Annotated in this window: 347 protein-coding genes, 6 tRNA genes, 1 pseudogene and 1 riboswitch; of the genes and pseudogenes, 228 read left to right on the top strand and 126 right to left on the bottom strand. The window is 44.8% G+C overall.

Features of this window, described 5'->3' with window-relative positions; genetic code table 11:
- Positions 1–9: 9 nt before the first annotated feature.
- The 15 genes from rpsH to rplQ all read left to right on the top strand — a co-directional run bounded on the left by rpsH (position 10) and on the right by rplQ (position 8630).
- Positions 10–408 (top strand): 30S ribosomal protein S8, encoded by a 399-nt coding sequence (gene rpsH / locus VL525_RS18045; protein WP_325388433.1) that lies wholly within the window; start codon positions 10–12, stop codon positions 406–408.
- 23 nt (positions 409–431) lie between these two features.
- Entirely contained in the window at positions 432–989 is a 558-nt protein-coding gene (gene rplF / locus VL525_RS18040; protein ID WP_325388426.1) for a 50S ribosomal protein L6, read from the top strand.
- Positions 986–1345, top strand: coding sequence for a 50S ribosomal protein L18 (rplR, locus tag VL525_RS18035; RefSeq protein WP_414684787.1), 360 nt, complete (start codon positions 986–988; stop codon positions 1343–1345). Before rplF ends, rplR begins: the two co-directional genes overlap by 4 nt.
- A gap of 27 nt (positions 1346–1372) precedes the next feature.
- Positions 1373–1876 carry a 30S ribosomal protein S5 gene (rpsE, locus tag VL525_RS18030; RefSeq protein WP_325388432.1) on the top strand — a complete coding sequence of 168 codons (504 nt, stop codon included), beginning with the start codon at positions 1373–1375 and terminating at the stop codon, positions 1874–1876.
- Positions 1877–1881: 5 nt separating this feature from the next.
- Positions 1882–2061 carry a 50S ribosomal protein L30 gene (rpmD, locus tag VL525_RS18025; protein ID WP_147034177.1) on the top strand — a complete coding sequence of 60 codons (180 nt, stop codon included), beginning with the start codon at positions 1882–1884 and terminating at the stop codon, positions 2059–2061.
- A 4-nt stretch (positions 2062–2065) separates the two neighbouring features.
- The gene (gene rplO, locus VL525_RS18020; protein WP_325388424.1) at positions 2066–2512 is read left to right on the top strand and encodes a 50S ribosomal protein L15; all 447 of its coding nucleotides are present in this window, start codon (positions 2066–2068) and stop codon (positions 2510–2512) included.
- Positions 2513–2518: 6 nt separating this feature from the next.
- Positions 2519–3868 (top strand): preprotein translocase subunit SecY, encoded by a 1350-nt coding sequence (secY, locus tag VL525_RS18015; protein WP_325388423.1) that lies wholly within the window; start codon positions 2519–2521, stop codon positions 3866–3868.
- Between the two features lie 9 nt (positions 3869–3877).
- Positions 3878–4669 carry a type I methionyl aminopeptidase gene (gene map / locus VL525_RS18010; RefSeq protein ID WP_325388422.1) on the top strand — a complete coding sequence of 264 codons (792 nt, stop codon included), beginning with the start codon at positions 3878–3880 and terminating at the stop codon, positions 4667–4669.
- A 64-nt stretch (positions 4670–4733) separates the two neighbouring features.
- The gene (gene infA / locus VL525_RS18005) at positions 4734–4952 is read left to right on the top strand and encodes a translation initiation factor IF-1 (protein WP_090643449.1); all 219 of its coding nucleotides are present in this window, start codon (positions 4734–4736) and stop codon (positions 4950–4952) included.
- A gap of 7 nt (positions 4953–4959) precedes the next feature.
- Positions 4960–5076: a type B 50S ribosomal protein L36 gene (ykgO, locus tag VL525_RS18000; RefSeq protein ID WP_022833269.1), complete on the top strand. Its 117-nt coding sequence runs from the start codon at positions 4960–4962 to the stop codon at positions 5074–5076.
- Positions 5077–5228: 152 nt separating this feature from the next.
- Positions 5229–5606, top strand: coding sequence for a 30S ribosomal protein S13 (gene rpsM / locus VL525_RS17995; protein WP_325388421.1), 378 nt, complete (start codon positions 5229–5231; stop codon positions 5604–5606).
- 121 nt (positions 5607–5727) lie between these two features.
- Complete coding sequence (gene rpsK, locus VL525_RS17990) at positions 5728–6117, top strand: 30S ribosomal protein S11 (protein ID WP_325388420.1); 390 nt, start codon at positions 5728–5730, stop codon at positions 6115–6117.
- A 68-nt stretch (positions 6118–6185) separates the two neighbouring features.
- Positions 6186–6794 carry a 30S ribosomal protein S4 gene (rpsD, locus tag VL525_RS17985; protein ID WP_147034171.1) on the top strand — a complete coding sequence of 203 codons (609 nt, stop codon included), beginning with the start codon at positions 6186–6188 and terminating at the stop codon, positions 6792–6794.
- Positions 6795–6881: 87 nt separating this feature from the next.
- A complete protein-coding gene (locus tag VL525_RS17980; RefSeq protein ID WP_325388419.1) occupies positions 6882–7874 on the top strand; it encodes a DNA-directed RNA polymerase subunit alpha in 993 nt (330 codons plus the stop codon).
- A 129-nt stretch (positions 7875–8003) separates the two neighbouring features.
- Positions 8004–8630 (top strand): 50S ribosomal protein L17, encoded by a 627-nt coding sequence (gene rplQ / locus VL525_RS17975; protein WP_325388418.1) that lies wholly within the window; start codon positions 8004–8006, stop codon positions 8628–8630.
- A gap of 362 nt (positions 8631–8992) precedes the next feature.
- On the opposite strand, the gene VL525_RS17970 is transcribed toward rplQ, so the two are convergent.
- From VL525_RS17970 to VL525_RS17950, 5 genes are all read right to left on the bottom strand, one after another.
- Positions 8993–9544 carry a transposase gene (locus tag VL525_RS17970; RefSeq protein ID WP_325388417.1) on the bottom strand — a complete coding sequence of 184 codons (552 nt, stop codon included), beginning with the start codon at positions 9542–9544 and terminating at the stop codon, positions 8993–8995.
- A 251-nt stretch (positions 9545–9795) separates the two neighbouring features.
- Positions 9796–10398, bottom strand: a complete 603-nt coding sequence (locus VL525_RS17965) for a peroxiredoxin (RefSeq protein ID WP_325388416.1) — start codon at positions 10396–10398, stop codon at positions 9796–9798.
- A 223-nt stretch (positions 10399–10621) separates the two neighbouring features.
- Positions 10622–11329 carry an ADP-ribosyltransferase gene (locus VL525_RS17960; protein WP_325388415.1) on the bottom strand — a complete coding sequence of 236 codons (708 nt, stop codon included), beginning with the start codon at positions 11327–11329 and terminating at the stop codon, positions 10622–10624.
- Positions 11330–11375: 46 nt separating this feature from the next.
- Complete coding sequence (locus tag VL525_RS17955; protein ID WP_325388414.1) at positions 11376–12323, bottom strand: hypothetical protein; 948 nt, start codon at positions 12321–12323, stop codon at positions 11376–11378.
- Positions 12324–12344: 21 nt separating this feature from the next.
- Positions 12345–13049, bottom strand: coding sequence for a hypothetical protein (locus tag VL525_RS17950; RefSeq protein ID WP_325388413.1), 705 nt, complete (start codon positions 13047–13049; stop codon positions 12345–12347).
- 141 nt (positions 13050–13190) lie between these two features.
- Between VL525_RS17950 and VL525_RS17945 the strand changes: the two genes are divergently transcribed.
- Positions 13191–13718, top strand: coding sequence for a DUF2199 domain-containing protein (locus VL525_RS17945; protein WP_325388412.1), 528 nt, complete (start codon positions 13191–13193; stop codon positions 13716–13718).
- 875 nt (positions 13719–14593) lie between these two features.
- Positions 14594–16510, top strand: a complete 1917-nt coding sequence (gene dnaK / locus VL525_RS17940; RefSeq protein ID WP_414684786.1) for a molecular chaperone DnaK — start codon at positions 14594–14596, stop codon at positions 16508–16510.
- Between the two features lie 57 nt (positions 16511–16567).
- Here the strand turns inward: dnaK and VL525_RS17935 are convergent, their stop codons facing one another.
- Together VL525_RS17935 and VL525_RS17930 are read right to left on the bottom strand one after the other, a co-directional pair.
- Complete coding sequence (locus tag VL525_RS17935) at positions 16568–16810, bottom strand: hypothetical protein (RefSeq protein ID WP_325388411.1); 243 nt, start codon at positions 16808–16810, stop codon at positions 16568–16570.
- A 133-nt stretch (positions 16811–16943) separates the two neighbouring features.
- Positions 16944–17852, bottom strand: coding sequence for a serine hydrolase (locus VL525_RS17930; RefSeq protein WP_325388410.1), 909 nt, complete (start codon positions 17850–17852; stop codon positions 16944–16946).
- A gap of 82 nt (positions 17853–17934) precedes the next feature.
- On the opposite strand from VL525_RS17930, the gene lpxK reads away from it, so the two are divergent.
- The 3 genes from lpxK to VL525_RS17915 are packed head-to-tail and all read left to right on the top strand — an operon-like array spanning position 17935 to position 21876.
- The gene (lpxK, locus tag VL525_RS17925; RefSeq protein ID WP_325388409.1) at positions 17935–18999 is read left to right on the top strand and encodes a tetraacyldisaccharide 4'-kinase; all 1065 of its coding nucleotides are present in this window, start codon (positions 17935–17937) and stop codon (positions 18997–18999) included.
- Positions 18962–19777, top strand: coding sequence for a purine-nucleoside phosphorylase (locus tag VL525_RS17920; RefSeq protein WP_325388408.1), 816 nt, complete (start codon positions 18962–18964; stop codon positions 19775–19777). Before lpxK ends, VL525_RS17920 begins: the two co-directional genes overlap by 38 nt.
- A complete protein-coding gene (locus tag VL525_RS17915) occupies positions 19777–21876 on the top strand; it encodes a putative porin (RefSeq protein WP_325388407.1) in 2100 nt (699 codons plus the stop codon). Before VL525_RS17920 ends, VL525_RS17915 begins: the two co-directional genes overlap by 1 nt.
- Before the next feature lie 59 nt (positions 21877–21935).
- Here the strand turns inward: VL525_RS17915 and VL525_RS17910 are convergent, their stop codons facing one another.
- Together VL525_RS17910 and VL525_RS17905 are read right to left on the bottom strand one after the other, a co-directional pair.
- The gene (locus tag VL525_RS17910) at positions 21936–23117 is read right to left on the bottom strand and encodes an asparagine synthetase B (protein ID WP_325388430.1); all 1182 of its coding nucleotides are present in this window, start codon (positions 23115–23117) and stop codon (positions 21936–21938) included.
- A 115-nt stretch (positions 23118–23232) separates the two neighbouring features.
- The gene (locus tag VL525_RS17905; RefSeq protein WP_325388406.1) at positions 23233–23976 is read right to left on the bottom strand and encodes a hypothetical protein; all 744 of its coding nucleotides are present in this window, start codon (positions 23974–23976) and stop codon (positions 23233–23235) included.
- Positions 23977–24115: 139 nt separating this feature from the next.
- On the opposite strand from VL525_RS17905, the gene VL525_RS17900 reads away from it, so the two are divergent.
- Positions 24116–24577: a peptidylprolyl isomerase gene (locus VL525_RS17900; RefSeq protein ID WP_325388405.1), complete on the top strand. Its 462-nt coding sequence runs from the start codon at positions 24116–24118 to the stop codon at positions 24575–24577.
- A gap of 87 nt (positions 24578–24664) precedes the next feature.
- A complete protein-coding gene (locus VL525_RS17895) occupies positions 24665–25198 on the top strand; it encodes a DUF5606 domain-containing protein (protein ID WP_325388404.1) in 534 nt (177 codons plus the stop codon).
- A 62-nt stretch (positions 25199–25260) separates the two neighbouring features.
- Here VL525_RS17895 and VL525_RS17890 read toward each other — a convergent pair whose 3' ends face one another.
- From VL525_RS17890 to rlmH, 4 genes are all read right to left on the bottom strand, one after another.
- Positions 25261–25554 (bottom strand): GIY-YIG nuclease family protein, encoded by a 294-nt coding sequence (locus VL525_RS17890; protein WP_325388403.1) that lies wholly within the window; start codon positions 25552–25554, stop codon positions 25261–25263.
- Between the two features lie 109 nt (positions 25555–25663).
- Positions 25664–26599 carry a cation diffusion facilitator family transporter gene (locus VL525_RS17885; RefSeq protein ID WP_325388402.1) on the bottom strand — a complete coding sequence of 312 codons (936 nt, stop codon included), beginning with the start codon at positions 26597–26599 and terminating at the stop codon, positions 25664–25666.
- Positions 26600–26608: 9 nt separating this feature from the next.
- Positions 26609–27634 (bottom strand): aspartyl/asparaginyl beta-hydroxylase domain-containing protein, encoded by a 1026-nt coding sequence (locus VL525_RS17880; RefSeq protein WP_325388401.1) that lies wholly within the window; start codon positions 27632–27634, stop codon positions 26609–26611.
- 27 nt (positions 27635–27661) lie between these two features.
- Positions 27662–28135 (bottom strand): 23S rRNA (pseudouridine(1915)-N(3))-methyltransferase RlmH, encoded by a 474-nt coding sequence (gene rlmH / locus VL525_RS17875; RefSeq protein WP_325388400.1) that lies wholly within the window; start codon positions 28133–28135, stop codon positions 27662–27664.
- A gap of 59 nt (positions 28136–28194) precedes the next feature.
- On the opposite strand from rlmH, the gene VL525_RS17870 reads away from it, so the two are divergent.
- Positions 28195–30012, top strand: a complete 1818-nt coding sequence (locus VL525_RS17870) for a MutS-related protein (protein WP_325388399.1) — start codon at positions 28195–28197, stop codon at positions 30010–30012.
- An 87-nt stretch (positions 30013–30099) separates the two neighbouring features.
- Here the strand turns inward: VL525_RS17870 and VL525_RS17865 are convergent, their stop codons facing one another.
- The 3 genes from VL525_RS17865 to VL525_RS17855 all read right to left on the bottom strand — a co-directional run bounded on the left by VL525_RS17865 (position 30100) and on the right by VL525_RS17855 (position 36201).
- Positions 30100–32610, bottom strand: a complete 2511-nt coding sequence (locus VL525_RS17865) for an outer membrane beta-barrel family protein (RefSeq protein ID WP_325388398.1) — start codon at positions 32608–32610, stop codon at positions 30100–30102.
- A gap of 271 nt (positions 32611–32881) precedes the next feature.
- Positions 32882–35746, bottom strand: coding sequence for a leucine--tRNA ligase (leuS, locus tag VL525_RS17860; RefSeq protein ID WP_325388397.1), 2865 nt, complete (start codon positions 35744–35746; stop codon positions 32882–32884).
- A gap of 104 nt (positions 35747–35850) precedes the next feature.
- Positions 35851–36201 (bottom strand): MmcQ/YjbR family DNA-binding protein, encoded by a 351-nt coding sequence (locus VL525_RS17855; protein ID WP_325388396.1) that lies wholly within the window; start codon positions 36199–36201, stop codon positions 35851–35853.
- 64 nt (positions 36202–36265) lie between these two features.
- Between VL525_RS17855 and VL525_RS17850 the strand changes: the two genes are divergently transcribed.
- Both VL525_RS17850 and VL525_RS17845 read left to right on the top strand, forming a co-directional pair.
- A complete protein-coding gene (locus tag VL525_RS17850) occupies positions 36266–37435 on the top strand; it encodes a TlpA disulfide reductase family protein (RefSeq protein ID WP_325388395.1) in 1170 nt (389 codons plus the stop codon).
- Positions 37436–37542: 107 nt separating this feature from the next.
- Entirely contained in the window at positions 37543–39225 is a 1683-nt protein-coding gene (locus VL525_RS17845) for a serine hydrolase domain-containing protein (RefSeq protein ID WP_325388394.1), read from the top strand.
- Positions 39226–39384: 159 nt separating this feature from the next.
- On the opposite strand, the gene VL525_RS17840 is transcribed toward VL525_RS17845, so the two are convergent.
- Both VL525_RS17840 and VL525_RS17835 read right to left on the bottom strand, forming a co-directional pair.
- The gene (locus VL525_RS17840; RefSeq protein WP_325388393.1) at positions 39385–39810 is read right to left on the bottom strand and encodes an SRPBCC family protein; all 426 of its coding nucleotides are present in this window, start codon (positions 39808–39810) and stop codon (positions 39385–39387) included.
- Between the two features lie 383 nt (positions 39811–40193).
- A complete protein-coding gene (locus tag VL525_RS17835; RefSeq protein ID WP_325388392.1) occupies positions 40194–40382 on the bottom strand; it encodes a hypothetical protein in 189 nt (62 codons plus the stop codon).
- A gap of 268 nt (positions 40383–40650) precedes the next feature.
- Here VL525_RS17835 and pruA point away from each other — a divergent pair, with 268 nt between their 5' ends.
- The gene (gene pruA, locus VL525_RS17830; protein ID WP_325388391.1) at positions 40651–42288 is read left to right on the top strand and encodes an L-glutamate gamma-semialdehyde dehydrogenase; all 1638 of its coding nucleotides are present in this window, start codon (positions 40651–40653) and stop codon (positions 42286–42288) included.
- Between the two features lie 73 nt (positions 42289–42361).
- On the opposite strand, the gene can is transcribed toward pruA, so the two are convergent.
- Positions 42362–43003 (bottom strand): carbonate dehydratase, encoded by a 642-nt coding sequence (gene can / locus VL525_RS17825; RefSeq protein ID WP_325388390.1) that lies wholly within the window; start codon positions 43001–43003, stop codon positions 42362–42364.
- An 86-nt stretch (positions 43004–43089) separates the two neighbouring features.
- On the opposite strand from can, the gene VL525_RS17820 reads away from it, so the two are divergent.
- Both VL525_RS17820 and VL525_RS17815 read left to right on the top strand, forming a co-directional pair.
- Positions 43090–44631, top strand: a complete 1542-nt coding sequence (locus tag VL525_RS17820; protein WP_325388389.1) for an acyl-CoA carboxylase subunit beta — start codon at positions 43090–43092, stop codon at positions 44629–44631.
- 81 nt (positions 44632–44712) lie between these two features.
- Positions 44713–45150 (top strand): GNAT family N-acetyltransferase, encoded by a 438-nt coding sequence (locus VL525_RS17815; RefSeq protein WP_325388388.1) that lies wholly within the window; start codon positions 44713–44715, stop codon positions 45148–45150.
- On the opposite strand, the gene VL525_RS17810 is transcribed toward VL525_RS17815, so the two are convergent.
- Complete coding sequence (locus VL525_RS17810) at positions 45119–46042, bottom strand: DUF6340 family protein (RefSeq protein WP_325388387.1); 924 nt, start codon at positions 46040–46042, stop codon at positions 45119–45121. The two genes, VL525_RS17815 and VL525_RS17810, sit on opposite strands and share 32 nt — an antisense overlap.
- Positions 46043–46190: 148 nt before the next feature.
- On the opposite strand from VL525_RS17810, the gene VL525_RS17805 reads away from it, so the two are divergent.
- Complete coding sequence (locus VL525_RS17805; protein WP_325388386.1) at positions 46191–47303, top strand: M42 family metallopeptidase; 1113 nt, start codon at positions 46191–46193, stop codon at positions 47301–47303.
- A 132-nt stretch (positions 47304–47435) separates the two neighbouring features.
- Positions 47436–48338: a nucleotidyltransferase family protein gene (locus tag VL525_RS17800; protein WP_325388385.1), complete on the top strand. Its 903-nt coding sequence runs from the start codon at positions 47436–47438 to the stop codon at positions 48336–48338.
- Positions 48339–48412: 74 nt separating this feature from the next.
- Here the strand turns inward: VL525_RS17800 and VL525_RS17795 are convergent, their stop codons facing one another.
- Both VL525_RS17795 and VL525_RS17790 read right to left on the bottom strand, forming a co-directional pair.
- Positions 48413–48856: a hypothetical protein gene (locus tag VL525_RS17795; protein ID WP_325388384.1), complete on the bottom strand. Its 444-nt coding sequence runs from the start codon at positions 48854–48856 to the stop codon at positions 48413–48415.
- Between the two features lie 204 nt (positions 48857–49060).
- Complete coding sequence (locus tag VL525_RS17790) at positions 49061–49387, bottom strand: hypothetical protein (protein WP_325388383.1); 327 nt, start codon at positions 49385–49387, stop codon at positions 49061–49063.
- A gap of 323 nt (positions 49388–49710) precedes the next feature.
- On the opposite strand from VL525_RS17790, the gene VL525_RS17785 reads away from it, so the two are divergent.
- Positions 49711–50493 (top strand): hypothetical protein, encoded by a 783-nt coding sequence (locus VL525_RS17785; protein ID WP_325388382.1) that lies wholly within the window; start codon positions 49711–49713, stop codon positions 50491–50493.
- Positions 50494–50542: 49 nt separating this feature from the next.
- Here the strand turns inward: VL525_RS17785 and VL525_RS17780 are convergent, their stop codons facing one another.
- The gene (locus VL525_RS17780) at positions 50543–50995 is read right to left on the bottom strand and encodes a protein tyrosine phosphatase family protein (protein ID WP_325388381.1); all 453 of its coding nucleotides are present in this window, start codon (positions 50993–50995) and stop codon (positions 50543–50545) included.
- A gap of 56 nt (positions 50996–51051) precedes the next feature.
- Here VL525_RS17780 and dctA point away from each other — a divergent pair, with 56 nt between their 5' ends.
- The 9 genes from dctA to VL525_RS17735 all read left to right on the top strand — a co-directional run bounded on the left by dctA (position 51052) and on the right by VL525_RS17735 (position 61722).
- Positions 51052–52305: a C4-dicarboxylate transporter DctA gene (gene dctA, locus VL525_RS17775; RefSeq protein WP_325388380.1), complete on the top strand. Its 1254-nt coding sequence runs from the start codon at positions 51052–51054 to the stop codon at positions 52303–52305.
- Positions 52306–52430: 125 nt separating this feature from the next.
- Positions 52431–53315, top strand: a complete 885-nt coding sequence (sucD, locus tag VL525_RS17770) for a succinate--CoA ligase subunit alpha (RefSeq protein ID WP_325388379.1) — start codon at positions 52431–52433, stop codon at positions 53313–53315.
- A gap of 259 nt (positions 53316–53574) precedes the next feature.
- A complete protein-coding gene (locus VL525_RS17765; protein WP_325388378.1) occupies positions 53575–53940 on the top strand; it encodes a methionine-R-sulfoxide reductase in 366 nt (121 codons plus the stop codon).
- 192 nt (positions 53941–54132) lie between these two features.
- Positions 54133–54252, top strand: a riboswitch (cobalamin riboswitch).
- A 102-nt stretch (positions 54253–54354) separates the two neighbouring features.
- Complete coding sequence (locus tag VL525_RS17760; protein WP_325388377.1) at positions 54355–55329, top strand: ribonucleoside-diphosphate reductase small subunit; 975 nt, start codon at positions 54355–54357, stop codon at positions 55327–55329.
- A 72-nt stretch (positions 55330–55401) separates the two neighbouring features.
- Positions 55402–57780, top strand: coding sequence for a ribonucleoside-diphosphate reductase subunit alpha (locus tag VL525_RS17755; protein WP_325388376.1), 2379 nt, complete (start codon positions 55402–55404; stop codon positions 57778–57780).
- 52 nt (positions 57781–57832) lie between these two features.
- Positions 57833–58048: a cysteine-rich CWC family protein gene (locus VL525_RS17750; protein ID WP_325388375.1), complete on the top strand. Its 216-nt coding sequence runs from the start codon at positions 57833–57835 to the stop codon at positions 58046–58048.
- A 77-nt stretch (positions 58049–58125) separates the two neighbouring features.
- Entirely contained in the window at positions 58126–58869 is a 744-nt protein-coding gene (gene fabG, locus VL525_RS17745; RefSeq protein WP_325388374.1) for a 3-oxoacyl-[acyl-carrier-protein] reductase, read from the top strand.
- Between the two features lie 157 nt (positions 58870–59026).
- A complete protein-coding gene (locus VL525_RS17740) occupies positions 59027–61117 on the top strand; it encodes a hypothetical protein (RefSeq protein WP_325388373.1) in 2091 nt (696 codons plus the stop codon).
- Positions 61114–61722, top strand: a complete 609-nt coding sequence (locus VL525_RS17735) for a trimeric intracellular cation channel family protein (protein ID WP_325388372.1) — start codon at positions 61114–61116, stop codon at positions 61720–61722. The genes VL525_RS17740 and VL525_RS17735 overlap by 4 nt, the downstream gene beginning before the upstream one ends.
- A 151-nt stretch (positions 61723–61873) precedes the next feature.
- On the opposite strand, the gene VL525_RS17730 is transcribed toward VL525_RS17735, so the two are convergent.
- From VL525_RS17730 to VL525_RS17720, 3 genes are all read right to left on the bottom strand, one after another.
- Positions 61874–62173 carry an FtsB family cell division protein gene (locus VL525_RS17730; RefSeq protein WP_325388371.1) on the bottom strand — a complete coding sequence of 100 codons (300 nt, stop codon included), beginning with the start codon at positions 62171–62173 and terminating at the stop codon, positions 61874–61876.
- Positions 62174–62333: 160 nt separating this feature from the next.
- Positions 62334–63587: a DEAD/DEAH box helicase gene (locus tag VL525_RS17725; RefSeq protein WP_325388370.1), complete on the bottom strand. Its 1254-nt coding sequence runs from the start codon at positions 63585–63587 to the stop codon at positions 62334–62336.
- Positions 63588–63817: 230 nt separating this feature from the next.
- Positions 63818–65347 (bottom strand): serine hydrolase, encoded by a 1530-nt coding sequence (locus VL525_RS17720; RefSeq protein WP_325388369.1) that lies wholly within the window; start codon positions 65345–65347, stop codon positions 63818–63820.
- Between the two features lie 107 nt (positions 65348–65454).
- On the opposite strand from VL525_RS17720, the gene VL525_RS17715 reads away from it, so the two are divergent.
- Positions 65455–66027: a helix-turn-helix domain-containing protein gene (locus VL525_RS17715; protein WP_325388368.1), complete on the top strand. Its 573-nt coding sequence runs from the start codon at positions 65455–65457 to the stop codon at positions 66025–66027.
- 97 nt (positions 66028–66124) lie between these two features.
- On the opposite strand, the gene VL525_RS17710 is transcribed toward VL525_RS17715, so the two are convergent.
- From VL525_RS17710 to carA, 7 genes are all read right to left on the bottom strand, one after another.
- Positions 66125–66943 carry a hypothetical protein gene (locus tag VL525_RS17710; protein ID WP_325388367.1) on the bottom strand — a complete coding sequence of 273 codons (819 nt, stop codon included), beginning with the start codon at positions 66941–66943 and terminating at the stop codon, positions 66125–66127.
- A 410-nt stretch (positions 66944–67353) separates the two neighbouring features.
- Positions 67354–68652, bottom strand: a complete 1299-nt coding sequence (gene eno, locus VL525_RS17705) for a phosphopyruvate hydratase (RefSeq protein ID WP_325388366.1) — start codon at positions 68650–68652, stop codon at positions 67354–67356.
- 237 nt (positions 68653–68889) lie between these two features.
- Positions 68890–70035 (bottom strand): ABC transporter permease, encoded by a 1146-nt coding sequence (locus tag VL525_RS17700; protein ID WP_325388365.1) that lies wholly within the window; start codon positions 70033–70035, stop codon positions 68890–68892.
- A 133-nt stretch (positions 70036–70168) separates the two neighbouring features.
- Positions 70169–70933: an ABC transporter ATP-binding protein gene (locus tag VL525_RS17695; protein ID WP_325388364.1), complete on the bottom strand. Its 765-nt coding sequence runs from the start codon at positions 70931–70933 to the stop codon at positions 70169–70171.
- A gap of 154 nt (positions 70934–71087) precedes the next feature.
- On the bottom strand, positions 71088–71291 hold the full coding sequence (locus tag VL525_RS17690) for a DUF2945 domain-containing protein (RefSeq protein ID WP_325388363.1): 204 nt from the start codon (positions 71289–71291) through the stop codon (positions 71088–71090).
- Positions 71292–71328: 37 nt separating this feature from the next.
- On the bottom strand, positions 71329–73005 hold the full coding sequence (locus VL525_RS17685; protein WP_325388362.1) for a DUF5060 domain-containing protein: 1677 nt from the start codon (positions 73003–73005) through the stop codon (positions 71329–71331).
- A gap of 960 nt (positions 73006–73965) precedes the next feature.
- Entirely contained in the window at positions 73966–75069 is a 1104-nt protein-coding gene (gene carA / locus VL525_RS17680) for a glutamine-hydrolyzing carbamoyl-phosphate synthase small subunit (protein ID WP_325388361.1), read from the bottom strand.
- Between the two features lie 308 nt (positions 75070–75377).
- Here carA and panB point away from each other — a divergent pair, with 308 nt between their 5' ends.
- Together panB and VL525_RS17670 are read left to right on the top strand one after the other, a co-directional pair.
- A complete protein-coding gene (gene panB, locus VL525_RS17675; protein ID WP_325388360.1) occupies positions 75378–76193 on the top strand; it encodes a 3-methyl-2-oxobutanoate hydroxymethyltransferase in 816 nt (271 codons plus the stop codon).
- 57 nt (positions 76194–76250) lie between these two features.
- Positions 76251–76976: an RluA family pseudouridine synthase gene (locus tag VL525_RS17670; protein WP_325388359.1), complete on the top strand. Its 726-nt coding sequence runs from the start codon at positions 76251–76253 to the stop codon at positions 76974–76976.
- A 3-nt stretch (positions 76977–76979) separates the two neighbouring features.
- On the opposite strand, the gene VL525_RS17665 is transcribed toward VL525_RS17670, so the two are convergent.
- The 3 genes from VL525_RS17665 to VL525_RS17655 form a co-directional block, all read right to left on the bottom strand.
- Positions 76980–77939, bottom strand: coding sequence for a hypothetical protein (locus VL525_RS17665; protein ID WP_325388358.1), 960 nt, complete (start codon positions 77937–77939; stop codon positions 76980–76982).
- Positions 77940–78055: 116 nt separating this feature from the next.
- A complete protein-coding gene (yiaK, locus tag VL525_RS17660; protein WP_325388357.1) occupies positions 78056–79042 on the bottom strand; it encodes a 3-dehydro-L-gulonate 2-dehydrogenase in 987 nt (328 codons plus the stop codon).
- 85 nt (positions 79043–79127) lie between these two features.
- On the bottom strand, positions 79128–80168 hold the full coding sequence (locus VL525_RS17655; RefSeq protein WP_325388356.1) for an NAD(P)-dependent alcohol dehydrogenase: 1041 nt from the start codon (positions 80166–80168) through the stop codon (positions 79128–79130).
- 262 nt (positions 80169–80430) lie between these two features.
- On the opposite strand from VL525_RS17655, the gene VL525_RS17650 reads away from it, so the two are divergent.
- Both VL525_RS17650 and purN read left to right on the top strand, forming a co-directional pair.
- Positions 80431–80922, top strand: coding sequence for a lipocalin family protein (locus tag VL525_RS17650; RefSeq protein WP_325388355.1), 492 nt, complete (start codon positions 80431–80433; stop codon positions 80920–80922).
- Positions 80923–81068: 146 nt separating this feature from the next.
- Complete coding sequence (gene purN / locus VL525_RS17645; RefSeq protein WP_325388354.1) at positions 81069–81647, top strand: phosphoribosylglycinamide formyltransferase; 579 nt, start codon at positions 81069–81071, stop codon at positions 81645–81647.
- Between the two features lie 42 nt (positions 81648–81689).
- On the opposite strand, the gene VL525_RS17640 is transcribed toward purN, so the two are convergent.
- The gene (locus VL525_RS17640; RefSeq protein ID WP_325388353.1) at positions 81690–82091 is read right to left on the bottom strand and encodes a hypothetical protein; all 402 of its coding nucleotides are present in this window, start codon (positions 82089–82091) and stop codon (positions 81690–81692) included.
- 164 nt (positions 82092–82255) lie between these two features.
- Between VL525_RS17640 and purH the strand changes: the two genes are divergently transcribed.
- From purH to rodA, 6 genes are all read left to right on the top strand, one after another.
- A complete protein-coding gene (gene purH / locus VL525_RS17635) occupies positions 82256–83782 on the top strand; it encodes a bifunctional phosphoribosylaminoimidazolecarboxamide formyltransferase/IMP cyclohydrolase (RefSeq protein ID WP_325388352.1) in 1527 nt (508 codons plus the stop codon).
- 112 nt (positions 83783–83894) lie between these two features.
- Positions 83895–84917: a rod shape-determining protein gene (locus tag VL525_RS17630; RefSeq protein ID WP_147034100.1), complete on the top strand. Its 1023-nt coding sequence runs from the start codon at positions 83895–83897 to the stop codon at positions 84915–84917.
- Between the two features lie 106 nt (positions 84918–85023).
- Positions 85024–85857, top strand: a complete 834-nt coding sequence (gene mreC / locus VL525_RS17625; RefSeq protein WP_325388351.1) for a rod shape-determining protein MreC — start codon at positions 85024–85026, stop codon at positions 85855–85857.
- Positions 85850–86368: a rod shape-determining protein MreD gene (locus tag VL525_RS17620; RefSeq protein WP_325388350.1), complete on the top strand. Its 519-nt coding sequence runs from the start codon at positions 85850–85852 to the stop codon at positions 86366–86368. Before mreC ends, VL525_RS17620 begins: the two co-directional genes overlap by 8 nt.
- Positions 86365–88374, top strand: coding sequence for a penicillin-binding protein 2 (gene mrdA / locus VL525_RS17615; RefSeq protein ID WP_325388349.1), 2010 nt, complete (start codon positions 86365–86367; stop codon positions 88372–88374). The genes VL525_RS17620 and mrdA overlap by 4 nt, the downstream gene beginning before the upstream one ends.
- Complete coding sequence (gene rodA, locus VL525_RS17610) at positions 88364–89635, top strand: rod shape-determining protein RodA (protein WP_325388348.1); 1272 nt, start codon at positions 88364–88366, stop codon at positions 89633–89635. Before mrdA ends, rodA begins: the two co-directional genes overlap by 11 nt.
- A gap of 85 nt (positions 89636–89720) precedes the next feature.
- On the opposite strand, the gene VL525_RS17605 is transcribed toward rodA, so the two are convergent.
- Positions 89721–90713: a hypothetical protein gene (locus VL525_RS17605; protein WP_325388347.1), complete on the bottom strand. Its 993-nt coding sequence runs from the start codon at positions 90711–90713 to the stop codon at positions 89721–89723.
- A gap of 72 nt (positions 90714–90785) precedes the next feature.
- On the opposite strand from VL525_RS17605, the gene VL525_RS17600 reads away from it, so the two are divergent.
- From VL525_RS17600 to VL525_RS17590, 3 genes are all read left to right on the top strand, one after another.
- Positions 90786–91364, top strand: a complete 579-nt coding sequence (locus tag VL525_RS17600) for a thymidine kinase (protein WP_325388429.1) — start codon at positions 90786–90788, stop codon at positions 91362–91364.
- Positions 91365–91473: 109 nt separating this feature from the next.
- Entirely contained in the window at positions 91474–93378 is a 1905-nt protein-coding gene (locus VL525_RS17595) for an alpha-amylase family glycosyl hydrolase (RefSeq protein ID WP_325388346.1), read from the top strand.
- A gap of 160 nt (positions 93379–93538) precedes the next feature.
- Positions 93539–93883, top strand: coding sequence for a hypothetical protein (locus tag VL525_RS17590; protein WP_325388345.1), 345 nt, complete (start codon positions 93539–93541; stop codon positions 93881–93883).
- A gap of 35 nt (positions 93884–93918) precedes the next feature.
- Here VL525_RS17590 and VL525_RS17585 read toward each other — a convergent pair whose 3' ends face one another.
- The 6 genes from VL525_RS17585 to VL525_RS17560 form a co-directional block, all read right to left on the bottom strand.
- On the bottom strand, positions 93919–94290 hold the full coding sequence (locus VL525_RS17585) for an RNA-binding protein (protein ID WP_325388344.1): 372 nt from the start codon (positions 94288–94290) through the stop codon (positions 93919–93921).
- Positions 94291–94440: 150 nt separating this feature from the next.
- Positions 94441–94821 (bottom strand): YybH family protein, encoded by a 381-nt coding sequence (locus VL525_RS17580; RefSeq protein ID WP_325388343.1) that lies wholly within the window; start codon positions 94819–94821, stop codon positions 94441–94443.
- Positions 94822–94839: 18 nt separating this feature from the next.
- The gene (locus VL525_RS17575; protein WP_325388342.1) at positions 94840–95607 is read right to left on the bottom strand and encodes an isocitrate lyase/phosphoenolpyruvate mutase family protein; all 768 of its coding nucleotides are present in this window, start codon (positions 95605–95607) and stop codon (positions 94840–94842) included.
- A gap of 194 nt (positions 95608–95801) precedes the next feature.
- Positions 95802–96614, bottom strand: coding sequence for an AraC family transcriptional regulator (locus tag VL525_RS17570; RefSeq protein ID WP_325388341.1), 813 nt, complete (start codon positions 96612–96614; stop codon positions 95802–95804).
- 33 nt (positions 96615–96647) lie between these two features.
- The gene (locus tag VL525_RS17565; protein WP_325388340.1) at positions 96648–97136 is read right to left on the bottom strand and encodes a hypothetical protein; all 489 of its coding nucleotides are present in this window, start codon (positions 97134–97136) and stop codon (positions 96648–96650) included.
- Positions 97137–97338: 202 nt separating this feature from the next.
- Positions 97339–97761 carry a DoxX family protein gene (locus tag VL525_RS17560; protein WP_325388339.1) on the bottom strand — a complete coding sequence of 141 codons (423 nt, stop codon included), beginning with the start codon at positions 97759–97761 and terminating at the stop codon, positions 97339–97341.
- A gap of 681 nt (positions 97762–98442) precedes the next feature.
- Here VL525_RS17560 and VL525_RS17555 point away from each other — a divergent pair.
- From VL525_RS17555 to VL525_RS17505, 11 genes are all read left to right on the top strand, one after another.
- The gene (locus VL525_RS17555) at positions 98443–99096 is read left to right on the top strand and encodes an FISUMP domain-containing protein (protein ID WP_325388338.1); all 654 of its coding nucleotides are present in this window, start codon (positions 98443–98445) and stop codon (positions 99094–99096) included.
- 559 nt (positions 99097–99655) lie between these two features.
- On the top strand, positions 99656–100378 hold the full coding sequence (locus VL525_RS17550) for a leucine-rich repeat domain-containing protein (protein ID WP_325388337.1): 723 nt from the start codon (positions 99656–99658) through the stop codon (positions 100376–100378).
- A 976-nt stretch (positions 100379–101354) separates the two neighbouring features.
- Positions 101355–102431 (top strand): L-rhamnose/proton symporter RhaT, encoded by a 1077-nt coding sequence (gene rhaT, locus VL525_RS17545; protein ID WP_325388336.1) that lies wholly within the window; start codon positions 101355–101357, stop codon positions 102429–102431.
- A 100-nt stretch (positions 102432–102531) separates the two neighbouring features.
- Positions 102532–104637, top strand: coding sequence for a bifunctional aldolase/short-chain dehydrogenase (locus VL525_RS17540; protein ID WP_325388335.1), 2106 nt, complete (start codon positions 102532–102534; stop codon positions 104635–104637).
- A gap of 34 nt (positions 104638–104671) precedes the next feature.
- Positions 104672–105946 (top strand): TIM barrel protein, encoded by a 1275-nt coding sequence (locus tag VL525_RS17535; protein WP_325388334.1) that lies wholly within the window; start codon positions 104672–104674, stop codon positions 105944–105946.
- A gap of 9 nt (positions 105947–105955) precedes the next feature.
- Positions 105956–107308 carry an FGGY-family carbohydrate kinase gene (locus tag VL525_RS17530; protein ID WP_325388333.1) on the top strand — a complete coding sequence of 451 codons (1353 nt, stop codon included), beginning with the start codon at positions 105956–105958 and terminating at the stop codon, positions 107306–107308.
- Between the two features lie 207 nt (positions 107309–107515).
- On the top strand, positions 107516–109084 hold the full coding sequence (gene treF / locus VL525_RS17525; protein ID WP_325388332.1) for an alpha,alpha-trehalase TreF: 1569 nt from the start codon (positions 107516–107518) through the stop codon (positions 109082–109084).
- A gap of 119 nt (positions 109085–109203) precedes the next feature.
- Positions 109204–110838: a DUF6377 domain-containing protein gene (locus VL525_RS17520; protein WP_325388331.1), complete on the top strand. Its 1635-nt coding sequence runs from the start codon at positions 109204–109206 to the stop codon at positions 110836–110838.
- A gap of 591 nt (positions 110839–111429) precedes the next feature.
- Positions 111430–114486: a SusC/RagA family TonB-linked outer membrane protein gene (locus tag VL525_RS17515; protein ID WP_325388330.1), complete on the top strand. Its 3057-nt coding sequence runs from the start codon at positions 111430–111432 to the stop codon at positions 114484–114486.
- 18 nt (positions 114487–114504) lie between these two features.
- Complete coding sequence (locus tag VL525_RS17510) at positions 114505–116040, top strand: RagB/SusD family nutrient uptake outer membrane protein (RefSeq protein WP_325388329.1); 1536 nt, start codon at positions 114505–114507, stop codon at positions 116038–116040.
- Between the two features lie 82 nt (positions 116041–116122).
- Positions 116123–119422 (top strand): VCBS repeat-containing protein, encoded by a 3300-nt coding sequence (locus tag VL525_RS17505; RefSeq protein WP_325388328.1) that lies wholly within the window; start codon positions 116123–116125, stop codon positions 119420–119422.
- 3 nt (positions 119423–119425) lie between these two features.
- Here the strand turns inward: VL525_RS17505 and VL525_RS17500 are convergent, their stop codons facing one another.
- Complete coding sequence (locus VL525_RS17500) at positions 119426–120373, bottom strand: hypothetical protein (protein WP_325388327.1); 948 nt, start codon at positions 120371–120373, stop codon at positions 119426–119428.
- Positions 120374–120613: 240 nt separating this feature from the next.
- Here VL525_RS17500 and VL525_RS17495 point away from each other — a divergent pair, with 240 nt between their 5' ends.
- The 7 genes from VL525_RS17495 (at position 120614) to VL525_RS17465 (ending at position 131955) form a co-directional block, all read left to right on the top strand.
- Positions 120614–123940, top strand: coding sequence for a VCBS repeat-containing protein (locus tag VL525_RS17495; protein WP_325388326.1), 3327 nt, complete (start codon positions 120614–120616; stop codon positions 123938–123940).
- A gap of 2 nt (positions 123941–123942) precedes the next feature.
- The gene (locus tag VL525_RS17490) at positions 123943–125976 is read left to right on the top strand and encodes a glycoside hydrolase family 65 protein (protein ID WP_325388325.1); all 2034 of its coding nucleotides are present in this window, start codon (positions 123943–123945) and stop codon (positions 125974–125976) included.
- Positions 125977–125993: 17 nt separating this feature from the next.
- Positions 125994–127319, top strand: a complete 1326-nt coding sequence (locus VL525_RS17485; protein ID WP_325388324.1) for a vanadium-dependent haloperoxidase — start codon at positions 125994–125996, stop codon at positions 127317–127319.
- A gap of 275 nt (positions 127320–127594) precedes the next feature.
- Positions 127595–128770, top strand: a complete 1176-nt coding sequence (locus VL525_RS17480) for a glycoside hydrolase family 130 protein (protein ID WP_325388323.1) — start codon at positions 127595–127597, stop codon at positions 128768–128770.
- Positions 128771–128830: 60 nt separating this feature from the next.
- Positions 128831–130255 carry a glucoamylase family protein gene (locus tag VL525_RS17475; RefSeq protein WP_325388322.1) on the top strand — a complete coding sequence of 475 codons (1425 nt, stop codon included), beginning with the start codon at positions 128831–128833 and terminating at the stop codon, positions 130253–130255.
- A gap of 73 nt (positions 130256–130328) precedes the next feature.
- Positions 130329–130913, top strand: a complete 585-nt coding sequence (locus VL525_RS17470; protein ID WP_325388321.1) for a Crp/Fnr family transcriptional regulator — start codon at positions 130329–130331, stop codon at positions 130911–130913.
- A 70-nt stretch (positions 130914–130983) separates the two neighbouring features.
- Positions 130984–131955, top strand: a complete 972-nt coding sequence (locus tag VL525_RS17465) for a zinc-binding alcohol dehydrogenase family protein (protein ID WP_325388320.1) — start codon at positions 130984–130986, stop codon at positions 131953–131955.
- An 8-nt stretch (positions 131956–131963) separates the two neighbouring features.
- On the opposite strand, the gene VL525_RS17460 is transcribed toward VL525_RS17465, so the two are convergent.
- Positions 131964–132338 carry a LiaF domain-containing protein gene (locus VL525_RS17460; protein ID WP_325388319.1) on the bottom strand — a complete coding sequence of 125 codons (375 nt, stop codon included), beginning with the start codon at positions 132336–132338 and terminating at the stop codon, positions 131964–131966.
- A gap of 130 nt (positions 132339–132468) precedes the next feature.
- Here VL525_RS17460 and VL525_RS17455 point away from each other — a divergent pair, with 130 nt between their 5' ends.
- From VL525_RS17455 to VL525_RS17445, 3 genes are all read left to right on the top strand, one after another.
- The gene (locus VL525_RS17455) at positions 132469–132708 is read left to right on the top strand and encodes a hypothetical protein (RefSeq protein ID WP_325388434.1); all 240 of its coding nucleotides are present in this window, start codon (positions 132469–132471) and stop codon (positions 132706–132708) included.
- The gene (locus VL525_RS17450) at positions 132611–133069 is read left to right on the top strand and encodes a DUF2238 domain-containing protein (protein WP_325388428.1); all 459 of its coding nucleotides are present in this window, start codon (positions 132611–132613) and stop codon (positions 133067–133069) included. The genes VL525_RS17455 and VL525_RS17450 overlap by 98 nt, the downstream gene beginning before the upstream one ends.
- A gap of 176 nt (positions 133070–133245) precedes the next feature.
- Positions 133246–133434, top strand: a complete 189-nt coding sequence (locus tag VL525_RS17445; protein WP_325388318.1) for a hypothetical protein — start codon at positions 133246–133248, stop codon at positions 133432–133434.
- A gap of 108 nt (positions 133435–133542) precedes the next feature.
- Here VL525_RS17445 and VL525_RS17440 read toward each other — a convergent pair whose 3' ends face one another.
- Positions 133543–134316 (bottom strand): polysaccharide deacetylase family protein, encoded by a 774-nt coding sequence (locus VL525_RS17440; RefSeq protein WP_325388317.1) that lies wholly within the window; start codon positions 134314–134316, stop codon positions 133543–133545.
- 104 nt (positions 134317–134420) lie between these two features.
- Positions 134421–135524 (bottom strand): zinc-dependent alcohol dehydrogenase family protein, encoded by a 1104-nt coding sequence (locus tag VL525_RS17435; protein WP_325388316.1) that lies wholly within the window; start codon positions 135522–135524, stop codon positions 134421–134423.
- 200 nt (positions 135525–135724) lie between these two features.
- Here VL525_RS17435 and VL525_RS17430 point away from each other — a divergent pair, with 200 nt between their 5' ends.
- The gene (locus VL525_RS17430) at positions 135725–138178 is read left to right on the top strand and encodes an AsmA-like C-terminal region-containing protein (protein WP_325388315.1); all 2454 of its coding nucleotides are present in this window, start codon (positions 135725–135727) and stop codon (positions 138176–138178) included.
- An 11-nt stretch (positions 138179–138189) separates the two neighbouring features.
- On the opposite strand, the gene VL525_RS17425 is transcribed toward VL525_RS17430, so the two are convergent.
- Complete coding sequence (locus VL525_RS17425) at positions 138190–138747, bottom strand: AraC family transcriptional regulator (RefSeq protein ID WP_325388314.1); 558 nt, start codon at positions 138745–138747, stop codon at positions 138190–138192.
- A gap of 467 nt (positions 138748–139214) precedes the next feature.
- On the opposite strand from VL525_RS17425, the gene VL525_RS17420 reads away from it, so the two are divergent.
- The 4 genes from VL525_RS17420 (at position 139215) to VL525_RS17405 (ending at position 140960) form a co-directional block, all read left to right on the top strand.
- Positions 139215–139541, top strand: coding sequence for a metalloregulator ArsR/SmtB family transcription factor (locus tag VL525_RS17420; RefSeq protein ID WP_325388313.1), 327 nt, complete (start codon positions 139215–139217; stop codon positions 139539–139541).
- Positions 139542–139543: 2 nt separating this feature from the next.
- Positions 139544–140002: an SRPBCC family protein gene (locus tag VL525_RS17415; protein ID WP_325388312.1), complete on the top strand. Its 459-nt coding sequence runs from the start codon at positions 139544–139546 to the stop codon at positions 140000–140002.
- Positions 139999–140406, top strand: a complete 408-nt coding sequence (locus VL525_RS17410; RefSeq protein WP_325388311.1) for an LIC_13387 family protein — start codon at positions 139999–140001, stop codon at positions 140404–140406. The genes VL525_RS17415 and VL525_RS17410 overlap by 4 nt, the downstream gene beginning before the upstream one ends.
- 95 nt (positions 140407–140501) lie before the next feature.
- A complete protein-coding gene (locus VL525_RS17405; protein ID WP_325388310.1) occupies positions 140502–140960 on the top strand; it encodes an SRPBCC domain-containing protein in 459 nt (152 codons plus the stop codon).
- Positions 140961–141147: 187 nt separating this feature from the next.
- Here the strand turns inward: VL525_RS17405 and VL525_RS17400 are convergent, their stop codons facing one another.
- Both VL525_RS17400 and VL525_RS17395 read right to left on the bottom strand, forming a co-directional pair.
- Entirely contained in the window at positions 141148–145011 is a 3864-nt protein-coding gene (locus tag VL525_RS17400) for a hypothetical protein (protein WP_325388309.1), read from the bottom strand.
- Between the two features lie 25 nt (positions 145012–145036).
- Positions 145037–150103, bottom strand: a complete 5067-nt coding sequence (locus VL525_RS17395; RefSeq protein ID WP_325388308.1) for a hypothetical protein — start codon at positions 150101–150103, stop codon at positions 145037–145039.
- A gap of 607 nt (positions 150104–150710) precedes the next feature.
- On the opposite strand from VL525_RS17395, the gene VL525_RS17390 reads away from it, so the two are divergent.
- The 11 genes from VL525_RS17390 to VL525_RS17340 all read left to right on the top strand — a co-directional run bounded on the left by VL525_RS17390 (position 150711) and on the right by VL525_RS17340 (position 162343).
- Positions 150711–152504, top strand: a complete 1794-nt coding sequence (locus tag VL525_RS17390) for a c-type cytochrome (protein WP_325388307.1) — start codon at positions 150711–150713, stop codon at positions 152502–152504.
- Positions 152497–153432, top strand: a complete 936-nt coding sequence (locus VL525_RS17385; RefSeq protein ID WP_325388306.1) for an SMP-30/gluconolactonase/LRE family protein — start codon at positions 152497–152499, stop codon at positions 153430–153432. The genes VL525_RS17390 and VL525_RS17385 overlap by 8 nt, the downstream gene beginning before the upstream one ends.
- A gap of 2 nt (positions 153433–153434) precedes the next feature.
- Complete coding sequence (locus tag VL525_RS17380) at positions 153435–153884, top strand: c-type cytochrome (RefSeq protein ID WP_325388305.1); 450 nt, start codon at positions 153435–153437, stop codon at positions 153882–153884.
- A gap of 60 nt (positions 153885–153944) precedes the next feature.
- Positions 153945–154406, top strand: coding sequence for a RidA family protein (locus VL525_RS17375; protein WP_325388304.1), 462 nt, complete (start codon positions 153945–153947; stop codon positions 154404–154406).
- 12 nt (positions 154407–154418) lie between these two features.
- A complete protein-coding gene (locus VL525_RS17370) occupies positions 154419–155630 on the top strand; it encodes an aminotransferase class V-fold PLP-dependent enzyme (RefSeq protein ID WP_325388303.1) in 1212 nt (403 codons plus the stop codon).
- A 30-nt stretch (positions 155631–155660) separates the two neighbouring features.
- Complete coding sequence (locus VL525_RS17365; protein WP_325388302.1) at positions 155661–156953, top strand: amidohydrolase/deacetylase family metallohydrolase; 1293 nt, start codon at positions 155661–155663, stop codon at positions 156951–156953.
- 29 nt (positions 156954–156982) lie between these two features.
- A complete protein-coding gene (locus VL525_RS17360) occupies positions 156983–157915 on the top strand; it encodes an RraA family protein (RefSeq protein ID WP_325388301.1) in 933 nt (310 codons plus the stop codon).
- 24 nt (positions 157916–157939) lie between these two features.
- The gene (locus tag VL525_RS17355; RefSeq protein WP_325388300.1) at positions 157940–159025 is read left to right on the top strand and encodes a bile acid:sodium symporter family protein; all 1086 of its coding nucleotides are present in this window, start codon (positions 157940–157942) and stop codon (positions 159023–159025) included.
- A gap of 105 nt (positions 159026–159130) precedes the next feature.
- Positions 159131–160504, top strand: coding sequence for an aspartate kinase (locus VL525_RS17350; RefSeq protein ID WP_325388299.1), 1374 nt, complete (start codon positions 159131–159133; stop codon positions 160502–160504).
- Between the two features lie 172 nt (positions 160505–160676).
- Complete coding sequence (locus tag VL525_RS17345; protein ID WP_325388298.1) at positions 160677–161504, top strand: type II CAAX endopeptidase family protein; 828 nt, start codon at positions 160677–160679, stop codon at positions 161502–161504.
- Between the two features lie 5 nt (positions 161505–161509).
- The gene (locus VL525_RS17340) at positions 161510–162343 is read left to right on the top strand and encodes a type II CAAX endopeptidase family protein (protein WP_325388297.1); all 834 of its coding nucleotides are present in this window, start codon (positions 161510–161512) and stop codon (positions 162341–162343) included.
- Here the strand turns inward: VL525_RS17340 and VL525_RS17335 are convergent.
- The 6 genes from VL525_RS17335 to VL525_RS17310 form a co-directional block, all read right to left on the bottom strand.
- A complete protein-coding gene (locus VL525_RS17335) occupies positions 162324–163028 on the bottom strand; it encodes a LytTR family DNA-binding domain-containing protein (protein WP_325388296.1) in 705 nt (234 codons plus the stop codon). The two genes, VL525_RS17340 and VL525_RS17335, sit on opposite strands and share 20 nt — an antisense overlap.
- Positions 163025–164137, bottom strand: coding sequence for a sensor histidine kinase (locus tag VL525_RS17330; RefSeq protein ID WP_325388295.1), 1113 nt, complete (start codon positions 164135–164137; stop codon positions 163025–163027). The genes VL525_RS17335 and VL525_RS17330 overlap by 4 nt, the downstream gene beginning before the upstream one ends.
- A 296-nt stretch (positions 164138–164433) precedes the next feature.
- Complete coding sequence (locus VL525_RS17325; RefSeq protein WP_325388294.1) at positions 164434–165435, bottom strand: NADP-dependent oxidoreductase; 1002 nt, start codon at positions 165433–165435, stop codon at positions 164434–164436.
- An 11-nt stretch (positions 165436–165446) separates the two neighbouring features.
- A complete protein-coding gene (locus VL525_RS17320) occupies positions 165447–166259 on the bottom strand; it encodes an SDR family NAD(P)-dependent oxidoreductase (protein ID WP_325388293.1) in 813 nt (270 codons plus the stop codon).
- Between the two features lie 126 nt (positions 166260–166385).
- Positions 166386–166976: a TetR/AcrR family transcriptional regulator gene (locus VL525_RS17315; protein ID WP_325388292.1), complete on the bottom strand. Its 591-nt coding sequence runs from the start codon at positions 166974–166976 to the stop codon at positions 166386–166388.
- A 123-nt stretch (positions 166977–167099) separates the two neighbouring features.
- Positions 167100–167387, bottom strand: coding sequence for a hypothetical protein (locus VL525_RS17310; RefSeq protein ID WP_325388291.1), 288 nt, complete (start codon positions 167385–167387; stop codon positions 167100–167102).
- 333 nt (positions 167388–167720) lie between these two features.
- Here VL525_RS17310 and VL525_RS17305 point away from each other — a divergent pair, with 333 nt between their 5' ends.
- Positions 167721–168641, top strand: coding sequence for an NADP-dependent oxidoreductase (locus VL525_RS17305; protein WP_325388290.1), 921 nt, complete (start codon positions 167721–167723; stop codon positions 168639–168641).
- A gap of 602 nt (positions 168642–169243) precedes the next feature.
- Here the strand turns inward: VL525_RS17305 and VL525_RS17300 are convergent.
- Positions 169244–169582, bottom strand: coding sequence for a zinc ribbon domain-containing protein YjdM (locus tag VL525_RS17300; protein WP_325388289.1), 339 nt, complete (start codon positions 169580–169582; stop codon positions 169244–169246).
- Between the two features lie 290 nt (positions 169583–169872).
- Here VL525_RS17300 and VL525_RS17295 point away from each other — a divergent pair, with 290 nt between their 5' ends.
- The 14 genes and pseudogenes from VL525_RS17295 (at position 169873) to VL525_RS17230 (ending at position 179621) form a co-directional block, all read left to right on the top strand.
- Complete coding sequence (locus tag VL525_RS17295) at positions 169873–171177, top strand: site-specific integrase (RefSeq protein WP_325388288.1); 1305 nt, start codon at positions 169873–169875, stop codon at positions 171175–171177.
- Complete coding sequence (locus VL525_RS17290) at positions 171177–172025, top strand: hypothetical protein (RefSeq protein WP_325388287.1); 849 nt, start codon at positions 171177–171179, stop codon at positions 172023–172025. The genes VL525_RS17295 and VL525_RS17290 overlap by 1 nt, the downstream gene beginning before the upstream one ends.
- Before the next feature lie 81 nt (positions 172026–172106).
- Positions 172107–172397: a helix-turn-helix domain-containing protein gene (locus VL525_RS17285; RefSeq protein ID WP_325388286.1), complete on the top strand. Its 291-nt coding sequence runs from the start codon at positions 172107–172109 to the stop codon at positions 172395–172397.
- A gap of 201 nt (positions 172398–172598) precedes the next feature.
- Positions 172599–173732 carry a hypothetical protein gene (locus tag VL525_RS17280; RefSeq protein ID WP_325388285.1) on the top strand — a complete coding sequence of 378 codons (1134 nt, stop codon included), beginning with the start codon at positions 172599–172601 and terminating at the stop codon, positions 173730–173732.
- A gap of 135 nt (positions 173733–173867) precedes the next feature.
- Positions 173868–174896 carry a hypothetical protein gene (locus VL525_RS17275; RefSeq protein WP_325388284.1) on the top strand — a complete coding sequence of 343 codons (1029 nt, stop codon included), beginning with the start codon at positions 173868–173870 and terminating at the stop codon, positions 174894–174896.
- Positions 174897–174920: 24 nt separating this feature from the next.
- The gene (locus tag VL525_RS17270) at positions 174921–175493 is read left to right on the top strand and encodes a hypothetical protein (protein ID WP_325388283.1); all 573 of its coding nucleotides are present in this window, start codon (positions 174921–174923) and stop codon (positions 175491–175493) included.
- Between the two features lie 70 nt (positions 175494–175563).
- Positions 175564–175977, top strand: a pseudogene (locus tag VL525_RS22845) (IS1 family transposase); the annotation flags it as partial.
- Positions 175978–176016: 39 nt separating this feature from the next.
- Complete coding sequence (locus VL525_RS17260) at positions 176017–176490, top strand: hypothetical protein (protein WP_325388282.1); 474 nt, start codon at positions 176017–176019, stop codon at positions 176488–176490.
- Positions 176491–176574: 84 nt separating this feature from the next.
- A complete protein-coding gene (locus VL525_RS17255) occupies positions 176575–177132 on the top strand; it encodes a DUF4468 domain-containing protein (protein WP_325388281.1) in 558 nt (185 codons plus the stop codon).
- Positions 177133–177176: 44 nt separating this feature from the next.
- Positions 177177–177404 (top strand): hypothetical protein, encoded by a 228-nt coding sequence (locus VL525_RS17250; protein WP_325388280.1) that lies wholly within the window; start codon positions 177177–177179, stop codon positions 177402–177404.
- A gap of 27 nt (positions 177405–177431) precedes the next feature.
- Complete coding sequence (locus VL525_RS17245; RefSeq protein ID WP_325388279.1) at positions 177432–177728, top strand: hypothetical protein; 297 nt, start codon at positions 177432–177434, stop codon at positions 177726–177728.
- Positions 177725–178303, top strand: coding sequence for a hypothetical protein (locus VL525_RS17240; protein WP_325388278.1), 579 nt, complete (start codon positions 177725–177727; stop codon positions 178301–178303). Before VL525_RS17245 ends, VL525_RS17240 begins: the two co-directional genes overlap by 4 nt.
- 88 nt (positions 178304–178391) lie before the next feature.
- Entirely contained in the window at positions 178392–178898 is a 507-nt protein-coding gene (locus tag VL525_RS17235; protein ID WP_325388277.1) for a hypothetical protein, read from the top strand.
- A 336-nt stretch (positions 178899–179234) separates the two neighbouring features.
- Positions 179235–179621, top strand: a complete 387-nt coding sequence (locus VL525_RS17230) for a DUF6804 family protein (RefSeq protein WP_325388276.1) — start codon at positions 179235–179237, stop codon at positions 179619–179621.
- 470 nt (positions 179622–180091) lie between these two features.
- Here the strand turns inward: VL525_RS17230 and VL525_RS17225 are convergent, their stop codons facing one another.
- From VL525_RS17225 to VL525_RS17215, 3 genes are all read right to left on the bottom strand, one after another.
- On the bottom strand, positions 180092–180583 hold the full coding sequence (locus VL525_RS17225) for a hypothetical protein (RefSeq protein ID WP_325388275.1): 492 nt from the start codon (positions 180581–180583) through the stop codon (positions 180092–180094).
- 66 nt (positions 180584–180649) lie between these two features.
- Positions 180650–180985 carry a hypothetical protein gene (locus tag VL525_RS17220; protein ID WP_325388274.1) on the bottom strand — a complete coding sequence of 112 codons (336 nt, stop codon included), beginning with the start codon at positions 180983–180985 and terminating at the stop codon, positions 180650–180652.
- A 1068-nt stretch (positions 180986–182053) separates the two neighbouring features.
- Positions 182054–182126, bottom strand: a tRNA-Phe gene (locus tag VL525_RS17215).
- A gap of 221 nt (positions 182127–182347) precedes the next feature.
- On the opposite strand from VL525_RS17215, the gene VL525_RS17210 reads away from it, so the two are divergent.
- Both VL525_RS17210 and VL525_RS17205 read left to right on the top strand, forming a co-directional pair.
- Complete coding sequence (locus VL525_RS17210; protein ID WP_325388273.1) at positions 182348–183643, top strand: (Fe-S)-binding protein; 1296 nt, start codon at positions 182348–182350, stop codon at positions 183641–183643.
- 80 nt (positions 183644–183723) lie between these two features.
- Positions 183724–184515: a (Fe-S)-binding protein gene (locus tag VL525_RS17205; protein ID WP_325388272.1), complete on the top strand. Its 792-nt coding sequence runs from the start codon at positions 183724–183726 to the stop codon at positions 184513–184515.
- Between the two features lie 51 nt (positions 184516–184566).
- Here VL525_RS17205 and VL525_RS17200 read toward each other — a convergent pair whose 3' ends face one another.
- A complete protein-coding gene (locus tag VL525_RS17200; protein WP_325388271.1) occupies positions 184567–184956 on the bottom strand; it encodes a hypothetical protein in 390 nt (129 codons plus the stop codon).
- Positions 184957–185094: 138 nt separating this feature from the next.
- Between VL525_RS17200 and VL525_RS17195 the strand changes: the two genes are divergently transcribed.
- From VL525_RS17195 to VL525_RS17185, 3 genes are all read left to right on the top strand, one after another.
- Positions 185095–185580, top strand: coding sequence for an ABC transporter ATPase (locus VL525_RS17195; protein WP_325388270.1), 486 nt, complete (start codon positions 185095–185097; stop codon positions 185578–185580).
- A 63-nt stretch (positions 185581–185643) separates the two neighbouring features.
- A complete protein-coding gene (locus tag VL525_RS17190) occupies positions 185644–185940 on the top strand; it encodes a YciI family protein (protein ID WP_325388269.1) in 297 nt (98 codons plus the stop codon).
- A 101-nt stretch (positions 185941–186041) separates the two neighbouring features.
- Positions 186042–186653 (top strand): YdeI/OmpD-associated family protein, encoded by a 612-nt coding sequence (locus VL525_RS17185; RefSeq protein ID WP_325388268.1) that lies wholly within the window; start codon positions 186042–186044, stop codon positions 186651–186653.
- A gap of 89 nt (positions 186654–186742) precedes the next feature.
- Here the strand turns inward: VL525_RS17185 and mtgA are convergent, their stop codons facing one another.
- The 4 genes from mtgA to rpsF form a co-directional block, all read right to left on the bottom strand.
- Positions 186743–187441, bottom strand: a complete 699-nt coding sequence (mtgA, locus tag VL525_RS17180; RefSeq protein ID WP_325388267.1) for a monofunctional biosynthetic peptidoglycan transglycosylase — start codon at positions 187439–187441, stop codon at positions 186743–186745.
- Positions 187442–187624: 183 nt separating this feature from the next.
- Entirely contained in the window at positions 187625–188068 is a 444-nt protein-coding gene (rplI, locus tag VL525_RS17175; RefSeq protein ID WP_325388266.1) for a 50S ribosomal protein L9, read from the bottom strand.
- Positions 188069–188084: 16 nt separating this feature from the next.
- Positions 188085–188348 (bottom strand): 30S ribosomal protein S18, encoded by a 264-nt coding sequence (gene rpsR / locus VL525_RS17170; RefSeq protein ID WP_147034033.1) that lies wholly within the window; start codon positions 188346–188348, stop codon positions 188085–188087.
- Positions 188348–188716 carry a 30S ribosomal protein S6 gene (gene rpsF, locus VL525_RS17165; protein ID WP_325388265.1) on the bottom strand — a complete coding sequence of 123 codons (369 nt, stop codon included), beginning with the start codon at positions 188714–188716 and terminating at the stop codon, positions 188348–188350. The genes rpsR and rpsF overlap by 1 nt, the downstream gene beginning before the upstream one ends.
- A 336-nt stretch (positions 188717–189052) precedes the next feature.
- Between rpsF and VL525_RS17160 the strand changes: the two genes are divergently transcribed.
- Entirely contained in the window at positions 189053–189280 is a 228-nt protein-coding gene (locus VL525_RS17160; protein ID WP_325388264.1) for a hypothetical protein, read from the top strand.
- 73 nt (positions 189281–189353) lie between these two features.
- Positions 189354–191147: a DNA polymerase III subunit gamma/tau gene (locus VL525_RS17155; protein WP_325388427.1), complete on the top strand. Its 1794-nt coding sequence runs from the start codon at positions 189354–189356 to the stop codon at positions 191145–191147.
- 84 nt (positions 191148–191231) lie between these two features.
- Here VL525_RS17155 and VL525_RS17150 read toward each other — a convergent pair whose 3' ends face one another.
- From VL525_RS17150 to VL525_RS17140, 3 genes are all read right to left on the bottom strand, one after another.
- Positions 191232–191660, bottom strand: a complete 429-nt coding sequence (locus tag VL525_RS17150) for a hypothetical protein (RefSeq protein WP_325388263.1) — start codon at positions 191658–191660, stop codon at positions 191232–191234.
- Positions 191661–191794: 134 nt separating this feature from the next.
- Positions 191795–193318 carry a S10 family peptidase gene (locus VL525_RS17145; RefSeq protein ID WP_325388262.1) on the bottom strand — a complete coding sequence of 508 codons (1524 nt, stop codon included), beginning with the start codon at positions 193316–193318 and terminating at the stop codon, positions 191795–191797.
- Between the two features lie 113 nt (positions 193319–193431).
- Positions 193432–194142 (bottom strand): hypothetical protein, encoded by a 711-nt coding sequence (locus VL525_RS17140; protein WP_325388261.1) that lies wholly within the window; start codon positions 194140–194142, stop codon positions 193432–193434.
- Positions 194143–194351: 209 nt separating this feature from the next.
- On the opposite strand from VL525_RS17140, the gene VL525_RS17135 reads away from it, so the two are divergent.
- The 4 genes from VL525_RS17135 (at position 194352) to VL525_RS17120 (ending at position 197277) form a co-directional block, all read left to right on the top strand.
- Entirely contained in the window at positions 194352–195581 is a 1230-nt protein-coding gene (locus VL525_RS17135; protein ID WP_325388260.1) for an NADP-dependent isocitrate dehydrogenase, read from the top strand.
- Between the two features lie 120 nt (positions 195582–195701).
- On the top strand, positions 195702–195953 hold the full coding sequence (locus tag VL525_RS17130) for a nucleotidyltransferase family protein (protein ID WP_325388259.1): 252 nt from the start codon (positions 195702–195704) through the stop codon (positions 195951–195953).
- Entirely contained in the window at positions 195946–196287 is a 342-nt protein-coding gene (locus tag VL525_RS17125) for a DUF86 domain-containing protein (RefSeq protein ID WP_325388258.1), read from the top strand. Before VL525_RS17130 ends, VL525_RS17125 begins: the two co-directional genes overlap by 8 nt.
- Positions 196288–196296: 9 nt before the next feature.
- On the top strand, positions 196297–197277 hold the full coding sequence (locus VL525_RS17120) for a type I phosphomannose isomerase catalytic subunit (RefSeq protein WP_325388257.1): 981 nt from the start codon (positions 196297–196299) through the stop codon (positions 197275–197277).
- Positions 197278–197401: 124 nt separating this feature from the next.
- Here VL525_RS17120 and VL525_RS17115 read toward each other — a convergent pair whose 3' ends face one another.
- From VL525_RS17115 to VL525_RS17095, 5 genes are all read right to left on the bottom strand, one after another.
- On the bottom strand, positions 197402–198883 hold the full coding sequence (locus tag VL525_RS17115) for a PAS domain-containing sensor histidine kinase (RefSeq protein WP_325388256.1): 1482 nt from the start codon (positions 198881–198883) through the stop codon (positions 197402–197404).
- Between the two features lie 358 nt (positions 198884–199241).
- Positions 199242–199703, bottom strand: a complete 462-nt coding sequence (locus VL525_RS17110; RefSeq protein WP_325388255.1) for a YciI family protein — start codon at positions 199701–199703, stop codon at positions 199242–199244.
- Between the two features lie 51 nt (positions 199704–199754).
- Positions 199755–200411, bottom strand: coding sequence for a DNA alkylation repair protein (locus VL525_RS17105; RefSeq protein WP_325388254.1), 657 nt, complete (start codon positions 200409–200411; stop codon positions 199755–199757).
- 82 nt (positions 200412–200493) lie between these two features.
- Positions 200494–201636 (bottom strand): 4-hydroxyphenylpyruvate dioxygenase, encoded by a 1143-nt coding sequence (gene hppD, locus VL525_RS17100; protein ID WP_325388253.1) that lies wholly within the window; start codon positions 201634–201636, stop codon positions 200494–200496.
- A gap of 60 nt (positions 201637–201696) precedes the next feature.
- A complete protein-coding gene (locus VL525_RS17095) occupies positions 201697–202857 on the bottom strand; it encodes a homogentisate 1,2-dioxygenase (RefSeq protein ID WP_325388252.1) in 1161 nt (386 codons plus the stop codon).
- A gap of 415 nt (positions 202858–203272) precedes the next feature.
- Between VL525_RS17095 and VL525_RS17090 the strand changes: the two genes are divergently transcribed.
- Both VL525_RS17090 and VL525_RS17085 read left to right on the top strand, forming a co-directional pair.
- A complete protein-coding gene (locus VL525_RS17090) occupies positions 203273–204268 on the top strand; it encodes a fumarylacetoacetate hydrolase family protein (protein ID WP_325388251.1) in 996 nt (331 codons plus the stop codon).
- A gap of 124 nt (positions 204269–204392) precedes the next feature.
- On the top strand, positions 204393–205283 hold the full coding sequence (locus VL525_RS17085) for a flavin reductase family protein (RefSeq protein WP_325388250.1): 891 nt from the start codon (positions 204393–204395) through the stop codon (positions 205281–205283).
- A 61-nt stretch (positions 205284–205344) separates the two neighbouring features.
- Here VL525_RS17085 and VL525_RS17080 read toward each other — a convergent pair whose 3' ends face one another.
- From VL525_RS17080 to VL525_RS17050, 7 genes are all read right to left on the bottom strand, one after another.
- Positions 205345–206049, bottom strand: coding sequence for a murein L,D-transpeptidase family protein (locus VL525_RS17080; protein ID WP_325388249.1), 705 nt, complete (start codon positions 206047–206049; stop codon positions 205345–205347).
- Between the two features lie 194 nt (positions 206050–206243).
- Positions 206244–206990 carry a LytR/AlgR family response regulator transcription factor gene (locus VL525_RS17075; RefSeq protein WP_325388248.1) on the bottom strand — a complete coding sequence of 249 codons (747 nt, stop codon included), beginning with the start codon at positions 206988–206990 and terminating at the stop codon, positions 206244–206246.
- The gene (locus tag VL525_RS17070; protein ID WP_325388247.1) at positions 206990–208021 is read right to left on the bottom strand and encodes a sensor histidine kinase; all 1032 of its coding nucleotides are present in this window, start codon (positions 208019–208021) and stop codon (positions 206990–206992) included. Before VL525_RS17070 ends, VL525_RS17075 begins: the two co-directional genes overlap by 1 nt.
- Before the next feature lie 22 nt (positions 208022–208043).
- The gene (locus VL525_RS17065; RefSeq protein WP_325388246.1) at positions 208044–208907 is read right to left on the bottom strand and encodes a LiaF transmembrane domain-containing protein; all 864 of its coding nucleotides are present in this window, start codon (positions 208905–208907) and stop codon (positions 208044–208046) included.
- A 228-nt stretch (positions 208908–209135) separates the two neighbouring features.
- Positions 209136–209483 (bottom strand): LiaF transmembrane domain-containing protein, encoded by a 348-nt coding sequence (locus tag VL525_RS17060; RefSeq protein ID WP_325388245.1) that lies wholly within the window; start codon positions 209481–209483, stop codon positions 209136–209138.
- 180 nt (positions 209484–209663) lie between these two features.
- Positions 209664–210740 carry an agmatine deiminase family protein gene (locus VL525_RS17055; protein WP_325388244.1) on the bottom strand — a complete coding sequence of 359 codons (1077 nt, stop codon included), beginning with the start codon at positions 210738–210740 and terminating at the stop codon, positions 209664–209666.
- On the bottom strand, positions 210730–211599 hold the full coding sequence (locus VL525_RS17050; RefSeq protein WP_325388243.1) for a carbon-nitrogen hydrolase: 870 nt from the start codon (positions 211597–211599) through the stop codon (positions 210730–210732). The genes VL525_RS17055 and VL525_RS17050 overlap by 11 nt, the downstream gene beginning before the upstream one ends.
- Positions 211600–211778: 179 nt before the next feature.
- Between VL525_RS17050 and VL525_RS17045 the strand changes: the two genes are divergently transcribed.
- The 4 genes from VL525_RS17045 to VL525_RS17030 all read left to right on the top strand — a co-directional run bounded on the left by VL525_RS17045 (position 211779) and on the right by VL525_RS17030 (position 216810).
- Positions 211779–212741 (top strand): lysylphosphatidylglycerol synthase transmembrane domain-containing protein, encoded by a 963-nt coding sequence (locus tag VL525_RS17045; protein ID WP_325388242.1) that lies wholly within the window; start codon positions 211779–211781, stop codon positions 212739–212741.
- Positions 212742–212810: 69 nt separating this feature from the next.
- Positions 212811–214586: an aromatic amino acid hydroxylase gene (locus VL525_RS17040; protein WP_325388241.1), complete on the top strand. Its 1776-nt coding sequence runs from the start codon at positions 212811–212813 to the stop codon at positions 214584–214586.
- A gap of 23 nt (positions 214587–214609) precedes the next feature.
- Positions 214610–215314 carry an SDR family oxidoreductase gene (locus VL525_RS17035; RefSeq protein WP_325388240.1) on the top strand — a complete coding sequence of 235 codons (705 nt, stop codon included), beginning with the start codon at positions 214610–214612 and terminating at the stop codon, positions 215312–215314.
- Positions 215315–215385: 71 nt separating this feature from the next.
- Complete coding sequence (locus VL525_RS17030; protein WP_325388239.1) at positions 215386–216810, top strand: PAS domain-containing protein; 1425 nt, start codon at positions 215386–215388, stop codon at positions 216808–216810.
- Between the two features lie 12 nt (positions 216811–216822).
- On the opposite strand, the gene VL525_RS17025 is transcribed toward VL525_RS17030, so the two are convergent.
- On the bottom strand, positions 216823–217131 hold the full coding sequence (locus tag VL525_RS17025) for a hypothetical protein (protein ID WP_325388238.1): 309 nt from the start codon (positions 217129–217131) through the stop codon (positions 216823–216825).
- Positions 217132–217234: 103 nt separating this feature from the next.
- On the bottom strand, positions 217235–217573 hold the full coding sequence (locus VL525_RS17020; RefSeq protein ID WP_325388237.1) for a single-stranded DNA-binding protein: 339 nt from the start codon (positions 217571–217573) through the stop codon (positions 217235–217237).
- Between the two features lie 149 nt (positions 217574–217722).
- Between VL525_RS17020 and VL525_RS17015 the strand changes: the two genes are divergently transcribed.
- Positions 217723–218088: a hypothetical protein gene (locus tag VL525_RS17015; RefSeq protein ID WP_325388236.1), complete on the top strand. Its 366-nt coding sequence runs from the start codon at positions 217723–217725 to the stop codon at positions 218086–218088.
- 6 nt (positions 218089–218094) lie between these two features.
- Here the strand turns inward: VL525_RS17015 and VL525_RS17010 are convergent, their stop codons facing one another.
- A complete protein-coding gene (locus VL525_RS17010) occupies positions 218095–219291 on the bottom strand; it encodes a cation:proton antiporter (RefSeq protein WP_325388235.1) in 1197 nt (398 codons plus the stop codon).
- A gap of 226 nt (positions 219292–219517) precedes the next feature.
- Between VL525_RS17010 and namA the strand changes: the two genes are divergently transcribed.
- From namA to VL525_RS16980, 6 genes are all read left to right on the top strand, one after another.
- On the top strand, positions 219518–220585 hold the full coding sequence (gene namA / locus VL525_RS17005; RefSeq protein ID WP_325388234.1) for an NADPH dehydrogenase NamA: 1068 nt from the start codon (positions 219518–219520) through the stop codon (positions 220583–220585).
- Between the two features lie 111 nt (positions 220586–220696).
- Positions 220697–221116, top strand: a complete 420-nt coding sequence (locus VL525_RS17000) for an OsmC family protein (protein WP_325388233.1) — start codon at positions 220697–220699, stop codon at positions 221114–221116.
- Between the two features lie 600 nt (positions 221117–221716).
- The gene (locus tag VL525_RS16995) at positions 221717–222115 is read left to right on the top strand and encodes a BlaI/MecI/CopY family transcriptional regulator (protein ID WP_325388232.1); all 399 of its coding nucleotides are present in this window, start codon (positions 221717–221719) and stop codon (positions 222113–222115) included.
- Between the two features lie 24 nt (positions 222116–222139).
- The gene (locus VL525_RS16990; RefSeq protein WP_325388231.1) at positions 222140–224137 is read left to right on the top strand and encodes a M56 family metallopeptidase; all 1998 of its coding nucleotides are present in this window, start codon (positions 222140–222142) and stop codon (positions 224135–224137) included.
- A 138-nt stretch (positions 224138–224275) separates the two neighbouring features.
- Entirely contained in the window at positions 224276–225655 is a 1380-nt protein-coding gene (locus VL525_RS16985; protein WP_325388230.1) for a pitrilysin family protein, read from the top strand.
- A 15-nt stretch (positions 225656–225670) separates the two neighbouring features.
- Positions 225671–227002 carry a pitrilysin family protein gene (locus tag VL525_RS16980; protein ID WP_325388229.1) on the top strand — a complete coding sequence of 444 codons (1332 nt, stop codon included), beginning with the start codon at positions 225671–225673 and terminating at the stop codon, positions 227000–227002.
- Between the two features lie 29 nt (positions 227003–227031).
- Here VL525_RS16980 and VL525_RS16975 read toward each other — a convergent pair whose 3' ends face one another.
- The 4 genes from VL525_RS16975 to VL525_RS16960 all read right to left on the bottom strand — a co-directional run bounded on the left by VL525_RS16975 (position 227032) and on the right by VL525_RS16960 (position 233062).
- The gene (locus tag VL525_RS16975; RefSeq protein WP_325388228.1) at positions 227032–229302 is read right to left on the bottom strand and encodes a tetratricopeptide repeat-containing sensor histidine kinase; all 2271 of its coding nucleotides are present in this window, start codon (positions 229300–229302) and stop codon (positions 227032–227034) included.
- A gap of 213 nt (positions 229303–229515) precedes the next feature.
- A complete protein-coding gene (locus tag VL525_RS16970) occupies positions 229516–230973 on the bottom strand; it encodes a glycine--tRNA ligase (protein ID WP_325388227.1) in 1458 nt (485 codons plus the stop codon).
- A gap of 353 nt (positions 230974–231326) precedes the next feature.
- Complete coding sequence (locus VL525_RS16965) at positions 231327–231710, bottom strand: response regulator (protein ID WP_325388226.1); 384 nt, start codon at positions 231708–231710, stop codon at positions 231327–231329.
- A 248-nt stretch (positions 231711–231958) separates the two neighbouring features.
- The gene (locus VL525_RS16960; RefSeq protein WP_325388225.1) at positions 231959–233062 is read right to left on the bottom strand and encodes an ATP-binding protein; all 1104 of its coding nucleotides are present in this window, start codon (positions 233060–233062) and stop codon (positions 231959–231961) included.
- Between the two features lie 717 nt (positions 233063–233779).
- Between VL525_RS16960 and VL525_RS16955 the strand changes: the two genes are divergently transcribed.
- The 6 genes from VL525_RS16955 to VL525_RS16930 all read left to right on the top strand — a co-directional run bounded on the left by VL525_RS16955 (position 233780) and on the right by VL525_RS16930 (position 240420).
- A complete protein-coding gene (locus tag VL525_RS16955; RefSeq protein WP_325388224.1) occupies positions 233780–234487 on the top strand; it encodes an ATP-binding cassette domain-containing protein in 708 nt (235 codons plus the stop codon).
- A 128-nt stretch (positions 234488–234615) separates the two neighbouring features.
- Positions 234616–237015, top strand: a complete 2400-nt coding sequence (gene gldG / locus VL525_RS16950) for a gliding motility-associated ABC transporter substrate-binding protein GldG (protein WP_325388223.1) — start codon at positions 234616–234618, stop codon at positions 237013–237015.
- Between the two features lie 35 nt (positions 237016–237050).
- Entirely contained in the window at positions 237051–238175 is a 1125-nt protein-coding gene (dnaN, locus tag VL525_RS16945; protein ID WP_325388222.1) for a DNA polymerase III subunit beta, read from the top strand.
- 113 nt (positions 238176–238288) lie between these two features.
- Positions 238289–238984, top strand: coding sequence for a DUF4397 domain-containing protein (locus tag VL525_RS16940; protein WP_325388221.1), 696 nt, complete (start codon positions 238289–238291; stop codon positions 238982–238984).
- 2 nt (positions 238985–238986) lie between these two features.
- The gene (locus tag VL525_RS16935; protein WP_325388220.1) at positions 238987–239724 is read left to right on the top strand and encodes a DUF4397 domain-containing protein; all 738 of its coding nucleotides are present in this window, start codon (positions 238987–238989) and stop codon (positions 239722–239724) included.
- Between the two features lie 39 nt (positions 239725–239763).
- Entirely contained in the window at positions 239764–240420 is a 657-nt protein-coding gene (locus VL525_RS16930; protein ID WP_325388219.1) for a DedA family protein, read from the top strand.
- Here VL525_RS16930 and VL525_RS16925 read toward each other — a convergent pair.
- A complete protein-coding gene (locus tag VL525_RS16925) occupies positions 240410–241138 on the bottom strand; it encodes a TMEM175 family protein (protein ID WP_325388218.1) in 729 nt (242 codons plus the stop codon). The genes VL525_RS16930 and VL525_RS16925 overlap by 11 nt on opposite strands.
- 1 nt (position 241139) lies before the next feature.
- Positions 241140–242099, bottom strand: coding sequence for a zinc dependent phospholipase C family protein (locus VL525_RS16920; protein ID WP_325388217.1), 960 nt, complete (start codon positions 242097–242099; stop codon positions 241140–241142).
- A gap of 182 nt (positions 242100–242281) precedes the next feature.
- Here VL525_RS16920 and rpsT point away from each other — a divergent pair, with 182 nt between their 5' ends.
- The 7 genes from rpsT to VL525_RS16885 all read left to right on the top strand — a co-directional run bounded on the left by rpsT (position 242282) and on the right by VL525_RS16885 (position 249139).
- On the top strand, positions 242282–242536 hold the full coding sequence (gene rpsT / locus VL525_RS16915) for a 30S ribosomal protein S20 (protein WP_325388216.1): 255 nt from the start codon (positions 242282–242284) through the stop codon (positions 242534–242536).
- A 274-nt stretch (positions 242537–242810) separates the two neighbouring features.
- Positions 242811–243509, top strand: coding sequence for a RadC family protein (radC, locus tag VL525_RS16910; RefSeq protein ID WP_325388215.1), 699 nt, complete (start codon positions 242811–242813; stop codon positions 243507–243509).
- Positions 243510–243616: 107 nt separating this feature from the next.
- Positions 243617–246016: a phenylalanine--tRNA ligase subunit beta gene (pheT, locus tag VL525_RS16905; RefSeq protein ID WP_325388214.1), complete on the top strand. Its 2400-nt coding sequence runs from the start codon at positions 243617–243619 to the stop codon at positions 246014–246016.
- Positions 246017–246093: 77 nt separating this feature from the next.
- Positions 246094–246384 (top strand): hypothetical protein, encoded by a 291-nt coding sequence (locus tag VL525_RS16900; protein WP_325388213.1) that lies wholly within the window; start codon positions 246094–246096, stop codon positions 246382–246384.
- Between the two features lie 21 nt (positions 246385–246405).
- Positions 246406–246696 (top strand): cell division protein ZapA, encoded by a 291-nt coding sequence (locus VL525_RS16895; RefSeq protein WP_147033969.1) that lies wholly within the window; start codon positions 246406–246408, stop codon positions 246694–246696.
- A 220-nt stretch (positions 246697–246916) separates the two neighbouring features.
- Entirely contained in the window at positions 246917–248482 is a 1566-nt protein-coding gene (rny, locus tag VL525_RS16890; protein ID WP_325388212.1) for a ribonuclease Y, read from the top strand.
- A gap of 126 nt (positions 248483–248608) precedes the next feature.
- Positions 248609–249139 (top strand): DUF962 domain-containing protein, encoded by a 531-nt coding sequence (locus tag VL525_RS16885; RefSeq protein WP_325388211.1) that lies wholly within the window; start codon positions 248609–248611, stop codon positions 249137–249139.
- A gap of 9 nt (positions 249140–249148) precedes the next feature.
- Here VL525_RS16885 and VL525_RS16880 read toward each other — a convergent pair whose 3' ends face one another.
- Positions 249149–249790, bottom strand: coding sequence for a DUF47 domain-containing protein (locus tag VL525_RS16880; RefSeq protein WP_325388210.1), 642 nt, complete (start codon positions 249788–249790; stop codon positions 249149–249151).
- Between the two features lie 189 nt (positions 249791–249979).
- On the opposite strand from VL525_RS16880, the gene VL525_RS16875 reads away from it, so the two are divergent.
- The 10 genes from VL525_RS16875 (at position 249980) to phoU (ending at position 262112) form a co-directional block, all read left to right on the top strand.
- Complete coding sequence (locus VL525_RS16875) at positions 249980–250345, top strand: hypothetical protein (protein ID WP_325388209.1); 366 nt, start codon at positions 249980–249982, stop codon at positions 250343–250345.
- Positions 250346–250433: 88 nt separating this feature from the next.
- A complete protein-coding gene (locus VL525_RS16870) occupies positions 250434–251813 on the top strand; it encodes a TolC family protein (protein ID WP_325388208.1) in 1380 nt (459 codons plus the stop codon).
- Positions 251814–251827: 14 nt separating this feature from the next.
- Positions 251828–255061 (top strand): efflux RND transporter permease subunit, encoded by a 3234-nt coding sequence (locus VL525_RS16865; protein WP_325388207.1) that lies wholly within the window; start codon positions 251828–251830, stop codon positions 255059–255061.
- Positions 255062–255068: 7 nt separating this feature from the next.
- Positions 255069–256157, top strand: coding sequence for an efflux RND transporter periplasmic adaptor subunit (locus VL525_RS16860; protein ID WP_325388206.1), 1089 nt, complete (start codon positions 255069–255071; stop codon positions 256155–256157).
- Positions 256158–256396: 239 nt separating this feature from the next.
- Entirely contained in the window at positions 256397–257707 is a 1311-nt protein-coding gene (locus VL525_RS16855; protein WP_325388205.1) for a hypothetical protein, read from the top strand.
- 41 nt (positions 257708–257748) lie between these two features.
- Entirely contained in the window at positions 257749–258783 is a 1035-nt protein-coding gene (gene pstS / locus VL525_RS16850) for a phosphate ABC transporter substrate-binding protein PstS (protein ID WP_325388204.1), read from the top strand.
- A gap of 112 nt (positions 258784–258895) precedes the next feature.
- Positions 258896–259810, top strand: a complete 915-nt coding sequence (gene pstC / locus VL525_RS16845) for a phosphate ABC transporter permease subunit PstC (RefSeq protein ID WP_325388203.1) — start codon at positions 258896–258898, stop codon at positions 259808–259810.
- A gap of 2 nt (positions 259811–259812) precedes the next feature.
- Positions 259813–260658, top strand: a complete 846-nt coding sequence (gene pstA, locus VL525_RS16840; protein ID WP_325388202.1) for a phosphate ABC transporter permease PstA — start codon at positions 259813–259815, stop codon at positions 260656–260658.
- Positions 260640–261398, top strand: coding sequence for a phosphate ABC transporter ATP-binding protein PstB (gene pstB, locus VL525_RS16835; protein WP_147033959.1), 759 nt, complete (start codon positions 260640–260642; stop codon positions 261396–261398). The genes pstA and pstB overlap by 19 nt, the downstream gene beginning before the upstream one ends.
- A gap of 45 nt (positions 261399–261443) precedes the next feature.
- On the top strand, positions 261444–262112 hold the full coding sequence (phoU, locus tag VL525_RS16830; protein WP_325388201.1) for a phosphate signaling complex protein PhoU: 669 nt from the start codon (positions 261444–261446) through the stop codon (positions 262110–262112).
- A gap of 73 nt (positions 262113–262185) precedes the next feature.
- Here the strand turns inward: phoU and VL525_RS16825 are convergent, their stop codons facing one another.
- Complete coding sequence (locus VL525_RS16825; protein ID WP_325388200.1) at positions 262186–263940, bottom strand: lysophospholipid acyltransferase family protein; 1755 nt, start codon at positions 263938–263940, stop codon at positions 262186–262188.
- Positions 263941–264019: 79 nt separating this feature from the next.
- On the opposite strand from VL525_RS16825, the gene VL525_RS16820 reads away from it, so the two are divergent.
- The 4 genes from VL525_RS16820 (at position 264020) to VL525_RS16805 (ending at position 267084) form a co-directional block, all read left to right on the top strand.
- Positions 264020–264652, top strand: a complete 633-nt coding sequence (locus tag VL525_RS16820; RefSeq protein WP_325388199.1) for a ComEA family DNA-binding protein — start codon at positions 264020–264022, stop codon at positions 264650–264652.
- A complete protein-coding gene (locus VL525_RS16815) occupies positions 264649–265176 on the top strand; it encodes an adenine phosphoribosyltransferase (protein WP_325388198.1) in 528 nt (175 codons plus the stop codon). The genes VL525_RS16820 and VL525_RS16815 overlap by 4 nt, the downstream gene beginning before the upstream one ends.
- Positions 265177–265312: 136 nt before the next feature.
- Positions 265313–266011: a twin-arginine translocation signal domain-containing protein gene (locus tag VL525_RS16810; protein WP_325388197.1), complete on the top strand. Its 699-nt coding sequence runs from the start codon at positions 265313–265315 to the stop codon at positions 266009–266011.
- A gap of 86 nt (positions 266012–266097) precedes the next feature.
- Positions 266098–267084, top strand: a complete 987-nt coding sequence (locus VL525_RS16805) for a c-type cytochrome (protein WP_325388196.1) — start codon at positions 266098–266100, stop codon at positions 267082–267084.
- An 8-nt stretch (positions 267085–267092) separates the two neighbouring features.
- Here VL525_RS16805 and VL525_RS16800 read toward each other — a convergent pair whose 3' ends face one another.
- On the bottom strand, positions 267093–267893 hold the full coding sequence (locus VL525_RS16800; RefSeq protein ID WP_325388195.1) for a DUF4249 domain-containing protein: 801 nt from the start codon (positions 267891–267893) through the stop codon (positions 267093–267095).
- Between the two features lie 9 nt (positions 267894–267902).
- Positions 267903–270227 (bottom strand): TonB-dependent receptor, encoded by a 2325-nt coding sequence (locus VL525_RS16795; protein ID WP_325388194.1) that lies wholly within the window; start codon positions 270225–270227, stop codon positions 267903–267905.
- Positions 270228–270367: 140 nt separating this feature from the next.
- Here VL525_RS16795 and VL525_RS16790 point away from each other — a divergent pair, with 140 nt between their 5' ends.
- From VL525_RS16790 to rpoC, 18 genes are all read left to right on the top strand, one after another.
- Positions 270368–271543, top strand: a complete 1176-nt coding sequence (locus tag VL525_RS16790) for an acyl-CoA dehydrogenase family protein (RefSeq protein ID WP_325388193.1) — start codon at positions 270368–270370, stop codon at positions 271541–271543.
- Between the two features lie 168 nt (positions 271544–271711).
- Positions 271712–271903, top strand: coding sequence for a 30S ribosomal protein S21 (gene rpsU, locus VL525_RS16785; RefSeq protein WP_325388192.1), 192 nt, complete (start codon positions 271712–271714; stop codon positions 271901–271903).
- An 88-nt stretch (positions 271904–271991) separates the two neighbouring features.
- On the top strand, positions 271992–272900 hold the full coding sequence (locus tag VL525_RS16780; RefSeq protein WP_325388191.1) for a tyrosine-type recombinase/integrase: 909 nt from the start codon (positions 271992–271994) through the stop codon (positions 272898–272900).
- A 13-nt stretch (positions 272901–272913) separates the two neighbouring features.
- Positions 272914–273261 (top strand): HPF/RaiA family ribosome-associated protein, encoded by a 348-nt coding sequence (locus VL525_RS16775; protein WP_325388190.1) that lies wholly within the window; start codon positions 272914–272916, stop codon positions 273259–273261.
- Positions 273262–273572: 311 nt separating this feature from the next.
- Positions 273573–273645: transfer RNA gene (locus VL525_RS16770), tRNA-Thr, on the top strand.
- Between the two features lie 37 nt (positions 273646–273682).
- Positions 273683–273763 (top strand) — tRNA-Tyr (locus VL525_RS16765).
- Positions 273764–273857: 94 nt separating this feature from the next.
- A tRNA-Gly gene (locus tag VL525_RS16760) sits at positions 273858–273930 on the top strand.
- Positions 273931–274014: 84 nt separating this feature from the next.
- A tRNA-Thr gene (locus tag VL525_RS16755) sits at positions 274015–274086 on the top strand.
- Positions 274087–274145: 59 nt separating this feature from the next.
- Positions 274146–275333 carry an elongation factor Tu gene (gene tuf / locus VL525_RS16750; protein WP_325388189.1) on the top strand — a complete coding sequence of 396 codons (1188 nt, stop codon included), beginning with the start codon at positions 274146–274148 and terminating at the stop codon, positions 275331–275333.
- Positions 275334–275447: 114 nt separating this feature from the next.
- Positions 275448–275518 (top strand) — tRNA-Trp (locus tag VL525_RS16745).
- 18 nt (positions 275519–275536) lie between these two features.
- Positions 275537–275731 (top strand): preprotein translocase subunit SecE, encoded by a 195-nt coding sequence (secE, locus tag VL525_RS16740; RefSeq protein ID WP_325388188.1) that lies wholly within the window; start codon positions 275537–275539, stop codon positions 275729–275731.
- Positions 275732–275741: 10 nt separating this feature from the next.
- Positions 275742–276284: a transcription termination/antitermination protein NusG gene (nusG, locus tag VL525_RS16735; protein WP_325388187.1), complete on the top strand. Its 543-nt coding sequence runs from the start codon at positions 275742–275744 to the stop codon at positions 276282–276284.
- 208 nt (positions 276285–276492) lie between these two features.
- Positions 276493–276936: a 50S ribosomal protein L11 gene (gene rplK / locus VL525_RS16730; protein ID WP_147033944.1), complete on the top strand. Its 444-nt coding sequence runs from the start codon at positions 276493–276495 to the stop codon at positions 276934–276936.
- A 23-nt stretch (positions 276937–276959) separates the two neighbouring features.
- A complete protein-coding gene (gene rplA, locus VL525_RS16725; protein ID WP_325388186.1) occupies positions 276960–277658 on the top strand; it encodes a 50S ribosomal protein L1 in 699 nt (232 codons plus the stop codon).
- A 2-nt stretch (positions 277659–277660) separates the two neighbouring features.
- The gene (gene rplJ, locus VL525_RS16720) at positions 277661–278179 is read left to right on the top strand and encodes a 50S ribosomal protein L10 (RefSeq protein ID WP_325388185.1); all 519 of its coding nucleotides are present in this window, start codon (positions 277661–277663) and stop codon (positions 278177–278179) included.
- Positions 278180–278238: 59 nt separating this feature from the next.
- Complete coding sequence (gene rplL / locus VL525_RS16715; protein ID WP_325388184.1) at positions 278239–278625, top strand: 50S ribosomal protein L7/L12; 387 nt, start codon at positions 278239–278241, stop codon at positions 278623–278625.
- Positions 278626–278772: 147 nt separating this feature from the next.
- Entirely contained in the window at positions 278773–282576 is a 3804-nt protein-coding gene (gene rpoB, locus VL525_RS16710; protein ID WP_325388183.1) for a DNA-directed RNA polymerase subunit beta, read from the top strand.
- A gap of 101 nt (positions 282577–282677) precedes the next feature.
- Positions 282678–286964 (top strand): DNA-directed RNA polymerase subunit beta', encoded by a 4287-nt coding sequence (rpoC, locus tag VL525_RS16705; protein WP_325388182.1) that lies wholly within the window; start codon positions 282678–282680, stop codon positions 286962–286964.
- Positions 286965–287062: 98 nt separating this feature from the next.
- Here the strand turns inward: rpoC and VL525_RS16700 are convergent, their stop codons facing one another.
- Complete coding sequence (locus VL525_RS16700; protein WP_325388181.1) at positions 287063–287719, bottom strand: response regulator transcription factor; 657 nt, start codon at positions 287717–287719, stop codon at positions 287063–287065.
- 5 nt (positions 287720–287724) lie between these two features.
- Positions 287725–290358, bottom strand: a complete 2634-nt coding sequence (locus VL525_RS16695; RefSeq protein ID WP_325388180.1) for a sensor histidine kinase — start codon at positions 290356–290358, stop codon at positions 287725–287727.
- A gap of 532 nt (positions 290359–290890) precedes the next feature.
- On the opposite strand from VL525_RS16695, the gene VL525_RS16690 reads away from it, so the two are divergent.
- The 5 genes from VL525_RS16690 to rfbA all read left to right on the top strand — a co-directional run bounded on the left by VL525_RS16690 (position 290891) and on the right by rfbA (position 294524).
- A complete protein-coding gene (locus VL525_RS16690) occupies positions 290891–291202 on the top strand; it encodes a DUF3467 domain-containing protein (protein WP_147033936.1) in 312 nt (103 codons plus the stop codon).
- Positions 291203–291291: 89 nt separating this feature from the next.
- A complete protein-coding gene (gene fcl, locus VL525_RS16685) occupies positions 291292–292230 on the top strand; it encodes a GDP-L-fucose synthase (protein ID WP_325388179.1) in 939 nt (312 codons plus the stop codon).
- Positions 292231–292240: 10 nt separating this feature from the next.
- The gene (gene rfbC, locus VL525_RS16680; protein ID WP_325388178.1) at positions 292241–292795 is read left to right on the top strand and encodes a dTDP-4-dehydrorhamnose 3,5-epimerase; all 555 of its coding nucleotides are present in this window, start codon (positions 292241–292243) and stop codon (positions 292793–292795) included.
- Between the two features lie 12 nt (positions 292796–292807).
- The gene (rfbD, locus tag VL525_RS16675; protein ID WP_325388177.1) at positions 292808–293659 is read left to right on the top strand and encodes a dTDP-4-dehydrorhamnose reductase; all 852 of its coding nucleotides are present in this window, start codon (positions 292808–292810) and stop codon (positions 293657–293659) included.
- A gap of 4 nt (positions 293660–293663) precedes the next feature.
- Positions 293664–294524 (top strand): glucose-1-phosphate thymidylyltransferase RfbA, encoded by an 861-nt coding sequence (gene rfbA, locus VL525_RS16670; RefSeq protein ID WP_325388176.1) that lies wholly within the window; start codon positions 293664–293666, stop codon positions 294522–294524.
- A 12-nt stretch (positions 294525–294536) separates the two neighbouring features.
- Here the strand turns inward: rfbA and miaA are convergent, their stop codons facing one another.
- Genes miaA through VL525_RS16640 form a run of 6 tightly spaced genes read right to left on the bottom strand, consistent with a single transcriptional unit; the run spans position 294537 to position 300162 of the window.
- A complete protein-coding gene (miaA, locus tag VL525_RS16665; protein WP_325388175.1) occupies positions 294537–295448 on the bottom strand; it encodes a tRNA (adenosine(37)-N6)-dimethylallyltransferase MiaA in 912 nt (303 codons plus the stop codon).
- A 49-nt stretch (positions 295449–295497) separates the two neighbouring features.
- Positions 295498–296160, bottom strand: a complete 663-nt coding sequence (locus tag VL525_RS16660) for an IS1096 element passenger TnpR family protein (RefSeq protein WP_325388174.1) — start codon at positions 296158–296160, stop codon at positions 295498–295500.
- Positions 296161–296201: 41 nt separating this feature from the next.
- Entirely contained in the window at positions 296202–297614 is a 1413-nt protein-coding gene (locus tag VL525_RS16655) for a CCA tRNA nucleotidyltransferase (RefSeq protein WP_325388173.1), read from the bottom strand.
- A gap of 45 nt (positions 297615–297659) precedes the next feature.
- Positions 297660–298226, bottom strand: coding sequence for an L-threonylcarbamoyladenylate synthase (locus tag VL525_RS16650; RefSeq protein ID WP_325388172.1), 567 nt, complete (start codon positions 298224–298226; stop codon positions 297660–297662).
- Complete coding sequence (locus VL525_RS16645) at positions 298219–299346, bottom strand: glycosyltransferase family 1 protein (protein WP_325388171.1); 1128 nt, start codon at positions 299344–299346, stop codon at positions 298219–298221. Before VL525_RS16645 ends, VL525_RS16650 begins: the two co-directional genes overlap by 8 nt.
- The gene (locus tag VL525_RS16640) at positions 299347–300162 is read right to left on the bottom strand and encodes a 2,3,4,5-tetrahydropyridine-2,6-dicarboxylate N-succinyltransferase (RefSeq protein ID WP_325388170.1); all 816 of its coding nucleotides are present in this window, start codon (positions 300160–300162) and stop codon (positions 299347–299349) included.
- A gap of 107 nt (positions 300163–300269) precedes the next feature.
- Between VL525_RS16640 and VL525_RS16635 the strand changes: the two genes are divergently transcribed.
- The 20 genes from VL525_RS16635 (at position 300270) to VL525_RS16540 (ending at position 324400) form a co-directional block, all read left to right on the top strand.
- Positions 300270–300671: an RNA-binding S4 domain-containing protein gene (locus tag VL525_RS16635; RefSeq protein ID WP_325388169.1), complete on the top strand. Its 402-nt coding sequence runs from the start codon at positions 300270–300272 to the stop codon at positions 300669–300671.
- Positions 300672–300868: 197 nt separating this feature from the next.
- Positions 300869–301699 (top strand): polysaccharide biosynthesis/export family protein, encoded by an 831-nt coding sequence (locus VL525_RS16630; RefSeq protein WP_325388168.1) that lies wholly within the window; start codon positions 300869–300871, stop codon positions 301697–301699.
- Positions 301700–301737: 38 nt separating this feature from the next.
- Complete coding sequence (locus VL525_RS16625; RefSeq protein ID WP_325388167.1) at positions 301738–304098, top strand: GumC family protein; 2361 nt, start codon at positions 301738–301740, stop codon at positions 304096–304098.
- 56 nt (positions 304099–304154) lie between these two features.
- Entirely contained in the window at positions 304155–305462 is a 1308-nt protein-coding gene (locus tag VL525_RS16620; RefSeq protein ID WP_325388166.1) for a nucleotide sugar dehydrogenase, read from the top strand.
- Between the two features lie 169 nt (positions 305463–305631).
- Complete coding sequence (locus tag VL525_RS16615) at positions 305632–306894, top strand: oligosaccharide flippase family protein (protein WP_325388165.1); 1263 nt, start codon at positions 305632–305634, stop codon at positions 306892–306894.
- Entirely contained in the window at positions 306891–308285 is a 1395-nt protein-coding gene (locus VL525_RS16610; protein ID WP_325388164.1) for a hypothetical protein, read from the top strand. The genes VL525_RS16615 and VL525_RS16610 overlap by 4 nt, the downstream gene beginning before the upstream one ends.
- A gap of 31 nt (positions 308286–308316) precedes the next feature.
- On the top strand, positions 308317–309447 hold the full coding sequence (locus tag VL525_RS16605; RefSeq protein ID WP_325388163.1) for a glycosyltransferase family 4 protein: 1131 nt from the start codon (positions 308317–308319) through the stop codon (positions 309445–309447).
- 220 nt (positions 309448–309667) lie between these two features.
- Complete coding sequence (locus tag VL525_RS16600; protein WP_414684779.1) at positions 309668–310096, top strand: acyltransferase; 429 nt, start codon at positions 309668–309670, stop codon at positions 310094–310096.
- Positions 310097–310102: 6 nt separating this feature from the next.
- Positions 310103–312214: a bi-domain-containing oxidoreductase gene (locus tag VL525_RS16595; RefSeq protein WP_325388161.1), complete on the top strand. Its 2112-nt coding sequence runs from the start codon at positions 310103–310105 to the stop codon at positions 312212–312214.
- Between the two features lie 10 nt (positions 312215–312224).
- Positions 312225–313472, top strand: coding sequence for a chondroitinase-B domain-containing protein (locus VL525_RS16590; RefSeq protein ID WP_325388160.1), 1248 nt, complete (start codon positions 312225–312227; stop codon positions 313470–313472).
- A gap of 1 nt (position 313473) precedes the next feature.
- A complete protein-coding gene (gene wecB, locus VL525_RS16585; RefSeq protein ID WP_325388159.1) occupies positions 313474–314574 on the top strand; it encodes a non-hydrolyzing UDP-N-acetylglucosamine 2-epimerase in 1101 nt (366 codons plus the stop codon).
- Between the two features lie 3 nt (positions 314575–314577).
- A complete protein-coding gene (locus VL525_RS16580) occupies positions 314578–316461 on the top strand; it encodes an alginate lyase family protein (RefSeq protein WP_325388158.1) in 1884 nt (627 codons plus the stop codon).
- A complete protein-coding gene (locus tag VL525_RS16575) occupies positions 316461–317699 on the top strand; it encodes a glycosyltransferase family 4 protein (RefSeq protein ID WP_325388157.1) in 1239 nt (412 codons plus the stop codon). Before VL525_RS16580 ends, VL525_RS16575 begins: the two co-directional genes overlap by 1 nt.
- Before the next feature lie 6 nt (positions 317700–317705).
- Positions 317706–318329 (top strand): sugar transferase, encoded by a 624-nt coding sequence (locus VL525_RS16570; RefSeq protein ID WP_325388156.1) that lies wholly within the window; start codon positions 317706–317708, stop codon positions 318327–318329.
- Entirely contained in the window at positions 318326–318970 is a 645-nt protein-coding gene (locus tag VL525_RS16565) for a hypothetical protein (RefSeq protein WP_325388155.1), read from the top strand. The genes VL525_RS16570 and VL525_RS16565 overlap by 4 nt, the downstream gene beginning before the upstream one ends.
- A 15-nt stretch (positions 318971–318985) precedes the next feature.
- Positions 318986–319216, top strand: a complete 231-nt coding sequence (locus VL525_RS16560; RefSeq protein WP_325388154.1) for an acyl carrier protein — start codon at positions 318986–318988, stop codon at positions 319214–319216.
- Positions 319217–319237: 21 nt separating this feature from the next.
- On the top strand, positions 319238–319978 hold the full coding sequence (locus VL525_RS16555; RefSeq protein ID WP_325388153.1) for an SDR family oxidoreductase: 741 nt from the start codon (positions 319238–319240) through the stop codon (positions 319976–319978).
- Positions 319979–319987: 9 nt separating this feature from the next.
- On the top strand, positions 319988–320998 hold the full coding sequence (locus VL525_RS16550; protein WP_325388152.1) for a ketoacyl-ACP synthase III: 1011 nt from the start codon (positions 319988–319990) through the stop codon (positions 320996–320998).
- 2 nt (positions 320999–321000) lie between these two features.
- A complete protein-coding gene (locus VL525_RS16545) occupies positions 321001–322152 on the top strand; it encodes a DegT/DnrJ/EryC1/StrS family aminotransferase (protein ID WP_325388151.1) in 1152 nt (383 codons plus the stop codon).
- Positions 322153–322453: 301 nt separating this feature from the next.
- Positions 322454–324400, top strand: a complete 1947-nt coding sequence (locus VL525_RS16540) for a nucleoside-diphosphate sugar epimerase/dehydratase (RefSeq protein WP_325388150.1) — start codon at positions 322454–322456, stop codon at positions 324398–324400.
- A gap of 61 nt (positions 324401–324461) precedes the next feature.
- Here the strand turns inward: VL525_RS16540 and VL525_RS16535 are convergent, their stop codons facing one another.
- Positions 324462–324941: a nucleoside deaminase gene (locus VL525_RS16535; protein ID WP_325388149.1), complete on the bottom strand. Its 480-nt coding sequence runs from the start codon at positions 324939–324941 to the stop codon at positions 324462–324464.
- 65 nt (positions 324942–325006) lie between these two features.
- Positions 325007–325597, bottom strand: a complete 591-nt coding sequence (locus VL525_RS16530; RefSeq protein WP_325388148.1) for an OmpH family outer membrane protein — start codon at positions 325595–325597, stop codon at positions 325007–325009.
- A gap of 174 nt (positions 325598–325771) precedes the next feature.
- Here VL525_RS16530 and gyrB point away from each other — a divergent pair, with 174 nt between their 5' ends.
- Positions 325772–327730, top strand: a complete 1959-nt coding sequence (gene gyrB, locus VL525_RS16525) for a DNA topoisomerase (ATP-hydrolyzing) subunit B (protein ID WP_325388147.1) — start codon at positions 325772–325774, stop codon at positions 327728–327730.
- Positions 327731–328092: 362 nt separating this feature from the next.
- Positions 328093–332421, top strand: a complete 4329-nt coding sequence (locus VL525_RS16520; RefSeq protein WP_325388146.1) for a GDSL-type esterase/lipase family protein — start codon at positions 328093–328095, stop codon at positions 332419–332421.
- A gap of 99 nt (positions 332422–332520) precedes the next feature.
- Here the strand turns inward: VL525_RS16520 and VL525_RS16515 are convergent, their stop codons facing one another.
- Positions 332521–332946 carry an aspartyl protease family protein gene (locus VL525_RS16515; protein ID WP_325388145.1) on the bottom strand — a complete coding sequence of 142 codons (426 nt, stop codon included), beginning with the start codon at positions 332944–332946 and terminating at the stop codon, positions 332521–332523.
- 151 nt (positions 332947–333097) lie between these two features.
- On the opposite strand from VL525_RS16515, the gene dnaE reads away from it, so the two are divergent.
- From dnaE to VL525_RS16480, 7 genes are all read left to right on the top strand, one after another.
- Positions 333098–336682 carry a DNA polymerase III subunit alpha gene (dnaE, locus tag VL525_RS16510; RefSeq protein WP_325388144.1) on the top strand — a complete coding sequence of 1195 codons (3585 nt, stop codon included), beginning with the start codon at positions 333098–333100 and terminating at the stop codon, positions 336680–336682.
- Between the two features lie 35 nt (positions 336683–336717).
- Positions 336718–336939, top strand: coding sequence for an addiction module protein (locus VL525_RS16505; RefSeq protein ID WP_325388143.1), 222 nt, complete (start codon positions 336718–336720; stop codon positions 336937–336939).
- A 6-nt stretch (positions 336940–336945) separates the two neighbouring features.
- Positions 336946–337245, top strand: a complete 300-nt coding sequence (locus tag VL525_RS16500) for a type II toxin-antitoxin system RelE/ParE family toxin (protein WP_325388142.1) — start codon at positions 336946–336948, stop codon at positions 337243–337245.
- Positions 337246–337306: 61 nt separating this feature from the next.
- Complete coding sequence (locus VL525_RS16495; protein WP_325388141.1) at positions 337307–338020, top strand: hypothetical protein; 714 nt, start codon at positions 337307–337309, stop codon at positions 338018–338020.
- Between the two features lie 213 nt (positions 338021–338233).
- Positions 338234–338554 (top strand): thioredoxin, encoded by a 321-nt coding sequence (gene trxA / locus VL525_RS16490; protein ID WP_147033897.1) that lies wholly within the window; start codon positions 338234–338236, stop codon positions 338552–338554.
- 546 nt (positions 338555–339100) lie between these two features.
- Positions 339101–340021, top strand: coding sequence for a DUF58 domain-containing protein (locus VL525_RS16485; protein WP_325388140.1), 921 nt, complete (start codon positions 339101–339103; stop codon positions 340019–340021).
- A 127-nt stretch (positions 340022–340148) separates the two neighbouring features.
- A complete protein-coding gene (locus tag VL525_RS16480) occupies positions 340149–341657 on the top strand; it encodes a glycoside hydrolase family 130 protein (protein ID WP_325388139.1) in 1509 nt (502 codons plus the stop codon).
- Here the strand turns inward: VL525_RS16480 and VL525_RS16475 are convergent.
- A complete protein-coding gene (locus VL525_RS16475) occupies positions 341654–343930 on the bottom strand; it encodes a glycosyltransferase family 4 protein (RefSeq protein ID WP_325388138.1) in 2277 nt (758 codons plus the stop codon). The genes VL525_RS16480 and VL525_RS16475 overlap by 4 nt on opposite strands.
- 321 nt (positions 343931–344251) lie before the next feature.
- Between VL525_RS16475 and VL525_RS16470 the strand changes: the two genes are divergently transcribed.
- Positions 344252–345997: a GMC family oxidoreductase gene (locus VL525_RS16470; RefSeq protein WP_325388137.1), complete on the top strand. Its 1746-nt coding sequence runs from the start codon at positions 344252–344254 to the stop codon at positions 345995–345997.
- Positions 345998–346008: 11 nt separating this feature from the next.
- Positions 346009–346683 carry a gluconate 2-dehydrogenase subunit 3 family protein gene (locus VL525_RS16465; protein WP_325388136.1) on the top strand — a complete coding sequence of 225 codons (675 nt, stop codon included), beginning with the start codon at positions 346009–346011 and terminating at the stop codon, positions 346681–346683.
- A 276-nt stretch (positions 346684–346959) separates the two neighbouring features.
- On the opposite strand, the gene VL525_RS16460 is transcribed toward VL525_RS16465, so the two are convergent.
- The 11 genes from VL525_RS16460 to VL525_RS16410 form a co-directional block, all read right to left on the bottom strand.
- Positions 346960–347277, bottom strand: a complete 318-nt coding sequence (locus tag VL525_RS16460) for a 2Fe-2S iron-sulfur cluster-binding protein (protein ID WP_325388135.1) — start codon at positions 347275–347277, stop codon at positions 346960–346962.
- A 1-nt stretch (position 347278) separates the two neighbouring features.
- On the bottom strand, positions 347279–348289 hold the full coding sequence (locus tag VL525_RS16455; RefSeq protein WP_325388134.1) for an NAD(P)/FAD-dependent oxidoreductase: 1011 nt from the start codon (positions 348287–348289) through the stop codon (positions 347279–347281).
- 75 nt (positions 348290–348364) lie between these two features.
- Positions 348365–349264, bottom strand: coding sequence for a LysR substrate-binding domain-containing protein (locus VL525_RS16450; protein ID WP_325388133.1), 900 nt, complete (start codon positions 349262–349264; stop codon positions 348365–348367).
- A gap of 155 nt (positions 349265–349419) precedes the next feature.
- Positions 349420–350610: an aspartate aminotransferase family protein gene (locus VL525_RS16445; protein ID WP_325388132.1), complete on the bottom strand. Its 1191-nt coding sequence runs from the start codon at positions 350608–350610 to the stop codon at positions 349420–349422.
- A 51-nt stretch (positions 350611–350661) separates the two neighbouring features.
- Entirely contained in the window at positions 350662–351153 is a 492-nt protein-coding gene (locus VL525_RS16440; protein ID WP_325388131.1) for a hypothetical protein, read from the bottom strand.
- A gap of 1 nt (position 351154) precedes the next feature.
- Entirely contained in the window at positions 351155–351940 is a 786-nt protein-coding gene (locus tag VL525_RS16435) for a hypothetical protein (protein WP_325388130.1), read from the bottom strand.
- 107 nt (positions 351941–352047) lie between these two features.
- Positions 352048–352602 (bottom strand): RNA polymerase sigma factor, encoded by a 555-nt coding sequence (locus tag VL525_RS16430; RefSeq protein ID WP_325388129.1) that lies wholly within the window; start codon positions 352600–352602, stop codon positions 352048–352050.
- 55 nt (positions 352603–352657) lie between these two features.
- The gene (bcp, locus tag VL525_RS16425; protein WP_325388128.1) at positions 352658–353119 is read right to left on the bottom strand and encodes a thioredoxin-dependent thiol peroxidase; all 462 of its coding nucleotides are present in this window, start codon (positions 353117–353119) and stop codon (positions 352658–352660) included.
- Position 353120: 1 nt separating this feature from the next.
- Positions 353121–354839, bottom strand: coding sequence for a M23 family metallopeptidase (locus tag VL525_RS16420; protein WP_325388127.1), 1719 nt, complete (start codon positions 354837–354839; stop codon positions 353121–353123).
- Positions 354840–354841: 2 nt separating this feature from the next.
- A complete protein-coding gene (locus tag VL525_RS16415) occupies positions 354842–355453 on the bottom strand; it encodes a fumarylacetoacetate hydrolase family protein (protein WP_325388126.1) in 612 nt (203 codons plus the stop codon).
- Positions 355454–355530: 77 nt separating this feature from the next.
- A complete protein-coding gene (locus VL525_RS16410) occupies positions 355531–356031 on the bottom strand; it encodes a T9SS type A sorting domain-containing protein (protein ID WP_325388125.1) in 501 nt (166 codons plus the stop codon).
- A 197-nt stretch (positions 356032–356228) separates the two neighbouring features.
- Here VL525_RS16410 and VL525_RS16405 point away from each other — a divergent pair, with 197 nt between their 5' ends.
- Complete coding sequence (locus tag VL525_RS16405; protein ID WP_325388124.1) at positions 356229–358175, top strand: KUP/HAK/KT family potassium transporter; 1947 nt, start codon at positions 356229–356231, stop codon at positions 358173–358175.
- A 30-nt stretch (positions 358176–358205) separates the two neighbouring features.
- Here the strand turns inward: VL525_RS16405 and VL525_RS16400 are convergent, their stop codons facing one another.
- The gene (locus VL525_RS16400; RefSeq protein WP_325388123.1) at positions 358206–358466 is read right to left on the bottom strand and encodes a SemiSWEET transporter; all 261 of its coding nucleotides are present in this window, start codon (positions 358464–358466) and stop codon (positions 358206–358208) included.
- Positions 358467–358501: 35 nt separating this feature from the next.
- Complete coding sequence (locus tag VL525_RS16395) at positions 358502–360226, bottom strand: amino acid permease (protein ID WP_325388122.1); 1725 nt, start codon at positions 360224–360226, stop codon at positions 358502–358504.
- 74 nt (positions 360227–360300) lie between these two features.
- On the opposite strand from VL525_RS16395, the gene VL525_RS16390 reads away from it, so the two are divergent.
- Positions 360301–360966: a phosphatase PAP2 family protein gene (locus tag VL525_RS16390; RefSeq protein WP_325388121.1), complete on the top strand. Its 666-nt coding sequence runs from the start codon at positions 360301–360303 to the stop codon at positions 360964–360966.
- A gap of 45 nt (positions 360967–361011) precedes the next feature.
- On the opposite strand, the gene VL525_RS16385 is transcribed toward VL525_RS16390, so the two are convergent.
- Positions 361012–361674, bottom strand: a complete 663-nt coding sequence (locus VL525_RS16385; RefSeq protein WP_325388120.1) for a hypothetical protein — start codon at positions 361672–361674, stop codon at positions 361012–361014.
- 338 nt (positions 361675–362012) lie between these two features.
- Between VL525_RS16385 and VL525_RS16380 the strand changes: the two genes are divergently transcribed.
- Both VL525_RS16380 and VL525_RS16375 read left to right on the top strand, forming a co-directional pair.
- The gene (locus VL525_RS16380) at positions 362013–362516 is read left to right on the top strand and encodes a hypothetical protein (protein WP_325388119.1); all 504 of its coding nucleotides are present in this window, start codon (positions 362013–362015) and stop codon (positions 362514–362516) included.
- A complete protein-coding gene (locus tag VL525_RS16375; RefSeq protein WP_325388118.1) occupies positions 362491–363030 on the top strand; it encodes a hypothetical protein in 540 nt (179 codons plus the stop codon). Before VL525_RS16380 ends, VL525_RS16375 begins: the two co-directional genes overlap by 26 nt.
- Before the next feature lie 61 nt (positions 363031–363091).
- Here VL525_RS16375 and VL525_RS16370 read toward each other — a convergent pair whose 3' ends face one another.
- On the bottom strand, positions 363092–364792 hold the full coding sequence (locus VL525_RS16370; protein WP_325388117.1) for a M3 family oligoendopeptidase: 1701 nt from the start codon (positions 364790–364792) through the stop codon (positions 363092–363094).
- Between the two features lie 148 nt (positions 364793–364940).
- Here VL525_RS16370 and VL525_RS16365 point away from each other — a divergent pair, with 148 nt between their 5' ends.
- The gene (locus tag VL525_RS16365) at positions 364941–366395 is read left to right on the top strand and encodes an Ig-like domain-containing protein (protein WP_325388116.1); all 1455 of its coding nucleotides are present in this window, start codon (positions 364941–364943) and stop codon (positions 366393–366395) included.
- On the opposite strand, the gene VL525_RS16360 is transcribed toward VL525_RS16365, so the two are convergent.
- From VL525_RS16360 to yihA, 4 genes are all read right to left on the bottom strand, one after another.
- Positions 366396–367325 carry an NAD-dependent epimerase/dehydratase family protein gene (locus VL525_RS16360; protein WP_325388115.1) on the bottom strand — a complete coding sequence of 310 codons (930 nt, stop codon included), beginning with the start codon at positions 367323–367325 and terminating at the stop codon, positions 366396–366398.
- Positions 367326–367474: 149 nt separating this feature from the next.
- Positions 367475–368080 (bottom strand): Crp/Fnr family transcriptional regulator, encoded by a 606-nt coding sequence (locus tag VL525_RS16355; protein WP_325388114.1) that lies wholly within the window; start codon positions 368078–368080, stop codon positions 367475–367477.
- A 74-nt stretch (positions 368081–368154) separates the two neighbouring features.
- Positions 368155–369045 (bottom strand): UbiA-like polyprenyltransferase, encoded by an 891-nt coding sequence (locus tag VL525_RS16350; RefSeq protein WP_325388113.1) that lies wholly within the window; start codon positions 369043–369045, stop codon positions 368155–368157.
- 1 nt (position 369046) lies between these two features.
- Positions 369047–369676, bottom strand: a complete 630-nt coding sequence (gene yihA / locus VL525_RS16345; protein ID WP_325388112.1) for a ribosome biogenesis GTP-binding protein YihA/YsxC — start codon at positions 369674–369676, stop codon at positions 369047–369049.
- A gap of 57 nt (positions 369677–369733) precedes the next feature.
- Between yihA and VL525_RS16340 the strand changes: the two genes are divergently transcribed.
- Positions 369734–370222, top strand: coding sequence for a VOC family protein (locus tag VL525_RS16340; protein ID WP_325388111.1), 489 nt, complete (start codon positions 369734–369736; stop codon positions 370220–370222).
- Between the two features lie 150 nt (positions 370223–370372).
- Here the strand turns inward: VL525_RS16340 and VL525_RS16335 are convergent, their stop codons facing one another.
- Positions 370373–370888 carry a DUF5683 domain-containing protein gene (locus VL525_RS16335; protein ID WP_325388110.1) on the bottom strand — a complete coding sequence of 172 codons (516 nt, stop codon included), beginning with the start codon at positions 370886–370888 and terminating at the stop codon, positions 370373–370375.
- Between the two features lie 153 nt (positions 370889–371041).
- Between VL525_RS16335 and VL525_RS16330 the strand changes: the two genes are divergently transcribed.
- The 11 genes from VL525_RS16330 to VL525_RS16280 all read left to right on the top strand — a co-directional run bounded on the left by VL525_RS16330 (position 371042) and on the right by VL525_RS16280 (position 379118).
- Positions 371042–371545: a hypothetical protein gene (locus VL525_RS16330; protein ID WP_325388109.1), complete on the top strand. Its 504-nt coding sequence runs from the start codon at positions 371042–371044 to the stop codon at positions 371543–371545.
- A 71-nt stretch (positions 371546–371616) separates the two neighbouring features.
- A complete protein-coding gene (locus tag VL525_RS16325; RefSeq protein WP_325388108.1) occupies positions 371617–371847 on the top strand; it encodes a hypothetical protein in 231 nt (76 codons plus the stop codon).
- 73 nt (positions 371848–371920) lie between these two features.
- Positions 371921–372652, top strand: coding sequence for a bifunctional demethylmenaquinone methyltransferase/2-methoxy-6-polyprenyl-1,4-benzoquinol methylase UbiE (ubiE, locus tag VL525_RS16320; protein ID WP_325388107.1), 732 nt, complete (start codon positions 371921–371923; stop codon positions 372650–372652).
- A 108-nt stretch (positions 372653–372760) separates the two neighbouring features.
- Positions 372761–373489 carry an outer membrane beta-barrel protein gene (locus tag VL525_RS16315; RefSeq protein WP_325388106.1) on the top strand — a complete coding sequence of 243 codons (729 nt, stop codon included), beginning with the start codon at positions 372761–372763 and terminating at the stop codon, positions 373487–373489.
- A gap of 212 nt (positions 373490–373701) precedes the next feature.
- Positions 373702–374460, top strand: coding sequence for an SDR family oxidoreductase (locus VL525_RS16310; RefSeq protein WP_325388105.1), 759 nt, complete (start codon positions 373702–373704; stop codon positions 374458–374460).
- Positions 374461–374607: 147 nt separating this feature from the next.
- Positions 374608–375054, top strand: coding sequence for a GatB/YqeY domain-containing protein (locus tag VL525_RS16305; RefSeq protein WP_325388104.1), 447 nt, complete (start codon positions 374608–374610; stop codon positions 375052–375054).
- A 128-nt stretch (positions 375055–375182) separates the two neighbouring features.
- Positions 375183–375950, top strand: a complete 768-nt coding sequence (locus VL525_RS16300) for an alpha/beta hydrolase (protein ID WP_325388103.1) — start codon at positions 375183–375185, stop codon at positions 375948–375950.
- Position 375951: 1 nt separating this feature from the next.
- A complete protein-coding gene (locus VL525_RS16295; protein ID WP_325388102.1) occupies positions 375952–376614 on the top strand; it encodes a CBS domain-containing protein in 663 nt (220 codons plus the stop codon).
- Positions 376615–376713: 99 nt separating this feature from the next.
- Positions 376714–377595, top strand: coding sequence for an NAD kinase (locus VL525_RS16290; RefSeq protein ID WP_325388101.1), 882 nt, complete (start codon positions 376714–376716; stop codon positions 377593–377595).
- A gap of 9 nt (positions 377596–377604) precedes the next feature.
- A complete protein-coding gene (locus VL525_RS16285; protein WP_325388100.1) occupies positions 377605–378390 on the top strand; it encodes a DUF6089 family protein in 786 nt (261 codons plus the stop codon).
- A 212-nt stretch (positions 378391–378602) separates the two neighbouring features.
- Complete coding sequence (locus VL525_RS16280) at positions 378603–379118, top strand: biopolymer transporter ExbD (protein ID WP_325388099.1); 516 nt, start codon at positions 378603–378605, stop codon at positions 379116–379118.
- Positions 379119–379276: the final 158 nt, after the last annotated feature.

Below are 379276 nucleotides of genomic sequence, written 5' to 3'. Positions count from 1 at the left end.
AACAATAAAATGAATACAGATCCAATCGCAGATTATCTTACAAGAGTAAGGAATGCTATTAAAGCCAACCATAGGGTTGTTGAAATTCCTGCATCAAATCTGAAGAAGGAAATCACGAAAGTGCTTTTCGACAAAGGTTACATTGCTAACTTTAAGTTTGAAGAAGTTGGTCCGCAAGGCATCATTAAGGTTGCTTTGAAGTACCACCCGATAACTAAAGTTCCTGCTATACGCAGCATCTCGCGCATCAGTAAACCAGGTTTGAGAAAATACGCAGGCACGGGCAATATGCCCCGGGTATTAAATGGTTTAGGTATCGCTATCATCTCGACCTCAAAAGGTGTAATGACCGATAAAGAGGCACGCCAGCAAAATATTGGCGGCGAGGTATTGTGCTACGTTTATTAATCAAATCAGGAGGAAATTAAGCAATGTCAAGAATAGGAAAAGCACCTATAGCAATACCTTCGGGAGTTACCATTACAGTTAGCGATGCTAACCTGGTTACGGTAAAAGGCCCTAAAGGCGAATTGCAGCAGGCAGTTGATAGCGATATCACTGTTGCACAGGAAGACGGGAACCTGCTGGTTCAGCGTCCTACTGATCAGAAACGTCACAAAGCATTACACGGGTTGTACCGCGCACTGCTTAACAACATGGTTGTTGGCGTTACTACCGGTTACAAAATGGAACAGGAATTAGTTGGTGTGGGTTACCGCGCTACTAACCAGGGCAACACTCTGGACCTGGTATTGGGTTACTCTCACCACTATGTGTTTGAGCTGCCTAAAGAGATAAAAGTTACTACTACTGCTGAAAAAGGTAAAAACCCAACCATCATTCTGGAGTCGATAGACAAACAGCTGATAGGCCAGGTTGCTGCCAAAATACGCTCGCTGCGCGCACCAGAGCCTTACAAAGGTAAAGGTATCAAGTTTGTTGGCGAACAATTGAGAAGAAAAGCAGGTAAATCAGCATCTAAAAAATAATCGTCATGACAGGTAAATTATCAAGAAGAGACAGAATTAAAAAGGGGATCAGGAAACGGATCTCCGGGTCTTCCGAGCGTCCGCGCTTGTCAGTGTACAGGAGCAATAAAGGTATTTATGCCCAGGTGATTGACGATGTGACCGGAAAAACTTTAGCATCTGCATCATCTTTATCAAAAGAGTTCAGCGCAAAAGGCAACAAATCAGATCAATCGGCTGCCGTGGGCAAGCTGGTTGCCGCTAAAGCAGTTGCTGCAGGAATTAAGGATGTAGTGTTCGACAGGAACGGTTACTTATATCACGGCCGTGTGAAATCACTGGCTGAAGGTGCACGTGAAGGCGGTTTAAACTTTTAACAGGAAAGAGCGATGTCAACAATCAACATAAAAAGAGTAAAAACCAGCGAGATCGAATTGAAAGATCGCCTGGTGAGCATACAGCGTGTAGCCAAAGTAACCAAGGGTGGCCGTACTTTCAGCTTTTCTGCCATCGTGGTAGTGGGCGATGAGAATGGTGTTGTAGGTTACGGTTTGGGTAAAGCAAAGGAAGTTACCGAGGCAATTGCCAAAGGAATTGACGATGCTAAGAAGAACCTGGTAAAAGTGCCTATTATCAACGGTACAATACCTCACGAGCAGATAGGTAAGTTTTCGGGCGGTTTCATCTTTTTGAAACCAGCTGCAAACGGTACAGGTGTTATAGCAGGTGGTGCAATGCGCGCCGTGCTTGAATCGGCAGGTGTACACAACGTATTGGCCAAATCAAAAGGTTCATCAAACCCGCACAACGTGGTAAAGGCAACTGTATCGGCACTATCGCAAATGCGCGATGCTTATACTGTAGCACAACACCGCAACATTAGTTTAGGTAAAGTATTTAACGGATAATCGTCATGGCAAAAATCAAAATAACACAGATTAAGAGCGTGATCGATAGGAATTTGCGCCAGAAAAAAACCATCGAAGCATTGGGTTTAAAGAAAATAAACCACAGTGTTGAGGTGGAAGCTACGCCTGCTATTATTGGCATGGTACGTAAAGTTAATCATTTGGTAGCTGTTGAAAATATTTAATATCATGAATTTAAGTAATCTTAAACCTGCAGAAGGTTCTACTAAAAACAGGAAGAGAATTGGCCGTGGTACAGGTTCGGGCCGTGGCGGCACGTCAACCCGTGGTCACAAAGGGGCCGGTTCACGCTCTGGTACAAGCGCCAAGATAGGTTTTGAAGGCGGCCAGATGCCGTTGCAGCGCCGCGTGCCAAAGGTGGGCTTTAAAAATCCTAACCGCGTGGAGTATGTGAGCATAAACCTGGATGCCTTGCAATATTTGGTAGATACTTACAAGGTTTCTGCAATTGATTTTGCAACTTTGAAGGAACATGGTTTGGTTTCGCGCAACGACCTGGTTAAAATACTGGGACGCGGCGAACTGAAAGCCAAGCTGGAAGTAAAGGCTCACGCTTTTTCAGCAACAGCTCAAAAAGCAATTGAAGCAGCCGGTGGTACTATCGTAAAGTTGTAAATCCCAATGAGGAAGCTATTCACTACATTATCCAACATCTGGAAAATTGAAGATCTAAGAGTGCGTATTATTAACACACTCTTATTTCTTTTAATATATCGTATAGGGTCATACGTGGTTTTACCGGGTGTGATCTACTCGAGCCTGAGCGACGGACAGGGCAAAGAAGGCCTGGTAGGCCTTCTGAATATGTTTGCCGGTGGATCGTTCTCCCGCGCGTCTATTTTTGCGCTGGGTGTAATGCCTTATATCTCGGCATCTATCGTGGTGCAGTTGCTGGGCATTGCTGTGCCGTACTTTACCAAACTGCAAAAGGAAGGTGAAAGCGGCCGTAATAAACTAAACCAGTGGACACGCTACCTAACTATCGGTATAACTGCACTGCAGGCTGTAGGTTATGTAAAATCGCAATTGCAACCTAACCAGATAAGCCCCGAGATAAACGCATTTACTTTTAACCTGATGTCGGTAGTTATATTGACGGCGGGCACATTATTCGTGATGTGGCTGGGTGAAAAGATAACTGATAAAGGTATTGGCAACGGTATTTCGCTCATCATTATGGTGGGTATAATTGCGCAGTTGCCAGGAGCGTTCCTCACAGAGTTTAGCGTACGTACCGGCGGTAAAGGCGGTTTGATCACATTCATCGTCGAGCTTATTGCTTTGATAGGTGTGGTGATGTTAACTATTCTCATCGTACAAGGTACACGAAAGGTTGGTGTGCAATATGCCAAACGTATTGTGGGTAACAAACAATACGGTGGTGTGCGCCAGTATATACCGTTGAAAGTTAATGCAGCGGGTGTAATGCCTATCATCTTTGCCCAGGCATTGATGTTTATCCCGGCATATATCCCTCAGTTGTTCCCCTCGATTTCAACCAACCCGATCGTGATGTCGATGGCTAATTACACTTCGTGGGCGCACAATCTACTGTTTGCGGTATTGATCATTGTATTTACGTATTTCTATACGGCGATCACGATCAACCCGAATCAAATGGCTGACGATATGAAAAAGAATGGCGGCTTTATCCCGGGTGTAAAACCTGGAAGGACCACTTCTGAATTTATCGACGGCATTATTTCGCGGATCACCCTGCCGGGATCTATTTTCCTGGCCATCATTGCTATCATACCTGCCTTTGCTTCGGCAATTGGCGTGCAGCCTATTTTCTCAAGGTTCTTTGGCGGTACGTCGCTTATCATCCTTGTAGGTGTTGTGCTGGATACTTTGCAGCAGATAGAAAGCCACTTGCTGATGAGGCATTATGACGGCCTGATGAAAACAGGGCGCATTACCGGGCGGACGGCTACGCCTACTTCGGCAGGTACAACGCCGCCGGTTATCTAATTTAATAACATGTCAAAGATCAATTATAAGTCTGTCGAAGAGATAGAACTGATAAGAGAAAGTTCTTTACTTGTTGCCAAAACGCTTGGGGAGATAGCAAAAGTTATACGCCCCGGAATAAAGACTATAGAATTAAACAAACTTGCCGAGACTTTCATCCGTGATAACGGGGGAGTGCCGGCATTTTTGAATTATGGCGGTTTCCCCTATTCGCTTTGCATATCACTTAACGACCAGGTGGTGCACGGTTTCCCCGGTCAGCATGAATTGGTAGAAGGCGACCTGGTATCGGTTGACTGCGGCGTGGTGATGAACAAGTACTATGGCGATTCGGCTTACACCTTTGCCATTGGCGAAGTGGATGATACCGTAAAGAAACTAATGCGGGTAACCAAAGAGTGCCTTTACCTGGGAATTGAAAAAGCAGTTGCCGGTATGCGAGTAGGCGATATTGGCTATGCGGTACAGGAACATGCCGAGAAGAATGGTTTTGGTGTGGTAAAAGAACTGGTGGGCCACGGCGTGGGAACACACCTGCACGAAAAGCCTGAAGTGCCCAACTATGGCAAACGCGGATCGGGCATTAAGCTGGAAGAAGGTATGGTTATCGCTATCGAACCGATGATCAACGCCGGCAGGGCAGGGGTTAAGTTCTGGAACGATGGATGGACAGTATCTACCTCAGACAAAAAGCCATCGTGTCATTACGAACATACAGTAGCCATAAATAAAGGGAAAGCAGACATCCTTTCGTCTTTTTCATACGTTGATGAAGTTTTGAAAGAAAAAGTTAATATTTAGAAAAAAAATACTTAATTTTGCATCCCGGTTTTAAAGCGGATAATAAAGTAATAATCAGTAAAATATGGCTAAACAATCTTCGATTGAACAGGACGGAACAATTCGGGAGGCGTTGTCGAACGCAATGTTTCGGGTTGAACTGGAGAATGGCCATGAGATTATTGCACACATATCCGGTAAAATGCGTATGCACTACATCAAAATTTTACCTGGCGACAGAGTGAAACTGGAGATGAGTCCATACGATTTAAGCAAGGGTAGAATAACCTATAGATATAAATAATAAAGCGATGAAAGTTAGAGCATCCATTAAAAAGCGCAGTGCTGATTGCAAGATCATCCGTCGTAACGGGAAACTTTATGTGATCAACAAAAAGAACCCAAAGTTCAAACAGCGTCAGGGATAAGAATAGTTATTGAATTATAGAATTATTGATTTACTGAATCGGAAGTTAAACAATCATTAATTCAACAATTCAATAAATCAAAATTAAAATATGTATCGATTCGTACAACGGTAGCCGCCGTTCGGTCGATTACTTAAAACAAAAGGAAAAATATGGCAAGGATTTCAGGTATTGATTTACCAAAGAACAAAAGAGGAGAGATCGGACTTACTTACATTTATGGTATCGGCCGCTCAACTGCGCAGGACATTTTGACCCAGGCAGGTGTCGACTTAAATACTAAAGTACAAGACTGGACCGATGAGCAGTTAACTGCTATCCGTACAATTATCAATGACCAGGTAAAAGTGGAAGGCGCCCTTCGTTCAGAAGTGCAGCTTAACATCAAACGCTTAATGGATATAGGTTGCTACCGTGGTACACGTCATCGTAAAGGTTTGCCTTTGCGCGGCCAGCGTACCAAAAACAACTCACGTACCCGTAAAGGAAAACGTAAGACTGTTGCTAACAAGAAAAAAGCTACTAAATAATAAATAGAGATTAGTGACTGGTGATTAATTATCAGTCATTAGGAATAGATAAAATTAAAAGTTGTTGGGTCCGAATTATTCAGTAATTCAGTAATTCAACAAATCAATAATTAAAAAGCAGATGGCTAAAACTAAAAAAGTTACCAAAAAGCGTATAGTTGTTGTTGAGCCTGTTGGCGAAGCACACGTAAACGCTACCTTTAACAACATCATCATCACTTTGACCAACAAGAGCGGACAGGCTATTTCCTGGTCTTCGGCTGGTAAAATGGGTTTCAAAGGATCAAAGAAAAATACCCCGTATGCTGCAGGACAAGCTGCTGCCGATTGTGGTAAAGTTGCTTATGACCTGGGCCTGCGTAAGGTTGAAGTATTTGTAAAAGGCCCCGGCGCTGGTCGCGAGTCGGCTATCCGTACTTTGCAGACTACCGGTATCGAGGTAACAACCATCAAAGATATCACCCCGTTGCCGCACAACGGCTGTCGTCCTTCAAAACGCAGAAGAGTTTAATTAACATAATTTTTTAAAGCTAAGAGTCGCCGGCTGCGGGCCGGTTGATACTTTAAAAACCAATAAAAATGGCTAGATACACAGGACCAAAATCCAAAATTGCGCGTAAGTTCCGCGAGCCCATCTTCGGCCCGGATAAAGCGTTAGAAAGAAAAAACTACCCTCCGGGTATGCACGGCGTTTCAAAACGCAGGGGCAAACAATCCGAGTACTCTGTACAGTTGCAGGAAAAACAGAAAGTTAAATACACTTACGGTGTATTGGAACGCCAGTTTGAGAACCTGTTCCACCGTGCTTCTGCTAAAGAAGGCATCACCGGCGAGAACCTGCTGAAACTGTTAGAGGCACGTTTGGACAACGCGGTTTACCGTTTAGGCATTGCGCCAACCCGTTCGGCAGCACGCCAGCTGGTGGGCCACAAGCACATCAACGTGAACGGCCAGGTAGTGAACATCGCTTCATACAGCCTGAAAGCCGGCGACGTAGTTTCGGTACGCGAAAAATCAAAATCACTGGAAGCCATCAGCAACTCGGTTGCAGGCAGAAAGATAAATAAATACAGCTGGCTTGAGTGGGATGCTGCCAATTTAACAGGCAAATTCCTGAGCTATCCAAACCGCGACGAGATACCTGAGAACATCAAGGAAAACCTTATCGTCGAGTTGTACTCTAAATAATAAAATATTTCCCGCGGAAAATGGTCAGTTTTTCACTGATCATTTTCGTGGTTTAAATCAATAGTAAACAATTAACAAAGGATATAAATGGCAATTTTAGCATTTCAAAAACCAGACAAGGTTATCATGCAGAAATCAACGGATTTCGAGGGTACTTTTGAGTTTCGTCCCCTTGAGCCCGGTTTCGGTATAACCATTGGTAATGCTTTACGTCGTATCTTACTTTCATCTTTGGAAGGCTTTGCAGTTACTTCCGTTCGTTTTTCGGGCGTAACGCATGAGTTTTCGACCATCAAGGGTGTTGTTGAGGACGTTACCGAGATCATTCTGAACCTGAAACAGGTTCGTTTGAAAAAATCGGGTGACTCGGGCGATACTGAAAAAGTATTTGTGATCGTAAACGGTCAGGATGCTTTCAAAGCCGGCGACATTACCAAGTTCTCAAATAACTTTACCGTTCTGAACCCCGACCTGGTGATCTGCAACATGGATACTTCTGTAACCCTGGAGATCGAACTGACCATTAACAAGGGCCGTGGTTATATTCCGAGCGAGGAAAACAAAAACCCCGACGCTAACGTTGGCGTTATCGCTATCGACTCTATCTACACCCCGATAAAGAACGTAAAATACACCATCGAGAACTATCGTGTGGAGCAAAAAACAGACTATGAAAAATTAGTGCTGGACATTGCTACCGACGGTTCTATCCATCCTGAAGATGCATTAAAAGAAGCTGCCAAGATATTGATCCAGCACTTTATGCTGTTCAGCGATGAGAACATGATGCTGGAAGCACAGGCTAAAGAAGAAACCAAAGAGGTTGACGAGGAAATTCTGCACATGCGCAAGATCCTGAAAACTGAACTGGTTGACCTTGACCTTTCGGTGCGTGCACTGAATTGCCTGAAAGCTGCCGACATCCGCAGCCTGGCCGACTTAGTTTCTTATGACGTTGCTGATATGTTGAAGTTCCGCAACTTCGGTAAGAAATCATTAACAGAAATACAGGACCTGGTTAAATCAAAAGGATTATCTTTTGGCATGAACCTGGCGAAGTATAAATTAGACGAAGAATAATTTGGTGAGTGGTCAATGGTGAATAGTCAATATTCACTACTGACCATTGACTATTCACTACCCGCGTAATTCCGAGGGCTTGACGGCAACGCCGCCCGACGGTATGCACGTGCCACAACAAACAAAACAATGAGACACGGAAAAAAAGTAAATCACTTAGGCCGCACCGACAGTCACCGCAAAGCGATGATGGCGAACATGGCGTCGTCGCTTATCCTGCATAAGCGCATCACTACCACATTGGCAAAAGCAAAAGCGCTGCGCGTTTATGTTGAGCCGATACTAACCAAAGCTAAAAGCGACACAACTCACTCGCGCCGTACCGTATTCAGCTATTTGCAGGATAAAGATTCGGTTTCGATACTGTTCCGCGATATTGCTGAGAAAATAGCTAACCGCCCAGGTGGTTATACCCGCATCATCAAAATGGAAAACCGTTTGGGCGATAACGCCGAAATGGCCATGATAGAACTGGTAGATTACAACACCGTTTACGGTAAGGATGTTGCCAAAGCTGAGAAGAAATCAACACGTCGCCGTGGTGGTTCGGGCAAAGGTGGCGCTGCTAAAGCTGCTGCACCTGTAGCCACTGCTCCTGCTGCTGAAGAAGCCGTAGTGGTTGAAGAGCCAAAGGCTGAAGCTGTTGTTGAAACTGCCCCGGTTGCTGAAGCAACTGCAGTGGAAGAAGCACCAGTTGCTGAAGAAACTCCGGAAGCACCTGCTGCTAACGAGGAAAATGCTGAAAAAGGCGAATAAGCCCCCTCTAAATCTACCCCGGTAGGGGAGACTTTAAAATATTAAAGCCCCAATCGTAAGATCGGGGCTTTTGTTTTTGTCAGGTACGAAGGTCCGGAAGGCGCTTAGGTGACGATACGTGATTGCTGTTAACAAACTTTGTCATTGCGAGCGACCGTAGGAAGCGCGGCATCCTCCTCGCCATGCGTTTATTAGTATGCGCAGCGACGGGGTTGCTTCGTCGTACCCTGCCTGCAGGCAGGCAGGCTCCTCGCAATTGGTGCAGGTAGATGAGATAGCCAATGCACAAAGTAACTACTAAATAAGTGAACGCCCGGTTTTGGGGTATAAAAAGAGACGCATAATCATGCGTCTCTACGGGGTTATGGGTATAAATTATCTTCGTTATCCCCACTTAATAACCAATTGGTGGGATTATTAATTATGTATTCGCATACGTTTGTATATTCTTTTTCGTTTCGGATAACTCTGTCGTAATACCTGGGCTGCCATGCAAATTCGATATTGTTTGTTGTTGCCCAGGTTTTAACGGATGCTTTATAGCCCCTGATAATAGAGGCGAGGTTGCGGCTTTGACTGCCGAATTTGTTCATCTGCCAATCAAATTTATCGTCCCTTTTTATATAAAGGATACCATGTATATGGTTAGGCATTACCACGAACTCGTCCAGTTGGACGAACGGAAAATGGTTGGGTATGCCCGACCAGTTATCGTATGCGATTTGGCCGATAGGTGTTTGTTGTAGAGACGCAAGATTTTGCGTCTCTGAATTATTATTCAGGCCGATATTTCCAAAATAATGAACTCTGTCTTTTGTGCAGATGGTAACATAATACAGGCCGTTGGAACCATAATCCCAGCAAGGCAGCCGGGCAGATGGAATACGGAATTTGTTTTTGAACTTTTCCTCCATAAGGTTTTCGCAGATAAATATGGAAAACGTTTTGTAAGAAACAAAATCATGCAGAGGGGGACGTTAATTGGGGACGCATTAATGTCAGGTGGGCGCTTCATTAGAGACGCATAATCATGCGTCTCTACAGGGGTAGACGCGTATCGCGGGATATACGTTTCGTTAGAGACGCATAATCATGCGATATACGCTTCATTAGAGAGGCATAATCATGCGTCTCTACAAACCGGGGGGGAACCCCAAACCCGACATTACAGCCCTTTTACAATCGCCAGCGACTTTTCAACATGATCGGTAGGCGAGATATGGTCGGTTTCGGATGAGAAGACGGCGACTATTTTACCGTCTTTGCCTATTACATAAGTAGTGCGCGGGATAAAGCCGTGGGTAAGATCCTGGCCGATGGCATCTTTAATTCCGGCCCTGCCGGCTGCCATGGTGAGCCCGTAGGATGCTGCAATTTTGCCGTCGGCGTCTGATGCTACCGGGAACTTGCCTGCGCAGTACGCCGGATCGGACGAAAACTTGTTCAGCCGCTGGATATCGTCGGCCGATACGCCGATGATGGTAGCCCCGGCGGCGGTAAATTTAGCCTTGTCTTCGGCAAAGGCATGTGCCTCGGCATCGCAGCCGCCGGTATAAGCCGAAGGGTAGAAATAAACCACAACGGAACCTTTGGCAAGGGCTTTTTTTAATGAAAATTCAAATTCGCTGCCGGCAAGGCTGGCTTTGGCGTTAAATGCAGGCGCTGCGTCGCCTTTTTTCAGCATAGCCGATTGGGCAAGGCCGGTACGGGTTACAAGCAGCGATAAGCTGAAAATTAAAAAAGATAAAAGATATGATTTCCTGGTCATGACTGGTGGATTTGGACAATTAATGGTGTTTAATCAAAGCTACGATAGTTTGGGGAAAACAGTTGGGTGGTAGTAGAAATTTTACTTGATGGGATGTTGAGCGTTGCCCGCTGGTGGGAGCGGGCCGCGTTTGGAGGCCTGTCCCGATAAATATCGGGATGTAAGTCCTCGCCGCGCTGCGGGCGTTTCACTTCAATCCCTAACGCGGAACCATACCCATCTATCAATCAAATATTCCTGGTATTACCATGTTTGGGTCAACATCCTCAGGGTCGTGATCGTATGCTCGACATAGGTCAAATTCGGTTACAGCATCTGGTGATAATTCTTGCATTATAATTGTTCTATTGTCGTCCTTAACGCTTATGATTTTGAATTTGGCATCAGGAAGAAAAAGCACTTCATTTTCATGCAAGTTATTAGATATTTCTGAAATGTCTCTTGCATGTCCGTTAGAGATTGTGGTTATTTCCCAAAGCATAGGGTCAGCAGTAATATCATCTTTTGAGGTTGACAAAAAATATGGAACTCGCACAGTTAGGCCTACATTATCCTTAAACCAATTGAACTTCCGTAGATTTTCGTCAGCCTGCTCCCATCGCCAAACTTTTCCTTCGAAAGGTGACAACTTTTGCAATGCTCGTTCTAACGCATTAGCGAAGTGCTTCTTGCACTCGGAATTATGTTCATTGCAATCTCGCTTATCACAATTTAGCCAACTTGAACAGCTACCGGTGTACGACCAAATAAAAAATCCGTCTTCTGCGTTTAAACCTAATTGTTTTAAACTATTAACGCGCGGCTCCTGTGGATGTTCATTTTCACAATCTTCCATCCAGGACTTAAAAGCCTTATCATGAAGACGCTTCATGCTAACATTGTGATGATCTTTCTGATTAGGATATGAGTCTATAAATTCCTTTAAATTCATTCAATGATGAATAATAATTTAATTGTAGTAAGCTCCAATTGATACTTTAATTGCAACTACATTCTATTCGAACTTTTTCTTCTAGTAACCTTAATCTGTCATCAGTGAGCATAAAACCACCTTGAGCTTCACTTTCAACTTCTTTGGATATTTCCATAATATGATCGATGGTCCTACTCTTGATGAGTTTTGCAACTTCTCGAAAGTCATTGTCCGTCCAAAATCTTTCGTTTGTTGAGAAACGATGAACATAAGATTTATTTAGAATCATAGAATTGATATTAGTGGTTTCCATTGCTAAATAGTCTTGAATGTGACCTTCAGCGCTTACAGGCACATACATGGCACGAAGAGATTCTATAGTATGGTAGTAATTTGTGAACACCTCTTTAACTGTTTTGCTGATAACTAATTTTTTATCAGCACTAACAGAGTCTATTGTCTTGGAAATAATAGGTTTTATTTCATGGGGATCGGGGAATAGCTTGTACCACCACAAATCTTTAGTAGCTATTCCAGTTATTAGCGCTAATAAAGCCGATAGAATAATTCCCTTTGCTTCCTTTGTTTTGAAATAAGAAAAAAAAGAATTTTCGGGACTTTGTTTTGCCATTCTAGCCTTTTCTTCAAATTCTACTTTAGCCATGGTGAGCAGATTGAATAAAGCATTTTTGTCTGCTAACCAAGCTTTATTGTTTTCGAAATGAATTGTGTCGTAAACAAAATGCTTTGGCTTAAAAGTTATTTCACCAATTAAGTCTATGTAAGTTGAATTATCTCCAGGCAATGCTCGAAAATAAGCAAGCAATCTTATCTGAATTTCGTGAACAGTTTTAAATAATTTTTTTTCTTCGGCATAGGCTAACTTTCGGTCATGTTCTGTACTATTATTGGACGTAAACGCTCGATAAATGGCAGGTGAGACGACTTCGTCAGGAAGTTGTTTAACCTCGTTAATAAATGAAACTATTTTGGATATTTCGTGCTTATTCATTAAGGTCTTAAAGAATTTCGATTACCTAGATTCAACATTACTAGAGTTCAGTTTTCTCTTATTCTCAAACTCGGTAACGTAATAAAATATACTCCAAATTATAAATAGCATACTTACAGTAACGCATGCATACAAACTGAATGTTTCTATGAATTGAACTGTATATGGTTTAATGAAACAAAAGCAAAGATTATAGGATTGAAAGGTGTTAATAAAAGAACTTATAATAATAACTATTAAAAATGCAGGCAGTGAAAAAATTGTAAAGAGTATCAATTTTCTTTTAAATTTTCGTTTTTCTGTGTTAACGCTAAGCAATTCAAGCATGAATGAAAAAGGAAGCACATTTAATGTATTAGGATTAAAATTTGGAAATGTTCGTTCGTCTTTTTTGGGCCGTATTTGATAAATTTTATAGCCCGCCTCTTGCAATGCAAAAATCAAATCCCTTCGGCGTTTAGCCATCATTAACCATTCAAATATCAGATAACTTAAAAGAGTTGGGCTTAGGACTCTGATTATTAATGCGCTTATTTCGACATCAAATATTTTAAACTTGTCAAAACTATTAGGGAAAAAAATAAGAGCGATCAAGATTAAAATAAATCTTGATATAACATTACTGCGTTTGTTCAATTCTTTTAATTGATCAAAGCCTTTTTCATAATAAGCCTTTAAAACATCCATGTCAGATGTTTGGATGGCGTAGTCCTTAACTTTTTTCAAACTTAGCATTGGATAAAGTCAGTTTACTGTAAACAAATTTACTAATAAACGAGGAAGTTTCCCCAACGCTCGCGCACACGTGCCGCGTGTGTCTTCATAAAACTTGCAACGAGATATCAAACCCGGTATATTTAACCCGCGATGCCAAAACCTATTAAATACATTTGCAGTTGCTGCGGGAAGGAGCACGAAGAGTGGCCGGCTTTGACCTATAAGTCCCCGCAAAACTACGATCAGTTGTCGGATGGCGAGAAGAAAAAGATAGCAGAGCTGAGTGATGATTTCTGTATCATCTACTATGCAGGCCAAACCGGCCGGTTCATACGCTGCACTCTAACACAAAAAGTGACAGATCATTGCGAGGACCTGCAGTACGGCTTGTGGGTATCGCTGAGTGAGAAGAGTTTCCAGGATTACAGCGACAATTTTGACAATGAAAACCACAAAGCTGGATATTTTGGCTGGTTAAGTAATGCCTTGCCGGATTATACTTTTGATGAAAGTATCCCAATGGATGTGTTTGCCCAGCCTGGCAACCAGCGACCCGATATTGCGCCGCATACTGATTTCGACCATCCTTTTGTACATGACTATTATAATGGTATTACCAAAGCTGAAGCTGAGCGGAGGATAAGGGATATGATGGAGCGTACCAACGGGAAGGATTAATATCGGCTGTCATGCTGAGGCTCTCGAAGCCCGCCTGCCGGCGCGCAGGCATGGCGGGCAGGAACCCTCGCACACCCTTCGAGTGCCTCAGGGTGACGACCCACTATAATTCCTGCAATTCCGGTTCAGAGACGCATAATTATGCGTCTCTACATGAGTATATTGTGTACCGCTTCCGGGGTGTCCCACTTCTCAACCTGCACGAACTTCAATACACCAAGCATGCTCAGCCTGCCAAAAACTACCGCAATTGATTACAATGGACTTTTGTTGCTCTATTTGCATTTTATTGGCATAGCAGAAGCTTGAACGGGCGTTTTAGAGCCTTTTTGCAAGTTGCTGTATGTCAGGTCGCTGGATATTTGGGTTTTCACAAGGGCAAACAGGGGTACACTAAGGCCGGGGTTGGTGTATATACTACCGGGCTGATAATCTGGTGCTTACAATGATCCGGAACCCCACAGCTGCATTTTTGTAGGTACTTAATGTAATGGCAGATTCCGGCAAAAAACACGCAGCAGGGGCGGAAATATGATGGTTACACCCTGTAACAATTAATTGTTTGATATTCAGTTGTTTAATGTCAAAAAACCCTAAAAAGTGTAAACCATGTTAACCCTGTTTGGAGTCTTAAGTCTGGAGGCGGAAGTCTTAAGCCGGAACAGGCTGTTGGCGCCTCTGACTTAAAACTCAAGACTACGGACTCAAATCTCTCAAATTCTGACATCCTGTCACCCGAAGTGTATTCTTTTGTGACTAAATAAACAGTATCGGGGCTGGTTTTTGCCGCTATTTCTGCCAAATGTGTATTGGCACAAGGCTTGTTAATATGGTATGGAATACAACAATTCAGTAAAGGAAAAATCAATCATAATATGTCTAAAATAATAGGAATCGACTTAGGAACAACGAACTCTTGCGTGGCCGTGATGGAAGGTAACGAACCGGTAGTTATAGCCAACAGCGAGGGTAAACGTACTACGCCGTCGGTTGTCGCATTTGTTGACAACGGCGAGCGTAAGGTGGGCGACCCTGCCAAGCGTCAGGCTATCACCAACCCAACCAAAACTATCTACTCTATCAAGCGCTTCATGGGCAACAAGTTCGACGAAGTGACTAAGGAGACCGCGCGTGTACCTTATAAAGTGGTAAAGGGCGATAACAACACCCCCCGCGTTGAGATAGACGACCGTAAATATACCCCGCAGGAAATTTCGGCAATGATATTGCAGAAAATGAAAAAAACTGCCGAGGACTTTTTGGGCCAGGAAGTAACCCGTGCGGTAATTACCGTACCCGCTTACTTTAACGATGCCCAGCGCCAGGCTACCAAGGAGGCCGGCGAAATTGCCGGTTTAAAGGTAGAGCGTATCATTAATGAACCTACTGCTGCTGCCCTGGCCTACGGTCTGGATAAAGCGCACAAGGATATGAAAATCGTGGTGTTCGACTGCGGTGGCGGTACGCATGACGTATCGGTGCTGGAGTTGGGCGACGGTGTGTTCGAAGTAAAATCAACCGATGGTGATACCCACCTGGGTGGTGACGACTTTGACCACGTAATTATCGACTGGCTGGCCGACGAATTTAAAAATGACGAAGGTATCGATCTGCGTAAGGACCCAATGGCTTTGCAGCGTTTGAAGGATTCGGCAGAAAAAGCTAAGATCGAGCTTTCAAGCAGTCCGCAAACCGAGATCAACCTGCCGTATGTTACCGCTGTTGACGGTATGCCAAAGCACTTAGTTAAAACTTTGACCCGTGCTAAATTTGAGCAACTGTGCGATAGCCTGATCAAACGTACTATCGACCCTTGTAAATCGGCGTTAAAAGCCGCCGGTTTGACCATCGCTGATATCGACGAGATCATCCTGGTGGGTGGTTCAACCCGTATCCCTGCGATACAGGAAGCTGTTGAGAAATTCTTTGGCAAGGCCCCTTCAAAAGGTGTAAACCCTGACGAAGTGGTTGCCATAGGCGCTGCCATACAAGGCGGTGTATTAACCGGCGATGTGAAGGATGTGTTGTTGTTAGATGTTACCCCGCTTTCCCTTGGTATTGAAACTATGGGCGGTGTGATGACCAAACTGATAGAAGCCAATACAACCATCCCGACCAAAAAATCGGAAACATTCTCGACCGCATCTGACAGCCAGCCTTCGGTAGAGATACACATTCTGCAAGGTGAGCGCCCGATGGCCGCTCAAAACCGGACGCTGGGCCGTTTCCACCTGGATGGGATTCCGCCAGCACCGCGTGGTGTGCCGCAAATTGAAGTGTCGTTCGACATCGACGCCAACGGTATATTGCATGTAGCTGCCAAGGATAAGGCTACCGGTAAGGAACAGAAGATCCGTATCGAAGCATCCTCAGGTTTGACGGATGCTGAGATCAAGAAGATGAAAGACGAAGCCGAAGCAAACGCTGAAGCTGACAAGAAGGCAAAAGAGGAAGTTGAAAAACTGAACTCGGCCGACGCGCTGATCTTCACCACCGAAAAGCAACTGAAGGAATATGGGGACAAGATACCTGCTGACAAAAAAGCACCTATCGAGGAAGGGTTGACCAAGCTGAAAACTGCTTATTCGTCAAAAGACCTGGCCGCAATAGAAACCGCACAAGCCGAGTTGAATGCAGCATGGACTGCAGCTTCTGAGGATATGTACAAGGCGTCAGCCGAAGGTGCACAGGCTCAGCCTGGCGCTGGTGATGCAGGCCCTGGCGCAGGAGCCGGAAACGGACAGGAAGGCGCCGACCATGTAACCGATGTCGACTTCGAAGAAGTAAAATAACCCCTAAAGGGAATAAATACAGAGCCCTTCCGCTGACCAGCGGAAGGGCTTTTTTTGTTACATGTCCGTCAAGCGCGATTTGTTGACGGTAAGGTTGCGTCCAGGACGTGCAACCTGGAAAGTGTAACCGGGCAATGGTTTTTCAGAGGTATAAGCAGGGTTGTCAGATATATTGCTGGTAGCACCTTCGGTGGATGATGTAGCGGTTGTTTGCTGTTTTTGTACGTCCTCATCATAGGTGAACGAGGTAAGCGTGATAATAACGGACAAGCCCGCAACAAGGGCTAAAGGTACATTCATGATAAAGCGATTTCAGCTTATCAAAAATCAACACCATACAGGGGCGGGGCAATAACGCATATGCGCTATTTTGAGCGAAAAAAAGCCCGATAATTGTCGGTTACCGGGCCCAAAGGCTTGCAGTATGTTGTTATTACTCGTTCAGCATATATTTTGCGATGCCGTCAGCGGGTTTCCAGGTGCTTTTGGGTTCGTAATAGTGCCACAACAGGGCAGATACCTTGCGGATGAGGATATCGGCCTCGTTATCCGGCACCCAGCGCTGGTCTTTATTGTTATTGGTGATAATGGAGAATACATAGTCGCCGTGGGGTGCGTTCACCAATACCGTTTCCGATTTCGATTCGTCCAGCGCACCCTGCTTGCTGGCGGCGTTTACATACGGCGGTATTTGGGAAAGGGCCTTATCGTCCCAGTAAATGCGGCCCAGGTTGCGGTACATGCGCTCGCTGGCCGCAGGGCTAACAGCCTCGCCGTTGCGGATCATGGTGAACAGCCGGCACATCTCGCGCGGTGTGCTTACGCCCCAGCCGTACATGGAGCGGATCTTCTCGCGACCTTTTACCCTCGAGTTCACGCGCATTACTTTAAAGCCGTTTTGTTCGAGCCAGTTGTTGATATATTCGCCGGTGACGATCTTTTGCAGCCAGGTACTGGCAGTGTTGTCGCTCATCGTGATCATCAGCATTACTGCTTTACTCAATTCGATGGTATCCTTGTCTTTAAATGATCCCAGGATATCCTCGCCGGGGTACAGGAGGGAGTCGCGGTAAATAAGTTTCTGGTTATATTTCAATTCACCTTTTTCTATCTTATCCATAACGCCGCATTGGATGCTTACCTTGATCATACTGGCGGTAGGGAATAAAGTATCTGCGTTTATTTCGGCGTATTTGCCTGTTTTCAGGTTATGTACATAGATGCCAACCTGGCCGTTAAAGCCCTTAATGGCATCCAGTAATAGCGCGGTTAATTTTTTATCTGTTTGGGCGGATAATGTTGATGAGATAAATAACAATAATAAAGATAACTTAAGTTTCATGGCGGGCAGGTTTTAAGAATTCTAAGTTATAAAACTAATCACAAAATTGCTGTTAAAGCGTTTTCATATCTTTACCAATTATATGAACAATTGGCGCTGGCTGTTACTCCCTTTTTCACTCATTTATGGGTTGGTTGTTATTGTTCGCAACTGGTTGTACGATGGAGGGCTGTTAAAAAGCAGGCGGTTCGCCATCCCGGTTATTTGCGTGGGGAACCTTGATGTTGGCGGTGCGGGCAAATCGCCCATGACTGAATATCTTGTTCGCCTGCTAAGACAAGACAATAGACTTGCCACCCTTAGCCGTGGCTACGGCCGTAACACGCAAGGTTTTCTCATAGCCAGTGCTAATGCTACCGCTGCTGAAATAGGCGACGAACCATCGCAATTCAAACATAAATTTCAGGATGTTACCGTGGCAGTTTGTGAGGACAGGGCGACCGGTATACAAAACCTGAAAAAAGACCATAACCTGGTGATCCTGGACGATGGCTATCAGCACCGTGCGGTAAAACCGGGATTTAGTATATTGATGTTTGACTATGGCAAAATATACGACCCCCATTGGCTGTTGCCGGCGGGCAATATGCGCGAGCCATTTAGCGGGCGCTGGCGGGCGGATATACTGGTTGTCAGTAAATGCCCGGAAAATATGCCGATAGCAGAGCAAACCAGCATCGCCGAACGACTGGAGCCGTTACCCTTCCAGGCCCTGTTCTTTAGCTCGATTGCTTACCAACCCTTGCAGGATATGAAAGGTAAGAAGGCTCTCATTTCGCCGGATGCTGATACGACTGTTTTTTTGCTGACAGGTATTGCCAATCCTGCGCCCCTGGTACGCCATATTAAAAATATCACGCCACACATTATACATCATAATTATCCCGATCATCACCGCTTTAGCTTAAAAAATATCGCTAAACTTGCCGACGAATTTCAGGCTTGCCCGGCGCAAAAAAAAGTGATCATCACAACAGAAAAGGATGCACAGCGTTTAGGTGAACACGAATTGCAACCTGCAGTGGAAAAGCTGCCTGTTATGGTGCTGCCGGTAGCAGCCCGGTTTTTGAATGATAGCGGCGCCCAATTCAATCAATTAGTTACAGCATATGTTAGAGAGTATAGAACAAACCACATCATACATTAAACACCGTATTGGCGATTTTGAGCCGGAAGTGGGCATAATTTTAGGCACAGGGCTTGGCGGCCTTGTCAATGAGGTCGAAGTTGAGAAACAACTGATGTATTCCAATATCCCGGACTTTCCGATATCCACACTCGAGTTTCACGCCGGGAAGCTGATATTTGGTACACTTGCCGGAAAGAAGGTGGTAGCTATGCAGGGCAGACTACATTATTACGAGGGCTATACCATGCAGCAGATCACGTTTCCGGTAAGGGTGATGAAAATGCTGGGTATAAAAACGCTGTGCGTATCCAATGCCAGTGGGGCGCTTAACCCGGAATTCCGCAAAGGCGATCTGATGGTGATCGAAGATCATATCAACTTGCAGCCTTTGAACCCGCTCACCGGCCGCAACGAATCTGAACTTGGGCCGCGTTTCCCGGATATGAGCGAGCCGTATAAAGCGCCGCTCATAAAAAAGGCATTAAAGATAGCCGCCGATAACAATATAACTTGTCATAAGGGAGTTTATGTAGCGGTTACAGGCCCGAATTTGGAGACCAAAGCAGAATACCGCTACCTGCGTATCATAGGCGGAGATGCTGTTGGCATGAGTACAGTACCTGAAGTGATCGTAGCCAATCATATGGGTTTGCCAGTTTTTGCAATTTCGGTGTTGACGGACGAGGGGTTCCCGGACAATCTTCGCCCGGTATCGGTTGAGGAAATATTGGCAGTGGCACACGAGGCCGAACCCAAAATGACATTGATACTAAAAAAATTGATCGCAGGCCTCTAATGCTTAAACGAATAAAATATCTCCTCCTGTTGCTGTTTTGTATGTCGGCAAGCTTTGCTTTTGCACAATACCCAACACAGAATCAGAACTATCCCGGCAGGCAGCAGCGGCCGAACTTTAATAATACCGATACATCAACCAACAAAAACAAGAATTTAAGCGGCGACCAGGAAATTGACGAGGAACGAAAAAAAGAAGAAAGCCGTCACGATTCGGTTGTATTTACCTCAAAATTCCTCCGTGTAACAAATGAGCGTTTATTGAGCGATAGTACACAGGTTTTCCCTTTGGATACCGGTTTGACAAATTTTGAGAATTACAGCCCTTTATATCAGCCCCGAAGCCCTAAAATAAGCCTGGGCAGTTTGGGCCTTCCTGAAAGGCCTCTATTGTTTGAACCAAGCCGCACCATAGGGTTCGATCCTGGTGTGCATTTCCTTGATGCATACCTTTTACAAACGGACGACATTAATTATTATAAAGCGAGGGCGCCCTATACTAATCTGTCGCTATTTTCGAGCGGGGTAAAGGAGCAGCTTTTTAAAGTTATCCATACACAGAATATAAACCCGCAACTGAACATTGGTGCAAACCTGAATGTGATAGGATCGCACGGGTTTTACCCGAGACAAAATGTCAGCGAAATAAGCGGTGCCGTATTTAGCTGGTATGAATCAAAAAGTAAGCGGTACAACTTACTGGCCAACGTTATCTGGAACAATATGAAAACCCCGGAGAACGGGTCGATTCTCAATGACTCGCTTTTTACCGCGCCGCAAAGCTCTTATACCACGGCGCAAAACCAGCCGGTTCGTCTGCAAAACTCGTCGGATGTGATACGGACCAAGGGGATATACCTGAAAAATTACTATTATATCGGGAAAATAGATAGTACGAAAAAGAAGGGCGTTAGTTCGAGCGTACTGCCCACGCAGCGGGTTGGGTACACTTTTTACTATAATACCAGCAAATACCTGTTCCTGCAGAACGAACCTGATACCTATGGGGTGTTCCCGGACTATTATTTCAGTGCTAAATACTCGCACGATTCGCTAACGGTATCGCATTTGCAAAACAGCTTTTCCTATAGCTTTTATCTGCGGGGGAAATCAACCGGGGTTATCAAAAATGAAGTGAAGCTGGATCTGGGCCTGGTACAGGACATTTGGGGCTACAAACAGTTTGTGACCGATACCGGCATTATCAATACTTATGGACGCATTATTCAGCAGGATAGGAAACAAAACAACTCATTCCAGGACCTGACGGTTAAAGCCCGTGCCGGATACCGCTTCAGCGACAGGATATTGCTTGACATAGACCTGCAACAGGTGGCACAGGGACGTGATTTCGGCGATTTCCTGTATGATGCAAAGCTGACCTTGTCGGGTGGTCGTAAAGCCGGCCGGATCATCTTTGGGGCCTATTCGCAAAACAGTTCGCCGCCTTTGGTTTATACCGACTGGGTGTCGAACCATTTTATCTTCCATAATAAATTCAGCAACCAAAAGATCAATAACGTATCGTTCAATTACATTAACGATGCCTTGCAGCTTGATCTGAAAGCCGAATACTTTCTGATAACCGACTATCTGTATTTTACTGCCCAGCCTAATGGTATCGACGCTACCCCGGCGCAATTGCACGGTCCCATTAACCTGTTAAAAGTAAGTTTGGGCAAAAATCTTACTTTCCGCAAATGGCATTTTGATAATTATGTAGTGTATCAGAAAACGGATAACGAGTCGGTACTTCGCACGCCCGAAGTTTATACCTACAGCAGTTTGTATTATTCCATGTTCCTGTTCCATGTGCTACACAGCAACCTGGGAACCAATGTACGTTTCAATACAGCCTACGTAGCGCCGTCCTACGCTGTAGGACTGGGCCAGTTTTACAATAGTACGCCAAACGTGACATTCTCGTCGTACCCGGTAGCTTCAGTGTTTTTTAAAGCTACGCTGATACGCACCAACCTGTTTATACAGTACGACTACGCCAACCAGGGGTTATTCAGCAAAGGCTATTACATGGTGAACCGTTATCCAGGCCCTAACAGCCTGCTCAAAATAGGAGTGTCGTGGACGTTTTATAATTGAGGTGGAAACTAGCAATGAGATAACACTGCAAACTGCCGACTCGAAACTGCCAACTGACCTCACGTTTTCTGCTTCTTCTTCTTCGCAGCCGGAAACAATACATTGTTCAGTATCAAACGGTAACCGGGTGAGTTGGGGTGCAGTTTCAGATCGGTAGGCGGATCGCCTACTACGTGCTGGTAGTCTTCCGGGTCGTGGCCGCCGTAGAACGTCCATTGCCCTTTACCGTATTCGCCGTGTATGTAGCGTGCCTCGTTCCCGGTTTTCATTTCCCCCATAATGGTTACACCGGGCTTCAAAAGCTTTTCGTTGAACGCCGTTGTTAGGCCCATGAAGCCTTTGATCACCTTATCGTGGTTCTGGGTGAGCATACTGGGCACCACATCCCATTTGGCCGAAAAATCGAACAGCGTAAAAAAGTCGCGCTCCCTTTCTACCTGGCGGGTGGAAGTAACGTCGATATTGCTGAACTGGTGCGACATCGGGTTCATGTCCAGCGTGAAGTTTTGAAAAGCGAAGGTTTGGGTAAAATCCAATTTGCTCTGTGCATCCGGGTCGGCGGCATCACCATCGAACATGCTCTCGCAGATATCCGTATTTGCGGCCGCAAGAGCAATATCAAATGTATCGGTACCTGAACACATGGCAAACAGAAATCCACCGCCTGAACAAAAATCGCGTATCCTCTCGGCTACGGCCAGCTTCATCTGTGATACTTTTTTAAACCCAAGCTTATGCGCGGTAGCTTCCTGTATCTTCACATCATCGTTATACCATTGTGCATAACGGAACGAGCCATAAAATTTGCTGTATTGCCCGGTAAAGTCTTCGTGATGCAGGTGCAGCCAGTCGTATTTGGGCAGGTCGCCGCGTATAACTTCTTCATCGTATACCACATCATAAGGTATTTCGGCGTATTTCAACACCATGGTTACGGCATCGTCCCAGGGCAGTTTGTTCTTGGGCGAATAAACCGCCATTTTCGGCGCTTTCTCCAATTTTACCAGGTCCATATTCACCGATGGGTCGCTTACCTGGGCTATGATCTCGTTCACTTTGGCATCAGGCAGCACCTCGTAGCTTACACCGCGCACCTTGCATTCATTCTCCACTGCCTGGTTATATTTCAGCATAAAGCTGCCGCCGCGGTAATTAAGCAGCCAATCCACCTCCTCGCCGTTCTTAAGGATCCAGTAAGCAATGCCGTATGATTTAAGGTGATCCTTTTGCTCCTCATCCATGGGGATAAGGATGGACGCAGCCCTTGCCATTATAGGCACAAAGCAGAAAGCGAAAAGCAGAAAGCAAAAGGTATTGCGCTTCATATCCAAATGTAACGAATAATTATGACTGCTATTATTGCTCGGCCGGCTTCAGTATCTGCTGAAAGGTTTTTGATTTGCGTTCCTCTTCTGGTATTTTCATAAATTCCTGGTAGCTGCTGTTAATGTAAACTGTCAGGTTGAAATTAGGGTCGGTGTAGGTTTTAATGTCGGGGGTGTAGGTGACGATGAAGTTTTGCATTTCCTGCCCTTCAAGCGGGACATAATCCTTTAAACCTTTCGGACTGAAAATATCTGCGATCTTATTTTTGATAGCTTCATCCTTTGTTACCTGCGCCTCGTGCTTTCTCTTATTCTCGGCGCTGTGCGAATCGAATATATGGGCGGTCAATCCACCCGTGTAATTACCCTTACTATCAGTAGAATAGGTTAACCCCTGGTTATTAATAGGCGAGAGGGTAGGTGCGGCCTTCAGGTTGCCCAACCTCGTTTCCTGCCCGGTAACTTTAACCTCGTTAAGCATGTTCGTTTTTAAGACCAGCGATATCTCGGTATATTTCAGGCTGGTTACATAAAGGGTATCAGGCACATAAGAAAAGGCGCTAAAAACCACCAGGTCGCCGGTATGGGCAGGTATAGAGTAAGCCCCGGTGCGGTCGGAAATGGTAGTGCTTTGCGTTTTCAGGTTTTTGATAACAATGCCGGGCAGGGCCACTTTGGTCTTGTCCTCGTAAACGCGGCCGGTAAGGTTGTCCTGGGCGTAAGTTGTTCCAACAAACAGCAGTATAAATATCGAAAATAGTAGAGCGCGAACCATCGGCTAAAAATAAAGCTTACTTCTTATATCGCTAAACATTTAACAAGAATTAACAGACTTTATTATAATTTACCTTTACCCTTTCGCCTTTTAGCTTTATCCTTTTTTGCTAACTTTGCAGCCTCTTATAAAAACAGAAATGAGCAAAGCAATAATAAAAACAGCCAAGGGCGATATGACGGTCGAATTTTACGACAAGGATGCGCCAAATACCGTAGCAAACTTTAAGAAACTGGCCAAAGAAGGCTTTTACGACGGACTGACCTTTCACCGTGTTATACCTAACTTTGTGATACAGGGTGGGTGCCCGTACTCGCGCAGCCCCGAAACCGCTTATAAAGCAGGCAGCGGCGGCCCGGGTTACCATATCGACTGCGAATTGACAGGCGACAATCAATACCACGATCGTGGTGTATTATCCATGGCGCACGCAGGACGTAATACAGGCGGTTCGCAGTTTTTTATCTGCCACAGCCGTACCAATACAGCTCACCTCGACAGGAACCATACCTGCTTTGGTAAAGTGATAGAAAACGTGGATACTGTTGACGATATCCGCCAGGGTGATAAAATATTGAGTATCGAGGTAATTGAAGAATAGTTGAAAAGTTGATTGAGTGACTGGTTGATGGGGTTGTCTCATTCGCCGAAACTTGATCAAGCTGATCCAACTTAATCAACTAATAACATGAATTTAAGAGGAATAGTAGCGGTAGCGGGGAAACCGGGTTTATGGAAAGCCCTGGCACAAAATAAGACCGGGTTTATACTGGAAAGCCTTGACGCGCAGAAAACCAAGCTGGTTGCCAATTTATCGACCGCCAAAATAGCCGCGCTGGACGAGATCACCATTTTTGGCGATGAGGAGGATATCAGGCTGGTGGATGTGTTCGAACGCATGAAGGTAGCCAAGAATGTACCGGATGCCAAAGCTGATGGGAAAGTGTTGCGCCAGCTTTTCAGGGAAACGGCTCCTGGCCACGATGAGGAAAAAGTGTACGCATCGGATATGAAAAAGATCGTATCGTGGTACCATATCATGAAAGATATGCCGCTGTTCAGCGAGGAGCCACCTGCGGAAGCGACTGTCGAAGAACCGGCTATAGAGGAAGTGAAAGTCGCAGCCCCTGCCGAAGAAAAGAAAGAAGCAAAGAAGGAAAAAAAGGGCAAAAAAGAAGGCGAAGAGAAAAAGGAACAGGCGAAGGTAGTTAAGAAAAAGTAAAAATATAGAAGGTTGGGTCATGCCGAACTTGTTTCGGCATCCCACTTGCTAAGTTGCCGTAATTACTCCAGCTCGCTTTTCAAATCCTTCATCTCTGGATTTACAGATATAATCAAATTAACTTTCCAGTCATGATGCCAATTTTTTAATTGCTTTTCCCTATCTATGGCGTCGGTTATCCGTTCAAAATATTCATAAAATACAAGGTCGAATAATTTGTATTTTTTTACAAATTTCGATCCTTCACCATTAATATGTTGCCATATCCTCGCGTTCAAATCGCTTGTTACGCCAATATAAAATGTAGTGCGGTAAGTATTGGACATGATATAAATATGTCCTTGTTTGTAAAGCATTTGGATAAGATTTCAAGCAATATATGAAATTATAGCATAGAAACATTGCCGCTAATTTGCAGGTGGGATGCCGAAACAAGTTCGGCATGACTGTTATGTATTTCGGAAATTAACACCCCACCTTCACACATTTCTCATTTTCAAACTCCGGCTCAAAAGTGCTGTGGCTGATGGATAAATGTTCCAGCCTGTGGCGCAGATCGTGTTTGATGCTGTCAAAAGACAAGGGCGACCCGGGGTCTATCACTAAATGCGCCGTCAGGGCGTTTTCCGTGGTGCTGAGCGCCCATACATGTACGTGGTGCACGTCCAGCACACCATCCGCTTTTTTTAGTTCCTGTTTGATGTTTTCCAGGTCCATTTCTTTTGGCACACCGTCCATCTCCAGCCGGAGGCTGTCGATCAGCAGGCTCCACGTTCCCCGCAGGATGACGATTGCTACGATAAGGCTTACCACGCTATCTATCCAATATAATTTGGTAAAATAGATAATAATACCTGATACAACCACGCCAAACGAAACTATCGCATCTACCGCCATGTGCAGGTAGGCTCCCTTCACATTCAGGTCCTTGTCTTTGTCTTTTACGAAAAGATATGCAGTAAACGCATTAACGCCTATCCCCGCAAAAGCTACCCAGGCCATGGTACCGCCCGCTATGGTTTCGGGATGAATAAACCGCATCACAGCTTCGTAACCGATAAAACCTACCGCAACAAAAAGTATAACAGCGTTAAAAAAAGACACGATAATGGTGGACCGCTTATACCCATACGTGTACTCGCGGCTCGAACCTACGTTGCTCAGCTTGAACGCCAGCAATGCAAGAGCAAGACCCGCAACATCACTTAAATTATGACCGGCATCGGTCAATAGCGAAAGCGAATGGCTCCACAAACCGGCTATCACCTCCAGTAATACAAAAGCCGAGTTAAGAATAATACCTACGATAAAGGCGGTATTCAGATGGTCGAGTTTCGGAGTATGATCGTGGTGATGATGCCCATGTGCATGGGAGTGCGAATGATCGTGGCCTGCTGACATGCAGCAAATTTAGTGTTTAAAAATCAGATTTATGATCCACCTGAAAAAAGCAAAGTACAGGATAACCAGCACCAGCAGGTATTTTATGGCATAATATAGCCTGCGGTTGTAAGCTTTGATAGCCTTGCCGAGCCGCCTGATGGAGTAAACATATTTGAATGCTTTATTGATATTGCCTGTCTTATCGCCGCCCATGTTGGGTGATGCGCCCGACGCCATAATGAACCAGCCGAAAAACTTGTTCCATGCCCTTCCGAATATGGTTTTTACCGGTCTCTGGATGTCGCAAAACAGTATGATCCGGTCTATATCCGTCTTATTTTCGGCCCAATGGATGTAGGTTTCATCGAAAATTACATCTTCGCCGTCTTTCCAGGCGTAACTTTGCCCGTCGACGATAATATGGCATTTTTCAGAATTGGGTGTGATCAATCCCAGGTGATAACGCAGCGAACCGGCATACGGGTCGCGGTGCTGCAAAAGCTCGCTGCCGGCGGGCAATACGGCAAACATAGCGGCTTTTACCTGGGGGATGCCTTTGATGAGCTCGCAGGTTTGGGGGCAATATTTTTTTGCCGAAGGGTGAAAATCGTTATACCACTTCAAATAAAAACGTTTCCATCCGCGCCGGAAAAACGAGTTGAACCCGGCATCGTTATACTTGTCCGAACCTTTGATCAGTTCTTCCTGCTCCAACTGCAAAGCCTCGTCGCGTATTATCTGCCAGTTGTTGCGCAGCGTATCTAATTGCGGGAAATTGGATGTTTTGATATATGGTTTATTCTCGACGCCCGATAGTGCATACATGGGCACATTGATAGGTGCCATAAAGGTGGAATGATCCGTTAGCTGCCTGAAAAACTTATAACGCACCTTGCCACGGTAGTGAACAATAACGGTGGAAATGATCAGGATGTATAAAATGATGAATTTTACAGAGATAAGTTCTGCGAGTACCTGGTGCATATTTTTGGGATATCGCTCAAAATTACCAATAAACGCCTTTATCAACAAGTTAATTGTAGTTCGGCGCATTATTTTACAAATGCCTTACCGTTAGCCTTAATCGTGATGATAGGGTTCGCCTTTCAGAATGGTAAAGGCCCGGTAAAGCTGCTCGGTAAAAAACAGGCGTACCATTTGGTGCGAGAATGTCATCTTCGAAAGCGACAGCTTGTCATTAGCTTTTTGATAAACCGATTCGTGAAAGCCGTATGGCCCCCCAACAATAAAAACAAGATTACTTAAGGAGCTTACGGCTTTTTTATCGAGGTATTCCGCAAATTGCCTTGAAGTTAGCTGCACGCCCTTTTCATCCAGCAGGATGATATGGTCGGTGGGTAACAGGCGTTTCAGGATAAGTTCCGCTTCTTTTGTTTTTTGCTGGTCCGGCGTAAGCGCTTTGGTGTTTTTTAGTTCTGGTATTTCGGCAATTTCAACCTTGCCATAAAATTTCAATCGTTTCAGGTATTTGTCAATACCCTCTTTTAGCCAGTTCTCTTCCGTTTTGCCAATAATCAGCAGCGTGATCTTCATATCGCAAAGCAACGAATTATTTAAAATATAAGCATTTAAAATTGCTTTATTTGCTTTGTATGGATAACCCAATGATTCAGCAATACCGTCAAAACATCATTTTGGCGCAGGAGCAGGTAAAACTTTATGAGGAAAAGATAAATTTCTACTCCGTAATGCGGCTTGTGGCCTTTGCCATGGTGCTGCTTACTATCTATTTTTCAGTTAAGTACGAAAGCCTGGGCATGTTTTTTATCTGCTTTATTGTGCTGGCAATTGTATTCAATTGGCTGGTATCGAAACAGGCCTGGTTTACAAGCCGGAAAGAATATTACCAGCATTTTGAGAAGATCAATGAGAACGAGATCAACAGCATATTGAATTATACCAACGTTTATGATAACGGCGCTGTATATAATAACGAAAAGCATTACTATACCTCCGACCTGGATATCTTTGGCGACGGATCGTTATTTAACCTGGTAAACCGTGCGGCAACGCCACAGGGAAGGGACAAACTGGCGTCGTGGCTAATTGCTCCTTCAACGAAGGATATTATTCCTGAGCGGCAGGAAGCCATTAAGGAGATAGGCCAAAAGAACGAATGGAAGCTGGATATGCAGGCACGCCTTTTTTTTGCCAACAAAAGTGAAAACGGCGAATTGAAAAGTTTTTTTACCTACCTGAACACGCCGCTCGAACTGCCGGGTGAGAAATGGCTGAGCAAATATATCATCATCGGTTCGGCGCTGTTTTTTATCCTGCTGATCGTTGCGATCTTCTATCCCGAACTTAAATACGGCGCCATCGGCATGGCGCTGATCAACTATTTCATATCGTCGTACCGCCACGAGTACACCAGTAAAACGGACCTGATAGCTGGGAAGATAGGCGATACATTGAAACGGTATTCGGCTGTGTTCAACAGTATCGAAGGTATTCAATGGCAATCATCGTTGAATGCAAGCCTGGCAGCTACCATGAAGCAGCAGGGCGATAAAAGCACTTCGGCAGCAATAAAGCGACTATCGGTATTGATCAATAACCTGAATGCGCGGCTGAACATGATGCTTGGTTTTATACTTAATGCAGTGTTTGTTTGGGATATCCGCTTTGTGATCGCCATTGAAAACTGGAAGCGCGCCAATCACCATAACATAGAGGAAGCCTTCGGTGTAGTAGCCGAATATGAGGCGCTTATCAGCCTGGCAAGCCTGCATGTCAATTACCCTGAGTGGTGTTTCGCGGAAATTGCAGATGGCGAACATTACACCCTAACCGCCCAAAACATAGCCCATCCGCTCATCAGCAAGGATACAAGGGTGCCAAATGATTATGAGCTGAAGGATAGTTTAAAAATCGACATCATCACCGGCTCAAACATGGCGGGGAAGAGCACATTTCTACGAACCATGGGCATAAACAGCGTGCTGGCCCTGTGCGGTGCGCCGGTTTGCGCCGATGCAATGGAGGTATCAGTAATAACGGTCATTACCTACATGCGAATCAAGGATTCATTAAATGAAAGTACATCAACCTTTAAAGCTGAACTCGACCGCCTGCAGATGCTGCTTGCCGCGGTTGAAACGCAGCCTAAAGTATTTTTCCTGATAGATGAAATGCTGAGGGGTACAAATTCGGTAGATAAATACCTTGGCTCTAAAGCGGTTATCAAGCAACTTATCAGCAAGAAAGGCGTAGGTATGGTTGCCACGCACGACCTGCAGATAGCACAGCTCGAAACAGAATACCCCGGTTATGTACGCAATTTTTATTTCGATATCAGGATCGAAAGCGGCGAAATGCTTTTCGATTACAAACTAAAACACGGTGAGTGCAAAACGTTTAATGCGTCGATGTTGCTAAAACGTATCGGGATAGACATTGATGCTGATTAAGAGAGCCATACCTTAAAAATAGCGCAAAAAAATGTGCAGGTAATTCACCATTACCTGCACATCTGTTATTTACATAATTGAAATCGATTAACGGTTACCTGCGCCACCGCCGGCTCCGCCTACACCCTGGTCGCCCTGTTTCATATCGTCGTTATTAACGCCTTTCTTCTGCTGGTTGCTGAAGGTAACCTTACCAAAGCTATAGCTAAACGTTAATCCAAAAGAGCGGAAAGGGAAGGCAAAGGTACTTGTCTGGCTAAGACCGGCACTTTGCGTGTTGGTATTGAAGTATTTGTATTTAGCAAATGGCTGCAGTGCATTAATACCAATGGATGCCTTTTTATTCATGAATTGTTTACGTACCCCCATGCCAAACAAGCTGAACGATGGGCTTGATCCCTGTATGGTACGGCGTGGAGAGCTGCCGAATGTGAACGCCTGCGCTATAAATCCGTTTTTAAGATCTAACTCTGCAGAAGCGAATCCGCTATATTGCCAATACACACCTGTTTGTGAGAAAAATTGCTGGTACTGCGCATAAGGTGTTGGGTTATAAGAATAAACATTGATGCTTGCACGGAGCGTTACCGGTTTCCATGGGCTTACCGAACCAAAAAAGCTACCGCCAAAAGAATTATTCACCGCAGCGTTTTGATAGGTCGTTAAAGTACCTGCGTTGCCTGCCGTAGCAATGGCTATATTCTCGATAACACCGGCAGTGTGTTTATAGTATGCTGAGAAATTCAACACCGATCCACCGATGAAAGTAATATAATCCAACTCGTAGGTTTGCGATACTTCGGGCGACAACGTAGGGTTACCTTCGGTTGCTGCCTGTATGTTGCTCGTATTTACATAAGGATTCAAAAACTGCAGGCTTGGACGGGTAATACGCTTGCTGTATGCCAGTTTAACCGTGTTTGTCGTGCTGATCTGTTTTTGCAGGGTCAGGCTCGGAATGAAAGTATTATAATCGTTATCGAATGGTTGCAGGTCCTGGCCGGCCGATTGCGGAACGCCATGAATTGTTGTGTATTCATCACGTGCACCGGCCAATATCGAATATCCCTTGCCCAGGGTAAAGGTCAATACGGTATACCCTGCTGTTACATTCTGGTTGTAATTGTAAGTGTTTGAATTAATGTTGTCGAATATAAAGCCGCTCGGATCCTGTGCATCTGGTGTGAACAGGTCGGAATTACTATTTATTCTCCTGATGATCTCCTTGCCTCCGGCTTCCAGTTTTAGTTTTTTGCTGAGCGGGTTCGTATAATCTAACTGTACGGTATATTCATTGTTCAACCCGTCGATGTTGCTTTTTTGGTCAGGATACTGCGCCGTATACAACGTAGCAAAATTTGTTACAATCTTACTGTGACTCCATTGAGTTGATATATCCAGTTCATGGCCCTCTTTTTTAAACTTATGTGTGTAATCCAGGTTCCAGTCAAACCCGCCGAAAGAGTTGTGGCCCGTACCATGGCTTGAATACATACTGTTCGAATCAGGGTTGTTAAAGTTGGTAAACGACGACTGGTTATCGCTTATCGGATCAAAACCGCCCTGGTTGAGCCTGATGTTGGAGTGAATACTATTAAAGGCGTTAAAATCATAATTTACCGACACGTTACCGATACCACCATGACGCTTTACCTTAGTTTGGCCTGCTGAAGAGGTTGCATAATGAAGGTCCGTACCTTCAGGATGGATATCGTTATTAAAGGTATTAAGCGAGGTTTGAGGCCAGCTAAGGTTACCACCCGCATTGATGCTTAAGCTAAAGCGGTTCTTGTTATAGTTGAAGTTAAGGTTCCCGTTGTTCTGGCGAGTACCTATACCGCCGCTTATCGACCCGCTAACACCCGACATGTTCTTTTGCTTGGTGATTATGTTGATGATACCTGCCGAACCTTCCGCATCGTATTTGGCAGAAGGGGAGGTGATCACTTCGATACTTTTGATCTGGTCGGCGGGGATGGTTTTCAGCACATCCGATAAACTTGCTGATGTGGCACCTGATGGCTTGCCGTTGATCAAAACGCGTACGTTATTATCGCCGCGCAGGGATACGTTGCCATTCAGGTCGACGGCTACCAATGGTACTTTTTGCAGTACGTCGGTTGCGTTGCCGCCCGCTGCAGTAAGGTCTTTTTCGGCGTTGTAAACGATCTTGTCGATCTTGTTTTCTACCAACGAAGCTGTACCCGTAACCTGAACTTCTTTCAGCGATTTAGCGCTTGATACTACCAGCACCGTGCCCAGGTTATTGTCCGGCTTGGAATCGGTGGTTGATACGCCATTGACAAATTTTTCAGGATAGCCCACGTAAGTGATCCTGATCTTATAATCGCCCGGTTTTACACCGTCTATCTTAAAGCTGCCTTTGTCGTCGGTCAAAACACCGTTTATGGGCGATTTGCCGGTTGCCCTGAAAAGCGCTACCGAGGCATAGCTGAGTGGCTGCTTAGTAACAGAGTCAACAAGCGTGCCTGAAATTTTTCCAACGGTTGTAGAGCCGCCGCCGCCCGTTCCAAATTGGGCTTGCGCGGTTATAACCGAACAGGATATAATTAAAATAAGTAAAAGTAATCGTTTCATTTGTTGCAATTTTTGGTAATTGGAGGCGAAAATAGATTAAATGTTACACCCTGTTGTCCATTTTTTTGTCATAGACTATAATTGTCATTGATTCGTTACATGGCTTAGTGTTAATATTACATTATTTGCCTGGTTTTTCATTGATTTATAGTGGATTACCGGTGCAATAACATGACAATCAGGCACCGCGCAATTGGACATTGAAGGAAATAAATAACTGAGAGACCCAATATTGTGGGTCTCATTTTAAATGCATTTCGGCAGAGGTTTGTTATAGCACCATATTTACGATACGCCCTTTAACCACGATCACTTTTTTAGGCGTTTTGCCGTCGAGGTATTTCTGAACATCGGGGCTGGCCAAAACAAAACTCTCGATAGCCGCAGACTCAAGGCTCAGGGAAATGTTGAGGTTCATCTTGGTTTTGCCATTGATGGAGATCGGATACGAGAATTCGTCTTCCACCAGGTATTCCGGGTTGAATTTTGGGTACGGCGTATGAGATAGTGATCCCGCCCGGTTCCCTAACAATACCCATAACTCCTCGCAAATGTGCGGCGCGTAAGGTGATAATACCACAACCAGGTCCTGCAAAATTGATCGTTTGCTGCATTTCAGGTCAGTAAGCTCGTTAACAGCGATCATAAAGCTGGATACCGAAGTGTTGAACGAAAAACGCTCGATATCTTCTTCCACCTTACGGATGATCTTGTGCAGCGATTTCAATTCAGCTTTGGTAGGTTCTGTATCAGTTACCCGGAAATTGAATTGCTCATCATGGAAAAGCTTCCAGAACTTACGCAGGAACTTGAACACGCCTTCGATACCGTTGGTGTTCCAGGGCTTGCTCTGCTCCAGCGGACCGAGGAACATCTCGTACATGCGCAGGGTGTCGGCACCGTAGCGTTCAACCAAAACATCAGGATTAACCACGTTGTATTTGGATTTCGACATCTTTTCGATCTCGACGCCACATACATATTTGCCATTTTCAAGAATGAACTCGGCGTCTTTATATTCTTCCCGCCAGGCGCGGAACTTATCAATATCGAGAATGTCATTATCAACGATATTTACGTCTACATGCAATTCTGAAGTCTTATATTGTTTGATGAGGCCATGTGATACAAAAGTGTTTGTACCACGACCTTCAGTATCTATTAACCGGTACACAAAACTCGATCTCCCCTGTATATGTCCCTGGTTGATCAGTTTTTTGAATGGCTCTTCTTCGATACCCAGGCCCATATCCACCAAAAACTTGTTCCAGAAACGGCTGTACAATAAGTGCCCGGTAGCATGTTCGCTTCCACCGATGTACAGGTCGACATCCTTCCAGTAAGCGATAGCATCTTTCGATGCAAATTCCTCGTTGTTATGCGCGTCCATGTAACGGTACCAGTACCAGCTTGATCCGGCCCAGCCGGGCATGGTGGAAAGCTCGTATTCATAAGCCTCACCCCGGCCCTCTCCAAAGGAGAGGGAGTTGCCTGCCCCAACGGCTGGCTTGTATTTCCAACCCTCAGCACGCGCCAATGGGGGTTCACCCGTTTCAGTCGGTAAATATTTATCTATCTCGGGCAATACCAGTGGCAGGTCCTTTTCATCTATTAAATAGGGCAAACCTTCCTTAAAATAAACCGGTACCGGTTCGCCCCAATAACGCTGGCGACCAAATATCGCATCGCGCATGCGGTAATTGATCTTGGCTTTGCCCTGGCCTTTTTCTTCCAGGTAGGCGATCACTTTCGCGGTGCCTTCCTTATAGTTCAGCCCGTTCATGAAATCCGAATTGATATAGCGGCCCTCCTTGGTCGGGTCGGCTTCGGTTTCAATTTGCTGGATGTCCATAATGGGCACTATCGGCAAATTGAAATGTTTGGCAAAAAGGTAATCGCGCTGGTCGCCGGATGGTACGGCCATTACCGCGCCCGTTCCATAACCAGCCAAAACGTAATCGGCAATATAAAGCGGCACTTTTTCGTCATTCACCGGGTTGATGACATAACTACCGGTAAAAGCACCAGATACCGTTTTGGCATCCGCCATACGGTCCAGCTCCGATTTCTTTTTAGTTTGTGCGATGTAAGCGTCGATCTCCGCTTTTTGCCCGGGCGTGGTCAAAGCTGGCACCAATTCATGCTCAGGTGCTAATACCAGGAAAGTAACACCGAAGATCGTATCGACCCTCGTCGTAAAAACCTCTATATAGTCTGAAGTCAGAAGTCTGAAGTCAGAAGTCTGACCTCCGTCTTCTGCAATCTGAAATCTTACACTCGCCCCGGTACTTTTTCCTATCCAGTTCCTTTGCATTTCCTTTAAAGGTTCTGGCCAATCTATTTTATCTAAGCCCTGCAACAGGCGTTCGGCATAGGCTGTAATGCGCATGCTCCACTGCATCATTTTCTTTTGTTCAACAGGGTAACCGCCGCGCTCGCTGAAACCATCTTTTACTTCATCGTTCGCCAATACAGTTCCCAATGCGGCGCACCAGTTTACCGTGCTTTCACGCAGGTAGGTCAGGCGGTATTTTAATAGCTCTTCCTGTTGTTCGCGATTGCCCAACGCTTTCCATTCAGCAGCTGAAAAAGCCAGGACATCGTCATCACACACCGCATCGATGCCTGCCGAACCATTCTCCTCAAAATGTTTTACCAGTTTTTCAATGCTTTCGGCCTTATCCGCAGCTTTATTGTACCACGAATTGAACAACTGCATAAATATCCACTGCGTCCATTTATAAAAGTCGGGCGAACTGGTACGCACCTCGCGGCTCCAGTCGAACGAAAACCCGATCTGGTCCAGTTGGCGGCGGTAAGTGTTGATGTTTGCTTCGGTGGTTAATGCCGGATGCTGCCCTGTCTGGATGGCATATTGTTCGGCCGGAAGGCCAAAACTATCGTAACCCATCGGGTGCAAAACGTTAAACCCCTTGAGGCGCTTGTAACGTGCAAAAATATCGGAAGCAATATAGCCCAGCGGGTGGCCCACATGCAGCCCGGCACCCGAAGGGTAGGGGAACATGTCCAGCACGTAGTATTTTGGCTTGTCTGTGTGGTTATCAGCCTTAAAGGTATGATTGAGGGCCCAAAATTCCTGCCACTTTTTTTCTATATCTTTAAATTGGTAGTCCATCCGCTATTTCGCTTTTTTTGAGGTGGCGAAATTACGAAAATTTAGTTAGTGATTGGTTAACTGGTGATTGGTTAATCTGTGATTAGTGATTTCCAGGGCGCTTTTTATGATATTCCCAAAGCTTTTCTTGTCTTTGCCGGGAGTTTTGAGGCAATAAGCGCGTGCGATTGCCTGATGTAATGCTCCCATTCCTTTTTGCTCAGGCTGTTGATATCAGCGGCCAGCACCCATTTATACCGGGCTATGTAGGGGTGCGGCTGCAAACCTTCTTTGGCGCTGACCTCCTCAAAATCCTCATCCGGAACTTTGAATGATGCGGACGGTGGCGTGCCGCCGGGATAAGTGAACAAAAAGCTCTTTCCGCCTACGTTAAAACATAAGTGTTCGCCCAGCTTTATATCTTCGGTTACGCCGGGCAATTTATAGCAGATGTTTTGGAGGTCTTCAATAGTCATAAGATGCTGAAGTAAAAGTAAATAATCCGAACATTTTTTTCACTAATCTCGTTTCTATGGGTTCATGAATATCCGGGCAACTTTTGTAGCTATGTTATTGGTTTCTGCCATGCAGCAGGCTTTGGCGCAGAAACAAAATTCGTCGCCTACGGAAAGTATCTTTATTATGAACGGCCGCATGAGCCGCGCGCATCGTGATACGGTACTGATCTATTACGAAAGCAGCCAGGGCGAAAATCTTTTACAGTCGAGGCCAATTGCCAGCGATCGGTTTATTTTAACAGACAGCCTGAGCCACCCGGTAAGTGCGTGGATAGGTTTTAAGGACCAGGGCGAAATGCTGACCGACAGCGCTTTAGATGCCAGGTTGAGGGAGTTTTATATAGAACCGGGCCGGATCTATCTGTCGGGCGACCCTTCCCATCCTGATTCAATAAAATTGATAGGCTCGAAAAGCCAGGATGAGTTTGTAGAACTAAACAAGCGTACGGCTGATACCCGTAAGGAAATGCAGCCCATTTATGATAGCTATTACCGCGAAAAGGACCCGGAACTGGCTGCCCTGATCGGTACAAAGCTGGCGCCTTACGAAGACAGGCTTAAGATGCTTAATTATCAATTCTTTTTAACGCACCCGCGGTCGTATGTTACACTGCATGAGATCATCCCGTTTGTGCCGCAATTGGGCCTCGACTCGTCAAAGCTTATTTACGGAATGCTCCCCGCTTATATGAAACAAAGCCCCGATGGGCAGCGCCTGGCGGCAGCCATAAAAAAGGTGGAAGCGGTACAGCCGGGCAACATGGCTTCGGACTTTATATCCACCGACATCAACGGGAATGGGGTGTCACTTGCCGAATGCAGGGGTAGTTATATTCTCCTCGATTTTTGGGCAAGCTGGAACCGGAACAGCCGGCAAAACAATGTGCGATTGATGGACGTGTATAATAAATATAAGGCGAAAGGTTTTGTAGTGATCAGCATAGCCGATAACGATGCATCGCCCAAGGCATGGAAAACCGCCGTTGAAAAAGACAAATTGAGCGAGTGGGTGAACGTATTAAGCGGCAATGGTACTGATAACGACCTTGCCGATAAATATTCGGTACATTATATGCCTACACAGATACTCATCGACCCGACGGGCAAGATCATAGGCCGCTATGGCGACAGCAACAATGTGCACGCCGATGTACTGCTGGACAGGCAACTGGCGGTGATATTTAAACAGTAATTATGGGGGATCGATGTAGGGCTTGTGACGTTTTGCGTTACGAGGCGTCATACTACCGGGCTTGCAATCCGGCCCGTATTCTGTAATTTTATCGCTTAAGCCAAATTATGAGAACCTCCCTGAAACACGTCTTCGCCCTGTTGTTGGCGTTTAGCGCCGCCAACGCCGCTTTTTCGCAGGCCATACCCGAAGCAACCGCAAAAAAGATAGACAGCCTGTTTAAGCAATGGGATAACAATAAGAGCCCGGGCTTTGCCGTGGGTATCGTCCGTAACGATTCGCTCATCTACGCTAAAGGTTATGGCATGGCTAATTTGGAGTACAATATCCCTATCACGCCTGAAACTATTTTTCACATGGCATCGGTATCAAAACAGTTTACGGCCTATGCCATTGTTTTGCTGGCCCGCCAGGGCAAACTTAACCTGGACGACGATATCCGGAAATACCTGGCATGGTTCCCCGACTTGAAACAGAAAATAACCATCCGCAACCTGCTGAACCATACAAGCGGCATACGCGACCAGTGGCAGTTACTGGCCATTGCCGGCACACGGCTGGATGATGTGATAACCGAGGACCAGATCGTCAAAATATTAAGTAAGCAGCAGGCGCTTAATTTTAAGCCGGGTGATGAATGGAGCTATTCCAACAGCGGGTTCACCATGCTGGGCGAGATCATTAAATCAGTAACCGGAAAAACGCTGAGGCAGTTTACCGATTCGGCGATTTTTAAGCCGCTGGGGATGAACCACACCCATTTTCATGACGATTATACCGAAATAGAACCCAATCGCGCCTATTCTTACGACAAGGAAAAGGGACATTTTGTTAATGCTGTATTAAGTTATTCTAACGCAGGAGCCACCAGCCTGTTTACAAACGTGGATGATATGAGCAAGTGGCTAATGAACTTTTACATCCACAAGGTGGGTGACCAGCAGGATGTGGAGACGTTAACTACAAAAGCCATACTGAATAATGGTAAAGTGCAGGATTATGCCATGGGGATAGGCGTGGATACCTACAGGGGCCAAAAAAGGTATTCGCACAACGGTGGTGATGCCGGTTTCCGCACTTCTGTCAGCGTTTTCCCGGACCTGAAGATGGGTTTCATCGCTTTCAGCAACCTGGGCAATGTTGACCCGAGCTGGAAGACCGATCAATTGGCGAACCTGTTTATCAAAGATCCTTCCCCCAAAAAGGAAGTTCCTAAAAAGAAATACACGGATATGAGAGAGGCCGATCTGAAGGATACGGTCAGTATTAAGAAATTCACCGGCGACTATCTTTCTGCCGATGGCGCACACTTTGGCTACCGGCTCAGTCATGGTAAATTGTACTGGATAACCCCCAACGGCAGCAGCAACCTGTTAATAAAAGCTGCGAAGGATACGTTTGAAATGTTTAGCCGGCCCGAGGTGAAATTTTTATTCGGGATGGATGGCAAAAAAACAAAGGTTGACCAATACTGGCCGGATAATCACCGGCTGCTCATTAAATACGACACCACACCAAAGACCGATAAAATACTGCAAACTTATACCGGTACCTACTATTCGCCCGAACTGGATTGCAATTATCGCATTGTATTAAAAGACCATAAACTGGTACTCACCAACGCCAAATACAACGATTCGCCGTTGAAGCTATATGGCGATAATCATTTAACTACCGATTTCTGGTGGATGGACAACCTGGACATGCTCCGCGACAACAAGAACAAGATCACCGGTTTCGAGGTGAATTCAGGCAGGATACGGCATGTGCTGTTTAAGAAGGTGGAGTAGCCTCCACTTTGCGTCATGGCGAGGAACGAAGCCATCTCTGCACATGCAAATCGGGAACCGGGATGTGTTTTTAGTTAACGTTTCACTAATTAATTCCGGTTGGGGACTGTCCTATGTAGAGATGGCTTCGTTCCTCGCCATGACGGTTTTGGATTTTGTTTATTTGGATTCCGCGTATTTCTTAAAATTATCCAAAATCGCCTGCCATCCGCCGCGCTGCATTTCAACCGGGTTTTGATTTTCGGCCTCAAAAGTCGAGGTTATTTTGGTTGAATTACCTGCACCGTCAAAAACCACTTCTACCTTCCTGCCGTCGCCAATAGTATAGGCAAGCCGTTTGTTAGGTGTAACGTCGTCATAAGTGCCGGCAAAGTCGAACCCGAAGCTGCCGTCTTTAGCTTCCATGCGGTAAGAGAATGTGCCGCCGGGGCGCAGATCGTTCTCGGCGCTTGGCGAATGCCAGTCGTCCGATGCATGGTTCCATTGGGTAACGTGTTTAGGGTTGTTCCATAATTCCCATACTTTTTCCACAGGTGCGTTTACAACCGCTTCGATCGTAACCAGTGTTTTTTCTGTTGTGCTCATATCGTTGTGTGTTTTTTGATTCGTTTAACAATACAAACATACGGCAGTTATGTGGGGTGTTGTGACAGGTGAAAACGACAATGTGGCGGTAGGTTTGCGACAGGGGGATGATGTTGAAAGGTTGTAAAGTTGGAATGTTCCATTGTGGAAGCTTAAAGCTCGTGCAGCTTGTTGGTCACTAACAAGAGATTCTTATAGAAGATTAGACAATTGAAATAAAGGCAAAAAGCTGATCTCTAGTCAGGTTGCCATCGATGAAGTAAATGGTGTTGCCGTATTTCTTTTCCTTTATCTCCGGGCCATCGATATAATATCTAAGGCTTCCGTATTTATTTTTATCTTTTACTTCACTTCCGTCTATGTAATATCTAACGATTCCATATTTATTTTTTTCCCTTTATTTCATATCCGTCAATATAGAAACGAGTGTGTCCATGTTTGTTTTTTTCCTTTACTTCATCACCATCGATATAAAATAGCACATTTCCATATTTATTTTTCTCTTTGATCTCATTCCCGTCTATATAATAAAGGTCTGAACCATATTTACTTTTTAATTTAATTGCTGCCATTGTCTTATATTTAATGTATTATTCAAGTATTGAGGAAAAATATATTCAATAAAGAAAATCGAAAATTAAATCATTTAAAATTACTTTCCTGCGTTAAATAAACAACCCGTGTTTTCACGGTATTTTGAATCGAATGAGGAAGTACAATTCATCTTGCGGACTTTCCCGACGTTCGGACCAAACTGTCACCCTCCCGTAATTTGCACGTCCACACATCTGCACATTTGCACATTAACCCGTATCTTTGCGCTCTCAATAATTATAACCTATGCTCAAAGGATTTTTTAACGTCCCCACACCGCAAAATGAACCTGTATTGAACTACGGTCCGCGCAGTGTGGAGCGTGCAGCGCTTAAGGCCGCTTTGGACGAAGCGCGTTCAAAACAGATCGACATCCCGATGTATATCGGCGGTAAGGAAGTACGTTCCGGCAAATTGCAGGAACTTCGCCCACCGCACGACCACCAGCATTTACTGGGTACATTTCACTATGGCGATGCCGGTCACGTAACCGCCGCTATTGACGCTGCCCTGGCAGCCAAAGCCGACTGGGAGGAAATGCCCTGGGAGCACCGCGCCGCCATTTTCCTTAAAGCCGCCGACCTGCTTGCCGGGCCGTACCGCGCCAAAGTGAACGCAGCTACCATGCTGGGCCAATCGAAAAATGCTTACCAGGCCGAGATCGATTCGGCTTGCGAACTGATCGACTTCCTGCGTTTCAACGTTTTTTACATGACCCAGATATACCAGCAGCAGCCGCCAATATCGGGCAAGGGTATTTGGAACAGGTTAGAGCAACGCCCGCTGGAAGGTTTTGTATTTGCGCTGACGCCATTCAACTTTTCGGCTATTGCAGGTAATTTGCCTTCGTCGGCAGCGATGATGGGTAACGTAGTGGTTTGGAAACCGGCCAATACGCAAGTGTATGCTGCCAACGTGATCATGCAGGTGTTCCGCGAAGCGGGAGTGCCCGATGGTGTGATCAACCTGGTTTATGTTGACGGCCCAACTGCCGGAGAGGTCATCTTTAATCACCCCGATTTTGCAGGCATACACTTTACGGGGTCGACCGGCGTGTTCCAGAACATCTGGAAAACCATTGGAAATAATATCCATAAATATAAAACCTACCCGCGTATTGTTGGCGAAACAGGCGGTAAGGACTTTGTGCTAATACACCCAAGTGCTGATGTTGATGTGGCTAACATTGCCCTGATACGTGGCGCATTTGAATACCAGGGCCAGAAATGTTCAGCAGCTTCAAGGGCCTATATTCCGAAATCGCTGTGGCCGGCTATTAAGGAAAAGATGCAAAGTGATATTGCCACTTTCAAAATGGGGCCGGTGGAGGATTTTGAGAATTTCATCAATGCCGTTATCGACGAAAAATCTTTTGATAAACTGGCGAAATATATCGATGCTGCCAAACAGGATAAAAGTGTCGAGATCATTACCGGCGGAAACTATGACAAAAGCAAAGGCTGGTTTATCGAGCCAACCGTTATCAAAGTTAACGACCCGTACTACGTAACCATGTGCGAGGAACTTTTTGGTCCGGTACTGACGGTTTACGTTTATGATGATAAGGATTTTGATAAAGTGGTGGATATAGTCGATAAAACCTCCATCTATGCTTTAACGGGTGCTATCATCGCACAGGATCGCTACGCCATTGCCGATATGACTCACCGTTTACGCAACGCAGCCGGTAATTTCTATATCAACGATAAACCGACAGGCGCCGTAGTTGGCCAGCAGCCGTTTGGTGGCGCCAGAGGTTCGGGCACTAATGATAAAGCCGGATCGATGATCAATTTATTGCGCTGGGTATCTCCGCGGACGATAAAGGAAACATTTGATCCGCCGAAGGATTACCGGTACCCGTTTTTGCAGAAAGAGGTTTAGCAGCCTATGGTTCATGGATCATAGTTCATAGTAAAATCTGCTATGAACTATGATCTATCACCTATGAACCAACCTATTTAAATTTAAACACCTTATCCAGTTTATCATTATTGGTGGTGCTCACCTTCATGTCGGTGATGATGCCGGTGCTGAGGCTGTATACCCAGCCGTGTACGCTTAGTTCCTGCCCGCTTTTCCAGGCGTTTTGGACGATGGATGTTTTGCAAAGATTATTCACATTTTCTATCACGTTCAGCTCCACCATGCGGTCAGCCCGTGCTTTTTCGTTGCTTATCTTGTCCAGTTCGGCGGCATGCAGGCGATAAACGTCCTTAATATGGATCAGCCAGTTATCTATCAACCCGAATTGCTGGTCGCTCATGGCGGCAATTATGCCACCGCAACCGTAATGCCCCGTTACAATAACATGCTTAACCTTTAATACGTTGACCGCGTAGTCTAATACCGAAAGCATATTCATATCCGTATGGATCACCATATTGGCGATATTACGGTGCACGAATATCTCTCCCGGCTTGGTATTGGTTATCTGGTTTGCGGGCACGCGGCTATCGGCGCAGCCTATCCATAATACAGGCGGGTTTTGAACCGTTAGTTTGTCAAAATATTCAGGATCTTCCTTTAATGCGTCCGCAATAAATTGCTTGTTGCCTTCCAGCAGGCCTTCGTAGCTAATGTGGTTAGTTGTGCTCATCGCTGCAAATATACTAAACTGCAACTTACCTGCTTTTACCCGATAATTGCTATTTTTAGCGGATTCATTACTAACCAACCGGGACCGTGAACAAGAAACTTAAGACATTACAGCAAAAAAAGGAACATGCCCTGTTAGGTGGCGGTCATGCGCGTATCGAAAGCCAGCATAAAAAGGGGAAATTAACTGCGCGCGAACGGCTGCATTTTCTGCTGGATGAAGGTTCTTTCCAGGAAATAGGTATGCTGGTAACCCATCGCTCCACCGATTTTGGTATGGAAAAGGAAATATATCCCGGCGATGGTGTGGTAACAGGGTATGGAACGATCAACGGCCGGCTGGTTTACGTTTTTTCGCAGGACTTTACCGTGTTCGGCGGCTCACTTTCTGAGACACATGCCGAAAAGATATGCAAGATCATGGACCTGGCCATGAAGAACGGCGCCCCTGTGGTTGGGTTGAATGATTCTGGCGGCGCGCGTATCCAGGAAGGGGTAGTTTCCTTAGGTGGCTATGCCGATATATTTTATAAGAATACCATGGCATCGGGGGTAGTGCCGCAAATATCCGCTATTATGGGCCCATGCGCGGGTGGTGCGGTTTATTCACCAGCCATCACTGATTTTATTTTGATGGTAGAGAACACCTCTTATATGTTTGTTACCGGTCCTAACGTGGTGAAAACCGTTACGCACGAGGTGGTTACTTCGGAGGAATTAGGCGGAGCCACTACCCATGCTACTAAATCAGGCGTTACGCATTTTGCCTGTGCCAACGAGATAGATGCTATTCAGCATGTTAAAAAACTGCTGAGTTACATGCCGCAAAACTGCGAGGATAAAGCGCCTGCATTGCCTTATGAAGGCAAGAATGAATCGCGCCCCGCGCTGAATGATATTATGCCGGAAAACAATTCCCAACCTTATGATATCCGCGATGTAATAACAAATGTTATAGATGCCGATTCCTTTTTGGAGGTACACAAGGACTTTGCCGAAAATATCGTAGTTGGATTTGCGCGCCTTGCCGGCAGGAGCATCGGCATTGTGGCCAACCAACCGGCATTTCTGGCGGGGGTATTGGATATTCATTCATCGACAAAAGGGGCGCGCTTTGTGCGTTTCTGCGATTCGTTTAATATTCCATTATTAGTGTTTGAAGATGTTCCGGGATTTTTGCCGGGTACAGACCAGGAATGGAACGCTATTATTACCAATGGTGCTAAGTTGCTGTATGCCTTTAGCGAGGCTACCGTGCCGCGTATTACCGTCATCACCCGCAAGGCGTATGGCGGCGCTTATGATGTGATGAACTCCAAGCACATCGGCGCTGATATGAACTTCGCCTGGCCGACAGCCGAGATAGCCGTAATGGGCGCCAAAGGTGCTGCCGAGATCATCTTTAAGCGCGAGATCAACGCTGCCGAAGATAAGGAAGCCAAATGGCTGGAAATGGAACAGGCCTATTCTGATATTTTTGCCAACCCGTACCGCGCTGCCGAACGTGGTTTTGTGGACGAAGTGATAGAGCCATCCGAAACCCGCATCAAACTCATCCATGCTTTCAAAATGCTGGAGAATAAGGTGGTGAATAACCCTAGGAAGAAGCACGGGAATATCCCTTTGTGAGGTTAAAAGCGAAAGGATAAAGGTAAAAGGGGGTGATATCCAGATTTTACCTTTATCCTTTTACCTTTGTCATTTTACCTCATGGAAATAAGCATCGAACAAATCCGCCCTGAACTAACCTGGTACCTGCGCCAGCAGGTTTTATATCCTGCTCAAAAATTGTATGAAATGGAAATGGACGAGGACCAGGACGGTATCCATTTCGGTGCATTTACCGACAATAAGTTGGTGGGTATCGTTTCGTTGTTTCAAAAAGGCAGCGGTTTCCAATTTCGCAAATTTGCCGTTGAGTTGAATTACCAGGGCAAAGGCATCGGCAATGAACTGTTGTCCTATATAACCGATTTTGCAAAAGCAGAGGGCGGTAAACGGATTTGGTGTAACGCCCGGCTGTCGGCTACAGGGTTTTACGATAAAAATGGATTTTACCACACGGGACAGTTCTTTTCAAAAAACGGGTTTGATTACGAGATACTGGAAAAAGGCCTCACTCATCCTTCAGATCCTGCAGCATTGTAGTTGCGTAAGGGTTGTTGAATTTATTCAGCGATAGCGTAGCCATTTCCCCCGCTTTTTCTACATTTCCCTTAAATTCGTAAGCAATGGCAAGCATGTACGCAGCTTTCCCCGCTTTTTTTGCATTCTTGTCCTGCAGGTATGGTTCAAATAATTTAATGGCTCCGTCCGGGTCGCCTGCATATAGTTTCTCAACTCCTTTCGTTAAGAAGTGATCGCTAAATAAGGGCCGGTCGTGCGAAATGGTATTAGGGAAATAATCTTTAAGGGCATCCATCGCGGCATTTTCCGATGACGTGTCCACAGCAGCTTTATAAAGGCCGATAGGCGGACTGACAAATACTTCGCCGGCCGACAGGTGTTTGTAATTCTCGCCCGATACCAGGTCACTTGCCGTGCCATGCAGCTTTTTTGAGAAAAGCCCGTTACCTTCGTAAAGCTTGAAATCGGCATTGACCAAAGTATTAAGATATATCTCAGAACTTTGAATGTCACTACGGATGATAGCGGCGTCGAAATTTTTTAGCGCCAGCACCTGCGTGGCATTGTATTTGGAAGCCAGGTTCTTTACCGAATCTTTGTTCGCCTGGAAGTTTAAAGAATCAACCAGGTTGATAACACGCGTATGGGGCAACAGGTCGATCTGCGACCCAATGAATTTCAGGGATGTATAAGCAGCGCCTTTTAGTGCGTCGATCTTTTTAGCGCTGGTATCTTTGGTGTTGTTAAGATCAAATTGATTGATCACCAGTATGGTAGCCGTGTCCCTGCCAAAATAATACCTGGCGGCGTAGGTTATCGGTACGTTGATGGACGACGGTGCAGAGGGCCCCTTGCTTACGATAGTGACGAAAATAGCAAGCAACAAACCTGCTATGGTTTTGGCGGTTTCCATATTATATTCTAATATACTGCGATAATATGAAAACCCGGTGAAAAAACCGGTCTGATACATCAGGCCGGCCCGCTAAAATTTGTTAGCATACGCCATTCTCACAAGCTTTACTATATTTGCTGCATTACTATAAAAACAGTCGAATACCATGGCTAAAAAAAAGGATGATAAGAAAAAACATGTTGAGGTAGTCAATAAAACCTCGCTTGCATTCTTCGAAAAATATATTAATAACCCCTCGCCAACCGGCTTTGAATGGAAAGGGCAGAAACTTTGGCTCGATTATATCAAGCCTTACATCGACGATCACTATGTCGATAATTATGGTACTGCGGTAGGTATCATCAATCCAAAAGCGAAATACAAAGTTGTGATAGAGGCGCATGCCGACGAGATATCGTGGTTCGTTAACTACATCACCAGCGACGGTCTGATTTACGTTATCCGCAATGGCGGCTCCGACCACCAGATCGCCCCTTCAAAAAGAGTAAATATCCATACCGATAACGGCATTGTGAAAGCTGTTTTCGGCTGGCCCGCTATCCACACCCGTTCGGGTGAAAAGGAAGAAGCGCCGACGCTGAAGAATATCTTCCTGGATTGCGGCTGTACCTCGAAAGATGAAGTTGAAAAACTGGGCATCCACGTGGGTTGCGTGATCACGTATGAAGATGAGTTTATGGTGTTGAATGACCGCTACTATGTTGGTCGTGCATTGGATAACCGCGCCGGCGGTTTTATGATAGCCGAGGTTGCCCGTTTACTGAAAGAGAATAAAAAGAAACTGCCTTTCGGCCTTTATATAGTAAACGCCGTGCAGGAAGAAATAGGTTTACGCGGAGCGGAAATGATCGCTCACCACATCAAACCAAACCTGGCCATTATTACTGATGTTACGCACGACACGCAAACGCCGATGATCAGCAAAACAACACAGGGCGACCTGGCCTGTGGTAAGGGACCGGTAGTATCTTATGCTCCCGCAGTGCAAAATAATGTAAACAAACTGCTGATAGAAACAGCTAAAAAGGCAGATATACCATTCCAGCGCCAGGCATCATCCAGGTCGACAGGCACGGATACCGATGCCTTCGCTTATTCCAACGACGGGGTGCCTTCGGCACTTATCTCGCTGCCTTTGCGCTATATGCACACTACGGTGGAGATGATACATAAAGAGGATGTAGACAATGTGATCCGCCTGATATACGAAGTATTGCTTAATGTTGAGGATGGACAGGATTTCAGGTATATCAAGTAAGTAAATAATAATTGTCATTTAAACATTTATCATTTACTTTTGAAAGGGCAAACATTACTAAAACAAATTAAGTATAAATGCCTTTTGAGATATAATTAAACTAAAACACTCCATACAATACCTTTTGAAATTATGAAACCTACACTACTGATATTGGCCGCAGGCATGGCCAGCCGCTATGGCAGCATGAAACAGGTAGACGGCTTTGGCCCTAACGGCGAAACTATTATCGATTATTCTATTTATGATGCCATAAATGCGGGTTTTGGCAAGATCAGCTTTATCATCCGCGAAGAATTTGCCGATCAGTTCAAATCCATTTTCGAGCCAAAGCTGAAAGGACGGGTCGAAACGGATTATGTATTCCAAAGCTACGACCTGAAGCCGTTCGGTATCGATAAAACTATCGAAAGAGCAAAACCATGGGGCACACAGCATGCGGTGCTTGCGGCACGTAACCAGGTGCACGAGCCTTTTTGCGTTATCAATGCGGATGACTATTACGGCCGGGAGGCATTTGAGAAAATGGCGAAATTCCTGACCACGGAAGTTTCGGATAGCTTATATTCCATTATAGGCTACCAGATAGACAAAACCTTGTCCGATTACGGCTCTGTATCGCGCGGCGTTTGTAAAGTGGATGATCAGGGTAACATGGTTGAGATAAATGAGCGCACCGAAGTATATTTTAAAGAAGACGGCACCGTAGCTTATAAAGATGCTACCGGCGAACATTCATTACCCAACGATACCCGCGTGTCCATGAACTTCTGGGGCTTCACACCGGCCATCTTCAAACAAAGCGAGCCGATGTTCAAAAGATTTGTTGAGGCAAATGAAAATAATCCCAAAGCGGAATTTTTTATCCCGCTGGCAGCAGATGAGCTGATCAAAAGCGGAACAGCGGCGTTCAAGGTGATTCCAACATCTTCTAAATGGTTCGGTGTTACTTATAAGGAAGATAAGCCGATTGTACAGGAAAGCATCTCCAAGTTGGTGAGCAGCGGGGTATATCCCGAGAATTTGTGGACGTAAATAGAAATTCGGATATAAAAAAAAACGCCCGGTCTTTCGTCCGGGCGTTTTTTTTATATAAGATTAATGTGTGCTTAATTTGATGCCAAAGTACTTGTTGCGGCGGGTGCAACGGGCTTGTAAGTAATGCTGATAAAATTGGCTCCTTTTTTTGGATTGGCTACCATGGTAACATTATAGGTATTATCTTCATCGCTCCAGATGGTAGTACCCAGGCGGCAAAATTTACGGTCGAAACGCCATACCACTTCATTCATGTCTTTCTTGTCGTAAGTCTCAACGTAGGATGTGCAAACACCATCAAAGTTGAACAGGAAGGTATAATCACCGATAACACGAACCTTGGTGAAGCACAGCGCTTCACTGCCGTTGGCAGTTTTGAATTCCTGCACGTTAGCGTAAGAAACATTCTCGCCAAAATAGGTTTTGATCTCCTCTTTGGTTGCACCCAGCGGGAACTGTGCAAATGCTGATACTGACAATACTGATAATGCGATGAGTAATATTAACCGTTTCATGCCGGCTATATTGCAACAGTTGCGCCAGCATTAGGAAAGATTAATTAATCGTTAAAGTATGCTGATTTACAGTTTGTTATGAAATGTATAAGAAATCAATAAAATTCTCGAAAGGAAAAAAAGTGGGTAATTAACACAGCAATATTGTGTAATGCATTCCTCAATTGCTTTTTGAGGCTTGTGGTGAAAAAGGCTTTTTAAAGCTTATGAATCCAGTTTATGGCCGGTAAGGAATACCTTGCCGCTGTTAGGTTCGCGTATAAGCGTAGTCTCGCCTTTCTCGTTTTTAGCGATCTTCAAAGTTTGGGTGATGTAGAAACCTTTATAGTCCATCAATATATTTAAACCGTCGTTGTTTACGGTAAGTTTTACTGTTCCCCCGATCATGTCCATACTGTCGTCATTGGTAACGGTAAAAGTTCCACGGTTTTCCGAAGTGAAATTGAACGTAAATTGCTGTCCCGGTCCCATATCCGCTTTTTTCATCAGCAATTCCCTGTACTCTTTATAAATATCTTCCGGCTTAGTCATATCGATCTTTTTTTTGTCAGTTAAATGTGCATGTAATCTATACTGACTCCTTATACGATTGCCTTTTAAAAAAGATGCAATGATTTTTAAAATATTTAGCAAATACAGGAGCAGCCGTGGCCGGACCTAAACGCAGCGGAACGATTTTTGAAATATCAACCTGAATCAATGATAATTACATAGGTTTTTTTAAGCGGTACATAATTATTTAACAATAATTTGATGCAGGTGATGCACATTATGTGGAAAGCTTTTCCTATCTTAAATCATTGAATAACTATATCTTAGCAAAAAAATAGAATTATTAAATCACAATTCAGCGTATGAGAATTAAACTTTACCTTATCGTTGCACTGGCAGCAGTTGCATTAACTTACACGTCGTGTAAAAAATCGGGAAGCGGTCCGGAGAACACTGTTTCCACAAAACAGGTGAGCCAGCAAATAGCGCTCAACCTTTCACAAACCCTTTATGGCGGCCTTGGCGGCTTCAGTATTTTTGACGGCATTAACCCGCCTTCAAATGTAAACGTAGCGCGCAGGGGACGCGGACTAAAATTAAATGATGATGGTGTCGACTTTGGCTGCGGCGCGGTTATTGACACCACCTTATCGTACAGCACTACGCTGGATGACGGCGGCTCGGCATCCATCAGCGGAGAGTTTAAATTTTCCGTTTTGTGTGCTAACGGTACGCCCAACGGCCTTAGCTTTTATACTAAGTTAAAGGTGACCGAAAATACAGCTCAGATAGGCGCAAGTTATAACCTGGGAGAAAACCTGATGATAACTGCCGTTGACCCGAACAATGATAACTCGCCCATACTGTTGAATGGCTCGCTAAACGTGGATGCTAATGTTCAGCAAAAAACCGGTTCAAAGGCAACCGACGCAGAAACTTTCGATTATGTTTTTACAAATGTTAAAGTTGATCCCTCTGTGGGCGATATCGTAAGCGGGTCGGCAACCTTTGCAACAAAAGGGGCCACTCCGTCGGGTACCTGGAACTACAGCGGCACGATAACTTTCCTGGGCAATCACCAGGCTAAGATCGTTATAAACGGAACAACCTACACGGTCGACCTGCAAACCGGCACTGTTTCCTAAACAATTTTTTGGTGGTAAAAGGCTTTCTCCGGCAGCGGGGGAAGCCTTTTTATTTTTGGCCTTTGAGGTGTTCGATACCTGCCTCCAAAAATTGCTGCCATACGGTATTGGGCTGCCATACATCTTCTACAAAATCCTGTAATTCGTCTTCGGGAAGCTCCCCGGCAGCGAAAAGATACAGCCCGGTAAACACGGATGCGCGGTAATTGGCCGCGCAATGGACGAGTATTCGTTTATCGGTATTTTGATCTATCAGGGCGATAAAGTTATCAAGCTCGCTCAGCTGAGGCTTTTCGAACACCACCGGTATGTGATGATAGCCAACCTTAAGTTCGGCCATCAGCCCCAGCTCATCTGGCAGCGAATATTTAGTATTCAGCAAACCAAGATTGATGACCACGTCGTATTGCCCGGCCACTACCTGCCTGAACTGCTCCTCCGTCGGCTGCCCGGCGCAGGCCAGTTTGTCTGATACTTTTTCGAAATGATAAATGCCCCTCATCTGCCTGCGAAGTTATCAATTGAATATTGAAAGCTAAATTGTATTATTGTTAACTGATGAAACGCCTGTTATCCAATCTCACTTTCCAGGTTTTAATTGCCATTATTCTTGGCGTTGTAGTTGGCATTTATTTTAAAGATTTTGCCCCGACCGCGCAACTGATCAGCAAAAAATTTATCGACCTGATCACGATGCTGATAACACCGATCATCTTCCTGACCATTGTATTAGGCATAGCCGGCATGGGCGATATGAAAAAGGTGGGCCGTGTGGGCGGCAAGGCGTTGCTGTATTTCGAAATAGTGACCACTTTTGCACTGATCATAGGCATAGCAGTAGCCAATATTGTCAGGCCGGGCGAAACCAACGTAACAACCGGTACGGCAATACATAATGCCGCAGATGCCGATAAACTGGCCATCTATCAAAAAGCTGCATTAGAAATGCACTGGGGCGACTTTTTTGCCCATATTATTCCCGGTAATGTGTTCAAAGCTTTTGCCGACGGCGATATTTTGCAGGTACTCTTTTTTGCCATATTATTCGGTTTTGCCCTGAGCAGGATGGGAGAGACGGGTCAGTCGCTGATCAGTTTTTTTGATAAACTGTCTAAAGTATTCTTCAATATCATGAAGGTTATCATGCGCGTAGCGCCAATTGGCGCTTTTGCCGGAATGGCCTATACCGTAAGTGCCTTCGGCGTTAACTCGCTTAAACCGCTGGCCTGGCTGATGGGCTCGGTTTATACCACTATGGCGATCTTTATTTTCGTGGTGCTCAATATCATCTGCCGGCTTTACAAATTCAGCTTATGGCAGTATCTGAAATTTATAAAAGAAGAGATCGTGATCGTTTGGGGAACATCCTCGTCCGAGTCGGTATTGCCGCGGATGATGGAAAAAATGGAAAAATTTGGCTGTTCCAAATCGGTGGTCGGTTTGGTTATACCGGCCGGATATTCCTTTAATCTTGACGGCACCACCATCTACCTTTCCATGGCGGTTATTTTCCTGGCGCAGGTGTATCACATTCCCTTATCGCTGGGCCAGCAGCTAACCATTATCGGCATATTGATGATAACGTCCAAAGGTGCGGCAGGTGTAACCGGCAGCGGCTTCATCGTACTTGCCTCCACACTTACGGCTATTAAGGTGATCCCGGTGGAGGGTCTTGCTATTCTTTTTGGGGTTGATAAATTCATGTCCGAGGCCCGGGCCATTACCAATATGATAGGCAATGGTATCGCCACTATCGTGATAGCGAAGAGTGAAAAGGAGTTTAGCTCCCCGGCCCCCCTGAAGGGGGAGTAAATATTTTACTTCGTTATTCGAAATTCGATATTCTTTATTCGATATTAAATAATTCCCTCTTTAGGGTGTCGCAGGCTTTGAGATTACCCATAATAAATTAACTTTGCGCCTACATTTAATATGCTATGAGCGTTCTCGTCAATAACGATTCCAAAGTAATAGTCCAGGGTTTTACAGGTAACGAAGGCACCTACCATGCCTCGCAGATGATCGAATACGGTACCAACGTAGTTGGTGGCGTAACACCGGGCAAAGGCGGCCAAAAGCACCTGAACCTGCCGGTTTTTAATACAGTTAAAGAAGCGGTTGACATTACCGCTGCTAACGTTTCCATCATTTTTGTGCCGCCGCCATTTGCTGCGGACGCTATAATGGAAGCTGCTGAAGCAGGTATCAAGCTGATCGTTTGCATCACCGAAGGTATCCCGACCAAGGACATGATCATGGTGAAGGAATACATTAAGGACAGGGATACCCGTTTGATCGGTCCGAACTGCCCCGGAATCATCACCGCAGGCGAGGCCAAAATTGGCATTATGCCGGGCTTTATCTTCCGCAAGGGCAATGTAGGCGTGGTATCAAAATCAGGTACCTTAACTTACGAAGCTGTTGACCAGGTTGTGAAGGCCGGTTTGGGCATCACCACAGCCATCGGTATTGGTGGCGACCCGATCATCGGCACACCGACCAAAGAAGCTGTTGAGCTATTGATGAACGACCCTGATACGCATGGCATCATCATGATAGGCGAAATAGGCGGCGGTATGGAAGCCGAAGCCGCCCGCTGGATAAAAGATAATGGCACCAAACCGGTCGTAGGTTTCATCGCCGGGCAAACGGCACCTGCAGGTCGCCGTATGGGTCATGCCGGTGCGATAGTTGGCGGCGCCGACGACACAGCAGCTGCCAAAATGAAGATCATGACCGAATGCGGCATCCGCGTGGTACAATCACCGGCTGAAATTGGCGCTGCTATGGCAGAGGAGCTGGCTAAAAAAGGTAAAAAGTAAAAGGCGAAATCCGAAAGGTATATGGGATCCCGGTAAGAAATTGCCGGGATTTTTTGTGCGCGATCGGTGTCATCCTGAGGCTCTCGAAGGATGGTGTGTAAAGGCCTTTACGCTCGCACTTCGGGTACCTCAATGTAACAGGCTGCTGCTTGTCAACCCATTGTAAATAACCCCTCCTTCAAAATTCAAAACGCCATTCCCGCCGTATATTTGTTATAATCAGTGTAATCAAAATCAAATCGGTGTAATCAAAAATAATATGAATTATAATCAATTAACTCCCGAAGAAGAACGGGTAATACTATACAAAGGAACCGAGCGCCCGTTTACCGGCTCGTTGTTAAACAATAAGGCCCATGGTTTATATGTGTGCAAAAGATGTGATACCCCATTGTACACATCCGAAACAAAGTTTGAATCGCATTGCGGCTGGCCCAGCTTTGACGATGAGATTGCCGGCGCGGTAAAACGCGTTCCGGATGCCGACGGGAGACGTGTGGAAATTGTTTGCGCCAATTGCGGCGCCCACCTGGGTCACGTTTTCGAAGGCGAATATATGACACCAAAAAACGTAAGGCATTGCGTTAATTCGGTGAGTTTGAAGTTTGTGCCGCTGGAGGGTTGATTTAATATAGAGACGCAAGATTTTGCGTCTCATTCCAGGGTTTTTATATCGTGAAAAATTTTGTTTTGGGAGAGACGCAAAATCTTGCGTCTCTACAGAATGGGAGAGGGGCTGTTCATAACTCCACCCCTTGTTCAAAACTAAGACTAACATCGTAACACCGGTGACTCTTATCTTTGAATCCACAAGTTCTTTAACAAACGCTATCAAAGGTTACCGGGTTAAAAGCCGGTATTAAAAGGGAACCATGTGCAAATCATGGGCTGACGTGCAACTGTAAAGCCAGACACCTGCCATTATAGCTTGTCAAAACTTTCACGAATAAGGTTTTGGTAAAAGCCCTGCTCCCTGCGTCCGTAAACGCGGCTGGTTCATCGTCTTTTGTCGACTCCGTTAAACTCAATTGACAAAGGCATGAATCACGAAAACGAAGTATTACTAAAGGAGAACAAGGACAGGTTTGTTATCCTCCCCATCAACTACCCCCGCATCTGGGAAATGTACAAAAAGCACGAGGCCAGTTTCTGGACTGCGGAAGAGATCGATCTGTCCGACGATCTGAAACATTGGGAAAATCTCAACAGCGGCGAAAAACATTTTATATCGCATATCCTTGCTTTTTTTGCTGCAAGCGATGGTATAGTGAATGAAAACCTGGCCGTCAATTTTATGAGCGAGGTGCAGGTGCCCGAAGCCCGGTGTTTCTACGGTTTCCAGATCATGATGGAGAATATCCATTCGGAGACTTATGCGTTGCTGATAGATACGTATGTTAAAGATCCCGCGGAAAAAGACCGACTGTTTCATGCCATCGATACCGTACCTGCCGTTCAAAAGAAGGCAGAATGGGCGTTGAAATGGATCAATAACGGTACGTTCGCCCAGCGACTGGTGGCTTTTGCGGCGGTGGAGGGTATTTTCTTTTCCGGTAGCTTTTGTTCCATTTTCTGGCTCAAAAAACGCGGACTGATGCCGGGCCTGACCTTTAGCAATGAGCTGATCTCTCGTGATGAAGGCATGCATTGCGAATTTGCCTGCCTGCTGTATAGTATGCTCAGTCAGAAGTTGTCAAAACAGGAAGCAACACAGATCATCACCGATGCGGTTGAGATAGAAAAAGAATTCGTGACCGATGCCCTGCCGGTAAACCTGATCGGCATGAACGCCAAACTCATGAGCCAGTATATCGAGTTTGTAGCCGACCGCTGGCTGATGGAACTGGGCTATGATAAGGTTTACAACGCCACCAATCCATTTGATTTTATGGAGATGATATCATTACAGGGCAAAACCAATTTCTTCGAAAAACGCGTTGGCGATTATCAGAAAAGTGGCGTGCTTAACACCGAAGTAAAAAGCCAGGCATTTTCACTCGACGAAGATTTCTAGGCCTCACCTAAATCCTCTCCAAAGGAGAGGACTTTAACAATATAGCAGTACAACAATTTAGCAAGAGACAACATGTTCGTAATAAAAAGAGACGGTAAAAAAGAAACCGTAAAATTTGACAAGATAACGGCACGCATCGAAAAGCTGTGCTATGGTTTGAACCCGGCCCTGGTAGACCCGATAGATGTTGCCAAAAAAGTAATTGAAGGTTTGTACGACGGTGTTACCACATCCGAGCTGGATAACCTGGCAGCCGAAACAGCCGCTTCGCTAACCACCAAGCACCCGGATTATGCCTTGCTGGCATCGCGTATAGCGGTGTCCAACCTGCATAAAAATACCATCAAATCATTTTCGGAAACCATGCGCCGTTTGCATGAGTACACTGATGCCAAAACAGGTAAAAATGCTTCGCTGCTGGCAGATGATGTTTGGGAAGTAATAAAGGATAATGCCGAACTGCTTGATAGTACTATTATTTACGACCGCGACTTCGGGTTTGATTATTTCGGCTTTAAGACGCTTGAAAAATCCTACCTGCTAAAGGTAGAAGGCAAGATAGCCGAACGCCCGCAGCACCTGTTCATGCGGGTTTCTGTTGGCATTCATAAGGATGATGTCGACAGCGTCATCAAAACATATAACCTGATGAGCGAGCGCTGGTTCACCCATGCCACGCCAACATTGTTTAACGCCGGTACGCCAAAGCCGCAAATGTCGTCCTGCTTTTTATTGACGATGAAGGACGATAGCATCGATGGTATTTATGATACGCTGAAACAAACCGCCAAAATATCGCAAAGTGCCGGAGGTATCGGGTTGAGTATTCATAATGTGAGGGCCACAGGTTCCTACATCAGCGGTACCAATGGAACCAGCAACGGCATTATCCCTATGCTTAGGGTGTTTAATGATACAGCGCGTTATGTAGACCAGGGCGGCGGCAAGCGCAAGGGTGCGTTTGCTATTTACCTGGAGCCATGGCATGCTGATGTGTTCGAGTTTTTGGACCTGCGCAAAAATCACGGTAAGGAAGAAATGCGTGCCCGCGACCTGTTTTATGCCCTTTGGGTATCCGACCTGTTTATGAAAAGGGTAGAGGCCAATGAAGATTGGAGCCTGTTTTGCCCGCACGAAGCGCCGGGATTATCCGAATGCTTTGGTGAGGAATTTGAGAGTTTATATGAGCAGTATGAAAAGGAAGGGCGCGCCCGCAAAACTGTAAAAGCTCAGGAACTTTGGTTCGCCATACTGGATGCGCAGGTAGAAACCGGGACGCCATACCTATTGTATAAGGACGCTGCCAATAGCAAATCGAACCAGCAAAACCTGGGCACAATCAAAAGCTCGAACCTTTGTACGGAGATCATGGAGTACACTTCGGCTGAAGAAGTGGCGGTTTGCAACCTGGCTTCGCTGGCGCTGCCCAGGTATGCGATCAACGGGATATTCGATCATCAGAAATTATACGAGGTAACTTACCAGGTAACACTGAACCTGAACCGGATCATCGACAACAATTACTACCCGGTTGAGGAAGCGCGTTATTCCAACCTGCGTCACCGGCCCATAGGTTTGGGTGTACAGGGTTTGGCGGATGCTTTTATCCAGCTGCGCCTGCCTTTTGAAAGCGATGAAGCCAAACAGTTGAATAAGGAAATTTTCGAGACCATTTACTTTGCTGCGATGACCGCTTCGAAGGACCTGGCGATCAAGGAAGGTGCGTATGAGACTTTCAAGGGCTCACCTTTATCCAAAGGCAAGTTCCAGTTTGATCTGTGGGGTGTTACGCCCGATAGTGGTCGCTGGGATTGGGAAAACCTGCGCCTGGATGTAATGAACCACGGTGTGCGCAATTCATTATTAGTTGCGCCCATGCCGACTGCCTCCACCTCGCAGATACTGGGGAACAACGAGTGCTTCGAACCTTATACCTCCAACATCTATACCCGACGGGTATTAAGCGGCGAGTTTATTATCGTCAACAAATTCCTGCTGCGCGATTTGGTAAATCTTGGCTTGTGGAACACGGCGATGAAGGATAAGATCATCACCGCTAACGGTTCGATACAGGAAATTGACAAGATCCCACAGGAACTAAAAGAACTGTATAAAACTGTATGGGAGATCAAGATGCGGAACATTATCGATATGGCTGCCGACAGGGGCGCATATATCTGCCAGTCCCAGTCGCTTAACCTGTTCATCAATTCGCCAAATGCATCCAAACTAACCTCTATGCATTTTTACGCCTGGAAGAAGGGCCTGAAAACCGGTATGTATTACCTGCGTACCCAGGCAGCATCACAGGCAGTTAAGTTCACTGTAGAGAACCAGGGCGGCAAGAATATGGAGCCGGTTATACCTGAACATGTTGAACAGGTGGCTGACGAAATACCCGCCGGCCCAAGCTGCTCGATGGATGAGGGGTGTGTGACGTGTTCGGCGTAAATGTATTCCGTAGAGACGCATAATTATGCGTCTCTACAATTAATCGCGACAGATGAAGGCCCATCAAAAACACGAGATAGTCAGTTGCGAGCGATGCAGTTCGCCGTTTGAATGTAAAGCCAATTCATTCACTAAGTGCCAGTGCACTACGGTGCAGCTGACGCTGAATGAAACGCAATACATCGCCGAGCTGTATGATGGGTGTTTGTGTGCTGGGTGTTTGATGGAGTTAAAGAAAGAATATCAGGTGATGTTAGTGGCAAAATAATCTTTCGGACTTATGCGGACTTTCCGACTTTCGGACTAAAATTCCTATCTTCACGCCCCGAAACCATTCTGAAAATTATGAAATTACTGGAAGGAAAAACCGCGCTGATAACCGGCGCCTCGAAAGGTATAGGTCGTAAGATAGCCGAGAAATTTGCTGAGCATGGCGCCAATGTGGCGTTCACTTACCTGTCGTCTGTTGAAAAAGGGCAGGCGCTGGAACAGGAACTGCAAAGCTTTGGCACTAAGGTTAAAGGCTACCGGTCTGACGCTTCCAAATTTGATGAGGCTGAAAAGCTGATCAATGATATCGTAGCCGATTTTGGCACACTGCAAATTGTGGTGAATAATGCGGGTATTACCAAGGATGGTTTATTGATGCGCATGACCGAAGAGCAATGGGATGAGGTACTGGATGTGAACCTGAAATCGATATTCAATGTTACCAAAGCAGCTTCGCGTGTGATGATGAAGAACCGCAACGGCGTGTTCATCAACATGAGCTCGGTAGTGGGTGTCAATGGCAATGCCGGGCAGTCCAACTATGCGGCATCCAAAGCAGGTATCATCGGCTTCTCCAAATCGATCGCCAAAGAATTAGGTTCAAGAAATATACGTACCAACGTGGTGGCCCCCGGTTTTATCAAAACCGAAATGACCGAAGCGCTGGACCCGAAAGTAGTTGAAGGCTGGGCACAGGCCATCCCGCTAAAACGCGGCGGCGAAACCGAGGACGTGGCCAATGCCTGTGTTTTCCTGGCATCGGACATGGCAACCTACATTACCGGGCAGGTGATTCCGGTTGACGGGGGGATGTTGTAAGAGAGTCTTGAGTTCTTAGTCTTAAGTCTTGAGTTTATTAAATGTTGGACGCTTACGGTACATCTTTTTCGATATGTTCATCATTTCCATCTTACCGCTATAATTTGCATTTTGCGTAAGCGTTTAACGTACGACGTAAAACGTCCAACAAAAAAATATGCAGCTTTTATTTTCAGTAACATGGGGGGCAGTTTCAGGATGGTGGACGCCTGTTTGCCTGTTGCTGGGTTTATTGTATGCCTGGCTGCTATACCGAAATACTTCTGATCTTGACAAAAAGATACGCTACGCCCTATTCACTGCGAGGACCATTGCTGTTTTTGTTATTTCATTTTTACTGATAGCGCCGCTTGTGCGTTCAATAAGCTATACGCAGCAAAAACCATTGGTGTTGATAGCACAGGATAATTCACAGTCCATCGGCACGTTTAAGCCTGCCGGTTTCAACCCCAATCAATTTGTGGGTGAATTGGCTAAACTTAAAGAACAGCTTGGCGATAAATACGATGTACGTGAGTTCAATTTCGGTCGTGATCTGAAGGATAGCCTGTCGAACAAATTCGATGGGAAGCAAACCAATATATCGTCGGCGCTTGATAAATTGAATGAACGTTTTGCCAACCAGAATATCGGCGCTTTGGTGCTGGCTACGGATGGTTTATACAACCAGGGCAGTGACCCGCTTTACGAAGCAAAAAATCTTAAAACAAGTATTTATACCATTGCTTTAGGCGATACAACAGCCAAACGCGATCTGCTGATAGGCAATGTCAACTATAATAAAACCGCCTTTTTGGGCAACGATTTTGTGATCGAGGTTTTGGCTGAAGCTTTCCAGGCGAAAGGGGAGATCCTGCGCCTGAATGTTTTGGAAGACGGGAAGCAGGTGGCCTCCCAAAACCTGGCGGCTAATTCGGATAACTTCCGAAAGGTGGTTCCGCTAAAGCTAAACGCAGATAAAAAAGGCATCCGGAAATTTACCATCGATATTGCGCCGGTAAAAAACGAGTTGTCCGTTCAGAATAATTCGGAAACCATTTATGTGGATGTGCTGGATGCGCGGCAGAAAATATTGCTGCTGTATGATGGTCCGCACCCGGATATCAGCGTCATCAAACAAGCTATCGAGGTTAATAAGAATTACGAAGTAAAAGCAAGCCTGCTAAGCGATGCGGAGTCGCTTAAGTTAGCAGATTATAGCCTGGTTATTTTTTACCAATGTAATCCGGCCGGTTCAGGCGCTTTAAAGGGTTTTGTTTCGAAAAACACAGTGCCGGTGTGGTATATGCTTGGCGCGCAAACCGACCTGCCGCAATTTAACAACGGACAAAAGGCCCTGCAGATCTATTCAAACCGCAACCAGGTGCAGGAGGTGTTCCCGTTGCCGGCAACAGACTTTTCACTATTTACACTTTCCGATTCGACCCGGAGCAAATTAAGCAAATTGCCGCCCCTTATAGCGCCTTTTGGTAACTACCGTACCGCTGGTAACGATCAGTTACTATTAAAACAGCGCATAGGCGAGGTTCCTACGCCATACCCTTTGCTGCTGTTTAGCGATGATAACGGGCGGCGTATGGGGATATTAACGGGGGAGGGCATTTGGCGCTGGTCGCTGGCCGAATACCAGTCGTATGGGGACCACCATGCTACAGAAGAGTTACTGGGCCAATGTGTGCAATATCTTACGGCTAACAGCAACCGGCAGCGTTTCAGGGTATATCCTGCCAAAAACGTATTTGATGAAGGCGAGAACGTGATCCTCAACGCTGAACTATATAATGAGGCGCTGCAACTGATAAATACACCGGATGTGAAGATCAACCTTAAAAGTGATTCGGGCAAAAATTATAGTTTCCTGTTCACCAGGAGCGGTCAAAGCTATCAGCTGGATGCAGGCGCCCTGCCTGCCGGGGATTATACTTATACGGCATCCGCCAAGCCCGGCGACCAGGCACTGCCAGCTAACGGGCGACTTACTATCAAGCCGTTAAACCTGGAAACCCGCCAAACCGCGGCCGATCACAAGCTTTTAGCCGAATTAGCAAAGCAATCGGGCGGAAAAATGCTGCAACCTTCGCAAGTGGGGCAACTGGTCGACCTGATCCGCAAAAATGAGAATATCAAAACGGTGGTGTACGAAGACAAGCATTATAGCGACCTGGCAGATGTGAAATGGATATTCGTATTTATTGTAGCTTTGTTAAGCGCCGAATGGTTTTTGCGCAAGCGCGAAGGCGTAGTATGATGATAAACATTTCACCGGCTATAGAAATTGCGGGGACAGTCGCCTTCGCTGTTTCCGGTTCCTACTCGGCTATGCTGAAGCGGCTGGATATTTTTGGTGTGCTGATCATGGGCTTTGTTACGGCCATCGGCGGTGGAACCATCCGCGATGTGATGATAGGCGATACCCCCGTAGCCTGGATGCGCGATTACCAATTACTGCTGATCATATTGGGCACTGTTGTTGTTACTGTTCTGTTTAAAAAATACGTCAAAGCACTTAAGGTCACACTGTTCCTGTTCGATGCAGTTGGGTTGGGGCTTTTTACCATCATCGGGACACAAAAAGGGATAGCCGCAGGTCTTAACCCTGGTGTCTGTGTAGCGTTGGGTACTATAACCGGCTGCTTTGGCGGCGTTATCCGCGATATTTTGCTAAACGATATTCCTCTTATATTCCGAAAAGAAATTTATGCCACAGCCTGCATTGTTGGCGGTTCCCTTTATGTGCTTTTGATAAACCAAATGGACCCGCAAATGGTGAAAATAATAGCTGTAATTGTAGTGTGCGCTATCAGGATAATTGCGGTGAAGTATAAATTATCGTTACCAAAGTTTTATGCCTGATCAGAAGTCAGATGTCAGAAGTTGGATGTCAGAATTTTATGATTTCCAGTTTTGGTAGAGTTGTATAAATAAAAAAAGATGCTCGCGCATCTAAACAACTATTGTACTAAAATAATTCTGATCTCGGCCATCCGACATCCGACCTCCGAAACTACTCCGCTTTCTTATCCTTCACAATGACAAAAACATCCTCATTGGCTTTTTTCATGAGGTATTTTTCGCGGGCAAATTTTTCGAGCTTTTGTTTGTCAGAGGTTAACTCGTCCAGGTCCTGGGTTGCTTTAGCGGTTTCTTTCTGGTAAAAGTCACGCTCGTGTTTTAGTTTGCTCAGCTGCTGGTGATACTGGTATTGCGAGAACAGGTCGTTCTTGTCAAAAAAAACCATCCACACCAAGAAGGCGAGGCTCACCACGAAATATTTGTTTTTTAAAAGATGCAGCAGCCGCTTCATTTCAAACCAAAATAATTTTCGTTTAAAGATATTGCTTTGTTTTGAAGGATGCAAGGGGCTTTATTAACTTGTTAACACGCTAAACGTAAAGACGTATGATGATGCGTCTCCTGGCATAAATCGTATAAGAGACGCATGATCATGCGTCTCTACAGAGGTTTTATCTCCTTTTCCCCCAGCGTTTCTTTCCGTCGCGGTGGCCTGGTGAGCGTTGCTGTTTTGGCGCAGCCGAACCGTTTTTTGCACCGGGTTCCATCTTTTTCGCCACGAAAGCGGGGCTCATCGGGTAGGGGTGTGCCTCGTTCACCGGGATGATTTTGCCTATCAGTTTGTGAATATCCTTCAGAAAATCGATCTCTTCAGCCTCGCAAAAGGAGAGTGCAATGCCGTCCTGCCCGGCACGGCCTGTACGGCCAATACGGTGTACATAAGTCTCGGGAATGTTAGGCAATTCATAATTGATCACGTGTGTCAGGTCGTCGATATCGATGCCGCGGGCGGCTATGTCGGTTGCTATCAATACACGCGTAGTTCGGTTTTTGAAATTAGTGAGCGCGCGCTGCCTGGCGTTTTGCGATTTGTTGCCATGTATAGCTTCAGCAGTAATGCCAGCGCGGTTCAGGTCCTTCACCACCTTGTCGGCGCCATGTTTGGTGCGGGTAAATACCAGCGCAGTTTTAATGGCTCTGTCTTTCAATATATGCAGCAGCAACGATTTCTTGTCCGATTTTTCTACATAAAACAGTTGCTGTTCTATTGTATCGGCAGTTGATGATACCGGTGTTACTTCAACCTTTTCCGGGTTGCTCAGGATGCTATTGGCCAGTTGTTGTATCTCGTTGGGCATAGTAGCCGAAAAAAACAACGTTTGCCTGCGCGAAGGTACCTTGGCAATGATCTTTTTTACATCATGCACAAAGCCCATATCCAGCATACGGTCGGCTTCGTCCAATACCAGGAACCTGATGTGATCCAGCCGGATAAAACCCTGGTTCATCAGGTCGAGCAGGCGGCCGGGGGTTGCCACCAAAATATCCACGCCACGGCGCAGGGCATCGGTTTGCGGGTTCTGCGATACACCGCCGAAGATAACCAGGTGTTTCAAGCCCGTGTGCCTGCCATAAGCGGCAAAGCTCTCGTCGATCTGGATAGCCAGCTCGCGGGTGGGGGTCAGGATCAGTGCTTTAATGGTTTTTTGTTCCTTGTGCTGCAACCTGTCCTGATAAAGCAGTTGTAAAATGGGTATGGCGAAAGCGGCTGTTTTGCCGGTGCCTGTTTGCGCGCAGCCCAGCAGGTCGCGCTGTTTTAGTAAAATGGGTATGGCCTGTTCCTGTATCGGGGTTGGCGTGGTATATCCCTCGGTTTTTAGGGCCCTGAGGATAGGCTCAATTATATTTAAATTGTCAAATGTCATGTGTAATGTATCTGCTATAATGTGCTAACGCGAATGCATAAGCGGATCTGAAGAGTCGTCCTGAGAAATCAAAACCGTAAGCGAACGGGTACTATATTTTTTGCAAAGATACGGTTTTTATTTGAGGTGTAATGATAAAGGTGACGAGCGAAAGGCGGCTACGGGGTGACCTGACCGTAGTATATCTGCGTCGTCTGCGACGAGTGCTTATATGTTGGTACTTAACATATTTATTGCGACGAGCCTGACAGTAGCTTTAACGCTTGCTTGCCTCCCTCATTGCCGGGATTTAATTCAAGTGATCTTTTGTACATAAAAATAGCTTCCTGCTTTTTGCCTGTTTTCGCCAATGCCTCCCCATAACTGTCGTAGGTGTTAAAACTGGCCGGGAATAACAATATGTTTAGTTTGAGTACTTCGAGCGACATTGAATTATGGTTTGCAAAAGTTGCTGCGTAAAGCAGTTGCAGGCCCAATTCATTCATGTCGTCTTCACTTAAATAATAATGTGCGGAATCAATTTTTAAAATTTGCATTTTGCAAAATGCGGCATCTGCACCAGATAGTGTAAGCACCTTGCTATATTCCCTTGTCAATGATTTTTTGCGGATGGTGACCGGCTTATTGTTAAGGATGGCCAATACATTAAGGCCATTGCCATAAAGGCTCCTGTCAAACGCATTATCAAACATGATAGCCGTTTGTTTTTTGGTGATGTTTCTCATAAATATGCTTAAGGCGCCGGGTTGGCCACCGGTATGCCACACTATTTTTCCGGCACTGGTATCGGCCATTATAAACCAGCCCAGGCCGTACGACGCTTTACCCATTCCAACAGCAGCGTTCGAGATGCTGCCATTTGTCAGCCTGGTTGGCGAAAAAGCTTCGTTCAAAGTAGAAAGTTTTAAAATTTTACCTAAGTAAAGTGCGTTGTCGAATTTTAGCATATCGCCTGTTGTGGTCATGATATTTCCCTGCCCCACAAAGCCGCTGGCGTTATAAGTGCGCCAGCGATATTTTGCGATGCTATCCACGTCTTTCTGCTTGTCTGAAAATAAAAAGGGGTATTCATAATTGTGTGCCTTGTTCTCATCTTCCAGTTGTGCCGGGTCGTTCTGGAAGCAGGTCTCAGTCATGCCGACGGGTTTAAAAATGTATTTTTTTACATATTGAGTGAACGATATGCCGGAGACTTTCTCTACAAGCAATGCCAGCAGGCAGAAATTTGTATTGGAATACTGCCACTTTTCCCCTGGCTTAAATTCCAGCTGGTGCTTCCACATTTTTAATGATGGTAGGACATCCTTATTGGTAAATATTTTTCCCTGGTTGTTATTGATCTGTTCCTCATACAATTGATAATCGGGCAGGCCGGATGTATGTGAAAGTAAATTTCGAATGGTAATAGCCGGGTACGGAAAATCGGGCAGGTATTTTACCAGCGGGTCGTCCAGGTTAAATTTCTTTTTATCCCTCAGCTGCAAAACCGCAACCGATGTAAATGTTTTTGAAACCGAAGCTAATGCAAAACGGGTATTATCGGTATTTAGACACTTATTTTCAAAGTCGGCAAAACCAAACGATCTTTTATAAATGACATTTCCATTTTCAGCAACCAACACATTGCCGTTAATCTCTTTATATTGATGTAGTGATTGGAAAAAGCTATCCAGGCGAAGCGTGGTTGGTTGGGAAGCTGCTTTGGTACCTGCTAAAGTAACCAGGATAAGAATAACAAGGATATGAAAGTGTGTTTTCATTTGAAATTAATTTCGGCCAATGTATCGCTCGTTTTTGAAATGGGGCGTTTAGAAAAGCTTTGGAAAACATTCAGAAACATTTAGATTTATCAAAGTAATCATCATTTATGCAAGGCAGGGTATTTATTATCGAAAACCGGTTTATTGTAAACACCGAAAGGAACGAGTTGCAGGATAAGATGAGCGGGGAGATTAACCGGCTGGAACCACGCCTGATGAAATTGCTTTGCATATTAATGGAGCACCAGGGAAAGGTTGTAAAAAGGGAGCTGATCATAAAAGAAATATGGGATGATTACCCGGGCGCAAATGAGGGATTAAACCAGGCTATATCTTTTCTTCGCAGAGTTTTGGCCGATGATGACAAGAAGATCATACAAACCCAGCCCAAATCAGGTTATAGTTTTCTCGCGGTTGTTTCTGAAGGTAAGGTCAACAAACCCGCGACAAACCGCAAATATATCCAAGGGGCGCTCATCGCGTCGGTCTTGTTACTGCTGGTTTTAATTATAATCGACATCTATTCCCGGAAAGGTAGTCCGGCGGCAACCCAACGGCAAGCTGATGAAAAACATGATGCTGAAATAAGCAGGCTTGATTCGATCCACCAGGGAAAGCAAATGCAGCAATTTTCAAAAGATACGATGGGCAGGGCGGCTAAAGGAGATTCGATACGTTAAAATATACGGGTATCTTATTTGCAATCAGCAAGCTCCACATCCGGGTACAAGAAAGCCCCGGCAAAGCCAGGGTCTCTTTAAACATAAAGTTGATCTGTTATGTAGTAATAGTTTGGGTAAGCAGGTTTACGTGATAAATGGTGCTGTTGCCGTCGATGATCATATCGGCCATGTGATTGCCGAGGAAAGTCATGGTGCCGGTAATGCTCCAGTGGTAGCCGTATGCTTTAAAAGTAGCCGTTCCGCTTAGTATGTCTTTTTTACAAACGTCTATGGTCAGGTCCTTCAGGTAATACACCGAGTTTTCGATATCGGCATAAGTTTTATCGCAGCCGCATGAGATGTTAACCAGCTGGTAAAAATAGTTGGTGCCGTTAACACCGATGAACTGGTGTTTGTCATCCTTGCAATCGATGGTATAATATTGCTTTACATAGTAATTCTGGAACAGGCCTTTTGACGTTGTACGGGTTGTTCCCAATGAATCGTATGCGGTATAACCTGCGTGCTTGCCATCTTTGCAATTGAAATAAAAACTAAGGTTACCGCCTGTATGCGATACCGTATCGCCTTCACGTGAATCAACACTTACTAATGAATCGGTAAAGAAACCGCAAAGCGAATTAGTGTTATAACCGTGGTGCGGACCCATGTGACCGGTTAATGATACCGAGTCAACGCCGTCCATCAGGTTTGCGCCGCCCAGCTTGCCATAAAGCGAGTTGGCTATGTTAAGTGCCACTTGTCCGCCGATAGCTTTAGTATCAGGAGTTGTTTTAGTTGTTGTAGTGGTGGAAGGCACCGGGGTATTATCATTTTTCCGGCATGAAGAGTAAACCAGCAATATGCAAACTGCGACAGCCAAAAGTGGTTTAATCGTAAATTTCTGTTTTAGACCAGGTAACTGTTTCATCATTTTTTGGTATTTAATCAATATTAAATAAATTCTCAAATTAGGTAGCCGGTAATTAACCGGCAGGCAAATCAATGCGAATAGTATGCCATTGCTGATACGCAATGGTTCTTTTACTTAAATACAAGTTTCGGGCCACTTTATAACCAAATTATAAGTGCCTAATAACAGGCGTGTTATACACAACACGCTGAAGGTCAATTTCTCACGAAAGGCTTAACAGGCGATATTGACCAAGCCCCGATCCTCTAAAAAGATCCGTTGGGAAATTGGGGGAATTGTTTCCCCATAATGGGCTTCCGGTCTGGGTGAGCATTAAAGCTGTTATGAGTAAAATAAAATAAAAAAGCCCCGGCGTGACCGAGGCTCAACAATTATTTAAGGCAGCTTTTAGCCGTTCTCTTTTACAACTTTTACCTGTTTTTAAAGTATTTGAAATTTTTACCAATAAACTTTGCACTTTCGCCCAGTTCTTCTTCAATGCGCAGCAGCTGGTTGTATTTGGCTATCCTGTCCGACCGTGATGCCGAACCGGTTTTGATCTGGCCACAATTTAAAGCTACTGCCAAATCAGCAATGGTTGAATCTTCGGTCTCGCCCGAGCGGTGGCTCATTACCGAAGTATAGCCGTTGGTTTGCGCCAAAGTTACTGCGTTAATGGTCTCGGTAAGGGTTCCTATCTGGTTCACTTTTACCAGTATGGAGTTAGCTATATCCCCGTCGATGCCCTTTTGCAAACGTTTTACGTTAGTTACAAACAGGTCGTCGCCAACTAACTGAATTTTATCGCCCAGTTTTTCGGTCTGGATCTTCCAACCTTCCCAATCGTCCTCGGCCATGCCGTCTTCTATAGAAATGATCGGGTATTTTCCTGCCAGTTCGGCCAAATAATCCGCCTGCTCTGCGCTGGTACGAATAGCGCCTTTCTCGCCTTCAAACTTAGTATAGTCGTATTTGCCGTTCACGTAAAACTCAGAGGCAGCACAGTCAAGCGCCAGGCATATATCCACGCCCGGTTTGTATCCGGCTTTTTCAATTGCTTTTAAAATGGTTTCAGCGGCGTCTTCGGTACCGTCGAAAGTTGGTGCAAAACCGCCTTCATCCCCTACTGCGGTTGAAAGGCCGCGATCGTGCAATATCTTTTTCAGGTTATGGAACACTTCCGACCCCCAGCGCAATGCTTCGGAGAACGAAGGAGCGCCAACCGGCATGATCATAAATTCCTGGAAGGCGATAGGCGCGTCAGAATGCGAACCGCCGTTGATGATATTCATCATCGGGATAGGCAGCGTATTGGCATTAACGCCGCCAATATAACGGTAAAGCGACTGGCGACTTTCCTGTGCAGCTGCTTTGGCTACCGCAAGCGAAACGCCAAGGATGGCGTTAGCACCTAATTTGCCTTTATTTTCGGTGCCGTCAAGTTCGATCATCAATGCATCGATGGCATTCTGCTCGAATACGTCGACACCCTGCAGTTCTTTGGCAATAATATCGTTTACGTTGGCAACGGCCTGCGACACGCCCTTGCCCATATATTTAGATTTGTCGTTGTCACGCAGTTCAACAGCCTCGTGTGCGCCGGTTGATGCGCCGGACGGTACTGCAGCGCGGCCCAAAGCGCCGTTTTCGGTCAAAACATCTACTTCGATAGTAGGGTTACCACGCGAGTCGAGTATCTGCCGGGCGTGAACGTCAATAATTAAGCTCATTTCGTATTGTTTTAGGTATTGAAATTAGTTAGTGTCAAAAGTACACTAATTATGTTTTATTTTCCAAATATAATAAGGATATTTAGTAGAGGGGGAATTTACTTGAATATTAACGGTAATTTAATGTGGATAGGTCCGAAAGTCGGGAAGTCCGCCTAAGTCCGAAAGATATAGAATGCTTGTTCTTAAGCTGCGGCAACTTTCCGATATTTCAACCTTACAACTTTCCAACAAAATTTATTCCCACTTAAACGTCTTCACCGCCACAATATAAACACCCACGAACCAGGCTGCGAGTATAAGCAACTGGTGCGATACATCACCCAGCGAAGCGCCCTCGAAAGCTACCTTACGCATGGCGTTATTCAGGTGGGTAAGGGGCAAAACGTGGCTGATGCCCTGGAGCCAGTTAGGGAAGGCGGTGGTAGAGAAGAAAGTGCCCGAAAGCAGGAATTGCGGCAGCGTAATGATATTGGAAAAAGGAGGTACCGCACTTTCGTTTTTTGCCACGCCGGATATAATAAATCCGAAACCCATGAAAATAATGAGCCCTATAGCGGATAGGATCAGCATATTGATCACCGTGATAAACCCGTGGATCAGGGTGAAGCCGAAGGCATAGTGCCCTATCGCGATAATAAATATTGCGCCCAGCAGGGCAAACACGATCCTTGCTATCGCCTCGCCCAATACAATGCTGTAGCGTTTTACGGGGGTAGCAAAGAACCGTTTGATCACCAGGGTTAAACGCAGACTAAGAAATACGAACGCTGTACCGAACACCCCACTGCTAAGCAACGAAAAACCCAGCATGCCCGGCAAAATAAAGTCGATGTATTTGTATACACGGCCCTGGATCGTGGTTTCGTGCACCTCTGCCAATTTTGGCGCGCTGGAGTTCACGAATGAATTAAGTTCGAACAAGATATTGTTCAATACCGATTTGAAGATACCTCCTTTTTGCGAGGCTTTGGTGTATTGAACGTTAACAGTAACAGCGGCTTTTTGTGTGCTGAGCGGGAACGCCGTTATTTGCGTATTTTGTTTTGTTGCGTCCTTCGGATTAACTTTAATATCCAGTATGGCATCAATAGCACCTTTTGATAGGTCTTTATCCATATCTGCTGCCGATTCTTTAGTGATGAGGTTCACCATTTTCACGGTTTTCAGCACCTTATATATATTGTTTGAGGTATCACAATCTTTAGCAACCCCTACGTCAACCGTGGGTGCACTACCCCCGATATTGGCAAACACCACAATAAATATCAGCGGAAATGCCAGGCTGAACACTACTGCCGACGGACTGCGCATAATTGACCGGAAACTTGCTTTGGCTATGGCCAGCGTGGCCTTGGTATTGCTATATGGTTTATTTGTCATTTGCGTCGTTTAGCCTCACCCCGCCCTCTCCAAAGGAGAGGAAGAAGATGGTGGTTCTTTTTATTATAATGATATAATTTTCATATTGTATAATTAAAAGTCCTCTCGTTTGGAGAGGATTTAGGTGAGGCCGCTATTCCGGTCTCCATTCCTTACCCGTCATATTAATAAAAACGTCTTCCAGGTTGGCTTCTTTTACCTGTTTTTTTCGCTCAAATCCCGTTGCTACCAGCTTATCAATAAAATTATCGGGCGTGTCTATGCCAATAATATGCCCGCCATCCACAAAGGCTACGCGGTCGCATAGTACTTCGGCTTCGTCCATATAATGGGTGGTGATGACAACGGTTGTGCCGCGGTCGCGTATTTCGCGTATCAGGTCCCAAAGGTTGCGTCGCGCCTGGGGGTCAAGCCCGGTTGTCGGTTCATCCAGGAAAATGATCTTTGGATCGTTGATTAGCGTAGTCGCTATGGAAAAGCGCTGCTTTTGCCCGCCCGAAAGGTCTTTATATTTTGCTTTTGCTTTTTCGACCAGGGCCACTTTCTCCAGCATTTCCTTTGGTGTTTTATCAACGCCGTAAAGGCCTGAGAACAGCACGATCAGTTCGGAAAGGTTGAGGTTGGGATAATAACCGGCGGCCTGCAATTGTACGCCGATGCATTTTTTAATGCCGTCCTCGTCCTTGTCTACCGAAAAGCCATTGACCATGACCTCACCAGAAGTTTTTTCGCGAAGGGTTTCGATGACCTCGAGCGTCGTGGTTTTGCCGGCGCCGTTAGGGCCAAGCAGGCCAAATATTTCGCCCTCGTAAACCTCGAAACTGATATTGTTGACGGCTGTAAAATCACCGTATTTTTTTACAAGGTTTTTTACGGTGATGATAGGTTGTTTTGCCATGGTGTAAAAATGGCAACGAAAAACGGAATATCAATGAGATTTTCGGTAAATGGCCTATTTTTTTAGGTAAGCCTCACGCCAAAACCCGCTCCGGCAGCGAGGGGCTTAAACACCAATGTGAAAGTGCCAGCTACAGAGGGAGATTTGGAGGTAGCTATTTCTTGAGTTCGCTTGCCGATTTCAGTACTTTGCTGCCGTCCTTTTGTTTAATGTCGTAAGCAGGTTCCTCTTTGCTGGCATTGCGTTTTACCTTTGCGCCTTTAATGGTTTTCTCTACCGGTTTATCGTGCTCCCCGGTTATTTTGCCCTCCGCTTCGTGCGCGCCCCATTTCCAATGGACGGTGTCTCCTTTTTTCATAAACCAATATTTAAAGAACAAACGCAGCAAACCGGTATTAGTTCGCCGTTACAACAATGAGTTTTTCTTTTTTTGCCGGCAGGCTGAAACCACCGATGACAATTTTGCTTGCCTGCACGGTTGTTTTTCCTCCCGGTTGGGTCGACCGGTCATTCGGGTCAAAATAACTGATAGTATAGTTTTTGCCGGCTGCCGCAAATGAAACAGCGGTGCTGACAGTCGAATCGGTATTATTGAGTAAATAGATAAAATATTTACTACCGCATTTTACGCCGTACGATTCGATATTGCCCGATGAAACGTCGAACTGCTCAAATGACCCCTTGCCGGCTTTCAGCATTTCGTCGCTGATTTGTCTTACGCCTTTGAAATAAGGTTCCATGTTTTGTTCGTCAAACATTTCCCACCACCAGCTCATGGGCAAAATGGGGCAGGGGCTAAACAGGCCGTACCAAAGCCCGCGTTTAAAGTCATAGTCGGCTTCTGCAGCATATTTCCGGTCATCATCCTCCCAGCGGTAACCAAATTCGCCCACAACATAGGGTTTACCAAAGCCATTAATATAATTCCAGTAAATACCGGGTATCTTTTCGGTGTGCTTGTAAATATGCTTCTGGTTAAAATCGATATAAGCTATCGAGTTCATTCCCGGTATATCGCGGTGCGATACGCTGGTAGTCACCAGGTGACGATAAGGGTCGATATCTTTCAGGTAGCGGCTCATTTCATCGTGCCACTCCGTAATATAATGCAGCGGTATCAAAACGCTGTCCGCGCCGTTAAAAGCAGCATTGTCTATCTCGTTAAAAAACTCAAAGGCAGCAATGCTGGTGCTATAGCCCCAGCGGGCAACAATGTAGCGCAGTTTGTTTTTGTACATAGCACGGGCTTTTTGCGAGGTAAAGTATTCCGTTGGCGTTTTAGCCGGGCCACCATTTAAGGCGTTATAATTACTGTTTTTCCAGCCTCCGCCTTCCATTAAATGGCCGTGCCAATCCATGGTCAGCATAAATTTAAGGTTCAGCGAATCCGTAAGGTTTACCAGTTCATCCATCCGCTTAATGGCGCCGGGGTTATAGTAAGCGTCGCTGTTGCTATAGCGTTTGGTTGAATTCACTTTTTTCCACTCCAGCGGCAAGTTCCAGTAGCACATCCAGGTGCGGAAAAAGTTTGCGCCGTTGCTGCTCAGCTTTGGCAGCAAATAATCATAGGTCCATTTATCTTTCTCGAAAGAGCGCGATTCCCAGCCTACATTCTCGCCGATACCGCGGAACAATTCGCCATTGTCGTATTTAAAGGTCCAAAGGTTGTTTTTATGCAAAAAGCCTTTGCCATCGCCCGGCCCGGCATCGAAAACGGCTTTAGCCGATACGGCCTGTTTTCCCTGGCTATGCAATATAAAGTGATAACTGTATTTCCCGGTTTCCTGGGGCGCAAACCGGGCTTTCCAGACCGACGCTTCGCCATCCCCGCTGTCGAAATAGCACGGTAATAGGATTGGTTTGCCCGAAGGGGACGTGATGGCCATATCAAGACTGATATCGGCCTGGTCGTATGCATTGCCGAAAGCTGCGGACACCTGTATGTCCCATTCCGATTTATGATACTCTTTTGCCTTCCCTGTGATCAATTTATAACTATCAATACGGGGCTGGGCAAAGCTATTGTAAACAGACAATAAAAGAAAATAGAGTAAGAATAGAGTTCTGGCCACTTTCATTAGGTTTTACGACTTGGTGAAGCAGCGATAAAGATAGTATATCCGGTTGTTAGCTCTTTGATAAAAGCCAACGATTTATGATACTAACTTAACATGTTCGCGAACGACCGGGTGAAGGTCTCCGCCCTTTCAAGCAGGTAGTTGTAAAATTGTATGAATGTTTTCATTGAGTAAGTAGTTGTGCAAAGAAAGGCAACTGTTATTAAGCTGATGCGTAATTGGTGTTAAGATATTGTTGCTTTATGTTAAGCGCTGGTGTGGCTTCATTAGGGACTCACCCGACCTTCGCTTCGCTGGGTCACCCTCTTTACCGCTTGTGGTAAAGAGGGTTGGGCAATCACTTTTTTAGGGAAACTCTCTTTGCGCCGAAGGCGGAGAGCGGGTGGGCCAAGTAAAACGATGACCGGGTGAGCTGACCCGCCGCTTTACATATAACTAACCCGTTTACTTCACCAAATGGCCAAGTGTATGAATGATGACATGCAGGTGCTGGGCGGTGTCGTGAACCAGGTGGAAGAGCTGAACGATCAATATGGTTTTCATGGTTTTATTTGTTTTGCGGCACAAATATGCCCCTGTGTACAGGAAACCGTGATATTTATTTGGCGAACAGCCCGAAATTGTCGGTGAACGGATAAAGGAGGGGGATGAATCGGTAAATTTGAAAATATGTCATTGCGAACGAGCGCAGCGAGTGCGGCAACCTCTTCGCGTGTGAGCGACGGGATTGCTTCACTCGTTCCTCATTCGCAATGACAAGGAGAAAGAAAGTGAATTATATTTCACGTCGGCATCGTCAAATATTCAGCGATCACTTTACGCGTTTCCACTTTGCTTTTTTTCGACATCCCATTTTTTGGCTGATTGATATGGGTATAAAAAAGCCCTGCGGATTACCGCAAGGCCTGGATATTTTAATGAGGAGACGCATAATTATGCGTCTCTACCGGTATGTTATTTCATCAATGCAATAAAATCATCGAACAAATACCGGCTATCATGCGGACCGGGCGATGATTCGGGGTGATATTGTACCGAGAATGCTTTTTTACCTTTTACGCGGATGCCTTCGATAGATTTATCGTTCAGGTTTACGTGGGTTATTTCTACTTTGTCCGATGCCCTTACCGCTTCGGGCACTACACCGAAACCGTGGTTTTGTGAAGTCACTTCGCAATGATCCTTGATGATATTTTTTACCGGGTGGTTTAGCCCGCGGTGACCGTTGAACATCTTTTTAGTAGGGATATCATTAGCCAGTGCTAATAATTGGTGGCCCAGGCAAATACCGAACATCGGCTTTTCTGATTTTAATATTTCTTTAACGGTTTCCACAGCATAAGGCATTGCAGCCGGGTCGCCGGGACCGTTGGAGATGAAATAACCGTTCGGCGCAAAATCTTTTTCCATTTCGGCAAAAGTGGTTTTTGCGGGGAAAACTTTGGCGTAAATATCCCTGTCGTGGAAGTTGCGCAGGATATTCTTTTTTACACCCAGGTCCAGCACGGCAACTTTGTAGGTGGCGTCTTCTTCACCGAAAGTGTACGATTCAGTAGTCGAAACTTTGGACGAAAGTTCAAGCCCATCCATGGATGGCACTTCATCCAGTTTCTTTTTCAATTCATCAATATCCAATATTTCGGAGGATATAATGGCGTTCATCGCGCCTTTGTCGCGTATATGGCGAACTAACTGCCGGGTGTCGATATCCGAAATAGAAACAATGTTTTCCTCCTGGAAATAATCCTGTATCGATTCCTGTGCCTGTTTGCGGGTGTAGTAAATGTTATAGTTCTTGCAAACCAGGCCGGCTATCTGGATATGGTTCGATTCAACTTCTGCATCTGCGATACCGTAATTGCCGATATGCGCGTTGGTGGTCACCATGATCTGCCCGAAGTAAGATGGGTCGGTAAATATCTCCTGGTAGCCGGTCATGCCGGTATTAAAGCAGATCTCGCCGGTGGTAGTGCCTATTTTTCCTGCGGCTTTGCCATGAAATACAGTACCGTCAGCCAGCAATAAAACAGCCGGTAACTTGGTGAAGTTGGTGATCATATACGTAAAAAATTGAATGGTTAATGTGCCGGTAATACTGGTGTTCAGTCCCGTGAAATTCTTTGCAAGAAGTGCAGCCGGCAAAACTTGAATTCACGCCGCAAAAGTAGGGAATTATTTCGAATGTCGAATGTGGAATTTCGAAATTGTTTTGCGGGGCGGGATTTTGCCTGAATGCTGATTGAACAGTTTATACGATAATTTACAATGGGGAATTGCGTAACCTGATTGTCAATAAATTCGAAATTGAACAATGAAAATTCTAAATCACAAAAGAGTTTTACCTTTACCCAATAATTACAAACAATATGTCTGTTAATAAAGAGGTTAAACGGGTTACCACTAATAGCCTGCAGGAAATGAAAAAGCGCGGCGAAAAAATAGCCATGCTTACTGCATACGACTTTTCGATGGCCACGATTGTGGACGAGGCCGGGATGGATATCATCCTGGTAGGCGATTCGGCCTCGAATGTAATGGCTGGTCACGAGACAACACTGCCTATCACACTCGACCAAATGATCTACCATGCCTCATCGGTTGTACGGGCTGCCAAACGGGCGCTGGTTGTGGTCGATCTGCCATTCGGTTCATACCAGGGTAATTCGAAAGAGGCGCTGAATTCGGCCATCCGGATCATGAAGGAGGCGGGCGCGCACAGTGTTAAGATGGAAGGCGGCGTTGAGATAGCCGAATCGATCACCCGCATTCTGGCTGCGGGCATACCGGTTATGGGGCATTTGGGATTGACGCCGCAATCGATCTATAAGTTCGGTACTTATACTGTCAGGGCCAAAGAAGAGGCCGAAGCACAAAAGCTGCGCGAAGACGCCCTAAAACTGGAAGAACTGGGCTGCTTTGGCATCGTGCTGGAGAAGATACCCGCCCAACTGGCTAAGGAAGTAACCGAAAGCATTCATATCCCTACCATTGGCATAGGCGCCGGCAAGCATTGCGACGGGCAGGTGCTGGTGGTACACGATATGCTGGGCATTAATAAAGGTTTTAAGCCGAGGTTCCTGCGACAGTACGCCGATCTGAACAATGTGATGAATTCTGCGTTTAAAGCTTATATCGATGACGTGAAAGCCAAAAGTTTTCCTAACGATAAAGAGCAGTATTAATGTGCCGATATGCAGATGTGCATATGAAGCCTCTATCTATAACCATACGCCTTACCTATGTGCGCAAGAGTTAATATTAAGTATGTCGACCGGGATATTACGGATGATGATATCCTGTACGAGGATAATCACCTGATCGCGATCAACAAAAGGGCCGGTGATATTGTACAGGTGGATGAAACCAACGACGAACCGCTGGATGAAAAGGTAAAGAAATACATTGCCCGAAAGTACAAAAAGCCCAATGGCGCATTCCTGGGTGTAGTTCACCGGCTGGACAGGCCAGTAAGCGGGGTTATCCTTTTCGCCAAAACCAGCAAGGCGCTCGACCGTATTAACCTGCTTTTCAAAAACCGCGAGATGCAAAAAACGTATTACGCAGTAGTGCGTAAACGGCCGGAGCCGCCTGAAGGCAACCTGGTGCACTGGCTGCTAAAAAATCCGCAGAAAAACGTTACCCGGGCTTATGACCAGATGGTGCCCGACGGGCAGCGCTCGGAGCTGAATTACCGGCTGGCGGGTGAACTGGAAGGTTATTATTTAATAGAAGTAAATCCCATAACCGGCCGCCCGCACCAGATACGGGTACAATTATCCACCCTGGGTTGCCCTATAGTTGGCGATAATAAATATGGTTACCCGCGTGGCAGCCTCCGCAAAAGCATTTGCCTGCATGCACGCAGGCTACGCTTTATTCACCCGATCAAAAAGGAACCGGTGGAGATTGTTGCCCCTTTGCCGAAGGATGGTTTTTGGGACAAGTTTGAGCACTTAGTAGAATAGGCTTTATAATCCGTGTGCCTTCAATAAGCCGCTTATATCCACCTGCCAGATATAATTCTCAGTTGGCACTTTGGTGCCGTCTTTATTCATTTGATTGCTAAAATAAAGGGTTTTCAGATCAGGAGAAAGGCGAGCCTCGACGCCAAAAACCTTATCTGAAACAGCTTCGCGCAGGTCGATAGGGTCGCTCCATCCGGTAGCTGTGTGGAAGACAATAAACAGGTCGGAAGTTTTGGCAGGTGCAGGTGGTCGGGGTGATGAGAAGATAAGAAACGATTCATCCGGAGCTACAGCAGGATCAAAATCTCCAAACTTGTCCAGGCAAAAAGAAGCGCGTACCGGGGTTTGATACTGGCCTCCCTTCAATTGCGACCGGTAGATGTGAAACAGGCCGCCGCTATCGGCCCGCATAAAATACAAGCTGCCGTCGTGGGTTAAAGCCGGACTGAATACGGAGCCATTTTTATTGACGACATCGGGTAAACGCTGCGGTTCGCTCCACCCCGTTTTAGTTGAATTAGTCTTCCATAGGTTACCTCCATGCCCGGGATAGGCGTGCCCGTTCCAGTTTCCATCGAGCAGAGGGCCGTTGGCAGTTTCGGGGCGGCTTGAGGCGAAGATCAGGTATTTCCCACGAGGGTCGAACGCAGGTTCGAGGTTTGCATAAGTGCCCGAAAAAGGGGCTAAAACCGGGCTCGTCCACCTACCATCTTTAAAATAAGAAGCGACAATCGTAATGCCCTTCTTGTCTTCCGTCTGCCCGAAATAAACCGATTTCCCGTCGGGCGAAAAAGCGGGGGCGGCAACCACGTTCGTTGTGCCTGGGAGTATTCCCGGCGCGAACATAACGACCTGCGGTTTTGCTTTCGCGGTGGTATCTCCTAAGGTTGGCGTTATGTAAGTTGTGCCATGCACCAATATAGGTAACAGAAGAATCGGGAATATTATCGTGTAAACCTTCATAATGATAGTTGCTGATCTATCAAAGGTTTTGAATTACGGGTGGCTGGAAGAATCAATTCAACCACGGGGTAGTAATATTCAATAGCTTCGCAGGAATATTTAGTAAACGGAATGGTTTAAAGATTCTTCACTTTCTCCCAAATCTTCTCATCCACCCAAACGCCTTCCATCAAGCTTTTTTCCCGCGTTCTCAAAGTGTTTTCGCCGGGATAGTAAATAGCGGCGCCCTCTTTTTCGGGTCGACTGCTTTTGGAGTAAGCTATTATTTCTTCGACAAGGCTTTCTGTTTGTGCCCCGGTCGGTTTGATCGCGATAAAAACCTGCGAAACGCCTGACTCGGGTCCGCCATTGGTTATGGCTGCGGTCGGTCGCCCCTGGCTAAGCACAGTTGCCAGGAGATCGAGCACGAGGGACAAACCCGATCCTTTCCAGAAGCCTACTGGCAAAACCCGGCCCGATTCGAGAATAGCGGTAGGGTCGGTGCTAAGTTTGCCGTCAGTATCGTACCCTCCGGGTAAGGGAAGTTGTTCGCCTTTAGATTTATAAAAATTAAGCTTACCTATAGAATATTGCGATATGGCCATATCCAGCACTACATGGCCATTTTTACGCGGAACAGCGATGATAAGCGGGTTATTCCCGAGCCGGGGGTCGATCCCGCCCCAGGGAGGCATATTGGCAATGGTATTGGTAAAGCATAGCCCTATCATACCGGCATCGGCCGCTTGCCAGCCGTAGGTGCCGCCGCGCATCCAATGGTTAGTGTTTTTTATGGCGACGCAGCCGATGCCGCTCTCCGTTGCCAATCCGATAGCCCTGTCCATACAAAAGCGTGCGTTCAGCATGCCGGGGCCCAAATTTCCGTTCCATTGTTCCAGGCTGCCAAAACCGCCTTCTTTGGTTGGTTCAGCATCCGGAACAACGTAGCCGTCTTTTACATACTGAACGAAAGTCGGAAAACGATTGAGCCCGTGGGTATGCACCCCGTCGCGGCTGTTTTCGGCGAATATCTGTGCGCATTCATCAGCTTTGCTGTCGCTAAAGTTCAATGAAAGCAACACGCGTTTAAATTCGGCCTTAATTTTTTCGAATGGAATGGTCATTTGAAGTCCTAAATCTAAAGTAACAAGTCTGGAGTCATTAGCGCCAAGTTAATTTGACTTTGGACTAGTGACTTAAGCCTTTCGACTACAAAGAAGCCATATCGATCACAAACCTATATCGCACATCATTCTTCAGCATACGTTCATAGGCTTCGTTGATGTAATCTATATTGATCACTTCAACGTCCGATACGATATTATGCTCGGCGCAATAGTCCAGCATTTCCTGTGTTTCTTTAATGCCACCTATCAATGAGCCTGCCAGGCGCCTGCGCTTCATGATCAGGTTAAAAGCTGCAACCGATGGAGCTGCCGGCGGCACTCCAACCAGTACCATAGTGCCATCAAGCTTAAGCAAGGGCAGGTAATCGTTATATTCGTGCTGTGCCGATATAGTATTGATGATGAAATCAAGGGTTCCGGCGGTAGCTGTCATCTGATCAGCATCCCTCGTCACTACAAAATGGTGAGCGCCTAATCTTTCAGCATCTGCCTTTTTGGAAGGAGAAGTGCTTAGTACGGTAACCTCGGCGCCTTTTGATACGGCCAGTTTTACCGCCATATGGCCTAAACCACCCAGACCCACGACACCCACTTTGTGCCCTTTGCCCATTCCCCATTCCATAATGGGCGAATAAGTAGTAATGCCTGCGCAAAGCAATGGTGCAACTCCTGCCAGCGGCAATTTTTCGGAAATATGCAAGGTGTAATTCTCGTCAACCACTACCTGGTTCGAATAGCCGCCATAGGTAGGGTTTCCTTCTTTATCTCGACCATTATAGGTGGCAACCATGCCTACATCGCAATATTGTTCCAGTCCGGCAAGGCAGCTGGAGCAATGCCGGCATGAATCGACAAAACAGCCAACGCCCGCCGTTTCGCCCACTTTAAACTTCGTTACCTGGTCACCAACTTTGGTAATAGTGCCCACAATTTCGTGCCCCGGCACCATCGGGAAAATGGATCCTCCCCATTCGTCACGTGCCTGGTGAATGTCGGAGTGGCAAACGCCGCAATATAATATTTCGATCTGCACATCATGCGGACCCACCTCGCGGCGTTCAAATTTAAAAGGTTCTAAAGGGATGTTCGCCTGTGGCGCTGCGTATCCTTTTGCTGGTATCATAAGTTTTCGGAGTTTTAGTTTACAGCAAACTTAATAGTCTGGCGGCAAAACAATTGTAATTAAATAAACATATTATAAATTAGCCTCACTCAAACCGCTCTCCGGCAGAGAGGGCTTAAAAGGCTTAAGTTCTATTCTTATGAAACCCTTTTTGTTGAAGAGTATTTAGGTAAGGTAACCCACACTAAACCCGCATTTTAAAAGTTATATAGGATGATGCGGCTATTGGGCCGGATTTCCTATTTTTGGCGATATTAATTCCATGAGAAATAAACTGCTGCTGTTGTTTTTGTCCGGGGCCCTGTTCGTCGGGTTTATCTCTAATTCGTGCAAAAAGACAGCCGATTACCTGCCAACGCTCTTAACAACCGGTAAATGGCAGCTGGCTTCGGTGCAGGTGGCGCATTTTTCAGGTGATACGTTACTGACAACCGATACGCTTTACACAGCCTGCGAGCTCGACCAGACATTTACTTTTAACGGCGATGGCTCGTGCACATTTACTAATTATTCCTGTAATTCGCAGCCAGTATCTACCGGGCACTGGTCGTTTTCAAAGGACAAGCTTAGTTTGAACTGCGATATGGCATGCGACTCTGCGGGTACAACGATAGTGCCTTTTAAAGTGGCGCAAATTTTAAACCTGGGCCAGTACTCGCTGGTGCTGCGTACAGGCAGCCTGTCCACTTTTTATCCTGCAGATGCTAAAAGACAGATAACCCGTTATGGTTTTGTTAGGGTAAAAACGCAATAACTTGTTGATTAAAAACGGTAAACCATTATCTTTGGGTCGGTATGGCGCCTGGGAGAACGTTTTAACGCTTCCTGTCGTATAAACAAATTAAGTTTGCGAACAAAAAACCTTGTTTTGCAGTTTATTGCAGTTAACAAGAAAGATTAATGAAAAAAAGGATTGCGATTTTTGCTTCTGGTTCCGGTTCAAATGCTCAAAAGATAATGGAGCATTTTAAGCGCAGTTCCGAAGCAGAGGTTGTTCTGATACTAACCAACAATCCGCAGGCTTACGTTTTGCAACGGGCCGACAACTTCGAGATACCTTCACATATTTTTTCACGGCACGAATTTTACGAGACAGACGGGATCATTCGCCTGCTCAAGAATCTGCAGGTCGACCTGGTTGTACTGGCGGGTTTCCTGTGGCTGGTACCTGCAAACCTGCTTAAAGCATTTCCTAATAAAATCATTAACCTGCACCCGGCCCTGTTACCCAAGTACGGCGGCAAAGGCATGTATGGCGATCATGTGCACAAAGCCGTGCTGGAGGCCAAAGAAGAAGAATCGGGCATTACCATTCATTTTGTGAACGAAAAATTTGACGAAGGCGAGATACTCCATCAATCCCGCTTCAAGATCGAGCCCGGCGATAACCTGGAAATGATCAAATTTAAAGGGCAGCAGCTGGAACACCAGCATTTCCCAAGGGTGATCGAGAGTTTGCTGAAAAAGATGAAGAGCTGAAATAAGAGGTCTGAAGTCAGATAATAGAAAGCCGGTGCTTCTTCACTTCACAAATACAACAGAACATCCTTCGATACACATACTGGGCGCTATCGGCGACATCTTCAGCGTATCCTCATTGATCTTATAGATGAAAGTTCCGTAATCAGTGCCTGTGCCGGTTAGCTTAATGGTCACGCTGTCTACAAGGGTGTAATGGTCAAAGTTTGGGAATGACGTTCCCGATAAACTGCCATCCGTATTAAAAGTTGCTTGTGTTTGGGCCGCCGCCGGTACAAAATATTGCGGGCCACCGGCGCTTAAATAGTTGCCGATAAACTTCCAGTCGCCGTATAACGAAACATTGACTTTTTTGATATGGGTAGTAACAAGATGGTCATTCTTTTTGCACGAGCAAAGCTGCACAGCGATAGCGATGGTTAATAAGGCGGTTAATTTTTTCATATTCCGGACCGGTTTTTAGTTAATACGAGGAGCGGTACCCGTTACGCGACACGGTGTTAAAGTTATCTAAAATTTTTCTTGATCAATACCTAAAAAAACTAAACCCTTATCTCTAATCTCTGATCTCAAATTACTACCTTTGCGGCTCAAAAAACAGTGTGCCCATGAGTCAGCCCGTGCAAATAAAGAATGCCTTAATTTCAGTCTATTACAAAGACAATCTTGAACCGATCATCCACGAATTACACCGCCTTGGAGTAAAGATATATTCGACCGGCGGAACGGAAACTTTTATCCGCAGTTTGGGTGCCGAAGTGATAGCTGTGGAGGACCTGACATCATACCCATCTATACTTGGCGGGCGCGTAAAAACATTGCATCCCAAGGTATTTGGCGGCATTCTCGGTCGCCGGAATTTTGAGGGCGATCAGCAGCAGATGGCGCAATACGATATACCGGAGATCGACCTCGTGATCGTAGACCTTTATCCTTTTGAAGAAACAGTAAAATCAGGTGCCGGACAAGACGATGTGATCGAAAAGATAGATATTGGCGGCATATCACTTATCCGGGCGGCAGCAAAGAATTTTAAAGACGTCGTTATTGTTGCGTCGAAAGATGATTATACCGAACTGGCCGAAATTTTAAAAACGCAGAACGGGGAGACCGCTATTGAACAACGCAAATCTTTTGCACAACGGGCTTTCAACATCACATCGCATTACGATACGGCCATATTTGAATACTTTAGTCAAGACGAACAAATGCCGGTTTTTAAACAAAGCATACAAACCAGCAGCGTTTTACGTTATGGCGAAAACCCGCACCAGAAGGGTGTTTTCTACGGGAACCTGGATGCGATGTTTACCAAACTGAACGGCAAGGAGCTTTCCTATAATAATTTGGTAGATGTGGATGCGGCAGTAGCCTTGATAGATGAATTTACCGAGCCTACCATCGCAATTTTAAAACATACGAATGCCTGCGGCATAGCCAGCCGTTCGTTTATCAAAGAGGCCTGGATCGACGCTTTGGCATGCGACCCGGTATCGGCTTTCGGCGGGGTAATTATCGCCAACGGAGAGATCGATGCGGAGACTGCAACTGAGATCAATAAGTTGTTTTTTGAGGTATTGATAGCGCCGGCTTACACTGACGAAGCCGTCCGGATATTCCAGGGAAAGAAGAACCGTATTATATTGGTCCGCCAGCCTGTTGAATTACCTGTAAAGCAATTCAAAACCCTTTTGAACGGCGTGATAGAGCAAGATAAGGATATGACTGTTGAAGGGCCGGATCAAATGAGGCCGGTGACCGATAAGCAGCCGACAGAACACGAATTAAAGGATCTTTACTTCGCCAATAAAGTGGTAAAACATACCAAATCCAACACCATAGTTTTTGCAAAAAACGGCCAGCTGATGGCAAGCGGCGTTGGCCAGACCTCCAGGGTCGACTCGTTGAAACAGGCTGTAATTAAGGCCGAAAGCTTCGGCTTCGACCTAAAAGGCGCTGTGATGGCATCCGATGCATTCTTCCCGTTCAATGATTGTGTCGAACTGGCGGCTGAGGCGGGCATCACCGCAGTATTGCAGCCGGGCGGTTCGGTTAAGGACCAGGACTCGATAGATATGGCCAATCAAAAAGGTATCGCTATGGTAATGACCGGGGTACGTCATTTCAAACATTAATTAAAAGTTAAGGGCAATAAGTTGAATTTTTATTCGCTTTTAATAACAACTGTTAATACTATTACGTATAATTTTTTTCAACTTAGCAGATAAATTTTCGAAGTAACAAAACATGGGTTTATTTAATTTTTTCACGCAGGAAATTGCCATTGACTTAGGCACCGCGAATACCCTCATCATACATAACGACAAGGTAGTGGTGGACGAGCCGTCCATTGTTGCTTTTGACCGGACGACGAATAAGGTGATAGCCATAGGGAGGCAGGCCATGCAGATGGAGGGCAAGACCCATGAGAATATACGCACTGTACGCCCGCTGAAAGACGGTGTAATTGCCGACTTTAATGCGGCCGAGCACATGATACGCGGCATGATAAAAATGATCAACAAAGGCAAGGGCTGGTTTTTCCCGTCGCTGCGTATGGTGATCTGCATCCCTTCGGGAATTACCGAGGTGGAAAAGCGTGCTGTGCGCGACTCGGCCGAGATAGCAGGCGCTAAAGAGGTTTACCTGATACACGAACCGATGGCAGCCGCCGTGGGTATCGGTATCGACGTAGAGGAGCCTATGGGTAACATGATCATCGATATCGGCGGTGGTACTACCGAGATCGCGGTTATCGCTTTATCGGGTATCGTTTGCGACCAGTCTATCCGCGTTGCGGGTGATAATTTCGATTCAGACATTGTGCAATATATCCGCCGCCAGCATAACATCATGATAGGCGACCGTACTGCCGAAAAGATAAAAATTGAAGTGGGTGCGGCATTGCCCGAAATTTCAGATCCTCCGGGCGACTTCGCCGTGCAGGGGCGCGACCTGATGACCGGTGTACCGAAGCAGATTATGGTATCGTACACCGAAATTGCGCATTGCCTGGATAAGTCGATCTCCAAAATTGAGGAAGCTATCCTGAAGGCGCTGGAAATTACGCCGCCCGAACTTTCGGCGGATATTTACCAAACCGGTATATACCTGACAGGAGGCGGTGCATTGCTTCGCGGCTTGGATAAACGTGTGGCTGCCAAAACCAAACTACCGGTTCACGTTGCAGAAGACCCACTTCGCGCCGTTGTGCGCGGTACAGGCACAGCGCTGAAAAATATCGGTAATTTTAAATTCTTAATGCAATAATTTGGGTGAGCAGTGAGTGGTGAATGGTGAGATGTTGTTGGTGAAAATAATAACTTTCAACTAGCCGAAGCAACCACTCACCATTCACCATTGACAATTCACCAACATGCGTAACCTCCTGATTTTTATCACCAAGTACAACGCATTCTTTTTATTTCTCATATTCGAGATCATCTCCCTGGTCATTTATATCAAATACAACTCGTTCCAAAAAGCTACTTTTATCAATTCTACATCGCAGGTAACTGGAGCTTTATATACCCAGGTTAACGGCGTGAAAGATTATCTGTCGCTGAAAGAAGTAAGCGATAGCCTTGCCCGCGAAAATGCCCGGCTGCGTGGGCAGCTTAAAACTGCATTTTATACCGATACGGTTGCAAAGCATAAGGTGGAAGACACCGTTTTTAAACAGCAGTACACCTACATCGAAGCGAAAGTGATCAACAACTCCATTAACCGCAGCAATAATTACCTTACTATCGACCGTGGCAGCCGGCAGGGCGTGACTAAGGGCATGGGGGTTATCTGTAGCTCGGGACTGGTAGGAAAGGTGGTTTTTGTGGGCGAGCACCTGTCGGTGGTGCAATCGATGCTGCATAAGGATTCCCGTTTCAGCGCCATGCTGGCGAAGGATAAAGAAATAGGGTATGTGGAGTGGAGCGACGATATGGACCCGCACAAAGGTATCCTGAAGGATGTATCCAACAACGCGCAGCCAAAAATAGGCGAAGCGGTGCTTACCTCCCAATATTCGCTTTTTCCTGCCGGTATCATGATCGGAAAGGTGACCAACCTGCACAGCCGGGCGGGAGGATACACCCTCAATATGGAGCTGGCGCTTTCGGTTGATTACAGCCGGCTGCATTACGTTAACGTGGTAGTAAATAAATACGCAGAAGAACAAGCGGGGCTGGAGGCGCAGGAAAAGAAAGATGAGTAGAACGATCTTAATTAACCTGGTTAGGTTTATCGTATTGGTTTTTTTGCAGGTTTTTTTGCTGAAGAATGTCACCCTGTACAATCTTTCGACACCGTACCTGTACATCATGTTTATTTTGCTGCTGCCGTTTGAGACACCGAATGTTTTACTGTTCGCGCTTGCCTTCCTCATAGGCATTACTATCGATGCCTTTTACGACACGCCGGGACTGCACGCCGCATCGTGCGTGCTGCTTGCCTTTGTGCGGATCTTATTTATCAGCATAACGGTTCAGAAAGACGGTTTTGATAATGAGCCCGAACCAACCCTAAGCAATATGGGTATCCGCTGGTTCTTCACCTATGCTTTGATTTTAACCTTATTCCACCACTTTTTCCTTTTCAACCTCGAAGTTTTTCGCCTCTCAGAAGTATCTTACACACTTAGCCGGTTTGTTTTGAGTTCGATATTTACCGTATTTTTGATGCTGTTAACGGGGTTTTTATTTTTCAGAAGGAAAGAGCGTAAATGAACAAGTTTTTCGGGCGGCGATACATCATTTCCGGGATTTTTATTGTACTGATACTCACACTGCTCGGCCGCCTGTTTTACCTCCAGATCATCGACGACAGGTACCTGCTGTATGCCCAGGGCAACGTTTTGCGACGCGTTTATGTGAATCCCGCGCGCGGCCCGATACTTGACCGTAACGGCAAAATACTTGTGCAAAACCAGGCTTTTTACGATATTATGGTAACGCCCAGCCAGGTAAAGCCATTTGACACCACAGAGTTTTGCAAACTGCTGGACATTGATACCGCTGAATTTAATAAACGGTTTGCCAAAGCCGTTAAGTACTCGCGCAACCAGCAGTCGGTATTTGATAAACAACTGACCCCGGAGGATTTCGCGGCAATCCAGGAGAGGCTGTCCGAGTTTCCGGGCTTTAACTTTTCGCCCCGCTATTTACGTACTTACCCCGATTCGACCGCGGCTCAGTTCCTTGGTTTTATTGGCGAGGTTCATGATAATGATATAAAAAAATCAGGCGGGTATTATCATCCGGGTGACTTTATTGGCGTTACGGGTGTCGAACGGTCGTACGAGAAGGTACTGCGTGGAAAACGCGGTGTCCAAAACCTGATGTACGACTCGCACAACAGGGCAAAAGGTGTTTACGCCGGCGGCGCTTATGATACAGCTGCAGTAGCTGGCGAGCGCCTGACATCGTCGCTGGACATACGCATACAAAAACTGGGCGAGGAGCTGATGAAAAACAAGGTAGGCAGTATTGTGGCTATTGAACCTTCGACGGGCGAGATATTGTGTTATGTAAGCAGCCCCACTTACGACCCTAACCTGATGGTTGGCCACGACCGGGGCAATAACGCCGCTGAATTATACAAAGATCCATATAAACCGTTTTTCAGCAGGCCCATACAGGCGGCTTATCCGCCGGGTTCGTCGTTTAAGCCTATAGACGCCCTGATTGCGGAACAGGAGGGGCTGATAACACCTCAAACCACGTATTTTTGTCCGGGATATTATGTATCGGGTAACCGGCATATCAAATGTTATCACAGCGAAGCACATGGAACGGTAGACCTGGCTAAAGCCGTGGCCGAATCCTGTAACGGTTATTTTTTCATGGTATTTGAAAAACTGGTAAACCGTTACGGCTGGAAAAACACCGATTCTACCTTTAACATCTGGAGGAATAATGTAAGCAAGTTTGGCCTTGGGGGGAGATTGGACCTGGATATGCCCAGCGAAGCGAGAGGGAATTTGCCAAAGGCATCGTATTACGACAAAATATACCATAAAGGCGGTTGGCGGTCGAGCACGGTTATTTCACTGGGGATAGGACAGGGTGAATTATTGGCAACACCGTTACAACTGGCCAATATTGAGTGCACGATAGCTAATCACGGATTTTACTATAGACCGCACCTGATAAAAGGTATTGGCGACAAAAACATTATAAAGGATGAATACACACAAAAAAATTATGTAGGGATAGATTCACAATATTTTGAGCCGGTTATCGATGGTATGCAGGCCGTAGTTGAGAATGGCACTGCAGCCGCATCGAAAATACCGGGTATTGTGATGTGTGGTAAAACAGGTACGGCGGATAACAGTCACGGCGAGGCCCACTCGGTTTTTGTCGCATTTGCGCCGCGTGACAATCCCAAAATAGCGGTTGCCGTTATCGTCGAAAATTCCGGTCAGGGCGCCAGTTGGGCAGCGCCGATCGCCAGCTTTATTGTTGAAAAATACCTGAGGGACAGTATTTCCACACGGCCTTCAGGTATTACCCCCCAGTATTTTATGGATGCAAACCGCCTGCCTGATTTGAGCACTTATCAGCAAAAGCTCAAATCGAAGCCGGTACCGAAAGATACCTTAAATAAGATGGGTATCGATACATCGGACCGGAAGAGACAGGGCAGGGACACGCTGCCCAAAAAGGATAAAAAGCAATCCAAGCCGCATTTGGCTGCAGTACTGCCAAAAAAGGAGGAAGATGAGCACTAACCAGCAGCGCAGCTTTTTCTTTAATGTAGACTGGCTTATGGTTTTCCTTTACCTGGCCCTGTGCGCCATTGGCCTGCTCAACATTCATTCGGCAGTATTTGATGACAAACACCCGGGCTTTCTCGACCTGAGCACCGATTATGGCAAGCAACTGATCTATATCATCATTGGTATTACCGTTGGCATCGTTATTTTGCTGCTCGAAAGCAGGTTCTTTAGCGCGTTGTCGCCTTTCTTTTATTGCATTACGGTGTTAATGCTAATGCTGGTTCTCGTCGTCGGGCGCAATGTGGGCGGCAACCAGGCGTGGATATCGCTTGGCGGGGGTTTTCGGCTGCAGCCCTCCGAATTTGCCAAACTGACCACCTGCCTGTTGCTGGCGAGGTATCTTAGCGGCACCAATATCAAAGTAACGGACACCAGGTCGTTCCTGGTTGCAGGCGCTATTATCGGTTTCCCAATGCTTCTGATCATGCTACAGCCGGACGCCGGCTCGACGCTTGTTTTCAGCTCGCTCATATTTGTACTATACCGCGAAGGCTTGTCGCCCTATTTTTTAATACTGGAAGGACTGTTCATCGCCTTGTTTGTATTAACGCTGAAATTGAACAATACCATGCTGCTTTCGGGTATACTGGTGGGTATAGCGGCATTGATCATCCTGGTTACCCGCCGCAACCGGAAGCTGATGAAAGTTATCGCTATTGGCGCCGGTATATGTATTGCCTTTGTCTTTAGCGTTAATTTTTTGTACACCAAAGTCCTTAAGCCGCACCAGAAAGTGCGTATCGATATTGTGCTTGGTATAACCAGCGACCCAAAGGGAAAAGGGTACAATGTCAATCAGTCCAAAATTGCCATCGGTTCAGGCAAAATGTGGGGCCGCGGTTATATGAAAGGTACACAAACCAAATACTCCTTTGTACCGGAACAAGGAACAGACTTTATCTTTTGTACGGTAGGCGAGGAATGGGGTTTTGCCGGTTCTGTTGTGGTATTGGGCCTGTATCTTTTTATGGTGCTGCGCATTATCCGTATGGCCGAACGGCAGCGGTCGCCTTTTTCAAGAATATATGCTTACGGCGTGGCTTCGGTTATCTTTTTCCACGTCATCATCAATATCGGTATGACCATCGGTATCGTGCCTTCTATCGGTATACCGTTACCTTTGATCAGTTACGGGGGCTCGTCGTTACTTAGCTTTACCGTGATGCTGTTCATCCTCATCAAACTGGATTCGAACAGGATGGGGATTATTTAGGAAGTTCGCAGTTGGCGGTTTGCAATTTTTAGAAGATAGTTTAGCAAAAATCTGCCAACTGCCCACTATAAACTGCCAACTGATTCTACGAATACCTTCTCCTCAGCAACGCATAAAACTTTTCAACGGTAGTTTCTTTGGTGTCCCAACCGTTCTTGGCAGCGTAATTCGTTTTCAGGAAGTCCTCCGCTTCCGCGAACGTCGAAAACCTGTTCAAAATGTCGATAGCTTCGCTATAGGCCAGGTTATACCCGTTGAAAAGATCCTTGATATAAAGCAGTTTATCATTCAGGTTGATGGCCTGTTTCAGGTCGGTAATGGCTGGGGCATGCAGTTGTTCGGCCACCTTTGCCGTTTTATTGAGCTGGGCCGATATCATCTGGTTGATGGTCAGTTTTTCATCGGCTGCTGTTTCGGCTTTTACTTCAACCGGCGCCTTCGCCATTTGCAATTCAACAGAGGGGGCCGGTTTTGGCGTTTCCACCACAGGCTCTTCTTTTATTGGTTCGGGTTGTTTTACCGGCTCTGGTTCTTGTACAGGTTCCGGTTTGTTTGCAGCGGTTGCTTGCGCGGGTTCTTCTTCAATTTCGGCGGCCTCTTCGATCTCGAAACCGGTGTCGTCTTCATCTTCCCAATTTTCCGACTCATCCAGCACCAGCTCGTGTTTGATCACTTCGGGTTCGGGCCGCAGGTAAGAAAAATCGTCATCAGCGCCGTTGGCCGACAGGTCGATATGCGGTACGGGATTATCATCAACCTGGCTTGTTGTTTCAACGGTGGCAGGCTCATCGGCAATTTCGGGCTCAGGCGCCGGTTTAGCTTGCTGAACTACCGGCTCGAAAAATTTCTCTTCCGTTTTGGGTGTTTCGTCCTTAACGGGCACGGGCGGGGTAACCGTATTCTGGATGTTGAGTTTGCGGAGTACCGAGGAGTGGTCGGCAAGGAAATGCGCGTTGGCGACAAATAGTTCAAGTTCGAGGTCGTTCAGCTGGTTATCCGCACTTCCCAGGTATTCATATTGGTCGTTTAGTTCCTTTAATATGGTGCCTATCTTTTTAAAAACTTCCTGTTGCTTCATGGCAGTGTATCGAAAATCCTTATCAAAAGTAGGATTAAATTATGATATTTGCCCGCTATAAATGAGTTGAGCATGCTGTACACCGAGGATGTTTTTAGGCGAAGAAGTGAACTGGGCGGCAGCATCGAGGTTATTTGCGGGTCGATGTTTTCGGGGAAAACCGAGGAGCTGATACGCCGGCTGAGGCGTGCACAAATTGCCCGTTTAAGCGTTGAGATATTTAAACCGCGCACCGATACCCGGTTCGACGAAACGGCCGTTGTATCACATAACGCCAACTATATCCAATCAACCCCGGTTGAAAACTCGTCATCCATATTGCTGTTAGGCAGCGATGTGCAGGTGGTAGGCGTTGACGAGGCCCAATTTTTCGACGACGAACTGCCGAACGTTTGCAACATACTAGCCAACCGCGGCGTGCGCGTGATAGTTGCCGGGCTGGATATGGATTTTAAAGGGAAACCTTTTGGCCCAATGCCGCAATTGATGGCCATTGCCGAATCGGTAACCAAGGTACATGCAGTATGTGTGCGCTGCGGTAACCCGGCGCTTTACTCCTACCGTCTTGTATCCAACGAGGCAACTGTATTATTAGGCGAAAAGGAAAGTTATGAGCCCCGGTGCCGGGCTTGCTACAATCTTGCTATCTAACGTTTTTATTCATTCAGCACTTTCGGGAATAATTTTATTTCAGGGGTTTTTATCATTTAATCAAAAATTCAGTTTAAATTTAGAAGCCAATTTTATAGACAAGTAAAAGATGAAATTTAGAAATTTATACCTGCTACTGATGGTTGTACTGCTAATCGGCGGTACTGCATGCAAGAAGTCGCCTAAAAACGGCGACAGTTCCGGGAACGTTACCGGAAACCAGAACGGCGTCGATCCGCCGGCCGGTTCAACCGATGGGGTTACCTTTATCAACGCGGGCAAATCGGTTATTTTTAACCTGTACGCGCCTAAGAAGAAAAGCGTTTCGGTGGTTGGGGAGTTTAACGGATGGGCAGCCACCGCCATGAAAAATTCAAAAGACGGGAACCGCTGGTGGGTGCAGGTGGACAATCTTGATCCATCCAGGGAATATGCTTACCAGTATGTGATAGACGGAACCATTAAAGTAGCCGACCCATATACCGAAAAAGTACTCGACCCGGATAATGATAAAAACATACCGACAACGGTATATCCAAACCTGAAGGCGTATCCTTCGGGGGCAACTGGCATTGTGAGCACTTTCTGGTACAGCCAGCCAACTTATAGCTGGACTAACACTTCGTTCACCCGCCCCGATCCGAAAAACCTGGTGATCTATGAACTGTTGGTTCGCGATTTTGTAGCGACGCACGATTATAAAACTATAAAAGACACCCTTAACTACTTCAAAAACCTGGGCGTCAATGCCATCGAACTGATGCCGGTAAATGAGTTTGAAGGCAATGATTCGTGGGGATATAACCCCAATTTCTATTTTGCGCCGGATAAATACTATGGCACAAAAAACGACCTGAAAGCCCTGATAGATGCCTGCCATAGCAAAGGTATCGCGGTGGTGCAGGACATCGTGCTTAACCATTCATTCGGCTCATCGCCAATGGTGCAGATGTATTGGAACGGCACCGCGCCATCGTCCGCTAACCCCTGGTATAATACCAACCCAACGCATCCTTACAATGTAGGCTTCCAGTTCAATCATGAAAGCGCGGCGACCAAAACCTTTGTCAAAAATGTGCTCAAGTGGTGGATACAGGAATACCATGTCGACGGGTTCCGGTTCGACCTGGCTAAAGGGTTCACCCAATTTAACAGCGGCAGCGATGTTAACCTGTGGGGGCAGTACGATGCCAGCCGGGTGGCTATCTGGAAAGATTACAACAGCTACATGCTGAGCCTCGACCCCAAGCTGTACGTTATTTTGGAGGACTTTGCAAGCCCGCAGGAAGAATCGGAATTGGCTAACCAGGGTATGATGACCTGGCAAAACCTTTCGGGCCCTGCCGAACAGGCCTTAATGAGCTATAACGATGCAGGCGGTTCGTGGGATTTTTCGGGGATATTTTATGACCAGATGGGCTTTACCAATCCTTATGCACTGGTAACTTATTTTGAGAGCCACGATGAGGAGCGCCTGCAATATAAAAACGGGATGTATGGCAACGCGAGCGGCAGTTACAGTATTAAGGACCTGGCCACCGGCCTAAAGCGCGATGAAATGGGCGCTGCCTTTATGTTTTCTTCGCCAGGGCCGAAAATGGTTTGGCAATTCGGCGAGCGGGGTTATGATTTCAGTATCAATAATTTTGGCGGCCGCCTGAGCGATAAACCGCCCCACTGGGAATATATGGCCGATGCCGACCGTCACCACCTGTATGCTACTTACGCCAAAATGATCAAATGGAAAATCAACAATGCGGTATTCACCACCACAAATTTTCATTATGGCCTTAGCAGTACGGTTAAATATATCCAGTTGATAGGAACCGATAATAACGTGGAAGTGGTGGGTAATTTTGGCGTTACCAGCCAAACAGCCAATGTGCCTTTCCCTGCGGTGGGGACGTATATCGATAATTTTACAGGCGCGACATTTAACGTAACTGCCCTGCCCATGTCTATGACCCTGGCACCGGGCGAGTACCATGTGTACAGCACCACGGCGCTCCATTAAGCAGGTCAAAGGTGAAAGGACAAAGGCGAAAGGTTGCCATTCGGCGCAGGAATCCTTTCGCCTTATCAATGTGGATAACTCCCTGAACGTTAGTAACTTTTAGTAAACTATTTGGGGCATTGGTAGTCTTAGTAGTAAATGTTGACAAAGACTAACCATCATGAGAGATCAGATCACTGATATATCGGAACAATATCCGTTGTTTCCGCTATCGCGCGAAACGGAAAAAAAGCCGGCGTCTTATCCAGACCCGGCTTTTTGGCTTTATATATATCCTGCAGCCGGCGAACATCATAACATCGTTATACCCGGTTCGCGCCTGCTGTGCCCCTGGGGCATGGCTGTCGAGTACGGAGACGATAATACACCGCCTGAGCGAAGAAAACACTTGCTGGAAGCTTTAAAAACCGGCCTGAAAACCCTCAGGGAATATCACTTGCCCGCCTGTCGCATCCTTTTTTCGGAGGATAATTCGACGAGACAGATCACTGTTTGGGTAGATTAAGGGCAGTTAAGCAAGGCGGGACAACAATAGCCGGCTTACATGGGCCTTCTCGGGCGTTTTTTCTTTACCGGGTCGCCGGGTTTGGTAACCTGCTGGTACACCCTTGGCGAAAACCGTTCGGTTGGGACGAATGGACGCTTGGGCGGAGCAGCAGGAGCCTCAGGTTCATCGGGGCGAATGTTGATGGTAAGCTTGCGGTCGCCCATAGGTTCGCCGTTAAGGGCTGCTATTACGTTCTCGGCGGCAGCCATATCAGCCATCTCGATAAAGCCGTAGCCTTTACAGACACGGGTCTTTTTATCCTTCACCAGCTTTATCGTCTTCACATCGCCGTGCAGACTGAACATTTTTACCAGTTCTATTTCGTCCATATCCAGCGGAAACCCGCTGACAAAAAGTTTTACCATGAGTGTAGATTACTCTGCTAAAGTAAAGCAAAAGTTTGTAACATGGTAATCTTAATTAATAGTTCATTTTTAAGGGGCTGTTTTAGGCAATATTTCATAAAAAAAGCCCTGTGGATATATCCGCAGGGCTTCTGATCGCGATAACGATCTTCAGGCTACTAAATTCGCCTCGGCGCCGAAAGCCTGGTCGATGACGATCTTCCAGATGCCGTCGGCTTGCTGCTTCATCACTTCGATACCATTGGCGCTGATCTTTACTTCATCGCCGTCGGTGATGCTCCATTCCGACCGGCCCAGGGCGATGTCGCCGGCCTGCATGCAATACACGGTTTTAATTTCCATTTTACCTTTGATGGACAGGATGGCTTTAATGGATTCCTCGAATTTAGCATGACCGGATACCGGCTTGCCGGGTTCTGGTACGATGATACCTGTGGTGTCGTACATGTTCATTACAGTGGCTACGTCGCCGGTGTTAAAGGCTGCTGCCAGGTTTGCATGAGCGTCTTCCGCTCTTTTTGGTAAGTTCATTTTGATTGATTTTTATAGTTAAATAATGGATTTGAAGTTCTTATCACTGATGACAGCGGTTGCCAGCCGGGCTGCGTTTTCATAAACTTTATTAGCCAGGAATGGCCCCATGCTGATGCGTTTTACACCTAATGCCGCCAACTCGTCAAAGCCGGGGAGCTGAGGCATGCACATCACATTGATGGGGAGCGACGTTGCATTTACTACCTGGCGGATATCGTCCACGGCGGTAATGCAGGGGGTGAAAATGCCGTTAACGCCGGTGTTTTCATAGGCTTTGATACGGGCGAGGGTCTCTTCCAGCGCATTAGGCAGGCCCAGCAGGAAACCGTCGGTGCGCACATTCAGGAAGATCCCGAGGTTGTTGCGGCTGATGTGGCCGGCGATGGCTTCGAGGGTCCTTTGGAAATCAACGACCGACTGCAAAGTGCGTGTTACACCTGGGATAGTATCCTCGATATTGACACCCACGACTCCCGCGTCGTGCAGTTTGCTGATATTTTCCCTGATGCCATCAATGCTGCGGCTGTAGCCAGCTTCCATATCGACGGTAAAAGGAATATTCACTGTTTCGACTACTCTTTTTGCTACCTGTAATACCAGGCCGAAGGAGAGGTTCTCGCCATCGTTATAGCCGAAGGTGGTTGACAGCGCCTGGCTTGATATGCCGATGGCCCTGTATCCTGCGGCTTCAAATACCTGCGCGCTTTTTACGTCCCAGGTGTTGCCCAGCACCAGTGGCTCCGGGCCCTGGTGCAGTTTCAAAAATGTTTTAAATAAGCTCATACAATTTGTTTTTTATTTTGCTGATTAATAATGGTGTGAGTTCGGTATTCGCTTCTGTATCAGCCTCACCTAAATCCTCTCCAAAGGAGAGGACTTTGACTTTCAACCTTAGCTTATCCGGAACGCCGTTTTATTAAAACAAAGGTATTGCGCCCGTTGGGGCCAAAATTGTACGTATCGGAACAGTTGGGGTGTTATTGAAACAAAAGCTGGTTAACCGGGGTCAGGTTATCCATATAGGCGGAGGGGGTAATGCCCGTAAACAACTTAAAGTCGCGGATAAAATGTGACTGGTCGAAGTAGCCGCTTTCGTAAGCGATGGAGGTGAAAGGCTGATCGTTTTTGGCGATCAGCTTCAGGCTGTACTGGAAGCGGAGTATCTTATTGAATGCCGTTGGCGACAGGCCCGTGTTTTGGTAAATGAGTTTATGCAGGTAACGCGGCGTGATGCCGTGCGTGGTAGCAATACGGTCGAGGCTGGTTTCGCCGGGCTTCTGTTTCAGGCTGCTGAGGATGTCGCCCACCTTATCTATTTTGAATGATCTTTTTTCGCTGCTGATCAGTTTTTTGATCAGGAAGGTTTCGATCAGGTCTATCCGTTTGGTAATGTCCTTTGCTTCCAGCAGTTGGGCGTACAGCATTTTTATCGGGCCGCCCAGGATGTCGGCGAGATCAGAAACCAGGTCGTTGAATACGCCGATCTCATCATTTAAAAAGTAGGCTGCCGAATGGGTAAAGAACTTTACGCCCAGCATGACATGTTTGCCCTTCGACCGTATGGCGAGGGGTTGGGTTACCTGGCCCCACAATTCAATTTTTGGCGTGCGTACGTATTTTTCGCCCAGTGATGCTTCCCACACGCCGTCGCCCAGGTTGAAGATCATTTCCATATCCCCGCTCGGGAACACGGTGTCCTCGAACTCTGTATCCTCGGCTGATACGAAAAGATAATAATGCTTAACGTAAGGCTTTAAAATATCTGATGGTTGAAAATACTCCAGGTCCATTATTACAAACTTACAGTTTCGGTTTTACAATTTTTACAGGTTCGACTGCCTATTATCACTGCTGAACGAGTCGCGGTACATTTTCCAGCCCTGCGGTGTTTTCTTCCACAGCACCAGGAACTTGCCATTATCAAACATTTTATTGTTAGCGTCAAACGACTGCCAGAAACCGATCTCGGTAACGTACTCCTTTGCGTCGCCATATACATCAACGGTGATGAATTTGCCGTTCCTCAAACCTATTTTATCATACGCTATTTTATAAAATTTCAGCGGCGCATCCGCACCACAACTGGCCGGTGCATTAGGCGGCATTATCCAGCAATCTTTGGCGTAGCGGTTAATGAATATGGACGAATCGCCTTTTTTGAACGCGTCAAAATAAATAGCATTACTGGCGGCAATGGCTTTTTTTGCCTCCTCCAGCGCCTGGTTGTTTTTGGCCCGCTGTGCGTAACCCAGGCCCGAACTTAATATGCCCGCAGTAAGCAGGACGGCTGTCAATAGTGTTGTCTTTTTCATGATCTGTTTAATTTATATCACAAAAATACCGGTACTATGAAAGCGGAAATTGTACGAATCGGAACTGGGGGGGATATTGAATTATTGAATTATTGAATTATTGAATTATTGAATGGCGGCGATGCTGCCGACTGCAAACTATCAACTGTCCCATCGGGACTCCTACGGAGCCAACTGAAAATCTGCCAACTGAAAATCTGCCTTAGCTTTTATTTTTCCTGTCGAACAGCCAATGGTCCACGCTCCACTTACCTGCCCCGGTGAAGAAGAAAACGGCGAAAAGTAGTAATAAAAGGAAAGGCAATTGTTCGTCGCCCCAGATATTGCCCTTGCCCATAAAAAATATGATCACACCCATATTGATGATCAATGGTATGGTTACCAATCGTGTAAAAAGCCCTATCGCCAGTAGGGCGCCGCCCACCAGTTCGGTTAATTTACCCAGGTAGGCCATAAAGTGAGGTGCCGGCATGTGGAGGTCGGTCAGCCAGTCAAAATTACCCTGCATGCTATTGGCTTTAAAAACCTCGAGCCCGTATTTGGCTATGATGATGCCGCTGATGGCCCTGATGATGACCAAAAGGTTTTTATAAAACCCTTCGGAACTAAGCAATTGTTTAAGCATGGATCGTTGTTTGGTAAATAATTCAGGCTAAACTACTCCGGCGGTTTGTAAAGAGGGGCAAACCAATTGTAAAAAATTGTAAACGGAAATGTAAATTCTTTTTATGCCCCCAACTCGTTTAAGAGTTCAGCGAAGCGCTCTTAAATGTTCGCAGTAAATGCAGCACTCCGTGCGGTGAGGGCAGGATAATTTAATGGGCGTTACCCTCGTGCCTCGGGTCGCGCCATATGCTCATACTACACGGGCGTTAGGCTCGTGGCCGGTATCCCTGCATGCGGGGCAGGCAGGTACTATTGTCTCTAACGCAATTGTCTGAACCAGAATTTTTCGCGGGTTGTTTATTTTTAAGGGTGCTCAAGAGGGCTACGCCGTTTACAGAATTAAAGAATTAACAGAATTCAACAAGATATTGTTATGGCGGAGTTCCCGGCAGGATGTCAATTTTGGCTAAAGCCACTTTACCATTATCCTTAATACCGTTGGCTGAAGCCAACGGCAATGAAGCCGATAAATTCATTGTCGTCCCATTTATGGGGGCGGGAGATTAGAAGCGGACTTATGGCTTTAGCCAAAGAATTAAAGCTTCCAGTTTTATTCAGTTGGAAACTGAAATTAAAATGAGATACAATCACATTATTCGCAATCTTTTTATAAATTAGTTTCGGATAAAGCCTCGCGCGAATGAAATTACGTTATCAGTTGTTGCTTTTTTTAGGTGTCATTTTAGCATCTTGCGGAAAAAGTAGTGTTCAGCCACAAGCGCAAATTTCTATAAAAGGTGTAGTTATTAACGGCACAGAATATCCAACAGATACAATCGGAACGCAAGTATGGATTGCTATTAATTATGCCGGACCTGGGGGTTATCATTTGGTTTACCCCAATTACAGTTACGACGGTTATTTTTATACACAAAGCCAGGCAAATGCATTAACATTGCCAGCCGGATGGCGGGTGCCTTCCATAGCAGATTTTAACAAAATGTTGAGCAACTTTGCTGGCCCGGCTGACATTGATGCTTATGGCGATTATTACATTCAGAATCCAGTTATGCTTATCGGTACCAAACATTGGGATGATGATAATGGCAACGTGCAACATCAGGGAACTAACACTTCAGGGTTTAATATTGTCCAAACGCCTTATGTTATTATACAAAACGGCAATCCGGTAGGACAAGACAGTCAATTTTCCTATTTTGTTACTTCAAACACAGTAGTTACAGATGGTATAGTGCAGTATAGTTTTCAGTTCGACCCTGATTTTGAGTTTATTGGTTTAAACAACGACCCTTTGACTCGGGCTTTTAATTTACGACTTGTAAAAGATCTTTAAGATTCTCCTTGTTTTACTTTTTAAATTTTGTCGCAGTAGCATGTTTTTAAGGTGCTCAAGATGGCTACGCCGTTACGCCCCTGCGGAAATACTTAAACCGGGTGGGTGATCTTTCATTCCAGAAAAAATATAGAAACATTTCCTCGTTATTGAGATATTGTGACACCTTTTGGCGAACTTGTGACATGAAATTCAAAACCAAGGACGAGAACGAGTTATTTGCTTACATTGATGGAATATGTTCAAAAAACGAAATAGAGGGGCCAAACGCTATAATTAAGAATTATGATTACTTAAGAGGATATATGATAATCGAACTGTCAGGCGTATTCCTAAATAGGTTAGAACAAGCTAATAAAGAAGATTATAACTCTCTGGTTTTGAAATACTCTGATGAATCTATCAGACTCCGGCGAGTTTAGCGCCGTATAACGGGTGGGTTACTGTCCCAAAAGCTTTCAGCCTCATTCTGCTAAAAACTGAAGCTAAAATAGCCATGAGCTCCGGGTGTAGTACCTAGGGATAGTTCTTACAAATGGCTTAGATAACAGAAAAAGACATGAAAAATAAGATATTATTGATAGCTTTTTTTATAATAACGAGTCACATATCAATGGCCCAAAACAAAGGAGTGGACGACTTTTTAAAATCGAATCTAACACCTGAGGGAACTTATTATTCAATTGAGAAAGCTAAAATTCACCCGGAAAAAGTCAGGCATTTAATATTAATAGGGATAAAAATCTTTCCGGTTGAAATATTGGAATTCAAAAACCTTATTGAGCTTGATTTAACAAATAATAGCATCGAACAAATTCCATCTTGGGTTCAAAAGCTAACAAATCTTCAAATATTAATCCTTCGCGGTAATAAGCTTAATGAGGTTTCGGAATTTGTTTTTTATCTACCTTCTTTGAAAGAATTAGACTTATGGGGAAATTCTATTAGTACTTTTTCTATAGATCATCCAATCACAGAAACTAGATTAGAATATCTTAATTTATCTATGAACAAATTTACCGATCTTCCTAAAGCTGTTATAAAATTAACGCATTTAAAAAAGATCTTGTTAGACAATAATCAGCTAACTAAAATACCTTCTGAAATTTTTGAAATGAAGGATTTAGAATATGCTTATTTATATCACAATAATATTTCTGACTTTGAAGCCCCTCAAAGCATTAAAAACCATTTAAAAACAATTGATTTGACGAACAATCCGATTAATGAATCTAAAATTAAAAAACTAAAGGAATTGTTGCCAGATTGTGAAATACACTAACAACAATGTCCACCACACTCGTTCAAAGTGTCGAGAATATAGCCGGCTCGCGGCAACAGCAACAACATAATCATAGTTGCCTTTAATCATAAATCATAGTTCAGATAAAACGCTGCGCGTAGCGACGAGATTGCTTCGCTACGCTCGCAATGACAAATAGGGTAAAAGTTGCGCCGGGGACAGCAATGTATACCGGCCCGCGCATAAGGCCATAAAGGCGTATGATCCCGATACCCATCGGGACAGGCTTTCTGGCCCGCCCTGGCGCCCTATTCTTAATTGGTAGTGGTACCCATATGCAAACCGTCACTGACTCCGGACTCCCGACTCAAGACTCCCGACTCACTCCACTTAGTGTACGGAATTTAGAAAAACACCCTCGAAAGGTTACGTCAATTGTTTTCTGATGCGGCAACGGTATTTGGACTAAAACGGGCTAAAGTTGGCTTTTCCTGGCTTTTGTTGACTTTTTTGGAATTTGGTGTAAAAAAGCGGTACCAAATAGCCGCTGGTACGATTATCTATATTACTAATTATCAGCAAGATAGTAAACAGGTGTTCACGAAAATGTTAAAAATGGGGCACTTTTTAGTGTTTTCGAAAATTGGAGACTCTGATTATCAGCTAATTATACGTTACTGTGCGTGGCAAGCGGCGGCGGCGTGAACACTTAGTGTAGTGAATGGTGAATGGTGAATAGTGAGTGGGATGACGAGATGCCAGCGAAATTAAACCCATCGTGAAGGCCCGGCCCCGCGATCCCCTCCTATAGGGAGGTGGCAGGGAGGGGTGTCGCTATTGCCCATTCCTGCTGCCATTGCCTTTTTACCATTCACCATTAACTAATCACCACTCACCATTGACCATTGCCCACTCACTATTCACCATTGACCATTCACCATATAAATTCGATATTGAAAATTCGATATTCAAAATCTTCCATTAAATTGCGGAATCAATTTATAAACCCATTTTCATGCAGGCATTATTCGGAGTTATTTTTCACTTCATCGGCGGCTTTGCGTCGGGTAGTTTTTATATACCCTATAAAAAGGTGCGTAACTGGGCCTGGGAAAGCTTCTGGATAGTAGGCGGGCTGTTCTCGTGGCTGCTGGTGCCGTTCCTGGCGGCATGGCTTACGGTGCCGGGCTTTATGGATATTATCAGTCATGCCAGCGGGAGTGTTCGGTTTTACACCTACCTGTTCGGGGTGTTATGGGGTATCGGCGGGCTCACTTACGGGCTGGGTGTGCGGTATTTGGGCGTGTCGCTGGGCAGTACCATCATTTTGGGGCTGTGCTCGATCTTCGGCGCACTGATACCGTCGTTTTACTATGATATTTACCCAAAGCAGGGCAAGGATAGCTTCAGCATGATGCTGCATAGCCATTGGGGGCAAATGGTGCTGCTGGGTGTGCTGGTGTGTGTGCTGGGTATTGTGATATGCGGCAAGGCGGGCACCATGAAGGAGCGCGAACTTTCCAAAGGCGACGTAAAGGCGCATAACACGGAGTATAAGTTTGGGTTGGGTTTGTTTGTGTCGATAGTGAGTGGTGTGCTGAGCGCCTGTTTTGCCTTTGGCATTGATGCCGGCAAGGACATGGCGAACATAGCCAACGAGGCCTGGAAGAGTACCCACGCCGGGCAAGGCGAGTTCTTGTTCCAAAACAATGTGACCTATATTGTGATATTGCTGGGGGGGCTCACCACAAATTTTATCTGGTGTATGGCGCTTAACGCCCGCAACCGTACCTTTGGCAACTATACCGATGGGAAAACGCCGCTTGCGCGCAACTACCTGTTTTCGGCACTGGCGGGCACAACCTGGTTTATGCAGTTCTTTTTTTATGGCATGGGCGAAAGCCGGCTGGGCAACGGCGCCAGCAGCTGGATATTGCACATGGCATTCATCATCTTGACGGCCAATATGTGGGGCCTGCTGCTAAAAGAGTGGAAAGGCGTAAGCTACAAAGCCATGATGACGGTAGTGGCAGGTATAGCAACTATCATGCTTTCGGTGCTGATAGTGGGGTACGGGAACTCCATTAAGTGAGGTGAAAGGATAAAGGTGAAAGGATAAAGGCGAAAGGTTGACCGCGTGACGCGGCAAACAATAATTCAATAAATCAGTAATTCAATAATTAATACCACCTATGAAATTCAAACATGTAAGTTACCTCTGGGATGACGTAACGGCGGCTGAGTTGGCCGGCGACGAGGTTGCTTTGTTAATATACCGGTCGAACCTGTTAGGCGCCGATCTGCGGCTGACCAATTACGGCGGCGGGAATACCTCGTGCAAAGTAATGAGTCCCGACCCGCTGACAGGTAAGGATGTGGAAGTAATGTGGATCAAAGGCTCGGGCGGCGACCTGGGCACGCTTAAAAAAAGCGGTCTTGCAGCTTTGTATGAGGATAAACTGCTTAGCCTGAAAAACATTTACCGCGGTATTGAGCATGAAGACGAGATGGTAGGTCTGTTCAATCATTGCATTTACGATCTGGACTCCAAGGCGCCGTCGATAGACACGCCATTGCATGGCTTTTTACCCTTTAAGCATATCGACCACCTGCACCCAGATGCAGCCATTGCCATAGCAGCAGCAAAGGATGGCAAACGCATAACCCAGGAACTTTTCGGCGGCAAAATAGGTTGGGTAGCATGGCAGCGGCCCGGTTTTGACCTGGGGTTGAAATTGAAGCAGTGCCTGGATGATAATCCCGGTATCAGGGGCATTATGCTGGGTTCGCACGGCTTATTTACTTGGGGCGATAATGCCTACGAAAGCTATGTGAATACGCTGGAGGTGATTGAAAAATGTGCGGAATATTTAGAAGAGAACTACGGTAAAACCCGCCCCGTTTTTGGCGGACAGAAAATACAAAGCCTGGATGAAGCAGGCCGGAAAAAGCAGGCTGCCGCTATAGCACCGGTGCTGAGAGGGTTTTGTTCGAGCGAGCGGCACATGATCGGCCATTTTACGGATGATGCCCGTGTGCTGGAGTTTATCAACTCGAACGACCTGGGCCGGCTGGCTCCCATGGGTACCAGTTGCCCGGACCATTTTTTGAGGACAAAGATAAGTCCGCTGGTGCTGGAGCTTAAAGCAGATGATGACCTTTCAGATACAAAAGCGCTAAAGGAAAAACTGGCGCCTGCATTTGAGGCTTACCGTAAAATGTATACGGAGTATTACGAAAAATGCAAACATTCTAATAGTCCGGCTATACGAGATACCAACCCGGTTATTATTTTGTATCCGGGTGTTGGTTTATTCTCGTTTTCAAAAGATAAGCAAACGGCACGTGTGGCTGCCGAGTTCTATACCAATGCTATAAACGTGATGAAAGGCGCCGAGGCTATTTCGGAATATACTTCGCTGCCGCGACAAGAGGCTTTTGATATTGAGTACTGGTTGCTGGAGGAAGCAAAATTGCAGCGTATGCCTAAACCGAAGTCATTATCGGGCAGGATAGCCCTGGTAACCGGCAGTGCGGGTGGCATAGGCAAGGCTATATCGAAAAAGTTCGCTGAGGAAGGGGCCGTGGTCATCCTGAATGATATGAATGCCGAACGGCTACAGGGAGCGGGTGAGGAGTTCAACAGTAAATTCGGCAAGGACGCCTATGCGACTGCAACATTGGATGTAACCAATGCGGAACAGATAAGGCAGGCTTTTGACACTGCTGCGCTGGCGTTTGGTGGAGTGGATATTGTGGTGAACAATGCGGGGCTATCTATATCGAAATCCATTGCCGACCATACCGAAAAGGATTGGGACCTGCTGTATGATGTATTGGTAAAGGGTCAGTTTATGGTAACACAAGCTGCGGTGGCAATGATGAAGAAACAGGATATTGGGGGCGATGTGATCAATATCGTCAGCAAAAACGCGCTGGTATCAGGACCGAACAACGCCGGTTACGGCAGCGCCAAAGCGGCGCAGCTGCATTTAGGCAGACTGAACGCCGCCGAGTTAGGCGGCGATGGGATACGCGTGAACTCGGTGAACCCTGATGCAGTGATCAGCGACAGTAATATATGGGCAGGCGGCTGGGCCGAGGGCAGGGCCAAAGCTTATGGCATTACGGTGGAAGAACTGCCGGCATACTACGCCAAACGGACTTTGCTGAACGAGGTTATTTTGCCGGATGATATTGCCAACGCCTGCTTTGCGTTGGTTGGTGGTTTGCTGAATAAGTCGACAGGCAATGTGCTGAATGTAGATGGCGGATTGGCGGCGGCGTTTGTGAGATAGTCTTTATTTATCCTGACCAATATAAACCAATAATATGCAGTTAGACAGATCGGTTATCGATGGGCATAACCAGCAGCGCATAAAAGACCATCTGCGTAAATTTGAATTTGTGTCAGCTGGTGTATCTAACCTTCATGAGGTTATGCAAAAGCTTGCAGCGTTCAACATAGCCATACCAAGCTGGGCGTTAGGAACGGGTGGTACACGCTTTGGCCGTTTCAGTGGCGGGGGTGAACCGCGCAATTTGGAAGAGAAGATAGAAGATGTAGGTCTGCTGCATGCTTTGAATCATTCCAGCGGAGCTATATCATTGCATATTCCCTGGGATATCCCAAAAGATCATAAGGCAACGCAGGAACTGGCTGCACAATATGGCATCCAGTTCGATGCGGTAAATTCCAATACCTTCCAGGATCAGCCGGGGCAGGAGTTAAGCTATAAATTTGGCTCCCTGCATCACGTCGACCCGAAAGTACGAAAGCAGGCCGTTGAACATAATATTGAAGTGATCGGACACGGAGTCGAATTAGGCTCAAAGGCATTGACCGTTTGGCTGGCAGATGGTTCCAGTTTCCCCGGTCAGCTTAATTTTCGGAAAGCTTTTCAGCGAACGCTCGAAAGCCTGCAGGAAATATATAAAGCTTTGCCTGCTGACTGGAAGATGCTGATCGAATACAAGGCTTTCGAGCCCAGTTTTTATTCCACTACCATCGGCGATTGGGGCCAATCGTTTACATTGGCTAATAAACTTGGGCCGAAGGCTTACACTTTGGTCGATTTGGGCCACCATTTGGCCAATGCCAATATCGAGCAGATAGTAAGCCTGCTATTGATGGAAGGCAAGCTGGGTGGCTTTCATTTCAACGATTCCAAATATGCCGACGACGACCTGACTGCGGGTAGTATTAAACCTTACCAACTGTTCCTGATATTTAATGAACTGGTGGAGGGTATGGACGCACGGGGGATGGATCATGCCACAGGTTTGGGCTGGATGATAGACGCGTCACATAATTTAAAAGACCCACTGGAAGATCTGATGCAATCGGTTGAAGCTATTAAGATAGCTTATGCGCAGGCATTGATCGTCGACCGGGCTGCCTTGAATGCGGCACAAGAGCGGAATGATGTAACCCAATGCCAGGAAATATTGCAGCATGCGTTCCGGACTGATGTGCGGCCGCTGGTCGCGCAGGCAAGAATGATCGCGGGCGGTGCGTTAGACCCGATCCAACTATTTAGAGAAGCCGGGATCAGAAAAACGCTTATAAGCAATAGGGGAGAAAAAACGGTGGCCACCGGCTTGTAAATCATCAATGTGAAACCTGTCATCGCCATATTCGACATCGGCAAAACCAACAAAAAGCTTTTTCTTTTTGACGAGGATTATGGTATTGTTTACGAGCGCTCAACACGTTTGCCCGAAATAACCGATGAAGACGGATTCCCTTGTGAAGATGTAGATGCACTAAGTAAATGGGTAGCTGGGCGGCTTAAAGAAGCGTCCGGACAAAAGGAATTCGCTATTAAAGCCGTCAATTTTTCGGGCTATGGCGCAAGCCTGGTTTATGTTGATGGAAAAGGCAAACCGCTTAGCCCGCTTTACAATTACTTAAAGCCCTATCCGGAGGATTTAAGCAATGAACTGTACGCCAAATATGGCGGGCAGGAACAATTTTGTATCGATACAGCTTCACCGGCGCTGGGAAGCCTGAATTCCGGTTTGCAATTGTACCGCGTCAAAAAAGAGCAGCCCGCCATATTCGAAAAATTAAAGTATGCGCTGCACTTGCCCCAGTATATCAGCTACCTGGTTTCAGATGAATTTGTGAATGATATTACCGGTATCGGATGCCACACGGCCATGTGGAATTTTCAAACAAAAAATTATCATAAATGGATAGGGCAGGAAAGATTGGAATCAAAATTTCCCCCGGTGGTTTCAGCCGAAAAAGTCTTTGAAAATAAAAGGTATAAAGTTGGCGCCGGTCTGCATGACAGCTCGGCCGCGCTTATACCGTATCTCATCAATATAAAAGAGCCATTTGTACTGCTTTCTACCGGCACCTGGTCCATCAGCCTTAACCCTTTTGACCATTCGGAGCTCACTGCGGACGAATTAGGGAAAGATTGCCTTTGTTACCTGCAATACACCAGTAAACCTGTAAAGGCCTCGCGCCTGTTTGCGGGGTACGAGCATGAGCAACAGGTGAAACGGATCGCCACGCATTTTAAACGGGATGTCAGTGAATTCGATCATTTACGTTTTGACGATCAATTAGCAAAGGAGCTTGAACAAAAGTTTCAGCAAGACTTAAACCCATTAGGTTTTACAAAAAGCTCCGGGTTTGAACAGCGCGATCTCCCGGGATTTGTTAATTATATTGAGGCTTATCATCAATTGGTATGCGACCTGGTGAAGCAGCAATCGCACTCTACCCGGCTGGTGTTGAAAGAGAGCGGTGTAAAAAAGCTATTTGTGGACGGTGGTTTTAGTCATAACGAAATTTATATGAACCTGCTGGCCAGGGAATTCTGTAAAATGGAAGTCTTTGCTGCCTCTGTGGCACAGGCGTCAGCCATGGGCGCTGCGCTGGTTATTCATTCTTCATGGAACCCAAAACCTGTCGCTGGTACCCTCATCGGCCTCAAAAGATATTCAAACGGCTGATCTTGAATATACTACCGGTTAAATTATTCATATATTTTCGATATGCCTTCAAAATATCAAATCGCTGACTATTAGACAATTGTATTTATTTTGGTGGTAATTTTTATTATATAATTCTCACATTGCCGCCTTCCCGCACTTTTCCATTTAATAAAGCACCTATTTTTATCACTGAAAGACTTATTGCCGTTAACCAATTATAACCCGATGCTCAAGAGAATATTCCTAACACTTTATATTGCCGTAGCGTTTGGTTGTGCATGGGCGCAAGTAAAAACCCCGCGCCAATTATTCCCCGGTTTGTTCGAGACGGTACAGATGTCGGACATCTTTCCTGACAACAAGACGTTTGTCGACGCGACAGCAAAGCGAGATCCGGCGCTTATCATGAAGGATTATGATGCGCAAAAAGATAAGGCCGGTTTCGATCTTAAAACCTTTGTAACCGCTAATTTTATTATTCCCGGCACGCATAACGACGCCTTCAAAAGCGATATCCAGGCAGGCATTCGCAAGCATATAGATACTTTATGGCAGGTGTTGTACCGTAAACACGATACTGTTTCAAAATACTCGTCGTTACTTCCGGTGCCAAATGATTTTGTGGTACCCGGCGGGCGGTTTCGCGAAACCTATTACTGGGATTCCTATTTTACCATGCTGGGCTTGCAGGAGAGCCATAAAACGAAGATCATTCACGACATGATCGGCAACTTTGCTTACCTGCTGGACAAATATGGGTTTATCCCGAATGGCATCCGTACTTATTATTTAACCCGTTCGCAGCCGCCATTTTTTTCGATGATGCTGGACATCCTGGCAAAGGATGAGGGCGCCAGGGTATATACGCAATATCAACCCGAATTATTAGAGGAATACAATTTCTGGATGAAGGGTGCGGATAAATTGCAGCCAGGGCAAGCTTTTCGCAATACCGTACGCATGCAGGGCGGCGAATTGCTGAACCGTTATTGGGACGAATCGGACCTGCCGCGTGAAGAATCATATAAAAAAGATGTGACCGCGGTAAAGGATACCAAACAAAAGCCCGGTGATTTTTACCGTAATATTCGCGCCGCTGCGGAATCGGGATGGGATTTCAGCACGCGTTGGATGGACACCACCGGTAAACTCGAAACCATACAAACTACGTCTATCATCCCGGTCGACCTGAATTGTTTGCTCTATCACCTTGAACTTGACATTGCCAAATCGTACGGTATCCAGGGAAATTTAACGATGTCCAAACTTTATCAAACAAAAGCGCTTAAGCGCCGCAACGCCATCCAGAAATACTGCTGGAGTGCAAAAGACGGCTGGTATATGGACTACAACTGGCAGTTGAAACATACCACCACCCATATTTCACTTGCAGGAGTTTTTCCGCTTGAATTCCGGATAGCTGATGCTAAACAGGCCGCCAGTGTAGCGAAGGTTCTTAAATCAAAGTTTTTCAAATCAGGGGGACTGGTTACCACCCTGGATCGTTCGGGCCAGCAATGGGATAGCCCGAATGCCTGGGCGCCATTGCAATATATGGCTATCGATGGCCTGAATAATTACCAGGAATATAAACTGGCGCGTTCTATTGCCGAAAACTGGGTGCGTATAAATATCAGTGTTTTCAATTCTACGGGTAAACTAATGGAGAAATACAACGTGATAGATACCGATGTAAAAGCCGGTGGTGGCGAATACCCGCTGCAGGATGGCTTCGGCTGGACCAACGGCGTTTTGCTCAATTTGCTCAACCATTACCATATCGACCAGCTATAATTACTTTTTTAGCTTATTAATTAGCGATTTAGAGGTTATTCCGCTTAAAATTATCCCTAAATCGCTTTTTAATATTATTTTTATCCAATAGCTTAGCAGCTACTGAATAAACCAATTTTATGAAGAGATCTTTTCTACCTGCCTTGTTATTGGTATTGCTTTTCCATTGTGCTTTTTCTTCAGTTCCTGCATCAAGGGTCGACAGCATTATGGCGGTACTAAAAAACGAGCTGGCTCACCGAAAGGATTACGATGACAAAAAAGAAACGAGGATAAAAAACTTAAAAGAAAGGCTGGCAGCCGTATCAGCAACTAACTACCAGCGTCAATACGATCTTTGCGAGCATTTGTATGAAGAATATAAAGTTTACCAATTTGATTCGGCTTACGTTTATACCCAAAGGCTGCTTAATATCGCTATTCTCACAAAGGATATAGCGAAGGTTAACAACACCAAAATAAAACTTGGGTTCATTTTACTTTCGTCCGGTATGTTCAAAGAGTCCTTTGAATGCCTTAACCAGATAAACGACCGCCTGCTCGACGATAAATCTAAATTGGAATATTATTCTACAAAGTCGCGGGCATACTCTGACTTAGCCGAATACAATAGCGACAAAAACTACGCGCTGTACGATCAGAGCCAGGCCATTAGGCTGATAGATTCGGCCATAGCGTTGGCTCCGCCCAATTCGTTCGAAAAATTGTATTACACAGGTAACAGGCAAGTGATCTCGGGCCAGTCCCAAACACCGTCGCCCACCTATATCAGGTTGTTGACCCAATATAAACTTTCTGATCACCAAAGGGCAATGGTGGCCACCGGACTTTCATTTTTTTATTCAGGTCCTTACCAGGATTCGGACCGCATTTTTCTGATGGCCGAGGGCGCTATCAACGATATACGCTCATCTACTAAAGAAACTACGGCTATTTTCAAATTAGGATGGCAATTATATCTTGATGGTAACCTCAGCGACGCTTATACATTTATTCAGCAGGCAATGGATGATGCCCAGTTTTATGGTGCAAGGCTGCGAAAAGTAAAGATAGGAGCGGTTTTGCCCGTTGTGGCCGCCCAAAAGATCATCATTACCGAAAAGGAAAAAGATAGGTTCCTGGTTTACCTGTTATCAATTGCTGTTATCGCTATTGTCATATTGTCCATTTCGTTCATCGTTTTTTATCAGTTAAAGCGCCTTAAAACAAAAGAAAAGATCATTGAAGAAAAAAACATACTGCTTGAAAAGATAAACGAGAAACTTTCTGAAGATACCCATATTAAGGAAGAGTACATCGGGTATTTTTTTAACGTGATATCCGGCTACATTTTAAAACTGGAGAAGTTGAAGCGAAGTATAGAGCGGAAGATAACAACAAAGAAATATGATGACATACTGTTATCCGTTAACGAGATCAATATAAAAAAGGAGCGGGAAACATTGTTCTACACCTTTGATCATATCTTCCTGAAGATATTCCCCAATTTTATCGATTCTTTTAACGCGATGTTTAAGGAGGATGACCAGATATGGCCCAAAGATCACGAAGTACTAAATACAGACCTGCGCATTTTTGCCCTGATGCGGTTGGGTATTAACGATAATGAGACCATAGCTAATATCCTTGAATATTCTGTTAATACCATTTATGTATATAAGATGCGTATAAAGGCAAAGGCCCTTGTGCCAAGCGATCAGTTCGATCATCGTATCATGGATATCAAAGCCGTTGACCTGCTCAACAAATCCTGAAACATGCCCGTATTTTGCGCGGGGGCTTTAATACTTATTTTACAAAACCCAATATAATATTGTCAGTCCGTTCGCTTTTTTAAAAAGTGTTTTCTGTTAATTTTTTACTTTAAAAGGTTAAATTATGGTTATATTTTTCTGACTATGATAATTTATAACTATCTCATTATTAAATAATTAATTTTTAAAAATGTAACTTTTAGTTATATTTTTAATATAGGAATAGGTAATTTTCCAATGTCTTTCTTACTTTGTAAAGTATAGGTACAATAAAAAGTTTGCTACCTGTGCCAATTGAGATAAACCAAATAATATTTTTTATTGTAATAACCGGGCAGAATTTTAATGCCTGATCACAGTGTTTGATCGCGGAAGCGATTTTGAAATGTTGTAAATATCCGCGACCGAAAACGTTCCCGGTAACTGTTTGAAAGCGCAGGCGAAACGCTTTTAATGAATAAGTTAGTGAATACTAATTTTTAGGATAAAGTGCAGGGTGGTATTCATTTAACGAAATTTTAGAAAAATTCATTGCATTTTTTTAATTAATAGTTATATTTAATCAGCCAATTAAAACTCAACCCAAATTCTATGCACTTTAAAAATTTACTCAAAGTAAGTTGTTTTATCCTGCTAAGCTTGTTTTCGCTGCAATCCATAGCGCAAACTGTAGTTACAGGTAAAGTAACCGACTCCAAAGACGGTTCGGGGATCCCCGGAGCCTCGGTAGTCGCAAAGGGTACCACAGTTGGTACAGTTACCGATGTTAATGGTAGCTTCAGATTATCAGTAGCTTCATCAGTTACTACATTAACCGTTTCTTATGTTGGTTATACAACAAAAGACGTAACCTTAACAGGGGCCCCTTTAAACGTTGCACTTGAACCTACAAGCACATCACTGAATGAAGTGTTGGTGATTGGTTACGGTACCGTACGTAAAAAGGACGCTACCGGTGCGGTTGTTAAAGTTAACGCAGGCGATTTTGTGCAGGGTGTTACTACTAACCCGTTGCAGCAATTGCAGGGCCAGGCCCCCGGTGTTGTAATTACAACAAGCAGTGGCGACCCTAACGATGCACCTACGGTGCGTATCCGCGGTACCACGTCATTGTCAGGTGGTAACGATCCATTGTACGTTATCGACGGGGTGGCCGGTGCGGATATCCGCTCGGTATCGCCAAACGATATAGAGTCGTTCACCATTGAAAAAGACGCTTCGGCTGCTGCCATCTACGGTTCACGCGCCGCGGGCGGTGTAATTTTGGTAACCACAAAAACCGGTAAGGCCGGCAAATCGCAGGTTACTTTTAATAGCTATGTTGCTTCTGAATCACCAGAGCACCTGATCAAATTTATGGATCGTAACCAATACCTGAGTGCATACCAGGATTTTTACGGACATGCTATGCCTACAGGTACTTCGACTACGAGTGACCAGGGCGCCAATACCGATTGGTTTAGGGAAATTACCCGCACAGGTTTTACACACAATGAAAACCTTGCGCTGAGTGGAGGTACTGAACAAGGCCACTACAGGGCTTCAGTTGCCTATACCGACCAGGATGGTATCGCAATTAATTCAGGTAGAAAAGACCTTTACGGCCGTTTCAACTTCGACCAGAAAACGCTGGATAACAAATTGCTGATCACGATGAATGTATCTGGTTCGCAAACCAATTCGCTGTTTACCGATAAAAATGCATTCCTGAATGCTGCTGCTGTTCCTTCAGTTATCGGCACTATGGACCCGGTTAACGCTGGCTACTACCAGTATATAAACAATACACAGGAAAATAACCCGATCCCTCAGCTAATTTACCTGACAAACATTGGCAGGCAAGACAGGCTAACCGGTAACTTAAGGATGGATTTTAACCCTATCAAACAAATTACCATCAGCCCTTATGTGAATGCCGCACACGGTGTAAATGTTACGAACATTTACTATCCTCCTGCAATAGCATTGAGCCCTGTAGGCGGTTTACTTAATGCTGTAGGCGATCAGTTTGGCTATACTCCCCAGCTCTCAAACCACGGCGATGTGGATAAAGGCTCATCGGATTATACCAACAAAACCTATGGTGCTACTATAGCTTATAAGGACGAATTTGGTAAATTACGTGTTAGCGCCTTGGGTGGTTATGAGTTCAACTCATTCGACTATAGCGGTTTCCGTGTAGGCGCACATGATTTCAACGACATCTATCTGCCGGATGAAAACCTTGGGTCTGCCAATTCGATTTCAACAGCAGATATCGGTTCTGACAGAGGGGGTTATCAATTAAAGTCATGGTTCGGCAGGGCAGAATTAAACTGGAGCGATAAGTACTACTTAACCGGCAACGTACGTTATGACTGGTCAAACAAATTAGGTTTGAATAACCAATCAGGGGTGTTCCCGTCAGTAGATGCGGCATGGGTTATCAGCAACGAAGATTTCATGAAAGGCGTATCGTGGATCAGTTCGTTAAAACTGCGCGGCGGTTACGGACAGATCGGTAACCAGGACGCTATCGGTCCATACCTTTCCCAATTCCTGTTCTCTTCGGGTAACCTATATTATAATGGTGCTTTGGGGCAGTTCGTATCGAGCAGTAGCCCGGTTCAAAATCAGAATGCCGACTTAAGGTGGCAGGTAAATACCACTACCAACGTTGCAGTTGATTTCAGTTTGTTCAACAGCCGCTTAACAGGTAGCCTGGATATTTACAGCGAAAAAACCAAGCACTTGTTGTTTACGTACACTGTACCAACAGGTAGTACATTCTTTGTAAATACTATCGTTGCTAACATTGGTAGTATGAGCAATAAAGGGTTTGAATTAAGCCTGAATTATAAGATAATAAGCAAATCAGACTTCACCTGGACAGCGGGTGGTAACTTTAACGTTAACCGCAATAAGATTGTATCACTTTCCGGCCAGTTCGCAGGTCTCGACTTTAACGTAACCCAGGCAAACGTGGGTAGTACCGGAGGTTTAGGTATCAGCGGTCAGATATCGCAGATCGGTTACCTGAAAGTTGGTTACCCGATTGGTACACTTTTATTGCCTGAGTATGCCGGCAAAGATGCCAGTGGCAACCAGCAATTCTGGAAGTACAATGCAGATGGCAGCCGCACAGCAGTTACTGATGTGAGTTTATTGAACTATGCGGACGACGGCAGCACCCAGGACAGGAAGTTTTATACTACCGATCCTAAATTCACTTACGGCTTGTCAAGCAACCTGACATACAAACAATTTGATCTTAGCATTTTTGCTCGTGGTCAGTATGGCAGCAAGGGCTTTAACGAAACCTATATGGACTACACCAGTTTAGCTAAATTGGGTACCTATAGCGTGTTAGCTGATGCGTCTAAATTGGGTATCAAGAGTTCGTCTGAACCGTCAAATTATTGGTTGCAGGGAACATCTTTCCTGAAAATTCAAAGTGTTAATGTAGGGTATAGCTTAAAGATAAACCAAAACAGGTATATTGATAAATTACACTTCTATGTAGGCGGAAATAACCTTTACACCTTTACATCATACAAGGGTGTTGACCCCGAGTTGACTACAGCAGGCGGCCAGACAGGTATTGACAGCAGGCAGCTATATCCACGTTCGCGCCAGTTATCATTCGGCGTAAACTTAACATTGAAATAATTAAAAAATTCATTATAAATGAAAAAGAGACACTTATTAATCGCAGCAGCACTTTTGGTTGTCGTAGGTACGTTTTCCTGCAAAAAGCAACTAAATTCGCCAAAGGATGCTGTTACAAAGGCAGCGGCATCAAATAGTGCGCGCTACCTCCAGTCAATCGTATTAGGGACCTACACCCAGTTGCAGGGGTTGACCGCCAACAATGCTATGTTACTTACGGCTGAAGAAACTACCGATGCCCTGATAGTACCTGGCCGCATTGGTGGTGACTGGGCCGACGGTGGCGTATGGCAGCAGTTGTGGCTGCACACCTACACCGCTTCGCACGGTAATATTTCAGGTGCTTGGGACAATGCCTATAACACCATTGGTTCTATCAACATCACTATCTCGCTGTTGCAGGGCCTGCCGCAAACGGATGGCACAGCATATTCTATTGCTGAGCTTAAAGTTTTACGGGCCTATTTCTATTACCTGTTGGTGACTAACTTCGGCAATGTTCCACTGTTGACATCCACCGATCAGGATGCCAGTAAGGTTGCAACAAGTTCAGCAGCGGATGTGTTTAACTTCCTGGTAACAGAGTTAAAAACTAATGGACCGGTATTAAGCACAAAAACCCCTACACAGGATGGTGCACAGTATGGTCGCCTTAACCGATGGGGAGCTTACTTCCTGCTGGCTAAACTTTACCTGAATCAGAACGTTATTACAGGTTCATCTGATAATAGCGGCTACCAGGCATGTTCATCTTATTGCGACTCAATAATGACTGCTGGTTATACCCTACAAGCAAACTTCCTTGATAACTTTTCAAGTTCAAACAATTCGGGTAATAACGAGAATATATTTGTGATCCCCTATGACCACATTTATGCCCAGGGCTTGCAGATACAGATGATGAGCTTCCACTACAACCAGGCTGCTAAATACAACTGGGGTAGCACAGGCGGCCCATGGAATGGTTTCTGTGCCAATGCCGACTTCTACGGTAAATTCAGCAATGCTGATGCCCGTAAAGCAGGCTGGCAGGAAGGTATCCAGTATGCTTCAGACGGTGTTACACCTTTAACAACCCGTGGCAGCGATAGCTCGCTGGTGCTGAACTTCAGGCCGCAGGTATCAAACTTATATACCGCTACCGAATATGATGGCGTTCGTCAACAAAAATGGCAGCTTACCCCGGGCTACCAGAGCCAGGATGCTGACTTTGCATTGTTCCGCTACTCAGACGTGCTATTAATGAAAGCTGAATGTCTGTTGCGCCAGGGCGATGCTGCGGGTGCATTAGATTATACCGCTCCTGTAAGGCAGAGAGCCGGTGTAGCTAACTTTACTATCGCCGCGTTCAACGCTGATAGTCTTTTGTCCGAAAGGGGCCGCGAGTTTGCATGGGAGGGTTGGAGAAGAGAGGATCTGATCCGTTATGGCCACTTCGGCGATAAGAAACAGTTTAAAGCAGCTGACGGCGACAATCATACCAAACTGTTCCCGATCCCGACTGAAGCGAGACAGAAGAATCCAAACCTGACCCAAAACCCAGGATACAATTGATTAATATAGAACACTGATTTGAGATTGATGGAGTAGTATTAAATTACTACTCCATTTTTAATTTTATATATTAGCCTTTCCAATGAAACCTGCTTTTTTTTTCTTCCTGGCTGTTGTACTATCCTTTGTTTGCTTTTCGTGCCGAAATAAAAGTGAGGCGCCACCTACCGATCCGCTTTTTCAATTACAACCATCATCATCTACGGGTATTACCTTCGACAATAAGGTTATAGATGATGGTGAATACAACGTATTTAACTACCGCAATTTTTACAATGGTGGTGGTGTTGCTATCGGCGATGTAAATAACGATGGCAAACCGGACATTTTCTTTACCGCTAATCAGGGCGAGAATAAATTATACATCAACAAAGGTGATTGGAAATTTGAAGACGTTACTGCTAAAGCCGGCCTTAAGGGCTATCGCCGGTGGCATACCGGTGTTACGATGGTGGATATAAACGGCGACGGATGGCTGGATATTTATGTATCAAACAGCGGCGGATTGGGAGGCGCCGACCGGGCGAACGAACTTTACATTAATCAGAAAGACGGCACATTTAAGGAAGAAGCCGAGAAATATGGTTTGGCCGACAAGGGATTATCAACCCAGGCCATATTTTTTGATTTCGACCATGATGGTGACCTGGACTGCTTTGTACTGAACAACAGTTATCGTTCAATCGAAAGCTTCGGCTACAGTCCTGACCTGCGGAATGTTCGCGATACGAAGAACGGCGACCGGTTGTACCGGAACGACAATGGGAAGTTTGTTGATATAAGCGCGCAGGCCGGGATTTACGGTAGCGAGATAGGCTTTGGATTGGGGGTAACTATAGGCGACATGTTCAATACCGGCTGGGATGATATGTATGTTTCGAACGATTTTTTCGAACACGACTACCTTTACCGCAATCAACACGATGGCAAATATAAAGAGATAAGCGGCAGCGCTATAGGGCACATGAGCCTGGCGTCGATGGGGTCGGATATGGCGGATATAAATAATGACGGCAAACTGGATGTATTTACCACCGACATGCTGCCCGAAGGGGATTACCGCCTGAAAACTACGACGAAATTTGATGAATACGATATTTATAATGCCAAGCTGAAGAACAGTTATCATCACCAGTTTACATCTAATTGTTTGCAGCTGAACAATGGCGACGGCACTTTTAGCGAGATAGCCTGCTTTGCCGGGGTAAATGCCACCGACTGGAGTTGGGGCGCTCTTTCTTTCGACTTTAATAACGATGGCTGGAAGGATATTTTTGTGAGCAATGGCATTAGCCGCGACCTGACCAACCAGGATTTCCTTTCCTATTTCAGCAGCGACCAGGTAAGGAATCAGATCATTCATGGTGGTTTTAAGGCAAAGGAACTGCTTGACAAAATGCCCAAAACCCCGGTAACCAGTTATGGCTTTGTTAATCAGAAGGATCTGAAGTTCAAAAATGAATCAGCTTCGCTTGGATTTACCACACCGAGCTTTAGTAATGGTTCGGCTTATGGTGATTTGGATGGCGACGGCGACCTTGACCTGGTGGTCAATAATGAAAATGGCGAAGCTTTTATATACCGAAATATGACCTCGGAACGTACCCATGCCCATTACCTTAAAGTGGCGCTGAAAGGCAACGGCATGAATACACTTGGAGTTGGGGCGAAGGTAACGATATACGCAGGCGGCATTCAGCAATTATTGGAGCAAACGCCGACACGCGGTTTTGAAAGCAGCGTAGACCCGGTGCTGAATTTTGGTTTGGGGACTGTAAAAAAAGTTGATAGTGTCCGGGTAGTCTGGTCTGATATGAAAATGCAGGTATTGAAAAATATTGATGTCAACACCAATCTTAACTTAAAAGAATCGGATGCTAAATTGACCTATGTGCCGGTGGGTATAGGCACAAATAGCTATTATAAAAATATAACCGAAGGAAACATTAAAGGCGATATCAGGCACAAAGAAAACGATTATAAAGACTTCGACGATCAACGGCTTATACCCAAAATGTTATCTACTGAAGGGCCAAAACTTGCAGTTGCCGATGTGAATGGAGATGGCTTGCAGGATTTTTTTATGGGCGGAGCCACCGGCGATACCGCTAAATTATTTATCCAGCAGGCCAACGGTACTTTCATCCAATCACGCCAGCCGGCTTTTGAGCAGGATAAGTTCAGCGAAGATATCGGGGCTTTGTTTTTTGATGCCGATCACGACGGCGATATGGATCTTGTAGTGGTTTCGGGCGGCAACCTGGAAAAGGAAGGCTCGCTCAATCTGTTGACCCGCATGTATATCAATGATGGCAAAGGAAGCTTCAAGCGCAAATTTAATGGCTGGCCGCTGGTATCAATTAATGCATCGTGTGTAAGGCTGAATGGCAATAATGGCGACTTGTTTATCGGTGGGCGAAGTGTACCTGGCTCATATGGCGTTGCACCGACAAGTAAATTATTGAGGAATGACGGGCACGGTAATTTCACGGATATAACAGCGTTGTCGCCCGACTTGCTGAAACTGGGCATGGTAACCGATGCGCAATGGGTGGATATTGATGGCTCGGGCAAAAATTCATTGGTGGTTGTTGGTGATTGGATGCCGGTAACTATCCTGAAATATGTTGATGGTAAATTGAAGAAGACTGGTGAAATAGCCAACTCGTCGGGTTGGTGGAACTGCCTGAATGTTGCCGACCTTGATGGCGACGGAAAGCCCGACCTGGTGGCGGGTAATGACGGCCTTAATTCAAAAATAGAGGCAGATCCCGAACATCCGGCAAAAATTTATATCTCTGATTTTGATAACAACGGCCAGGTGGAGTGCGTCCCCGTTTATTATAAGAGTGACGGCAAAGCTTATCCATTTAACCTCCACGACGATATTATAAGGCAATTACCCGCGATGAAAAAGAAGTTTTTGCGGTATGATACTTATGCGGGCAAATCTATCGATGAGATATTTACGCCCGAGCAATTAGAGAAAGCCCTGGTTTTAACCGTAAACCAGACGCAAACCTGCGCATTTTATAACAAAGGTAAGGGAGAATTTACCATGACTCCCCTTCCGGCAAGGGCACAGTTCTCGCCTGTTTACAGCATACTGGTTATGGATATCAACAATGATGGTAAAAAGGATTTATTTTTGGGTGGCAACTTTTATGGGGTAAAACCCGAAGTGGGCAGATATGATGCCAGTTACGGCGTTACTTTATTGGGTGCGGGAAATCGCCGATTCAATTATATTCCGCCATATCAAAGCGGCCTGTTCGTAACCGGCGAAGTGAGGGACGCGGCCGACATTGATACTAAAACAGGTAAATACGTCATCGTCGCCCGCAACAATGATGCGCTGGAAATATTCAGAAAGCAGAAATAGTCATTAAAAGAAAGCCGAGAAATTTACCTGGATATTCACCTTGCTGGTTTCCGAAACGGGGAGTTTGTTATCCCTGTAAAATTCAAACGGCAAAATAGCTTGCTGATAAAGGTGATCGGTAAAATATTGCTGCAGGCCTGTATATACTTTCATGCGATCCTTAAACCGCCCGCTGAATTTTGCAACGTAAAGTGGCCCGCCCTTAGGCATTCGTGTAAAAACAATATTCTTTTCGGAAACCGTCTCTTTGTCGATAAATAACCCAACTTTCAACTGGGTTGAGTCGGTTTTCGGTTTGTCGAAATATTGAGCGATAACCGGTTGAGTTTGCTTAAGGCCATGCTTTTTTACAAATGTCTGTAGTTCGGAGAACATATTTTCTGCTTCTGCAAACTTGTCTTTTTTCCGCACGGTCTGGTTGATAACAACAAGGTTTGCCTCGGGTACCCGGGTTTTGGTAATGGTACAGCCATATTTCAGGCTGTCGGTTTCCATAAAGGTTTTCAGGTCGTTAACATGTGTATCGGTAAAGCTCGATTCATCAAAATGCTGAAATAGGTAACTCACCGCGGGTATCTTTTTATCAACCGTTACAATAGTTGTCTTAGGGTCTTTCGCGGGTACGGCGTAGTAACTGTATGTTACATTTTTATTATTTGAATAGTCATCAACACTGAATAAACCGTCCGACGATTTTACTTTCAACAATAGGTTTGTGAACTTTATTTCGAATGAGCCGGTGTCTTTAAAAATGGAGATCTTCGCAGTATCGGCATTTGGTATTTTTCTGAGGTCGGAACGCCATTCTTTCCACCTTGCGGGAGTGGCCAGCACATGATAAACATTGAAAAATGAAGCGTTGACCGCAATGGTCTTTTCTTCGGTGATAGGGATAAAGCAGGCAATTAAAACAATAGCAAGTAATACCAGTAAAACAACTTTTTTCTTCATCAGGGTTTATTAATGATAGCAGGCATCGAAAATAAACAAAAAAGTCCGGTCGGAGTTATAAAATCGCTGTTTTTAAGTTCAGAAAATTGGTTTCCTCGGCATTAATCAATATTTTTAGGCACCAAATAAGTCCTAAAATTTTACCCTGATGATACCTGTTGCCACATATAAAAATAATCTTTTACGCTCACCGCGTTTCCTTGATTTTATTCTGGTGATCGCGCCTTGAAAAGGATATTAATGATAACTGGGTTTAATAACATCCGGAGGGGAAAGCACGATTTCCTGATTTGCCTGTTGCTATCTGTAATGTCCGCCGGCCTGTTTTCATGCGGCCAAAAAAAAGATAGCATCCCGGCATTATTCGAGCTGCTCGATTCTACAAAAACAGGTGTCACCTTTAATAATAAACTGACCGACGAGGACTATCCCGGTATACTCAACTACCTTTACTTTTATAATGGCGGCGGTGTCGCCGTGGGCGATGTTAACAACGACGGCTTGCCCGACCTGTTTTTTACATCGAACAAAAAAGGCGGCAACAAATTATACCTTAACAAAGGGAATTACCAATTTGAGGATGCCACCGCTAAAGCGGGTGTTGCAGGAGATGCCGATTGGTGCACCGGCGTTACGATGGCCGACGTGAATAACGATGGTTACCTTGATATTTATGTTTGTGCTGTAGCCGGTAAATTGCAATTTAAAGGGCATAACATGCTCTATATCAACAATCATGATGGCACCTTTACCGAGCGGTCTGCGGAGTATGGGCTCGACTTTTCGGGCTACTCGACACAGGCTGTTTTTTTTGATTATAACCACGACGGAAAGCTGGACTGTTACCTGCTGAACCAATCGAACCACTCGGTAGATACCTACGGGGACACCTCACTGCGCCGTAAGGTAAACAACCTGGCGGGCAGTAAATTGTACCTGAACGATAAGGGGCATTTTAAAGATGTAACGGAAAGATCGGGTATTTACAGCAGCGCGCTGGGTTATGGGCTTGGCGTAGCAGTAGGAGATGTGAATAATGATGGGTGGGAAGATATTTATGTAGGCAACGATTTTCACGAAAACGATTATTACTACATCAATAATCATGACGGTACCTTCACCGAATCAGGAGCTAAACATTTTAATCATTACAGCCGCTTTAGCATGGGGGATGATATGGCCGACTTTAACAACGATGGCCAGTTGGACATTGTAACGGCCGACATGCTGCCCGGTGATGAGAAAGTGCTGAAAAGCTATATGGGCGATGAGTCGTACGATCAATATAAATACAAGATCACCAGCGGCGGCTTCCAGTACCAGTACTCGCGCAATTGCCTGCAGAAAAACCTGGGTAACGGCGAGGCCTTTTGTGAGGTTGGGTTGGTGGACGGCGTGTACGCTACCGATTGGAGTTGGAGCCCTTTATTGGCCGATTTTGATAACGACGGTATCAAGGATCTTTTTGTGGCGAACGGTATAAAACGCCGCCCCACAGATATGGACTATATTAGTTTCATATCCAGCGTATCGGTACAGGGTATGCTGATGAGCGGGCATGGATTAGATAACACAGCAGTATCAAAAATGCCTGAGGGCGAATCACATAGTTATATTTTTAGGGGGACAAAAAGCGAAAAGTTCATTGATGAAAGTGCAGCTTGGGGCATTAAGGATGCGATGCTTTCCAACGGGGCAGTTTACGCCGATCTGAACAACGACGGTCATCAGGACCTGGTAACCAATAACCTGAACCATGCAGCCTGTATCTATAAAAATGTCGCGACAAATAGTCGCTACCTCGAGTTAAAATTCGCCGGTAACCCGGATAACGTTTTCGGCATTGGAGTAAAGGCCTACGTTTTTTGTGGAAAGCAGATGCAATATGAGCAGTTGATGCTGACCCGTGGTTTCCAGTCGTCGGTTGAACCAAAACTGCACTTCGGGCTGGGCAGTAATAAAAATATCGACAGCCTGCTCATCGTCTGGCCAAACCAGTCGTACCAGGTTGTCAAAAATGTAAAGGCCGGCCAGTTGCTTAAGATCGAAGAAAAAAATGCCGGTGGGCAATTCAACTATAGTAAGTTTTTCCCGCCGCCCGCCCCGGCATTTAAAGATGTCACTACCGAGATGCATGTCAATTGGTCGCACCGCGAGGATGATTTTGTCGATTTCAACCAGCAGCCGCTAATACCTCACATGCTATCGAGAGAGGGACCGCGCGTTGCCGTTACTGACGTTAACCATGATGGCCTTGATGATTTTTATGTTTGCGGCGGGAAGGATCAGCCGGGGGTATTATTAATTCAAAAACCGGGCGGCGGCTTTGCCCAATCAGCGCAGCCCGACCTTGTAAAGGATGCAGCCAGTGAAGATGTTGACGCTGTTTTTGTTGATGTAAATAAAGATGGCAGCCCCGACCTGTATGTGGCAAGCGGTGGTAGTGAACTGCGCGATGGCGCACCTGTGCTTGCCGACCGCCTGTACCTGAACGACGGTAAGGGCCATTTCAAACGATCGGATAATATCCCGATTATGCCTTTTAACAAGGCTGCGGTTGCTGTTGCCGATGTCGATCACGACGGGTACCCTGATATATTTGTGGCAGGTGCCACCGCCGGTTTCGGTTTCGGAAAGATGCCTGGCTCGTACCTGTTGATGAACGATAAAACTGGCCATTTCAAGGCAGTCAAAATACCGGATGAATTGCAGCAGGCGGGTATGATACGTTCGGCGGCTTTTGCCGACCTGGACAACGACGGCTGGCCCGACCTGGTGGTAGCGGGTGAATGGATGCCGGTAAAGGTTTTTATGAATAAAAACGGGCATTTTGTTCTGCAACATAATTCAGGAATGGATAATTTATCAGGCTGGTGGCAACGTGTTCAGCTTGCAGATGTGGACGGCGACGGTAAGATTGACATTATTGCAGGTAATTATGGGCTGAACTCTAAACTGAAACCGACTAGCGCCGACCCGGTTAAACTGTACCTGGCGGATATTGATAAGAACGGTACTATCGACCCCTTGATGACTTACAGTATCGGGCAACAGGATTATACTTTCCTGGGCAAGGGAGATATTGAAAAACAGGTGCCAATGATCAAGAAGAAATTCCTGTACTATCATGACTTTGCCGGAAAAACTGTCGGGCAGGTCTTTGGCGACTCGCTGAAAGAGGTCAAACCGTTGATAGTCAATTCATTTGAGTCAGGAGTGTTTTACAACAAAGGGAATGGTAATTTTGCATTCAAAGCATTCCCTGCTTCGGCGCAGTGTTCGCCGCTTTTCGGCTTCGCAACGTTAACCGGCAATAAAAAAGGGCTGCTTGCCGGCGGTAACTTTAGTGGCGTAGTGCCTTACGAAGGCAGGTATGATGCCGACTATGGCGATGCGATGCTTTTGGATAATAATAAAAATTTGACGGCGTTGTCGCCTGTTTCGTCCGGCTTTCTGCTGCGCGGCGAGGTGCGCGATATTAAACCTTTAAAAACGGCAAACGGAATGGTGTATGTCGTCGCATTTAATAATAAACCGCTTAAATTTTTCCGACAGATAAATAATTAAAGATGAATAAATTGTATTTAGGGTTATGTGGCGTCTGCCTTTTCTTCAGCACAATGGCAAATGCCCAGGATGAATGGATAATAAAAGCAGATAAAATTGACCCGGCAAATTATTATGGTATCACCGTGGCTAATGGCATGATAGGTATTGTATCGTCACCAGAGCCGTTTAAGGTAAAAAACGTGGTATTGGCCGGCGCTTATGATCTGTACGGGCGCGGGCGGGTAAGCAATTTCCTGAATAGTTTTAACCTGCTCAACAGCTATCTCGAGATCGATGGCAAGCGCATCGACGCAAAAAACATCAGCAATTTCAGGCAGGAACTGGACATGCAGCACGCTGCATTTACAACCAGTTTTGATTTTGGCGATGAGGCCACCGTTAAATACACTTACTATTCGCTGCGCAATTTGCCGTTCACGGTTTTGATGGATATCTCGGTGATCGCCAAAAAACCTATAAAAATAACAGCGGCCAGCGTGATGGAGGCACCAGATGCTCTAAAGGACGTTCAGAATTATTATAACGAGATAGACCGGCCGCATGTGACCATAAGTTTGCTTACCTCGACGGCGAAAAGCCCGACAGGCAAATTACAATTATGTGCGTCCAATACTTTTTTGTTTAACGAGCAGCATGGACAGGAACCAAGGGTGATCCACGAAATGTGGGATAACAACATGCACCTGATGAAATTCAGCAAGGCGATTGCTGCCGGGCAAACTTACCAGTATGCGGTTGCGGGCTCGTCTATTACTTCGGCGCACGATGCAGACCCGCTGAACCAGGCAGAGCGACTGACCATGTTTGCCAAGCTGGAGGGCCGCGACAGGTTGATACAATACCATAAACAGGCCTGGGACGAGCTTTGGAAAAGCGACATCAAAATTGACGGCGACCGGCAGGCGCAGCAGGATGTGCATAGCATGCTGTATCATTTGTATTCATTCTCGCGCGCAGGGACTGCTTATTCGCCTTCGCCGATGGGATTATCGGGATTGGGTTACAATGGCCATGTTTTTTGGGACGCCGACCTTTGGATGTTCCCGGCCGTATTGGTATTACATCCTGATATTGCTAAGTCGATGGTGGAATACCGTTTTCAGCGGCTGGCGATGGCAAAGCAAAACGCCTTTGCACATGGCTACAAGGGCGCCATGTTCCCTTGGGAAAGCGCTGACAGCGGGGTAGAGGAAACCCCGGTTTGGGCGTTGAGCGGGCCTTTCGAACATCATATTACTGCCGATGTAGCTTTAGCGGCGTGGAAATATTATTGTGTAACCCAGGATAAGCAATGGCTGCAGGAAAAAGGCTGGCCGATACTATCTGCCACAGCCGACTTTTGGGCGAGCCGCGTTGAACGCAACGGACCGGGCCATTATGATATTAAAGACGTAGTAGCCGCTGACGAATGGGCCGAAAATGTTGACAACAATGCCTTCACCAACGCTGCCGCTAAAGCGAATCTGCAATTTGCCACCGAAGCTGCCAAAGTACTTGGCCTGAAAGCCGATCCTGGTTGGCAGGTGGTTGCGGATAATATCCCCATACTTAAATTTCCTGATGGGGTAACTAAAGAATTTGCCGCCTACAATGGCGAGGGTATCAAACAGGCCGATGTAAACCTGCTGGCTTATCCTTTAAAAACCATAACCGAACCTGCACAAATAAAGAAGGACCTTGAATATTATGAAACCCGCGTACCTAACGAAGGTACGCCGGCAATGACCCAGGCAGTTTTTGCCCTGCTTTATGCGCGGCTGGGTGATGGCGACAAAGCCTACCACTTTTTCAAAGACGCTTATGAACCCAACCTGAACCCACCCTTTAGGGTGATAGCCGAAACCAAGGGCGGAACAAACCCATACTTCGCAACAGGCGCTGGCGGTATTATCCAAAGCATGCTGATGGGATTCGGCGGGCTGGATATAACGGACAAGGGTATTGTCCAAATCAAAAGCAAGCTCCCGGCTAAATGGAAATCGCTTACCATAACCGGGGTTGGCCCTGATAAAAAGACCTATATTGTTAAATGATCCAAAGAATAAATAAAATGAAACGCTATTTGTTAATTTTTGCCGCAGCCGGTTTGCTTTTTACATCGTGTAAGAAAGCTGATTATCAAAAAATACTGCACGACCCAACGCTATACAGCCGCACTGTTTTTGCATTGAACGATGTAGTTATGGGTAACAATTTTTCACCACCCGTTGCTTCGCGCAACTATGCCTATGCCTGCGTAGCGGGTTATGAGGTTATTGCAGCAGGAGATCCCGAACACTACAAATCACTGGTAGGGCAGTTGAATGGTTTTAAAGAAGTGGCAAAACCTGGTAAAGATGAGGCAATAGATTATGAATACGCATCACTGCTGGCATTTTGCAGGGTGGGCGAGGCCGTAACTTTCCCTGAAGGGAGCCTGAAGTTTTATACCGACAGCCTGCATAAGATCGCGGTCGACCATGGAATGCCTTCGGATATGATGACCAACTCCGAGAATTTTGCCAAAGATGTTGCCACATCAATTTTGACCTGGAGCAAAGGCGATAATTATTCACAAACCCGGACGATGTCCAAATTCGCTATTAACGACTCGGCCTGGCGCTGGGTACCTACCCCGCCGGGATATTTTGAAGCAGTTGAGCCGCACTGGGGCGAAATAAGAACAATGGTAATGAGCAACGCCAAACAATATAAAGTGCCACCGCCCCCAGTATTCAACATCACCGATAAAAACAGTTTTTATTATAAAGAGGTAATGTATATCAAAAATACCGGCGACAGCCTGACCAAAGACCAGATACATAACGCTGATTTTTGGGATGATAATCCTCAAAAGATGAACGTATCTGGCCATGTGATGTTTATTACCAAAAAGTTTTCGCCTCCGGGGCATTGGCTAAGCATCGTGGGAATTGGCGCGCAAAAGGTACATGCCGATTTCAACACAACTGTATGTGCCTATGCAAAAACTTCCATTGCTTTGTTTGATGGGTTTATCGAATCGTGGGCAGCGAAATATGTGTATAAGACCGTTAGACCCGAAACTATCATCGATAAATATTTTGATGCAAACTGGCGCCCTCACCTGCAAACGCCGCCGTTCCCGGAATATACCTGCGGCCATTGCACCATATCTGCCTCGGCAGCCGAGGCGCTGACCAGCGTTTTAGGAGATAATGTGGCTTACACCGATACTTCGGAGCTCCAATTCGGTATCAAGAACCGCTCGTTTAAGTCGTTCAGGGACGCTGCAAACGAAACAGCATGGTCAAGATTTTACGGCGGAATACACTTTCATAACTCCTGTGTTATATCAAATAAGTTTGGAAGAATAGTGGGTGATTCGGTAGCAACCAAACTGGTGATGAAGAAATAGGCCGAAATTTGACCAATAATTAAAATGTCTCTATATTTTTAGATTTTTAAGTATTTATAATCATTTAATTTACAGATAGTTAACTTGTATTTTTGTTAATTTTATTTATATTTTTATTATAAAAATTTTGTACCGGTCACTAATGGCGTACACCGAATAATATTAGTCGTAATTTTATATTACACTCAGTTACTCAACAGATTGTGTGTATGTAAAATTGGTTTAGTTATAAGGTAGCCAGCGATTGGCTACCTTTGCTTTTTAAGGATCACCCAATGCTCAAACCGTTATTATTCCTTTGCCTGGTTGTATTGTCGATCAATACCTATACAGCAAAACCATCACATCGCAGGGCTGTTGCTAACCCTGTTACCCAAAAAGATACCGCCGGTTCGTGGGCGTTGATTCCTTTTGTAAAACTGGATAAAGCAAATCCTATTCTCGGTCCTGGTACAGGTACTTTTATCGACCCGATACGGAAAGCCAAAGTAGCGTGGGAAGAAAAGGATGTTTTTAACCCCGCGATTGTTACCCGCAACGGGAAAGTTTATATGCTTTACCGCGCACAGGATAAAGCCGGTACATCGCGTATCGGTTTGGCTGTTAGCACGGATGCGGTTCATTTTAAGCGGTCGCCTGAACCTGTTTTTTACCCGGATAACGATGCCCAAAAGCCACAGGAGTGGGAAGGCGGCTGCGAAGACCCCAGGATAGTAAGGGACGATAAGGGTGTTTATTATATGACCTATACTGCGTACGATGGAAAGCTGGCCCGGCTTTTTATAGCCACATCGAAAGATCTTTTGCATTGGAAAAAATATGGGAACGTATTTAGCAAAGCATATCATGGTAAATACCTTAACAAGTGGGCCAAATCGGGTTCGATTGTTTCAAAATATGTTAATGGACAGGCCATAGCCACCAGGATAAACGGGAAATACTGGATGTATTGGGGCGATACGCAAATATTCGGCGCAACTTCAACCGACCTTATCAATTGGACGCCCATTGAAATGAAAAAGGGCGAACACCCGCTGGTGCCTTTACGCGATGCTGCGCTTACGGTACCCGATCTGAAAGTTATATTGCCAACCCGCAGCGGAAAATTTGACAGCGACCTGGTTGAGTCGGGGCCGCCCGCCATGATAACTGAAAAAGGTATTTTACTGATCTATAACAGCAAGAACTTAACCACGGGTGGCGACAGATCATTGCCTGCCGGAACGTATTCAGCGGGCCAGGTTTTGTTCGACAAAAATGACCCTTCCAAAATACTGCACCGCATGAGCCATTATTTTATAAAGCCGGAGAAACCTTATGAGATAACCGGCCAGGTTGGGCAGGTTTGTTTTTTAGAGGGGCTGACTCAATTTAACGGTGCCTGGTATATCTATTATGGCACAGCTGACTCCAAGATCGCGGTAGCGAAAGCAACAAATGCGGTACATTAATTGGTTCCTTTGAATTAACGGGCCGATTATTATACCTTAGCCGGGTAAACCCGCTATACTATGTTTCGCTTTTTGTCCCTTCTGCTGCTCGGCGTTTTATCCGGCTTGCCGTCTTTCGCACAACATCCTGTTAAGGAAAAACTGCAACCTTCCAAGGCGACCATTGCGCCTGTGGGAATTGTCAAAAATATTCCCGATTCTGTTTTACTGGATATCGTTCAGCGGCAAACATTCCGGTATTTCTGGGATTTCGGTCACCCGGTCAGCGGCCTGGCACGGGAGCGCGACAATACTGTGCGCGCGCAATATTACTGGGACTATATCAATGAGGCTGACGATGTGCCAAATTTCAGTAAGGGAACATTCGGCCCCGAAGCCTGCGCCATAGGCGGCAGCGGTTTTGGCATAATGGCCACCGTAGTTGCAGTGAACCGTGGCTGGATAGGCCGCGATACCGCTTTGAAACGTTTGGTGAAGATCGTCGATTTTTTAGCGAAGGCAGATTGCTATCACGGTATTTATCCGCACTTTATGAACGGGGTAACAGGCAAGACCATACCTTTCGGTCGGTTGGACGACGGCGCCGATATTGTGGAAACATCCTACCTGTTTATGGGGCTGCTTACTGCAAGGGAATATTTCAATAAAGATGTTCCGCTTGAAAAATACTTTCGCAACCGCGTAGCAGAAATGTGGCGCGATGCCGACTGGAACTGGCACAGCAAAGGCGACAACAAGGCACTTTACTGGCATTGGAGCCCACGGAACGATTTTGATATGAACTTCCCGGTATTTGGGTACGACGAGGCATTGATCACTTATATCGTCGCTGCCTCTTCCGAAACGCACCCGATATCAAAAGAATTATATGAAAACTCCTGGGTTAAAAGCGGCGGCTGGAAGAATGGAAAATCGTATTACGGGATAAAACTTCCGCTTGGTAATTATGAGAAGGGAGGGCCGCTGTTTTTTGAGCAATATACCTATATGGGTATCGACCCGAACGGTTTGAAGGACGACCATGGCATAAATTATGCCGAACAAGTTAAAAACCATACCCTTATCAACCGGGCTTACTGTATCGAAAACCCTAAGAAATTTAAGGGTTATGGCGCCAACTGCTGGGGCCTTACAGCGGGCGACAGTTGGAAAGGCTACGTGGCACACTGCCCCGAGGATGATCGCGGGGTAATTCAGCCGACGGCGGCGTTATCATCGTTCCCCTACACGCCCGAATACTCCATGCAGGCGCTTAAGCATTTTTACTATGACCTGGGCGGCAAAATATGGGGTCCGTACGGCTTTGCCGACGGTTTCAGCGAAACGCATAACTGGTACGCCAAAACCCACCTGGCCATAGACCAGGGGCCGATCGTAGTGATGATAGAAAACTACCGCACGGGACTGATATGGAAACTGTTTATGAACTGCCCGGAAATAAAGAAGGGGTTAAAGGACCTGGGGTTTGAGAGTAGGTATAATTAAGACTGGATTTATAATTAAAATATCTGACTTTTTTCATTAACGAACTTATCTTAGCATAACTATCGCCCAAGCTATGCTTTTTCATTTCAGAGATCAATTTTCCCGACTAAACCCATTTCTGGATAAATATCTGGAATTTCAGCAGAAGCTTGAGGTAAAAACAAAAACATTGTTGCTTGAAGAGGGCAAAGTGTCACAAAACTATATTTTTATTGAAAAAGGCTGCGTAAGACTGTTTTTTAACAATAATGGGGATGATAAGACAGTGCAATTCTTTTTTGAAAATGAAGGCCTCACTTCTTTCGAGAGCTTTGTTAACGATTCGCCAAGCCAGTTCACGATAGAAACGATAGAGCCTTCTGTTGTTTGGTTATTGCCTAAGCAATACGTTACCCGGTTATTGGATGAATTGAGCGATGAACAGGATTTTGTGCAGATGATACTGCAAATATCCGCCAAACGGCAGACCCACTATATCAATGAATTTGTCTCTTTTATTCGTGATACGCCTGAAGAACGCTATCAAAAATTGCTGAGCGAAAGGCCCCATATCGTCCGGCGTGTGCCTCAGCACTATATTGCATCGTACCTGGGAGTAAGTACAGTACACTTAAGCCGTATTAAAAGCAAACTGGCTAAAGGCAAATCACATTTCTGAACTTGATAACATATGTTATCGTCTACGCATCATACTATGGTCTACTTTTGCTTTCATCAAAGGAAAAGAAATGAAAGCAGCTGTAATATTTGGAAAAGGGGGATTACCCCAATATGTTGAGTATCCCGAGCCGTCGACCCGAAATAATGACGAGATTTTAGTGACCGTAAAGGCAGTAGCCATTAAGCACTTTGACAAGGGACGCGCTAACGGAGAACATTATTCAAGCAATGTGTCTGCTGCGAACGGGCAAGTACCGGGCGGTGATGGCGTTTGCCTGCTTGAAGATGGAACGCGAGTATATGGTATGGCCGTTAGCGGAATGATGGCTGAAAAAGCGATCATTAATAAAAGCAGGATAGTAAAATTGCCCGATGAACTTGAAGATTCCATTGCAGCGGCATTGCCTAATGCGGTTATCGGCGCGGCAATGGGATTACGGTTCAAAGCAGGCATTCAGCCCGGCGATGTGGTGCTGGTCAATGGCGCTACGGGTTTTACCGGTCGTGTTGCGGTGCAGATCGCCAAACATTACGGCGCTAAGAAAGTTATTGTTACTGGTCGGAATCAGCAATCGCTTATAAGCCTGACTACGCTCGGGGCTGACGAAATTATTTCGGTTGCGCAGCATGATGATCAATTAAAAGCGCAGCTTAAGGCCATTCATGATCAAACTCCAATTGATATTGTTATCGATTACCTTTGGGGGCATACTGCGGAAATAATTTTTGAGTGTTTGAAGGGTGACGGCTCATATACAAACAGGATAAGGTATGTATCGGTTGGCAGCATAGCCGGGGACTTGGTCCAATTGTCGGCAGCAACTATGAGAAGTGTGAATATCACATTAACGGGATCAGGTCTCGGTGCCTGGTCAAAGCAACAAGTTGGACTGCTATTCACAGAAATACTTCCCGAAATGTTTCAGTTAGCGGCCGAAAGAAAACTTAAAGTTGAAACGATTGAAGTTGAACTGGTAGATATTGCCAAACTCTGGAGCCTTGATGTACCGAGCGGGCAACGTCTTGTAGTAATGATTTGAAGATAAATTCAGCAATTGTGCTGTATCTCGACATTGGAGCAAACCGAGCTGCCTTTGATCATTAACAACTTGTCGGAATTGCGGGTTTTGTAAATATTGTTGCGGTAATCGTCAACCGAAGCCAGCACCTGGCTAAGATCGGTTTCTACCCGCCAGTCGCAGGGAACAGTAATACTAATGGCGCCGAAAGCCAATGAAAGGTCGAGCACCGCATGGCCGGTAATGTCGGCATTGGTAAAGTCCAGTTCGGTATTGCCAAATACATTGGTAATGTGCCCGCCCTTGAAATCTTTTGACAGGATAGTTTTTTCGATGTTGCTGAAAACTGAATTCAGGAACACCATATCTTCCTCATTGGGTATCACTGTAGACTCGTAATTCATGGCTTTGCGTTTTAACATGATCCAAAACTACAGTCCCAGTGTTACGCCAGGAAGCCCTACTTTGTAAAGAAATAAAAATTCCCGGTGAACGGCGGGATTGGGTCGGTGAAAGTTTTTACTATCTTGTGATATGAATAAATACCTAACCCTGGTTATCCTTTTTTTTGCCGGACTCGTCATTTCAGCAATACAGCCACACGACTATTTTACCTGGGTACTTGAAGTTTTCCCGGCGATACTGGGTTTCCTGGTGCTGGTGGTTACGTTTAAATATTTCAGGTTCACTTACCTTACTTACGTGTTTATCCTGCTGCATTGCTATGTACTTTATCGGCGGGCATTATACTTATGCCATGGTACCGGCATTTGATTGGATACGTGACGTGCTCCATCAAACGCGGAATAACTACGACAAAGTGGGCCACTTTTTCCAGGGCTTTGTGCCGGCCATGATCATAAGGGAGATATTTGTCCGCCGGCAGATCATCCAAAGAAAAGGATGGATCGCTTTCCTTGCTATTTGCGTTTGCGCCACTATCAGCGTATTGTACGAATTGCTGGAATGGCTGGTATCAGTTACCTCAGGTTCGGCGGGCGATTCGTTCCTGGGGACGCAGGGCGATATATGGGATACACAGTCGGATATGATGTTTGCCATTATTGGCGCTACGTGCATGGTGTTATTATTATCAAAGGTCCAGGACCGGCAAATAATAAAAATCCAGGGCTGACCAAAGTTGTTTTCCACAGGGTATTTTATCAGCATGAATCTGTATTTGGGTAAAAAGCAGGCGGTTATCGCCGCTCAAAAGACGAACTGTGGATAACTCATTGCTGAATATTATCGGAATGTTACCGAATTTGCTGTTCAGTAATATAGACTACCCCCGGAATGTTTGAAAACAGGATGAAGACACTGGCCGAATTGCAAAAGGAAGCAAGTGAAATTCAATTGAAGATTCGAAAACTGTTACTGAATAACTATAACTATGATGATGGTATAGCCAACCAGCTTACCAAAATTGCTACCATTGCCGATCTGCGCAAAAAATTTGTTACTCTCGAACGCGAGATCAGGGAACGGTCGGGCGAATAGGGGGCTGCCTCATCCCAACCCTTCTCCAAAGAAGAAGGGCTTAAAAAAAGAAAATATCGTATCTGCAGATCAAAGTTCTCTACTTTGGAGAAGATCCAGGCGAGGCTGTTACTTGTTTTTCTCTGCGTAATCCATTGCTTCCTTAAAAGTGGTTACCCAAATGTCCTTTTTATTTTCTTTGAGATAGTTCAGTAATTCACGATGTGCCTCTGCAGATGTTGTGATATAGTCTCCGCCTATGCCATGGAACATAAAAATGCCCATGCCCCCGCTCTGCTCTACTTTTTTTACAAATTCGATCAGTTTTTCGCCGGGCGTTCCCTGCTCCAAACCATAAGAAGGGACTTTCAGCGGGTCGAGGCTTTTGAAATCGGTTATAATGGCATTGGTGTCGCCTCCGATGCGGGCATACCGGACGGTGCCATATTTCCGGATAGAATCAACATAATCTTTGCCGCCTACGCTTGTTTCGGTACAGGGATAAGCATACGTATAACTGCTTTTACCGTCGACCGCGTAAAGCAAATGGTTCATTATTTCCATTTCATGAATGATCTGGTGCGCCGTATAATGATTTGATGCCACAGGGTTGTCCTCACCGCTGAGGCAAGGGTGGAACAGGGTGTGGTTAGCCAGTTCATGCCCTTCTTTACTTGCTTTGTGCCAGCGTGGGATAGTAATACTGTTGATCTCGCCGGTAAGAAAGAAAGTACCCTTTAGTCCCGCCGAATCCAACTGCGGGATAGCGATGTCCAATTGGGATGCTATGGCATCATCGTAGGTAAGCACAATGCAGGCTTTCGCATGTTTTGGCCATGTGATTTTTTGCTGGGCCCGGGCTGCCAGATTCAGCAGCAAAAATAGCAGGATAAGTTTTTTCATGAAGATGGTAATTGGTGGTTAAATATAAGAATCATAACGCAAAAAGCCCCCCGGAATTTCTCCGGGAGGGCCTTCCATGATCTGTTCTTTACCTCAAAACAAAATCAATTTTCGTTGGTCAGTATCACCTTCAGCGCCTTTTCTTTGGCGGCGTTGCCGAAGGTTTCGTAAGCATCCATCACCTGGTCGAGCCGGAAATGATGCGTGATGAGCTTGCTGGGTTGTAATTTGTTCGATTTTACGGTTTTTAACAGCATCGGCGTGGTCACGGTATCCACCAGCCGTGTGGTGATGGTGATATTTTTTGCCCAAAGCGATTCGAGATGCAGCGTCGCGCTTTTGCCATGAACCCCGATATTGGCAACATGACCGCCCGGCGCGATAATTTCGGTACATAGCTCAAACGTTACCGGTATGCCCACCGCCTCAATTGCCGTATCAACACCTTTGCCTCCGGTAAGCTGTTTGATACGCTCCAATACATTTTCGGTGCTGTTGTTTATCAGCTGCGTGGCGCCAAAGGTTTTGGCTACGTTCAGCCTGTTATCATCCGGGTCTATCATAATAATTTCGCCCGGAGAATAAAATTGTGCGGTAAGCAAGGCAGCTAAACCTATCGGCCCTGAGCCCACAATGGCTACTGTATCGCCTGGTTTAACCTCGCCATTCAATACGCCGCATTCGAAACCTGTCGGTAAAATATCGCTCAGCATTACCAGCGCTTCCTCATCGGCGCCTGCGGGGATGGGGTATAAACTATTATCGGCATGTGGTATCCTTACATATTCGGCCTGTGTACCATCTATCAGGTGGCCCAGTATCCAGCCGCCATCTTCACAATGCGAATACATGCCTTTTTTGCAATACTCACACTTGCCGCACGAAGTAATACATGAAATAAGCACATGGTCGCCCTTTTTAAAATTACCTACTGCGCTGCCGGTTTCTTCTACAATGCCCACACCTTCATGGCCGATGATCCTGCCGTCGGTAACTTCGGGCACATCGCCTTTCATAATATGCAGGTCGGTACCGCAAATAGTTGTTTTAAGGATCTTTACTATTGCATCCGTAGGTTTTTTTATCACAGGCAATGGTTTTTCTTCCCACGCTTTCTTTCCCGGCCCGTGGTAAACCAATGCGTGCATCGTTCCGTCGAAGGTTACTTCAGGCGATTTTTCTTTTGGCTGATATACTAACGTCTCCATAATGGTATGTTTAATGTTAATAACTGATGATAGTACAAAGATGAGGCTGTCGCGGGTGGGATTAAGTGATCCGGGTCATTATTGGCCGTGATCCTCGCTATGTTTCAGGCAAGATGGCAGGCCGGCTTAGACTTTGTAACGACTTTGAGACCGGCGTGATTAAAACAAAAGACAATAAATCGTACTTTGTAATAAGCTTTATGCCACGCGTATTAAAAATAGTTTTGAAGGTAATTGCAGCGTTAGTTGTGGTTATTGCCCTGCTTTTTTTTGGCAGCCTGTGGTACATTACACATAATAAGAGTAAGGTTTTAAAACTGGTAAACGACGAACTGAATACCAAATTCGACGGCACGATCATCATAGGTGATATGAAGCCTAATTTTTTTCAGCATTTCCCTAATATCTCGCTCGGCCTTAAAAATGTTCTGATCCGCGATAAGCGTTTTGCCGAACATCACCGCACCCTGCTCGACGCCAAAGACTTTTCGATATCCGTAAAAGCATGGCCATTGCTAACAGGCAGTCTTGATATTAATCATATTGACATCAGCAATGCCGCTGTCGATTTGTTTACGGATAGCACCGGTTACAGTAATCGTTCTGTTTTCAGGAGCGGGCAGCCCAAAAAGAAGGAAGCATCATCAACTAATAATTACGATTCACAGTTGGGGAGGTTTTCGTTAACCAATGTGAATTTTATAGTAGAGGACCTGCAGAAGAAAAAGCGGTTTGACTTTATCGCCAACCGGCTGAACGGTACGATGAGCAACCCCGATACGGGATGGAATGCCGCTTTTCACATGGATGTGACGGCAAAAAGCATGGCATTTAATACGAAGAACGGTAGCTTTATAAAAAATAAAGTATTAGAAGGCGACCTGGCAGCCGGTTACAACAGCGAGACGGGCAGACTGTGGGTAAGATCGCCCTCGCTGGATATTGCCGACGATTCGTTTGTAGTAAGCGCCGTCTTTCAAACACTGAACAAGCCTTCGAGCTTTACCATCCACCTGGAGAACGACAAGGCTATGTGGAGGCGTATATCGGCACTCCTTTCGGCCAACATTCAAAAAAAACTCGATCAGTTTAATATCACAAAGCCAATTGCTGTTAGGGGAATTATTTCGGGCAGCTTTGCCGGTGGCGGCGACCCGTCGTTGTACGTTACGGCCACGGTGAAAGACAATACGGTAATAACACCCGGCGGAACTATAGAAAATTGCAGCTTTGGCGGGGTGTTCAGCAATGAATACGAAAAGGGGAAGGGATTTAGCGATGATAACTCCGTCATCAGGCTGGTGGAATTCAAGGGCACTTACCGACACATGCCGTTTTGGATGGCTGAAGGCGACATCATCAACCTGACCACGCCCGTGGCGGCCGGTGATTTTAATGCCGATTTCCCGCTGGCTTATGCAAACGAGATCATGGGGCGAAGCGTAGCAAGATTTACGCGCGGCAGGGCCATTATGCACTTGCACTACAAAGGTGATATAGTGAATTACCGGCTCAACAAACCAACTGTGGCCGGCAGCATCATCTTAAGGAACGCCGATTTTAAATATTTGCCCGAAAACATCAGCTTTGAGAATAGTTCCATTTCGCTGCTTATCAAAAACAACGATCTTTTGCTGCGCAACATTCGCTTGCAAAGCGGTAAAAGCGTGGTGAGCATGGAGGGAAGGGTTAATAATTTTATGAACCTGTATTACAGCGCTCCGCAAAAAATAGTAATAAACTGCGATATAAACAGCCCCCAGCTTTACCTGGGCGAATTTATGGGCGTTATTAGTGGTAACGTGCAGGATGGTGGCGGGCAGGGACAGGCAACAGATGATGGCAATAGCGGCAATGTGGTTGATCAGTTAAATACCGTATTGCAAAAGTCGCGTGTGGATATGCATTTAAAAGTTGATAAGATTTATTACAAAAAATTTGTAGCGACGGATGTGCATGCTGAAGTGCTGACGTCGGAAGATAAGGTTGTTATTCAGAACGCCGGGCTGAAACATGCGGATGGGTTTTTGAAACTGAACGGAGCGGTGGCCAAAGGACGGAAATCAAACCAGCTCGACCTGAACACGGTAATAAGCCATGTAAATATCCGGGAGTTTTTTGGCGCTTTCGATAACTTTGGTCTTAAGGATTTTACCGCTGACAACCTGAAAGGCTATTTATCAGCTAAAACACAGATAACGGCTTCCATGTCCGACCAGGGTAAATTGATGCCTAAATCTATCAACGGCACGCTCGATCTGAACCTGCAGGACGGTGCCCTGGTGGATTTTAACCCTATAGGCAGCCTGGCTAAATTTGCTTTTCCGCGCCGCGACCTTAAAAATATCCAGGTACGCGAACTGAACGGGCGGTTTGATGTGCACGGCGATAAAATAACGGTTTATCCTTTAAAATTCAGTTCGAGCGTACTGAATATGGATGTGGCTGGAGTGTACGGCCTTAACGGCGGCACCGACCTGGCGCTGGACGTGCCATTGCGCAACCCCAAGAACGACACCACCATTACCAACCAGGCCAAGCTGGAAAAGAAAAGGTACAAGGGCATTGTGCTGCACATCCGCGCAACGTCCGACTCGACCGGGAAGATCAAGATAGGGTGGAATAAGGACCGGAAAAAAGAAGAGGGAAAATGAGCTACAGCCAGCTAAATGTGGTCGAGTGATTTGCGCAGGTGGATGCCTTGTGTTTTGAATTGCGACGGTGTTAGCCCGGTAACTTTTTTGAATTGCGCAGATAAATGAGCAACACTGCTGTAGCCTAATTTATAGGAGATCTCGTTCAGGTTCATTTGCTTGTAGGCAAGCAGCTCCTTAGCTTTTTCTATTTTCTGCTGAATCACATAATGTTCGATGGTGACGCCTTCAGTTTCCGAAAATAGTTTGCTCAATTGTGAGTACTCCTTATTAAGCTCGCGTGGCAGCACTTTAGAGAAGGAGAATTTTTCATCGTCCAGGTAATGGATATGATCAACAATAATAGATTTTATCTTCACGATCAGTTGGCTGCGGCTGTCGTCCAGTAATTCAAAACCAGCTTGCGACAGTTGATACCGGAATTGTTCGGTTGCGCCGGGAGAAAGCGGTTGGGTTAGCAACACTTCGCCAAGGCGAATGTCCGCTATGCTGGCATCCAGTTTTTTCAGGATTCCTTCTACCGCTTTAATGCAGCGCAGGCAAACCATATTTTTAATATAATACTTCAATAGCTGATAATGTGAATGAAGATAACCGGAAAATACGGCTTTTTTATTGCCGGTTCAATTTAATTTGAAGGAACAGGTCTCGTGGGGCAACTTAATAAAATAGCCGCCCCGGGAGCGGAGCGGCTGTTTGCTCAATTTAAAAGTATTATTACTTGCAATTTTTACAGGTACAGTTATCGCCGCAGGTGCAATTTTGGCAAGTGCAATTTGGGTTTGAACATTTTTGTCCGTTTTTCTGAGATATTTCGCTCACTTTGATTTCTGATTTCATGATCTTTTTTTTAATTATTTGATAGAACAAATGTCGGTTCAGCCAGGCACTTCCCTGTTATATCGTGTTGGGAAAGATTTATAGAATTCGGAATGAAAAAATGACAAATAAAAAAACTATTTAAAAAGTTGCATTTTTTATTTTTATTGGTAAGTTTGTACTTACGGTAAGTTTATGCTTACCATTTGGGAAATTTATGAGCGCAAGCGAGAGAGCATTCAACGCCCTGGGCGACCCGACGCGCCGGGCGATATTTGAGAAATTACGCCATCGGCCTTTGGCAGTGGTAGATATTGCCGATGGTTTGCCTGTGAGCCGGCCGGCAGTGTCGCAACACCTTAAAGTGCTGAGGGAGGCCAAACTCATCAACATTAAAACCAGCGGCGCAAAAAACTTTTACGAAGTGGACCGCGAAGGGATATTGGTGATGCGGGAATACCTGGACAAATTTTGGGACGAAGCGCTCGCCAATTTCAAAAGAATTGCTGAAAACACCGAAAAAGAAAATAATAAACACGAATGAATATGGAAACGATCAGCTTAACTTCTGTCAAAAAGGAGTTCGTGGTAGAGGCCACCCAGGAAACGGCATTTAAGGTTTTTACGGAACAAATGGATAAGTGGTGGCCGCGGACACACCATATCGGCAGCGCGGAAATGACCGGAATTGTGGTAGAACCACGCGTCCATGGGCGATGGTATTCTAAACATGCCGATGGCAGCGAAGCCAATATTGGCTATGTGTCAACTTATCAGCCTTATGACCTGTTTGTGCTGATATGGCAGATAAACGGCGATTTTAAGTGCGACCCGACCCTGGCTACGGAAGTGGTAACGCAATTTATTCCCGAAGGCCATAAAGCAACCCGTGTAAAATTTGAACATAAGGACCTGCACAAGCTGGGCAATGGTAAATCTGTGGAAAGCATGAACGAAGGCTGGGGTTTGATCATGGAGCTTTACAAAAAGGAAGCTGAGCAATGAGGCCGAAAATTTTACTTCGCATAGCGAGCGTTATTATGCTGCTGCATATGCTTGGGCATACGATGGGTGCACTGACCTGGAAAGATGCACCAAATGCAGCCGTGAAACAAGTGATCGACGGGATGCTTGGTAACCGGTTTGATTTTATGGGGCGGTCGGTGAGTATAGGAGACTTTTTCGCGGGGTATGGCTACGGTATGATAGGTGTATTATTACTGGTCAGCATTTTATTATGGCTTTTATCGGCGGAACATAACCGGCGCTTCATTTTGGCACTGGGCCTTTTTTTACTGTTCCTGTCCATTATCGAATTTATTTATTTCTTTCCGTTTGCCGCTGCATTTTCATTATTGGCGGGCGTAACAACTTTATTGGCTATGAGGGAAAGATCATCAAGTGTTTAACAGCAATTATTATAAAATGATGGAAAAGATAATTTTTAACAAATATCCTGAACTTATACAAACCAGCAAAAACTGGACAATAAAAGGAGGCGGCCATGAATAACGAGAATTTTACCGTTAGCTTCCTGGTTGATCAAAGCCCAAATGAGGCTTTTGAGGCGATTAAAAATGTCCGCGGCTGGTGGACGGAAGGAGTGGACGGAGACACCGGAAAGTTAAACGATGAATTTTCGGTGCAATTTTGGGACGTGCATTATTCAAAGCAAAAGCTTATTGAAGTTGTTCCGAACAAAAAGATAACCTGGCTGATCACCGATAGTAAACTCACTTTCATAGAAGACGAAAGCGAATGGACCGGCACCACCATTATTTTTGACATTGCCAGAAAGGGTGATCAAACCGAAGTGCGTTTTATGCAGATTGGCCTGGTACCCGGGATAGAATGTTATAAGGATTGCTCACATGCCTGGACGGGCTATATTAATGGCAGTTTGAAAAGCCTGATTACCACCGGTAAAGGAAAGCCAACAACCAGGGAAGAACTAAACCGATGATCGCAATAATCGCCATTCGAACGAAAGGGAAGCCCCGGTTAACCGGTCAACACAAACTAAAATCGAAGAAGCCCCTGAAATTGACCATTGGCTTCTTCACGAATATGAGGCAGAACTGAATACCCTGCAACAAGTAAAGCTATTGCCTGGTATTCAGCAGTCAATGGGGTTTATAGTTTAAACCTCGTTATGTACAGCAAACAAACGGCACCGGTGTCAGCGGCGAGGTGCGCAATATGCGGAATTTACCTAAGCCGTTGCCCAGCGGGCTGACATTACTTGCTACCGCATTTGCTGTCGCGACAGTCTCCCGTGATTCCAGCGGTTTCGCAACTACGCCAATCGGGCTCGACTCATAAGCAGCATACGGTTCCTTTGTATTAGACACCATATCCAAATAGGTGTTAGGGTTGGGCATCATTTCGACACAAATTACGCTGAGAGACGAAGATACGGGAAGCCCCATCAGGGCTAATACCTGCGACACTTCGTTATTTGTCCATGTTGTTTGTGAATAAACAACCGCATCGCGGTTAATTTTGAATGTAACCGGAACAAGCCCTACTGGCGGCTGGGGAGTAACAAGTAGCTTTTCGCCTAAAAGAATGTTGCGGTTAGATTGCCCGTCGGCCTGCGTAACCTGTGCATAGAGCAACGCCCAGATGTCGGTACGCGGGGGTTTAGCCGTTACATTTACCCCATTAAGTACGGCTACGGCATGAGGAGCGCTTACGCTTATAGCCAATTCGTCGCGGTTTACGCTGCAAAACAGGGTTGGCGCAGGATGCTGCACACCGGTTATCCGTAACGGGCGGCCATACCTGCCCTGTGCGGTACTCCAAATCTTCTTATGCCCGGCCCTGATCTCGTAAGTGAACAGGCCGAACAATTCAGGCGATGCGTTATGTAAGCCTGGGGGCAATGGGATAAGGAAATGCTTATCCGATCCTTCAGCCGGTATCATTTCCTGCATGGCATCAAGCCCCGCTTCGTCGTCCGTGTTATTGCCCGAACTGATCACACGTATCAGTTCCGGGTCGATAGGCAGCGCGGGTTCCTGTGTATTCTCAACCAGGCCCGGCGTAAGCTGTGCCAGTAATGGATCTGGCGCATAATTGAGCAGGCGAATGAAAAAGCTGTCATTCGGATCGGCAGGTGCATCCTTGAACTCGAACCACAGGTGTTTTTCGCGCGCTTCGGTTGCCGAATAATCGTCGTTAGTGATATATTTAGATAAAGCCATACCTGCCGAAGCCAATACGGGTATCTGCGAAGGATTAGTAGTTACCGGTAACTCCAGATTAAGGGCCAGGGGTTTATCGGCCGCAGGCGCAGCGATAAATTGTGGTGTAATAATGTATTCAAGCTCAATAATATCCGGGAACTTTCCGGGCAGCGGCTTCGGCTCTACGGCATCCAGGTACACCAGGTCCATTTCAGACCGGTCAGGGTTTAGTAGCGAATTTATGTTAGCCGTGTTACCAAGTCTTATATAACCCACATTTTCTTTCGGGTCGGCGGCTACTATAGCGCCGTTCGCTTTATATTTCATGATACGCTGTACCAGGAAGCTATCAGTTTTTACCGCATCCCAGGTCCAATCGCGGTTAAGGACAAGTTTTACTGCTACGATCCAATGATTAAGCAGATCGCTTTTGGTTGAGATGGTAATGTTTGAACTGTCAGGCGACAGCGAATGCCGAATCGCGCGCGAACAGCCGAACTGCACCTGTTTGCCGGGCTTGCCTACCAGGGTAAATCCTTTATTATTTACGCCGAGCTGAGCGGCCAACCGTTGTACAAGGTCAGGCGGATTGTTGGCATTGCGGTCGCCCAGCAAAATTTTAAAGCGGGTATCCCTGTTTAACGGCAGCGGATCAGGATCGGGCTGAAGGTATATACCCTGTAATTGATTTTCGGCGCCCGTGCCCGAGAAAAGACCTTTCTCAACGGCAGATTCCTTTCGTACCATAAACGATACCGGGAGCCCGCGGTTAGTCAGGCCCGATCCAAAATAATTTGGGTCAGGCGGGCAAACCGGCCGCATAGTAACGCGGATATCCCTTGACGTTGGTAGTACGATCTGCGGAATGGTATCGATCTGCCCGGCTGTAAGGCCCAGGGCTTCCAGGTTGGTGGGGTCGCCAAGCGCCAGAACCGGTGCATCTACGTATTTGATCGGCATATTCAAAGCCGCATTAAAGTCGGCCGGAAACGACCGGTGCGTAGTATATAAAGGTATGTAGGCCTCTCGCCCGCTGGCAGACAATTGGTTGTCCATTAGTAATGATTTTACTTCTACCAGGATTTCCACCTGCGTTACATCAGGGTCGGCCAGTCCGAAATCCCTGCCCAGCTTTCCGTTGGTGGGGTTCCCGGCCGCGGCGTCTGCATCGGCTTTAAGCAGCGCAATAGCGTTCGGGTATTTTTTGGTAAATACTACCGCTGGATACCCCAGTCTTGGCCGGGTGACGTTAACAGAAGTGCCGGTGAAAAGATCTCCGTTGATGGGTTTATCTGGCCAGTTCAACTGTTGCGGCACTACATACCGTTTGAAATGGATGGTTGAAACAGGCGCCGGGCCCTGGTTATCCGGATCGGGCTTATGGGTAGTAACCGGGCCGCCGCCGGTAAAGTCGGTCATTCGCACCCTGAAATCATAGACATTTCCATAAAACAAGCCTGGGCTCCCCTCGCCAACAGGGTCATACAACGTTTGCTGTACCGCGCCGGCCTGGTCAGTTTTATGCATTACTGCCGCATCGGCATCCGACAGTACCAGCGACTTGCCTACCCATTGCGTAAAGTATGAAGGCAGCCAAAAATTAGCGCTTGTATTGCCATCTATTTGCGAAGGATAAACTTCGGTACCCAGTTCAAACTGTTTGCCGTTTGGGGTGATCTGCACCGGCCCGAGTGTAATGTTTGTTTTCGATTTTACCATCGCAAGCGATGTCCATGGATTTTCAGCCTGGCCCGACGGAACGGCCAGTCTTACATCTACCCGGTATTTGGCTACGCCCAACGGAGAATCGACCCGAAGGCCCGTGCCCGGTTTATCGGGGTCCTCCGCCATCTGGCGGTTCTGCCATATCAATAACTGCTCATCGTCCCACCCGATGCGGATACCAAGGTCTTTGGTCGGCAGCGATTCAGGATCCTCTTCTTCTTTTACAAAGTTGTTGTTTACCGGCTGATAGGTGTGGACGATCTTTGAAAAGCCGGTGTCGTATTCACTTGCTTCGATAAATATCGGGTCGAAGTTTCCCGCCGGTACAGGGTCGGGGTCCATTGCATTCTGCTTGAAAAGTACAGGGAACTGTACGGCCGCAAAGACATTGCGGTTCTTATTAGGCACTAAGGCAGGGATGCGTGCCGCATATTTTTTCACCATGCCTTTATCGGCCTGGCTCTCGGCAAAGTAATCGCTTCCGTTGTCAAGGTCGATCCATAACCAGCCACCGTTCGGAAACGTATTGACATCGATGGTTATGGTAGAAGACTGCAAAAAGCCCGCCGAACGCGCCAGGTCGGGCTGCCGCAACAAGTAAGCGAAAACTTGTCCCCAGCTTACAGCCGTAGGGTCGGAATTAACAAAGGCGGGATTTACAACCGTACTCCTTACAGCACAAGCGTAGCTGTCGTCAATAACTGCTTCTTTCACTCTTGGATTGGTAAAATTAAAAGAGCTGCGATAACTAAGCGGTAAATATTTTTGTATGAAGTGATTGGCATTAGCCGGTGGGGCCGCATCGCCCACAACTGAAACGTTGAATTTTGCCGCAAGTGTCGAAAAGACCGACGGTGCCCCTGCCGGTATCGCAACCCCTGCCAGAGGGAAGGAGGTTGAAGGCTGAAGATCACTTGGGAAAATGGAAAGATCGGCTATCACCTTTGCCTGTAATTTCAGGTTGGCCGACTGGAAAGGTGGTGTGCCCGGTGCCAGCGGCTGTGTAGGATCGATATTCCTTGGAATGATCAGAGCATTGATACTAAGCTTATTTCCCAGTAATTTTTGAGGGAAAGTCAATATGGTGAGTTTTGCTGCCATAACTTTTAAGTTTGTTTTTTGAAAGTCAGGCTATCTGCCTTGACTCTGACCATGATTTAGAGAAATTGATGTCTATTACAAGGAATATGCTGATGTCGATAGCGAAAGTAACCTGTGCTGTCATATCGGTTTTGTTCGCTGTACGATCGATGGTGCCCGAAGCTTCTATCGTGATGGTAATATCTACCAAACCGCCCAGCAGGTTCGCTTCGCCTTTGAACAGGAGGAAGGCCGTGATCTTGATCTCGGTCGATGTCAGGTTCATTTCGATACCAACCATATAGGTCACCGATACGTCGCCGACAACCGGCAAACCCACCATCAATTCGACCCCAAAGCCGAACTTCATGTATAGCGCCGGCCCGGTTTTCACATCGGCGCTTAGCCGTACAACCACCTGGCCTACGGCGTAAACCGTGGCTGCTGCCAGGGATACGCACATTACCTGCATTCCACCGTCGAATTCGAAATAAGCTCCGGCGGATGGTATAAGATTGCTTGGATCAGAGGTGATGGAAAGCACCTCGTTAAAATAGGCGCCAACCTTTAGCCCGGCTGTAAGCCGCAACGGCGTGGTGGGCCCATCTAATTCGGCGGGAGGAAAGTGAAGTGTGGCAATCTCCTTATCGGCGTGGAATTTATATTCAAAATTATCGCCGCTATTGCTCATGGCCACTTCCAGCGCCTTTTTGGCTACCGCCGCATAGTCGCCGGTCGACAGGCTTTCGAGTACCTGCAGGATATCTACTATCGGCTTCAGGTCGGGCCCGAACTGCAATTGGGGTAGGTTAAAGGCTGAATCCGACCCGTTTTCGGAGTCGAAGTTACCATCGATGTAAACCATCTTGGTAAAGGGCCCCAGGTCGACATTCAGCGTTATGCTTTTTGCGCTTGAAACCCAGCTTTCGGCAAGTGAATTAAGATCATAATTAAGGTTCTTGTCTGAGCCGGTATTATAGGTTATGTAAAGCTTTACATCCTTAGTATTAACAAAGTACCACGGCGACGGCAACACTTGTTTCAGGATGTTGCCCGGACTTAATTTATTCAAAAGCTGGTAGCCTTTGTCCAGAATATTGATGCCGAATTTCGACATATCCATATCCGGAATATCCAAAGGGTTAGGGAATATCCCTGTCGAATTGATGAGGTGAAATGCATCGGCAAATTTAGCCAGCGGAAAATCGTTGCCAAACGACTGGAGCTGCTTTACGCCCGCTTTGTATGACGGAAGCTGGAACAACACTTTTTGCGTTCCGGTATTTTGCAACAAACCATAATTGATGGTTGCAGGTGCAGGCGGCCGTAACAAGTCGGCCGGATTGGCGAGGCGCAATTGTTCGGCCGGGTAATCCGATGTGCCGTTAGCCAATAATTTACCCCTCCGTATTAACGGTACCGGCGCATTATTTTCCACCGGTGAAACGGCCCCGCTTCCAAGGTCATGTTGTACAATGCTCCAGGAGCCGTCTTTCGGCAGGATGACCGTGCCGCGCGCCGTGCCTGTGAATACAGGATCGGGCGAGGCAGGGTCGGGTGCGCCGGCGACATCGACGCGGTTCAAGCGCATTTGCTGACCTGATTTTCCGATATCGATGATACAATCAACGGGACCGCCAAGCGAGCCGGCCTGAGTTTGCAGAAGTTGATTGAAGAACGCAGGGGAGATCGGTTCGCCGCGGGGGCCAAGCTGAACATAACCCAGCATTTGCTTTGACGGCACCCTGCCGTTGGAGGCGCCTTGTACCACGTTGTCTATCTGTACATCGGCGTCAAAGTTAATTGGCTGCAGCAATATGTCTTTGGATACACCTGCCGCCGGGATGGGTACGCTGATGCCATCATCATTGATGTAGTTTCCTGGGGGTGTCCTTACCCATGTCCTGCTAAATTGAGGCAGGTCGTTCTCAACTATATTTTTTACACTGAATACCCCTTTTACTATACCTGGATGGAAAGTATACGGGCTGGCTATATGCGTGCCTGATTCGTCGTTGTAGGAAAAATCATAAACCCCGTCAGTATCGGCTCTCCAGCCGCTGTCCACCCGGTATATGATAGCACTGCCGCTACGATAAATAGTAACGGTGCGCACTACCCGTATGCCCCAGGGATAAACGAGGCTTTTTACCTGTATGATCTCGAGCGACGTTCTGCCGACAATCACATCAAATTTGGCCTGGCTGGTAGCGGCAATGCTTGCATTCGGATCAAGCCAATTGCTAAACATGCTGGCGCCATAGCCGGAAAAATCGATCCGCTCGACAGGGACACCGACTTTGTGAATAAGCGGGGGCTGAAACTGCTGATTAAAGATATAATCTACGTCGGGGCCAAGTACGCTTGCATTTGCGGGCGTTCCGCTTGCGTTAAGCACATTCCGGAACTGCGTTGTAAAGCCCGAAAACGAAGGGCTGACATTTGGCTGTGTGGTGTCCTGCTGGCCGCGTGCAGCTATTTGCAGGCCACCGCTTACTATCTTTTGAGGGGCATTGGGGACATTTTTTGGCGTAATATCGAAATCCTGAGGCTCGATGCTTAATGTAGGCGGCTTAATGTTGGCAGGTATAGGTGTGCCGCTGTTCATTATGGCCATTGAACGCATGCCAAATGGCAGGGTAAACAGCGAGGCTGTAATAAGCGGGTTGCCTGCCGGGGTATGGGTGTAACTGTCGACAATAAACTTACTAACCGGAACCGGGGCTATCGGAACAACTTTGGAACTGTTATTGAATATTTGTGTTGGCCCGCCGTCATCACCAAACAGCAGCCAGCCAAGCGGCGGGTCCTGAGCGCCTGATTTTACTGCCGGCGGGGTAAGGTTGACCACCGGCTCCCAGGTTATTTCGGGAACCATAAACGCCCTGACAAATTTTCCCGGAGTGGCCAGGTCCATTCCCAATATCTGGAGCATGTCTGCCTCGGCCGAATTATCTATGGGCTGAATAGTGGATGACTGGCCATCGCTTTTCGCCTGGATGTTCGTTGTCGAAAAGGACACACCCATCAGGTCGGCGTTCGTTGAAACATCCAGCATGCAGAAATTGGGTGTGCCAAACTGCGCCGTAGCCTGGTCCCATCGTTGGCCAGGGTCGGGTTGAGCGACGGCCCGGGCCTGCAACTTCTGCGGTTTGGCCACATTGGCGGCAGCCACCGTTGTATTGGCTAAAGGCGTAATAGCAAAGGAAACTTTCGCGGCCTGCGGCGCCTTAGCCGGGGCACCGGGTTGTGGCCAGCTTACCAGGCCGGTTAACAAGCTTTGCACTTGTGATAGCGGTAGCGTTTTTTGTACCTGCCCGTTGCCTGCGGCGCCCGTGGCGGTAGTACCCGCAGCACCCCGTTGGCTGCCCCAATACAGGCGGCTTGCGGCGTAAGGGTCGGGCAGCGCCGGTGTCAGGTTAAACAAGCCAAAGGAAAGCAGCAGGCGGGCTTGTGCAAACGTCGTTGGGTTTAACAGCTCGCCAAAAAGGATCACGCCTGAAACCGGGGTTGTGGTGAGTAAGCCATTGGTAAGCGCCATGGCCTGTTGCGGCACACTGTTGAGCGTTGTATTTGGCGGCGGGGGATAATTTTGCAGCAAAAGCTGGCTATCGTACAGCAAAACTATTTTCTTCCCAGGCACTATGGCCTGGTACAAAAGGGCATTTGTGCCTTTTACACTAACGGGGCTATCGTCCACCTTAACGGGCCGGTCGATATTGGCTATGAATGATACGTTGGTACTCAATAATTCCTCGCCAGCCTGAATACTTAAAAAATAAAGTCCGAATTGTTTGGAATAGCTTACATCGGCGGTGGATAGCAGGCCCGTGGTGTCGTTGCTCCAAAGGTCGTAATGCTGTTTGCCATAGCGGTTCCCGGCAAAAAGGTCGGTGACCCCTATAATACCAACAGTAGCCGACAGTAACGGCGCGGCGAGTTTAACCGGGCCCCCTTCCAGGCCGGTCCAGCTAACCTGTAAGCCCGACAGGCATAACGCGGCCAACGCGCCGGTACCTAACGCGGTATTGGCTTGCGTTATATCTATCGTGGCAACGGGCAGATCCCAATAACCTTTAAGGATAGGGGCGGAGCCCTGTATTGTAAAGAATGACGAGTCGCACTTACTTACCGCAAAAGTTGGCGCGGTAACATTACAGCCTATATAAATTCCGTTTAAAGCAGGGTTGTAAACCGGGATGGCTGCAGGATCGTATTGAAAGGTATTTGCGCTTCCGTAAAGCTTCCACGATGCGTCTGCAAAGCTGTTTATTTTTATACCCGCTTCAGTTAATGTGAAGCTGAAAGTCGCCGGCAGAACCACCTGGGCATTCATAGCATCGATACCGATGTTACCGGGCGATGCAGTGTTGTTAACCGGCTGTTTCAGATTTAACGTTACGGTGCAAACAGCGCCAGCCGGCATAATTACCGCCTTATTACTGTTGATATCCAGGTGCTGGTTAAAAGTTATGCTGCCGGCGCTTATGGTCAGGCCGGTATAAGCACCCGCAGGAGCAGTGCTGGCTATCAGTTTCGACAGTATCCAGATGCTGCCCGCCGTTACCGTATATTTGGTGGGTGCGGCCGGCAGATCGATCTTTACGATGCTGATGGTTATCGGAACGATAATTGCCGGGTGAGTTGTATCGGTATCCAGGAAAATGGATATCGTTTCGTTGATGTTGCGTACCGGTATGATAACCGGCGGTGCTGTTGTTTTAACCGGCGGGATCGTCGTTTTAACAGGGGCCACTTTAACCGGGACTACCGGCAATTGATTCAATATACCGGAACCGCTTTTGTCGCCTACTGTGATGGTTGTGGTTGTTGTACCAACCTTTTTGCCAATGGTCTTAAAAACGCCCGGGCTGTCGGTCAGCAACTGGCTCGAGGTCGGGAACAGGCCGCCGAGACTTAATTTGTTGCGCGCGGGCATCACTGGTGACGCGAGTGTGGCCGATTTTACCGGCTTTATCGCATTTGCCTGCAAGTCATTTAAGAGGATAGGTGCAAGCTGAGATTGAAGCGCCGTTGTGCCGCTGCCTGCATCTGGCTGACCAAGAGAACTGCTGAGTTCCTGAATTAGGTTGATAATGTCCTGTTGTTGCATAGGTAATACAATTAAGTTGGTTAGTCATCCAGATAAGGTCGTCAAAGGCATTGTAAATTAAGGAACTAATAAATTGCGGATGAAGCGTAGAACTACGCAAACGGCGTGTGGAAAATACCCAATGCGTAATTTTATTAAATAAAAGTTAAGCAGGTGGCGGTTTATAAACCATAATATTAACTTCTCCAAACCGGCGAAGGCAGCCCATATGGATTTTAAAATATCACGGGTTTTGGAGCGGGTACAGGATGCCCGGGTTATAAATGAAAAATTTTCGAGTTCTTGCAAAGCAAAATATTTCTGTTAACTTGCCATTGCAATTGTTGCTACCTGCTTCTCACATGGTGAGTGATGTAATTTAATATTACTCCAGCCTCTTGCGATAATAAATACGGTACCCCAACGAAATAGACCTGGCTACGCCGCCAGGATAAATGGATATGTGCTGTTGCGCCGTGTTTTTAGTAATTAAAAGATATAAGCGTTAGTTGTATAAACTTTACGGCTTAAGATATTTAAGGCAATTGACCAGTTTCTGTCTGGTCGAAGGTTGTTGATTTTTACTGTTTTACTTCTTAATTAACCTTAAAAAAGCACTGGAACTGCTATGACTGAGGCTAAACGTTATTTTCGTTCACATTTGTGGAAGTTTATTGCCGCGGGCGCTTTGCTTGCATTTACTGGCTTTTCGTGGCGGAACGCCGGACAAAAGATATTGCCTGTTTACCCGGACAATGACGGCCTTTATTTGCCGGATGGTTTCCGGGCACTGGTTGTTGTTGACAGTTTAAAGGGCCAGGCCAGGCATATAGCCGTCAATAAGAACGGCGACATTTATGTAAAGGCCAGAAATCACAATTTAAACGGGGGTTATGGCAACATCGCCCTGAGAGATACTAATGGCGACGGCAAGGCTGATATCATAATTCCTTTTGGTAAATATGATGGACATACTTATGGTACAGCTATGCGGATACACAATGGCTACCTGTATTTCAGCTCGGAACTGATGGTTTACCGGATGAAGCTGAAGCGTGGACAGTTGGTTCCGGACAGCAAAATGGACACTATTGTTGTCGACAATCCGCCTTATCATGAGCATCAAACCAAGCCTATCGCTTTTGACAACAAAGGGCACATTTATGTTGGCTGGGGTGCCGGCTCTAACGCCGGGCAGGTAAACAACCGGCAGCCGGGCTCGCCCGGTGTTGGCGACCCGGGTTCGCCGGATAAAGGCAACCCGTGGTTAAAGGACCATGGGGGTATATGGATGTTCGATGCCGATAAAACCGGTCAGCACCAGGCCGATGGAGTAAAGTTTGCCACAGGCTTGCGAAGTACCGTAGCGTTGGATTGGGACGCCAAAAGTAAATCGCTCTATACCGTAGCGCATGGCCGCGATGATTTTCGAATGATCTGGCCCGATATATACACCCCCTGGGAAAGCGCGATGCAGCCCGCAGAGGAATTTTTTAAAGTGACCAAAGATTTTGACGGTGGCTGGCCCTACTATTATTATGATGCGATCAAAGGGAAAAAGCTGCTTAACCCCGAGTTCGGCGGGGATCGGGTTAAAGAAGGAGATGGTGCGAAACTAACACAGCCGCTTATTGGTTTCCCGGCACATTTTGCACCGAATGACTTGTTATTTTACCACGGGAAACAGTTCCCTTCGCATTACAAAAACGGGGCTTTTGTAGCCTTCCATGGTTCCACCGACAGGGCTCCCTATCCGCAGGCTGGCTACATTATCGCATTTGTTCCTTTCAAAGATGGTAAGCCTTCGGGGCCGTGGGAAGTATTTGCAGATGGTTTTGCAAAGGTAGACCCGATAGTTAACGTGAGCAACGCAGTATACCGGCCTATGGGCCTGGCCGAGGGGCCCGATGGCTCGTTGTATGTGAGCGATACAGAAAAAGGGAAGATATGGCGTATCATGTATACGGGCGACAAAAAGAAATTCGGGGCGCCCGAACTGGCAGCAATGGAAAAGCGCAAGCAAACGGCATCCAACATCAAAACACCCGACGAGGTTAAAGATAACCTGTTCAAAGGCATGGCCACCACCTCGGCAGTTTACAGTACTTATTGTGTAGCCTGCCACCAGGCAGATGGTAAGGGCGACGGAAACAGGTTCCCGCCACTGGCACAATCAGAGTGGGTGAATTACAACACGCCCCGGCTGATAAAAGTAATTCTTAACGGACTAAAAGGCCCCGTGAAGGTGAAAGGGCTTTCCTATAACGAAGTGATGCCGGGGCACGGCAGTTTCTTGTCGGACGCCCAAATTGCCGAGGTGCTCACTTATATAAAATCAAATTTTAACAACCTGCCTGAAATTGTTACGCCGGAAGAAGTAGGCGCGGTCAGAAAAACATTACCAAAAGAAACTCATGATTAGATCAGACCATATCCTTGCTTTCACAGCTAAGCAGCTGTTATTAGTTGTATCGCTTACAATAATTACAGTAAGTACGAATGCCCAGTTGGCGGATACAGGCTTGCTTTATAAGTCGGCTTTATTTACCCCTGTAAACAGTTTTACTATTGGTGTTGAGGGGCCGGCAGTTGATAAGGACGGGAATGTTTACGCGGTGAATTTTGATCATGACGGAAGCATTGGCAAGATGACACCGGACGGATCGGCCACGGTTTTTATAGAATTGCCGAAGGGAAGCACCGGTAACGGGATAAGGTTTGACAGCCACGGAAATATGCTGATCGCCGATTACACGGGGCATAATATTATTAAAGTAAACATGGCTACCAAACAACAAACCATTTTAGCCCACCGGGCAACAATGAGCCAGCCCAATGATATTGCCGTTGATAAGAAGGGCAGGATATATGCCAGTGACCCCAACTGGAAAGCAGGAACAGGTAAAATATGGCGTATCGACCCGGACGGAAGAATAAAGCTTTTGGATAGCATGGCGACAGTTAACGGAATAGATGTGAGCCCGGATGGCCATACGTTGTATGTAAATGAAAAGCGCAAAATATGGGCCTATGATCTTTCATCAAAAGGCGAAATAAGCAATAAACACCTGGTAACCGAATTTACGGATTTTGGAATGGATGGATTGAGATGCGATGTAAAGGGCAATATTTACCAGGCGCGGTTCGGCAAAGGCACAATAGCTAAAATATCGCCCGATGGAAAAATTATACAGGAAATAACACTTATCGGCAAGCGGCCAACGAATATCGCTTTTGGCGGTCCGGACGGTAAAACTATGTATGTGACGCTGCAGGACCGGGGCAACCTGGAAACTTTCAGGGTAGATGAGCCCGGCCGCGAATGGGAAATGTCCAAAAAGCAGAAATAAGTATGAAATTCAAAAGATCAATAGCAAGTATTATGGGTATGGCGTTTATAACTCTCGCCTGGCATGCACCTGCACAGGTAAAGAAAAAAGGCACTGTAAAAAAGAAAGCACCTGCTGCAGCGGCCAAAGTAATACCTCCGCCTCCGCCGCCTTTTGCTACTGCGCCTGAGCTTGAAGAGGGCAAAATACTGATATCCAGGTCGGACTGCCTGACATGTCACAAGATAGACGACAAACTGGTGGGGCCGCCTTATTCGGCTATTGCCGGAAAATATCCGCAAAACCAAACCTCGGTTGACGAACTTTCGCAAAAGGTTATCAAAGGCGGCAGCGGTGTATGGGGGCCGGTACCAATGGCTCCGCATCCGGCAATAGCGCTTGCTGATGCCAATAAAATGGTGAAATATATACTTACCTTAAATTCAAAGAATTTACCCGCCAGTTCGAAATAAATACCCGTGAGAATAGTAAAAACAAAGAAAAAACAAACGATCACTAAAACTTTAAACAACATGGAACAAAGAAGATCTATTTTGAAAAAAATGCTGGCCTCGGTGGTAGGTCTGTCAGTATTCGGTATAAGCAGGGATGCCATCGCCAAACCTGTGGACGAAAAGGTAGCCAATAATGTAACCACGTTACAGGATGTGCCCCTGTTTTCGGGTTCAACCAAGCTGGGCAATATGGTTTTTATTGCTGGCAAGGGGGCGCATGTGGAGCCATTTGAAATTAAGGCACATACCGAAATTGTATTGAAGGAACTGGAGAAGGAGCTTATCAAAGCCGGTTCTTCGATGGAAAAAGTACTGAAGGTTTCCGTTTTTCTGAATGATATTGCCGATTACCAGGGGATGAACGAGGTTTACAAGGGGCGTTTTGGTAAAAATCCGCCTGTGCGTACTACGGTTGCCGTTGCCAAGGGCGGTGTACCGGGAAATTCGCTGGTCGAAATGGATTGCATAGCTTATATATAAATAACTATCGAAATGAAACGCAGAGACATATTGAAAGGCCTCACCATATTGCCGCTAACAAGTGGCTTTGTGAGCCGGGCCGCATCTCTTGGAAAACCCATCCAGCCGTCACCGGTAAAACCTGAGCGCGACCTTTTTAAGGAGTTGGGCGTTACCCCGGTGATCAATGCATCGGTAACCATGACCTTTTTGTCGGGCTCGCTGATGTTACCCGAGGTGCTGGAGGCTATCAATTCAACCTCGCACGACTTTGCCAACATGTACGAGCTACAGGACAAAGTAGGCGCCAGGATAGCTGAAATGCTGCACGTAGAAGCCGCCATGGTGACTTCCGGTGCGGCTTGTGCCATATTATTGGGCACGGCGGCTGCCATAACCGGCACCGATGCCGAAAAAATAAAGCTGTTGCCAAACCTGCCCGGTCCGCGACCCGAGGTGATCATGCAAAAAACGCACCGCTACCTTTTCGACCAGGCCGTGACCACAACCGGCGCCAAAATTATCGAAGTTGAAGGCCCCGATGAAATGGAGAAGGCGATAAACGATAGAACGGTAATGGCGTTATTCTTTAACGCAGCTGAAAAAAGCAGTATCTCGCACGCCGATTTTGTAGCTGTTGCCAAAAAGCATAACATCCCTACGTTTTTGGATGCCGCTGCCGATGTGCCGCCTGTCGAGAACCTTTTCAAGTTCCAGAAGATAGGCTTTGACCTGGTTACTTTTTCGGGCGGAAAAATGATACGCGGTCCGCAAAGCGCAGGCCTGCTTTTTGGACGAAAGGACCTGATAACAGCAGCGCGCGCCAATCATAGCCCTAACGAAGCGCCTATCGGCAGGCCGATGAAGGTAAATAAGGAGGAGATGTTTGGGATGTACGCAGCCCTGAAAGCTTACCTGGAGAGGGATCACAAAAAAGAATGGGAGGACTGGCTTCAGCGTACCAAACATATAGGTTCGCAGCTTGAGGCGGTGCAAAGCGTTAAAACCGAAACGACAATTGACCCCGGTCCGGCTAACGCATTTCCGAGCCTGAAGGTAACCTGGGACCAGGATAAAATCAAAATTAAGCCCCAGCAAGTGGTAGCGGCCCTAAAAAGCGGCACGCCAAGTATTGTTGCGAATGGCGGGGCCGATCATCTTACTATCGGTGTAGTGCTTTTACGGCCCGACCAGGTGGATATTGTGGCCGGCAGGGTAAAATCAATATTACAACAGGCCACCTGAAATAAGCTGTAAATTAATTATAGACCTAAAATGCTGAAGAATATTTTTCTGTTGCTGGCCCTTTCGGCGGTGATTGGCCCGGCGTGTATGGCGCAATCCTATGATATCGTGATCAAAGGAGGTCATGTTATCGACCCCAAAAATGATATTGATGCTGTGATGGATGTGGCGGTAGATGGCGGCAAAATAGCGCTTGTGCAAAAAAACATCGACCCAAAGCAAGGGATACAGGTAGTTGATGCAAAGGGCATGTATGTTACCCCGGGATTGATAGATATCCATACCCATGATTTTTATGGGACACAGCCCGACCATCAGTACGAGGACGGGAACCTGGGGATATCGCCTGATGGTTTTACTTTGAGAAACGGCGTAACTACGGTTGTGGACGCGGGCAGTTCGGGTTGGCGAACGTTCCCAACCTTTAAAGCGCAAACTATTGATGTCTCGAAGACCAGGATATTGGCGCTGTTAAATATTGTGGGCGAAGGTATGCGCGGCGGATACGAGCAGAACCTGAACGACATGGACCCTAAGATGACCGCCCTGGTTGCGCGGAGGTATAAGGATATAGTGGTCGGTATCAAGCTGGCCCATTACGAGGGCCACGACTGGGCGCCTACCGACCGCGCTGTGGAAGCAGGCACCCTTGCAGGCGGTATACCGGTTATGATCGACTTTGGAGGAAGTAACCCCCCGCTTTCAATTGAGGAGTTGTTCATGAAACACCTGCGCCCCGGCGATATTTTTACACACTGTTTCGGTCAGCTTGGCAGCAGAGAATACATTGTGGACCTGCAAACAAACAAGGTGAAGCCCTTTGTTTATGAAGCCAGGAAACGTGGGATCATTTTTGATGTCGGCTATGGGGGCATCAGTTTCGCGTATTCGCAGGCATTGCCGGCAACTAAGGAAGGTTTTTTTCCTAATTCCATCAGCACCGATATCCACGTTGGCAGCATGAACGATGCAATGAAGGATATGCTAACCTGTATGACCAAATTTTTGCAATTGGGAATGTCGCTGCACGACGTGATACAGGCCAGCACATCAAATCCGGCGAAAGAAATAAAACATGAGGAACTGGGTAATTTGTCGGTTGGTGCCGATGCGGATATAGCCGTGCTAAGTATCCGCGATGGCAAATTCGGCCTTTTTGACTACACAGGTTACAAGGTAGAGGCCAGCAAAAAGCTGGAATGCGAACTTACCGTAAGGGCCGGAAAAATAGTATACGACCTTAATGGCATCGCATCGCCTGTTTATCCGCCTAAAAAGGTCGCCTTGAGTAAACAGGCAACTTTAAAAGGAGAAACCCATTAACTTAGCTACTTCGCACCATTTTATAAACCATGAGAAGACACTGCAAAATTTTACTATTATCGTTACTAGCCGGCGTATGCTGCTGCCGGGCTGTTAAAGCGCAAACCATTTCGAGGGATGAACTGATCTTTTATACGTCCGAATGGAAAGGGGAACGATTTCCGGACGGGAGGCCAAAAATACCCGACGCTTTGATAGAACGGGCAAAAAAGATAGGGATAGAAGAAGCGTGGACCGTATTACGGAACGAGGGCTATAATAACCAGTTTGAAGGCGACTGGAAGATGGTTAACGATACCATACCTGTGGTTGGCCGGGTGGTTACGGCGATGTACATGCCAAGCAGGCCCGATATAGAAAAAAACATTAAAGAAAGAGGCGCCAAACAAGGGCGTAAAGGGAATACCAATTCGTGGCCCATAGATGTTTTGACAAAAGGCGACGTTTATGTAGCCGATGGTTTTGGAAAGATAAGGGGTGGAACGCTGATAGGCGATAACCTGGGGAATTCAATATTCAGCAAATCGGGTAACGGGGTTATTTTTGACGGCTCGGCGCGCGACCTGTCGGGTTTAAAGGATATTCGCGGTTTTAACGCTTTTGTGCGCGATTTTGACCCTTCCTATCTTGAAGGAATGGTATTAATGGGGCTTAATACACCCATTCGCATAGGCCATGCTATTGTTTTACCGGGCGATCTTGTGATATCCGAAAAAGAGGGCGTGCTTTTTATCCCTGCTCACCTGGCCGAAAAGGTCATCGCCACAGCTGAGTTTATTGCGGTGCGCGATGATTTTAGTCATGCCATGCTTAAATCGGGCAGGTTTTCGCCGGGCGAAATTGATAGCCAATGGACCAGCCAGTTAAAGGATGCCTTTATGAAATGGCTTGATGAAAACCCTAAGGAACCAAGAATAACGAGGGCGCAATTGGATGCATTTACAGAAAAACGCACCTGGTAATAAAACCAACCTAAATTAAAGCCATTGAAAAATATTGATATCTACAAAGTTATTGCAGGTTTAGCGATACTTTGCCTGCTTATAGCCTGCGTCCGCACCGGGCAGGACGGGATTGCGAACGCGGGCCCTTTTATTATCGCTTTTTTTGTTCTGTCGTCTATCGCCTTTCGCGGCTCCGTGCGGTTAAAAGGCTTTTCCTATACGGTCGTTATTTTTGCGGCGGTAACTACTGCTTTATATTATCCGCAATATTTTATTACTGTAAACGGCTTTAAGCTTTCAACCCTTATTACGCCGCTTTTGCAGCTCATCATGTTCGGCATGGGCACTTCGATGGGACTTAAGGACTTTGCAGGCGTAATTAAAATGCCGAGGGGCGTGTTTGTGGGTGTTGGCAGTCATTTTATTATTATGCCGCTGCTTGGCTTTGCGCTGGCAAAACTAAGCGGTTTCCCGCCCGAGATAGCGGCCGGCATAATCCTGGTCGGTTGTTCGCCGAATGGCATGGCTTCCAATGTTATGTCGTATCTTGCCAAGGCAAACCTGGCGTTATCTATAACCATAACGGCTGTTTCTACCATGCTGGCGCCAATTTTTACCCCGCTGCTGATGAAACTCCTCGGCGGCGCTTTTATCAAGATCGATGTGTTGAGTATGATGTGGGATATTGTAAAAATAGTCATTATACCTATCGGCGCGGGCATTCTGTTCAACAAGTATCTGCTTAAACGGGCGCTATGGCTGGAAAAATTGATGCCGCTGGTGTCTATGTTCGGTATTGCGCTGATCATCGTAATCATTACCGCCGCAGGCCGGAGCAGCTTGCTGAACATCGGCTTTATGCTGATACTGCTGATGCTGATCCACAATTTATCGGGGTATACGCTGGGTTACTGGGCCGGAAGGCTGTTCAGGATGCCCGAACGCGATTGCCGGACGATGGCCATAGAAGTAGGGATGCAAAACGCCGGACTTGCGTCGGGGTTGGCAAAAGGATTGGGTAAAATTGCCACCGTGGGGCTGGCGCCTGCGGTATTCGGGCCGCTTATGAATATCACCGGATCGTTACTGGCTAATTACTGGCACCGAAAGCCCCTTAAGGAACGGTAATAGTTGGGATGAAGACAAGGTCCGCCGGTAAAGATTCAACATAGGTCAGCGAGCTTTCCGTTATTCCCCCAAATTTGATATTTTCGGCCTTTTGAATAACCTATTATGCTTACAGTAGAAAAGATCGGCGGAACGTCGATGAGTGCGCTTGCCGAAGTGATCGATAATATCATTTGCTATAACCGTACTGCCGACCAATTAGGTAACCGGGTATTTGTGGTTTCTGCTTTTTCGGGTGTGACCAACCGGCTGCTAGAGAACAAAAAGACCAAGGCTCCCGGCGTTTACCATAAACTGGCCAATGGCGAAGATTACCATGAAGCTGTGGCCGGGATGACGGCACACCTGGTAGAACTTAATCATCAGTACGCACACCTGGGTCTCGATACAAAAAAAGCGGACGAATTTATTGGCGCGCATATCGCCAAGGCGCTAACCTACCTGGAAAGCGCCACCACCATGCTTGCTTCGGGCTACCTGAACGAGGGTATCCTGCTGGCGGCGAGGGAGATACTGGCTTCGATAGGGGAAACGCATTCGGGCTACCTGCTTGCAAGTATACTGCAGCAGCGCGGTATGCCGGCTAAGTTTATTGACCTGGCCGGCTTTGATGACCGCCGCCCGCTAACGATAAGCGAGCGGATATCGGACGCTTTTAAAGACGTGGACCTGGAAAATTGTATCTGTATTGCCACCGGGTATGCCAAAGGCACAGAGGGTATTATGCGCGAGTTCGATCGGGGTTATTCGGAAGTAACCTTTAGCAAGATAGCGGAGATATTGAAACCACAGGAGGCCATCATCCATAAGGAATACCACCTATCGACCGCCGACCCGGCACTGGTTGGTATAGAGAACGTGCAGCCGGTTGGTAACACCAATTATGATATTGCCGACCAACTGGCGGACGTGGGTATGGAGGCCATTCACCCTAAAGCAGCTAAGCCGCTGGAGATGGGCGGCATACACCTGCGGATAAAAAATACTTTCGAGCCCGGCCATCCCGGTACGCTGATAACCCGCGACTACATATCCAAAGTAAAGCGGGTGGAAGTTATTACCGGTACGGCGCAGCTATTGCTTATCGATATCTACGATCCGCGTATGACAGGCAACGTGGGCAGCGACCTGCAGATAATGCAGCTTTTTTATGCGCACAATATCAGCTATACCTTTAAGGTAACCAGCGCCAACAGCATTACTATTGTAATATGGGAAAGTGACTTTAAACCTGAATTAATTGACGACCTGGAACTGAAGTTTGAGAAAGTAACAACCGAGCCTGTCGCCATGGTATGCCTATTGGGTACCAATATGGATCAGCCTGGATTGTTGGCGAAAGCTGCGACAGCGCTGGCGAAGGCGGAGATCAACATCATAAGCGGCGGTTTTGCAAGGGGAAAAGTGAATATCCAGTTCCTGGTAGCCCGCGAACAATTCAAAAACGCCATTATAGCGCTGAATAAGGCGGTAGGGTAGGCGGAAGTTTGCAGTTTTCTTTTTGCGCTTCTGGCATCGCCAGCAAATGCTCATTTTACCGCTAAATATCGTTCGTTAGTGCCACGGGCGCTTTTGCAGCAAATAACCCGCTGCTCGTCGATCTTTCTTTTTTAATACCCGGCTTTTAGCGCTCTTTGAAAAAAAGAGCATTATGAATACGTTAATTCAAACATTTCCTGCCTGGGCAAAAGTGCTTGTCTACTTTTTGATCATGTGGCTGGCTACCATTACAGCGGGTGTCGTACCGTCACTAAACGGCCTTTTCTTCTTCTTCGCGGTATCGCTGGCCATCAGCTGGATTTTACTTCGCTACGATCATTTAAAACTCTCATCGCTTGGATACTACCCTAAAAATACGGGCCAATGGAAACAGCTTTTTTCGGGCCTCGTTGCGGGTGTTATAATGCTTGTTATAACGGCTGCCATTACGCTTGCGGTTACTAAGGCAAACTGGCATTTCAACAATACCATCGATGCTGTATACGTATTGATGACGTTTGTTATGTGCCTGTGCTCTGCGTATATACAGGAGTTTGTATTTCGGGGGTATCCGTTCCAGGTGTTGCTAAAGGAGTACGGACCATGGACGGCACAGTTAGCGATCGCGCTGCCATTTGGTTTGATGCATATAAATAGTTCCATGCAGTTGCAGGATATTGCCACGGTTATGCTGACAACGGGATTAGGTTCGTTATTGTTCGGCCTCGCATTTATCAAAACAAGGAACCTGATGTTACCTGCCGGAATACATTTGGGTTGGAACTTTGCCCAGGCCCTTATACCGCGCACTTCATCTGCCGATGGAAAAGCACTGATCCTGGTTACAGGCAACCAGGTAAGCTACGGTTCGTCCGTTATTTTATTGCCTTATCTTATGATTGTAATCGCTGCCATCATTTGCCTGGCATTCACAAGTTTCAATAATACCGGCGCAGCCCGGGGGGCGATCGCATCGCGAGGAAGCGATATAAATAATTAAGCGTTATGGTCAATAAAAAGCATTTCCGGCCAGGCCAGATCACCACCGTGGGAAGGGTATTATTATTCTATATCCTGTGCAGTTTGTCATTTATCGCAGCTACTGCTTTTACAAACCATATAACAACCGGTATTAAGGACCATTTGTCCTTTGTTTTGGCTGTCCCGGCAACTTTACTGCTGATCGTTCTGTTTGCCCGCATGGGAAAGATCACGCTGAGATCAACAGGCGTAATACCGGGCAAGGCAACTGCCGCCCGGTTTTTTTGCGGTTACCTGGTTGGATTAAGCATGGCTGCCGGGCAGGCCCTTATCCTTATAAGTTTCGGTCAGGTTCATTTGGCGCTGATTCCCCACCAGGCAATTATCAGGGTAATGTTGTTCATCATACTATTTTTGCTGGCTGCATTGCGGGAGGAATTAGTATTCCGGTCGTACGCATTAACCGATCTGAGGGTGTCGGTGGGTCCTGTTTGCGCACTGGCCATTATTACGATACTATTCATTTTGGAACACATTGCGGCAGGCGAACCTTTGATAACTGCTATAGTGGGTTCGGGAATGGGCGGTTTGTTGTTTGGCTATGCAGCGTTGAAGACCAGGGGACTGGCCCTGCCGCTGGGCATTCACAGTGCGTGGAACTTTGGGCAGTGGATGCTCGGTTTTAAAGGCATGCCGGGTATTTGGCGGGTACTGTCGGGCGACGCGCATAATAATGGTACACCGTATATCGGGCTGGCCGCCTTTGCCCTGGTAATGGCTTTAGGCCTGTTTGGTTTTCACTTATTTTATGGTAAGAATATACCTGATTCACCAGCGGCTAAAGATGAAGCTGCTTAAAAAGTTCCTCGCGGTAATTGGCTCCTACAGGAATTTCGGCGTTGTTCAGTTCCAGTGTGTTTCCTTTGACGGCTTGTATCTTTTCCATATTGACAATATAAGAGCGGTGCACCCTGAGGAATTTGTCCTTCGGCAACATGTCTTCCAGTATTTTCAGGTGCAGGCTGGCCAATAACCGCTTATTGTCCGGGAGGTATACCGAGCAAAAGTCGCGTTCGGCCTGGATGTAGCTGATCCCGCTGTGATTTACCCGTACCAGTTTGCTGCCCTGCCTGATAAAAATATAGTCAGGAGGTGTCTTATTCAATGCAGTTGCCTGTGTGTTGCCGGCTATGCGCTCAAGTACTTTCTGTACTGCAAGCTGAAAGCGCCCGAAAACAACCGGTTTCACCAGGTAATCGACGGCATTGAGTTCAAACCCTTCGACTGCATACTGTGAATAAGCGGTAGTAAACACAACCAGCGGCGGTTTTTGCAGCGAACGCAGAAAATCGATGCCGCTGATAACCGGCATTTGAATATCCAGGAAAACCAGGTCTATCGGATATTCGTGCAATACGTCATAAGCTTCGGCCGCATTCATGCAGCTTTTTACAAGGCTGATCTCCGGGATACGCCCGATATAAGTTTCCAGGATGTCCCTGGCTATGGGCTCGTCATCAACCACCAGGCATTTTATTTTCATGTCAATTGTATTGTTAAATTTACGGAATACGCGCCCTCGTATTCCGAGGTCTCGTACCAAAATTTCTGCGGATAATGAAGCGCCAGTCTTTTTTGAAGATTATTTAAACCAATGCCGCCCGGATCGGATCTTGTACGTGCGGCGTCAATATTGTTATCGATGGTGAAACGCAGCCGGCCATTGATCACATCCAAAAATATACTGATAAACGACCCCGGCTCGTCGGCACTGAATTTGAATGCATTCTCAACAAGCGGTATCAGCAGCAACGGCGCTATTTCATAATCAGCATCGTCAGTATGGCAATTGAAGACAACGCCGGTAAAGTTCAGCCTTACTTTTTCCAGCTCGATATAATCGTTCAGCAGTTTTATTTCTTTAGCAAGCGGGGCGCTGTCGCCGGCCGAATCGTACAAAATATAACGAAGCAACCCCGACAGGCGCGAAACGAGGTCGGCGGAGCGGTCGCGATCACCTTTTATGATCAGCCCGTAAATGTTATTCATCGTATTGAATAAAAAGTGCGGATTTAGCTGTGCCTTTAAAAAATTGAATTCCAACTGTATGTTTTCCTTAGCCAGCTTTAGGCTGTCGACACTGCTGCGATAAGCATTCAGCGTGGTTTTCAGGCATAAGGGTATAAACAGGGTCAGTATCAGCGAAAAGGGTGTGCCAAGGCTCAACAGGCGCTTGAGTACGATATTGATGATGTCCGACCGGACCAGGGAGTAATAACCGGCCTGGCGCTGCTTTAACAGGATCATGCAATCGGGGCAGGTGTTCAAAACCAGTCTTTCTGTAAGCGCATCGGCCAGGGTATATAATATCAGCATGGCCGCGAGCATGACACCGCCTTTGAAATACCGACGCTTGCTGTACACCTGTTGCCAGATGACGTATACCAACACATAATAACACACCGCCACCAGGCCGGTATTTAATAAATTAAGCAAGGCCACAATACCGGTTGGGAAACCACCGTAAACATTAAACGTGATAAGGGTAAGGTACCACTTGATGCCGAAAAGCAAGGCCCAAAAAATTGCATGGAGCGCAATACGAAGGGGTTTGCGGGGATATAGCAAATTGGCTACCGTGATTACTGGCATAGGTAAATTTGCCATTTTATATCAATCAGGGCAATAAAAAACGACGAATACATTAAAAATACCTGCAAACGGGTTCGTGAGAGCTGCGGGGACGGGTTAACTTAAGCTCTTCTGACGGTTACCCGTGGAAAACAAGTTTTTGATGCGGGCTGAGCCGGGCATGTATTTGGTCTCTGTTTAAGGACCTTTGGGTGAGGTTGGTTCGGTGTCAGTGGTTGGTAGGGCGAAATAGCATGCGGGCCACAAGGGCGAACCCTTGCGGCGGCAGCGTAAAAATTTCTGACAGCATGACCATTTTATTTCATTTTAACTACTACTTTTCCTTTAGCACGGCCGCTTTCAACATAGGTTATCGCTTCCCTGATCGATTCGAACGGGAAAACTTTGTCCATAACTGGTTTTATGATGCCGGAATTTATAAGAGCGGTAATTTCCTTTAACTGGTCTCCGTTTGCTCTCATAAAAAGAAAGGAGAAGCCCACATTAAGCCGTTTTGCTTTTTTTCTTACTCCGGAACTCAAAAGGCGCATGATCAATTTTACAAACCATGGTGCGCCAATTTCTTTCGCAAAGTCTGGATCGGGCGGACCGGAGATCGATATAAGCTTCCCACCGGGCTTTAATACACGCAGCGATTTTTCCAGGGTCTTTCCGTCCTGGCTATTCAAAACCATGTCGTATCCGTGCAGCACTTTTTCAAAGTCATCATTCTTGTAGTCTATAACAACATCTGCGCCGAGGCCTTTCACCAACTCCATATTTCCTGCGCTTGTAGTTGTAGCCACGGTAGCACCGAGATGTTTAGCCAGTTGAATAGCAAATGTGCCTACACCGCCCGAGCCGGCCTGTATGAAAACTTTTTGCCCTTTCTTCAGGTTCCCATTTTCTACCAGAGCCTGCCAGGCTGTTAGACCTACCAGCGGGATGGATGCCGCTTCTTCCATGCTCAGCTCTTTCGGTTTAAGCGCTACATCGGCTTGTTTGACAGCAATGAATTCCGCGAACGTTCCAATGTGATGATCTGCCGGCCGTGCATAAACCTCGTCTCCAACTTTAAATTGTTGCACCCGGGCTCCAACCCTGGTTACAACACCCGCCACGTCATGACCCAAAACGAATGGTGTTTTGTACGGCAATATGAGTTTAAACTCCCCGTTTCTGATTTTGGAATCCAGGAGGTTTATACCGGCAGCGTGTACTTCAACCAGTACTTCGTCTGCCTGTGGTTTCGGAACAGGCATTTGCCCGATGCGTTCGCCATCTTTGCTTTTATAGTTGTCTATAATAAATGCTTTCATTTTTTTTAATTCTATTTTGAAGCGTTAACAGATTTCAGAATGGATTTCTCGAACACCTTATAGGCGAAATGTTGAAGAAGGAGTATGATTGATGACCCTTTCCCGACCGGGTAACCGAATGTTGGATTTTTCTCCTTTACTGCTCGTAATACAGCAGCGACAACCGGTGCAGGTTCGGGGGCCTTATCAAATGCACTTTGGGTATATGCGATGACCTTTTGCCTGAACTGATTATAATCTGCGATCGTTCCTTTCGCTACAGTTGCACTTTCGCCGATATTGGTTTTGAAACTCATCGGCTCAACCATAACCACCTTGATGTTAAACTGGTTCAATTCAAACCGAAGGGATTTGAAATAACCTTCGAGGGCATGCTTGCAAGCCGAATAGTAGGAAGTATTTGGAAGACTCACTAAACCCAGCAGGGAACCAAGCGTTATTATTTTTCCGTGTTTTTGTTTCCTGAAGTAAGGCAGCAACTCATTAGTTATTTTGATCGTTCCCCAAAAGTTGGTCTCAAATTGCTGCTTGCCTAACGCAATAGGGGTTTCTTCGGCAAGCCCGTTTACTAAGTAACCTGCGTTGTTGATCAGCACATCTAAAGTTTTGATCTCAGTGAATAGTTGCTTACCAAACGATGCAATAGAATGGTCATCATTCAGATCCAATGACAGTAACTTAAATGGCAGTTTCGCCTGGTATTTTTCCGGATTACGGCTTGTGCCTATTACGTGGTAGCCATTTTCGTGGAGCTTGCCGGCGACAAGCAGCCCGATGCCCGATGAGGCGCCTGTGACTAATACTGTTTTTCCTTTTAATTCCATGATTTTTTTAGACTTTTTGGTATATTCTACTGCGATTTTTTGCTTTCATTTAATATGATTTACTTGTGATTTGCTTTTATTTACGTGTATTAAAAAGACTTTTTAGTATATTTTATATGAAAAAAATCATATCGCATAGCTTTCTAACTCTGCTTTAAGGCTCCTGAGTAAACCCGCCATTGGTTTTGCTGTATTCATCGCCCTGCACATCACAACAGCGCCTTCAACAGCGGATACCGCTTTAAACGCATAAATGGCAGGATCGAGCCTGTCAGAAAACTCACCGTTCTCAATGCCCTGATTTAAAATACTAACAAACAATTCCTGGCCATGGCGAATGACACCCGCTATCTTCTCCTTAATTGCCGGAAAGTTATCATCAGACTCCACCGCGATATTAAATACAGGACATCCGCCTTTAAGGTAAGTATTCAAGGGATCTTTATAAAAATCGAGAAAGGCAAATACCTTGGCCTTCGCTGTTTTACCCTTGCTTATGGTTAGTAACATTTTTTCGCCGTTATTATTCAGCATGTGGTTAACAACCTGCAGGGCCAGGTCTTCCTTACTTTCAAAATGGCCGTAAAGGCATCCTTTAGTCAGTTTTGCGGCATCAAGCACATCATCTATATTAGCGCCTGATATCCCTTTTTGATTAAAAATAGGGGCCGCTGTTTCCAGGATAAATTGTTTTGTTCTTTCTGCCTTCGTTAGCATTTTATGTGAATTAACGATGCAAAAATATACTAAAAAGTCTATTTTTAAATTAAAATTAACATTTTTCGCTGTTTATGACCTGAAGATGATATTCATTATAAGGTTTATCGGAGAGTTTGATGATCAAAGGAACAGCAACACCAACCGCTCCCATTCTTCTTCAAGCGACAGGTTGGGGCGGGTTTGCCGGGCTTTGCTATACCAGTAATCAGCATTGCCAATATCGCCTTCTTTCCGATGCAGGTAAGCATGCACCCATGCCGACTCACGGTCGTCCAGATGGTCGACCTGCGCGTGGGCCCGGTGCCAGTCGCCTTTACCATCATACCATAAGCTCTTCAGCCGGGCCGAAAGTTCGCCCGGTGGCTGTTCCTGGTTCAATGATGCTTTGAATTCGGTTAGCGTTTTCAATTTATTTGAATTTTTTAAACAGACATTGCAAATTTATCATTCCAATTGGTCGAAGTTTGTAAATCGAACGGAAAAGTATTTTCTTTTTTTGCCGCACGTACGGCCCCTTGGGGAAGCAGGAGTAAGATACGGGGAATTTTATTGCTCGTAACTGGACCCCTTTGTATTTTAAAATTGGCCCACTAAAATAACCAGGCTGGAAATTAGTTTTGCCCCGGGATCACAAGAATTTAATATTTAAAACATGCTGAAAACAAGATTGTACACTATAATATATGGCAATATCACTTCAGGAAGCAAATGTTTGCTGGTGGGAAAAAAAGGAGGTAGTTTATGAAAGCGGTAGTTGTAACAGACCAGGCTGCGGGAACAGCCGGAATGAAGCTTGTGGAGCGGCCGGAACCGCAAGCGGCGATAAATGATGTTATCGTTCAGGTTTATGCATCGGCAATAACAGGGGATGAGCTGTCGTGGCCTTCGACCTGGGTCGATCGCACGGGCCGCGACCGGACACCGTCGATCCCCGGGCACGAACTGGCCGGCGTGGTCACAGCGCTTGGTTATGGAACCACGGGGCTGTCGGTGGGGCAGCAGGTGCTCGGCCTCACGGACTGGTACCGCGACGGCACGCTGGCAGAGTATGTGGCCGTCGAGGCGCGCAACCTTGCACCGCTGCCGGCCGATGTTGACTTTACGGTGGGCGCGGCCATTGTGATGCCGGGACTGACCGCGTGGCAGGGACTGTTTGACCATGGTCATCTTCGCGCGGGACAGCGAGTATTGGTGCACGGTGCGGCCGGCATTGTGGGTTCGATGGCGGTCCAGCTTGCATACGGGGCTGGCGCCTACGTCATCGGTACCGGGCGCGCCGCCCATCGCCAGGCAGCGCTCGACTTTGGTGCGCAGGAATTTATCGACCTTGAGAATGACAACCTCGAAGACGTCGGCGGAGTCGACCTGGTATTCGATGTCTTTGGTGGCGACATCGGCAAGCGGTCTGCGGGTTTGATTCGCGCCGGGGGGGCGCTGGTGTCCATCGCCGGACCGGTCGATGCACCACAGCCTGCTAACGGGCGAATGGTCGACTTCGTTGTCGAGGCTGATCGCCTCCAACTGGGCGAGCTTGTGCAGCGGTTGCTGGACGGGCGGTTGCGGACGAACATCGGCAACGTCGCTACCCTCGACGACGCTGTTGCCACATTCAATCCTACCAAACGGATCAGCGGAAAAACGATCATTCACGTTCGTCCGTGAGTGCCGGGTTATTGAGGGCGCGAATAATTTAAGATAAAGAAAGGCCCGGCCGGTGTGCGGGGTCTTTTTGCTGGATGGTTATTAGTGGCGGATAGCGGGAGCGTGAAATGTATCGATACACTCGCGCAAGTGTAACTATATACAGGATTAGTAAAAGAAGTGTAAACTGCTTCCAGAACGACACACACTAAGCCAACAAACCAATCACAAAAAATTCCAAAATACCGATACACGAAGGGCTAAAACACGGTACATTTTGGGCCGGCTTGGGTTTAAAATTGGCTTATCCGGGCTGCTGTGGCACTTCTGCAATGTTGGTGGATATTTCCTATCAAAAGTGGTCCATACTTAACTAACTGGCAATGAGGGATTAATTTTACCGGTGTTCACGGAATGTGAAAAAACGGGCCATTTTTAGTACTTAGTGTAACCAAATTCAGCCTGTTTACCAGCTTATTAAAGCTTAAGTCCAGGTGACAAGCGGCGTTTGCGTGAACACAGTTAAGATGTTTTCTTACACTTAGTTTTTGCGCCGGGCTGCCAGGCAAAAAAGCCTTCAGTTTTACGCTAAAGGCTTTCTAAACAGCAAAAAACAACGGTATTTACGCTTTCTTTACAAACTCCGATTTGAGCGCCATAGCGCCGAAACCATCTATCTTACAGTCAATGTTATGGTCGCTGTCCACCAGCCGTATATTTTTGACCTTAGTGCCGGCCTTTATGCTTTGGGATGAACCTTTTACCGGGAGATTTTTTATGATCACGACCGCATCGCCATTTTGTAAAATATTGCCATTGCAGTCTTTTACAACAAACTCATCCTTGCCGCCATTATCTTCTTCCGGACTCCATTCGTGACCACACTCGGGGCACACAAGCAGGCCATTCATTTCATACGTGAAAGCTGATTTACACAATGGGCAGGGAGTAAGCTCTATCATAAACTTTTTTTTGACAATATCGTTTGTGACGGCTCTCTTAGCTTCCATCACAAAAAAACCTTCAGACTTACGACTGAAGGTTTTTTGACTTCTAAAGAGTGGTATCAGCTGTACTCGAACCTAGCTGTATCTTTCAATTAAGCCCCCTAAAACTAAAGGTCATTTACGTATAATAGAGGGCATTTTAATTAAGCCTAATTAAGCAAGATAAAACCAAAGTAAAAAAAAGTGTACCCAAATTTGTACCCATGATAAAAAACAGTTAGCTTTGATTAATAATCAATAAGATCATGGCAGAGGTTAATTTTTATCTAAGGGAAACTACTCCAAACAAAGTAACGGCAGTAATGATGTTCTTCTCTTTTCGGAATAACAGATTTAAGATTGGTACGGTCGATAAGATTAATACAAAATTTTGGGATAGTGAAAATCAAAAGGCAAAGCAAACAAAGGCTTTCCCCACCTACCCGGAATTTAATACAGCCTTGCAAAATAAAACGAACATTGCATTAGATGTTTATCGTTCTTACTTGAATGATAATGAACAGCAGCAGCCTACGCCAGATCATTTAAAAGAGTTAATTAAGGACAAGTTGCTTGCAGATAAAAACAAAGGCCAGGAACGGCCGGAAATAGTGACTTACAACTTATTAAGCTTTGTCGAACTATTCATTAAAGAATGTGAAACCGGAAAACGGTTAAGTGATAAGGGTACACCGATACAGCCTAATACTATCAAGATTTACAATACTCTTAAAAATAACCTCGAAGCGTTTAAAAAAGAAAAGCGGTATAATCTAAGTTTTGAAAATATTGATTTAGCGTTTTTCGAAGATTATAAGGACTATATGACTTTTGAAAAGAAATATGCTACAAACACACTTTCTAAACATATCCGTGTACTCAAATCAATAATGAATGATGCAGTTGAAAGAGAATTGACAAAAATCGCTTTTACAGGTAAAAGGTATAAGGCAAAAACTGAACAAACAGAAACAGTCTATTTAGATAAAGCGGAACTGAAAAGACTATTTGAACTTGATTTGTCAAAAGAAACCCGTTTAGAGCGTGTGAGGGATTTATTTATTGTTGGTTGTTGGACTGGATTAAGATTTTCTGATTTCAATGATATAAGCCCTAAAAACATTAAAGGCGATTTTATAGAGGTTAAAACTCAAAAAACAAAAAAAACTGTTATTGTCCCTATTCATAAATATGTTCGGGAAATAATGAAAAAGTACAAAGGTTTAACTGAAAATAGTTTGCCTCCAACAATCAGCAATCAAAAAATGAATGAGTACTTAAAGGACGTAGCTAAAAAGGCAGAATTTAACGAATTGATCGCATTGCAGTTTACAAAGGCCGGGAAAGAGGTTCTATCAACCGTCTCAAAACATTCGCTTATATCGAGCCATACTGCCCGTAGAAGTTTTGCTACTAATATGTATTTAGATAATTTCCCAACTATCAGTATAATGGCTATAACAGGCCATACCACCGAAAGCTCATTTATGAAGTATATACGGGTAACACCAAAAGAACATGCTGAAAAGCTAAAAAAACACTGGAATGAACCTTTATTGAAAGCTGTGTAATGGTTCGCAAAACTGAGAAACTGGAATTATTCTGCAAAAAAAGAAATGACATTCCCACTTTTGGCTTCGCTCAAATAAAAAATCAAATCACTTATAAATTATGGCACGATCAATTTTTGGAATATCCGAACGTTCTCGATGTTCATATAAAAAAAATGATGAAGTTTTCATTATCAGGAATAAATCATCCCGTGGGTTTTTCAAATCTGAAAAAGGAGGTAATAATAGAAATCGAAGATAATCTACTTGAGTCTTCGAATAAATTTGAACTAAGAAAATACTTTGTTCACATTAAAAATAAGTTAGATGATAGTTTCTTCACGGCAGACTATCATGTTAATGATTTAAAAAGGGTGACTTTTGATTTAGGGCGTGATGATTTTGAAAATTTAAGTATAGAGGAACGTGCTAAATACTTGATATTTCATACCTGTTTGACACAAACTAAAGATTGCTTCGATAGCTATTTGGAATTACAATCATTTATTCTCGAACAGGAGAATTTGCATTTAAACGAGCCAGAAAGTATGAACCTTACTGAACTAGGTAAATTTTCCGATACTCTTTCCCATAAAACATTAGTACTATATGAGTTAGGGATAATTGATTATTTGAAAAGAGAGTATTTTCATCCTCAGCAAAACTTAAGAAACAGTACAGATTTAGCGACTTTGGTTGCCCATATCATCGGACAACCCGAGAAGAACGATACTATCAGAAAACATATATCCGGTATAGATTCAACCGGCAAGGATAAAATTACTACTGCCCCTGGAATAAAAGAGGTTAAGAAATTCCTTGCCCAATTTGATATTGATCTTAAAAGGTTAAAGGATAAAACCAACTAAGTTTTGTCACTTTGTCAGTCCCCCGTTTTTCCCCCGTGACGGGTTTAGTTTTCTTTGTCTTGTTAAAATTAAAACAAGACAATGGCAACTCAAACATTCACCACGACCTATGAGCCTACAGAGTTTAAAACGCTCTTAGTTGATTGTATTTCGGAATCTGTGCGATCTGAAATGTATAAAGTAATCTCAAATTCAAAACCTGAAAAAACGATTTACACCCGGCAGGAAACAGCGCAATTGTTGGATATTTCTTTGCCAACATTAAATGAATATACCAAACATGGGTTCATTGTAGCGTACCGCTTGGGCTATAAGGTGAGATACAGACTGAAAGATATTGAAGCTGCTTTAGTCAGAATTAAAAGCAAATAGAAATCCGACATGACTTCACATTCTAAAAAGAAAGGGTCAAAAAATGGATAACCAAATTTTCAGCCCTGATGATTTTTTGACCCCAGAAATCAAAGATAATCAATATACTTCGCAACTAAAAAAGCGATTATCTCGGCCGATTGCAAATCGCGTTTATACTTTGGTTTACAGCACAAGAACAAGCGAAGGGGGGCAAAAACCATGAGTTTAAGCCCCAACGATTTTAAAGATGAAACCGGTTTGTCTGAAAATCTGAAACTAATACTTGCAACGCAAGAGAGATTGAAACTGCTAAAAGCTACTGATATAAGGTTTTCTGACCCTATATTGGAGCAAAATGGCAATGCAGTAATATTCCCTAATACGATTAACGTAATTCAAGGCCAGGCCGGGGTACACAAGAGCCGTTTAGCTGAATGTTTTTGTTCAGCCCTATTAAAGACCCATAATTGTGAAAATGAACTGTTAGGACTTAAAAGATTAAGTTTTGAAGCATTGCATTCCGTAGTCTATGTAGATACAGAAAGGAATCTATCTGAACAGTTTCCATATGCTTTACAATCCATTCAAATTAAAGCTGGTTACGTCAAAGCGGATCATCCTTCAAACTTTGAATACATATCCCTTCTTCAAATTAATCGTAAGGAGCGATTTACGGCTCTAAATGAATATTTAACACATATCAAAAAGAAGACAAATAATCCGTTATTCATTGTACTTGATGTTTCCACCGATTGTATTGAGGATTTTAATAAAACTGATAAAAGTATGGAACTTATAGACCTTATGAACATGGCCATAAATGAGCACAATGTAGTATTTCTATGCCTTATACACGAAAACCCCAAAAGTGATAAAGCCCGAGGTCATTTTGGGACGGAATTAATGAATAAGGCCAGCACAGTAATGCAAGTTGGATTTGAAAAGGATAGTAGCAACAATGATACCGACTTAATTAAGGTAAAGTATTTGAAATGCCGAAGCACTGCCCGGCATATACCTTTTTATGTTAAATATAGCAGTACTGATAATGGCCTTATTTTGGCTGACGAGAGCGAAGTTTCAGGTCTCTTTAATAGTCGCAAGCATAAAGCTTCCAATGAAGATATGATAGGATTTATTGAAATGTATTTGGGAGATGGCACAATTCTGACAAGGGTTGATTTTTTAGATAAATTATGTAAAGATTTTAAAGCCGGCCAAAGAACCATTGAAAAAAGAATTTCAGAAATTATAAAAGACGAGGCCGAGATTTATAACAACGGGGCGGAACTGTGTATCCTTAATAAAGAAATTAAGGACAAAGTTGTCTATTATTCATTAAAGAAATGCTAAGTAACTACAAAACAAGCATTTGCATGTTTGCAAACGACTTTGCAAATCAATATTGCAACGTTTGCATGTTTGCAAAGCCTTATATAAGGGTTTGCAAATTGCAAGCATTTTTAAAATTAGTAATTGCATAAGTCAATGAATAACGCTCAAAAGACATTTCTTAAATATGTACGCACTAAAATGATGTTTAGCCTACGCTTTAGGAGTGTCGAAAATGAAATGAAGCCAGTTCATATTTCTGCAAATGAAATAGGGCAACGCTTTTTCCCATACCCCGAATTTAACCGCAATAAAGAACTTCAGGATTTGCATGAAGCGGGAGAAATTAAGATAACCCAGGAGGGGAAAGCATATTTTTATGAAGCATTAAAACCGGGCGGGTATGATTTAAACTTATTACTATTACGCCCGATACCAAAAGATAGGGTTACACAAGCAATGCTTAAAGATATTCAAAAAGTATCCTTGCTTGCAAATGCGCCAAGTACACCTTATTTTGATTTGTTTCTAAAGTACCGGGACACAAAGCCGGAACTGTTTTTTAAAGTAGATGATTTTTGCGGCAGGGTACATACCCCGATTAGTAATTTTCATAGGACACACCGCCATAATATTTTGTTAGATAATGAAATAACAACAAGTATTGATGTAACGACTATGCAACCGCTATTATTAGGCAAAATTATTACTAATGCTATTGGAAATAATGAGTACAGCCGATGGATAAATGAGGGCAAAGATATTTATATAGAACTGCAAAATAAGGCAGGTTTAAACAACCGAGACGCAGCGAAAAAGAAATTCTTTGAGATATTATTCTCTAAACCGAATAATGCTTTAAAAGAGTTATTTGGGGGCGTTGAATGGATTAATTGGATTAATAACTATAAGCAAGCGGATGAGCCTGCAAACCCCCATAATAAAGAAAAACCGCATAGTAATTTAGCATGGTTGCTGCAAAATACAGAGGTAAGAATAATGGGGCAAGTATGGACAAAACTCGTAAGCGATAATATACCTTTTTTGAGCGTGCATGATGAGATTATTGTAAAGGAGACGGATTTTGAACAGGCCAAAAGTATATTTGAAGGCATTTTGAGAAATGAATTTGAATACTTCAAACTGAACTTTAAATGCTTACCAAGTAATGATGAAACTCTATAAGCCAAAAATTAAATTATTGCATCTATGAAAATAAAAATTACTTACGATAATTATAGCCGGGACGAACTCATAGAACTGGTAACCCGCAAGAATAGAAAGATTGATAGCCAGCGTTCAATGCTAAACCAGTTGAGAATTAGGCGGGAGAAATTACAGTCTAAATCAAAAGAAATTGGCGTAGTCATTAAGGAAAACGCAAAGCTAAAAGCAGATGCGGAAAAATGTAAGCAAAGGATCAAGCGCCTAATGGAATCGGGCAGGGGAAAAACATGGTCGATGAAAGAACAGTCACCCGTTATTATAAACTCGATATTGGGTTACCATAAGCTGAGGCAAGAAAGATACGTAACGAATAACGAAATGGCTTTTTTGATATTGGCGTATCAAAAAGAACTTTTTCGCTTGTCAGATATTCAAGCTTTCAATCAGAAATGGGGGCGCAACCCGGATTGGAACTGGAGAAGTGATTTTAGAGAATGCTGTGAGGCTGGGTTCTTTTATTCGCATAAGATAAACCGAAGAACATATTATTTTCTTTCGCTACATGGGCGTGAAAGATTTGAAAACTTGTTGAAGAGTATGTTTATAGAGAATTAAATGAATTATAAGTAGATTGATTTGAACTAATTTTTCTACGTGAATCGCTAATATTTCTTTTTGATTTTGTCACAAGGCTTATTTGGTGGCCGTGCCTGATGCGTTCGGTTCTAAGATCGATTATGCTATGCTTATTAAGCTATATGATGAACCACAAGGCACTAATTCAACAGAACGCAAATATAGCCCCGGCGATTGCACAGGCTTTGAAAAGAAGAGGATATTAGGCAAGCCCGAAGCAGAGCATGTAAGCACCTCTTATGTTGAGCGTCAAAACCTGACTATGCGTATGTACATGTAGGTTCACAAGGCTTACAAATGCCTTTAGCAAGAAGATGGAAAACCATTGCTATGCTATTGCCCTGGACTTCGTTTATTATAACTTCTCTAAAATACACAGGACACTAAGAGTAACCCCGGCAATGGAAGCCGGGCTGATGAAAGATGTATGAGCATTGAAGATATTGTGAGACTTGCGGATTAATTATAACTTGAGGCTACTTAAACGGTAGCCTTTTTTGTTATGAAAAAACTTTTTATCATACCCCTATCGCTTCTTTTTTCTTGCCACCATACCCCAAAAGAAGCCGCTTCTAAAAATATAGCCTCATACATAAAAAGCAAGTTGGACAATCCTGAATATTTAGAACTAATCTCCATTGATAGCTTGACAAAAAGCAGGCGTATAACGTCATTGGATAGCGGAATAATGGCTTCAAATGTAGCAAGCGACACGCCAAAAAATCTATTCGACTATGCATTTTTTGAACGATTAGCCGAAAAAGAAAACAAAAGGAATCCTAATTATACCTCGAATAATAACGATGATTTGAATGAGATAAAAAGCGGAAAGTATACATTTTATACAACGAATGCCATTTTCAGAATCAAAGATGGTGGGAGTATAAAGTTAAAAAAGTATAAATTCAAACTAGATACACTTTACAATGTCCAATCCTCGCAAGATAAAACAGAGGAAATGCGGATTATAAAATAAATTCAAACTGAGACATTACCTGATTTTGCGCAGTGCGATTAGTTCAAAAAACTCTGTAACTTAGTTTTCAAAAACCTAATCTCAATGAAATTTTTTTTACCCATCATCTTATTATTCGCACTATCGTTCCGATGTCTTTCCCAAAACGTTGCATTGCCTCTAAAGGATAGTTTGATTTATTACGAGGAAGTAGTGACAGCACCTGATACTGCTAATAAGGATATATTATTTTCACTTGCCCAAACATGGTTTGCTAATGCCTTCAAGAATTCTAAATCAGTATTACAGGTAAACGACCGACAGAGTATGAAATTGATAGGTAAGGGCGTTTCTTTGCTTCGGAATGGATACGGGAATCGCTCGGATGAATATATATATTACACAATAGCAGTCGATATAAAACCTGGGCGTTACAGATACAGGATTTATGATTTTGGTTTTGAATCCGGGTCTCAAACGGAAGAGGCATCAATCGGGTACAGTCATTATTTACATGGTGAAATTCATAAAATGGTTCTTGAAAGTAAAAAGCAGGCTTTGAAAAGATATGAATACGACTATCGGATGATTGGGCTCACCGCAACCAGTCTAATCGGCAGTTTAAAAAATGCAATGAATAATTTGAACGCAGATAATTTTTAAGATGATATATCTCGTCAATCAGCAATACTCTTACATAAACCTTAATGAAAACCTTGATTCTATTCTTTCTGCTAACCGCTGGTAGCCTGTCGGTATCCGCGCAAACAAGACCCGACAGCGTTTATATCTGCCTGGGCAAGTATTCACATGCTTACCATAGAAATACTTACTGTAAAGGCCTTAGAAACTGTAAGGCGAAGATCATGTATGTTTCTCTTGGCGATGCGATAAAGAAATATGGTAGAAAAGCTTGCGGCTATTGTTATAAATAAAACATTGCTCCCTTAAATTTCCCAGTTATGAAAAAGACTTTCATTTTGATTCCTATGGTATTATTGGGCTTGATTAGTCAAACCTGGGCTCAAAAGAAAGATAGCGTAACCGTAGCAATAGATTATTTTGACGCGAAAACTGGGGATAAATATGGTTTCGAAAAGAAATTCGATCATATCCCAACTCATAACGATTCCGTTAGATTTAGAAAGGAATCTTCGATAACAATGCGAAAAATGATCGATAGTATTGCAAGAAAAGAAGCTTTACCGGCTAAATATAAACGTAAAAAGAAAGATAAAATAAATCCTAAATCATTATGAAAAAGATATTAACCTTAGCATTGGTTTTTTCATCAATTCACTGTTTTGGACAGGTGTCCCAAAGTGATATAAATGGTTCTTATACTAAATTATTTGCCCAAGCATTTAGCAAAGACATCTCAGATTACCTTACAAAGGTTTATATCGCAAGAGACGTACTAAAGCTGAAAGAGAATGAGACCACAGGTTTCGAAATTGATGCAGTTACAGCGGCAAAAAGTGGTGAATTAACTACTATCCTCTATAACTGCCCGAAACTTAATCAAAAGGGCATGGTGTTAGTTTTTTGGAATAAGGGGCTTTACAATTTGGGACTTTATAGTTTTTATCATTTTGAGTATGATGATGCAAACATTTTGCTTCAAAGGATAAATGACGCGATAGAAAGCAACAAGGAAATTTTAGATGACGTTAACACCAGTGTGCTAAAGTTGAACGATATTCATTTCATTTTTGCGGGAAGTTCAATTAGAGTCGTTTGGGGCGAATATGACTCTCTGTGGGATAAATTTAATTTCCGTACAACCTACAAAAGATTTGGCAGATTTTTTAAAAAGCAATTCAAAAGCAATTAATCACTAAGTGTATAAATGATTGCCCCCCCGATAAGCCACGCTTAAATAAACTTGGGCAAGTAGAGGGGTATTAAGTACCTAAAACACAATGAAAAAATTATTCGTGCTTGCTTTGTCTATGTTCAGCGTTACAATTTGTCTTGCGCAACGAGTAACCTATGAAGATTTGAAATATGTGTTAACACATAATGTCGCTCAGACAGAAGATTACCTCTCTAATAAGGGCTTTGATTTTTCAAAAATCGACACAATAGTTGGTAAGGAAAATATAGCTTTATCTTACAATTTTGATAAAAACTCACATTACTCTATTCATTTTGTTGGTATAAGTAAAGAGGGTATAAATAATATATTTTACAACGCCAGTGCGATTACAAATGCAAAAAGTGATTATATGTTTTTAAAATCATCCATAAAGAAATATGGGTTTGTATTTATTTCAACAGAAACCCGAACAGGTAATTTAATAATCAACTATATGAAAGGGACACTACTTTTTTCATTTTGGATTAAGAAAAATCAGGAAACAGAAGTTACTACCTATTATATCAGTTTAACAGACGAGACGCAAGAAAAATTGGCTATGGGATTTTAAGTAACTTTTAAATTAGGATACTAAAAATATATAATTGCCTTAATTTTTATAAAGAGACAAGGGATAATCACCGTCTCAAAATCCCGACAAACCGTTAATCCTATTGCTAATAATAGTCACAACACGTTTAATTATTCCGAAAACCTATTTAAAAAAGCGCGTTTAGGGCAAATCAGATAATAAAAACGCTAATATTATCTAAACAGGGTTTTGTTGTATTTCTACATGTGTGCCGCTTAAATTTTAAATGAGGCATTAGATTTATTTCTTCTTAAAAACGCATCATATAAATTGTTTCTTTCCTGTTTTTCCATAATTTCGGGTAAACCTTAATGCATGAAATTTCTTTATCCTACTTTTATTAAACTTGTCATGGTAGCAAGTTTAATGGTCGCCGCACAGGATGATATACCACATTGGTATTACATAGTATTCCGGTTAGGAATGTGCACCTGTTGTGGTTTGATAATATATATCCTTTATGGGTATAGCGGGGATAGATCATTAGGAATAGGGGGAACATTAATGATATTGATTTTATTCAACCCTATTTTAAAACCAAGGTATACGCGTGAAGATTGGGCGATGGTGGATTGGATTATGGCTGCAATTATTTCCTTGTGGATGATATATGACATATTCTTATTCATTAAACGCAGAATCGCTTTGAGCAAAGCCAAGAAGGAATTAAAAGATCTGTTAATGACGAGACGGGAAGCTTGAATTTATTTTAAAGGAATTGAGAAAGTTTAGTTTGCCTCACCTTCAATATTGTCCCCTTGGTTATTTGTCATTTCAGCATTCCCTGTACGTAAACCAAGGTTAATCCCTTTTAAATACTGGCTTCAAGTTTCTTTGGGCAAATAGTAGGGTATCCCCTAAAAAGAATGCACGTTTTCAGGTAGGCGGGATAATGCAAAAGGGTTTCGATAACCTTTAATCGGGGTAGCTTGAAAACGGTTTATAAAAGAAATTGAGAGTTTTAATTTGTTAATAGCGAAAAATATACTTGAAAGGGCGAACTTTAATCATGGTAACTATATATCACTTGGGAGTAACCAAATAAACGATTAACCAAAGTAAAATTAATCCCAGTTCGAATTTGTGTTTTAAGATAAGTTTCATTATACTATAATTAAGGACAGTGGCACGGCCCCCCATGACGATTTTACATTGCGCGCGCGGTGTATTATTCAGGGGGCTTTGCTGGTTTTTAGGAGTTCATCCAAACAATTATTTACAAAGTTAAAGTCATCAAACAGTTTTTGTATTTCAGCCATAGAATATCTTTGAATATTGATTTTACCAGCCTTGTATTTTTTGAATGAAATTTCAATCCCCGTTTTATGTACCGTTTCTTCTGATAGATCGATTTCAAGGTGAGCAAAAATATTTCGATGTGGTATTATATTTTCGAGAGTTTCAACAAGCTTTGGATTGCGTGATTTGTAGTCTTTAAAATGCCTGTCAAGTATAAGGAAGAAAATGTCTTTTTTATTACCGATTGTTATCCTTTCAGTAAACCAAAGCATTTCGTTTAATTCAGCCCATTTAAGCTTATCATCGCAAAAATAATCAGATAGGAATATATCAATCTTTCGTTCAACTTGAACGGTCGAATCTAAAACTAATCCGCGCAAGGTGATTGACCTATTATAGACCAGCGCGGTTTTTTCTTTATCCATTGATTTGATTAAAGCTGTATAAAAGTGCAAATATATGCATATATAGTTACCTTAATCATAATGCAATTATACATCAAACCAAAGTTGATTGAATACTTGAATAAAGCCCTTTCCTTTATCCGTGATACAATAAATCGAAGGCTTGTTTTTTATTCCCCTATGTAATATTTCTAATCCTTTTAAATCAGTAAGTTTTTTTGTTGTTCGTCGTATTTGTTGAATATTCATACATGAAAACTGTTTTTGTATTTCATATAACTTGAAAATGGCCTTCTCATCTGCAAAGAAAAGCAGTTCAACATCAAATCGATTTAATCCGCTTTGCATTCTGAAATCTTTATATATATTCCTTTGATTGTTGATGATAACTCTTAAAAGAAGTTTAAATTCGTTTTTGTCCATACGGGCTGCTTTACTTAATGAGTTAGTAGTCATACGCAAAAGGGGCTAACCCCCTGGCATTAGAATGTAGCTACAATATGTGTATAAAAGTAAGGCACATCGTTAATCTATTTATCGATATGCGCTTGGGGTAACTCCCCAAAAGCCCCCCGGTCGTTTTTGTTTTTGAAGTCTTTCTCACAGTGACCGGGTAGGGGGCGTTTGAAAAGAATGCTTGGCATAAATAGGAAATTTATAATCCTACATTTATCTGCACATACGACGAGGTTAATGCCCTATTAATTGCGATCAACGAACCTATCGGGGAAATAGTCCGGGGGGGCAATGGGCGTACCCCTCAAAAAAGTGTACATATTCACAGAGCCGGGATAATGACCCCTGTTAGCAAGGCCGGGTACATGAAAAGGATTCGAAATTTTTCAATAGGGGGTGGGATGAAATTCGATTTTTAAAAACATATTATAAATCTTTGTTTTGGGGACTACAACGGTGGGCACCGGGGGCTGTATTATTAATGAAAAGTACTTTTACAGTCACTGGGTGGGTATGATCTGTTTAGATTGAGTTATCGCTTACCTTTGATTATGGAAAATGATTTGAAGAAGTATAATGATGTGGTTGCCCCTGTTTGCATCAATGACGAACATATTAACCGTGTTCTAATAGCAGCATGTAAACTCAACGGCATACGCGCTACCGTACTAAATCCATATATACCCCAATGTTATGGCCAAAGAAACACGTTTGTTTTTAAGTGTCTGCTTAATGTTTATGTTTCACCCGGCTTGACTAAGACCGCGTATGCAAAATCATACAGTAACTGTCAGCAGGCTACCTGTCACGCAATAGATTATTTGAAAGAATTGGGCTTAGTCCGTGAATTCAGGATGAAGAGATTAATTAAACCGTTTTTATGTTATAAAACCGATTCTGCATATAAGCTTACTATGAAAGGTCGAAAAGTAATTATGGATGTCTTAAATATGGTAGCTGTAATTTAAAGTGTACCCGTTTTTGTACCCCAACAAACAAAAAACCCCTTAGATGTCATCTAAGAGGCTTTTTTCGTGGTATCAGCTGGAATCGAACCAGCGACACAAGGATTTTCAGTCCTTTGCTCTACCAACTGAGCTATGATACCGTCCCGTTGGGGCTGCAAATGTAAGCGGATTTTTTGTTTATGAAAACTTTTTTTGAAAAAAGGTTTTTGAGCGGAAAGCTGAAAGGCCAAAGCAGAAAGCCGGCAGGGCCTTTTGAAATGAAAGGATAATAGATTAAAAGAGCAATTTAACTTGCAACTTTACAACATTTCAACATTACAACAATTCGGTTAACTTTGACAAAAATTACTATGCACGCATAATGATCGGGCAAATCATATTCATCATCATACTGGCTACGGCTGTTTGGCTTTTCAGCAAAAATGTGGGGAAAATACGGCGCAATATCCTGTTAGGCAGGGATACCGACCGTTCGGACAACCCAGGCGAAAGATGGAAAACGATGGCATTGGTGGCGCTGGGCCAAAGTAAAATGGTGAAGCGTCCGTTCGCTGCACTGATGCATTTTTTTATTTACGTGGGGTTTGTGATCATCAACATCGAGGTGCTGGAGATACTGATAGATGGGGTGTTTGGGTCGCACCGCATATTTTCGCATCCGCTTGGTGGCTTGTATAACCTGCTTATCGGCGGATTTGAGATATTGGCTTTACTGGTGCTTGTGGCCTGCGTCGCTTTTCTTATCCGCCGGAACATCGGTAAGTTGAAACGTTTCAGCGGAGTGGAGATGACCGCGTGGCCGAAATCGGACGCGAATTATATCCTCATTATAGAGATATTGCTGATGACTGCTTTTTTGACGATGAACGCAGCCGATTCCAAATTGCAATTGCTGAACTACGGACATTATATTAAAGCGGGGAGTTTCCCGGTGAGCGGTATTTTAGGTCCACTGTTGCCGGATAATGCAACCGCGCTTGAAATGATAGAACGCGGCTGCTGGTGGTTCCACATCATCGGCATACTGGCGTTTTTGAATTACCTGCCTTATTCCAAGCATTTCCATATCCTGCTGGCATTCCCGAATACGTATTATTCCAACCTGAATCCGAAGGGAAAGTTTACTAATATGGCGTCGGTAACCAACGAGGTGAAGGCTATGCTGGATCCTTCTTTCGTGCCCGAACCTGTTGTAGTTTCGCGCTTTGGCGCCAAAGATGTAACCGACCTGACCTGGAAGAACCTGATGGAAGCCTATACCTGCACCGAGTGCGGGCGGTGTACCTCGGTATGCCCGGCAAACCAAACGGGGAAATTATTATCGCCGCGAAAGATCATGATGGATACCCGCGACCGTATTACCGAAATAGGGAAGGGGATAGATAAAAATGGGAAAGATTTTAAGGACGACAAAACCCTGCTGGATAATTACATTACCCGCGAGGAACTGTGGGCGTGTACCACCTGCAACGCTTGCGTGGATGCTTGCCCGGTGAATATTAACCCGCTGGAGATCATCAACGAGATGCGGCGGTATATTGTGATGGAGGAATCGCAGGCCCCGGCGAGCCTGAACAATATGTTTGGTAATGTAGAGAATAACGGCGCGCCGTGGAAATATAGCCAGGCGGATAGGTTTAACTGGAAGGAAGAATAGTCAATAGGCAATGGTCAGTAGGCATTGTTTTCATCTGATAATGCCCAATGACAAATGCCCAATAATTCAATGACGCATATATGAGTGGAGTACAAATACCAACCATGGCCGAAATGGCTGCCGCAGGGAAGGAACCCGAGATATTGTTTTGGGTGGGCTGCGCAGGCAGTTTCGATGAACGGGCGCAGCGTATTACACGTGATATCTGTAAAATACTGAACCATGTGGGTATCAGCTTCGCGGTATTGGGCACCGAGGAAAGTTGCACCGGCGACCCGGCCAAACGTGCCGGTAACGAGTTCCTGTTCCAGATGCAGGCCATGATGAACATACAGGTGCTAGATGGTTATAATATCAAAAAGATAGTGACCGGCTGCCCTCATTGCTTCAATACCATCAAAAACGAATATCCCGGCCTGGGCGGCAATTATGAGGTGATACATCACACGCAGCTGATACAGCAATTGATTGACGAAGGCAAACTGAAGGCCGAAGGTGGTGAAAGTTTTAAAGGCAGGCGCATAACGTACCACGACCCATGTTATTTAGGCAGGGGTAATGATGTCTACGAGGCACCGCGCAAGGCTTTGGAGATTTTAGATGCCGACCTGGTGGAGATGAAACGCTGCAAAAGCAATGGCCTGTGCTGCGGTGCCGGTGGTGCGCAGATGTTTAAAGAGCCGGAAAAGGGGAATAAGGACATCAACATAGAACGTATGGAAGATGTATTGGAAAGCAAGGCGACCGTTGTAGCAGCGGCTTGTCCTTTCTGCATGACCATGCTGCGCGATGGCGTTAAAGGCAAAGAAAAAGAGCAGGAGATACAGGTGCTGGATATTGCGGAAATAACCGTAAGGGTGAACGGGTTGTAGTGATACTCCTTCCCGCTCCTTAGTAAGAAATAGCACTGTCCACGGCTTTTTTTATAATTCGCCTGTTTTAAAAAACAGCAACGCACTTCGCAAACTATCCAGCCGTTCTGGTTCCATATTTTTTACCGGCAGGTCCAATGCTGTAGCCATAGAATCGACATTGTCTTTGGGGTCGTCATAGGTTTGCACGATAATGTCGTCCTTGTCGGCCTTTAGCTCGAGGGTGCCGTGGCTGATGTTGCCGAAGTAATCCAGATCATTAAACAAATGCAAATGCAGCGAAAAATATTCCTGTTTGCCATGTTGAAAAGTTTTTCGAAGGCGCAGGAAATGTTCGGGCGAGATGGTAAGTTCCCAACTCTTCAATTTGGTTTCACTGGACGGATCATAAACCTCATTCAGGCATTTATTGCTCCATTGCAGCCATTCCTGTTCGTTCATTTTAGCTCGCAGAGGATACTTGAAGGCAAAAGTCGGAATGATCGCGAGTAATATCGCGAATTTTGCGGGTCGTATAAGAAGTGATTTAAACATGACAACGATCACTATCCTAAATTAATAATTTGAGTATTTTTGTAAATGCATTTTTCTGAACACTCCCGGGTTTGGGTTTACCAATCCGATAAAGAATTAACGGACGAACAGGCCTCGGGGTTACTCGGCCGGCTAAATAAATTTGCCGCAGAGTGGACCGCCCATAATCATCAATTGAAAGCTAAAGCCGAGGTTCGTTATAACCGGTTCCTTGTCCTCATCGTCGATGAAAGCCAGGCCGGGGCAAGCGGATGCTCCATTGATAAGTCGGTTAATTTTATGAAGGGCATTGAGCGCGAATTTGGTATCAACCTGTTCGACCGGTTTAATTTTGCATACCGCGATGGCGAAAAAGTACTTTCCGCTCCGCGGCTTGAATTTGAGGAACTGTTGAAATCCGGCGGGGTAGGATCGGATACTATCGTATTTAATAACCTGGTACCTACGCTTGCCGATTTGGAAACTAAATGGGAAGTGCCTTTTAAAGAAAGCTGGCACCCGCAATTGTTTGGAAACTTAGTTCATAGTTGATGGTTTATAGTTCATAGACAAATCAACTAATCACTAATACCCGGTTAACTAATAACTGAAACTATGTTTGTAATCGATATCCATTACACCGCTCCGCTTGAGGAAGTGGATAAGCACATCGAAGGTCACACAGCCTATCTGCAAAAGTATATAGATAATAACACTTTCATCGTCACTGGGCGAAAAGTGCCGCGCACCGGCGGTATATTGATAGCGAATACCGGCTCGAAGGAAGAAGTCGAAAAGATCATCACCGAGGACCCTTTCTACCAGCATCAAGTGGCCGAAATGACTATTACTGAATTTTTGCATGCCCGGCATAATCCAGCTTTGGACGGGTTGCTGGGCAAATCGGTGTAATAAGGTTCATAGATGATAGTCTACAGACCGTAGGCGAAGTTGCACACCTATGGACCATCGACCATGTACTATTGAATACTAAAAAATTTGTACTTTAGGGCATGGGACAATACAATGAACGGGTTGATGCCTACATTGCCAAATCAGCCGATTTTGCAAAGCCAATACTGATACATATCAGGGAACTTGTTCATCGGGCCGCGCCCGAATTAACGGAAATTATAAAATGGGGATTTCCTTTTTTCGACTATAAGGGCCCGGTTTGCCAAATGGCGGCTTTTAAGCGTCATTGCGCTTTTGGTTTCTGGAAGGAAAAGATGCTTAACGACCCCAAAGGCTATTTAAAGGTGGATGGGGAAGAGTCGTCGGCAGGCAGTTTCGGGCAAATTGTAAGTTTAAGCGATTTGCCGCCCGACGATGTTATCATCGATTTTATACGCCAGGCTATTGCCATTAACGAGAAGGGTATCAAAACTGAGAAAAAACAGGCCACCCCTAAAGCTGAATTGCCCATGCCGGACGATTTTGCAAAATTGCTTACCGGCAGCCTTGCCGCTGCGGATAACTTCGAAAAATTCAGCCCTTCAAAAAAACGCGAGTACCTGGAATGGTTTGCTGAGGCAAAATCGGAAGCCACCCGCCAAAAACGGATTGACCAGGCACTGGAATGGATAGCCGAGGGGAAATCGAGAAATTGGAAGTATCAGCAGTAGAAGTCCGGAAGCCGGAAAGAAATGATAAAGAGTAATAATCAACAGGCAATCTTTCGGACTTATGCAGACTTCCGGACTTTCCGACTACTCTAAAAATCCAGCGGCCCCAATCGCCGCATATTCTTCCTGATCAAATATTGCCTATGCTGCACATAACCGCTGGGGTGTGTGGGCGACCATTTGAGCGGGTCGGGCCAGATGGAGGCTATTGCGGCGGCTTCGTGCTGATTCAGGTCGGCAGCGGATTTATGGAAATAGGCTTGCGAGGCTGCTTCCACCCCATAAATACCGTCGCCCATTTCAATCTCGTTCAGGTACACTTCCATAATGCGCTTTTTGCTCCAGAATATTTCTATTAAAAGGGTAAAATAAGCCTCGAAGCCCTTGCGGATGTAAGACCGCCCCTGCCACAGGAAAACATTCTTTGCTGTTTGCTGCGATATGGTACTGCCGCCTATCAATTTATGGCTGTGTGCATTTTTATCGATGGCGCGTTCCATAGCTTTAAAGTCGAAGCCAAAGTGGTCCAGGAATTTCTGGTCTTCGGCGGCTACTGCGGCTCGCTTCATGGGGTCGGCAATGCTGTCAAAATCTATCCATTTTTTGTCGATCTTCCAATCCTTGCCGTCGGCTTTACGCTCGAACCCTCTCGATATCATCAGCCAGGTAACAGGGGGATTTACAAAACGGTATAGAATAACCCAGAAAATAGAAATGCCGAAGAAAAGGATGATGGTGAGTTTGAGTATTCTCAGGATGAGCTTCAGCAGGCCGGGTTTGACTTTCATTAAGCGAAAATATCTGAATTATTCCGGAATTGGGAATTTCGATTTCGGATTTGTGAACGTAATTGTACAGACGCAAGATTTTGCGCCTGTACAGCATATAGATCAACAAAAAAAGGTGTTCAGCTTTCACTAAACACCTTTCAAAGATTTCGAAATTAAATATCCGAAATTCGAAATCAAAAATTACTCTGCCACCACTTCAAAAGGGACCTTTACTTTAACCTCTTTGTGCAGGTTAAGGTTTGCGGTGTATTCACCAACAAATTTAGGTTCGCTGTCAAAAGTGATGCGGCGGCGGTCAACTTCAAAGCCTTCTTTTTTCAAAGCGTCGGCAATCTGAATAGTGTTGATGGCACCGAATATTTTACCGGTTTCGCCTGCTTTTGCGCCGATGGTCAGTTTTACACCTTCCAGCTTAGTTGCAATAGCGTCGGCATCCTTACGGATTTTTTCTTGTTTAAAAGCCGCTTGTTTCAGGTTTTCAGCCAAAACTTTGCGGGCAGATTCAGTGGCCTGTTGTGCAAAGCCCTTAGGGATAAGGTAGTTGCGGCCATAGCCTGGTTTTACATTGACGATATCGTCTTTTTCGCCCAGGTTCTTAACGTCTTGTTTCAAAATAACTTCCATTGTGTTTGCCTCCTGGTTATTTTAACGAATCTGTTACATAAGGAAGTAAACCGATGTGGCGTGCACGCTTAACAGCCTGTGCCACTTTGCGCTGAAATTTCAGTGAAGTGCCAGTTAAACGGCGTGGTAATACTTTACCCTGGTCGTTAATGAACTTTAAAAGAAATTTCTCGTCTTTGTAATCGATGTACTTGATGCCGTTCTTTTTGAAGCGGCAATATTTTTTGCGGTTATCCTCCACTTTGGGAGCGGTAACGTATTGGATCTGGTCGTTTGCCATTATTTTGCTGCCTCCTCTGCTTTAACGGTTTTTTTCTGGTTGAAAGCACCGCTGCGTTTTTTCTCGTTGTAAGCAATGGCGTGTTTGTCCAATGCAATAGTGAGGAAACGCAGAACGCGCTCGTCACGACGGAATTCAACCTCCAATTTGTTAATTAAATCACCCGGAGCCTTGTATTCTGTTAAGTGATAGTACCCTGTCGTCTTTTTTTGGATCGGGTACGCTAGTTTCCTCAAACCCCAATTATCCTCCTGGACAATTTCGGCTCCGCCATCGGTTAAGATCTTGCTGAATTTGGCAATAGCCTCTTTAGCAGTTTCTTCCGAAAGCAACGGGGTAAGAATGATCACGGTTTCGTACTGTTGCATTATCTTGCTTTGTTTTAATGTTTTACCCGCTATTACGGGGCTGCAAATGTAGGAAGAAAAATGTGAATTTTTATGAATTTTTATGAAAAAAGTTGCCAGGGAGTGCCTGAACTATGAATTATATATTTAAATAACGGCTATGCTCACGATCAGGTTTTAAAGGAGCGCTGCCGACAGCCAACTGAATTAGGGTACCCCCTGCGCGTTGCCTGTACCTGCACATAACTGTTCTGCCAAAAAATTCTTAAAAAAAGTATAGTAGCGTATTGCAAAAAGTTTTTAATAAATTTAAACTTGTAAACCGGTCGACCCGTATTATTACTAAATTACTCTATTATGCTTACTGACCTTGAAAACGAATATCTGAACGACGATGCCCCGGCATTCACCAGTTCATGGGGCCCGGAAGATGACACCTGGGACGACGACGACGATGAAGATTTTGACGATGAAATGGAGGACCTTGATGATCTGCACGAGGTACAGGTAGAAGAGGAGGATTTTGACGCCCCGGACCCGGATGACGACGATCACTTGCCCGACGAGGAAGAGGACGACGAATAGTCGCGTCAATTTTTACTAACATTCTTATCACTGGTGCTTTTACATAAGGCACATTTTGGCTACTTTAGCGGCAGTGGATAATTTTATAGTTTCGGCACGTAAATACCGCCCTGCAACGTTCGATACCGTTGTAGGTCAGCAACATATAACTAATACGTTAAAAAACGCTATTAAAAATAACCAGCTGGCCCAGGCGTTTTTATTCTGCGGTCCACGTGGCGTGGGTAAAACAACCTGTGCACGTATCCTGGCCAAAACCATCAATTGCGAGAACCTGCAGCCAAACGGTGAGGCTTGCGGCGTGTGCCATTCGTGTGTGTCGTTCCAAAACGGTAACTCATTTAATATCCACGAACTGGACGCTGCCTCAAATAATTCGGTGGATGACATCCGCAGCCTGATAGAGCAGGTGCGTATACCGCCACAGGCAGGCAGGTATAAGATATATATTATCGATGAGGTGCACATGCTGTCGCAGGCGGCTTTCAATGCTTTCCTGAAAACGCTGGAGGAACCCCCGCACTATGCTATCTTCATCTTAGCCACTACCGAAAAACATAAGATACTGCCAACTATCCTGTCGCGTTGCCAGATATTTGATTTTAACAGGATTAGGGTAGAGGATATGGCCAGCCACCTGGCATCTATCGCGTCGAAGGAAAATATAAGTTACGAGCCTGATGCCCTGCATATTATTGCACAAAAGGCTGACGGCGGTTTAAGGGATGCTTTATCGATGTTCGACCAGATCGTTAGTTTTTCGGATGGGAAAGTTACTTACCGCACGGTTATTGACAACCTTAACATCCTGGATTACGATTATTATTTCAACATCATAGACAGCTTGCTGAAAGAAGATACTGCCGGGACTTTGTTGCTTTTTGACGAGATATTGTCAAAAGGTTTTGACGGATCGCATTTTATATCGGGTTTATCAGAACATTTCCGCAACTTGCTTGTGAGTAAGGACGCAGCTACGGTAAAACTGCTGGAGGTGAGCGAGGGTATTAAGGCCAAATATCTGCAACAGTCGAACGCCGCATCCGTATCGTTCATGCTATCCGCCATGAACATTGCTAACCAATGCGACCTGAGTTATAAGCTGAGCAAAAATCAGCGTTTGCAGGTGGAACTGGCGCTGCTTAAAATGTGTCACCTGCCTTCGGCATTCAACATGCTAACCACACCGGCTGCCCCACAGGAGCAGGTAAAAAAAAAACCTGATACCCCAGGACTAAAGCCGCAGCCGGAGAATGCCGCAAAGGATGAGGTGCCTGTGCTGCGCGATCAGCCAACGGTTTATGTCAAAACAGAAGCGCCCAAAACGGAACCTCAAAAACCGGTAGCGGAGCCCGCACCGGCAGAAAAGCCAAAAGTATTTATTCCAAATTCGGGCGCAGCGTCTACCTCCGTAAAAATACCCTCGTTAAAGGATCTTACCAGCCAGGCGGTCGCAGCTGTTGAGGAGGATGATCCATACCTGAAAGGGGATGACCGGGAAGGTTTTACAATGGATGAGTTCCTGAAGCATTGGATGGATTACGCCGCGAAAATAAAAGCCGAAGGCAACATGAGTTTGTTTACGGTATTTATTTCCAACGCCCCGGTGATGCTGGAGCCTTATAAATTTGAAGTGATAGTAGGAAATAAATCGCAGGAGATACTTTTTAGGGACGACAAGCACAATATCCTGAACTACCTGCGCACCAGCCTGAAAAATTTCGATATCGAAGTGCAAACCCGCATCGACGAAATAAAGGCAGCTAAAAGGCCCTACACCAACACGGAAAAATTCCAGCACATGGCAAGCAAAAACCCACAGCTTGCCGAATTAAAAAGGCGGTTTAATTTGGAAACGGATTATTAAAACAGCAGAGACGCAAGATTTTGCGTCTCCTACTTTGAAAATATTTCCACGAGATGCAAAATTTTGCGGCTCTACGGGGTGTCATTAATGCTTCGGCCTGTCGTTTTTCGGATAACCTTCTTCATCCAGGTCGGTGCGGCTGTCTTCGGCCGTTCGTGAGATGATCTCATCCATAGGGTCGAGCCTGACGATCTTTCCTTTGTCAATATGCATAGCAAGATCGTCCACATCGGTCTCAAGCGATTCGTTTGGAATGTATTCGTCCACAGCATCATAGGGATTGGCCTCGTCGTAGGTCGAATCCATATCAGCGCCGTTCTTTACCGAGGTGTTATACGGGTCTGGGTGCTGATAATCCGGGTCGTCACTTTCCACATCGTACTCAAAGCTGTCGTCGTCAGCATTGTAGGAAAGATCTTCAGTATCGGATTCCTCACCTAAACTGTCTTTCAAATATTTGTCCCTGTCATCATCATCGTTATCGAAGCGGGAATGCGGTCTTTTGGCGCTCATGATCTATGGTTTTAAATAGTAAACATCAGCAGTATAATTTAGTTTGTGCTACAGAAGTATCACAAGCATAAAATTACGCAAATAATATATTTACCAGCCTTTTTAAAGCCAATAAAACCCGATAGTGACGAATGTCAATATTTCGCCGGCTGCCCTGCCTTGGGTATTGCGCCTAAAATAAATTTCCGCAAATTCTCGGTCGCGGTTGCCAGGTCCTCTTTACGCAGGTACATCATGTGCCCGCTTTTGTAACCTTCCCATTTCAGGCGGTCTTTCAGGCGCCCGCTTGGGTCGAGCTGCCACATGCTGTATTTGGCATTGAAATAATCGCAGGCGCCGTCAAAATATCCCGATTGTACCAATAAGTGCAAATAGGGGTTTTGCGCGATGGCCTGGCGCAGGTTTTCGCCGGTATGGTCGTTTTTATTATCCCACGGCCACACGTTCCCGAACATGTTGTATTTCAGGTCGGTTTTGTAATTCAGGTCGTTACGCAGGTAAATGTTTATCGCCGGGGTAAACTCGTGCAGCCATGCAGTTAGCTCGGCATTATAATCCGGCCCGTCACCGGCTGCCTTACTATCGATACCCCTGTAACGCGAATCGAGCCGGCCCACGGTAAAGCCCTGGTCGCGCAGTAATTCCTTCCAGAATAAGTTGTACGATATGACCAGGTTATTATCTAAGATCACTTTTTCAGACAAGCCACTATAGCGAGCTATTTTAGCGGCAATGGCCTTTTTCTGATCGTCATCCAGCGACCCGCCTTTGGATAAAGCGGGCAAAAGTTCGTTAATTGTAAAGCTTTCAACTTCGGGCAGCATCGCTGTAAGGTCTTTTTGCTGCAGGTCGGCAGGAAGTTTTTTATGATACCATGCTGTTGCTGAAAAATAAGGCAAACTGAGCGCTTCCTGTACCGGCCCGCTGCGTTCGATGCCCAGGTCAGTAGGCGATACCAGGATAACGCCATTCAGGTACATCCATTCAGCATCCTGTAATTGCAGTGCCAGTCCCGAAACGCGGGTAGTGCCGTAGCTTTCGCCGATCAGGAATTTAGGCGATGCCCACCTGTTCTCGCGGGTTACAAAAGTGTTTATCCACTCTGCCAGGTATTTAATGTCCTCGTTTACACCGAAGAAGGTTGATTTGGGAATATCGGCACTAACCGGGCGCGAATAACCTGTATTCACCGGGTCGACATAAACTATGTCAGCTACGTCAAGTATCGAATTTGGGTTCTCTTTAAAGCCGTAGGGCTGCACAGGATAACCTTCGTCGTCGGTATTGAGCAGTCGTGGACCGGTGTAGCCCAGTTCCATCCAAACCGAAGGGGTGCCGGGGCCGCCATTAAAGGATATAACCAAAGGGCGCGAGGCCCTGTCCTGTACATCGTCGCGTTCATAGTAAGTATAGAAAACGCCCGCTGTCGGTCTGCCATCTTCTTCCCAAACCGGCATCATACCGGCTGTGGCGGTATAGGGAATGGTTTTACCTTTGATGGTGACCGTATGTTTGGTAACTACTGCTGTATCGACGTGCACAATACGTCCCGGTGATATTTTCTGTGTATTTTTTGGAGGGGTTGGTGCCGGTGTTTGCGCTTTAATAGTTAAGGCAAGCAGGCCGATGGCGATCAATGTGAGTAAAGTTTTTCTCATTATGGTGGGTTATGATAAATCAGCGTAAATATAACCGCGCTGCAAATGAAATTACAACAACCGGCTGCTAAATTTAAACAGAAGGGTGTTTATAGCCTATTTTTTACAAAGGCTTAATATGGTATTTGTTTCCGGTACGACGTAACCCCGCCTATTGAAAATTTAACCCCGATGGTGAACTGCCCATAAGCATCGTTGTGTGCGCCCGCCTTAAAGCCATCAAGATTATCGCCAAAAACAAGATTGTATTGATAGCCGATATCGACCTTGAAGTCGGGCCGCTGGTACTTATTGTATACCTTTAATTCGTACCCGATGCGGGCAGGGAAAAATAACTGGCTGGCTTTGTTTTCGCCCGGCGTGTAAAAACCAGGTAATTGAAGCGAGTATCGGTTTATCTCCTTCACATTGCTATAGATAATACCTATACCGCCGCCTACATATAAATTCTTTAACGCATTGGCCAGGTGGCTGTCCGAATAATCTATCAGTTCACCTGCCTGTATTTGTATTCTGAAAGCATAGGAAGTAAAATCAGTCGAGAACTGCCGGCCTAACAGATCCTTGACTGAATCGCCGCCCATTACCTTGCCGGCCTGGAATTCAAGGATGTAATTGATAAAGGCACTTTGGTTATAATCGAAGTTCAGGATAAAGGATTTGCTTGACTTTGACGTTACAACATCGCCGTAGTAGGAGTTAAAGCCGAGCGCCGCGCCAACATCGTATTGCGAATAGTCATATCCTACCTGCGCCTTTGATGCCAATGCTGTAAAGCAGGTGAGCAAGGTCAAAAGCGTAATTCTCAGTATAAATTTTGTCATAATTTACGATCAGGTATTACAAGTAGGGTCAGACACTGCTATTCTTGTGCCACAATTTTATAAAAATAACTTCATTCTTTAATAAAACAATATTAAAACGCACGAATTGTTTAGTTAAGTATCTATAATTTCGATATTGTATTTAATACAATAGCTAATGTCAATTTTATATATTTGAGGCCTTTTACGAAAAAAAACGAATACCTGTTATGTCAAAAATCAAAGTAGCAAATCCCGTAGTTGAACTGGATGGGGATGAAATGACCCGCATTATATGGAAATTTATAAAAGATAAGCTGATTACCCCTTATCTTGATCTTGATATTAAGTATTACGACCTGGGTGTTGAATACCGCGATGAAACCAACGACCAGGTTACGATCGACGCTGCCAATGCCATCAAGCAATACGGTGTGGGTATCAAATGCGCTACCATTACACCCGATGAGGCCCGCGTTGAAGAATTCGGCTTAAAGCAAATGTGGAAATCGCCCAATGGCACCATCCGTAATATACTGGACGGTACGGTTTTTCGTGAACCTATTGTAATGTCGAACGTACCGCGCCTGGTACCAAACTGGACGGCGCCGATATGCATTGGCCGTCACGCTTTTGGCGACCAGTACCGCGCTACTGACTTTTTGACCAAAGGCAAAGGTAAGTTAACAATCACCTTCACTCCTGAAGATGGTGGCGAAGTACAATCATACGAAGTGTTTAATTTTAAAGGCGACGGCGTTGCCCTGGCGATGTATAACACTGATGAATCTATTAAAGGCTTTGCACGCGCCTGCTTTAACCAGGCCTTGCTTAAAAAGTGGCCGTTGTACCTTTCAACAAAAAATACTATCCTGAAAAAATATGACGGACGCTTTAAGGATATCTTCCAGGAAATTTATGAGAACGAATTCAAACTGGAATTTGAAGCTAACCAGCTAACTTACGAACACCGCCTGATTGACGACATGGTTGCTTCTGCATTAAAATGGCATGGAAACTTTGTTTGGGCATGTAAGAACTACGACGGCGACGTACAATCGGACACCGTGGCCCAGGGCTTTGGATCGTTAGGTTTGATGACATCGACCCTGGTGACCCCCGACGGCAAAACCATGGAGGCTGAAGCAGCGCATGGTACGGTTACCCGCCACTACCGCGACCACCAGGCAGGCAAACCAACCTCAACCAACCCGATAGCTTCCATCTTTGCTTGGACAAGGGGATTGGAGTTCCGCGGTATGCTGGACGATAACAAGGAATTGATCAAATTCTGCAAAACACTTGAAGAGGTTTGTATTGAAACCGTTGAAAGCGGCAAAATGACCAAGGACCTGGCCATCACTATTAAACCCAAAGTGGAGCATGGTACCGATTACCTCTATACCGAAGAGTTTTTGGAGGCGATTGACGAGAATTTGAAGAAGAAGTTGGGTAAATAAGTATTTGGAATGAACATATCGAACCCATTTGCTTTGGCAAATGGGTTTTTTGTTGGATTAATTCGTTATTTTTGGAATATGAATGCTTTGTTGAATCAGGTAAAATTGGCGTTGACACAAATGAAGCCTGAATTAATATCCAGGTATCCCATAGCGTCGATTGGATTGTTCGGTTCAATCGTGCGTGATGATTTTACCGACAACAGTGACATTGATATTATTGTTGAATTTAACGGCAGGATAGGTATCGAATTTGTAACATTAGCGGAAGAGCTTGAGCAAAAACTTAACCGTAAAGTAGACCTGGTTTCGAAGGGCGGCGTTAAAGAGAAATATTTTGATGTAATAGCACCTCAAATAGTATATGTCTGACCGCCATCCAAAGCTTCTTTTGGAAGATATTCTGAACAGTGCTGAGAAGATCATCACTTATACTCACAATTTAACTTTTGAAGAATTTATCGCCGATAGCAAAACAATCGATGCTGTAGTGAGAAATTTTGAGATCATCGGCGAAGCTGCTAATCGCTTACCTGAAGAAATAAAAGATAATAGCCCGAATATAAATTGGTTCAAAATCAGGGGGCTTCGAAATAGGATTGTGCACAATTATTTTGGAATAGATTATAAAATAATCTGGGCGACAAAAGAGGACTACCTGGACGAACTGGTCGGTCAAATAACTGTATTACGAAAAAACTATTAATAATAAATCATGTCATCACTTTATCCTTTAAAATTCAAGACCATTTATAAAGACAAAATATGGGGCGGCCAGAAGATAAAAACTTACCTGCATAAGGACTTTGGCAGCCTGCCCAATTGCGGCGAAACCTGGGAAATTTCGGGTGTTAAATCGGATGTGTCTGTAGTTGCGAATGGGATGCTGGAAGGCGAGTCGCTGGCCGGTCTGCTGGAGAAATATAAGGATGAACTGGTAGGCAAAAAGGTGTACGCTCATTTCGGGAATATCTTCCCGCTGCTGGTAAAGTTTATCGATGCTAATGATGATCTTTCTATCCAGGTTCACCCAGATGACAAACTGGCCAAAAAGCGCCACAACTCGTTCGGAAAAACCGAGATGTGGTATGTGATCGAAGCTGATCCCGGATCAACGCTCATCTCTGGCTTTAACCAGCAGGTGAATGAACAGATATATGTGGACAAACTAAACAGCGGCCATATTATGGACATACTGAACCGCGAGGATGTGAGCGCAGGCGATGTTTTCTTTTTACCTGCGGGCCGGGTACATACCATTGGCAAGGGTTTATTGATAGCTGAGATACAGCAAACATCGGATATTACCTACCGCATTTATGATTTTGACAGGGTAGACGATAAAGGCAACAAGCGCGAACTGCATACCGAAGAGGCGCTTGCGGCCATAGATTATAATTTCTATCCCGACTATAAGACCAAATACCAGCCAAAAGAAAACGACACTGTTCCCCTGGTAAAATGTCCTTATTTTACCACCAATATTCTTGATTTTACCGAAAGCACCACTAAAGATTATTCCAACCTGGATTCATTCGTTATCCATGTGTGTGTTGAGGGTAATTACGTGATAGAATGCCAGGGCAGGCAGCACACCGTTAAAATGGGTGAGTGTATCCTGCTGCCAAAAACTATCGACCGGGTAAACCTGATCACCGTTAACGGATTTAAGATATTGGAGAGTTATATTGAATAGTGATTTGTGGTCAGTTAACTTGTGATTTGTGATTGGTTAACTTGTGATTAGTTGCCTGCGAATTTACTCATCAATCAAATTGCAGGGCACTAATTAACCAGTCACTAATTAACTAATCACCAACTCAAACCAACTTCACCGTAAACTTCGTGCCTTTGTTAACGGTACTATCAATATCGATGGTTCCGCCCAGTGCTTCTATCTGGTTGCGGGTCATGAACAGGCCAATGCCTTTTGCATCCGGGTTGTGGTGGAAGGTTTTATACATGCCAAATACCGAGTCGCCGTACTTCTCAAGATCGATACCCAGGCCGTTATCTTCAAAATATAAATAGATATGGTGGCGGATCTTAGCCGAACGAATTTTAATGACCGGCGTACGGTCGGGATGGCGGTATTTAATAGAATTGGTGATCATGTTCTGGAAAATACTTTCCAGGTAAGCAGGGATATAAAATACCTCGTTAATCTCGCTGAAATCGTAATCTACACGGGCGCCTGATGCTTTGATATTGCTTTGCAGTACCGAGAGTACCGATTTAAGCGAGTCTTCAAAAGTTAACGTTTTTCTTTCTTTACCTATTTCGGCCTGTATTTTTACGATCTCGCTCAGATGTTCAATAGTGGTATTTAAGCTGCCGCTGATGGATTTAATGTGCGAGAATATCTCCTTTCGGTCGTCTTCCGTTTCGGTTTGATCGAATAGGTCGACCATAAACTGCAAATTGCCTGTATGCGAGCGCAGGTTATGCGATACGATGTAGGCAAAGTTTTGCAGGCGCTTGTTCTGATCGCTCAGCAGGTTTACTGCATCCTGTACTTCCAGCTCTTTCTTTTTAATGTAATCGATATTCTGGAAAATGCTGCGTACGGTAATGCACTTACCATAATCGTCAATTACCGCAATACCTTTTGCGCGCAGCCAGATGAGGTTATTGCGTGCTGTACGGAATTGCAGTTCCAGGTCGAAGGGGCGGGAATATTTGATGATATTATCTATCGCCCGGGCCATTATCTGACGGTGATCCGGCTCGAAGAAGCTGATAGCCTCTTCGACACTTAATTTTACACTTTCCTGCAGTTCATAAATTTCATACGTCTCGCGGGATAGCGTCAGCGTCATGCTCCTTACATCTATTTCCCAGCCCCCAATTTTGGCTATCTTGACAGTTTCCTTGAATAGGAAGTCATTGCGCCCCGATTGTAATTCGAGAAGCTTGTTCTCATGAATATCGGCTATCGAACCAGTGATTTTGGGAACTGAATCATCATTCCATCTTTTAGCCGTGCTTTTAAACCACCGATAACCCGATTGTTTGGTCAATAACCTAACCCTGATGGTTTCAGGGGCGTCATTAAAATGGCGATTGATGGATTTTAGGAAGGCAGGCTTATCGTCGTAATAGAGCAGACTCTCGAAAAAGAAATCGTACGAAGGCGGAATCTCGCCCGGTTCGTAGCCCAAAAGGACATAAAAACCCGGCGACCATTTGACTTCCCTGGTGCTGATGTTATATTCCCAAATACCCGTATTCAGATCATTGATGATATGGGTAATGTGGAAGTCACCATCGTGAGAAAAATTATCACCTTCCGTAATGCTCATCTTATTCTTCTGACCCCAGAAATTTCATTAATGGTGGCTATCAATAGTCAATTAATTAGTTTTATACGTAGTGCAAGCCTTTTGGGGTGCAATACGCGTATGTGCGATTGCAAATTCGAGACCAATAATTTTTTCGTCGAAATTTGCCGGTTTAAGTGTTCTTTACATTTACTTCATTCACAATCTATTGTTATACGTAAAATTGGCAATGCAGGTTATTGAAGGCAGCGGCTTGAAAAGGACAAAATATAGATTTATTGAGGATATGGGTAATATTTTTCCCATGATTATCAATACATTAACTTCGAATATGTTATTTATGTTTTGATTAAAAATCAACCTGAATGTTTAGGAAATATTAATCCGCAACGCTTTTTTTCTCTACTTTTTTATGCAGGTGAAACGCCTCGACGAGTGCGGCAGACCCATACCACGGATGTAACTCCATCACCAATGAACCTGCTTTGATAGCAGGATCGGTTTCTGTCAATTTCTTTGCTTCTTCAACTGTACTTACATTAAAAATGAATATCCCGCGTATGGGCTGGTTATCCAGGAACGGCCCGGCTACTATCAGCTTGCCTTCATTGGCCAGGCGCATAATATTTTTAAGATGGGCCATTTGCAGCTCATTCCTGGCGACCGAATCCTTGATGCGGTTAGGGCCGGCTTTTAAAAAGGCCATCACATAAGTTTTCATACCATACTCGTCGGCGCCAAGCTTTTGGGCCAGTTGGGCATCGTATTGCGGGTTGTTAGATTGCGCAAGGCAAGTGCCGGTTGCCATTAACAACAGGGCAATAAACAGATTCCTGATCATGGGGATAATCAATTAATTAAGACTTTAAAGATACAATTTAGAGCGGCAAAATCAGAAGCGTTTTTCAAGTTCGCGCAGCGCGTCAGCGGCTATCCACTTGGCTGCTTTACTGTCCTGGATGGCTATCCTTTCAGCCGTAGCAATGGCTATTTGATGAAGTGTTTTGTTCCGTTTGCCGATCTGCCGTAAGGCCCAGTTGATAGCCTTTTTAACAAAGTTCCGGTTATCCCAGGCTTCCCTTTCCATTACCGGGAAGAGTGGCATAAATTCGGCATTATCTGCCTTTTTGTTGTGCACGGCAAATTCGGCCATCAGTACAAAACCGGCACGCTTGATAAATTCTTCCTGATGGGCGCTGTATTCCATAGCTTTCTCAATGGCAAATGGCGTCCGGTCAAACAAATTCCCGCATACCTGATCGCACACATCCCACGAAGCAAAATCAGCTACCCATTTATCCATTTGCTCCGGCGTAACCAGCTTCGGATCGCCGATCATCGATGCCAGTATGCGGCACTCGTGTATGCCGGTTTCCCACAAGGCAACTGATAATGATTGGTCCTTTTTGATCTCCTTCGCCAGCGCACGAACTTTGGGCATGGAAACGCCAAGCGCTTTGGTATTGTCGATACCGAAACGTTTCATGCCCTCCAGGTGCAAGGCATTTGACTGTTGCTTTAAGTGATCGATAACATCGCCGGTATTCATGCAGCTAATTTAAAACAAAAAGCCCCGATAACTCGGGGCTCAGAAATTCAATTCCTACTTCAGACTTCTGAAATCCAACCCTCTACAAATTTCCTCTCAATTCCTGCTCATGTTCTATCGCTTCAAACAAAGCTTTAAAATTTCCCGCGCCAAAGGATCGCGCGCCTTTACGTTGAATGATCTCAAAGAATACGGTTGGCCTATCTTCCAGGGGCTTGGTGAATATCTGCAACAGGTACCCTTCGTCATCGCGGTCGACCAGTATACCCAGTTCTTTTAACGGCTCCAGGTCCTCGTCGATTTGGCCGACACGAGTTAACAGATCGTCATAATATGTGGTTGGAACATGAAGAAACTCTACGCCGCGATTTTTTAATTCGGTCACAGTTTCAACTATGTGGTCGGTTGCCAACGCCAAATGCTGCACGCCTTCGCCCTCGTAAAATTCCAGGTATTCTTCGATCTGCGACTTCTTTTTACCCTCTGCAGGTTCATTTATCGGGAATTTTACATACCCGTTGCCATTGCTCATCACCTTGCTCATCAGCGCCGAATACTCAGTCGAGATCATCTTATCGTCAAAGGTCAGGATGTTTTTAAAGCCCATCACCTCTTCATAAAAATTCACCCATTCGTTCATTTTATGCCAGCCCACGTTACCTACGCAATGATCGACATATTTCAAGCCGGCTTCCGATGGATTATAGTCCGTTTTCCATTCCTCGTAGCCTGGTAAAAATATACCGTTATAGTTTTTACGTTCGATGAAAAGATGCGCCGTTTCGCCGTAAAGTTTAATGCCGCTGGTTTTTACCTCGCCGTTTTCGTCGGTCAAAGTTTGCGGTTGTTGATAAGGTTCTGCACCGCGCATGGTAGTTTGTTCAAACGCATCATAAGCATCATCAACCCAAAGGGCGAGCACTTTTACCCCATCGCCATGCTTTTTGATATGCTCAGCGATTGGATGATCAGAATGTAATGGCGTGGTAAGCACCAGGCGGATCTTATCCTGCTTCAGCACGTACGATGCCCTGTCGCGCACACCTGTTTCTGGTCCGGCATAAGCCAGGCTCTGAAAGCCGAAGGCGGTTTTATAAAAGTGAGCCGCCTGCTTGGCATTGCCCACATAAAATTCAACATAGTCCGTGCCCTTCAAGGGCAGGAAATCGGTGGCCCCCTCTAAATCTCCCCCGGTTGGGGAGACTTTTTTATATGTAGTCTCCATTATTGTCATAGTTAATTATTGTTAATATTTAAAGCCCTCCCTCCCGGGGAGGGTTGGGTGTTATTCACTTGCCCAGCTTTTATAATAATTCGGATCCTCGATTTTTATAGCGTCTTCAGTCAACATCAAAGGTTTGAACGGATCGATCATCACGGCCAGTTCTTCTGTCGATTCTTTGCCGATCGATTTTTCCACCGTACCCGGATGCGGACCGTGAGGTATGCCACCCGGGTGCAGGGTTATTTGCCCTTTAACCACACTTTTCCGGCTCATAAAGTCGCCGTCGACATAATACAATAGCTCATCACTGTCCACATTGCTGTGGTTGTAGGGAGCAGGGATAGATAACGGATGGTAATCGTATTTACGCGGAACAAAGGAGCAGATAACAAAATTGTGCCCCTCGAAGGTTTGATGCACCGGCGGTGGCTGGTGCAGGCGGCCGGTTATCGGTTCGAAATTGTGTATCGAAAAGCCGTATGGGTAATGGAAGCCATCCCATCCAACAAAATCAAAAGGATGTGTGCCGTAAATGTACGGATAGATCAAACCCTGTTTTTTGATCAGGATCTTGAAATCACCTTTTTCGTCGTGCGTTTCGAGGTTTTCCGGTAATTTCAGGTCGCGCTCGCAGTAAGGCGCATGTTCCATTAACTGGCCGTATTGATTCAGATAGCGTTTCGGCGAGCGTATCGGGCTAAAGCTTTCCACAATGAACAGTCGGTTATCTTCACTGTCAAATTCCATCTGGTAAATGGTACCACGCGGAACGATGAGGTAGTCGCCGTATTCAAACTTGATGTTCCCGAAGCCGCTTTTCAATGTACCTGACCCCACATGAACAAATATTACCTCATCGGCCTGGCTGTTCTTGTAAAAATAATCTGTCATGGATTTACGCGGCGCGGCCAGCGAAATATGCAGGTCGCTGTTTACCAGCACAGGCTTGCGGCTTTTTAAGTAATCATCTTCCGGCTGAATATTAAACCCGATGAGGCTAGTGTGTTTTAGATGCTTTTCGCGCGCTATTTTCGGTTCGACCGAATACGGTTCGCCTAAAGTTTTGACGATAGTAGGCGGATAAGCATGGTACACCAGCGAATACAGGCTCGAAAAGCCCTCGGTGGATACCAGTTCTTCTGCATATAAAGTGCCGTCGGGCTTACGGAATTGCGTATGCCGCTTGGGCGGGATATTTCCTAACTTATGGTAAACAGGCATGGTCTTTTTGTTTGAAGGTTGTAACGTTGGAAAGTTGTAAGGTTAAATTGGTTTAACTGACACTATTCAAGCGTTTCATTAAAAACGATGACAGAGCAGTAATAGTTTTAAAGTTAGATGTTTAACAACATTTCAACTTTAAAACTTTACAACATTTCAACAAAAAATTAGTATTGCGCGAGGACGATCTTAGCCAGCACAGCATCCCGGAAAGATGAAGCGTCGCTCATTGAAGTGAGGCCGAGGGAAAACAGAAAATGTCGCTGTATGCTGAGCATGGTTATGCAAAATTAAGCAATAATTTAGCTATTATGCAAGCATAGTATTGGAAGTCCGGAAGTCCGCATAAGTCCGGAAGTCTGAAAGACCGATTCCGGCCTAAATTAATTAGCTTTGAAAACCAATTTGATCATTTATGAAATTAGTTTCTTATAAGACCGAAGACCGCGAGCACCTGGGTATTTATGTGAACGGCCATATTTACAACCTCAATTCGTGCCATAAGCTGCTGCCCGATAACATGAATGATTTTTTGTGGGGTGGCGATGAGCTGATGGACCGCGCCAGGAAAGTGAACGACGATATCGCCTCGGGTAAACTGGAAGCTAAGGAGGAGCTATTTTTCGAACTGCTGGCGCCCGTACCGCACCCTACATCGTGCCGCGACGGGTATGCATTCCGCCAGCATGTGGCGGCTGCAAGGCGTAACCGTAAAGCCGAGATGATACCGCAGTTCGACCAATACCCGATATTCTACTTTACCAATCATAATGCCATACAGGGTGTCGGGGAGATAGAATGCATGCCCGATCATTTTGAGAAACTGGATTTTGAGCTGGAAGTTGCTGTCGCACTCAACAAAAAAGGCCGCAATATTAAAGCTGCCGATGCCGATAGTTACATAGCGGGGTATATGATCATGAATGATATGAGCGCCCGCACCCTGCAGATGGAGGAGATGTTATTGAACCTAGGCCCGGCGAAAGGGAAAGATTTTTCGACCGTTATCGGCCCCTGGCTGGTAACGCTGGATGAACTGGAAAAATATAAGGTCGCTCCGAAAGCCGGCCATACCGGAAATGCTTATAATTTGACGATGAAGTGCCATGTGAACGGCAAAGAAGTTTCCCACGGCAATATGGCCGATATGGACTGGACCTTTGCCGAGATCATCGAACGTTGTGCTTATGGTTGCGATGTGTTACCGGGCGATGTGATAGGTTCGGGTACAGTTGGTACCGGCTGTTTCCTGGAGTTAAACGGCACCGGTTTGCTGAATGATCCCAATTATCAAACCCAATGGCTGCAGCCAAATGACCTGGTGGAAATGGAAGTGACAGGACTAGGGATATTGAGTAACGTGATCAAAAAGGCGGATTCGGATTTTTCGATTTTGGCACTTAAAAAATAAACAACCCATCATGGCGAGGAACGAAGCCATCTCTGAACTGTGCAAGTCAACTTAACGAAAATTATCGATTTGCATGTGTAGAGATGGCCACGCTATCGCTCGCCATGACGCTTTATATAAAGAAATGCTCACACTGAACACGGCTGATCTCTCACCAGTTGACTTGCAAAACTACCTGCAATACGCCATTGCACCACGACCGATATGCTTTGCTTCGACCGTGGATAAGGAAGGTAATGTAAATCTGAGCCCGTTCAGCTTTTTTAATATGTTCAGCACCAAACCGCCTGTTTGTGTGTTTTCGCCATCCAGGCGGGTGAGGGATGCCACAACAAAACATACGCTTGAAAACATATTGGAGGTGCCTGAATGCGTTATCAATATCGTTACCTATGATATGGTGCAGCAAACCTCACTGGCCAGTGTGGAATACCCCAAAGGCATGAACGAGTTTGTAAAGTGCGGCCTCACACCCATCGCTTCCGAACTGGCCAAACCACCACGGGTGGCCGAATCACCGGTGCAATTTGAATGCGTCGTAAACCAGGTAATCTCGTTAGGTGAAGGCGCGGGCGCGGGGAATTTAGTACTAGCGGAGATCAAACTGATGCATATCAGCGAAGCCATATTGGATGCCGATAACCGCATCGATCAGCAAAAACTTGACCTGGTGGCGCGCCTTGGCGGCGACTGGTACGCCCGCATAAACCAGGACAATCTTTTCAAAGTAGCCAAACCTGTGCGAACCATCGGAATCGGGGTCGATTCTATACCTTATGCTATCCGGAATTCAAAAGTGCTGACGGGTAATAACCTTGGGCAATTGGGTAACGTGGAGTCGTTACCAACGGATCAGCAGATAGAGGATTACGCCCAAAGCGACGAAATAAAAGAAATTTTAGACACCACCATCGGCGACAGCCAAACACGCGAAACGCAGTTACACCTGAAAGCCAAACAATTGCTGGATGAGGGTAGGGTAGAAGAGGCGTGGAAAACATTATTAATATCGTAGAGACGCAAAATTTTGCGTCTCCGGGAAATGTGTGTTAAAAAAGACGCAAGATCTTGCGTCTCTACCTGAAGGAATAATTCTTGTTCACAACACCCACCACCGGCGGCACATGCGTTTTCTCAAAAATGTCGTACCCGGGTTTCAGGTGCTGCCAAAACGAAACATACGGGTAATTCGAGTATTTATCTATATTGGCATTGGTTAATTTGAACGGAAAAATATTCACGTCCACCGATTTTTGCCCGTGCGCAAATGCCTGGTAAACCATGGTGTAAATTTCTTCTATCATGGGGTCGGTCATGGCGTAGCAGCCGATAGAGGCGCAATAACCATGTATCATAATAGCATTGCCCGTGTAGCCGCGCGACTGGTCGAACGCATTGGGATAGCCGACATTCATGGCTGAATGGTAGGTACTGACAGGATTAAGCTGGGTTGGTGTCACCGTATAATACCCTTCGGGGCATTTGCCGTCATGATCTTTGGTTTTGGTGCCCAGTCCACCGGAATAGGCGCAGATAAGGTAGTTCTTAAACAGTTTGTATTGCCTGCCCGATTTTACCCATATTTCCAGTATTCCAGGTTCCTTAAATATCCGGATAAACACAGGCTGATCGTCCTTTAACCCGGCGGCTTTAAGATCGCCCTGTAGTTTTGGCCATATTTTGGTGCGAATATCCGCGGCGCGTTTACTATCAGGGATATGGGTTTTTTGATTTGCCGTTAACAGCAGCGGAATAAGCAGTGTGATGAGGAATTTAGGCATGCGCTTGAGTTTATTGTGATGTACAATAAACGGTATTTGTATGCTGTAAATTGTTTCGGGTGAAAACTACCAAGGTCGCCGTGCCGAAGCATGTGCGCGATGGCCTTACACGCCATCCTTCGAGAGCCTCAGGATGACACCCCTTTTCAAATCTGAACCCGATTCATCAGGCCTCGTATTAGTTCAAAATTATATCAAATCCCCAGCACCTGTTTTAACTTAGCATATCCCGTTTTACTTACCGGGATCTTAGCGCCTGATTTCAGGATGGCGATGTGCGCATCTTTCTCGTAAGGATCGATACGGGTGATGTTTTGAATTTTGATAATATATGAGCGGTGCACGCGTACGAAGGTGGATGGGTCGAGCGTTTGCTCGAAAAAGCTCATGGTCTTATTTTTCAGGAACGAACCTTCTGACGTATGTACGCTTACATAGTCGTCATCGGCCTCCAGGTATTCCACGTCATTTACCGGGATGATCTTCACTTTGGTGCCGGTTTTTACCACAATGCGCTCGTGCTGTGCTGGCGACTGTGAGGCAGCTTCCAGCAGGCTTTCTGTCTGTTTGACCGGATGCACCACGGGCGCCTGTGACAGGAATTTTTCAACCGCTTTGTTAAACCTGTCGCGTGTAAAGGGTTTCAAAAGGTAATCAACTGCATGGGTCTCAAATGCCTTGATGGCGTATTCATCAAACGCTGTGGTAAAGATCACCGATGGCGGCTGTTCCACCAATTCCAGCATTTCAAAGCCGTTGATCTTGGGCATCTGCACATCAAGGAATATCAGGTCGGGCTGGTATTGCTGAATGGCTTTTAACCCTTCAAAACCATCGCCGCATTCCTGCAAAACTTCAATCTGGTCGCTAAAACCCTGCAAATATTCCAGTACAACCATGCGGGCCAAAGGTTCGTCGTCGATCACAAGCACTCGTTTCATTATTGTGGTATTTTGATTATGGTTGTAAAGATATTATCATCTGCGAAAGTTTCCACCAAATCGGTACGCGCATATAATAAATAAAGTCGCCGTTGTACGCCGCTCAAGCCAAAACCTGTCCCTTTGCGTGGCCTCGCGGTCTTGGGGTCATAAGGGTTTTGGACGGTCATGGTCAGGTAGTTGTCCTCAATTTCGGCCCTGATGCTAACGGTCACGCTCTCGGTGGTATCGTACAAGCCGAATTTTATCGCATTTTCCACGATGGGTTGTAATATCATCGGTGGCAATATGGCCGTGTCGCATTTATCATCGCAACTAATCTCTGTTTTCAACCGGTGACCAAATCGCACTTTCTCAATATCAAGATACAATTGCAGGTGCGAAAGTTCATCGGGCAGTGTTACCTGCTGCTGGTCGTCCTTTTTCAAAGTTCCGCGCAAAAAGTCGGAAAGCTGGTGAATCATTTTGCGCGCCTCGTCGGGTTTAAAGCCGATAAGCGCGTTGATCGAGTTCAAACTATTGAACAGGAAATGCGGCTGCAATTGCTGGCGCAGGTTGTACAACTCGGCATCCCGGGCCAGTTGTTCGGCCTCGCCTTTACGCTTTTCGTTTTCCTTCTGGTCAAGCTGCGAGTACCATATCATACTGATCAGGGCCATCCAGCCTATAGCCAGAAAGTTGGTGAAAAAGCGTATGGTTACCGACTGGATATGAAAGTTGGAATATATGTTGTTGCCGATAATGTAAGGCAGCACCCAACGCGCGCCAAAGGTTGCCGCGGCAGTAAGCGCCAGGCACCAGAAAAACAGGTTGATGTAGCTGCCCTTACCCGGTTGATAATATTTAAGGTTGTTATTGATAAGCCAGCATGCAGCGCCCAATAGCAGTGTGCATATTGCGCCATCCATAATGGAGATATACCACGTAAAACCAAAGGTATGCACCACGTACGTAAGCAGGATGGCCCACACCAGGCCACCTGATACAAACGCGATGCGTATTTTGGAAAATGTTAGTTGCGTAGCTGCCAAAACTTTGGGTTAATTTACTTGCTTAGAAAGTCCTTATCTCGACCCCGGCGAAGATGGATATACCTTCCAGTATCAGTATTTTGTTATTGTCGCCGGCACCTACTTTACGCAGGCGCTTGTCATCCACCCCGGCAAATACCGCCGAAAGGTTGGAAACTACTTGCCAGTGCGGCGGAACGATGATTTTGGTGCCGCCAAATAACTGGGTAATGTCCAGTACCACTTTGCCGTCGATATCTGCCTGTGTCAGGTCGATCTCAGCGCCCCCGAAGATGTTAGTGATATCGCCGCCCCTGAAGTTTTTCGAAAGGATGGTTTTTTTAACGCCGCCGAATATGGATGTAGCGTCCAGAAAATCATCGCCTGTTATAGGGCGAGGGTTAGGATTAATAGGCGGAACAGTCCCTGCTGTTTCGTCGCCGGCGGGCGTTTGGGATTGCGGATCGATGGGGGTATGATAATGTTTATCCCATTTTTGCTGCCATTTTTGTTCCCATTTCTGCTCCCACTGTTTATCCCATTTGTTGCGGTTGGGGCCTGAATGATTGCGCCTTAGTATTATCCATAAGCCGATCATAATGATCATTCCCGGCCATATCAGGTTTCCGATGTGCATGCCGGGAATGGCATTGTTAAGTGTTCCGGCTAAGCCTATAAATACTAATATGAACCATATCGATCTGCGGTAATTATGTTTGGCGCCTATATAAAGCCCGGCTACGATGAGCCAGGTTGGCCATTCCCATATCCAGCCCGGTATCAAAAAAAAGCTGAACTGGCGAAGCAGTAATAAACCCCCTATAATCAGCAATACCATGCCGATAACCGCCTTTCCATTATTGTTAGGTTTATTCTGGTAATCTATATCATTTACATGCTCGCTCATTGTCTATTCTGTCAAAATTAAATCTTATTCAAAACTAAGGTAATACTTAAGGCGAACCTATCAAATATTGGCGATATTATTGAACTAATCGGTAAGGGCGGAAAAATTGTCGGTGAAAAAATTCTCGTATTGTTCGTTTTAACTTTGGCATTTGTATTTGGTGGTCGCCAAAACAAAAAAGGAGAGGGTTACATGCCTCTCCGTTTTGTTAAAAAAGTATATCAATAGTCAGTATTTCAAATGATGGCGGCCGCGCCTCATGATAAGGTAAACGCCTAAAGCAATAATGCCGATGGGCCATACAAAATCTTCGATGTTCCAGTCGGGCAGGGCATCGGCCAGTAAAAAGGCGCCGCCTATAAAGATCAGGATTGCCCAGGTCATGTTCTGAAAGTTGTGTTTAGCACCGCTATACAGCCCTATAGCTATCAATAACATAGGCCAGCTTAACAGCCAGTCGGGGATATAGAACATATCGAATTGGTCGGCAAGTAATGCGCATCCAACCAGAACTATAATTGCTCCTGCAACCATTCTGCCATTGCGCCTGTTGGTGTTATCTATAATAGTGTTCATCGTTTTAAGTTTTAAATCTTACTCAAAACTACGGCACTATTAAAGCAGCGGCAATGATATGTAGGCGATGTGTGTTAAGAAATCGGTAAGAAATAGTAAACAGTCGGTGAAAAAACTGAAAGCAAAAAGACCAAAGCTGAAAGCTTTAGTACAGATAGCTTTAGACTTTCAACTTTTAGCTTACACTTCCGGTTCCTGTTGACTTAAACAATGGAAACTACCCAAGCCCCAGATAATATCCGTCGAGTCGATGCCGATAACCTTTCTATCGGAAAAGCATTTGGACAGTATATCTAATGCCCGGTCGTCGTTTTTAGAGCGATAGGTAGGCACAATAACCGCCGCATTGGCGATGTAGAAGTTAGCATACGAAGCCGGCAGGCGCTGACCGTCGTAAAAAACAGGATCAGGCATCGGCAGTTCGACGATATTGAGCTGTTTGCCATTAAGCAGGCGCATGGTTTTCAGCGTTTCCAGGTTTTCCTGAAGGATTTGATAATTTTCGTCAGCCTTGTTTTCCTCAATAACGGTAACGACGGTATCCTCATTCACAAAGCGGGTGATATCATCAATATGGCCGTCAGTATCGTCGCCTATGATGCCATCGCCAAGCCACAGCACTTGTTCAACGCCATAGTAGTTTTGCAGGTAAGCCTCGATTTGTTGCTGATTTAAATGCGGGTTGCGGTTTTTGTTGAGCAGGCAGGCCGTAGTGGTTAAAACGGTGCCTTTTCCGTTAAAATCAACCGATCCACCTTCCATTACGATACCAGGGTGGTAAACAGGCAGACCGAAATGTTGTGCAATCCTTGTCGGTATAACGTCATCCAGATCGTATGGGGGGTATTTGTCGCCCCAGGCGTTATAACCCCAGTCGATAATGGCCTTTTGTTTTGTTTCCGGATTGATCAAAAACGCAGGCCCATGGTCGCGGCACCAGGCGTCGTTGGTGGGAAAGTTGAAAAATTCGATTTTAGTGAGATCGGCGCCTGCGGCAGATAATTGCTCTTTTGCAAAGGCCATCATCGTGTCACCGGCAACGTTTATGCGTACCAATTCGCCTTTGGCAACCTCTTTTACAAATTCAGCATAGCGACTATAGATCATGCCGATCTTTCCCGGCCACGACTCCTCCTTGTGCGGCCAGCTAAGCCAGGTGGCGGTATGCGGCGCCCATTCGGCGGGGAAAAAGAAGCCTTTTGCCTTCGGCAAGTCCGAAAGTCCGGAAGTCGGCAAGTCCGAAAGATTATTCTTCATCTATCAAACGTTTTGTAATGGGCTGATATGAATCTATCCTCCTATCTCTCAAGAACGGCCAGTGTGTGCGGTAATGGTCGGTTTTGCCCAGGTCGATCTCCTGCACAATAACTTCTTCATCTGTATGCGAAGCCTGGTAAAGCACACTGCCGAATGGATTTGATATAAATGATCCACCCCAAAATTTTAGCTCTTCTTCCTGCCCAACACGGTTCACGCTTACCACGTGTACGCCGTTGGCTACCGCGTGCGAACGCTGTATGGTTTGCCAGGCGTTGTATTGTTCCATATTGGTAGCGTCATCCTGGCTGGTGGCCCAACCGATAGCGGTTGGGTAAAACAGTATTTCGGCACCCATCAGCGCGGTTATCCTGGCAGCTTCGGGGTACCACTGGTCCCAGCAAATGAGCACACCAATGGTGGCGAATTTGGTTTTGAAAATCTTATAACCCAGGTCACCGGGAGTAAAGTAGAACTTCTCGTAAAAACCAGGGTCATCTGGTATGTGCATTTTGCGGTATTTGCCAAGGTATGCGCCATCGGCATCTATCACCGCGGTAGTATTGTGATAAAGGCCCTGTGCGCGCTTTTCAAATAGGGATGCTATGATAACGACATTTAATTCTTTAGCTACTTTGGATAGCTCGCCGGTTGACGGGCCGGGAATGGCTTCGGCAAGCTTAAAGTTGTCGTAATTCTCCACATCGCAGAAATACAGCGAGGTAAAAAGCTCCTGCAAACAAACTATCTGAGCGCCTTTTTCCGCCGCTTCGCGAACCTTAACAATTGCCTTATCCAGGTTTTGCTGCTTGTCCGCCGTGCACGACATCTGCACCAAACCAACCTTAACTTTTGCCATACCCTTAAAATTTGCGCAAAGTTAGTTATTTTGATTACACCGATTAAGCCCGATCACATTGATTTATAATGTTCATCAAAATTTAACATACAGCAGACAAGTTCAGATCGGAGGTAAAATAATCGGTGTAATCATTATATAATGATGTGTGAAATCAAAATCTTACTTTTGCAGCCGAAATGACTGAAATAGAAGAGATAGTCGAAGATAATCCGAATCCGCGCACGTGGAAGCACAAGGTTTGGAACGTTACCAAGTTGATTTTAAAACTCGCAGTCACTTCAGCCTTGCTATACTATGTATTCAGTAAGCAGCCAATCAGTGAAATAAAAGACAGGTTGTTTCATGCCAACTACTGGTGGATGCTTGCTGCGTTGGTTATGTACTTTTTCTCGATGGTAGCCTCTGCATGGCGATTAATGAGCTTTTTTAAATCCATTAACCTCAGGCTGGATACACGTTTCAATTTTCGCTTGTACTTACTCGGTATTTTTTACAACTTGTTACTGCCTGGTGGTATAGGAGGAGATGGTTACAAAATATATCTTTTGCATAAAACCTATAAATTGCCTGCAAAACGTGTGTTTTGGGCCATAGCATTCGACCGGTTAAGTGGTTTGTGGGCCATTGGTTTGATCGTTGTTACGCTTACCATATTCATCCCACAGATACAGGAACAGATACACCTGGCTATCCCAATGGCAGCTTTTCTGCTTGGGTCGGTTATTTATTATGTTGTTGTAAAAATATTTTTCAAAGATTTTACCAGGCATTTTTTTAAAGGACACGCCAAAGCTGTAATTGTTCAGTCGTTACAGGTACTTACCATCCTTTGTGTGCTTATGGGGCAGGATTTTCACGGAAAATTCGCGCCTTACCTGTTATCCTTTTTGATCTCGGCATTGGCAGCGGTGGTACCCATTACCTTTGGAGGTGCGGGCGCACGCGAAGCTATTTTTGCACGTCTTTCGCCTATATTCCACATGAATGTAGGCCTGGCTGTTTTCCTGAGCGTGTCCTTTTACCTTACCTCGCTTATCGTAGCCATGCTTGGTCTTTATTATGTATTACGACCGAAACGATTGGAAGAAGGCCTGCCTTCCATCGGTGTTAATGAAGGCGGCAATGTTGAAAACAGCTAGCGGCATAATCACATACCTTTACAACCAAATCCCTACCTTTACGTTCTCTCAATAAACCAACTGAACGTAATGAGCCGTTTTAATGATTTTAATAACCCGCAGGTGGCGGCGCTGCCCTCTCATTTAAAACAATTTATAGTCGACCAGCACTACGAACACTATACGCCTATCGATCATGCCGTGTGGCGCTACGTGATGCGGCAGAACTACAGTTATCTTAAAGACGTCGCCTATTACCCTTATATACCGGGTTTGCTAAAGGCCGGACTGACCATCGAAAAGATACCAAGTTTACAGGAGATGAATGACGCTCTTGGCAAAATAGGCTGGGGTGCTGTTACGGTGGATGGCTTTATCCCTCCGGCTGCGTTTATGGAATACCAGGCTTACCGGGTTTTGGTGATTGCGGCCGACATACGCCAGTTAAAACATATTGAATATACCCCGGCGCCCGACATCATCCACGAATCTGCCGGGCATGCACCTATCATTGCCGATAAAGATTACCACGAATACCTGAGCTATTTTGGATCGATAGGGGCGAAGGCCATGTTTTCGGCGCAGGATTTTGACCTGTACGAGGCTATCAGGTCGTTATCTATTTTGAAAGAAATGCCGGATGCCGACCCGGAAGAAATAAAAAAAGCTGAGGAACTATTGGCTTACCGCCAGGAAAATATGGGCGAGCCATCCGAAATGGCCCTGTTAAGCCGCTTGCATTGGTGGACGGTTGAATACGGACTGATCGGAAACCTGGAAAACCCGAAAATATATGGTGCCGGGCTGCTTTCGTCGATAGGCGAGAGCTCGACCTGCATGAAAAGTGATGTTAAAAAATTGTGGTATAACAAATATGCGGTTAACTATCCTTATGATATCACCAAGCCGCAACCGCAGCTATTTGTTACCGATACCTTTCAAAATCTCATTGATGTTTTGGAGGAATTTGCCAATACAATGGCCTTTAGGGTGGGTGGATCTTATGGTTTACAAAAAGCTGTCGAGAGTAAAAACACCTGCACGGCGGTTTATAGTTCAGGTTTGCAGATTTCGGGTGTGTTTTCAGAATTTAATAAACACAATGGTGAACCTTCTTTTATCAGAACCGCAGGGCCAACCATATTGTGTTATCAGAATAAACAACTGAAAGGGCACGGAAAAGATCATCATCGGGATGGCTTTAGTTCACCTGTCGGGAAATTGAAAGGGCAGTTGATGCCGCTGGAAGATATGAAGCCGGTGGATCTGGCCGCAACCGGTGTTGAAACCGGAAAAAACGCTGAGCTTGAGTTTGAAAATGGTATCAGCGTTAACGGCGTAGTGAAAAATATATTGGAAAGAGACGGTAAAATATTGGTGATCACTTTTGCCGATTGCACGGTAACTAACAAGGAAGGAAAAGTGTTATTCGAGCCTTCATGGGGAGTTTATGATATGGCCGTCGGCGAAAAAATAACTTCGGTTTTTTGTGGCGCGGCAGATAAAGAGGCGTTCGAGGAGATCGCACCCAAATCGAATACCGCCACGCATCATGTGCAGTACGACCCACGCACGATAGAACTACACAAGCTATACCAACAGGTACGCAACCGCCGGCATAGTGGCGGCGATTACGGTTTTTTAGGGAACGTGTGGATGATGCTGCAAAAAAATCATCATGATGACTGGCTTTGTGCACTCGAAATACTGGAAATACTGGATCATGAGAATACAGAACCGTTAGTGGCTGTAGAAATTAAGGCCTTTCTGAAAGAAAAAATTGTCAAACAACCCGAGCTGACCAAACTGATAAACGATGGGCTTTACCTGATAAAGCACCCGGTTGAACAGAAACTGGTGGTCTGAGAAATTTAATATCTTAGCGTACTATGAACATCATTATAACAGGTGCGAGCAGTGGAGTGGGTTTCGAGGCAGTTTTGGAGTTGATATTATCCAATCGGCATAAAGTAATAGCGCTTGCCCGGTCAGAGGACAAACTGGGAAGGCTGGCTGAGATAGCGCAAGGTTTAAACCCGGACTGCGCCCTTTTCCCGATAGCATTTGATATTGTACATGACGATTATGCCGGGCTTTTGCAGTTTATTGCGAGCCGTTTTGACAATAGGGTGGATGTCCTGATCAACAATGCAGGGCAGCTGATCAATAAGCCATTTACCGACCTGGAAGAAAGCGACTTTGTAGAAATGCTGCAAAGCAATTATATCGGCCATGTGCGCATCATCCAGAGTTTGCTACCCCTGATGCAGGCCAATTCGCACATTGTGAACATAGGCAGCATGGGTGGTTACCAGGGTAGCTCAAAATTCCCCGGCTTGGCCGCTTATTCGGCAAGTAAAGCCGCATTGCATACGTTAACCGAATGCCTTGCGCAGGAGTTAACCGACAGGCAAATAAAAGTGAATTGCCTTGCGCTTGGCTCGGCGCAAACTGAGATGCTCGAAAAAGCATTTCCGGGCTACCAATCACCTGTTTTGGCTTTCGAAATGGGTAAATATATAGCTGATTTTGCGTTGACGGGCCATAAGTTTTACAACGGTAAAATTTTACCCGTAGCCTCCGCCACACCCTGAATTTATATATTATTTTCATTGCATAATAGGTAATTTATTATTGTACATTTACTAATAATAAATAGCTTGCGATGGACAACCGCCTTGCTTTCTTATTAAACCATTCAGATGATATATTTTTCGTAGCTGATACCAAGGGGAATATTATTTATACTAATGCTTCCTGGTCGCACTTTACGGAATATAGCGGGGAGGAGTGTGTTGGGAAGAATCTTTCTGATCTCTCTCACCCCGAGGACAGGATCAAACTTGCCGAGCTGTTTCAAAGTATTATCACCCTTCAAAATATTGAAGGATTTATTTCCCGGCTTGAAACGAAAAATGGAAATTTTTTAACGGTCAACTGGTCTGCCTGCTACGATAAAACAGAGCAGCTTATTTATGCATCGGGTATTTACCGCGACGAAGACCTGAATATCCGCAACCCCTACAATATTTCGGATAAAATGCAGCATGTGCTTGCAAACCTTACCGAAGGATTTTTTATGCTTGATAAGCATTGGCGTATCAACGCTTTTAATCCTGCGTTCCAAAAACTGGTGAAGCTGTCCGGTAATGAGCTTTACGGAGCCGATTTCCGTATGATAGATCAGCTGACTACGACAGAGGAGGTAATTCCGCAGTTTGAAATCGCCTTTCAAACTAATACGCCCCAACAGCTTCAATATTACGATAAGCATTGCAAGGGCTGGCTGCGGCTAAACATTTACCCCTATAAAGGCGAACTGATAGTTTTTATAAGGGACATTAGCCACATTAAAATAGAACAACTTATCCTCGAACTGGAGAAAAAGGTACTCCAGCTTAATTTTATGGCTGAATATCCGCTTTCGAAAATAGCTGAGAAGCTGCTGGTGGGTATCGAAAGCATCTTTCCTGAAATGTATTGTTCAATATTGGAAGTGGACCGTGAACAGGAGAAAGTTTATCACCTTGCCGCGCCGCGCCTACCGCTGGAATATTGTAACGCTGTTAATGGTACGCGGATTGGCCCTAAGGCGGGCTCGTGCGGAACCGCTGCCTACCACCGGGAACAGGTTGTGGTTAGCGACATTGCCAATAGCCCCTTGTGGGAAGATTATAAACAATACATTTTGCCCCACGGACTTAAGGCATGCTGGTCGACACCCGTTATCAGCCCAAAGGGGACGCAGGTGCTGGCTACGTTCGCCATTTATTACGATACAGAGCGTGAGCCTGGTAAGGATGAGTTGCGCATGATAGACCGGACCATCAATATCTTGCGCGCACTTATCGAAAGTAAGAGGAACGAGGAACATACCGCCGAACAGACAAGGCGCTTGCAGGATATAGCCGCCATTAGTTCGCATAATATACGCCGGCCCGTAGCAACCATTATGGGCCTGGTTAACCTGTTTGACCGGAAGAAACTGGATAACCCGCTAAACAGGGATATCATCAATCATTTAGAAACCACTGCGGTTGAGCTGGACGATGTGATCCATATTATTGTCGAAAAGACGATAAATGTTTAGAGGAACCCCCAATTATTTTTTAAGGAAAAGGAGTACAATAGCCAGCGTAGCACCTACTTGCCCGATCCAGAAAATAAACATCCATTTGATCGTATCTGCTTTTGACTCACTGATCTCTTTACGGACAATCCCCATCTCTCGTTGAAGGTCATCCTTTACAAGATAAAGATCATCTTTTGTAGCTAATGCTTTGATGGTTGCTTCCACAGATCGTTCTGTTTTACTATCGATGTATTTAAACATCGCCTCGGTAGTATCGCTGCCTAATTTATCGGTCAGCAGTTTATACAGCCTGGCGGTTTCCCGTGCTTCTAAGTGCATAACAAATATAGTGAATAAGGTTTATGTTTTCAATTGATCAAAGTGGCCCCGGCCAATGCCGGGAACCGCTTCTTTTTGATGATGGTTTAGGTTTGGAATTTTTTTAGTTCTTGTTATTCATTTTCAGAAAATCGTTTACAACCACTTCGGTCATATACTTTTTATTGCCGTCCTTGTCCACGTAACTCCTGCTGGAAAGCTTGCCTTCAATGGATATCATGTCACCTTTTTTAAGGTATTGCTCGGCCAGGTTTGCCTGCCCGTTCCACATTACCAGGTTGTGCCATTGCGTGTCGGTTATTTTTTCGCCTTTGTCGTTCTTGTAAGTCTCGGTTGTAGCGATGGATATTTTCGCCAGTTTGCGGTTGTTGTCAAAGCTTTTTACTTCGGGGTCCATGCCCAGGTTACCTACCAGGCGTACGCTGTTTCTTAATGAGTTCATGATCTTTTAAACTTTATTTTTTCTTTCCGTTTGGTTGAACAAAGGTGCATCGTCCCGAAAAAATTACCCGGTTATTAACCGCTTATAGTCGACAATTTCCGTTTGCAACCGTTTGCAAATGGATAAGATATCAATTAACTTTACAAAATATGAGCGAAGAAAGATATTGCCTCGATTGCGGCGAAGTTTTACATGGCCGCGCCGATAAGAAATTCTGCAATGACCAATGCCGGAATAATTATAACAACCAGCTGAACAGCAGCAGTTACAACCTGGTACGGAATATCAATAATATCCTGAAACGTAACCGCCGGGTTATGGAGGAGCTGAACCCGGGCGGCAAGACAAAAACAACCCGCCAAAAGATGGCCGCAAAAGGGTTCGATTTTGAATATCATACCCGTACCTATCATACGCATAATGGCAAAACCTATCATTTTTGTTATGAATATGGTTACCTGCCTTTAGATGGTGATGAGGTTTTGTTGGTGAAACGCGAAGAGAAGATGGATTAGATGAAGTTATACCCCCTCATTTTCGGCTTCCCGGGCCTTTTTGCCGGATAATAGCAACCCGAGGCTCATGATGATGCTTGTACCCAGTATCACCACAAAAAGCAACCCTGTTTCAATACCTTTTATCCGGAGCGTTTTTGGTAGATTATAGTACAAAAGTACGCTGATAAGGCCACGCGGTATCAATACCAATTCGGGCATCAGGTCGATCCGGGAAACAAATTTGATGTAGAAGAACCTGATGATATAGATAGCCAGCAAAATGGCGCCACCGGTTGCCAGTATGGTCCAGTTTTCCAACTGGTAAATGTCCATCGAAAAACCAAACATCACAAAAAAGAAGGTCCGCATCAGGAAAGCGCTTTCGGCAGAAAGCTGTAATAATTGTTTAAGATCAAAAGCATAACCCGGATACAGAAAATTCTTTCGGAACCAGGGGAATCTTATTTGGCCGGCATTATTGAGGAAAAGTCCGAACGATAATACGATGATAAGCGCCGAAAGATGATAGGTTTGACCTATTGAATAAACCAGTATAATGAGGGAAATGATGAGGAAGAATTTAATATGGTGCGTAATACGGCCTATGAGGTATAAAAGCAAGACACACGACGAAGCAGCAAACAAAATAATGATAATAAGTTCGATGCCTAACCCGCTGAAAGCCTTAATATCGAAACTCGTATTACTGACGGCGAAGTTGAACAGCACGATAGCCAGGATATCGGAAAAAGACGATTCGTAAATAATAAACTCCCGCTTTTGCTTGCTGATACCCGAAGAGGAAGGTATGGCTATGGCTGAACTAACCACGCAAAACGGTATAGCGTTAAGAAAACAAAGGTAGATATCGCGCCCGCTAAGGTAATAGATGATGCTGGTAACAGATGCGCAGGTGACCAGTAAAATAATCAGCGCAGAAAGAAAAGTCTTTTTGATGATACGGTTCTTTTCCGGCGTGTACTTTAGTTCGAGTGAACCTTCAAAGACGATGAGGATCAACCCGAGGGTACCAAGCGCGGGTAATATCGGCGTAAAATCATAGGTCCTGAAACCAAAATAGTTAACTGCCTGCCTGATGGTTATACCCAAAAACAGCAGCAGCAATACCGAGGGTAACTTAATTTTACCCGCAATTAGATCGAACAGGTACGAAAAAATTACCAGTCCGCTTAAAATGATCAATGTGGTGTACGTGGTCAAATCGAATCGGTAATTTAAGGACCATAGCCCAATGTCTAAATTAAGCTTTTTATGTTAACCCTATATAAAGAACGCCGCATACCTGCTTAAGTCCGCGCCTCCCGAACTAACACCCGGACCCTATTAATGTTTAACCAGCTTACAATTTAGCAACGCATACAGTATTTGACAAAATTATGAAGACCGCTTCCCTGCTAACTCCCATATTTGCCGAAAATAAATTGTAATGGCTCATCTATTTTCACCACTCACTATAAAAAGTATCGAATTTAAGAACCGTGTTGTTGTTTCGCCTATGTGCGAATACTCCAGTACCGATGGTTTCGCAAACGACTGGCACCTGGTACATTTAGGCGCATTTGCTGTAGGCGGAGCATCTTTAGTGATCACCGAAGCAACGGCGGTATCGCCCGAAGGGCGAATCAGTCCCGGCGACCTGGGCATCTGGAAAGATGAACATATTGAAAAGCTACGGCAGATAACGTCCTTTATTCATGAACATGGCAGCGTGGCCGGTGTACAATTGGCACACGCCGGTCGCAAGGCAAGTCATGATATTCCATGGCAGGGCGGCAAGCAAATACCATCCGGTAAGCCCAATGGCTGGAAATCAGTAGGTCCGAGCGCCATTCCATTTACAGAAAATGAAGAAGCGCCGCTGGAATTAGACAAAGCCGGTATTGAACGGGTAAAAGCAGATTTTAAGGCTGCTGCAGGTCGTGCATTAAAAGCAGGCTTTAAAGTGATAGAGATACATGGCGCGCATGGCTATTTGATCCACGAGTTTTATTCGCCAATAAGTAATAACCGAACCGATGAATATGGCGGATCATTCGAAAACCGCATAAGATTATTGATCGAAGTGATCGGTTCAGTACAGGAAGTATGGCCGGCCGATTTGCCGCTGTTTGTACGCATATCTTCTACCGACTGGACTGAAGGCGGATGGACTGCGGATGACTCCGTTGCGCTGGCTAAAATATTAAAAGAAAAGGGCGTCGACCTGGTGGACTGTTCGTCAGGAGGAAACATGGCTGCAGCTAAAATACCGCTGAAACCCGGCTACCAGGTTGAGTTTGCCGAAAAAGTGAAGAAGGAAACGGATATCCTAACAGGTGCGGTGGGCCTGGTAACCACTGCGCCGCAAGCCGATGCGATCATCCAAACAGGGCAGGCAGATATGGTGTTATTAGCGAGGGAAATGCTCCGCGATCCGCATTTTGCCTTACGGGCGGCGCATGAACTTGGCCGTGAAATAAAATGGCCGGTGCAATACGAACGGGCCAAATGGTAGGCATCACCATAAACCCCTCTCGGGTAAGGAGGGGGCTTAAATAAGGTTTAAAATTTAAACAAGCCTTAATATAAATTAATTAATTTCGGTCAATCTTTAAAACAACAAACTATGAAACGTACAGCAAAAGCACATTGGAACGGCACTTTACAAGAAGGAAAAGGTGAAATAACCACGCAAAGCACCATTTTGAATAATACACAGTACTCGTTTAAAACCCGTTTTGCCGACGGTGTTGGTACTAACCCTGAAGAACTGGTAGCGGCTGCGCATGCCGGATGCTTTACTATGGCCGTTGGCGCAGCTTTAACCCAGGCCGGTTTTACCCCCGGAGATTTGAATACAGAAGCAGTGCTGGACCTGGATTTGCAGGCATTGGTTATTAATGGCATACACCTGTCGCTCGTAGGTTCAGTGATCGACGGCGTTTCTGAAGAAAAATTCAAAGAAATTGCAGAAGGCGCAAAAGCCAATTGTATCGTGTCGAAAGCATTGAGTGTGCCTATTACGCTGGATATTCAATACAGTTAATAGCAAAATAATTATGATAGAAGCGCACTGTTCATCGCAGTGCGCTTTTTTATTGGACCTCGTTAAAGGTATACCTACCTGGTAATTTATACCCGCGGTAGTGCCAGCGATCACATCGACAGTAACACCGGTTATCATCTGCGCCTGGTCCGACACGAGGAAAACCGAAGTATTGGCAATATCGGGCATCAGCGGATTATTGAGGTGAAAGGTAAACAGTGTACACCGCCGGATTGAAATCAGGCGTTACAAAATTGACCGAGGCTACGCCTCTTGTCCATGTTTAAAGCCATCGGCTCGTAATATCCTGAAGCGCCGGGTTTAGTTTGGTTAAAGCCTTTGCTATCATCCCTGTTCCGTCGGCTGAAGCCAACGGCAATGAAGAGATAAAATTCATTGCCGTCCCATTTATGGGACGGATAGATCAAAAACAAATTAATGGCTTTAGCCAAACAATTAAATAGGCAGGTATACTATCTGTTCGCTATTTGCGACGGGTAGGGTAAATTTTTCGCCCTCATTTCCAATGATATAGGAATAATTTCGTACGAAATCTGGTGTACCTATTGTTTCGTACGAAAAGTTTCCTACCTTTGAATTATGAAACCGGAACAAGAAGATCAAAACCGTAAACAGGAGCCTACCAAAGCCGAACTGGAAATTCTGAATGTGTTGTGGGAGTACGGCCCGTCGACCGTTCGTTTTGTAAATGATAAACTGAACGAACAGCGCGATGTTAATTATACATCAACCTTAAAACTGATGCAAATAATGGCCGATAAAGGCAGCCTGAAGCGCGACGAGAGCCAGATGAAGCATATTTATCATGTGGCCGAGGAGGAGCAAAAAACCAAGAGCCTGTTGCTTGACAAGTTTGTTGATTCGGTTTACCAGGGCTCGGCCGGTAACCTGGTAATGCAGCTGCTGGGAAATAAAAAGGCATCTAAAGAAGATATGGCCAGTATCAGGGAGATACTGGATAAACTGGAAAAGAAATAGTATTTCATTAAAAGATCGAAGCTTATGACACTTACTTTGATTGATACCAGCATACCCGATCAGTTGATCGGCGCGCTTTGTAATACTTTGATACACTCGCTTTGGCAGGGTGTTCTGCTGGCCGCAATGGCCGGGTTGATCGTTATATGGACCCGGAAGGCCAGCTCGGCATTGCGCTATAACTTGCTGATAGCGACCTTGTCGCTTTTTGCTGTTGCAATAGCCGTCACTTTTACCTGGCAATATAAAAAGGCTGAAAATGCAGGGGCAGCAACAGTAATAGGATCCGGAGTTGCACCGCAAATTCAATTAGCCGCCCCGGTTGTGTATGCCGGACTGCCGGCAGCTAAATCGGCACAGGATATAAGCCTTGCCGACCGGTTTAATAATTATTTGAATACCCATCATGATACGATCATTTCGATCTGGTTCCTCATCGTGTGCATGCGGTGCCTGCAACTAAGCTTTGGTTTGTATGGCACTTACAGGTTAAAACGTGTTAATGTGGCTACAGTTAAGGATGATTGGATGCAGCGTGTAATGCAGCTTGCTGCCGCACTTGGTATCAGCCAAAGCATTACACTGCTCGAGTCGGGCCTGGCTAAAGTGCCCATGGTTATCGGTAACCTGAAACCGGTAATACTGGTCCCGATAGGGTTACTGGCCGCACTATCGGCGGAAGAAGTGGAGGCCATTTTGATACACGAACTGGCGCACATTAAGCGCCGCGACTACCTGGTGAATGTTTTGCAGAGCCTGGTGGAGATCGTATTCTTCTTCAACCCGGCGGTGCTTTGGGTTTCCGAACTGATCAAAACAGAGCGTGAGAATTGCTGCGATGACCTTGCGCTGGCGCAAAACAATAATAAAGTTAATTATATCAGGGCGCTTGTTTCGTGCGAGGAATATCAAACATCCTTACCTGCGTATGCTATGGCCTTCCCGGGCGGCAGAAGTACCCTATTGGACAGGGTAAAACGCCTGGCCAGTAACCGGAACCATTCGCTCAACACGTTCGAAAAGACAATGCTGGCAGTATGCCTGGTGGTATTGGGATTGGGCGTGTCGGCATTTACGGCCCGCGAGCATATTGAAAAAGCACTCAAGTCTGTGGCTGCGGTTATTCATCATGAGCCTGTTGCATCAAAGGATAAGGTGGCTAAAACGGATACCACGAAAAAGAAACTGGCGGCACAGGCGAATGATGCAAATGTATTACGGAAACAGTTGCAGTTGGGTCATCCGGATACGCTCAATTTGAACCGGAGTGACGCGTTGAACCTGGTTAACCATAACCTGGACAGCTTACTCAAATTGAACGGTAATTCCCTGCATTTGCAGGAGAACGGTGGCAATGCAGCATTGATCCTCTCTCAACTGGGAAAGCAGGATACGCTCCGGTTGGCAGAGCTATTGAAAAATAACGCTCACGCACAGCTATTGGTCCTGGCAAAACCCGATACCAATTTATTGAAGAATCTGAGGGCGCTCAATCCGCAGTCGTACGACCAGATGCATGCCATCGGCCGGGAGCTTTACCGCGAACACCTGATAACCGATACCAATCATTTAAGCATCAGTTTGAATGAACACGAACTGATCGTTAACAGTGTGAAGATGCCGCAGCAGGTATATGAAAGGATAAACACTAAGTTTGGCCGCAAGAGCAGGTCGGGTAGTAATGGCAGCAACTATGCCAGCGCCTATTCCAGTTCATCGACAGGTTATGGCGTAAATTATTCGACAGATTCGGGCAGTTACGGGGACAAGTCAAAAAATTATCAGCGCGAAAACGAAGAACGGCAAAAGTATTGGGCCGGACAACAGAAAAAGATCATAGCCGACCTGCTGAGGGATGGCCTGATTAGTGACGCAAAGAACATGTCATTCTCTATAAACGATAAGGAATTTATCGTGGATGGCAAAAGGCAAAGCGACGAAGTGTACAACACGTATAAGAAAAAATACATGCCCGGTAAAACAGCCGACGGCTGGAGCTGGAGCTATTCACATCACGAGTAAGCCAGGCTGAATTACCCGATATCGAAATAATCAAACGCGCCCTTTTACAGGGGCGTTTTTGTTAAATTGTGTTATTCGCATATTGTTTTGGTAACATAAGCAATATATTTATAGTCTTATTGCAAAAACCATTCTTTTATGACATTCAAATTTGTACGACTTTTACTTTTAAGCTGTGCCGTGTCCTTGTTCGCTTTCCAGTCGGAGGCACAACTGCGGCTGCCCGAAGGATATTTTTGGAAGAAGCTTCCGAACGGCCTCGAGGTATTGGTGATAGAGAACAGCAAGGTGCCGCTGGCAACCATTGAAATAGCGGTAAAGAACGGCGCCTATACCGAAGGGCCCGAATTCAGCGGGCTTTCGCACCTGTTCGAGCACATGTTTTTTAAGGCGAATAAGGATTACCCCAACCAGGAAGCCTTCCTGAAGCGTACCCAGCAACTGGGCGCCATCTGGAACGGTACTACCGACGTGGAGCGCGTAAATTACTTTTTCACCTTTGACAGGGACAGCCTTAAAGCCGGTTTAAAGTTTATGAATGCGGCTATCCGCTTCCCTATATACCGCGAGGAGGATATGAAGAAGGAGCGCCCGGTGGTTGACGGCGAGTTTCAACGCGCCGAGAGCGACCCGGGTTTCCAGCTTTGGTACGAAGTGCAGAAGCATTTGTGGGGCGACCTGATCACCCGTAAGAATCCTATCGGTATCCACGAGGTGATCAATACGGCCACGCCGGAAAAGATGATGATCATCAAGAATAAATACTATTTCCCCAATAATAGTTTATTGACCATTTGCGGCGATGTAAAGCATGAACAAGCCTTTGCACTGGCCGAAAGCATCTTTGGCGATTGGGCAAGCAGCGGTTTCGACCCATTGCAGAAATACCCGATCCCGCCTTTTAAACCGCTGGACAAGAGCGAGTTTTTTGTGAAGGAAATGGCGATAGCGCAAACTCCGGATATGCAGTTTTCGTGGCAGGGGCCATCTTATTTGACCGACTCGGCCTCAACTGTAGCAGCAGATGTTTTTTCGACCATCATGGGTTTAAATTCATCTAAATTCCAGCAGGCACTGGTGGACAAGGGTCTGGCTACCAATGCATCGTTCGGTTACACAACATGCAAATATGTTGGGCCGATAGACATATTCGTAAATCCAAACCCTAATAAATTGAAGGAATGCTACGCCGAATTGATGAACCAGATCAGCCAGTTTGCAAAACCTGATTACTTTACCGATGAACAGCTGAAGGATGCCAAAGCGATCATGATACGCAACAGCGTTCACCGCAAGGAAAAACCTTCGACGCTGGCCAGCCAGGCAAGTTACCAGTGGTGCAGCACATCGCTTAATTACTATACCGACCTGGACAGTAACTACCAGAAGGTGACGCGTGAGGATATCATCAGGTACATTAACAAGTATATAACAGGCAAACCAATGGTTGCAGGGCTGATCATAAACCCCGAACTGAATAAGCAGCTAAACGCAGGTACATTTTTCGCAGCCCAATAAACAAACCGCATTACCATGACAAAGAAAATATTCCTATTAGCCGCTGCCGCCATGTTAAGCTTGCAGCTGGCCAAAGCCCAATCGGATAAGGGTTACGATATGACGATAGACGGCGTGAAAGTAATCGTTCAGCCAAGCGGAAATGATATCGTCGAGATACAGACCATTATCAAAGGCGGCGTACAAAACTATCCCGCCGACAAAGCCGGTATCGAATCGCTGGCGCTAAATGCCCTAACCGAGTGCGGTACCCTTAAACACGATAAAAACAGCTTCAAAAATGCGCTGGACAAAGTAAATGCATCGGTTTACGGACTGTGCGGAAAGGATTACTCTGTTATCCGGATGAATTGCATCAAGATGGATTTTGACGATGTATGGCCCCTGTATGCCGAAGCGATAACCATCCCCAAATTTGATGCGAAAGAGTTTGCCCGTATCCGCCAGGATGCCGTGAACAACCTGAAGGAACAGGACAGCCAGCCGGATGCCGCCATAAACAAGTATGCCGATAAGGTTGCCTTTGCCGGCCGCGATTATGCCAAAGATCCATACGGTACTGTACCGGTAATAGAGAAACTAACGCCCGAAGAAACCAGGGCATATTACCAGTCTATCCTGACACGTTCGAGAATGACGATCGTTGTCGTTTCAAGTCTTGACAGGCCGGTTATTGAACAGAAAATTGGCCAGTTGCTTGCAGGCATTAAACAGGGCGCACCTTTCCATTTAAAAAAAGATTTTTTCAGGGCCTATAAGAACTCTATTGCGATTGAGCCGCGTGAACTGGCTACCAATTATGTTGAGGGAACCACCAGCGGCCCATCCCCAGGTATGGACGACTATAATGCCTTTAATGTAGCTATGCGCATATTTGCCAACAGGCATTTTTTGTATATCCGCACCAAGAACGGATTATCCTATGCGCCGCAATCATGGTTTACCGGCGGCAGTACCGCCGTTGCCAGGTTTGCGGTATCAACCACACAGCCTGATAAATACATCGAAGTATTCAGCAAACTGGTAGATACCATCAAGCAAACCGGCTTTACCAAAGATGAGGTAGAAGATATGAAAGTAACCTACCTGACAGGCTTTTATTACCGCCAGGAAACAAACCAGGCCCAGGCGGCGTCCATAGCTGCTAACGAGGTTTTGTTTGACAACTGGCGCAGGGCTATCACCTTAGTTAGCGATGTGAAGAAATTGACGGTGACCCAGGTAAACGATGCTTTCCGTAAATATATCGGCAACATTGTTTGGGTTTACCAGGGCGACCCTAAAAAGGTTACGGCGCAAGCTTATATCAACGGGTTAAACCGTGGTGATGCAGGAGCGGGCCAGTAAAATCATTGATAATAACCGGGAGGAAGGAGTTACGAAGCTAAAGCGACTTCTTCCTCTTCTTTTATGACGCTCATGGTCATGGGCAGGGTGAAGAAGAATTCGGTGCCGTTGCCCGGCACGCTTTCTACCCAAATTTTGCCGTTGCATTTTTCGATAAGGTCCTTACAGAATAACAGGCCCATACCGGTGCCCGATTCATTATTGGTGCCCGTACCGCTATCTACCTTGCTCCTGAACAGTTTATTCAACTGCTTTTCTGACATACCCACACCGGTATCTTTTACCGATAGCAGGATAAAATTGTCCTCGCGGTGATAAGCGGTAACCTGGATGGTGTCATCCTTCCTGGAGAATTTGATAGCGTTGGTTATCAGGTTGCGTATAACAATGCGTATGGAGTTCGGGTCGGCAGTTACTGCCAGCGCCCCGGGTACGCTATCTACCAGTTTTATGCCTTTCTCGGCAGCCTGTTCCTGGTAGTTTTGTACCTCGAAGGCTGCTATTTCCTTTAGCGTAAAGCTTTTTGTCGAACTGTTGAAGTTTTCCATCTGGCTGTTGATCCAGAATAGCAGGGTATCCAAAAAGTCGGAGGTGTACTCCAGTTTTTTCAATGCCTGTGGTATCATGCTCAAAAACTGCTCGTGCGTAATGCTTTCATCCTCAAGCAAGCCAAATAAACCCCTGAGCGTGCTTAACGGCGCCCTAAGGTCGTGTGCCAGTACGGATATTAACCGGTCCTTCAAGTTGTTCGATTCGTTCAGCTTATAGGTCTGGTTATTAAGGTCGGCCTGCTGCTTCAATACTTCATGGTTCTTATCTTCCAGTATGGTATTGATATTTTGTTGTTTGCGTTTGGCTTTGTAATAAACGATCAGCACGGCGATCATACCCAATATGATAATAAAGAAAATAATACTCAGCAAACCCTGTCTTTGTATCTTTTCCTGGTATTGCTCGTCCTTACGCTGGTGCTCTTCGGCAAGGCGCCGTTGTTTTTCCTGGAAGGTGGATTCGAGGTTAAACGACGTTAGCTTCTGCACATTTTCGTCACTTTTCAGGCTATCTTTCAGATCGTCATATTCCTTCCGTATTTCAAATGCTTCCCGGAATCTATTCATGCCCGCTAACGCCGAACTCAACTGCAGGGCAGCGTTCGCACGCAGTGAAATATTTCCGAGCTTTTCAGATACGTCCTTTGCAACTACGGCATACTTATAAGCGTTTTTGTAATCCTTTTGGAGATTGTATACCATTGCAAAGCCATTCAGCGATACAGTTTTATCATAATCAAGCTTGTAATCCGTGGCTATCTTCAAAGATTTAGCCATGTAATCGAGGGAAGTAACGAAATCTTTTTTGTTAGCGTAGCATAAACCCAGGTCACGGTACAGACCCGCAAGCCCGTCCTTGTCATCCAGGTCTATCGTCAATTTCAGCGATTTACGGATATAAGGGATAGCTTCGTCATATTTTTTTTCGAGCATCAGTATTTCAGCTATGTTCTGGTAGCCGGTACTCATACCCTGTAAGTTTTTAGAATTTTGCCATATAATTAACGCCCTTTTATAATACTCCATGGATTTGGGGTAGATCTCCATCCCTTTCATGATCTCGCCTATATTGTTATAGTTGGATGCTGATGAAAATGTATCATGAAGTTTAATGTTAATAGCCAGCGACTTAAAATAATTATCAAGCGCCGATGATGATTTGCCAATATTATCGGCCACCATGCCTATATTGTGATAGCTGTCGGCTATACCGGCCTCATTTTTGATCTGCCTGTTAATTTCAAGCGATTTGTTAAGATAGCCGGATGCCCTATTAAAGTTAGACATGCGGTTATACAAACGGCCCGTATGTATATAGCAATCGGCGAGGCGCGCTTTGTCTTTTACTTTGATAAAAAGCAGTTCGGCCCCTTTAAAATTTTGCTCGGCTTTGGCGTACTCGCCTTTCATGGTATAAACTTTGCCTAACTGCATCATGCCATCGCCAATGCCACAGTTATATCTTATTACTATCGATTTATCAATAGCCAGTTTGCCATAGTAAAGGGTGCTGTCAGGGTTGATATCGATAAATTCAGCTGCAAGCCTGTTTATCCTGTTAATAGTCAGGGTATCAATTGGCGTATCCTTGTTCGTCAGCGAAGTTGCAAGCAGGATTTTCAGGCTGTCTACCCGGTAGCTTGCCATTCCATAGGCCGAGCTATTGGTGTACGAGCCTTCATATGGTCCCTTAGCGAAACCGGCCAGGGCTATAAGCAGTAGAATAAATAAAGTTAGATAACGCTTCAAATTCCGTTTTTTTTAGTTAATCACAGCTTCCGGCTGTCTCGCAACGCCCATTTCACAAATGAGTTTCGCAACAAGGTATTAATCAATTATTTGTTTAAACTCAAACTTTATACGTAACACTAAGGTGTTGGGTTATAGTGAATTATGGATAACATAAAAAAGCCCGCCTGCTGAAAGCAAACGGGCTGATTTATAATGAGTTATTTTTGTTGTTTACAATACATTCTTCCAGCTTACCAAATCGCCGATGATCTTATCCAGGTCAGCTGAATTTACACGTTCCTGCTGCATGGTGTCGCGGTAGCGTATGGTCACAGTGTTGTCCTCCAGCGTCTGGTGGTCCACCGTAATACAGAAAGGCGTACCTATGGCATCCTGCCTGCGGTAACGTTTACCTATGGCATCCTTCTCTTCGTATTGCAGGTTAAAATCCACCTTCAGTTTATCCATTATTTCCCTGGCCTTCTCAGGTAAACCATCTTTCTTGGTTAGCGGGAATATGGCTGCCTTTACCGGAGCCAGGCAGGGGTGAAGCCGCAATACCACACGGCTATCTGCGCGTTCTTCTGTGCTCAGGTCCTCTTCCTCGTAAGCATTTATCATCGTCAGCAGGAACAGGCGGTCCAGGCCTATCGAGGTTTCAATTACATAAGGTACATAGTTCTGATTGATCTCCGGGTCGAAATACTGCAGCTTTTTACCCGAATATTTCTGGTGCTGGCTCAGGTCGAAGTCGGTACGGCTGTGTATGCCTTCCACTTCTTTAAAGCCAAACGGGAAATCAAATTCAATATCGAAAGCGGCATCGGCGTAATGCGCCAGCTTGGTATGTTCGTGAAAGCGATATTTTTCGGGCGATGTTCCCAATGCCAAATGCCATTTCAGGCGGGTTTGCTTCCAATGCTCAAACCATTCTTTTTGCGTGCCGGGGCGAACGAAGAACTGCATCTCCATCTGTTCAAACTCGCGCATGCGGATGATGAACTGCCGGGCGATAACCTCGTTACGGAAAGCCTTACCAATTTGCGCTATGCCGAAAGGTATTTTCATGCGGCCCGACTTCTGTACGTTCAGGTAGTTCACAAATATACCCTGCGCCGTTTCCGGACGAAGATATACCACATCCGATTCTTCGGCCACGGCGCCCATCTGCGTGCTGAACATCAGGTTAAACTGGCGCACGTCTGTCCAATTGGCGGTACCGCTTACCGGGCATTTAATGTTATGTTCGATGATCAGTTCGCGCAGCCTCGGCAGGTCCTCGGCTTTCAGCGCGTTATCCATTTCTAATTGCAGTTCCTCTGCAAGGTCGGTTTTGCCTTCACTGTCATATAACGCTATCCTGTCTTCCAGAAGCTGGTCGGCACGGTAACGTTTTTTTGAATCTTTATTGTCGATCATCGGGTCGGCAAAGCCAGCCACATGGCCGCTGGCCTCCCATACTTTAGGGTGCATAAATATGGCGGCATCCAACCCCACAATGTTCTCGTTCATCTGCACCATAGCCTTCCACCAGTAGGTTTTCAGGTTATTCTTCAGTTCGGCGCCGTTCTGGCCGTAATCGTACACGGCACTCAGGCCGTCATATATTTCGCTGGACTGGAATACAAAGCCATATTCCTTGGCGTGTGATATTACGTTCTTGAAAAGTTCGTCGGGGTAATTGCTCATAACAGCGCAAAGATAGTTTTTAGTTTTAAGTGCGAAAATCCGCAAGCCGGAAAGTCCGGAAGTAATATTGGTGCTATTTTAGGCAACAACTAACAAACAGTGTCATTACAAGGAGTGAAACGACGTGGCAACCTCGTCATGTGCCCCGCACGCAATCTGTCTGAATCAGAATTTACAGAATTAAAGGATGAACTGAATTTTGATTCTATTATATTGGTCCCCTTGAAGCAAACGAGTATTGTCAAATTTATTGATGGCAAAAAACGGCGCGTGCCACGCAATAACATACCCGTTTGGAAAACAGAGCGATATATAACCCTTAAATTATTTATCGTGGCATTGTGCTTTCAGCTTCAGGCAGTGGCTTTTGCCGACACACCGGTTGGCTTAACAGCCAAATTGTGCAGTATACCCTCCAGTTCATCCAGGTTAAAAGGCTTGGAAAGCCAGGCATCGCACTTACAGCCTTTGGCTATTTCTTCGATATTAGGGCGGGTGGATATAAGCATTACCTGTACATGTTTTGTAGCACTATTTATTTTCACCAGGTCGCAAAAGTTAGACCCCTGGTAATTGTTTATCCAGTCATCCAGAATGAGCAAATCGGGTGATATTTTTTTGATGCGCGACATCGAAGTATCACCATCCCCGTAGTATACCCGGCAACCCTGCTCCGTTGCTATATAACCCAAAGCCTCGCGGGTGTCGGCGTCATCTTCAATGATCAGCACTTTCATTGTAATAGGTTAATTGACAATAGATTCAGTTCAGTAATTTACCTAATAATAATAGGGCGTAAAATGATGACGGTCACAACATACAATTAATATTAAAAATGATCCGCAACGCTACCGGGCCATGCCCGTCTGCGAGAACGGTATGTTGAACTCCCCAAAAAAGGCACGTTCCCCTTTGACCGGGGGGGGCGCCTGCAAAACCCATGCAGCGTTGCGGATCATTTATTAGCTAAAAGATGCAAATAAGGTTACGACGGTAACCGTACCGACTTTAACAAAAAGTACACGCTGAAAGTACTCCCCTCGTTAACGCTGCTTTCAACACCGATACGGCCACCCATCGCTTCGGCCTGGAATTTGGTTATAAACAGGCCAATACCCTTGGCGTCGTCGTTACCATGAAAAGTATTGTACATGCCGAACAGGTCCTTGCCATGGCGCTTGAGATCGATACCTAATCCGTTGTCCCTTATCCTGAAAGCCAGCTCGCGACCTTCAACAGCGGTTGTTAGCTCGATAAGCGGCAACCTGCCGGGATGGCGGTATTTAAGTGCATTAGTTAAAAAGTTTAGAATGATACTGTCAAGGTAAGCCGGGTTGGCCCAAAGCAGCAGCGTGGTGTCAATTCGGTTCAATATCAGCGCATGGGTATCCTTTACCTGCTTGCAAAGCATGCTGGTGGCTTTTTCTATATAATCGTACAGGTTTAACCATTCGTATTTCAATTTCCCATGGTTTTGTGCATCGGCTACCTCATTCAGGTTTTTAATGGTTGAGCTGAAATTTTTTGATATGGTGCGCAAATAGCCCATCAGCTCCTTTTCTTCCTCTTCGGTTTTAGCTTCGTCAATAAAATCCAGCATCGTCTCCAGGTTAAAGGCATAGGTACTCAGGTTATGCGACACAATATTGGCAAAATTGAGCAGCCGGTTGTTTTGCTCCTTTATGATCTGGTTGGATCGCTGCAATTCTTTGTCAAGCGTTTTCATCGGCGTAACATCGGCCACATGTACATAAAAGCCCCTCACTTCGCCATTGTCATCAAAATCGGGGAAATAATTGGCAATAGACGGCCGGATGCTGCCGTCGGGCATCGGGATGTCCCGCTCAAAGGTTTGAGGCCTGCCTGCCAGTGCACCCATGATGTAGGGATAATTTTTGGCAAAAAGCGCAGGACCAAGCAGCTCCATCAGTGTCATTTTATTTATCAGCTGTTCACTTGATTTTGCAAACCAATCGATATAGGCGGTATTTGCAAACCTGCACACCAGGTTTTTATCCCAGTAAGCCAGCATAGCCGAGATGTTGTTGGCTACTGCAACGTCATACCCATCGTTGTGGTTTGTTTCCATGATCTGTGTTCCAATAGTTAACTTAATAAGGGCAATAAGTTCCAATCCAAAGGCACCTGAATGCCATAATAAAGATAAGGGCAGCAGATAACTTAAAAAATGACCCCGGTCATGCCGGGTAATGAACAAGGTCATTTTTAGATGGTCGTCACGAGAGGTTTTGTAAGTGTTGCAGTAGTGGATCTTCTATGAAAAAGTGGGCAGGCGACACTTGAAGCGAATTTTCACCCCCTAATCCGAATAATCACCCGATCGTTGGCGGGCTTAGTGTATCCAAAAAATAATTTCCTGTTTTAATAATGCATCCGTTTATGTACAACTGGTTCGCGATTTTTTTTTTAAGCGGATAGGTAACGGCCTGAAATTGACTTTTTAAGCCCTTTTTTAACCTTTTTAGGATTTTTCCGCTTTTCCGGCAAAAAAACGGGTCGGAAATGCTCTTTGGGTTAACGCTTAAATAATTGATATACAGTACTATGGAGAAACAGGTGTTCACGGAAAACGCAAAAATGGGTCACTTTTTTCGAAATACTTACTCGTAACGCATTGATAATAAATTATTTACAATTTTATTGCAGTGGCAAGCGGCGGTGGCGTGAACACTTAGTGTATTTAAGGCTAAGGGTGAAAGGTAAAAGGATAATGGTTTTGATCTTGACCACGCCTTTTACCTTTCGCCTTTACCCTTTTACCTATAAAAAACCTACATTTACGCCCATGAGCATTAGTGTCGAATCATTGACCAAGGTTTACGGGCAGCAAAAGGCTGTGGATGGTATATCATTCAGCGCGAAGCCGGGTGTGCTGGGTTTCCTGGGTCCCAATGGCGCGGGTAAATCAACCACCATGAAGATTTTGACGGGCTATATCCCGCAAACATCGGGTAAAGCATCGGTATGTGGTTTTGATGTGGAAACGCAGGCGTTGGAGGTGAAGCGCAACATTGGCTACCTGCCCGAAAGCAACCCGCTTTACCAGGAAATGTATGTGCGCGAGTCGATGGCTTTTATTGCCGATATTCACGGGGTACCTGATGCTGAAAAACGAATCGACGAGGTGATAGAGCTAACCGGCCTTACACCCGAAAAACATAAAAAGATAAGCCAGCTTAGCAAGGGCTATAAACAACGGGTGGGCCTGGCGCAAGCCATCCTGCACGACCCGCAGGTGCTTATACTGGACGAACCGACCTCGGGCCTCGACCCGAACCAACTGATCGGCATCCGCCAGCTTATTCGCGACCTGGGCAAAACTAAAACCATTATCCTTAGCACCCACATTATGCAGGAGGTTGAGGCCGTTTGCAGCCATGTGGTCATTATCAACAAAGGTAAAATAGTGGCTAACGATAGTCTGGACGGGCTACGGTCGGCTAATAAAGGAAAATCATTGGAGGATATTTTTATAGTGTTGACGAACAATTAGTCTTACCTTATCAATAAACCTATTATAAAGCTTTAGCCTTTCCGCTTTTAGCTTTCTGCTCAATAACCCTTCTTTCACATTCTCAAATAATATTGTAATTTCGGCACCTTACAGCCGTTAATTTCGCAGTGTATAGCATTTTAAAGAAGGAGATCACATCCTACCTCAGCTCGCTGGTAGCTTATGTAACCATTGGCGTATTTTTATTGGTGCTCGGTCTTTTCCTGTGGGTATTCCCCGAATCAAGCATACTGGAATATGGTTATGCCGGATTAGATAGCCTTTTCAACACCGCGCCCTACCTGTTCATGTTCCTTATTCCGGCTATTACCATGCGCTCGCTTGCCGAAGAACGCAAGGAGGGTACCTTCGAGCTGTTGCTTACCCGCCCGCTTACAGATGGGCAGATAGTATTAGGGAAATTCTTCGCTTGCGTATTGCTGGTACTTTTCGCCCTGCTGCCAACGCTGGTTTATTATTATACGGTTTACCATTTGGGTAACCCTCAGGGTAATATTGACACTGGTGCGGTCATTGGCTCTTACATCGGGCTGTTTTTATTAGGATCATCCTTTGCGGCGATAGGTTTATTTGCATCGTCCATCAGCAAAAATCAAATTATAGCTTTCACCATTGCGGTATTCCTGTGTTTCTTTTTTTATACAGGTTTCGATTCACTAAGTACTTTATTATCGCTTCAGAATTTAGGTTTAGAGAGCCTTGGCATCACCAGCCACTATGATTCGGTGAGCCGTGGGGTACTGGATACACGCGACCTGGCTTACTTTGTGTGTTTGAGTGCCCTGTTTATTGCTTTTACCTTAATGGTGATCAAAACCCAGCGCCAGAAAGGCAAAAAAAGCACGTTGATAGTACTGGCGGTTATAGTTATCGTTGGATATTTGTCGACACTAAGCTTTACCCGTATCGATTTTACCAAAGAAAAGCGCTTCACCTTATCGCCCATTACCCGGCAGGTGATGACCGGCCTGCATCAGGAGGTAAAGGTGACCGTTTACCTGAAAGGCAATAACTTCCAAAGCTGGATGAAAAACCTTCAGCGTTCAACCCGAGATATGCTGAGCGATCTGCAGGCTTACTCGCACGGCAATTTGCATTTTGAGTTTGTGGACCCGATAGAAAATATCAAAAATCTTTCCGACGATCAGCAAAAGGCCATCTATGATTCGCTGGATGCCAGGGGAATCAGCGGGCAGCCTTTCAGCATAAAAACCGATAACGGCCTGTCGCAGATCATGATATTCCCCGAGGCGCTGGTTGAATACAAGGGGCAAAGCATTGCAGTAAACCTGCTGCAATCGCGCATCGGCTTATCGGAAGAAGAAGTTGCTAAAAATTCGATACAAAACCTCGAATACAATTTTGCTTCGGCCATCCGCAAGATCACCAGCGGCGGGAAACCTTTGATCGGCTTCACCGAAGGTCATAATGAATTAAATGACCGCCAGTTGAACGACGCCATGCGCTCGCTGGCCAACGGCTTTGTTGTCGGCAGGGTCGACCTGAAAACTATTCCTTTCGAAGCTTTGATGCACCTGCGCATGCTGGTAATCCCCAAACCTGATAAGCCATTTACCGAACTGGAGAAGTTCAAAATAGACCAATACGTAATGCGCGGCGGTAAAGTATTGTGGTCGATAGACCAAGTAAGCGCCGAACTGGACAGTTTAAAAGGACATGGGAACGAGCAGTTATCGTTCCCCAAGCAGCTCAATTTAGATGACCAGTTGTTTGTTTATGGCGTGCGGATCAATTACGACCTGATAGCCGACATGAGCTGCGCACCGATACCCGTGGTTACCGGGAATGTCGGCGGGCAACCTCAGATACAAAATGCGCCCTGGCTGTTCTTTCCTGTTATCATCCCGCAATCAAAAAACCCGGTGGTAAAGGACCTGGATGGTATCCGTACCGAGTTTGTGAACACGATAGATACCATCGGTGTGAAAGGGCTCAAAAAGACCATACTGCTTGCTTCGTCCATTCACAACAAAAAGTTTTCGACCCCGTACCTGCTGTCATTGCAGGCATTGGAGCAGGAGCCTGACCCAAAAGAGTTTGTCAACCAGCCGAAAACCGTAGGTGTATTGCTGGAAGGTAAATTTAAATCGGATTTTCTTAACAGGCCATTGCCGGAGGGGTTAACGGATAAGGTGGAGTCGCTGCCCGAGAGCAAACCGACAAAAATGATCGTGATAAGTGATGGCGATATCTTTAAAAACCAGGTGGGCGCCGACGGCTCGGTATATCCTTTGGGATACGACCGTTATACCCAGCAAACCTATGCCAACAAGAACCTTTTGCTGAACATTGCCGACTATATGACCGATGATTCGGGCCTGATAGAACTGCGTACCAAAGAGATAAAAATACGCCTGCTGGACAGGGCAAAAATACGCAGCGAAAAGCTTTACTGGCAGGTGATAAATAATGCCGTTCCTTTGGCGTTTGTGTTAATATTTGCTATTTTTCAACATTATATTCGCAGAAGAAAGTATGCTCATTAATTTTTATACTTTTGGTTGATTAATACCATTCACATATGAGATTTATAGTTTCAACATCCACATTACTCAAGCAATTGCAGGCCGTAAGCGGGGCACTGAGCAGCAGCACAGTTTTGCCTATATTGGAGAATTTTTTATTTGAGATAAAGGATGGGAACTTAACCATTTCGGCAACTGATTTGCAGACCAGTATGACCACCTCGCTGACGGTGGAAGCCAAGGAGAACGGCCGCATAGCCATCCCTTCGCGCATCCTGCTGGATACCCTGAAATCCCTGCCGGAACAACCTATTGCCTTTAATATCGACGACAGCACTTTTGCTATCGAAATAAATGCCGGCGACGGTAAATACAAGCTAAGCGGTGAGAATGGCGAGGACTTCCCCAAGATACCGGTTGTGGAAAACGCATCGTCGGTTAACCTGCCTGCATCTGTTTTGGCGGAAGCTATTAACAAAACCATTTTTGCAGTAAGTAATGACGAGCTTCGCCCGGCTATGACAGGAGTGTACTGCCAGTTATCGAGCCAGCACATTACTTTTGTAGCTACCGATGCGCATAAACTTGTACGCTACCGCCGCAAGGATGCCAAGGCTGCAAGCACTGCGTCCTTTATCTTACCTAAAAAAGCGCTGAATTTGCTTAAATCGGCGCTGCCTTCCGAGGATATCAATGTTTCTGTGGAATACAACAGCACAAGTGCGTTCTTTAAATTCAGCAATATTAACCTGGTTTGCCGTTTGATAGATGAACGGTACCCTGACTACGAAGCGGTAATACCGCAGAATAACCCAAATAAGCTGATCATAGACAGGCAGTCGTTCCTGGGATCGCTTAACCGTGTTGCTATTTACGCTAACAAAACTACGCACCAGGTAAGATTGAAGATCAACGGCAGTGAGCTGAATATATCTTCGGAAGATATTGATTTTGCTAACGAGGCGCATGAGCGTTTAAGCTGCCAGTATGATGGCGAGGATATCGAAATAGGTTTTAATGCACGGTTTTTGATAGAGATGTTAAAAAATCTGGGCAGTGAAGAAGTGATGCTGGAAATGTCAACACCTAACCGTGCCGGTTTATTGCTGCCGGTTGCCGGAGACGAGAATGAAGATGTGCTGATGCTGGTGATGCCGGTAATGCTTAATAGTTATGCTTAAGTTGTAAACTTAAATTATAAATCCAAATCCAGAGTCCGGTGTGTAAACCGGACTTTTTTGTTCGGCCCAATAACAAATGATCAGATAACAAGTTATAATAGCATTTGACAGGTATGAATATCCGCATAACAGGCTTGTTTTTGGTTGCTTTGTTAACCGCTTTTGCATCCTGCAAAAAAAGCGGGGATGTGCCCGTCGCCGTCAACCTTGCGGACAGCCTGAATATTGTTAATGCTTCCACCAATACGATCAATTATTACCTGAACGGCACGCGTTTGAATAATAATTCGAACTTGTACCCGGGCGGTTCATCGGGTTACTACTACGTTCCTACGGGGACACAAACTTACCAGGTAAAAAAGGCGTTTAATCCCTCTACCAGTGTGGTACAGGAACTGTTCAGTATCCCTTTGAATCTTGAGGCGCATCATTATTACTCATTGTTCATCACCGACGATACGGCGGCTCATGCTTTTTACGTAAAAGATGCATTGAGGGCCGAGAGCCGGACGGACACCTGTTTGGTAAGGTTTGTAAATGCTTCGCCCAACAGTGGCAGCCTCGATTTTGCCGTTGGCGATACATTGAAATTCAGCAATAAAGCATTTACTGATACCAGCGACTTCCGTCCCGTTGGTGTAAGCGGACTGAAAGCGATCGTGTTGTACCAGTCAGGTTCTGCCGAGCCGCTCGTCAGCGGGCATTACCCGTTAGCTGCCGGAAAATCCTATACTTTTTATGCAAAAGGCAAAAAAGGGGGTAGTGGAGACGCAAAGTTGAACCTGGGTGTTACCCTGAATTATAATTGAATATGAGGAAGAATAATAGCGGTGGCGTGAAAGTTTTGGTATTCCTGTTTATTATGGGAGCTTTTGCCGTTCCCTTTATATCTTCTTGTGGCAAAACATCGGTCAATGCCAGCTCCCAAAACATACAATACCAGGTAGTAAATCTTAGTCCCAGCCTAGGGCCAATTAGCTTGTATATTAATTACAGGATATATAACAATGCAAATTTTTATTATCCAAGGCCTTCGGGGTATTTTTATCTCAGTTCAATCGATCCGCCATTTCAGATCAGGTCATCGCCCAATCAAACTGCCGGTACTATAATTACCGTTCAGGGTAATATCCTAAGCATGAGCGATACGCTGAAGCCCAATTTGAGATATACTTTATTCGTAACCGGCCTGCTTTCCGACAGCAGTATTAACCGTGTTTTCCTGACGGATACTTCATCTGTGCCAACTACAGGCCGGGGGAAAGTAAGGTTTTTGAACGCCTCGCCCTTATCAGGAGCATTTGATTTGTGGGCCAACGACAGGATTGCATTCTCGAATGCTAAATATAATATTGTTACGCCTTACATGGAATTGCCTGCCGGCAGCTATAATTTTAATGTATATAGCCAGGGAACTTCTACCGCCGTGATAGGGTCGGAACAGAATGTAACCATCCAAGACGGACGGCTTTATACTATTTACTCATATGGCGTGGCCGGGCATACCGATAGTCTCGCCTTTGGCATGGGTACTATCACCAACAAATAATCCCGTTTTAATTTATATTTTTGCCAAAATCTCAAAAAATTGGAAGTAGTAAAAAGCCTGATCGACTTTATCCTTCATATTGACAAGCACCTGGCTGACATCATCAGTCAATATCATACGCTTACTTACCTTATATTATTTGCCATTATTTTTGCCGAGACCGGTTTTGTAATTACCCCATTTTTGCCGGGCGATTCGTTGCTGTTTGCTGCTGGCGCGCTTATAGCCGCCGGAAATACAGGCTTGAATATTTATGTTTTAGCCTTAATACTAATTGTTGCCGCGTTTACAGGGAACACGGTCAATTACCTTATCGGTAATTACCTCGGTCCCAAAGTATTTAAGCCCGAAAACAAGATATTGAAACTGGATTACTACCTGCAAACCCAGGCATTTTTTGATAAGCATGGAGGCAAGGCGGTTATTTTCAGCCGGTTTATGCCGATCATCCGCACCATAGCGCCCTTTGTAGCTGGGGTTGGGCGTATGCCTATGTTGCGCTATAGCCTTTACAACATCATCGGGGGGGCATCGTGGATATTGGTTTTCCTTTTCACAGGATACCTGCTCGGCAATGTCCCTTTCTTTAAAGCTCATTTCTCGATGATAGCAGTTGCCATTATCATTGTTTCTGTGCTGCCGCCAATTATTGCGGCTATCAATAGCCGTGTAAAGAAAAAGGCAGTTAATCAATAACAACCCCAAAAAGCTTACCCGATTTCCTGCCTCTTATACTAAAGAATAGGGGATAAACAATAGCCAGCAGAAAATAGACGTAGCCCGAAGCTCCTTTGATATTGGAAGGTAATACGGTCGTCATTAACATAGCCAGCAGCCCTATCAAAACATTCAGCAGGTTAATATACATCTGGCTTTTGGTCTCAAACAATTCGAAGGGTGTAAGCTCCAGCTTCTTTTCGTGACTTTGCGCGTGCCGGTACATCAGGTAAAAAAGGAAATAGATCACTACATAACCTAAATTGTAAACATATAGAAGGGCAGGCACCTGGTCGGTGCGGATCATCGATAACTTAACACCGTTGCTGAGATAGGTGTTATCACCTGAGAAAACCAGTGTAAACAGAAATTTGAGGGGATAGGTGTAGGTCAGCACTACGAATAACAATACTGCATTCAGGAAAGTTGTGTAGGCATCAACAATGCCATACCGCCTGAAAAATATGTTCTGGTTGTTCCAGATCAGAAAAAGCAAGGCAAAGCAAACGCCAAAACTTACAAAGCCCTTCATGGTCTCAAAAAGCTCGTCGAAAGATTTGGGCACCTCCAACGACACGATGATCAGTGTAACTGCAAAAGCAAATACCGCGTCGCTGAAAGTTTCAAGCCGGCTTGGCTCATGACTGCGCCAGCGGATGGTCTTCTTTGCAATTGTTGCGGCTTTCTTTCGGAACATATCAATGGTTTAAGGTAAGTATTTTCCCCGCTTTGTACAAAATAACTTCCTGCCGGATCTTTCTCTTCTCGTCCGGCGTTGATGGCTTTACGATAAGTTTATCCAGATCAGGCTGCCCCGCGTCTACCCAGGCCGAATACCAGTAACTGCCGATAGCTAATATGGACAACCGCATCCGTCTTTCAACCATGCCTTTTAATGCTGCCTGGTAAGCTTTGGCATAAGCTTCAGAATAATCTTTAACGGTTTTGCCGCTGCGTTTCAGCAGGACATATTTCTTATCCGCCGGAAAGTTCTTATCAATGGCTTTTTCAAACCTTAAAACAGAATCGACACCGGCAAAGGATGTCCGGCAAATTTTAAAAGCCTCGTTCAGCGGGTTCTCAATATATCGTGCCCTGCCAACGTAGTAATGGTATTTGTCGCTAAATAATTCCGGTATACGGCTTTCCCACAAGGCATGGATGCCGGTTTGATTGGTGAATTGCCCGTCGTAGTTTTGCGTGAGATGGAGCGGCACATGTGCATCCGCAATATAATGGCCCAGGTTGGCCGATGTTTTTAATATGCCGGTAGTATCGTGCTTTTTAAAAGCATCCACTAGCCGGTAATACTGGTATTGTATCTCCCACGGCACCGTGCCGTACTTTTTTAAAGTATCTTCCGAATACTTTTTGGCGGCCTCTTTCCATTTCAACGGCATTTTCATAAAGGGCCTTTTGCCGTAATGGTCGGCATCAAAAAAATGGCGTGGCGCTTCCAGCGAATCCACATAGCGTTTCTTATCCGGGTCGACAGCATGTTCTGTTATGTAGTTGATATTTGCCTCGTAAAACCCTGCCATGGCCTTAGGTAAGGTGAATACCGCAACATGGTTTATCCGCCGGTGCCCGAAAAACCCCCAGGACGAGCAAATGATTATCACAATTACTGAAATGAGAATTCTTGCGGCGAACTTCATGCTCAAATATGCTTTTTTTTGGTTGGAAAGTTGTATGGTTACAATGTTGAACTGTTGTTGGGTACGTTCATCTTTAACTTTACAACATTTCAACCTTCAAACAAAATTTCACATCCCATTTGACATTATAAAAAAATCACTCTATATTTGCAGTCCGAAAAATAAAAGAAGAATTAGCTAAAATGGCAAATCATAAATCATCATTAAAAAGGATCAGGTCTAACGCTGCGAAGCGCTTACGTAACAGATACCAGGCTAAAACCACCAGGAACGCCATCAAAAAATTAAGAGATACTACTTCTAAAGCAGAAGCTGCACCTCTTTTAACCAAGGTGATCTCGATGCTTGACCGTTTGGCTAAGAAAAACGTCATCCACAAAAACAAAGCCTCAAACAATAAATCAAAACTGACCAAATTTGTTAACGGTCTGAAATAATATAAAAGATATGTTCTTTTCGGAATAGCGATGGGTATTTACTCATCGCTATTTTTTTGTGATTTATGGTTTACACCAATATTTAGTAGTATGCTGATATTCAATTAATTAACTTCAAAATAAGATAAATTGTGTAAACCATGTTAACCATGATTTACGTTGTAAATTTACGTGAATCTGGATTTGCAGAATTCAGGAATTGCATTAATTTTTGTTACTTAGGATGCCGAAATTAAGTGAATTCGATCAATTCGTTGAATTCCGGTTCAGACAGATGAAACCTTACGAAACCAAGATCAGCATTAAAGCCTGGGCCGAAGAGGACCGCCCCCGCGAAAAACTAAGCGCGCAGGGCCGTCGTGCGCTTACGGATGCAGAATTGCTGGCTATCCTCATCGGGTCAGGAAACGACAGTGAATCGGCGGTTGAATTGAGCAAGCGCATCCTGCACCATTACGATAACGACCTGAACAAACTGGCCAAAGCTACTATTGCCGAATTGTGCAATTTCAGGGGCATAGGCGAAGCAAAGGCCATTTCCATTATTGCCGCGCTTGAAGTAGGCCGTCGCAGGAGCGAAACCGAGGAAAAGCCGGCGGAATTTATCAAAGCCAGCCGGGACGCTTACAACCTGATGCGCCGCCACATGCTCGATTTGAACCACGAGGAATTCTGGATCATCCTGCTCGGACAGTCAAGCAAAGTATTGAGTAAGGAATTGATAAGCAAAGGGGGCCTAACGGCTACCATCGCGGATCCCAAAATTATCTTCAGTATTGCCTTACAGCAACATGCCACAGGCATTATCCTGGTACACAATCACCCTTCAGGCAACCTCAAGCCGAGTCAATTAGATATAGATCTCACCAAACAGCTTAGGTCGGCCGGGCGATTATTAGACATTCAGATATTTGACCATCTCATCATTACGGATAATGGTTATATGAGTTTTTCGGATCAGAGCCTGTTGTAGTCCAGAAGTCAGCAAGTGTGCATCAAATAGTCTTTCGGACTTTCGGTCTTCCCGACTTCCGGACTTACCAGCTAAATCCTATCTTTGCGCTTCACTATTTTGCTGTAATGAAAATATCCTATAACTGGCTTAAACAATTTATTGATACGGACAAAACTCCCGAACAACTGTCGCAGATACTTACCGGCATTGGTTTGGAAGTGGAAATGATGGATAAGGTGCAGCCTGTACCCGGCGGTCTTGAGGGTTTGGTTATAGGTCATGTAAAGGAATCACAGGATCATCCGAACTCCGACCACCTGCATTTGACGAAAGTTGATGTAGGCACCGGTACGGATCTGCAGATCGTGTGCGGTGCGGCTAATGTGGCGGCCGGGCAAAAGGTGGTTGTTGCCGTAGTAGGCGCCACGGTTTACCCGATGGAGGGCGATAATTTCAAGATCAATAAATCAAAGATCAGGGGCGAAGTGTCTGAAGGGATGATCTGCGCCGAGGATGAGATAGGCCTGGGGCATTCGCACGAAGGTATCATGGTGCTGGATGCCGGTGCAATTCCCGGAACGCCTGCTAAAGCGTATTTCAAATTAGAGGACGATTATTTGTACGAGATCGGCCTCACGCCAAACCGCGCCGATGCAGCTTCGCATTTAGGTACGGCCAGGGATATTGCCGCGTTCATCAAAACAAATATCAACAAGCCTGATATTTCAGATTTCAAAGTTGACAACAACGACCGTAAAATCGAGGTGGTTGTAGAAAATACGGAAGCTTGCCCAAGGTATTCAAGCCTGACCATCTCCGGTGTCGAAGTAAAAGACTCGCCGAAATGGCTGAAAGAAAAGCTGGCGGTGATCGGCATGCGTTCTATCAATAATATTGTTGATGTTACCAATTATGTGCTGCATGGCCTTGGCCAGCCGCTGCATGCTTTTGATGCCGACGCTGTAAAGGGCAACAAGGTAATCGTGAAGACCTGCCCCGAAGGCACGATATTCAAAACACTAGACGATGTCGACCGCAAGCTTTCAGCCGATGACCTGATGATCTGCAATGCCGATGAGCCGATGTGCATTGCGGGTGTATTTGGCGGGGCAAGTTCCGGCGTAAAGGAAACGACGGAGAATGTGTTTTTGGAGAGCGCTTACTTCAATTCTGTTTGGGTGCGCAAAACATCCAAACGTCATGGTTTGAAAACCGATGCTTCTTTCCGTTTTGAGCGCGGTACCGACCCGGATATTACGGTGTTCGCTCTGAAATATGCTGCGATGCTGATCAAAGAGGTTGCTGGTGGAACCATATCGTCTGATGTTTCGGATATCTATCCAAACCCGGCTACCCCTTTTGAGGTAAATATTACCTACAAAAATGTCGACAGGCTTATCGGTAAGCATATCCCGCAGGAAGAGATCAAGTCCATTATTACCGCATTGGATATTCATATCGTTAACGAAACAGCCGACGGTTTATCCCTGAAAGTTCCCCCTTACCGTGTAGATGTTACCCGCGAGGTGGACGTGATAGAGGAGATACTGCGTATATACGGTTACAATAATATTGAGATCCCTACCCAGATCAGGGCGTCGTTAAATAATTCCATCCGTCCGGAAAAGGATGATGTACAAAATACCATATCCGATCTGCTCAGCGCCAATGGGTTTAACGAGATACTGTCCAATTCGTTGACCAGATCGACTTATTCAACCGACCTTGATCATGCGGTGAAAATTCTGAACCCGTTAAGCGGCGACCTGGATGTAATGCGTCAAAGCATGGTATTTTCAGGTTTGGAGGCTATCGCCTATAACCAAAATCGCAGGAACGGCGATCTGAAATTATATGAGTTCGGCAAGGTGTACAGCCTGAAGGAAGATAAGTATATCGAAACGCAGCGTTTCGCCATTTTTCTTTCCGGCGCCAACCAGGCTGAGCAATGGAACCAAAAGCCACAGCCGGTGTCATTTTATATGCTGAAAGCTGTCGTGGATGGTTTGATCCAAAGGTTGCGCATCACCGATCTGACTACAGAGGATGCCACCTGCAGCAAAATTGCTTATGGCCTGCAATACATGCGTAATAGTAAGCAACTGGTGAAATTCGGCGCAGTAGCTGCATCGGCACTGAAGAAGGTTGACCTGGATAAAGAGGTGTTTTATGCCGACTTTAATTTCGATATGGTATTAAACGCCGTCCGCAAGAACAGGATCGTTTACCAGGATGTATCGAAATTTCCGGCTGTTCGCCGCGACTTGTCTATGCTGGTGGATAAAACGGTAACATTCGGTCAGCTGAAACAAATCGCGCTGAAAACAGAAAAGAAGTTATTGAAGGATGTTAACGTATTCGACGTTTACGAGGGCGACAAGCTGCCGGCCGGCAAAAAATCATACGCTTTAAGTTTTACTTTACAGGACGAGGAAAAAACTTTGACGGACAAGGCCATAGATTCCATTATGCAAAAATTAATTTATAATTTCGGCAGGGAAGCGGGCGCGGAGGTAAGGAAGTAAAGATCGAATCATCGAATTATTGATTGAACAAATTCATCAATTCAATAATTCAGTAAATCAGTAATTTAAACTAAAGCATGTCAACAACAGCCGATCAACTCAGCAAAGTCGTAGAAAAAACCGAGCGCCTGATAGTGCTTTGTTCGGCATTGCAGGAGGAAAATGACCTGCTGAAGCTGGAAAATCAGTCCCTTGCAGTAGCTGTTGATGCAGGCAAAGAAAAGACAAAAGAGCTGGAAGAAAGGGTTCGGGTTTTGAAGATGGCGAAGTCATTTTCCGAGACCAATGAAAAAACTCTTGACATAAAGCAAAAAATTAACGAATTTGTGCAGGAAATTGATAAGTGTATTGTATTGCTGAAAAGATAATGCAATAGTGAAATAGCTCAAATGGGAGAAATCTCAATAAAAATAAATATTGCTGACAGAGTTTACCCGCTAAAGGTAAACATGGAGGAGGAAGAAATAATACGCAGGGCGGCAAAACTGATCAACGATCGCATAAAAGAATACCAGGAAAATTATGCGGTACGGGATAAACAGGATTTGCTTTCAATGGCGGTGCTGCATTACGCAACATCATCGTTAAAGGTAGAAAAGAAAGTGGCGGTGGAAGATACCGACGTCGCAGACAAGGTTTATCAGTTGGATCATATGCTGTCTGAATTTTTCTCTAAGTAATAACGTTCTTACACATATCAGAGCAATTAAGATTTAACCGCAGTTAAATTTTAGGTTTCACTATTAAAAACTTAACACTTCAATATCAGCGGATCAAAAGGGAATAAAAGCTATTTCAATCACGACTTGGCAAAAACCCGATCCCATCTGTGAAATGAGGTTTTTCAATACATGACACTTAAAGATTAGTTGCGGTTTTTTTATTTTATAAACTAAAGAGATGAACGGATTATTATACACAATTATCGGCCTGCTGGTGGGGGTGCCCGCCGGGTTTACCATAGGCCGGTTCCTGCTCAAAAAACTATTTAAGGATCAGGAGCAAGCAGCCCAAAACAAAGTAAAGAAGATACTGAAAGATGCTGAGACCAGTGCCGAAATACTGAAGAAAGACAAATTGCTTGAAGCAAAGGAGCGCTTTTTACAGATGAAGGCGGAGCATGAACAGGAGATCAACTCAAAAAATAATGCGATCAATCAGCGTGAGAACAGTGTAAAGCAAAAGGAGCAATCTTTTAACTCAAAGCTCGAAAACATGTCGCGTAAGGAATCAGAGATCGATAACGTGCGTAAAAACCTGGAGCGGCAGACAGAGATCGCGGTGAAAAAGCAAGAAGAAGTCGAGCATCTGAAACAGCAGCATGTAGAGCAATTGGAAACCATTGCAGGCTTATCAGCAGAAGATGCCAAGAATCAGCTCATCGATAATTTGCGCGAGGAAGCCCGCAGCAAGGCCATGATGCAGATCAAAGACATTGTGGACGAAGCCAAATTGACCGCCACCAAGGAAGCCAAAAAGATCGTTATTCAGACCATCCAGCGCACAGCTACAGAGAGCGCTATCGAGAATACGGTGTCGATATTCAATATTGAGAACGACGAGATCAAAGGCCGTATCATTGGTCGCGAGGGACGTAATATCCGTGCCCTGGAAGCTGCCACCGGTATCGAAATTATTGTGGATGACACACCGGAAGCGATTATCCTTTCAGGCTTCGACCCGGTACGCCGCGAGATTGCGCGCCTGGCTATGCACCGTTTAGTAACAGACGGCCGTATCCACCCGGCACGTATCGAGGAAGTGGTTGCTAAAACCAAGAAGCAGATAGAAGAGGAGATAGTCGAAATAGGCGAACGTACCGTTATCGACCTCGGTATACATGGCCTGCACCCTGAGTTGATCCGTATGGTTGGGCGTATGCGTTACCGCTCGTCTTATGGTCAGAACTTATTACAGCACTCGCGCGAAGTAGCCAACTTCTGCGCTACCATGGCGGCTGAACTAGGATTGAATGTGAAGATGGCTAAACGGGCCGGCTTACTACATGATATAGGCAAAGTGCCTGATGATAATCCGGAACTGCCGCACGCAATATTAGGCATGCAATTGGCCGAGAAATATAAAGAGCACCCTGAAGTTTGTAACGCCATTGGCGCCCACCACGACGAGATCGAAATGACCTCGATGTTGTCGCCGGTGATACAGGCTTGCGACGCAATATCCGGCGCACGCCCGGGTGCCCGCCGCGAAGTGGTAGAAAGCTATATCAAACGTTTGAAGGAGCTGGAGAGCCTGGCATTGTCGTATCCCGGTGTTGAAAAAACCTTTGCCATACAGGCAGGCCGCGAGTTGCGCGTAGTGGTGGAAAGCGAAAAGATAACGGACGCTCAATCAGAAGTATTGGCGGCTGATATATCTAACCGCATCCAAACTGAAATGACCTATCCGGGCCAGATCAAAGTTACCGTGATCAGGGAGACCCGGTCGGTTGCTTTCGCGAAATAAAAATTCATGACTGTCATTTCGACTAGGAACGAGGAGAAATCTTATACAATTTACCTGCTTTGTTTGCATGATGTTTAAGATTTCTCTCTATCGTTCGAAAAGACATCCTTTAATTGATCGTATCAATTGGCTAATAACAGAAACAAAATCTCGCCTTCTAAGGGGGACGCCCGACGCCCCGTAGATGCCTTGTTTGATCAATATTCCGAACATCATCAAAACTCAAGGAATAAGCTCATCCACTGGTTTTGTGTGCCACTAATTGTGTTTAGTTTATTCGGTCTGTTTTGGGCCATACCCTTTCCATACCTTAAATTTCTTGGCGTCTATAATGGTTTCATAAACTGGGCATCGTTCCTGATGGCTTTTGCCATTTTTTACTATTACCGCTTGTCGCCCAAGTTATCCTATATCATGCTGCTGGTGTTGTTTATTTTCAGCTATTTCGTAACGTTATTAGCAGGCTGGCAAGCCGCGGGCGGGCCCGCGCTGTGGCTGGTGAGCCTTATCATTTTTGTACTGGCATGGGTTGGGCAATTTATAGGCCATAAAATAGAAGGTAAAAGACCTTCATTTCTCGCTGATCTTAAATTCCTGCTCATCGGTCCGATATGGCTTTTGGCTAATATCCTTCGAAGGTTTTCTATCAAATATTAACCCGAACAGTTACAAGCTATTGAGCACAATGATCTCGATAGCATCCGTCACATTTTTACACTTGTTGGCAGACGCTTCCAGCGAGTAAAGGATATCCCTGTGCTTGATGAGAGCAATAGGGTCTTTCTCGCTGGCAAAAAGGTCGGCTAATGCATGATAATATACAAGGTCGGCCTGGTGCTCATATTCCTTTACCCTGCGGCAGGAGGCCAGCATCGCATCAGAATCATCGATCTTAGCGAGTGAACAGATCAGGCTCTGCAGTTCAACACACGATTTTTTGATATAGCCGATTATCGGATGCATGGCCGGCAAAAACTTTTCGATGTTATACAGATGCATTCTTCCGGCTGCTTCATGAACATTATCGGCCACGTCATCAATTGCCGAAGCAAGAATATGGATGTCTTTCCGGTTCATAGGGGTAAAGAATACCTTATCCAAACCAAGATACACCTTATGGGTAATATCGTCGCCCGTTTCTTCCAATACGTTGATTTGCCGGTACAGTGGCTCGCGCTCTTCTATAGATCCTGTTTCCACTACTGCGCTTAGCAACTCCGCCATTTCGACAATATTTTTCCCGGCCTGGTTGAACAGGCCGTAAAATAATTGGCGGTGTGAAAGGAAATTGCTGAAAAGATTACGCATGGCCCCTGGAGTACGGGCTAAAAGTACTGCCGCAATATTAAGACGGTGTTAATAGCAATAAGCGATATGTTAAATAATTGTTACTAATTGATTATTGTTAACGCGGATTTTGCAAAATTACTGTTACACATTTCTACAGACACAATTTAACATCATTTTTGCGCGTAAATGAGTCATTGAACAATAACGATGCAGAAGATTAAAACTTTCAGATTGATCATCTCCATTGCCGCCCTGGTTTTTGTGGCCAAGCCTTTTGCGGGCTTCGGTACGCTTAGCAGGCAGTTCAAACCAATCGTATCGCATACCATACTGGTAAAAAGTTTTACCAAACGCAAACCGGAGAGCCTGGAAGATGCCGATGAAAAACTGCAGGCGATCCATAAGGTGCTGACTAACCCATTATTGTCTTTATTGTCCGCGATTTCTTTTTTTCTGTCCCTGTTATTACCCTCTATCGTTAGCGATATAAGTAAGCTGACAGAGCCGGGAGCCCGATGGATGCCGCGATCCGCCCGGCCTGCCTATCTTCTCGCCGGTAAGCTTACTATTTGATTCAACTCTGCAGCCAATTCAGGCTGCCGTGGGGGATATCTCCTGCAAAGTTTTTTCTTCAGGATAACTAAATCATTTAAATAATAAAATGCTTAAACATATTAGAGGCCTGGCCCTAATGGTGTTATTCTCCGTTTTAGCGGTAACACTCAAAGCCCAGCAACCGGTAACCTTAAAACAATTGTTAGTCAGCGTCGATCATAACGCGCCGGCTTTATTAACCGATTCAACCGCTATAAGCGTCCGGCAGTCGCAGGCAGCCGAAGTGCAAAACAGGTGGCTGCCAAATCTCAGGCTGAATTACCAGGCCGATATCGGGACCAATAATAATGTTGCCGGACCATACTTTGGTTTTGGCATAATTCCTTCCGACACAAGAGGGGTACGCACAACCAGCAACACAACAGCGGTATCTGCAAATGTTGGCGTTGCAGCGCTTGATTGGGAAATATATAATTTCGGAGCTTACGGCGCCGCAAACCGTGTAGCACGTTCAAACATCAACGTCGAACAGAACAATTTTGCGCAATCAAAATACCAGGTAGAGGCTTATACTATTTACAACTACCTGCAACTGATAAGCCTGCAGGATTATCTTCAAATTCAATCCCGGAATATCCGCCGTAACCAGGAGATCTTACAGTCTATAAGTTCTCTCACCAAAGCCGGTGTACGACCGGGTGTAGACACCAGCATCGCTAACGCCGAATTATCAAAAGCCAGGCTGAATTATATTGAGTTGAACGATCAGCTGCAGCGAACGCAATTGCAACTGTCCGCAATTAGTGGCATGCCATATCAGTCTATAATAGCTGATACTTTGGTTGAAAGCCGGTTGATCAATACGCCCTTCAGTAATTTTGATACCGATACTGCCGGTCACCCGATTATCAATTATTATCAGTCCCTTTACCAGAATAGCAAGGAACAGGAAAACCTGGCCAAAAAGCAGTATAACCCTAAGATAATGCTCGAGGGTGCCGCCTGGGGACGAGGGTCGAGCCTGGATGCAAACGATCATTTTAATAGCCTGTCCTCGGGCTGGGGTTTTCAGCGCGATAATTACCTGGTGGGCGTTGGTCTTACCTATAATCTTTTTGATATACGCCGTCGTCAGTTAAAATTAAACACTCAAAAAACGGAGACAGCCTTTTACCGCAATAAACTCGAAGAGCAAAAAGCGCTGCTTGCAGCAAATGCCAACCAGGCCAATGCCACTATGCAAACCGCAAAACTGAGGCTAAGGGAAATACCAAATCAGCTTAAAGCAGCAAATGACGGTTACCGGCAAAAATTATCATTATACAAAAGCGGGCTGACAGACATCATCGAACTGAATGCGGCCCTGAATATCCTTTACCGTGCCGAAACAGATTACGTACAAGCTAAATATGCCTACACGAGCGCTTTGTTTAACGAGGCCATCACCGATAATAAAGTCGCAACCATTTTAAACCTTTTAAAATAACAGAAACTATGTCAATGGTCACATCCGCACTGAAAAGGCCCATCACTGCCATAGTGATAACAGCCAGCCTTTTAATATTTGCAGTGCTTAGTGCAATCAATATCCCGATAGATATTTTCCCCAGACTTAATTTGCCTACCATTTATGTTATAGAATCGTACGGCGGTATGTCGCCGCAGCAAATGGAAGGCTTTTTCAGTACACGTATGCAGGATCAGTTCCTGTATGTGAATGGGGTTAAGACAATTACCAGTAAAAATATTCAGGGGCTTACTATGCTTAAGCTCAGTTTTTATGAAAATACTGATATGGCCGAGGCATCGGCAGAAGTGGCCTTACAAGTAAACCGGGCCATGAAGTTTTTTCCACCCGGCGCACTGCCACCGCAGGTAGTTCGTTTCGATGCTTCGTCGTTGCCGGTGGGCCAATTGGTGTTGTCGGCTAAAAATCGCAGCCTAAAGCAAATATATGATCTGGCTGCTACCCGGGTACGGCCTATGTTTGCCACAGTGCCGGGCTTATCGGCCCCGCCGCCTTTTGGCGCCAATTCCCGCTCAATAACCATTAACGTCGATCCCAATAAACTTCGCAGCTACGGATTGACGCCTGACGAAGTTGTTGGCTCTCTTGCTAAATTTAATGTGATGTCGCCTTCAGGAAATTTGAGACTCGATAACATTATGTTTGTTACCACGCTTAATTCGTTGGTGAAGGACGCGGATAATTTTGGCAACATACCAATTAAAACAAGCAATGGCGTGCCTGTATTGATAAAAGACGTGGCAAGAGTAGCCGATGCTTCGGACGTTACAGTTGACTATGCTTTGATCAATGGCAAGCGTTCAATTTATATCCCTGTAGTGAAAACGGCTGACGCATCGACGTGGAGTGTTGTGCAAACGTTGAAAAAGAGGATACCCGAAATGCAAAGTTTGCTGCCAGACGATGTGCATATCTCCTATGAGTTTGACCAATCGGTGTTTGTGATAAATGCGGTAAAAAGCCTGCTTACCGAAGGGGGCTTGGGGGCACTATTAACGGGGTTGATGGTATTGCTCTTCCTGCGTGATCTTCGGAGCAGCCTCATCGTTGTTATCACTATTCCTGTTTCCATATTGATCGGCGTCCTGTTGCTAAGTCTTTTTGGCCAAACTATCAATATCATGACGCTAAGTGGGTTGGCACTGGCAATAGGTATTCTTGTCGACCAGGCGACGGTTACTATTGAGAACATTCATCAGCACCTGGAGATGGGCAAGCCCAAGCGGCTGGCCATTTACGATGCCTGCGAAGAGATAGCGTTCCCTCTGCTTTTAATATTGCTGTGTATCCTGGCGGTATTTGCGCCTTCGTTTATGATGAATGGGGTGCCGAAAGCCATGTTTCTTCCATTGTCTCTTTCCATAGGGCTTACCATGATCGTGTCTTATGTACTTGCCCAAACGCTTGTACCCATATTAAGTAACTGGATGATAAAAGCCGAGCGTTACCAGCATTATCATCACGGTAAGATACATGCACATGCGGGCGAAGCGCTGGACCGGTCGCAGGAGGAGCAGGTGAACCATCACCTGGCACAAGAGAAAAGCGAGCCGGAAAAGAACGATTTTTTTGAACGTGTTAAGCTGGGCTTGATTGGAGTTTTAGAATGGCTGATGCCGCATAAGCGGCTTATTGTACCAGTTTATTTGATACTAACGATAGCATTGGCGGGTTTATGCTTTGTGAAGATAGGCAAAGACCTGATGCCTAAAATTAATAACGGACAGTTCCAAATTCGTATTAAGGAACCGGACGGCACCCGGCTGGAGCGGACCGAAGACGCGCTAAAGCAAGTGTTGCAGATCATTAATAAAACGGTTAAGGGTCATGTGGAGATCAGTTCGGCCTATGTGGGGCTTGTGCCGAGTAGTTATGGTACCAGCAACCTGTATGTTTTTAATGCGGGTACCAATGAGGCAGTGCTCCAAGTCGGCCTTGACGAAGGTTACAAAATGAATATGGATGAGTTGAAAGATGCCTTGCGCAAAAATATAGCTTATGCTATGCCCGACCTGCGGATCACTTTTGAGCCTATTGATATGACCGAAAAGATCATGAGCCAGGGGGCCTCTACACCTATCGAAATTAGGGTAGCCGGCAAGGATATGGACCAAATAGAGACCTATGCCAATAAGATTGTGGCCAAAATGCAAAAGGTGAGCTATCTCCGGGATGTCCAGATAGCACAGCCACTTAAGATGCCGGTAGTATCGATTACGCTCGACCGGCTAAAAATGGCCCAATTTGGTTTAAATGTCACCGATGTGGCGCGTTCGGTTACGGCGAGTACATCTTCCAGCAGGTTTACGGAAAAAAATCAATGGCTGGACGAAAAAGCCGCTTATACATACCAGGTACAGGTGGAAATACCAGAGTACGTAATGAATACCATGGACGAACTCAAGGAAATCCCCTTGCTGAAAGGGAAAAGTTCGCCCACCCTGGCCGACGTTGCGGACTTTAAAGTTACGTATGCGCCGGGCGAATATGACCGGACCGGTCCGAGGAGATTTATTACCGTGAGTGCAAACATTTATAAAAAGGATCTTGGCACAGCCACAGATGCTGTAAATAATATAATCAAAGCACTCGGAACACCTCCGAAGGGGATGGTGACCGATGTAAGAGGTACGTCGAATTTACTGGAAGATACGCTAAGCAGCCTGCAAAACGGATTGATGTTTGCCATCCTGGTTATATTCCTGCTTTTGGCGGCCAACTACCAATCATTCAAACTTTCCCTTACCGTATTATCAACTATTCCCGCAGTTATATTGGGCTCGATGGTTGCATTGCTGGTTACGGGTTCTACACTCAACCTGCAATCATATATGGGCATGATCATGAGTACAGGCGTATCGGTGGCTAATGCGATCCTCATTGTAACCAATGGCGAAAAGCTGCGGCTCGAATATCGCAATTCAACAAGGGCAGCACTCACCAGCGCGGCTATCCGTTTAAGGCCGATATTAATGACCAGTATGGCGATGATAGCCGGGATGATCCCAATGGCGTCCGGTATGGGCGAAGCTGGCGAGCAAAGCGCGCCCCTGGGCCGGGCGGTAATAGGCGGACTTTTCGCTTCCACATTAGCTGCGCTGATCATACTTCCGTTGGTGTTTGCCTGGGTTCAGGAAAAAACATCCTACGAATCACCCGAACTTATGCCCGAAAAATTATCAGAAATCGAAACTTCAAATGCATAACATCAAAATGAAATACAAATTAATCACAATGGCAGCGATCAGTATGACATTCGCAGCCTGTTCAAGTAATCAAAAGCCGGTAGACCTTACTAACGAAAAGAAACCGGAGGCCGACAAGTATCAAACAAGTATGGTGTCGGAAAAGGCCCTTTCCAGTTCGGCGCGCTTGCCGGGCCAGTTGAAACCGTTCAACGAGGTTAATATTTTTCCAAAGGTGAACGGCTTTGTAAAAACGTTATACGTTGATAGGGGCTCGGTTGTGAAGAAAGGGCAATTGCTGGTTACGCTGGAAGCTCCCGAGATGGAGTCGCAATTGCAGGCCGCTAATGCGCGCTATTTACAGGCACAGGAAAATGCCGTGGCCAGTAAGGAGAAATACGAGCGCCTTAAGCAGGCAGCCGCTGTTCCCGGATCTGTATCGCAGCTGGACATTGATAATGCTTTATCGCGGATGAAGGCGGATGATGCAATGGCCAATTCCGAGCGTTCAAATGTGGCGGCGGTACGGACAATGAGCGGCTATCTGAACGTATATGCCCCTTTCGATGGAATGATCATCGAACGGAATGTATCGCCCGGTGCATTGGTATCGCCGGGCAAATCGACAGACCAGCCTATGCTGATTCTGCAAGACATCAATAAATTACGTCTTGAAGTGTATATTCCTGAAGATTATGTAGATAAAGTTGATCTGAATGAATCCGTAAGCTTTACATTCAATGCAATGCCAGGTCAGCAACACATGGCGAAGATAAGCCGGTCGGCCAATGCCCTTAGTACGATGCACCAGGAAGCTGTAGAAATAGATGTCACCAACAAAAATGGAATGCTTAAGCCTGGAATGTATGCTGAAGTGCATATACCTATGCGGTCTGGCGCCAAATCCATATTGGTGCCTAATACCGCTATCGTCCGCTCCACGGAGCGCCAGTACGTTATTACTGTTCATAAAGGTAAAACAGCTTACGCGGATATTAAAGAAGGATTAACTACACACGACTCAACCGAGGTGTTTGGCGACCTTAAACCAGGCAGTCTGATTATCACTAATGCCAACGACGAAATTAAGCCGGGCATTGCCATAGCAAGCCGGTAGTATTTCAATGTTAAGTTATTGTTACCCGGCAGGGTTTATTAACAATTGTTATAAAAATTTGATTAATAGTATCTTATGTAATAATTAACTATAAGTTTAAAGCATTTTCAGTTTCATGTTGGGCCAGTTTTGTTGAATTTAATGTTGTCGTAATATTACTAAATGTTAATTCTCCCTTAACATTGAGGTAATACGCCGTGCGCACTTTTGACCCGAAATTTAATTTAACCTCACCCAACATGAAAAGAATCTTTACACAATTTGCCGGGTCCGCGCTATTTATGTCCCTTATGATAGCGGGTTTTAATGGCAAAGCACAAACAACTTTGGCATCAGCAGATACCAAATCGAAGGAAGCAAAACAGGAGGCCGCAACAGAGGCTCCGGAAGTAAAAGCAACTCCTAAACCTGCTGAAGACACCTCATGGAAACCTGTACGCAGGTTGTGGGGTTACGCTTTTGGCGACTACTATTACAAAGGCCATTCCGATCCGTTAAACCGTGGCGGTTCAAACCAGTACACTAATGTGCCTGCCGATAGGAATGCTTTCCAGTTCCGTCGTATCTACTTAGGGTATGACTATGATATCACCAAAAAATTCTCGGCCGAAGTATTGTTAGCCGCTGAAGACAATGCTGCAAACTTTGGTAATGCACCTGCATCGGGTTCAGGCGACCAATTAGTGGATGGTAAATACTCTTTCTACATCAAATTATTAGATCTGCGTATTAAAAACATCTGGAAAGGTACCGACCTTGTTATTGGTCAGCAGGCTACCCCGGCTTTCCCGCTATTGTCGGAAAAAGTTTGGGCTTACCGTTCAATCGAAAGGACTGTTGCTGATATACGCCGTACGCCATCGTACGATCTTGGCGCAGGCCTGCAGGGTGTATTTGATCCCGCAACTAAAAACTATGGCTATAACGTGCTGATAGCAAACGGTACCAGCGCGAAGCCTGAGAATGATCAGTTCAAATGGTTCTATGGTGACATTTGGGCCAAATTTTTCAATCAGAAATTAATGATCGACTTGTATGCCGATTACGAAAAATTAGGATTCAATACCGCTGCTGCCCCAGAATATTCGCGCAGCATGATCAAAGGATATATTGCTTACACGACTCCTAAATTAACCGTAGGTGTTGAAGCCTTCACCAATTTGCTGAAAAACGGCGCTACAGCTACTGATGCCGGTGGCAACAAAACTGTTGTTGACCAGAGAGCGAATGCAATTTCGTTGTATGCACGCGGCCCTATCGTGAAAGACAAAGTAGGTTTCTTTGTTCGCTATGATAATTACAACCCTGACACCAAATATGATAATGTTGCCTATGTAACTTATGCAGGTCGTGTAGGGAATTATGACCCAAACACCAAAGAGAATTTCTTCACTGCAGGTCTGGATTTTACCCCTTACAAAAACGTACACTTTATGCCAAACGTTTGGTATGATGGATACAAAAACCAGCAGGCTAACGTAACAGGCGCAGCAAAATATGGCTACGACCTAACTTACAGGCTTACTGCCTATTTCACTTTCGGTAAATAATTGAAAGCAAACAATTCGAAAAACAATAAATAAATCAAATCATGAAAGTAATCAAAAGTTTGACCCTGGCAGTTGCAGTCCTTGCAGCTTCGACCCTATCAGTTAAGGCGCAGGATAACACACTATTAGGAGCTGGCAGCACATTTGTGTACCCATTGTTCTCCAAAATATTTTCAAAGTACACCGCCTCTAAGGTAAATTACCAGTCTATTGGTTCAGGCGGCGGTATACTGCAGCTAACCAACAAAACAGTTGATTTTGGTGATTCAGATGCTCCTTTGAATGCTGACCAAACGGCTAAAATGGGTGCGCCGGTTCTGCATATCCCTATGACATCGGGCGCTGTAGTGGTTACATATAACGTACCTGGTGTTTCAGCTCACTTAAATTTGAGCGGTAAAGATCTGGCTGATATTTTCCTTGGCAAGATCACTAACTGGAATAGCCGCGAAGTAAAGGATGCTAACCCTGGCGTGAATATTCCCGACATGCCAATCGTAGTTATTCACCGTTCGGACGGCAGCGGTACATCCTTTATCTTTACCGATTTCCTGACCAAAGTTAATCCTGAATGGGCAAGTAAAGTTGGTAAAGCGGCTGCAGTTAACTGGCCAGCCGGTTTAGGCGCAAAAGGCAGCGAAGGTGTTGCTGGTTTGGTTAAGCAGACTCCGGGTGGTATCACTTATGTTGAGTTAGCTTATGCTAAACAAAATAATATGACTTACGCCAACATCCAGAACAAGAGTGGAAAATATATTCCTCCAACCATTGAGGCCACCACTTTTGCTGCTAACGTAGCTATCCCGGCCGATGCGAAAGTATCTTTCACCAATACCGACAACCCTAAAGGTTATCCAATTGCAGGCTTTACCTGGGCTATGATCTATAAAGAACAAAACTATAACGGCCGTTCAAAAGAACGCGCTACGGCTTTGTTAAAATTACTTTGGTATAATATTCACCAGGGACAGGCTGAGTGCGCTCCATTGAACTACGCACCGCTTTCAAAAGCTGCAGTTAAAGTTGCTGAAACGATATTGAAATCAGCGACTTACGACGGCAAGCCAATATTGTAAGCTAATAGCTTAAAAAATTAAGAGCGGAAAGCCAAAAGCATGAACAATATCATCGCTTTTAGCTTTCTGCTTTTAACTTTGTTTAAAACAGGTGAACTAAACCCGGTAATTAGTGGAAAACAAAAGATTAAACCTCTCCAATGCCCAGCTTAAATGGGAAACTACATTTAAGCGAATATTGAAAGTGATGAGCGCTATCCTGGTGCTCATCGTAATCGGCGTGCTTATAACACTTATTGTTAAATCGTGGCCTACCATCAAGACTTTAGGAATAGGGTTTTTATGGGGGAAAGTTTGGGACCCGGTTGGAAATGTTTACGGGGCGTACCCATTTTTAATTGGCACATTACTTACTTCATTTATAGCCCTTATACTATCCGTGCCGTTCTCTTATGCCATCGCCATTTATCTCGGCGAATATAATCCCAAGGGCTGGCTGTCTAACCTGCTGAAGAATACTGTCGAACTGATAGCTGCAGTGCCATCCATTATCTATGGCTTTTGGGGGTTATTTGTCTTAGTTCCGGTTATACGCACTTTTGAAATAAAATGGCACATAGCGCCATACGGCATCGGCATTTTGACTTCGTCGCTTATATTAGCCGTGATGATCATTCCTTACGCAGCGTCGCTCGGCATAACGTTGATCAGGATGGTTCCATCGCCATTGAAAGAAGGTGCTTACGCGTTGGGTGCAACACGGTTTGAAGTTATCCGGAGCGTCATCATGCCCTACACACGTACCGGTCTGTTTGCAGGTGTGCTGCTTTCATTGGGCAGGGCGTTGGGCGAAACAATGGCGGTTACCATGCTCATCGGTAATACAAGCGCATTGGGGCACTCTTTTAAGGAAATACTTTTTGGCCCGGGCAATACAATGGCCAGCGTTATCGCCAATGAGTTTACCGAAGCTGACCATACCGAATACCTGTCCGCATTGATAGAGTTAGGCCTGGTATTGTTTCTTGTAACAGTGGTGATCAACCTGATCGGAAAACGTATCATTACACGATTTAATCAAAATTGATTATGGAAGCGAGAATCGGATTAAGAAACACCAAAAGCCTGCTGTTTAAAGGAGTGATCACCTTTTTAGCTTTCCTCATTACCGTGCCCCTGATAGTCATACTTTTGTTCATCATTAAACAGGGTATAACGCAGGTTAACTGGCACTTTTTAACACACGTTCCTGCGCCTGTTGGCGAGCCGGGCGGCGGTATAGCAAATGCCTTTGTAGGCAGCTTTTTAATGGTTATTATGGCGGCTGTTATAGCGATTCCCGTAGGTATCCTGGCGGGCATTTACCTGGCCGAGAACCGTAAAAGCAAGCTTGCCTATTATTGCGGACTTTGTGTGGATATATTACAAGGCGTTCCTTCTATCGTAGTGGGTATTGTAGTATATTTCTGGGTTGTAAAACCCCTTGGGACATTTTCGGCCATTTCAGGTAGTGTCGCCCTGTCAATCATGATGCTGCCGATCGTCATCAGGTCGACGGAAGAAACACTAAAATTACTGCCTGACTCATTAAAGGAGGCCGCCCTGTCATTAGGCGTACCCTACCACCGGGTGATTCTGAAAGTTGTTGTTCCCTGCGGTTTTTCGGGGATAATGTCTGGTGTTATGCTGTCTGTGGCGCGTGTTGTCGGCGAAACAGCCCCGTTGCTGTTTACCGCCTTTGGCAATCCTTATTTATCTACATCGGTTACTAAACCGATGGAAAGCCTGCCCCACGTAATATTTACCTACGCTACCAGTCCTTACGACGACTGGCACAACCTGGCATGGGGAGCCTCATTTATTTTATTAGTATTCGTATTAGTTTTAAACATAATCACAAAAGTGACCACCAGGAAATGGAAAGTACAATTGTAAGCGCAGAAAATATAAATGCTTATTATGGCGATAGTCACGCTATAAAGAACGTGAGTATCAAAATAAACAGGAATGAGGTCGTAGCCATGATGGGCCCGTCCGGCTGCGGTAAAACCACCTTTTTGCGCTGTATCAACCGTATGCATGAGCTTATTCCCAACGCAAGGGCCGAAGGAGTTATGAAGCTTGACGGCGAGGATGTTTATAAAATGAATGTTATTTATGTTCGTTATAAAATAGGGATGGTTTTTCAGCGGCCCAACCCGTTCCCAAACCTGAGTATATATGAAAATGTCATAGCCGGGTATTTGCTCAACGGTATCAAGCTGTCAAAGGCAGACAAGGATGTAATAGTTGAAAAATCACTGACCAGTGCCGCATTGTGGAAAGAGGTTAAGGATTCGTTGCATAAAAAGGGCACTTTTCTTTCAGGAGGGCAGCAGCAACGTTTATGTATCGCGCGTGCCATTGCTATGCAGCCCGAAGTGATCCTTTTTGATGAACCTACCTCGGCGCTCGACCCTATATCTACCTCAAGTGTCGAACAATTGTTCCACGAATTGAAGGCGAATTATACGCTGATCATTGTAACGCACAATATGCAGCAGGCCGCACGCGTAAGCGACCGCACTGCGTTCTTCTACCTGGGCGAGCTGGTTGAGTTTGACGATACCAAGATCATGTTCACTAATCCGAAAGATCAGCGCACTCAGAATTATATAACCGGCAGGTTTAGTTAAGCCGGCCTTCTGACCTTTGATTTTTAACCTTTGAATTAAAAAGATATGACACCAATAGAAACCGAAATAACATCACTTAAAAAAGAGCTGAGTAATATGTGGCTGCTTGTTCAATCACAATTGAGCAAGGCCAGGGAGTCGATGGTAAACTTTGACAAGGACCTGGCCCGCGAGGTTTTGGTAAAGGAAAAACGTGTAAACTCGTTCGAGTTGAAAATAGACCGTGATTGTGAAAATATTTTTGCTCTGCATTGCCCGGTAGCCATCGACCTTCGGTTTTTGCTTGCTGCGCTTAAGATCAACACGAACCTGGAACGTATTGGCGATATTGCTGCCGGCGTTGCAAAGTATGTAATTGAATCGCCCGTGAATTTTAATAAAAGTGCGCTGGAAAGTACGTCGATCATTCGCATGTACGACGAGGCAATTAATATTGTTATCGACACCCGAACGGCGTTTGAAAATGAGGACACTGCAATGGCCCGCAGTATTTTTAAACGCGACGAAACGCTGGATGCGGTAAACAGGAATGCAACTAATACTATTGGAGAACTGGTTAAGGCTGATATTTCGGGTTTGAACGAGTATCTGTTCATGCTTTCTATCATCCGTAAGCTGGAGCGTATCGGCGATCAGTCGAAGAATATTGCTGAAGAGATCATATTCTATGTTGAGGCTAAAATATTAAAGCACTCGGGCGCGAAAAATAAATAGTTTGAATAACAATTAATTGGTTTGATTGAAAGCGGCGTAAGCCGCTTTTCCTTTTTCAGATGTATCCGGTTAGCTACAAATTCTTGCCCAACTTATCCAGTATATCTTGTGGAACTTTTTGCAAATCGAGTACCAGGAAACCGTCCAGGCAGTCGGCAAATTTAGGGTCAATATTAAAACAGATGATCTTGGCATTCAAGGCGATATATTGCCGCAGCAATACCGGTACTTTCATGCTTTGCGTCTCAATGTCCGATATCATATTATCCAACCCTTTAAAGCTGTCTTCGCCAGCCATCAATACATCGGTGTCGATACTGGCAAAATCGACTTTGAATTTTTTCCGGGGCCGGACAAATTGAGCCATCTCATGATCAAAATGATTGCGGTTGATATAATCGACTATTAGCGATTTGGAAAATTTGGAGAACGTATTGCTGATACTTACCGGGCCGATAAGGTAACGATAGCGCGGGTTATCGATCAGGTATTTCAGAATGCCCTTCCAAAGCAGGAAAAGTGGCAATGGTTTTTGCTGGTATTCCTTGCGGATGAATGAACGCCCCAGTTCCAGGCTCTTTCTAAGCACTGGTGTAAATTGTTCCTTTATCTTGAACAGTTCGGTAACGTAAAAACCTTTTTTACCGAGACTGTAAAATATCTCGTCGCCAAGCCCTATCCGGTAAGCGCCAACTATTTTTTTAGCTTCCGTGTCCCATATAAAAAGGTGATGGTAGTAAATATCGTACTCGTCCAGGTCGACGCTTTTGTTGGTGCCTTCGCCAATTTCGCGAAAAGTTACCTCGCGCAACCGTCCGATCTCGCGGATCACATTTGGAATGGAAGATGTTGGTGTAATAAATACCTCGTAATTTTTCTCGACCCACACCCGGTAGTTTTCCCGCAATGGCGCTACCTCTTTTTCTAATATCTCGGTACTTATTTCCGCGACAATATCTTCAGGCTGCTTTTTGATCTTAAACAGGTTGCGGGGATTGAATATTTTCTTTTCGCCATCCAATCCGGTGCCCAGGGCGTAAGTTTTCGCACGCAGAAAATTCAGCAGGTCGTTACTATTATACTTATCGGCTATTTCCTCTATATTGATGGGTTTCCCGATGCGCAGCTTAATGGTATGCCCATGTTTGTTGAATAACTCCGACGGTAGCTTGGCAGTACGCAGGCTTGGATGGATCATACTCAGCAAATTGAAAAGCAGGCCATTATTACCATGAAAATAAATGGGCACCACCGGCACTTTGGCTTTAGCAATGATCTTTCCCACCACCGGGTGCCACATCCGGTCGGTAACCTGCTGCTTATCTACCTTGAATGTCGATACTTCACCTGCCGGGAATATGCCTATTGGTGTGCCTCCGGCCAGCAGTTCCAGGGTGTTTTTTAATCCGCTTATGCTGGACGAATGCTCTATATTCTCAAATGGATTTACCGCTACAAAATAATCGCTCAGGTTAGGTATTTTTTTGAGCAGGAAGTTGGCCATAATCTTAGAGTCGGGCCGGGCCATACACAATACTTTCAGCAATACCATCCCTTCGATGCCGCCGTAAGGATGATTGGCTATCGCGATAAAACTGCCGGTGGCAGGAATGTTTTTCAGTTCACGCTCGTCAAATTCTATCTCAACTCCGCAGCCTTTCAGAATGGCGTCGACAAATTCAGGGCCTTCGGCAGGCTGGGCCTGGGCAAACAATTTGTTTACCTGGTTTATTTTCATCACCTCCATTAGCAAAGCGGCCAGGCCGGGCATTTTTAGCTTATCAAGCCTGGTAGCCTTTGCAAATTCTTCGGTGGTTATTATCTTCATTTATCTTTGTATGGTAAAACCGGTTTATCGAATAAATATCCTAAAATTTATATTAATTTACTGTTAAATAAATCCGCAGGTGATAACGCGAATCAAAAATTATCTTTCCGTAACAAAAAAGGAATGGAACGGCATGGTTATGCTGGTGATCCTCATCGCCCTTGTACTTGCAGCTCCTTTCGTCCTGCAATCTTTTCGCAAAGATAACGCAATAGATGGGAAGGAGTTTGATAAAGCTGTTGCCACGCTCGAAAAAACAAGCCCGATAGTTAATGACACCAAAACCAACGCCTATAAAAAAACAGCACCCGGAGTAGTCATAGAGTTAAATACCGCCGATTCAGCAAAATTAACCGAGCTCACCGGTATCGGGCCTTCCTTTGCCCGCCGCATCATTAGTTATCGAGAACACCTGGGCGGATTTTATAAAAAGGAACAACTGAAGGAGGTTTTTGGGCTCGACTCGGAAAAATATGCCGGATTGCAGGCACAGGTAATAGTTGATGCTTCGCTAATCAGGAAGATAAAGATCAATAAAGTTAACTTTGACGGGCTAAAACGGTTCCCATACCTCAGCTTTAAGCAGATGAATGCCATTATCCAATTTCGGGAACAGCACGGCGACTACCAGTCGATAGATGACATGCGCAACATCGCCATTTTAAATGAAGAAATTTTAAAGAAAATAAAACCCTATATAAGCTTTAAATGATTGAACAGCAAATAAAAGAAGCCATTCGCGATATACCCGATTTTCCGAAGCCGGGCATCGTTTTCAAAGATATCACCCCGATACTGAAAGACCCGGTGTTATGCGATAGAGTGCTCGATGCTTTTGTGGAAAAATTGAAAGGCACGCGCATTGATGTAATAGCAGGCGTAGAAAGCCGTGGTTTTTTGTTCGGCCTTTCCCTTGCCTGCAAATTGAGAGTACCATTTATACCGGTACGTAAAGCAGGGAAGCTGCCTTACACTATTAAACAAAAAGCTTATAAATTGGAATATGGCACGGCTATTATCGAAATGCATACAGATGCATTCGAGCCGGGGCAGCATGTCCTGATACATGATGACCTGCTGGCCACCGGCGGCACAGTGACGGCAGCCAGCGAACTGATACAGGAAATGGGCGGAATAGTTTCAGGCTTTGCTTTTGTAGTTGGCTTGGGTTTTCTGAATGGGAAAGAAAGGATAGCGCCTATTTCAAATAATATTGTCGTGCTGGCGGATTATTAAGATCGTACATTTAAATAATTGTTTTAAATTTCATTAAATCAATTGCTTATCTATAAATTTATATAGGCATTTACCTACTATCTGCTATCATCACGATCGAATAAAACCAATATTTCTGTCACATAAACTTTAAGTTATGAAAACGAATGATCAAACCGGGTTAAATGAACGCCGTAGTTTTTTGAAACAATTCGCTACGGGTGCGGCTGTATTAGGTACAGGCATTCTTGCCAGTCCGCTTGCCGCTTCGGCGGCAGAACTTTCCAACAGCAGTAATTCTGACGCAGATGAATGGTTTGGTAAGATAAAAGGCAAACACAGGATAGTTTTTGACGCTACACAACCGAACGGGATAATGCCATTTGCCTGGCCAAAAATATTTCTGGTGACCAACAGGGCGACGGGGACGCCTGAAAGCGATTGCAGTGTGGTGGTTGTCCTGCGGCACAATGCCATACCTTACGCTATGGGGAACGACCTTTGGGCAAAATATAAGTTTGGCGAGATGTTTAAGATAAATGATGAGTCCACAAAAAAACCGCTAACAGCCAATCCCTTTTGGCAGCCCAAGCCCGGTACATTCAAAGTACCGGGAGTAGGACCGGTAGAGATAGGAATAAACGAATTGCAGGCAAGCGGTGTGATGTTCTGTGTTTGCGACATGGCCATTACCGTTCACAGCGCAGTGGTGGCAATGGGCTCGAAACAAGACCCGGCCGATGTTAAAAAAGAGTGGCTTGCAGGCCTGTTGCCCGGGATACAACCCATGCCATCGGGAGTTTGGGCCGTTGGCAGGGCGCAGGAACATGGTTGCACCTATTGTTTTGCAGGGTAAATGGCGAATTGAAATTACCGGAAACTTTTAAGAGGCGGTATGCTTATTCTTTCAGGTTTCCGGTTTTTTGTCTTTATTATTCCTATATGCCTTCAAAATCAAATTTGAAAACAGCAGTTGCAGCAGGTGCTCTTTTGTTGGGTTTCGCCGCTTGCCGGCATAACGAAAATGTCATAAACAAAATAATATTGTCTTCGCCGGATAGACCGCGTTGGATAGCCCCGGATGTTAAACAGCTTCCAGGCGATGAGCAGGCGAAACTGATCAAATACGGGCGTGCGCTCGTGGTAAACACGTCGTATTATTTCGGTCCAAAAGGTGTAATAGCACATAAAAGTAATGGCTTGAACTGCCAAAACTGTCACCTTAGTGCGGGGACAAAACCGTTTGGCAACAATTTCTCGCTTGTAGCTGCGGGCTATCCAAGATTCAAAGAAAGAAGCGGAACGACGGAAACAATTGTAAAGAAGGTGGAAGACTGTTTTGAGCGAAGCCTGGACGGACAAAAGATAGACAGCAACAGCGTCGAAATGAAGGCTTTTGCAGCTTACCTTAAATGGGTAGGAAAAAATGTAAAGAAGAGAACCAAGCCAATAGGTTCGGGTATAGATGAACCGTTTTTTTTAAGCCGCGCTGCCGATACTGTGGAGGGAAAACGGGTATATATTTCTAAATGTCAGCGGTGCCATGGAGCAGATGGGGAAGGTAAATTAAATTCCGCCGGTAACGCGTACGTTTACCCCCCTGTTTGGGGCAAGCATAGTTATAATATAGGCGCAAGTATTTACCGGCTTTCAAAATTTGCCGGTTACGTAAAGGATAACATGCCTTTTGGTGCTAACTACAAAAAAAGACAGCTTACCGATGCGGAAGCCTGGGATGTGGCGGCCTTTGTTAATTCGAGGCCCCGGCCTTTTAAAAACATTACCGGCGATTGGCCCAAACTTGCTACCAAACCTTATGACTACCCCTTTGGACCCTATGCCGAGCATCTTTTTTCAGAAACTCAGCACAAATATGGTCCATTTGCACCTGTCAAAAAGTACTACGAAGGATTAACAAAAAAGAAATAAAGTAAGATTTACTGAACTACTTTGGTGATGCTTTGTGTGGTATGTGCACTAAAATACCCAAGGGTTGAGGGTGTGATATTAGTGGGCGGATTTGCCGGAGCTACCTGCCCGCCCGGGTTATTAGCCTGTTGCTGTGCGAGTGTAAACCAATACAGATATACAGGCCTGTCAATACATTGCATTTCCACTTTCACGGTATCACCCGGGAAAACATCAATATCATTTTCCTGCAGGTCAAGGTCGGCATATTTCCCGTTTATAAATTGATCGTCGAACGCAAAAACAGCCTTAACCTGCACCCCGTTTACATACATCGCCACGCGATATTGATTGGCAATGTCCGGAGGGTCCTGGAAATGGATCCTTGCCATCTTCTTGTTATTCTTCGTATCAAAAATATTCTCCCTGAATGTTAACGAATCCAGGTTGACCAGTTGCGGCATTGTGGAACTGGCGGTATAAGTCTTCCCAGCTATAGTAACCGACAAGTGATAGGTATGCCCGTATATGCCCGTTAGGGAATTTACTGCATAAGTGCCGGCAGTATCCTCTGTCAGTTGGTATTGCTCACCCGCATCATCGGTTATCGAAACTGTTGCACCGGTTACTGCAGGATAGGTGTTGGTATTGGTAAAAGGCACGTTGCGGCTAAGCTTTACAAATTGCCGGCCGGGTTGATCGGTAATGTTTGCTTCTATCACCAGTTCGCCCGTTTTATTGCCCAGGTTAAGGTTGATCACTTTTTTGCATGAAGCGGCGATCAGCAGGATAAGAGTGAAGAAGAAACAATATCTAAGACAACTTTTCATACGCCTGTTTCAAAATTTAAAGTTCCAGGTAACCGATGGTATCCGTGTTGCAAAAATGCTTGTCTCTTCCGCCTCGGTTGTGTTTGGTATTTTTTTACTATCCTGGAAAGTAATGATATACGGGTTACGGTGTGCATAAACATTATAGATACCAAATGTCCAGCTCGAATGATACTTTTTGTGCGGTTTCCCTTCAAGCGTTGCACCGATATCCAGCCGGTTATTGGATGGCATTCGGTAACCATTGCGTTCCGAATAGGAATAGGTGGTTAGCCCGCCGACGTTATATTTCCCGGTTGGAAATGTAACTGCGTTGCCAGTTCCGTAAACGAAGTCAGCTGAGAAGGTCCATCTTTTATTCAATTTATAAATGCCTACCACCGACAGGTCGTGCGTCCGGTCCTGCGTGGCCGGGAAGTAGCGGCCATTGTTAATCGCGGCAAACTTGTTTTCGGTGCGGGATAAAGTATAACCTATCCATCCATTAAAGCGACCGTATTTCTTTTTCAGGAACAGTTCGATACCGTAAGCCCTGCCCGAACCGTACACCAATTGCGATTCCACATCCTGGTTTACTAACAGCTGTGCCCCGTCTTTATAGTCTATCTGGTTTTGCAGCCATTTGTAATAGATCTCGGCCGAAAACTCATAGGCATTATCCTTAAAATTACGGAACCATCCTGTCGAAAGCTGATCGGCTATCTCAGGTTTGATGTTATTGCTGCTCATTACATACAAATCAGTGGGTGTGTTACTGGTCGAGTTACTAAGCAAGTGGATGTTTTGCGTATTGCGATTGTAGGAAAACTTGAGTGAGTTCTGGTCGTCCAGCATATAACTTGCCGAAACGCGCGGCTCGAGATTTAAATAGCTTTTTACCAACGCCCCGGAAGCATATCGGGCCGAATCGGTAACATTGCCTGCAGCATCATAGGTTTTAAAGGTGCCAGGCCCCTGCAGGAATAAGCCGCTTAAACGCAGGCCATACAATAAGGTGAATTTATTGCCCGCTTTCCATTCATCGCTCACATAAAGCGCGTTTTCATAGCCATAGCGTTTTTCGGTACTTACATTGTTAAAGCTGGAGGATTGCGAAGCAGTTATATCGCCCGGCGAAATATCATGGTGCAGGATATTAAAACCAAATTTAAGGGTATGATTATCGCCCATAGAATAGGAGAGATCTTCTTTCAGGTTTACATCGGTTATCTGCGAGGTTGCTTTGAACTCATTATCGCTCAGAAAACTTTGTATCACATAATTATAATTGCTGAATACCAGCGATGTGTTTGAGAACAGGCGGTCGTTAAAAAGATGGTTGAAGCGAACAGTGCCCGTGGAATTTCCCCAGTTGGTACCAAAGGTGTTTTTTAATGCGAGCACATCTTTTCCAAAATATCCGGAGATGTAAATAACATTCTTATTGTCAAAATGGTAATTGGCTTTGGCGTTCAGGTCGTAGAAATAAATGGAACTGCCGCTGATGGTTGAATCAGAAGAGGCCCGTAAAAAAAAGTCTATATAGGTGCGCCTGGCGCTGACCATGAACGACCCTTTGCCTTTTACAATTGGCCCTTCTACCTTGATACGGGATGATATTAGCCCAAGTCCTCCCTGAACAGTGTAGTCCTTATTGTTGCCCTCGTTCATTTTGATGTCCAATACGGACGACAAACGGCCGCCAAATTCGGCGGGCATACCACCTTTATATAAGGTAACATCTTTCACCGCGTCGGAGTTGAAGGTTGAAAAGAAGCCGAAGAAATGCGAAGCATTATACACAGTCGCTTCATCCAGTAATATCAGGTTTTGATCGGAGCCGCCACCGCGAACATAAAAGCCTGTATTGCCTTCAACCGTAGTTTTTACACCCGGCAGCAGGGAAAGTGTTTTTAAAAGGTCCTTTTCGCCAAGCAATACCGGTACCTGGTTTATCTGGGCCATATCCAGCTTTTCAGTGCCCATTTGCGGCGAAGCTATGTTATCGTTATTAGGCCTGTCGGCGCGGATCACAACCTCCTGTAAGCTGTTATTAAGTGGTAGCGCGATGTTGATATTCTGATTCTGGTGTAATGAAACCTGCTTTTCAATAGCCTGGTAGCCTGTATAAGTAAATAATAAGGTATATTCACCTTCGGGCGCATAAATAGAATAAAAGCCATACCCGTTGGTAATGGTGCCGCTTTGCGGCAGCTCTTTTATTCTAACGGTAGCGCCTATCAGTTGTTCGCCGGTTGATGCATCTTTTATGGTGCCGCTTATGGTGTAGTTTTTTTGGCCGAAACAGGATAATGTAAATAATAAAAGAAGGGTAGAAAGTAGCGTTTTGGCCATCCGGCGGATATTTTGGGCAAAAGTAAGTCTTATACCGGTAGTAACGGTGAAAATTTGATAAAAGGATAAAATGAAATAAATTTTACTATGCATGCATAGTAATTGATTTTAATTAAATTGCGGCCATCAATATAAACTTTATGACAAATAGCGCCGAAAGCTTTAACGGTTTTGATTTTTCTGTTTCCGAAGACCAGCAAATGGTTGGCCGGATGACCAGGGATTTTGCGGAAAAGCACATTAAACCACATATAATGGAATGGGACGAGGCGCAGCATTTCCCGTTGGAAATATTCAAACAGTTAGGCGCACTGGGCATGATGAGCGTGGTTGTACCCACAGAATACTGCGGCTCGGGATTTGGTTACCTTGAGTATGTGACCGTGATACAAGAAGTTGCTAAAGTTTGCGGGTCGATAGGCCTGTCATTAGCGGCGCATAATTCGTTATGCACCGGGCATATATTGGCTTTTGGTAATGAAGATCAGAAGAAGAAATGGCTGCCGAAACTGGCTACGGTTGAATACCTTGGAGCGTGGGGACTAACCGAAGCAAACACCGGCTCGGATGCCATGCGCATGACAACCACTGCTGTTTTGGACGGCGACCATTACGTTATTAACGGCGCTAAAAACTGGATAACGCACGGCAAGTCGGGTGATATTGCCGTGGTAATGGTACGGACAGGGGAGAAGGGCGACTCAAAAGGTATATCCACATTAGTAGTTGAGCGGGGCACACCAGGCTTTGCGGCTGGAAAAAAAGAAAATAAGCTGGGTATGCGTGCGTCCGAAACAGCCGAGATGATATTTGACAATTGCCGTGTGCCCAAAGAAAATCTGTTGGGTAACGAAGGTGAAGGCTTCAAACAAGCCATGAAGGTATTGGACGGCGGCCGTATATCCATCGCTGCACTATCGTTAGGTATTGCCAAGGGCGCTTATGAAGCTGCGCTAGCTTATTCGAAGGAACGGCACCAGTTTGGCCAGCCTATATCAAATTTCCAGGGGATATCCTTCAAACTGGCCGATATGGCAACCGAAATCGAAGCTGCCGAAATGCTGCTGATGCAAGCCGCTGACCTCAACAACCGCCACCAGCCGGTAACCAAACAGGCCGCCATGGCCAAATACTATGCATCTGAAGTGGCGGTTAAAGTAGCCAACGATGCTGTACAGATATTTGGCGGTTACGGATATACAAAAGATTTCCCTGTTGAAAAGTTCTACCGTGATGCCAAATTGTGTACGATTGGCGAGGGAACATCGGAAATACAGAAGATCGTTATTGGTAGGGAGGCGTTGAGGGGGAATTAAATAAATATGATTAATATCGAATAATGAAAGTCGAACGCGGAAGTCCGAAGTGATATACTTCATCATTCATGATTGGATATTCGGTGTTCGATATTTTAATATATCATTTTAATTTTCAAAATCTTATCCCTACCTTTGTCGTCCCATGAAAGGAGGTATACAGGGAATATGATCATTATCAACGTAAAAGAAGGCGAATCATTAGACAAAGCGCTTAAACGCTTCAAGAAGAAATTCGAAAAAACAGGTGTTTTGAGGGAACTTCGCAGTCGCCAGGCATTCGAAAAGAAATCAGTAACCCGTCGCCACGTGGTGAAACATGCCATCTACAAACAGACTTTGAACCAGGATATCGTTTAATTCTGACTTAAAAAGAATTTTACATTATTCTTTGAATATATATTAAAACTATTTGTACATTCATTATTCCGTTTGTGCAAGTAGTTTTATGTTTTTAGAGCGGTTTATTCAATATATTCAATACGAAAAAAGGTACTCGCCGCACACGGTTTCCGCTTACCAGTCAGACCTGGAACAATTTTTTACTTTCCTGAATAATCCGGGGAGGACTGATCCCCCTCCACCACCCGAAATAACTCATCCTTCTGAAGTAACCTATCATCATATCCGTAACTGGATGGTACATTTGATGGAAGATCATACGGCGCGGTCCGTCAATCGTAAGCTGGCCACGCTTCGTAAATATTTTAAATTTCTGCTACGCGAAAGCCTTATTACCGGCAACCCCGCTTCCAAAGTACAATCGCCAAAAATAGTAAAGCACCTGCCCATTGTAGTTGAGGATGAAAAACTGAACGCCATGCTTAATGATGCCACTGCCTTTGGCGATAAGTTTGAAGGTGTGCGGGACAAGCTGATCATTGAAATTCTTTTCGGTACGGGTATCCGTTTGGCCGAATTAGTGGGTCTGAAGGAAGAGGGTGTCGACTTTCACAACGGTACAATCAAGGTTTTGGGTAAGCGCAACAAAGAGCGTATCATTCCTATTAATCAGGAATTGAAGCAGTTACTGGTGCGGTATAGCGAGTTAAAGAAAAGTGAAAATTTTCATAACAATTCTTTAACGCTGATCGTTACAAATAAAGGAACTGAGGCTTACCCAAAGTTCATTTATTTAATAGTGCAAAGGTATCTCTCCTACATATCAACCCAGGATAAAAAAAGTCCGCATGTGCTGCGGCATACCTTTGCAACAAGCCTGTTAAATCGCGGTGCTGACCTTAATGCGATCAAAGAGCTTTTAGGCCACGCCAATTTAAGCGCCACGCAGGTTTACACCCATAATTCCGTTGAGCGATTAAAGTCTATTTATAAACAAGCCCATCCAAAGGCATAACCAAGGAGGAAACATGAAAATTACAGTGCAGTCTATCCGTTTCAATGCAGACAAAAAGTTGTTAGATTTTATTCAGAAGAAAGCCAATAAGCTTGATCAGTTTTACGACAAGATCATTAGTGGCGAGGTTTATTTAAAATTAGAAAATGTAGAAGATGTAGCAAATAAGATAACGGAAATAAAACTGATGTTACCGGGCGTACAATTATTCGCAAAAGAGCAATGCAAGACGTTTGAAGAGGGTACCGACCTGGCGGTTGAATGCTTGCGCAAGCAAATTGAAAAGCATAAACAAAAGAAGGCAGTAGTTGCCGAAACTTCAAAAAAAGCAGCTTTACTGGCTGAAAACGAAGAATATTAATAAAACGAATTAGTGAAAATCGCGGAAATCGACAGGGCAAACACCCTGTCGATTTTTTTTGTAAAAATAATTTTGTCCGGCTATAAAAATGTGTAAATTTGCAGTCCCTTTCGGAAAGGTGTATAAGCCTTAAATTTTTGATGAAAAGGGTGGTTCTTTAAAATAAAATTTTTAAGCCTGTAATTTAAGTCTGTGGCATTCAGTATTTTTTGAAACCACGGGCCAGGATAAAAGCGACAAATCTCTGTAGCAAAGCTAATGAACCCGTTAACGCGGGGGTATGAAGAATAAGCGAAAGCAGACGAAAATACGCCTCCTTAGCTCAGCTGGTAGAGCGACTGACTTGTAATCAGTAGGTCATTGGTTCGATCCCGATAGGAGGCTCTGTTTATTTCGAATGTCGAATCCGGAATTAAACAATGGGGGGATACCAGAGCGGTCAAATGGGACGGACTGTAAATCCGTTGCGCGAGCTACGAAGGTTCGAATCCTTCTCCCCCCACAGGGTTTAATTGTTGAAGGTCTGAATTATTGAATGAATGTTTAAACAGATCAATTCAATAATTCAGTAAATCAATCCCTCGATAATTAAAAAAGCGGAAGTAGCTCAGTTGGTAGAGCGATAGCCTTCCAAGCTATAGGTCGAGAGTTCGAACCTCTTCTTCCGCTCAGTTACAGTTGGCAGTGGCCAGTTCACAGTGGGCAGTTATTTAACTGGTAACTGCAAACTCAAAACTGCAAGCTTAAAAATTAGCCGACGTAGCTCAGGGGTAGAGCACTTCCTTGGTAAGGAAGAGGTCATGGGTTCAAATCCCATTGTTGGCTCTCGTTAGTAATAAACGACAATTAAAAATAAAATTAACCTACAAAAATTTTTATAAATCATGGCAAAAGAAAAATTTGACCGCAGTAAGCCGCACTTAAACATCGGTACTATCGGTCACGTTGACCACGGTAAAACAACCCTTACCGCAGCTATTACCAAGGTATTGGCTGATAAAGGTTTATCTGAGGCTCGTTCTTTCGATTCAATCGACTCAGCTCCTGAAGAAAAAGAACGCGGTATCACCATTAATACTGCACACGTTGAGTACTCAACTGCAAACCGTCACTATGCACACGTTGACTGCCCGGGACACGCTGACTATGTAAAAAACATGGTTACTGGTGCTGCGCAGATGGACGGCGCTATTATTGTGGTGGCTGCTACCGATGGTCCTATGCCTCAAACCCGCGAACACATCCTGTTGGCACGTCAGGTAGGTGTACCTGCACTTGTTGTTTTCATGAACAAGGTTGACATGGTGGATGATCCGGAATTGTTAGAACTGGTTGAAATGGAAGTTCGTGAATTATTATCATTCTACGAATTCCCTGGTGATGATATCCCTGTTATTCAAGGTTCGGCCCTTGGTGGTTTGAACGGCGATCCAAAATGGGTTGAAAAGATCATGGAGTTGATGGATGCTGTAGATAGCTACATTCCAATCCCTCCGCGTCTGACAGAACTTCCGTTCCTGATGCCAGTTGAAGACGTATTCTCGATCACTGGTCGTGGTACAGTTGCAACCGGTCGTATCGAGCGTGGTGTAATCAACTCTGGTGATGCTGTTGACATCCTGGGTATGGGTGCCGAGAACTTGAAATCAACCGTAACTGGTGTTGAAATGTTCCGCAAGATCCTTGATCGTGGCGAAGCTGGTGACAACGTTGGTTTATTGTTGCGTGGTATTGAGAAAACCGATATCCGTCGTGGTATGGTTATCTGCAAACCAGGTTCAGTAACCCCTCACACCGATTTCAAAGCCGAAGTTTACGTATTGTCAAAAGCTGAAGGTGGCCGTCACACTCCATTCTTCAACAAATACCGCCCGCAATTCTATTTCCGTACTACTGACGTAACCGGCGAGATCGGTTTGGAGCCAGGAGTAGAAATGGTTATGCCTGGTGATAACGTTACCATCACTGTAAAGCTGATCAATGCTATCGCTATGGAAAAAGGCTTACGTTTCGCTATCCGTGAAGGTGGTCGTACCGTAGGTGCTGGTCAGGTAACCGAAATCCTAAAATAAACTGCCTTTCTTCCCGAAAGGGAAATCAGGTTAGGTTAATTTCTTTGCGAAGTACTTAGCTTTTTAGCTAAGTACTTTGTTTACGAAAAGGGAAACTAATAAATAAATATAAAAACGGGCATAGTTCAATGGTAGAATAGAGGTCTCCAAAACCTTTGATCAGGGTTCGAATCCTTGTGCCCGTGCATAATAAAGAAACAAAAATGTCTGGAGTAGCAGAATATATTAAAGAGTCATACATCGAGTTAACCCAAAAGGTTACCTGGCCAACATGGCGCGAATTAATGAACAGCGCTATAGTTGTATTGATAGCTGCAATAATTATTGCAATGCTGATTTTTGGCATGGACCGGCTGATATTTTTTGTACTGGATAAATTTTATAAATCATTAACCTGATATTGACGAGATGAGCGAACAATTAAAATGGTATGTAGTACGCGCCATCAGCGGCAAGGAAAAAAAGGTAAAACAATACATTGATGCTGAAATCAGTCGCCTGGGAATCACTCATCTTGTTCCACAGGTATTGATACCTACTGAAAAATATTACCAGATGCGCGACGGCAAGAAGATTGCCAAAGAGCGTAACTTTTTCCCTGGTTATGTTTTGATGGAGGCTGCGCTTGACGGTGAGCTGGAGCATATCATCAAGAATGTAAATAGCGTGATAGGCTTCCTCGGCGACAAGGCGGGCAACGCTATCCCGCTTCGCCAGTCGGAAGTTAACCGCATCCTGGGCAAAGTTGACGAAATGAGCAGCCAGGGCGAAACAATGAATGTTCCGTACTATGTTGGCGAAAACGTTAAAGTGATGGACGGGCCATTCAACGGTTTTAGCGGTGTGATAGAAGAAGTGAACGAGGAAAAGAAGAAACTAAAAGTAATGGTAAAGATATTCGGGCGCCGTACGCCGCTTGAATTGAATTACATGCAGGTTGAGAAAGAGTAGTGATTAGTTAAATGGTGATTAACGGTTAGACGCAATGCGCTAATCTTGAAAGCCAAAGGACTATCCAAATAAAATATTAAGTAGCTAACGAGGCTGGCAGAGACAACTAATTAACTAATCTCTAATCACCAATTAACTACTCACAAAATCTTAAATGTTACATAGCTTCCACTTACTAACATTGAGTAATTAACAAAAGTAAATTAAAATGGCAAAAGAAGTCGGTGCGTTAGTAAAACTACAAGTAAAAGGCGGCGCTGCAAATCCATCGCCACCAATTGGCCCTGCATTGGGTGCAAAAGGTGTAAACATTATGGAGTTTTGCAAGCAGTTTAATGCACGTACCCAGGATAAACCTGGCAAAGTGTTACCTGTAGTAATTACTGTGTATGTCGACAAATCTTTCGATTTTATCATCAAGACCCCCCCGGTTGCTATCCAGTTAATGGAAGTATCGGGTATCAAAAGCGGGTCGGCCGAGCCAAACCGTAAAAAGGTTGCCAGTGTAAACTGGAGCCAGGTTGAAACGATAGCCAAAGATAAAATGACCGATTTGAACGCGTTTACAGTAGAATCAGCCATGAAAATGGTGGCAGGTACTGCCCGCAGTATGGGAATCACCGTATCAGGTACGGCTCCCTGGAACAATTAATTTATACAAATCAGTTTAAGACAGTGGCAAGATTAACAAAAAATCAAAAAACGGCACTCTCCAAAATTGAGGCTAACAAGGCATACTCGCTGCAGGATGCATCATCGCTGGTAAGGGATATTACCACTACCAAATTTGATGCTTCAGTAGATATTGATGTTCGTCTTGGTGTTGACCCCCGTAAAGCCAATCAGATGGTTCGCGGTATCGCAACATTGCCTCATGGAACCGGCAAAACTGTACGTGTACTGGTGCTTTGTACTCCCGATAAGGAGCAAGAAGCTAAAGACGCAGGTGCAGATTTCGTTGGTTTGGATGATTACATTGCCAAGATTGAGGGCGGATGGACTGATGTTGATATTATCATTACTATGCCGAGTGTTATGGCTAAAGTAGGTCGTTTGGGTCGTATTCTCGGTCCGCGTAACCTTATGCCTAACCCTAAATCGGGTACTGTAACCCCAGAAGTGGGTAAAGCGGTTACCGAGGTAAAAGGTGGTAAGATCGACTTCAAGGTTGATAAAACCGGTATCATTCATACTTCAATAGGAAAAGTATCTTTCCCTGCTGATAAAATTTATGAGAATGCTTTGGAAGTATTGCAAATCATCTCAAAATTAAAGCCATCAGCAGCTAAAGGAACATACTTCAAGAGTATACATCTCTCTTCAACTATGTCGCCAGGAATCGAAATTGAAACTAAAACAGTAGCGGGGATCTAATCATGAATAAAGAAGAAAAAAACGACCTTGTTCTTGCCCTTACTGAACAGATTAAAGAGTACGGTAATTTTTATATCACCGATACTGCTAATCTGACGGTTGCAAAAGTAAACGCTATCCGTCGTAAATGTTTCGAAAGCGATATCACCATGCAGGTAGCTAAAAACACCTTGATCAAAAAGGCGATGGAAGCTTCTGAAGGCGATTTTAGCCCGATATTCGATGTGCTTAAAGGTTCATCAACCATCCTTTTCACCAGGTCAGCAACTGCTCCGGCAAAGTTGATCAAACAGTTAAGGAAAACAGGTGAGAAACCAATTTTAAAAGCAGCTTACATCGAATCGGCGATATTTATCGGCGACAATCAGTTGGATACCCTGATCAATTTGAAATCGAAGGAACAACTGATCGGAGAGATCATTGGGTTACTGCAATCACCAGCTAAGAACGTTATTTCAGGCTTGCAATCAGGCGGAAATAAACTGGCAGGAATTGTTAAAACATTACAAGAAAGAGGTTAACGGACACCTAAAAGTTCGACATTAAACAACAAAGTATTTAAAGTAAAAAACAAAATAAAATGGCAGATTTAAAATCATTTGCTGAACAGTTAGTAAACTTGACAGTAAAAGAAGTTAACGAATTAGCTCAGATATTGAAAGACGAGTATGGCATTGAGCCTGCTGCTGCAGCCGTGGCTGTTGCTGCTCCTGCTGCTGGCGGTGGCGATGACGCTCCAGTTGCTGAAGCTGCTCAAACTGCTTTCGATGTAATCCTGAAAGAAGCCGGTGGCGCTAAATTACAGGTAGTTAAATTAGTGAAAGACCTTACCGGTCTTGGCTTGAAAGAGGCTAAAGATCTTGTTGACGGTGCACCAAAAGAAGTTAAAACTGGTGTAACTAAAGAAGAAGCTGAATCTCTGAAAAAACAATTAGAAGAAGCCGGAGCTGTAGTTGAAGTTAAATAACTTCAACCGGCTATAATAACATAAGACTCCGACCTGTATTTGGTCGGGGTCTATTGTCGTTTATAATACTTGGATATGAGTTATCAAACATCTCATATCGAACATCTACCAGGAAAAAGTTTGTTACTATACTAAAATCAAAGTCCCTTGGCAAACAAAATTAATCAAAGAGTAAACTTTGCAACCAGCCGGAAGGTATTGGATTATCCCGATTTTCTGGATGTTCAGTTGCAATCTTTCCAGGAATTTTTTCAGTTGGAAACCACCTCAGACAACCGTCATAAAGAAGGGCTGTTTAAAGTGTTTGCCGAAAATTTTCCAATCTCCGACTCAAGAAACATCTTCGTATTAGAGTTTCTTGACTACTTTATTGACCCGCCACGTTATGATATACGCGAGTGTATCGAGCGCGGCCTTACTTACAGCGTGCCGCTGAAAGCCAAGCTTCGTTTATCATGTAACGACGCTGAACACGAAGATTTCGAAACCATTGTACAGGACGTGTACCTGGGAACAATCCCCTACATGACCCCTAAAGGTACTTTCGTTATCAACGGCGCCGAGCGTGTAATTGTATCGCAATTGCACCGTTCGCCCGGAGTGTTCTTCGGCCAGAGCCGCCACACTAACGGTACAAAACTGTATTCGGCCCGTGTTATACCTTTCAAAGGTTCATGGATCGAATTTGCGACAGACGTTAACAACGTTATGTATGCTTACATTGACCGTAAAAAGAAATTCCCGGTAACTACGCTGCTTCGCGCCATTGGTTACGACTCTGATAAAGATATATTGGAGCTGTTCGAACTGGCCGACGAAGTAAAAGTGAGCAAATCAGGCCTGAAGAAATACATCGGCCGTAAGCTTGCTGCAAGGGTTCTCAAAAAATGGGTTGAAGACTTCGTGGATGAAGATACCGGTGAAGTTGTGTCTATTGACCGTAACGAGATCATCCTTGAGCGTGAAACCGTTCTGGAAGACGACCATATTGATATGATCATCGATGCCGGTGTGAAAACTGTTATCCTGAACAAGGAAGACAGCGCATCGAGCGGTGACTATACTATTATATATAACACCTTACAAAAAGATACTTCCAACTCGGAAAAGGAAGCGGTTGAGCATATTTACCGCCAGTTGCGTAACGCTGAACCACCTGATGAAGAAACAGCACGTGGTATCATCGATCGCCTGTTCTTCTCCGATAAGAGATATGACCTGGGCGATGTGGGCCGTTACCGCATCAACCGTAAACTGAAACTGGATACTTCAGACGAGACCAAAGTTTTAACGAGGCAGGATATTATCGCCATTGTTAAATACCTGATCAAACTGATCAACTCAAAAGCTGAGGTGGATGATATCGATCACTTGTCAAACCGTCGCGTTCGTACGGTGGGTGAGCAGTTGTATGCACAGTTTGGTGTAGGTTTGGCGCGTATGGCACGTACCATCCGCGAGCGTATGAACATTCGTGACAACGAGGTATTCACACCAACCGACCTGATCAACGCGCGTACATTGTCATCGGTTATCAACTCGTTCTTTGGTACCAACCAGCTTTCACAGTTCATGGACCAAACCAATCCATTGGCCGAGATCACGCACAAGCGTCGTCTTTCAGCCCTTGGCCCAGGTGGTCTGTCGCGTGAACGTGCCGGTTTCGAAGTTCGTGACGTACACTATACCCACTATGGCCGTTTGTGTACCATCGAAACTCCGGAAGGACCGAACATTGGTCTGATATCATCACTTTGCGTTCACGCCAAGATCAACAACTTAGGTTTCATCGAAACCCCGTACAAGCGTGTTGATAAAGGTGTAGTAGCGGTTGATGAACCCGTTGTTTACCTGTCTGCAGAAGATGAGGATGGTAAAACTATTGGCCAAGCTAATGCTGTTTACAATGATAAAGGCGTATTTGACACCCCGCGTGTTAAAGCACGTTTCGAAGGTGACTTCCCGGTTATCGAGCCTGAAAGGCTTGACTACATGGACATTGCGCCAAACCAGATCACATCGATTGCAGCTTCGTTAATTCCGTTCCTGGAACATGATGATGCTAACCGTGCGCTGATGGGTTCGAACATGCAACGCCAGGCCGTTCCGCTGCTGCGCCCCGAGGCGCCGATAGTAGGCACCGGTTTGGAAGGCCGTGTAGCGAAGGATTCCCGTACGCTTATCAATGCTGAAGGCAATGGCGTGGTTGAATATGTTGACGCTAACGAGATCCGCATTAAATATGACCGCGACGAAACCGATCGTTTGATCTCATTCGATGGCGACAGTCAAAGCTATATCTTAACTAAGTTTAAGAAAACCAACCAGAGCACTACCATCAACCTGAAACCTATCGTTAAGAAAGGTCAGCGTGTTGAAAAAGGACAGGTGCTTTGCGAAGGGTATGCAACACAGGATGGCGAGCTTGCTTTGGGCCGTAACCTGAAAGTGGCATTCATGCCATGGCAGGGTTATAACTTTGAGGATGCGATCGTAATTTCTGAACGCGTGGTATCGCAGGATATATTTACTTCACTTCACGTTGAAGAGTTCGAACTTGAAGTTCGTGACACCAAACGTGGCGAAGAAGAATTGACACCGGATATCCCGAACGTATCGGAAGAAGCAACCAAAGACCTTGACGAAGACGGTATCATCCGTGTTGGCGCCGAGGTTAAGGAAGGTGACATCCTGATAGGCAAGATCACACCAAAAGGCGAATCTGATCCTTCACCGGAAGAAAAGTTGCTGCGTGCGATATTTGGTGATAAAGCAGGCGACGTAAAAGACGCTTCGCTTAAAACTCCACCATCTATTGCCGGTGTGGTAATTGATACCAAATTGTTCTCACGCGCTAAGAAAACTTCGAAAGCGGAAGAAAAAGCACAGTTGGAAAAACTGGATACCAAGCACGAAAAAGCGATTAAAGATCTGAAGAATATACTGATCGAAAAATTGTTTGAGATCGTGAACGGTAAGACATCTCAGGGTGTTTACAACGTTTACAAGGAGTTGCTGGTACCTAAAGGCGTTAAATTTACCCAAAAAATACTGGTTGAGCTGAACTACGAAAACGTTAACCCAACCAAGTGGACAACTGATGATGATAAGAACGACCTGATCAAGATCCTTCTTCATAATTACGGAATTAAAGTAAATGAGGAATTAGGTGCTTACCGTCGTGATAAATTCGCTATCAGCGTGGGTGACGAGCTTCCATCAGGTATCGTTCAGATGGCCAAAGTTTACATCGCTAAGAAGCGTAAGCTGAAAGTGGGTGATAAAATGGCCGGCCGCCACGGTAACAAGGGTATAGTTGCCCGTATCGTGCGCGACGAGGACATGCCGTTCCTGGAAGATGGAACACCTGTTGATATCGTACTTAACCCGCTTGGCGTACCATCGCGTATGAACCTGGGCCAGATATACGAAACCGTATTGGGCTGGGCAGGTAAAGAGCTTGGTGTGAAATTCGCTACTCCTATCTTTGATGGTGCAAGCCATAGCGAAGTGGAAGAATGGGTTTCTAAAGCCGGCTTACCTGAATCGGGCCGTACTTATTTGTACAATGGTTTAACAGGCGAGCGTTTCGACCAGCAAACCACAGTAGGTATTATTTACATGCTGAAACTGGGTCACATGGTTGACGATAAAATGCACGCACGTTCAATAGGGCCATACTCGTTGATAACGCAACAGCCATTGGGTGGTAAAGCCCAATTCGGTGGTCAGCGTTTTGGTGAAATGGAGGTTTGGGCGCTGGAAGCATTCGGTGCATCAAACATCCTGCAGGAAATATTGACCGTTAAATCGGATGATGTTATCGGCCGTGCCAAAACCTACGAGGCTATTGTTAAAGGTGAGAACCTGCCAACGCCGTCAGTTCCTGAATCATTCAATGTACTGGTTCACGAATTAAGAGGTTTAGGTTTGGATATCACTTTAGAATAATTATTGAATTATTGAGGGATTGAGTTATTGATTAATTCAATCCCCTTAAATAATCAATAAATCAATAATTCATTCCTTCAATCATTAAAACAAAGGAGACTATGTCTTACAAAAAGGATAATAAAATCAAAAGTAACTTTACCACGATCACCATCAGTCTGGCTTCGCCCGAATCCATACTGGAGCGTTCGAGCGGTGAGGTTTTGAAACCAGAAACTATCAACTACAGGACCTACAAGCCTGAGCGCGATGGTTTATTCTGTGAGCGTATTTTTGGTCCGGTTAAGGATTATGAATGCCATTGCGGCAAGTACAAGCGTATCCGCTACAAGGGTATCGTGTGCGACCGTTGCGGTGTGGAAGTAACCGAAAAGAAAGTTCGCCGCGAGCGCATGGGGCACATCAACCTGGTGGTGCCGGTGGCTCATATCTGGTACTTCCGCTCGTTGCCGAACAAGATCGGCTACCTGCTGGGATTACCAACCAAGAAACTTGATCTGATCATTTATTATGAAAGATATGTAGTTATTCAGCCGGGTATTAAAGAAACTGACGGGATATCGAAAATGGATTTCCTGACTGAAGAAGAATACCTTGATGTACTGGATACACTGCCAAAGGAAAACCAGTATCTTGACGACAAGGACCCTCAAAAGTTTGTTGCCAAAATGGGTGCCGAAGCTTTGGAGGAATTGTTAAGGCGTTTGGACCTTGATCAGCAATCTTATGATCTTCGTCACCAGGCTGCTAATGAGACTTCACAGCAACGTAAAAATGAAGCTTTAAAACGTCTTCAGGTAGTTGAAGCTTTCCGCGATGCGAAAACACGCGTTGAGAACAACCCTGAGTGGATGATCGTAAAGATCGTTCCGGTTATTCCGCCTGAATTGCGTCCGTTGGTGCCTTTGGAAGGCGGCCGTTTCGCTACTTCCGACTTAAATGACCTGTACCGTCGCGTTATCATCCGTAACAACCGTTTGAAAAGGCTGATAGAGATAAAAGCGCCAGAGGTGATCCTGCGTAACGAAAAACGTATGCTACAGGAAGCGGTGGATTCGCTTTTTGATAACTCACGTAAAGTGAACGCGGTGAAAACCGAAGGTAACCGCGCTCTGAAATCGCTTTCAGACATTCTGAAAGGTAAACAGGGCCGTTTCCGTCAAAACTTATTGGGTAAACGTGTCGATTACTCGGCCCGTTCGGTAATTGTTGTAGGTCCGAACCTGAAATTACACGAATGCGGTTTACCAAAAGATATGGCTGCCGAGTTGTTCAAACCGTTTATCATTCGTAAGATGATCGAACGTGGTGTTGTAAAAACTGTAAAATCGGCTAAAAAGATCGTCGACCGTAAGGACCCATTAGTTTGGGATATATTGGAAAATGTGCTGAAAGGTCACCCTGTATTGCTTAACCGTGCGCCTACATTGCACAGGTTGGGTATCCAGGCTTTCCAGCCGAAACTGGTTGAAGGTAAAGCTATCCAATTGCACCCGTTAACCTGTACCGCGTTCAACGCCGACTTTGACGGTGACCAGATGGCTGTGCATGTGCCGCTTGGCAATGCCGCTATTTTGGAAGCCCAGATACTGATGCTTGCGTCGCACAACATCCTGAACCCTGCCAATGGCACGCCTATTACAGTACCGTCGCAGGACATGGTGCTTGGTTTGTATTACATAACCAAGGGCCGTAAAACTGATGCCGGCCGTACCATTAAAGGTGAAGGATTATCATTCTACTCGGCAGAAGAGGTTATTATCGCCTATAACGAGAAGAAACTTGACCTGCATGCCTTTATTAAGGTTAAAGCAACCGTTAAGGAAAAAGACGGAAGCCATGTTAATAAATTGATAGACACAACCGTTGGCCGTGTGTTATTTAATCAGCATGTTCCGGTTGAGGTGGGTTATATTAATGAACTGCTGACCAAAAAATCATTACGTGATATTATTGGCGAAGTAGTGAAAGTAACCGGTATGGCGCGTGCCGCCCAGTTCCTTGACGACATCAAGGAATTAGGTTTCCAGATGGCGTTCCAGGGTGGTTTATCGTTTAACCTGAAAGACATTAATATCCCTGCTGAAAAAGTTACACTTATCGAACAAGCTTCTAAACAGGTGGAAGAGGTAATGGGCAACTACAACATGGGTTTCATTACCAATAACGAACGTTACAACCAGATCATCGATATCTGGACACGTATCAATAACCGTTTGACTGCAAACGTGATGGAGATATTGTCGACGGATAACCAGGGCTTCAACTCGGTTTACATGATGCTTGACTCAGGCGCGCGTGGTTCGAAAGAGCAGATCCGCCAGTTGGCAGGTATGCGTGGTTTGATGGCCAAGCCTCAGAAATCAGGCTCGGGTGGTGAAATTATCGAAAACCCGATCCTTTCAAACTTTAAAGAAGGTTTGTCAGTATTGGAATACTTCATCTCAACCCACGGTGCACGTAAAGGTTTGGCGGATACAGCTTTGAAAACTGCTGATGCGGGTTACCTGACCCGTCGTTTACATGACGTGGCGCAGGACATGATCGTTGGCGAAACCGATTGCGGTACTTTGAGAGGTATTTTCACTACAGCGTTGAAGGACAACGAAGATATTGTTGAACCATTGTACGACCGTATTTTGGGACGTACATCGCTGCATGAAGTTCATGACCCTATCACCAACGAATTGTTGGTATTAGCAGGTCAGGATATTGACGAAGACATTGCCAAAAAAATAGAAAATTCGCCTCTTGAAGGTATCGAAATACGCTCGGTGTTGACATGTGAAAGCAAACGTGGCGTTTGTGCTTTATGCTATGGCCGTAACCTTGCAAGCGGTAAACGCGTGCAGATGGGTGAGGCGGTAGGTGTAATTGCGGCGCAATCCATTGGTGAGCCGGGTACCCAGCTTACATTGCGTACATTCCACGTGGGTGGTACCGCATCTAACATTGCGGCTGAATCACAAATCAATGCCCGTTTCGAAGGTATTATCGAGTTCGAAAACGTACGTACCGTACCTTTCGAAACCGAAGAGGGCCCTGTTGAAGTGGTATTGGGCCGTTCGGGCGAGTTCCGCATTCTTGAACAAGGCAGTAACAAAGTGATCATGACCAACAACATTCCATACGGTTCATACCTGTATGTGAAGGATGGTAGCAAGATTACCAAAGGCGACCGTATTTGTTCGTGGGATCCGTACAACGCGGTGATCATCTCTGAGTTTGCCGGTGTTGCCCAGTTCGATGCTGTATTGGAAGGTATCACTTTCCGCGAAGAATCGGACGAGCAGACAGGCCACCGTGAAAAAGTGATTATTGATACCCGTGATAAAACTAAAAACCCTGTTATCCAGATTGCTGATAATAAGGGTAACTTGGTAAAAGGTTATAACATCCCTGTGGGTGCGCATATTGCCGTAGACGAAGGTGAAAAGATCAAGACCGGCCAGGTTATTGCCAAAATTCCTCGTTCAACAGGTAAAACCCGCGATATTACAGGTGGCTTGCCACGTGTAACTGAGTTGTTTGAAGCTCGTAACCCGTCGAACCCTGCGGTAGTTACCGAGATTGATGGCGTAGTGACCTTAGGTGGCGTTAAACGCGGTAACCGCGAGATCACCATCGAGTCGAAAGACGGGCAGATCAAAAAATACCTTGTTCCGCTGTCAAAACACATCCTGGTACAGGACAACGACTTTATTAAGGCTGGTATGCCATTGTCTGACGGTTCTATCTCGCCTGCGGATATCCTGGCTATCAAAGGCCCTGCCGCTGTGCAGGAATACCTGGTGAATGGTATACAGGAAGTTTACCGTTTGCAGGGTGTGAAGATTAACGACAAGCACTTTGAAGTTATCGTACACCAGATGATGCAGAAAGTACAGATCGAAGATGCCGGCGACACCCGTTTCCTTGAAAAAGAAGCTGTTGACGGATGGGATTTCATGATGGAAAATGATGACATCTATGATAAGAAGGTTGTTATTGAACCAGGTGACTCAACTACCCTGAAGCCAGGCCAAATAGTTTCAGTTAGAAGGCTCCGCGATGAGAATTCGGTATTGAAACGTAAGGATATGAAGCTGGTTGAAGTGCGCGATGCTATCGCTGCTACTTCGAGCCCACTGTTGCAGGGTATCACCCGCGCGTCGTTAGGCACCAAGTCGTTCATCTCCGCAGCATCGTTCCAGGAAACTACGAAAGTACTGAACGAGGCCGCTATAGCAGGTAAAAAGGACAACATGCTTGGCCTGAAGGAAAATGTGATCGTAGGTCACCTTATCCCGTCAGGAACAGGTTTGCGTGTGTATGAGAATATCCGCGTAGGTTCGCAGGAGGAATTTGACCGCCTGATGGCTTCAAAAACGGAAGAAGTTGAAGCATAAGCAACAATTCTAATACGTAAAAGCCGCTTGTTTTTAATAACAAGCGGCTTTTTTTATACTAAAAAGGTTGAAAAATGCCCGGCACAAGTATAGAAAACCTACATATTTTCCACGATCTTATTTCTGACCGCATACAGTACCAGACCTATCCTGCTTTTTATGTTAAGTTTTTCAAATAACTGATCGCGGTATGAGTCTACGGTACGTAAACTTGCATTCATTTTTTCTGCTACCTCTTTATAGGTCAATTCGGAACAAACTAACTTTAAGAATTCGATTTCCCGGGGTTTTAAGCTGTCAATTTCACTACCCGGACTTTTTACAGGTTTGCTTCCTCCATTAACAAGAAAATCGGTAACATAATCAGGATAATAGTACCCCCCCTTGCTGACGATATCCAAGGCTTCTTTAAATTCAGTTAACTCCGCATCCTTATGTAAATAGCCTTTAACTCCATTTTGTGCCATATTTAAAACAGTTTCCTCGCTATGGTTCATTGATAATGCAATAACAGATATCTCCGGAAAGTTGTCTCTAAGCCATACTACCGTCGAGGCGCCATCCATTATAGGCATAAATTGATCCATTACCACAATTTGTGGCCTTGTAAGCTGCATTTTAAGTTTATGAATAAAATCCAGCCCGTCAGACGCAGTAAATAATACAGAATACCCGCGAAATCTATTGATCATGACCTCAAGGCTACGGCTAAATAACTTATGGTCATCAACAACGGCAACAGTTACAGATCTCATATAAATTATAATTTTTGGACATGGTTAATAATTAACTCTATTTTACACCCCTCCTGCGGCTTGCTAAAGACGGTTAGGTTCCCCTTCAATAATTTTGCTCTTCTCCGCATGCTGTCTAATCCCAGGCCTTTTCTTTTGCCCTCGCCTGAGAAGCCTATGCCGTCATCTGTTATTGTTAGCTTCAAATGCTTTTTATCGCTGGTCATGCGAACAAATATGTTTTTGGCACCAGCATGTTTAAGAATGTTACTAATTGCTTCCTGGAAAATCCGGTAGATTAAAAGCTGATTTTCAGGATTTATGGCATTGACAGTTTCACTGATATCTAATGAAGCGACCAACTGATTACTTATGTTTAATCTTTCAACATCTTTTTTTATCGTATCAGTGAGGCTACCTTTCAGAAGTTTGCCATGATACAACCCATGGGTAAATTGACGCAGGTCGTCCATTACCTCGCTCACAAGCTCTTTGGTGTCGTCAATCTGGCTATTCATGTTCAAATTCAGCTTGATCACAGAAAGGGCCTGACCTATGTGATCGTGTATTTCCCTGCTTATGTGCTGGCGTTCTTTTTCGGCAATAAGTTCTTTTTCGAATTGCAACTTTTGCCTGTTTAGTTTATTAAGATAGTAATATCTTAAAACGCCAACCACAATGAGCAGAAATGTAACTGTTTCTAAAGATTCGAACCACCACGTTTGCCACCAGGGTCGACGAATAGTAAAGGTCATAATAAATGGCTTGCTTGATAAGCCCGATTGTGGCTTAATGGCCAGGGCTTCAAATTGATAATCTCCCGGCATTAAGGATGCAAAGTGAAAATTACGCTCGCCTGGCCTGGCATAAAGCCATTTGGTTGAATCGTTGTCTTCAAGGCGATATTTTATAACGATATCTTTTGCATCAAAAAGGTATGGGGTACCGAGTGATATTTGTATATCATTAAGTAAATAAGGTAGTTTCAAATTATTTACTATCGAGGTATCTTTGTGATTAATGAATAATGAATTTAGATAAATGCCAACAGTGTCACCCTTTTTCTGTACAGGCCTAATTTTATACAATCCGTTTAGCACAGTAAAATAGCAATTGTTGTCGAGCTCGTTGGCATCTGTTAAAAAGATGTTATCTGCGGTTGGAAAAGGGTACTTGTAAATTAATTTAAAAGTTTCCAGGCTAAAGATCTGGATTGACCCACTTGTATGAACCCACAAATTGCTATTAATGACTTCGATATTTACAATATCATTTGACAATAAGCCATCATCTGAAGTAAGGCTTTTTACATGATTCCCTTTAAGGATTCTTATACCATTATTAAAGGTTCCGATAATCACCAGATTGTCATGAGCTGTTAGACAAGAGGCAAATACTGGTAAATTATCAAGATAAAATGGGCTAATACCCGAACTATTTATCTTATACAGACCATCTTTAGTAGAAACCCATATTGTTTGCGTATCAGGCGAATAGCAAATGGCACGGCTTCGTTTTCCAAAGGACAAAAATCTGGAGTTACTGCCATATATGGTGTACTTTTTATCAACGAGTCCTTTAAATCTTTTTTTAAAAATATCGAAAGTATACTGGTCATCCTTGTCCGGGAGAACAATCATACTATTAGAAGAGGCCATAAGCAGTGCGCCGTCAACTTGATCTGCTTGTTTAAGCGACGTGACAAGATCGATAGATTTTAAGAAATGACTTTTGATCTGGAAGATATAGGTATAAACCGGCGAGCCAATCAAAATGTTGTCATCGTTTAATAACTTAAGGTAAGTTATTCCGCCATGACTGACCGGTAAAGTAGTTAGAAGTGCTGACTGATTAGTAATTGTGTTATAGGAAATGAGCATGCCACTCTGTGTCCCCAGCAATAAGGTTTTCCCTTTTTTTACCATACATTTGATCAAATCATTCTTGCTCAAGTGTACTAAACAATTGCTTTGTAACGTATCTGACCTTAATGAATCCGTTAGGATGCCATGTTGCAGGCTCCCGTACCAACAATGTCCTTCCTTATCGACAGCTATGCAACTAATATTGTATCCTTTTATCGATTTGACTTTGCTATCGTTTGGAAGGCTTGAGTTGATCGAGTTGATCCAGTATTTGTTATTAACGATAGAAATCGTGTTGATAAAGCTATCAAATTGCTTTTGCTCGCACACTTTTACGGTATCATTGCTAACCCAAAGTTTATAAAAGGTGTTCGAAGGATTTCGGAACATAAAGCTTGTATCCTTGTAAGTAGAGCGGCTGAGTGTTAAGCTATTGGAAATTTGCCCATCATCGCCTTTCAAAACGGCTGTTTTTAGGCCCGTCCGGGGCTGGTAAATAAACCAGTAGCCGCTGCCGTAGAGCAGTACTTTGTCTTTTAATATGCACAATGACGATGTCGATCTGTTGGGCGCGTTAATGCAATGTTCATAATGACATTGCAGCGTATTGATATCGCAGATAAACAGCCCTTTCTTTGAAGTTGCAACAAGCAAGTTGCCCAGTAGCCCCATCCTTGGGAAAACACTTTCGGACGCACTTTTATACGCGTCGAGCAAAGTCATGTGACCGTTCTCGATATAAAATATTTGCCCGGTGAAGTTAATGAACCAGATGCGGCCAAGTTTATCTTCCAATAAATTAGTTGTAGCAAGCGACGCCTGCTGAGGGTTCGAAAAATTGGTAAAACTTATGCCATCGTATTTGGAAATACCCGCATCGTGGGCGATCCACAAAAATCCCTTGCTGTCGGTAAGCAGGTCGTAAACTTCGGTCGACCGCAGACCTGTTATCTGTCTTAAAGCAGGCGCCTGTGAGGAACATCTGTTGGCATAAACCAATGCAAAAAGACTTAACGATAGAAATTTAAGTAAATTAATCATAGATAATTTGAAACACTGATTCACCGCACTGTTTCCATAATTGGGTTTCTGATCGTAATGCTTCTAAAATACATATTAAAAATATTTTTCAGCGGGAAATTCAGTTTTTGATTGTTTATGCGGCGTTACGGCAGGCAAACCGATGAGCTTAAGTCACAAAATGAAGAAGGTTTTTTTAACAATTCTATTTTCTATTAAAAGCCTTGCACATGACGGGGATTCCGGGTTTTTTGAATATTTTTGTAAAGCCTTCTGTCAAAATGGAAGGCTTTACTATTTTCGTGCTATGGAAGAACAAAATGAAAATCAGTTGAATATCGAACTTTCTGAAGAAATAGCAGAAGGTATTTATTCCAACCTGGCCATTATCACCCACTCCAATTCGGAATTTGTACTGGATTTTATACGCGTAATGCCAGGTGTGCCAAAAGCTAAGGTGAAATCGAGGATAGTTTTAACGCCGGAGCATGCTAAACGCCTTTTAACGGCAATTCAGGACAACATTGAGAAGTTTGAAGCCGTAAACGGCCGTATCAAGATACAAGCCGAGCCAACAGGCTTTCCGATGAATTTCGGCGGAACAATGGGGCAGGCATAAATAGTGAAAATCAGGCATGATCGGAATGCAGATCATTTTAAACAATTGCTGCCAATTAAAGTTTAGGACTTAGAATTTAACATCTCATAATGGAAAAAAACGCTAAAATATACATTGCAGGACACCGCGGAATGGTTGGTTCGGCCATCTACCGAAAATTACAAAAAGAAGGATACGCAAATATCGTTACCCGTATATCGGCAGATCTTGATTTGCGGGTACAGGCTGACGTAGCCGATTTTTTTGCAGATGAAAAGCCTGATTATGTGTTTTTAGCTGCTGCCAAAGTAGGAGGGATCGTGGCTAATAACACGTACCGGGCAGAATTTTTGTATGAGAACCTGCAGATTCAAAATAATATTATCCACTCATCTTACTTAAATGGCGTAAAAAAGCTGATGTTCCTGGGGTCAAGCTGTATTTACCCTAAGATGGCCCCGCAGCCATTGAAGGAAGACTACCTGCTAACAGGGCCGTTAGAACAAACCAACGAACCTTATGCTATTGCCAAAATAGCCGGCATTAAAATGTGCGATGCTTACCGGGCGCAATATGGTTGTAATTACATTTCGGTAATGCCAACCAATTTGTATGGGTACAACGATAATTATCACCCTGAAAACTCGCACGTATTGCCGGCACTAATTCGTCGTTTCCACGAAGCTAAAGTGCAAAACCTGCCCGATGTAACGATTTGGGGAACAGGTTCACCCAAGCGCGAGTTCCTGTTCGCTGACGACCTGGCCGAGGCTTGCTTTTACCTGATGCAGAATTATGACGAAGAGGGGCTTGTAAACATTGGCACGGGTGAGGATATTTCTATAAAGGACCTGGCGCTTTTGATCAAAGATATCGTCGGCTACCAGGGCGAGATCAAATTTGATACGTCGAGACCTGATGGTACACCACGCAAATTAATGGATGTAACCAAACTGCACAGTAAGGGGTGGAAACATACCATAGAGTTGCCGGAAGGAATAAAAATGGCTTATACCGATTTCCTGTCGCATAAGGCCAAAGGGGTTTAAAATATCGATTATGAATATAACGGCGACACCGCTTGAGGGTTGTCTCATCATTGAACCCAAGGTTTTTGGTGACGAGCGTGGTTATTTTTTTGAAAGTTTCAATCAGTTGAAATTTGCTGAATTTACAGGTCAGGATACAATATTCATCCAGGATAACCAGTCATATTCGACAAAGGGTGTGCTCCGCGGCCTGCATTTTCAAAAAGGTAGCTCGGCACAAGCCAAATTAGTAAGAGTAGTTAAAGGAGAAGTGTTGGATGTTGCTGTTGATTTGCGAAAAGGTTCCAAAACCTATGGGCGGCATTTCGATATCAGGCTTTCCGATAGAAATAATTTGCAATTACTTATACCGCGTGGCTTTGCACATGGTTTTGTCGTTTTAAGCGATGATGCCATATTTCAGTATAAATGCGATAATTATTACGATAAATCGGCCGAGGGCGGGTTGCATTATGCAGATCCGGCATTTGCCATCAATTGGATATTGCCGAACGATCAATTGATCATATCAGAAAAAGATATCGAATTACCTAACTTAGCTGATGCCGGTGATGCCGGCTTTTAAAGCCTTATAGTAATGAGCAACATTGTAGTTTTCGGAGCATCCGGCCAGTTGGGTCAATGCCTGAAAAAGGTAGCTGAAAACAGGGGACTGAATGGAATATTTTTTCCACCCGAAGGCGAAGCGGATATATTGAATATTGAACTGCTTAAGAAAGTTTTTGAAACTTATAAACCAGGTTGGTGTATCAATTGTGCTGCCTATACAGCTGTTGATAAAGCCGAAGATGATATTGACACCGCGCGTAAGATAAATAAAACCGGAGCGGAAAATATTGCGGCGCTTTGTAAAGAATACCAGTCGGTATTAATTCATACATCAACAGACTTTGTTTTTAAAGGAAATAAACCTGTTCTGTTGACCGAGGAAGATGTGGCTGAACCGGCGAGTATTTACGGCCTTACCAAACTGGAAGGTGAGCAAGCGGTAGCAATGATATTAAATGATCATTACACCCTACGTACCAGCTGGCTTTATTCTGAATACGGAAATAATTTTGTTAAAACTATGTTGCGGCTCGGTGCTGAGCGGGATGAATTGAAGATAGTAGCTGACCAGGTAGGAACTCCAACTTATGGCATGGACCTTGCTGACTGCATATTACACATAATTTCAGGTGACAAGATAGCTTACGGCACCTATCATTACAGCAACGAAGGCGTGGCATCATGGTACGACTTTGCAAAGGCCATTTTTGATATATCGGCGACGAAGGTAAAAACCCTGCCTATAAAAACGTCCGAATATCCGGTAAAGGCCGTTCGGCCGGCTTATTCGGTGATGGACAAATCGAAAATAAAGCAAACATTTGATATCGAAATTCCATATTGGCGCGATAGTTTAATAACTTGCATTAATAATCTTTGACCTTATGAAAGGCATCATATTAGCGGGCGGTTCGGGTACACGGCTTTTCCCGATCACCAAAGCCATCAGCAAGCAGCTGATGCCGATCTACGATAAACCTATGATCTATTATCCGCTGTCAGTATTAATGATGGCAGACATTCGTGAAATATTGATCATCACCACCCCTGAAGATAGCGATAGTTTTAAACGTTTGTTAGGAGACGGGCACGATCTGGGTTGCCAGTTTGAATACGCGGTACAGGCTTTCCCTAACGGGTTGGCGCAGGCTTTCGTAATAGGAGAGCAATTCGTCGGTGACGACAAGGTAGCATTGATATTGGGCGACAATATCTTTTATGGAACCGGGTTTGGCGAATTGATCAAAGGCTTTAATGATGTGGATGGGGCGGCGATATTTGCTTATAAGGTTTCTGACCCTGAGCGTTATGGTGTAGTTGAATTTGACAGCGAGTTTACGGCGCTATCCATTGAGGAAAAACCTGTGAAGCCTAAATCATCTTATGCTGTACCGGGGCTGTATTTTTACGATAATGAGGTGGTGCATATTGCCAAAAATATAAAGCCGTCTCCACGGGGAGAATTTGAAATAACGGATGTTAATAAAGCTTATCTCGAAAGAAAGAGGTTGCATGTGGGTGTAATGGACAGGGGCACGGCCTGGCTGGATACAGGCACCTTTGATTCGTTGAGCGATGCGACCGAGTTTGTGCGCGTTATAGAAAAACGCCAGGCGACCAAAATCGGCTGTATTGAGGAGGTAGCTTTTCGTCACGGTTTTATTGATGAGCAGCAATTAAGCGTACTAGCCGAAAAATATGTTAAGAGCGGGTACGGTATGTATCTGAAAAGTTTACTGCAATAAATAACGCCTGCCTTAAACTTCAGACAAGCCTTTCAGCGCATTTTCAACCATGGCGACGCTACCGGCCGGGATCCATTTGATATCCTGATCTTTGCGGAACCAGGTGAGTTGCCGCTTGGCAAAACGGCGTGTATTTTGCTTAATTAGCGAAATAGCGGTTTCAAGATCTGTTTTGCCATCGAAGTAGTCAAATAATTCGCTGTAACCCACCGTGTTTAAAGCATTAAGGTGCCGGTAAGGCAAAAGGGTTTTTACTTCATCCACCAGCCCTTGTTTTACCATGTCGTCGACTCGCTGATTTATACGTTGATATAATAGTTCCCTCGGAAAATCGATCCCTATTTTTATGCACCGGAAGGGTCGTTCGTGCGCGGCTGACTTGTGATAAGACGAAAAAGGCAAGCCTGTGCTTTCAAAAACTTCCAACGCCCTGATCATTCGCTGAGGATTATTTAGGTCTACCATTTGATAATAGACCGGGTCGGTTTCTTTTAGCCTGTCCTGTAAATAAGCGAGCCCTTTTTCTTCAAATTCTTTATTGAGTTTGTTCCTGAGTTCCGGTGAGGCGGAAGGTAATTCGTCAAAGCCTTCGGAAATAGCCCTGATATATAGCCCGGAACCACCAACCATAATGGCGGTATTATGGGTTTTAAATATGGTTTCAAGCAGCTCGAGACCTTGCTTTTCAAAATCGCCAACCGAGAAATTCTGTTTGATGGAATGGGAATTAACGAAATGGTGTGTAGCGTGGTCCAGTTCTTCCGCGGTAGGTTTAGCGGTGCCGATAGACATTTCCCGGTAAAACTGCCGCGAATCGGCCGAAATGATTTCGGTATTCAATCTTTTGGCAAGATCAATTGCCAGCGCAGTTTTACCCGATGCGGTGGGGCCAAGTATGATTAAAAGGGTTTTTAAAGTGCTCATAATTCATTCAATTCACTCCATGAACCATGAACTATTTAATCGCGGTCAATCAATAATCATCATGACGAGAAGAGGTACCTTCATCTTCAAAGCCCTCGTTGTCAGAAAATTCGCTGCCAAATTCATCTTCTTCTTCCTCGTCAGCAGTGGCCGTTGGCTCATCGTGCTCTTCAAGGCCTTCGGAATCGGCGACCTCGCTAAACCCTTCCTCTTCAGCGTCTTCCTCAGAAAATTCCAACTCGTTCAAAAAGTCGAACTCATCGGCAGCAGGCGGAAGCACTGCGGGGTTAAATACATTACCAAATTGTTTCGGAGCTTCGCCAACTGATTTTATGATTGCTGGGTACTGAGTCCCGGGATTTTCATCCAATATGATCTTTAATAATTCGACGTGGAAATCAAACGGGCGGTCGAAATTGAAGGTATAATAAAATTTTTGGTGCGGGTCATCAATACGATTGCTTAGCTTCACTTTATCCATCAGCACCACGCCACGGTCTATCCTCCGCTGGTTGGGCATAAATGTAATCTCTTCGCCTTTGATCCATTGATCGTTGCTTATATAAAAAGAAGATGGATATTCGCAGTTATAGCCGGTAGACTGATGAATTGCACGGTGAAGATCTTCAAATGTCTGATTGGATTTGACATCGATCTCGCGCATTACATCATCATAATCTTCAAAAGTAACCCTGAACCTGTATAGTGCCATTTGTAGTGGTAGTATTGTTTTGCAAAAATAAGTTTTAAATTTTAATTATTAGCCGCCACAACTTTTAAGCCAATTTCTTCGCCTCTGCGGATAGTAAATTCGATTGCCGCTTCGCGCGAGTTGGGTATTTCGCCCTCCAGTATCGCTTCGCGTATCTGATTTTTAATAATTCCTACCTCACGACCCTCTTTAATGCCGAATATGTGCATAATATCCGTGCCGGAAACCGGTGGCTGCCAGTTGCGTATCTGGTCGCGCTGCTCAACATCTTTTAATTTTTGCTGAACAAGCTCAAAATTATTCCGGTACTTTTTTACTTTGTATTCATTTTTCGTGGTAATGTCTGCTTTACACAACAGCATGAGTGCCTCTATATCATCTCCGGCATCAAATAATAATCGCCTTACCGCAGAATCGGTCACTACATCCTGTGCCAATACAATGGGCCGTAGATGCAGCTGAACCATTTTTTGAACGAATTTCATTTTTTCGTTCAACGGTAATTTTAGTGCCGCAAATATTTTTGGTACCATGCGCGCACCTTTGTCCTCGTGGCCGTGGAATGTCCAACCATGCCCGGGTTCGAATCGTTTGGTATGGGGCTTGGCAATGTCGTGCAAAATAGCGGCCCAGCGAAGCCATAGGTCGCTTGTGGTTTCGCAAATATTATCCAAAACCTGCAACGTATGGTAAAAATTATCCTTGTGGCCTTTTCCATCTATGTATTCCACACCATACAGATTGGCCATCAGCGGGAATATTTTATTCAGCAAACCGGTATCGAACAGATATTTAAAACCGATAGATGGTTTAGGCGACAGAATGATCTTATTCAGTTCCTCGGTTATTCTTTCCTGCGATATGATGGAAATACGTTCCACGTTAGACCTGATCGCTTCGAGCGCAGCCGGATCGATAGTGAAATTGAGCTGAGAAGCAAAGCGTATGGCACGGAGCATCCTCAGCGGATCGTCGGAAAAAGTCTCTACCGGGTTCAGTGGTGTGCGTATCAGTTTGCGCTCCATATCTTTCACACCATCAAAGGGGTCCAGCAATTCGCCCAACTGGTCCGGGTGCAAAGCTATAGCCAGGGCGTTGATGGTAAAATCGCGGCGTTTTTGATCATCCTCCAGCGTGCCGTTTTCCACTATAGGCTTGCGCGAGTCGGACCGGTAGGATTCCTTACGGGCTCCAACAAATTCCACTTCGACATCTTTGTATTTTAGCATTGCCGTTCCAAAATTTTTGAAAACAGCCAGTTTTACGTGTAGTTTTTTTGCAACCCGTTCGGCAAATTCTATACCGTTACCCATTACCACAATATCGACATCCTTAGACGGACGATGCAAAAGCAGATCCCTCACAAAACCACCTATGGCATAAGCGTGAACGTTTTGTTCGGTAGCGGTTTGCGTTACAATGCCAAATAAAGGATGCTGCAGGTGTTGTTTCATCAGGCTACAAAAATCGTAATTAGTACGGCTAAAACCATAAATAAATTAGCGACGCAAAAATTCGAAGCGCCCATCAGGCTGTAAACGCATAATAGTGGAGGGCTTTTTGAGTTCGGTATTTTGCTGTTCCAGGTCCACCACGTAATCTACGCCGCCGATGATCTCAGGGTCCACCTGGTTGAAATTCTGCGGAGACGGCCTGCCGCTGATGTTAGCCGACGTAGATACCAATGGCTTGCGTAATCTTTGTATCAATTGCCGGCAGAAGTCGTGCCTGGCAACGCGGATACCAACACTGCCATCCTCACTGATGATGGCCGGAGAAATATTTTTGGCGCCAGGCATAACCAGTGTTAATGGATTTTCGGCGAATTCTATTAACTCATAAGCTACTTGAGGCACTTCTTTAATGTAGCTTTCCAGGCGATTTTCGGTATCCAGCAGGATGATCATGCTTTTGGCTTCGTCGCGTTGTTTAAGCTCATATATCCTTTTTACGGCATCAGTATTGGTAGCATCGCAGCCGATGCCCCAAATGGTGTCGGTGGGGTACAGAATTATACCACCATCCTGTACAATTTTCAGTGCTTTGGCAACCTCGTCTCTAAGCATTTTGTAGTATGTTTTTATAAATATCGAACATTTGGCCGGCCAGTATTTTGTCATCAAAATTAGCCGAATATTCCCTGCCCTCAGCAATCATTTTTTGACGAAGCCCTTCGTCCCCTAAAACAAGGTTCAGCTTTTCGGCCAGCCCATTTACATCGTCGGGCGCAGCGTATTGACTGCATGGTCCGCCCGCTTCTTCCAGGCACGAACCGGTAGCTGCAATAACGGGGACGCCGGAGCAGAGCGCTTCAAGCACGGGTATACCAAACCCTTCATAACGCGACGGGTAGACGAAAATTTTGGCCGATTGGTATAACGCCGGAAGTTCGTCGAAGCTCACTGAATTCAGGAATATTACACGGTTTGCTATGTGATGCAGGTCTATAGCTCGTTTAACCTTGTTGAAATAAGCAGTTTGCCGGCCAACAACCACCAATTTAATATCGTAATTCAGCCCCGGTAGGGCATTGATCAATTGAAGCAAGTTCTTGCGCTCTTCAATGGTACCCACGCTTAAGATAAACTCAGCAGGCAGGTCATATTTTTTTAAAACAGCTTGTTTTTCCTGTTCTGAACTGTCTTTTTTAAAGATGGGATCGCAACCCTGGTATACCACTTCGATTTTCTCAGCCGGGATATTTAAAAGATCAATAAGATCCTGTTTGGTGCGTTTGCTTATGGCGACTATTTTATCAGCCACACGGCAGGCATGCTTTAACTTTGAGCTATAGATCAATCTATTGATAGCACCGAAATATTGCGGAAACCGCATAAATATCAAGTCATGCACAGTTACAACCGATCGGATGCCTTTTTTATCGATACCCCGGGGAAGCTCGTGACTAAGGCCATGGTAAAGGTCTACCTGGTCGCGTTTCAGATCCTTTACAACACCTGCGCTGCGCCACAGCGAGGTAAAAAATTTGGAACGCGGAACAACGGCCACCACATTCTGAAAGCCCGATGGAAAACTAAGCCCGTTTTGGTGCCTTATTTTTGGCGTGTAAAGGAAATACGTATTTTGCGGATAATACGACACCATTGACCGGATAAGCCACCGGCTATAGTTGCCCAGCCCCGTCCGGTTTAAAAAAGCGCGTTTGGCATCGTACCCGATACGCATTTATACTGCTACGTTATTTTCCCTCAAAGCATCATTAAGAGAGGTCTTTTTGTCTGTCGACTCCTTACGTTTGCCGATGATGAGCGCACAAGGCACCTGGTAGTCGCCGGCGGGGAATGTTTTAGTATAAGAGCCCGGTATAACAACAGATCTTTCGGGCACTATTCCCTTATATTCAACCGGGCGGTCGCCGGTCACATCGATGATCTTGGTTGATGCTGTCAAAACTACGTTTGCGCCCAATACAACCTCTTTTTCAAGATGCACACCTTCAACTACGATAGCTCTCGAACCCAGGAAACAATTATCCTCAATAATAACGGGTGAAGCCTGTACCGGTTCCAATACGCCGCCGATACCGACGCCGCCGCTTAAGTGGCAGTGTTTTCCAACCTGTGCGCACGAACCTACCGTGGCCCATGTATCAACCATGGTACCTTCATCTACATACGCGCCTATATTAACATATGATGGCATCATGATGACGCCTTTGGCCAGGTAGGCGCCATAACGGGCAATGGCGTGAGGTACTACACGAACACCGGTTTTTTTATAGTCGGTTTTCAATTTCATTTTATCATGGAAAACGAAAGGGCCCACCGATATCTCTTCCATATTGCGTATAGGAAAATAAAGTATTACAGCCTTTTTTATCCATTCGTGTGTATGCCAGCGGTGTGCAATAGGTTCAGCTACCCGCATTTCGCCTTTGTCAAGACCTTGTATCACCGTTTCAATAGCGGTTGTATAATCACGATTTGCCAGCAGGTTGCGGTCTTCCCAGGCCTCTTCGACCAATTTTTTTAGATTTTGCATCGGTAAAATTAAACTTTTGACAAATTAAAGGATTTTGGTGCAGATTTGTTTATGCAATATTTGCTTAAGTTTAATACCTGTAATACTAATAAAACGTTATTTCAAGTATGCCGGAAAAGGAAAAACTGAGAATAGATAAATACCTGTGGGCGATAAGAGTATTTAAAACCCGTACACTGGCAACCGAAGCCTGCAAAGCGGGCAGAGTAAAGCTGGATGGCCAGAACATAAAGCCGTCGCACGAGGTAAGGATAGGCGAGGTGTACCAGGTATCCAAGGGTATTGAGCGGAAAGTGATAAAGGTGACCGGCTTGCTTGAAAACAGGATGGATGCTAAAAGTGTGGTGAATTTTTTCGACGACGAAACGCCGATGGAGCAGACCAGCCAGTTCAAATCGTTGTTTCATGCGCCCCTGCTAAAACGCGACCGCGGGACCGGCAGGCCGACAAAGCGTGACAGGAGAAATATAGATGAGTTGAAGAGCGGGTTTTTTGAAAAGGGGGAGTAAGTTTGCTTTATCAATCCGGGGTTTAAATTGTTGAAAATAAAAGTTTTAAATCATGGCCGCAGTATGGAGGGCAGGCAGCCGCGCAGCAATGTTATGGCTGCGTAGCATGCACCTCAATTCGTTTTTATTAATAAAAAAATATATTTTTGCCGCGAACGCCTCATGAAGAAAATTTTTACCATCCCCAACTATACATCATGAAAAAAAATATCTGCAGGAGTATATTGTGGTTTTTTGTCCCTATCGTGTTTCTTAACTCCTGCGCTAATCAAAAAAAATTCATTTACTTTCAAAACACAGCCAATTGGCCCGATACCATAAATGTATCAAAAGCTTATATACCCAAAATACAGTCGGGTGATATTTTGTCCATACCGGTTAACTCGTTAAGTTCGGCGGCAAGTAGCTTTTTCAATCCTTTTTCAGGAAGTTCGGGCACCGGCATAGCCGCACCGGATGCCAATAATAATGGCAACGCATCTGTAGGAGTGCCTCAAACGTCACTAACGCAGTCAGCTTCAACAGGTTACCTGGTTGATGCCAATGGCGAGATCGAAATGCCGCTTTTGGGCTCGGTAAAAGTTGCGGGACTAACAACTACCGAGGCAAAGGATACCATAAAAAACAAATTAAGATTTTGGTTAAAGGAGCCAACCGTAAATGTCAGGTTTGTAAATTATAAAATATCTGTAATGGGCGAAGTTATGCACCCATCAGTATATGTAATTCCGAACGAAAGGGTTACCCTGCCAGAAGCAATAACCATGGCCGGCGATCTTACGCCGTTCGCCCGATATGACAATATACTTGTCATCCGTAATGACGACGGTAAAAAAGAATTTGGAAGAGTTAACCTAAACAGCAGGGAGGTGTTCTCATCGCCCTATTATTATCTCCATTCGGGCGACCTTGTTTATGTGGAACAAGGAAGAGTTAAGGCCCTGCAAAATGACCCGGTAATAAGATACTTACCGGTTGCTTTAAGCACCCTGGCTGCAATTGCACTGCTTGTTTACAGATCAAAGTAACTTATCAATTAAAGATCATTTTTGACTATTTTTAATCAATGGATAATAACGATATTAAGGGATATAGTGCGGTAACAGACGAGGACGATCGGTCCGATTTTGGTGAACTCGTGATGAAATATCTGCATTACTGGAAATGGTATGCAGTGTCAATAATTTTAGCCGTAGCCCTTGCTTTTACCTATATTAAGGTAACCACTCCTCTTTTTCAGATAGAGACAGACCTTTTAATTAAACAGGATAAAGACAATGCTACGCAAGGTGCAGGGGATGATATCCTGAAAAGCATGGACCTGTTCACTTCGGACAAGATCATCGACAATGAGGTCCAGATATTAAAGTCGTATACTTTAATGGAAAAGGTGATCAAGGCTTTGGGACTGGAAGTTTCATACTACGGCGTGGGCAGTGTTAGAAAGTATCCGATCTATAACGATCACTTACCTTTCGAGATAAGACTCATAAAATCGAACGACCAGAGCTATAAGGATCTTATCTCTATTAAGGTACGTGATAGACAGACTGTTGAAATAAACGGTAAAAAGTTCCCGATAAATACGCCGGTACAGACCGAATTCGGGCTACTGGAGTTAACCTGCAAGCGATTTGATGATAAAGTACTGAACCAGGATTTTTATGTTGGTTTTAATAAACTTACGGATCTATACCAAAATTATAGCAATGTATTGAATATCAATCCGGTAAGTAAGGAAGGAACCGTGCTGATCATTACTTTTCAGGACGCGGTTCCGCAGCGGGGGAAGGACATTTTAAACAGGTTGGTGTATGAATATAATAATGCAGCAATAGAAGATAAAAATAAGGTTACATCAAGCACATTGTCTTTCATAAATGAGCGTCTAAAGAGTTTGTCGGAAGAATTGGGGGTTGCTGAAAAAAATGTTGAAAGTTATAAATCCGCGAACAGAATAACGGATATAAGCGCACAGTCGCAAGTATTTATGCAAAGTGTGCAGCAAAATGATGCCGACCTGAGCAAGGTAAATATCCAGCTGAGCGTGTTGAAGAACCTGGAGACCTATGTGCAAAATGAACAGGGAAAATTGCCGTCGATGCTTGGTATAGACGATCCCACGTTGCTTGCGTTGGTAAGCCAATTGGGGGAAGCTGAATTGAGGAAGGCGAGTTTGCTGCAAACAATACCTGAGACCAACCCTATCGTCAATTCAATCAACGACCAGATAAAAGCGCTTAAATCAGCCATTACTCAATCGATACAGAATCTTAAATCGGGGTTGCTGGTAACACAACAGCAACTTCAGGATAAGAATAGCACATTCGAATCGGTGATACAAAAAGTACCGTCGAAAGAACGTGGTTTGCTCGACGTAATGCGCCAGCAGGATATTAAGAACACCCTGTTTAACTTTTTGCTGCAAAAACGGGAAGAACAGGCAATGTCGCTGGCATCGAACCTTGCCGATAGCAGGACCATTGATGTTGCACGCAGCGGCGACATACCGGTAAAACCGGTGATCCCGTTGGTTTTGGGTCTTTTTGTATTCCTGGGCTTAGCAATCCCTACCGGGGTGATATACATAAGGGACATGCTTAATAACAAGATAAAGAAGCGGTCCGATATCGAAAAATTCACACGTATACCGATACTTGCCGAAATTGCCCAATCCGATGAGTCTACTCCATTAATTGCAGTTGAAAAGCCGCGCTCGATGGTTGCCGAACAAATAAGGGCGTTGCGCACAAACCTGCAATTCATTAGCGCCGACCAAACCAGCAAAGTATTGTTATTTACATCAGGGATAAGCGGTGAAGGTAAATCATTTGTGTCGCTTAACCTTGGCGGTAGTTTGGCCATGTCGGGCAAAAAAGTGGTTATCCTGGAACTGGATCTCCGCAAGCCAAAATTACACCAGGCTTTAGGGGTTACAAATAGCCAGGGCCTGTCAAATTACCTGGTATCTAACATGTCGTATAAGGACATAGTAACGCCGATACCGCAGCAATCCAATTATTTTATTATTACGTGCGGCCAGATACCCCCGAATCCGGCTGAATTACTTACCAATGGCCGTATCGAAGTACTGATAAATGAGCTTAAAAAGGAATTCGACTATATAATAATGGATGCGCCGCCGGTTGGGCTGGTAACGGATGCACAGATACTTGGGAAATTTGCTAATGCTACATTATTTATGTTGCGGCATAACTATACCCTTAAAAAGCAGGTTTTCATGCTTGACGAGTTGTATAAAGGCAACAAATTGCCTCATCTCAACATCGTGTTCAATTCTATCGACTATTCTTCAAGCTATGGTTATGGATATGGCTACGGATATGGCTACGGATATGGCGGAGGGTATTACCAGGAAGAGGAGAAAAAGATATCGTGGTTTGCAAAACTTTTTGGGAAAAAATAATCGCCCGGGCATTACTGGGGGTAACGCTTTAACAATTAACATTTCAGAATAAATTAATGATCAATATTCACAATCCCAAAGAAGTTAAAATTGCTATAATTGGATTGGGCTATGTGGGCCTGCCACTTGCTATTGAGTTTGCGAAGCAATACGATGTGCTTGGGTTCGACATAAATGAAGAAAGGGTAAAAGAGCTTAGTGAGGGAACTGACCGGACTAAGGAAGCCAGCATAGATGACCTTAAACTGGTTATCGAAAAAAAGAAAAATGATGGCGACGAAGGACTGCATTTTTCGTCAAATAAAGATGACCTGAAGACCTGCAATGTTTTTATTGTAACTGTGCCCACCCCGATAGATCAGTTCAAAGCGCCGGATCTTACGCCATTACTCAAAGCCTCGGCTATGCTGGGCACAGCACTGAAAAGTGGCGACCTGGTTATTTATGAGTCCACGGTTTACCCGGGATGTACCGAGGAAGACTGCGTTCCGGTACTTGAGAAAACATCCGGATTGAAATTTAATGTCGACTTTTTTGCAGGATATTCGCCTGAACGTATCAATCCCGGCGACAAAGTGAACACATTAACCAAGATAAAAAAGGTTACCAGCGGTTCGACACCGGAAATAGCAGACCAGGTTGATGCATTATACCGGTCGATCATAACTGCCGGCACCCACAAGGCGCCGAGTATAAAGGTTGCAGAGGCTTCAAAAGCAATTGAAAATGCCCAGCGCGATGTAAATATCTCCTTTGTAAATGAACTTGCGCTGATATTCGACCGCATAGGCATCGATACTAACGATGTAATAGAAGCTGCCGCCACAAAGTGGAACTTTCTAAGATACAATCCGGGACTTGTGGGGGGGCATTGTATTGGCGTCGACCCATATTACCTGGCGCACAAGGCGCAATCATTGGGGTATCATCCACAGGTGATCCTGTCGGGCAGGCGCGTAAATGACACAATGGGATCGTTTGTTGCCAACAAGGTAGTTAAGCTGATGATCGACAAGGATCATAAGATAAAAGGCTCGAAAGCTTTGATAATGGGTGTCACGTTTAAGGAAAACTGTCCTGATGTACGCAACACAAGGGTGGTTGATATTTATCATGAATTGGTTCAGTTTGGGCTGGAAGTGGATATTTTTGATCCCTGGGCCAATGTAAACGAAGTTGAACATGAATACGGTATCACCATTCTGAATGAACTGAAGAACAACGTTATCTACGATGCCATAGTTGTAGCTGTCGCACATAACCAATTCCGCGATTTTGAATATCATAAGATCAAGCGAAACAACGGGGTCATTTTCGACACCAAAGCTTTCCTGGACAGGGGGTTGATCGATGGCAGGTTATAATATCTTTTTCTAATGCTGATCGTTTTGCAGCATGCGACTGAATTTTTAATCAACGATCGGAATTGTTCTATTTCAGGGTATGCTCACGGAAGATTATTTTTTTGCTAAAGATTGAAAAATGTGCCGTTTCCTTTCCGGAAAAATGGTAAGCTGAAATATAAATAACGCTTTGCTCAAAAGAATTTTAAAATATTCGCTCGTAGAGGCCACGTATAAAGGAGTTAATAAACTGATCTTACTGATCCTTCCTTTATTTTTAACTGGCAGCTATTTCGGTATTGTCAGCTACTATATCTCTATCGAAGTGCTATTCAGCGTTATACTGATAGCAGGATTTGATAAATTGACGCTAAAATTCTCCAGCACCTTTGGCGATAACAAGCCTTTAAAGTATTCGTTACGAAGCCAGGCGGTTACCTATATAATTGGTACGCTATTGCTGCTGACGTGTTTGCTGTTTGGTATTCAGCAAATAATGGCCGTTCCTATTATCCCCGAACTATGGATGGTATTGACCTGCGCGTTGTTGTCAAACCTGATCATCATACAAAGCAGTTTTTACAGGAGCATTAATGATGTAGCGCGGTATTTTAAAGTGCGTATCCTTTTTATCGGATTGAAGGGGACATTTATTATTGCAGCAGTAGCCATTTGGCCCCTACCTCAAACTTACATTTACGCTAATCTTATAAGCGGTTTTGCTTCTGTTATCCTGTTCAAAGGTTTCTATACAGGAAATTTTGCTAAAACGGTATTCCGGTCGGCACAGTCAAAGTTTTTTCTGAGATTTTCACTGCCCTTTATTTTTCATACTATTGCCACTCAGTTAATGGCGGTGCTCGACAGGTTTTTGTTGTTTCATTTCACCGATACAAAGTCGCTGGGCAGCTATTCACTGTCGTATGCTATAGGCAGCTCCATTGTCTTTTGTTTTATAGGGGTGTCATCCTATATGGAACCTATGATATATAAAGAAACTTCGACCAGGCGTGAATATTTTTTAAACCTTTACTTAAAATATTCATTGGGGATAGGTGTACTTGGGCTATTGTTCCTTTTTGCGCTGATCAAGTTTAACATAGTAGCGCGGTTTTATCATGGATATTCGCACGATACATGGAACAACGCCCTCAGAATTTTAATTTGCCACATGTTTTTACCATTTTATTTTATGGCAAATTATAATCTTACATCAAAGGGAAAAACAATGTCGCTGGCTTCGGTTACCATTACATCGTCTATCATAATGGCTGTAATGACCTACTTTTTTATCCTTTTCTGGAAAGTGGAAGGAGCAGTTTGGGCAGTGTTTTTAACTTATTTTATTTTAGGTTTGCTTGCGTTGTCGCACAAGTACAATCGCTCGGCCAGGGACCTGGGCAAGTACGCCGCGTTTACTGCAATAAATTTGATCTTGTTTTTAGTTGTATGAAGTTTTCCTACATCCTGGTCAATATCATAGTTATTTTATCGGCGTTGCTGGCAAGCGATAAGCTAATTTATGCGTATGGTTATTGGTGGTATGCCGTTCAGCTTATTGCAACATTGCTTTTTTACTACAAGTCAAAAGCCCGTTTCCTGGTTTATCTGAGTCCCTCATTCCTTTCTTTTATATACATCAGCTTATCAGCGACATTCGGGCATTTTGTCACCTGCAATAGCATTGGCCTTGCTGACATATATTTAACAACCCTTCGCAATATCCACCGATTAAATCTTTGTGTGGGCGTTTTACTCACCAGTAATTTTATTATGGTGCTGGCCTCATTTCCGATGCTTCGAAGATCGAAACATATGGACCTGACCGTACAGCCCTTTAGAAAAACAGGAAATATCAATAATTATAAAATCATTATTTTACTTGGTATTATTTGTGCCCTTGCGATTGTGAAAGTAAAGGTATCGGATTCAAACGCATCTATGGCAGCATATATTTTCCCTATTCAGTTAGGATTTACGATGCTGCTTTTGTTGAATCTGAAATACTTGACTTTGAAACCCCGGTTTGTGGTGTATGGCTTCCTGCTATTGCTTTTCGCTATAGGTAGTTACGACAGTAAAAGACAAATCTTTTTTATTCTCATTACGCTGATATTTTATGAAGCATGTATAAATGGGTTTAGTTTTAAGCATATCAAGATAAACTTTAAAATAGTTTTTCTGACCGTTTTACTTGGGGTAGTATTTCTTTACATCATTCTTATAAGCTCAATTTTAAGAGGGTACGGCGATTACCAGGTGCATGGCTTCTGGCAGGCTAACGGGTTTATTTTTAAATATATCGGCGAGGATTATTTTACTTCGGCGCTGGTGAGCAACCTTGAACTCAACTCATCATATGTTAATACGATAAACCCGATCAATTACGTCATATCCGGTCAGCAACCGCTGTTGTATGGAAGTACGCTGGCCAAAGGCCTGTTTGTATTTATACCCTCTTCGATAGTTCAAAAGCCGAGGAGTATAGTGGATATTTATACATCTATCTATTCTCCAAATTTCAGAATGCATGGCGGAAGCCTGCCGGTAACGATCCCTGCCGAACTTTTCTGGAATTTCCACGTGTTTTCTTTTCCCATCCTTGCGTTCATGTATCTCATTTTTAATAAATATTACCTGGTGCTGGTTAATGGCCTGATCAAAAACAGGACAACTATAGGTTTTATCATGATGTTCTATTTGTACGCATCTCTCATGCAAATTGCCAGGGGGTCGGGTTTGGATCTGTGGTTTGCCTATTGCCTGATAGCCTTACCATTTATAGTTATGTTCCGAAGAATTTTTAAGCCGAAGTTTTACCGCCAGCGCATGCCTGTAATGTAGAGATTCCGCAAGGCAGTTACAATGATCTTATATGAAAATCGCTATCGTCTACCACTTCTTCGCACACTACAGGGGCCCCATATTGGAAGAACTCTATTCCAACCAACTTTTTGATTTTTACTTCATAGCCGGCAAAAATCCCAACCCGCCCTACTCGTCGCTCAAATTGCACGAGTTTAAGGATAAGGGAAAGTTTATAGAGGTTAAGAACAAGTGGTATTTGAAATATTTTTTATGGCAAAAAAATTTAAACAGTGTACTGAAGAAGAATCGCTTTGATGCTGTCATTTTTCTTGGCGACTGGAAATTCATATCAACGTGGTTTGCTGTAAGATCGTTGCAGAAAAATGGTGTACATTGTATGTTCTGGAGCCACGGATTGTTGAACAAGCACAAGTCGTTAAATAATTCATTTAAGTATTGGTTCCTCGAAAGATTCAGAGACGGGGGTTTTTTATACAGCCATGCCGCGAAGGAAAACCTTTTAAGCATGGGCTATCCTTACGACCTGACGGTGATATATAATTCGCTCGATTTTAAGTTACAGGTTGAGACGATCAATAAGATCAATTCAGAAGCAAAACCCGGGAGCCCCGCTCACCCTTATTTAGTATTTACGGGACGTTTATTGGCTGACAGAAACCTCGAGTTGGTTTTTGATGCAATGAAATTGCTGAACGAAGAAAATATAAGGGTCGACCTTGTTATCATCGGAAGCGGCCCTCACCTCGACAACTTAAAAAATTACGCGGGAACATTGGGGTTAGAAGATCGTGTGAAGTTTTTGGGAGCTATTTACGACGAAAACGTTATTGGCAGATACTTTATGGACGCTGCTGCATGCGTTTTCCCCGGACCGATAGGGTTGACCGTTATTCATTCTTTTACTTACGGCACACCGGTAATTACTAACGACAACTTTGCAAGGCATAAGCCCGAAGCCGAGGTGTTGGTGGATGAGGTAAATAGTTTTTTGTTTAAGGAAGGGGATAGGGCAGCCCTTGCGCAAAAAATTAAAAGAGTTTTAAATTTGAACGCACTGGAAAAAGAGCAGTTTAAAATAAATACATTTAAGGCAGTGCAGGAAAAATACAATCCCGAAAAACAAACGGAATTAATTGTCAACCGGTTATCGCAACTAAGAAAAATAAAATCAGCTTAAAAAATAAAAGGATGGGTAACATCCATTGGCTCGCTGTAATGATGTTTTGCGATACGTATACAGAGCCGGCTGCGTGTCGTATTTGTAAATGTAACGAGTAGTAAATAAATAGCGCTGAAATTAAGTGCATCATACTATGAAAAGTTTTCTGAAAAGGATTAGGATGTATTATTTGTTAAAATTTGTTTACCATATCCGGTCATACGGCAAACAGTTTTATATGGGAAGAGGAAACCTGATCAATTGCAAGGAACTGGTTATTGGTGATTGTGTTTATGTCGGAAATAATTGTCACCTGTCCATCGACTCACTAAAAATAGATGACTATACCATGCTGGCATCGCGTGTTTCGATTGTTGGCGGCGACCATCGGTTTGACATAGCGGGCACCCCCATCAGGAATACCGGCCGCGCCGAAAGAAAAGGCGTTATTATCAACAAGGATTGCTGGCTTGGTCACGGGGTAACTGTACTTGATGGCGTAGAAATAGGCGAAGGGGCTATAATTGCCACCGGTGCTATTGTTACCAAATCAGTAGAGCCGTATACCATATATGCCGGTATACCGGCAAAAAAGCTTCGGGACAGGTTCAAAACGTCTGCTGAAGTAAAATTGCACAGTAAAGCTATCAATGGAAAATATCAATAATAATAAATGAAGCAAATTATACAGTCCTTTAAAACAGGCGAAACTATATTGGAAGATATTCCGGCCCCTTTAGTATCACGCGGGAATGTTTTGATAAAAACAACACGGTCGCTTGTATCGTTAGGTACCGAACGTATGCTGGTTGAGTTTGGCAAAGCCAACCTGGTACAGAAAGCCCGGCAGCAGCCCGATAAGGTAAAGCAGGTGTTGGACAAAATAAAAACGGAGGGCCTGGCCCCAACGCTTGAGGCTGTATTTAATAAATTAGGCCAGCCTTTGCCGCTGGGCTATTGCAACGTAGGCAAAGTAATAGCAGTAGGCGATGGCGTAAGTGAATTTAAGATAGGGGACAGGGTAACATCCAACGGGCCGCATGCCGAATTTGTAAATGTTCCTAAAAACCTTGTTGCTGCAATACCCGATAATGTAACGGACGAAGAAGCAGCTTTTACGGTTATCGGTTCTATAGGTTTACAGGGCATCCGTTTATGCGCACCAACTTTAGGTGAAACGATCGTAGTTTTTGGCTTGGGACTAATTGGACTGCTAACTGCCGAGTTACTGGTGAGCAATGGTTGCCGGGTGATCGGCATCGATCTGGATGCGCAAAAAATAGAGGTAGCCAGGAAAAAAGGTATCATCGCTATAAACCCACGCGAGGGAGAAGATGTTGTTAAATCGGTAATGAACCAAACCGGGGATATTGGCGCTGATGGCGTAATTATAACAGCTTCGGCCAAAACTGACGATATCATTTCGCAGGCAGCGCAAATGAGCCGTAAACGTGGCCGCATTATCCTGGTAGGCGTAATCGGGTTGAACATCAGCCGGGCAGAGTTTTATGAAAAGGAATTGACCTTCCAGGTATCCTGTTCTTACGGTCCGGGCCGTTACGATGAATCTTACGAACAATCCGGTATCGATTATCCGTTGCAATTTGTGAGGTGGACCGAAAAGCGGAATTTTCAAACCATTTTGCAGGCTATTTCTGCAGGTAAGCTCGATGTGAAGTCTCTTATCACCGAACGTGTTTCGCTTGACAACTATAAGGATATCTACGATAATATCAGTAATAAGGGATCGATAGCGTCAATACTCGAGTATCCTGAAAGCAGCGACGCCTCAAATACCGTTGTATTGCGATCAGCCGGATTTGATAGCCCGGGGACAGGGATCGGGATCATTGGTGCAGGGAATTTTACAAAAATGACCATGCTGCCCGCTCTGGAAAAGGCGGGGGCTGCTATAGTATCTATAGCCAGTGCAGGAGGCGTAACAGGTACCGCCCTGGCAAAAAAACACAACATCAGTAAAAGTACAACCGATTATAAAGAGATATTAACCGACCAGTCAGTCGGCCTGGTTATGATCACAACAAGGCATAACCAGCATGCGTCCATGGTTAAGCAGGCGCTGGCAGCCGGTAAGCATGTGTTTGTAGAAAAACCCCTGGCGTTGAACAATGATGAACTTAACGAAATTATTACATCGTATGACGGAACAAAATCCCTGACTGTTGGTTTTAACCGCAGGTTTTCGCCACACATACAGAAGATAAAACAGTTGGTGGGGAACACACAGATGAATATAATAGCCACAATGAACGCCGGCCACATACCGCCGAATGTTTGGGTACACGATATGAATGTTGGCGGAGGCCGGATAATTGGCGAAGCCTGTCATTTTATAGATCTGATAACATTTTTGACAGGGAGTAAAGTGAAAGCAGTAATGATGAATTCCATGGGGACAAATCCGCAGGAAAATACGGATAATGCAACCATACTTCTGAAGTATGAAAATGGAAGTACAGGTGTGATCAACTATTTTGCTAACGGATCAAAAGAATATTCAAAGGAAAGAGTTGAAGTATACTCCCAGGAACGGACCGCGATAATGGACAACTACCGTGTTACACAGGGTTATGGCTTCAAAGGATTTTCGAAATTAAAAACCACGCTTGATAAAGGCCATAAAGAACAATTCAAACTGTTGGCCGAAAGGGTAAAAAGCGGTGGTGCAGCACTTATTCCGTTCGATGAAATAATAAATACTACAAAGGCCTCGTTTGCAGCTATACAGAGCCTGAAAGAAGGGGCCTGGGTTGTTGTCAATTAAATTACAAATCATGAAAAACAAAAGAAATATTGGTCGGTTGAGCAATACCATTTTTAGTGGCCTCGCTGCAATAGCAATGGTGGCTTTCTGCCAGTCAAACTGCCTTGCCCGAGACTTGCACATCACTGCAAAACCAGGCGGTACCTATAATTTGCCCGCGGTTTTGAACGATACCAAAGTAATTATTGACGGTTATGGTTCATCAGGCTCGCCGTTTACAGTAACAGGCGTTGCAGGGAAAACAACGATAAATGGCAACAGTGCCATTTTAGTTGTGGGGAATTATATTACCGTTCAAAATGTTTCATTTATAAACAACAATATCAATTACCGCGAGAGCGAAGCGCTTTTGCAGATGGGAGATAAAAAAAGAGCTGTTATAGGTGATGCCATACGAAATTGCGACTTTAATTATACCGATGTATTTGACGACCAGGATAAGGCGACGCAATTTTACTGGGTAGAGATATATGGCAGAAATAACGTGGTAGATTATTGCACATTCCAGGGAAAGCAAAACAGGCTCCCCATTATTCACGTAAACTCGCACAGCTGGACGGGGGAGGATAACACGATCTCGAATTGCACCTTTCAAAATGTGAAAGCCCGTAAGGGCGAAGCGCTTGAAGCCATTAGGGTGGGTTTGGGTAATAGCCGTTCGAATTGCAGGATCATCAATAATAAATTCATGAACTATTTTGGCGATTCAGAAACAGTCAGTTGTAAATCCAATGGCGTTTTGATAGAAGGCAACACATTTACTAATTGCCGTTCGGGAGTTTCGCTGCGGCTTTCAGATTCGAGCGTGATCAGGAATAACAAATTTATGACCAAAGCCGGTGTAAGGATAAGCGGGATAGGCCATGTTATAACAAACAATGTATTTGACAGCCCCGATTTCAGCAGTATAATTTTTATGCGCGGGGGTGATGCGTGTAATTATAAAAGGGTGAACGGTGTTGATATTTCAGATAACATATTTATGGGAAAATTTGAAATGCAGGTACTAAAAACAAAAAATTGTCCTAGCCCTCCAGAGGGTGTTACTATTCATCATAACTTTGTTTACGCCGATAATCTGTTTAAAGTGGATGACGACGATATCGATAATGTTTTTAAAACCGATTCGGAAGGGACCGTTGTAAGATCGGATGGAATAGGTGTAACCCGGTTCAGGTTGAAGCGATTAAACTCAACAAACGAAGATAGTGCCATGAAAAAAGTAAGAGCTTATCGGGCACAGAAGCAAAATAACTAAGATGAACATAACCATTATAGCCGGTGCCCGTCCTAACTTCATGAAAATAGCGCCAATTATTGATGCGATAAAAAAGAAAAAAGCCGAAAACTATGATATAAACTACCGCCTGGTACATACCGGGCAGCACTATGACAAGAAGATGTCGGGAGATTTCTTCGAACAATTAGGCATTCCCGAACCTGACGCCAACCTGGAAGCCGGTGGGGGTACGCAGGCGGAGCAAACCGCTGCAATAATGATAGGATTCGAAAGGGATCTGGTAGCTAACCCTGCTGATTTGGTTTTGGTAGTAGGAGATGTTACCTCTACTATGGCTTGCGCCATTACCGCCCAAAAATTGCATGTTAAGGTGGCGCATGTTGAGGCAGGTATCCGTTCGGGCGATTGGACCATGCCCGAAGAAATTAACCGCCTGGTGACCGATAGCATAACCAACTATTTTTTCACTACTTCGGCCACTGCAAATGACAGCCTACGAAATAGCGGCATAACTGATGACCGGATTTTCTTTGTAGGAAATACGATGATAGACACGCTTCTGAAAAATAAAAGCAGGTTTATACAGCCTGCCGTATGGAACGAAGCAAAGTTAACCGACCATAATTACTTTGTGCTTACCCTGCATCGCCCTGCTAATGTTGACCAGGAGCAGCAGTTGAAGCTGTTAATGAGCGAGATAATAGAACACAGCAAAGGTTTGCCAATAGTTTTCCCCGTGCATCCGCGTACCGCGAAAAACCTGCAGGGCCTTGGTATTAGTGCGCCCAACCTTTACTTTATTGAACCTATGAGTTACCTTGAGTTTAATTACCTGGTTGAACGCGCCAAACTGGTTGTGACAGATTCGGGTGGAATAACTGAGGAAACAACAGTAATGGGCGTGCCGTGTGTAACGCTTAGGGATAATACCGAAAGGCCGGAGACCATAACTATTGGAACAAATGAACTAATTGGAACCAACCCTGGCGCGATAAAGCCTGCGTTTGAAAAATTATTTAGCGGCAACTGGAAAAAAGGCGGTATCCCTCCATTTTGGGATGGTAAAGTAGCCGAAAGGATAGTTGATAATTTACTTAATATATCTTTGCAGAAAAATTAAGTAATGTTTGCAAAAGTTCAACGGGCCGGCCAGCTTATTGGTAATATGGGCTGGAGATACATATTCTTCCGGCTTGGCTTCGAACTTAAAAAAAGGACGGGAATGCATAAAAAGGCCTTTCCGGTACAACCCGCCCATAAAACCTTTCTTTCGCTTGACGAATGGCGCCGCAATTATATTCCCTTTTTCTTTAAGAGCAGGGAGGAGATCGCCTTTAACCTTCCATTATCAAAGCAGCTTGAAAAAGACCATGCCCAAATATCCGCCCATAATTTTACTTTTTTTTCGAGCCTTGAGTATAAACTTGGCCCGGGTTATGACTGGCTGACCAACCCCGATACTGGTTATTCATACAACGGCAAGGCACATTGGACCGAAATCAACGACTACAGCCAGGCGGCTGGTGATATTAAGTTTGTTTGGGAACCGTCGCGTTTTTCGCACCTGTACACATTTATACGTTACGACAAACATTCAGGCAAGGATTGTTCTGTACCGGTTTTCGGCGAGATATCTAATTGGATTGGTGCCAATACGATAAACCAGGGCCCTAATTTTAAGTGCAGCCAGGAAATATCCCTCCGGATGATGAACTGGATATTTGCCTTGTATTACTACCGGAATTCGCCTTCGCTCACGGAAGAGTTGTTTGATAAAATACAACACTATCTATATTGGCAGACACGCCATGTGTATGATAACATAGATTTTTCGAGAATAGCTGTACGAAATAACCACGCTATTACAGAAACACTGGCTTTGTACATTGTAGGTACTTTGTTTCCGCAATTGCCTGGCGCAGCTAAATGGAAGAAAGATGGTAAACGCTGGTTTGAAGAGGAGATTGCCTACCAGGTTTATGAAGATGGCACTTTTCTCCAGTTCTCCATGAATTATCATCGGGTGGTGGTTCAGCTAATGACCTGGGCCATCCGGCTGGCTGAGTTGAATGATGAACGTTTTGCTGATGTGGTTTATGATCGTGCAGCAAAAAGCCTGCAATTTTTAACTGCGGCGATGGACGAAACGACAGGTTGGCTGCCAAACTATGGCGCAAACGACGGCGCCTTATTTTTTAAATTAAGCGACAGCCATTTCCGCGACTACCGCCCTCAACTGGAAGCGTTAAGCAATGCGCTTGGCATGAAGTGGCCGTACGGACATTACGAGGACAGCGACTGGTACGGGCTGAAGCCGGCCGAATATAAAAGCGATCTATTGATACAAACCGGGTACCGTTCATTTAATAAAGGTGGATACCACATTTACAGATCGGCGGATTCGGTCAGTTTTGTGCGATGCGGCGACCACAAGGATCGCCCTTCACAGGCCGATAACCTGCACCTTGACATCTGGCACAAGGGTATCAATGTGTTGCATGATGCCGGCAGCTACAAATATAATGCGGACCAATCCGACCTGAAATATTTTATGGGTACCCGCTCGCATAATACCGTTATGCTGGACGATTACGACCAGATGGAAAAGGGGGCGAGGTTTATATGGTATTATTGGACGCAATGTGAGTCAGTAAAAACTAACGAAACAGGGGAATATTTTTTATTTGAAGGAACGATAAGGGCCTTTCAGCACATCAATAAAAACATAAGGCATACGCGCAAAATAACCGTGTACAAAAATGCCGCGATTTGGCAGGTGGAAGATATTATAGACAACAAACCGCCGGGGATGGCATTAACACAACTTTGGCACACCTGTTACCCCGGAATGCTTAAATTTGAATCGTCGACAGCTTTGGAACAGACGTTAAAGCCGGCAATAGGCACAGGGTACTACTCCTCGTTTTACGGGAAAAAGGAAAAATGCACCGAAATTGCGTTTGCCACGAACGAAAATAGATTGGCGACACGTATAACCGTTATTTAATGAAAATACTACTACTACATCAATATTATTTAGAAGAAAACGATTCCGGCGGTTCCAGGTGGAATGAAATAACAAAGATGTGGGCCGAAAAAGGCCACGACATCACGGTGCTGGCCGGGATGATGAATGCTAATGGCAAGGAAAAACTACCCGAATACAAAGGCCTTTATTTTAAATTAAAGCAGCAGGGTGATATTAAAGTTTGGCGATGCCATGTTTCTGAAGCCTACAATAAAAGCTTTTTGGGCCGGTTGTGGGGCTATTTCTCTTTTATGTTTTCTTCTATATGGGGGGGCTTGTTTAAGGCAAAAGGCAAGTTTGATGTAGTAATTGTTACGTCGCCGCCATTGTTTGTTGGTTTTAGCGGTTATATCCTCTCCCGGTTCAAGTCAATTCCACTTGTTTTTGAAGTAAGGGACCTTTGGCCGGAGTCGGCAATAGATACTGGTGTATTAACCAATAAAGTGATCATCAGGCTGGCTTACTGGTTCGAAGCTTTTATTTACCGGAAAGCCAAATTGATCAATGTTTTAACCCCGGCGTTTTATAAGACGCTGAAAGAGGTTAAAAATATACCCGAAAATAAGCTGCTGATGATCCCTAATGCTGCCGATTTTAGTCTATCCGAAACGTTATTGCAGAATTTTGATGCAGAAGCCTTTCGTAAAGAGCATAATTTTGATGGGAAATTCGTCATTACTTATGTTGGCGCGCATGGTGTTGCCAACCACCTGGAGCAGGTTTTGGATGCCGGTAAATCATTGCAGGATACCAATGTACTGTTTGTATTGATAGGGCAGGGTATGGAAAAAGAGCGCCTTAAAAATATGGCAGCGGAACGGAACATTACCAATGTGCTTTTTTTGGATCCCGTGCCTAAAAAGGAAGTTTTTAAGTATATACTGGCCTCGGATATGGGAGCGTCTGTGTTGAAAAAGGTTGATACTTTTAAAACGGTATATTCTAACAAAACCTTTGATTACATGTCGTGCAGAAAGCCGATACTAATGGCAATTGATGGTGTATCGCGGGAATTGGTGGAAGCGTCGGGAGCCGGCGTTTACGTGGAACCTGAAAATACAGAGCAATACGATATCATTATCAGGCAATATATAACCGACCCTGACAGGATAAAAAGAGAGGGCGACAGCGGCTATAATTATGCGAAAGAAAATTTTGACCGCGAAGTGCTTGCCTCGCGCTACCTGGAACAAATAGAGAGGATAGCCAAAAAATAACAGGATATGTATAAAAGCTTTTTTAAGATCATATTGGAGTGGCTTATAGCTTTTATGGCATTTATCATACTGTCGCCGGTATTTTTACTGGCAACTATTCTTTTGACCATTGCCAACGGAGGGCGCCCGTTCTTTGTTCAGCCAAGGCCAGGCAAATACGGACATATCTTCAAAGTCATCAAATTTAAAACCATGAACGACAGGAAGGATGCGAATGGCCGGTTGCTTCCTGACGCCGTAAGACTTACCCCTATCGGTTCATTCGTCCGGAAAACATCTATTGATGAAATACCCCAGTTACTTAATGTACTGAAAGGCGATATGAGTTTGATCGGTCCGCGCCCATTATTGGTAGAATACTTACCTTTGTACGATGACTTCCAAAAAAGAAGGCACGAAATGCGACCAGGTATAACGGGCTGGGCGCAGGTAAATGGCCGAAATGCCATTAGCTGGGAACAAAAATTCAAATATGATGTTTGGTATGTCGACCATGTGAGTTTCGTACTGGATGTAAAAATAATGTGGTTAACGATTATAAAAATTTTTAAATCCGAGGGGATCAGTTCGGCAACTTCTGCCACAATGGAACGATTTACCGGAAACTTGATGTCTGATAAACAAGCATGAAAGATATAGCAATTTTTGGCGCCGGCGGATTTGGAAGAGAAGTATACCTTTTAATTCAGAAGCTGAACGAAATAAAGAAACAATGGAACCTGTTAGGTTTTTTTGACGATAACCCTTCCGTAAGTTTCGGCACCAGCCATATTCCTCTTAATTACCTGGGTACTTTAAAGGAACTTAATGAGTACAAACGCCCGCTTGATGTTGTTATCGCCCTTGGTGACCCCCAGGCCATCAGCAAGGTTACAGCCCGTTTAACGAATAATAATTTATCCTATCCAAATATTATTGCGGATGATAGTATTATCTATGATAAAAATTTGATAATAGGAAAGGGTAACATTATAACATCAGGTTGTATATTTACCGACAATATTGCCCTTGGTAATTTTAATGTTTTCAATCTGAAAACATCTGTAGGCCACGATGTTAAGATGGGGGACTGTAATGTCTTCAATCCAAATTCAGCTATATCAGGCAACGTTACTATCGGTAATAACAACTTTTTTGGCTTGAATTCGTCCATTGTGCAGGATAAAAAGGTCGGGTCGAACAACAAGGTCGGCGCAGCGACACTAATTATAAAAAACATCAACGATAATGAGTTTTATTTTGGTGTGCCAGGTTATAAATCTACTTTGTAAATTACAATCTATTATATGGAACTAAATACTTTCATTCAAAATTTCGAAAAACAGCTGGAGGATGTTGCTCCGGGTTCCGTTGGGGCAGACACCGTGTTTAAGGACCTTGACGAATGGGATTCGATGACAGCGTTGTCAATGATCGCCATGGTTGATGAAGAGTATTCTGTGAAACTTACCGGCAACGAGATAAAACAAGCCCAAACAATTGAAGACCTGTTTAATATCGTAAAAAGTAAAAAATAATTACTAAATACTGACGGCTTGATGCTTGATCTGCAGGGGAAAAATATTTTAGTTACCGGCGCTTCATCTGGTATAGGAAAAGATATTGCCATTTTACTTTCAAAACTTGGAGCCAGGCTGATCATTACCGGCCGGGACCACGATAGGTTAAATCAAACAGCCGCTTTGCTTGATAACCAGGGAACGCACCTTGCGGTAATAGCCGATATGGATGCCGAAACTGATATTAAGGCATTGGTGGAAAAGGTAGAGAAACTAGATGGAGCCGTTTTCTGTGCAGGTATTATCGACTATAGCCCCGTAAAGTTCCTGTCAAAAGAAAAGATCAACAAAGTGCTGAGCGTGAACTTTGTAAGCCAGGTGTTATTGACTCAAGGCCTTTTAAAAGAAAAAAAAATAGCCAAACAATCTTCGCTGGTTTATATTTCATCACTGTCGTCTAAGTTGGGCGTGGCCGGAACAGCTGTATACGCGGCTTCAAAGGCTGCATTATCTGCTTTCGCAAAAGTGCTTGCAACTGAATTAGCGGCCCAGAAGATAAGGGTAAACTCATTGAGCCCGGGTATCGTAAAAACGCCGATGACAGATGGGGCAGATTCAGCAATATCAAGTGACGATATGAAAGAAGATGAAAAAAAATACCCCTTTGGATATGGTAGTACCATTGATGTTGCGAACTATGTTGCCTTTTTATTGTCGGATAATTCCCCGTGGATAACAGGGTCGGACCTGGTGATGGACGGGGGATTTACATTAAATTGATTACAAGCGGTGTTAAAAAAAGCAAGAATTAAATATATAGCCTACTATCTGCCTGAAAAAGTGTTGAGCAATGAAGCTCTTTCAGCAGAATTTCCTGAGTGGTCTGCTGATAAAATAATAACGAAGACCGGTATAGGTGAAAGGCACATTGCGGCCCCGGATGAATTTACTTCGGATATGGCCGTAAAAGCAGCCCAAAAGCTGTTCGACGAATATGGCGTCGCTAAATCGGATATAGACTATATTTTGTTATGCACGCAAAGCCCTGATTACCAGCTTCCAACAACAGCGTGTATTGTACAGGACCGCCTGGGCATACCAACTACGGCCGGGGCATTGGACTTCAACCTCGGTTGTTCGGGGTATGTTTATGGATTGAGCCTTGCCAAGGGTCTTATAGCGGCAAACATTGCCAAAAACATTCTTTTGATCACCTCGGAGACCTATAGCAAGTACATTCACGAAAAAGATAGGGGAAATCGTACAATTTTTGGCGACGCTGCGGCTGCTACGCTCATTAGTGGTGAAGGAGATGGTTTGGAAATAGAAGAATTTGTTTTGGGAACCGACGGCAGGGGTGCCGACAACCTGATCGTAAAAAACAGCGGGTCGAAATATAAAGCCGGGCTGCCTGGTGAAAATGCACCCGAATTTAATGGCGAACGTAACGATTATTACCTTTTTATGGATGGCTCCGAAATATTCAATTTCACCATAGAGTCGGTGCCGGGATTAGTTAATCAAACCCTGGAGAAAAATAATCTGTCGTTTGATAATGTTGACCTGTTTGTTTTTCACCAGGCTAATAAATACATGCTTAACCATTTGAGGAAGAAGATCGGGATAAGTGAAGAGAAGTTTTTATATGAAATGGAGAATTGTGGCAATACCGTCTCGTCAACAATTCCAATCGTTTTAAAAGAGGCGTTCGTTCAAAATAAAATACAACAGAACATGCGAATTTTGTTGGCCGGATTTGGTGTAGGCTATTCGTGGGGCGGTGTAATCTTGAAATCATAATTATGAATACAAAAATATGGCTTTCGAGCCCGCATATGGGCGGCGGTGAGTTTGAGTTTGTGAGGGAAGCATTTGATACTAACTGGATAGCACCGCTGGGGCCGCATGTGAACGGTTTTGAGCACGATCTGCAGGCGTTTACCGGGGCAAAACATGCAGCCGCGCTCAGTTCAGGAACTGCCGCTTTGCATCTTGCGCTCATTATGCTCGGCATAGGCCCCGGCGATGATGTAATTTGCCAGAGTTTTACATTTTCGGCATCTGCCAACCCAATTGCATACCAGGGGGCCAACCCGGTCTTTATCGACAGTGAGCCTGAAACCTGGAATATGTCGCCCGAACTGCTGGAGCAAGCAATACAGGATGGAATAGCTAATGGTAAAAAAGCAAAGGCAATAATACCGGTGCACTTGTATGGAATGCCTGCAAAAATGGAACAGATATCGGCGATAGCTTCGAAATATGGAATTCCGGTGATCGAGGATGCTGCGGAAGCGTTAGGATCGACCATTAATGGAAAACCTGCCGGAACTTTCGGCCTGATGGGGATATTGTCATTCAATGGAAACAAGATCATCACTACAAGTGGTGGTGGGGCATTGATATCTGATTCGGGGGATCTTATTGACAGGGCCCGTTTCCTGGCGACGCAGGCGCGCGACGCGGCCCCGCATTACCAGCATTCGCAAATTGGATATAATTACCGGATGAGCAACGTTTGTGCGGGGATAGGACGCGGACAAATGCAGGTATTAAGGGAGCGGATAGCACAACGCAGAAAAGTATATGACTACTATGTCGAAAATCTTTCGGACATAGCAGGTATCAGTTTTTTACCCGAGCCGGCAGGAGTATTTAGCAATCGCTGGCTTACCACTATTATAGTGGACCCGCGAAAAACCGGTGGCATAACGCGCGAGGACATCAGGCTGTCGCTGGAGAGTGAGAACATAGAATCCCGCCCGCTATGGAAACCGATGCATTTGCAGCCAGTGTTCAGTGGCGCGCGCTCTTATGTCAATGGTGTCAGCGAGGATTTGTTTAATAATGGCCTGTGCCTCCCTTCTGGTTCCAATCTTACCGGGGCAGACCTGGACAGGGTGGTAAAAAATGTGAAAAGCGTTTACGCAAAAACAATACCGAATGAGGCTTAACAAGCTATCGGCAACAATAATATTACCTTCAACTAAAGATTTTTATAAGTATTTATATTTACTTTTGAAAAATATTATTTTAATAAGTATCTGTATACTTGTTCTTTGTGGTATTTATATTAAGTTTTTGGGTTTTTGGGGCTAAAAAAAACGAAAACTTTTATTTTACGCATGTGTTAACATTACTACCGTAAAATTCGTTAAACCACGCCGTGCCTGGTCGATAGTGTTGCGGTGTGTATTTATTTTTTGTTTGGTAAAAAAACGTTACTTTTACTACACATCCTCTGTTAGTTTATTTATGAAAAAATATTTACTATTTACCAGGGTGGTTCCAAGATGGTTGATAATGCTTGTCGACCTTATCATTGTAACCTGGTCTTTCTCTACTTCTTATTTTATCGTCCAGCGTTTTGAATTTGTTAATATTCTACGTGGTTATTTCTTCATTTACACTGGTCTTTATTGTGGTATTTCAACACTGGTGATGTATGCCCTGCGCACACATACCGGGCTCATCAGGTATTCCAATACCCGCGATGTTCTCCGTATATTCAGTTCTGCATTTTTAACAAGCCTCATCTATCTTTTGGTGATCAACGTTTGGGTGGTGCATTTGATCAAGGTTAACCTTGTTACAGTTAACCTGGTGTTGCTTGTTAACTTTTCAGTGTCGAGCACTTTGCTTATCCTGCTGCGTACCATGGCCAAAAGCGCATTTTTCTACCTTAACTACAATAGCAACGCAAAAAGGACCATTGTGCTGATTTACGGTTCAGACCATAATGCCGTGCTGGTAAAGCAGGCCCTTGAAGCAAGTGCGAAAACCAATTTTTCGGTAGTTGGTTTTGTGGACGATGGGGGCAAAAAGATCGATAAGGAAATTCAGCAGGTACGTGTTTATCACATTGATAAGCTGGCAAAGCTGAAAGAAAAGCACAATGTGGATAAGCTGATCATTATGAACCATGACCTTGATGCGCAAACCAAAAAGGCTGCACTTGAGAACTGCCTTGCGCTGGGGATACAGGTAATGACCGTTCCCCCGTCAGACCAGTGGATATATGGTAAACTGAATTTGCAACAGATACAGGACTTAAGAATAGAGGATTTGCTGCAGCGTAAGCCTATCCAGATAGAAACGAACAGGATATCAGAAGACCTGTGCGGCAAACGTGTGCTTGTTACGGGCGCGGCCGGTTCTATCGGGTCGGAGATCGTTAACCAGGTATTGAGCTATAAGCCAGCAATGGTGATTTTGTGCGACCAGGCTGAGTCCCCTTTGCACGAAATGAAACTGGAAGTTGAAGATAAATTTCCAAATATCTGTACCAAAATATTTATAGCTGATATCCGGAATTATCGTCGTATGTACAAATTGTTTGATGATTACAGGCCCGAGGTAGTATTCCACGCGGCCGCATACAAACATGTGCCGATGATGGAAGAAAACCCGTCTGAAGCTGTTCAGGCAAATGTATTGGGCACCAAGCACGTTGCCGACCTTTCAGTACTGTTTGGTACAGGTAAGTTTGTGATGGTATCTACAGATAAAGCGGTTAACCCGTCCAATATTATGGGTACTACCAAACGTATAGCAGAAATATATATTCAGTCACTGAAAGATAGCCCTGCAAATAATAAACACGGGGTGCCGACCACGCGTTTTGTTACAACCCGTTTTGGCAATGTATTGGGTTCGAACGGTTCGGTGATACCGCGTTTCAGGGCGCAGATACAAAAGGGCGGCCCTATTACGGTCACCCATCCCGATATTACCCGTTATTTTATGACCATACCTGAAGCGGTACAACTGGTACTGGAAGCAGGCACTATGGGAAGCGGTGGTGAGATATTCATATTTGATATGGGTGAGCCGGTGAAGATAACCGACCTGGCGCTAAAAATGATCAAATTGGCAGGCCTGCAACCCGAAAAGGATATAAGGATAGTTTATACAGGGTTAAGACCAGGTGAAAAGCTATACGAAGAACTGTTGAATATGGGAGAATTGACAATGCCGACCCATCATCCGAAGATCAAAATAGCCAAGGTGATCACCTATCCTTACAAACAAGTAGTAGAAGATATTGAAGAGCTGCTAACGCTGAACAAACATCATGACGATATGGCGCTGGTAAATAAAATGAAGGAAATCGTGCCCGAATTTATCAGTAAGAACTCTCATTTTGAATTCCTGGACAATATAAGCGGAGACGAGGAAGAGATCGGCGTACTGATCAGCTAAGATATTGCGATGTATTATGATTTACAAAGCGCTTTCGAAACGGAGGCGCTTTTTTTGTTGGTCAATAGTCAGTTTTTGATCCGGATGACTGCCATAATTTGAAAACAGGTAATGCTTCGTCGTGCAATAGCTGTGTGATTTTCAATTTACGTTCGGCCAGGGGTAACCCGATCTCCCTGTAAATAAAATGATCGTCGAACCCTATATCAGCTGCGTCGGTTTTGGTATTAGCATAGTAAATAGTATCGATACGCGCCCAATATATTGCCCCAAGACACATGGGACAAGGTTCACAGCTGGTATAAATGGTACAGCCGCTCAGGTCATAAGTGCCTAATTTTTTACAAGCAAGGCGTATAGCCGATACTTCTGCGTGCGCGGTCGGGTCGTTTTGAGGCACAACCTTGTTGGCGCTTTGGGCAACGATCTGTCCATCTTTTACAATTACTGCACCAAATGGCCCTCCGGCAGCCTCCTTCACATTTTGTTCGGACAGTTGTATAGCAACCCGCATAAACTTTTCATGCTCCTTCGTTTCCATTTGGTACAAAAATAAAAACCCCGGTTTAAAACCAGGGTTTTTATCATATTATTCAGAAAAATAATTTATTTCTTTTCTTTGGAATAGGCGTCGTTCAATTTCTTTACGAAGTCTCCGGTCACATCAAGGCCGCTGTCGCCGTATAGTAATTGCGTGTTGCCTGTTTGAAAGGTCAGTATAATTTTGTAACCATTGTCCTTAGCATATTGCTTGCTGAAAGCGTACACCTTGTCATACAGTTTTTTACTTTCATCAGCAGTTTCGTTCTGAAATTGCGCGCCGGCATTTTGCTGGTATTGCTGAAATTCCTGGCTTTCGCGCTGTAAACGCTGTTCGGTCATCGAACGTTCATTGGCACTCATGCCGCCTACATTTTTTTGATATTCGGCTACTTCGCGCTGTATGGCCTGTTGCTTGGTGCCAACATCAGTTTTAGCTGCCGCACCTTTGTCATCAAGGCGTTTGCGCATATCCTTGGCATAATCATACTTGGCCATCAGGGAATCCTGGTTTACAAACACTACAAGAGAGTTTGACGGCGCAGCGGTTGTGCTTTGCGTTGATGAAGTTCCCTTATTCTGATTACATGCTGCCAGGCTGCCGGCAGCCAATATGGCGATGCTTAGTTTTGTTAAAGAGGATGCCTTGATTTTCATTTTACTGTTAAAAAATTTTGACAAAGATAATGTTTCATCTCAAGTATCCTAATGTTTATAAAAGCTTGCTCACAACGCCCTTATTTATCCACAGATTAACCTTAATGCGGGTTAAATTTCGTATTTTTGTACGTTAAAAGTCCCTGGACAAGGGGGCGGCTTTTTAATCTAAATATGAGCGAAGAAAATAAAGACAAATCCAATTATTCAGCGGATAATATCCAGGTTTTGGAAGGGCTTGAAGCGGTAAGAAAACGCCCTTCGATGTATATAGGCGATACAGGGGCAAAAGGCCTGCATCATTTGGTATATGAAGTGGTAGATAACTCGATAGACGAGGCGCTTGCCGGTTATTGTGATACCATCAACGTGTTCATCCACAAAGGTAATTCGGTAACGGTTGAAGATAACGGGCGCGGCATCCCAACAGGGATAAATACAAAAGAACAGAAATCGGCATTGGAAATTGTGATGACCGTACTGCACGCCGGTGGTAAGTTCGACAAAGACACTTATAAGGTTTCAGGCGGTTTGCACGGGGTAGGTGTATCGTGCGTTAATGCACTTTCAACCCATGTTAAAACGGTGGTTCACCGCGAAGGAAAAATATTTACACAAGAATACGAACGTGGCAAACCCATGTTTGACGTGAAGACGATTGGCGTATCAGACAGGACGGGAACTATACAAACTTTCCAGCCCGACCCGGAAATATTTACCCAAACTTTAGAATATAAGTACGAAACACTGGCAACCCGTTTGCGGGAACTTGCATTCCTGAATAAAGGGATCAAACTGACCCTTACAGACGAGCGCGCAACAGGTGAGGACGGTCAGTATCTGTCGGAAGTCTTTTTATCCGAAGGCGGCTTAAAGGAGTTTGTTAAATACCTTGATGGTACAAGGAACGCATTGATACCTGAGCCTATATATGTTGAAGGTATGAAACAGGGCATACCTGTTGAGCTGGCGTTGCAGTATAACGACACCTATTCGGAGAATGTGCACTCGTACGTAAACAATATCAATACCATTGAAGGCGGAACCCATGTTGCCGGTTTCAGGATGGGGTTGACCCGTACACTGAAAAGCTACGCTGATAAATCGGGTTTGCTGAAGAATGTTAAAGTTGATATAACCGGCGACGACTTTCGTGAAGGTTTGACGGCGGTGATCTCGGTTAAAGTGGCCGAGCCGCAATTTGAAGGGCAAACCAAAACCAAACTGGGTAACAGCGAAGTAAGCGGCGCTGTGAATGTGGCTGTTGGTGATATATTGTCGGCTTACCTGGAGGAAAACCCAAAGGAAGCGCGTATGATCGTCAACAAGGTGATACTGGCGGCTACTGCACGTGCTGCGGCCCGTAAGGCCCGCGAAATGGTGCAGCGCAAGAATGTGATGAGCGGATCGGGACTGCCCGGCAAGCTTGCCGATTGCGCCAATGGCGACCCAACGCTTTGCGAGTTATTCCTCGTCGAAGGTGATTCGGCAGGTGGTACCGCTAAACAGGGACGCAACCGCGAATACCAGGCTATTTTACCTTTAAGGGGTAAGATATTGAACGTGGAAAAGGCCATGGAGCATAAGATATATGAGAACGAGGAAATAAAGAACATGTTCACCGGCCTGGGGGTGAGTATTGGTACGCCGGAAGATGACAAGGAGCTTAACCTGACAAAACTGCGTTATCACAAGATCGTGATCATGACCGATGCCGACGTGGACGGTTCGCACATTACGACATTGATCCTTACTTTCTTTTTCCGTTACATGAAAGAACTGGTAGAGTTTGGGTACGTATATATTGCGACCCCGCCGCTGTACCTGGTAAAAAAAGGGAAAGAACAGGAATATTGCTGGACAGAGGCTCAGCGAGAAGCTGCTATACAACGACTTAAGGGCGCCGGTAAGGAAGATAGCGTTCACACCCAGCGTTACAAAGGTTTGGGTGAAATGAACGCCGAACAATTGTGGGAAACCACGATGAACCCGCAAACACGTACTTTGCGCCGCGTGAGCATTGAAAACGCTGCGGAATGCGATCATACGTTTTCCATGCTGATGGGCGACGAGGTTGCTCCGCGCCGGGAGTTTATCGAAAAAAACGCTAAATATGCGCGTATTGATGTGTAATTAATTCCCTAATCCGAAGTTTTTTTAAGCCCCGTCTGCCAAAAGCAAATGGGGCTTTTGATATAAAAAGACGGTTGATATAAGACGAGGACGGCTATGATTTGCAGAGGGTTATAATATGCTTGCCGGATGCCGCGAAAATGTGTGACAGCCTTTTGGCATAATTTTAGAAAATCGGATAGTGTAATAAATACGCTGGATAACGACAAGAAGTTAACTTCGTATTTGTTTGTTTAAACTATAAGTTATACATTTACAGCATGATAAGTTAAAATACAGGAACAATCAATATTGAAAATAGATTCACCGATCTCCTTATTCAATAGTTCCGTATTTACTTCTGCCAATCTAAACATGAACACATGATATCAATAAAAAGGATATTTATTCCGCTTTTTATTGCTCTTACTTTTTTAGTCCAAGCCGGATATGCCCAGTTGACCAATACCTCAAAGCGCACCATTGTGGTAATGGGGTCGTCGAGCGCCTATGGGTGGAAATCATCAGTTCAGGATTCTGCCTGGGTTTACCGTTTGCAAAAAGACCTCCATTTTTACGGCCGCGGCGATACGGTTATTGATATCGCTTTTCCGGGAAATACAACTTTTGATTGTTTACCAACCGGAGCTCCGTATGCCGCTGATGGCTATCCTTCAAATCCCTCGTATAACGTAACCAAGGCGCTTAGCTACAATCCTACCTTTGTCATCATCAGCCTGCCAACCAACGATGTGAGGAACGGGTATGCAAACTCGGAGGTTTTGGCCAATTATACAACCATAACCAATGCGTTAACGGCAGCTGGCGTCCCCTTTATCCTAACCGGAACGCAGCCCAGGAACCTTGCTACCGACGCGGGATGCAGTACAGCGTTCGACGGTGCGAGTGTATGCTTGTCGTCAGGTGGGCTATCGCCTGCCCAACAAGCTAATTTGGGTACGTTTAATGGTCTTTTGGCGGCACAATATCCTTTAAACGCGACATATAACACGCCTATAGTAAATAATTTCCTTACGCTGTTAAGTGTATCGTCCACGAATTTTGAGATCGCTCCGGCAATAGGTTATGGCGATGGTATTCACTATACAGATGAAGGACATCGCATAGTTTACAACACCTTCTTAAATTTTCAATTGTATAAAGACCTGGTTTGCTTTACACAAAGCATTAATTTTAGCCTTAGTGCAAAAGCTTTAGGCACGCCCGATTTCGACCCCGGTGCAACGGCCACCTCGGGTTTGACGGTAACGTATGCCAGTAGCAATCCCGCCGTGGCGACCATTGTTGCCGGCAAAATTCATATCGTTGGTGTAGGGTCTGCAACAATTACGGCCTCGCAATCCGGCAATAATCGTTACCTGGCAGCTCCTGACGTGACACAGACCTTAACGGTTACTTCGGCAACAACTGCCGTTTATGATTGGACAGGCGCCGTTAGCAGCGATTGGGCCAATGCCGGCAACTGGCAGGTAAGCGGCAGCGCGGCCACAGATTATCCGGGTGACGCGCAGTCGACCGACCAGGTGAATATTGGCGTTAACAATGATTATACCAATGCGCCGGTTGTCTCGGCGACGCTGCCCAATCTCATTGCTTCGCTAACTTTTGGCGACAGGCTGATCACGGGCGCAAGTACAACAACCAATACTTTAACGATTAATTCAGGAGCTACATTAACCGTTACAGGTCAGCTGCTTCAAAAGCATACAACGGCGGGCGTACTCAACTCGGGTAATACCAGTATGGTAAATGCTATACAAACTTATATCCAGGGCGGCGGCACTGTTAATTGCGGTAGCCTGGCCGTGGGCGACAATACCGCTCCAACGGCTGACGGTGTGGTTAATATTACCAAAGTTATACTGGGAGCGGCCGCCGGCGGGTCGACGATAACGATGAACATCACAGGCGACCTCAGCATCAATACACAGAGCCGCGACGATGCCGGCAACACGCAGGTATTAAGCAACAGCGATGCACAATTCTCATTGACACAGGGTACCCTGACCATTGGCGGGCAAATAAAATTAATTGACGCAGGCGCCAATAGCTTTACGGGTCTGTTTGAACCCGCATCAATCTTTTCTATCGATCTGTTTAATAATAGCGACAGCCCGGTGCTTAACCTGCAAAATGCACAGGCATTGAACTGCCAGAGCGGGAACGTAGGAAATAAATTTGATTTTTATAACGTAGTGCAAGCCGGTGGCAACGGAACATCCACGGTAAATTATACAGGTACCACCGACCAGGAAGTATATAATAATGTAAGCGGCTCTACGGTGGATAATTATGTTGATAACGACCCTCTCGACGATTTTGTGGTTTACCAGAATCTCGGGTTTTCCGGCTCGGGTACTAAAATTATGCACGCTGATTCACCAACGGGCACATTGATCGTCTCCGGTAATTTTACCCTGGCGCCGGGCACCGAAGTGGTTGATTTTGCAACCAATAATTGTGCGTTGCTTGTTGGCGGCAATTACACTACAGGAGCAGGTTCAATATTTAATGCGGGCACAAGGCCTATTTTCATAAGTGCATCGTTTAATAACGCAGGCACGTCAAATTTCGGTACCGCCGCTGTCACTTTTAACTCGGGAGCCGAGGAAATGCTTACTACGGTCGGTCCGCAGTTGTTTACCAACCTGGCTTTTGCCGGCGGGGGCATTTACGATATGAACGCAGGTAGTTTTCATATATCGAGCCAGGGCGTATTAACCATGAGCAATTTTTCGCAACTTAACGCAAACGGCAAGTTAACACTTAATTCGGATGCGGACGGTTCGGCAACTGTTGCAGCTATCCCGTCCGACTGCGCCATAAACGGTGTTGTCGATGTGCAGCGTTACGTAAATGCCTATCGGAGCTATCGTTTGGTTTCATCACCGGTTACGGATACAACTTCTGCGGGCGATGCTGCGACGGATACCCACGGCAACAAGGTATACAGCATAAATTATTTACTGAACAATACCTACCTGACCGGAACAGCCGGTACGCCGGGCGGTTTTGACAAAGCAGGCAACCCGACGCTTTATCTTTTTCGCGAGAACCTGGTACCTAATAATTCAACATTTACAAGCGGGAACTTTAGGGGCATAGGCTATATAAGCAATAGTCCAAGCTATACCATTGACAATGACGGACAAAATTATAGCATACCTATAGGCAACGGCTATTTATTTTATTTCAGGGGAAGCAGAAATCAGAAGACGCTTACCGAACTTACCACCGCAGGGGCAGCCGCAACCGACGACACCCTGAACGCAAAGGGTCTTTTGAACCAGGGAGCGATAACTGTGAGCCATTGGTATACAGGAACGCCTGAACTACTTTACTCCGTTACATCGGGCAATGCGGCAATAGAAGGGTTTAATCTCGTGGGTAATCCTTATGCAAGTTCGATTGATTGGGACACGTTTAGCGACTCGAACCCATCGTCGCCAATATATGGCCCCGGTCTTTCGCCAATAATAGCCCTTATGAATCCCACCGGGCAAACTTCCAGCGGTAACTATGGGTACTACGCGCCGGGTGTAGGCGGTACCAATAATGCCACCAATATCATCCCCAGCGGGGTAGGGTTTTTTGTGCAGGCAACCCCTGGTGGTACCAATACGCTTACATTCACCGAGGCCGCAAAAACAAATACGCAACCGGCAGCCATCAGCTTATTTATGGCCAAAAAGCCGCCTGTGGGCAATACAAAGCAGTCGATACGTTTGCTGATGTCGGCAGATTCGGTAAATACAGATGAAACTCTTATTAATTTCAGCTTTAATACAAAGCCCCAATATGATTTAAAAGAAGATGCACGTTACCGGAATGGTACGGGTAAGGTTAGTTTGGCAAGCATGTCGCGCGACCAGGTGCCGTTAGGTATTAACCAGATGCCATGGTCAAAAAACCGTACGATACCATTGAAGGTTTCGGCAACAGTAAGCGGTAATTACAATTTAGCATTGAAAAGTATACAGGGTATACCACAGTTATATACCGTAGCGCTGAAGGATGCTTATACAAGGGATTCCGTTGATCTGCGAAAGGCCGCTACCTATAGTTTTGCCATTAATACAGCAGATACGACCACTTTTGGAGCAAGTCGCTTTAGCCTGGTAATAAGTGAAGATCCGGCTAAGCAATGCGAACTGCTGAGCTTTGATGCTCAACGGACAGGTATAGTGCCACAGGTACAGCTGCAATGGAAAACTAAAAACGAAGCCGACTATACCCGGTTTACGGTTGAAAGAAGCACCGATAACGGCAAAACTTTCAACGTGCTGACAGGGTTCACATCAACCGATGCAGGTAATTATAGTTACCTGGATAATAATCCTTCGTACGGCACAAATCTTTACCGCCTGAAACAGGTAGATATCGATAATAATGTCACTTATTCGCAAACGCAGAAAGTGGATATTATAAACCGCGATAACCGGGTAGTTTGCGTTTATCCAAACCCGGCCAAAAATTCCATCAACTTATGCATTGTAACCAAAACCAGGGATGTTGACCGGTATAATATCCTGGTGACCAATAGCTCGGGCGTAATTGTGCGGCAGGTACTATCGTCCAGGGCCGACTGGCAGTCGAATATAAGCAGCTTGCTTACAGGAACTTACCTGGTACGTGTGCTGAACAGCAAAGACAGGAGCCTGGTTGGTGAAGCTAAATTTGTGAAGTTATAATTAATTGCTTTTAAAGGCGTTTAACAATCAATCCCCGCCCTTAAGGGGAGGTATATTGAAAAGGCCCCGTCCAAAATAAAAGGATGGGGCCCTTTTAGTTTACCGGGTATGTCCGAGCGTTAAGGTTCCGGCGCCATAATCTATTACCGCTTTATATTTCATCAGGATATCGCCCCCCAAAACACCTAATACCTCGGGGTGGTTCAGTTGGCGGTATGCGATATTGATGGTGGAAAGATCCAGCACTGCTACTTCAAACTCATCAATTTGCAGATCGCCTATTTTCATATCGCGGATGATAGCGGTTGAGGATGCCATATCGTTAGTGCCGAGGCCGGTTGACAGCCTGTCACTTACCTCCAGTTTTGCATCCTCATTCAATAAAGCGCCATGATCGAATGCTGTTTTTGAAGCGCCGGTATCCAGCACAAGCGTAAATGGTTTGCCAAAAATAGAGACCTCCACCAGCGGATGATAGCCATCCTCATGAAGGTCGATTATATGCAGGGGAACCGTTGTCGTCATGCTGCAATGATAGGATTTATTTTAACAGCCAGCCAACAGGAATTCATAATTAAGATGTTAAGATCAGGATAAATGTGGATTAAATGTACTGCTTAATTTCCTGTGATTTTTTAGATTTGTAATCCACAGGGAAAGTTGATCCAGATTAGTTATGCCAGATTTTTCACACTTACACGTACATACCCAATTCTCGCTATTAGACGGGGCCGCCGATATATCCAAGCTGTATAAAAAAGCGGCTGCCGACGGCATGAAGGCCCTGGCCATTACCGACCACGGTAATATGTTCGGCGTGTTTAAGTTTGTGGCTGAGGCTGGTAAGCATAATGTTAAACCCATTGTAGGTTGTGAGTTTTATGTGGTTGATGACCGCCATAAAAAACAATTCACCAAGGAAAAAAAGGATGTTCGCTATCACCAGCTTTTGCTGGCCAAAAATGCCGAAGGCTACCGTAACCTGGTAAAGTTGTGCTCGCTTGGTTATATCGAAGGATTATACAGCAAATGGCCCAGGATAGATAAGGAACTTATACTGAAATATCATAAGGGGCTGATAGCCACTACCTGCTGCATTGGTGCCTCGGTTCCGCAGGCGATATTGAAAAAGACCGAAGAGGAAGCCGAAGAGGAATTCAAATGGTGGCTCGACCTGTTTGGCGAGGATTATTATATCGAGGTGCAACGGCACAATATTCCTGAGCAAGAAATTATTAATAACACGCTGGTTAAGTATGCTAAAAAGCATAATGTAAAAATGATCTGCTCGAACGATTCACATTATGTGGATCAGCAGGATTCGAATGCACATGATATTTTGCTTTGCGTGAATACCGGCGATATGCAAAGTACGCCTATAGCCACGGATGAGGAAGGCGGAAAGGGCTATCGCTTTGGTTTCCCCAACGACCAGTTCTACTTTAAAACGCAGGCTGAAATGGGTAAACTGTTTCATGATCTGCCAGAATCACTCGATAATACCAACGAGATAGTTGACAAGGTGGAAGTACTGAAGCTGAAGCGGGATATCATGCTGCCAAACTTCGTGATACCCCCGGAATTTAAGATACATAATACGCCCGACGCAGATACGCTGAACCAGTGGGAATACCTGAAGCACCTGACCTTTGTTGGTGCGAAAGAGCGCTACAAAGAGATCACGCCTGAGGCGGAAGAACGTATCAATTTTGAGCTGTTTACTATCCGTACCATGGGTTTTGCCGGGTACTTCCTGATCGTGGCCGACTTTATTAAAGAGGGGCGCAATATGGGCGTATTTATTGGTCCGGGCCGTGGCTCGGCGGCGGGGTCGGTGGTAGCTTATTGTACGGGTATTACTAATATCGACCCGTTAAAATACAACCTGCTGTTCGAAAGGTTTTTGAATCCGGACCGTAAGTCGATGCCCGATATTGATACGGACTTTGATGATGCCGGGCGCCAGAAGGTTATCGATTACGTAGTTGACAAATACGGTAAGAACCAGGTAGCGCAGATCATCACTTATGGTTCCATGGCTGCCCGTACCAGTATACAGGATGTGGGCCGGGTACTGGATATGCCGTTGTCCGATGTTAACGCACTGAAGAAGCTGGTTCCCGAAACTTTGGGTATCACTTTGAAGGGAGCGATAGACCAGGTGCCCGAGCTGAAAGAAATTTACAAGGATCCTGGCATCAAGGGCATCGTACTTCGCGAAGCGGAAAAATTGGAAGGGTCGGTGCGTAATACGGGTGTTCACGCAGCGGGTATCATCATTGCGCCGGACGACCTGACCAATATTGTTCCGGTAGCGACAGCAAAGGATTCGGACCTGCTGGTTACACAATTCGATGGTCGTGTGATTGAAGATGCCGGCGTTATCAAGATGGACTTCCTGGGGCTAAAAACGCTCACCATTATTAAAGATGCGTTAAGGCTTATTAAGCAAAATCATGATGTCGATATCGATATAGATTATATATCGCTGGAGGATGAGAAAACCTTTGAGCTATATCAAAAAGGCGATACCAACGGTACTTTCCAGTTTGAAAGTGACGGTATGCAAATGTACCTGCGCGACCTGAAGCCGGATAAATTTGAGGACCTTATCGCCATGAACGCGCTTTACCGCCCGGGGCCGATAGAGTATATCCCCAACTTTATCAAGCGTAAGCACGGCCTGGAGCCGATCACCTTTGACCTGGACGACATGGAGGAATACCTGGGCGAAACCTACGGCATTACGGTTTACCAGGAACAGGTGATGCTTTTATCGCAGAAACTGGCAGGCTTTAGTAAGGGTGACGCCGACGTGCTGCGTAAGGCGATGGGTAAAAAGCAGATAGAGGTACTGAATAAAATGGAGGCCCAGTTTATGGAAGGGGCGGCGGCGAAAGGTCACCCTAAAGATAAACTGACCAAGATATGGACCGACTGGAAAGCTTTTGCGCAGTACGCCTTCAACAAATCGCACTCTACCTGTTACGCCTTTGTAGCTTATCAAACGGCTTATTTGAAGGCACATTACCCGGCCGAATATATGGCCGCGGTATTGAACAACCAGAATAGCATTGAAAAGATATCCTTCTTTATGGAGGAATGCCGCAGGATGGGTGTGCCGGTGCTGGGGCCGGATATTAACGAATCGGACATGGCGTTTGCCGTGAATAAAAAAGGCGAGGTGCGCTTTGGCTTGACCGGCGTTAAAGGTGTTGGCGAAAAGGCCATTGAAAGTATTATAGAGGAGCGTACGGCGAATGGCCCGTATGAAAGCATTTATGATTTCGCACGGCGGTCAAATGTAAGGGCGGTGAACAAAAAATCATACGAAAACCTGGTTTACAGTGGCGCTTTTGATGAATTTAAGTATAACCGTGCCCAGTTTTTTGCCAAAACGGAGAATGGCTTGCTGAATGGTATAGAGCGGATGATCAAATATGCCAACGATTACCAGAATACCCAAAGCAGTTCGCAGGCATCGCTGTTTGGCGGCGGGGTAGCTTCTTACATTCCAGAACCGCCATTGCCGGAGGCTGAAGAGTTTCCGCTGATAGAAAAGCTGAAATACGAAAAGGATGTCATCGGTATATATCTGACCGGGCACCCGCTGGATAATTATAAACTGGAGCTGCAGCGTTATTGCAACAGCACGGTAACAGACCTGGTTACTATTCAAAAAGCCAGGTCGGGCGAAGGCGGCGATGATATTAAAGCTGCGTTTGCCGATTTACGTAAAAAAGGAGAGTTGTGTGTGGGCGGGCTGGTATCTAACGTTCAGCATAAAATGACCAAAACGGGTAAGCCTTTTGGCACATTTGTGCTGGAAGATTATAATGATTCTTATGAATTTGCGCTGTTTGGGGACGATTATGTGAAATTCAGGAACCTGTTGGTAAATGATTATTTTCTGCAACTGAGGGGTAGCATCGAGGAGAAATTCAGGCAGAAGGATAATTGGGATATGCGCATCAATTCGATCGTGCTGCTTACAGAGATCAGGGATAAAATGGCCAAATCGATGACCGTGTGCCTGGAACTGAACTCGGTGAATAACGACCTGATGGATTGCCTGCAACAGATAGTGGAAACCAATAACCAAAAATACCCGGTTAAAAACTGCACGCTCCGGTTTATGGTGAAGGATATCGAGGAAGCATTACTGGTTGAGCTGCCATCTAAGACCTTCAAAGTAAACCCCAGCGACGACCTGCTGGAAGAGATACATAATTTGACGCATGTGCAGCCGATGTTGAATTAGTTGTTGAATTTGATCTGTTATCGTAAATTTGATAGATGACCACTGCGAAAATAAGAGAGCGATTAACGGAGTACATCCGTTTTGCAGATGATAAGAAAGTTCAGGCGATATACACCATGGTTGAGGATGAGCTGATAGAACAATTGGATCTCTGGAAAGATAAAGATTTCATTGAAGAACTTGACCGCCGTATTGAAGAACTCGAAAGCGGGAAAATAAAAGGTTCTACCTGGGAGCAAGTAAAAGCCAAATTCTAAAAGGCAGTGGATTTTGAGGTAATATTCCACCCCGAAGCCGAAAAAGAATATCTCGACGCCTGCTATTGGTATGAAAGGCATACTCCCGGATTGGGGCAAAGGTTTAAGTCGGCTGTATCGAAACAGATAGAGCGAGTCGTCAAAAACCCTGAATTCTATCCAGTTAAGAAGGGTAATTATAGGGAAAGCAACACAGAAGTTTTTCCTTATATGATAGTTTATAAAATAAGTAAAAGGGAAAACGCCATTTACATAGCTGCTATTTATCATACCAGCCGCAAGCCCTCAAAGAAATATCGCAGGTAACCCGTCCGTTAAATAATGTTAAACCATTAACAGCAAAATAACAGATACCCTAACTTAGGGTATGCAATGGTTAATTATCGGGTTATTGTTTTTTTGTGTTGGTGCAAATGCACAAACCATAAATGGCAGAATCCTGGCCGACAGCACAAGCAAGCCTCTTACAGCGACCATCGTTACCCATTCAGGCCATCAAACTTCCAGCAATATTTATGGTGATTTCAGCGTGAACGTTTCTGGTCCGGGGGATACCATCAAAATATTTTCCGTTGGATATAAGGAATACGTGTTTGCAGTTACCGGCCTAAAGCAAACTAATATAATTGTAAAGCTAAAGCAAGCCCCGATCCTGCTTAAGGAAGTGGCTGTAAAAGCCGCCCGGAATCATAAAAAGGATTCTATTGCTTTGCGTAAAGACTATTCACAGGTATTTAATTACCAGCCGCCAAAGGTTAAGGATGCTTTTGTTTCGCCACCCTCCAATGTTCCGTTTGCTTTTGTCAGTATCGATCTGCTTACCTTGTTCCAGGCAGCTACGCGTAAAAGCGACCCAAAATATAAACTAAAAAAGGAGCTGCTGCGCGATGAAGAAGCTGACTATGTGCGGACCAGGTTTAACCGCGGCCTGGTAACGCAGGTGACCCATTTACAGGGCGATTCGCTGAACTTGTTTATAGACAAATATTACCCCAAGGCTGATTGGGTGCGCAAGGCAAGTGATTATGATATGATCCAATACATTAAAGCTAAGGTATTGGAATTCAGGAAAAAAGACTGACTTTTTGCTATACCCGGTGTTGATAACCTGCCACAACTGCAAACGGTGTTAATAATTAAATTGCCATTTAATGCGTTTAAACACTATTTTTATTGTCACCCAAAAGTTAGGGTACGGCGGTTGGATAATCGCATTGTCACAATGTCAGCCGGGCGGTTGTGGCAAGCTATTTGAATATATACATTTGTAAGCAAAAATTTAAAATTAAGAGATATGGCTTTAGAAATAACTGATGCAAACTTTGAGGAGTTAGTCCTTAAATCAGATAAACCGGTTTTAGTTGACTTTTGGGCAGAATGGTGCGGTCCGTGTAGGATGGTAGGCCCGGTAGTTGAGGAGATCTCAAAGGAATACAGCGGCAAGGCTGTTGTAGGCAAGGTAAACGTTGACAACAACCCCGGTATATCGATGAAGTTCGGCATCCGCAACATCCCGGCTTTATTGTATTTCAATAAAGGTGAAATAGTTGACAAACAGATAGGCGCTGTTCCGAAATCTGTGCTGGCAGGCAAGCTTGACAAACAGTTAGCATAAATCAATCAATCAGCATAAAAGTGGCCGGTCCGGGATATTCCAGGAACCGGCCTTTTTTGTGCAAAAAAAGACCGTTTCAGGCAAGATCAGGCTGTGAAAGGGGCATTTTTAGGGTGAAAACGCGGTAAGTAAAAACTCATTAACTGGTTGATATTAAATAACTTACCTTATAACGATCGAAAGTATTTAAAATTGATCCTTAAGTTGCCCGAAAGTTGCGCGTAACGCATTGAAAATAAGTAGCTTAAGTTATATTATAAGTGACAAGTTCAATGGAGTGGTAAATTATTGTTTATCAGCGTGTTATAGCCAGGTGTTCACGAAAACATCAAAAATAGGCCACTTTTTGGTCTTTTGTAAAAGTAAAACACCTGATTACCAGATAATTGCGTTGCTGTTGTGTTTGGCAAGCGGCGTTTGCGTGAACACTGCTGATATACAGGCTATTAGCAGGAACGCCAAATTGCTTGTCTTTCATCTATAATAATATTTCGTTTATCGGGTTTTTTACTTGTAATCTTAAGCCCCGTAACCTACATTAGCGATATGCCTTCATTAAGGGAAGAACAGGACATACGTCATTTAGCAAATCTTGAATTATTGGCCCGGCAGGTGGTGGAAGGCTTTATTACCGGCTTACACCAAAGTCCTTTTCATGGTTTTTCGGTAGAATTTGCGGAGCACCGCCTTTATAATAATGGTGAATCTGTAAAGAACATCGACTGGAAGTTATTTGCCCGTACGGATAAGCTGTTTGTAAAGCAATTTGAGGAAGAAACCAACCTGCGCTGCTACCTGCTGCTGGATACTTCCTCGTCTATGAATTTTCCGGATAAAGGACTGAATAAGCTGCAGTTTTCTATTTATGCCGTGGCTTCGCTGATGTACCTGTTCAAAAAACAAAGGGATGCTTTTGGGTTGTGCCTGTTTTCAGACAAGATCGATAGGTTAAGCCGTGCGCGGTCGACATCATCGCACCTATTTCATTTATATGCTGAACTGGAGAAGGCTTACCATCAGCCCAAAACAAACGCAGCAACAAACATAACCGATGTGTTACACCATGTAGCCGAAGAGGTGCACACGCGTTCCATGATCATTATTTTCAGCGATATGCTCGAAAATAAGTTTACCGAAGAGAAACTGAGCGCCCTGTTTGCTGCTATACAGCATTTAAAATATAACAAGCACGAGGTGGTTATATTTAATGTGAATGACCGGAAAAAAGAAGTGGATTTTGATTTTGACAATCGCCCGCACCATTTTATAGATATCGAAAGCGGGGAGGAATTGAAAGTGCATCCCGGCAAAATACGGGACGCTTATAAAGCTAACCTGGATAACTACCGGCACCAATTGGAGCTGAAATGCGCCCAATACCATATCGACCTGGTGGATGCCAATATTCATGATGGGTACAATGAAATATTGAAGGCCTACCTGGTGAAACGCAACAGCATGATATAACAAAATGCTAAAAATTCAAACATCTGAGGCGTTTTTTCCTTAATTTATTGAAAACTGGTTGTTGCCCGCGGCTAAAGAAGCAAAGAGCATCCAGTTTAATCTGTACGTATCTGAATCTGTTTATTTTATGAGACTTCAAATTGACCGAAAGCCGGTTCGCGTAAACCCTGATCCTAAACGTGTTATAGCCAGGTTCTTTTTTAACGGGAACGACCGGGCTAAAGAGCTAATTAAAAATGTAATGAGTATAAGCGAAGAGGTTACCTTTGGTATCATTTCGCCTTTATTGCAGGAATATTCAAAGCGGCACAGGAATATAACCAGGATACTGGACAGGCATTGCGATAAATTAAAGCCAATTTTTGAGGAATTGAAGATCGATTATAAATCAATTTCATTGTACCGCAAATTGCTGATAGGGTCTTATTTTACACACGAATATTCGATAGAGTCGGCGGCTTTTTTTAATCCGTCGATCGTAGAGGACCCGGATCAGAATGAATTGAAGGATGGTGAAAAGCGGATGATCATTAGCTTCAGGGCTGTAGGCGAAGGGCATATATCTTCGATAACCTTCAGGCGGGCTTTGTTTGACAAAGACAATAATATCACGATAACCCCATCGGGCAATTACATAGACGAAGCTGAGGTAGTAAGAAACGTGCGTTATGATAAAAAGCTTTTCTTTGATAAGGCCATCACAACTAAGCTGAACATTCACGTACTGAAAGAGATCGAATCGCAGCTTGACGAGCACTTTGAATATTCGAATTTGCACCGGGTTATAACTGAGTCGCAGAAACTGGAGGAAGACCAGATCAGGAGGCTTGAATATGACAAGGTACTGTGGTTGGCAGATTCATACTACGAAATAGCCTTCTCGCTGGATACCGATATCTCTGACAGGGTAATTTTCCCGGTTTCGGAATATGAGCGCAGGGGAATAGAAGATGCCCGCTTCGTTAAATTTTTTAATGAGAATGGCATATCCACTTATTATGCTACCTATACGGCCTACGATGGTTCGCTGATAATGCCCAAGCTATTGCAAACAGATGATTTTCGGATTTTTAAAATGATACCCCTGTTTGGCGATGGGGCGCAGAATAAAAATCTTGCCCTTTTTCCGCGCAAAATAAATGGCAAGTATGCCATGCTTTCGCGCATAGACGGGTGCAACAATTATGTGATGTATTCAGACAGTATAAGCATGTGGAGCGAACCTATAATGATACAACGGCCTAAATTCTCGTGGGAATTCATTCACATCGGCAATTGCGGGTCGCCGATCGAAACTGAACATGGCTGGCTGGTGATAACACATGGCGTCGGTCCGATGAGAAGGTATGTTTTAAGCGCCAGCCTGCTGAAACTGGATGACCCGACCATTGAAATAGGCCGGTTAAATGAACCATTACTGACACCTAACAGCGATGAACGCGAAGGCTATGTACCGAATGTTATCTATTCATGCGGCTCTATTATCCACAATGGCAAATTGATCATCCCGTATGGCATATCCGACTCATTTACTTCATTTGCTGAAGTGGATCTGGATAGCTTTATCGGAAAATTGAAAAACGATCTGAAGGTAACCCGCGAATATGAAAGATCACAGGCCAAGCAGTATAATTAGCAAGCCTCCAGTTTTTTGCCCGATTTTTCGTATTCGTATTGCAGTTCGAACGCTTTTTGCATAGCCAGGTGGGATATAAGGTAGGCGAGGGTGCTCTCTGCGCCTTGGTTGCGATTTATCCCCGCGTGAAGCAGTCCGTCGCAGCACCCTTTGGTTTCATGATCGTATAATGGCGCCCTCAGCGTGTTTTCACCCAGGAACCACTTGTAACAAAGGAACATTTTTTCGAGGTATTCGGGTGTTCTGAAAATCTGGTAACCCTGGAAATTCATGAGCACCATTGCCATAGTTTCAATAGCCTGTTGGTCAAAGGTTGGAAACGTACCGCCACGGTAATACCAGCCATCGTTGCCAACCGGACTTAAATACCCGTTGGATAAAGTCAACTCGTCCAGGAAAGCCATGGTTTTCAAAGCTATTTGCCGGGCCTTTTCGTTCCCGGTAATTTCAGAAGAATATAATAAAGCAAGCGGCAATATTGCATTATCATAGGTCATTTTATCTTCAAACCACTGCCAATCGGGCGAACAATGTTTTTCATACGCATTGATCAGTGGTTCGGTAAGCCTGATCAATTCATTCAGTAACCCTTCATCTGTAGGGAATACTTTCAGGCACAAACTCACCCCGATGATGGTATTCCCCATGCCCCGTAAATGCTGCAAAGCTTTAAAATGCGGAACAGAGCGATGAAACATTTCGAGCGCAAACTCGCGGTAAGAATTACTTGCCGCACACTCGATCAAATATCCGAGCGCCCATATCGTCCGGCCAAACGAATCTTCAGAACCAACTTCATCCAAATATTGACGGTCAAAAGTCAAAAAGTTCCTAAAATTGCCATCATCAAGCTGCATGTAATGGATATAGCTTAAATATACCGGCAACAATTCAAATGCTTCGGGGGTCTTGTTTTGCTGGTAAGCCATTAAGGCCATAATCAGTGCTCTTGCATTATCATCAAGGCAATAGCCCTCCTTTAAATTAGGTATGCCAAATTTTGCATGCTGAATGATACCCGTGTCGTCTGTTAACCGAAGTACGTGAGTCAGGCTAAATTCAGGCATTCTTTCGGGGCCAACAATACTATTTTTCAATATCTTATCGCTGAAATCGTACGCCAGGCATGCTTCCTGCGCCACCTTAATGTATTCAGCTCCAATTTTCGACCAGCGCAGGCGGGTGCCATAATTATAAGCGTTTGCTTTTAATTGTTTTAACTGCGCGTCGTCCTCAAGCAAGCCATTTACTGTTTCGGCAAGGGCTTCCGAATTCTTGAAGTCGAAAAGACGGCCCCTGTTATCGGCAAGCAGTTCAGTAGCATGCCAGTATGGTGTCGACACCACGGCCGCGCCAGCCCCCACCGCATAGGAAAGCGTGCCGCTTGTTATTTGTGCCTCATTATGGTAAGGCGTCACGTAAATTTCTGCGGCGCCCAGGTAATTCATTAACTCATCTTCCGATACAAACTTGTTAATAAAGGTAAGATTACCGGATACGTTTAGTTTGGCAGCAAGATCTTTTAAATAATCACGATATTCTTCACCCGAACTTTTTCTAACGCCGGGGTGCGTGTTTCCCAAAACGACATAGTTTACGTCGGGATTTCTTTTTACAATGGCAGGTAACGCTTTTATAACAGTTTCAAGTCCTTTGTTACGGCTTATCAGCCCGAAGGTCAAAAGTACACGGCGATCTTTAAATGCCGCTGAGTTTTTAACAGGGTTTTCCTGCGGTATCTCACTATCCGGAACACCGTGCTCAATAAGTTGAACTTTTGTATCGGGTATGTCGTAAATCCTTGTTAAAAATTCTACGGCACGCTTGCTCATTACAATAATTTTGGATGATTGCTCCGCAATTTCGCGCACAATGATCCGTTGAACGTAGCTTGGCTCGCGCAAAACCGTATGAAGTATAGAAATTAACGGTTTTTCGAGTTTATGTATAAGGGGAAGAATGTAGATGCCGCTTTCGCCGCCATAAATGCCAAATTCATGCTCCATTACACATGTATCGGCTTCACTTGAATTAATATAGGCCGCTGCTTTAATATAGTCCTTTTGATGATTTTGCCTTACAATATATTTTACTTCGGGCGGATAGTTGTATTCGCTCAGGTCTTCGGAGTCATTCAATGCCACCACAAAACCATTTTCATCCGGGTTTTTCGTTTCAGGGTAATTTTTATTTATAGCGCACATCAGGTTTTGGTTAAATGTAGCTATACCGCATTCGCGCGGTGGATAGGTAGATATATACGCTATTTTCATAATAGTAAAAAATATTTCTTATTCTCGAATTGATTTCCATTTGACAACATTCTCAGAAGGGTTATTGTTTAGGTTTCCCATCAAAAAAGTTGACTTAAAGCGATTTAAGGGCAATTTTTTGCTTTGTTCTGACAATGTCTGAATAAGTAACTCACTTAAATGCTTTTTAATTAGAAGTAAAAAATGATAAGGCACGCATAATTGAGTATCAAATTTTATACAATTGATATGGTACTGTGATTTTGAAATAGCGAATCAAAATGTAGATTTGTGATACTACATTTTGATCCTTTTAAACAGTAAATTCTCAAAATCTAAAATATGGACGATATACAGATCAAGAAACAATCTAAAAAGTATGACGCGATCATTGTTGGTTCGGGAGCAGGGGGTGGCATGGCGGCGTATGTACTGGCTAATGCCGGTTTAAAGGTTTGTTTACTTGAAGCAGGGCCGAACTACGATCCGCGCGAAAATTCATCACAACTAAAAAATCCCTGGGATTCGCCACGCAGGGGTGCAAGCACCAAGTTCAGGCCTTTCGGCGATTTTGACGGTTGTTACTGGGGTTGGGAGATAGACGGTGAGCCGTACACCCAAAAGGACGGCAGCAATTGGGAATGGTGGCGTGCACGTATGGTGGGTGGCCGCACTAACCACTGGGGCCGTATATCGCTCCGCTTTGGACCAAATGATTTTAAACGTTACAGTATTGATGGATTAGGGGATGACTGGCCGATTGGCTATGAAGATGTAAAACCCTATTACGATAAAATTGATCAGTTGATTGGCGTATTCGGCACCAATGAAGGACTGTATAATGACCCGGATGGCATTTTCCTGCCGCCGCCGAAGCCGCGTTTGCACGAGCTCTTTATCAAAAAAGCGGCGGGGCATGTCAATATACCTGTAATACCTTCCCGGTTATCGATCCTTACAAAAAAAATTAATAAAACTCGTGAGGCCTGCTTTTACTGCGCGCAATGCGGCAGGAGCTGCAAAATATACGGCGATTTTTCATCATCGTCGGTACTTGTAAAACCAGCGGTTGAAACCGGGAACGTAGACCTGGTGGTAAATGCCATGGCCCGCGAAGTATTAACCAATCGCGATGGTTTGGCCAGCGGCGTATCATACGTTGATAAAACAGATATGCAGGAATACCAGGTTTATGGACGCACAGTAATACTTGCAGCCAGTGCCGCGGAAAGCGCAAGGTTGATGCTGAACTCCAAATCGCCCCGTTTCCCTAATGGTATAGCAAATTCCAGCGGTGTTGTAGGTAAATACCTGCACGATTCGACCGGTGCGGATATGGGCGGAATTATACCCGAACTGTTCGACAGAAAGCGTTATAATGAAGACGGGGTTGGCGGCATGCACGTTTATACCCCGTGGTGGCTGGATAATAAAAAAGATAAGCTTGATTTTCCGCGTGGTTACCATATTGAGTACGGCGGCGGTTTTGGCATGCCTTTATATGGTTTCAACTGGGGTATAGAAAACCTGAACGGTACTTACAAGATAAAAGGTAAGCAAAAAGAAGCAGGCGGCTATGGCGCTTCATTGAAGGAAGACTACCGTTATTTCTTTGGTGCTCACGTTGGTATGGCCGGCCGGGGCGAAGGTATAGCCCGCGCGGATAGCTATTGCGAAATAGACCCGGATGTGGTGGATAAATATGGTATACCGGTTTTACGCTTCCATACTAAATGGAGCGATTACGAGATAAACCAGGCCAAGCACATGAAGGAAACCTTCAAGGAAATATTACATAGCATGGGTGCGGTAGTAACCTGGGGTGGCGATGACGGTCCGCATAATAACTATGGGCTGCACAACCCGGGTAACATTATCCACGAAGCAGGCACGGTACGTATGGGTAACGATCCGAAAAAGTCGCCTTTGAATAAATACAGCCAGGCACACGATGTGAAAAACCTGTTTTGTGTAGACGGCGGACAATTTGTATCCCAGGCTGATAAAAATATTACCTGGACGATACTTGCACTGAGCATGCGTGCATCAGAATATATAGTTGACCAATTGAAAAAACAAAATATTTAATTCTCCGGATCATGAACAGAAGAGATTCGTTAAAAGCATTGGTAGTAGGTGGCATATCCACCTCGGTTTTGGTGGAAGCCTGTAAACAGCCGGCTAAGGAAACAACCGAAGGCGCTGCTGCCGGCGGAAAAGAGCCCGATCAGGCCGATAGAATGGCCGAAGAAAAGGAAGTAGCCAAAAAGCTGCGTGAAATGCCTAAATTTTTTACAGAAAACGAAATGGCTACCATAACCATTTTAGGCGATATTATCATACCAAAAGATGATGTAAGCGGCAGCGCGTCGGACGCGAAGGCGCCTGACTTTATCGAGTTTATTGTAAAAGATATGCCCGAACACCAGGTACCCATGCGTGGTGGCCTTCGCTGGCTTGATATGCAGTGCCTGAAACGTTATGAAAAGGCATTTAAGGATTGCAGCCATACCCAGCAAATGGAAATGGTGGATGAGATAGCCTGGCCCAAAAAAGCGAAACCCGAAATGCACCAGGGTGTATCATTTTTTAACCTGGTGCGTAACCTTACCGCCACAGGTTTCTATACTTCCGAAATAGGGGTGAAGGACGTTGGTTATATGGGTAACACCCCCAATCAATGGAACGGTGTACCTGATGATGTACTGAAGCAGTATAACATGGCTTACACCGACAAAGAACTAAAAGAATGTATCAGCTTTGATAAAGCATAGTAGCTAAAAGCTTAAAGCCCAGGCACAACTTGTTTTGGGCTTTTTTATGCCTTTTTCGTTAGGATAGTAGGAAATATCTTCGAATGGTCATATCCTTAAACTACCCAATTCATTACCTTATCTTAACATATTCTTAAACTGGCTGATACTACCTTTGCGGCTATTATGCCGGATAGTTAATTATCGTTCTTTATTCCGGTGATAAGATCAGTTAAGAGTTAATTATAAAGAGGGTTTTTACTCTCTTTACTTTTTTTATAGCAGCCGAGACGTAATTTACGCTTCTCCCCTTATCCTGAAAACCATTCCATCCATATCTTCCTTAATGCGTAATTGACAGGCCAGGCGGCTATCCGGCCCGGCATCGGGCAAGGTATCTAACAGATCGAGCTCGGTATCGGTAGGATGAAAATATTGTTCCAGTCCTTCCACAACCTGAACATGACAAGTGGCACAAAGCGCCATGCCGCCACAGGTGGCCAGGATATGATGCTCCGATGCTTTTAGAACTTCCATCAGGCTAAGGTTAATATCTTCGGGTATTTCAACCGGGCGGCGGCTGCCATCGCGATCTTCAATCGTCAATGTTATCATATCAAAAGGCGGTTACGCCATAAACAGTGGTGTATTTAAAGCTTAATTTTTGCTCGGGGTAGACATGTTTAAAGGCACTTTGGGCCATCAGTGCAGCTTCGTGGAAACCGCATAGGATCAGCTTCAGTTTACCCGGATAGGTGTTGATATCGCCGATGGCGTAAATTCCCGGTACGTTAGTCGAATAGTCGAAGGTATTAACCTCAATAGCCGACTTGTCGATATTCAGTCCCCAATCGGCTATGGGGCCAAGTTTTGGGGTGAGGCCGTACAATGGTATCAAATGATCAGCCTCTATGACCGCCTCGTTTTTATCATGATCGATGATATGTATTTCCTGCAGATGCCCATTGCCGTTTATGCCCGTTATGTGCGATTGTAATACCAGGTTGATGCGCCCGCCCGCAGCCAGCTCAAAAACTTTATCGGCCGAATCTGGTGCACCTCTAAAAGTGTCGCCACGGTGTACCAGCGTTATTTCTGAGGCTATATCAGCCAAAAAGATGGTCCAGTCAAGGGCGGAATCGCCGCCACCAGATAACACAACACGTTTGTTACGGTAGGCTTCGGGGTTACGGATCATATAAGCAACGCCCTTTCCTTCAAATTCTTCCAAACGGTCGATAGCAGGCTTGCGCGGCTCAAAACAACCTAAACCGCCGGCTATTACCACCGATTTGCAATGCACTTCGGTACCCTCGTTTGTTTGAATGATGAAAGAATCATCATCCAGTTGGTGCAATTGCTCCACCCGTTCGCCGAGGGAAAAGGTAGGGTGAAACGGCGCGATCTGCTCCATCAGGTTATCAACAAGGCCCTGTGCATTCACCGTTGGACAACCCGGGATATCATAAATAGGTTTTTGCGGATAAATCTCGGAAAGCTGCCCGCCAACCTGTGGCAAAACGTCGATGAGATGACAACGCATTTTTAACAGACCTGCTTCAAAAACCGCGAATAAACCCACCGGCCCGGCGCCTATAATGCAAATATCAGTAGTAATGGTTTCCATGTTTTGTATGTGATAATGACATACAAAATTGCTGATAACTATAACCTTATGCTAATGCCAATTAGTAATATTGGATTACTTTAAGTTATAATTGGATATACAGAAACGTTTGAAGAGCTCGGTAAGCCTGGTGTATTTTCCCTGCAGCTGGATAAATTCGAATGTTCTGAAAATATCGAGCCCTTTTATGTCGATTACGGTCAGTTCATTATACTTTAATTCACTCACTACCGATTGTATGGAAAGGAAGGTGGCGGTTTCGGAATACAACAGGTACTCTTTAATAGCAATGCTGCTTTCCAATTGTATCTCGATATTCAGGTCTTTGGGATTTATCTGTACGCCGGCCATGGCGTTAAATATCACATCCAGGGTGCCAGAGCCGGCTTCGCGAAGCACTAATGGAATAGCAGGCAATTGTTTAGGTGTGATCTCTGCTTTTTTTGCAAGTTGGTTCCCTGCCCGGGTGACGAGCACGATCTCGTCTTTTGCGAAAGGCGTATAGGTTATCTGCGGGTAATGGGCCGCACCTTCTACTATCGCTATATCAATTTTATCGGAAAGTACCTGTTGCGTAACCTGGTCGGTATTGGCCTGTGTAAAGGTAAAGGCAATGGCAGGGTACGTTTTTTTGAATAAAGCAAGCAGCCGCGGCAGTATGGTTTGGGCAACGGTTGTGCTGGCGCCTATATGTAGAGTGCCCGCTTCGATATTACTCAACTGGGCCAGTTCGGTCTCCATTTCAGCATAAGTCTGGAATATTTTCTCAGCATACTGAAGTAATACTTTACCCGCGGTAGTTAGCGTAATATTGTTGCCGTTCCGTTTAAATAGCTGAGTATTCAGCTGGTGTTCCAACTCCCTTATATGTTTGGTAACAGCAGGCTGTGTTATAAATAGTTCGCCTGCAGCTTTGGTAAAGCTGAGCCGCTGCGCTACGGTGTAAAATACTCTTAAACGGAAATCGAAGATCATCAGCGCTAAGGTAGTGGTTAGGAAGTAAATTCGTCAGGTGTGAATTTCATCTTAATTTCACCGTTGTTAATTAATTTTAATAGATAAATTAACTGACTTATAAAAATTCGAAGCCGGTATACTTTAAAAGGTCGCCGGCTTTTTTGTGAGATATGCTATGGTTTGAAGTGTTCTATCGCTTCCAATATCACACCACATGCTTTACTGATCTCATCTTCGGTGATGATCAAAGGCGGCGCTATCCTCATCGAATTACTACAATGCAGGAACCAGTCGACCACAACGCCGTTTTCTATGCAGCGGTCGATAACCTTTTTATTGAACGCAAAACTTTCCAATTCTACAGCCAGCATCAGCCCCTTACCCCTGACTTCCCTGATAGAAGGGTGTACCAACAACTGACGGAACAGCGACTCTTTTGCACCGACTTTAGCAATAAGGTCGTCGATTAGCAAGACTTCAAGGGCAGCAAGGCCCGCTGCGCAGCACACCGGGTGGCCCCCAAATGTTGTAATATGGCCGAGCATGGGATTTTCCTTTAAGGCTCCCATGATGTTATTTGACGATATGAAAGCGCCAACCGGCATACCCCCTCCCAGAGCTTTTGCCATCATCAATATATCGGGGACAATATCGAAATGCTCAAAAGCAAACAACTTGCCGGTGCGGCCCAGGGCAGCCTGTATTTCGTCCATTATCAGCAGTGTCCCGGTTTGGGTACAGCGTTCACGAAGAGCCATCATATAGGCTTTATCCGGCACACGGATGCCAGCCTCGCCCTGTACTGTTTCGATAATCACACAAGCAGTTTCCTGGGTGATCGTTTGCAGGTCGGCAGGCTCGTTGAAACGGATAAAATCGATCCCGGGCAATAGTGGGCGATAGGCTTGCTTATACTCTTCGTTGCCCATCACACTTAAGGCGCCGTGCGTGCTGCCGTGATATGAATTGTGGCAGGCAACTATGCGGCTTCTGCCGGTATAGCGCTTTGAAAGTTTCAACGCACCCTCAACAGCCTCGGTGCCGGAATTAACAAAGTAAACCGAATTTAAATTATCCGGCAGCAGCGAGACGAGTTTTTCTGCGAAGCGGACCTGTGGTGTTTGCACATATTCACCATACACCATCAGGTGCATGTATTTATCCAGTTGCTCCTTAATAGCATTGATCACAACAGGATTGCTGTGGCCGAGGTTGCTTACGCCGATGCCTGATATCAGATCGATATATGCTTTACCGTTGGTGTCATACATATAAACACCTTCGGCGCGCTCAAATTCGAGCAGTAGGGGAAAATCCGTAGTTTGTGCGTTATTGGCTAAAAAAAGTTGTCGAAGGGTAAGCATGGACCGGATTTCGGATGTTCAATTTCGAATTTATTTTTCGAAGTTGTATAACTAACTGGGTGGAGCACTGTTAGACCCCACAGCCTGGCGTTCGCGAAGCTGGCGAATGAGTTCGTTTGTAAATTCCTTTTCGGCCTTAAACATTTCACTCACCTTTTCAGGCGGTAGCACTTTCAAAAACTCGTCTGTATAAAATTTGCGGATATTAACCAGCTCGCTTTCGTAAAACAGTTCGTTGTTTATCTGTTCGGTCCCATCCGGCTGCAGATCATTCGCATGCTTTTTAGCCCGCACAGCGGTAAGTGCATCGCGGTAACGGCGGTATATCGGCCAAAACCTGGCCGATTGTTCAGTAGTAAGGCTAAGCCGCCGCGCGATGTACTTTTCTTTAACGGCCTCCACACGGCTTATTTGCTGCTGTTTGATAACCCGTTGCTGGAAATTAGGCGGACGACGGATAACCGGGCGTAACTGCCCGAAACTTTGGTAACCGATAACCAGTAATAATAGCACTATAAAAATATGTCGGCCGGATTTGTACATATTATTGACTGGTGGTATCTAAAGCTTCCTGCAAATCGCGACTTAAATTATTGGCATCAATTTGTTTGCTTTCATCAAGCAGGGTACGGTTATCATTATCGTTATCCAGGTGTGTCTGCAGATAACTTTGAATATCGTCAACCGATATAGAGGACAACGATTTATGCAAAAATGAATTGTTATGTTCCTCAACCGGGCTACTGCTACGGTTTAAAAGCAATGTCGCCCCCAGAGCTAATACAAGGCATGCTGCGCTTGCATATTTGAACGCGGCCGACGAGAACATCCTGATAATAACACCCTTCTGTTCTTTTTTCTCCAGGGTGGTTTTATTCAGTATGTTTTCTGTAAGATCATTAAAATACCCGGCAGGAACGGTGAAACTCCCGGTTTCGCTTAAAGCATCCTCAACAAAAACGCGACTCTCAATTTGGCCGGCCAGGCTTTCAAAGTAACCCTCAGGAACAGCAAAACCAGCTGTTTCTTTATCCGCCGCTTTCTCTATACTGATACGCGCCTGGATATTACCCGTTAATTCATCAAAATAACCTTCGGGGACCGTAAATGCAGCTGTTCCTTTATCTAAAGCTTCTTCCACATTAACGCGGGCCTGTATATTACCGCTTAATTCTTCAAAATAATTTGAAGGTATGGTAAACCCTGTTTCAGGAATACTTTTTTTTAATTCTTCAACCTTTATTTTGGACAATACCTGTTCATTAAGGCTATCAAAATAGCCCTCAGGTACTGTAAACGGGTTTTCGGGGTTAACCTGTTTAAGTGACATATAATCGTTTAGCCATTCCCTATTTCCTCTATCCCTGTTCATATCGATATATAGATGAAATCGTTGCCAAAAGGTTTAATATTAATTATGAAAAAATTATGAAAAAATTAATCCTTTGATAATAAAAATGATTCGATCTTTTTAACCGCAAGGTGGAACGATGCTTTCAGCGCCCCCACACTTGTGCCTAACACGTCAGACATCTCCTCATATTTCATATCGTCATAATATTTCATATTGAATACAAGCCGCTGCTTTTCGGGCAGCGTCAGTATTGCCTGCTGTAATTTTAATTGCGCCTTATCGCCGTTAAAGTAAGTTGAATCGGCCAGGGTATCAGCAAGTTCATAAGCTACATCGTCCAGCGGGATATTGTTCCGCTGCTTTTTCTTATTCAGGAATGTAATGCACTCGTTGGTTGCTATCCTGTACATCCAGGTGTACAGTTGTGCGTCGCTGCGGAAACCGGGGAGGTTCTTCCATATTTTCACAAACGTATCCTGTACAATGTCGTCGGCATCATCATGGTCTATCACCATCCTGCGTATGTGCCAGTAAAGTTTTTGCTGATATTTTTTCAGCAGCAGGTTAAATGCTTCGTTCCGGGTTTTTTCGTCCTGGAACTTGCGTAATATTTCTGCATCTTCAACCTGTGCCGCCATGTATTATTTTGTCTGTCTGCCTGTATTACGGCGAAAATAATTATTATTTTTTGATTTACTGCAACAGGTCCAGAACCTGCTGAGATGCGTTCCCGCTGTCTACTTTGTTAATAATATGTTTTATGAGGCCATTTTTATCAATGATAAAAGTGGTGCGCAGCGTTCCCATATAGTTTCTTCCAAAAAGTGTTTTCTCACCCCAAACGCCGTAGCTTTCAATTATCTTTTTGTCTGTATCGGCTATTAAAGGAAAGGGCAGGTTATATTTTTTGATGAATTTCTGGTGTTTTTTTTCGGTATCAAAACTTACACCAATAACTGTTAAACCCTTGCTTACCAGCGACTGGTAATTATCCCTGAAATTACAGGCCTCCTTGGTACACGTCGGCGTATCGTCTTGCGGATAAAAATACAATATCACCGTTTTGCCTTTATAGTCTGAAAGGGAAACAATGTTACCGTCCTGGTCCTTTGCCGTAAAATTAGGGGCCTTATCGCCTTCTTTTAATGAACTCATATTATCTCGAAAAGTTTGCTGTATAATGTGCTATATTATCCTTGTTATCTGTAACTGTCAATTCGAACTGGTGATTGCCATGTGCAAAACCGTCGTCAAATTTATAGCTTAATACTTTGGTTTTATAATCCCATTCCATTAATACCCATTTGCCATCGATCTTGCCAACATAACTTTTAACACCCGATTGGTTGTCGCTGATCTTGAGGGAGAGTTTTCTCATTGGTGTCATATTTGCACCCTCTTTAATGTTGAGCGGATGAATTGCCGGGGCGGTAGTATCCACCTTGATAAAATAATCGCCAAAAGTACGCGCCTCAGCTTTGATGTAGCCATCGCTGTAGGTGCCGCCTTCCACAACGCCATCGGTATTCACGATGATCGCTTTTGCCGCCAGGTCGCCAATGGTATTATCCGGCTTTATCCAAAGTTCATAGGTTCCGTTTATTGGTGTAAAGCGGTTATGAATACGATGTATGTCTGAATACATCCCCTTTTTTCCGGGCAATACCGAATAAGTAAATTCCATATCATCATATAAATTTCCGGGAGGGATGATCACATGGACCTTATCGTTAGTGAATTCGTTTTGCTTGTCGTAATGGAAGAATAAGGGATTTTGAACAGGTGCTTCCTGCTCGTCTTTGGCTGGGCTTGACTTTACTTTGATCTTAAGCGAGGATATATTACCGGCTACGTCCTTTACCACGTATTCAACATCGTGCGTTGCGCTATCATCAAAATTAACGACACCGCGATCAACCGATTGCGGGTAAAGCGATATTTTACTGCCAGGTAAAATAAAGCATTTCTGTATAAAGCGACGCGATTTGAGAAACGTCGGATAGTCAATATACGCATTGATGGCGTGTGTTTGGTCGAAGGCAAAACGTTCAACGGTAAAAGTGTAAACCGTTTGTCCGTCAACTTTCAGCTCGACGGAATAAATACCGTTATGATTGAACGAGGTGCTGTTCATGTCGGTTGCCGTAATACCAAAGCCTGTTTCTCCGCTCACTTCAATTACTTTAGGTTTTGCCAGGCGGTAATGGCCCGACGCCCCGGTTACGGCAAAAAATTGCCTTGGCGTATTTTCATCAAAGGGCCTTCCGCCTAAATGATAGACACAAATAGTGCCCAGCGCAGGAGGTACCTTATCAGGAATTACAAGCCCAAAAAGCTGCGGATTGATGGTTTGTTCGGTTTGTGTATCGCGTATCTCGAAATGCAGGTGCGGCCCTTCTGACGCCCCGGCGTTACCTGACAAGGCAATGACATCGCCCTGGCAAACTTGTAACTGATAGGGCGGGGGATTGAAATCAACCTCAAAACTTTGCTGCTGGTATTGCTGAGCCCTGACAGCCTGTTCCAGTTCAGGCGCAAAGCGTTCGATATGCCCATAAACGGTAGTAAATCCGTTTGGATGGGTAATGTAGATAGCGTTGCCAAAACCGCCAAACTGCACCCGCAAACGCGAGATATAGCCATCGTACGCAGCGTGGACAGGGTAGCCGGTGCGCCCGTTCGTTTTAAAATCCAAACCCGAATGAAAATGGTTTGGCCGTAACTCGCCAAAGGAGCCCGCAGTGCTCGGTGGCAGGTCGAGCGGATAGCGAAAGAAGTTTTTTGGGTATTGTTTAGTTTGTACGATGTCCTGCGCGAAGCAGTTGAAACACGGGGTTAATAGAAGCAATAAAAGGCCGGCTAATCTTTTTATCATGCTTATTTAACGTAGAAATCAAGCATTTTATCATTTTCAAGATAAGCTTCGAGGTGATCGCCGATATTTACCTTGCCTACGCCTTCGGGGGTTCCGGTGAAAATAAGGTCCCCTTTTTTCAAGGTTATGTATTGCGACACGAAGACAATGATCTGTTCGAAAGAGAACAGGAGGTCTTTGGTATTGCCTTTTTGCCTAGTTTGGCCATTGATGTTCAGGCTAAAATTAATATCGTATAAGTCGGAAAACTGCGATTTTGGTACAAAATTACTTATCGGCGCCGAACCGTCGAAAGCTTTGGCCAGTTCCCAAGGCAACCCCTTTTCCTTATGCCTTTGCTGTATGTCCCGTGCGGTAAAATCCACACCCAGCCCGATCTCATCATAGTAGTTCGCCGCAAATTTTTCGCCGATGTGCTTGCCTTCTTTGCACACCTTCAGAACGATCTCGATCTCGTGATGAACATCCTCCGAAAATTCAGGATGATAAAATGGTTTATTCTCCCGCAGGAGTGCGGTATCCGGTTTCATAAATATTACCGGGACGGCAGGCACAGGGTTGTTCAATTCTTTGGCATGTTCGGCGTAATTACGGCCGATAGCTATTATTTTCATAAGCGGATTAATCGAAATCCGAAATTGAACATTCGAAATCCGAAATTCAAATGAAATGCGAAATTTCTTTGATTAGATCACAAAACCGAGATCCTTTTGATAACCGATTCGGTACCGGCAACAACCCTGATGAAATAAAAGCCTCTCTGGAGTTTGTTGTTCAACGGGTAGGAAAAATTTTGTTCGCCCGAAGATATGCGCTGCGATGCAATGGTGATCAGGTCGTTCCCAAGTACATCCATTACCTTTACTGTAACCAGGCTTGTGCGCGAAACATTGCACTTAACGTTGATCTGGTCAGTTATCGGGTTTGGATAAACCTGCACATCGGTAAGCAATTTGTCGTCGGGCCGTGCAACATTTACTTTTTGAACTGAAACGGCAGCCGGCTTGATAGGGGGCAGCGTTAAATGCAAACCGCTTTTAAAGTAAGACGGGGCACTTTTGCTTGAGCCTATCTTCCCTCTGAAAAAATGAATGGTGGTATCGCTCTTTTGGAAGGCATAGGCAAAATTTATGGATACCGCACAAGCGACCATTATTATCCACGAAATCTTATAAGTATATTTTTGCCTCATACGCTAATTCACCTACAAAAGTATAAATAATGGACTCAGGAATTCAAAGAGGTTTAATATTATAAAAGATTTTAACAAAATTTAACAAAAAAAGATTTAATTCGTTCATATTTGCGCAATAATTATGAGAGGCAATAGCTTAACCACCAATTGTTAGGCTTACACAGTAATTATAAGGTTTTATTTAGATATAATAGGTGTCTCAACATAAGAATCTTCACAAACTGACAGCCGCTGGGCTACTGATCAGTCTGGGTATAATCTACGGCGACATAGGTACATCTCCGCTCTATGTATTCAAGGAAATAGTAGGAACAAACCCAATTTCAGAAACGTTAATACTGGGCGGGGTATCCTGCGTGTTCTGGACGCTCACGCTTCAAACCACTTTAAAGTACGTTGTAATAACGTTACAGGCCGATAACAAGGGCGAAGGTGGCATTTTTTCACTTTTCTCGCTGGTACGGCGAAAAGCGAAATGGCTTATAGTGCCGGCTGTGGTGGGCGGATGCGCATTACTTGCTGATGGTATCATAACACCGCCGATCACTATTTCGGCAGCGGTTGAAGGGTTGACAAGCTACTATCCCCATTTGCCTACTATGACGGTGGTAATCATCATTATCGCCGGCTTGTTCATCATCCAGCAATTTGGCACCTCGCTTGTTGGCAAGGCCTTTGGGCCGATGATGTTTATCTGGTTCACAATGATGGGAGTACTCGGTATGGCATTTATCATACAAATGCCTTCTATCATAAAGGCGCTGAACCCATATTACGCTATTCATCTTTTAACAGATCATTCATTCGACGCATTTTTGATATTGGGCGCCGTTTTCCTGTGTACAACCGGGGCAGAAGCGCTGTATTCGGACCTGGGTCATTGCGGGCGGAAAAATATCCAGATAAGCTGGATATATGTAAAAACCTGCCTGGTACTTAATTACCTGGGGCAGGCGGTTTGGCTGCTGCAACGTAATGGCAAAACCATTAACCTGAACCTGCATAATCCTTTTTATGAAATTATGCCACAATGGTTCCTGTTGTACGGAATCGGCATTGCAACTATCGCGGCTGTTATAGCCAGCCAGGCGCTTATTTCGGGATCATTCACACTGATAGCTGAAGCGGTGCGACTGAATTTATGGCCAAAGGTCAGGATCAATTATCCTACCGAACAGAAAGGCCAACTGTATGTGCCCAGCGTAAACTGGCTGTTATGCGCGGGCTGTATTGGGGTAGTGCTCCTATTTAAGCATTCCGAAAGCATGGGTGCAGCTTATGGACTGAGTATTACGGTAGCCATGCTGATGACGACGATATTGGTTTCCAAATTTCTTGCGAAAAGGAAGTTCCCTACATACATCATTGTCACTTTTTTGGTCGTGTACCTTGCTATCGAAATTACATTCCTTTCGGGTAACCTGGTTAAATTTATCAATGGCGGCTGGTTTACCTTATCGGTAGGCGCTGTGCTGTTCTCTGTTATGTGGACATGGCACATCGCACGTAAGATCAGGAACCGTTTTGTAAAGTTTATCGCCATAGAAGACTATTACAATATTATTAAGGAACTAAGCGATGACGAGACTGTACCCAAATACGCCTCACAACTGGTTTACCTTACCAGCGCTAATTTCAACTCAGAAATAGAGTCGAAGATCGTCTATTCTATCCTTCAAAAACAGCCAAAAAGGGCCGATGTTTACTGGCTGGTGCACGTTGATGTAGTGGATGAGCCTTACAAAAGGGAATACGAGGTCGACTTCCTGGTACCTAATAAACTTATCCGGATCGATTTTAAGCTTGGCTTCAGGGTCGAACAACAGATCAACCTGCTGTTCCGCAAAGTAGTTGAAGATTTAGTGAAAAAAGGCGAGGTAAATATTACGAGTAAATATAAATCGCTGAACCGGCATAAGATCGTGGGAGATTTCAGGTTTGTCGTTATTGAAAAGATCGTTTCCCGGTCTCAACATCTCTCGTTTTACGAGCGGTTCATTATGGCATATTATGCGCAGCTTAAACATTTCAGTTTGTCCGAGGAGCGGGGTTTTGGCCTCGACCTGAGTTTTGTTACAATTGAAAAGGTTCCGCTTATGCTGGCCGACCCGGAGACGGTGGAATTGCACAGGATCGATTAGTACCCGATAAATCGGCTGATAAAAAACAGGTTATTTGTACCTGATCTTATACACCAGGATGATACTTGCAAATATCATCGTGATCGCATTGGCAATCGTTACTGGCAGGCTTCCGCTCATAATACCATAAGCCAGCCACAGCATGGTTCCCGCCGTAAATAAACCGTACATGGCCAGCGAAATACCTGATGTATCTTTTGTTTGAATAGTTTTGATGGCCTGTGGCAAAAAAGAAACGGTAGTGCCAAAAGCAGCTAATAAACCGATGATATCTACCAGGCCAAAATGCATCTCGCCTAAATTAATCAATTACTGTTAGCAAATGATCAATTTTCATTAACGCCTATAGCGGTATGTTCTTTTGCGATGGTGCTATTTTTATAACTGTAGGAGAAATAAATAATGAGACCCACTACCAGCCAAACCAAAAAGCGAAGCCAATTGGTGTAACCCATTTCCGTCATCAGGTAAAGGCAGCTTAACAACCCCAGTACCGGTATAAGTGACAGATTCTTAATGAAAGACGTCACGGCCAAAGCAGCTGATAAGAGCAGAAAAATAAAGAAGGGAAAATTCTCGTGAACATTGCTGCCGGTAAATTTATCCAATATAAAACCACGGAAAAAATAGACAGCTGCAATAAAAAGAACAGGTACTATCCATTTGGAATTGATGTAAGGTAACTGAAACCGGCCCCTGCGATGCTTTCCTTCTTTCGGCAATAACAATACCCCGCCGCAAACCAGCACAAAAGCAAATAATGTACCTATGCTTGTCAGGTCGGTTACAATGGTGAGATTGAGGAATAATGCCGGCACAGCAACAACAAACCCGGTTACGATAGTAGCGAAGGACGGCGTATGATATTTGGGATGTATCTTCGAGAATATTTTAGGCAACAAACCATCGCGGCTCATGCTCATCCATATACGGGGTTGCCCTAACTGGAATATAAGCAATACGCTGGCCGTAGCAACTACAGCACTGATAGAAATGATATAGCTGATGTTATGCAGCCCAACTTTGGCAAATACAAATGCCAGCGGGTCGCCAACTTGCAGGTCCTTATAGCTTACCATGCCGGTAAGCACCAGCGATATCAGGATATAAAGTACGGTACAAATGATGAGTGAGTAGATCATCCCGCGCGGAAGATCCCGCTGGGGGTTATTACACTCTTCGGCTGTAGTGGATATAGCGTCGAAACCGATATACGCAAAGAAAACGCCAGATACACCCTTCATCACACCCTTAAAACCATTTGGCATAAAGGGATGCCAGTTTGCGGGTGTTACATAAAAGAAACCGATCAGGATCACACCTATAACAATGGCAATTTTCAAAATCACCATGGCATTGGTGGCTTTACGGGTTTCCCGGATGCCGACATATACCAGGTATGTAATAGCAATTACGATAGCAAGCGCAGGTAAATTGGCTATAAATTTTAAGCCGCCGATGCCGGGAGCGGTATCCCAGGCGGCTGCATCTATCTTTATCTTGTCGGTTATATCGGCCAAATGGTGGCTGGCCGAAAGTTGCAGCATATCTTTATGTGCATTAAAGGCAGTCAGGTAATCAGTAGTTACATACCGGGGTAGACGAATATGAAACCCTTCAAGCAAATTAACAAAATACTCGCTCCAGGATATGGCAACTGCGATATTCCCGATCGCATATTCCATTAAAAGGTCCCAACCGATGATCCAGGCTATAAGTTCGCCAAATGATGCATAAGCGTAGGTATATGCACTGCCCGCAACGGGTATGCGCGCTGCAAATTCGGCATAGCATAATGCGGAAAAACCGCACGTAATTGCGGTTATCACAAATAATATACTTACACCCGGCCCTCCCTGGAACGATGCTTCGCCAATGGTCGAAAAAATTCCAGCCCCAACTACGGCGGCTATACCCATAAGGGTCAGGTCTCGTACACGAAGTTCTTTTTTTAAATGCGGGTCGCCTGAATGTTCGCCGTCGCCAAAGCCGCTCGCTACATCGGATAATATTCTCTCTATCGTTTTCTTACGAAATATACTTTTCGACATTCAGTTATATTGAGTTTGGCTGACATCAAACATACTATTTTTTCACATTGAATTAAATAGCTAAACTTGCAGCCGTGGAAATTAGTTTGATAACCGTTTTACGAAGGATCAGGTGGATGGTTATACCTTACTTGCTGATTTTACTTATCTGCCTGGTTATCAAACTCACTTTTACAAGGCCCGAAATCTACTTTGCTGTTAATGGGTTAAACAGTCCTGCGGCCGATTTCCTTGCGCCTTACATAACTGACCTCGGCAATGGCTGGATGACGGTAGTTATAGCGCTGGTACTGCTTTTATTTAGTTACCGTAAGGCCCTTACAGTGGCAAGTTCTTATGCAATTACATCATTATTCGCCCAGGTAGTTAAGTATATTTTCGATCTCCCACGCCCGCAATTATATTTCGGCGACAAGATAAAGCACGCTCACTTTGTAAAAGGAGTATATATCCTTAGCTTTAACAGTTTCCCGTCTGGGCATACAGTTACAGCATTTACGCTGGCAGTGCTATTTACTTATTGGTGCAGAAGGAAAGCCTGGGGGCCCGTCTTTTTACTTAGCGCAGTACTGGTGGGGTATTCGCGCATGTACCTCAGCGAGCACTTTTTTGAAGATGTTGTGGCAGGTTCTGTGATCGGTTTTGTGTTAACTGTTATCTGGTTGCGCTGGCTCGATAGCCGGGCCTTTATTCAAAAACGCAGTTGGCAGAAAGGCCTGCTGGGGTTGATAAAAAAATAAAAGGGGCGGTAAACCCCTTTCTTTAGTCATTAAACAAATCTTCGATTATTCCAGTGATACGCTTCGCTTTCTTAAAAATACGAGCCAAACAATTACGAATAACACGATAATTCCGCCGCCTATCTCAAGTATCCGGTTAGTATTTCCTTCGGATACTGTTGAATTAAGGTCGGTGTACTGGTCGTTCCGTTGCAACTGTGGCGAAAGTTTGATTGATCCGAAATAGGCCCTGGATTCCGCTTTAACCAATTCTTTCCTTGTGTCTGGATAACCGAACTGTAGCGTATACGTAGCTTCTTTAGTGTATATCAGTACAAAATCGCGGTATTGGACGTTGCCACTGCCATCGTCGGTGATGAGCGTAAACGCTTTGCCCTTGAGCGTTCCAATGGTGGTGTCACGCACATTTTGAGCGCTGCCGTTGCCCGACTGCTTTTGAATACCGGCAACATATTTGTCAAACACCTTATTCAGGTCCTTCGCCTTTTTCAGCGGCTCATTGGTCCTGGCATTGGGCTCCACAATAGTGATAACGTAACCCAAATCGGTTGTGGCTGAAAATATATGCTGACCTAAAGTATCTTTCTCGTTATAATTGGCAGGCAATGAAACCGTTACAAGACTATCCATCTTGACGGGCTTAAATCCCTGTGCAAATACTGCAGTCGCTGAAAACAGTATAGCAAATAAAAAAAGTAGCTTCTTCATAGTCTCTAAATAACTTGCTGAAAGGCGAAAAGTTTTGGAAAAATGTGATCTTACACAATTGTCATAATATTATATCCCTGATAAAGAGTTTGTTATATCGATTAAAAAGCTGGTGTTTTTTACAATTGGCGGACACTTGAAATGCGATATAAGAGAAAATAAATCAACTAAAAGCATAGGAATTGATGAAGCAAACAGTAACTTTAGGTCTAAGAATCCGTACAAATGCGGGACTTAAACCTCTCCTTATTATCAGTCAAAATAATCGATCGGTTTTGTAGAGAAGGATACTGAGCAGAATTAACAATTAACAAAACATATAAAACAACAAACAACAAATGAAAAGGATCAAAACCTTACTACTACTTATTGCAATTTTTGGTGTAGTTACGCTTAACTCGTGCAAGAAAGACAAAAAAGAGGCTGTTGTAAGCTTAACCGCGGACCTCGACGGCACTGCCACTAATTTCAGCGTTTCGCCTGTAGCATTACAAGGGGCAGTGGATGGACAAACTTTTACGGTGATACAAGGCTCAACCTCAACCGGAGCTACTTTATCTATTACCATTGCAGGAAAGGTAACCGCAGGTAAAACTTATAGCGATGCCGCCACCAGTGACGACGACAAACCGTTGTTTTTATATGCCACATCGCCCACCGCTGACGATTATTTAAACGATGACGACGATACTGCAAATTTGCCAAGCATAACTATTACATCAGTAACGTCTACAACTATTGGCGGTACTTTTAAGGGTAAAGTCGGCCTGTTAAGCGAAGGCGCACAGGTAAAATCAATTACCAATGGCAAATTCCATGTCAACATTCAAACTCATCCATAATTCTGATATGATCAAAGCATCACACGTCTTATTGGTATTAGGATTGATCTTCACCGGAGCATCGTTCTCTTCGTGCAAAAAGGAAAAGAAAACAGACCCGGAGCAGGTTGCAAAGGGCACCGTAACAGCCGACATCGATGGTAAAGCAACTGACTTTAGCAAGTTTGCAATTTCACTTACAGGATCGTCTAACGGTAATGATTTTACGGCTATACAAGGCGATGCTGCCGATGGCAGTAGTATATCGGCAACGATATATGGCGCTGTAACCGCAGGCAAAACATATACTGTAAAGAGCGGTGAATTTGCTACCAACCCGGTAATATCCTATACGGCAAGTAATGGCGATACTTATTTGCCCGATTTAAGTTCGGAAAGCACACTCAGCGTTACGATAACTGCTGTAAGTACCTCTTCCATACAGGGCACTTTTAAGGGGGTTTTAAGTTATGTAGGAGCAGGTGATAAGCCGGATAAATCTGTAACTAACGGCAAGTTTAACGTGCAGCGTTAAATTTATCGGATAATGCAATATATCAGGCCCCGGCAGTTATTGTGCCGGGGCTTTTTGTGAATTACAACTTATCCATTTCGCCCTTCACAAACTCAGCCAATTCCTTTACATAACCGGCGCTGAAATCGAACCGGATGCCGGCCGTTTCATAAATCTCTTTAATGGTTTTGGTATAGCCAAGCTTTAAAGCATCAAGATATTGCTGTAGCCCTTTTTCAGGATTTTCCTTGTAGTTTTTCCAAACAGCAATAGCGCCAAGCTGCGCCATGCCATATTCGATGTAGTAAAAAGGCACTTCAAAAATATGCAGTTGCTTTTGCCACAAACTAGCTTCCGCTTCCTGGTGTGTGCTCCAATCGGCAAAGCTGGCGCCGAAGTTCTCAAATATTTGCAACCATGCTTCCGTGCGCTGTTCGTCGGTATGATTAGGGTTTGTGTATATCCAATGCTGGTACTGGTCAACCACGGCCACCCATGGCAGGGTCTTCAATACGTCAAACAGTTGATCGCGCTTGGCGCGTTTCAGGTCTTCTTCGTTGTCAAAATAGACATTCCAGTTATCCATCGAGATCAGCTCCATCGACATGGAAGCCAGTTCCGCAACTTCCGACGGGCAATGTTTAAAATCATTCAATTCAAGGTCGGCAGTAAGGAAAGTATGCACCGCGTGGCCTCCTTCGTGTACCATCGTGGTCAGATCGCGGAAAGTATTGGCCGAGTTCATGAAGATGAACGGCGCTCCGGTTTCGGCAAGTGGATAATTATAACCTCCGGGTGCTTTGCCTTTGCGGCTCTCCACGTCAAATAATTGGTTATCTTTCATTATCTCCAGCCTTTCGCCCAGGTACCGGTTAATATTACTGAAGCATTGGATTGACTTTTCGACCAGGTCATTACCGTCTTTAAAGGGTTTAAGGGCGGCCTTGCCTGATATGTCAACATCCAGGTCCCATGGCTCCAATTTATCCAAGCCTAAAGCAGCTTTACGTTTTTCTGCCTGCTCATGTAAGATTGGAACGATCTCTTTTTGAATAGCCTCATGAAATGCATAACAGTCCTGCGGGGTATAATCAAACCGGCCTAAAGCCTGGAACATGTAATCTCTGAAATTTTCGAAACCGGCATTTAAAGCTACTTTATGACGGAGTGCCCGAAGATGATCAAAGAGGTTGTTCAACTGGTCCTTATCCTGCAAACGGCGGGTGGTTATCTTTTCCCATGCCTCCTGCCTTTTACTTCGGTCAGTATCCTTCATCCTTACGGATGCCTGTTCCAGCGTAAATTCTTTGTCATCGATATATACCGACATCGAGCCGGTTATCGACTGGTATTTTTGCTGTTCAACCTGTATTTCGGTAAATATTGGAATGTTTTCTTCGCGGAAAAGTTCCAATGCCTTTTTTACACCACGTAAGTAGATGAAATATTTCTCTTCGTGCAATTGGTCAGCATATTCGCTGCCCACCAGTTTTTTGTTTAGTTCGTTGCTGTAAGGCGCTATTTTGGGTTCTATTTCTGTGGCGAAGTATTGAAATTTTTGCAGCAATTCCTCGTTGGCCGTATCGCAGGTCATGCGGATGTAGCGCCAGGCAAAGTCTTCCTCCAGAGCAGCCTCCAGTTCGCTGCGATCCTGCAGCCAATGCTCCAGGTCTTCAACCGAATTGATTGGACGATTAGTTAGTTCTTTAAAAAGCGGCTCCAGGTTTTCCCATTTAATATCCAGGTTCGCCGGAATGTATTTTCTTGTTTTCTTGTGTATCATGGTTTGTAATGTGCAGATATGCAAATGTGCAGATGTGCAAATGATAAAGCAAATGCAAAATCGGGCAATTCGAAAATTGTATTAATAATTATAACTGAATCGATGTTTTGCCTATATTGCAGCAATATTTATAACCAGATCTTATCAGATGAAATTCCTTTTACCCGTATTCGTTTTGATCTCCGTTTTTATTTTCTCCTGTAAAAAGCAGGGTTCCGACGGGCCCTCTGTTGGGACGATCACTTTTACAGGGCTACATACGGGCGACACCGTTAAAGGGACTTTGTCTGTCCAATTAACAACAACCGGCGGCCCTGCAATAAATAAAATAGCGGTCTATGCCAACGATTCTTTGATCACTACAATCAATACAGCACCCTACATTTTGACATGGAACTCACTTGGAGTGAATAATGGGAATTATAAGCTGAAAGCCGTTGCTTATGAAAGTAATGGGAAACAAGCGGAGGCCAGTTTGAATGTAGTGGTAAGCAATATCCTGATCACACTTCAGGTAGACCCAAACATTAACAGCATTTATACCGACATAATTTATGTCGTTACCGACTCGGCCGGAAACGTACTGACCTCAGTCAAATACAATGGTGAGAGCACTATTCCCATTGTATCGCCATATCCCGACCGTAAAAGCCGGTGTAGTGTGTTTGAGGTAAAAACCGACCCATCTCTTCAAACTTATATTACGGGGTATATGAGTATCCCGAAAGGTGGTGTGTGGGATTTGAGAGGTATTGGTAACACCAATCCGGATCATTGGTATAATGCAAGCCTAAACTTTACAAACTTCCCCGCATTTTCCAGGATGATCGTGAGCACCGATGAAATAGGTTTTAGTTTCCAGACACCCCAACAGGTTGGTAACATAACTAATTACGGGTTCTCTGCTACAACAAAAGAATTTGTGCAGTATGTCGATCCCAGCGACAATGGACATTATGGATTTTTCCCCCTCGATATTACCAGGTCTGCTACAACAATGAGTTTAAAGGACAGCACCTTTAACAATTCGACAAAAAAAACGCTGACAATAAATGGTGCCACAACTTTTAGCCTGGGTTTATATGGCAGGGGTAATGATAACTATTATTCTTACTATTTACTGGACCAGGTATATTCGCAAAGTTCTGGTTTGTCGTATTTTTACCCTAACAGCAACGACGTAAAGGATTATATCTGTAATGTATATTATGAACAAAATGGCTGGGCCTTTTCAACTGATTATGCCAGTTTACCGCCGGATGTAATACCTGGTTTTGGCACTGCTGCAACAATAAACAATAATAGTTTGCGCTCATTTAGTTTTACACCGCAGGGTGATCTTGATTATTATTCTGCCAGCTTTTCGGACGTAGCAGATAAAGTTTATGCCACTATATTCTCTCCGTCGGCTTTTACTTCATTTAAATTTCCGCAAATACTTAACCTAACCAATATTCCAAATTTACCGGTGAGTAATCTTAAACCATTTTCTTTCACCATGTTCAAAATGCCGGGTTTCATCGAAAGTAAACTACCCTACTATAACCCGAACGAATTCCCGGCGCTGACATTTCCATCTCAATCTGCAACAAAATATTTTTGATCAGTTATTTGGATAAAATGTTTCCGACATCAATTTTATCCCATCCTCGTACGGGGTTGGCTTAAAATTGAAAGCCTTTTCGAATTTGTCCGAATTGAAAATGTAGTCATGATTATATTGGTAATACATTTCGACTGTACCCATTACCACTTTAACAAATAGTCCGTACATCCATAGCATCGCCTTGTTGACAGCCATAAATTTGGGATCGACACCATAAATTTTTGCGGCCATTTCTATAAATTGATTACCGGTTAATGGTGCGGTTGTTGGCATGTGCCAGACCTGGTTATCGGTATTTGGGTTTTGCCCCAGTAAATACATGCCTTTTCCCATATCCGGTATATAGCTGAAATTGTGCAGCCTGTTTGGGTTGCCTATCCACTGCGCTTTTTGTTTTTGCGCATATTTATCAAGTACCATCATGTCGATAAAACTATTGCCATTTTCGGTGCCGTAAAAATCGGCGCCACGAGCTATGGTAGCGCGGATGTTGCCGGCTTTGGCTTCATCCATCAACTGCGTGGCTATTTTGGCACGTACTTCGCCTTTTTTGCTGCTTGGGTTATAAGGTGTAGTTTCCAGCATGGGACCGTTAACCAGGCCATAGCTATATACGTTATCAAAGAATATCAGCCTTGCACCTGTTTCTTTACCCAGGGTGATAAAGTTTTGCATGATGACCGGCCATTGCGCACGCCATACATTGATGTCATAAACCAGCCCGGCGGTAAGATAAATTACCTCCGAACCTTTCGAGGCTTCCAGTACCTCGTTAAAATTAAGCAGGTCGGCTTTTCTCCAGGTCGTGTTTTTGCCGGCCGGCTGAATAGGTTTGCGGCTCACCAGCCGTACGGTTTCATTATTACTTTCTAATTCGCGGGTTAGTGCATTTGCTACCGGCCCGCCGGCTCCTAATATGGTATGCATGATCTTTTCCTTTTTTTGTATGACACAAATGTACCGGGGCCAATTCGCTTAAAACGTTAACAAAAGATAACAAATAAGACCGAAAGTCGGAAAGTCAGGGGTTCTAAATTCTGGAAGTTATTTAATTCTGAAAATTCTGATTCAGATAATTACTTCGCCGTTGCCAGCACTCTTCTCCTTATCCGCGAAAGCGAAACAGGGGTAATGCCCAAAAAGTTGGCAATATAATGCTGCGGCATACGCTGTAGTATCTCGCAACCCGTGCTTAACAGGTTCAGGTAGCGTTCTTCAGGGGTTTGGGTGATAAAGGAAACCACACGATCCTCGTAGCAACACAAATAATGTTCGGCTACCAGCCTGCCAAATCGTTCCATTTTATAGGCCAGCATCGGATTGTTCAACATCTCATCCATATCCTTCCGGGTGAAGGTGATCAGTTTGGTGTCTTCCAGTGCCTGAATATAAGTATAGCCGGGTAAACCGGTGAGGTAGCTTTTGTAGGAACTCACAAACTCATTTTCAAAGCTGAAATAGCCGGTTATATCCTGCCCGTCTTTCATGTGGAAATAGCGGACTGCGCCCGCCACGATAAACCCGACTTTATCACATACGTTTCCATATTCGGCAAAGTAATGCTTCTTTTTTAAGGCGCTAAAGCTTAGGTGCTGGGAGAATAATATCCATTCAGCCTCGTTAAAATCGATATATCGCTTAAGGTGCTCCCTGAAAATAGCCAGCGCTTTGGATGTGTCCATACACAAACTTAGCGCTTTTTAATTCAATTCAGAACCTAAGAAATGTCCCATTCAACCGTGCGGTTGTGAGCTTTCTATAAGTGAATGTTGATATCAAATGATGCATTTCCGTGAAGAATCAAGAACCTATCCAGTAAAAAGAAGGCAGCAAACACTACACTGGCAATACCGTTGGTAGTCATAAAAGCGAAGTTCACCCGGCTCAGGTCATTAGGCTTTACCAGTTTATGCTGGTAAATAAGCATAGCGCAAAAGAAGGCAATACCAGCGTAATATGGCCAGCTTACCGCAGTGAAAAATATAGGCGCAATAATAAATGCAGCCGACAACACATGAAGCATGGTTGAAAGATTCAGTGCATTTTCCTTGCCCAGCCAGGCAGGTATCGAGTGTAATTGCTGTCCGCGGTCGAAGTCCTCATCCTGCAAAGCATAGATAATATCGAACCCGCTTACCCAGCAAAGCACGGCTAATGAATAAAATATCGGCAATAAGGCAAAGCTGCCCGTTACCACCAGGTAAGCGCCTATCGGCGCAAGGGACAAGCCCAGGCCAAGTACTAGGTGGCATAAAGCAGTAAATCGCTTGGTGGCGCTGTAGCACAATACAACTAAAAGGGCAACAGGCGACAGGTAAAAACACAGCCTGTTAATAAAGAAAGTAGTAATAACCAGCAGTAAGCAATTGATAATGGTAAAAGTCAGGGCCGATGAGGCGCTTATCCGGCCGGCGGGTATATCCCGTTGTTTCGTGCGCGGATTTATGGCATCGATATCGCGATCAAGGTAGCGGTTAAATGCCATAGCTGAATTACGGGCGAACACCATACAAAGCAGCATCATTACCAGCTTTACCCAATTGAAATGATTCTCCGTAGTGGTTACAGCCAGGAAAAAGCCGATAACGGCAAACGGCAGCGCAAATATGGTATGTGCAAAAAGTACGAGTGAAAAATATTTTTTCATGCTATTTATAAAACTCCGGGCTAAATTCCGGCACAACAAAGTTCTGATTTATTTCATTAATAAAACCAAGCACTTCATCGCGCCCGGCCTGTAATTCAGCTGATGTGATAAAAATGCCGGGCACTTCATCAAAAGTTGCTAAAAGCGCCTTCTTAAACCTGGCCACATTCTGGTCGGTTTTTATGGACGACTGCTTGTCGGCTTTGGTGAACACCAGCACAAAAGGCAAACCTTTTTCGCCAAGCCAGTTGCAAAATTCCAGGTCTATCTTCTGCGGTTCAAGGCGACTGTCTATCAGTACCATCACGCATTGCAGGCTCTCGCGCTTATCCAGGTAGGTGCGAATGAACTTGTTCCAGTCCTCTTTTTTGCTTTTGGAGATACGTGCATAGCCGTAACCAGGCAGGTCGACCAGGTACCAATTCTCATTGATCAGAAAATGATTGATGAGTTGTGTTTTACCTGGTGTTTGCGAAGTTTTAGCGAGCCCCTTCTTACCGGTCAGCATATTGATGAGCGACGATTTACCAACATTTGACCGGCCGATGAAAGCATACTCCGGCTTTACCGGTGGCGGTAATTTTGATATTTGGGTGTTGCTGCAAATGAATTCGGCAGATTTTACAATCATCGTACAAAGTTAGAATTAGTTTGCTGTAAATTTGATGTTATAACATATAATTTAAATATGGAAAATTATAAGATTCCCGCCAACACCCGCATAGGTCATGTGCATTTAAAGGTAAGCGACCTGCAACGGTCGCTCGACTTTTACTGCGGACTGCTTGGTTTTGAATTGATAACCCGGTACGGCACCCAGGCTGCGTTTATTTCGGCAGGGGGGTACCATCATCATATCGGGTTAAACACCTGGCACAGCAAGGGGCAGCCACCTGCGCCGGTTACGGCTCCGGGTTTGTTCCATACTGCTATACTATATCCTGAGAGGAAAGACCTTGCTATTGCCCTTCAACGGCTGATAGATGCTAAATACCCCATCACCGGCGCATCCGATCATGGCGTATCCGAGGCTATTTATTTGGACGATCCCGACGGAAATGGGGTTGAACTATATTGGGACCGCCCCAAAGACGAATGGCCGCTGGATGATGAAGGCAATTTGACCATGTATACTCAGCATTTGGATATGCATGGGTTATTAGCACTGGCTAAGTAAATGTAAGCTAAGCCGGATCATGGTTAACATGGTTAACACAATTTCGCGCGTAGTTTGTTTAAATAACTCATTATCAATGACTTAAATATGAAACCCTCTAAAGTGTGTTAACCATAAATGTTAAACGTTTGAGGGTTTCTCGCGAGGCCATCACCTTAACACCAGGTTCAAACCAACAGTATAATGATCCGGTGATGAATTAATGACGCCTGGCTGTAGGTTGAAGGCGGTAAAGCTGCGTTTCTTTTTGGCCAGGTGATAGGTTTTGTTCAGCCAGTTTGCTGTTACCGGTGCGTCAATTACTGAATAGATATATGCTGCAAACATTGGGACCAGCAATGCGGCTGTAACCGCATCGTGCGGGCGGTGGTTGGAGTTATACGGATCGACGCGATGGTCACCGACGTATGCTTCCGCCGCCCCAAATGACAGGGCAAAGGTGCCGAACAGGATACCTGCCTTTAGCCCTTGTTTGTTATAAACCTGCCCCAGGCCCGGAATATATACCGATAAAAGGCCGGCCAATACCGGGCTGCGTTTATGAATATTGCAATATTTCAACGGAACGTATACCGAATCAACCGTTTTAGCGGTATCAACTTGTTGCGCATGAGCGGCGAATAATAAAAGGCAAAAGACGGCGGATAAGTAAAGCTTTTTGGTCATGGTTAGGTTTTGCAGTGAATATAGCCTTAATTTTAATTACGTGGAGCAATGTGGAATTATAACAACTCCAAATAATAGTCATTAAGCATTGGGCATTTTAATGGTACGTTGTTTAGCAATAGAAATCGGTAACTTCGGCAAAGCCTTACCGCAATGAAAAAGATCGCATTAATAACCTTGTCGGAAACTGTCCTAATAATTGTCGCGTCTTGTACAAATAATTTGCCTGATAAAGCGAAAGCGCAAAACGCTGTCGAGCATTATCTTGATACTTTGTATAAAGGCAGTAAAGTTGACATAAGGGGATTTACAGATTTTGGGACGATGAAAGATATGTGGGAAAAAGAGAAAAAATGGACTTATCACTGGGATACCGATTTTTTTAAACGTCATCCAAAAATATCTGAGAAAGAGCGCGTTCAATGGAGAGAATCAACCGATAAGTATTATGCTGAAAAAATCAACTTCTACAGCGGGTATCGGATAACGTGCTATTATAATATAGATTTTAAAAAACACGAGGACATTTTTTGGATTTATAACGATTTCAAAACGGTGCAAACGGAAATGTACATTACTTTATTACACAAGCGGGAGGAGCATATGCACCCTTTCATAGCAAGAAATGTCACGGTTGTTACGCCATATCATAAGTGAGGTAAGACAGCGTGTTACAGTGATAAATCGCAAATCAAAAATGGCGTATTTATTAATCGTAAATTGCCGATATGAATAGAACATATAATGCGTTGGATTTGCAAGAGGCAAAATCCAACAATACTTTAAAAATAGGTGACCATGTTACTTACGATCCCATAAATCCTATAGAAAATGGTGATTTTAAGACCTTAGAATCTTTCAAGAAATTCTTAAGCCGAATCTCTACCTTTAAGCATTTGATCGGCGAAGATTATACAATGAGCTGGAGATTTTATGAGATCACAGAACTTAAAGATTAACGAAATAGTTCAAAAATTGTAGGCTCCTATTTCTGCAAATCTCATTCACCCAAATAACTATCTTTGCCCGCAAATGAGCAAAACCGTTACGCCGTATACCGATCAGCAGGGCACCAAAAAAGAACAGGTGGCCGATATGTTCAATAATATATCTAAAACCTACGATTTCCTGAACCATTTCCTTTCGCTGGGTATCGATATCATCTGGCGCAAAAAGGCTATTAATGAGCTGAAAAAGGATCAGCCTAGACTGATATTAGATGTGGCCACGGGTACCGGCGATTTTGCTTTTGAGGCGCTGAAGATACTGAAGCCGGAGAAGATCATCGGTGTGGATATTTCGCGCGGGATGCTGAATATAGCCGAACAAAAAATAGCCAAACGCAACTTAAATAACCATTTTGAAGTAAAACTTGGCGATTCGGAAGGATTACCGTTTGCCGCTGATGAGTTTGACGCGGTAACTGTGGCTTACGGCGTGCGTAATTTTGAAAATTTGGAGAAGGGCCTGGCGGATATTTTCAGGGTGCTGAAGCCAACCGGTAAAGCTGTGGTTTTGGAGTTTTCGAAACCCAAAGTGTTCCCGGTAAAGCAGTTGTATAACTTTTATTTCAATTATGTAACACCGGGCATCGGCAAGCTGTTTTCCAAAGACGCAAGAGCGTACACCTATCTGCCCGAATCTGTCGCCGCTTTTCCGGATGGTAAAAGTTTTACGGCATTAATGGATAAGGTCGGCTTTAAAAATACCAAATGCAGGCCGTTGGCGTTTGGTATCTGTTCGATATACACAGGCGTTAAATAAATTTAAAAAGATAATATCGAACACCGAATATCGAATGATGAATAATGAAGTAAACTTCTGCATTCAGGATTCGATCTGCCGGTTGGCGAACGATACTAAAAATCAATTATGGTAAAAAGGTACCTGCTACTCGTTATCATGCTGTTGTTTGGCAAAATTGCTTTTGCCCAGGTACCGGCATGGGGTGGCAACGCCGATTTGCAGGATTACAGTTTTGGGTTCACCTTCCAATACGTTAACAGTTATTTTAAAATTGATAAACGGCCCGACTGGCGCAAGCCGTATTTCGATCCGGGCGTAAACCGCAATATCACCGATTCGGTAAACAGCATCAGTTCGCCGGGTGCGCCGGGATTTGCAGTTGGCTTCCTGGCACGTTACAGTTTGACGGATTTTTTGGAGATACGCACTACGCCCTCGCTGGTTTTTGCCGACAGGACACTTAAATACACCTATGCCGACCCATCGCAGGATCAAAGTAAAGCGGTACAATCCACCAGTCTTGATCTGCCGGTATCATTCAAGCTTAAATCGGAACGGATACAGGACTTCAGGGCCTATATGCTGGCCGGAATAAAGTATAGCATGGCTATCGGTTCAAAAAAGAATAATCCTGACATCGACCCGTTGGATGCTATCGTGCGCAACAAAAGCGGCTTCGGTTCGTACGAACTTGGCCTGGGGTGCGACATTTATTTCGAATATTTCAAATTATCGCCCGAGATAAAAATATCCAACTCGTTCGGTAATGTGCTGATACCCGAGGATAATCCCTTTGCGACACCTATCAGCAAACTATCGCTGCACACGGTTACATTCAGTTTGATCTTCGAGTAGCAAAGAGTGTACGAGCCAACATGTCAGGGGACTTCAACAGTTTCGACGCACCGGGCGCATAAGGTTTTTTCGGCTGATAATATTATCTTAATCGCTGGTTAAGAATACTGACGTTTACATCATTTTCTTAAAGACGACGAAGTTTAAGGGGACTTTCGCACTGAAAAAATCGATATTAAATGGCTAATTTTGTAGCGGATTACTACTTACCTATGTCTAAGATCGCATTAATTACGGGCGCCACTGCCGGGATCGGTGAAGCCTGTGCTCATGTATTCGCCCGTGAACGTTATGACCTGGTACTCACCGGTCGCCGGGCCGACAGGCTCGACACTATCGCCAAACAATTGATGACAGAATATAATGTAGGTGTAAAAACGCTTGCTTTCGACGTGCGCGACCGGGAAGATGTGATCAGCAAGCTCGAAGAGTTGCCTGATGAGTGGAAACAGGTAAACGTGCTGGTAAATAATGCCGGCCTTAGCCAGGGACTCGACCCCATTCAAAACGGCAGTTACGATGATTGGGAAACCATGATAGACACCAATGTAAAAGGGCTGCTTTACGTTACCAAAGTAGTGTCGAACTGGATGATCGCAAATAAACAGGGGCATATCGTTAATCTCGGATCGATAGCCGGTAAAGAGGTTTATCCTAACGGCAATGTGTATTGCGCCAGCAAACATGCGGTTGACGCCTTAAATAAAGGCATGCGTATCGATCTGCTGCCTCATGGTATACGGGTTACCGCCGTTCATCCCGGTGCGGTGGAAACGGAGTTTTCGCTGGTGAGGTTTAAGGGTGATAAGGCCCGAGCTAAAAAAGTTTATGACGGTTTTGAACCGTTGGTAGCGATGGATGTTGCCGAAACGATATGGTTCGCGGTATCGCGGCCGGCGCATGTAAATATTAACGAGCTGACCATTATGCCAACTGCCCAGGCTACGGCTACGAATATTTTCAGGAAATAGGCGAATGTGCATATTCGCAGATGTGCAGATGTGCAAATGATTCTTAAATTTGACCGGAAAGTAAACCCAAATAACCTTCCGGACTTTCGGTATTTCCGATTTCCGGACCAATCATTAATTTAATAATTCAGTAAATCAATAATTGAGATGCTCATCAATCAAATAGACCAGGATATAAAGCAGGCCATGCTTGGCAAGCAGGAAGCGCGTTTACGCGGGCTTCGGGCTATCAAATCAGCATTGCTGCTTGCCCGTACCGAAAAGGGCGCCTCCGAAGATATCTCGCAGGAAACAGAGATCAAAGTATTGCAAAAGCTTATTAAACAGCGCAAAGAATCGGCAGATATATACAAACAACAGAACCGCGAAGATCTTTATAAGATAGAAGCGGAGGAAATGGAAGTGATAGAAGCATACCTGCCAAAACAAATGGAACGCAGCGAAGTTGAAGCTTATTTGAAGGATCTCATTACCCGCGTAGGGGCCGCTTCCATAAAGGATATGGGTAAAGTTATGGGCGCAGCCAACAAGGAACTGGCCGGTAAAGCCGATGGCAGAACCATTTCGGAGCTTGTTAAAGAATTGTTAAATTGAGCAAAATAAATAGCATTTATTGTTGCAACTAAGTTTCAATAAACTATTTTTATAGCGGATAAATTAATAATTATACCAGATTTGATTTTGGTATAAGCAAAATTATATACTTAGCTTTTACAAAGGATATGGATTTCGTGCTTAAAGAGGAAAACGGTTTCAGTTATATCGATGAGGGCGAAGGCGAAGTATTGCTACTACTGCACGGTTTGATGGGAGCGCTAAGCAATTGGGAAAAAGTGATAGACGAGTTTAAGGACGATTACCGTATTGTTATTCCCATGTTGCCTATTTACGACCTGCCTTTGCTAACCACCGGCGTAAAAACACTGGCCAAATATGTGCACAAGTTTGTAACCTATATGGGGCTTAAAGACTTTACCCTGCTGGGTAACTCGCTGGGTGGGCATGTGGGGCTTATTTATTGCACCAATCACCTGGAGTTTGTAAAGGCGCTTGTGTTAACAGGCAGTTCGGGATTATATGAAAATGCTTTCGGGGGGTCGTTTCCGCGCCGCGAAAGCTATGATTTTGTGAAGGAAAAAGTAGAATATACCTTTTACGACCCAAAAACAGCCACAAAAGAGCTGGTTGACGATGTTTTTAAAACAATTAACGACCGTAACCGCGTAATAAGGATACTGGCGATGGCTAAATCAGCTATTCGCCATAATATGGCAAAAGAACTGCATAGGATAACTATTCCGGTTTCGTTGATATGGGGCAGGAACGATAAGATCACACCGCCGGATGTGGCGATAGAATTTAATCATTTGCTGCCAAATTCGGAACTGCACTGGATAGACCAATGCGGCCACGCAGCCATGATGGAACAGCCCGAAGAATTTAATAAACATTTAAGGGCTTTTTTGGATCGTGATAAAGTAAAGGCTTGATATGCTTGCAATTGAACTAATAGCAGATGCGATACCACCGGTGCACACTTCGGATACCATCCAGAAGGTGATGGACCGTATGGTGGAGTTCCGGCTAAGGCACCTGCCCATAGTTAACGAAGAGCAGTTCCTGGGTTTGGTTTCAGAAAACGACCTGGTAGAGGAAAGCGATTATCAAACCCCGATAGGTGCATTGGCATTGTCGCTGGTTAATCCCTACGTGCTCGAAGATCAGCATATATACGATGTGATCCGGTTGTTTTATGAACTGCAGCTAACCGTGGTTCCGGTGCTCGACGTTAAAAAGAATTACCTGGGGTTGATCCCCATCAATATGATGAACGAGTATTTTGCTACGCTTACTTCATCGTCTGAACCGGGCGGTATCATTGTACTCGAGATCAGTAACAAAAACAATTCCCTTGCCCACATGGCGCAGATCGTCGAGTCGGACAACGCCCAGGTACTAAGTTCTTACGTACGCACTTTCCCCGATTCAACCAAAATGGAGGTTACGCTCAAGGTAAATAAAGTAGACATATCGGCCATTATAGCCACCTTTATGCGTTACGAATACAACATAAAAGCTACCTTTAATCATAGCGACGACAACGACGGTTCGAAGGATCGGTACGATTCACTGATGAATTATCTTAATCTGTAAATTAGCTTATAGCCGATGGTTCATAGTTCATAGCTATTCCTGATATTTGCAGAACTTCATGGCCATGAACTGTTAACTATGAACCATTAACCCCACCAAATGAGAATAGCTATTTACGGCCGGCCGTTTAACGACTTAGCGGTAATTCCATACATACAGCAGGTATTTGATAGCCTGGCTCAGCATAAGGCCGAGATATATGTGCATCAACAACTGCACGGCTACCTGGAAGGTAAAATAGTCAACGTAAAATATCACGTACTACAGAATCACGGCTTCATCAGGAAGCATATCGATGTGTTTCTAACCCTGGGCGGCGACGGGACATTACTGGACATGGTTACGCTTATACGCGACACCGGCATACCCGTTATTGGCATCAACTTTGGCAGGCTTGGATTTTTGGCCAGCGTTAATAAAAGTGATATAGCGGCTGCCATTTATGCTGTAATGCACAAGGATTTTACCCTCGATAAGCGCGAATTATTACAGATAGATTCGGACGAAAAGATCTTTGGTGATGACAATTTTGCACTCAACGACGCTACTTTTCATAAACGCGATGATGCAGCAATGATCACGATACATGCCTCGCTAAACGGCGAGTTCCTGAATTCATACTGGGGCGATGGCATCATCATATCAACTTCAACGGGATCTACCGCTTACTCCCTGAGCTGTGGCGGCCCTATCATTTTTCCTGCATCAAACAGTATAGCTATTACGCCCATCTCCCCCCATAACCTTAATGTGCGTCCTATCGTATTACCAGACAGCAGCACGCTTACTTTTGAAGTAGAGTGCCGCAGCGCCAATTTCCTGGTCTCATGCGATTCCAGGACGGCGATCATTGAAAAAACGATGAAGTTCCACATCCGAAAAGCTGATTTTAGCCTTAACCTCATTCGTTTGAGTAATGAAAGTTATTTATCCACGTTAAGGAACAAACTATTGTGGGGATTGGATACCCGCAATTACTAATTTTGCCGGATGCCCAAATTTGTAGTCGTTTTTATCCTGCTTTTCACTTCTGTTAATTTACAGGCGCAAACCTGGGAATTGGGAGGCAATGTGGGTGCAGCAGGCTATATGGGCGATCTGAACCCAAACAATCCTTTAAAGATAAGCGGTGTATCGTTAGGCGGCTTTGTCGCCCGAAACTTCGACGGCTACTGGTCGGCCAAGCTCAAATACACGTTCGGAACAATAGCTGGCGCCGACAGTACCTCGTCCAACCCGCAATTCAGGCAGAGAAACCTTAGTTTTTCGACGGTGTTGAATGAATTGAGCCTGATGGGCGAATTCAACCTGTTTAAATATATACCCGAGGCAGGGCAAAACAGGTTTACACCTTTTATATATGTCGGTATTGGTATAGTAGGGTATAACCCCAGGGCACGATACCAGGGACACGATTACGACTTGCGGCCGCTAATGACCGAAGGACAATCCAAACCATACTCAAGTGCGGCTATCACTATTCCTTACGGGGTAGGGCTAAAATATAACTTTTCAGGCAAATGGAACTTTATCGCCGATATCGGTTATCGCCACCCAACTACCGACTATTTGGATGACGTTTCCGGCGTCTATCCTGATAGAACCAAATTATCTTCTGATTTATCAAGGGCATTGTCTGACCGTTCGGGCGAAAACACAGGCGCCTATATCGGCTCGCCAGGCACCCAGCGTGGCGACCTTCGCCCCAGGGATACCTATATGTTCATCAATGTGGGCATTTCCTTTACTTTCGTGACAAGCAAGTGCTATTATTAGCAGTATTTTCATAAAATTCAAATAAATATTTTGTTTAATACAATAAACTCAAAATATAATTCGTTTTAGATGTATATTTTGGATACAGAGGTTTGTAGCCTTATCCCAAAAGGATCTTTTTTAGTTGTTGGAAAGATCCAGGCCCCTCTCCAATCGGGGAGGGGCGGGAGAAGGCCCGAATCGATAGTCCAGATCACCTAAAACTTAAAATTATGGCAGAGTTAGTTGCTTCCGAAAAAAACGGTAAAAGAAACTCGCTGAAAAAGCTTCCTCCCCGTATCGATTTCACCGCGATGGTCGATCTGGCTTTTCTGCTGATCACATTTTTTATCCTGACCACATCCCTGAAACAGCCCAGAGCGATGGATTTGACCATGCCTGTAGGTCCAGCTGGTCCGGTGGGAGAGAGTTCGACCATGACTATTTGCCTGGGCAAAAACAATAAAGCATTATGCTATCTGGGGATGCCCGAGCGTCCGTTAAGTACACCATTACTTGTTGACTACGACAAAGCGGGACTCAGGCAAGCCATCCTCAACATGAAAAGTAAGATATTAAAAACTACGGGTAAATCGATGATGGTCGTTTTAAAGCCAAGCGCCCACTCTCTATATGATAATTTGGTCAATACAATTGATGAACTTAATATCACCAGTGTGCCCTCGTATGCCATAGCCGATATTTCGCCAAAAGATATCGACCTGTTAAAACAAAAAAACGCTTATTAAACCACCTAAACCTTCACTGCCGCCGGCCTTTAAAAGGTTGGCGGCTTTCTTCGTTACCCCTGTTTTTTCAGGCATTTTTCTTTTTTGCCCGCATACTAAAAAAGTACAAAGTAAGTTTTACCTTTGTACCCTGAAAAAAACACGGCTTAAGTGATTGA

This window comes from Mucilaginibacter sp., assembly GCF_035492695.1.
In the GTDB taxonomy this organism is placed as follows: Bacteria; Bacteroidota; Bacteroidia; order Sphingobacteriales; family Sphingobacteriaceae; genus Mucilaginibacter.
This window is presented reverse-complemented; position numbering and strand designations above follow the sequence as displayed.

What these genes read in the sequence shown, in the direction of transcription:
- rpsH (WP_325388433.1), top strand. Translation starts at nt 10, where the DNA reads ATGAATACAGATCCAATCGCAGATTATCTTACAAGAGTAAGGAATGCT.
- rplF (WP_325388426.1), top strand. Translation starts at nt 432, where the DNA reads ATGTCAAGAATAGGAAAAGCACCTATAGCAATACCTTCGGGAGTTACC.
- rpmD (WP_147034177.1), top strand. Translation starts at nt 1,882, where the DNA reads ATGGCAAAAATCAAAATAACACAGATTAAGAGCGTGATCGATAGGAAT.
- rplO (WP_325388424.1), top strand. Translation starts at nt 2,066, where the DNA reads ATGAATTTAAGTAATCTTAAACCTGCAGAAGGTTCTACTAAAAACAGG.
- secY (WP_325388423.1), top strand. Translation starts at nt 2,519, where the DNA reads ATGAGGAAGCTATTCACTACATTATCCAACATCTGGAAAATTGAAGAT.
- map (WP_325388422.1), top strand. Translation starts at nt 3,878, where the DNA reads ATGTCAAAGATCAATTATAAGTCTGTCGAAGAGATAGAACTGATAAGA.
- infA (WP_090643449.1), top strand. Translation starts at nt 4,734, where the DNA reads ATGGCTAAACAATCTTCGATTGAACAGGACGGAACAATTCGGGAGGCG.
- ykgO (WP_022833269.1), top strand. Translation starts at nt 4,960, where the DNA reads ATGAAAGTTAGAGCATCCATTAAAAAGCGCAGTGCTGATTGCAAGATC.
- rpsM (WP_325388421.1), top strand. Translation starts at nt 5,229, where the DNA reads ATGGCAAGGATTTCAGGTATTGATTTACCAAAGAACAAAAGAGGAGAG.
- rpsK (WP_325388420.1), top strand. Translation starts at nt 5,728, where the DNA reads ATGGCTAAAACTAAAAAAGTTACCAAAAAGCGTATAGTTGTTGTTGAG.
- rpsD (WP_147034171.1), top strand. Translation starts at nt 6,186, where the DNA reads ATGGCTAGATACACAGGACCAAAATCCAAAATTGCGCGTAAGTTCCGC.
- VL525_RS17980 (WP_325388419.1), top strand. Translation starts at nt 6,882, where the DNA reads ATGGCAATTTTAGCATTTCAAAAACCAGACAAGGTTATCATGCAGAAA.
- rplQ (WP_325388418.1), top strand. Translation starts at nt 8,004, where the DNA reads ATGAGACACGGAAAAAAAGTAAATCACTTAGGCCGCACCGACAGTCAC.
- VL525_RS17970 (WP_325388417.1), bottom strand. Translation starts at nt 9,544, where the DNA reads ATGGAGGAAAAGTTCAAAAACAAATTCCGTATTCCATCTGCCCGGCTG.
- VL525_RS17965 (WP_325388416.1), bottom strand. Translation starts at nt 10,398, where the DNA reads ATGACCAGGAAATCATATCTTTTATCTTTTTTAATTTTCAGCTTATCG.
- VL525_RS17960 (WP_325388415.1), bottom strand. Translation starts at nt 11,329, where the DNA reads ATGAATTTAAAGGAATTTATAGACTCATATCCTAATCAGAAAGATCAT.
- VL525_RS17955 (WP_325388414.1), bottom strand. Translation starts at nt 12,323, where the DNA reads ATGAATAAGCACGAAATATCCAAAATAGTTTCATTTATTAACGAGGTT.
- VL525_RS17945 (WP_325388412.1), top strand. Translation starts at nt 13,191, where the DNA reads ATGCCAAAACCTATTAAATACATTTGCAGTTGCTGCGGGAAGGAGCAC.
- dnaK (WP_414684786.1), top strand. Translation starts at nt 14,594, where the DNA reads ATGTCTAAAATAATAGGAATCGACTTAGGAACAACGAACTCTTGCGTG.
- VL525_RS17935 (WP_325388411.1), bottom strand. Translation starts at nt 16,810, where the DNA reads ATGAATGTACCTTTAGCCCTTGTTGCGGGCTTGTCCGTTATTATCACG.
- VL525_RS17930 (WP_325388410.1), bottom strand. Translation starts at nt 17,852, where the DNA reads ATGAAACTTAAGTTATCTTTATTATTGTTATTTATCTCATCAACATTA.
- lpxK (WP_325388409.1), top strand. Translation starts at nt 17,935, where the DNA reads ATGAACAATTGGCGCTGGCTGTTACTCCCTTTTTCACTCATTTATGGG.
- VL525_RS17920 (WP_325388408.1), top strand. Translation starts at nt 18,962, where the DNA reads ATGTTAGAGAGTATAGAACAAACCACATCATACATTAAACACCGTATT.
- VL525_RS17915 (WP_325388407.1), top strand. Translation starts at nt 19,777, where the DNA reads ATGCTTAAACGAATAAAATATCTCCTCCTGTTGCTGTTTTGTATGTCG.
- VL525_RS17910 (WP_325388430.1), bottom strand. Translation starts at nt 23,117, where the DNA reads ATGGATGAGGAGCAAAAGGATCACCTTAAATCATACGGCATTGCTTAC.
- VL525_RS17905 (WP_325388406.1), bottom strand. Translation starts at nt 23,976, where the DNA reads ATGGTTCGCGCTCTACTATTTTCGATATTTATACTGCTGTTTGTTGGA.
- VL525_RS17900 (WP_325388405.1), top strand. Translation starts at nt 24,116, where the DNA reads ATGAGCAAAGCAATAATAAAAACAGCCAAGGGCGATATGACGGTCGAA.
- VL525_RS17895 (WP_325388404.1), top strand. Translation starts at nt 24,665, where the DNA reads ATGAATTTAAGAGGAATAGTAGCGGTAGCGGGGAAACCGGGTTTATGG.
- VL525_RS17890 (WP_325388403.1), bottom strand. Translation starts at nt 25,554, where the DNA reads ATGCTTTACAAACAAGGACATATTTATATCATGTCCAATACTTACCGC.
- VL525_RS17885 (WP_325388402.1), bottom strand. Translation starts at nt 26,599, where the DNA reads ATGTCAGCAGGCCACGATCATTCGCACTCCCATGCACATGGGCATCAT.
- VL525_RS17880 (WP_325388401.1), bottom strand. Translation starts at nt 27,634, where the DNA reads ATGCGCCGAACTACAATTAACTTGTTGATAAAGGCGTTTATTGGTAAT.
- rlmH (WP_325388400.1), bottom strand. Translation starts at nt 28,135, where the DNA reads ATGAAGATCACGCTGCTGATTATTGGCAAAACGGAAGAGAACTGGCTA.
- VL525_RS17870 (WP_325388399.1), top strand. Translation starts at nt 28,195, where the DNA reads ATGGATAACCCAATGATTCAGCAATACCGTCAAAACATCATTTTGGCG.
- VL525_RS17865 (WP_325388398.1), bottom strand. Translation starts at nt 32,610, where the DNA reads ATGAAACGATTACTTTTACTTATTTTAATTATATCCTGTTCGGTTATA.
- leuS (WP_325388397.1), bottom strand. Translation starts at nt 35,746, where the DNA reads ATGGACTACCAATTTAAAGATATAGAAAAAAAGTGGCAGGAATTTTGG.
- VL525_RS17855 (WP_325388396.1), bottom strand. Translation starts at nt 36,201, where the DNA reads ATGACTATTGAAGACCTCCAAAACATCTGCTATAAATTGCCCGGCGTA.
- VL525_RS17850 (WP_325388395.1), top strand. Translation starts at nt 36,266, where the DNA reads ATGAATATCCGGGCAACTTTTGTAGCTATGTTATTGGTTTCTGCCATG.
- VL525_RS17845 (WP_325388394.1), top strand. Translation starts at nt 37,543, where the DNA reads ATGAGAACCTCCCTGAAACACGTCTTCGCCCTGTTGTTGGCGTTTAGC.
- VL525_RS17840 (WP_325388393.1), bottom strand. Translation starts at nt 39,810, where the DNA reads ATGAGCACAACAGAAAAAACACTGGTTACGATCGAAGCGGTTGTAAAC.
- VL525_RS17835 (WP_325388392.1), bottom strand. Translation starts at nt 40,382, where the DNA reads ATGGCAGCAATTAAATTAAAAAGTAAATATGGTTCAGACCTTTATTAT.
- pruA (WP_325388391.1), top strand. Translation starts at nt 40,651, where the DNA reads ATGCTCAAAGGATTTTTTAACGTCCCCACACCGCAAAATGAACCTGTA.
- can (WP_325388390.1), bottom strand. Translation starts at nt 43,003, where the DNA reads ATGAGCACAACTAACCACATTAGCTACGAAGGCCTGCTGGAAGGCAAC.
- VL525_RS17815 (WP_325388388.1), top strand. Translation starts at nt 44,713, where the DNA reads ATGGAAATAAGCATCGAACAAATCCGCCCTGAACTAACCTGGTACCTG.
- VL525_RS17810 (WP_325388387.1), bottom strand. Translation starts at nt 46,042, where the DNA reads ATGGAAACCGCCAAAACCATAGCAGGTTTGTTGCTTGCTATTTTCGTC.
- VL525_RS17805 (WP_325388386.1), top strand. Translation starts at nt 46,191, where the DNA reads ATGGCTAAAAAAAAGGATGATAAGAAAAAACATGTTGAGGTAGTCAAT.
- VL525_RS17800 (WP_325388385.1), top strand. Translation starts at nt 47,436, where the DNA reads ATGAAACCTACACTACTGATATTGGCCGCAGGCATGGCCAGCCGCTAT.
- VL525_RS17795 (WP_325388384.1), bottom strand. Translation starts at nt 48,856, where the DNA reads ATGAAACGGTTAATATTACTCATCGCATTATCAGTATTGTCAGTATCA.
- VL525_RS17790 (WP_325388383.1), bottom strand. Translation starts at nt 49,387, where the DNA reads ATGACTAAGCCGGAAGATATTTATAAAGAGTACAGGGAATTGCTGATG.
- VL525_RS17785 (WP_325388382.1), top strand. Translation starts at nt 49,711, where the DNA reads ATGAGAATTAAACTTTACCTTATCGTTGCACTGGCAGCAGTTGCATTA.
- VL525_RS17780 (WP_325388381.1), bottom strand. Translation starts at nt 50,995, where the DNA reads ATGAGGGGCATTTATCATTTCGAAAAAGTATCAGACAAACTGGCCTGC.
- dctA (WP_325388380.1), top strand. Translation starts at nt 51,052, where the DNA reads ATGAAACGCCTGTTATCCAATCTCACTTTCCAGGTTTTAATTGCCATT.
- sucD (WP_325388379.1), top strand. Translation starts at nt 52,431, where the DNA reads ATGAGCGTTCTCGTCAATAACGATTCCAAAGTAATAGTCCAGGGTTTT.
- VL525_RS17765 (WP_325388378.1), top strand. Translation starts at nt 53,575, where the DNA reads ATGAATTATAATCAATTAACTCCCGAAGAAGAACGGGTAATACTATAC.
- VL525_RS17760 (WP_325388377.1), top strand. Translation starts at nt 54,355, where the DNA reads ATGAATCACGAAAACGAAGTATTACTAAAGGAGAACAAGGACAGGTTT.
- VL525_RS17755 (WP_325388376.1), top strand. Translation starts at nt 55,402, where the DNA reads ATGTTCGTAATAAAAAGAGACGGTAAAAAAGAAACCGTAAAATTTGAC.
- VL525_RS17750 (WP_325388375.1), top strand. Translation starts at nt 57,833, where the DNA reads ATGAAGGCCCATCAAAAACACGAGATAGTCAGTTGCGAGCGATGCAGT.
- fabG (WP_325388374.1), top strand. Translation starts at nt 58,126, where the DNA reads ATGAAATTACTGGAAGGAAAAACCGCGCTGATAACCGGCGCCTCGAAA.
- VL525_RS17740 (WP_325388373.1), top strand. Translation starts at nt 59,027, where the DNA reads ATGCAGCTTTTATTTTCAGTAACATGGGGGGCAGTTTCAGGATGGTGG.
- VL525_RS17735 (WP_325388372.1), top strand. Translation starts at nt 61,114, where the DNA reads ATGATGATAAACATTTCACCGGCTATAGAAATTGCGGGGACAGTCGCC.
- VL525_RS17730 (WP_325388371.1), bottom strand. Translation starts at nt 62,173, where the DNA reads ATGAAGCGGCTGCTGCATCTTTTAAAAAACAAATATTTCGTGGTGAGC.
- VL525_RS17725 (WP_325388370.1), bottom strand. Translation starts at nt 63,587, where the DNA reads ATGACATTTGACAATTTAAATATAATTGAGCCTATCCTCAGGGCCCTA.
- VL525_RS17720 (WP_325388369.1), bottom strand. Translation starts at nt 65,347, where the DNA reads ATGAAAACACACTTTCATATCCTTGTTATTCTTATCCTGGTTACTTTA.
- VL525_RS17715 (WP_325388368.1), top strand. Translation starts at nt 65,455, where the DNA reads ATGCAAGGCAGGGTATTTATTATCGAAAACCGGTTTATTGTAAACACC.
- VL525_RS17710 (WP_325388367.1), bottom strand. Translation starts at nt 66,943, where the DNA reads ATGATGAAACAGTTACCTGGTCTAAAACAGAAATTTACGATTAAACCA.
- eno (WP_325388366.1), bottom strand. Translation starts at nt 68,652, where the DNA reads ATGAGCTTAATTATTGACGTTCACGCCCGGCAGATACTCGACTCGCGT.
- VL525_RS17700 (WP_325388365.1), bottom strand. Translation starts at nt 70,035, where the DNA reads ATGACAAATAAACCATATAGCAATACCAAGGCCACGCTGGCCATAGCC.
- VL525_RS17695 (WP_325388364.1), bottom strand. Translation starts at nt 70,933, where the DNA reads ATGGCAAAACAACCTATCATCACCGTAAAAAACCTTGTAAAAAAATAC.
- VL525_RS17690 (WP_325388363.1), bottom strand. Translation starts at nt 71,291, where the DNA reads ATGAAAAAAGGAGACACCGTCCATTGGAAATGGGGCGCGCACGAAGCG.
- carA (WP_325388361.1), bottom strand. Translation starts at nt 75,069, where the DNA reads ATGATCACCAACTTCACCAAGTTACCGGCTGTTTTATTGCTGGCTGAC.
- panB (WP_325388360.1), top strand. Translation starts at nt 75,378, where the DNA reads ATGTCTGTTAATAAAGAGGTTAAACGGGTTACCACTAATAGCCTGCAG.
- VL525_RS17670 (WP_325388359.1), top strand. Translation starts at nt 76,251, where the DNA reads ATGTGCGCAAGAGTTAATATTAAGTATGTCGACCGGGATATTACGGAT.
- VL525_RS17665 (WP_325388358.1), bottom strand. Translation starts at nt 77,939, where the DNA reads ATGAAGGTTTACACGATAATATTCCCGATTCTTCTGTTACCTATATTG.
- yiaK (WP_325388357.1), bottom strand. Translation starts at nt 79,042, where the DNA reads ATGACCATTCCATTCGAAAAAATTAAGGCCGAATTTAAACGCGTGTTG.
- VL525_RS17655 (WP_325388356.1), bottom strand. Translation starts at nt 80,168, where the DNA reads ATGATACCAGCAAAAGGATACGCAGCGCCACAGGCGAACATCCCTTTA.
- VL525_RS17650 (WP_325388355.1), top strand. Translation starts at nt 80,431, where the DNA reads ATGAGAAATAAACTGCTGCTGTTGTTTTTGTCCGGGGCCCTGTTCGTC.
- purN (WP_325388354.1), top strand. Translation starts at nt 81,069, where the DNA reads ATGAAAAAAAGGATTGCGATTTTTGCTTCTGGTTCCGGTTCAAATGCT.
- VL525_RS17640 (WP_325388353.1), bottom strand. Translation starts at nt 82,091, where the DNA reads ATGAAAAAATTAACCGCCTTATTAACCATCGCTATCGCTGTGCAGCTT.
- purH (WP_325388352.1), top strand. Translation starts at nt 82,256, where the DNA reads ATGAGTCAGCCCGTGCAAATAAAGAATGCCTTAATTTCAGTCTATTAC.
- VL525_RS17630 (WP_147034100.1), top strand. Translation starts at nt 83,895, where the DNA reads ATGGGTTTATTTAATTTTTTCACGCAGGAAATTGCCATTGACTTAGGC.
- mreC (WP_325388351.1), top strand. Translation starts at nt 85,024, where the DNA reads ATGCGTAACCTCCTGATTTTTATCACCAAGTACAACGCATTCTTTTTA.
- VL525_RS17620 (WP_325388350.1), top strand. Translation starts at nt 85,850, where the DNA reads ATGAGTAGAACGATCTTAATTAACCTGGTTAGGTTTATCGTATTGGTT.
- mrdA (WP_325388349.1), top strand. Translation starts at nt 86,365, where the DNA reads ATGAACAAGTTTTTCGGGCGGCGATACATCATTTCCGGGATTTTTATT.
- rodA (WP_325388348.1), top strand. Translation starts at nt 88,364, where the DNA reads ATGAGCACTAACCAGCAGCGCAGCTTTTTCTTTAATGTAGACTGGCTT.
- VL525_RS17605 (WP_325388347.1), bottom strand. Translation starts at nt 90,713, where the DNA reads ATGAAGCAACAGGAAGTTTTTAAAAAGATAGGCACCATATTAAAGGAA.
- VL525_RS17600 (WP_325388429.1), top strand. Translation starts at nt 90,786, where the DNA reads ATGCTGTACACCGAGGATGTTTTTAGGCGAAGAAGTGAACTGGGCGGC.
- VL525_RS17595 (WP_325388346.1), top strand. Translation starts at nt 91,474, where the DNA reads ATGAAATTTAGAAATTTATACCTGCTACTGATGGTTGTACTGCTAATC.
- VL525_RS17590 (WP_325388345.1), top strand. Translation starts at nt 93,539, where the DNA reads ATGAGAGATCAGATCACTGATATATCGGAACAATATCCGTTGTTTCCG.
- VL525_RS17585 (WP_325388344.1), bottom strand. Translation starts at nt 94,290, where the DNA reads ATGGTAAAACTTTTTGTCAGCGGGTTTCCGCTGGATATGGACGAAATA.
- VL525_RS17580 (WP_325388343.1), bottom strand. Translation starts at nt 94,821, where the DNA reads ATGAACTTACCAAAAAGAGCGGAAGACGCTCATGCAAACCTGGCAGCA.
- VL525_RS17575 (WP_325388342.1), bottom strand. Translation starts at nt 95,607, where the DNA reads ATGAGCTTATTTAAAACATTTTTGAAACTGCACCAGGGCCCGGAGCCA.
- VL525_RS17570 (WP_325388341.1), bottom strand. Translation starts at nt 96,614, where the DNA reads ATGGACCTGGAGTATTTTCAACCATCAGATATTTTAAAGCCTTACGTT.
- VL525_RS17565 (WP_325388340.1), bottom strand. Translation starts at nt 97,136, where the DNA reads ATGAAAAAGACAACACTATTGACAGCCGTCCTGCTTACTGCGGGCATA.
- VL525_RS17560 (WP_325388339.1), bottom strand. Translation starts at nt 97,761, where the DNA reads ATGCTTAAACAATTGCTTAGTTCCGAAGGGTTTTATAAAAACCTTTTG.
- VL525_RS17555 (WP_325388338.1), top strand. Translation starts at nt 98,443, where the DNA reads ATGAAATTACGTTATCAGTTGTTGCTTTTTTTAGGTGTCATTTTAGCA.
- VL525_RS17550 (WP_325388337.1), top strand. Translation starts at nt 99,656, where the DNA reads ATGAAAAATAAGATATTATTGATAGCTTTTTTTATAATAACGAGTCAC.
- rhaT (WP_325388336.1), top strand. Translation starts at nt 101,355, where the DNA reads ATGCAGGCATTATTCGGAGTTATTTTTCACTTCATCGGCGGCTTTGCG.
- VL525_RS17540 (WP_325388335.1), top strand. Translation starts at nt 102,532, where the DNA reads ATGAAATTCAAACATGTAAGTTACCTCTGGGATGACGTAACGGCGGCT.
- VL525_RS17535 (WP_325388334.1), top strand. Translation starts at nt 104,672, where the DNA reads ATGCAGTTAGACAGATCGGTTATCGATGGGCATAACCAGCAGCGCATA.
- treF (WP_325388332.1), top strand. Translation starts at nt 107,516, where the DNA reads ATGCTCAAGAGAATATTCCTAACACTTTATATTGCCGTAGCGTTTGGT.
- VL525_RS17520 (WP_325388331.1), top strand. Translation starts at nt 109,204, where the DNA reads ATGAAGAGATCTTTTCTACCTGCCTTGTTATTGGTATTGCTTTTCCAT.
- VL525_RS17515 (WP_325388330.1), top strand. Translation starts at nt 111,430, where the DNA reads ATGCACTTTAAAAATTTACTCAAAGTAAGTTGTTTTATCCTGCTAAGC.
- VL525_RS17510 (WP_325388329.1), top strand. Translation starts at nt 114,505, where the DNA reads ATGAAAAAGAGACACTTATTAATCGCAGCAGCACTTTTGGTTGTCGTA.
- VL525_RS17505 (WP_325388328.1), top strand. Translation starts at nt 116,123, where the DNA reads ATGAAACCTGCTTTTTTTTTCTTCCTGGCTGTTGTACTATCCTTTGTT.
- VL525_RS17500 (WP_325388327.1), bottom strand. Translation starts at nt 120,373, where the DNA reads ATGAAGAAAAAAGTTGTTTTACTGGTATTACTTGCTATTGTTTTAATT.
- VL525_RS17495 (WP_325388326.1), top strand. Translation starts at nt 120,614, where the DNA reads ATGATAACTGGGTTTAATAACATCCGGAGGGGAAAGCACGATTTCCTG.
- VL525_RS17490 (WP_325388325.1), top strand. Translation starts at nt 123,943, where the DNA reads ATGAATAAATTGTATTTAGGGTTATGTGGCGTCTGCCTTTTCTTCAGC.
- VL525_RS17485 (WP_325388324.1), top strand. Translation starts at nt 125,994, where the DNA reads ATGAAACGCTATTTGTTAATTTTTGCCGCAGCCGGTTTGCTTTTTACA.
- VL525_RS17480 (WP_325388323.1), top strand. Translation starts at nt 127,595, where the DNA reads ATGCTCAAACCGTTATTATTCCTTTGCCTGGTTGTATTGTCGATCAAT.
- VL525_RS17475 (WP_325388322.1), top strand. Translation starts at nt 128,831, where the DNA reads ATGTTTCGCTTTTTGTCCCTTCTGCTGCTCGGCGTTTTATCCGGCTTG.
- VL525_RS17470 (WP_325388321.1), top strand. Translation starts at nt 130,329, where the DNA reads ATGCTTTTTCATTTCAGAGATCAATTTTCCCGACTAAACCCATTTCTG.
- VL525_RS17465 (WP_325388320.1), top strand. Translation starts at nt 130,984, where the DNA reads ATGAAAGCAGCTGTAATATTTGGAAAAGGGGGATTACCCCAATATGTT.
- VL525_RS17460 (WP_325388319.1), bottom strand. Translation starts at nt 132,338, where the DNA reads ATGAATTACGAGTCTACAGTGATACCCAATGAGGAAGATATGGTGTTC.
- VL525_RS17455 (WP_325388434.1), top strand. Translation starts at nt 132,469, where the DNA reads ATGAATAAATACCTAACCCTGGTTATCCTTTTTTTTGCCGGACTCGTC.
- VL525_RS17445 (WP_325388318.1), top strand. Translation starts at nt 133,246, where the DNA reads ATGAAGACACTGGCCGAATTGCAAAAGGAAGCAAGTGAAATTCAATTG.
- VL525_RS17440 (WP_325388317.1), bottom strand. Translation starts at nt 134,316, where the DNA reads ATGAAAAAACTTATCCTGCTATTTTTGCTGCTGAATCTGGCAGCCCGG.
- VL525_RS17435 (WP_325388316.1), bottom strand. Translation starts at nt 135,524, where the DNA reads ATGGAGACGTTAGTATATCAGCCAAAAGAAAAATCGCCTGAAGTAACC.
- VL525_RS17430 (WP_325388315.1), top strand. Translation starts at nt 135,725, where the DNA reads ATGCCACGCGTATTAAAAATAGTTTTGAAGGTAATTGCAGCGTTAGTT.
- VL525_RS17420 (WP_325388313.1), top strand. Translation starts at nt 139,215, where the DNA reads ATGAGCGCAAGCGAGAGAGCATTCAACGCCCTGGGCGACCCGACGCGC.
- VL525_RS17415 (WP_325388312.1), top strand. Translation starts at nt 139,544, where the DNA reads ATGGAAACGATCAGCTTAACTTCTGTCAAAAAGGAGTTCGTGGTAGAG.
- VL525_RS17410 (WP_325388311.1), top strand. Translation starts at nt 139,999, where the DNA reads ATGAGGCCGAAAATTTTACTTCGCATAGCGAGCGTTATTATGCTGCTG.
- VL525_RS17405 (WP_325388310.1), top strand. Translation starts at nt 140,502, where the DNA reads ATGAATAACGAGAATTTTACCGTTAGCTTCCTGGTTGATCAAAGCCCA.
- VL525_RS17400 (WP_325388309.1), bottom strand. Translation starts at nt 145,011, where the DNA reads ATGGCAGCAAAACTCACCATATTGACTTTCCCTCAAAAATTACTGGGA.
- VL525_RS17395 (WP_325388308.1), bottom strand. Translation starts at nt 150,103, where the DNA reads ATGCAACAACAGGACATTATCAACCTAATTCAGGAACTCAGCAGTTCT.
- VL525_RS17390 (WP_325388307.1), top strand. Translation starts at nt 150,711, where the DNA reads ATGACTGAGGCTAAACGTTATTTTCGTTCACATTTGTGGAAGTTTATT.
- VL525_RS17385 (WP_325388306.1), top strand. Translation starts at nt 152,497, where the DNA reads ATGATTAGATCAGACCATATCCTTGCTTTCACAGCTAAGCAGCTGTTA.
- VL525_RS17380 (WP_325388305.1), top strand. Translation starts at nt 153,435, where the DNA reads ATGAAATTCAAAAGATCAATAGCAAGTATTATGGGTATGGCGTTTATA.
- VL525_RS17375 (WP_325388304.1), top strand. Translation starts at nt 153,945, where the DNA reads ATGGAACAAAGAAGATCTATTTTGAAAAAAATGCTGGCCTCGGTGGTA.
- VL525_RS17370 (WP_325388303.1), top strand. Translation starts at nt 154,419, where the DNA reads ATGAAACGCAGAGACATATTGAAAGGCCTCACCATATTGCCGCTAACA.
- VL525_RS17365 (WP_325388302.1), top strand. Translation starts at nt 155,661, where the DNA reads ATGCTGAAGAATATTTTTCTGTTGCTGGCCCTTTCGGCGGTGATTGGC.
- VL525_RS17360 (WP_325388301.1), top strand. Translation starts at nt 156,983, where the DNA reads ATGAGAAGACACTGCAAAATTTTACTATTATCGTTACTAGCCGGCGTA.
- VL525_RS17350 (WP_325388299.1), top strand. Translation starts at nt 159,131, where the DNA reads ATGCTTACAGTAGAAAAGATCGGCGGAACGTCGATGAGTGCGCTTGCC.
- VL525_RS17345 (WP_325388298.1), top strand. Translation starts at nt 160,677, where the DNA reads ATGAATACGTTAATTCAAACATTTCCTGCCTGGGCAAAAGTGCTTGTC.
- VL525_RS17340 (WP_325388297.1), top strand. Translation starts at nt 161,510, where the DNA reads ATGGTCAATAAAAAGCATTTCCGGCCAGGCCAGATCACCACCGTGGGA.
- VL525_RS17335 (WP_325388296.1), bottom strand. Translation starts at nt 163,028, where the DNA reads ATGAAAATAAAATGCCTGGTGGTTGATGACGAGCCCATAGCCAGGGAC.
- VL525_RS17330 (WP_325388295.1), bottom strand. Translation starts at nt 164,137, where the DNA reads ATGCCAGTAATCACGGTAGCCAATTTGCTATATCCCCGCAAACCCCTT.
- VL525_RS17325 (WP_325388294.1), bottom strand. Translation starts at nt 165,435, where the DNA reads ATGAAAGCATTTATTATAGACAACTATAAAAGCAAAGATGGCGAACGC.
- VL525_RS17320 (WP_325388293.1), bottom strand. Translation starts at nt 166,259, where the DNA reads ATGGAATTAAAAGGAAAAACAGTATTAGTCACAGGCGCCTCATCGGGC.
- VL525_RS17315 (WP_325388292.1), bottom strand. Translation starts at nt 166,976, where the DNA reads ATGCTAACGAAGGCAGAAAGAACAAAACAATTTATCCTGGAAACAGCG.
- VL525_RS17305 (WP_325388290.1), top strand. Translation starts at nt 167,721, where the DNA reads ATGAAAGCGGTAGTTGTAACAGACCAGGCTGCGGGAACAGCCGGAATG.
- VL525_RS17300 (WP_325388289.1), bottom strand. Translation starts at nt 169,582, where the DNA reads ATGATAGAGCTTACTCCCTGCCCATTGTGTAAATCAGCTTTCACGTAT.
- VL525_RS17295 (WP_325388288.1), top strand. Translation starts at nt 169,873, where the DNA reads ATGGCAGAGGTTAATTTTTATCTAAGGGAAACTACTCCAAACAAAGTA.
- VL525_RS17290 (WP_325388287.1), top strand. Translation starts at nt 171,177, where the DNA reads ATGGTTCGCAAAACTGAGAAACTGGAATTATTCTGCAAAAAAAGAAAT.
- VL525_RS17285 (WP_325388286.1), top strand. Translation starts at nt 172,107, where the DNA reads ATGGCAACTCAAACATTCACCACGACCTATGAGCCTACAGAGTTTAAA.
- VL525_RS17280 (WP_325388285.1), top strand. Translation starts at nt 172,599, where the DNA reads ATGAGTTTAAGCCCCAACGATTTTAAAGATGAAACCGGTTTGTCTGAA.
- VL525_RS17275 (WP_325388284.1), top strand. Translation starts at nt 173,868, where the DNA reads ATGAATAACGCTCAAAAGACATTTCTTAAATATGTACGCACTAAAATG.
- VL525_RS17270 (WP_325388283.1), top strand. Translation starts at nt 174,921, where the DNA reads ATGAAAATAAAAATTACTTACGATAATTATAGCCGGGACGAACTCATA.
- VL525_RS17260 (WP_325388282.1), top strand. Translation starts at nt 176,017, where the DNA reads ATGAAAAAACTTTTTATCATACCCCTATCGCTTCTTTTTTCTTGCCAC.
- VL525_RS17255 (WP_325388281.1), top strand. Translation starts at nt 176,575, where the DNA reads ATGAAATTTTTTTTACCCATCATCTTATTATTCGCACTATCGTTCCGA.
- VL525_RS17250 (WP_325388280.1), top strand. Translation starts at nt 177,177, where the DNA reads ATGAAAACCTTGATTCTATTCTTTCTGCTAACCGCTGGTAGCCTGTCG.
- VL525_RS17245 (WP_325388279.1), top strand. Translation starts at nt 177,432, where the DNA reads ATGAAAAAGACTTTCATTTTGATTCCTATGGTATTATTGGGCTTGATT.
- VL525_RS17240 (WP_325388278.1), top strand. Translation starts at nt 177,725, where the DNA reads ATGAAAAAGATATTAACCTTAGCATTGGTTTTTTCATCAATTCACTGT.
- VL525_RS17235 (WP_325388277.1), top strand. Translation starts at nt 178,392, where the DNA reads ATGAAAAAATTATTCGTGCTTGCTTTGTCTATGTTCAGCGTTACAATT.
- VL525_RS17230 (WP_325388276.1), top strand. Translation starts at nt 179,235, where the DNA reads ATGAAATTTCTTTATCCTACTTTTATTAAACTTGTCATGGTAGCAAGT.
- VL525_RS17225 (WP_325388275.1), bottom strand. Translation starts at nt 180,583, where the DNA reads ATGGATAAAGAAAAAACCGCGCTGGTCTATAATAGGTCAATCACCTTG.
- VL525_RS17220 (WP_325388274.1), bottom strand. Translation starts at nt 180,985, where the DNA reads ATGGACAAAAACGAATTTAAACTTCTTTTAAGAGTTATCATCAACAAT.
- VL525_RS17210 (WP_325388273.1), top strand. Translation starts at nt 182,348, where the DNA reads ATGATCGGGCAAATCATATTCATCATCATACTGGCTACGGCTGTTTGG.
- VL525_RS17205 (WP_325388272.1), top strand. Translation starts at nt 183,724, where the DNA reads ATGAGTGGAGTACAAATACCAACCATGGCCGAAATGGCTGCCGCAGGG.
- VL525_RS17200 (WP_325388271.1), bottom strand. Translation starts at nt 184,956, where the DNA reads ATGAACGAACAGGAATGGCTGCAATGGAGCAATAAATGCCTGAATGAG.
- VL525_RS17195 (WP_325388270.1), top strand. Translation starts at nt 185,095, where the DNA reads ATGCATTTTTCTGAACACTCCCGGGTTTGGGTTTACCAATCCGATAAA.
- VL525_RS17190 (WP_325388269.1), top strand. Translation starts at nt 185,644, where the DNA reads ATGTTTGTAATCGATATCCATTACACCGCTCCGCTTGAGGAAGTGGAT.
- VL525_RS17185 (WP_325388268.1), top strand. Translation starts at nt 186,042, where the DNA reads ATGGGACAATACAATGAACGGGTTGATGCCTACATTGCCAAATCAGCC.
- mtgA (WP_325388267.1), bottom strand. Translation starts at nt 187,441, where the DNA reads ATGAAAGTCAAACCCGGCCTGCTGAAGCTCATCCTGAGAATACTCAAA.
- rplI (WP_325388266.1), bottom strand. Translation starts at nt 188,068, where the DNA reads ATGGAAGTTATTTTGAAACAAGACGTTAAGAACCTGGGCGAAAAAGAC.
- rpsR (WP_147034033.1), bottom strand. Translation starts at nt 188,348, where the DNA reads ATGGCAAACGACCAGATCCAATACGTTACCGCTCCCAAAGTGGAGGAT.
- rpsF (WP_325388265.1), bottom strand. Translation starts at nt 188,716, where the DNA reads ATGCAACAGTACGAAACCGTGATCATTCTTACCCCGTTGCTTTCGGAA.
- VL525_RS17160 (WP_325388264.1), top strand. Translation starts at nt 189,053, where the DNA reads ATGCTTACTGACCTTGAAAACGAATATCTGAACGACGATGCCCCGGCA.
- VL525_RS17150 (WP_325388263.1), bottom strand. Translation starts at nt 191,660, where the DNA reads ATGAGCGCCAAAAGACCGCATTCCCGCTTCGATAACGATGATGATGAC.
- VL525_RS17145 (WP_325388262.1), bottom strand. Translation starts at nt 193,318, where the DNA reads ATGAGAAAAACTTTACTCACATTGATCGCCATCGGCCTGCTTGCCTTA.
- VL525_RS17140 (WP_325388261.1), bottom strand. Translation starts at nt 194,142, where the DNA reads ATGACAAAATTTATACTGAGAATTACGCTTTTGACCTTGCTCACCTGC.
- VL525_RS17135 (WP_325388260.1), top strand. Translation starts at nt 194,352, where the DNA reads ATGTCAAAAATCAAAGTAGCAAATCCCGTAGTTGAACTGGATGGGGAT.
- VL525_RS17130 (WP_325388259.1), top strand. Translation starts at nt 195,702, where the DNA reads ATGAAGCCTGAATTAATATCCAGGTATCCCATAGCGTCGATTGGATTG.
- VL525_RS17125 (WP_325388258.1), top strand. Translation starts at nt 195,946, where the DNA reads ATGTCTGACCGCCATCCAAAGCTTCTTTTGGAAGATATTCTGAACAGT.
- VL525_RS17120 (WP_325388257.1), top strand. Translation starts at nt 196,297, where the DNA reads ATGTCATCACTTTATCCTTTAAAATTCAAGACCATTTATAAAGACAAA.
- VL525_RS17115 (WP_325388256.1), bottom strand. Translation starts at nt 198,883, where the DNA reads ATGAGCATTACGGAAGGTGATAATTTTTCTCACGATGGTGACTTCCAC.
- VL525_RS17110 (WP_325388255.1), bottom strand. Translation starts at nt 199,703, where the DNA reads ATGATCAGGAATCTGTTTATTGCCCTGTTGTTAATGGCAACCGGCACT.
- VL525_RS17105 (WP_325388254.1), bottom strand. Translation starts at nt 200,411, where the DNA reads ATGAATACCGGCGATGTTATCGATCACTTAAAGCAACAGTCAAATGCC.
- hppD (WP_325388253.1), bottom strand. Translation starts at nt 201,636, where the DNA reads ATGGAGACTACATATAAAAAAGTCTCCCCAACCGGGGGAGATTTAGAG.
- VL525_RS17095 (WP_325388252.1), bottom strand. Translation starts at nt 202,857, where the DNA reads ATGCCTGTTTACCATAAGTTAGGAAATATCCCGCCCAAGCGGCATACG.
- VL525_RS17090 (WP_325388251.1), top strand. Translation starts at nt 203,273, where the DNA reads ATGAAATTAGTTTCTTATAAGACCGAAGACCGCGAGCACCTGGGTATT.
- VL525_RS17085 (WP_325388250.1), top strand. Translation starts at nt 204,393, where the DNA reads ATGCTCACACTGAACACGGCTGATCTCTCACCAGTTGACTTGCAAAAC.
- VL525_RS17080 (WP_325388249.1), bottom strand. Translation starts at nt 206,049, where the DNA reads ATGCCTAAATTCCTCATCACACTGCTTATTCCGCTGCTGTTAACGGCA.
- VL525_RS17075 (WP_325388248.1), bottom strand. Translation starts at nt 206,990, where the DNA reads ATGAAACGAGTGCTTGTGATCGACGACGAACCTTTGGCCCGCATGGTT.
- VL525_RS17065 (WP_325388246.1), bottom strand. Translation starts at nt 208,907, where the DNA reads ATGAGCGAGCATGTAAATGATATAGATTACCAGAATAAACCTAACAAT.
- VL525_RS17060 (WP_325388245.1), bottom strand. Translation starts at nt 209,483, where the DNA reads ATGAACACTATTATAGATAACACCAACAGGCGCAATGGCAGAATGGTT.
- VL525_RS17055 (WP_325388244.1), bottom strand. Translation starts at nt 210,740, where the DNA reads ATGAAGAATAATCTTTCGGACTTGCCGACTTCCGGACTTTCGGACTTG.
- VL525_RS17050 (WP_325388243.1), bottom strand. Translation starts at nt 211,599, where the DNA reads ATGGCAAAAGTTAAGGTTGGTTTGGTGCAGATGTCGTGCACGGCGGAC.
- VL525_RS17045 (WP_325388242.1), top strand. Translation starts at nt 211,779, where the DNA reads ATGACTGAAATAGAAGAGATAGTCGAAGATAATCCGAATCCGCGCACG.
- VL525_RS17040 (WP_325388241.1), top strand. Translation starts at nt 212,811, where the DNA reads ATGAGCCGTTTTAATGATTTTAATAACCCGCAGGTGGCGGCGCTGCCC.
- VL525_RS17035 (WP_325388240.1), top strand. Translation starts at nt 214,610, where the DNA reads ATGAACATCATTATAACAGGTGCGAGCAGTGGAGTGGGTTTCGAGGCA.
- VL525_RS17030 (WP_325388239.1), top strand. Translation starts at nt 215,386, where the DNA reads ATGGACAACCGCCTTGCTTTCTTATTAAACCATTCAGATGATATATTT.
- VL525_RS17025 (WP_325388238.1), bottom strand. Translation starts at nt 217,131, where the DNA reads ATGCACTTAGAAGCACGGGAAACCGCCAGGCTGTATAAACTGCTGACC.
- VL525_RS17020 (WP_325388237.1), bottom strand. Translation starts at nt 217,573, where the DNA reads ATGAACTCATTAAGAAACAGCGTACGCCTGGTAGGTAACCTGGGCATG.
- VL525_RS17015 (WP_325388236.1), top strand. Translation starts at nt 217,723, where the DNA reads ATGAGCGAAGAAAGATATTGCCTCGATTGCGGCGAAGTTTTACATGGC.
- namA (WP_325388234.1), top strand. Translation starts at nt 219,518, where the DNA reads ATGGCTCATCTATTTTCACCACTCACTATAAAAAGTATCGAATTTAAG.
- VL525_RS17000 (WP_325388233.1), top strand. Translation starts at nt 220,697, where the DNA reads ATGAAACGTACAGCAAAAGCACATTGGAACGGCACTTTACAAGAAGGA.
- VL525_RS16995 (WP_325388232.1), top strand. Translation starts at nt 221,717, where the DNA reads ATGAAACCGGAACAAGAAGATCAAAACCGTAAACAGGAGCCTACCAAA.
- VL525_RS16990 (WP_325388231.1), top strand. Translation starts at nt 222,140, where the DNA reads ATGACACTTACTTTGATTGATACCAGCATACCCGATCAGTTGATCGGC.
- VL525_RS16985 (WP_325388230.1), top strand. Translation starts at nt 224,276, where the DNA reads ATGACATTCAAATTTGTACGACTTTTACTTTTAAGCTGTGCCGTGTCC.
- VL525_RS16980 (WP_325388229.1), top strand. Translation starts at nt 225,671, where the DNA reads ATGACAAAGAAAATATTCCTATTAGCCGCTGCCGCCATGTTAAGCTTG.
- VL525_RS16970 (WP_325388227.1), bottom strand. Translation starts at nt 230,973, where the DNA reads ATGAGCAATTACCCCGACGAACTTTTCAAGAACGTAATATCACACGCC.
- VL525_RS16965 (WP_325388226.1), bottom strand. Translation starts at nt 231,710, where the DNA reads ATGAAAGTGCTGATCATTGAAGATGACGCCGACACCCGCGAGGCTTTG.
- VL525_RS16960 (WP_325388225.1), bottom strand. Translation starts at nt 233,062, where the DNA reads ATGGAAACAAACCACAACGATGGGTATGACGTTGCAGTAGCCAACAAC.
- VL525_RS16955 (WP_325388224.1), top strand. Translation starts at nt 233,780, where the DNA reads ATGAGCATTAGTGTCGAATCATTGACCAAGGTTTACGGGCAGCAAAAG.
- dnaN (WP_325388222.1), top strand. Translation starts at nt 237,051, where the DNA reads ATGAGATTTATAGTTTCAACATCCACATTACTCAAGCAATTGCAGGCC.
- VL525_RS16940 (WP_325388221.1), top strand. Translation starts at nt 238,289, where the DNA reads ATGAATATCCGCATAACAGGCTTGTTTTTGGTTGCTTTGTTAACCGCT.
- VL525_RS16935 (WP_325388220.1), top strand. Translation starts at nt 238,987, where the DNA reads ATGAGGAAGAATAATAGCGGTGGCGTGAAAGTTTTGGTATTCCTGTTT.
- VL525_RS16925 (WP_325388218.1), bottom strand. Translation starts at nt 241,138, where the DNA reads ATGTTCCGAAAGAAAGCCGCAACAATTGCAAAGAAGACCATCCGCTGG.
- VL525_RS16920 (WP_325388217.1), bottom strand. Translation starts at nt 242,099, where the DNA reads ATGAAGTTCGCCGCAAGAATTCTCATTTCAGTAATTGTGATAATCATT.
- rpsT (WP_325388216.1), top strand. Translation starts at nt 242,282, where the DNA reads ATGGCAAATCATAAATCATCATTAAAAAGGATCAGGTCTAACGCTGCG.
- radC (WP_325388215.1), top strand. Translation starts at nt 242,811, where the DNA reads ATGAAACCTTACGAAACCAAGATCAGCATTAAAGCCTGGGCCGAAGAG.
- pheT (WP_325388214.1), top strand. Translation starts at nt 243,617, where the DNA reads ATGAAAATATCCTATAACTGGCTTAAACAATTTATTGATACGGACAAA.
- VL525_RS16900 (WP_325388213.1), top strand. Translation starts at nt 246,094, where the DNA reads ATGTCAACAACAGCCGATCAACTCAGCAAAGTCGTAGAAAAAACCGAG.
- VL525_RS16895 (WP_147033969.1), top strand. Translation starts at nt 246,406, where the DNA reads ATGGGAGAAATCTCAATAAAAATAAATATTGCTGACAGAGTTTACCCG.
- rny (WP_325388212.1), top strand. Translation starts at nt 246,917, where the DNA reads ATGAACGGATTATTATACACAATTATCGGCCTGCTGGTGGGGGTGCCC.
- VL525_RS16880 (WP_325388210.1), bottom strand. Translation starts at nt 249,790, where the DNA reads ATGCGTAATCTTTTCAGCAATTTCCTTTCACACCGCCAATTATTTTAC.
- VL525_RS16875 (WP_325388209.1), top strand. Translation starts at nt 249,980, where the DNA reads ATGCAGAAGATTAAAACTTTCAGATTGATCATCTCCATTGCCGCCCTG.
- VL525_RS16870 (WP_325388208.1), top strand. Translation starts at nt 250,434, where the DNA reads ATGCTTAAACATATTAGAGGCCTGGCCCTAATGGTGTTATTCTCCGTT.
- VL525_RS16865 (WP_325388207.1), top strand. Translation starts at nt 251,828, where the DNA reads ATGGTCACATCCGCACTGAAAAGGCCCATCACTGCCATAGTGATAACA.
- VL525_RS16860 (WP_325388206.1), top strand. Translation starts at nt 255,069, where the DNA reads ATGAAATACAAATTAATCACAATGGCAGCGATCAGTATGACATTCGCA.
- VL525_RS16855 (WP_325388205.1), top strand. Translation starts at nt 256,397, where the DNA reads ATGAAAAGAATCTTTACACAATTTGCCGGGTCCGCGCTATTTATGTCC.
- pstS (WP_325388204.1), top strand. Translation starts at nt 257,749, where the DNA reads ATGAAAGTAATCAAAAGTTTGACCCTGGCAGTTGCAGTCCTTGCAGCT.
- pstA (WP_325388202.1), top strand. Translation starts at nt 259,813, where the DNA reads ATGGAAGCGAGAATCGGATTAAGAAACACCAAAAGCCTGCTGTTTAAA.
- pstB (WP_147033959.1), top strand. Translation starts at nt 260,640, where the DNA reads ATGGAAAGTACAATTGTAAGCGCAGAAAATATAAATGCTTATTATGGC.
- phoU (WP_325388201.1), top strand. Translation starts at nt 261,444, where the DNA reads ATGACACCAATAGAAACCGAAATAACATCACTTAAAAAAGAGCTGAGT.
- VL525_RS16825 (WP_325388200.1), bottom strand. Translation starts at nt 263,940, where the DNA reads ATGAAGATAATAACCACCGAAGAATTTGCAAAGGCTACCAGGCTTGAT.
- VL525_RS16815 (WP_325388198.1), top strand. Translation starts at nt 264,649, where the DNA reads ATGATTGAACAGCAAATAAAAGAAGCCATTCGCGATATACCCGATTTT.
- VL525_RS16810 (WP_325388197.1), top strand. Translation starts at nt 265,313, where the DNA reads ATGAAAACGAATGATCAAACCGGGTTAAATGAACGCCGTAGTTTTTTG.
- VL525_RS16805 (WP_325388196.1), top strand. Translation starts at nt 266,098, where the DNA reads ATGCCTTCAAAATCAAATTTGAAAACAGCAGTTGCAGCAGGTGCTCTT.
- VL525_RS16800 (WP_325388195.1), bottom strand. Translation starts at nt 267,893, where the DNA reads ATGAAAAGTTGTCTTAGATATTGTTTCTTCTTCACTCTTATCCTGCTG.
- VL525_RS16795 (WP_325388194.1), bottom strand. Translation starts at nt 270,227, where the DNA reads ATGGCCAAAACGCTACTTTCTACCCTTCTTTTATTATTTACATTATCC.
- VL525_RS16790 (WP_325388193.1), top strand. Translation starts at nt 270,368, where the DNA reads ATGACAAATAGCGCCGAAAGCTTTAACGGTTTTGATTTTTCTGTTTCC.
- rpsU (WP_325388192.1), top strand. Translation starts at nt 271,712, where the DNA reads ATGATCATTATCAACGTAAAAGAAGGCGAATCATTAGACAAAGCGCTT.
- VL525_RS16780 (WP_325388191.1), top strand. Translation starts at nt 271,992, where the DNA reads ATGTTTTTAGAGCGGTTTATTCAATATATTCAATACGAAAAAAGGTAC.
- VL525_RS16775 (WP_325388190.1), top strand. Translation starts at nt 272,914, where the DNA reads ATGAAAATTACAGTGCAGTCTATCCGTTTCAATGCAGACAAAAAGTTG.
- tuf (WP_325388189.1), top strand. Translation starts at nt 274,146, where the DNA reads ATGGCAAAAGAAAAATTTGACCGCAGTAAGCCGCACTTAAACATCGGT.
- secE (WP_325388188.1), top strand. Translation starts at nt 275,537, where the DNA reads ATGTCTGGAGTAGCAGAATATATTAAAGAGTCATACATCGAGTTAACC.
- nusG (WP_325388187.1), top strand. Translation starts at nt 275,742, where the DNA reads ATGAGCGAACAATTAAAATGGTATGTAGTACGCGCCATCAGCGGCAAG.
- rplK (WP_147033944.1), top strand. Translation starts at nt 276,493, where the DNA reads ATGGCAAAAGAAGTCGGTGCGTTAGTAAAACTACAAGTAAAAGGCGGC.
- rplJ (WP_325388185.1), top strand. Translation starts at nt 277,661, where the DNA reads ATGAATAAAGAAGAAAAAAACGACCTTGTTCTTGCCCTTACTGAACAG.
- rplL (WP_325388184.1), top strand. Translation starts at nt 278,239, where the DNA reads ATGGCAGATTTAAAATCATTTGCTGAACAGTTAGTAAACTTGACAGTA.
- rpoC (WP_325388182.1), top strand. Translation starts at nt 282,678, where the DNA reads ATGTCTTACAAAAAGGATAATAAAATCAAAAGTAACTTTACCACGATC.
- VL525_RS16700 (WP_325388181.1), bottom strand. Translation starts at nt 287,719, where the DNA reads ATGAGATCTGTAACTGTTGCCGTTGTTGATGACCATAAGTTATTTAGC.
- VL525_RS16690 (WP_147033936.1), top strand. Translation starts at nt 290,891, where the DNA reads ATGGAAGAACAAAATGAAAATCAGTTGAATATCGAACTTTCTGAAGAA.
- fcl (WP_325388179.1), top strand. Translation starts at nt 291,292, where the DNA reads ATGGAAAAAAACGCTAAAATATACATTGCAGGACACCGCGGAATGGTT.
- rfbC (WP_325388178.1), top strand. Translation starts at nt 292,241, where the DNA reads ATGAATATAACGGCGACACCGCTTGAGGGTTGTCTCATCATTGAACCC.
- rfbD (WP_325388177.1), top strand. Translation starts at nt 292,808, where the DNA reads ATGAGCAACATTGTAGTTTTCGGAGCATCCGGCCAGTTGGGTCAATGC.
- rfbA (WP_325388176.1), top strand. Translation starts at nt 293,664, where the DNA reads ATGAAAGGCATCATATTAGCGGGCGGTTCGGGTACACGGCTTTTCCCG.
- miaA (WP_325388175.1), bottom strand. Translation starts at nt 295,448, where the DNA reads ATGAGCACTTTAAAAACCCTTTTAATCATACTTGGCCCCACCGCATCG.
- VL525_RS16660 (WP_325388174.1), bottom strand. Translation starts at nt 296,160, where the DNA reads ATGGCACTATACAGGTTCAGGGTTACTTTTGAAGATTATGATGATGTA.
- VL525_RS16655 (WP_325388173.1), bottom strand. Translation starts at nt 297,614, where the DNA reads ATGAAACAACACCTGCAGCATCCTTTATTTGGCATTGTAACGCAAACC.
- VL525_RS16650 (WP_325388172.1), bottom strand. Translation starts at nt 298,226, where the DNA reads ATGCTTAGAGACGAGGTTGCCAAAGCACTGAAAATTGTACAGGATGGT.
- VL525_RS16645 (WP_325388171.1), bottom strand. Translation starts at nt 299,346, where the DNA reads ATGCGTATCGGGTACGATGCCAAACGCGCTTTTTTAAACCGGACGGGG.
- VL525_RS16640 (WP_325388170.1), bottom strand. Translation starts at nt 300,162, where the DNA reads ATGCAAAATCTAAAAAAATTGGTCGAAGAGGCCTGGGAAGACCGCAAC.
- VL525_RS16635 (WP_325388169.1), top strand. Translation starts at nt 300,270, where the DNA reads ATGCCGGAAAAGGAAAAACTGAGAATAGATAAATACCTGTGGGCGATA.
- VL525_RS16630 (WP_325388168.1), top strand. Translation starts at nt 300,869, where the DNA reads ATGAAAAAAAATATCTGCAGGAGTATATTGTGGTTTTTTGTCCCTATC.
- VL525_RS16625 (WP_325388167.1), top strand. Translation starts at nt 301,738, where the DNA reads ATGGATAATAACGATATTAAGGGATATAGTGCGGTAACAGACGAGGAC.
- VL525_RS16620 (WP_325388166.1), top strand. Translation starts at nt 304,155, where the DNA reads ATGATCAATATTCACAATCCCAAAGAAGTTAAAATTGCTATAATTGGA.
- VL525_RS16610 (WP_325388164.1), top strand. Translation starts at nt 306,891, where the DNA reads ATGAAGTTTTCCTACATCCTGGTCAATATCATAGTTATTTTATCGGCG.
- VL525_RS16605 (WP_325388163.1), top strand. Translation starts at nt 308,317, where the DNA reads ATGAAAATCGCTATCGTCTACCACTTCTTCGCACACTACAGGGGCCCC.
- VL525_RS16600 (WP_414684779.1), top strand. Translation starts at nt 309,668, where the DNA reads ATGGGAAGAGGAAACCTGATCAATTGCAAGGAACTGGTTATTGGTGAT.
- VL525_RS16595 (WP_325388161.1), top strand. Translation starts at nt 310,103, where the DNA reads ATGAAGCAAATTATACAGTCCTTTAAAACAGGCGAAACTATATTGGAA.
- VL525_RS16590 (WP_325388160.1), top strand. Translation starts at nt 312,225, where the DNA reads ATGAAAAACAAAAGAAATATTGGTCGGTTGAGCAATACCATTTTTAGT.
- wecB (WP_325388159.1), top strand. Translation starts at nt 313,474, where the DNA reads ATGAACATAACCATTATAGCCGGTGCCCGTCCTAACTTCATGAAAATA.
- VL525_RS16580 (WP_325388158.1), top strand. Translation starts at nt 314,578, where the DNA reads ATGTTTGCAAAAGTTCAACGGGCCGGCCAGCTTATTGGTAATATGGGC.
- VL525_RS16575 (WP_325388157.1), top strand. Translation starts at nt 316,461, where the DNA reads ATGAAAATACTACTACTACATCAATATTATTTAGAAGAAAACGATTCC.
- VL525_RS16570 (WP_325388156.1), top strand. Translation starts at nt 317,706, where the DNA reads ATGTATAAAAGCTTTTTTAAGATCATATTGGAGTGGCTTATAGCTTTT.
- VL525_RS16565 (WP_325388155.1), top strand. Translation starts at nt 318,326, where the DNA reads ATGAAAGATATAGCAATTTTTGGCGCCGGCGGATTTGGAAGAGAAGTA.
- VL525_RS16560 (WP_325388154.1), top strand. Translation starts at nt 318,986, where the DNA reads ATGGAACTAAATACTTTCATTCAAAATTTCGAAAAACAGCTGGAGGAT.
- VL525_RS16555 (WP_325388153.1), top strand. Translation starts at nt 319,238, where the DNA reads ATGCTTGATCTGCAGGGGAAAAATATTTTAGTTACCGGCGCTTCATCT.
- VL525_RS16545 (WP_325388151.1), top strand. Translation starts at nt 321,001, where the DNA reads ATGAATACAAAAATATGGCTTTCGAGCCCGCATATGGGCGGCGGTGAG.
- VL525_RS16540 (WP_325388150.1), top strand. Translation starts at nt 322,454, where the DNA reads ATGAAAAAATATTTACTATTTACCAGGGTGGTTCCAAGATGGTTGATA.
- VL525_RS16535 (WP_325388149.1), bottom strand. Translation starts at nt 324,941, where the DNA reads ATGGAAACGAAGGAGCATGAAAAGTTTATGCGGGTTGCTATACAACTG.
- VL525_RS16530 (WP_325388148.1), bottom strand. Translation starts at nt 325,597, where the DNA reads ATGAAAATCAAGGCATCCTCTTTAACAAAACTAAGCATCGCCATATTG.
- gyrB (WP_325388147.1), top strand. Translation starts at nt 325,772, where the DNA reads ATGAGCGAAGAAAATAAAGACAAATCCAATTATTCAGCGGATAATATC.
- VL525_RS16520 (WP_325388146.1), top strand. Translation starts at nt 328,093, where the DNA reads ATGATATCAATAAAAAGGATATTTATTCCGCTTTTTATTGCTCTTACT.
- VL525_RS16515 (WP_325388145.1), bottom strand. Translation starts at nt 332,946, where the DNA reads ATGACGACAACGGTTCCCCTGCATATAATCGACCTTCATGAGGATGGC.
- dnaE (WP_325388144.1), top strand. Translation starts at nt 333,098, where the DNA reads ATGCCAGATTTTTCACACTTACACGTACATACCCAATTCTCGCTATTA.
- VL525_RS16505 (WP_325388143.1), top strand. Translation starts at nt 336,718, where the DNA reads ATGACCACTGCGAAAATAAGAGAGCGATTAACGGAGTACATCCGTTTT.
- VL525_RS16495 (WP_325388141.1), top strand. Translation starts at nt 337,307, where the DNA reads ATGCAATGGTTAATTATCGGGTTATTGTTTTTTTGTGTTGGTGCAAAT.
- trxA (WP_147033897.1), top strand. Translation starts at nt 338,234, where the DNA reads ATGGCTTTAGAAATAACTGATGCAAACTTTGAGGAGTTAGTCCTTAAA.
- VL525_RS16485 (WP_325388140.1), top strand. Translation starts at nt 339,101, where the DNA reads ATGCCTTCATTAAGGGAAGAACAGGACATACGTCATTTAGCAAATCTT.
- VL525_RS16480 (WP_325388139.1), top strand. Translation starts at nt 340,149, where the DNA reads ATGAGACTTCAAATTGACCGAAAGCCGGTTCGCGTAAACCCTGATCCT.
- VL525_RS16475 (WP_325388138.1), bottom strand. Translation starts at nt 343,930, where the DNA reads ATGAAAATAGCGTATATATCTACCTATCCACCGCGCGAATGCGGTATA.
- VL525_RS16470 (WP_325388137.1), top strand. Translation starts at nt 344,252, where the DNA reads ATGGACGATATACAGATCAAGAAACAATCTAAAAAGTATGACGCGATC.
- VL525_RS16465 (WP_325388136.1), top strand. Translation starts at nt 346,009, where the DNA reads ATGAACAGAAGAGATTCGTTAAAAGCATTGGTAGTAGGTGGCATATCC.
- VL525_RS16460 (WP_325388135.1), bottom strand. Translation starts at nt 347,277, where the DNA reads ATGATAACATTGACGATTGAAGATCGCGATGGCAGCCGCCGCCCGGTT.
- VL525_RS16455 (WP_325388134.1), bottom strand. Translation starts at nt 348,289, where the DNA reads ATGGAAACCATTACTACTGATATTTGCATTATAGGCGCCGGGCCGGTG.
- VL525_RS16450 (WP_325388133.1), bottom strand. Translation starts at nt 349,264, where the DNA reads ATGATCTTCGATTTCCGTTTAAGAGTATTTTACACCGTAGCGCAGCGG.
- VL525_RS16445 (WP_325388132.1), bottom strand. Translation starts at nt 350,610, where the DNA reads ATGCTTACCCTTCGACAACTTTTTTTAGCCAATAACGCACAAACTACG.
- VL525_RS16440 (WP_325388131.1), bottom strand. Translation starts at nt 351,153, where the DNA reads ATGTACAAATCCGGCCGACATATTTTTATAGTGCTATTATTACTGGTT.
- VL525_RS16435 (WP_325388130.1), bottom strand. Translation starts at nt 351,940, where the DNA reads ATGTCACTTAAACAGGTTAACCCCGAAAACCCGTTTACAGTACCTGAG.
- VL525_RS16430 (WP_325388129.1), bottom strand. Translation starts at nt 352,602, where the DNA reads ATGGCGGCACAGGTTGAAGATGCAGAAATATTACGCAAGTTCCAGGAC.
- bcp (WP_325388128.1), bottom strand. Translation starts at nt 353,119, where the DNA reads ATGAGTTCATTAAAAGAAGGCGATAAGGCCCCTAATTTTACGGCAAAG.
- VL525_RS16420 (WP_325388127.1), bottom strand. Translation starts at nt 354,839, where the DNA reads ATGATAAAAAGATTAGCCGGCCTTTTATTGCTTCTATTAACCCCGTGT.
- VL525_RS16415 (WP_325388126.1), bottom strand. Translation starts at nt 355,453, where the DNA reads ATGAAAATAATAGCTATCGGCCGTAATTACGCCGAACATGCCAAAGAA.
- VL525_RS16410 (WP_325388125.1), bottom strand. Translation starts at nt 356,031, where the DNA reads ATGAGGCAAAAATATACTTATAAGATTTCGTGGATAATAATGGTCGCT.
- VL525_RS16400 (WP_325388123.1), bottom strand. Translation starts at nt 358,466, where the DNA reads ATGCATTTTGGCCTGGTAGATATCATCGGTTTATTAGCTGCTTTTGGC.
- VL525_RS16395 (WP_325388122.1), bottom strand. Translation starts at nt 360,226, where the DNA reads ATGTCGAAAAGTATATTTCGTAAGAAAACGATAGAGAGAATATTATCC.
- VL525_RS16385 (WP_325388120.1), bottom strand. Translation starts at nt 361,674, where the DNA reads ATGAAGAAGCTACTTTTTTTATTTGCTATACTGTTTTCAGCGACTGCA.
- VL525_RS16380 (WP_325388119.1), top strand. Translation starts at nt 362,013, where the DNA reads ATGAAAAGGATCAAAACCTTACTACTACTTATTGCAATTTTTGGTGTA.
- VL525_RS16375 (WP_325388118.1), top strand. Translation starts at nt 362,491, where the DNA reads ATGTCAACATTCAAACTCATCCATAATTCTGATATGATCAAAGCATCA.
- VL525_RS16370 (WP_325388117.1), bottom strand. Translation starts at nt 364,792, where the DNA reads ATGATACACAAGAAAACAAGAAAATACATTCCGGCGAACCTGGATATT.
- VL525_RS16365 (WP_325388116.1), top strand. Translation starts at nt 364,941, where the DNA reads ATGAAATTCCTTTTACCCGTATTCGTTTTGATCTCCGTTTTTATTTTC.
- VL525_RS16360 (WP_325388115.1), bottom strand. Translation starts at nt 367,325, where the DNA reads ATGCATACCATATTAGGAGCCGGCGGGCCGGTAGCAAATGCACTAACC.
- VL525_RS16355 (WP_325388114.1), bottom strand. Translation starts at nt 368,080, where the DNA reads ATGGACACATCCAAAGCGCTGGCTATTTTCAGGGAGCACCTTAAGCGA.
- VL525_RS16350 (WP_325388113.1), bottom strand. Translation starts at nt 369,045, where the DNA reads ATGAAAAAATATTTTTCACTCGTACTTTTTGCACATACCATATTTGCG.
- yihA (WP_325388112.1), bottom strand. Translation starts at nt 369,676, where the DNA reads ATGATTGTAAAATCTGCCGAATTCATTTGCAGCAACACCCAAATATCA.
- VL525_RS16340 (WP_325388111.1), top strand. Translation starts at nt 369,734, where the DNA reads ATGGAAAATTATAAGATTCCCGCCAACACCCGCATAGGTCATGTGCAT.
- VL525_RS16335 (WP_325388110.1), bottom strand. Translation starts at nt 370,888, where the DNA reads ATGACCAAAAAGCTTTACTTATCCGCCGTCTTTTGCCTTTTATTATTC.
- VL525_RS16330 (WP_325388109.1), top strand. Translation starts at nt 371,042, where the DNA reads ATGAAAAAGATCGCATTAATAACCTTGTCGGAAACTGTCCTAATAATT.
- VL525_RS16325 (WP_325388108.1), top strand. Translation starts at nt 371,617, where the DNA reads ATGAATAGAACATATAATGCGTTGGATTTGCAAGAGGCAAAATCCAAC.
- ubiE (WP_325388107.1), top strand. Translation starts at nt 371,921, where the DNA reads ATGAGCAAAACCGTTACGCCGTATACCGATCAGCAGGGCACCAAAAAA.
- VL525_RS16315 (WP_325388106.1), top strand. Translation starts at nt 372,761, where the DNA reads ATGGTAAAAAGGTACCTGCTACTCGTTATCATGCTGTTGTTTGGCAAA.
- VL525_RS16310 (WP_325388105.1), top strand. Translation starts at nt 373,702, where the DNA reads ATGTCTAAGATCGCATTAATTACGGGCGCCACTGCCGGGATCGGTGAA.
- VL525_RS16305 (WP_325388104.1), top strand. Translation starts at nt 374,608, where the DNA reads ATGCTCATCAATCAAATAGACCAGGATATAAAGCAGGCCATGCTTGGC.
- VL525_RS16300 (WP_325388103.1), top strand. Translation starts at nt 375,183, where the DNA reads ATGGATTTCGTGCTTAAAGAGGAAAACGGTTTCAGTTATATCGATGAG.
- VL525_RS16295 (WP_325388102.1), top strand. Translation starts at nt 375,952, where the DNA reads ATGCTTGCAATTGAACTAATAGCAGATGCGATACCACCGGTGCACACT.
- VL525_RS16290 (WP_325388101.1), top strand. Translation starts at nt 376,714, where the DNA reads ATGAGAATAGCTATTTACGGCCGGCCGTTTAACGACTTAGCGGTAATT.
- VL525_RS16285 (WP_325388100.1), top strand. Translation starts at nt 377,605, where the DNA reads ATGCCCAAATTTGTAGTCGTTTTTATCCTGCTTTTCACTTCTGTTAAT.
- VL525_RS16280 (WP_325388099.1), top strand. Translation starts at nt 378,603, where the DNA reads ATGGCAGAGTTAGTTGCTTCCGAAAAAAACGGTAAAAGAAACTCGCTG.